Raw genomic sequence first — 417464 nt, forward strand, 5'->3', positions numbered from 1 at the left:
GGTGGTGAAATCACGTATGGCGCGGCTGATCGACAGCGCGCATGTCTCGCCGGGCTGAAGCTCGATTTCTTTCCACTTGAAGACCTTCGCCGAGGCATCGCCGCTCTTCTTCACGTAGTGCACGGCGTAGTCGATCACCAGTTTCTGCGAGCGTTTCGCCGTCGACGTGAAAGAGGCTGAAATCCGCACAGGGTTGCCGAGAGCCACCTTGTCCGGCGTAACCTGAAATGCCGCAAGTGCTATTTCCGCTTCCTCATGCGCGCCGAGATGGGCAAGAGCGGCTGCATCGCCCTTCTTGATCAAGGTGCGCAGGGCCTGGCGTGTAATCCAGCGCGTATGCGGATTTTCCTTCGGCCATGCATCGATGAGCGCCAGCACGAAAGCGGGATTGTCCTTGGTGATGTCGTTCAGATGATTGGCGACGGATTTGCGCACATAAAGCGCCTCATCGGCTTTCATGGCCTCGAGGATACCAGTGACAGGGGATGGATCGTCGATCAGGGGTTTGAGCTGGAACGACCATGGCAGGCGCGGCCGGCAGCCCTCGCTCGCCAGCCGCCGCACATGCTCATTCTCGTGCCGTGACCACGTTTCCATCACGGCAAGGGTGCGGGCCATATCCTTCTGCAGGAAATGACGGATGGCGAATTCCGAGGAGCCGAAACGGGTGAAATAATGCAGCGCTTCCATGGAAAGGTCGAAATCATCGAGGCCGTAAAGCGCCACATATTCCGGCAGCGAAATGGAGGCGAAGCCGTTGCCGATACCCGGCGCTGCGGCGGTCAGGATTTCGATGTTGCGGGCATAGTCGCCGGGAAGCGTCGCATGCAGGCTCGTCGCCACCTGCCGCATACGCTGCATGATCCCCAAGGCCTCGAGGTTTTCGGTGGCGAGCGCCATGAAGGCTGAAACGTCAAACTGCGGATGGACGGCCCTGGTCTGATCGGCGATGTGCCGCAGTTTCTCTTGGTTGAATATTTCCTTCAGTGCCGGTGCCGCCGTGTCGCCCATATCGCCCTCAAGTTCACTTTTTGTTCTTTTAGGGCATGATGGGGCTGGAGGCAAGATAGTGCTGAGCAACTTTCAGGGAGTGACAATGGATCAAGCGATTGCGGCTTCGCCTTCTCCCCGTCGGGGAGAAGGTCGCGGCAGCGGGATGAGGGGGTGCGCGCAGAGATATGCGGAGAGCTTGCCCCCCCTCATCTGACCCTTCGGGCCATCTTCTCCCCGGCGGGGAGAAGAAATTTCGGAAAACTCAGCTCATCTGGCTGACGAATTTGGTCTCCAGATAGGCCTGAACCGCTTCCGAGCCGCCTTCCGTACCGTAACCGGAATCCTTGATGCCGCCGAAGGGGACTTCCGGAAGCGCGAGGCCATTATGGTTGATGGTCAGCATGCCGGCTTCAACCTGCTGGCCAAGTGCATGCGCGGTCTTGACCGAACCGGTGAAGGCGTAGGATGCAAGGCCAAAGGGCAGGCGATTAGCCTCTGTGATGGCGTCATCGAAGCTCGAGAAGCGGTTGATGATCGCGACCGGGCCGAAGGGCTCGTCATTCATGATCTTGGCTGACGCCGGCACATTGGCGAGAACCGTCGGCTCGAAGAAATTGCCCTTGTTGCCGATGCGGCGTCCGCCGGTCTTCAATTCTGCGCCATGGGAAACGGCGTCGTTGATGAGGCCTTCCAGTGCCGGAATGCGGCGCTCATTGGCGAGCGGGCCCATGATGACCCCATCTTCGAGACCATTGCCGACCTTGATGGCCTTTGTCGCTTCCACGAAACCTTCAAGGAAACGATCGGCCACGCCGTCCTGCACGAGGAAGCGGGTGGGGGCGACGCAGACCTGACCGGCATTGCGGAACTTGGCAAGCGAGGTCACTTCGATCGCCTTGTCGATATCGGCATCGTTAAAGATCATGACAGGCGCGTGGCCGCCCAGTTCCATCGTGGCGCGCTTCATGTGCTTGCCCGCAAGTGCGGCCAGATGTTTTCCGATGGGCGTGGAGCCGGTGAAGGATATCTTGCGGATGACCGGATGCGGGATCAGATATTCCGAAATCTCGGATGGAACACCGTAAACGAGGCCGATAACGCCGGCCGGTACGCCCGCATCCACGAAGGCGCGGATGAGTTCGGCCGGCGATGCCGGTGTTTCCTCGGGCGCCTTGACGATGATGGAGCAGCCGGTGGCGAGCGCTGCGGAAAGCTTGCGGACGATCTGGTTGATCGGGAAGTTCCACGGCGTGAACGCCGCCACAGGGCCGACCGGCAGCTTGATGGCAAGCTGTGAAACACCGCTCGCGCGGGCCGGGATGACCTGGCCGTAGGTGCGGCGCGCTTCTTCGGCGAACCAGTCGATGGTGTCGGCGGCGCCCATGATTTCGGTGCCCGACTGCGCCAGCGGCTTACCCTGCTCGCGCGTCATGATATAGGCGATCTTGTCCTTGCGCTCGCGCAGAATGTCGGCAGCCTTGCGCATGATCTTCGAGCGCTCGTAGGGGGAGGTGTCGCGCCACAGCTTGAAACCGCGCTCAGCGGCGGCAAGCGCCAGATCGAGGTCTTCCTTCTCGGCGTGCGCAATCGCGCCGATGATCTCGTCGGTCGCCGGATCGGACACGGCGATCGTCTTGCCGGAAACGGCGTCTCGCCATTCGCCATCAATGAGAAGTTTGATGTCGGGATAGGTGTGCATAGGGGCTACCTTCATGATGCGGCCGATACGGCGGAAGCCGTCCGGCCCGGAGACGTGAACAGAATTGTCCTGGCCGGACGAACCGGCATCGCGGCTTTCGCTGCGCGGAACATGTGTCTGGATATTTCCGACAAGAGGCTTCTGGAATTGCCGGAAACGGAAACGACAGCCTTTATATTAAGTTGCGGGCGGTATGTTTCAACCGTGTGCTCCGGCAATCGTCATGATTTTTCTGTGACGCGGGATTTGTCATTCGTCATTTCAATCCGGCGCGGAGATGGGGCGTCGCATGCCTGGCCGCCTCAAGCGAATCAGATGAACCTGTGCGACGGCGAAGAGGCTCTCGCCACAATTCGGCCTTTGTCGAACCTGACGAATTATCGCGAGGGGTCTCAGGGGCTTGTCGCCTGCGTCATAACAGGGCGTCGAGTGTAAAAAAATACAATAAGACGGAAAAATTATCCAAAGGGTTTACTCAAAACCTAGAGAAAATACGGATAAAATCTCAGTGAGGATATAACATCAGTTCCTGATATATATTGCTAACGTCGGTTCCTTTGACCTTCAAAGGTTGGCGAAAACCCTCGACCTGAACGTTATCGATGGAGAAAAAGTATGAGTTTCGCCCGGGTACTTCTCAGTGCGTTCTTGTCGCTTGCGTGGCTTTCCTGTGCCGAAGCCGGGGAAATTGCCAAACCGCAAGGAAAGCCGATATTAACCATATCCGGAAACGTCAGTAATACGAATGCCGATGGCGCCGCGGTATTTGATCGTGACATGCTGGAAGCGCTCGGCATGGAGACGGTGGAGACGACGACGCCCTGGCATGACGGCCGCGTCCGTTTCGATGGTGTCTCGCTGGCGAAATTGATGGATGTCGTCGGAGCAAAGGGCACCAGCGTCACTGCGGTCGCTCTCAACGATTATGTCAGCACGATACCTATTGAAGATTTTAAGAAATTTAACGTTATCCTGGCGATCAAGCTGGATGGCAATTACATGACAGTTCGCGAAAAAGGCCCGTTGTTCGTCATCTATCCCTATGACAGCGACCCGGAGCTGCAGAAGCAGACCTATTATTCGCGGTCCGCATGGCAAGTTGCCAAACTGATAGTGGAATAAAGGTGCCGTTTGCGAAAACTTGTGGCGGTGATCATCTGTTGCTTCGTTCTGGCAACGGGCTATATCGCTTTCGTCATTGCCGAGCGGCAGACCGCTCTGCAGAAATTCGCCCGCTACAATGATTCCTGGGCCGTAAGCCAGACCGTAGCCGAATATCTGCGCCTCCAGAACAAGCTGGCCGTCTTTGCGCTCAATCCCGGCAAGATCGACCGGGACGAGTTGCAGCTGCGTCTGGACATCATGCTGAGCCGCCTTGAGCTTCTGAAGCAGGGCAATCTGGGCGCTTTCATCGACGAAAAGCAGCAGTGGCGGGATCTTGTGACCCGTCTTGATGCCGTTTTGGCCCGTCTGGAGCAGCAGGTGAACAACCTTAATCCGGCCGATGTGCCGGATCTGCTTTCGGCAATGAGCGCGCTTGACGCACCGATGACGACGCTGGCCTCGTCTTCCGTCGCTTATGACGTCAATCTCATCGATACGGCCCATGAGGATGTGCGAAAGCTGCATATCGTTTACACCGCGCTGGCGGGCGGCCTCATCCTGTGCGGTATAGCACTTGTCATATTGCTGCTTCGCCAGAACGATCTCCTGAACCGGGCGCAGAAAAGCATGCGCGGCCTGACGGACGATCTGCGTGCCGCCACGCTGGAATTGCAGGCGAAGAATGTCCGGCTCGAGCATGATGCCTATCACGATGCGCTGACGGGCCTGCCGAACCGTGCGTTGTTCCGGCAGGAATTGATCGAGAGGTTGCGCCGATCCTTCGGCGGTACGGGAACGACGGCCATCCTTCTCCTCGATCTCGACGGGTTCAAGGACGTGAACGACACGCTCGGCCACGATGCGGGCGATGCGCTGCTTCAGGCCGTGGCGCAGCGCCTTTCGGCCATTGGCGGCGATTATGACATGGTCTGCCGTCTGGGCGGCGACGAGTTCGCCGTCGTCTCCGACGATCTGAACGAAGATGCCGCCCGCCGCCTTGCCACCAAGCTCATCGACCAGATCAGCCGCACCTACCAGCTGGGTGAGCAGGAGGTCAAAATCGGCACCTGCATCGGCATCGCCATATCGCACGGCGCCGTCGATGCCGATGAATTGTTCAAGCGTGCCGACTTGGCGCTTTATGAGGCCAAGGCTATCGGTCCCGGCCGGGCGAGCGTTTTCAAGGTCCGCATGCAGAAACAGCTGACCGAGAAGAAATCCTTCGAGGCCGATCTGCAGACCGCGCTGCAGAACGACGAGATGGAAGTCTATTACCAGCCGCAGGTGGCGACGCAGACCCGCAAGCTCTGCGGCTTCGAGGCGCTGCTGCGCTGGAAACATCCGGTGCGGGGCGATGTGCCGCCCAGCGTGTTCATTCCCGTGGCGGAAAGAACCGGTCTCATCCATTCGCTCGGAAAATGGGTGATGGAGACCGCCTGCCGCGAGGCGATGGGCTGGGACGAGGACATGAAGGTGGCGGTCAATCTGTCGCCGGTTCAGTTCCACAGCACCAACCTCATCCAGAACGTCATGGGCGCGCTTGAGAAAAGCGGGCTGGAGCCGAGCCGGCTCGAGCTTGAAATCACCGAATCGATCCTGCTCAACAAAAGCGACCAGACGATCAACACGCTGTCGCGGCTGAAGGCCGTCGGCATCAAGATCGCGATGGATGATTTCGGCACCGGCTATTCATCGCTCGCCAACTTGCGCGGCGTACCCTTCGACAAGATCAAGATCGACCGCTCGTTCCTGCGCGATATCACCAGCGATCGCGATGCGCTGGCGATCGTGGAATTCGTGGTCGGTGTCGGTCGCAGTCTGCGGATGACGACGATTGCCGAAGGTATCGAGACGGAAGAGCAATATGAATGTGTCAGGCGTTTGGGTTGCGATCAGGTTCAGGGATATCTGATCAGCAGGCCATTGCCGGCCAAGGAGCTGGTGGCCTGGAGTTCCGTCTGAGACGGGGTCTGTTTGACGGCGGCCGTATCTTGAATTTTTACCAAGTCATATTGTTGCTTGCGAAAACCGATACCGGTTGCCGCAACGATGCTGTAGAGCATTCCCGGTCGATATGGGATCATTCCGACAAAGCGGCCGGGTTTTGCGAAAAGGCTTGAGACATGGAAATACTGGACGTGCATGGAGTTGCCCTGCCTCTTTCTTCCGATGAGGTGTCGCCCGTCATCTGGCAGGCGCTGACCGACGGCAGCTACGAGGCGAAAGAGGCCCGCAGCGTCCTGAAAGCCATCAAGCCCGGCGATCGTGTGCTGGAGTTGGGATCCGGTATCGGCATCATCACGTCGATCATTGCCGGCATTGAGGATGTTTCCGTCTGGGCTTTCGAGGCCAACCCCTCCACGGCGGCGCTGGCAGAGCGGGTAATCAAGGCCAATTGCCGCGGCAATGTCGTGTTTTCGCAGGGACTTCTTACCGCCGACGAGCCGAGCTCCTATCCTTTTTACGTCCGCAGGGATCTCTGGATGTCGTCCATGGACGAAAACCAGGGGCCCTATGAAAAGCGCATCGAAATCTCCTCCGCCAATATCGATGAATTTATCGCCAGCCGGGGCATTACCGCGCTTGTCATGGATATCGAGGGCGCGGAACGCGACCTGCTCGGCAGGGCCGACCTGACCGGCGTGGAGCGGATATTCGTGGAGCTGCATGACCATCTTTACGGTCTCGCCGGGGTTCGCGATATCATGCAGGCGCTGACCGCCAAGGGATATGCCTATGATCCGCGCGGTTCACGCGGGCCCTGCGTCCTGTTCTCAAAGGACGAGAGCCCGAGGGAATACGATCCCGAGGTAGACTGAGGCCGCGTCGAATTCACGGAACCGTCTGCCCTCCATCCCCGTTCTCACACTTGCATGAGGGCGCGGAGCGGGTCGACACGTGTGCCGCGATGGTATGCGGGTCGAGAAGATAATTTCATAAACGGCAATTCATTCCCAATTATTGTTGCAATTGTTGCAACCGTTATCCTGCGTCATCATCCCTCCATCAAACCGGCGCACAACAGGCTGCGCCGGAGATGCCAACGCAACCGAAGGAGTAACGATCATGGGCTTTGTTAAGACGACAGACGGAACCGAAATCTTCTACAAGGACTGGGGCCCGAAGGATGCCCAGCCGATCATGTTCCACCATGGCTGGCCGCTCTCGTCCGATGACTGGGATGCGCAGATGCTGTTCTTCGTTTCCAAGGGTTTTCGCGTCGTCGCCCATGATCGCCGTGGCCACGGCCGTTCCGCCCAGGTCGCCGACGGTCATGACATGGATCACTACGCCGCCGACGCCTTTGCCGTCGTTGAGGCCCTCGATCTGAAGAATGCCGTCCATATCGGCCATTCCACCGGTGGCGGCGAAGTCGCCCGTTATGTCGCAAAACATGGCGAACCCGCCGGCCGTGTCGCCAAGGCGGTTCTCGTTTCCGCCGTGCCGCCGCTGATGCTCAAGACTGCGGCCAATCCGGAAGGCCTGCCGATGGAGGTTTTTGACGGCTTCCGCTCGTCGCTCGCCGCAAACCGCGCGCAGTTCTTCCGCGATGTGCCGGCCGGTCCCTTCTATGGCTTCAACCGCGATGGCGTGACCGTTCATGAAGGCGTTATCCAGAACTGGTGGCGTCAGGGCATGATGGGTAGCGCCAAGGCCCATTATGACGGTGTAAAAGCCTTCTCGGAAACCGACCAGACCGAAGACCTGAAGAATATCAGCGTTCCGACGCTGGTGCTGCATGGCGAAGACGACCAGATCGTGCCTATTGCCGACTCCGCCCTGAAATCGGTGAAGCTGTTGAAAAACGGCACGCTGAAGACCTATCCCGGCTTCTCGCACGGTATGTTGACGGTGAATGCCGATGTGCTGAACGCCGATCTTCTGGCCTTCATCAAGGGCTGATCCTTCCGCAAAAGCAAAATGCGGCCGACCATTCGGCCGCATTTTGCGTTTCGCATCAGGCTATGTGGCCTCGCCAGGCATTGCGGTAAGAGGCGAGACCGGGAATGTCGTGCGGCGTGAAATGGCGCTCGCGACCGGCAAGCGGCTTGATGCCGGTGAGTAGGGCCGCACCGGCGCTGGTGCCCGTGGACCCTTCGACCGCCGTTACTTCGGTGTCTGCAAAGCCGGCCAGCGCCTTCAGATAAAGGGCGTTGCTGGCGAAGGGGCCCTCCACAAGGATCGGACCTTTCCGCCCGATGAGCGAGAGGCTGCATTCCGTCATCAGGGCAAGATAAAGCGACGCCGCTGCGTGCCGTTCCGCAGCCGTGGAATTTTCATCGCCAATCCAGCGCGCGGCCTTATCGGGAAAGGGGCCGGAGCCGCTGACGACGCTCGGCAGCAGCATCATGCCCCCGGCAATCACGTCAGCGAGAGCCGCGTCTATCGCTTCGTCTTCCGCTGCCCCGAATTGCTGCGCCAGCATTTCATATTCCCTGCCGCCCATGAAGCGGGAGGAGGGAACGGGACGGCCGAAAGCATCGACATTCAGGAGTGTGTCACGGGTGGGATCGAGCGAACCCGCCGCGCCGCCGATGGCGAAATTCACCACCCAGGTGCCGGTGGAGACGACCGAAAAATCACCGTCCCGGCGCAGAAGATGCGGCAGGAGCGATGCGTTGGAATCGTGGATGCCACAATAGACCGGCATATGCGGTGAAAGACCGGTTTCCAGTGCTAGCGACGGGCGGATTGTTCCCAGCACATCGAAAGCGGAGCGGATCGGCGCCATCAAATGCTCGATACCGAGACGCGCGACGAGCGAGGAGAAACTTTTCCGGCGTGGGTTCCATAGATCCGTATGGCAGCCGAGCGAGGTCGTTTCCGTGGCCTGAATGCCCGTCAGTCGCGCCGCCCAATATTGCGCATAGGTGACGATGCTGCGCACTCTTGAGAAGTGGTCCGGAAAGGCCGCTTTCTGGAAATGGATTTGCGCGCCAAGGTTCAGCCCGACGGGAAGCTGCGGCGAGCCGGTTTCTGAAAAATCGGGCCTCAGGCCAAGATAGGCTTCTTCAATGGCTGCGGGATAGCCGTGTTCATAATCGAGCACCGGCATGGCGAGATCGCCGTTCCCATCGAGAAGTGCTGCCGAAGCGCCATGGGTGGTGATGGAAATCGCATCGAAACCGGGCTTCTGGCCGAAACGCTGAAGCGCGGAGAGAATGAAGCGCCAGAGCATTTCCACATCGTAATGCGGATAAATTCCATCACGAAGGACGGGGTTCGCCTGTTTTTCGCCGACAATCTCTTCGCCGCTGCCGGTGTCGATGACGACGACCTTGGCATTGGTCTTGCCGATATCGATGACCGCGACGCGGCCCGGTTTGATGCTCTCGCTCATGGCAGATGGAACACCGTTACCAGATCTTTTGCGACCGGCGAATTATCGGGATTGCTCTCCATGATATCGGCCATGTGCGCCCACCACTTCTTCATCACGGGGTGATCGGGCAAGGCCGCCATGCCGTGGTTCTTCGGGCGCGTCAGTACGCCGAACAGGATGTTGGTTTCCGGGTCGAGATGGATGGAGTAATCGCTCACACCCGCCTCGTGCAGCAGTGTCACCAGTTCGGGCCATATCTCGTCATGGCGCTTTTTATATTCGGCCTCTTTTCCGGCAAAGAGTTTCATCTTGAAGGCGTGTTTTTCAAGTTCCGGCATGGCTCAACCTCTCATGGCCCGAAGGCGACGGACAACGATGGGGATGGCGATGGTGACGATGAGCAGCAGACCGACGAAGATCGACATGACGATACCAGGCACATTCAGAAGACCGAGCCCGAAGGTGACGAGGCCCATGACGAAAGCCGCAATGACAACGCCTGCGATGGTGCCGGAGCCGCCGAGAATGGAGACACCGCCCAGCACCACCATGGTCACCACCTCAAGCTCCCACCCTTGGGCGATGGACGGGCGTGTGGAGCCCAACCGCGACGTGAGGCAGACGGCGGCGATGCCGCTCATCAGGCCGGTGAGCAGGAACAGGATGAACTTCACCCGCTCGACCGGAATGCCAGAGAAACGGGCGGCGAAGGGGTTGTTGCCGATCACATAGACCTGCCGGCCGAAATTGGTGGCGTGCAGCAGAATGGCGAAGAGGACGGCCATGGCGATGAACAGCACGAATTCGAAAGAAATCACCCAGAAAACGTAACCCTGACCGAAATAGGCAAAATCGGCGGGATATTTGCCATAGGCCTGATCGCCCAGCACCATATAGGAAATGCCGCGAAACAGGCTCATCGTGCCGATGGTGACGACGATGGACGGCAGCTTCAGCCCTGCGACCAGAAATCCGTTGAAGGCCCCGCACAAAAGCCCGGTGCCGATGCCGATGGCGACGAGGCCGGGCGTGCCGACCCCCATCTGCACTGCCGCACCCATGGCGGTGGAGGCGAGCGCGATGATGGCGGCGACGGAAAGATCAATTTCACCGGCGATGATCAGCAGCGCCATGGCGAAGGCGATGATCGCCTTTTCCGTGAAATTGAAGGTCGCATCCGACAGGTTCCACGCATTGAGGAAATAGGGCGAGGCCAGCGAATTGGCGATGAAGATGAGGATCGCAACGCCGAGCAGCAGCACTTCCCAGCTGGCCATGATGCGGCGCAGCGGCGTGCCGAGCTTGTCTGGAATGATGCGCGGGTTCTGTGCTGGTTGAGGCGTCGTGCTCATGCTGCGGCCTCCCTGGCCTGATCGCTTGCTGCGCGGTCACGCAGGATGATACGGCCTTTTCGAGCTTCGGCGCGGGCGTTGAAGACGACGGCGAGCACGATCACCACGCCGGAAATCGCCATCTGTGCAAAGGGCGAAATGCCGATGACGGGCAGGGCGTTCTTGATGACGCCGAGGAACAGCGCGCCGAGCACCGCACCAGCCACCGAGCCGATGCCGCCGGCAATCGAGATGCCGCCGATCACATTCGCCGCCACGCTGTCCAGCTCGAAACCGGCGGCGATATCGACATAGGCAACCGCATAACGCGAGACCCAGAGATAGCTGGCGAGGCCGGCAAGCGCGCCTGACAGCACGAAGGCGAAGAAGCGCGTGCGGCCGACATCGATGCCCGCATAGACGGCGGCACTCGGATTACCGCCCGACGCATAGGCGGAGCGGCCGAAGGAGGTGCGGCTGAGCACCAGCCATGCGCCGGCGATGATGAGGACCGCCACCCAGGAAAGCACCGGCATACCGAGGATCGTGGTGCGCGGCACGTTGAGGAAGGTGGGGGAAAGCTGGTGCGCATTCACCCAGCCGCCGCCGGACAGAACGAAAGCCATGCCGCGATAGATGGTGAGCGTGCCAAGCGTGACGACGATCGGCGGAATGCCGAGCCACCAGACGAGCACGCCGTTGAGCGAACCGAGAAATGCGCCGATGCCGACCGCCATGACGATGAGAAGCGGCAACGGAATGCCCGGAAAGGCGGCATTGGTCATCGCCACCGCCATGCCGGTGAAGGCGAGATTGGCGGCAACCGAAAGATCGATGGATTTGGTGAGAATGACCGCCATCTGGCCAAGCGCCAGAATGATGAGGATGGAGGTATCGTTGAAGATGTTGACGAGATTGGCCGGTCGGCCGAAGCCGGGGGCACGCAGCGCAAAACCAGCGATCATGATGATAATGATGCCCGCCAGCAGCCATTCGCGATTTTTGAGTAGACGTTGCATGGTTTTGCCCCTCTCAGGCATTGCCGGTGGCGGCGCGCACCAGCTTTTCCGGAGAAAAATCGGCGCGTTCGAACTGGCCCGCCATCAGGCCTTCGCGCATGACGATGGCGCGGTCGGACATGCCGAGGATTTCGGGAAGTTCGGATGAAATCATGATGATGGAGAGCCCCTCGGCCGCAAGCTCACTGATGAAGCCGTGCACGGCGGCCTTGGAGCCGATATCGATGCCCTTGGTCGGTTCATCGAGAATGATGACCTTGGGCTGTGTAGCGAGCCATTTTCCAATCACCACCTTCTGCTGGTTGCCGCCCGAAAGCGTGCCGACGGGCACCGAGAGGGCGGCGGCGCGCAGATCGAGCCGCGAGGCATATTTGCGTGCCAGCGCGAATTCATTGGCGGCGGCCAGAAACCCCTTGCGCGAAGTGCGCGCAAGAGAGGGTAGCGACATGTTCTGGTAAATCGGCATTTCGAGCGCGAGACCGTGGCGGCCGCGCTCTTCAGGCACATAAACGATGCCGGCGCGGATCGCATCTTCCGGCGAGCGGATGGTGAGCGGCTGGCCCTCCAGTGTTACCTGACCTGAAGCGGGGCGGGTAATGCCGAAAAGCGACTGGCACAGTTCCGAACGCCCGGCGCCGATCAGCCCGTAAAGGCCGAGTATCTCGCCCTTGCGCAGCTCGAGCGAAATATCGCGGAATTCCGTCTGATGGGAATAATCGCGCACCGAAAGAACCGTCGGACCAAGGGTGACGGCCTGCTTGGGAAAGGCGTTCGTCACGTCGCGGCCTACCATCAGCCGCACGATCTCGTCCTGCGGTGTGGCCGCAAGATTGCCCGCGCCGACCATCCTGCCGTCCCGGAACACCGCGTAATTTTCGGCGATCTCATAGACTTCATCAAACTTGTGGCTGATGAAGAGGATCGCCTTGCCCTGCCGCTTCAGGTTTTCAACGATTCGGAAGAGATCGTCGATCTCCTTGCGCGAAAGGGCGGCCGTCGGTTCGTCCATGATGACGATGCGCGCCTCGACGGACAACGCTCTGGCGATTGCCACGAGGTGGCGCTGCGCGATGGAAAGGTCCTTCAACCGGATCGTCGGATCGATGGTGCTTTCGAGCTGTTCCAGCAGTACCTTTGCGCGGGCATTGATGGTCTTCCAGTCGATCAGGCCGAAACGGCCTTTTGGCGCATGACCGAGGAAGATGTTCTCCCCCACGGAAAGCTCATCAAAAAGCACGGTTTCCTGATGAATGGCGGTTACGCCGGCATCGATGGCGTCCTGCGCGCTATGAAAATGGACGGGCTGGCCGTCGAGAAGGATTTCGCCCTCGTTAGGACGGTAAATGCCGGTGAGGATTTTGACGAGCGTGGATTTTCCCGCCCCGTTCTCGCCGATCAGCGCGGTGACCTTGCCGGGGTAAAGCGCGATATCGACGCCATCCAGCGCTTTGACGCCGGGAAATATCTGGCTGATGCCGCGCATTTCGAGAATGGGCGTGGCGCTGGAAGCCTCGGTAACGTCTAAGATTTTGGTTTCAGCACGCATCATCCGTCTTACCGGTCAGTTTTGAGTGGAGCGGCAAGGGGCACCCCCCTCTGCCCTGCCGGGCATCTCCCCCTCAAGGGGGGAGATCGGCAAGCGGATAACACCCTGCCTATGGAACGAGCGGGTGCGGCATATCGATCTCCCCCCTTGAGGGGGAGATGCCCGGCAGGGCAGAGGGGGGTGCCCTCCGCACACTGCCGTCACTTCTCAAGATCAAAAAATCTTCGAAAACTGATCGATATTCTTCGCATCATAAACAAACGGATCGGCCATCGCCGCTTCGCTGTTTTCGCCAACCTTGATCTTGCCCATGCGGCCGGCTTCGATTTCCGAGCCCGGCTTGCCATCGGTTTCGCCCTTCACCAAGCGATAGGCGATCTGGGTGGCGGAATAACCGAGGTCGATCGGGTTCCAGATGGCGAATTCCTTGGTGGCACCTGATTTGATGGCGCCGGCCATTTCAGACGGCAGGCCAAGGCCGGTCACATAGACCTGACCGATCTTGCCCGCATCCTTCACGGCCTGCGAGGCGGCGAGAACGCCAACCGTCGTCGGCGCAACGATGACCTTCACATTCGGCTGCGAGGAGAGCAGGCCCTGTGCTTCGCGATAGCTCTTGTCGGCGAGGTCGTCACCGTAAACCGTGGTGACGAGGTTGAGGCCGGGGAAGTCCTTCAGCTGCTTTTTCATCTCATCGATCCAGATATTCTGGTTCGTGGAGGTGGTGGTGGCCGAAAGAATGGCGAAATCGCCCTTGCCGCCTTCCAGATGCGACGCGGCAAGCTGCAGGCACATCTTGCCGATCAGTGCGTTGGACGAGGGGTTGAGCTGGAGAATGCGGCCTTCCGGCGCCACGCCCGAATCCCAGGAAATGACCTTGATGCCGCGCTGGGCAGCCTTTTTCAGCGCCGGAACGACGGCGTCGGGGTCATTGGCGGAAATGGCGATAGCGTCGACGCCCTGCGCGATCAGCGAATTGATGACTTCGATCTGGCCTTCCGCCGTGGTGCTGGTCGGACCCGTATAGATGATCTCTACGCCGCCGAGGTCCTTTGCGGCCTCCTGTGCGCCCTTGTTGGCGGCTTCGAAAAAGCCGTTGCCGAGTGATTTGACCACCAGTGCGATCTTCACATCGGCGGCCTGGGCAACGCCGCCCAGTCCTGCGACGGAGAGCGCCGCGCTGAGCGCCAGAGCGCTCGTCAATGTTCTGCGTGTGAGTTTCATGTCCCTTTTCCTCCCGTTTTGAACCTTTTTCCTCCCTTCGGTGCTCCTCAGGCGACCGAAGAAGAATCCTCTTCATCCGGTGGGGTGGCTGTCTTGCCATCCCTCACCGCGCCGACGACCAGCAATTCGACGCCAGCGTCTTCCACCATTCTCGCCGCCTCATCGGAAATCCCGTCATCGGTAATGATGGTCGAGACATTTTCGAGCGGGCATAAAATCAGGCTGGATCGCTTTCTGAATTTCGAAGAATCGACCATCACGATCAGCTCTTCCGCCTGTCGCATCAGCTTCTGCTCGCTCTGGATAACCAGCGCGTCTGACTCCATGATGCCGAGAGCGCCTACGCCCTGCGCACCGAGAAAAATCCGCCGTGCATAAAAATTGCGGATCGCATCGTTCTCGAAAGGCGACAGGATAAGGCTCTGATCGCGATAAATCGCGCCACCCGGCACGCTGACATTGCATTTGGAATGTTTGACCAGATGCTCGGCGATGGCAAAGGAATTGGTCATCACCTGCAGGCGGCGCGCCGCCATGTAATGTACCATCTGGAATGTGGTGGTGCCGCCATTCAGGATGATCGCATCGCCATCATTGCAGAGATCAACCGCCTTGCGCGCAATTGCGCGTTTCTTATCGATATTGACCGATTCGGACACCCGGAACGGCCGAGCGGCCAGGTTGCCGAGCTGCGGCGGATGCACCGCTTCCGCCCCGCCGCGCACGCGGCGCAACTTGCCCTGAACATGGAGCGACGCGATATCCCTGCGGATCGTCGCTTCCGACGCATCCGTCAGTTCGGCAATATCCTGCACCGTCACGACAGCTTTTTCCTGCGTGGCGCTCAAGATGATGCGATGGCGTTCGCGTTCGTGCATGGGGTCCTCCTGATTGTGATTATTCGCAATCTCTTTACGTTGTCAATCAAGAACGATCAAATTAATCAATATCGCGCTGCAACATGAAAATTTATGATCGTTTTTGATTGACATTGTGCTTTTGGATGCGCGATATCTGCCATCAAAGGAGGCGGGCCGGTATCGGCTCCGCGAATGCAGACAGATATTGGGAGGAAGACATGACGGGAAAATCCCGCCTTCTCGAGAGCCGTTGGGACGATGCCTATGCCAGAACGCTCGATGAGCCGGGCAAGCTGCTTTATCGCTCCAATCTGCTGGGCGCGGACAAGCGCATCACCAATTACGGCGGCGGCAATACATCCGCAAAGGTGCTTGAGGCCGATCCGCTGACGGGCGAGAAGGTCCGTGTCATGTGGGTGAAGGGTTCCGGCGGCGATGTCGGCACCATCAAGCTCGATGGCTTTGCGACGCTTTATCTCGACAAGCTGGAAGCGCTGAAGGGCATTTACAAGGGTGTCGCGGATGAAGACCGCATGGTCGGCTTCCTGCCCCATTGCACATTCAACCTTAATCCGCGCGCCGCCTCCATCGATACGCCGCTGCACGGTTTCGTGCCTTACGATCATGTCGACCACATGCATCCGGATGCGATCATCGCCATCGCCGCTTCGAAGAATTCGAAAGAATTGACGCAGCAGATATTCGGCGAGGAGATCGGCTGGTTGCCCTGGCGTCGTCCGGGTTTTCAGCTCGGTCTCGATCTGGAGGCTTTCGTCAAGGCCAACCCCAGAGCCAAGGGCGTTGTGCTGGAAAGCCACGGCCTGTTCACCTGGGATAATGACGCCAAGGCGTGTTACGAGCTGACGCTCGCCATCATCAACAAGGCGATTGAATGGTTTGCCGCCAAGACCGAAGGCAAGACGATTTTTGGCGGTGCTGTTTCTAAAAGTCTGCCCGTTGCCGAACGCCGCGCAATCGCTGCCCGACTGATGCCGGAAATCCGTGGCCGCATCGGCCGCGAGGAGCGCAAGCTCGGCCATTTCGACGATCAGGACGCGGTTCTGGAATTCGTCAATTCCAAGGATTTGAAGCCGCTCGGTGCGCTCGGCACCTCCTGCCCTGACCATTTCCTGCGCACGAAAATCCGCCCGCTGATCCTTGATCTTGATACCGCACATCCTGATGTGGACGCGTTGATGGCGGGTCTCGACGAGGCGCTGGAGGCTTACCGCGCCGATTATACGCGCTACTACGAAGCCTGCCGCCACGACAATTCACCTGATATGCGCGATCCGAATCCGGTGATTTTCCTGATCCCCGGTGTCGGCATGCTGTCCTTCGCCAAGGACAAGGCGACGGCCCGCATCGCCGGCGAGTTCTACGTCAACGCCATCAATGTCATGCGCGGCGCTTCCACCGTGTCCGACTATCAGGGTCTTCCCGAGCAGGAAGCCTTCGATATCGAATATTGGCTGCTGGAAGAGGCAAAGCTGCAGCGCATGCCGAAACCGAAGAGCCTTGCCGGTCGCGTGGCTTTTGTTACTGGCGGCGCTGGCGGCATCGGCCGTGCAACCGCCGAACGCCTTGCGGGCGAGGGCGCCTGCGTGGTGCTCGCAGATATTGACGAGACGGCGCTGGAAGCCGCCAAGGGCGATTTCGTCAAGCGTTACAGCACTGACGCGGTGCGTACGGTCAAGCTTGACGTGACGCAGGAAGATGCCGTTATTTCCGCTTTTGCGGAAGCGAGCGTGGAATTCGGCGGCGTGGATATTCTTGTTTCCAATGCCGGCATTGCCTCTTCCGCTCCGGTGGAAGACACGACGCTTGCCATGTGGAACAAGAATATCGACATTCTCGCCACGGGCTATTTCCTCGTTTCTCGCGAAGCGTTCCGGCTGCTGCGGCGTCAGAATCTCGGCGGTAACGTCGTGTTCGTCGCCTCTAAAAACGGCCTTGCCTCTTCGCCCAATGCATCTGCCTATTGCACGGCGAAGGCTGCGGAAATTCATCTGGCCCGTTGCCTTGCTCTGGAAGGGGCGGAAGCGGGTATTCGCGTCAACACCGTCAATCCCGACGCCGTGTTGCGTGGCTCGAAAATCTGGAACGGCGAGTGGCGCGAGCAGCGCGCGGCCTCGTCCAAGATCGAGGTGACCGATCTGGAGGAGCATTACCGCAAGCGCTCGATGCTGAAGCTCAACGTGTTCCCGGAAGACATCGCAGAAGCGATCTACTTCCTGGCGTCCGACGCCTCCGCCAAGTCAACCGGCAACATCATCAATGTCGATGCCGGAAACGCGCAGAGCTTCACACGATAGGATGGGACGGTAACAGGCGGCGGCATCGCCGTCATTACCGGGGGAGGAAGAGATGACCGACACGAAAATCGCCGTTGATGTGATAGCGGCCGAAAATGACAAGCGCGCCGCTGCGCTGAAAGACGACTACGAGGCGCTTGGCAATCAGCTGGCCCGTCGCAATATCGATATCGACGCAGTCACGGCCAAGGTGGCGGAGTTTTTCGTCGCTGTCCCATCCTGGGGCGTCGGCACCGGCGGCACCCGCTTTGCCCGTTTTCCGGGTGCGGGCGAGCCGCGCGGTATTTTCGACAAGCTGGATGATTGCGCCGTCATCAACCAGCTGACGCGGGCGACGCCGAATGTTTCTCTGCATATTCCGTGGGACAAGCAGGACCCGAAGCGCTTGAAGGCCCATGCCGATGCACTCGGCCTCGGCTTCGACGCCATGAATTCCAACACTTTCTCGGATGCGCCGGGCCAGAGCCATTCCTACAAATACGGTTCGCTCAGCCACACGGATGCCGCGACGCGCCGGCAGGCTGTTGAACACAACATCGAATGTATCGAGATCGGTAAAGCCATCGGTTCCAAGGCGCTGACGGTTTGGGTGGGCGACGGCTCCAATTTCCCGGGCCAGAGCAACTTCACCAGAAGTTTCGAGCGTTATCTTGCGGCCATGGCCGATATCTACAAGGCGTTGCCAGATGACTGGCGCATCTTTTCCGAACACAAGATGTATGAGCCGGCCTTCTATTCCACCGTCGTGCAGGACTGGGGCACCAATTACCTTATCGCCAATACGCTCGGCGAAAAGGCCTTCTGCCTCGTCGATCTCGGCCACCATGCGCCGAACACCAATATTGAGATGATCGTCGCGCGGCTCATCCAGTTCGGCAAGCTCGGTGGTTTCCACTTCAACGATAGCAAATATGGCGATGACGATCTGGATGCCGGCTCAATTGAGCCATATCGCCTGTTCCTCGTCTTCAACGAGCTGGTGGATGCCGAACATCGCGGCGTGAAGGGTTTCCATCCCGCCCACATGATCGACCAGTCGCACAATGTGACGGACCCGATCGAAAGCCTGATCTCTAGCGCCAACGAAATCCGCCGGGCTTACGCGCAGGCTCTGCTGGTGGATCGCGCGGCTCTGGACGGCTACCAGCGGGATAATGATGCGCTGATGGCCTCCGATACGCTGAAACGGGCCTATCGCACGGATGTCGAGCCTGTTCTCGCCAAGGCAAGGCAACTGGCGGGTGGTGCGATTGATCCGATTGCGGCCTACCGTGCGAGCGGCTATCGCAGCCATGTTGCGGCGGAACGCCCGGCGTCGGTCGGCGGCAGCGGCGGTATCGTATAGTCTTCGCTTTGCTGAAGGTGAGAACAAGCCTCGAAGTCACGCCGAGTATGCGCTGAGAGCTGACAGCCTTGCATCAATCCCTCTTCCGTCATCCTCGGGTCAAGCCCGAGGATGACGCCGCGGTGGGGTGTGATCGGCGCTCAGCCCGGCTTTATCACTCCCGCGAAGGCGCTTGCCTGCGAACCTGAAACGTATGCTCAGGCCCCGGAAATGCCCCGGAGCGCACCTCATCTGCATAACTTGCCGCCGCTTCCGAAACCGTCGAACCCAGATCGGCGAACCGCTTGACGAATTTCGGTTTGAAGTCGGTGAAGAGGCCGAGCATGTCGTCGGAGACGAGCACCTGCCCGTCGCAGGCCGGCGATGCGCCGATGCCGACCGTAGGTGCGGCGAGTTTTTCGGTCAGTTCGCGGGCCAGCGGCTCGACGGTGCCTTCCACGACGATGGCGAAGGCGCCCGCCTGATCGACTGAAATTGCGTCACGCCAGATCTTCTGCGTTTCCGCATCCGAATGTCCGAGCGAGCGGAAACCGCCGGCGGTGTGCACCAACTGCGGCATCAGACCGACATGCCCGAACACCGGAATGCCGCGGGCGACCAGAAAGGCGATGGTCTCCGCCATCTCCTCGCCGCCCTCCAGCTTCACGCCATCGCAGCCGGTTTCCTGCATCAGCCGCACGGCGTTGCGGAACGCCTGTTCCTTGGATTCCTGATAGGTACCGAAGGGAAGATCGACGATGACGCAGGCATGTTCGACGCCGCGCATGACGGCACGGCCATGGGCGATCATCATGTCCAGTGTGACGCCGACCGTCGTGTCCATGCCGTAAAGCACCATGCCGAGGGAATCGCCGACCAGGAGCAGATCACAATGCGGATCGAGCAGGCGGGCAATCGGCGTCGTATAGGCGGTCAGGCAGACGATGCGCGCGCCGCCTTTCATCTGCCTGATGGAGGCTGTTGTCAGCCGCTTGGGTTTTCCATGGGCGCTCATTGGGCAGCCTCCGGTTGATCTATCTTGACGCGCCCGATGACGCGCCCGATGACGCGGTTGTCGAGGAGCCTCGTGCTGCCGACCCTGACGAACAGCGCCACCAGCACCGGTCCCGCCTGCAATGAGGAAACGGGGGCGAGCGTATCGGGATCGCGCACCGCGACGACTTCCGGCGACGCCAGCGGCTCGGCGGCGATGAATTTTTCTATGGCAGCCTCGAATGCGGCGGGGTCGTCGAAGCCTTCACCATAAAGGCGTGCCGCTTCATCCAGCGCGCGCGGCAAGATCACGGCGGCGGCACGTTCTTTGGGGTTTAGATAAACGTTACGAGAGGAACAGGCGAGCCCGTCGGCCTCGCGCACGGTGGCGACGGGCACGACCCTGACCGGCTGGGCGAGGTCCTCTACCATGCGACGGATCAGTGTTACCTGCTGATAGTCCTTCTCACCGAAATAGGCGGCATCCGGCTGGACGAGGTTAAAAAGCTTGGTCACGACGGTCGTGACACCGGCGAAATGCCCCGGCCGCACCGCGCCTTCCAGTTGGCTGCCTAGTTCGGGCACGTCCACGACGGTCTGCATCGGGCGCGGATACATCTCGGAAACGTCGGGCGCGAAAAGAATGTCGACGCCTGCCTCTTCCAGCAATGCGCTGTCGCGGGCGAGATCGCGCGGGTAACGGGCCAGATCCTCATTCGCGCCGAATTGCAGCGGGTTGACGAAGATCGAAACCACTGTCACGTCGTTTTCCGCTTTTGCTTGGGCAACAAGCGTCAGATGGCCGATATGGAGAAAGCCCATGGTCGGCACGAAGCCGATGGTTTTGCCCGCACGGCGAAAAGCTGCGGTGGCCTCCCGCAATTCGGCGACGGTTTTTACAAGCTGCATGGGTCTCCTCCGGCTCCCCCAATCGCGGTCCGGCGAAAGGTGCTGGATAGAACGCGATTTGCCCAACGGGGTCAACGCACGCATCGGGATTATATCGATTGACCCAGGACGACTTTCGAAAAAATCGGTGTTCGGGCAGGAGTGGTCGCGATCACTCCACCCAGAGCGGCTTCCTTTTTTCGGCAAAGGCCAATCGCCCCTCCCGCGCCTCGTTGCTGCCGCTGATTGTGGCGATCACGCTTTCGGCAAAGGCGAGCCGCTCAGCGGACGGCATATCGCGCATCGTCAGCAACGCCGCTTTTCCGGCCGCGATCGCGCCCGGCGCATTTTGCCGCAGCCGGGTGAGAATATCCTCGACCACGCCGTCGAGTTCGTCCGACGGGACTGCCCTGTTGACGAGGCCAAGGCGCTCCGCGTCGGAAGCGTTGATCGGGGCGCCGAGATAGGCCATTTGCTGAAGCTGGCCCAGTGGCATCTTCGCCAGAAGCTTCGCCGCCACCATGGCCGGAAAAAGCCCGACGCGCACTTCCGGCAAACCGAATTCGGCATGAGCGGCGGCATAGGCAAGATCACAGGCGGCGACGATGCCAAGCCCGCCGGCCAGAACCCGGCCATTGATGCGTGCCATGACGATCTTGTCGCAGCCCTCGATGGCGCGCATCACATCGGCAATGGGGTTCGTTCCATCAGGCGAGAGGAACATACCCCCGGCGCTTTCCTTGAGGTCTGCCCCGGAGCAGAAACTGCGGTCTCCCGCGGCCGTTATCACCACGGCGCGCAGGCCACCATCACTCGATGCCGCGCGGATGGCCTTCGCCAGGGCGTCCGTTATCGCAGCATTCAACGCGTTGTGTACCTCCGGCCGGTTGAGCGTCAGCCAGAGAATGTCCTTGCGCCTTTCGCTCAGCAGTTCATCCGCCATGCGTGTCACCCCTCCTGTCTTGCCGCAAGCAGCGCCTTGCCGGCGCGGGCCGCATTCGGTCTGCCGAGATGCAGGCTGATCCAGTCGCCGGTTTTCGCCACTGCCATAAGGTCGATACCGGTTTTAATGCCAAGCCCCTGCAGCAGATAAACGACGTCTTCGGTGGCGACATTGCCGCTGGCGCCCGGCGCAAAGGGGCAGCCGCCCAGTCCGGCGACGGAACTGTCGAAGACGGAGATACCTTCATCCAGCGAGGCCAGCACATTGGCGACGCCCTGCCCATAGGTATCGTGAAAATGCATGGCGATTTTTTCGCGCGGAATGTTGGTCGACACCCGTTCGATGACGTTGCGAATATGCGCGGCCGTGCCGATGCCGATCGTATCGCCGAGCGAGATTTCGTAACAGCCAAGCCCGATAAGCGCCTCGGCCATTGCCGCTACCTCATCGGGCGCCACCGCGCCGTCATAGGGGCAGCCCGCAATGCAGGAAACGTAACCGCGCATGAGGATGTTCCGCCCGCCCGCCGCCTGCGCAACATCGCGCAGGCGCTCGAGGCTTTCGGCGCGCGAGCAGCCGATATTGTGCTGGCTAAAGCCTTCGGAGGCGGACACGAAAACGGCTATTTCCGTCACGCCGGCATCAATGGCGGCTTCGAAACCTTTCATATTGGGAACGAGCGCCGGATAGGCGGCGCCGGATCGTCGTTCGAGGCCCTGAAATACCTCCTTCGAGTCAGCCATTTGCGGCACTTTTTTAGGTGAGACGAAAGCGCCTGCTTCCACCGCAGTCAATCCGGCTGCGGCCAGCTGTTCGATCAGCTCGATCTTTATGGCGGTTGGAACCTCGGCGCTTTCGTTCTGCAGGCCGTCGCGCGCGCCCACTTCGACGATTTTTACCGTTTGGGGCCAGTTCATCTCATGCCGCCTCCGGTTCAAAATCCACCAGCACCGCACCGGCCGCGACCATATCGCCCTCGACGCAATTGATGGCCGTGACCGTGCCTTTCGCCGGTGCGCGGATCGTGTGCTCCATTTTCATCGCTTCCATCACCACAAGCGCCTCGCCGGCCTCAACCGCAGCACCGTTCCGGCTCAGCAAAGCGCGGATAACGCCGGGCATGGGTGCTTCCAGACCATCGGTATGGGTGGAGGAATCCTCGATATCGACGGGATCAGGCTGGGCGATGCGATAATGCTCGCCATCCAGAAAAAGCGCGTAACTGCCGCCTTCTGCAAAAAAATGGCCCTGCCTTTTCCTGTCTTCCACGGTTGCACGGAGTTTGCCGTCGTCCGAGAGGCTGCCGTGGGCGCTGATCGTCCGTCCGTCGATGGAAAGCGAAAAGCCGTCCGCCTCATGCGTGACGCCGACGTTAAGCGGCTGGTTCTCAAAGGTGAAATACAGCGTTTCCCGCGACGGCGCGTTGAGGCGGAAGGCGGCTGCCGTGTTCCACGGGCTATAGGGATCGGCCTCTGAACCTGACTTTCCGTTTTTCTGCCGCGAGAGTAGCAGGCCAAGCGCGGCCGCGGCTATCTCGTTCCCGTCCTTCGGGGCCGGGGCAAAAAGCACGGCTTCATTGCGGGCTATGAAGCCGGTGTCGAGATCGGCGTTGGCGAAGGCCTCAATTCCCGCAAGCCGGGTCAGAAAGGCGGCATTGCTGGTGACGCCGCAGATTGCCAGATTTTCCAACGCCAACCGCAGACGCCGCACCGCCGATGGGCGGTCACGATCCCAGACGATCAGCTTGGCGATCATCGGATCGTAATGCACGGTAATGGCGTCCCCGGCGCGGATGCCGCTGTCTATCCTGACGTGAGGGCCTTGATCGAGAAAAACGAGATGGCTGACCGTGCCGATCGACGGCAAAAAATCATGCGCGGGGTCTTCGGCATAAATCCGGGCCTCGATGGCGTGGCCGTTTATGCCGAGATCCGCCCAGCCTTCCGGCAGAGCCTCACCATCCGCAACACGGAGCTGCCATTCGACCAGATCGAGCCCGGTAATATATTCCGTCACCGGATGTTCGACCTGAAGCCTCGTGTTCATTTCCATGAAGTAGAACTCGCCTGATGGGTCGAGCAGGAATTCCACGGTTCCCGCGCCGCGATAATCAATGGCGCGGGCAGCGGCGACGGCCGCCTGATACATGCGTTGCCTGAGCGCATCGGGCAGGCCGGGGGCGGGGGCTTCCTCTATGACTTTCTGGTGGCGGCGCTGGATCGAGCAATCGCGCTCGAAAAGTGAGAAACAATTGCCGTGGCCATCGGCAAAGACCTGCACTTCCACATGGCGCGGCCGCTCCAGATATTTTTCGATCAGCATACGGTCATTGCCGAAGGCGGCGAGCGCTTCGCGTTTTGCGCCGGCAAGTTCCGCCGCAAATTCACGTTTCTTCCGCACGATGCGCATGCCCTTGCCGCCGCCGCCGGCTGAGGCCTTGAGCAGAACGGGATAACCTATGGCGTCCGCTTCACTGCGCAGCCGCTCTTCCGCCTGATCCTCTCCGTGAAAGCCGGGAACGACGGGAACGCCCGCCTTCGCCATCAGCGCTTTCGCCTCGCTTTTTCCACCCATGGCGCGGATCGCTGCCGCCGGCGGGCCAATGAAAACAAGACCGGCGGCGGCACAGGCTTCGGCGAAACCGGCATTTTCCGAGAGGAAACCATAACCCGGATGGACCGCTTCCGCGCCGGTCGCTTTTGCGGCGGCGATGATTTTTTCGCCGTCGAGATAGGAAGCACGCGCGGGTGCGAGGCCAATGGCGATTGCCTCGTCGGCCAGGGCCACATGCATGGCGTCACGGTCGGCATCCGAATAGACCGCGACGGTGCGGATGCCCATCTTGGCGGCGGTGCGGATGATCCGGCAGGCGATTTCGCCCCTGTTGGCGATCAGTATTTTCGAGAACATCGTCGCCTCACATCCTGAATATGCCGAAACGGGTGGGTTCTATCGGTGCGTTGAGCGCAGCGGAGAGACCGAGGCCAAGCACGAGGCGGGTATCTCTGGGGTCGATGATGCCGTCATCCCACAGCCTCGCGCTGGCATAATAGGGATGGCCTTCCCGCTCGTATTTTTCCCGGATCGGCTGCTTGAACGCCTCTTCGCCTTCCTTCGACCAGTGGCGGCCATCGGCCTCGATACCATCGCGGCGGATTTGTGCCAGAACAGAGGCCGCCTGTTCGCCGCCCATGACCGAAATGCGGGCGTTGGGCCACATCCACAGGAAGCGCGGCGAATAGGCTCGCCCGCACATGCCGTAATTGCCGGCACCGAAGGAGCCGCCGATAATGACGGTGAATTTCGGCACTTTGGCGGATGCGACGGCGGTGACGAGCTTGGCGCCATCCTTGGCGATGCCGCCGGCCTCATAGGCCTTGCCGACCATGAAGCCGGTGATGTTCTGCAGGAAGACCAGCGGAATACCGCGCTGGCAGCAGAGCTCGATGAAATGTGCACCCTTCAGCGCCGATTCCGAAAACAGGATGCCGTTATTGGCGATGATGCCGACGGGATAGCCATGGATATGGGCGAAACCGCAGACTAGCGTCGTGCCGTAAAGCGCCTTGAACTCGTCGAATTCGGAACCATCCACCAGGCGCGCGATGATCTCGCGCACCTCGAAAGGCTTGCGTGTATCGGCGGGAACGATGCCGTAAAGTTCTTCCGCCGGATAAAGCGGCTCCGCTGGCTCGCGAATATCCAGTTCCACCTGTTTGCGGCGGTTAAGGGTGGAGACGATCCTCCGGGTCAGCGAAAGCGCGTGGCGGTCGTCGTGGGCGTAGTGATCGGTGACGCCGGATTGTCGCGAATGCACATCTGCGCCGCCGAGTTCTTCCGCGCTCACCACTTCGCCAGTTGCAGCCTTCACCAGCGGCGGGCCGCCGAGAAAGATCGTGCCCTGATTTTTGACGATGACGGACTGGTCGCTCATGGCAGGCACATAGGCCCCGCCCGCCGTGCAGCTGCCCATCACCACGGCAATCTGGGCGATGCCTTCCGCCGACATATTGGCCTGATTGTAGAAGATGCGGCCGAAATGATCGCGGTCGGGAAACACCTCGTCCTGATTGGGAAGGTTCGCACCGCCGGAATCCACCAGATAAATGCAGGGCAGGCGGTTCTCAGTGGCGATTTCCTGCGCGCGCAGGTGTTTCTTGACGGTCAGCGGATAATAGGTGCCGCCTTTTACCGTCGCATCATTGGCGACGATGACGCATTCACGACCCGAGACCCGGCCGATGCCGGTGACGATGCCGGCGGCGGGAACGGGTTCGTCATAGACCTCAAAGGCCGCAAATTGCGAAAATTCGAGAAACGGGCTGCCGGGATCGAGAAGCGCCTCGATCCGGTCCCGCGCCAGCAATTTTCCACGCGAAAGATGCCGTTCGCGCGCCTTGTCGCCGCCGCCCCTCGAGATTTTTTCGACGTGCTGCCGCAGGTCGTCCACCAAACCGGACATGAAGGTGGTGTTGGCGGTGAAGGCGGGGTCGCGGTTCAGACTGGATGTAAGCTTCATCGCATTTCTCACCCGTTGCCTTTGACCAGTTCGCGGCCGATCAGCATCCGGCGGATTTCGCTGGTGCCTGCGCCGATTTCATAAAGCTTGGCATCTCTCAGCAGTCGCCCGGCCGGGCTTTCATTGACATAACCGGAACCACCGAGAAGCTGGATCGCATCCAGCGCCACCTGTGTTGCCCGCTCGGCGGCAAAGAGGATCGCGCCCGCCGCATCCTGTCGTGTGATGCGGCCGTTGTCGCAGGCCCGCGCCACGGCATAGACATAGGCGCGCGACGCATTCATGGCCGAATAGATATCGGCAAGCTTTCCCTGCACCAGCTGGAATTCGCCAATCGGCTTGCCGAATTGCTTGCGCTCACGCGCATAGGGCAACACCAGATCGATTGCCGCCTGCATGATGCCAACAGGGCCGGCGGCCAGCACGGCGCGCTCGTAATCCAGCCCGCTCATCAGCACCGTCACGCCGTCGTTCAAGCGCCCGAGAATGTTCTCCTCCGGCACCTCGCAATCCTCAAACACCAGCTCCGAGGTTGGCGAGCCGCGCATGCCGAGCTTGTCGAGTTTCTGCGCGGGGCGAAAACCCTTGAAGCCTTTTTCGATCAGGAAGGCCGTGATGCCGCGTGGGCCGGCAGACATATCCGTCTTGGCATAGACAACCAGCGTATCCGCCTCGTGGCCGTTGGTGATCCACATCTTCGTGCCGTTCAACACATAAACGTCACCCTTGCGTTCCGCCTTCAGCTTCATCGAGACAACATCCGATCCGGCTTCCGTCTCGCTCATGGCGAGCGAACCGACATATTCGCCGGAGACGAGTTTCGGCAGATATCTGTGCTTCTGCTCTTGCGTTCCCCAGCGGTGAATCTGGTTGATGCACAGGTTGGAATGGGCGCCATAGGAAAGGCCGATGGAAGCCGATGCCCGGCTTATCTCCTCCATTGCCACGCAATGGGCGAGATAGCCCATGTCAGCACCGCCGTACTCTTCCGAAACGGTGATGCCGTGCAGGCCGAGTTCGCCCATCTGCGGCCAGAGCTTGCGCGGAAACCGGTCGTCGCGATCGATTTCGGCGGCGAGTGGTGCTATTTCATCGTCGGCGAATGCACTTGCGCTGTCGCGCAGCGCTGCAATTTCCGGGCCGAGATCGGCGTCGAAAATGGCGGCGAGGTTCAAACTCATCGCGTCTCCTCCTCCGGACGGCAGTTTGTCTCCGTCCCTCTCGTCAGCGGCCAGCACCTCCTCCGTGCTGGCAACTCTCATTTACGGCGCGTCACCTCCGGTGAAGGCGGCGGAACGGCGCACGAATGTCTTGATGGCGAAATTGGACTGGATGCGCGACACGCCGGGAACCGTGGTCAGGAAATCCAGAAGCTGCTGGTAATGCGGCAAATCCCGCACCATGGCATGAATGAGATAATCGGAACTGCCGCTGGTCTGGTAGCCACCCACCACTTCCGGAATGGAAGCGACATGGTGCTCGAAGGTCGTCAGCGCTTCCTTGATCTGCCGTTCCAGCGTGACGGAAATGAAGACGCCCATATTGCCGAGCAGCCGGTTCTCATCAAACACGGCCGTGTAACCACGAATGATGCCTTCCTCTTCCAGCTTGCGCACGCGGCGCAGCGTCGGCGTGAAGGAGAGGCCGATTCTCGCCGCCAGATCGCGCCAGCTCACCCGCCCGTCATCGCCGAGCACATGAAGAATCTTCTGGTCGAAACTGTCGAGCTCAATCATGGATCATTTGCTCTATGATATGACTAATTGTTGGATCAAAGATATCGTCAATCAAAAAACTGTCAATCAAAATAGCTTTGAAATGAATTCAAGATAGTGATAGCGTTCACATCAGTCGCGGTCTGGAGGAGATTGCGGTGGGTCGTTTTCCTAAGGGGGGAAATGGCCAAGGGAGGTGAATTTGGCTGTGCATGACCCTGTCGTTATCGTCGGGGCCGCCCGTACCGCTATGGGTGGGTTTCAGGGCGAATTCAAATCGGTGGCCGCACCCGATCTCGGGGCGGCGGCGATCCGCGCGGCCGTCGAGCGGGCCGCAATTTCACCTGCTGATATTGACGATGTGCTGATGGGCTGCGTGCTTACGGCCGGGCAGGGGCAGGCCCCGGCCAGACAGGCGGCCATTGCCGCCGGCATTCCCAACTCGGTTGGCGCGACGACCATCAACAAGATGTGCGGCTCTGGCATGAAAGCAATCATGCTGGGCCATGACCAGCTTGCCGCGGGAAGCTCTTCCATCGTGCTTGCGGGCGGTATGGAAAGCATGAGCAACGCGCCCTATCTGCTGGATCGCGCCCGCAATGGCTATCGTCTCGGCCACGGCAAGCTCACCGACCACATGTTTCTCGATGGCCTTGAAGACGCTTATGACAAGGGTCGGCTGATGGGCACTTTCGCGGAAGATTGCGCGCAAGACTATCAGTTCACGCGCGCCATGCAGGATGATTACGCGTTGGCCTCACTGGAACGGGCGCGACGCGCTATCGCGGACGGTGCTTTCGAGGCGGAAATCACGCCCGTTGGTGATGTTGCCGTCGATGAGCAGCCGGGAAAGGCCCGCCCGGAAAAAATCCCGCAACTGAAGCCCGCCTTTCGCGAAGGCGGAACGGTGACGGCGGCGAATTCCAGCTCCATTTCGGATGGCGCGGCCGCTCTTGTTCTCATGCGCAGGTCGGAAGCGGAAAGGCGGGGTCTTTCGCCTCTGGCAACGATCATCGGCCAGACCTCCCATGCCGATGCGCCTGCAAAATTTCCGACTGCTCCCATCGGCGCGATGAAAAAGCTGTTCGGAAAAACCGGCTGGTCGGCGAAGGATGTCGATCTGTTCGAAATCAACGAGGCCTTTGCCGTGGTCGCGATGGCGGCGATGTGCGATCTCGATCTGCCGCATGAAAAGGTGAATGTGCATGGCGGCGCCTGCGCGCTCGGCCATCCGATCGGGGCTTCGGGTGCACGCATCGTCGTCACCTTGCTGTCCGCCTTGCAGCGTCACGGGCTGAAGCGCGGCGTGGCCGCCGTCTGCATCGGCGGCGGCGAAGCGACGGCGCTCGCGTTTGAACTGCACTGAGGGGGCGGCGATGATCCTGAATGAAGCCCAGCAGCAGATCAGGGACATGGCCCGCGATTTCGCCCGTGAGCGGCTCGCCCCCGGTGCTAGCGCGCGCGACCGGGAAAGCCGGTTCCCGAAAGACGAGCTGAAAGAAATGGGCGAACTCGGTTTCCTCGGCATGCTGGTCTCCGAGGACTATGGCGGCTCTGAAACCGGTGCCGTCGCCTATGCTTTGGCGCTGGAGGAGATCGCCGCCGGTGACGGCGCCTGTTCCACCATCATGAGCGTTCACAATTCGGTCGGCTGCGTGCCGATCCTGAAATTCGGCACGGAAGACCAGAAGCAGCGTTTCCTGCCGAAGCTCGCCGCCGGCGAATGGATAGGTGGTTTTGCGCTCACTGAACCGCAGGCCGGTTCCGACGCCTCCAATCTCAAGACCCGCGCCCGGCGCGACGGCGACCGTTATATTCTCGACGGCGCGAAACAGTTCATCACATCAGGCAAGAATGGCGACGTCGTCATCGTTTTTGCCGTCACCGATCCGGCGGCGGGCAAGAAGGGCATCAGCGCCTTCATCGTACCGACCGATACGCCGGGTTACGAGGTGATCAGGGTCGAGGAGAAACTCGGCCTGCATTCGTCCGATACCTGCCAGATCGCCTTTACCGACATGGCGGTCCCGGCGGAATTGCGGCTTGGTGAAGAAGGGCAGGGGTATCGCATCGCGCTCGCCAATCTGGAAGGCGGCCGCATCGGCATTGCCGCGCAGGCGGTTGGCATGGCGCAGGCAGCCTTTGAAGTGGCGCGGGATTATGCCCGTGAGCGCAAGGCCTTTGGCCAAGCAATCATCGAGCATCAGGCGGTGGCGTTTCGGCTTGCGGATATGGCCACGCGGATTACGGCGGCGCGGCAGCTGGTGCTGCATGCGGCGGCGCTGAAGGAAGCTGGTGAGCCCTGTCTTTCGGAGGCCTCTATGGCGAAGCTCTTCGCATCCGAAATGGCCGAGCGCGTCTGCTCGGACGCCATCCAGATTCACGGCGGTTACGGCTACATGGCGGATTATCCGGTGGAGCGGATCTATCGCGATGTGCGCATCTGCCAGATTTACGAGGGAACCAGCGATGTCCAGCGGATGGTGATCGCGCGCAACCTCTGAGAATTGTTTCGTCGTCTGGAGGAGATGGCGATGGGAGGAGTAGAATGGATATAACCGAAACACCACATCTCAGCCTGCATGTTCCAGAGCCTGCCGTGCGGCCCGGCGACCAGCCGGATTTCTCCAATGTGAAGATACCCAAGGCCGGCTCCGTGCCGCGCCCGGAGGTGGATGCCGCGCCCGAAAGCATGCGCGATCTCGCCTATTCGATTATCCGTGTCCTCAATCATCAGGGCGAGGCCGTTGGGCCGTGGGCGGGGCTGCTTTCGGATGACGACCTGCTGGTGGGCCTCAAAAACATGATGCGGCTTCGGGCTTTCGATGCCCGCATGCTGATGGCGCAACGGCAGGGCAAGACCTCCTTCTATATGCAGCATCTGGGCGAGGAAGCGGTCAGCTGCGCCTTCCGCAAGGCGCTTTCCAAGGGTGACATGAATTTCCCGACCTACCGGCAGGCGGGACTGCTCATCGCTGATGACTATCCGCTCGTCACCATGATGAACCAAATCTATTCCAACGAGCTGGACCCGCTGCACGGGCGGCAATTGCCGGTTCTCTATTCCTCGAAGGAACATGGCTTCTTCACCATTTCCGGCAATCTCGCCACGCAATATGTGCAGGCGGTCGGCTGGGCGATGGCCTCGGCCATCAAAGGCGATACGAAAATCGCGGCCGCCTGGATCGGCGACGGCTCGACGGCGGAGTCGGATTTTCACTCGGCAATGGTTTTTGCCTCCACCTACAAAGCTCCGGTCATCCTTAATATCGTCAATAACCAATGGGCCATTTCCACCTTTCAGGGCATTGCGCGCGGCGGTTCCGGCACCTTTGCGGCGCGCGGGCTGGGTTTCGGCATTCCGGCGCTTCGGGTCGATGGCAATGATTATCTCGCCGTTTATGCCGTGGCGCGCTGGGCGGTGGAGCGGGCGCGGCGCAACCTCGGCCCGACGCTGATCGAATATGTGACCTATCGTGTCGGCGCGCATTCCACTTCGGATGATCCAAGCGCCTATCGCCCCAAGACGGAGTCGGAGGCATGGCCTCTGGGCGACCCGGTTCTGCGGCTTAAAAAACATCTCGTCCTGCGCGGCGTCTGGTCGGATGAACGGCACCGGCAGGCGGAGGCGGAAATCGCCGACGAGGTGCTGGAAGCCCAGCGCGAGGCGGAAAGCCACGGCACGCTGCATGAGGGCGGCAAACCGCCGAAAAAGGATATTTTCGAGGGCGTCTACGCCGAGATGCCGCCGCATCTCGCCCGCCAGCGCCAGAAGGCAGGGTGGTGAGACATGACAAGAATGACGATGATCGAAGCCGTCCGCAGCGCCATGGATGTGTCCATGGAGCGCAGCGACGATGTCGTGGTTTTCGGTGAGGATGTGGGCTATTTCGGCGGGGTCTTCCGCGCCACGCAGGGGCTGCAGGGAAAATACGGCAAGACCCGCTGTTTCGATGCGCCGATCAGCGAATCCGGCATTGTCGGCACGGCGATCGGCATGGCTGCTTATGGTCTGCGCCCTTGCGTCGAAATTCAGTTCGCCGATTACATGTACCCCGCCTATGACCAGATCACCCAGGAAGCGGCGCGTATCCGGTATCGCTCCAACGGCGATTTCACCTGCCCGATTGTTCTCAGAATGCCGACGGGCGGCGGTATTTTTGGCGGGCAGACGCACAGCCAAAGCCCCGAGGCGCTCTTCACCCATGTCTGCGGGCTGAAGGTGGTGGTCCCTTCCAATCCCTATGACGCCAAGGGGCTGCTGATCGCATCCATCGAAGACCCCGACCCCGTGATGTTTCTGGAGCCGAAGCGGCTTTATAACGGTCCCTTCGACGGCCATCACGACCGGCCGGTAACGCCCTGGTCCAAGCATGATATGGGGGAGGTGCCGGAAGGGCACTACACCATTCCCATCGGCAAGGCCGAAATCCGCCGCCCCGGAAACGATGTCACCGTCATCGCTTATGGCACGATGGTGCATGTGGCGCTGGCGGCGGCGGAAGAGACCGGGGTGGATGCCGAGATCATCGATCTGCGCAGCCTCTTGCCGCTCGACCTCGATACCATCGTGAAGTCGGTTTCGAAGACCGGCCGCTGCGTCATGGTGCATGAGGCGACACTCACTTCCGGCTTCGGTGCGGAAGTCGTGTCGCTGGTGCAGGAACATTGTTTTTATCATCTGGAGGCCCCTGTCGTCCGCGTCGCCGGCTGGGATACGCCTTATCCCCATGCGCAGGAGTGGGACTATTTTCCGGGACCTGCCCGCGTCGGGCGCGCCCTTGTCGAAGTCATGGAGGCCTGATTATGGCGGAATTTATTCTCACTATGCCTGATGTTGGTGAAGGTGTGGCGGAAGCCGAACTGGTGGAATGGAACGTCAAACCGGGCGATCTCGTCCATGAGGACATGGTGCTGGCCGCGGTGATGACGGACAAGGCGACGGTTGAAATCCCCTCACCCGTGGCGGGTGTGGTCACCTGGCTTGCCGTGACGGTTGGAAACACCGTGCCGGTGAAGGCGCCGCTCCTGCGCATTGAAACCGATGTCGCTGCCGTCGCGCCCAATGGCAGCATGCCGGAAGCGGAGGCACCCACCCAGATGACGGAAGCGCCTGCCGACATGACGGACACGCCGCCACCCATTGAAACACAGCCGACGGCGCGAGAGCCCGAGGAGGCGCCACCGGCGCCCGCAGCCGAACTGCACCATAAACCGCTGGCATCCCCCGCCGTCCGCCAGCGCGCGGACGATCTCGATATCGATCTGGCACAGGTCAAGGGAACGGGCCCAGACGGGCATATTACCCATGCCGATCTCGACGGTTTTTTAACCGTGCGGGGGCGGCCTGAACGCCCCGAGCCGATAGAGCTCCACGATAGCGCCGTCGAGGAGGTGAAGGTGGCCGGGCTCAGGCGCAAGATTGCCGAGAAGATGGTGCTTTCCGCCTCCCGAATTCCCCACATCACCTATGTCGAGGAAGTCGACGTGACCGATCTGGAAGATCTGCGGGCGACCATGAACGGCAACCGCCGTTCCGGGCAACCGAAACTGACGATCCTGCCGTTTCTGATGCGCGCGCTGGTGAAAGCCGTTGCGGATCATCCCGGCATGAATGCCACCTTTGATGACGAAAAAGGGGTCGTCAGCCACTACGAGGCGGTTCATATCGGCATCGCCACGCAGACGCCGTCGGGCCTGACGGTCCCGGTCGTGCGTCACACGGAAACGCTCGGCCTCTGGGAATGCGCAGAGGAAGTCGCGCGCGTTGCAGAAGCCGCCCGCACCGGCACGGCGCATCGGGAAGAACTGATGGGCTCCACCATCACCATCAGTTCGTTGGGAGCCCTGGGCGGCGTCGTTTCGACGCCCCTCATCAATCACCCCGAAGTGGCGATCATCGGCGTCAACAAGATCATGACGCGGCCGGTCTGGGATGGAATTCGCTTTGTGCCGCGCAAGATGATGAACCTGTCTTCCAGCTTCGATCACCGTGTCGTCGACGGCTGGGACGCGGCGGTCTTCATCCAGGCAGTCAAGGCACTGCTGGAGAAGCCCGCGCTGATTTTCATCGAGTGAAGGAGACCGGCGACCACTCCGTCACGCGCTTCTCATCCCTGTGCTCGTCACAGGGATCCTTTCAGCCCAAGCCCTTGGGTTGAAAGGGGTCTCTCCGCCGCGCAGACACGCGTCGGCTGGATTTCTGTGACGAGCAGAGGAATGAGGGGGTGAGTTTTTAAGCCGCCGTTTTCGACCTTCACGGAACTGTTTCGCTGTCGGTATAGGCTTGCGTTCGTCATCTTCGGGTATAGAAGAGAAGAACGAGAAGCATGTTTTCTCACCATGATCATAGTGGCGGAAGAGGGCGCTCCGGTGCCCGGCGGTCCGCCCTCCGCCGGCAACCGAACGAAGAAGGTCCTCCCATGCAAACTCCCAAACCCGTTGTCCTGACTATTCTCGATGGCTGGGGGCTGAGTGAGGACAAATCCAGCAACGCGCCTGTTCTGGCGAACACGCCCACCATGGACCGGCTTTTCGCCACCTGCCCGAATGCGACGCTGACCACCTTCGGCCCGAATGTCGGCCTGCCGACCGGGCAGATGGGTAATTCCGAAGTCGGCCACACCAATATCGGCGCCGGCCGCATCGTTGCCATGGATCTCGGCCAGATCGATCTGGCGATCGAGGATGGCAGCTTTTTCCGCAATGCGGCGATGCTTGATTTTGCCGCCAAGGTAAAGGCCGCGGGCGGCGTGGCGCATCTGATGTGCGTGGTTTCCGATGGCGGCGTCCATGGCCATATCCTCCACGGCCAGGCGGCGGTGAGGCTGATGATCAGCCATGGGCTGAAGGTTGTGGTGCATGCAATCACCGATGGCCGCGACGTGGCGCCGCAATCGGCTGAAGATTTTGTGGCGGCGCTGGTAGCGAGCCTGCCGCAGGGGGCAAGCATCGGCACGGTAATCGGCCGTTATTATGCGATGGATCGCGACAATCGCTGGGAGCGCGTCGAGAAAGCCTATGACGCCATGGTTCTGGCGAAAGGCGAACACGCGCGGGATGCGGTGAGCGCCGTTGCCCAGAGCTACAAAAACAATGTCACCGACGAATTCATCCTGCCGACAGTGATCGATGGTTATGAAGGTTTCAAGGCTGGCGACGGCCTGTTCTGCCTGAACTTCCGCGCCGACCGTGCCCGTGAAATCCTGCTTGCCATTGGCGCCAATGACTTCGACGGTTTTCCGCGCGAAAAGCCCGTGCTTTCAGCGCTGCTCGGTATGGTGGAATATTCCACCCGCCACAGCCATTTCATGACGACGGCCTATCCCAAGCGCGATATCGTCAATACGCTCGGCGCCTGGGTGGCAAAGCAGGGGCTCACGCAGTTTCGCCTTGCCGAGACGGAAAAATATCCGCATGTCACCTTCTTCCTGAATGGCGGCAAGGAAGAGCCGGAAGTCGGGGAAGACCGCTTCATGCCGAAATCCCCGAAAGTCGCGACCTACGACCTGCAGCCGGAAATGAGCGCGCCCGAGGTGACGGAGAAATTCGTCGAGGCGATCGGCAAGGGTTACGATCTGATCGTCACCAATTACGCCAACCCTGACATGGTCGGCCATACCGGCGATCTGCAGGCCGCAATCAAGGCCTGCGAAGCCGTGGATCGCGGGCTTGGTGCGGTCGTTGCCGCGCTCGAAAAAGTGGGTGGCGCGATGCTTGTCATTGCCGACCACGGCAATTGTGAAACCATGGTCGACCCGGTGACAGGCGGCCCGCACACGGCCCACACCACCAATCCGGTGCCGGTGATCCTTTTCGGTGGACCGGAAGGTGCAAAGCTGCATGCTGGTATTCTCGCCGATGTCGCGCCCACCCTGCTGCAACTGATGAACGTGCCGCTGCCGCCGGAAATGACGGGCAAGAGCCTGATCGACCTCTAATCAAACGCAGTCGCGCGGCAGCATTCCAGCCCCGCGCGACTGCCCGTTTCCCGCGTTCGGGACGAGCGTCTGTGCTATGGTTGTTTTGCGTAGAGACGGTCGTGGACCAGCATCCCGGCAATCATGGCGCAGACGAAAAGAACGACCGGCGTCAGCCCGAGGGCGAAAGCCGATAGTGCCGGGCCGGGACAGAAACCGGCAAGCCCCCAACCGATGCCGAAAATGGCCGAGCCTGTTATGAGCGGCCGGTCTATGCGGGTTTTGGCGGGAAGGCTGAAATCCTCAGCGAGGATGGGCTTGGCAAGACGTCGGCTGAGCAGCACACCCGGCACGGCGACCATCACTGCACCGCCGAGAACGAATACCAGGCTCGGATCCCAATGGCCGCTCGCCACGTCGAGAAAGCCGGAAACGCGGGCGGGATCGACCATGCCTGACAGCGAGAGGCCGAAGCCGAACAGCGCCCCTGCGGCCAATGCCAGGGCAACACGGGCCACGACCGGATTTTTCATGACAGGGCTCCTGCTATCGTCGCGGCACAGATGCCTGATATCAGGAAGGTTACGGTCGCGGCGATGGAGCGCCGGGAAAATCGCGCCAGTCCCATGATGCCATGGCCGGACGTGCAGCCGGAGCCCATGCGCGTGCCAAAACCCACCAGCACGCCCGCAATAAGGATGAGCGGCCATGGTGCAGCGATGGTGATGTCAGGCAGCCGGCCGAATGCCGCGGCGTAGGTATAAGGTCCGGCCAGCAAGCCGGCGACGAAGGCGAGATCGGCAAGACGCCGCTCCCTGCCGAGCATTTTGCCCATGATCCCGCTGACGCCGGCAATACGGCCGTTGAAAAGAAACAGCAGAATGCAGGCAAGACCGAGCAGCATGCCGCCAAAAAGAGAGGGCCAATAGGGGCTCACGGGTTCTCCTCCTCCGGCGCGCAGAATATGGTGTAAAGGGCCTCGATCAGTTGCGCCGCTTTCGCTTCGCTCAGTTGGTAGAAGATCTGCTTGGCGTCGCGCCGGGTTTCGACCACGCCGGCTTCCCGCAGCACGCCCAGCTGCTGGGAGAGCGTCGGCTGGCGAATATCCAGCTTGGCCTCCAGCTCGCCGACGGAGAATTCCCCCTGCGCCAGCGTGCAGGCGAGCATCAGCCGCGCCGGGTGGGCAAGCGTTTTCAGAAGCAGTGCGACCTCGACGGCCCGCTCCTCCATGGCGGGAAGGGGAATTGCAGCAATGTGCGGGCGCTTTTCCCGCGTGTTTTCCTTTACCATATGCTGCCCTCCAGCACGTCGAGCGGGAATTTCAGGTAACGTTTGCCATTCTCTTCCGGCTCCGGCAGACGGCCGCCGCGAATATTGACCTGCAGCGCATGGAGAATGAGCTTAGGCATCGGCAATGTGCGATCCCGTGTTTCCCTGAGACGGATGAAGCCCTCCTCCGTCATGCCGGCCAGATGCGGATTGCTGCGTTTCTGTTCGCCAACGGTGCTTTCCCATTTCGGAGCGCGGCCGCCGGGCTGATAATCATGGCCGGTGAAAAGCCGTGTTTCGTCGGGGAGGGCGAGAATGTCCTGAATGGACGCCCAGAGTTCTCTGGCGCTGCCGCCCGGAAAATCAGCGCGCGCAGTGCCGGAATCGGGCATGAAAAGCGTATCGTGCACAAAGGCGGCATCTCCCACCACATAAGTCAGGGAGGCTAGCGTATGCCCGGGCGAAAACAGCACGCGCGCTTCCAGGGAGCCGATATTGAACCTGTCGCCCGCCTCGAACAGCCGGTCCCATTGCGAGCCGTCGGTTTCGAGATCCGGCCAGTTATATTTCTCCTGCCAGAGCCTCTGTACGCCGGTGACTTTCGCCCCGATCGCCGTCTGTGCACCGGTCTTCTGCTTCAGGTAGTGGGCGGCGGAAAAATGGTCGGCATGGGGATGGGTATCGAGAATCCATTCCACTGACAGGCCCTGGCTCGCCACATAATCCAGAATGGCATCGGCATTCATCGTTCCGGTTGCACCGGACTTCTCATCGAAATCATAGACCGGATCGATGATGGCGCAACGCTTGGTCGCGGGATCGGAGACGACATATTGCACGCTCCATGTGCGCGGATCGAAGAAGGCCTTGACGTGTGGAACCGCCACTTCGCGTCGCTCCAGCCAGCGGGTGGCGCCGGAAAGGTCAAAGCCATGCGCCTTGCCGAAAGCCTCGATGTCGCCCCGCTCGATGCGTCCATCCAGCGCTTCGCCGAGAACATGAAGGGTGAGTGCGCGCGTGCCGCCCTTGCAATGGGCGAAAACGGGGCCGTCCGCTTCCGCCATCTTCTGCTGGAAGGCGCGGATATCGGCTTCGGAGATGGTGGGGCCGCTAACCGGGATGAAAGCATAGGCCATGCCTGCCGCGCCGGCGGCGCTTTTTTCCTGCGCATTGCCCGGCTGACCGGGTTCTTCCCCATCAGGCCGGGCGTTGATGATGCTTTTATAGCCCTGGGCGGAGAGCGACTGGAAATCGGCGATCATCGGCTGGCCCGCAACGGTCAGACGCTCGTTGATCTTCACGGCATTCATCGGCATCTCCTGTTGTAATAAATTAATATATATTATTATATAATGTATATTGTTTGTTTGCAAGGGGCAGCGAGCGTCTTCGTTCCGGATGTCTCCCGCTGGATTTCAGTCGGAAGGAAACCCTAGAGACGGGATTTCTTCGTTTTGTGACGGTTGAGCGGAGATTGCCTGTGTTCGCCATGCAAAAACGTGCCTTGTGCCTGAAAAGCATTCAGGCACAAGGCATTTCCCCGGAAGCCGGTTCGAACTTCGGCTCGTTTCAGACGGCGAGCCTGCGGCGTGTCGCTTTCCAGCCGAGACAGATGGCTGCAACAAGCAGAACCGTCTGGGCGACCACAAAGGGCGGTTCATTGCCGTTCGGCGCCAGGTTGTTGAGTGTTTCGACCTTGAGAAATGCCTGAACGATCAACACGAACATATTGAGATAAAGGCTGATCGTGGCGGTTATCGTATAAATAATGCGCGCCCTGCCATTCAGACCGTATCCGTAAAGCGCAACCAGTGCGATTGCCAGAACGATGGTCGAGATGATGCCGACGCCGAGTGCCGGCGTGAAATTTCCGATTGGAAACAGAAAGCCAGTGAGTGTGGTGGCGAGCGTGGTGACGAGGAAAAGCGCCATCATGCGCGGCATCCACCGCCCTGCCGCATAAGTGGGCAGGGCGATCAGTCCGGTTACGATACCAATGAGGCTCAGGGCAACGTGCAATGTCGTGAATTGGGGAATGGTCAGTCCGAGGATCATGATGCGTCTCCCTCTATTCGGTTTTGGCTGCACGATACCGGCTGGCGGCAAGTGCATGCGACAGATTGGGCCTCAATGCCGCGCGGGCTGCAAGGAAATTTTCGAGATCGGCCGCATCCGGCAGGGAAGGAATGGTCAGGGTCTCGCCAAGATCGAGGCCGGCGAGGGCCGCATCCACCATCTCGTAAACATCCATGACCATGGCGGCCGGAATGGCGTCGAGCCGCTCCTCTTCCCAGATCGCCGTGCGGGTAATGCCCGGCAGGACACCCTGAACCCGCACGCCGGACGGGGAAAGCTGCGCCTGCAGCGCTTCGGTGAAGGCGAGCACAAAGGCCTTGGTTGCCGGATAGACGGCGGTAAATGCCGCCGGCATCAGGGCCGTTACCGAGGTGATGTTGATAATCGTGCCTTTGCCATCGGCTGCAAGACGTGGCGCGATCGCCGCTGCAAGCCGGGTGACGGCAAGGATGTTGAGGTTGATCATCGTCGTGACGTAGGCCGGGTCCAGCGCCGTGATCGAGCCTTCCCCGGCAATACCGGCATTGTTGACGAGGCCCATGATCCGCCGATCGTCGCACAGCCGCACTTCCACCTTTTCGAGGTCTTCCGCCCTTGAAAGATCGGCGGAGAGAACCTCGACCGCGATATGGTGATCCTTCTCCAGCTGGGTTGCCAGCGCCTTCAGCTTTTCGGCGCGCCGCGCCACGAGGATGAGGTCATGGCCGCGTTTTGCCAGACGTTCGGCATAAACCGCACCGATGCCATCGGATGCGCCGGTGATGAGAAATGTATTCTGTGTCATGTCCCGTGTCTCCTGTGTCCGGTGGTTTCAGGTGTTGATGAAGGCGAGAAGGTCGGCGTTGAACCGGTCCTGATGGGTCTGCGTCAGGCCATGGTCGGCGCCCTCGTAGATTTTGAGGACCGCGTGTTTGATGATTTTGACCGTGGAGAGCGCCGAAGCGCCGACCGGTACGATCTGGTCGTCATCGCCGTGCAGAACCAGCGTGGGTTTGTCGAAGGCCTTCAGGTCCTGGTGGAAATCGCTTTCCGAGAAAGCGCGAATGCTGTCGAGCTGGCCCTTGAGCCCGCCCATCATGCCCTGCCGCCAGAATTCGTCGCGGATGCCTTGCGAAATCACGGCGCCCTCGCGGTTGTAGCCGTAGAAGGGAATGGTCAAATCCTTGAAGAACTGGCTGCGATTGTCATAGGTGCCCTTGCGGATGCCATCGAAAACATCGATCGGCAGGCCGATGGCATTGCTTTCCGTCTTCAGCATCAGCGGCGGCACCGCGCCGATGAGGGCGATCCTGGCGACGCGGGCCGTACCATGACGACCGATATAGCGGGTCACCTCGCCGCCGCCGGTGGAATGGCCGACCAGAATGATGTCGTGAAGATCGAGCTGTTCGATCAGTTCGGCCAGATCGTCGGCATATTGATCCATGTTATTGTTATCCCAGACTTGGTCGGAGCGGCCGTGGCTGCGGCGGTCATGGGCGATGGTGCGGAAACCCTGATTGGCAAAGAATACCATCTGCGCATCCCACGTATCGGCGCTGAGCGGCCAGCCGTGGGAGAAGATGATGGGCTGGCCGTCTTTGCGACCCCAGTCCTTGTAGAAGATGTGCGTTCCGTCTCTGGTGGTGATCGTTGTCATGGCTCTCTCTCCTGTTGCAGGGAGCTTGCTTGCGTCCCGTGGGAATAGAGATACTCTGGAGACAGCCGGGGCCGGATTGGCGCTTTTGACAGAAAGCGAGCCGAAACTGACAAAACGGGGGTGTGGGCGCATGGCGGGTGTAACGGGAAGCGCGCTGGAAGTCGGTCTCGTCCTCTATCGGGACTGTCAGATCGCCATGGTACACGGTATCACCGATCTTTTTGCCATCGCATCGGTATTTTCCCAGGATCGCGGCGGACCGAAATTGCGGGTCAGCCACTGGAGCATGGGTGAGGGCGGTGAATTTTCCCGCTGTCACGACACTCATTCCGGGCACTCAGGACATCCCGACATTTTCGTTGTACCCGGCCGGTTGACGGGGCCTGCTGAAATCGAGGAAGCCGAGCCTTACGCCCGCTGGCTGCTGGATCGGCATGCGCAGGGGGCGACGCTCGCCGCCAGTTGCGGCGGCTCCTTCATGATTGCAGCCACGGGCCTCCTGTCCGGCCGCCCGGCCACCACTCACTGGCTGTTTGCCGAGCGTTTCCGCGAGCGTTTTCCCGATATCCGGCTGGAGATAGACAAGATCGTCATCGAGGATGGCGATATCATCACGGCTGGCGGGCTGATGGCGTGGACCGATCTTGGCCTGCGCATCGTCGACCGGCTGCTTGGACCTTCGGTGATGATCGAGACCGGCAAGTTCCTGCTGATCGATCCCTCGGGGCGTGAACAGCGCCATTATAGCAGCTTCGCCCCAAGGCTGACGCATGGTGACGAGCCGATCCTGAAGGTGCAGCACTGGCTGCAGGCCCGCGCCGGGCGGGCGACGAGCGTTGCCGACATGGCCGGCCATGCCGGGCTGGAGGAGCGAACCTTCCTGCGCCGCTTCAAGGCCGCCACCGGCATGAAGCCCATCGAATATGTCCAGCATCTGCGGGTCGGCAAGGCGCGGGAATTGCTGGAATTCACCCGCCGTTCGGTCGATCAGATCGCATGGTCGGTGGGTTATGAGGATGCCGCCGCCTTCCGCCGGGTGTTTCACCGTATTCTCGGCCTTTCACCGGGTGAATATAGAAACCGCTTTTCCAGCAGTTCGGCCATGGCTGCGGCGTGAGGCTGCCAACCGTCCCGGTGGGGCGAAGGCCCGGCCCTTGCAATGTGGCGGGTGTTTGCTAACATGCCAGACAAGTTTAAAACAGGTGGGCCGGAATGGACGTTGAGAGCAGCACGAAGCCGGGAGTATCGCTCGCGGCGAAAATCAGCTCCGCATTGCGGCGCGATTTGACGGAAGGCGTTTTCCGCCCCGGCGACCGTCTTCCGAGCGAAAGTGCGCTCACACGGGAATATTCAGTGAGCCGCACGGTGGTGCGCGAAGCCATCGCCATTCTGCGTGCCGACGGCCTCGTTGAAGCCCGCAAGGGCGCGGGCGTTTTTGCCGTCGAAGTAAAGCCGGCCAAGGAGCTGCCTTTTAACGACCTGGCCGTGGGACGGATTTCCTCGGTGATCGAGTTGCTGGAATTGCGCACCGTCTTTGAGGTTGAATCCGCCGGGCTTGCGGCATCGCGCCGTTCCGCGGTGCAGGTGGAGGCGATTGTGGATGCGCACCGGCGCGTCGGCGACTGTCTCGCCGCCGGTTTGCCGACGCGGGACGCTGATTTCGAGTTCCATCTGGCCATTGCGCAGGCGACGCAGAACAGGCGGTTTCCCGAGTTTCTTCAGCTCATTCGCTCCGGCATCATTCCTCGCGGCGAATTGCAGGGGGCCGCGCCCGGGTCGCGTCCGAAGGACTACAACCTGCACCTCCAGGAGGAGCATGCGAGGATTGTCGACGCCATCATCGAAGGTGATGCCGATGCCGCCCGCCAATATATGGCGGCGCATCTGCGCGGCAGTCTTGAGCGCTACAAGGTGCTTCTGCGCTCCCGCACTGCCGCTGAGTGATCCAGAAATTGATTAGGGGTCAATAGGTTACACGGTCGACCGCCGATAAAAGGCTAGCGAGGCGGCGAGCGTCAGAAGCGCGCCGCCGCAAATCCGGTCGAGCCACAGGGCTCCGGATTTCCGCAGCAGCCGGACGGCCTGCGAGCCGAGCAGGGCATATCCGAACATCACGATGAAATCGATGCCGGCGAAGATCAGCGCAAGCGCCGCATATTGCTGGATCTGCGGCGCAGCGGGATCGATGAATTGCGGCAGGAAAGCGGAAAAGAACAGGTATCCCTTGGGGTTGGTGACCGCCACGAGAAAACTCTTGAGGAAAATCGAGTTTGCGGAAGCAGCCCCGTTGGCCTCTGCCGGTTGAAGGGCGCCATCGAGCATGCCTCTTGAGCGCAAAAGCATGATGCCGAGGAAGGCTAGATAGCAGACGCCCACCCATTTGACGACGCCGAACCAGAATTCAGAGGCGGCGAGCAAGGCCCCCAATCCTAGTGCTACTGCGCCGATCAGGACAAAATCCGAGAGAACAGCGCCAGCCATGCCGATCATGGCGCGGCGTACTCCGAATCTTGAACCATTTGCAAGGGCGAGCAAAACGGTAGGGCCGGGCGTGGCAATGCCGATAAAGGCGACTACGGCAAATGCCAGAAGTGTCACGTCAGCCATATTTTTCCTCCCCTGAAGGTGCGGATGTCATCGGCATCATCGCCGGAGCAGGCGTCCGCGCATTCTGCGAGGTGGGAGAATACAGGCTTTTGTGGGTGCCGCAACGCAGGTGCTTTTCCCAAAGCAAAACGAAAGCCCGACGGCTTCGGCGCGCCTTCAGCTTCCTGGGCGATACGGATTTCGCCGGTACTCGCTTGACAGCCTCCAACACCTGTGACAACTTGCGAGTAGTTGTCAGACAGGATTGCGCTTTGGTCACTTGCGCAATCGATCTCTGGCAAGGGAGGAATCATGTCAAAAAGACGCCTTTCGCTTTATGGCCTGTCCGGCCAGATCGGAAGTATTGCGGTCACGCTGCTCGGATTGTTGCTGCTGACCTTTTTCATCGGCCGCCTGATGCCCGCCGATCCGGTGCGGGCCATTGTCGGTGAGGACGCGACGCGCGAAACCTATGAACAGGTCTATCATGCGCTCGGCTTCGACCGGCCGCTCTGGCAGCAGTTCATCTATTATCTCGGCGATGTGTTCACCGGCGATTTTGGAACCTCGATCCGCACGGGCCAGCCCGTCATCCAGGATATCATACGCGTCATGCCGGCGACGATGGAGCTTGCGACCTTCGCGATCCTGATCGGCGCTGGCCTTGGCATTCCCATGGGCGTTTATGCCGCGGTCAATAAAGACCGCTGGCAGGATCATCTGGTACGCGTGCTCAGCCTGTTCGGCCATTCCATGCCGATCTTCTGGACAGGCATGATCGCGCTGATCGTTTTTTACGCCCATCTCGGCCTTGTCGGCGGCGGTGGCCGCATGGACCAGTTCTATATTGGTCTCGTGGAGGAGCGAACTGGCTTTCTGCTGATCGACAGCCTGCTGGCCGGAGACATGGAAGTCTTCTGGTCGGCCATCAATCACCTCATCCTGCCCGCCGCTTTGCTCGGTTATTCCTCCTCGGCCTATATCACCCGCATGACGCGCAGCTTCATGCTGGACCAGCTGGGCCAGGAATATGTGACGACCGCCCGCGTCAAAGGCCTGTCGCAGCGGCAGACGGTGTGGCTGCATGCCTTCGGTAATATCCGGGTGCAGCTCGTCACCATCATTGCCCTTGCTTACGGTTCGCTGCTGGAAGGCGCGGTCCTTATCGAGACCGTCTTCGCCTGGCCGGGTTTCGGGCAATATCTCACCAGCAACCTTATCATCGGTGACATGAATGCCGTGATGACCTGCGTGCTTATCGTCGGCGTCATCTTCATCGGGCTCAATCTCCTGTCCGACATTCTCTACCGCTTTTTCGATCCGAGGACCCGCTGATGACGGCTCGTGCAGAAACTTCCTCTCGCCTTCCGGTCCCCTTGAACGCGCTGAAGAACATCGTTGTCTTCCTGCTGAAAAGCCCGACATCGGCTTTCGGTCTGGCCGTCCTGCTGCTGCTCGTCATCGCCGCTGTTTTCGCGCCCTGGCTTGCGACGCACGACCCTTACGCGCAGGATCTCGCCAAGACGCTGCAGCCGCCGGGTAACGGCCATGTCTTCGGCACGGATGAGCTGGGGCGCGATATCTACAGCCGCCTTCTCTGGGGCGCGCGCATCACGCTCACCATCATTTCGCTGGTCTCGATCATCGTCGGTCCGGTCGGTCTTTTGGTCGGCACGGCGTCGGGTTATCTCGGCGGCAAGTTCGATACAGTTATGATGCGCATCACGGATATTTTCCTGTCATTCCCGAGCCTCATCCTGTCGCTCGCCTTTGTCGCGGCGCTTGGGCCTAGCCTCAACAATGCGATCATAGCGATCGCGCTCACCTCATGGCCGCCGATCGCACGGCTTGCCCGTGCCGAGGCCATGACCTTCCGCAAGGCGGATTACATCGCCGCCGCAAGGCTTCAGGGTGCCTCGCCGCTACGCATCATCGTCAAATCGATCATGCCCATGTGCCTGCCTTCGGTCCTCATCCGCCTGACGCTGAACATGGCGACCGTCATTCTGACCGCCGCCGGGCTTGGCTTCCTCGGTCTCGGCGCGCAGCCGCCCTTGCCGGAATGGGGAGCGATGATCGCGACCGGACGCCGCTACATGCTCGACAGCTGGTGGCTCGTCACCTTCCCCGGCGTTGCGATCCTTTCCGTCAGCCTCGCCTTCAACCTTCTGGGTGACGGCCTGCGGGATGCGCTCGATCCGAAGCAGATGAACCGGAAATAGGGCCATGGAAAAACCAATCCTCGACGTCGAAAATCTTCGCATCCGTTATGGCGGTTCGCCCACCGAGGCCGTGCGCGGCATCTCCTTCACCCTTGGCCGGGAACGGCTTGGTATTGTCGGCGAAAGCGGCTCGGGTAAATCCACCGTCGGCAGGGCGCTGCTGCGGCTCCTGCCATCGGCGACGATAACCGCCGACAAGCTTGATTTCGATGGTCTCGATCTTCTGTCGCTCAGTGAGAAGGAGATGCTGAAGGTTCGCGGACGGCGCATGTCGATGATCCTTCAGGATCCGAAATTCTCCCTCAATCCCATCCGCCGTGTCGGCGATCAGGTGACGGAGACCTATCTGCGCCACTTCAAGGCTTCGAAATCGGAAGCCCGGAAAAAGGCGCTCGCCATGCTCGATGCGGTGAAAATCCGCGACGCCGCCCGCGTCTACGAGCAATATCCGCACGAGATTTCCGGCGGCATGGGCCAGCGCGTCATGATTGCGATGATGCTGCTTGCCGATCCCGATCTTGTCATTGCCGATGAGCCCACCTCGGCGCTTGACGTGACGGTGCGGTTGCAGGTGTTGAACATTCTCGACGGTCTCGTGCGTGATCGCGGCATCGGCCTCATCATGATCAGCCACGATCTCAACCTCGTGCGTAATTTCTGCGACCGGGTACTCATCATGTATGCCGGCCGGGTAGTGGAAACACTAGCGGCGCGCGATCTCGATCAGGCGCAGCATCCCTATACGCGCGGCCTGCTTGCGGCGCAGCCGCGCATCGGCGGCGCGCGCGCGCCGCTTGCGGTGCTGGATCGCCGTCCCGAATGGCTGGAGGAGAAAGTATAATGGCCGTTTCCGTTGAAACCCGCGATCTTTCCATTACCTTCGGCAGCGGGCACACGGCGCTGAAAGTGCTGCCTTCGGTGTCCTTTCGCGTCGAGCCGGGCGAATGTTTCGGGCTGGTCGGCGAAAGCGGTTCGGGCAAATCGACCGTATTGCGCTGCGTATCAATGCTGAATGATTTCTGGAGCGGCGAAATCCTCATCAATGGCAGGTCGGTTCGCGACATGCCGCTGATCGAGCGATGCCGTACCCTGCAGATGGTGTTTCAGGATCCCTATGGGTCGCTGCATCCGCGCCAGTCGGTGCGCACCGTTCTCGGGGAATCGCTCTCGATCCACAAGCTCGGCGACCGCGAAGAGCGCATGCGCAAGGTGATTACGGATGTCGGTCTGCCAGTGTCGTTCCTCGATCGCTTCCCGCACCAGCTTTCCGGCGGCCAGCGGCAGCGCGTGGCGATTGCGCGTGCGCTGATCCTTGAACCGTCGCTGCTTCTGCTCGACGAACCAACCTCGGCGCTTGATGTCTCGGTGCAGGCGGAAATCCTCAACCTGCTGCAGCGCCTGCGCGAAGAACGCGGCTTCACCTATATCATGGTGACGCACGATCTCGCCGTGGTCGACCACATGTGCGACCGCTTCGCCGTGATGCTACGCGGTGAAATCACCGAAATCCTGCCGCGCGAGGCCATCGCCGGAAACGGCGCGACGCATCCCTATGCGCGCGAACTGATTGGCGCCTCACTGGAATATGAAGGCGCATGACACCTCCCAAAGCGTGATCGTCCTCCTCCGGGGCATCACGAATAATAAAATCCTCCTTCCTTGCCCGGCCTTCAGTGCCGGGCAATTTTTTGGATGGTGTTTCGCTCGGATGGGCTGCAAAACAGAAAAGGCGCGGTGTTGGCCACGCCGATGGTGATGGATAGAGGCCGGAAATTTCCCTTCCGTCATGCTCGGGCTTGTCCCGAGCATCTACAACCGAGCGATTTTACGATACGTGGTTGGATCCTCGGGACGAGCCCGAGGATGACGTGGCGTGTGAGGGAGGATTTCCGATAGTCTCGGAAATCCAGTTGGAGGTCACCGCTCCTTGCTCACTTCTTCAAAGCGAGAGAGCCAGGGGCTGACGATCATGCCCTTGATATCGCTGCGGAAGGCGGCGGTGTCGATGACTTCGGAGAAGGGCTGGATGGACATCACGATCTCGTCCATATAGGCCTGCAGGTCTTCATAAAGCTTCGTCTGTTTCGCCACGTCGCGCTCGACCAGCGCTTCCTCAATCATCTTGTTCAGCTTCTCATCGAAGAAACTGGTGCGCCAGCTCTGATAATTGGTGAGCTTGGCGTCGTCGGCATTGTTGGGGTTATAGGCGATCGAGCGCAGGTTGTTGTCCGGATGCGGCTGCTGGCCGCCGCCGCCGCGGCCGAGCAGCAGTTCGAAATTGCGCTCGCGCATCGCGCCGTAAATCTGGTCGCCGGAACCGCTGATCAACTCGGCCTGAATGCCGGCCTGGGCCAGCGTGTTCTGGATCGCCGTTGCCGCCTTCATGAAGGGATCTTCCGAAAGAACGCGCAGCGTGGTCTTGAAACCATTGGGATAACCGGCCTCGGCCAGAAGCGCCTTGGCTTTTTCGACATCGAGCTTGTAGCCTTGATCGGGCAGCGCGCCCATGACACCGGTGCTGAGAGAACGCTGGTGCAGCTTGCCGTAATAGGGCATGACCGCCTTGTCGAGGCCGTCGTAATCGATCAGGTAACGCAAGGCCTCGCGCACCTTCTTGTTCGCGAATTTCTCATCCTTCATCGAAACGCTGAGGTAATAAAAACCGGAGCCGGGCGTGGATTCGATGGTGACGGCCTTGTCGGCCTCAAGCGATTTCAGGTCCGGGGCCTGCAGGGAGTAGGCAACGTCGATATCGCCCTTTTCCAACATAAGCCGCTGCGACTGCGATTCCGGCAGATGGCGCATGAGGATGCGTTTCATCTTGGCCTTCTCACCCCAATAATCATCGTTGCGGGTGAGGATGATATATTCGTTGGACTTCCATTGGGTGAGCTTGAAGGGACCGGAACCGGCGGAATTCAGCGTCAGCCATGCGCCGCCGAGATCGCCGTCCTTTTCATTGGCAAGCGCCGTCTGGCTGTCGATGATCGAGCCCGGACCATTCTGCGCAAGAATCATCAGCAGCAGATTGGGATCATCGGGCTTTGGAATATTGAGCACGAAGGTCTGGTCGTTTTCGGCAACGAAGAGCTTGTCGGCCTCTTCCAGCTTGAAACCGCGCGTTTTGAGGAAAGACGATTGCGCCAGATTGCGGGCGAGCAGCCGCTTCAGGCTCCACGCTACATCCTTTGCCGTCACGGCGTTGCCGGAGGCGAATTTGGCGTCGCCGCGCAGGTGGAAACGGATCGATTTCCGGTCCTCGGCGATCTCCCAGCGTTCGGCAAGGCGGGGCTGGACGCTGCGATCTTCAGGGGAAAGCACCACCAGCGTGTCATAGACGTTGTTCAGAACCTGCACCGTCTCGCGGCCGGTAATGGCGGCGGGATCAAGGGTCAGGATGTTGCTCATGGTCGTGGCGACGATGAGCTGGTCTTTCGGCGTTTCGGCGAAAACACTGAGCGGCATCGCGCCGATCAGCAGGGCGCCAAGCGCTGCGGTTGCAAGAAAATGTTTCATTTTTCCTCCCAATACGGCCGTTCATACGGCCTTTCCACGTTTTGATCCACGCGCCTGGTTCCTCCACAGGTGTCGCATGATCAGCCAAGAATCTCTCTGACCGGGTCTGTGAGCGCCCGACCGATTGCGGCCGTTGCCGGCGCATCCAGATGCACGCCATCCACCGGTGAGGCGCTGGCGACCGATCCGGCATCGAAGAAGGCGTGCCCCAGTTCGGCGGCGAGTTTGCGGTAAAGCGGCGCAAGCCGTAGCGATTGCGCGATATCTCGCCCGCCGGCCGGCTCTTCGCCAGGACCTGCAACGCAGGGCGGCGGGGCGACGATCAGCAGTTTCGGCACTGCCTCGCGCGGTTTGTAGATGAAGGTCTCGACGATCTGCGCCAGTCGCCGCATACCGGCAACCGCCGCTTCCGCGCGTCCGCCATGCACCGGTTTGATGTCGTTGGTGCCGAGCATGATGATGACGAGATCGAGCGGCATATGGCACGACAGCGCGACTTCAAGCGCCCGCGCGCCATTGCGGCAGGCGGGGCCGGTATGATCGTCATAACAGGTGGTGCGCCCGCCAAGGCCCTCGGGGTGAACCTTCGCCTTTCCCGCGAGCTCTGCCTCCAGTACCTCCGGCCAGCGGTGTTCGGCCGGGTGCCGGAGGCCCGTTGCCGGGTCTGCGCCCCAAGTGAGGCTGTCTCCGAAGGCGAGCACGGTTTTCATCGCCCGTTACCTCACCCGGTTGTTGTCGATGAAGGTAAAATCGATATCCTCGCCAAGGCCCGGCCGATCAGGGACATGTACGAAGCCGTCGCGATCCATCGGGTCGGACAGCGACTTCAGATAGTCGTGGCCGTCATCATATTCGAGGAAGGGGTGCAGCAGGCCGCGCTCATACCAGCGGCAATTCTTGGTGGCGGCAACCACATGCAAGTTCATGGCCGTGTTGCCATGCACTTCGCATTCCATGCCGAAAGCCTCGGCCAGATGCATGGTCTTCAGCGCCGGGGTGATGCCGCCGACATCGTTGACGCCGGTGCGCAGAATATCGCAGGCGCCGGCCTTGATCCATTCGGCGCGATGCCAATGCTTGCCGGCTGCGCTTTCCGGGCCGACGACGGGGATATCAAGATTGTCGGAAAGCCACTTGTAAGAGGACAGCGACTGCTCATCCATAGGCTCTTCGATCCAGTCGAAATCGAGTTTTTCGAGGCCGCGGCCAAGCGCCAGCGCGTCGGTGCGGGAATACCAGTGGAAGGCGTCGATCATCAGGCGAATATCGGGACCGACCGCCTCACGCACGGCGGCGCAGGCCTTGAGGTCCATCTTCACATCCGGCGCCCAGCTGACTGGCGGCATCCAGGTGTGCAGCTTGATGCCCTTGTAGCCGCGTTTCACCAGCGTTTCGGCAAAGCGGCCGTAATCTTCAGGTGTCGCCAGCCCACCTTCCAGCTCATCGCCGCACATGATGGAGCCATAGGCCAGCACCTTGTCGCGATAACCGCCGATCAACTTGTATACAGGTTGCCCGAGCGAGCGGCCGGCAAGGTCCCACAGCGCGCAATCCACCACCGCAAGCGTGCGGTCCGTCAGCTGTGCGGCGGAGCCACGCTGCCAGTGGGCAAGGTCCTGCCACAGCCGTTCCCGGTCGCGATGATCCTCACCGATCAGAACTTTCTTGACGAATTTTTCGATGACATGTGGGCGAACGATCTCCGGCGCGGTGAAGGAATGACCTTCCTGACCATCTTCCGTGCGGATGGTCAGCATGGCCTGTTCCACCTGATGCGCCGGACCCGGATGCGCGTGGCCGGCACTGTCCGAGTGCCGACGGGTCGTCGTGCGGAAAACACGGACCTCGACGTCGGTGATGATCATAATTCCTCCCTCATGCAGGTATGGCAGCGTTTGCAGCTGCTGCTATGTCATACATGTATGCGCTATTTGTCAACATGTATGATAATCTGTATTACATGTTGACGCAGGAAATCAAGGCCATTTGCGCATGGTGTTGCACAGGTCTTCTGTGTGAGAGGACGGTGCGGGGAGATTTTATCTCTTCGCAGAAGAAAATCTGGCGGGACGCGTGGGCGCGACCTATGCCAACCGAATTAATCCATAATTTTAGTAGACTATTGAATCGCGCAATGATCTTTCAACAATGACCAGGACTATAAACGAACATGCCGTGCCAGCCGTGCCTGTCGTCATGCATTCTGCGTGAGCATGCGTCGCACTGAGCTGCTGTCCCGCAACAAGGATGGTTGCATCTGCGGCGCTGAGCTTCAACACTCGTTTCCGGATGCACACCATGCCCCTTTCCCATATCTCCCATTTCGCCTTTCTCGTTCCCGGCAATTATCAGGACAACGATCCGGCGCAGGGGCTGGAAGAAACCCTGCAGCTTTTCGAGGCCGGGGAGGCGCTGGGTTATCACAGCGCCTGGGTTCGCCAGCGCCACCTGGAACGGGGTGTTTCCTCGGCGGCCACTTTCCTTGCGGCGGCATCGCAGCGCACCAGCAGGATCGGACTGGGCACCGCCGTCATTCAGCTTGGTTACGAAAACCCCTTCAGGCTGGCGGAAGATCTGGCCACTGTGGATGTGCTGTCGCGTGGGCGGCTGAATGTCGGGGTTTCCGTTGGCGCACCACCCTTCGCCCATCTCATTTCTGACTATGTCGATACGGCGCCCGATGCCGATTACAGCTATGCCCGCGCCGAAAAGCTGGCGCGGGCTCTGAGATCGGAACCGCTGTCCAGCGAGACGGAAGCGGGCAATGCGGCCGGTGCGCAGGTGCCGCGCCTGCGGCCCGTCGCGGAGGGGCTGACGGATCGGTTATGGTATGGCGGCGGATCGCAGAATTCCGCTCGCTGGGCGGGCAAGGCAGGGTTCAATCTTCTGACGGGCAATATCGTCAGCGGCGAAAATACCGATGATTTTCTGATTGCTCAGGCTGCTCTCGTTGCCCGCTTCCGGCAGGAATGGGCGCATGAGCGTCAACCGCGTGTCGCTCTCGGGCGAGTGATCCTTCCGACGGATAGCGCCACCCCCGCGACCCGCCGCCGTTACGAGGAATTCGCCGCCGAGCGCGACAAGCGTACGACCACGGCGCATGGCGCGCGCCGCACGCTTTTCCTGCCCGATATCGTTGGGACGACGGACGAAATTCTGGAGAAACTGTCGCGTGATCCCGTTCTGCCGCTCGTCTCGGAGTTCCGTCTTGAACTACCCTATGAGTTCCAGCCGGAAGATTATCGCCAGATCGTCACGGATTTCGCTTCCGTCCTGCCGCAGCTTTCCGGCGGGCGGCCTGTTTTGAAAGTGGTGACGGGCCAATAATTTCCCGCTTCCGCTATTCCAGCTTTCAGGGGAGCGGCGGACGTGTGGCGCTTCACCTGCGCCACATCCTATTCAGTCTGGATAGGGCAGGCCATAGCGGTCGCGTATCGTCGCGCCTTCGTATTCGCGCGGATAAACGCCGCGATCCTGCAGCACCGGCACAACCTTTTCGGCAAATTCAGCAATATCGTCTGGCGCACGCGGCGGCTGCAGGGTGTAGCCGTCCACCGTGCCATCCTGCCAGAGATCGATGATGCCGTCCGCCACATCTTCCGGTGTGCCGAGCAGCAAACGGTGGTGTCCCTCAGAACGACGCACGGCCTCGCGGGCTGTGAGCTTTTCGTGGGTCAGAAGATCGGAAAGGCCAAGCCCCATGCCCACCGCCCATTGGCGGTTCTGGTCCGGGATGAAGCGTTCTGCATCGAGTTTCGCATCGGGGTTGAAGTCGCGAAGATCAATGCCGTTTTCCCTGGCGAAACGCGCCAGCAGACCGTCTTCCGAACCGGCTCCACTGTATAGTTCGTGTTTGCGCAACGCTTCTTCCCGGGTCTCGCCGAGAATGACGACAAGACCCGGCACGATGCGGATGCCGGAGGGATCGCGGCCGAGAGAGGCAGCGCGGTCGCGGACTTTTTTGCCGAAGGCCTGGCCCGCCGGCCGGGACAATATGTTGCAATAGATGATCTCGCCATGGCGTGCGGCGAGATCGATGCCACCTTCGGAGGCGCCGGCCTGCGCAATGACGGGATGCCCCTGCGGTCCGCGTGGAACGTTGAGCGGGCCTTTTACATGGAAATATTGCCCCTCGTGATCGATGGTTTCGGCCGTCGCCGCATCCCAGAAGCGGTTTTCCGGTACCTCGCCTTCGCGGCGCGGATCCCAGCTCGACCACAGTTTTTTCGCAACATCGAGAAATTCGGTGGCCTTGGCATATCTCTCGTTGCGCGGCGGCAGCGGGTCATTGCCGAAATTGGCGGCGACATTGGGATTGAAAGAGGAGACGATATTGACGATCAGCCGTCCGCCGGTGACGAGATCGATGGACTGGGTTCGTCTGGCAAAGTTGTAGGGCGAATTATAGGTGGAGGATATCGTTGCCACAAAACCGATATCCGGCACCTGCGCGGCAAGTGATGTGGAGAGAATGAGCGGATCGATGGTGTGAAACGGCCGACTTGCCGGGTCGGTCAGCAATGCGGGATGGTCGGAAAGGAAAACGGCGTCAAAACGGCCCTTGTGGGCCAGTTCCGTCAGCCGCCGGTAATATCCGATCTCGTTGATGTCGTGCCGATCTCCGCTCCGGTATTTCCAGGCGTTGGCGAGGTATCCGGTCGTGTTGATGCCGACATTGAGATTGAGCCGGCGTTTGGTCTTGCTCATGCTTTTACTTTTTCTTCTCGGTCTGCTGGGATTTCCGGCCACGGCCGGTGCAATTGCATGAAAGCGTAACAGCCGGGGTTCGGGCCGCGAGTTAAAAATCCTTGCTGCTCGGAGAAGAAAAACTTTCATCAGTAGCGGCGCCCAAGCCGCGGTCGACGTAAGGAGCAGATAGAGGCGCGGTTGGCGATCCGACCCGAAATCCGGCCACTATCGAAAGGATATTCCGTTATCCCGGTGTGGAAGTGACAAGATGGAAACGAATTTCCTCAATCGCGCCTGAAATAGTACACTTTATCTATAGAAAATATCTTGTGGCGTGTAGCGTGCCGTTCAGATCGAAATTTCGAGGATGAACGCCATGGCTGATGCAGCCCTTCGCCAGATAACCCAACCGGTAACCGTGTGGTATACACGCTGCCCGGCGCCCACCCCGCTCTCCATCGCGGCGCAACTCGGCTGGATTGAGGACAGTTTCGCCACCCATGGCATCTCCGTTTCCTCCATTCGCGATGCGGCCGATCCGGCCATTCGCCAGAGCCATTTTGACCATCGTCTGGACTGGTCCTTCCGTCAGGGCGGCAATATCCCGCCGATCTGGGCGAAATCCGGTGGCCGGAAAACCCGGCTGGTGGGGCTGACGAGAACCGATGAGTTTCAGGCCGTCATCGCCTTGCCCGCAAGCGGGATAAGCAAGGGCAGCGACCTGAAGGGGCGGCGCATCGGTTTGCCGAAGCGCCCGAACGAAACCATCGATTTCCAGCGCGCCACATCGCTCAAGGGCATCGTGTCGGCGCTGACGGTCTCGGGTCTTTCCGTCAAGGAGGTCGAGCTTGTCGATCTCACCGCTAAAGAACCGGTGCTGCTCGGCCCGGCGGATGAGCGGTTTCACGGTCTGCGCCGTCGGCTTCCCTATGGCGAAGAAATTGCAGCGCTGTACCGGGGCCAGATCGATGCGTTTTTCGTCAAGGGAGCGGAAGGCGTCACCGTCGCCAATCTCATCGGTGCGCAGGTCGTCGTATCGACGGGCTTTCACCCTGATCCGAAAATCCGCATCAACAACGGCACGCCCCGCCCCTTGACCGTGGACGCCACCTTTGCCGATGAGCGGCCCGATCTGGTGACGGAGCTGGTGGCTACGGTTCAGCGCGTCGCCCAATGGGCGAATGACAATCCGGCCGAAGCCGTGCGTTTCATCGCCCGCGAGATCGGCGTCAGCGAGGAGGCGGTGATTGCCGCGAATGGCACGGATGTGCATCGCAATCTGAGGCTCGATCTCGATCCGGCCGAACTGGATGCGCTCAGCCACTTCAAGGATTTCCTGCTGGAATGGAAATTCATCCCCGAAGATTTCGATGTGCAGGAATGGGCTGATCCACGCGCTCTTTCTTTACTGCAAAACGCCACGAAACACAGCGCCGGAAAGTGAGGGAGCCATGGCATCCACCATTCTTGTGACAGGTGCAACCGGCAAGCTCGGACAACGGGTCGTCAGCCGTCTTTTGCAAAGTCAGGCAGAGGTTCGCGTGCTGGCCCGCCGGCGAGAGGGCGCGCTGAAGCTCTGGGGCGACAGGGTCGATATTTCGGAAGGTAATTTTTCTGATCCGGCCAGCCTGAAGGAGGCGGCGCGGGGAATAGACCGGGTGTTCCTGCTTTCCCCCATCGGAGAGACGCTCGCGGCGGACCAGAAGGCGGTCATCGATTCAGCACTTTCCGCCGGTGTATCGCGGATTGTGAAAATATCCGGTTCCGACTGGACCATAAAAAATGCCGCGCGCTCCATTTCGGGGGCGGCCCATAGGGAGGTGGAACAGCATCTGGCTGCTAGCGGCATCGCGCATGCGGTGCTGCGACCGAACGCCTGGATGCAGGTTGCACTGGAGCCCGTTGTCGCCGCGCTGCGCAAGGGGGAGGATGTGCCCGCCCGCTTTGGCGATGCGGCCGTCTCCTTCATTGATGCCGACGATATTGCCGACGTTGCGGTTCACTCCCTGACATCAAGCGCGCTGGTTTCAGGTACTTTTGTGCTGACCGGCAGCGAAGCCCTGACGGCGATGGAAATCGCCCGCATCGCGGCGCGTATCCTGCATCGCCCTGTCGGCATTTCGCATCATGCCGCCCCGGCCTTTTCGCCCCCTATCAGCGCCTTTGAACAGAGGGCGATCGGTGAGTTCGGAGAGCTCATCCGCGAAGGTCTCGCGGCATCTGTCACCGATACCATCCACCAGATTACGGGCCGTCTACCCCGCGGCATCGAAGATTATCTGCGCGCCCGGCTGGCGACGACCGCCCCGCAGGGCGAAAATTCCGAGGGAGAAAAGACATGGCGCTGACCGTTCCATTGCCCGAAGGTCCCGAGCTGAAAGGTCTTGAACTGAAAAGCCCGGCCGATTTTGAAGACAGCCCGCTCAGCCGCGCGGTAAAGCAGCCGCTGATGCTGGGCCTGTTCCTCAATCTGCAGGACATCAATTTCTCCAGCCTGCCGACCAGCAACAGCTGGACCTTCGATTACAACGTCGAACTGGTGAAGCGTGCGGAAGAGCTTGGTTTCGAAATTGCTTTCAGCCGAACGCAGTGGCTGCCCAAGGGTGGTTATGACGGCGAATCCTCGCTTGACAGCTTCATCGCGCTCGGCGCCATGGCGGCGGTCACGAAGAGCATTTTGCTGATCTCCACCCTCCATGTTCTCTATGGGCCTCTGCATCCGTTGCATCTCGCCAAATATGGCGCGACGCTGGACCACATTGCTAGAGGACGATGGGGCATCAACATCGTCACCGGCCACCGCGCCGTTGAGCATGAAATGTTCGGCTGGCAGCGGATCGACCACGACAAGCGTTACGACATGGCCGGCGAATTGTTCGATGTGCTTCATCGCCTGTGGGGCGAAACCGAAAATTTCTCCTATGAAGGCAAGCTCAATCCCTGGGCGATCAACAATGGCTGGATCACGCCGAAACCCGCCTTCGGCCGCCCGCCGCTGGTGACGGCGACCGGTTCGCCCGCTGGCATCGATTTCGCGGCGCGTCACTCCGATCTGGTTTTCGTCACCTCGCCCGGCGGTGCGCATATAGACAGTGCGCTGGAAACGCTTCCCGATCATGTCGCCACCATCAAGAACCGCGCCAGGGCCTATGGCCGGCAGGTGAAGACACTTATCAACCCGATCATCGTCAGCCGCGACACGGAGAAAGAGGCGATCGCCTATGCCGACGCCATCGAAGCGGGAAAACCGCAGCCCGGCACGCGCGCCTTCGCCACCAATAATTACGACAGCGACGCACATGCCTGGCGCGGCCGCGGCGATGTGCGCCACAAGCAGGGCCGCAATCTCGGCGGCAATATCGAAATCATCGGTTCGCCGGAGCAGGTGGTCGAGCAGCTTGTCGGTCTGAAAAAGGCGGGGATCGATGGCGTTCAGCTCAATTTCTACGATTTCCGCGAAGACCTCGACTATTTCGCCGAGCGCATTCTGCCCTTGATGAAGGAGGCTGGCCTGAGGCTCTGACGTCTTTCCAGCCCTGATTTTCCATATCCGAAGCCAACCCTTCGCAATCGCCCGATTGCGAAAACGATATTTTTTTTGCCCTGAGGAGATACCGTGAATATCGCCGTCGATCCCATCAAAACGCCCGCTCCTGAAATCCTTGATCGGATCGGGACCTATGTTCCCGAACTCGTCTCCATCCGCCACGATCTGCACCAGCATCCCGAAATCGGTTTCGAGGAGGTGCGTACCTCCGGCATCGTCGCCGAAAAGCTCGCTTCATGGGGCATCGAGGTCCATCGCGGTTATGGCAAGACCGGCGTGGTCGGTGTGCTGCGCGGCCGGCATGCGGGCAACCGCTCCATCGGGCTGCGGGCCGATATGGATGCCCTGCCGATGCCGGAGGAAACCGGTCTGCCCTATGCGTCCGTCTATCCCGGCAAGTTCCACGGCTGCGGGCATGATGTGCACACCACCATCCTGCTCGGCACCGCCCGCTATCTGGCGGAAACCCGCGATTTTGCCGGCACAGTGGTGTTCATTTTCCAACCGGCCGAGGAGGGGCTGGGCGGTGCGCGCGCCATGATTGCTGACGGGCTGTTCAAGGATTTTCCCGTTGACGAGATTTACGGGCTGCACAATTCCACCCATGCCGCGCCCAATCACCTGAAGGTTTCGCCGGGTACCATTCTGGCAGGAGCGGATTTCTTCGATATCCGGTTGAAGGGCAGGGGCGCTCACGCTGCGCATCCCGATGTCTCGCGCGATCCGGTGCCGGCGACGGGTGAGCTTATCCAGGCGCTGCAGACCATTGTCAGCCGAAACGTGTCGCCGACCGATCCTGCCGTGCTGTCGATCACGCGTATCGAGGCGGGATCAGCCTATAACGTCATTCCCGAAACGGCCGCGATTGCCGGAACGGTGCGGGCCTTTTCCGACAGCGTGCGCGAAATCATAAGACAGCGCATCCGCACCATCTCGGATCACGTTGCCGCGGCTCACGACCTCACTGCCGAAGTGGATATTCGCGACATATTCTCGGTCCTGACTAATGATGACGCATCGGTGGATATCGTCGCGGGCGTGGCGCGCGAGGTTTTGGGAGACGAGCGCGTTTCCACGGAGCCTGGCCGCTTCATGGGCAGCGAGGATTTCGCCGATCTCCTGAAACACGCACCCGGCGCGTTTTTCACGCTTGGCCATTCCGGCACCGTGCCCGCCCATAATCCCGGTTTTATCGTTGACGACGACATCCTGCCCGTCGGCGCCACCTTGTTTGCCCGGCTGGTGGAGACCCGGCTGAAGGCTGCCTGAAAATTCTAAAAACAAATCTGCAAGAGGAAACATCCATGGATATTACAAGACGTAAGACATTGCTTCTGAGTGCTGCCCTTGCCGGGGTCGTGCTGCTGCCGTCCTTGCCGGTGCTGGCGTCGGAAACGCCGAAAAAAGGCGGGATCGTTACCCTTGCAGGCCTTGGTGAGCCGACGACGCTGGTGCCGCTTTCCGATTCCAACACACGAACCCGCGCCATCTCCACGAAAATCCTCGAAGGACTGGTACGGTTCGACAGCGAGTTCAAACCGCATCCGGTTCTAGCCGAAAGCTGGGAAACTTCCGACGACGGGCTGCGCTACACTTTCAAGCTGCGCAAGGGCGTCAAATGGCATGACGGCAAGGATTTCACGTCGCAGGACGTCAAATTTTCCCTGCTGGCCTTCAAGAAAGTTGGCCCGCGCGGACGCATCACCTTTGCCAATATTGCCGATATCGAAACGCCCGACCCGCTGACGGCCGTGGTGGTGCTTTCCAAACCCGCACCCTATCTCTTGAGGGCGCTGACGGGCGGCGAAACGCCCATTCTGCCGGCTCATGCCTATGCTTCGGAAAACTACAATGAGAGCCCGAACGGCAATGCGCCCGTTGGCACCGGCCCCTTCGTGTTTGAGGAATGGAAACGCGGCAGTTTTGTGAAGCTGAAGAAGAACCCGAACTACTGGCAGGCCGATCTGCCCTATCTCGACGGGTTCGTGGCGCGCTTCGTCGCCGATGCGGCCTCCACCACCATTTCAGTCGAAACCGGTGAGGCGGATTACACCGCCGATGTCTCCTACAGCGATCTGGAGCGGTTGCGGCAAAATCCGAAACTTGCGGTGGAGGTCTATACCGACGCCTATCTCAACAACGCCGCCATATTCGAGTTCAATCTGGAGAACCCGATCCTCGCGAAGAAGGAAGTCCGCCAGGCGCTTGCCCATGCCATCGATCGCGATTTCATCAACGATGCCATCTTCTTCGGTACGGCCAAACCAGCCGGTTCAAACATCCCCGCGGTTTTCGCCGCCTATAATGACGAAAAGCCCTTCACCTATCCCTTTGATCTCGCCAAAGCGAACGAGTTGCTGGACAAGGCGGGTTATCCGAAGGGCGCGGATGGCACCCGCTTTTCGCTGCGGCTAGCCTTCCTGCCGTCAGACGTCTTCCGCAAGACCTCCGAATATCTGCGTTCATCCTTCGGCAAACTGGGCGTGAAGGTGGATATCGTCGAAGGCGATCTCGCCACCTTCATCAAGCGCGTTTACACCGAGCGCGGTTTTGACCTGACGGTGAACGGCATCAGCCGACTGTTCGATCCGACCGCGGGCGTGCAGCGCCTCTATTGGTCCGACGGCATCAAGAACCCCGCGCCCTATGTCAATGCCGCCCACTACAACAACCCCAGGGTGGACGATCTTTTCCGTGCCGCTGCGATTGAAGTGGATGAAACGAAACGGGCGGGGCAGTTCCACGACATCCAGAAAATCACCGGCGACGAATTGCCGAATTTCTCTATCGTCGCCCTGCCGACCGTCATTCTGCGCAACACCAGCCTCCGGTCCCTCGTGACGACCATCGACATTGCCTATGGCGATCTGTCTACGGCGTGGAAAAGCGAGTGAGGGAGAAAATCTGACGATCCGGCGGAGCGAGAGTGATGACGAACTTTCCTCCACGTTCGACGTCATCCTCGGTCTTGTACCGAGGATCTGCCACGGCATCCTAATCTTGTCGATTGCAGATGCTCGGGGCAGGCCCGAGCATGACGAAGGAGAGGTTTTTCCCCACTGTCAGCCAATATTAACCCGGCAATTTTGCCGGGTTTTTTATTGTCGAAATCCACCCTCGATCCTTTTTTGCCTTCGCGCAGCAACGCTGTTTTCGGGAAAAACGTTGCGTGCGCCAAGGTCTGGCCGGAACAGTGATGCCTGTTATCGGATCTCTAAAAAAATCAAATTCTTCAATAGTTTAGCGCGAAGGAATTCTTCGTTTCAAAGCAAGAATAGCTTTCTGGACCTCTGCTTTTCCCGCCTGCACTGTGTTCATGAAATCTCACCCGCAAATGATGGACGCCATGGCCAAGGATACGCTTTTTTTGATCGCACCCGGTTTTGAGGACCCCAAGCACCCCGGTGTCCGCTTCGTCTGCCCGCATTGTAACCAGATCGAAGGCCTGCTTGCCGCTTTTCCGGATCTTGCCGCTGGTATCGATATTCACCGAGTCGGTTTTCAGCGCCCGCGCGAGGCGGTCATCGCCGCCGTGGGGGAGGAAAACCAGTCGCTGCCGGTACTCATCTTTGCTGGCGATGCACCCGGTGACGCGACCGCAAGGAGCGGCACGCACTTCATTCAGGACACCAAACGTATTTTGCAAATCCTCGCCGAGCGTCACGGGTTCCCGCAGCTGCATTGAGCTTCCGCACGTCACATTTTTCCGGAGACAGACATGACCTTTTCCCGACGCCAGTTTCATAAAATTGCACTCGCCGCCGGCGCATTCGTGGCGCTTCCGGGCGGCTCTTTCGCTGCCGCCGAAGAGCCGGTTTCGGGCGGCACGCTCAAGATCGTTTATTTTCCCGAGCCGACCCAGCTCGTGGCGATCAATACCAGCGCGGGCGGCCCGCAATTCATCGGTTCGAAGATTTACGATGGGCTTTTGACTTATGACTACGAGCTTTCTCCCAAGCCGAGCCTTGCCAGGGAATGGAGCGTTTCGGCCGACGGGCTGGAATATGTCTTCCACCTGCAGCCGAAGGCGAAGTTTCATGACGGCAAACCGGTGACATCGACTGATGTGGAATTTTCCATCCTGCGGCTGAAGGAGGCCCATCCGCGTGGCCGGGCGACTTTCGCAAATGTCGAGAGCGTCGATACCTCCGATCCGCTTGTTGCGAAGGTGAAACTTTCCAAGCCGGCGCCGGGCCTGATCACGGCGCTCGCCTCCTCGGAATCGCCTGTTGTGCCGAAGCACATCTTCGAGACCTTCAAACCGACTGATAATCCGAAGCCGGCGCAAATCATCGGCAGCGGTCCCTTCGTGCTGAAGGAATGGGTGCCGGGCAGCCATATTCTGCTGGAGAAAAATGCCGATTACTGGGATGCGCCGCGCCCTTATCTCGACCGCGTCATCATCCGCCTCATCAATGATGCGGGGGCGCGCGCTGCGGCGCTGGAAACGGGGGAAGGCGACATTGGCCCCAACCCCGTCGCTCTTGCCGATCTGGAACGGCTGAAATCCATCCCGACGCTGAAGGTGGATGACCGCATCTATGCCTATGCCGGCCAGCAGAACCAGCTGGTGATCAATCTTGAGAACGAATATCTGAAGGAATTGAAGGTCAGGCAGGCCATCGCCCATGCCATTGATGTGCCGGCCCTTATCGATACCGTGCTCTACGGTTATGCCGTGCCGTCGCCGACGCCGATCAGCCCCGGCCTTGCGAAGTTCCACAATCCGGATATCGGTTTTGCCAAATTCGACGTCGCGCTGGCGGAAAAACTGCTGGACGAGGCGGGCTTTCCGCGCAAGGATGGCGGCAAGCGCTTCAAGCTCAGGGTAACCACCAACCCGTTCAATCCGCAGACCTATTCGGATTTCATCGCGCAGGCGCTTTTGAAGATTGGTATCGAGGCGGATATCCAGAAGTTCGATTTCGGCACCTATGTGAAGGTCGTTTATACCGACCGCGCCTGGGATCTTTCGGTGGAATCCCTCTCCAATACCTTCGATCCGACGGCCGGCGTGCAGCGCGTCTACTGGAGCAAGAACTTCAAGATCGGCCTGCCGTTCTCGAATGCCAGCCATTACGCCAATCCGGAAGTCGACCGACTGCTGGAAGCGGCGGCGGTGGAGCCTGACATCGAGAAGCGCGCCGCCTTCTTCAAGGAATTTCAGGCCGTTGTCGCCAAGGATCTTCCCGTCATCAATCTGGTCTCACCCATCCAGCCGGTCGTCGGCAGCGTTCGCATCAAGGGTTATGCGACCGGGGCGGAGGGGCTGAGCGGCAATCTCGCCAAGGCCTGGGTGACGAAGGAGGTGTGAGCGCCTCCCCACCTCTCGTTTCAAGCCGCGTCAAAGTTGAAAAGGGTTCATCGCCATGAGCAGAAAATCCGAGAAGCTGGTCCTCAATGCGTTCATCTATCCGGGCGGACATCATGAGGCGGCCTGGCGGCATCCGGACTCGGAGCCCCACCGCGTCACCGACATAAAGCTCTATCAGGATATCGCCCGCAAGGCCGAGGCGGCAAAGCTGGACGCCATCTTCTTTGCCGATGCGCCGGTGCTGGACGCCAATATTCGCTATGCCGCCCGCCACCGGCTGGAGCCGATCACCATGCTGGCGGCTCTGGCCGCCGTCACCGAAAAGATAGGCTTCATCGCCACGGCGTCCACTACCTATTACGAGCCGTATAATCTTGCCCGGCTGTTCGCTTCGGTCGATCATATCAGCGGCGGCCGCGTGGGCTGGAACATCGTGACGACCTCGGCGGATGCGGCGGCCGGCAACTTTAACCTCCAGAAGCATCCGCCGCATGCCGATCGATACCGTCAGGCTATTGAATTTGTCGACGTGGTGACGAAGCTCTGGGATAGCTGGGAAGATGACGCCATCGTAGCAGACAAGGAGAGCGGTCTATTTGCCGAGACTGACCGCATCCATCCCGCCAATCATGACGGCGAATTTTACCGGGTGCGCGGCGCGCTGAATGTGCCCCGTTCACCGCAGGGACGGCCGGTTTACGTGCAGGCCGGCTCCTCGGAGGAAGGGCGCGGCTTTGCCGCCCATTATGCCGAGGCAATCTTTACCGCGCATCAGACTTTGGAGAGTGCGCGGTCTTTTTATTCCGATATCAAGCGGCGGGTCGCGGCCACCGGACGCAACCCCGCCCATGTGAAAATCCTGCCGGGTATCAGCCCCTTCATCGCTTCCACGGAAGAGGAGGCGCGCAAGCTGGAGGCTTCCTTCAACGATCTCATCCAGCCGGCCTTTTCGCTCAAGCAATTGCAGCGCATCACCGGCATAGATCTCTCCTCCGCCGATCTCGACAAGCCTTTGCCAAAAGAGGCCGTGGAAGCGACGCGGGCGCAGGCGGACAGCAGCCGCCATCAGCTGGTTCTCGATGTCATCGACAGGGAAAATCCGACGATCCGGCAATTGCTGCACCGGCTTGCCGGCGGGCGCGGCCACAAGGTGATTTCGGGAACGCCGGAACAGGTGGCGGACTGGATAGAGAACTGGTTCCGCGAAGGCGCTGCCGACGGTTTCAACATCATGCCGCCCTGGCTGAACGGTGGGTTTGACATCTTCGTGGATGAGGTGGTGCCAATCCTGAAACGGCGCGGTCTGTTCCGCGAGGAATATGAGGGTGATACGCTGCGTGATCACTATGGCCTGCCCCGGCCGGAAAACATTTACGCGGCAAGAGAGTTGCAAAGGGAACGCGCCTGAGGTGGGACGGGCGTGTTCAGGCGGCGGCCTCAAGAGAGCGCATATCCTCGCGCAACAAAGCGAGTAGAGATGCAACCTCCGGCAGCCGCCGCCTGTCAGGACTGGTCAACAGGTGATAACGGCTGGCGGTCGGTTGCGGCGTGCCAAAGGGGGCGATCAGCCGCCCGGTTTTCAGGTCTTCGGAAATCAGCGAGTGACGCACAAGACCAATGCCGTGGCCGGATGAAATCGCTTCTATCAGTGCGGTCTGGCGTGAAAAACGCGGACCCGTCGCCGAAAGCCGGAGTGGAATGCGGCAGGCGCGAAGCCAGTTTGCCCATTCGAATGCCGGGTCCAGGCCATTGCCGCGCAGCATAGCAAAGCCGAGTTCCCGCAACCGCTCCGGTTCGCCTGCAAGCCCATGGCGGGTCGCGAAATCCGTCGTGCAGACGGCGCTGACCGTATCGGTGAAAAGTGGCTCATGGATGAAACCGGGAATTTGCACCGGGGTAGCGACGATCGCGCAATCGGCATCGAAATGGGTGAGGTCGATGGCTTCACCATCAAGGGATTCGATGGAAAGCTCGACGTCTCCCAGCGCCGGAACGATATTTCCTAGCCGCGGTGCCAGCCAGCGGGCGGCAAAGCAGCCCTCGGCCAGAACCTTCAGCTGCGGTCGGGCGTTCGAAACCATCAGGTCGGAAAGGCTGCCGATCATGGTCTCGAAGGCATCTGCAAGGCCGGGATAAAGCGCGCTGCCAGCGTCAGTCAACAGCAACTCACCGCGCTGGCGGCTGAAAAGCGGCTGACCGAGATGGGTTTCGAGAATGCGGACCTGCTGGCCGATGGCAGCGGTCGAAACATGCAGTTCCTCCGCCGCCCGCGAAAAGCTGGCGTGGCGGGCGGCCACGACAAAGGCGCGCAAGGCCGTCAGCGGCGGCAGCCGGGAAAGTGTCGGCAGGCGAAAAGCCGTCCGGCTCCCGGCGGGAGCGACAAACTCCGTTCTCATTGCTAATTCTCCATTGCCGCCTGTATCCTCCGCATGGTCAGAATACCCGGCCTTCCCTAAGGTGCGTCGTGGTGCCGTTGAGGTAATAGTCACCGATCACGCGAGCCTTGTGGGCAAGCGGATTGTGGTTGTAGACCGTGCGGATGTTGCGCCAGTGACGGTCGAAATTCCGCTCGCTTGACGTTGCCGAGCCACCACCGAGTTCGTAGAGATTGGTGGCGACCGTCAGCGAAAGCTGCGAGGCGATGATCTGGGTGCGGGCGGTGGCGAGCGAACCCTCAAGCAAAGCCGCTTCTATCGCCTCTTCGTCGCCGCTGGCGAAGGCTGCGGCGGTCCGGTCGAGCGTTCTTGCCGCCTCGCGGATCAGGGTCTTGACCGCGAAAGCGCCGGCGCTGATTTCGCCGAGCATCTTCTGCACGAAGGGATCCTGATTGGCTGTTTCCGCGCTGCTGTGGAGCGTGGTGCGCGCCTGCCGCAAGACATAATCGACGCCGTCCTTGAGCGCACCCTGAACCGCGCCGGCGGCGGAGGCGGCGAGATGCAGCTGCCGCATGGCCGAGCTGTGGCGGCCGATCTGGCTGCCGAGCTTGCGGGTCGTCAACTCATGCGGCAGCACTTCGACATTCTCAAGCAGGACGCCGCCGCTCGCCGTCATGCGCTGGCCCATGCTGTCCCAGTCATCGAGAATGGTGATGCCGGTGCGATCAAGCGGAATGAGCACGCCGATCGGCTGGCCGTCGTCACCGATGGCGCTGAAGGTGCCGAAATCGGCAAAGGCCGTGCCGGTCGCATACCATTTGCGGCCATTCAGGCGATAACGCTCGCCGTCGGCGCTGAGACGCGTGGTGATTTCACCGGGGCGCTTGGTGCCCTGTTCGGTGCTGGCGCCCGCGAAGAGCTTGCCGGCGAGAACATGTTCGAGATGCCGCCGGTCCTCCAGTTCGATGGGGGAGAGAGCGAGGTTCTCTGTGAAATTGAAATGGCTGCGAAGTGCGTGCGGAATATTGCTGTCGGCCTCGCCGAGGATCATCAGCACCTCGATGTAGTCCGCAATCGAGCCGCCCGGTCCGCCCTTGGCTTCGGGAATACGCAGCGTACCGATCTTCGCCTCCTTGATAAGGGCGAAGATGTCGAAGGGAAGTTCCCGCTGGCGTTCGCGACGGGCGGCATCCTTTGCCGCAATAGCCGCAATGTCCTTTGCCCGGGCCAGAATTTCGTCCCGGCTCGGCACGCCGGCATTGTCGGTGGTGGTTGTCTGCAGTTTCGGATTGGACATTGCGCTTTTCCCTGAGCGGATGTGAGAGCCTGCGGCACGGTCGCGCCGCAGGCATGTTCGTCTGTGGACGATCAGGCGACAGCGCGCGGCTTCAGCGCCGGGCGGTGTGCCGGTTCGATATTGCGCGGCACGCGGCCTTCAACGGGATGGCTCGGATCGTTGAAACCGGGTGTGGAGGGATGGCCTGTCGTGACGAGGCTATCGACCAGCGCCTCATCTTCCGCATCGATCTTCACATCGAGGGCGCGAACGTAGCCGTCCCAATGCTCCTCGGTGCGCGGGCCGGTGATCGCGGCGGTGACGAACTTGTTGTTCAGCACCCAGGCGAGCGCGAAATCCGCTGCCGAAACGCCCTTCGCTGCGGCGTGCGCCGCAACCTTCTGGGCGATTTCGACCGATTCCGGACGCCATTCCGTTTCCAGAACACGCTTGTCGCCACGGCCGACGCGGGTATCGGCGCCCGGCTGCTCGCCCGGCTGATATTTGCCTGTCAGCACACCGCGTGCGAGCGGCGAATAGGACACCACGCCAAGACCATAATGATTGGCGGCCGGCAGCTGCTCGGCCTCCGCCGTGCGGTTGACGATGTTGTAGAGCGGCTGGCTGGCGATAGGCCGGTCGATGCCGAGCTGATCGGCCAGATGCGAAATTTCGGCGATGCGCCAGCCGCGGAAGTTCGAAACGCCGAAATAGCGCAGCTTGCCTGCACGGATAAGATCGGCAATGGCGCGCACCGGCTCTTCCAGCGGCGCGTCGAAGACCGCGCGGTGGAAATAGAGAATATCGATGTAATCGGTGTTGAGGCGGCGAAGCGAATTCTCGACTGTTTCGATCACCCACTTGCGCGAATGTCCGCCGAGGTTCGGACCCTTGGTATGGGAGTTGACGAATTTCGTCGCCAGAACCCAGTGATCGCGACTGGCCTTGATGCCGCGGCCGACAACTTCTTCCGACTTGCCGTCGTGATAGACATCGGCTGTGTCGATGAAATTGATGCCCTGCTCGCGCGCCTTGTCGATGATGCGGAACGCCACGTCATCCGGCGTCGGGCCTCCGAACATCATCGTGCCGAGGCTCAGCGGTGAAACTTTCAGCGCGCTGCGTCCGAGATAGCGATAGTCGACCATTATGGTTGCTCCTTCAGTTTATTGGGTATGGTGGCAAGCCACGGCGTGGTTCTTGCCGAAAAGGGTGTAGTCCGGCGCTTTTTCGCGACAGAGATCGGTGGCGAGCGGGCAGCGGGTGTGAAACCGGCAGCCGGATGGCGGGTCGTGCGGGCTCGGCAGATCACCGGAAATGGGGGCTGCCTGCTTGCGGCGAGCGGGATCGGGAACGGCTGCGAGAAGCGCACGGGTATAGGGGTGTTTCGGCGACGCCCAGAGTTCCGATGTCGGTGCGCTTTCGACGATCTTGCCGAGATACATGACCAGCACGCGATCGGAAAAATAACGCACCACGGACAGATCGTGGGAAACGAAGAGATAGGAGAGCGAAAGCCGCTTCTTCATCTCCACCAGAAGGTTGAGAATCTGCGCCTGTATCGACAGATCGAGCGCCGAGACCGGCTCGTCGCAGACGACCAGTTCCGGCTCCAGAACGAGCGCGCGGGCAATGCCGATGCGCTGGCGCTGACCGCCGGAAAATTCATGCGGATAACGGTCGAGCGAATCCGCTGGCAGACCGACTTGCGTAACGATGGCTTCGACAATCTCCCGCTGGCGCGCCCGGTCGCCGATGCCATGCACCTTCAGCGGGCCGGTGAGGATGGTGCGCACCGTCTGGCGCGGGTTGAGCGAGGCGAAGGGGTCTTGAAAGATCATCTGGATGCGGCGACGGATGCCGCGCAGTTCGGACGATGTCATTGCCGTGACGTCGGCGCCCTTGAAGGTGATCCGGCCCGAAGACGGCTCGACCAGCCGCATCAGCGACTTGCCGAGCGAGGATTTGCCGCAGCCGGATTCACCCACGAGCGCCACGGTCTCGCCCGCTTCGATATTGAGCGAGACGTCATCGACGGCGCGCACGGTGCCGCGTCCGCCCGTGTAATGGGTGGACAGGCTATGCACTGACAAGAGCGTCATCGGATACTTCCTTGGATGTGGGAGCAACGAAGGGGCAGGCGGCGTAACGACCTTCCGAAATATGCCGCAGCGGCGGTACGAACTGCCCGCAGAAACCGCGGGCGCTCGGACAGCGTGGTCGGAAGGCGCAGCCGCGCTCCCCCGTGGCGGAAACGATGGAACCCGGAATTTCAATGAGCGGCCCGTCGCGATAATGCTGGCCATCTTCCGCGCGCGGAGAGGCCGCAAGCAGACCGCGCGTATAGGGATGGTAGGGGTTCGAGAAAACCGGTTCCGGCAATCCCTCCTCCACCTTGCGGCCGGCATACATGACCATCACCCGGTCGGCCCATTGGGCCACGATGCCGAGATCGTGGGTGATGAGGATGACGGCCATGTTGAGATCGCGGCGCAGATTGTCGAGCAGCTGGAGGATCTGCGCCTGTATCGTCACGTCGAGCGCGGTTGTCGCCTCGTCGGCGATCAGCAGTTTTGGATTGCAGGCGACGCCGATGGCGATCATGACGCGCTGGCGCATGCCGCCGGAAAGCTGATGCGGATAATCATCCACCCGGCGGCGGGCGTCGGGAATATTGACCAGTTCCAGAAGCTCGATTGCGCGTTTGCGCGCCTGATACCGGTCGATCCTTTCATGGATGCGCAGCACCTCGATGATCTGTTCGCCGACCGTCAGCACCGGGTTCAGCGACGTCATCGGTTCCTGAAAGATCATGCCGATATCGCGGCCGCGAATGCCGCGCCATTGCCGCTCGGAAAGCGGCAGAAGATCGCGGCCTTCGAGCAGAACCCGACCGCCCGTCTTGGCGTTTGATGGCAGGAGGCCGATCAGGCCGAGCGCCGTCAGGGATTTGCCGGAGCCGCTTTCGCCGACAATGGCCAGCATTTCACCCGGGCTGACGTCGAAACTGACGCCTTTTACAGGCTGGGCCGAGCCGAAGCTGACGGACAGATCATGGACTTCAATCAGTTTGCTCATCGGCGTTCCTCCGAAAAACGGGGGTTGAGCGCATCGTTGAGGCCGTCGCTGATGAGGTTCAGCGAAATGACGGTGAAGACGATGGCAAGGCCGGGAAGGGCGGTCAAGTACCAGGCGGTGCGGATGACATCGCGGCCGGAACCGATCATCGACCCCCAGGAGACGCGGTTGGGGTCGCCAAGCCCCATGAAGGAAAGGGCTGCTTCCATGAGGATCGCGCCCGCCACCATGACGGAGGACGTGACGATGATAGGCGGTAGCGCGTTGGGCAGGATTTCCTGAAAGACGATGCGCGCATGGCCGTAACCGAGGCTGCGGGCGGCGAGCACATAGTCCTTTTCGCGGATGGCGCGGAATTCCGCGCGGGTAAGGCGCGCCACCAGCGGCCAGGTGATGATGCCGATAGCCGATGTGACCGTGGTGACGGAGGGCTGAGCGATGGCGACGAGCACGACGAGCAGCACGAAATTCGGCAGGGTCTGGAAGATTTCGATCAGCTTCACGAGGATATCGTCGATGACACCGCCGAAGTAACCGGCGAAGGCGCCAACGGCGATGCCGATCGTCAGCCCGATCAGCGTCGCCACGACACCGACGGTGAGCGAGATACGCGCGCCGTGCACAATGCCGGCCAAAACATCCCGGCCCATGGAATCGGTGCCGAGCGGATAGGCGGCATTCTGGCCGGGCCAGAGGAACGGGCGGGCCACCATTTCCAGGGGATCACCCGGGTAGATCAAGGGGGCGATGAGTGCGGTGATGATGACGGTGGCGAGAAACAGCAGGCCGACGATGGCGTTGGGATTGGTGAGGAAAATCTTCAGTTCCCGCCGCAGGCCGCGCCGAGGCACGGAGACGGAGCGGGCCGAAAGTGCATCCGGCGCATGGATATAGGGCCAGACTTTTTCTTCCGGCTTTTTCGGTCTGGGATTGGTCTCTTCAGCGCCGAGTTCGGCCGTGTCGAGAACCGCTGACGTATGGGAGGAATTCATCGGCTTTCTCCGATGCGGGGGTCAAGCCATGCCTGCAACAGGTCCACGGCCGCATTGACGATGATGACGACGAGGGAAGAGAGCAGCAGAATGCCGAGCAGCACGCTGAAATCGCGCGCCATGACGGCTTCGAAAGCAAGACGGCCAAGGCCGGGCCAGCTGAAGACGGTTTCAACCACGACAGCGCCGCCGAGCAGGCCGCCAATGTGCATGCCGGCCATGGTGGTGATGGGGATGAGCGCGTTGCGCAGGATATGGCGTGTGGTGAGCCTGATCGGCGAAACGCCCTTGGCGCGGGCCGTGCGTACATAGTCCTGCGATTTCACTTCCAGCATCGCCGCACGGGTGAGGCGGGCATAGATGGCGAGAAAATAAAGCGCCAGCGACAGGGCAGGGAGAACGATATAGCGAAGCCTGTCGAGAAAGGCTGCAAAACCGGTAAGACTGCTGCCAATGGTGCTGTCACCGCCGGACGGAAGCCAGCCGAGCTTCACCGAAAAGGTCAGGATCAGCATCAGGCCGATCCAGAAGCCCGGCACGGAATAAAAGATCAGCGATCCGATCGAAATGATCCGGTCCGGCAGCTTGCCGGAAAACAGCGCCATGATGGAGCCGAGGAACACGCCGACGAAAATCGCAATACCAAGCGCCGCGCCCATCAGCGCGAGCGTGCCCGGCAGACGCTGGCCGATGAGATCGGCCACCGGCATGCCGTAACGGGGCGAAAAGCCGAGGCTGAACTGCGCGAGATTGCCGAGATAATTCATCAGCTGATGCAGAACGGGCAGGTCCAGTCCGAAACGATTGCGGATTTCCGCCATGGTCTCGACCGTCGCCGAACCCGCTTCCGCCGCCAGCACATCGGCCGCATCACCCGGCGCGAGCTGTAGCAGGAAAAAGTTCAGAATGACGATACCGAGAACCGTCGGAATGGCCTGAATGGCCACCCGCCTCGCCTGCGATAAAATCCTTTTCGAATTCGACATCGGCTCCAGTCCGTAAGCGTGAAATCATGAAATCGGGGCCCGTTGGGGTATTGGTATTAGTTGACTAATTTTATGGAATTTGTCAAAGAGTAATAGAATTATTTTCTGAAATTTACGGAAATAAGCGCCATAAAGAAAAGATAATTCCTATTTATGAGAATGGTTGGTTCTTCATGCCAAACGCGCTCTCGTCTGCGGAACAAACTTCTTCCTAAGCGCAACTGTTGAGTTTTGCCGGTTTTTCGCCGGTTCAATCAAGGAGAGGGTATCGAATGACTGTTTTCAACCAGACGACGCGGCGTGGATTTCTGCTGGCGTCGGTGGCGCTTGGTGTGGTGTCGTTGCCAGGGCTGAAGCTAGAGGCCGCAGAGCCGGCCCGTGGCGGCACTGCCACGCTACTGATCTCGTCGGAGCCGCCGGTACTGACGACGATTGCGCACACGGCCTATAATTCCGTCTATATATCGCCCAAGGTCACCGAAGGGCTGCTGACCTATGATTTCGATCTCAATCCCAAACCGCTCCTGGCCAAATCATGGGATGTGAGCGCGGATGGCCTTCGTTACAGCTTCAAGCTGAGGCCCGGCGTGAAATGGCATGACGGCAAGCCCTTCACCTCCGCCGATGTGGCATTCTCCATCAATACCATCAAGGAAGTGCATCCGCGCGGCCGCAATACATTCCTGAATCTCATTGCTGTCGAGACGCCGGACGAACTGACGGCGGTTCTGGTTCTTTCCAAACCCGCACCGTACCTCATAACGGCGCTTGCGGCGGCCGAAACGCCAATCGTGCCGAAACATCTTTATGAGGGTACGAAGGTGACCGAAAATCCGGTCAATCTTGCACCCATCGGCACCGGACCCTTCAAGTTCAAGGAGTGGGTGCGCGGCAGTCATATCGTTTTTGAGCGCAATGCCGCTTATTGGGATGCGCCGCGTCCCTATCTCGACAAGCTCATCGTCCGCTTCATTCCTGACGCTTCTGCCCGCGCGATTGCCATTGAAACCGGCGAGATCGATCTCGCCCCCAGCACGCCGGTCGCCTATAGCGATCTCGACCGGCTGAAGGAACTGCCGAGCCTCGGCTTCGAGACCAATGGCTATCAATATACCAACTCGATCAGCCGCGTGGAATTCAACCTCGAAAAGGACGTGTTCAAGGATGTACGCGTTCGCCGCGCCTTCGCGCATGTGATTGACCGCAACGTCATCTTCAACACGGTTAATTACGGTTATGGCGCGACGATCACCGGCCCGATCAATCCGAAGCTGACGAAATGGTTCGTGGATGATCTGAAAACCTATCCGATCGATCTGAAGGCGGCGGAAGCGTTGCTGGATGAGGCCGGATACAAGCGCGGCGCGGATGGCATCCGTTTCAAGCTCAATCTGGATTATGTGCCGAGCACCGAAGCCTATCCGCGTGGTGCGGACTATATTCGCCAGGCGCTGGCGAAGGTCGGCGTGGATGTGACGGTGCGGACGCAGGATTTCGCCACCTATACCAAACGCATCTACACGGATCGCGATTTCGATTTTGCCTATGAGGGCATGAGCAATCTCTTCGATCCGACTGTCGGTGTGCAGCGGCTTTACTGGTCCAAGAACTTCAAGAAGGGCGTACCCTTCTCCAATGGTGCGGCTTACAGCAATCCCAAGGTGGATGCGCTGCTGGAGGCCGCAGCCATCGAGATCGATCCGGACAAGCGCGTCGCGCAATGGAAGGAAATCCAGCAGATTCTCGTCGATGATGTGCCGGCAATCGATATCGTCGCAGCACCCGAGATTACCATCTTCAACAAGCGCATTTCCGATCACACCATCGGCGCAGAAGGCGTGGCGGGAAGCCTCGCTTTCGCGCATATCGCCGCATCCTGATCGTCTCGCCAAACCCGGCTCGCCCTTTGGTGCGGGCCGGGATGTCCCTTCAGTCGACAGGTGCCGCAGCATCGCTTCCGGCGCCATCGTTTTCATTGAGGCCAAAGCCATGAGCACGACACTTTCCGAAATCTGGTACACACGCTGCCCGGTGCCCACCCCCGTGGGGCTGGCGGCACAGCTCGGTTATCTCGAGCAGACCTTCGAGGAGGCCGGCATAACGCTGAAATCCATCATCGATTCTCCTGACCGTTCGGTTCGCCAGAGCCATTTCAACCACACGCTGGAATGGTCCTTCCGCCATGGCGGCAATGTGCCTCCCATCCGCGCCCGCTCGGAAGGGCGCAATACGCGTCTCATCGGGGTTACCTGGACGGATGAGTTTCAGGCAATCATCACCCTGCCGGAAACCGGTATCCGTTCGCTTGCCGATCTCGTCGGCCGTCGTTTCGGTGTGCCGCGCCGGCCGGAGGGCATCGTTGATTTCATGCGCGCGACGGCGCTGAAGGGTATCGTCTCGGCGCTTTCGCTGGAAGGGCTGAAGGTCGAGGATGTCGAGCTCAGGGACATCGTCATCAAGGATTCAGTGCTGGCCTCGCAGGAAGGGCCGTCGCTGTTCGGCCTTAAGCGCCGGCAATCCTTCGGTGAAGAAATCATTGCGCTGCTGCGGGGCGAGGTCGACGCGATTTTCGTCAAGGGAACGGCCGGCATTGCCGCCGCGAACCTGATCGGCGCCGTGCAGGTGGCGGAATTCGGTTTTCACCCAGATCCGAAGATACGCATCAATTCCGGCTCTCCCCGCGTGCTGACGGTTGACGGACGGCTTGCCGATGAGCGCCCCGATCTGGTGGAGCGGCTGGTTGCCGCCATTGCCAAAGCCTCGCTCTGGGCGGAGCAGCACCCGGAAGAGACCCGCCGTTTCATTGCGCGCGAGGCGGGTGCGACCGAAGAGCAGGTTCTCGCCGCCAACGGCCCGGATGTTCACCGCCATCTTGGCCTCGGCCTTGATGCGGACCTCGTCGCCGCTGTCGGCCATTACAAGGATTTCCTGCACCAATGGGGCTTCCTTGAAAGTGATTTCGATCTCGGTGCGTGGATCGATGAGCGTTTCGTCACGGCCAGTGAAAGGGCGGTGGCATGAGCGGCGCTTTATCCGCCGTTCCCCGCGCGCTGGAGCAGTCATCCAGCCCCGTTGCCGTCGCAACCGCGCTCGCCGAAGATTTCAGCCTGACAGCGGCGGACCATGACAAAAGCGGCGAATTCGCCGCCGGCAATTTCGAGGCGCTTTTCAAATCGGGCCTGCTCGGACTTGTGACGGCTGAAAACGACGGCGGCTGGGGGGAGGGCATGGAAACGGCGCATGCCGTCATCGCGGCCATTGCCAAGGGCGATCCGTCCACCGCCCTCATCCTTGCCATGCATTACAGCGTTCACGCGGCCATCCGGCGCGACAAGTGGCCGGCAGCGCTTGCGGCAAAGGTGCTGGCCGCCAACAACAGGGAGCGGGCGCTCCTGAACAATGCGCAGGCGGAGCCGGGCGTTGGCTCGCCGGCCCATGGCGGCCTGCCGGAGACGACGGCGCGGATCGAGGGCGATTTCTGGGTGGTTAATGGCCGAAAGAGCTTCGTCACTGGCCTGCCGGGTCTGAAATGGGCGATCGTGCTTGCCGTGACGACGGAAGAGACGCCGCGCCTCATCCAGCTTCTGGTGCCGCTCGACGCGCCGGGCATCGCCCAGGAAAAAGCATGGGAAGCGACCGGCATGTATGCCACCGCCAGCCATGATCTGGTGCTGGAAGAGGTGAAGGTGCCGCTTGCCGATATCGTTGCCGAACAGCCGGCGGACGAGCCGCTGCGGCGCGATGAGGCAGATGGTTATAATTTCTTCGTGCTGCTGGCTTCCGTCTACCACGGTGTCGCGCTGTCGGCGCGGGACGATCTGTTGAGCCACCTGAACGGCCATGTTCCGGCAAGTCTTGGCGCACCCCTGTCCTCCATCCCGCGCATTCAGGAAGGTCTCGGCCAGATCGAGGTGCTGTTGGCGGCGAACCGGCGCCTGCTTCTCTCCCTCGCCCGCGACATCGATGCGGGCGAGAGGGTGGGAACCGATGCGCTGGCCGTTCGCCATGTGGTGATCGACAATGCGGTGGCGGTGACTGATCTGGCGCTGGAGCTTGGCGGCAATCGCGGCCTGCGCCGGGATTACAATCTTGAACGCCACCACCGAGACGCGATCACGGCAAGGGCGCATGCGCCGCAGAGCCATATGATCCGGACGATTCTCGGCCGACAGAGCATCAAGGCGGCGGGTGGCTGATCAATGAAACAACAGGGCGGCCTTGTCTGAGGCGGGCCGCCCATGTTCAAGCCACGCCAATCAATCCCGCAGCAGCGGCAGCAGGCTGTCGCCCTGCCTTTCGATTTCCTTGAGATAGGGCGTGTCGGAAAGCACGAAATGGGTGATGCCAAGCGCGCGGTATTTGCGCAGGGACGCGGCGACATCTTCCGCCGAACCGACAAGCCATGTGGTTCCCGCCCCGCCGCCGCCGAATTTGCCTGGCGCGGTATAGAGATTGTCGTCCAGTACATCGCTCTGACGGTGCAGATCCAGCAGGCGACGCTGGCCGACAGCGACGGCCTGAAGGTGGTCGTTCCAGCGTACGCCGTTGTTTGCGGCCATCTCGGCAACTTTCGCTTCCGCATCGCGCCAAGCCTCGGCCGTGGTTTCGCGCACCAGCGTGGTGATCCGCAGGCCGAATTGCAGCGGCGGCAGATCGCGGCCGAGCTTTTCACTGAAATGTCTGAGCCGCTCGATCCGTTCGCGCACGCCGGCGAGCGGTTCTCCCCAGAAAAGCTGCACATCGGCCTCGGTTGCGGCAACCTGCTCGGCTGCTTCGGAAGCGCCGCCGAAATAGAGTTTGGGATGCGGTCGGCCTTCGCGTGCGGCGATACGTGGCGAGACGGTGGAGTTCGTCACCCGGAAATGGTCGCCATTAAAAGTGACGTTTTCCTCGGTCCAGAGCCGCCGTACCAGCCGCATGAATTCTTTCGTGCGCCCATAACGCTGCGCCTGATCACCTTCCTCGTCGCCATAGGCGGCAAGCTCATCCCTGCCGGAGACGATGTTGATCCGCACCCGGCCCGCGGAAAGCTGATCGAGCGTGGCGACGGCCGATGCGAGGTTGGCCGGCTTCCAGTAGCCGGGACGGATAGCGATCAACGGCTCGAATGTGGTGGTGCGCGCCGCAAGTGCTGCCGCCACCGTAAACGTATCCGGACGTCCCCAGCCGGTGCCGATCAGCGCGCCTTTCCAGCCATGGGCTTCAAGCGCCCTGGCATGGCTCGTCAACGTATCGAGACTGTTGTGGTTTTCGCTGACGGCGTCGCCCCGGTGGCCGGGTTTGACGTCGTTGGGGATGTACCAGAGAAATTCGCTCGTGCTGTTCACATTATCCGCCTGAATTTTCGTTTTATGTTGCGGTGGAATGGCTCTGCCGATGTTTTGCCTTCACCACTGGGGCTCGCGGAGGCGCAAGCCTCCACTGGTGCGAGAATGGCAAAGCGGCGGCGGCCCGGCCAAGCAGTGACGTTTCTTTTGTCATCCGGCAGGGGAAAAGCTTTCCGTCTGGAAAGACTATATTGCACATATTTTCTATATAAAAAATTTGAGGAAATGATTCCCTCTCATCGACATTATCCCCATCAAGGAGAAAGCATTTTCTGCTCTACCGAAATAGTCTGGATCTATTTTTCTCCTGCGTCCGAAAGGTGAGCAAGGCAATAGTCGACTGGAATCGCGAAATTCACCATGCTTGCCATACACCGCCCACAACTCACGGAGCAGGCATGTGTACCACCTTGATTGTCCCCGGCCTGAATGGTTCGGATGAAGGACATTGGCAACGGCACTGGTTGCTGGATGATCCCGAAGCGCAACTGGTCGATCAGGACAATTGGCAATGCCCGGTTCTTGAGGACTGGCTTGACCGTCTCGAGGCAGCGCTGGCGACAGTCGACAGCGCTTATATCGTCGCCCACAGCCTCGGTTGCCTGCTGGTGGCGAATATGGGGTCTCGACGCTCTGCTGCTAAAATCAAGGGCGCGCTTCTGGTTGCACCCGCTCATCTCGACCGCGTGGAGGCGATGCATCCCTGTATCGTCCGGTTCGGCGCGTTTCCGCAACAGCCGCTTGCTTTCCCCAGCCTCGTCGTGGGCAGCATGAACGATCCCTATATGGATGCCGAAGAGCTCTCGCGCAGTGCGAGCCTGTGGGGAAGCGGCCTCATCAATCTCGGCGCCGTCGGACATATCAATATTGCCAGCGGTTACGGACGATGGCCTGAGGGTTATGCTCTTCTCGAGCGGTTGAAGGCGGATGGCGCACCTGCAAAGGCGGTGGCCGGATCGAGACTGCGCAGATTGACTGCCCTGGGCGACGCGCATTTTTAGAGAAAGACCGGGGGTTTCCAGCCTTCCTTGCTAAACGCGATAGATGGCGGTCGGTTTATCGCTCTTTTCGATTTTTGGCATTATTTACAAGCCGGCTGCGGCAGGCGCTTCGAAGCGCGGCCATCAGCGCCTTTTCCTATTTTTGTATCGCACCGCTCGGGGTGACGGCCGAACTCGGCAGCATTGTCAGAATGACGGGGGGTGCGGCGGGTTGGGCGTCGGAAACGCTTGCGGGACTAGACACCGTGCGAGGGTGCATCAGCGCCGTTAAAACAGCGATCCTGTCGCCGAACGGCGTTTTTATCCTGGGACTGATGTTCGCGAGTCTCGCTTCCGTGCTTTCAGCAGGGAAATTTCAGCCCGCATGGCCTTCCGCCGGTGGGTTGGCGGCACGGTTTGCCGGTGGCGTTCTGATGGGCTGGGGCGGCATGACCGCGCTTGGCTGCACTATTGGCGTGTTTTGTCAGGCATCCATGCGGGCGCGCTTTCCGGCTGGGTGTTTCTCGTTTTTTGCGGTTTGGGCGCATTTGCCGGCCTTTTTCTCAAGCGCCGGTTTGCCTTGCCATGGGGCCGGACGCTTGAAATTTATCACCATGGTTAGATGAGGCGGCGACGGCCCATTCTCGGCGGCCGGAAACGGATTTTTTCCCGTCGCCGCAACCGTAGTCCACATTTGCCGGTCATCCTCCAATTATAGAATAGTAATTTTATGGAAAATATTGACGATTTCAGACCGTCGCCCGAGGATAAGGGAGTTGAGCAAAGGAGGCGCACATGCCGCAGGGACTTCATGCGTTTACTTTCGATCTGTTCGGTTTGACCCGGCGCCAGCCGCGTGGCGAGGAACAGGTTAGTCTTCATCCTCTGGATCATTCCGGACGCATCAGGCAGGAGAAAAGCGATCTCGAACTCGAACGGGAAGAGATCTGCGAAATGAACTTTGCGATGCTCGGCCTTTATCCGGTCTTCTGACGACCATTAACGAAGGCTCCTTTCCCCTTCAGAGCGCCGTTTATCGGGGAGAGAAACTCTCTTCGCCGGATGGAAATTGGAACAAAATTTCTTAAACGCGCCGGGGAATTGGCTACCCTTTTATCATCAAATCGCATTGCCCGAGGGCAGATTGCAAAGGACCTGCCGATGAGCACACCCGATAAGCCACTCGATTTTCTGTGGTTCATACCCACCTCAGGCGATGGCAGCTATCTAGGTTCGGATGATCTTTCGCGCCCTGCCGATCCCGGCTATTTCCGGGAAATAGCCCAGGCCGCCGATCGGCTCGGTTATTCCGGTGTGCTCATTCCAACCGGGGTCGCCTGTGAAGAATCCTTCATTCTTGCGGCCAATCTCGCCGCCTATACCGAAAAGCTGAAATTCCTCGTCGCCATCCGCCCGGGCGTCGCTTCGCCCGCCTATTATGCGCGGCTTGCTTCCACGCTTGATCGCGTTTCCCATGGCCGGCTGCTGCTCAATATCGTGGTCGGCGGCAGCGCCCAGGAACTCGCCGGCGATGGTATTTTCCTGCCCCATGACGAGCGTTACGATCACGCCGGCGAGTTCTTCCAGGTGTTCAATTCGCTGATTGAAACCGGCAAGGGAAACCTCGACGGCAAATATATCAAGGCGGTGGACGCAAAACTCGGCCTGCCGCCGGTGCAGGAACCGCGACCGCCGCTTTATTTCGGTGGTTCCTCCGATGCCGGCATCGAGTTTTCGGCCGGTATCACCGACAAATATCTGACCTGGGGTGAGCCGCCAGCGCAGGTGGCTGAAAAAATCGCCAAGGTGCGCGCCGCCGCCGCCAAAAAGGGGCGGGAGGTCACCTTCGGTATACGCCTGCATTTCATCGTTCGCGAAACAGACGAGGAAGCGTGGGCCGATGCCGACCGGTTAATCTCGAAGCTTTCCGACGAAACCATCGCATCCGCTCAGGAGGCTTTCTCCAAGGCTTCGGATTCCGTCGGGCAGGCGAGAATGCGGGCGTTGCACAATGGCCGGCGCGACCGGCTGGAAGTCTCCCCGAATTTGTGGGCGGGCATCGGTCTTGTCCGTTCGGGTGCAGGCACGGCGCTGGTCGGTTCGCCGAAGACGGTGGCGGCGCGGCTCAGGGAATATCAGGCGCTGGGCATCGATACCGTCATCGCCTCGGGTTATCCGCATCTGGAAGAAGCCTATCGGCTATCCGAACTGCTGTTTCCGGAAATCGGGCTTGGTGGGCCCCGTAACCAGATACGGTCCTCTTTCGGCGCGAAACAGGTTTTCGGCGGCGGCGGTCATGGCGGCAACGTCAAGCTGGTGTCCGGATCCTGATCCATCGACGGGAGGCGGCTTATGCCTTCTTCGGTTTCGGCAGACATCCTGGCGGCGCAATGAAATCAGGCAACGGCATATAAGACATTATTTCTATAGAATATTATCAATATGGAAAATGATGTCTATTTCACCCCCCGCCGCCGCTGCTAGCTATTGAACAATTCAGCTGTTTTCAGGAGCAACCCGATGACATTGCAATATGCGGCCAAGGATCAACACTTCATCAACCTCCGCGACCCGGTCGCCGGCAAGGCGGCGGATGCCGACAGCCTCAAGGCGGCGCTGAGAACGCTGGGCGGAGGTGTCAGCGTGATTACGGCGGGTGAGGGCGACGAGCGAACGGGGGCGACCGTGACTTCGGCCACCGCTCTGTCGGTCGATCCGCCGCGCATTCTGGTCGCGCTCAACCGTTCCTCTTCCACATGGCCGGTGGTGCAGCGTTTCGGCCATCTCGCCGTCAACATCATCGGGGCGAACCATCAGTTCATTGCCAATCAGTTTGCCGGCATCGGCGGCCTGAAGGGCCCGGATCGGTATCGCGGCGCTGAATGGACACGGCTGTCGAGCGGCGCGCCCATCCTCGAAGACGCGGTTGCCGCGATCGACTGCACCATAGAAGAGACGATCGAACGGCATAGCCATGTCATCGTCATCGGCAAGGTGGAGGCGATCCGCATCGGCTCCGGCCATTCGCTGCTCTATCAAAACGGCCGCTATCATTCTCTGGACTGAGCGCCGGCCGTTCGGCGCTTTCACTTTGTCATTCTTTGAGGGAGTTGAGCATGGGATCTGTTACGCCTCTCGGCGAAAGACTTCGTTTCGTTCCTCCACGCCTCGGCGCGGATATCGATGTGCTGACCGTTGCCCGGACAATCGCTGAAAACTGCGCGGTTGAAAGTCCCGGGCAAATCCATGCGCGGATCGCCCGTTCCGGCCTTCTTGCTCTTTCCGTTCCAACCGAACTCGGCGGGGCGGATATCACCAATGATGTTCTGTCACAGGCGCTGGCCATCATTTCCGCAGCCGATGCGGGGGCGGCGCATGATCTCGTTGAACATTTCACCGCCCTTGAATTCATCCGGAACGCGGGTAGCGAAGATCAGCGCAAGGCGCTCTTCGCACGTCTCGATCTTGGCGAGACCTTCGCGCTGGCAATATCTGCCGCTGATCTGGATCAGGCGGTTGTGGTGACGGAAGATGACTACGCCCTGCGGCTGCCCGATGAAGTTGCGGGGTCGGTCAAGGTCGATGCGGACTGGATTGTCGTGCCGGCTGTCAACACGGTCGGACAGCCCCTGCTTGTCGTCCTGCGCAATCGCCCCAATACGTCATGGGAGGGTCTCTTGCGCGCCGATCAGGTGGTGTTCCTTGCCCAGGGCGCCGGGAACCTGGCCGCTTCCGTTTCCGCCCTTTTGAAAGCCGCGGTGGCTCTGGGGCAGAAGCAGCGTGAGCTTACAGCGCTCTTGATCGACAGGCTGGCGGATGAGGGCGCGGCTCGGCCCGTGATAGGTGAAATATTTCTCGCCATCGAACTCCTGAAGGCGCAGATAACCAGCCTTGCGGCCAATATCGATGCGGCGCAGGTGGGGGCGGAGAACGTCACCTTTCGCTCGGTCCGCAACAATGCCATCACGCTTGAAATCCTGATGGCGCGCCTCGGTCTTGTCGAAGGCGTCAGCGAAGCCGGGCTGATCGCGTCGCTGGACAGTGATCTGCGCAGGCAATGAGCGACGCTCTGTCGTGAAACCCGAACGAGGGGCCGTTCGAAATTCTATTCGCCGGCCGGAATAGAGCGGGCATCCTGCCCGTCCTTCGCCACGAATTGCGCAAGCGTCATATTGTCCAGAATGGTTGCGATGGCGTCCCGCACGTCCGTCATCGAAACCCTGACCTGACAGGTCTCGGGATCATCACAGTCGTCACAGGCTTCAAAGGCCGTGCGGCTTGCGCAGCGGATGGGAGCCAAGGGTCCATCCAGCGTACGGATAACCTGCCCGATCATGATTTCGGATGGCATTTTCGACAGTGAATAACCGCCATTCGGGCCCTTCTTGGAGCGCAGAATGCCGCTATTGCGCAGTTCCAGCAGAATAGTGTCCAGGAATTTTTTCGGGATGTTGTTGCGGGTCGCAATCTCTGTCACAAAGGCGGTCTCGCCTTGGGGCAACCGCGCCAGATCGACAAGAGCCTTTAATCCGTATTTGCCTTTTTTGGTCAACATCGCACGATCCGAAAAGAGAGTCGGCACAGTTTACAGTGCCGGGCCATATTATTCCTTACTTACTAAGTAGTTTTTAGCGAATTCCGGCGCAAGCCCGTTTCGCCTGCGTTTGGCGCTGAAAGCGGCCTGTTGCCACCTAATTGAGACCTGGCCCCGGCATTGTCAGCACGGGCTTTCGAAAACATCACTGAAAACAATATTTTCTCTGATCGCGCCGCAACGTGGAACGATCATCCTTTATTAGAATATAAAATCGGTAGACAAAGTATGCATCAATGATGCGAGGTGATGATGTATACACTCAGTTTGCTGGACAAGAGCCCGGTTTCAACGGGTGAGGACGCGGCGAGCGCGTTCCGCGACACGATCAATCTTGCCAAACGCGCCGAAGAGCTGGGTTATCGCCGTTTCTGGGTGGCCGAACATCACAATTCGCCGGAGCTTGCCGGTTCCGCGCCGGAGGCGCTGGTTGCATGGATACTGGCGAAGACCTCTCGCATCCGTGTTGGCTCGGGCGGCGTCATGCTGCAGCACTATAGCCCTTACAAGGTTGCCGAGGTTTTCAACGTCCTGTCGTCGCTTGCACCCGGCCGGGTCGATCTCGGCATCGGCAAGACACCGGGCGGGTTGCCGCTTGCGACGTCGGCCTTGCAGCAGGCCCATGATCCCGCCCGCAAGCCGGATTTCGAAACGGCCTTCGGCGAACTCACCACATTTTTATCGGGCGCCGCGCCGCAGGATCATGCACAGGCCGGGCTGCAGGCAACACCTGCGCCGCCGGTCGCGGCAGAGAGATTTCTGCTCGGCGCCAGCCCGGAAAGCGCAAGGCTTGCAGCTTCACGGGGATGGAATTTCGTTTTTGCCGGCCACCTCAATGGTGATCCGGAGGTTCTTCGCCGCAGCCTCTCGGCTTTCCGGGAGGAGAGCGGTGGAGCTGCCCCGATCCTTGCCCTGTCGGCTTTTGCGGCCAGCGATCCAGCCCATGCGGCGAGACAGGTCGAAGGTCAACGCATCTACCGGGTATTCCTCAGCGACGGCAGAGCGTTCAACCTCGGTCGCCGCGAACAGGCGGAGGAATTCGCCCGCCAGTCCGGCGATGCCGATTATCGCATCGAAGAGCGCAAGCCCAACGTCCTGCATGGCGGGCCGGAGGATATTCACAAGGCGCTTCGTGCGCTTTCCGAAGAGCACGGCATCGAGGAATTCATCATCGAACCGCCCCATGTCGGGGCTGATCAGCGGCTTGCCTCGGTCGAACTCTTGGCCCCACATCGCCTTTCCCGGGCGGCATAATTTTCTCTCAGGAGGGAATGACATGACGAGAAAGAAAATCCGTTTCGGCATCATGCTTCAAGGTCCCGGCGGGCACATGAATGCTTGGCGACACCCCAAAAGTCCTGTCGATGCCAGCGTCAACTTCAACTTTTTCAGAAAGAACGCGCTGAAGGCGGAAGCAGCCGGCATCGCCTTCGCCTTCGTGGCGGATGGGCTCTACATCAACGACAAGTCCATTCCGCATTTCCTCAACCGGTTCGAGCCGCTGACGATCCTTTCGGCGCTCGCCGCCGTTACTTCGAAGATCGGCCTGGCGGGAACCGTTTCGACCTCCTACAGCGACCCCTTCACCATTGCCCGCCAGTTTGCCTCGCTCGATCTTTTGAGCGGCGGCCGCGCCGGGTGGAATGCCGTGACGACACCGCTCGAAGGCACGGCGAAAAATTACAGCCGCAATCACCCCGAACACGCGCTGCGTTACGAGATCGCCGACGAATACCTCGAGGTTATCAAGGGCCTGTGGGATAGCTGGGACGATGACGCTTTCCTGCGCAACCGCGAGACGGGACAGTTTTTCGACCGCGCCAAACTCCACACGCTCGGCCACAAGGGTCGCTTCTTCCAGGTGGAAGGCCCTTTGAACATCCAGCGTTCTCCGCAGGGTCAGCCGGTGGTGTTCCAGGCAGGCTCGTCCGATGCCGGCATCGGTCTTGCGGGCAAACACGCGGACGCGGTCTTCACCAATTCCGCTTCGCTGGAGGAAAACCAGACCTTCCTCAAGCGTGTGAAACAGAGCGCCGTTGCGCAGGGCCGGTCCGCTGCCGATGTTAAGATTTTCCCCGGCATCGGCCCGATTATTGGCGAGACGCAGGAGGAAGCGGAGGCGAAATACGACGTCATCCGCAACCTCATCACGACAGAGGATGCGCTCGCCTATCTCGGTCGCTTCTTCGATCATCATGATTTCAGCGCCTATCCGCTGGATGAGCCTTTCCCCGAACTCGGCGAGATCGGCAAGAACAGCTTCCGCTCGACGACCGACCGCATCAAGCGACGGGCCAAGGAAAAGAACCAGACACTGCGCGAGGCGGCGCTGGAGGCTGCGACCCCGCGTGAAGGCTTCATCGGCACACCGGACAAGGTGGCCGACGAGATCATACGCTGGGTGGAACACGATGCGGCCGATGGCTTCATTCTGGGCTTCCCGGTGATTGCCGAGGGACTGGACGATTTCATCCGCCTCGTCATTCCGGTGCTGCAGCGGCGCGGTTATTTCGATCCGCATCTGGAAGGCGCGACATTGCGGGATCATCTCGGTCTGCCTTTCCGGGAAAGCGTCTATGCCCGCGGCGAAAACGCGTCGGACAAGGCCATCGCCTGAGCTTGCAGCCGGGCGGCGTTCATCACTGCCCGGCGCATATTTCAAGACGCGGCGCGCAGAGGCCCCCGCGCAGGAGACAGAACCATGAATATCCGCATTGACGGCGCGCGTCCGCAGGACGACGCCGAAAGGGGAATCCTTGCCTTCATCGAAGAGAGCATCGCCATACGGCATGATCTCCACCGGTATCCGGAGCTTTCGCTCAAGGAGACGCGCACGGCGGCGCTCATTGCCCGTTATCTCCTGTCTTTCGGATATGAGGTTACGGAGGGTGTCGGCGGCCACGGCGTCGTCGCCACGTTGAGGCGCGGTCATGGCGATAAGCGCGTCGGCATCCGCGCCGATATCGATGCCCTGCCCATTATCGAGGAAACCGGCCTTGCCTATGCCAGCCAGACGCCGGGCGTCATGCACGCCTGCGGTCATGATGGCCATACCACCATCCTGCTTTCAGCCGCCCGTTATCTTGCCGAAACATCGAATTTTTCCGGCACGCTGACGCTGATCTTCCAACCCGCCGAGGAGATCGGCGCCGGTGCAAGGGCGATGATAAAGGACCGGCTGTTCGAGCGGTTTCCGGTCGATGCGGTCTTCGGCCTGCACAATTGGCCGGGTGTCGAGACCGGGCAGTTCGGTTTCGTCGAAGGTCCTGCCATGGCCTCCGTCGACAAGGCGAAGGTGCAGATCATCGGCAGGGGCGGGCATGGCGCGGCGCCGCATGAGACGGTCGATCCGGTTCTCGCCTCGGCAAGCTTCATCACCGCCCTGCAAAGCATCGTTTCGCGCAATGTCGATCCGCGCGAAATGGCGGTGCTGACGGTCGGCTCCATCCATGGCGGAACCGCCTCCAACGTCATTCCCGAGAGCGTCGAGCTGCAGATCACCGCCCGGGCCTTTTCGCCCGCCGTACGTGACAGGCTGGAAGAGCGGCTTCCGGCGCTGGCCAGAGCGCAGGCGGAAAGTTTTGGCGCAAGGGCCGATGTCTCCTATTCCCGCGGCTTCCCGCCGGTCATCAATCACGCCCCGCAGACGGCCTTCGCCCGTGAGGTTGCCAAAAGGCATTTCCCGTCCGCGCAGATTGCCGAAGCGTTCCAGCCGCGGACGGCGAGCGAGGATTTCGCCTTCATGCTGCAGGAGCGGCCCGGCTCCTATCTGTTCGTCGGCAATGGCGACAGCGCCGCGCTGCACAGCCCCCGCTACGATTTCAACGACGCGATCATCGCACCGGCAGCGCGCTTCTGGGTGCGTCTGGCGGAAGCATACCTCTCCTGACACGAAATTTAGGACAAGGACATGAGCGACAGTTTTCTCTACACATCGGTCAAGGATCCGCTCGCAACGCCGCTTCTGGAGGAGTTGCTGTTTGAATATGACAGCCGTTACGGCACATTTTTCAACGCGGAAGGGGCGAAGGCCGAGCTGAACAAATATCCGCCGGAGGCCTTCAGCCCGCCATCGGGTAATTTCCTGCTGCTTCTGCGCGAGGGTAAGGCGATCGCCGGCGGCGCCTTCATGCGCTACGATCACGAGACGGCCGAGTTCAAGCGCGTCTGGACCCACTCGGCCCACCGCCGGCAGGGGCTTGCGAAAATCGTGCTTCAGGAGCTGGAGCAGCAGGCGATCCGGCAGGGTTACGCCCGCGTTTATCTGACCACGGGTTTCCGCCAGCCGGAAGCGGTCGGCCTCTATCTCACCAATGGCTATCGCGCTTTGTTCGATACATCGGCCGATCCTGAAACGATCAGGTCGCTCCCTTTCGAAAAGTGGCTTGCCGAGAGCGTCTCCGCCTCCATTGCGGAAGGCGCGTCAATACCGGCTGCCCGACCGCGACCTGCTCCGGCCCACCCGTGAAAGGCTCTTTCCTATGACAATAGCCTCTGATTTTCCGCATCTTGCATTGAACGAACCGAAGGCCAGTCCAGTCGAGAGCGGGCTGGTCAAGGGTGGGTATTCCCATTTCCGCATCGTTCCGGCCCGTTATCCCTTACGCACAGTGGGAACGGTCTTCTCCGTCCTCATCATTGCGGCTGTTCTGCATTCAGTTTTCGGCAATCCGCGCTGGGGTTGGGATGTCTTTGCGGAATGGTTTTTCGCTGAACCGGTGCTGGTCGGCTTAGGACGGACGCTGCTGCTGACCGCGCTCGGTGCGGTGCTCGGCTTCGCGCTGGGAACGCTGCTGGCGCTTGCCCGCGTTTCCCGCTCGCCGCTGCTGGTTGCCGTATCCTGGACCTATATCTGGATTTTCCGGTCGATCCCGCTGATCGTGCTTCTGCTGATCCTCAACAATCTCGGTTATCTCTATGAGACCGTCACGATCGGCGTGCCCTATACCGGCATCAACTTCATCAGCTGGAATACGACGCAGCTGATGACGCCGTTTGCGGCGGCCGTTCTGGGGCTGACGCTCAATCAGGCCGCCTTCGCATCCGAAATCGTTCGCGGCGGCATTCTTTCGGTTGATCAGGGACAGCTTGAGGCCGCCGCAGCGCTCGGCCTTCCGCGCCGGCGGCAGGCGTCTCGCATCGTTCTGCCGCAGGCGATGCGCTCCATCCTGCCCACCGCTTTCAACGATATCATCGGCCTCGCAAAGGGCACGTCGCAGGTCTATATTCTTGCCCTGCCGGAGCTGTTCTACACGATCCAGATCATCTATCGCCGCAATCTGGAAGTGATTCCGCTGCTGATGGTCGCAACCGTCTGGTATCTGGTGATCCTGACGGCGCTTTCCATCGTGCAGCACCATATCGAACGGCATTTTTCGCGCGGCGCGCTGCGCAACCCGCCGCCCTCGCTGTTTGCCACGCTCTACCGCACCTTCCTGCCGCGCAAGCCCCTGCCTGAAGGGGTGGAGACGGCGACGCCTGCGGTTGCCCTGTCCCAACGCCCCGCCACCGCCAAGACGGGAAGTTTCCAGCTCGGCAATCGCGGCGGTGCGGTCAATATTCACGGTGTTTCGAAATCCTTCGGAACGCTGAAGGTGCTGGACGATGTCAGCCTTTCCATACCGGCAGGCAGCGTCACCACCATTCTCGGCCAGTCCGGCTCCGGCAAGTCCACATTGCTTCGTTCCATCAACCATCTGGAGCGTGTGGATGACGGCTTCATCGCCATAGACGGCGAGCTGGTCGGTTATCGTCAGAAGGGCGATACGCTTTACGAACTGAAGGAACGGGAAATCCTGAAACGCCGCGTCGAAGTGGGCATGGTGTTCCAGAGCTTCAACCTCTTCCCGCATCTGACCGCGCTTGAAAACATCGCCGAAGCGCCGGTCGTGGTTCGCGGCATATCGAAAGAGCAGGCCGAGGCCGAGGCGCGCGATCTTCTCGCCCGCGTTGGCCTTGCCGAAAAAGCCGGCGCCTATCCGCGCCAGCTTTCCGGTGGGCAGCAGCAGCGCGTGGCGATTGCCCGGGCGCTGGCCTTGCGGCCGAAGGTGCTGCTCTTCGACGAGCCGACATCCGCGCTCGATCCTGAACTCGTCAACGAGGTGCTTGACGTCATCAAGGAGCTTTCCCGCTCCGGCGTCACCCTCATCATCGTCACCCATGAAATCGGTTTCGCCCGCGAAGTTTCCGACAGGGTCGTCTTCATGGAACAGGGCCGCATTCTCGAAACGGGCACGCCGGAGAAGGTCTTCAACAACCCGGACCACCCGCGCACGGCTGAATTCCTCGCAAAAGTTCTCTAATCAACAACAAAGGAAACACTCGCATGGTATTTTCATCGAAATTATTGTCCCTGCTCGCCGGCGGTCTTTTCACCGCCACCGCCGCACTCATCCCGGCTGCGCATGCGCAGGAAGTGGACCTGTCACCGGAACAGAAGGGCCGAGTGCGCGCCGAAAAGGTGGAAGAGGCGATCAAGCTTCTACCCGCCGGCCACAAGTTCATCGCCGATGGAAAGCTGACGGTCGCGACCGTGCCGTTCCGCCTGCCGCTGGTGGATTATGCGAGCGACACGAAAACGCCGATCGGCGTGGAGCCGGATATCGCCCAGCTGGTTGCCGACAGCCTTGGCCTTGAGCTGCAACTTGTTCCCATCGCCTGGGCCGACTGGCCGCTCGGTCTCACCTCCGGCAAATACGACGCCGTCACCTCCAACATCACAGTCACGGAAGCCCGCAAGGAAAAATTCGATTTTTCCAGCTATCGCAACGATCTGCTCGGCTTTTACGTGGGCAATAACAGCAAGGTCACGTCCATCGGCAAGCCCGAGGATGTCGCCGGGCTGAAGGTGATCGTCGGCGCCGCCACCAATCAGGAACAGATCCTGCTGAAATGGATCAAGGACAACAAGGCCAAGGGTTTGGCCGATACCGATGTGCAATATTATGACGATCAGGCCGTGCTTGACGTTGCCCTGCAATCCGGTCGCGCGGATGCCTATCTCGGCCCTAACGCGACCTCTGCCTTCCAGGCGGCAAGCCAGAAGAAGACGAAGCTCGTCGGCACCTTCTCCGGCGGCTGGCCGGAGGCCGCGGAAATCGCCGTCGCTTCGAAAAAGGACGCGGGCATCGCCGAGGCCATCACCGCCGCGCTGAACGCCCAGATCAAGAACGGCAATTACGGCAAGGTTCTCGCCCGCTGGAATCTCGGCTCGGAAGCCATCACCGAATCCCGCACCAATCCGCCCGGCCTGCCGAAGAGCTGAGTTCTGGTTTGCTTGCCAAAAGCTGAGTTGAAGGTGGGACATCACTCAGCCGGTAGCGCGGGCATCCTCCCGCCCGCGCCACCTCCGTCCCGCAATCATTCTATCGGGAAACCACAATGGCCTTCACCTCTCGTCTCGCCACGGCCACGCTCAGTGCTTTTCTGTCCGTTGCCGGATTCGCATCGGCTTTTGCAACGGATGTCTTCGATCTGTCGCCGGACCAGCCCGGCCGCTTCAGGGTTGAAAAAGACCCGGGTGCAATTGCCGCTATTCCCAAGGATTTCAAATTCGTCACGCCGGGCAAACTCACCGTCGCGGTCGCACCCGGTGGGCCACCGCTTGCGACCTATGCGACGGACGCAAAAACGGTGGTCGGTGCAGACCCTGATTACGCCCTTGCGGTGGCTGATAGCCTTGGCCTCGAGCTGGAACTGGTCGCCGTGGCCTGGGCGGACTGGCCGCTCGGGCTTGCTTCCGGAAAATACGATGCTGTCATCTCCAATGTCGGCGTGACCGAACAGCGCAAGGAAAAGTTCGATTTCTCCACCTATCGTCAGGGCCTGCACGGATTTTTCGTTAAGTCGGATAGCGGCATAACCGCCATCCGCGAGCCGAAGGACGCGGCCGGCCTGAGGATCATCGTCGGCGCTGGCACCAATCAGGAGCGCATTCTGCTGAAATGGAGCGACGAGAACGTCGCCGCCGGGCTAAAGCCGATTGAGCTGCAATATTACGATGACGAAGCCACACGGTTTGTGGCGCTTTCTGCGGGGCGGGCGGATGTGATCGTCCAGCCGCATGCGCAGCTGGTTTTCATCGCCGCACGCGACAAGACCATCAAGCGCGTCGGAACCCTCTCCGCTGGCTGGCCGGAACGGTCCGATGTCGCCATCACCACCCGCAAGGGCTCGGGACTGGCCGATGCGCTGACGCTTGCCACCAACGATCTGATCAAGAGCGGCGCTTACGCGAAGATCCTGGATCGCTGGCAGCTATCGGAAGAAGCCCTGCCGGAATCGCGGACCAACCCGCCAGGCCTGCCGAAAAGCTGACCGGGCTAATAAATGCGGCGGACGGCAATACCCGCAGGCTCAGGCCTTGCGGGTATTGTTTTGTCCGTCAGCCCTGGGCGGGAAGGGCGCGAAAGAGCTGTCGCAATTCGCCGACAAAGGGCTTGAAGAAACGCGACAGCGGCCGGGCCGTGTTGGTGGAAACGGCGACATTCATCGTCACCTCAGGCATGAATGGGCGCACCGTCACTCCCTCGAAACTGTTCCACCGCACCAGGCCGTCGACAAGGGCGATGCCGATGCCGCCAAGCACCAGCGGCACAGCGCCGACCGATGAGGTGACCTGTATCGAGACATCCCGCGTAAGCCCATCGCGTTCGAAGACCTCGTTCAGCTGCGGCCCGATCTCGTCCGCGTGGTTGCCGTAGGAAATCAGCGGCCTGCCGGCGAGGTCGCGAGGCGTCACCGTCATCATTTCGGCCAGGGCGTCATCATGCCGCATCACCGCTACAACCGGCACGGAGGCAAGAATTTCACTGCGCACCGTTGGTGCCTGAATGGTGGACAGCGTTACCGCAAAATCGATGTCTCCCAGCAGCAGTTGCTCGGCAATTTCCTTTTTAGGCAGGGCGTTGAGATGGATTTTGACGGTCGGATGCGCCTGCCGGAAAGCGAGCAGCGCTTCAGGCAGCACAGAATAGGTGACCGGCAGGCTGGCCCCGATGCGCAGAAGGCCGAGCTTGCGCTCGCCGATAGTGCGTGTCAGCTTTTTCAGAACCTCAAGTTCGCGAAAAACCCGGTCGGCATCCTCGTAGATCAGATGCGCTTCCATCGTCGGCACCAGCCGCCCGCCGATGCGCTCAAACAGCTTGTAACCCAGCTGGCTTTCCAGATGGTGCAACACCTTGCTGACGCCGGGCTGGGAAACGGCAAGCGAATTGGCGGCCGCCGTCACGGAGCCGTCGCGCATGATGGCGCGGAAAATTTCAAGCTGTCGGGCGTTCATGGAAACCTCCGGCGTCATCTCTTCCATAACCCAAGGTTCTGTTCAAGCGACCATTTGCGATTGGTGAGAAACCTTCTGCCGTGGAAATCTGTGACGGTGCAGGAGAGGTGCCTGCGACGGTTTCGGGAAAGGAAACGCGGATGCTTGCCAGATTCAGGCGCATCGCCGAAGAGCGACGCGCGGTTTGCCCAGTCCTGATCGACGGCATGCCAGTCGAGGCGCTGGAGGGAGACACCGTGCTGACGGCGCTGATGCTGTCGCGCGGGTTTGCCCGCCTTTCGGAATTCGCCGATGGCAAGCGGGCGGGTTTCTGTCTGATGGGCGCCTGTCAGGATTGCTGGGTCTGGACCGGGGAAGGGGAGCGGGTGCGCGCCTGTTCCACCGCCGTCCTCCCGGGCATGGATATCAGAACCGAGGTTCCGGAGGGGTTATGGCAGATTTGCGCGTCGTGATCGTGGGCGCCGGCCCCGCCGGTACGCGTGCCGCCGAGACGCTGGTGCGGGCGGGGCTCCGCCCCGTCGTCATCGATGAGGGAGATCGCAGCGGCGGCCAGATCTATCGCCGCCAGCCGCAAAATTTCAAACGCTCCTATACCGCTCTTTATGGCACCGAAGCGGACAAGGCGAAGGCTCTGCACGGCACATTCGACGGTCTTTCAGACCATATCGATTACCGTCCGCAGACCCTGGCGTGGGCAATTCGCGACAAACGCATCCATATTCAGCGGGCGGAGACATCCGAAGCTCTGGATTTCGATGCCCTCATCATCGCATCGGGTGCGACCGACCGCATCATGCCCTTGCCGGGCTGGACGAGACCGGGATGTTTTTCGCTTGGCGCGGCGCAGATATCCCTGAAGGCGCAGGCCTGCGCAATAGGGCGTCGTGTGGTTTTCATGGGCACGGGGCCGCTGCTTTATCTCGTGGCATATCAATATATGAAGGCCGGCGCGGCGCCTGTAGCGGTGCTGGATACCACGCCATTTTCCACGCAGGTCAAGGGCCTGCCAGGGATGGCGGCGCGGCCATTGCAGCTCTTCAAGGGCTTGCAGCTTGTCGCGGCGCTGCTTGTGGGTGGGGTGAAGATTGAACAGGGTATCGTGCCGATAGAGATTATCGGCGATGCTGAGAGTGGCGTGACCGGCATTCGCTATCGGGATACGTCCGGTGAGGAAAAGCGCCTCGCCTGCGATGCCATCGGCATGGGCTATCATCTGCGGGCGGAAAGCCAGCTTGCCGATCTTGCCGGTTGCCGCTTCTCCTTTCATTCGCTGATCCGGCAATGGCTTCCGGATGTGGACAATATGGGGCGGAGTTCCGTGCCTGATGTCTATCTGGCGGGCGATGGCGTGCGTATTCTCGGTGCAGATGGTGCGGAAGCTTCCGGCCGGCTCGCCGCCTTCGCGTTTCTTGAGGATCAAGGTTTGAAGCCGTCCCGTGCGGAGATCGGCCGCTGTCGGAAACAGCTGAAGGCCGCGAGCCGCTTTGCGCAGGGAATGGCCCGGGCCTTTCCCTGGCCGCACCAGATGGCGCAGACACTTGCCGATGATACGATCATCTGCCGCTGCGAGGTGGTAACGGCGGGCGAGTTGCGCGCAAGCGTGACCGTCACGGGCGCAACGGAGGTCAACCGCTCGAAAGCTTTCTCGCGGGTTGGCATGGGAAGATGCCAGGGCCGGTTCTGCGGGCAGGCGGGGCAGGAGATCGTGGCCGCGGCCTGCAATCTGCGGGTGGAATCGGCCGGACGGCTGCGTGGGCAGGCGCCGGTGAAACCTCTGCCGCTGGCAATTGTGAGGGGAGGCGATGATGCGTAATACGCTTGCAGAGGCCGATGTCATTATCGTCGGCGGCGGCATTGTCGGAACCGCCACCGCATTCTTCCTGCGGCAACGGGGTGTCAGCGTCATTCTGCTGGAGCGTTTCCTTGTCGGCCAGCAGGCGAGCGGCACAAATTTCGGCAATGTCCGCCGCCAGGGCCGTTATCTCGGGCAGCTTCCGCTCGCCAACAGATCGCGGGACATATGGAGCCGCATCCCGCAATTGACCGGTGCGGATGTGGAATTCATGCCCGTCGGCCATATCCGGTTTCTCTGGGCGGAAGAACAGATCGACGTGGTCGAGAAATATCGCGACGATGCCGCGCAATATGGTCTGGAATTGCACATCCTTGCACGCGAAGCCATCCGGCAGAAATTTCCCTTCATCGGACCGGAGGCGGTTGCCGGATCATGGTCGCCGCATGATGGCCACGCCAACCCGCGGCTCGTCGCACCCGCCTTCGCCCGTGCCGCGCGGCGGAATGGCGCAACGATCGTGGAAAATTGCGAAGTTCTGGCCATCGAAAAGACCGGCGAGGATTTCCGGGTGACGACGGCGGAAGGGGAATATCGCGCGCCCTCCGTGCTGGTCGCCAGCGGTGCATGGGGCGGCGGGTTCGCCGGCGCCCTGGGAGAGGCGGTGCCGCTGGAGGTGGCCGGCCCGCAAATGGGCGTAACGGAGCCTTTGCCGTGGTTCATTCACCCTGTTGTCGGCGTCTCCACCAAAATTCCCGGAGAGGTCATCTATATGCGGCAGATCCCGCGCGGAAACGTCATTTTCGGCGGGGTGAAACGATCCGCCGCCGCGCTGGACGAACGCCGGGCGAAATATGATCCCGCCGGGCTCGATGCCCAGTTGCGGCAGTTGCTGCGGCTGGCGCCCGCCTTGCGTCATGCCCGGCTGATCCGCACCTGGTCCGGTGTGGAAGGCTATATGGCCGACGATCTGCCGGTTATGGGGGGAAGTGCTGCAACCTCCGGCCTTTATTACGCCTTCGGCTTCAGCGGCCACGGTTTCCAGATCGGGCCGGGTGTTGGCGACGTGATGGCGGAGCTGATAGCGACCGGAAAGACCACGACGCCGATTGCGGATTTTCACATCGGCCGTTTCCGTAGCGGTGAGCGTGTCGCATCCCCCTAAGGCAGGGTCAGAAATCGGCGACTTTGCCCCAGGACGAATCAAGGAAACGGCTGGGGTGATAGGGGGCGGCATCGACGATCGGTTTCGAGCCCGTCACGATATCGGCGATCAGATGGCCGGCACCGGGTCCGATGCCGAAACCGTGGCCGCTGAAGCCGGCGGCGAGGATGAAGCCGGGCAATTCGCTGGTTTCGCCAATGGCGGGCACGCCATCGGGCGTGCTGTCGATGAAGCCCGCCCAGGCGGCGGAAATCCGGGTTTTACCGAGAGCGGGCAGAAGCTTCAGTGCCCTTTCATGGGTCTCGCGGATGGCGGCGGCATTGGGTTTCGGATCGAGAATACGAACTCGTTCCATCGGCGTCGGCGCATCGAGCCGCCAGCGTTTCAGCGTCTCGTGGCCGCCGCGAATGCCTTCCAGCCCGCCCGGCCGCAGGCTTCGCCAGCGCTTGAGAAACATCGGAACAAATTCACGGGAAAATCGCATCTGCTGCGCCGTCGGGTCGATGCGACCGAGGCCGCTGATGGCAAGCGTATAACCGCCGTTATTCCGGCGCGTTACGGAAACATCTTTTGTATGCAGCGCATCCGGCAGGCCTTCAGCACCTGATGTGACCGACAGGATGGAGGAGCGAACGGAAGCCTGCGGGAAACGAATGCCGAGCTGGCGGCAAAAGGACGACGCCCAGGCTCCGCCGGACATGATGGCGGCTTTGGTGCGGATCGTGCCTTTTTCGGTCACGACGGCGCTGACACGGCCGCCTTCCGTCTCAAGCCCGCGTGCGGCGCAATTCTGATGCACCGTGCCGCCCAGTTTGATGATGGCGCGCGCCACGGCGGGCGCCGCCATGGAAGGATCGGCCGTGCCGTCTGTTGGTGAAAACACGCCGCCCTTCCAGCGTTTGCCCGTAGATCGGCCGCGTTCGCTCGCCTCATCGGCGCTCAGCATATGGGTCGTCACGCCTGCGGTAATGGCAAAATCGCGCCAGCGCGCCCAGCCGGCAAGCTCGGCTTCATTGTCGCTCAGATAAAACAGCCCGCAGCGGCGAAAACCAGTGTCCTCGCCGCTCTCTGCGCCAAACTCTTCCCAGAGCGCCAGGCTCCTGGTGGAAATCGGCAATTCGCGGGCGTCCCGGTTCTGCTGCCGGCACCAGCCCCAGTTGCGGCTGGACTGCTCCGCCCCGATCAGGCCTTTTTCGACCAGCGCCACTTTCAGGCCGCGCCGGGCGAGATAATAGGCGGCGAAGACGCCGACGATGCCGCCGCCGATAATGACGGCGTCCGCAGATGTCGGCAGTTCCGGCGATGTCGTGATCTGTTGCAACGGGGCGGGCATGGTCGGACTCCTTATATTTGTCCTAATTTACCCTAGCTGGCGTGTAAACGCTGCCAGACTGGGCGTCTTGCCGGAATCTCATGCTGTTGGTGGCCACGTCTGCAACTCTTTATGCTGCATCAAAAAAACATCTCCACGTCGACAGGGCGCACCCATGTGGTAAGATTTCCGATACCGCGCCAGAATTTTATGCCGCGTGTTCAAAAAACAAAAAAGGGGTTCCGCACGTGATGAAACTTGACCGGATCGATATCAAGATCCTCTATGAACTGCAGAAAAACGGTCGCATCACCAATGTCGAGCTGGCGGAGCTTGTCAATCTGTCGCCAAGCCCCTGCCTGATGCGGGTAAAGAAGCTGCAGGCGGAAGGTTATATCGAGGGGTATTCGGCGCAGATCAACATCAACAAGCTCGGCCAGACGCTGACTGTTTTCACCGAGATCACGCTGAAGAACCACCGCCAGATCGATTTCGCCCGCTTCCTCGGCGTTGTCGAAAAGATCGACCAGGTGGTGGAATGCCATCTCGTTTCGGGCGGTTACGATTACCTGCTGAAATTCGTCACCTCGGGCATCGTCGAATACCAGTCGATCATGGAGCGGCTGACCGATATGGATGTCGGCATCGACAAATATTTCAGTTTCGTGGTGCTGAAATCACCCATCATTAAATCGCATATGCCGCTGACCAGCCTGTTTCCGCTTTGAGGTGTGAGAAAACGGCCCTTTGCAGGGCCGTATCATCTCGTTTTCACCTCTTCGAAAACGCCCGCACCAGCTCCGCATCCTGCTGGAGATTGTCGAGCCATTTCGGGTCGAGTTTCGGCACCGAGGAAAACAGCAGTTTCGAATAGGGGTGGGTCGGCGACTTGATCGCTTCCGTCTCCAGATGCTCCACCTTCTGCCCGCCATACATCACGACGATTTCGTCACATATGGTCTCCACCACCGAAAGATCATGGCTGATGAATATATAGGAGAGGTTCAGTTCCCGCTGCAGTTCTCCGAGAAGATCGATGATTGCGGCCGCGACCACGGTATCGAGCGCCGAGGTGATTTCATCACAGATGATGAGCGATGGTTCGGCCGCAAGCGCTCGGGCGAAATTGACACGCTGCTTCTGCCCGCCGGAAAGGCCGGAAGGGTGGCGGTGGCGCACCGAGCGCGGCAGCTTCACCATATCGAGAAGCTGGTCGATCCGCGCATCGCGCGCCTTGCCCTTCATACCGTGATAAAAGGTAAGCGGCCGGCCGAGGATGTCCTCGATAGGTTTGGACGGGTTGAGTGCCGTGTCGGCATATTGGAACACGATCTGCATGCGGCGAAGCTGATCGCTTGTCCGTCGGCGCGCATCGGCATCCAGTTCCTTGCCTTCGAAGATCACATGGCCGCCTGCCGCCGGCAGAATGCCGGCAATGGCGCGCGCCAGTGTCGATTTTCCGCAGCCGGACTCACCGATAATGCCTAGATTGCGGCCGGGATATACCGAGAGGCTGACGGAATCCACCGCACGCACCAGCGGCATCCTGTCTCCGCCCTTCGTTCCATATCCGGCGATCAGCCCCTCTATATCCAGGAGGGGCGTGGCCTGTTGCTGTTTGACGGGTGTGACAACGCGCGCCTTGTCGTGAAAAGCCGTCAGCAGTTCTTTCGTATAGGGGTGCTGTGCATTTTCGAGGATATCCGCCGTGGTGCCGGTTTCCTGCACCTCGCCGCCTTTCAGCACCACGATCCGATCGGCAATCTGGGCGACGACGGCAAGATCATGCGAGACATAAACGCCGCCGATACCGCCCTTGCGCATTGCCGATTTGAAGGCGCGCAGCACCTCGATCTGGGTCGTGACATCGAGCGCCGTGGTCGGCTCGTCGAAGATCACCAGCTTCGGATTGCCGATCAGCGCCATGGCGGCGGAGAGGCGCTGAAGCTGGCCGCCCGACACCTGATGAGGGTAGCGCTCGCCGATGGTCTCAGGGTTGGGCAGCGACAGGGCCTTGAAGAGTTCCACCGCCCGCACCCGCGCCTCCTGCTGCGGCATCAGATGGTGGATGCGGGTGACTTCGATCACCTGGTCGATGATCCTCTGTGCAGGGTTGAAGGCGGCGGCCGCACTTTGGGGCACATAGGTCACTTTCGTGCCGCGGATCGTCGCCCGCTCGGCTTCGGAAAGCTGAACCATGTCGCGACCCGCCACCTTGACGCTGCCGCTGGAAATGCGGCAACCCGGGCGGGCATAGCCCATCAGCGTCAGCGCAATGGTGGTCTTGCCGGAACCGCTTTCGCCGATCAGCGCAACGATCTCGCCATCGGCGATGTCGATGTCCACACCCTTGATGATGTCGATGCGGCGGCCGGAATCGGTGGTGGCCTCGACTTTCAATCCGCGGATTTCAACGAGATTGCTCATTATTCGCTCCTGTCGCGGATTTTCTGCGGCAGATTGTCGATCAGCAGGTTGACGCTGATCGTCAGGCTGGCAATCGCCAGGGACGGGAATATGACGGCGGGCGCCGCGAAAGGCAGGCCGCCGATGTTCTCACGCACCAGCGCACCCCAGTCCGCATTCGGCGGCTGCAGGCCAAGACCAAGGAAGGAGAGGCCTGACAGCAGCAGCACGATGAAGACGAAACGCACGCCAAGATCGGCCAGCACGGGACGGACGATGTTCGGCAGGATTTCGGAACCGATGAGGTAGAGCAGGCTTTCGCCGCGCACGCGGGCGACGGTGACGAAATCCATGGTGTTGACATTGACGGCGAGCGCCCGGGCGAAACGATAGGCGCCGGGCGTATAGATGACCGAGAGCGTGATGATCAGCACCGGTATGGACGAACCGACGGCGGCGACGACCACGAGGCCGAAAAGCTTGCTCGGAATGGAGTTCACCGCATCGAGAAACCGGCTCAGCGCCGCATCGAACCAGCCGCCGATGACGGCGGCGCACATGCCGAGCACGACGCCGGAGGTGCAGGCGATGGTGACGGCTGCGAGCGATATGCCGACCGTGAAACGCGCGCCCATGAGAATGCGGGAAAACACGTCACGGCCGAGATAATCGGAGCCGAGCCAGAGATCTGATGTCATCGGCCCGAAATAATCGAGATCGACGATTTCACCGACCGGATGCGGTATGAGATAGGGCGCCAAGATTGCGACCATGGCCCAGGAAAAGATGATGAGAAAGCCGAAAACGCCGACTGCGTTGATCTTGTAACCCAAACGCGAAGTCCCCGAATTTGTTTTGATATTGTCGGCCATCAGCGCAGCCTCGGATTGGACATGATGGCGATGATGTCAGCCGTCGTGATGAGGAGGAGATAACCGACGCAGAAGATCATCGCGCAGCTCTGGATCAGCGGCAGATCGCGGGTTGCGACGCCATCCACCATCAGCTTGGCGATGCCAGGATAATTGAAGATCGTCTCAACGATGATGACGCCGCCGACGAGATAGGAAAGCGACAGCGCCACCGCATTGACGATGGGGCCGAGCGCATTGGGAAGCGCATGGCGAAGCACGATGCGCATGCGCGGTGCGCCCTTCAAAAGCGCCATTTCGACATAGGGCGTATCCAGCGTTTCGATGACGGCGGCGCGGCTCATGCGGATCATCTGCGCCGAGACGACGAAGGTCAGCGTGATGACCGGCATGGCATAGACCCGCAGCACATCGAAAAGCGTGTGAACCTCGCTGACCAGCGAAAGCGCCGGCAGCCATTTCAGGTAGACGGCGAAAAGCAGCACGGCGAGTGTGGCGATCATGAATTCCGGCACCGAGATGACACCGATGGTCAGCACGGTGACGGCCCGGTCATAAAGCGTTCCGCGCAGCATGGCGGAGCTGATGCCAAGCGTGAGCGCCAGCGGCACGGCGATGATGGTGGTAATGCCGGCAAGCTTCATGGAGTTGACGAAGCGCGGACCGATAAGATCGGCAATCGCCATGTTGTTGGCATAGGAGGTGCCGAGCTCGCCATGCAGCAGGCCAAAAAGCCAGCGGACGAAACGCAGCAGGGCCGGGTCGTCGAGATGCATGGCGGTGCGCAGGCCCGCCACGGCTTCCGGCGTCGCCGCCTGGCCGAGAAGGATCGTCGCCGTGTCGCCGGGCAGCAGGCTGGTGGCGGAAAAGACGATAAACGACACGATCAGCAGCGTCGTCAGCATGACGACCAGCCGCCTGGCGATAAGGGACAATATCCGGCTGTTCATTCACATGCTCCTGCGACCTGCCTGATTGTGGAGGCTTCCCGCATCCTGCGGAAAACGTGCCGGGCGCATTTTCGCGCCCGGCCCCATGGTCTATCAGGCTTCAAGCCAGACGTATTCCGCGAAGGAATAACCCATCATGCCGCCGAGCGGATTGGCTTCCAGCCCCTTCAGCTTGGAGGTGATGGCGTCGACATTCGAAATATAGGCGGGGATGATGGTGCCGGCTTCGTCGGCGATCATCGTTTGCAGTTCGAAGTAGATCTGCTTGCGCTTCTCCATATCGAGCATGCCGCGTGCTTCCAGCATCAGCTTGTCGAACTTCGGCGACTTGTACTGGCTTTCGTTCCACGGGGCGTCGGAAGCATAGAGCAGCGAGAACAGGATGTCCGGCGTCGGGCGCGGGTTGATGTTGCCGAAATGGACCGGCGCCTTCAGCCAATAATTGCTCCAGTAACCGTCGGAGGGAACACGCTGCACATCCAGCTTCACGCCGATTTCGGCGGCCGAAGCCTGGATGATCATCGCCATGTCGACCGACGAGCTTGCTGCATCCGATGCGATGACCGGAATGGACTGGCCGATGAGGCCTGCCTTCTGGAAGTGGAATTTCGCCTTCTCCGGATCGAAGGCTTTCGGCTTGAGATCCGGATTGTGATAGGGGTTCATCGGCGGAACCGGCTGGTCGTTGCCGACTTCACCGAGGCCGCGCAGGGCCGCCTTGACGATCTGCTCGCGATTGACGATCGATTTCATACCGGCAATGAAATCGGCATTGTTGCCGGGCGCCTGGTCGAGGCGCATGTTGAGGTTGGTGTAGTTCCCCGATGTCGTCTTGGACAGAACGACACCTTCCTGCTTGTCGAGCAGGCGAAGCGCACGCGGGTTGATGGAGGCCGCGAGCTGGATATCACCCGAGAGAAGGGCGTTGACGCGGGCATTGTCGTCCGAAATCGCCATGAATTCGAAATTGTCGATGTGCGGGCCGCCGGACTTCCAGTAATTGGTGTTCTTGGCCATGATCGAACGGACGCCCGGCTCGAATTTTTCGAGCTTGAAGGCGCCGGTGCCGTTGCCCTTGGAGAAATCCGTGGTGCCGTCGGCAACGATCATGAAATGGTGCAGAGCCAGAATGGATGGCAGGTCGGCATTCGCGTTCGCCAGCGTGATTTCGACCGTGCTCTTGTCGAGAGCCTTGAAGCCGGTCATCTGCGCGGCGATCTTGGCGACCTTGGAGCCGACGGCCGGATCGAGATGGCGCTTCAGCGAATAGACCACGTCGTCGGCGGTCAGGGCCTTGCCGTCATGGAAGGTGACGCCGGAACGCAGCTTCACCGTCCAGGTCTTGGCGTCCTTCGTTTCGATGGCTTCGGCCAGCTCCAGCTGCGGCGTGCCGGAAACATCGAGGAAGCTCAAACGGTTGTAGAGCGCGCAGCAACGAACATAGTCCGTCGAAAGCGAGGCTTTCGCCGGGTCCAGCGTATCGGCGGTCGAGGAGGACCAGCCGGCGGCCTTGAGCGTGCCGCCGGAGACCGGCGTTGCGGCCACGGCATTTGAGGCGCGACCGAGAATGGCCGAACCGGCGGAAAGGGCGACACCACCCGCCAGCAGCATGTGAAGCAGCTCACGCCGCGTTGCGCCGCGTCGGATCGCCTGTTCAACGGCGGCATCGTCGGAGCGGGTCCAGTTTGTAATCCTGTCACTCATGATCTTCCCCTTTTGTATGATTTGTTGAAATGCATCTGAAGAAATTTCAGGCATGCCGCATCCCAGTTCGCGGCACGCTACTGGCGGTGCGGCTTAACCGCCCGCTTGCCGCGCGGCGTCGGCAAGGCCGGCCATGGAGGTAAAGTGATAGTCCGGCTCGGTGAAGTTTTCCGGTTCGATGGTGCCGCCATATCCCTTCTGGGCGTGACGCCGCTCGATCCAGCAATTGGTCATGCCCAGTTTCCGGGAAATGCCGATATCGTGATACTGGCTTTGCGCGACATGCAGAATGTCATCCTTCGATGCGCCTTCGCTCTCCACAAAAGCGAAAACCTTTTCGAAGAAGGCAGGATCGGGTTTTTCCGTGCCGGTATCATCCGCCGTGAAGGCAGCATGAAAGGGATTGCCGAGCTCCTTCGAGAAATATTCGAAGGCCCAGCGCTGGGCATTGGTCATGGCGATGAGGCGATGCGTCTTGGCGAGCTCGGCCATGGCGGCGCGGCTGTCTTCAAAGCCTTTCCAGCTTTTTGCCGCGTCGCGCAGGCGCTCGCCGAAAGCGCGTTCCGCCGGCAGTCCAAGTTGCGGAGCGATGATCAGGTAGACGCGGACGAGATCGTCCGGAAACAGGTCGGTCGCATCGGAGTAACGGGCTGCGCGATAAAGGGCGAGCGCCTTTTCACCATCGACCTCCACGCCGTTTTCCGCGCCGATTGCGGTCAGGGTCGATTTCAGGCCACCTTCGAAATCGATGAGAGTTCCCACCACGTCGAAGCTCATATATTTGAAGTCGCTCAGTTTTTTGGGCAATGTCGGTCTCCGCTTTGCCGCCTTGGCCTCTTGGGGAGGTTGCGGCAGATTATTCTGTTCCCGGACGGGATCCTTGCCCCGTTCCCATTTGTAATTACGCCCTTTTTTATGGCGTTTAGTGCCATTTGCATTAATAGTTTGGCACTTTCGGCACGCCGGATACGCCGAAATGGATCGGCTCTTCGGCAGAATATTGCGAATATGCGGTGCGTTGCGACATTTCGAGAGGGTGCCGCAACGCTGCCTTTCTATCACCTCAGGCCATGGCGGCCCTGACGGCCGGGTCTTCGAGTGTCTGGTCGAGCGTCTTCAGCGTCCGCTCGACAATGGCGTCAATCTCACTATCGGTGCAGCAGAGCGGCGGCGCATAACCAAGAATGCCGTTTGCAAAGGCGCGCACGATCAGGCCGTTTTCCCAGGCGCGGTCAAAAACCTTGCGTGCAGGAGCCGCTGCAGCCGGCAGCGGCGTCTTTTTGTCCTTGTCGGTCACAAGTTCGATGGCGGCAAGCATGCCGCGGCCGCGCACATCGCCAACAAGCGGATGGTTTTTCAGGCCTTCCAGGCCGGCCATCAGCCTTTGACCGGCACGGCGGCCGTTTTCCAGCAGTCCACCCTCGTAAAGTTTCAGCACTTCGAGACCGACGGCGGCGCTGACAGGGTGGGCGGAGTAGGTGTATCCATGCCCCACGGCGGCATCGCCGGCAAAGTCCGCTATTGTATCATAGACGTGATCCGCCATGAAGACAGCGCCCATCGGCACATAACCTGACGTCAGACCCTTTGCGGCCGTGATGAAATCAGGCACGATGTCCTCGTCCGTGCAGGCAAAGAGCGGTCCAGTGCGGCCGAAGCCGGTGATGACCTCATCGGCGACGAAGAGAATGCCGTAGGAACGGCAGAGGTCGCGCATGGCCTTGATCCAGCCCGGCGGCGGCACCAGAACGCCGCCCGAGCCCTGAATGGGTTCCGCATAAAAGGCGGCGACCCGGTCCGGGCCGATGGCCTCGATCTTGTCTTTGAGAATTTGCAGGGAGGAGGCGATGATCGCGGCCGGATCACTGCCGGCCGGATTGCGGTAGGCATAGTGCGACGGAATTTTGTGCTGCCAGTCATAAGGCACGCCGAAACCCGCATGGAAAGCGGGCAGCGCCGTCAGGCCCGATCCGGCCGTTGTGGAGCCGTGATAACCCTGTTCGATGGAAATGAACTGATCGCGCTGCGGCTGACCTTTCGCGTGCCAGTAATAGCGGATGAAGCGGATGGTGCTGTCCACCGCATCGGAACCGCCAAGCGTGAAATAAACATGGTTGAGATCGCCCGGCGCACGGTCGGCGAGTTCGGAGGCAAGCCGGATAGCCGGTTCGCTGCCGATGTCGAAATAGGCGGTGGCATAAGGCAGCTCACGCATCTGTTTGGCTGCCGCTTCGACGATGCTGTCATGCCCGTAACCGGCATTGACGCACCAGAGGCCGGCAAAACCGTCGATGAGCTGGTGACCGGTCATGTCGGTGACCGTGGCGCCGCTTGCCGATTTCAGCACCCGCACGCCAAGCTTCTCATGGCCGCGGAAGGAGGAGACGGGGTGCACCAGATGGGCGCGGTCCAGTTCGATCAGTGAATTGCTTAACATGGGTCTCTCCAGATTCAGCCCAGTGCCTGGCTGGTCAATGCGAATGTTTTCAGTTTTTTGTCGGCGGGGATTTCTTTTGTCGACCGGCGCATGGCGATGCCGCCGCCGACATGGGCAAGGCCGTGCTCGGCAAGCCAGGGGCCTAGACCGGTATCGGCGGTGGTATCCACGCGCAGGAATGCGCCGGGCCGCTCGGAAACTGCAAAGGCGATCAAATTCTTAGCGATTTCAGCATTTTCCGCCACGACCGGGCCGATGACCTCGCCGCGCCCGAAGGTGCGAAGTGCGGCAAAACCCCTGATGACGCCCTGTTCCTCAACGATTGCAAAACGTGCCCTGTCGGCAAGCGCTGCAAAGAGCGCCGTGCGATCGGAGCCGAAAGCCTGCGCATCGAGTGCCGCAAGCGCGGATGGATCAATGGTCTCGACCCAGTTGACACCGGCTGGCTTGTCGGTCGTCACCGGAATTCCCTGATGTTGAAGCACCTCGCCGCAGGCGACGAAGCCCAGTTTTTCATAGAGCGGCAGGCCGTCCGCCGTGGCGATCAGACGGCATTCGCGGTCTTCTGCTGCGTCCATTGCCGCCTGCATCAGTTGACGCCCGAGGCCACGGCCGCGCATGCTCTCATCCACGATCACCATATTGACGGTGGCGCAGCTTTCTCCGAGAAGCGTCGCCATGGCGGTGCCGACGACGCGGCCGTTCTCAACGGCGACAAAACCCTTGCTCAGGGAAAGGACCAGCGCCCAGTCCTCCTTCCGGTGCGGCCAGCCGGCCTGGCGGGAAAGTTCAACGGCCGCGTCGAGGTGGTCCGGTTGAAACATTTGGATATCGATCAGGCTCGCCTGCATGCCGGAACTCCGTTTTTTCTTACTCTTCATTGATAGACTGACGCCGGAAGAAGATTGTCCCGACAAATGGGAAGGTTCGATATGTTTCGCTGTTGCTTTTATCCGCCGCCGCATCTTATGCCGCATCTTGTCCGCACCCGTCCGCAAAACCGGGACCGGCGGCGGCTTTCGGTTGGGCTCAACGCAACTCTCTGCCAAACTGGCGGCTGCATACGCAACAATCTGCTTCCGCTGATGGCAATTGCGGTGCGCCGACCGGGCAAAGGCTTTCTATGATCAATTCATTCCGGCACGGCCGATCCCCAAGCAAGGATGACGACGACATGACCATCTTCCGCCCGAAATACATCTCCTTTGATTGCTACGGCACGCTGATCAATTTCCAGATGGCAGAGGCCGCCCGTGATCTCTATGGCGATCGCCTGGATGAAGCGCAGATGCAGCAGTTCATCAAGAATTTTGCGGCCTACCGTCTGGATGAGATCATGGGCGCCTGGCAGCCCTACGCCCAGGTGGTCTATAATTCACTGTCGCGTACCTGCAAGCGCAACGGCGTTGCCTTCAAGGACGAGGATGCGACATTCGTTTACGAGCGCGTTCCGACCTGGGGGCCGCATGCTGATGTTCCGGCAGGCCTTGCGAAGGTTGCGAAGGAAATTCCGCTCGTCATCCTGTCCAACGCCATGAATTCGCAGATCATGTCGAATGTCGAAAAGCTCGGCGCGCCGTTCCATGCGGTTTACACTGCCGAGCAGGCGCAGGCCTACAAGCCGCGCTTCAAGGCTTTCGAATATATGTTCGACATGCTCGGCTGCGGCCCGGAAGACATGCTGCACGTCTCCTCCTCGTTCCGTTATGACCTGATGTCGGCCCATGATCTCGGCATCAAGAACAAGGTCTGGGTCAATCGCGGCCATGAGCCCGCCAATTCCTATTATGGCTATGTCGAGATATCAGATATTTCCGGCCTGGCAGGCGTGGTTGGATTGTAAGGAAAGGTCGGGACCATGAAGTTCGTCTCCTATTGGCACGATACCGCGCCGCAATTTTCAGGTGCCGCGCAAGGTCCCGTCGAAGGTCATTATGATGTCGCCGTCATCGGCGGCGGCTTCACCGGTCTCGGTGCCGCGCGTCAGCTTGCCAAGGCGGGCGCGCGGGTGGTCGTTCTCGAAGGGGAGCGGGTCGGCTGGGGTGCTTCCGGCCGCAATGGCGGGCACCTCAACAATGGCCTTGCCCATTCCTATCTCTCCGCCAAGGCGGAACTGGGCAAGGAACGCGCTATCGCCCTCTACAAGGCGCTGGATGATTCAGTCGACACGTTGGAAGCATTGATCGCGGAGGAGGGGATTGATTGCAACTTCCGCCGTTCCGGCAAGTTGAAACTCGCTTCCAAGCCGCAGCATTTCGAAGGTCTGGCAAGAAATTTCGAGGCGCTGCATGCCGAGGTTGATCCCGATACCGCGCTTCTGTCGGCTGCCGATCTCAAGGCGGAAATCGGCTCGCCCTTTTATGGCGCCATGCTCTCGAAGAAGAGCGCGATGATGCATATGGGCCGCTATGTGGCCGGCCTTGCCGAAGCCGCCAGCCGCCATGGCGCGGTGATCTTCGAAAAAGCGGCGGTGACGAAACACATCCAGAACGGCAAGATCCATGAGCTGGAAACTGCCCGTGGCAAGGTCACGGCCAACAATGTGCTTGTCGCGACCGGCGCTTACACGCCCTCCGGTTTCGGTTATTTTCGCCGCCGCATCATCGCGGTGGGCAGTTTCATCATCGCCACGCGACCGCTGACGGATGCCGAAATCAAGGCTTCGGTTCCCGGCAACCGCACCTATGTCAATTCCATGAACATAGGCAATTATTTCCGGCTCTCGCCTGACAACCGGTTGATCTTTGGTGGCCGCGCGCGCTTTTCCGCAACTTCGGATCAGCGTTCCGACTCCAAAAGCGGTGCGATCCTGACGGAAAGCCTGCATCGCATCTTCCCGCAGCTTGCCCATGTGCCGATCGATTATTGCTGGGGTGGACTGGTTGACATGACCAAGGACCGTTATCCGCGCGCCGGTTTTCATGACGGTGTGTGGTACGCGATGGGCTATTCCGGCCACGGTGCTCAGCTCTCGACACATCTCGGCATGATCATGGCAGACGCCATTCTGGGGCGGCCGGACAACAATCCGCTGAAGGGGCTGGACTGGCCGGCGGTGCCGGGGCACTTCGGCAAGCCCTGGTTCCTGCCGCTGGTGGGATTCTATTACAAGATGCTGGATAAGATCCAGTAGAAGATGGCGGCCTTCCGTTATTCGGATTTCCGATGAATCCCCGCCCAAATTTGACGTCATCCTCGGGCTTGTCCCGGGGATGCAGGTCCGTCTCCTAAAATCAAACCGTCGCACATGCTGGGGAAGGGTCCGAGCATGACGGGAGGTTTGCGGGTTTTCCATTAACGTCACAGCGGCCCTTTCGGCCGCTTTTTGTTGCACCGACAAAAAAAGAAGGGCCGCAGAGCGGCCCTTTAGGCGGGGATGAGAAAAAGGCTCAAGTGAGCCCACCGATATGGAAGGTCTTAATCTCCAGATATTCCTCGATACCGACCTGCGCGCCCTCACGGCCGAGGCCGGATTGCTTGACGCCGCCGAAGGGAGCGACTTCGGTGGAGATGAGGCCGGTATTGAGGCCGACCATGCCGAACTCCAGCGCTTCGCCCACACGCCAGGCGCGCTTGAGGCTCTCGGTATAGAAATAGGCGGCAAGGCCGAAGGGCGTGCCATTGGCGATGGCGAGTGCTTCTTCTTCCGTCTCGAAGCGGAAGAGCGGCGCGACGGGCCCGAAGGTCTCTTCGCTTGCCAGAAGCATGCCGGTCGTGGCGTCCGTCAGCACCACCGGCGCCGTATATTGCGGACCCTCCGGCAGATTGCGCGGCTTGGTGATGATCGTCGCGCCCTTGGAAACGGCGTCGTCGATATGGGCGCGGATCTTGGCGATGGCCGGCTCGTTGATCATCGGGCCGATGGAGACCCCCGCTTCCGTGCCGGGGCCGACCCGCATGGCATCGACGCGATCCGCCAGTTTTTTCGCGAAGGCCTCGTAAACACCAGACTGGACGAGAATGCGGTTGGCGCAGACGCAGGTCTGGCCGCCGTTTCGAAATTTCGAAATGAGAGCGCCTTCAATAGCGAGATCGAGATCGGCATCGTCAAAAACGATGAAGGGCGCATTGCCGCCCAGTTCCAGCGACAGTCGCTTTATGCTGTCGGCGGCGCCACGCATCAAAAGCGAGCCGACACGGGTGGAGCCGGTGAAGGAAATTTTCCGAACCGTTTCGTTGGCCATGATTTCGTTGCCGATTTCCGTCGGCATGCCGGTGACGATGTTAATGACGCCCGCGGGAATGCCAGCCCGTTCGGCAAGAACGCCGAGCGCCAGAGCCGAATAGGGCGTAAATTCCGATGGCTTGATGACCACGGTGCAACCGGCCGCGAGTGCGGGCGCGACCTTGCGGGTGATCATGGCGTTCGGGAAGTTCCATGGCGTGATGATGCCGCAGACGCCAACAGGCTCCTTCAGCACCACGATGCGCCGGTCCGGCGTCGGTGAAGGAATGGTGCCGCCGCCAATGCGCCGCGCCTCTTCCGCAAACCATTTGACGAAGGATGCGCCATAGCGGATTTCGCCCTTCGCTTCCTCAAGCGGCTTGCCCTGTTCCGTGGTCAGGATCAGGCCGAGATCGTCTATATGCTCGATCATCAGCGCAAACCATCTTTCGAGAAGCGCCGCACGCTCCGCATGGGTCTTCTTCTTCCACGGGCCGAATGCGGTGTTGGCGGCCTCGATGGCCGCGCGCGTTTCCGCGCTCCCCATATCGGGAACGGTGCCGATCACGGCCTGTGTCGCGGGGTCGATGACATCGACCGCCTTGCCCGACGCCGCCGCTTTCCATGCGCCGCGGATCAAGCCCGTCTGGCGAAAGAGTTCCTTGTCCTTCAAGCCCTGCATCATAATTCTCCGAAATCAGTCGAGTGCCGCGAGAACCGCGGCGGTGATGGCGTCTGTCTTGTCCTTGCCCGGCACCGTGCCGATGCCCCGGCCGGTCGCCGTTTCCAACGCCGCCATGATGCGCACTGCTGCATCCTTTTCGCCGAGATGCTCGAGCATCATCGCCCCGGACCAGATGGCGGCAATGGGATTGGCGATGCCGAGATGGGCGATATCGGGGGCCGATCCATGCACCGGCTCGAACATGGAGGGCGCGCTGCGGTCGGGGTTGATATTGGCGGAAGCGGCAAACCCGAGGCCGCCCTGAATGGCCGCGCCGAGATCGGTCAGAATGTCGCCGAAAAGGTTGGAGGCGACCACGACATCAAGGCTTTCCGGGGCCATCACCATGCGTGCCGCCATGGCGTCGATGTGATAGCTGGAAACCTCGACATCGGGATATTCGGCAGCGAGCTTGTGTGTCACCTCGTCCCAGAAGACCATCGAATATTTCTGGGCATTGGACTTGGTAATGGAAGCGAGCTTGCCGCGACGCTTCTGCGCCTGCTCGAAGCCGAAGCGCAGGATACGCTCCACGCCCTTGCGGGTGAAGATCGAGGTTTCGACGGCGACTTCATCGTCGGTGCCCTGGTGCACGCGGCCGCCCGCGCCGGAATATTCGCCTTCCGTGTTTTCGCGGATGCAGAGAATGTCGAATCCATCCGCCTTCAAAGGTCCCTGCACGCCGGGCAGAAGCCGGTGAGGGCGGATATTGGCATATTGCACGAAGGCCTTGCGGATCGGCAGCAGCAGGCCATGCAGCGAAACCGAGTCCGGCACTTGCGCCGGCCAGCCGACTGCGCCGAGCAGAATGGCGTCGAAGCCGCGCAGGGTTTCGATACCGTCTTTCGGCATCATCGCGCCGGTTTCCTTGTAGAAGGCGCAGGACCAGGGGAATTCCGTGCCCTCAAGCGCAAAACCGGAACCCTTGGCGACGGCGTTGAGCACCTGCCATGCGGCATCAGTCACGCTTTTGCCGATGCCGTCTCCGGGAATGAGTGCGATGCGATGCGTTTTCAAGACGTTTCCCCTGTTACAGTCCGATGAGGACACTTTTGCTCTTGCGGTTGGCCAGATAAGCCTCGCGGCCGAGATCCTTGCCGATGCCGGAGCGCTTGTAACCGCCTGTCGGTAAGATGTGGTCGCGGGAGCGGCCGTAACGGTTGACCCAGATCGTTCCCGCCTGAATGGCGCGTGACAGGCGCATCACACGCGAGATATCACGGCTGAAAAGACCCGCCGCCAGACCGTAAGTCGGATGATCGGAAAGCGCCAGAGCCTCTTCTTCCGTCCGGAATGTCTGCAGCGTCAGCACCGGCCCGAAGATTTCTTCGGTGACGGCGGGAGATGTCTGGTCGACATTGGCGATCAGCGTCGGCTGGTAGAAATAGCCGGGGCCGTCCATGATCGCGCCGCCCGTCAGGCATTCGCCGCCATGGGCGACCGCGGCCTGCACGATACCGTCGATGCGTTTGCGCTGCACCTCGGAGATAATAGGTGAATATTGCGTCGTCTCGTCCCATGTCGGGCCGGGCTTCACCGCCTTCATGCGGGCGATGATCGCGGCGGAAAGGGCATCTGCCGCACTTTCTTCAACGATAATGCGGGAACCGGCCACGCAGGCCTGCCCGGCATTGGAGAGAATATTGCCGGCAATGGCCGCCGCCGCTTTTTCGATATCGGCATCGGCAAAGACCAGTTGCGGGCTCTTGCCGCCGAGCTCCAGCGTCATGGGCTTGATGCCGGTGCGGGCGATATTGGCCATGATGGCGGCGCCCGCGGCCGTGGAGCCGGTGAAGCTGACCTTGGAGATATCAGGGTGCCCGGTGATGGCATTGCCCGTCACGGGCCCGTCACCCAGTACGATATTGATGAGACCGGCGGGGAGCCCGGCCTTGATCGCCAGCTGTGCCATGAAAATGCTGGAGAACGGCGTCATTTCAGACGGTTTCAGCACCACGGCATTGCCGGCGGCAAGCGCCGGGCCGAGCTTCCAGCCCGCCATGGAGACGGGGAAATTCCATGGCGTGATGGCGCCAACGACGCCATAGGGTTCGGTCATGATCATGCCGAGGCTTGCATCGTCGGTCGGCACCAGATCGCCGCCTTCCTTGTCGGCAAATTCGGCGAAGAAGCGGATCTGTTCGGCGGTGACGGCGATATCACCGGCAATCAGCTGGCCCACGGGCCGTGTCGAGGAGAGCGCTTCGATTTTCGCCAGCGTCTCCGCTTCCTGTTCGATCAGGTCGGCCCAGCGCTGCAAGACCTTTGTACGCTCACGCGGGCGCACGCCGCCCCAGTTGCTGCTCTTCAACGCAGCCTTGGCAGTCTGCACCGCTTCATCGACCAGCGCTGCATCCGCCTTGGGACAACCGGCATATCCAACGCCATCGGATGGGCGGTGCATGTCGATGCCGTTTGCCGCCGTAACCAGCCGGTCGCCGATGAAGTGGCCGATCGGCAGGGACAAGCTGTCTGGATCGAAGCTGAGCGTCATGTGGAATCCTCTCTGGATATGCCCCAACGCTAATCCCTGACGGCAAGCAGCATCGACCGACTGCGGCGTGGGCGGTGAATGAAAATCCCGTTTTGCCACCGGCAGACAGCGCAATCTTCGGCGGCGAAGGCAGGCCGCCGGTCAAACGCCGTAGCGTGCACTTATCCGGTCGAAAATCCCGGCCATCCGCTCGCAAAGAGGCCGGGGATCGTCGCCTTCGTTTTCGACCGCTTCAAACACCCGGTGTTTCAGGAAAAAACGCCATCCCACGGGCGATTTTTGCAGGAATTGGGTCAGAAGGTCATAACGTTCCCGGGTCCAGACCGCCTCGAAGGCAAGCCGCTCCGGTCCATAGCTGATGATATCGTCCGTCTTTCGGCGCGGTGCGGCGCGCAGGGTGGCCGTCGTTTCTTCATCGATCTCATCACCGATGAGCGCGACCCCGTAATGTCTTGCAGCATTTTCTGCCGAGACCGCACCACGCCGCACATCGCGAAGCACGGCCTGCTGCGGGCGGGTGAAGGGGTCACCGTAACCGCCGGCTCCCGGTCCTATGACGCGAATGACATCGCCCGGACCGCAATGGACGATATCGGTGTTGCCGAGCGAGATTTCGCCCTGTGTATCGGGGTTGCGAAGAAAGCGGGAAATCAGACCCGGGCCCGCGCCATTGACGCCCCAGCTTGCCATCAGCGAGCGATTGCGGTTGCGTGCCGTGACCACCGTTTCCGGTGAGGATATTTCAAACTCCATGATGGCCGAAAGTCCGCCGCGAAAACGGCCCGCCCCGCCGGTATCGCGTTGTAGCCCATAACGGCGGAAAAGGATCGGTACTTCCGCTTCGCTGATTTCAATCGGCGTGTTGCGCAGAAAACCGGTGGCGCCGCCGGCGCCGTCGCTGCCGTCGCAGAAGGGCGTGCCGCCGCCACCGCCGCCAACCGGGCCGATGGAAGCCATGACCGGGCGGCCGTTCCGGTCGCTGGTCTTGATGTTCATGATGGCGTTTCCGCCGGGTGAGGCGGCGGGAATAAGCTCCGGCAGGGCTTTTGCGAAAGCGCCGATGGTGACGATCTGGGTCATGGCGCAGGTGAGCGAGCGCATGCCGACAGCGGCCGGGCGTTGACAATTGACGATCGTGCCTTCCGGCAGCACGGCCCGTACCGGGCGCAGGGTGCCGGCGTTCAGAAGCAGGCTGTTGTCGAGCGTATAAAGTACATAGGTCAGGCCGACCATGACGAGTGAATGCCGCTCGCGACCGCCGGTCGGCATGTTCAGCGACGAGCCGAGCTGCGGATCGCTGCCGGTATAATCGAGGATCGCCTCGCCGCCGCGGATTTTCAGCGTCAGCGCCACGCGGCATGGCCGGCCGCCAACGGAATCCTCATCGGCATAGTCGGCAAAGAAGTAATCGCCATCGGGAACCCTGGTGAGGATTTGCCGGGTCTGCTCTTCCGCATAGTCGAAAATCTGGCGCACACCGTCCAGAAAATCGTCAAAGCCGAAACGGGCGACGATCTCCTGCATCTTGCGTTCGCCGATGTTGACGGAGGCGATCTGGGCGTGGAGGTCGCCGATATTCTGTTCCGGCATGCGAACATTGGCCTTCATCATGTTGATGATGAAGGGGTCGAGCCTGCCTTTGCGAACGAGCTTGACCGGCGGGATGCGCAGGCCTTCCTGCTCAATTTCGGAAAGCGAGCGGGACAGGGAGGCGGGAACTGCGCCGCCGACATCGGTATTATGAATGTGCCCGACCACGAAACAGGCAATTTTGCCCTCATGGAAGACCGGTTTCCAGATGTGGATATCCGGCGAGTGGGTAGCGACGAAACCGCTATAGGGGTCGTTGGTGATGCAGATATCGCCGTCTTCATACTCCTCGAACATGGAAATCAGCGGCGCGTAGTCGATGCCGCTATACCAGGGCGCACCGAATTGCCGCGGATTGGCGAAGGCCAGCCCCTCGCGCGTCACCACCTGGCAGGAAAAATCCTCGGTTTCCTTGACGAAGGCGGAATGGGCGGTGCGCATCAGCGTAAAGGCCATGGCGTCGGCGGCGGCAGAGCAGAAATTGGCAAGGACCTTGAGATTGCGGCGATCGATGGCCATGGATCAAAACTCCCTCTTGGTAATGACGAGATTGCCGAAATGGTCCACATGGACGGAGAAGTCGGGCGGCACGACGGTGGTGGTGTCGTCCTGAAGGATGATGGCGGGACCATCGAAATCGTGTCCGGCCGCCAGATCGGCACGATGATAGATAGCCATGTCGTGTTCCATGCCGCCAAACCAGCCTTTCGTGTGGAAGCGCGGTTTAGCGGGACCGGTGGCCATGCCTGTCTCCCGAAGAGGGGGCTTCGGTGTTCGACCGGAAACGACGAGCCTGAGGTTGACCATCTGCACGGCCGCCCGTTCATCGAAATGACCATAAAGGCGGGCATGTTCCTCGTGGAAAGCCTTGTTGATGGCGTCGGCGTCGCCTTTGCCCAGCCATTCCGGCTGCAGCGTGGTTTCGATTTCGTAGGACTGGCCGCGATAGCGCATGTCGGCGGAAAGCCGCATGTCGCAATCCCCGCTAAACCCCTGTTCCTTCAGCCAGTTGCGCCCGGTCTCCTGCATTTCGGCGAGAAGGGGGGCGAGATCAGAGGCCGCCCTGTCATCCACATCGCAATAGGTGGTGCGGATGAAATCATTCTTGAGATCGGCAATCAGGCCGCCGAGCGCGGAAACGACACCGGGGGTGGGCGGCACCACCACACCTTTCATATCCAGTTCGCGGGCAAGGAAACAGGCGAGCATCGCGCCCGCGCCGCCGAAAGCGAAGAGGTGAAATTCGCGCGGATCGATGGCGAAGCGGGAGGTCAGGGCGTTCACCTCCGCATACATGCCCGAGACGGCGATATCGACGATGTTGCCGGCGAGCGCCTCGACGGAAAGGCCGAGTTTTTCGGCGAGCGGCAAGAGGGCGGCGCGCGCTGCGGCGTGATCGACGGTCACTGCGCCATAACCGAGCGGCATGTGGCCGATGAGATTGGCGGCCGCCATGGCATCCGTGATCGTCGGGCGGTCGCCGCCCCGTCCGTAACAGGCTGGCCCCGGCGTCGAACCGGCACTTTCCGGTCCGACCTGCAACAGGCCGAGACTATCCACCCACGCGACCGAGCCGCCGCCCTGGCCAACGGAACTGACGGAAACGGAGGGAACATGAATCTGGAAATCGCCGATCAGCTCACCGACCCCATATTGGGCCTCGCCATCAAGGATAACGGCCACATCGGCGCTGGTGCCGCCAATGTCCAGGCTCATCACCCGGTCAAAGCCGCTGGCCTTGGCCAGATAACCCGCGCCGATAACGCCGGAGGCAGTGCCCGACAGGATCATCTGCACACATTCGCGCCGCGCCTGATCGATGCCCATGACGCCGCCATTGGTCTTGGTGATGAGCAGCGGACAGGCAATGCCTTGCCTGCGCAGCACCGTTTCAAAACGGTCGAGATAATGTGCGACGCGCGGCTGGACATAACCGCTGATGACGGCGGTGACGGTGCGCTCATATTCACGGATGATCGGCCAAGTCTCGGCAGAGGAGACCACCGGCAATTGCGGTGCGATGCGTTCGATCATCGCCTTCACGGCTCGTTCGTTTTCGGGGTTGCGGTAGGAGTGCAGGAAGGCGAGCACGATGCCGTCGCAACCGGCTGCAAGGGCGCCGGCGACCGCCTTCGCCACATTCTCTTCGTTCGGCCCGAGCTTTATCTCGCCGGTCGCCAACATGCGTTCGGCTATGCCGAAAACCCGTTCACGCGGGATGAGCGGTTCCGGCCGCACGGAATAGAGATTGTGGATCTGCGGGATTTTCAGGCGTGCAACATCAAGCACGTCCTCGAAATTTTCGGTGGTGAACAGCGCGACGTTCTGGCCGTTGCGCTGGATTACCGTGTTGACGCCGACGGTGGTTCCATGGGTGAAATAGGAAACATCCCTTGCTTCGATACCGTCGCGCTTTTTCAGCGTATCGAGCGCGAGAAGGATTTCTTCTCCCGGCGCATCGGGGCGGGAAAACACCTTCAGGGTGGAAAGCGAGCCGGTCCCATCGTCAAACACGGCAAAATCCGTAAATGACCCGCCCACATCAACGCCAATGCGATATCCCATCTCTTCCGTCTCCTTTTCCAGTGCTGATGATGCTGTCATCGGGACCGGAAAAGGGCCAAGCATTTATGGGGTAAGGGTCATAGCTCCAGGTTATGATGATGGCCGACATGACGTGCAAGTCAGGCTGATCAGCCTTCGCCGGGTTTCGGCACCGTCATGTAATATTCGGGATGCGGCGCGGCGCGATAGCCGGCCTTTTCGTAGACACGATGGGCGTCGCGGGTCGCCAGCATCCAGCTCGACACCGTTGAGAGCTCCGGGTGCCTGCGTATTTCTGTGGCGATCCAGGAAGCAAGGCCGCGACCGCGATGATCCTCCACCGTGAAGACGTCGCGCAGATAGCCGAAAACGGCATAGTCAGTCACCAGGCGGGCGAAGGCGGCCATGGAACCGTCGGGGGCATAGACGCCGACCGGCAGCGAATGCGAAAGCGCCCGCTTCAGCCGGTCGGCGGTCATTCCCTGCGCCCAGTAGGAATCGCGGGCGAGAAAACCATGGACCAGATCGAAATCCACACGCGCCGGATCGGTGCTCAGCACGTAGCCGTCGCGGGTGATTTCGAAAATGGCCGGTTCCCAGTTCATCCGTTCACCGTAACATAGATCTTGCGAACGGTTTCAATGGTTTTCCAGACGCCGACGAAGCCCGGCTTCATGACGAAACTGTCGCCCGCCGTATAACGCAGCGGTGCGCCGCCTTCTGGCGTGATTTCGATGACGCCTTCGAGAATATGGCAGAATTCGAAGGTTTCGCCCTTGATCGAGCGGCTTTCGCCCGGCGTTGCTTCCCAGATGCCGGTGTGGACGGTGCCGTTGCGGGCTTCGTCCAGCGGCCAGGTCTTGAAGGAGGGATCGCCGGAAATGAGGCGTTCCGGCAGGGCCTTGGAAGCTTTCGGTTCGAAGGCGGGATGGGTGTCGATGGTCTTGAGAAGCGGCATGGGTGTCCTTTCGTGGAACGGGATGATCAATATCCGCGGTTGCGGTCGACGAGGCCGAGCGGCTCAAGGCCGGACTGGTATCGTTTGATGTTCTCGACAACGGTGCGTGCTGCCGAATGCGGCTGGGTGACGCTGGCGATATGCGGCGTCAGGAGAATTTTCGGATGGGTCCAGAAACGATGGTCTTCCGGCAGCGGTTCGGGTTCGGTAACGTCGATGACCGCGCCCGAAAGCCCGCCGCGATCCAGCGCGTCGATGAGGGCGTCATGGTCGAGCTGCCTGCCGCGCCCGGCGTGAACGAGGCCGGCGCCTTCTGGAAGCATTGCCAGACGTTCGTCGTTCAGAAGCCCCACGGTCTCTTCTGTCAGCGGCAGCAGGCAGACGAGAATATCGCTTGTCGAGAGGATGGCGGCCAATCCAGCTTCGCCGTGATGGCAGGTGACGCCGTCGATCTCGCGCGGGGAACGGCTCCAGCCGGAAAGCGGAAAACCGAAGGCTTTCAGCCGTTCCAGCGCCGCAACGCCCAGCATGCCGAGACCGAGAACGCCCACGCGGCACTCTTCGGCCTGACGCTGTGGCAATGCCTTCCAGAGTTGCTGGCGCTGCTGTTTTAAATAGATCGGCAGGTTGCGGTGAAGCGCCAGCACGCCAAGGCTCACATATTCCTGCATCATGCGGATAATGCCTTCATCCACCATGCGCACGACCTTCACATGTGCCGGGACGGCGTCGATGTGGAACTGATCGACGCCCGCACCGATGGAAAACAGGATTTCGAGATTGCGGTAGCGGCCGATATCATCAGGCACGGTCCAGGTAATGAGGTATCGAACCGCATCCGCATCAACGCTGGCGGCATCCATCGAGAAGGGCAGCTCCGGCAGGTCGCGGGCCAGGGCCTGCCGGAAAATCTCGCCGCGCTTCGCGTCGGAATTGAAGAAAAACGTCATCTGATATCCGTGGTTCCGAAGGTTTAAACCGTGCAGCGGTTCGCCAGTGTTTCCAGCATTGACTGGCAGGCCGAAAGTTCGCCGGCCGTTATGAATTCGTCCGGCTTGTGGGCGCGGCCGATATCGCCCGGACCGCAGATGATGGCGTCGATACCGGCCGCCTGAAAAAGCCCGGCCTCCGTGCCGTAGCTGACGGCGGCGATGCAGGGCGCGCCGGTCAATTCTTCCAGAAGCTTCACGAGCGGTGCATCGGCGGCGAGGGACAGCGCCGGATAATCGCTCATCGGTGCCCATTCTATGTCGATGCCCTCAGCGGCGAGCGCTTCGACGCCGTCACGCACCGGTTGGAGCAGGGCGAGCGGCGACACACCGGCAATCGCCCTTGCTTCCAGTTCGATGGCGCAGAGATCGGGAATGATATTGATCGCCTGTCCGCCTTTCACCGTGCCGATCTGCAGGGAGGAATAGGGCGGCTCGAATGTCGCTTCGAAGGGACCCTGGGTGAGAGCCTGTGCGGTCTCGACCGCCTTTGCCATGATGCCGGTCATCAGATGGACGGCGTTCACGCCCTGATCCGGCCGCGAGGAATGGCCGGAGCGGCCGCGAATGGTGATGCGTGCAGCGGCCTTGCCCTTATGGGCGCGCACGGCGCGCAGATTGCTCGGTTCGCCGATGATCGCGCCCGCCGGTGTTGCACATAGTTCCGGCAATCTGGCGATGAGATGGGGAACGCCCCGGCAGCCCGCCTCCTCGTCATAGGAAAAGGCAATATGAACGGGCCGTTTCAGCGCCATGCTTGAAAATGCCGGTGCTGCGGCGAGAACCGTGGCCAGAAAACCTTTCATGTCGGTGGTTCCGCGTCCATAAAGACGCTCGCCCTCGGCTCTCAGGGCAAAGGGATCGGAGGACCATTCCGGCTCGCCGGCAGGCACCACATCCATATGGCCGGACAGGATGTATCCGCTGGCATCGGTTGGGCCGAAGCTGGCGAAGAGATTGGCGCGGTCACCCTCCGGGCCGGCAAGCAGCGATACTTTCGCGCCGTGACTATCGAGATAATCGGCGATCCACCCGGCGATATCGCCATTGGCGGTTCCGACGACCGATGGGAAGCCGACAAGACGCTCCAGAATTTCGATTGCGTTCATGGCTGTCTCCGCCGCTTCAACGTCGAAAATCTTAGAGCGGCCGGCGGCGTTTATCTGCTGAAATAGGGGTGTTTTCGGTAGATTGTTGTGTCTTTCCAGCGCTTTCGGAAAAATCCTGCCGGCAAGGCTGGTTATCTTCGGATGTCGTGGGCTGGGTTGCCGGAATCAAGGTTCCGCGCCGGAGGGAATGAGAGCCGTTTGTCATGGAGCTGCTCAAGGTCGATAGTTTCGAGTTGCGAACCGTGGATATCGCCGATGTGGAGGCCGATCATCTGCATGCCCTCTCCATGGCTGTCGGATGGCGATATCACGCGAATGAATGGTGTTTCCTGCGTCAATGCGGCATCGGCCTTGCCGCGCTTGACGAGATCGACCGCGTAGTCGCAACCGCCATGCTGTTTCCTTATGATGAAGGTTTCGCGACGGTCGGTATGGTCATCGTTTCCCCGCGTTTGCAGGGACAGGGCGTTGCACCGTGGCTGATGGGGCGCCTCATGGCAGATTACCCTGACGCTGCATTGCGACTGAACGCCACGGAAGCGTCACGGCGGCTTTTCGCCCGGCTGGGTTTTGCCGGAGATGCGGAAAAAGTACATCTCCTTCGTGGCAAGGCGCGCTGCCTTGCCGAGATGCCGGCGCTCGGAAGAAAACAGAGGATCGAGCCGCTTTCGGGGGACCATTTGTCCGCTGTTGCGGATCTGGATCAGGCGGCTTTCGGTGTCTCGCGCCAGCGCGTCCTGCAGCGTCTCCTGCGGGAAAATAAGGGTTATGGCCTGTTCGAGGCGGATCGTCTCGTGGCCTTTGCATTGCGACGCGCAGCGGGGCGGGGCCATATTGTCGGCCCGGTCGTTGCGAGCGACGAGACGGTGGCCATCATGCTGGTCAGGCGGCATTTTTCCGATCTGGACGATCAGCTCGTCCGTCTTGATGCCGTTCGTGACAGTGGTCTTCTGACCGATTTCCTGACGCAATCCGGCCTGGTGGTGATCGAAACGCTTACCGCCATGTCGAAAAACGCGCCGCAACCGGCCGGCTCTGGTCCCGCAATGATTTTCGCCCTGGCTGGCCCGTCTTTGTGCTGAGGTGCGGCACTATCGCAATTGACGCCCCGCCCGTTGCCCCTTATGTGAGAAAGCGACGGTTCCTGCAGCCGAAAGGCGAAGGGATTAATAGGGAACATGGTGCGGGCGATCTTTTTCGCCCAATGCCGTGGCTGCCCCCGCAACTGTAAGCGGATTGTCGTTCATCCCCGTGACGCTTCAAGGCGTCATGCCACTGTGTTCTGAGGAATGCGGGAAGGCAGATGAGTGACGCAAATCCGTGAGCCAGGAGACCTGCCGTCAAAATATGAACCATCGTTACGGGCGGGGAAGCCCGGAGGAGGAGATTGTAATGTTATTTCATAACATTTGGTTTGCGTCCCGTCGTCGTTCTCCGTACAAGACGTCCCGCTGTTGCTGCGCGTTCTGACGCCTGCTGCTCTGGAATAAGTTACTTTCGACTGGAGAACACATGTTTCATTCTAGACGCCTGCCGGTCCATGCCGGCTTTCTGGCCGCCGCGTTTGCGGTTTTGCCTCTTGCCAACGCTAACGCTGCCGAAACCACTTACCCCCTGACGATCAACAGCTGCGGTCAGGAGATCACCTTCAAGCAGGCTCCCGCCCGCGCCGTATCCGTCGGCCAGAGCACGACCGAGGTTCTTTACCTGCTCGGCGTTGCCGACAAGGTCGTCGGCACCGCGCTGTGGATCGGCCCGGTTCTGAAGGGTTACGAAGAGGCCAATGCCAAGGTCGAGCGACTGGCCGATAATGATCCAAGCTTCGAGGCGGTTGTCGGCAAGAGGCCAGACCTCGTAACAACGCAGTTCCAATGGCAGATCGGCCCTGAAGGCGTCGTCGGAACGCCGGCGCAATTCGCCGAACTCGGCATTCCCGTCTATACCTCGCCTGCCGATTGCGTCGGCAAGGATAATTCCGGCGGTGGCGACGGCGTGCGCAACACCGGCTTCACCATGGATCTGATCTATCAGGAAATCCGCGATCTCGCCAAAATCTTCAACGTGCAGGATCGCGGCGAGGAAGTCGTTGCCGACCTGAAGAAGCGTGAGGAAGCCGCCCGCGCCAAGATCGCCTCGGCCAATGGCAAGCTTTCCGCCGTCTTCTGGTTCTCCAGCGCCGAGCTGGATATCGACCCCTATGTGGCCGGCCGTAACGGCGCGCCCGGTTACATCATGTCCGCACTGGGCTTGAAGAATGTCATCGAAAGCGATGAGGAATGGCCGACCGTCGGTTGGGAAACCATCGCCAAGGCAAATCCGTCCGTCATCGTCGCCGGCAAGATGGACCGCCGCCGCTTCCCGGCTGACGATGTCGCTGTCAAGCTGAAGTTCCTCGCCACCGATCCCGTGGCCAGCATCATGCCCGCTGTCAAGGAAGGTCATGTATTCGAAATGGATGCGCAGGCGATGAACCCGACCATTCGCACCATTGAAGGCATCGAAACGCTGGCTGAAGCGATTTCGGCTGCCGGCCTCGCCAAGTGAACGGTCTTTCCGTCCATTTCGGCAGGGCGGGGCTGGCTTTCGCCGCGCTCGCCCTGCTGCTCGTCGCGCTGATGGCCGGGGCGGCCATCGGCGAGACCGCCATTCCTTTTGACGTCGTGGCGAAAACCATCGCCAACCGTGTCTTCCATGCCGGTTATCCGCTGGAGCCGCTGGATGAGGGCATCGTCTGGAGTTACCGTCTCAGCCGCGCCGTCGTTGCCGCCTGCTGCGGGGCTTCGCTGGCGCTCGCCGGGGCGGTGCTGCAATCGCTTCTGCGCAACCCGCTTGCCGATCCCTATATTCTCGGCATTTCCGCCGGCGCCTCCACCGGCGCCGTCGCTGTCGCGCTTCTGGGTTTCGGGGCAGGGTTCCTGACGATGCCGGCCGGCGCGCTCATCGGTGCTTTTGTGGCCTTTTCTCTGGTCAGCCTTCTCGCCGTGCGGGCGGGACATGGCAACAGCGCCATCATTCTGGCGGGGGTGGCCGGTTCGCAGCTGTTTAACGCCATGACCTCTTTCATCGTCACCAAATCCGCCAACGCGGAACAGGCGCGCGGCATCATGTTCTGGCTGCTCGGCAACCTCTCGGGCGTGCGCTGGCCGGATGTCTGGCTGGCGCTGCCGGTCAGCCTTGCGGGGCTGGCGGTGTGTCTCTGGTATGCCCGTGCGCTGGATGCCTTTGCCTTCGGCGGTCAGGCCGCCGCTTCACTCGGCATTCCCGTGCGTTGGGTCTATGCGGTGCTGATCTCGGTTTCCGCAATCATGACGGCGGCGATGGTGTCGCTGGTCGGCTCAATCGGTTTTGTCGGGCTCGTCATTCCGCATGCCGCGCGCATCTTCGTCGGCGTTCGCCATGGCATTTTGCTGCCGGTAACGGCACTGACCGGCGCGGTTTTCATGATCGTCGCGGATATTCTCTCTCGCATCGTCATTCCGGGGCAGGTGCTGCCCATCGGTGTCATCACCGCGCTTGTCGGCGCGCCCGCCTTCGCCTTCATCCTGGGGCAGAAAAGAGGGCGGTCATGAAGTTATCCGCCCACGACCTGCATTTCCATGCCGGCACTATCGATATCGTGCGCGGCGTTTCGCTCAATGTCGGTTCCGGGGAGTTTCTGGGCATCATCGGCCCGAATGGTTCCGGCAAGAGCACGCTGCTTTCCATGCTGGCGGGAATTCGCAAGCCTCGCCGGGGGCACGTTACGCTTGGCGATGAGCCGCTTGCCTCGCTGGGACGCCGCGACCTTGCCCGCCGGCTCGCCTTCGTGGAGCAACAGGCCGAAACCACCGAGCGCATCACCGCACGGCAGGCCGTGGAGCTTGGACGCACGCCCTATCTCGGACCGCTTTCCGCCTGGTCGCAGAATGATGACGCCATTGTTGATGCGGCACTTGCCAATGTCGACATGGCCGACAAGGCTGAGCGCAACTGGCATCATCTTTCCGGCGGCGAACGCCAACGCCTGCACATTGCCCGCGCATTGACGCAGGAGCCGCATATCCTGCTGCTGGACGAACCGACCAATCACCTCGACATAGGCCACCAGATCGGCCTGCTCGATCTGGTGCGCCGGCAGGGACTGACCGTGGTTGCGGCGCTGCACGATCTCAATCACGCCGCCATGTTCTGCGATCGCGTCGCAATCATGCATCGGGGCGAGATGATCGCGGCAGGCCCGCCGCGGGACGTTCTGACACCGGCGACAATAGCCGAGGTTTTCGGAGTGGAATGCGTCGTCACCACGGATGAGGGCGGCTTTTCCCATATTCGTTTTCTGCCGGCCCATGGGCGGGCCGAGCACCCAAGGAAAGTATTGGCACGATGATGACATTGACGACACTTGCAAGCGCCGCTGCAAAGACCAGACTGTTTTACGCCGCTGCCGCAATTGCCGTGACGGTCATGGGCTTTCCGCTTCAGGCTGTCGCCGAGACTTTCGAGGTGAAAATGCTGAACCGGGGCGAAAAGGGACCTATGGTATTCGAGCCCGATTTTCTCGAAATCGCGCCCGGCGACCGCGTGCGTTTTGTGCCCACCCACAAGAGCCACAATGCCGCGACCATTGACGGCATGGTTCCGGACGGTGTCGAAGGGTTCAAAAGCCGGATCAATGACGAGTTCGAGACCGGGTTCGAAAAACCGGGCTTTTACGGGATCAAATGCTCGCCGCATTACGGCATGGGCATGGTCATGCTGATCAAGGTGGGCAACGCGACCCTGCCGCAGAGCTACAGGACGGTGGACGTGCCGGGTCGCGCCAAACCACGGTTCGACGATCTTTTCGAGCAGGCGGAAAAATAGAACGATGTCGGAGGCTGAGCTGCGGCGGTTGATGCCGCCTCAGCTTTTGCCAGTAACATCCGGCTTCACCGCACATACCGCATAACGATGCTGCAGTCCGCGCAGGATGCCTTTCAGCAGGCTGAAGTTCTTCGCCTGGGCGCGGTGAATGGCCTGAAGCTCCTGATCGATCGAGACGGGTTCGAAACCGGTCGTGCGCAAGAGCGCCGCGACATCGCCGGCCCTTGCGCCGTTCGAAAAATAGACCCGTGAGAGGATGCTGTTGAAGGTGTTTTCCGGGTCCGCCGGCTTGTGCGGCTGGTCCGGTTTGACGAGGCCGATATTTTCGAGGCTGGCCGCCAGCTTCTTCACCAGTTTTTCGCGCCAGCCGGTATTCACGAAATCGCCGTCAACGATCAGAAGCCGCCCGCCGGGTTTCAAGACACGGAACCATTCGGCAAAACTTGCCTGCGGGTCCACCAGCGTCCAGACCAGATGGCGGGTGATGATGACGTCGGCGCTTTCATCCGGCTCCATGGTGTTTTCGGCATCACCGACGAAAAAGCGGATGTTGCGCCCGCGGCTTTTCGCCTTTTCCCGGGCAAGCGCCAGCATCGTTTCCGACCAGTCCATGCCGGTGACCTGAAAACCGAGATCGTCCATGAGGTGGGAGATGACGCCGGTGCCGCTGGCGAGATCAAGCGCCTTGCGGCCCTCTCCGTGGCCCAGATGTTTCAGGATAAGCGCGTGCCAGGCTTCACGCTCGTCTTCGGAGAAAATTTCATGCCCGGGCGAAAGGTCGAAAGTCGCGGCGCGGCCGGACCAATAGGATTTGATTTCGTCTCTCAGACTGTCGTTTTTGCCATATTGGATAGTATCGATCATCGGTGTTCAGCTCATGTACCGGTCAGTTAAGAATGGCTCTAAAACATAAATGTTGACTAGTACAGTCAGAAAATAATACAGCCGCGCCAGTCAACACTGGAGAGCAATATCCGATGCGCATCTCAGCCAAATCTGCGGCACTTGCCCTTGGCCTTCTCGTATCCGCCGCATGGCCGGCATTTGCCGAAAAGGTCACCGTCAAGGATGTGACCGGCCGCGATGTCGAGGTCAATGTGCCTGTATCGCACGTCATCCTCGGCGAAGGTCGCCAGATTTATTTCCTGGCTGCGCTCGACAAGGAAAACCCTTTCCAGCATGTCGTTGGTTGGCGCGACGACCTGGCGAAAGCCGATCCGGAAACCTACGCCGCCTATCTCGCCAAATATCCCGAGATTGCCAAGCTGCCGACTTTCGGCGGCATGAAGGACGGCACGTTCGATATCGAGCAGGCCGTTTCGCTGAAGCCTGACGTGATCCTGATGAATATCGACGCCAAGACGGCGACCGAAGAAGCGGGTTACATCGAAAAGCTCGCCAAGGTCGGCATTCCGCTGGTTTACGTCGATTTCCGCGAAAAGCCGATGGAAAATACCGAGCCGAGCATGCGCCTCATGGGCCAGCTGACCGGCAAGGAAAAGATCGCCGAGGACTTCATCAAGTTCCGCGCCGACTCCATCGCCAAGGTCACCGATACGCTTGAAAAAGCCAATCCGAAGAAGCCTGTCGTGTTCATGGAGCGCGCCGGCGGTTACTCCGACGATTGCTGCATGTCTTTCGGCAACGAGAATTTCGGCAAGATGGTGGAGCTTGCCGGCGGCATCAACATGGCCAAGGACATCATTCCCGGCACCTTCGGCAACGTCAATCCGGAACAGATCATCGCCTCCAACCCGGAGCAGGTCATCATCACCGGCGGTAACTGGAACGGTTATGTTCCGGGCGGCAACTGGGTCGGCGTCGGTTATGGCGCGGATCTGAAGGAAGCCCATCGCAAGCTTGAAAACCTGACCAAGCGTCCGGCTTTCACCGGCGTGCAGGCGGTGAAGGACGGCAATGTCCACGCCATCTGGCATCAGTTCTACAATAATCCCTATCAGTTCGTGGCCATTCAGGAGATCGCCAAGTGGCTGCATCCCGACCTCTTCAAGGATATGGACCCTGAGGCGACCTTCAAGGAGCTGCATGCCCGCTTCCTGCCGCTCGACTACAAGCCCGGTTACTTCGTGTCGCTGAAGGACGCCAAATAATACAGGGACGGTGAAGGGGAGCGCCGTCCGACCGATGGGTAAAGCCGCAGCCATGCGGCTTTATCGCTTTGTTTTGGAACTCAATGAGGACTTCTCATGCGGCTCAACGCTCTCAGGCATCTTGCGGTGCTGGCCTTCTCCCTTCTCGCCATGACGGCTCATGCCGGGGAAATCACCGATGTCACCGGGCGCAAGGTTGAGATGGACCTGCCGGCCAAGCGCGTTATCGTTGGTGAGGCCCGTCAGGTGCACGTCATCGCGGCGCTCAAGGGCGAGCAGACCTTTGACGCCATTGTCGGCTGGCGTGACGATCTTCTCAAGAAGGATCCCGACAGTTATGCCGCTTATGTCGAGCGTTTTCCGCAGATCGAGAAACTGCCGCGTTTCGGTTATGTGCCGCAGGGCGATTTCAGCCTGGAAACCGCCATCACCCTTTCGCCGGATGTGATCACCCTCAACCTGGAAGCGGAGAAGTCCGCGAAGGAAAGCGGTTTCGAAGAAAAGGCCGCCGCTGCCGGTATCAAGATCATCTATCTCGATTTCCGCATCGATCCTGAAAAGAACAGCGAGGCCTCGGTCGAGATTCTCGGCAAGCTGTTTGGCGCTGAAGAGCGCGCCAGGGAATTCATCGCCTATCGCCGTGCTGAAATCGCCCGCGTGACCGACCGGCTCGCCAGCGTCAAGGACCTGAAGCGCCCGAACGTCTTCATCGAACGCGCGCCCGGCATTTCCGGCGAAAACAATTGCTGCCGCACTTTCGGGCCAGTCAATTTCGGTGCGATGGTCGATCTTGCCGGCGGTCACAATATTGCCGACGGCATCATCAAGACGACGTTCGGCGATCTCAATCCCGAGCAACTCGTGATTGCCGATCCGGACCACGTCATCGTCACTGGCTCCAACTGGGCGGCCGAATCCGACATCAACCAGTTCGTTCCTGTCGGACGCGGCGCGGATATGGCCCTTTCCCGCGAGAGGCTCGCCAACCTGATGAAGCGCACGCCGTTTCCTGAACTGAAGGCCGTGAAGGAAGGCAATGTCCACGCCGTCTGGCACCAGTTCTATGGCGCACCTTACGAGTTCTTCCCGATCCAGCAATTCGCTAAGTGGTTTCATCCCGATCTCTTCGCCGATCTCGATCCGGAAAAGAATTTTGAGGAGTTCCACCGCAAATTCCTTCCCGTCACCTACAAGCCGGGCTATTTCGCCTCGCTGGAAAAAGGTTTGAACCAATGAGTTCGCTGAATGAAAGCGCGGTTGGCATCAGTGGGCGCGATCAATATCGCGCCCTTGCCGCGCGCAGGATCATCATCCTCTTCGGGCTATTTATCGCCCTGTGTTTCAGCATGGCTGCCGACATGGCGCTCGGCCCGGCGCGCTACACGCTTTCCGAGGTCCTGGCGACGATTGCCGATCCGGCCGCCGTCGGAAACCAGCTCCGGGTGGTGATCTGGGATATCCGCATGCCGATCGCACTGATGGCAGTCACTGTCGGCGCGTCGCTTTCGGTTGCGGGCGCACAGATGCAGACCATCCTGTCTAACCCGCTCGCCAGCCCCTTCACGCTCGGCATTTCCGCCGCGGCAAGCTTCGGTGCGGCGCTGGCGCTGGTCGGCGGCGTGGCGATCTTTCCGGGCGCGGTGCATTACATGGTGCCGATCAATGCCTTCATCATGGCGATGGTCGCGGCCCTCTTCATCCATTTCGCCTCGACGCTTCGCGGGGTGACGGTTGAAACCATCGTGCTGCTCGGCATCGCGCTGGTGTTCACTTTCAATGCGGCGCTGTCACTGCTTGAATATCTGGCGTCTGAACAGGCGCTTGCCGCCGTGGTTTTCTGGACCATGGGCAGCCTGACCAAGGCGACCTGGGACAAGGTCTATATCACGGCCGCCATCCTCCTCGTCACCGTGCCGATGTTCATGCGCAATGCCTGGGCGCTGACGGCGCTGAGGCTGGGCGATGACAAGGCGGCCAGCATGGGCATCAATGTCCGGCGGCTGCGGTTGACGACCATGCTGACGGTCAGCCTTCTGGCGGCCATTCCGGTTTCTTTTGTCGGCACCATCGGTTTCGTCGGGCTGGTCGGTCCGCACATCGCCCGCATGGTTGTTGGCGAAGACCAGCGTTTCTTCCTGCCCGGTTCGGTGATCTGCGGCGCGCTGCTTCTGTCGGCAACCTCGGTCATCAGCAAGATCCTCATTCCCGGCGCCATCCTGCCGATCGGTGTCATCACCGCGCTTGTCGGCGTACCCTTCTTCTTCGCGCTTATTTTCGGCAACAGGAGACGCGCATGGTAGCGCTCGCACTGAAAGATGTCGGCGCCGCCTATGGGCGCATCACTGTACTCTCCAAGGTCGGCATCGATACGCTGGAAAGCGGTAGTGTTACGGCCGTAATCGGCCCGAATGCCGCCGGCAAGTCCACGCTTTTCAAACGCATCGCCAGCCTGATTTCCGGTCCCGGTCTGGTCGAGCTCTCGGACACGGCGCGTGGCAACCGCGCCATCTGCTATATGCCGCAGGATACCGGTGCGAACGCCGTGCTGACTGTCTATGAATCCGTGCTTCTTTCCGCCAAGCAGGGCGGCGGCTGGCGGGTTCACGATGACGAACTGTTCGAGATCGACGCCATTCTCAAGGCGCTGAAAATTCACGATCTGGCTTTCCGCGGTCTCGGCGAGCTATCCGGCGGCCAGCGGCAGCTTGTTTCGCTGGCGCAGGCGCTGGCCCGCAAGCCGGAGGTGCTGTTGATGGATGAGCCGACCTCCGCGCTCGATCTCCATCGGCAGATCGAAGTTCTGGGCTTCGTTACCGATCTTGCGCAGAAGACCGGCATGATCGTGCTGATTGCCCTGCATGACCTCAACCACGCGCTTCGCTATTGCGAAAATACGATGGTGATCGCGCGCGGTGAAATGGTGGTGAGCGGCAGTACGGAAGCGGTGATAACCCCTGAAATGCTGCGCGATATCTATCGCATCGATGCCCGTATCGAGCCCTGCTCGCAGGGCAGACCCATGGTCATCGTCGACGGGGCCATCTGACAGATCAAGATCCGGCCGTATGAGCGGCCGGGTCCGCTTACCGCAGACCGCACAAATTCTTGAAGATATTAGTCATGAAATATCTGTTCGAGCCATGGTTTGGATGCTAGAGCTTTGAACGGCAAAACTGCGCGGCCATTCGGGGGACGGCAGGTTTCGTCGATCCCCTCAAATTTCTCTCGGTTGAGACATGGGCATACGGGAAGATGACAAGCGTTATAACGCTTACGTCGCGCATAGGGTCGACCTGATCAAATATGCCACCCTCATTCTGGGGTCGCGGGCGGATGCGGAGGACGTGGTTCAGGAAGCATTCCTGAAATTCGTTCCCGAGGCGTCCGGCAATCCTTCCAATCTCAAATCCTATCTCTTCCGCATCGTTCGCAATCTTGCGCTCGACAATATCAGGCGCAGCCGCCAGGATCTCAGGGAGCGGCCTGACGATACGCCGTTCTGGGGCATGCCGCAGGACAGTGGTACGCCGGAGGAACATGCGCTTTTTTGCGACGAAGTCCGGCAGGTGCGGACTATTTTGGCCAGCCTGCCGGTTCAGGCGCGGGTGGCATTGGAAATGCACAGATTCGGTGGTTACAATATGGAAGAGATTGCGCGTCACCTTGGCGTGTCCGTGGCCAGCGCACACCGTCTGATCAAGGGCGGCATTGCCGCGATCACCAGAGAAATGAAGTAAATAGTCCTGATTGTCCCGCCCAGTGAAAAAAAACTCTTCGTCAAACGTCTTTATAACAATGCAGAAGACGACGCTCCTGCTGCGCGCCCCAAAGGAACTGGCCCGGTTCAATGACCACTGATCCAGAGAAAAAGATTGAACTGCCGGCCGGGAAGGCGGAAGAGGCGGCCGACTGGCTGCTGCGTTTGCAGTCGGGCTCAGCCGAACCGCGGCTGAAGACGGACTTTGAAAAATGGCTGGCGGCTGCGCCGGCAAACCGTCTCGCCTGGGAACGAACATGCAAGACGTGGCGGAACCTCGGTCTGGTAGAGCCGGAATTCAAGAGCCTCTGGGAAGATGCGCCGCATCTGCCGGGTGAGTCCGCGATAAAGCCGCAGCGGCGGCGTTGGTCCGGGCGGCATTATGCCGGCGTGGCCGCAGCGGCGGCGTCGCTCTGTCTTGTAGTGCTGTTCGTTCCAGCATTTTTCCTTCGCCTTGAGGCTGATTATCAGACCACCACCGCAGAAAACCGCACCATAACGCTGGAAGACGGCAGCAAAGTGCAGCTCGCGGCGGCGAGCGCGCTTTCAACGGATTTCACGGATGGCCATCGCAATGTGACGGTGCTGAAGGGGGAAGCTTTTTTCGATGTCGTGCCGGACAAAACCCGTCCCTTCGTCGTGAAGGCAAAAAACCTGACCGTTCAGGTGCTGGGCACGGCTTTTGACGTCGACCTGACGGATGGAGTGACGCAGGTGGCGCTTGTGCATGGTTCCGTGGAAGCGTCCTTCCGCAATGCGCCGTCAACGCGGCTTGTGCCGGGCGAGATGTTGATCGTCGACGCTTCCGGCGCAATCCGCAAAGAGAGTGTTTCCGTCGAGGATATTGGCGGCTGGCGCAACGGTGAACTCTACGTGGTCGACGCGACGATAGGTTCGGTCGTGGAGCAGATCCAGCGTTACCATCAGGCATGGCTGACGATGGCCGACAAGCGGCTGGCCGAACAGAGGGTGACAGGTTTTTACGATCTGCGCGACCCGGATCGCGCGCTGGAGGCGCTGGTGGAACCCTATAAGGGCAAGGTGCATGCGATTGGCGGCAGCGCACGCATCATCACCCGTTTCTGAATCACTCCGAAACAAAAAATAATATTTATTTTCAGTAGTTTATAAAATTTCTCCTGAAAGCCTGAAAAAAATCGACGAGGCAATCGTCTTTTTGTTGAGTAATCCGGTCAAGATATATCCGGAGCGAAAGACAGGAAGACAAAAGCAATATGCGCCTCCAGACATGCAAGATCGGTTCACAGCGAAAAGCGGCAAAGCGGGCGCGCAGGGGCGTGCTGCTGGCGACAACGGCGATCGCCGTTTCATTCGCCGCGCCTATTTTTGCCCAGACCGGTACTGACATCGCAAATTCTCAGCGCCCCGCTGGTGAGCAGGGGGCAACGCGGCCATTCAATATTCCCGCCCAGTCACTATCCTCCGTCGTGGGCGCTTTCGGGCGTCAATCCGGCCTTCAGGTCACACTTGCCACGCCGTCTGCCGGCAATGTGCGCACCAATGCCGTCACCGGCAGTTTCACGGTACGGGATGCGCTGTCGCGGTTGCTGGCGGGAACGGGGGTCAATTTCCGCATCACCGGAAATGGCAGAACCGTGATCATCGGCACGGGACAATCGACTGTCGATCTCTCGGGGACGGAGGGTACGACGGTTCTCGAAACCATCACCGTGACCGGTAAAACCGGTCGCAATTCCATTGCCGGCTCTGGTTATCAGGGCACGCCCGACTGGGTTTACGAAACGCCTGCCAGCGTCAGCGTCGTTGGCCGTGAGGCGATCCAGTCGGCCGGCGTGCGCAACACGCGTGATGTTTTCAACCGGGTTTCGGGCGTTTATGCGGGCGAAGGCAACGGCAGCTTCCCAACCGTTTCGCCCAATGTGCGTGGTTTGCAGGAAAGCGGCCGCGTGGTCGTCTCCATCGATGGCGCGCGGCAGAACGCGCAGCGTGGCGCGGCTTTCGGCGGCGCGACGAGCTACACCGCAAGCGCCGGGCAGGGTTATGTCGATGTCGCCTTCATCCGGGCCGTCGAGATCGAAAAAATAACCAATGCACGGTCGGGTAACGCCGGGTCTCTGGGCGGCAAGGTCGAGTTCCGTACCGTCAGCGCCGATGATCTGATTGCCGCAGGTGAGAACAAGGGCGGGGAAGTGAATGTTTCCCGCGGCACCAACGGCTATGATTTTCAGGGCTCGGTTCTCGGCGCCGTCCGCTCGCCGGACGCTCCTCTCTCCTTCGTAGCCGGCTACAGCCGCACGATCATGGATGAATACAAGATCGGAACAAAAGGCGAGGCCCGAAGCACCGCGCTGACGATGAAAGACCTGCTGGGCCGCGATGGCTGGTCGACCTTTTTCAAGGGTGAAGGCGACTTCGGCGACGTGAAGGCGTCGCTATCGTGGATGCATCAGGAGAATGATTTCGTTCAGGGCGCTTCCACGGTGATCGACCGGGAAAGCGTGCGAAACGACAGCGTCGTGGCGAAGCTGGACTGGGACCCGGAGAGCGAGCTCATCGACTTCAAATCGTCGCTGTGGCTGAACGATAATATGACGCATGAATTGCGGGCGGCGCGTACTTATGCGGTAGAGACGAATCTCGACATGGGCCTGCGCAGCTTCGGCGGCAGTCTGGAAAATACCAGTCGCTTTGACACGGTGGCGGGCGCGCTCACCCTGAATTATGGAGCGGAAGCCTTCCGCGATATTGCCACATCCGTTGCGACAAGCGCCAAAATCGCGGAAAATCCCTCGTTCGCCAGCAGCTACACGTCATTCAGCCCGGCCGGGCGGCGCGATGTCGCCAGCCTGTTTTTGAACGGTGAACTGGAGCCGGCCGATTGGATCACTTTGAGTGGCGGCGTACGTTACGACTGGTCGCGTCTTAAGGGATCGGCGACGTATTATAGCGTTAAGGACACAACGGTAACGACGAGTGTGCCCTGCGATCTGGTGAAAAATCATTATACGCCTCTGGACTATTTCAATCAGGTCTTTCGTCCCGCCAATCCTCCGTCGTGGGCCTCGCGATATAACGTTTTTCTCGCTAGCGTCTGGCCGCGCACGTCAGCCAACTGCATGCCCGGAACAGGTATAACCACCAATACACCCGTCACAGAATATCCCGCGCACAATGTCGATATCGATTGCACCTACAGCGCCTGGCTGCCCTCCGCCACAATCGAACTGAAGCCCGTCGACTGGTTCCGCCCCTATGTGAGCTATTCCCAGAGCCTGCGTCCGCCGACAATTCTCGAGGCATTTTTTGCCGGTGCGCGTCCGGGCGATAGCGCCGGATACGAATATGCTCCGAATCAGGCCCTGCGCGCCGAAAAAGCGACGACCTATGAAATCGGTGCGAATATGAGCTTCGATGGCGTGCTGCTGGACGACGATTCCATCCGCATCAAAATGGCCGCCTTTCGCCGAGAGGTGAAGGACTACATCGCTCTCGGTTATCTCGTCACGGATCAGGTCCTCGACCGCACCTATACCAGCTTCGTCAATCTTGATGACACGACCTATATGCGCGGGCTTGAATTCGAGGGCAATTATGATGCCCGCAGTTTCTGGCTCGGCGGCTCGGCGACGTTTCTGAAGACGGAATGGCCTGAAAAGACACAGGTCTTTTCCAACAGCACGACCACGACAACGGGCGAAATCGTCGCCTGGCCGGGCGACGTCGCGCCCAAGGTGAAGCTGACGCTCGATGGCGGCATGCGTTTCTTTGATGAGAAATTCTCGCTGGGCGCAAGGCTCAACCACGTCACGCCGACGCAGTCGCGCACGCTCGATACGGAGGGCAATCTGCGTGAGGTGACCGATCCCTACACGACGGTGGATCTCTACGGTTCCTATGCCTTCAACGACAAGGCCACGCTTCGCTTCGCCGTCAACAACCTGACGGACCGCAAATATATCCCGGCAGCCAGCGCCTACACGGCGCCGGGCCGCACCTTTATCGCGACGATGAATGTGAAGTTCTGAAACGCGGAAGAAATTCTCCGGGCTGGGTTGCAGCCCGTCCCGGAGATGAAACGCCTTCGCCACAGGACGAAGGTACCTCTATTGGCCAGCAAAGGAGTACACCTATGGCTACCACAATTCAACTGACGCAGTCTTCCTCCGACCTCATCGGTTACCTCAACGGTTGGACGAGCGGTTTCGGTTCGACCTATGGTGCGTTCTACGACGCTCAGACCAGCTCTCTCGCCACCACCACCATCGATCCGAACACGACCTATGAGGCGTGGGGCGATGGCAGCTCCGGCGGCAAGGGCATCGTCATGAGCGGCGCTCTGCAGTACTCCCAGGGCAACCTGACGGGTTCGGTCGACAGCATCGTTCTCGGCACCGGCTACAGCCAGTCCACGAGCGGCATCGCCGTCAACCAGCAGGAACTGCTGATCGATCCAGACAGCGCCTACTCGCTCGCCGGTGCTCGCGATCTTCTCGATCTCGCGGTTTACCAGCTTGCCCGCTTCGGTTCGCTGGCCGGCTTCTATGATTATTTTGCCGCTACCGGCACGGTGATCGAGGACACGGCTGCCTCCAACACCCTGACCGGCTTTGCCGGTGCGGATACTTTCGTATTCTCTGGCGGTAATGATGTCGTGCAGGCTGGCCCGGCCGGAACCTACGGCTATCAGGATGGCACGGATACGCTCGATGTTTCCGCCTGGGGCGCAACTTCGGTGGACGATTTGTTGTGGTATAATGATAACGGAAATGCCGTTATCCTTTCTGCAGCAGACACTTCCGTCTCCATCACGCTGAATGGCGTCGATGCAAATGTACTCGACGCATCGGACTTCATTTTCGCCAGCGCAACGGCGCTTGCCGCGTAAAGGAAAAACAGGCTGTGGGCTTTCAAAACCACCAGCAGACGCCGCCGCAGTCCCTCACTGCGGCGGTTGTTTCGCCCCTTAAAAGCACGTTTCTCGGCGTCGCGCTCGTCAGCGGCGTGGTCAATATACTCGCGCTCACGTCGCCGCTCTTCATGCTGCAGGTTTATGACCGGGTGCTGGCAAGCGGCAGCCTGCCGACACTGGTCGGGCTCGCTCTTCTCGCGCTTGGCCTTTACGGCTTTCAATGCCTGCTTGATATCATCCGCGCGCGCGTCCTGATCCGTATCGGCGAAGACTTCGACATGCGCCACTCCGGCAAGGTGCATGATGCGGTAGTGCGCCTGCCGCTCGTCAACCGCATGCCGGGCGATGGTCTGCAGCCGTTGCGCGATCTCGATAATGTGCGCGGTTTTCTGTCCGGCACGGGGCCGACTGCGTTTTTTGATCTGCCGTGGATGCCGCTTTATCTCGGCATATGTTTTCTGTTTCATTTCTGGATCGGCGTCACGGCCCTTGCCGGCGCGATATTGCTCGTCTCCCTTACGATCCTCACCAATATCTTCTCGCAGAAGCCGATCCGCGACACCATGGTGGAAAACATGGCCCGCAACCGGCAGCTGGAGGCCTCGCGCCGCAATGCCGAAGTCGTGCAGGCCATGGGGCTGGGTGGCCGGCTTGGCAAACGCTGGCGGAATTCCAACGAGGCCTATCTCGCCGCCAATCGCAAGGCAGGCGACGTGGCCGGCGGTCTCGGTAATATTGCAAAATCCCTGCGCGTGGTGCTGCAATCGGCCATTCTTGCGGTTGGGGCATGGCTTGTCATCAACCAGGAAGCCTCCGGCGGCGTGATGATCGCCAGTTCGATCATGATGGGTCGGGCCTTGGCGCCCGTTGATCTTGCCATTTCCAACTGGAAGTCCTTCGTGGCCGCCCGCCAGAGCTGGGCGCGCCTGAGGGAGCTTTTCGCGCAGATGCCGGCCAATGCCGCCGCCATGGCGCTGCCGAAGCCTGAAAAGGAATTGCGGGTCGAAAACGTCACCGTCGTTCCGCCGGGAGAGAGAAAGCCGACGGTCACCGGTCTCGGTTTTATCGTGAGCGCTGGAAACGCACTCGGCGTCATCGGCCCCTCCGGCTCGGGTAAATCCACCCTCTCGCGCATTCTCACCGGCGCCTGGATGCCGGCTGCCGGCAAGGTGCGACTGGACGGCGCAAGTTTCGATCAGTGGGACCGGGAAGCGCTCGGCCGTCATATCGGTTATCTGCCGCAGGGCGTGGAGCTGTTCGACGGCACGATCGGTGAAAATATCTCCCGTTTCGAGGATGATCCCGATCCTGACGCCATCATTGCGGCGGCCAGGGCTGCCGGCGCGCATGAGCTGATCCTGCGTTTCGAAAAGGGATATGACAGCGATATCGGCGAGGCGGGTTCGGCGCTTTCCGCTGGGCAGCGCCAGCGCATCGGTCTTGCCCGGGCTCTTTATGGCGATCCCTTCATCGTCGTGCTGGACGAACCCAACGCCAATCTCGACGCGGAAGGCGAAGCCGCCGTGGTGAAGGCGATTTCTTCGGTTAAGGCGCGGGGCGGTATTGCCGTCGTCGTCGCCCACCGGCCGAGCGCCATCGGTGCTGTCGATTTCATTCTGATGATGGAAGAGGGACGGATGAAGGCCTTTGGCCCGCGCGACGAGGTGTTGTCGAAAGTGCTGCGCGCTCCGCCGGCGCAGGCGGCCAAGGGATTTACCGCATCCGCTCAGACAATCTCGCCGCTGCGCGTTGTTGCCAATGCCCAGCCCCAGGTTGCTGTGTTGGAAGAGGTCCGTGAAGAGAACAGCCAGGAAGGAGATGCGGATGTCAAACATTGATCAGCGCAGCCAGGTGTCCCGCTCCATCCGCAAACATCTTCTTGCCGGTCTTGCCACCGGCGTCGTGCTGCTTGGCGGTGTCGGCGGATGGGCCGCGACGACCAATCTTGCCGGCGCGGTGGTTGCCTCGGGCCATCTGGTGGTGGATTCCTATACGAAGAAGGTGCAGCACCCGAGCGGCGGTGTCGTCGGTGAAATTCTGGTGGACGAGGGCGACAGGGTGAAGGCCGGCGATGTGGTCATGCGCCTCGATGCGACCCAGACCCGCGCCAATCTCGCCATCGTCACCAAACGTCTGGATGAGTTGAATGCGAGGATGGCAAGGCTGGAGGCCGAGCGTGACGATCTGCCGGAACTCGTCTTTCCGCAGACTCTCATCGTGCGAAAGGACGATCCCGATGTCGCCTCCGCCATGCGTAGCGAGACCAAGTTGTTCGAATTCCGCAAATCTTACCGCGAAGGGCGCAAAGCGCAGCTTTCCGAACGCATCACCCAGTTCGAACATGAGATTGAAGGGCTGAAGGCGCAGGAAGTCGCCTATGATAACGGCCTTGCCGTGCTGGAGGCGGAAATCACCTCGCAGAAATCCCTGCGCGAACAGGGTGTTGTGTCCGTGCAGCGGCTGAACAGCCTGCAGACACAGGCCGCGACATTCGGCGGCGAGCGCGGCGAAAAAATCGCCTATCAGGCGCAGACGGCGGGCCGCATCACCGAAACCAGGCTGCAAATCCTGCAGATCGATCAGGAGCTGCGCACCGAGGTCGGTCGGGAATTACGCGAGATACAGGCCCAGATGGGGGAATTCGTCGAGCGCAAGGTCGCCGCCGAAGACCAGCTGAAGCGCATCGATATCGTCGCGCCGCAATCCGGCATGGTGCATGAAATGGCCATACATACCGTGGGCGGCGTGGTGACGCCGGCGGATCCGATCATGCTCATCGTCCCTGACGGCGATGAGCTGGCGCTGGAGGTGCAGATCGTGCCGAAGGATATTGATCAGCTGCAGGTGGGGCAAAAGGCGATGCTGCGCATGACCGCCTTCAACCAGCGGGTCACGCCGGAACTGGAAGGCCATGTCAGCCGCGTTGCGGCTGATATCACCACCGATCAGCGCAGCGGCCTCTCCTATTATCTGGCCCGGATTTCCGTGCCGGTCTCCGAGCGGCAGAAGCTGAACAAGGCGCCGCTGGTGCCGGGGATGCCGGCTGAGGCCTTCATTCAGACCAGCGAAAGAACGGCGCTGTCCTATATCGCCAAGCCGCTGACGGACCAGATCAGCCGCGCCTTCCGGGAGGAGTAGGAATCCGAGCCGACTTCCGGGCGTTATCCGCCTTCGCCAAAACGGAAGCCGGCGAACCCTTTCGTCTGCGTCGGGATCGCCCAGACGCCACCCGAAAATGGCGCTTTCGCAAGCCGGTCTTCGGACATGTTGTGGCGATGCGATGTCAGGAATAGGATATTGAAATCGGCCCCTCCGAAGCAGGGCATGGTGGGGTGCGGGACAGGAGCGTTGATCACATCCGCCAGCTTGCCGTCGGATGTGAAAACGTTGAGCAAGCCCGCTGACACGCCCGCGCTGTAATAGTTGCCGCTGCTATCAAGACAGCCGCCATCGGGTCTTCCTGTCTCTTCCGTCATCTGGGCCACCAGCACGCCCTCATCGAACCTGCCGTTGCTGCTGTCGAATTTTCGCCGGCGTATCCATTTCTGGACGGAATCGCTTTGCCACATGATCGATCCGTCCTGGGAGAAGGCGAGCCCGTTGGGGCATGTCAGCCCGGTCTGCATGCGCTCGGCGTTCTTTTCGGTGATCCGCCAAAGTTCGCCATATGGCCGCATGTCCGGGAGCGGCACATTGTGCATGGTTCCCACCCAGAAAGCGCCGTCGGGGTCGATCCGTCCGTCGTTCAGCCGGCAGGGGATGCCGTCCGGTGCCGGAATGGAATGGAGGAGACGCGTTTTTCCGCTTTCCGGGTCGAGGATGATAATATCCATGCCGCAGGCGACGATGAGATTGCCGTTCTGACAAAGCCCGAGGCTCGATACCGTGTGGGGAAAAGACCATTCGCGATAGAGACCCGGCTCAAGCGCTGCAGACCGCACCGTCCTGCCGAGGATGTCGCACCAGAAAAGCACCTGTCGCCGCTCGTCCCAAACAGGGGATTCCGCAAGTGTGCTCATCGTGCCGCAAAGAAGTTTCGCCTGCGACATGGCAAGCGTTTGTCCGGGATTTGCCGTATTCATGGTGCTCGAACCGTTGAAAAAGATGCCGCAGAATTATTCGAAATAGTCCTGATGGTTCTCGAAAACCTGCGAAAGAATGCCGAGGACACGCCTTAAGTGCTTGCGCAAATCGTCGGCCGCACGGGCTTCGTCCCCCGCCTTGATCGCGTCGTAAACCGCCTCATGTTCGGAGAGCAGGCGTGCCATATGCGCCTCGTCGGTGATGGCGAGGGCGCGCAGGCGATCCAGCCCCGCCTTTTCGCGGATCAACAGCGTTTCCAGTCTCTCGAGACCCGTTGCAGCGGCAAGCGCGCTGTGGAACTGGTCGTCATGCACGCGGAAAGCCTTTCTGTCTCCGCGGCGCATGGCCTCGCGCTGGCCGTTCAGGGTGTGTTCGATCTCCAGTTCGGCCTCTGCCGTCAGGCCGATCTGGCAAAGCCTGCTAACCGCTGCAACCTCCAGAGCCTCGCGGATGAATTGCGCGCTGCGGATGTTCTTTTCCGATAATCGCGAAACATAGGTCCCGCGGCTTGGCAGGGTGACGATCAGGCCGTCATCCCGCAGGCGGCTCAGCGCTTCGCGCACCGGCGTCCGGCTGGAACTGAAGGATTGACCGATTTCGTTTTCCGAAACCGCCTGGCCGGGAAAAAGCTCCCGCGAAAGGATGGCCGATTTCAGCGCGGAATAGATCTGGTCAACGACCGGACGGTGAAGGTCCAGTCGTTCCATCGTCGGCACGGTGCCGCCTGTTACGGGAATTTTCGGCATTTACCCCTCCAGCGTTTTCATAACCGGTATACCGGAACACAAGTGTGTTGACAACCGGAATACCGGTATGCCAATGATTGCGCATTGGGAAGGAGGCTCCCGAAATGCAAAATATCAAGACCTGCGTCATCGTTGGTGCCGGAATGGTGGCGAAGACGCATGTGCTTGCCTGTGCGGCAAGCCCTGAGAAAATTCGCCTGAAGGGAATCGTTGATGGCGGTTCCGGCCGCGCCAGGGCGTTGGCCGCGGAAGCGTCGAAACACACCGGATATGAAGTCATCGTTTATTCCTCGATCGAGGAAGCGGCGCGTGATGCGGATGTCGATTTCGCCATCATCGCGACGCCGCCCAATGCCCGCATCGATATCGTCGGAAAGCTCGCGAAAGCGGGCAAGCACATCCTGATGGAAAAACCGGTCGCCCGGAATACGCAGGAAGCCGACGGTCTTGTCGCCCTCTGTCGTGACGCGGGCGTCACGCTTGGTATCATCTTCCAGCACCGCATGCGGGCTGCATCGCAGAAAGCCCGTGAGCTTGTCGATGGCGGCGCGCTCGGAGCGCTGGGCCTCTGCGAAATTTCCGTGCCCTGGTGGCGCGCGCAATCCTATTATGATGAACCGGGCCGCGGCACCCTGGAGCGCGATGGCGGCGGCGTTCTGATCTCCCAGGCAATTCATACGATCGATCTGGCGTTGAGCCTCACGGGGCCGGTCGCCCGTGTTCAGGCCATGGCGGCCACGACGCGTTTCCATCGCATGGAAACCGAAGATTACGTTTCTGCCGGTCTGCGCTTCAAGAACGGCGCTGTCGGCTCGCTCGTCGCAAGCACCGCAAGTTTCCCCGGCGCTGCGGAATCGATCCTCCTGCATTTCGACAACGCCAGCCTGCGGCTCGCCTCCGGCCTGTTGCATGTCGACTGGCGTGATGGCCGGCACGAGACTTTCGGCGGCGCGGCCGCCGGCACGGGCGGCGGCGCCGACCCAATGGCTTTCACGCATGAATGGCATCAGGGTGTCTTCGAGGATTTCGTAGACGCCATCTCTTCAGGACGCCCGCCGGTCGTCACCGGTGACGCGGCTCTTTTGTCTCACAGATTGATCGACGCGATCATCAACTCGGCCGACATCGGCAAGGAAGTGGAACTTCAGGATGACTAAAGCAATCAAGTTCGTCGCTCTCGGCATAGAGCACCGGCATATTTTCGGCATGGCCCAGAATCTGCTGGACGCTGGCGCGGAATTTGCCGGCTGGTGGACCGAAGGCGAACCCGATGTCGTGGAAGGTTTCGTCAAACGCTTCCCGAATGTGCCGCGTGCGGCATCGAAGGAAGCCCTGCTTGCGGATGGCACCATCGACCTCGTGGTGATTGCCGATATCCCCTCCAAGCGTGCCGACCTCGCCATCGCCGCCATGGAAGCCGGCAAGGATGTCATGTCCGACAAGCCAGGCTGCACCACCTTCGAACAGCTCGATCGCCTTCGCCAGACCGTGGCCAAGACCAAACGCATCTGGACCGTCGATTTCTCCGAGCGTTTTGAAGTTCCGAGCGTGACCAAGGCGGCTGAACTCGTCGCGCAGGGCGCCATCGGCCGCGTCATTCAGACCGTCGGCCTCGGCCCGCATCGTCTGAACCGCCAGATCCGTCCGAAGTGGTTCTTCGAGCGTGAAGCTTACGGCGGCATCATCACCGATATCGCCAGCCATCAGATCGACCAGTTCATGTTCTTTACCGGCTCGACCGAAGTGGAGATCGTGGCTGCCACCGTTGCCAATTATGCCAACCCTGATGATCCGGGCCTGCAGGATTTCGGCGAAGTCGTGCTGCGTGGTGACAAGGGCCACGGCTATATCCGCGTCGATTGGTACACGCCCGATGCGCTGCCGACCTGGGGTGACGGCCGCCTGACGATCCTCGGCACCGAGGGTTACATCGAGCTGCGCAAATATGTCGATGTCGGCAATACGGAAGGCACAGACCGCCTCATTCTCGTGAATGGCGATCGCTGCGAGTATATTGATGCTTCCGGTGCTGGTCTGCCCTATTTCGCCCGTATCTGCGACGATATCCGCAACCGCACGGAAACGGCAATGACGCAGGAACACGTCTTCAAGGTCTGCGACCTTTCGCTTCAGGCACAGGCCAAGGCTGAGGGAGCCTCGAAATGATCGGTGTTGCCATCATTGGCGCCGGCATCGGCGCCCAGCATCTGAGCGGCTATCGGGCGCTGCCCAAACGCTTTGTCGTCAAGGCGATCTGCGATCTCGATCTGGAGCGTGCCCGCTCCGTCGCCGGCGATGATACCTCCATTCGTTTGACCACCGATCTCGATGAGGTTCTGGCCGATGAGAGCATCCAGCTCATCGACGTGTGTCTGCCGCCGCACCTGCATTTCCCTGTCACGCTGAAGGCGCATGCTGCGGGCAAGGATGTGGTCTGCGAAAAGCCGCTGGTCCGCTCTCTGGAGGAGGCCAACGCGCTGATCGACTCTGTCAAGAAGACCGGTCGCGGTGTGTTTCCGGTCTTCCAATATCGTTTCGGACACGCCATGCGGCAGATGCGCGCGCTGATCGATGCCGGTCTTGCGGGCAAGGCCTTTGTCGCAAGCTCGGAAGTCCATTGGAACCGGGGCGCCAGCTATTACGACATTCCGTGGCGCGGTACGTGGAAGGGAGAGTGCGGCGGCGCGATCCTCGGCCACGCCATCCACGCCCATGATCTTCTCTGCCACGTTCTCGGCCCGGTCGACGAAGTTTTCGCCATGGCTGATACGCGCGTCAACAAGATCGAAACCGAAGACTGCGCGGCGCTCAGCTTCCGCATGAAAAGCGGTGCGCTGGCGACGAGCTCGGTCACGCTCGGTGCGGCCGAAGATACCTCGCGTCTTCGCTTCTGCTTTGAAGGGTTCACGGCCGAGAGCGGCACGCTGCCTTACCGCCCGGCTGAAGACACATGGCGTTTCATCGCCCGTGCACCGACCACGCAGGATCAGATCGACGCTGTTCTGGCAACGGTGGCCGATGGCGAAAACGGCTTTGCCGGTTTTGTCGAAGCCATTGCCGACGCGATGGAAGGACGCGGCGGCAAGGAAGTCACAGTTCATGACGGCTTGCAGTCGATCGAACTCGTCACCGCCATCTATCGCTCGGTCAGGGAAGGAAAGCCGGTTCGCCTGTCCGACGCCGCTGAAGGTGAGTGGATCAAGGGCTGGGCCCCGCGCGCATCTGCCAACGCATAATCATCTAAGGGAGGAAACCAGATGACCAGAAAATACAGCATGGCATTGGCGCTCGCTATTGGCGCGGCGTCCTTTGCCGGCGCCGCCCAGGCGGCGCAGGAAGTGCGCTTCACCTGCGCTTATGACGGCAATGGCTGTGAGATCCTCAAGGACATTCTCGCGCGTTATGAAAAGCAGCATCCGGACGTCAAGATCGTCACTGACGTCGTACCCTACAAGGCGCTGCTGGAAGGCCTGCCCGTGCAGCTCGCCGGCGGCAGCGGCCCGGATTTCGCAACCGTAACCGACCTTGGTGGTCTCAACCGCTATTATCTCGATCTCACGCCCTATGTGGACGCGAAATATTGGGAAGACAATTTCTCTAACGTGCTGAAATGGTACCGCAGCGGCCCTGACGACAAGGGCATCTACGGCATGCACACCCAGCTCACCATCACCGGTGCTTTCATCAACCGCACCCTGTTCGATCAGGCCAATGTGGCCGTGCCCGGCAAGGATGCAACGCTGGATGACTGGGCGAAGGCTGCTAGCGCCGTCGCCAAGGCAACCGGTACGCCCTATCCGATGGCCATCGACCGTTCCGGCCACCGCATTGCCGGTCCGGCCATTTCCTATGGCGCAAAGATTTTCGACGCCGATGGTAAGCCCATTCTCGTCGATGAAGGCTTCACGACCTTCGTGAAGAAATTCGTCGAATGGAACAAGGACGGCACCATGGCGCGCGACGTCTGGGCCGGACAGGGCGGCAACACCTATCGTGACGCCGCACAGGAATTCATCAACGGTCAGCTGGTCTATTATTATTCCGGCAGCTGGCAGACCGCGCGTTTCGACAGCCAGGTCGGCGATGCGTTTGACTGGGAAGTCGTGCCGCAGCCCTGTGGCGGCGCTGCCTGCACCGGCATGCCCGGTGGCACCGGCGTTGTCGGCTTCAAGCAGACCAAGAACCCGAAGATCGTTGCCGACATCCTGAACTTCCTTGCTCAGGATGAGAATTATCTCGACTTCACCGTTCGCACCCGCAACGTTCCGGCCCACAAGGCCGTGGCCGACAAGGGTGTGACCTATACCGGTGCGACGCCTGCGACGCAAAAGGCCATGAACGCCTGGCTGGACCAGATCCCCAGCCTCAGCCCGATTGCCTACACCTATCAGGGTTACAAGAACAATCGCGCCATGTTCAACATCTCCGTCCAGCGCATCACGCAGGCCATCGTCGGTGAAAGCACGGTTGATGAAGCCATGGCCCGCGCGAAGACGGACCTTGAGGAAGCGTTGAAACAGGCGAAGTGATCCATCGCCTTCCGGCGCGGTGCATGCCGCGCCGCGCCGGATCGAAGGAGGACCCTCATGTATAAATTTCTTGCGCCCGTGATGGGTATCGTCGAACTGCCCTTTGCCTTCCTTCAGAAGGTTCTCGGCCACCGGCGGATTGCCTGGGTGTTTCTCACACCCAACCTGATCCTGTTCGCGGTCTTCGCCTTTCTGCCGATCGTGCTGAACATGGCCTATTCCGTGACCGGCAGCGAACACATATTGCTTTCCGAACGCCCTGCCGTGGGCGGCGAAAATTTCTCGGTCCTTCTTTCCTGCCAGAACTACCTCGACCCCAATTCCTGTCAGCGCGACCTGTTCTGGCGCTCCGTCTGGAACACGGTTTTCTTCGTGGTGCTGCAGGTGGGTTTCATGGTCGGCTTTTCGCTGATCACGGCCATCGTACTTAACCGCGATATACGGGCGCGGGGGTTCTTCCGTGCCGTCTTCTTCTTCCCCGTGCTGCTGTCACCCGTCGTTGTGGCCTTGATCTGGAAGTGGATTCTCCAGCGTTTCGGCGTTCTCAACGCCGCGATGGAAGGGCTCGGCCTCGGTTCGGTCGACTGGTTGCTCGAAGCCAATCTTGCCTTCGGCTGGTCGGTCTTCCTCTCAGTCTGGGCGCATATGGGCTTTTACACGCTCATTCTTCTGGCCGGTCTGCAGGCGATCCCGCGCGATGTCTATGAGGCGGCGCAACTCGACAAGGCAAGCCCCTGGCGCATCTTCCGGCGCATTACGCTGCCGCTGCTTGCTCCCACCATGCTCGTCGTTCTCGTCCTGTCGCTCATCAAGGGCGTGCAGACCTTCGATGAAGTCTTTGCCTTCACGGGCGGCGGCCCGGGTTCGGCGACCACCTTCATCATTCAGTTTATCTATCAGACCGGCTTTGCCGGGACGCCCCGCAATTTCGGCCTTGCGGCTGCCGCTTCGCTGCTGCTCGCCGTGGTGCTCGTGGTGCTGACCGCCCTGCAATTCCGGGCAAACAGGAGCAAGGTCGATGGCTAGGATTGGCGCATTTCTGACCCGTACGCGCGGCCGTAACGGCAAGCTGCACTGGACCGACTGGCTGTCCTACGCCTATCTCGGCGTGGCCGTGCTGATGATGTTCGGTCCCGTCGTCTGGCTGGTGCTCTCCTCGTTCAAGACGGAAGCCGATCTCCAGCGCTTCCCGCCGCGCCTCCTGCCCTATAGCCAGGAAACGGTGGTGGTGGACGGGCAGGCAGCGCCGCTGCCGGCCTATGTCGACAAGGATGGCCGCAAGTTCGGCATGATCAGGCGCATCGGCCTCGTTGCCCAGGTGGTTGATCCCACAAAGCCCACTGAAGTCCTGAAAATGCAGTTCAACGAACTGAAACCGGCTGAAAAGGTGGCGCTCGCCACGGAAAACTACACCGAGCTTTTCCAGCGCTTCAATTTTCCGCTCTATTTCTGGAACTCGACCTTCATCACGGTGACCTCAACCCTCATCATGCTGATCGTCAATTCCATGGCGGCCTTTGCGCTCTCGAAATACCAGTTCAAGGGCAGGGGCGTGGTGCTGGCGCTGGTTGTCGGCACGCTGATGATCCCGCAGACCGTCGTGCTGGTGCCGCTGTTTCTCATCACCAGCCAGCTGGGCATGATCAACAGTCTCTGGGGCGTCATCATTCCCGGTGCCGCCACCCCGACCGGTGTCTTCCTGCTGCGGCAATATATGCTGACGATCCCGGATGAAATCCTCGATGCCGCCCGCATGGACAAGGCCAGCGAATGGAAGATCTACTGGCGCATCATCCTGCCGCTTTCGGCGCCGGCGCTTGCGGTTCTCGCGATCCTTGCGATCATGTGGCGCTGGAATGACTTCCTCTGGCCGCTGATCGTGCTGACCCGCAACGACAACTTCACCCTGCAGCTGGCGCTCAACTCCTTCCAGGGGGAGATGACGACGGAATGGAGCAACCTACTGGCCATGACGGTGCTGACGCTCGCGCCGATCGCGCTGGTCTTCATGTTCCTGCAAAAATACATCGCCACCGGCATTGCATCGACGGGCGGCAAATAATCCTCAGGGAGGAAACACGACAATGGCAAGTATAGAGCTTCGTCAGGTCAAAAAGACTTATGGTGCCCTCGATGTGATCAAGGGTGTCGATCTCGATATCAAACACGGCGAATTCTGCGTTTTCGTCGGCCCTTCCGGCTGCGGCAAGTCGACCCTGCTGCGCATGATCTCCGGTCTCGAAGAACTGAGCAGCGGCGATATCGTCATCGGCGGTGACGTGGTCAACACCGTGCCGGCCGCGGATCGTGGTCTCGCCATGGTGTTCCAGTCCTATGCCCTCTATCCGCATATGACGGTGCGTGAAAACCTGTCCTTCGGGCTTGAGAATATCGGCACGCCCAAGAAGGACATCGTCGAGAAGATCACCCAGGTGGCCAAGATGCTGCAGATCGACCAGCTTCTTGAGCGTCGCCCGAAGGATCTGTCCGGCGGTCAGCGTCAGCGCGTCGCTATCGGCCGTGCGGTGGTGCGCGAGCCGCGCGTGTTCCTTTTCGATGAGCCTCTTTCCAACCTCGATGCGGAACTGCGCGTCGACATGCGCGGCGAGATTTCCAGCCTGCACCGGCGTCTCGGCAATACCATGATCTACGTGACGCATGATCAGGTGGAAGCCATGACCATGGCCGACAAGATTGCCGTTCTGCGCGCCGGCAAGCTCGAACAGTTCGGGGTGCCGCTTGATCTCTACAATCGCCCGGCCAATCTCTTCGTGGCGGGCTTCATCGGTTCGCCGAAGATGAACTTCTTTGCTGGCGAAGTGACTTCGGATGCAACGCCATCCCTGAAGATCGCGACCGGCGAGTTGATCCCGCTACCGCAGACCGGTTTTGCCTACAAACCCGGTCAGAAAGTGACGCTCGGCATCCGCCCGAACCATGTGCAGGCAGGTGGCGAAGGCGCACTGACCATGTCTGTGCGCACCGCCGAACAGCTGGGCGGCGAATCCTACCTCTACGGTACTCTCGGGGATGGCACCCGGGTGACGCTGCATCTTTCCGGCCAGACCTCGACATCGGCGGACGAAGTCATCCGCCTGTCGGCGCCGCTGGAACACATCCATCTTTTCGATACGACGAGCGGGCTGACGCTCCGGCAGGACTGACAGCTCCAGGCGCAACCCGCAATGCAGGACCATTGACATGACCGATAAAAAACTCCGTTCCGACCGCTGGTTTGCGCCCGACGACCTGCGCAGCTTCGGCCACCGCTCGCGCATGATGCAGCTTGGTTATGCGGAGGAGGATTTCGTCGGCAAACCCGTCATCGGTATCCTCAACACATGGTCGGAGCTCAACACCTGTCATTCGCATTTCCCCGAGCGGGTGAAGGATGTGAAACGCGGCGTGCTGCAGGCTGGGGGCTTCCCCGTCGAAATGCCGTCGCTCTCGGTCGATGAGAGCTTCACCAAGCCGACATCGATGCTCTACCGCAACATGCTGGCGATGGAGACGGAAGAAATGATCCGCTCGCATCCGCTCGACGGCGTGGTGCTGATGGGCGGTTGCGACAAGACGACACCCGGCCTCGTGATGGGTGCGATCTCGGCCGGCGTGCCGATGATCTATCTGCCTGCTGGTCCGATGTTGCGCGGCAATTATGCCGGGAAAGTGCTCGGTTCCGGTTCGGATGCGTGGAAATATTGGGACGAGCGCCGTGCCGGTAACGTCACGGACGAGGAATGGCGCGGCGTGCAGGGCGGCATCGCCCGCTCTGCCGGTGTCTGCATGACCATGGGCACGGCCTCGACCATGACCGCCATCACCGATGCCCTTGGCCTCACCCTGCCGGGAGCCTCCTCCATTCCGGCGGTGGATGCCGAACACCAGCGCATGTCGGCGGGTTGCGGCCGGCGTATCGTGGAGATGGTGGGCGAGGAACTGACGCCGGACCGTATCCTGACCGCGACCGCGTTTCGCAATGCCGCCATCGTCGCCATGGCGACTGGTTGCTCCACCAATGCCGTCGTGCACCTCATCGCCATGGCGCGCCGCGCCGGCGTGCCGATGACGCTGGATGAGCTGGATGAGCTTGGCCGGGTTACGCCGCTGATCGCCAATGTCCGCCCCTCCGGCAAAGACTATCTGATGGAGGATTTCTATTACGCCGGCGGTCTGCGGGCATTGATGAAGCAGCTGGAAAGCCGTCTCGACTGTTCGGCGCTGACGGTGACCGGCCGCAGCATGGGCGAAAACCTCGAAGGCGCGAAGGTCTACAATGACGACGTTATCCGCTCTCTCGATAACCCCGTCTATGCGGAAGGCTCGCTTGCGGTGCTGCGCGGCAATCTCTGCCCTGACGGCGCCGTCATCAAGCCCGCCGCCTGCGATCCGAAATATCATGTGCACGAAGGCCCGGCGCTGGTCTTCGACAGCTATCCGGAGATGAAAAAGGCGATCGACGACGAAAACCTCGATGTCACACCGGATCATGTGATGGTGCTGCGCAATGCCGGTCCGCTCGGCGGCCCCGGTTTTCCAGAATGGGGCATGCTGCCGATCCCCAAGGCGCTGATCAAGCAGGGCCACCGCGACATGGTGCGCATTTCCGATGCCCGCATGTCCGGCACGTCTTATGGCGCCTGCGTGCTGCATGTAGCGCCGGAGAGCTTCGTCGGCGGCCCGCTCGCGCTCCTGAAAACGGGCGATATCGTGCGCCTCGACCTGCCGCAGCGCCGCCTCGACATGCTGGTCAGCGAAGAGGAAATCGCCCGGCGTCGAGCGGCGTGGCAGGCGCCCGCGCCACGTTATGAACGCGGTTATGGTTATCTCTTCTCCAAGCATGTCACGCAGGCCGATCAAGGCTGTGACTTCGACTTCCTGCAGACGGATTTCGGCCGCACCGCCGGCGAGCCCGATATTTTCTAAGGGGGCCATATGTTGAAGCGATTGCTCATCACCGGTGCCGGCGGCAAGCTGGGCAGCATGCTGCGCGGACGGCTTGGCCATGTCGCCGAAACCATCCGCCTTTCTGACGTCGTTGATATCGGTTCGCCAGCACCTCACGAGGAACTCGTTCGTTGCGCGCTCGAGGACGGGCAGGCGGTCCATGATCTCGTCAAGGGTTGCGACGGCATCGTCCATCTCGGCGGCGTTTCCGTCGAGAGGGCTTTCGACCCGATTGAGTCTGCCAATTTGCGCGGGGTCTACAATCTCTACGAGGCGGCGCGGCTGAACGGCCTGCCGCGCATTCTTTTCGCCTCCAGCAATCATACGATCGGTTATTATCCGCAGGGCAAACAGCTTGCCCCCGATACCCCCTTTCTGCCTGATGGTCTTTACGGCGTCTCGAAGATTTTCGGCGAGGCGATGGCGAGCCTCTACCATTCCAAATTCGGTCAGGAGACCGCCATCGTCCGGATTGGCTCTTGCGAAGAAAAGCCCTCCAACTGGCGGATGCTGTCGACCTGGCTGAGCTACGGCGACTTCGTTTCGCTGATCGAGGCCACCTTCTGCGCGCCGAAGCTTGGATGCCCGGTCATCTGGGGCGTTTCCGCCAATGATGACAGCTGGTGGGATAATTCCCATGTCGATTTTCTCGGCTGGCAGCGGCGCGATAATGCCGCGCGCTACCGCGCGGAAATCGAGCGCGATGTGCCGCGTCCCGATCCCGAGGCTGCGATCGCAAAATATCAGGGCGGCGTCTTCATAGACGAGCCCATTCACAGGACTTGAAACACATCCATCCGCCCATTGCGAGGAGACAGATATGAACAATGAAACGCGCGAAAAACTGACGACTATTTCCGTCGCCACCCTGGCGACGGCGCTTTACAAGCGCGGCCTGCGCAACCAGGTCATCCAGGGCGTGCGCCCGCTTGGCTACAAGGGCAAGAACATGGTCGGCCCCGCATTTACCCTGCGCTACATGCCGGCCCGCGAAGACCGCAACCAGCTCGTCGAATTCCGCAATCCCGCCCATCCGCAGCGCGTCGCCATCGAAACCTGCCCGCCTGGCCACGTGCTTGTCATGGACAGCCGCAAAGATGCGAGCGCCGCCTCGGCAGGCGATATTCTGGTGACCCGCCTGATGGTTCGCGGCGGTGCGGGCATCGTTTCCGATGGCGGTTTCCGTGATGCGGCCACCATTGCCGAGCTGGATATTCCAGCTTACCACACCCGTCCTTCCAGCCCCACCAACCTGACCAAACACGAGGCTATCGAAATCAACGGCCCGATCGGCTGCGGCGATGCGCCGGTTTTTCCCGGCGACATCATCGTCGGCGACGCGGATTGCGTCATCGTCATTCCGGCGGGCATTGCCGACGAAGTGGCGACCGAGGCGGTGGAAATGACGGCCTATGAGGATTTCGTGGTGGAACAGGTCAAGGCCGGCCAGACGATCATCGGGCTTTACCCCTGCACCAAGGAAGAACATCAGACGGCTTTTGCGGAGTGGCGCAAGAAGAACAACCGCTGAACCTTATAGCCAGCCCAGTGCTTTCGCCGCGCGGATCGCCTCCGCGCGGCGTTTGCAATCCAGCTTTCGGAACAGGTTGCCGAGGTGAAACTTCACCGTCACTTCCGAGATGTTGAGCGTCTGGGCGATCTTCTTGTTCGACATGCCGCTGGCCAGCAGTTGCAGCATCTGCGCTTCCCGCTGCGAAAGCCCGCCATGCAGGGCGCGCGCCTGCGGTGAATTCACCGAGGCGGCGAAAATCGACAGCGCGGTGCGGACATCGGAAGAGGTTTCGATGAAGCTGCGGATGCGGCGATTGTTCAGAAGCGGCGACAGGAACACGCGCTCCTCCGACAGCACGCCGCTGCAGCCAAGGCGGGTTGCCGATTCAAGGGCTGTGAGGATATGGGCGCGGGCGGCGGCATTGTCGCGACGCTGGTGCGCGGCATAGCTCTGCCATATCCTGAGCGCGACTTTCTCGCGGTTGGTGACCTTGGGATTGGCGATCATTGCGTCGATCTGCCGGGAGAGATAGGCGCGCGGCGTGAAAAGATGCACCGCATCGCGCAGCCAGGCCATGACATAGGCGATTTCATCGCGCCGCGTCAGCCGGGAGAGATCGTCATGCGCACTTTCCACCCAGTTGCGGCCCATCGGCATGCGGATCGCGGAAAGGGTCGCAGCCGCATCCGCCCAGCGGTTGGCATTCTGATAGGCGAGGGCCGTCCTGATTTCCATCATCGCGTGGAATTGCAGCCCTTCCGACAGATGAATCCATAAGCCATCGAGAAAGCCCGGACGAACGGTCATCGGAAAATGGTCGATCAAAACCTGCGAAGCATAATGCAGGGCAAACTGCATGAGGCTCGGCCATATCTCGGCTGCAGCAAAATGATCGAATTCATGTTCGACGAAATGCAGGAGATCGCGGGGCTTTCCGGCCTCATAGGCAAGGCAGGCTTCCGCCAGCCGCAGCATCCGGAACTCCTGCACCGCATCATGCGGCACCTGTTCCAGCCGCGCGCGGGCTTCCTGTGCTGCGTGGCGCGCCAGAAGCACATCACCGCTCATCAGCCGCAGCACGATCTGATGCAGATGGATGAAGAATTCCAGCAGGGGCTGCCCGCCCATCTTGCGCAGATAGATCAGTGCACGGGCAGCCGCCGCCTCCGCCTCGCGGAAATTGCGGCGGCGAATTTCGAACTCCAGCAGCGCATTGTAATAGGCCGCCCACTTGCCGTGATCGTCCATGGGATAATCGGCCATGAACTCGGCGAGACGCGTTATCACCGCGTCATTGGGCGTCAGGTCCTCGGCAATCATCAGGTTCAGCCGGAAGGTGCGGGCGGCGAAGGAAAACCGCGAACCACGGGCGAGCACTTTCAGCGGATCAAGATAGTCCGATCCGAGGCTTTTACCGAGCAGGTGGCGCACGCGCTGCAATTCGCCCTGTTTCAGCAATGCGCGAGTGACGGCAAAGAGCACGGTTTCATTCGTTGCGATCATATCCTGCGAAAACCGCATGATGATCTCGCGAAACCTATCGACGCTGCTTCGGTAGATCAATTCGCGGCCATGGGCGCGTTCAAGAATCTGCGCGGCATGGGTCTCGTAACCGCGATCGAGCAGCATCGCCATGGCCGCGAGCGCATGTCCCGCCTTTTCAAAAGCCGATGCGACCTCCACCACGGCGCTGCCGGCCTGCAAGGTGGCGAGACGTTCTCGCGCAGCCATGGTGAGAAGCCGTATCAGGGTGGGGTGATTTTCGGGGGTTCCAGTCAGGAAGGGCGGCAGCAGTTCTGTCCATTCCGCCTCGGGTTCTGCGGAGGGGTTTTCGAGCCAGAATGAAAGCTCAACCGTCTGGGCGGGTGAAAGATGCGGCAGGTAGTTTTCCCGAAGATAGTCGGCACACAGCTTTTCATCCGGATGCCGGGCGAGCGACAGGAAGGCCGGCCATCCTGCATAGTCCTCCAGTACCAGACGCCGCTGTTGAGGGGGGAGGCTTTCGGTTTCATCTCGCCCTAGCGCCAGCTCATCCGGGCCGATGGTAAGCGAACCGTGATGCAGGATCTGCCGGGCCAGGCCGCTGATCCGTTGATCCGGGCGGCAGGCAATGACCAAAAAACGCACCGTTTCCAGAATGGCGGCGGGCATGCGCACCGCCCGCGCGAAAACCGGCACGTCCCATAGAAGGCAGTCATTTGCGGCATCATCGCTTCGCGGCTGGTGCGTGCGACATATCTGCGTTCCCAACTCCTTTGCCAGCATTTCCAGCAGCATGCTTTTTCCCGCGCCGGCCGGAGCGCGCAGGAAGATTACGCCGGCGGTTTCGCTGGCGATGCGGCGGCAGAGGCGGGTGCGGGGCAGGAGCGTCATTCACAAAGCGATAGGGTATTTAAGCTTGAAAACCTATACTCATCTTTCAAAAAACTATACCTTTCGGCGATTGTTCGAAAGGACATGTGGTGAAAACTTGTGCTCAGGCAACTGATGCACAAGGAACGTTCCAACGATGCAGCAACATCCGCTGGTCGCGATTTTGAACAGGCTCGGCGCTTTCGTGCTGGTCATGATCGCCCTGTCCATCATGATCTTCGTTCTCGCCCGCGTGGTGCCGGGCGATCCCGCCCGCATGGCGCTTGGCCCCGCGGCGACGCAGGAACAGGTGGACGCGCTGCGCGGCGAGATGGGTCTCGATAAACCGCTCGCCGCCCAGTATCTCGACTATATCGGAAACGCCCTGCACGGCGATCTCGGTTTTTCGCTGGTTTCCCAGCGCCCGGTCACCACCGATCTGGCGCAGACCGTTCCCGCCACCGTCGAACTGGTTCTGGTCTCGGTCATCTTCATGTTCGCCGTCGCCATCCCGCTTGGTGTCATCACCGCGCACTATCGCGACCGTCCCCTCGACCATATCGGCCGCATCCTGTCGCTCACCGGCGTGACGATCCCGAGCTTTCTCTTCGCGATCACGCTGCAATTGCTCGCCGCCCGCTTTCTCTCCGGCTGGCCGATCATCGGCAGGCTCGATCATTCGCTCGGCTGGCAGGGCGGCCCGACGGGCTTCATCCTGATCGACGGGACGCTTGCCGGACGGTTCGATGTGGTGCTGGATGCGCTGAAGCACCTTGCGCTGCCGGCCTTTGCGCTCTCCATGGCCGGCATCGGCCAAATCACCCGCATCACGCGTTCCTCGATGATCGAGAACCAGCGCAAGGATCACGTGCTGACCCTGCAAAGCTTCGGCGTGCCGGAGCGGGTCATCATCTTCCGTTATCTCTTGAAGCTCTCCTCCATCGCGCCGCTGACGATCATGGGGCTCGAATTCGCCTCGCTGATCGGCAATGCCTTCGTGATCGAAATGGTCTTCGCCTGGGGCGGTTTCGCTTCCTACGGGCTGAACGCCATCCTTCAGAAAGACCTCAATGCCGTGACCGCCGTGGTGCTGGTGGCCGGCCTGTTCTTCATCGTTGCGAACCTGATCGTGGATGTCCTGATCTCGATCATCGACCCGCGCCTGCGCCGCAAGGAGGCTCGCTGATGGCCGATATGAAAATGCTCGAACCCACCGATCGGGGCTTAAGCGCCGGTTACATGATGTGGTATCGCTTCAGCCGCAATCCGGCGGCGGTCATCGGTTCGCTGATCCTGTTGTCGGTGCTGGTTCTGGCGATCTTTGCGCCCTGGCTCACACCCTATCCGAAACATATCGGCGCGGTCGTCGATTTCCGCGCCCGCCACATGCCGCCGGATCTGGAGCACTGGTTCGGCACCGACAAGGCCGGCCGCGATATCTTTTCCCGCACCATCTTCGGGCTCCGCGTCTCGCTGCTTCTCGTCATCGGCGTGCTCGGTATCTCGGTTCCCGTCGGCACGGTGCTCGGCCTGATCGCCGGTTATTTCGGCGGCTGGACTGAAAAACTCATCAGCGGCCTGACGAATGTGATGCTGGCCATGCCGCCGCTCGTCATGGCGCTGGCGGTCTCCAACCTCCTGGAACCGACGCTGACGAACGCCATGATCGCGATCACCCTTCTGTGGTGGACCTGGCATGCGCGGCTGATCTATTCGGTATCGAAGTCCATCGCCTCTGAAGACTACATCGAGGCCGCGCGTCTTGCCGGGGCCGGCCCGCTGCACATTCTCTTTCGCGAAATCCTGCCCAATTGCGTCTCGGTCATATCGGTCAAGACGACGCTGGATGCCGCCTTTGTCATCCTGTTCGGTGCGACGCTGAGCTTCCTCGGTTTCGGCGTCAAGCCGCCGACCCCCGATCTCGGATCGATGGTTGCCGACGGGCGTCAGTTCATGCCGGATTTCTGGTGGGAAGTCCTCTGCCCCGGTGCGGCCGTGCTTTACGTGACGCTGGGTTTCAATCTGCTAGGCGACGGCCTGCGTGACATGTTCGACGTGGAAAGCTAAGCCATGACTGAACCGCTTCTCAAGGTCGAAAACCTCAACGTCACCTTCACCAATTATGGCCGCACGCGGCAGGTGCTGCGCGATGTCGCCTTCACGGTTGCCGCTGGTGAGCGCGTGGCGCTGATCGGTGAAACCGGATCGGGTAAATCCGTCACCGCCAAGGCGATCATCGGCACTTTGCCGAAGAATGCCTCGATCACATCAGGTGCGATCGTGATCGATGGCCGGGATGTGCTCGCCATGCCGCGAAGGGAACGCGAGGCGCTGAAGGGCACGGCATTTTCGCTGATCATGCAGGACCCGCTGTCTTCCTTCAATCCGGTCTTCAAGATCGGCACGCATCTGGACGATGTCATGCGCTTTGCCGACAAGCGCGACGGCATCAACTCGTCCAAGGCGGAGCGTCGCACCCGTATCGCAGCGGTTTTGCGCCGCGTGCAGCTAGGCGATACCGAGAGGGTCATGAATGCCTATCCGTCCGAGCTTTCTGGAGGCATGCGCCAGCGCGTGTTGATCGGGCTTGCGCTGCTGCACCAGCCGAAGCTCCTGATCGCGGATGAGCCCGGCACGGCGCTCGACGTGACGACGCAGGATGAAATTCTCAATCTCATCAACCAGCTGGTTGCCGAAGAAAATATGGCGCTGCTGATGATAACCCACAATCTCGGCGTCGTGCGCAAGGTGGCCGACAGGGTCGTGGTCATGCACCATGGCGATATCGTCGAGACCGGTCCCTGCACGCAAATCCTGCATGCTCCCGCTGCGGATTACACGCGGTCGCTGCTGGATGCGGTGCCGCCGCTCTATGGCCAGCGCGTCACCGATCTGGCGCAAAGCACGCGCTCGCCGATCGTCACCATCGAGGGGCTGAACAAGATTTACGGCAGACGCAACGGTTACCATGCCGTGCGCGACGTGAACCTGACGCTGAAGGACGGCGAGATTTTCGGTCTTGCGGGTGAATCCGGTTCTGGAAAAACCTCGGTCGCGCGCATGATCATGGGGCTTTCGCGTCCGACATCCGGCAATCTTGTCATTGATGCTCCGTCTCCCGGGCGCGGCAAGCGGCTGACGCAGATCGTCTATCAAAATCCGGGCACTTCCCTCAATCCGAAGCGCACGGTCAGGCAGACGCTGACCCTGCCGCTGAAATCCATCGGCATGGATGGGCCTGCGCGTGAAAGCCGTATGCAGGAACTGATGGGGCTGGTGCGGTTGCCACAATCCTATCTCGGCAAATACCCGCATGAGCTTTCCGGCGGACAGAAGCAGCGTGTCGCCATTGCCCGTGCGCTCGCGGCCGAACCGAAAATCCTCATCCTCGATGAGCCAACGGCGGCGCTGGACGTGTCAGTGCAGAAGACGGTGATCGACCTTCTGCTGCAGCTGCGGGAGGAGCTTGGCCTGACCTACCTGATGATCTCGCACGACCTTTCGCTGATGCGCAATTTCTGTTCGCGCATCGCCATCATGCTACGTGGCGAGATCGTCGAGGAGGGGGTGACATCTGCGGTCTTCGCTGAGCCGTCGCATCCCTATACACGCGCCCTGATCGCGGCGATCCCCGTCGTCACCGACGAGGAAGAGCGCCTGAAACCCACCGTGACAGAGGAAGAGCGTATGCACTTCCTCGTAAAAACGACCGATTGATAAAAGAGGAGCCTGACGTGTATCGCGTTGGAATTGACGTCGGCGGCACAAATACCGATGCCGTTGTGTTACAGGAAAAGACTGTTCTGGCGGGGGTGAAAGCCTCCACCACCGAAGATGTGACGTCCGGTGTCATCGAAGCCCTTGAAAAGGTGATCGAGGCGTCGGGCATCGACAGGGCGCGCATCGGCGCCGTGATGATCGGCACCACGCATTTCACCAATGCGGTGATCGAGCGGCGGCATATGGACGAGGTCGCCGCCATCCGGCTCGGCCTGCCGTCCGGCGCTGGCCTGCCACCGATGGTCGACTGGCCGGATGATCTGAGAGAAATCGTCGGCAACCATGGGTATCAGGTTCGGGGCGGATATGAATTCGACGGTCGAGAAATCTCAGCCCTTGATGAGGACGAAATCGTCCGCATCGCCGCCGATATCCGCGCCAAGGGCTTGAAGGCTGCCGCCGTCACCTGCGTTTTCAGCGGCATCAATGATGCGATGGAAGTGCGGGCGAAAGAGATACTTCAGGAGCGCTGCCCCGGCCTGCCGGTGGTGATGTCCAAGGACATCGGCCGGCATGGTCTGCTCGCCCGCGAGAGTGCGGCGATCATGAACGCCAGCCTCCTGTCGCTCGCCGACCGCACCGTCGCCGCTTTCGGCGAGGCGCTGAAGGCGGCGGGCATAACCTGCCCGTTCTACATCACCCAGAACGACGGTACGTTGATGGCGGCGGATGTGGTGCGCGGCTTCCCCGTGCTCACCTTCGCTTCCGGCCCGACGAACTCCATGCGCGGCGCCGCCTTCCTCACCGGCCTCAAGGATGCCGTGGTGGTGGATGTCGGCGGCACCACCTCCGATGTCGGGTCGCTGTCGCATGGCTTCCCGCGCCAGGCGTCCACGACGGTGGATATTGGCGGCGTGCGCACCAATTTCCGCATGCCTGACGTCTTCTCCATCGGTCTTGGCGGTGGTTCGCTGGTGGTCAATGGCGATCATGGCCTGACCGTCGGGCCGAAATCCGTCGGTTACCGCGTTCGTCGCGAAGCGCTCTGCTTCGGTGGCTCGACCCTGACGGCGACCGATATCGCCGTTGCGTCCGGCAAGGCGGATGTAGGCGAAAAGGCGCTGGTTTCCAGCCTCGACAAAAAGCTTGTGGATGCGGCTGTCGACAAGATCAACGACATGCTCGAGTCCTGTGTGGAACGCAGCCGCATCTCGTCATCGCCGGTGCCGGTGATTGCCGTTGGCGGCGGTTCCATTCTGATGCCTGACCGTATCGGTGATCTGGAGGTTATCCGGCCTGAGAATTTCGCGGTGGCGAATGCCGTCGGTGCGGCGATCGCGCAGATCAGCGGCGAGACCGACCGCGTCTTCTCGCTGGTCGAGGGGCGCACGCGTGAGAGCGCGCTTGCAGAGGCCGAGACCGAGGCGCGCGAGAAGGCGATTGCGGCAGGCGCACTGGCCGAAACACTGGAAGTCATCGAGCGCGAGGACATGCCGCTTGCCTATCTGCCCGGCAATGCCACCCGCATTCATGTGAAAGTTGTTGGAGAAATGGGAGCCAATCATGGCTGAGACGCGCAAGCTGAAATATGACGAAGCGGCATTGCGGACGCTGACGCGGGAAGATCTTGACGCGCTGGAAATCGGTGCGGGCATTCTCGGTACGGGCGGCGGCGGCAATCCCTATCTGGGCAAGCTGCTTGCACTCGAGGCCATGAAGGCCGGTTACGAGATGAAGATCCTTGCGACAGACGCCATCGAGCCGGACGCGCTTTGCATGTCCATCGGCGGCATCGGCGCGCCGGTGGTCGGCGTGGAGCGCATCCGCGAGGGCCGCGAAGGCCTGCGTTGCCTGCGCGCCATGGAAGAGCTGATCCGCACGCCGGTCGATGCCATCGTCTGCGAGGAAATCGGCGGCTCGAACTCGATGAACCCGCTGGTGACGGCCGCACTTGGCGGCTTGCCGATCCTCGATTGCGACGGAATGGGCCGGGCATTCCCGGAAATGCAGATGACGACCTTCTCGATCTACGGGCATAGTTCGACGCCATCGGTGATGTGTGATCTGCACGGCAACGCCGTCATCTTCAGCCATGCCGTTTCCGAAGTCTGGCACGAGCGCATGGCGCGCGCCTGCGTCGTTTCGCAGGGCGGTGGCGCGATGCTGGCGACCGCGCCGATGCAGGCTCATTACGTGCACCAATACGGCATTCCGAAAACCTACACCAAGGCGATCGCCATCGGTGAGGCGGTGATCCGCGCCCGCAAGCAGCAGGAAGACCCGATTGCGGCGGTCTGCGCGCTTGAAGGCGGACGACGCATCTTCAATGGCAAGATCACCGATCTGAAGCGTCATTTGCGCGGCGGTTTCGCCGTGGGTGATGTCGAGCTTTCGGGCTTCGACGATTGCTCGGGCCAGACGGCGAGCGTGGCGATCCAGAACGAATTCCTGCTGTTTACCCGTGACGGCAAGGTGGAAGTGACTGTGCCGGACCTGATCGTCCTGCTCGATGTCGATACCGGTTATCCGATCACCACCGAAGTGCTGCGCTACGGCCAGCGCGTGGCCGTCATCGCCATCCCCTGCCACGATCTGCTGCGCAGCGCCCGCGCTCTCGAGGTCGTTGGACCGGCCGCGTTCGGCTACCCGGACATTCCTTTCTCACCGCTGCCCCTCCCGGTCAGCAAGGCTGCCTAACCATAAGCGGGCAAATGACCCGCAATAAAGAGGAGAACGACAATGAAAATGCCAGGACTTTCTTCCCGCCTTGCCGTGCTTGCGCTCGGCACGGCAATCGCGTTGCCGCTTGTTCCTTCCGCTGCTTTTGCGGAAGACAAGGTGTCGGTCGCGGTCAATACCATGCAGATATTCAGCTCGCTCGACCCGGCGAAAGTGACTGACTATACCGGCTACATGGCCATCGTGAACATGTATGACGGCCTGACCACGGTGAACGCCAAGGGCGAAATCGTGCCGCATCTGGCGAAGTCCTGGGATATTTCTGAAGACGGCCTGACCTACACATTCCATCTTCGCGACGACGCGAAGTTCCAGGATGGCACGGCCGTGAAGGCTGCCGATCTCGTCTGGTCCGTGCGGCGCCTGCTCGGCATCAACAAGGGCCCATCGAACCTCATCGTCGGCGTGCTGAAGCCCGAAAACGTTACCGCGCCTGATGATGCCACGCTGGTCATGAAGATCGAACGTCAGTTCTCGCCCTTCATGGCGGCGACGCCGCTGATGATGGCGCTGAACAAGACGCTCATCGAAGCCAATGCCAAGCCCGAAGACAAATGGGGCGAGGCCTATGTCGGCGAACATTCCGCCGGTTCCGGCCCCTACAAGCTCGTCAGCTACAACCGTTCTGCCGATATGGTCATTGCCCGCAATGCGGACTATTTCCTTGGCTGGACCAAGGGCAAGCCGATCGACGAAGTACGCTTCGTCCAGACGAGCGACGACGCCACCGTGAAGGCACTGGCGGAAAAGGGTGAACTTGGCCTTTCCTCGCACGGTCTTGGCAACGACACCTATGAATCCATCGGCCGGATGAAGGGTTACAAGCTGATCCAGACCCGCACCGCTGGCGGTTTCGTCATCAAGCTGAACACCAAGGTCTATCCGACCGACGATGTTCATGTTCGCCGCGCCATTGCCTATGCGACGGATTACAAGACGATCCAGGAAGTGATCTATCCCGGTTTCGACATGCAGGGACCGCTCTCCGACGCCTTCAAGGACGCACATAACGGCGATATCCAGCCCGGCGTCTACGATCTGGAAAAGGCGAAGGAAGAGCTGGCGAAGTCGAAATATGCCGGCCAGAAGATAACGCTCGTCAACAGCTATGTCGCTTCGCTGGCCTTCGAGGCGGAAGTGGCGCTGCTTTTGCAGTCCAGCCTCGAGCAGATCGGCATTACGCTCGATATCAAGCCGGAGCCGTGGAACCGAATCGTTGAACTGTCCTCCAAGCCTGAAACGACGCCCGCATCGACGCAGGTGAACATCTCGCCCACCTATCCGTCGCCGGATGCGATGTTCTACAACCAGTACCATTCCAAGGCCTCCGGCACCTGGATGTCGATGGAATGGCTGCAGAACGCGGAAATCGACGGGCTGATCGACAAGGTCCGCGCCACCACCGATGTCGGCGAGCAGAACGCCACCTACAAGGAACTGCAGACGAAGATCGCTGATCTTCAGCCTGACGTCTGGGCCGTTGCGCCGAACCGCCGTTATGCGGCGAACAAGTGCCTTCAGGGTTACGAGTTCATTCCCATGCAGAGCTGGGACCTGAACTTCTCCAACTTCCATTGGGACTGCAAGGCGGAGTGATTTCCGCCGCATGAAACCGGTCCCGCCTGAGGGCGGGGCCGATGAGACATGGAACTTCAAAGGGAAGGAGCATCGCTTGCGCCGGAACGGCTGCGGCATGCCCGAGGATGACGCATGATCCAGGAATTTTCCGAAGACGATATCGAACCTCTTGCCACCGGCGCCTGGATTCTGGGAACCGGCGGCGGAGGCAATCCCTATATCTCGACGCTCAATCTGCGCCGTCTTTATGCCGAGGGCAGACGCGTGAAGGTCATGGATCCCATGGCGCTCGCCGATGACGACATGGTTGCCGTCGTCTCCAAGATGGGCGCGCCGCTTGTCGGTCAGGAACGGCTGGGAGACCCCGTTCATCTGGCTCGCGCTGTCGAGGTCATGGAGGATTATCTCGGCAAGCCGTTCCGGGCGATCATGAGCGTTGAAATCGGCGGTTCGAACGCACTGTCGTCTTTCCTCGCCGCCGCCATGCTCGACCGGCCGGTCGTTAATGCCGATGCCATGGGACGCGCCTATCCCGAAGCGCAGATGACGTCCTTCGCCATCGGCAATCTGCCGATGTTTCCGCTGTCGCTGGTCGATGTACGCGACAATGAGGTGATCGTGACGCGCGCGGCTTCATGGAAGTGGATGGAGCGCATCTCGCGCAAGGTCTGTACCGAAGTCGGCTCCACCGCCGCCACCTGCAAGGCGCCGCGCACCGGCAAGGAAGTGAAGGAATGGGGCATTCATTACACCGTCACCAAGGCGACCGAACTCGGGCGCGCGGTGATGGAGGCGCGTGCGCGCCATGACGATCCGGTTCAGGCGGTTCTCGACCATGAGGGCGGCAAGCAGCTGTTCCGTGGTAAGGTGGTGGATGTCGCCCGCGAGACCACCGGCGGCTTCCTGCGCGGCAGCACGACCATTGAAGGTATCGAGGCCGACCGGGGTTCGCGCATGGAGCTGGCCTTCCAGAACGAATGGGCGGTCGCCTTCCGCGATGGCCAGCCGGTCGCCATGACGCCGGATCTGCTTTGCCTTCTCGATACTGTTTCGGGCAGCGCCATCGGCACGGAATCGGTGCGTTATGGCCAGCGTGTCACGGTTGTCGCCCTGCCGGCGCCGGAACTCTTGACGACGCCTGCCGGCATCGCCGCCGTTGGCCCACGCGCCTTCGGTTATGACATTGATTTCAGATCGGTATTCCCATGAAACGCATCGGTATTGACGTTGGCGGCACCAATACGGATGCCGTTCTGATCGATGGAGACGCCATCGTAGCCTCGATCAAGGTTCCGACCACGCAGGATGTCCTGTCCGGCGTGAAGGCGGCATTGAGCCATGTGGCGGGCCATGTCGGCGCGGCGGATCGCCCAATCGACGCGGTGATGATCGGCACGACGCATTTCACCAATGCGGTGGTGGAGCGCGCCCGACTGGAGCGGGTCGCGGCCATCCGCATCGCGCTGCCGACCGGCTCTTCGCTGCCGCCCATGTGCGACTGGCCGAAGGATCTGCACGAGGCCGTCGATCCAATGATCTTCATGGTTCATGGCGGCCATGAATACGACGGCAGCCCGCTGGTGCCGATGATCCCGGACGAAATCCGTGAAGCGGCGATGAAAATCCGCGATGCGGGCATTACCTCCATCGCCATTTCGGCGACCTTCTCGCCGCTGACCACGGAGTGCGAGGTGCGGGCGGCGGAAATCGTCCGTTCGGTGATTCCCGATGCACGCATCACGCTTTCCCACACGCTCGGCCGTATCGGGCTTCTGGAGCGCGAGAATGTCGCCCTTCTGAATGCAGCGCTGCAAACGCTCGGCAAGACCACTGTTCAGGCATTTTCGGATGCGCTGCGCGAGGCCGGTGTTAAGGCGCCGTTCTATCTGACCCAGAACGACGGCACCGTGGCGCTCGCGGATGTCGCTGCTGCAAACCCCGTGCACAGCTTCGCCTCCGGCCCGACCAATTCGATGCGCGGCGCTGCTTTCCTCACCGGGCTTTCCGATGCCATGGTGGTGGATGTCGGCGGCACCACCTCCGATATCGGTTGCCTTGTCGGCGGTTTCCCGCGTGAGGCGAACAATATCGTTCATATTGGCGGGGTGCGCACCCTTTTCCGCATGCCCGATCTTCTGCCGATTGCGCTCGGTGGCGGCACCATCGTCGACCGTGAGACCGGCAAGATCGGTCCGCGCTCGGTCGGTTATCGTATCCTGACGGAAGCGCTTGTCTTCGGCGGCAAGACGCTGACGACATCGGATATTGCGGTGGCCGCGGGCCTGATCGAAATGGGTGACCGGGACCGTGTGAAAGACCTCGACCCGGCTTTCGTGCAGGCCTCGCTCCAACGCATCCGTGACATGGTGGCCGACAGCTTCGACCAGATGAAGACGTCTGCCGAAGACGTGCCGCTGGTGGCGGTCGGCGGCGGGGCGTTCCTGATCCCCGAAACGGTCCCGGGCGCATCGGAAGTGCTGCGCGTGGAAAATGCCGGCGTTGCCAATGCGTTGGGCGCGGCTATGGCGCAGGTTTCCGGCGAAGTCGATCAGGTCTTTTCCGGTCTGAGCCGCGACGACGCCCTTGCGAAAGCCGAGACCGAGGCGCAGAACGCGGCGGTCGCATCCGGCGCGGAGCGGGGAAGCCTCAAGACGCTTGAGGTGGAGGATATTCCGATCGCCTATCTTCCGGGTGGTGCGCGGAGGGTCCGCGTGCGCGTTATCGGCGATATCGCCTTTCATTGATGGCAAGAGGCCCTGCCGATGGCGGGGCGACGAGGGAGTGAGCAAATGACGAAGATCGCACTGGCCATTCACGGTGGTTGCGGCGTGATGCCGGAAGACAGCATGACTTCAGAGGAGTGGGCAGCTGCGCGCCACCATCTGGCAGCGGCGCTGCGCGCCGGTTACGGCGTGTTGAAGGCTGGCGGAACCGCGCTTGAAGCGGTCGAGGCGGCGGTCGTCGTCATGGAGGACAGCCCGCATTTTAATGCGGGGCATGGCGCGGCCCTCAATGAGAACGGCATTCACGAACTCGATGCCTCGATCATGGACGGTGCCACACTGGCGGCGGGCGCGATCAGCGCCTCCCGCGCCATTCGCAACCCGGTGAAAGCGGCCCGTGCGCTGATGGCGGATGAACGTGCCGTCTATCTGACGGGTGAGGCGGCTGACCGCTTCGCAAAGGAAAAGGGTCTGACCACTGAGCCTCAATCCTATTTCACCACGCAAAAGCGCCTTGAAGCGCTGGCGGCAATGAAGCGCCATGCCGCCACAGGCACGGAAGCGACGGAAAACGAAAAGCACGGGACGGTCGGCGCGGTGGCGCTTGATGCTGCGGGGCATCTCGCGGCGGCCACTTCGACCGGCGGTTACACCAACAAGCCGGATGGGCGGGTTGGCGACAGCCCGGTGATCGGGGCCGGCACCTATGCGCGTGACGGCGCCTGCGCCGTTTCAGGCACGGGCAAGGGTGAGTTTTTCATCCGCTATGTCGTCGGCCACGAGATCGCGTCCCGCGTTGCCTATCTCGGGCAGGATCTGGAAACCGCCGCCGGCAATCTCGTCCACAAGGATCTGGCGCCTTATGAGATCGGTGCCGGTCTCGTTGCGATCGATGCCGAAGGTGGCATTGCCTCACCTTACAATACCCCCGGCATGTTCCGCGGCTGGGTGACGCCATCAGGAGAGGCATGCGTGGCCACCCACGACAGGATTTATGAGGTGGAATTGTAGCCGGCAACCATACCGGCTACCTGGCGACGCCAAAAAAACGGTGACATCTAGGCTCAACGGCGGCAAAACGTCAGAACCGAAACCGGCTCGTCTCTTCACCCATGGTGCTGGCCTCATGAACATCAAGCAGCTCGAAGTTCTGCGCACGCTTCTTTCCACCGGCTCGACCATCGCCACTGCCAAGGCGATGGGGCTCAGCCAGTCCGGCATCAGCCGGCTTCTGGCGCAGCTTGAGGCGGATTTGTCGTTGACGCTGTTTGCCCGTGACAAGGGGCGGCTGATCCCGACACCGGAGGCGGTGCTGCTTGCGCGGGATGCGGAGAACGTACTGCTTGCGGTCGATCGCATGTCCGGCCACGCCGAGGATCTGCGCAATGGCGCGGCTGGCCCGGAAATCGTCCGTATCGGCCTGCCGAGCAGCATGTGGGAAAATTTCGCGCCCGCCATGCTGATCGATTATGTCAGGGATTTTCCCGGCGTTCGCATCGAGACATTTTTCGAAACGACGACCGCCATCAACAAGCTTGTCGGCGAGCGGGTGATCGATCTTGGTTTCCTGCGGATGGAGGGCGAGATTGGCCCGGGCATCGATGTCGAGCGTGTTGCGACCGGCAAAAGCGTCTGTGTGGTCCGGGAGGATCATCCGCTGGCCGCGCTTGACGAAATCACCGTCAAGGACCTGCGCAACATTCCGCTCATTCTGATCGGCCGCCAGCGGCCGAACCGCATGGCGCTCGATCAGGTTTTCAAAAAGGCCGGCGTCAAGCCGATGGTGAAGATCGAGACCCACACCAACAGTTCCGCCTGCGCCTATGTGGCGCATGGGTTGGGAGTGACGATTATCAGCAGTTTTTATGCTAACCTCTACAGGCACCTTCCCGTTGTCGCCCGGCCATTCGTTCCCCAGGCGACGCAGGAGTTCGGTCTTGCCCGCGCCTCCGGCGCACCCTTGTCCATCGCGGCACAGGCGCTGAGCGATGCCCTGAAGCGGGAAATTCAGCTTTCGCAAAAAATCGACTGAAAACGGGATTTTGGGCGGAAAATCTCATTGTCCTCATCAGGATCAAACGCGCCGTCATTCTGCATAGATATATGACGTTTATGCATAATATTGCGCCTTATTTATCAATCCGTCATAGTCGCCAGCAACGAAACCGATAGAGGCGGGGCGCTAATCCCGGCCATCAATCGTGGGGAACCGATGATAAGATTCATACTGAGCCGTCTTTTGATGGCGCTGCCAACGATCGCATTCGTGTCGATCACGGTCTTTGCGCTCATCCGCTTCATTCCGGGCGATCCAGCTGCCCTGATGCTGGGCGACATGGCGCAACCGGAACAGGTCGAAGCCATGAGGACCGAACTCGGCCTCGATAAGTCCATGCCGCAGCAGTTCGTCATCTGGGCGGGCAATGTGGTGCAGGGCGATTTCGGCCGCTCCATCGTCAATGACGAGCCGGTGCTGCCGCTGGTCGTGTCGCGCTTCCTCGTCAGCGCCGAGATCGTTGTGGTTGCCGTGCTGCTCGCCAGCCTGATTGCGGTTCCGGCTGGCGTGATCGCCGCCTGGAAGCAGAACAGTCTGACCGATCTTGCGCTGGTGGGAACGGCAACACTGCTGCTGTCCATTCCGACATTCTGGCTGGGCCTTCTGCTTCTTCTGTTTTTCGGCCTCAAGCTCGGCTGGCTGCCGGTGCTGGGATATGTGTCGATCAGCGACAATCTGGTCGGCGGCATGCTCTATCTCGTCCTGCCTGTCATGACGCTGGTGATCCATGAAATGGGCGTCCTGATCCGCATGGCGCGCGCCTCGACGCTGGAAGTGCTGCGGCTGGATTACATCACCCATGCCCGCGCCAAGGGTCTTTCGGAAAGCGCGGTTCTCTGGCGGCACGCCTTCAAGAACGCCTTTGGCCCGACATGGACGATGATCGGCCTCATCCTCGGCAATCTTCTCGGCGGCATCGCCGTCATCGAGACGGTGTTCACCATTCCCGGTCTTGGACGGCTAATGGTCGACAGTATTTTCGCGCGCGACTACCCCGTCATACAGGGATGCCTGCTGTTCGTTTCCCTGTCCTACGTGCTGGTCAACCTCTTCGTGGACCTTCTTTATCCCCTCTTCGATCCGCGGGTGGTTGCCGAATGAAAAAATTCACACTCAACGGGCTTATCGGCGGCTTTCTCATTGCCCTCCTGCTCATCACCGCCGTGACCGGCCTGTTCTGGACACCCTATGACCCGATGAAGCTCGGCTTTGCCTCGCGTCTGGCCGCACCCGGTGCCAGCCATCTTCTCGGCACTGACGAATTCGGGCGCGACGTTTTGAGCCGGCTGATGGTCGGCGCGCGCGCCAGCGTCTGGATCGGTTTCCTGACGGTCAGCTTCGCGACGATCTGCGGCACTCTGATCGGTCTCGTCAGCGGGTATGCGCGGGGCTGGGTGGATGGCGTCATCATGGCCATCAACAATGCGCTTCTGGCCTTTCCCGGCATTCTGCTGGCGCTCGGCCTTCTCGCGGTTTTCGGCGCAAACCAGTACGGCATCATCTTCGCACTCGGCATCGCCTATACACCATCCATGGCCCGCGTGGTGCGCGGCGCCGTGCTTTCTCTGCGTGAGCGGGAATTTATCGAGGCGTCGCTGGTGATGGGCAATGGTGAGATTTACACCATGTTCCGCCATATCCTGCCCAATTGCATAGCGCCGATCACGGTTCTCGCCACCTCCATGTTCGGCTGGGCCATCCTGTCGGAAAGCGCGCTGTCCTTCCTTGGCCTCGGTGTGCCGCCGCCGGCCCCCACCTGGGGCAACATGCTGGCCGCCGGCCGGCCCTTCATCCAGCAGGCCGTCTGGCTCGGGCTTTTCCCCGGTCTCTGCATCGCGCTGACACTGCTCGGCATTAATCTTCTGGGCGATGCCCTGCGCGACAGGCTTGACCCGCGCATGAGAGGTCTCAAATGACTGATAATAAACTTCTCACCGTTCGCGGTCTTTCGCTCGAAGTCGCCAGAACCGGCCACCGGGTGGTCAAGGATGTCTCCTTCGATATTGCGCCTGGTGAAATTTTCGGCATCGTCGGTGAAAGCGGCTCGGGAAAGACGCTCGCAACCCGCGCGCTCATCTCGCTTCTGCCTCCGGCGATCGCCGTCACCGGCGGATCGGTCGTTTACAAGGGAAAGGACGTGATGTCCCTGCCGGTCAGGGAGCTTCGACGCCTGCGCGGCGCGGAGATCGGCGTCGTTTTCCAGGAGCCGATGACCTCTCTCAATCCGTCGATGACAATCGGCCGGCAGCTGGAAGAAGGCCTGATCCTTCACACGAAACTGTCCCCGGAAGAGCGCCGCGAGAAAATTCTCGACATGCTGCGGCGGGTGGGCATCCGCGACCCCGAAGGCGCGCTGACGGCGTATCCGCATGAGTTTTCCGGTGGCATGCGCCAGCGCATCATGCTGGCGTCTGTCATGCTCCTGAAACCCGCTTTGCTGATCGCCGACGAACCGACAACGGCGCTCGATGCGGTCATCCAGCGCGATGTCATGGAACTGATGGTCGAGCTGACGCGGGCGGAAGGCACTGCCGTTCTCCTCATCAGCCACGATCTGCCGATGGTGGCCCGTTATACCAGCCGCATCGTGGTGATGGAAAAAGGCGCAATCGTCGAACAGGGCCGTACCGAAGACCTGCTGGATGCGCCGCAGCATCCCTATACGAAAAAGCTGCTTTCCTCCCTACCATTCCGCGGCGAGCCGCGCAGCATCGACACGTCCAAAGCACCGATGGTTTCGGCGCGCGATATCGTCGTCGATTATGCCGGCCGCAAATCTCTGCTGAAAAAGGCCAAATCAAAGCGGGCGCTGCATGGCGTCAGCATCGACATTCACGAGGGCGAAGTCGTGGCGCTCGTTGGCGGCTCCGGTTCCGGCAAGACGACGCTTGGCCGGACTATCGCGGGGCTCGTGCAGGAGAGCGAAGGGCATATCCGCTTTCAGGGCCGCGAGCGCAACGAGGACTGGAACGACTATCGCCTGAACTGCCAGATGGTGTTTCAGGATCCCTATTCCTCGCTCGATCCGCGCATGACCATTCAGGCGCTGGTGGAGGAGGCTCTGCGCCTCGTGCCCGGTCTCGACGAGGCCGCCAAGCGCAAGCGGGCGCTGGAAACGCTGGAAGAGGTGGGGCTTGGCGCTGACTATGCCGCCCGTTACCCGCATGAGCTTTCCGGCGGGCAGCGCCAGCGCGTGGCCATTGCCCGCGCCATTGCCCGTCGTCCGCGGTTTCTTATCGCCGACGAACCGGTTTCCGCGCTCGACGTGACGGTGCGGGCGCAGGTGCTCGATCTCTTTTCCGATCTGCAGAAACGCTACGGCTTTTCCTGCCTGTTCATCAGCCACGATCTCGGCGTGGTCGAACAGGTGGCGGACCGTGTCGTCGTCATGCAGGACGGCCGCATCATCGAAGAGGGCGACCGCGACACGATTTTCGACAGCCCGAGAGAGGCCTATACGCGCCGGCTCCTCTCGGCCATTCCCGCCCTCGACCAGAATGAAAAGGGCGGTGTGACACTGAAATGGCGTCTGGAAGAAGAAGTTTAACAGGAAGATGATAATGACTGTGGCTGCCCAACTGAATGCTATCTGTGATGCACAGCCTTTCGTGACGCGATTCATGGTGCGCAATCTCCTGACCGGCGAAGAGATCGGGCGGGGAGAAAACGAGGAGACGCCATCGGGCAGCACCCGCAAGACGTCGATCATGATGGCCGTGCTCAAGGCGGCCAGCGAAAGGCGGATCGACCTCGACCAGCCCGTCACCTATGAAAAGCGGCTGGCGGAAGAAGTGGCGAGCGGCATGTTCCGTTATATGACGCCGGGCATCGTCATTTCGCTTCGCGATGCCGTCGCCGGCATGATGGTGCTGAGCGACAATGTCTGCACCAAGATGGTGCTGGAACGGCTGACGCTGGAAGAAGTGGATGGCTATTGCAAGGCGCTCGGCATGGCCAACACGCACCACCGTTTCCTCATTCCGCCCTTGGCGCTCGCGGCCGATCATCCGCTGAAGACCGTTACCACCACCTCGGCGGCGGACCAGGTTCTGCTGCTTCAGACCATTCTCGATGCGCAATCTTCGCCAGAGGCGCAGGCAAAGCTCGGCTGCAGCCCGCAATTGTGCGAGTGGGCGATGCAGACGCTGAAAAACCAGATATTGCGCTATGGAATTCGCTCCCGCCTGCCTTTCGAGGCCGTGGTGGCGAGCAAGAGCGGCCGCGGCAAACGTGGGCGCATGGATGCCGGCATCGTCTACAGAAATGGCGCGCCAGCCTTCATCATCACCGCCTATACGGATGATGTGCCGCAAACCATGCCTGACGGCACGCCGGGCTATACCATCGCGCTCGAAACGATCGGCCGGCTGGCGCAGGCCTGCTGGGATGGCTTTTAATCACTCACAATCAACGACAACAATGAGGGTAGAACAGTGAAAAAACTTCTTCTCGCAGGCGTTGCCCTGCTCATGACCGCCAATATCGCCGCTGCACGCGATATCACCATTGCGCAAAGCTCGGATCTGCGCAGCAACAATCCGGGCGTGAACCGCGACGGCAATACGGATGGGGTGATCCTGCACATCGTCGAAGGCCTTGTCGGTTATAACAATGCCGGCGAGGTGAAGCCGCTTCTTGCCGAAAGCGTCGAGGTTGCGCCTGACGGCCTGACCTATACGTTCAAGCTGCGCAAGGATGTGAAATTCCACAATGGCAAGCCGCTCACCGCGGAAGATGTCGTATGGAACTGGACACGTTATCTGAAACCGGAAACAAAATGGACCTGCCTCAACGATTTTGCGGAGGGCGGGGCCGCTCACGTCACCGGCGTCAAGGCCACCGATGCATCCACGGTCGAGATCACGCTTGAAAAGCCGTCTGGCGTTTTCCTTGGCCTCATGTCGCGACCGGAATGCGGTTATACCGGCATGATCTCGCCGGAATCGGTTGCTGCCGATGGCAGCTTCGTCAAGCCGATCGGGACAGGGCCGTTCCAGTGGGACGAGTGGAAGAAAGGCGAATATATCCGTCTTTCCAAATTTGCCGATTATGTTTCGCCGGCAAATGACGGCAAGCCGGATGGCATGGTCGGCTCCAAGCGGCCGCTGGCCGACGGCATCAAGTTCATGGTCATTCCAGATGCTTCGACGGTGAAGGCGGGCCTTGAATCCGGCGTGCTCGATACGGCCGAGATTTCTCCCGATCTCATTCCGGAGTTCAAGACCAACGAAAAGATGCAGCTCATCGTCGCCCGCAACAACGGCAAGAACCTGTTCTACATCCAGACCCGCGACAAGGTGCTGAGCAATCCCGGCGTGCGCCGCGCCATGGCGATGGCGCTCGATCTCGACGAACTGGTTGCTGCTGCATCGAACGGTACGGGCGAAGCCAACGGCTCGATGGTCTCGCAGGACTCGGTCTATTTCGACGAGACCCAGAAGAAGCGCCCGGCCTATGACATCGAAGCGGCCAAGAAGGAGCTGGAGGCAGCCGGTTACAAGGGCGAGCCGATCTCGATCATCGCCAACAAGCGCGGCAACGTGCCGAGTTTCCCGGCTGCGGTGATGGCGCAGGCGATGATGCAGCAGGCGGGTCTCAACGTGCAGATCGAGGTACTGGACTATGCCACGCAGGTCGATCGCCGTCGTTCCGGCAATTATCAGGTGATCTCGCAGTCGGTCGCTCCGCGTCTCGACCCGGCACTGATGTACGCCTTCTATGTCGGCAACAAGGATAAGAACGCATCGCTGATGTGGGATGATCCGAAGGCGATCGAACTGATGAAGGCGGCTTATGTCGAGGCCGATCAGACCAAGCGCCAGAAGATTTTCGACGAGTTTCACGAACTGATGCTGAAGGAAATGCCGGGCATCTTCCTTTACGACATGGTCGATGTCTGGGGCGCGACGAAAAAACTGAAGGGCCAGCCGGTCTGGCAGTCGAACGCCCGTCTCTGGGAAGTCTCGGTCGACAACTGATCTACCATGCCCGCGCCGGAGGCGGACCCCGGCGCGGTCTTTCCATCATAGAGCGTAAGGATTTGGCGGAGTTTCCACCGAAGCGCTTGCGCGTGCCCGCAAAGGGCGGAAATGCGAGGACAAGCCATGAACCGTGACGCCGTGATGTCGATTGCCGCTGCAGTCGAGGCAATGAAGCCCGATTTCACCACCCTAAGTGACAATATCTGGGATTTTGCCGAGCTGAAATTCGAAGAACGGCAATCTGCCGGTGTCCTGGCTGCCGCGCTCGAGGAAAATGGCTTTGATGTTCGCCGCGGCGTGGCAGGCATGGAAACGGCCTTTATCGGCGAATTCGGCAGCGGCAAGCCGGTCATCGCCTTCCTCGGCGAATTCGATGCGCTGGCCGGCATGAGTCAGTTGGCCGATGTGGCGCAGGTGCAGCCGCGCGAGGCAGGCGCCACCGGCCATGGATGCGGCCACAACCTGCTTGGCGTCGGCTCATTGATGGCCGCTATTGCGCTCGCCCGACATCTGAAAGTCAATAATCTTCCCGGCACCGTGCGTTATTACGGCTGCCCGGGCGAAGAGGGCGGTTCCGGCAAGACCTTTATGGTGCGCGCCGGCCTGTTTGATGATGTCGATGCGGCGCTGACCTGGCACCCGGCACCTTTCAACGGCGTACGCTCAACCAACAATCTTGCCGTGCTGGAATATTTCTACCGTTTCAAGGGTGTTGCGGCCCATGCCTCCAACGCCGCCCATCTAGGGCGTTCGGCGCTCGATGCCGTCGAACTCATGAATGTCGGCGTCAACTTCCTGCGCGAACATATGCCGCAGGATTGCCGGGTGCATTATGCGATCACCGATACCGGCGGCAAGGCGGCGAATGTGGTGCAGGCGAAGGCCGAAGTACTTTACCTGATCCGCGCCCCGGAAATGCGCCAGGCGCTCGATCTCGCCGCACGGGTGGACAAGGTGGCGCGCGGCGCGGCGATGATGACCGAAACCGAGGTGGAGATCGTCTTCGATACCGCCTCCACCAACCTTCTGCCCAACATCACGCTGGAAACGGCGATGCATGAAAACATGGTGGCGCTTGGCCCTGTCGCCTTCGACGAGGCGGATATCGATTTCGCCAAACGCATTCAGGATACTTTCACCGACGAGGCGATCAAAAGCAGCATCCGGCTCTACCAGATAAAGGGCGATGTTTTTTCCAACCGGAAGATCGACGGTTCGACACCGCTGCATCTCGGCCTGCGGGATTTCGAGGGACAGTCGCATTTCCGGGCGGGTTCCACCGATGTCGGTGACGTTAGCTGGGTCACGCCAACGGCGCAGTGCTGGACGCCGGCCTGGGCGATCGGGACCAATCCGCATACCTGGCAGGTCGTGGCGCAGGGCAAAAGCCCTGCCGCACACAAGGCCATGGCGCATGCCGCCAAGGCAATGGCATCGACAGGCCTTGCGCTGATGACCTCGCCGGAACTGCTCGCCAATGCCAGGAAGGAGTGGCAGGAAAAGACCGAAGGCAGCAACTATGTCTGCCCGATTCCCGCCGATGTCATGCCTGGCTCCCACCAGTAAGGCGCTACGCACATCCTTTTTGCCGCCGTCCGTCTGCCGCAGATTTCCACAGGCGGCATGGTGAATCGCATGAACGTTCCAAGATGAAGAAATCCGATGCGCCGCCGGCCTTCTGAAAAGAGGGCCGGCGGATTCCGGTTTGGAATAAATCTTCCATCTCAGCCGAGTTCATCCTGGCTCCGAACCGGGAGGCGTAATTTCAACGGCTTATGGCTTCCCTGCCTCAAGGGCAGGACGAGGCAAACGGAGCTTCAGCACCTTCATCGGCAATCCCGTCTGGAACGCTCGTCCGCTTGAATGTCCAATCATCACGGCCTTGTGCGCCGCTCCACAGCTGGGCTGCGAAGAAAGCATTGACGTTCGAACCAAAAATGGAATAAATATATCGAACAGACAGAAAATCGGTTTCATTATTCCGTTTTCTGAATGTGAGGAGGTTGCGGCGGGCTTTCGGGTTCGCCTCCGGCTGGGAGAGGCGGCGCCGGACGCCATGGAGGAGAAAAACAATGAGGAAATTTATCATCGGCGCAGCCATGTCTGTGCTTCTCGGCACTGCGGCCCATGCGGAGACAGTCGGTGTCTCGATGGCGCTGTTCGACGACAACTTCCTGACCGTGCTGCGCAACGGCATGCAGGATTATTCCAAGGAACTGAAGGGCGTCACCCTGCAGGTCGAGGACGCGCAGAACGACGTCGCCAAGCAGCAGAGCCAGATTCAGAATTTCATCGCATCCAAGGTCGATGCGATCATCGTTAACCCGGTTGATACGGATGCTACGGCGGCCATGTCGAAGCTTGCCGCCGATGCCAAAATTCCGCTTGTTTACGTCAACCGCCAACCGGTGAACGTCGACAGCCTGCCTGATGGCCAGGCCTTCGTCGCTTCCGACGAAACCGTTGCCGGCACGCTTGAGGCCAAAGAGGTTTGCCGCCTTCTCGGTGGCAAGGGCAATGCGGTCATCATGATGGGCGAGCTTTCCAACCAGGCTGCGCGCATGCGCACACAGTCTGCGAAGGATGTTTTGAAGACTGACGAGTGCAAGGGCATTTCCGTGGTTGAAGAGCAGACCGCGAACTGGCAGCGCACGCAGGGTTCCGACCTCGTGACCAACTGGCTCTCCAGCGGCATCGAGTTCAACGCCGTCATCGCCAACAACGATGAAATGGCGATTGGTGCTCTCCAGGCGCTGAAGGCCGCGGGCAAGGACATGAAAGATTATGTCGTCGCCGGCGTGGATGCCACGCAGGATGCTCTCGCCGCCATGCAGGCGGGCGATCTCGACGTCACGGTCTTCCAGGATGCGGCGGGGCAGGGCAAGGGTGCTCTCGATGCCGCGCTGAAACTCGTCAAGGGCGACAAGGTCGAGAAGAAGGTCTACATTCCTTTCCAGCTCGTCACGCCTGAAAACGTCAAGGACTACGTGGCCAAGAACTAACGCCCCCTTCCGGCATCTGCGCCTGTTTCAGGTGATCCCGGCGGCAGATGCCGGTTCCCGACAGCACTGGGGAGCAAGCTTCGGTGTGAGCGGATTGCGATTGGATTTCAGTGAATTCAAAGTGTTACAGCGCCCTTGTGTCGTGATAGGCACGGCGCTGTAAGCCTCCCCGGAGGCAAGGTGCGCCCTCTGGCAAAACCCTATCTCCGGTCATTTTTGTCTATTGTGGAGGGTGAGATGGTCGTCAGTCCATCGACAATGGCCGCCGTGCGCGCCAGCGGAGCCGTGCCGAATGCGGAGTTTCTTCTCGCAGCGGATGGCGTACGCAAGGAATTTCCCGGCGTCGTGGCGCTCGATGATGTGCAGTTCCACCTCAAGCGCGGCACCGTGCATGCGCTGATGGGCGAGAATGGCGCCGGCAAATCGACGCTGATGAAGATTCTCGCCGGCATCTACCAGCCGGACAACGGCGAAATCCGCCTGAAAGGCGCGCCGATCCGTCTCGATTCCCCGCTCGATGCGCTGGAGAACGGCATCGCCATGATCCATCAGGAACTGAACCTGATGGCTTACATGACGGTTGCGGAAAACATCTGGATCCGGCGCGAGCCGAAAAACCGGCTGGGCTTCATTGATCACGGCGAAATGTATCGCCGCACCCAGACGCTGCTTGAGAGGCTGGGTATCGATCTTGATCCGGAAACCCGCGTTGGTGAGCTTTCGGTGGCAAGCCGTCAGATGGTCGAGATCGCCAAGGCGGTTTCTTACGATTCCGACGTTCTCATCATGGACGAGCCGACATCTGCGCTGACGGAGCGCGAGGTCGAGCATCTCTTCCGCATCATTCGTGATCTCAGGGAGCGCGGCATCGGCATCGTCTACATCACCCATAAGATGAACGAGCTGTTCGAGATCGCCGATGAGTTCTCGGTTTTTCGCGACGGCAAATATATCGGCACCCATGCTTCCACCGATGTGACGCGTGACGACATCATCCGCATGATGGTTGGCCGGGAAATCACCCAGATGTTCCCGAAGGAAGAGGTTCCGATCGGCGACGTCGTTCTGTCGGTCAAGAACCTGAACCTCGATGGTGTCTTCCATGACGTCTCCTTCGATGTCCGCGCCGGTGAAATTCTCGGCGTTGCGGGCCTTGTCGGCTCGGGACGTTCCAATGTGGCGGAAACAGTATTTGGCGTGACGCCCGCTTCCTCGGGAACGATAACGATTGATGGCAAGCCGGTTTCGATCGACAGCCCGACAAAGGCTATCAGTCACCGCATGGCGTTTCTGACGGAAGACCGCAAGGATACGGGGTGCCTGCTGATCCTCAATATTCTGGAGAACATGCAGATCGCCGTCCTGCAGGACAAATATGTCGCCAATGGTTTCGTGCAGGAAAACGCGCTTTCGGAAGCCTGCGAGGACATGTGCCGCAAACTCCGGGTCAAGACGCCGCATCTTTACGAGCGTATCGAAAACCTGTCCGGCGGAAACCAGCAAAAGGTTCTGATCGGTCGCTGGATGCTGACCAAACCGCGCATTCTCATTCTGGATGAGCCGACGCGCGGCATCGATGTTGGGGCGAAGGCCGAAATCCACAAGCTGGTTTGCGAGATGGCGCGCCAGGGCGTCGCCGTCATCATGATTTCCTCTGAAATGCCGGAGGTTCTGGGAATGAGCGACCGCATCATGGTCATGCATGAAGGTCGGGTGACGGGCTTCCTTGATAGAAGTGAAGCCACGCAGGTGAAAGTGATGGATCTCGCATCGCGGTGAGGCGCGCCGGGATTTCTCGAGGAGGAACGACTATGAATACGAACGCCGCCGCCAACACGGAGTTGGATGCAAAATCCGGACGCAAGCCGCACCGGCGCATCCCGCCCGAGGCCAATATATTTTTCGTACTGATCGGCATTGCGCTGGTTTATGAAATTCTCGGCTGGATTTTCATCGGCCAGAGCTTCCTCATGAACCAGCAGCGCCTGACGATCATGATTCTGCAGGTTTCCGTCATCGGCATCATCGCGGTTGGCGTGACCCAGGTCATCATCACCGGCGGTATCGATCTTTCCTCCGGTTCCGTCGTCGGCCTGACGGCGATGTTGTCCGCCAGCGTGGCGCAATCCTCCACATGGCCGCGGGCGCTTTATCCGGGACTGACTGATCTGCCTTTCTTCATACCGCTCGCGGTCGGCATATTGGCCGGCACCCTGGCGGGGTTCATCAACGGACAGCTCATCGCGCGCACCAAAATTCCGCCCTTCATCGCAACACTCGGCATGATGGTGACGGCGCGCGGTCTTTCCAAGTGGTATACGAAGGGCCAGCCGATCTCCGGCCTGACCGACGGTTTCAATTTTATCGGCACGGGCATCTGGCCGGTGGTGGTATTCCTTGTCGTCGCCGTCATTTTCCATGTGGCGCTGCGTTATACCCGCTACGGCAAATTCACCTATGCCATCGGCGCCAATCAGCAGGCGGCCCGCGTTTCCGGTATCAATATCGAAGCGCATCTGATCAAGGTCTATGCCATTGCCGGCATGCTCGCCGGTCTTGCCGGTGTCGTTACCGCTGCCCGCGCGCAGACGGCGCAGGCCGGCATGGGCGTGATGTATGAGCTGGACGCCATCGCCGCGGCGGTTATTGGCGGTACGTCGCTCGCCGGCGGCGCCGGCCGCATTACCGGAACGGTGATCGGCACCATCATTCTCGGTGTCATGACATCGGGCTTCACCTTCCTCAGGGTGGATGCCTATTATCAGGAAATCGTCAAAGGCCTTATCATCGTGGCTGCGGTCGTCGCCGACGTCTACCGCCAGAAAAAACGCGCAAAGCGCTAAATCCTCCTCCCAGAACTTGGGGCAGGCCTTCAGGCTTGCCCCTTTTTTGTGTTCTTATGGGCCAAGGGGATCAGCAGCGGTTCAGACCTTGCTGTTTCGATAGTCGTGGACGGCCTTGCCGAAGGCCTCGAACAATGCCCGTGAGGGTGCGTCCGTCTCGGCCCAATATTCCGGATGCCACTGCACACCAACGGCGAAGCCCTTGGCGTCGATGACGGAGACGGCCTCGATGGTGCCGTCCGCCGCCGTCGCTTCCACCTGCAGACGGGGCGCGGTTTCGGCAATCGCCTGCCGGTGCAGGGAGTTGATCTGGATTTCGCCCGACATGCCGAGATGCTGTGCAATGCAGGAGCCTTCGCGCACATGCACCGGCTGGCGGATGGCGAAGGCCACATCGCGGTCGTCGTGTTCCGGCTTGCGGTGGTCCCATATGCCGGGCTGCTCCTGAATTTCCGAAGCAAGCGTACCGCCGAGCGCGACGTTCAGTTCCTGAATGCCACGACAGATGGCCAGCATCGGAATACCGCGCTCGATGGCGCGACGGATGAGCGGCAGGCTGGTGGCGTCGCGAGCCTGATCGAACGGGCCGTCGCTCTCCTGCGCTTCTTTTCCGTAAAGGGAAGGGTGCACATTGGTGGCGGAGCCGGACACGAGCAGGCCGTCCACCCGATCGAGAATGGCGTCAACCTCGTTTCCGTCCTCGAAGGCCGGGATGATGAAGGACATGACACCAGCCACTTTCAACGCGGCGGAAAGATACTGGTTCTGCGCGGCGTGCCAGTCGGCCCCGGTGAAATGCCTGATGTCGGCGGGTACGGCGATAATTGGTTTTGGCATGGTGGCTCCGGGACGAATATTCGAAATTTGTGCGACTGCCGGCTGGCCAAGTCAAGCACGCGTTTTGCGTTCCGACTATCCCGTATGCGCCTAAAGTATAAGGCGGTGCCGGGATATTTCAGTTGTAAATAAAATGCGAAGCAGAGTTTCGGAAAATTCCCGAAAAGGCAGGTTTCTCCGCGATTAATTCTTGGTGCGGGTGCTTGTCAGCCGGGCGGTAACCGTGCTTACTTTGCTGCGATGCCTGAACAGCAACGAGGGGAATTCAAAGCTGCGGGCAGCGTTCATATCTGGGAGGATATAGATGGATCGCCGTTCCTTTATGAAAAAAGGTGCGCTTGCGGGAGCTGCCACGGCAGCCTTGGCCGCGCCCGCCATTGCACAGCAGAATACCAAGATCAACTGGCGCCTGACGTCGTCGTTTCCGAAATCGCTCGACACGATCTATGGCGGCGCCGAGGATATAGCCAAACACGTCGCTGCAGCCACTGACGGCAATTTCACCATCCAGCCCTTTGCCGCGGGTGAAATCGTGCCCGGCTTGCAGGCGGCCGATGCCGTGTCGTCAGGCACGGTGGAAATGTGCCACACCTGCTCCTATTATTACGTCGGCAAGGACCCGACCTTTGCCATCGGCACGGCGATACCCTTCGGCCTCAACGCCCGCCTGACGAACTCATGGTTCTATGAAGGTAACGGCAACAAGCTGCTCAACGAGTTTTACGCCAAACACAATCTCTATGGCATGATTTCAGGCAATACCGGCGCGCAGATGGGCGGCTGGTTCCGCAAGGAAATCAACACTGTCGACGATTTCAAGGGCGTGAAGATGCGCATTGCCGGGCTCGCTGGCAAGGTAGTGGAAAAGCTCGGCGTCGTGCCGCAGCAGATCGCCGGCGGCGACATCTATCCGGCGCTGGAAAAAGGCACCATCGACGCAGCGGAATGGGTCGGTCCTTACGACGACCACAAGCTCGGCTTTCAGAAGGTGGCGAAATATTACTATTATCCCGCTTTCTGGGAAGGCGGCCCGGTCATCCATTCCTTCGTCAATCTGGACAAGTGGAACAGCCTGCCGAAGAGCTACCAGACGGCGCTGCAGGATGCCTGCGCCTTCGCCAACACCAGCATGATGGCGAAATACGACGCGAAAAACCCGATCGCCATCAAGCAGCTGGTGTCGGAAGGTGCGGTATTGCGGCCCTTCAGTCAGGAAATCCTCGAGGCCTGCTACAAGGCCGCACTGGAAGTGTACGCCAATATTTCGGCCTCCAATCCGGACTTCAAGAAGATTTACGAGGACCAGGTTGCCTTCAAGCGCGAAGGTTATCTGTGGATGCAGCTGGCGGAATACACGTTCGATACTTTCATGATGATCCAGCAGCGTAACGGCAAGCTCTGATTATTCGGTGACGGCGGACCGGGCAAAGGCCCTGGAGACTTCGGTCTCCGGGGTTTTTGTTGTGCGCGCATGCCTTCATGCATCCGACAACAAAGGATGATTTAGGATCGGGTCTGTTGCGAGCAAAAGCAGCAGGCTCCGTGACCAACCGGAGTGTCGGCGGGGATTGGCCACGCCGACCTCGGCAAAAGCCTTGCTCTCAACTGTGGAGGTGATGCGATGTGGAAAACGCTGAGCATTGCATTCGTCATTAGGAAATACCGGACAGGCTGATCAGTGACTGTCCGGTTCAATTTCTAAAGAGAATAAACGGAAGGCAGGGGTGCAACCCTGTCTTCCACTCCGCAATCATAGGCGTTTCGCCATGTCCTTACAAGACAGCTCTTACGGCCCGATCTTCGGTGGTTCGCCGAGATTTGGCATGCCTGGCATCCCGCCCGGCTGGCCGAAATTGGGCATGGTGTTGCCACCCTGATTGCCAAATGAGGGTATCTCGATCTTGATGGAATTCAGATCGACTTCGGGTGTCTTGTCCAGCCAGTAGGTAACGGATTCCGGCCAGAAGATCACGATGGCGACGAGGATGAGCTGCATGCCGAGCCATGGAATGGCGCCCATGTAGATATCCGACGTCTTGACGGTCCGAGGTGCGATGGAGCGCAGGTAGAACAGCGCAAATCCGAAGGGCGGGTGCATGAAGCTCGTCTGCATGTTGATGCAGATCAGCACGCCGAACCAGATCAGGTCGATACCGAGCGCCTGCGCGATCGGGGCCAGCATCGGGATGACGATGAAGGCGATCTCGAAGAAATCGAGGAAGAAGGCGAGGAAGAAGATGAAGATGTTGACGAAGATCAGGAAGCCGATGGGGCCGCCCGGAATGCCCGACAGCATGTGTTCGATCCACAGCGAGCCGTCCATGCCCTGAAAGACAAGCGAAAAGCAGGTTGCGCCGACCAGAATGAACACCACCATCGAGGTGATATGCATGGTGGAATGCATGCCCTGCTTGACGAGATCCCAGCTGAGGCGACGGTGTGCGGCGGCCAAGGCCATTGCGCCTACGACGCCGAGGGCGCCGGCTTCGGTGGGCGTTGCAAGGCCGAGGAAGATGGTGCCGAGCACGAGGAAGATCAGCACGATGGAAGGGATCATGCCCGCCAGCACGCGGAACACCAGCTTACGGTCGAGTTCGCCGCGCGCTTCCGGCGGCAGCGCCGGCAGGTCCTTCGGCCGCACGATCGACATGAACAGGATGAAGAGCATGAAGATGGCGACTTGCAGGATGGAAGGACCGATGGCGCCGAGATACATGTCGCCCACGGATTTGCCGAGCTGGTCGGCAAGAACGATCAGAACCAGCGAAGGTGGGATGACCTGCGTGATCGTTCCCGATGCGGCGATGACGCCCGTGGCAAGCCGCGGATTGTAGCCGTATTTCAGCATGATCGGCAGTGAGATGACGCCCATGGTGATGACCGAGGCGGCAACCGTGCCGGTAATTGCGCCAAGAATTGCGCCGACGATGATGACGGCATAGGCGAGACCGCCGGGAATGGCGCCGAACAGTTTGCCGGTCCCTTCAAGCAGATCTTCCGCGAGTCCACATCGCTCGAGGATTGCGCCCATGAAGGTGAAGAAGGGAATGGCCAGCAGAAGGTCATTGGAGACGATGCCGAAGATGCGCAGCGGCAGCGCCTGAAGAAAGGCCGGTGAAAAATGCTCGGTGAAGATGCCGATGATGCCGAAAACGAGACCGACGGTGGCGAGCGAGAAAGCCACCGGAAATCCGTAAAGCATGAAGATGATCATGCCGAGGAACATCAGTGGCGGAAGAATACCATATTCGAACATGGGAATATCCTGAAGGTTCAGATCGGTGTGATCATTGCAGGGGTTTTTCGTACTTGGTATCGAGCGCATAAAGCCCGTTAAGGGCCCCTATGCGCTTGATGAGTTCGGAAAAACCCTGAAGAACCAGAAGGGCGAAACCGGCGAAGATGATGAATTTCACCGGCCAGCGGATGAGACCGCCGGCATTGGAGGACATTTCGTTCTGATGCCAGGACAGGCTGAACATGGGCCAGGAAAGCCAGGCGAGGTAAAAGCAGCCGGGCAACAGGAACAGCACGATGCCGATAATATCCACCCAGATGCGGCTGCGCGGCGAAATCGCGCCATAAATGATGTCCACCCGCACATGTTCGTTCATGCGCAGCGTATAGGATGCGCCGATCAGCACGATGAAGGCGAACATGTACCACTGGATTTCCAGCCAGCCGTTTGAACTGTAGTTCAGGGCGTAGCGGACCATGGCGTTGCCGGCGCTGACGAGGCAGCAGATGAGCACGAGATAACCGGCGACCTTGCCCAGAGCTTCGCTTGCAAGGTCTATCAGCGCGCTTAATTTTAGAAGCGACTTCATATAACTTCCCCCTCTTCCCTTTTCGGGCCCTTTGCGGGTTTATGGCGGAGAGCAAAGCCCGGTATCCCTGCTGCAGCCACGCCTCCACGTGCTTCCGCTGCCACAGGTTCCAGAGTTCCTCCCCACAGAATCCCGTGTATGGTCAGGCGGTTCGAAAAGCAACCAAAACCGCCATGAAACAGCTCGACCGAGCGCCCTTTTCAACCGTTTGCGAAAGAATGTTGCCCTATGGGATGTTTTGCCCGGTTGAGCGGCCGCGATGCGTGCCGTTGGCGCACTTTCACGCAGAACGCATTGCGCTTTTCGCTGACTTCATGTTACCTCTGGCTACGGAGAATCCGGCATGGCCCGGTGATCGTCCACGGGTAGATTTGCCCGTACGGCGGGCATGACGGATGGAGCAAAGGGGAAGCGGAATGAGCGAACACCACACGGGTCCGGTCGAAGTTGGCGCCGAGATGAATTACGCCGAGCACGAAAAGACCTATAACGGTTTTCTGGCCCTGACGAAGTATGGCACCATGTTGCTGTGCGTGCTGATGCTGGCCATGGTCGCGGGGTTCTTCACCACTGCCGGCTTCCTTGGCGGTCTGGTCGTCTTCGTCGTGCTGTCGGCCGCGGGTTTCTTTCTGCTGCGCTGAACAATCCCGTTCATGAGCGGTTTCCGTTCGGGGAACCGGGCGATGCCGGATAACCGGAGAGGCCAAGCCATGAAGCGCCTGTTTTATTGTTTGTTTCTGCTGGTGGCGATTGCGCATCCTGCTTTGGCGCGTGATCTTTCGCCTGCCGAGCAGGATAGCCTTCGCACACGGATAGAGCGGTTCAGCACGGCTTTGAATGCACAGGATTTCGAGCTTGTCGGCACGACCGTGCCGCCGAAAATCTTTGAGTTCATCGCACGTGACGCGGGTGTTACCGTGGAACAATTGCGCGGCGCCTTGACCACGCAGATGCAGATGGCGCTTGCGGCGGTCAAGATAACCGAATTCACCATGGATGCGCAGGCAATCACGCTTGCGCAAACGCCTGACGGAACGCCCTATGCGCTTGTTCCGACGAAGACGGTGATGGAAACCGGCGGCCAGACGATCGAGGCGAAATCCCACACGCTGGCGCTGATGGATGGTGCGGACTGGTACCTGCTGAGGGTCAGCGACCAGCAGCAGGTGACCATCTTGCGCAAGGTCTACCCGTCCTTTGCCGAGGTGGAATTTCCTGATGATTCCATGCAGCCGGTGAAATAGACCGGCCTCTTTCGTTCAGGAGAAACGCCCCGGACGGAACGGGTCGACCGAAATTGCCGTCTCCTCGCCGCTGGCCAGCTGCGTCACCAGACGGGCGGTGGCTGCGGATTGTGTCAGCCCCAGATGGCCATGGCCGAAGGCATAGATGACGGAGGGCGTGGCGCGGGCCGTTCCGATGACGGGAAGACAGTCCGGCATGGACGGGCGGAAGCCCATCCATTGTTTTCCATCCTCCAGCTTCAGCCCGGGCAGGAACCGTCCAGCCTTCTTCAGCATCGCCTCTGCACGGCGGAAATTCGGTTTCAGTTCCAGCCCGCCAAGTTCTACGGCGCCGCCGACACGGATGCCCGTCGCGAGCGGGGTGACGACAAAGCCATGATCGTTGAAATAAAGCTGGCGCGTCAGGTTGAATGCGCTGGCGGGAAGGGTGGTGTTGTAGCCACGTTCGGTTTCGAGCGGCACGATGTTGCCAAGCGTCGCGGCAAGCTTCCTCGACCAGGCGCCGCAGGCAATCACCACTTTGTCGGCATCAATCTTGTCGCCGTTTTCAAGCGTAACGATCGTGCTTTCGCCAACGGCGTCGATGCGTTCGGCTTCGCCCTTGCGCAGGCTGGCGCCACGGGCAATCACCAGATCGAAAATCGCGCGGGTGAAATCATAGGGGACGGAGACCTGCAGGCCATCGGGAGAGAACATGGCGTGGCGGAACTGCGGCGCGAGACCGGGTTGCAGTTCTTCAATTTCATTGCGGCCGACACGTTCAAAGGTGAAGCCGGCGCTTTCCTTCTCGTCCCAGTCCTTGCGGGCAGCGTTGAGGCTTGCCTCACTGTCGTAAAGATCGAGCGTACCGGTTTTTGAAACGAGGTGCGAAAGTTCCGGCATTGCGGCGATGTGGGCCATTTCCAAGGCCGACAGCCGGTTGATCTCCGTCAGTGACTTCAGCCCGTGGCGGAAGTTGCGCTCGGCGCTGGCGCGCCAGAAACGCCACAGCCAGGGCGCGATCTTCGCCCCATAGGCGGGCGGCACGCTGAGCGGGCCGAGCGGGTCGAACAGCCAGCGCGGCGCTTTTCTCATGATGCCGGGAGCGGGAATGGGGATGATTTCCGGGAAAGCCAGAATGCCGGCATTGCCGGAACTCGCCCCCCGGGCAACCTCGCCGCGCTCCAGAAGCACCACCTCGCGCCCGGCATTCTGCAGATAAAGCGCCGCCATGGAACCGATAATGCCGGTGCCGATCACCAGCACATCGCATTTCAGGGTTTTGGTCATCGGCGCTCCTGCAACACAAATCTTTCAACCCGCCATAACAACTAATGCCGCCCGGATGAAAGGCCGCATCGTGTCGCTGGCGCAGAAATATCAGCACTGTGGCAAATAAGCGGTCCCAAATAGACAAGGCGAATATAGTCGCCGCGAAGCACATCTGCAGTCGATTCAGGCTCCGGATTTATAGTTATATGGCATCATTAATCGCAATTTAACGGTGTCACGCTAGTTTCGCGTGCAGACGGGCCGACCGTTCTTCATCTTTATATTTCGGGGATGGGGAAGGTCTGCATATGGATTACTGTTGGGGGTTCAAAAAAGATGTCTCACTTTTCTAAACTCGGTCTGGACGCTTATGCGGTGCTTGATGCGCTCAGCCGCTCGCAGGCCATCATCGAGTTCGATCTGAACGGCAAGATTTTGAAAGCGAACGATAATTTCTGCAAGGCTGTGGGTTATCAGCAGTCTGAAATCGTTGGGCGCTCCCACAGCATGTTCCTTTCTTCCGAGGATGCGGCCTCGCCTGAATACGAGGCCTTCTGGGCAAAGCTGTCGCGCGGCGAATACGATCAGGGCCAGTACCGGCGTCAGGCCAAGAATGGCGACGAAATCTGGATTGAGGCCTCTTACAATCCGGTGTTTCGTTTCGGTAAGCCTTACAAGGTGGTCAAGATTGCAACCGACATCACCGCGATCAAGCGCAAGAGCGCCGAGGATGACGGCAAGCTGGCAGCGCTTTCCCGCGCGCAAGCCATGATCGAATTTACGCCCGACGGGAAAATCCTCAGCGCCAATGAGAATTTCCTCGCGACGCTCGGTTACACGGCGGAAGAGATCATTGGCAAACATCATCAGATGTTCTGCGAGCCGGCTTATGCCCAGTCCCAGGACTATCGGGATTTCTGGAAGGAACTCGGAAAGGGCCACTTCTCGACCGGGCAGTTCATGCGGTTTGGCAAGGATGGCAAACGCGTTTTCATTCAGGCCTCCTATAATCCGATCATCGATGACCGAGGCCGCGTCTTCAAGGTGGTGAAATTTGCTTTCGATGTGACGGACCGGATGCACGCGGTCGAAGAACTTGGTGCTGCGCTTGAGCGGCTTTCTCAATGCAATATCCGTATTACGCTGGACAAACCTTTTGTCGGCGAGTTTGAAAGATTGCGTTGCGATTTCAATAAATCGATCGCCGAATTCCAGAAGACGCTGGAAAATGTTCTCGGCCAGACCGGAGACCTGACCCGCAGCAGCCAGGAAGTCAGCGAAGCCTCCGTCAATCTCGCCGAACGCTCGCGCGAGCAGGCGGTGGCGCTGGAGGAAACGTCGGCAGCGCTCGAGGAAATCACAGCGACGGTCCGATCATCGACTGAGAATATGAAAGAAACGCGCAAGCTCGTTCAGAGCGCGCGGGCATCCACCGTGGCCTCCACCGAGGTCGTGGAGCGGACGGTCGATGCGATGCAGCGTATCGAGACGGCGTCGCGGGAAATCAGCCAGATTATCGGCGTGATCGACGAAATCGCCTTCCAGACCAACCTTCTGGCGCTGAATGCCGGCGTGGAAGCCGCACGGGCGGGCGACGCGGGCAAGGGTTTTGCCGTGGTGGCGCAGGAAGTGCGCGAACTGGCGCAGCGTTCCGCCAATGCCGCGAAGGAAATCAAGGCTCTGATCAACAATTCCGGCACGGAGGTTCTTGAGGGCGTCCGGTTGGTGGGCGAGACCGGCACGGCGCTGAAGCAGATCGACGCGCTGGTCAGGCACATTGACGGTAACGTCGACATGATCGCCAAGGCGGCGGACGAACAGGCTGTCGGCATCAGCGAGATCAACAAGGCGGTCAATCGGCTGGATCGGATGACGCAGGAGAATGCGGCGATGAGCGCCCGCACCACCGTGATCAGCACCACGCTGGCGCAGGGTGCCGATGCGTTGGCGCAGCTTGTCAGCCTGTTCAAGTTGAACCGCCGCACGACGCAGCGCGAAGACGGTTCTTCCGTCCGGTCGGAGTCTTCGAATACCGCCCGGCGCAATCAGACGTCGGCGCGGGCGGCATAAAGATCGCGCCCAAGCGCCTCTTAGGCGCAGGAACCAGATTTGGTGGATGCGGATGCCTCTGATCGGGCATCCGCATAAGGTTATCCCCGCAGAGCCGGTCGTGCGATACCGAGATGGTCGCGCAGGGTCGAGCCTTCGTAGTCCTTACGGAACAGGCCGCGTTCCTGCAGGAGCGGAACGACCTCGCGGTTGAATTCCTCCAGCCCGCCGGGGAAGAAGGGCGGCATGACGTTGAAGCCGTCTGCGGCGCCGTTCTCGAACCATTGCTGCATGCGGTCAGCCACGTCTTTCGCCGTGCCCATGACGATGTGGTGGCCGCGGCCGGCGGCAACGCGCAGCGCCAGTTCCCGGATCGTCAGCTTTTCACGGCGCGCCAGTTCGGTCAGAAGTTCGGCGCGGCTGCGCAGCTGGTCGGAAATCGGCAGGTCCGGCAGTGGGCCGTCGAGATCGTATTCGGTAAGGCTGTGGCCGATGCGTTCTTCAAGCAGCGGCATGGCGCTCTTGATATCGGTCCAGCGATTCAGCTCCTTCAGCTTCTCGCCGGCCTCTTCAAAGCTCCTGCCGATGATCGGCATGAAGCCGGGCATCACGGCGACGCTGGCCGGATCGCGGCCGAATTTCTCCACGCGCGCCTTGAGGCTGGTATAGAAGGCCTGCGCTTCGGAGATTGCCTGCTGGGCGGTAAAGACGATATCGGCGGTGCGGGCGGCGAGGTCCTGTCCCGGGCCGGAGGAGCCGGCCTGGATGAGAACCGGATGGCCCTGCGGGGAACGCGGGATGTTGAGCGGTCCCTTGACCGTGAAATATTTGCCTTCGTGGTTGAGAATATGGACCTTTTCCGGATCGACGTAACGGCCCGCCTGCTTGTCCTTGACGAAAGCATCGTCATCCCAGCTGTCCCAGAGGCCGCGCACCACATTCACGTATTCTTCCGCCACGGCATAACGCTCGTCATGCTCAGGGTGGTCCTTGGAGAAATTGGCCGCCGTGCGGGCGTATGAGGTGGTGACGATGTTCCACGCCGCGCGGCCGTGGCTCAGGTGATCGATGGAAGCGAAGGCGCGGGCGGTGTGGTACGGCTCGCCATAGGTGGTGGAGGCGGTGGCGGCCAGACCGATCTTGTCAGTCACCATGGCAAGCGCTGCAAGCAGCGTCAGCGGCTCGAAGCGCGCGATCATCGAGGGATGGGCGTCGACGCCGCTGGTGAGGCCATCTGCCAGGAAAACCATGTCGAACTTCGCCGCCTCGGCCATTTTCGTAACACGGGTGAGCAGATCGAAATTCTCGCTGCCGGCTTCCGCATCCGGGTGACGCCAGCCGGAAACGTGGTGGCCTGCACCCTGCAGGAAAAGGCCCAGATGCATCTGTCTTTTGCGTGTCGTGGTGGTCATGGGGATCATGCCTTCATGTCGGTCGAGTTATATTTGCGATACCAGAAGCGTTTCGAGCTTCCTGAGGTCGGCTGCGGTTTTCATGGACCGCACCAGTGCCGGAATGCTGGCGAATTTTTCATTGCCGCCGGTCGCGTCGGCAAATTTTTCGGTCGGGTCATCGATGCCGGGGAGGCCGTCGACACGGCGCGAGAGCACCGTGCCATCCTTCTTCGTGACGTCGATGACCACGAAACGGGTGGTCGGATCGGGCGAGAGGCGGCGGGCGGTCTCGTCATGCCGGCGCGAGACCCTCGCGGAAAGGGCAAGCAGGTCGGTGCGTGTCGGATGCTCGTCGAAATGGCCGATCCCGAGTGCTCCATCCGTCAGCGCTGCGGCAAAGACATATTCGGCGCTGAAGCGCGCATCGATGCCGGTGCTGGGCGTGGCCGGTCCAACGAGGGCGGCATCGCCGCCGGGCGGGAAGGTGATGGTGACCGCCTCGACCTCATCCGGTGCCAGACCATTGCTGTTGCGGAGCGCCAGCGCGCCGACGGCAACGGGATGGCTCGCGGTGCAGCAGGGAAAGGCCTTGAGCGTCAATCCGGGAGAAACGATCTGCCAGGGTGCGCCCCAGCCGGAGAGAATGCGTTTCGGCTGCTCTGCACCAAAGGCGAAAGCGGAGTAAAAGCCGATGGGATTCTCCAGAAAATCCGGCGCGCCCTGAAAACCGGATCGCGCCAGCCGCGCGGCGGTGAGGCCGGCGCGCGTGGCGAGCCCTGCATGCAGCGGTTTCGCGTCATAGCCGAATTGCAGGCGAAGTCCGGCCGATTGCGTGGCGGCAAGGCCAAGCGCTACGGCCGTGGTCTGAGGATCGAATTTCAGGATATGCGCAATCGCCGCCGCAGCGCCGATGGGGCCGAGCGTGGCGGTGGCGTGGAAGCCGTTTTCGTAATGCTTGGTCCCGAGCGACAGGCCGAGACGCGCCATGGTTTCCAGCCCGACGATATAGGCCGCGATGAACGCGTCCGCCGTGGAGCCTTCCTCTACCGCGATAGCCAGCAAAGCGGGAATGATGGCGACCGTCGGGTGGCCGCGCACACTGCCATGGACGTCGTCATAGTCAAGCACATGCCCCGCATGGCCGTTGATGAGGGCGGCGGTAAAGGCATCCGTGCGCAGATCATGGCCGATAATGCCCGCCGTGCCCGTTGTGCCCGGTGTAAAGCTGTCGATCAGGATTCTGGTGCTTCTGTCGGCAGCTCCGCCCAGCACACAGGCGAAAAAGTCGATCAGCGCCGTGCGGGCGATGGCAACCGCGTCATCGTCGCGTGACGGATCGGAGGCAGCGATGGCCTCGGCCAGATGAAGCGTGAGTTTCTCGTCGGCGGTCATGGTGTCAGATCCCTTCGCCGTCAGCGACCCGCGCCACCTGTCCTCCGAGACCCTTGACGAAGGCGTTGATGCGCGGATTGGTCGACCTGTAGAAGATGTGCTCCGGAGTGCCCTGATCGACGATCAGGCCGTTTTCGGTGAAGACGATATTATCACTGATTTCCTCGGCAAAACGCATTTCGTGGGTGACGAGAATGCTGGTCATGCCGTCATTGACGAGATCACGAATGACGGCGAGCACCTCGCCCACGGTTTCCGGGTCGAGCGCGGAGGTGACCTCGTCGAAGAGCACCAGTTCCGGCCGCATCGCCAGCGCCCGGGCAATGGCCACGCGCTGCTGCTGGCCGCCGGAAAGCTGGCCGGGATAGGCATCGACTTTCTGGGAGAGGCGTACTTTTTCCAGCAGTTCACGGGCGTGGCGTTCTGCTTCCGCCTTCGGCGTGCCGAGGATTTTGATCGGTGCGATGGTGATGTTTTCCATGACCGTCAGATGCGGGAAGAGGTTGAACTGCTGGAAGACGATGCCGATGCGCTTGCGTAGTGCGATACGCTCCGCTTCGGTCTTCAACAGGTCTACGCGGGTGCCGCCGACGGTGATCTTGCCGGATTGCGGGATGAGCAGGCCGTTGATGCAGCGCAGGATGGTGGATTTTCCGGAGCCGGAAGGGCCGATGATGGAGACTGCGTCGCCCTTGTTGACCGTAAGATCGATGCCCTTCAGAACCTGATTGTCACCGAAGGACAGGTGTATGCCTTCCAGTTCGACCAGAGCTTTTGCGGCGGTTTGTGGTGCGGGTGCGGACATGGCTTGTTCCAATCAGCGGGAAGCGAAGCGCCGCTCGAGGCGCTGCGTGAAACGGGAGACGGGATAGCAGAACAGGAAGAACGCCATCAGGACAGTGAGATAGACCACGACGGTGAAATCGTTGCGCTGCACGGCGGTGCTGGCGTCCGTCGCGGCATGTAGAAGCTCATGCACGCCGACCAGAGAGGCCAGCGCCGTGCCCATGGTGATCGATGCATAGAGGTTCATCCATGGTGGCAGCGAGCGCTTCACGCATTGCGGCAGGATGATCCAGCGCAGCGTCTGATTGCGCGAAAAACCAAGGCCCTGCGCGGCCTCCCATTGCGCGGTGGGGATGGACTGGATGGCGCCGCGGGTGATTTCGGCGATATGGGCGCTGGCCGGAATGGCGAGACCGACGACGGCCTTGATCCAGTCCGGGAAGGGAATGTAGTTGCCGAAAGCGACGATCTCGAAGGGGAAGATGTAGGTCGCGGCAAAGATCAGCACCAGATGCGGGGCGTTGCGGAATATCTGCACATAGGTGAGCGCCGGCGCCCGCACGAGACGGTAGGGCGCAAGCTCCATGATGCCAAGGAGAACGCCGATGAAGGTGCCGATGGCGATCGCCAGAATGCTGATCAGCACATTCATGGCGAAACCCTTGGCCAGATAGGGCAGCCATTGCAGCAGCACCTGGCCGAGCGAGGGATCGAGGATCAGCCACAGGATGATGGCAATCAGCACGCCGAGCAGCAGAATGGTGCCGAAGGGCGGCTTCCTTACCGCCTGTGTTGGAGAAACCACCGCACTCATTGACCAAACCCCGGAACCGCAAGACGCCGTTCAAGCCACAGACCGGCCCTTGCGACGATGAAATTGATGACGCTGAAGAAGATGAGGATGACGATCATCAGTTCGACCACATTGTCGCGCTGCGTCCAGATCAGGATCGAGGCATAGGTGATTTCACCCACCGCAATGGCCGAGCCGACCGTAGTGAGCTTCACCAGATTGACGAGGTTATTGATGATGGAGGGCAGCGCCGTGCGGATCGCCAGCGGAAACTCCACATAGCGTAAAATCTCAAAGGAGCTGAAACCAATCGCGCGAGCCGCCTCGATGGTGGTGGCCGGCACCGCCTCGATGCCGCCGCGCAACGCTTCCGCGTGGAAAGCGGCAATGTGCAGGCCGGTAATGGCGACGACCCAGAAGAAGGGTGTCAGCGGATTGTTCTGCGCGCCGCCAAGTACGTTGGAAATGAGCATGTTAAGCACGAGGAAACCGCACATCAGCTGCACCAGCGTCGGTGTGTTGCGAGTCAGTTCCACATAGGCGCGGACGGGGCCGGCGAGCCAGGTTTTGCCTGATGTCAGCATGGCTGCGAAAATGAAACCGAAGACGAGGCTGAGCGGCAAGGTGACGGCGACGAGGATCAACGTCATCTTCATGCCGTCGAGCCAGATCTGAACCTCGTAACCGCTGTTCAGAAAGTCATAGTTAAGGCCGAGATGCGCGGCCAGTTCTATGAAGCGCGCTGTAAATGAATCCTGCATCGGAAATCCATGCTGTTATTGCGGGTGCCGCCAGGCGGGCGGCGCCAGAATGGCCTGCCTTGTTATAAAGCAGAAAAGAACGGCAGGCGAAACCGGCCGTTTCTGATGGTTGGGGGAAATCGCGATGATAGCCGCCGTCCTTCCGCCATGCCGGTCCCCGGAACAAGCCCGGGGATGATCCGGCATCCAGCCGCGGCACATCTGCGCCGGGAAGGAGAGCAGCGCGATCAAGGACTTGATCGCGCTGGGGGGTGCCCCGGTCCTTATTGCGCGGCGGAAAGCTTCTTCTTCTGCTCTTCCATATAACCGATGCTGGGCAGACGGTTGGCCTTGGCGAATTCGATCATCTTGCCGGAAGCGTGCAGCTCCTTGACGATCTTGTCGAGGGCGGCCTGCGTGTCGGCCTCGCCCTTGCGCAGCCAGATCACGGAATCGGAAGGGATAAGGTCGGTTGGGATCAGGATGCCGTAATCTTTCCACTCGTCGGCGCGGTCCTGAAGCATCAGGCTCAGCGTGCCGTTGACGTGCACGGAAACATCGCAATTGCCGCCCTTCAACGCCAGAAGCGATTCCGGCTGGCTCGGCAGCGCCTTCACCTGTGCGCCATATTGTTCGATCAGCGGCTGGGTGTAGTTGGAGCCTTGCGAAACGCAGGCGATCTTGCCCTTCAGGTCCGGCCAGTCCTTGATGCCACTGTCCTTGCGGCCGATGGCGGCGCCACCCTGGCGGTCATAGGGGGTGGGGACATAATCGAGCGTTTTAGCGCGCTCTTCCGTGTACTGCATGTTGGCGATCAGAATATCGACCTTGCCCTGCTGCAGGAACTGCACGCGGTTTGGCGGCGTCACGGTCTCAGTCACCAGCTCGACGCCGAGACCGGCTGCGAGCGCCTTGGCGACGTCGATGTTGAGACCCTTCTGCTCCTGCGTCTTCGGATCGATAAAGCCGAAAGGCGCGCCGGAGAGGATGACACCTACGGTGAGCTTGCCGCGGCCCTTGATCCGGTCGAGCGTTGCATCCGCGTGGGCTGCGGTTGCCATCGAAGCGATGACAACGGTTCCGGCGATGAGTTTTGCGGCAAATCTGGAGAAAGAGAGGGCCATGGGTATTTCCTTTTGATTGTAGGTGGAAACTACATGAGGCACCCGCCAAGAGCGAGAATTGGCATTGCGCGAAAAATACTATGAATAAAATTGGGTTCCAATAAATCTTTTAAGAAGAAAAATTATCCTAATAATTTGAGATCGTAGAATCTTGTTCTTTGCTTCCGCTATTTTATGTCTGGCTGTGAGGGCGGGAGGATAATCCAGACGCCGTCTGTGGGCCAAATGGCCACAGGGAGAGCGAGCGAATGCCGCTTGTTTCTTCTCCCCGCCGGGGAGAAGTCCGCGGCAGCGGGATGAGGGGGCAAGCTCTCGGTTTATCGCTAACGCCGCCCCCTCATCCGACCCTTCGGGCCACCTTCTCCCCCTCGGGAGAAGAAACGTGCTGAACGTCCCGGCCCTTCTCAACGACCGGCGTTATAGGCCGCGATTGCCGCCATATTGACGATATCGCTGTCCTTGGCGCCCATCGAGGTGATCTGCACCGACTTGTCGAGGCCGACGAGAAGCGGGCCGATGACGGTCGCGCCGCCCAGTTCCTGCAGCATCTTGGTGGAGATGGAGGCGGAATGGATGGCGGGCATGACCAGCACATTGGCCGGGCCGGAAAGGCGCGCGAAAGGATACTGGCTCTGCATGCGGTGATGGTTGAGCGCCACATCGGCCGACATTTCGCCATCGACCTCGAAATTGACATTGCGCTTGTCGAGGATTTTCACGGCCTCACGCACCTTGTCTGAGCGTTCGCCGGTCGGCTGGCCGAAGGTGGAATAGGCAAGCATGGCAACGCGCGGCTCGTAGCCGAAACGGCGCGCAAGGTGGGCTGCTTCTTCGGCGATGTCGGCAAGGTCCTCCGCATTCGGCATGTCATGCACAGCGGTATCGGCCACGAAGACGGTGCGGTTGCGCGAAACGACCAGCGAAACGCCGATGACGCGGTGGCCGGGCTTGGTGTTGATGCAGCGGCGGATATCCTCGAGCGCCGTCGAATAATTGCGGGTAACGCCCGTCACTACCGCGTCCGCATCACCCATCGCCACCATGCATGCCGCGAAATGGTTGCGGTCGTTGTGGACCAGGCGCTGCACGTCACGCAGCAGGAAACCGCCGCGCTGCAGACGCGCATAGAGATAATCGACATAGGCATCGACGCGGCTGGAAAGGCGGGCGTTGGTGATCTCGATATTGGCGCGGTCGAGATCGATGCCGGCGCGCTCCGCATTGGCCTTGATGATATCGTCACGGCCGAGCAGGATGGCGGTGCCGAGGCCCTGCGCAGTGAAGGAAATCGCCGCGCGCATGACCTGTTCTTCTTCGGCTTCCGCAAAAACGACCCGTTTCGGAGAGCGGCGCACGCGCTCGTAAAGGCGCTGCGTGGTCGATGCCATCGGGTCGCGGCGGGCGGAAAGCTCGCGGGCATAGGCGTCGAGATCGGGCAATTCCCGGCGGGCGACGCCGGTTTCAATGGCAGCCTTGGCGACAGCCACCGGAATGGCCGAGATCAGACGCGGATCGAAGGGAACCGGAATGATGTATTGCGATCCGAAGCGCGGGCGGTTGCCCTGATAGGCGGCGGCCACATCGTCAGGCACATCTTCGCGGGCGAGGTCCGCCAGCGCCTGTGCGGCAGCGATCTTCATCGCGTCGTTGATCTGGCTGGCGCGAACATCGAGTGCACCGCGGAAGATATAGGGGAAGCCGAGGACATTGTTGACCTGGTTCGGGTAATCCGAACGGCCCGTCGCCATGATGGCGTCGTCGCGAATGCGTGAGACTTCCTCGGGCGTGATTTCCGGATCCGGATTGGCCATGGCGAAAATGATCGGTTTCGGCGCCATGGAGCGGATCATCTCTTCGCTGAAGGCACCCTTCTGCGACAGGCCGAACACCACATCAGCACCCTTCATGGCTTCGGCCAGCGTGCGGTTGCTGGTTTTTACCGCGTGGGCGGATTTCCACTGGTTCATGCCTTCGGTGCGGCCCTGGTAGATCACGCCCTTGGTGTCGCAGAGCGTGATGTTTTCAGGGTTGAAACCCATGGCCTTGATGAGGTCCATACAGGCGATTGCCGCAGCACCCGCGCCGTTGCAGACGAGCTTCGTGGTCTTGAAGTCACGCCCGGTCAGTTCGATGGCGTTGATGAGGCCGGCGGCGGCGATGATGGCGGTGCCGTGCTGGTCGTCATGGAAGACGGGAATATCCATCAGTTCGCGCAGGCGGCTTTCGATGATGAAACATTCCGGCGCCTTGATATCCTCCAGATTGATGCCGCCGAAGGAGGGGCCGAGGTAACGCACGCAATTGATGAATTCATCGGCGTCTTCGGTGTCGACCTCAAGGTCGATGGAATCGACGTCGGCGAAGCGCTTGAACAGAACCGACTTGCCCTCCATGACCGGCTTGGAGGCGAGCGCCCCGAGATTGCCGAGACCGAGGATGGCGGTGCCGTTGGAGATGACCGCCACCATGTTGCCGCGCGTGGTGTAGTCGTAAGCGGTCGCCGGATTTTCGGCGATGGCTTTCACCGGCACGGCCACGCCAGGCGAATAGGCAAGCGACAGATCCCGCTGCGTCGCCATCGGTTTGGTCGGGGTGATTTCCAGTTTCCCCGGTCTGCCTTCCGCGTGGAAATCCAGGGCTTCCTGATCCGTAACCGATGTTCTTGTGCTGGCGGGTTTCGTCGTGTCGGACATGGGCTGAGCGTGCTTTCCTGTCAATATCAGTGTAAAAATATCAGCCGTTGTTATTGTATTTTTCGCGCGCCTGCCAAGCCTTGAATGTTGTTCAGTGCAGCAAATTTAAGCGTGATGAAATTTGTGGCCGATTCAATCGATTAATTCCTGTCTTTCGTGTCAGAGGCTTGGCCGATAGGCTTGACGAGCCATGTTCACGAAGGCTTCGACATGCAGGGCGAGGGCGCCACGCCTGACGACCAGCACACAATCGGACCACGCATCCGCGCTTTCCAGTGGCACGCCGGCAATGCCCCTTGCGGAACGCACGGTGGTTTCCGGCAGGATGGAAATGCCCGCCCCCGCCTCCACGAGCGCGAGGATCGTATTGACGTTGGCGATGCGCATGCCGATTTCCGGCGCGCAGCCTGCATCCTCAAAAAGCGAAAGCGCGCTGCTGCTGAGACCAAGGCCAATCTCGTCAACCGGCAGCAGCAGTTTTTCGCGCACGATATCGCCGACAGGAATCCGCGAGCGGTTGGCGAGTGCGTGCCGTTCCGGCAAGGCGACGCAGAGTTTCGAGCGATCGAAGGGCATGGCGCGCAAGGTCTGCGGCAGCGAGGGAAGGGGCGCGCGAATGAAGGCAATATCGGTCTTGCGGGTCGCCACCTGCTCGATCAGCTGTTCCATCGTCATGCCGGGCAACAGTTCAAGCGTCACATCAGGGTGTTCATCGCCATAGCGGGTAATCAGCGCCGGCAGTTTGCGTTCCGCCATGACACTGGTGCCGTATCCGATGCGCAGCGTGCCGAGCTGGCCGCGCCTGATCTGCTGCGCCTTTTCCAGCGCGCCTTTGGTGCGGGCAAGGATTTCTTCCGCCTCGATGAGCATGGATTGGCCGGACGGCGTGAGTTCCACACCGCGATTGATGCGGTGAAAAAGCTTGAAGCCCAGATTCTCCTCCAGCTGCCGGATGCGCTGGGTCACGGCAGGCTGGGCGATGCCAAGCTGCAGGGCGGCGGCGCGAAAGTTTCTGGCCCTTGCGGCTTCCACGAATATTGTGAGTTGGCGAATATCCATCGGCGGACAGGTCTTTGTGTTGTCGGACTTGGTGTGATATAAGTATAGCTTATCAAAATTGCCCGTCTTGCGCATTGTCATCTTGTCGCAGGCGACGTTATACCGCAGCCAGTGTTTCGGTCGTCTTTGCCGCTTATGCGGGCATTGGCGATGCGAGCCGGGGAGGATTTGTTCAAGCACCTTGTCCGCCGTCCATGGGGCCGGCGGCTACCTGCAGTGAATGGGTCAAAATGACAGTCACGACGGAAGTCTTCCCCACCATTGTTCCCCGTTCAGCCGCGCCGCCTCGGGCGCACCTTCGCCTGGCCGCAATGGCCGCGGACTGTCCCGGCTTTGCCGGGCGCTGAACGATCATCGGGCTTCAGCCTTTTTGGCGGCTCTTCTAACCGGACATTCTTTCATGGGTAATCCAGCAACTTCATTATCGCTCCCAGCCAGATTATGGCTGTTGGTGCTCGGCGCGGTCATCATAGCCGCAGGCCTGTTGTTCGCCATTGGCGGCGGCCAGCTCGCCGCACTCGGCGGCAGCCTTTACTTCATTGCGGCGGGTATCGCGCTGATAGTCTCCGGCCTGCTCATCCTGTTGCGCAAGCCTGCGGGCGCGCTTCTCTTCGGTCTCGTCGTCGTCCTCACCGGCGTCTGGGCGGTGTGGGAAGCCGGATTGCACTTCTGGCCGCTTATTTCCCGCCTTCTGGCGATAGGTGTCGGCGCCGCTGTCGTTGCGCTCTCCTATCCCCTCTTGCGCCGTGCCGCAGGCAAGACCCCGGCATATGGCACTTCTTTCGCCATCGCCGCCATTCTCGCCATCGCTTCCGGTGCCGGTTTTGCCGGCATGTTCGTGCCGCATCCGACCGTCGCCTTCAATGGTGAGGCGGCCGCGCTGACGCCGGTAACCCCGGAAACCGAGCAGAAGAACTGGGAGCATTATGGCAATACATCCGGCGGCAGCCGCTTTGTCGCTCTCGACGAAATCACCCGTGACAATGTCCGGAATCTTAAGGTCGCATGGACCTATCATACCGGCGACACCCCGATCAGTCCCGGCGCGAATGGTGCGGAAGATCAGGAAACGCCGCTGCAGGTTGGCGACACCGTGTTCCTTTGCACACCGCACAATAATGTCATCGCTCTCGATGCCGATACCGGCGCTGAGAAATGGAAGACGGAAATCAACGCGAAATCCTCCGTCTGGATGCGCTGCCGCGGTCTTGCCTATTTCGACGCCAAGGCGCCGCTGAAGCAACCGACCGCACCAGGTTCCACGCCGGTTACCCCGGCAATCGTGGCTGAAGGCGCGCTTTGCCAGCGCCGCATTCTGATGAACACCATCAATGCGGAACTGATTGCGCTTGATGCCGACACCGGCGCGTTCTGCCCTGACTTCGGCGCCAACGGCCGTGTCGATCTGAAGATCGGTCTCGGCAATGCGCCGGACCCGCAATATGTGCTGACCTCCGCGCCTACACTGGCGGGAACGACCGTCGTTGTCGGCGGTCGTATCGCCGACAACGTACAGGTGGACATGCCCGGCGGTGTGATGCGCGGTTTCGATGTGGTGACCGGCGCGCTCCGCTGGGCCTTCGATCCCGGCAACCCTGATATCACCGGACTGCCGCCCGAAGGGCAGACCTACACACGCTCCACACCCAACGTCTGGGCGTCCATGTCCTACGATCCGGAGCTGAACACCGTCTTCATGCCGGTCGGCAGCCCTTCGGTGGATTTGTATGGCGCGACGCGCACGCCGCTCGACCATAAATATGGCGCTTCGATGCTGGCGCTCGATGCCACCACCGGTCGGGAAAAGTGGGTCTATCAGACAGTTCATAACGACCTCTGGGACTTCGACGTCCCGATGCAGCCAAGCTTCATCGATTTCCCGAAAGCGGATGGAACGACTGTTCCGGCATTGGTCTTCGGCACCAAGGCGGCGCAGATCTATGTTCTCGACCGGGCGACCGGCCAGCCGCTGACCAAGGTTGAAGAAGTTCCGGTCAAGCCCGCCAATATTCCGAACGAGCGCTATGCGCCGACACAGCCGCGCTCGGTCGGCATGCCTGAGATCGGCGCGCAGACCCTGACGGAAGCGGATATGTGGGGCGCCACCCCGTTCGACCAGCTTCTTTGCCGTATTGCCTTCAAGGGCATGCGCTACGAAGGGCTTTATACGGCGCCGGGTACGGACCTTTCCTTGTCATTCCCGGGTTCGCTCGGCGGCATGAACTGGGGCGGTCTTTCGACTGACCCGACGACGAACACCATTTTCGTCAATGACATGCGCCTCGGCCTCTGGATTCAGATGAAGGAAGCCGCACCCACCAAGGCAACGGCAAGCGGCGGCGAAAGCGTCAATACCGGCATGGGCCTCGTGCCTATGAAGGGTACGCCCTATGCCGTCGACAAGAACCGTTTCCTTTCGGCTCTCGGCATTCCCTGCCAGGCTCCGCCCTATGGCACGATGACCGCGATCGACATGAAGACCCAGAAGATCAAGTGGCAGGTGCCTGTTGGTACCGTCGAGGATACCGGGCCGCTCGGCATCAAGATGGGCCTGCCGATCCCGATCGGCATGCCGACGCTCGGCGGCACGCTCGCCACGCAGGGCGGTCTCGTCTTCATCGCCGGCACGCAGGATTATTATCTGCGCGCCTTCGATACGGCGACCGGCAAGGAAGTCTGGAAGGCCCGCCTTCCGGTCGGCAGCCAGGGCGGTCCGATGAGCTACAAGTCTCCGAAGACCGGCAAGCAATATGTGGTTATCTCGGCCGGCGGCGCACGCCAGTCGCCTGATCGCGGCGACTATGTAATCGCCTATGCATTGCCGGATTGATTTTGGTTTGATCACTCTGAAAAAAGGAACCCCGGGACGTTATCCCGGGGTTTTCCTTTGTCGTGAGCCGGCGTGAGCGGCCATTCCGTGCGGAACCTCACTCTCCCTCCTGCGTTAGGAAAACGGGGCCTGCCGGCAAATTCGCCGCCATTCACCAAGCTTTCACAAGGCGAATTTATGAGCTTGCGCTTATCCGCCCGTGAACCGATGATGGCGGCATTTCGAAATATGTATATTGTCCGGCGCGCCGGGAAATTTTTAGAGTTGGAAAGGTTTTATTGTGAAGGAACAATCTCGAAAGATCACGCCGGTTCTTCTTGCTGGCGGTGCCGGTTCCCGGCTTTGGCCGGTATCGCGCGATCAGTTGCCCAAGCAGTTCCAGCCGCTGGTCGGCAATCTTTCGACCTATCAGCAGACGCTGCAGCGGGTGGGCGACAAGAGCCTTTATGCCGAACCGCTTGTGATCACCAACGAGGATTTCCGTTTCTTCGCGCGCCGCCAGGCGGAAGAGATCGATCTGCCGGCAACGGTGGTGCTTGAGCCCGCCCGCCGCGACAGCGCCGCCGCGATGGCCGCCGCCGCTGTGCTGGCCGAGCGCCGCGAGCCCGGATGCCTGGTGCTGGCGCTTGCCGCCGACCATGTGGTGCTCGATGCCCACAAGTTTTCGGATGCCGTGAAGCTCGGCGCAAAAGCCGCCGATCAGGGTAATATCGTCGTCTTCGGCCTCGTGCCGACCGAGCCGCGTACCTCCTACGGTTACATCAAGCCGGGCGAGGCGATCGACGGCGAGGAAGACCTCAGCACCGTGGATGCCTTTGTGGAGAAGCCGGATGTGAAGACGGCGATCTCCTATCTGGAAAAAGGTTATCTCTGGAATTCCGGCAACTTCCTGTTCCGTTCCGATGTGATGATCGCCGAGCTGAAGGCCTTCGCGCCGGAGATCCTGGCGGCGGTGACGCAGGCCGTCGAGCAATATGAGAGCGACCTCGGTTTCGTGCGCCTGCATCAGGAAAGCTTCGAGGCTTCGCCGAAAAACTCCATCGACTATGCGGTGATCGAGAAGACCAAACGCATGGCGGTGGTGCACGGCTATTTCCGCTGGTCGGATATTGGCAGCTGGGATGCGATCTGGGAGATTGCCGACAAACGCGGCAATGACAACGCACTGGAAGGCAACGGCGTCTTCATCGATTCCGAAGGCTGCCTCATCCACTCCACGCAATTGCTGACGACGGTGGTGGGTGCAAAGGACATGGTGGTGGTGGCCACCAAGGATGCGGTTCTGGTGGTGCCGAAAAACCGGGTGCAGGATGTGAAGGGTCTGGTGGAAAAGCTGAAGGACAGCGAACACGCGCCACAGACGCAGACCCACAAGCGCGTCTACCGCCCCTGGGGTTATATCGAACATATGTATGTGGACGAGCGCTACCGGGTGGGCCACATCACGGTCGATCCCGGCCACCGCATCTCGTTCCAGAAGCATTATCATCGCTCGGAACACTGGATCGTCGTGAAGGGAACCGCGACGGTGACGATCGGCGAAGAAACCCGGCTGCTGACGGAAAACCAGTCGGTTTATATCCCGATCGGTCAGCCGCACCGGCTTGCCAATGAGGGGCAGATACCGCTCGAGCTGGTCGAAATCCAGACCGGAGCCTATATCGGCGAGGATGATGTCATCCGCATCGAGGATGATTACAAGAGGCAATAGAGCTGTTGCCAATGCCGAGGGAACATAAGGCGAGGCGGACATAGGTCCGCTTCGCTTTTTTGGTTCAAGCGGCCAGCGCGTTCACGCAATGGGCAAAGCCGTGGGACAGCATCGCCGCTTCCAGTCCCCGACGCCAGAATAGCCACCCGAAGATGAGGCCGGGAACGAAATTGCCGAGCAGCACCGCAAGGACGAGCGCCGGTTGAGGCTGAGCAGCGATCGTGAACAGAAAAGGCAGGTGGCCCGCGGCAAAGAGAGCTGCGGCGATTGCGATGGCTGCCCACACTGTGGATGGTCCAATCTGTCCGCTTCCCGTCATGCGCCAGAGGGCCCATGCAAAAAACGACATCAGGCCCCACCGGGTCAGCAGCTCTTCCGTGATGCCGCCATATAAAATCCGGGTCGCCAGCGGGACATCAAATCTGGTCATTTTTGCCAGGGTTGCCGCATCCGTGACCAGGGGCAGGATCACCGAGGAATAGATGATCATCAACACGGCGACGGCAATGCCCGCCGCAAGCGCAGGCGGCACCTGTCTTCGCAGCACTGCGCGCGCGCTGTCACCATTCAGCAGGCTATCGATCAACGGGGCGCCAAGCCCGAGTTTCACGGCCAGAGCCTGACCGGTCGCCACCGCCGCAAGGGTCAGGATTGCGGGCTGGACGAGGATCAGCAGACGCATCGCCAATGAAACCTGCTGTCCCGGGATGAGCTGCTCAAACGTTGCCAGTAAAAGCGATGCGACACCGGTCAATCCGATGATCAAAAGAATATGCCAGCGTTTCATGGTCTCTTTCGCCTGTTTTCCTCACCATGGGGTTTGTAAATGACCGGCATTGCGTGTGGATTACGCGGTCCAATCCCCTGTGTCGCCTGGCTGTTCGGCATATTTACCGCCCGTTCGAAATGCCTCCTGACGGTGGTGGCGAGATTCGTATTTTAGGCGGTTGCCTAATCAAAAATCTTCGCATACGTTCCAACTGCAACGTTTCAGTGAGGGAGGAGACTCATGCGAATGCGTGTTATTTCTGCGGCTTTTCTGGCCAGCGTCATGATTCCGGCGGGTATTGCCGGGGCCACCGATCTTGAGGTGACCCATTGGTGGACATCGGGCGGCGAAGCCGCTGCCGTCGCCGAACTGGCCAAGGCTTTCGACGCGACCGGCAATAAATGGGTGGACGGCGCGATTGCCGGTTCGGGTGGCACAGCCCGGCCGATCATGATCAGCCGCATCACCGGCGGCGACCCGATGGGGGCCACCCAATTCAACCATGGCCGGCAGGCTGAAGAGCTTGTTCAGGCAGGTCTGATGCGCGATCTTTCCGATGTTGCCGCAAAGGGTAACTGGAAAGAGGTGATCAAGCCTGCAAGCCTGCTCGACAGCTGCACCATCGACGGCAAGATCTATTGTGCACCGGTCAATATCCATTCCTGGCAATGGCTGTGGCTTTCCAATGAAGCCTTCAAGAAGGCGGGCGTTGAAGTTCCGAAGAACTGGACGGAATTCGTCGCAGCCGCACCGGCGCTGAAAAAGGCCGGCATCCAGCCGCTCGCGCTGGGCGGCCAGGCATGGCAGGCGAACGGCTTGTTCGACACGCTGACGCTTTCGATCGGCGGCAAAGATCTTTATCAGAAGGTCTATGGCGACAAGGATGCCGAAGCGGCAGCCGGGCCTGAGATGGCCAAGATTTTCGCGGCTGCCGTCGAGGCGCGTGACATGGCCAAGGGCACCAATGTTCAGGACTGGAATCAGGCCACGAATATGGTGATAACGGGCAAGGCCGGCGGCCAGATCATGGGCGACTGGGCGCAGGGCGAATTCCAGCTTGCCAATCAGAAAGCCGGCACGGACTATTCCTGCCTTCCTGGTCTTGGTCTTAGTGAATACCTCACCACGGGTGGCGACGCCTTTTATTTCCCGGTTTTGAAGGACGAGGCGAAAACCAAGGCGCAGGACGTGCTTGCCGCAACCATTGTTGATCCGAAAACGCAGGTTGCCTTTAACCTGAAGAAAGGCTCGCTGCCGATCCGCGGCGACGTCGACCTCAATGCAGCCAATGACTGCATGAAAAAGGGTCTGGCAATTCTGGCCAAGGGCAATGCGCTGACCAGCACCGACCAGCTGATTTCTGCCGATACGCAGAAACAGAAGGAAGACCTCATGGCGGAGTTCTTCGCGGGCTCGATGTCGGCGGAAGACGGGCAGAAGCGCTTCGCGGACATTATCGGTTCGGCTGACTGATTGTAATCTCTCCGGATCGGGGAGCGGTTCACCGCTCCCCTTTCCAACGTCCGGCTTGCGCCAGAACAGTTGGCGCTGGCCGGGGTTTCACGCGGCGGGCTTTTTGCTTGGTCGTTGACTGTAACGTTACAGGAGGAGGTAACATGGCAGGTCAAACGCGCTCAGGGCGTCCCAACCAGCTTTTCCGCAATCTCAATTCCAAGATTGCCTCCATTCCCATGATCCTGACCGCCATGGTGATCTTTCTCGGCGGAACGATCTGGACGGTGATTTATTCCTTCACCAATTCCAAGCTTCTGCCGCGGGCGAGCTTCATCGGTTTTGACCAATATGAGCGGCTTTGGGCCGCGCCGCGCTGGATCGTGTCCATCCAGAATCTTGCGATATATGGCGTGCTGTCGCTGATCTTCAGTCTCGTCATCGGCTTCGTGCTGGCGGCGCTGATGGATCAGAAAATCCGGTTTGAAAACACCTTCCGCACGATATTTCTTTATCCCTTCGCCTTGTCCTTCATCGTCACCGGCCTCGTCTGGCAATGGCTGCTGAACCCGGAATTCGGCATCCAGTCCGTGGTCCGCTCGATGGGTTGGGAAAGCTTCACCTTCGATCCGCTTTATAATTCCCAGATCGTCATTTACGGTATCCTGATTGCTGCGCTCTGGCAGGGCACGGGGCTTGTCATGTGCCTGATGCTGGCCGGTCTTCGCGGTATCGATGAGGACATCTGGAAGGCAACGCGCGTTGACGGCATTCCGATGTGGAAGACCTATATCCTCATCATCATTCCCATGATGCGTCCGGTCTTCATCACCACGCTCGTCATCATCGCCAGCGGCATCGTCAAGGTCTACGATCTCGTGGTGGCGCAGACCAGCGGCGGGCCGGGCATCGCCTCCGAAGTGCCGGCGAAATATGTCTATGACTACATGTTCCAGGCGCAAAATCTGGGGCAGGGCTTCGCCGCCTCGACCATGATGCTTCTGACCGTCGCCATCATCGTCATCCCATGGGCCTACCTCGAATTCGGAGGCAAGAAGCGTGGCTAATATCAGCACATTGAACACGGTTGTCGCCGCAAGCGATGCGGTTGCCCAGGACCTTTCCGGCCCGCGCGGCAAGAAACCGAGGAAAACCTTTTCCCGCCGCAACATCATTCTTTACGGCACGCTGTTCGTTGCCGCCGCCTATTATCTGCTGCCGCTTTACGTGATGGTTGTCACCTCGCTAAAGGGCATGCCGGAAATCCGGCTCGGCAACATTTTCGCACCGCCGGTGGAAATCACCTTTGAGCCCTGGGTGAAGGCCTGGGCCAATGCCTGCACGGGCTTGAATTGCGACGGCCTTTCACGCGGCTTCTGGAACTCGGTGCGCATCCTCGTGCCTTCGGTCGTCATCTCGATCATCGTCGCTTCCGTCAGCGGTTACGCCATCGCGAACTGGAAGTTCAAAGGGTCGGAACTGTTCTTCTCGATCCTCATCATCGGTGCCTTCATCCCCTATCAGGTGATGATCTATCCGATCGTCATCGTGCTGCGCGAAATGGGCGTTTATGGCACGCTGACCGGCCTCGTCATCGTGCACACCATCTTCGGCATGCCGATCCTGACGCTGCTGTTCCGCAATTATTTTGCGTCGCTGCCGGAGGAACTGTTCAAGGCGGCTCGTATTGATGGCGCCAATTTCTGGCAGATTTATTTCCGCATCATGCTGCCCATGTCACTGCCGATCTTCGTCGTGGCGATGATCCTGCAGGTGACCGGCATCTGGAACGACTTCCTGTTCGGCGTGGTGTTCACGCGGCCGGAATATTACCCGATGACCGTGCAGCTCAATAACATCGTCAACTCCGTGCAGGGCGTGAAGGAATACAACGTCAACATGGCCGCAACCCTTCTGACCGGGGCTGTGCCGCTGATCGTCTATTTCGTCTCCGGCAGGCTTTTCGTCCGCGGCATTGCTGCAGGCGCAGTAAAAGGTTGAGTTATATGAACAAAAGCGTTTCCATTCGCGATCTTTCCCTGTCCTTCGGCGCCGTCACCGTGCTGAAAGACCTCAATCTCGATATTTACGACGGCGAATTCCTCGTGTTGCTCGGCTCTTCCGGCTGCGGCAAGTCGACTCTTCTCAACTGCATTGCCGGGCTTCTGGAGCCGACCGACGGGCAAATCTTCATCAAGGACCGCAACGTCACCTGGGAGGAGCCAAAGGATCGCGGTATCGGCATGGTGTTCCAGTCCTATGCGCTTTATCCGCAGATGACGGTGGAGAAAAACCTGTCCTTCGGCCTTCAGGTCGCCAAGGTGCCGAAAGAGGAGATCGACCGGCGCGTGAAACGGGCGGCGAGCATCTTGCAGATCGAGCCGCTTTTGAAACGCAAGCCTGCCGAGCTTTCCGGCGGCCAGCGCCAGCGTGTGGCGATTGGCCGGGCGCTGGTGCGGGATGTGGATGTGTTCCTGTTCGATGAGCCGCTCTCCAACCTCGACGCCAAGCTGCGCTCGGAACTGCGCGTCGAAATCAAGCGGCTGCACCAGTCGCTGAAGAACACCATGATCTATGTGACGCACGACCAGATCGAGGCGCTGACGCTGGCGGATCGCATCGCCATCATGAAAAGCGGCGTCATCCAGCAGCTGGCCGATCCCGTCACCATCTACAACAAGCCGCGGAACCTCTTCGTCGCCGGCTTCATCGGCTCGCCCTCGATGAATTTCCTGCGTGGCGAATTGATCGAAAAAGACGGCAAGGTGGTCTTCACCACCAACGGCGTCACCTTTTCGCTGGACGGTTATCAGTCCGAGACGCCGCTTATCGCCGGCCGCGCGGTGGTTCTTGGCGTTCGCCCCGAACATGTGCGCGTCGATGCCGACATCGTCGGCGGTGAGGTGCATGAAGCGATCGTTGATATTGAGGAGCCGATGGGCGCCGACAATCTGATCTGGCTCAAACATGCCGGTCATACCCTGTCCGTGCGCGTTGGCGGCCACCGTCGGTTCTCACCCGGCACGAAGGTCCGTCTCGGCCTAGACCTTACCATGGCCTCGCTGTTCGACGCGCAGAGCGAAGAGCGGCTTTAGGAAGGTCTCGTTTTACCCCCCCCAACACCATCCCAAGCACCCACATCTCTATGGAGGAGATAATGACAGAACTCGGTTTCCAGCTTTACAGCGCCCGCAATTTCCAGCCTTTTTCCGACATTCTGAAAAAGCTTTCGGCGGCGGGTTATAAACATGTCGAAGGTTATGGCGCGATGTATGCCTCGCTGGATGAAGCTGGTCTGAAAGGTCTGCGCGCCGAACTCGACGCCAACGGGCTGACCATGCCAACCGGCCATTTCGGTCTCGATCTTCTTGAGGGTGATCCGAAAAAGGCGCTGAACATCGCCAAGGTACTGGGCGTGGAGGCGATCTATTGCCCTTATCTGATGCCCGACCAGCGCCCGACAGATGTCGCAGGCTGGTTCGCCTTCGGCAAGCGCCTGCAGGAAGCTGGTAAGCCCTTCGTGGATGCCGGGCTGATCTTCGGCTGGCATAACCATGATTTCGAGTTCAAGACGCTTGACGATGGCTCGACGCCGCAGGAGCAGATTTTTGCCGGAGGCCCGGACCTGAAATGGGAAGCGGATATCGCCTGGATTATCAGGGGGAATGCCGATCCGCTCGCCTGGATCGAAAGCTACGGCAAGCGCATCACCGCCGTGCATGTCAAGGATATCGCGCCCGCGGGAGAGAATGCGGATGAGGATGGCTGGGCCGACGTCGGCCATGGTACAGTGGACTGGAAGGGTCTCGTTGCCGCGCTGAAGGCGAAATCCGCCACGAAACATTTCGTGGTCGAGCACGACAACCCGAAAGATATCGACCGGCTCATCACCCGCTCGATCGCATCGTTCAAAACCTATTGAGTTTCAATTTTTCGGAGTTTTATCATGGCCAGAGATCTTGGCGTCGGCATCATCGGATGCGGCAATATCTCGTCTGCTTATTTCTCGCTGGCGCCGCTCTTCAAGGGCATCAAGGTGCTTGCCTGCGCCGACCTCAACCGCAATGCGGCGGAGCTGAGGGCGGAAGAATTCGGCGTTGTCGCGCAGTCCATCGAGGAACTGCTCGCCAACAAGGACATCGACGTGGTGGTGAACCTCACCATTCCCGCCGCGCATTTTCCGGTGTCGAAAGCCGCACTTGAGGCGGGCAAGCACGTCTATTCGGAAAAGCCGCTGGTGCTTTCGCTGGAAGAGGGGGAAGAACTGCGCCGCATCGCCCGGGAGAAGAACCTCTCCGTTGGTTGCGCGCCGGACACCTTCCTCGGCGGCGCGCATCAGCTCGCCCGGCAATATATCGACGAGGGCAAGGTCGGGCGCATCACGTCAGGCACCTGCCATGTGATGAGCCCCGGCATGGAGATGTGGCACCCGAACCCGGGCTTCTTCTTCCTGAAGGGCGGTGGGCCGATCCTCGATCTTGGTCCCTATTATGTGGCGAACCTCATCAACCTCATCGGCCCGGTCAAGCGCGTCGGGGCATTGACCTCCATGGCCAATCCCACCCGCACGGTGACCAGCCAGCCGCTCAACGGCGAGGTCATCCCGGTTGAAACGCCGACCAACATCCATGCGCTGCTGGAATTCGTGAACGGTGCAACGATCACGCTTTCGGCCAGCTGGGACGTGTGGTCGCATCGCCACGCCAATATGGAGCTCTACGGCACGGAAGGCTCTATCTACGTGCCGGACCCCAACTTCTTCGGTGGTGTGGTGGAAGCGAGCGGGCGCGATAAGAATATCCAGCCGCTGGAAGACTGGGCGCATCCTTTCGGCATCGCCAACCAGGAAAGCCCGAACGGCCCGCGCGCCAATTACCGCACCGCAGGCCTTGCCGATATGGCGATTGCCATTCTGGAAGGCCGTGATGCCCGTTGCTCGCTGGATCGCTCCCTGCATGGCATCGACGTGATGACCTCCATCCTCAAATCCGGGGAAGAAGGGCGCTTCATCGAGATGACCACGACCTGCACTCAGCCGGCAGCGCTCGGCATTGAAGAGGCGCAGGCGCTGCTGCGTTGATGTGACGACCGATCAAACAGGCGGCGGAGGCGACTCCGCCGCTTTTTTGTTTCAGCGGCAACGGCGCGGCGGCGCTAATATCGTAAGCTCTTCACAATCCCTTCGCTTTGGTTTAAAGCCGCGCCGTATCCGGTCGCAGCCCACCCGGTCAAAACAAGGGATCCTAAATTATGAAAACCATCGTCATCTGCTCCGGCGGATTGGACTCCGTTTCGCTTGCGCATAAAATCGCCGCGGAACATGAACTTCTCGCTCTCGTCTCCTTCGATTATGGCCAGCGCCACAAGAAGGAACTGGATTTCGCCGCCGATTGTGCGAAGCGTCTCGGCGTGCCGCATCATGTCATCGACATCAGAACCATCGGTGCGCATCTCACCGGCTCAGCGCTGACGGACGACATCGCGGTGCCGGATGGGCACTATGCGGAGGAGACCATGCGCTCCACCGTTGTGCCGAACCGCAACGCCATCATGCTCACCATTGCCTTCGGTCTGGCCGCAGCACAACAGGCGGATGCGGTGGCGATCGCCGTGCATGGCGGCGACCATTTCATCTATCCCGATTGCCGGCCGGGCTTCATCGACAGTTTCAACGCCATGCAGGCGCATGCGCTGGAAGGTTATGCTGATGTCAAGCTTTTCGCCCCCTATGTCACGGTCTCCAAGGCGGCGATCGTCACCGACGGCGTGAAATACGGCACGCCCTTTGGGGAAACATGGTCCTGTTACAAGGGGGGGGCTCGCCATTGCGGACGCTGCGGCACCTGCGTGGAACGGCGCGAGGCTTTTCATCTGGCCGGCGTTACCGACCCGACCGACTACGAAGACCCGGATTTTTGGGTAGCGGCGACCCATGCCTATGCGGCGCAGGAGGTGCGCTGATGTTCCGCATCACCAAGGAGTTTCACTTCTCCGCCTCGCACCAGCTGAAAAGCCTGCCGGCTGATCACCAATGCGCCCGTCTGCATGGGCATAATTACATTGTCGAGGTCGAACTATCAGGTGAAGAACTCAACGTTCATGGTTTCGTGCGCGACTATCACGAACTTTCACCACTGAAGCGCTATATCGACGATCATTTCGACCATCGCCATTTGAACGACGTTCTCGGCCATGACCGCGTGACGGCGGAATGCCTGGCGAAGTACTTCTATGACTGGTGCAAGGATCGCCTGCCGGAAACCAGCGCCGTGCGGGTGAGTGAAACCGCCAAGACCTGGGCGGAATACCGGCCATGACGGCGGCTGCACAGAAAGTTGCAGCGAAGGAAACGGCAATCCGCATCAGCGAAATCTTCGGTCCGACCATTCAGGGCGAGGGGCCGCTGATTGGCCTGCCCACCGTTTTTGTGCGCACCGGCGGCTGTGATTACCGCTGTTCCTGGTGCGATACGCTGCATGCGGTCGACAGCGAGTACCGCGATACGTGGAAACCGATGCCTGTCGAGACGATCTGGCAGGAGGTGTGTCGGCTTTCCGGCGGCGTGCCGCTGACGGTGTCGCTCTCCGGAGGCAACCCCGCCATCCAGCCGCTCGGGGCTTTGATTGCGAAGGGTCAGGGCGAGGGCTATCGTTTCGCGCTGGAAACGCAGGGCAGCATCGCGAAAGACTGGTTCGCCGATCTCGACCATCTGGTGCTGAGCCCGAAACCGCCATCGAGCGGCATGGAAACAGACTGGCAGGCATTCGAGAACTGTCTTGCCACCGCCGGCGATGGACCGCAGGTGGCACTGAAAATCGTGGTTTTCGATGATGCGGATTATGCCTATGCCAAGACGGCATCCGCTCGCTTTCCGCATCTGCCGGTTTACCTCCAGCCCGGCAACCACACCCCGCCGCCGCCCGATGATGACGACGCCCGCGTGGATATCGATGGGGTCATGGACCGGATGTTGTGGCTGGCGGAGAAGGTCAGCGAAGACCGCTGGTTCTCCGCTCGCGTGCTGCCGCAACTGCATGTGCTGTTGTGGGGGAATAAGCGCGGCGTGTAGATTGTGCGGGAATGAAATTCCACGTCGTAGTCCGCGTCTTTGAGAAAGCGCATAGCGGATTGAGCGAGCGGGTTCCACTTGTTTCTTCTCCCCGCCGGGGAGAAGGTCGCGGCAGCGGGATGAGGGGGCAAGGGTAGCAGTATTCGGAGAGCTTGCCCCCTCATCCGACCCTTCGGGCCACCTTCTCCCCCTCGGGGAGAAGAAACATGCGGCAACGTCGTGCCGCATATTGTTCTTTCACATCAGGCCGAAACGGCCAGTTCGCGCCTCTCCCGATCCGCGATGATCGACAGATCGAGTACCTTCTGCAGATTGGCCGCATGACGGAAATCCGGATCGGCGGGGCCGCCCTCCATCACCGCCTTGGCGAATTTTTCGTAATTCGTCGGCACCGGGTCGACATCGATGGTCTTCCAGATCGCCTTCTCCACATCCTCACCAATGCAGGCCCGCAGGCTGGAATAGTCAGGCGTGTGGATCACTTCCAATGCGCCCTTGTCACCATGGATGCGCAGGCGGAGTTCGTTGAGGTGGCCCGTCGCCCAGCGGCTGGCGTGGATGACGCCCATGGCGCCGTTCTCAAGCTCGGCGGTCATGGTGAAGCTGTCATTGGCGTCGAGATCGTAGACGCCGATCTTGTTGCCCTCATATTTGTCGAAGGTCTTCAGCCGCGTGAAGATGCGCTCCACATCGCTGCCCGCGCCATAGGAGGCAAAGTCGAGAATGTGGATGCCGACATCGCCCAGCACGCCGTTGGAGCCGTGCTTGGTAGAAAGCCGCCACAGCCACTTGCTCTCCGTCATCCAGTCGCCCCAGGCCTTGGAAACGAGCCAGCTCTGGAGATAGGAGGCTTCGAGATGCCGGACCTTGCCGATCTTGCCCGCCAGCACCATCTCGCGTGCCGCCTGCAAAGGGGCGACATTTCGATAGGTGAGGTTGACCATGGCGACGAGGCCGGCCTTTTCGGCCGCATCGGCCATTTCGGCGGCCTTGGCGTAGTTTTCCGCCAGCGGCTTTTCGCAGAAGACGTGCTTGCCGGCCGCCAGCAGCTTCAGGCTGGTGGGGTGGTGGATGGCGTCAGGCGTGACATTCGCCGCCGCGTCGAATTCACCCCAGGCGATTGCGTCATCCAGCGAGGTGAAGGAGAGCGGAATGTTGTGGCGGAGCGCGAAGCCCCGCACCACCACATCGTCCACATCCACCGCAGCCACCAGTTCGACACCGGGGATTTGAGAGAAATAGGTGGCATGGTTGTTGGCCATGCCGCCGGTTCCGAGAATGAGAAGTCTCATGGCTTTTTACCTGTAACCTGCTTCGCCTGCCTTGTGCAGCTTGGGGCCGCGTTCCTCGATCGGCTCCAGCGCCTTGTCGACGGGAACATTGGGGGCCGCGTGGATGCTCGTCAGTGCGCCGGCCGGATTATATGCCCATTTCACCGAATTGCTGATGACCTTTTGCACATTGGCGTCGTGATAGGTCGGATAGGTCTCGTGGCCCGGGCGGAAATAGAAGATGTTGCCCGCGCCGCGACGCCAGGTGAGGCCGGAACGGAAGACTTCACCGCCCTGGAACCAGGAGATGAAGACGGTTTCCAGAGGCTCCGGCACGGAGAACTGCTCGCCATACATTTCTTCGTTTTCCAGCTCGAAATGCTCGGGCAGGCCGGCTGCGATCGGGTGGCGCGGATTGATCGTCCACAGACGCTCGCGTTCACCGGCCTCGCGCCATTTCAGTGCGCAGGGCGTACCCATCAGCCGCTTGAACGGCTTGGAGAAATGGCCGGAATGCAGGACGATGAGGCCCATGCCTTCCCAGACGCGTTTTGCAACGCGCTCGACGATCTCGTCCTGAACCGCGCCGTGGTCCTTGTGGCCCCACCAGACAAGAACGTCGGTCTTGTCCAGACGCTCCTGCGAAAGGCCGTGTTCCGGCTCCTGCAGCGTGGCGGTGGTGGCGTTGATCTCAGGGTTCTGGTTCAGCGCGTCGGCAATGGTGTTGTGCATGCCGTTTGGATAGATCGAACGCACCGTCTCGTTGATGTGTTCGTGGATATTTTCGCCCCATACAACGGTGTTGATGGTCATTTTCATGCTCCTCGGTGAAAGCCGGGACCTTGGGTGATCCCGGCGAAAGTTGAATGTTCAGGCTGCACCCCGGGCGGGGTTGCGGGCTAATGCCCGGCCTTGCGCGTCGAAACGGTGGATCTGCGCCGCATCTGGCACGATGGCGATGCGTTCGCCCGCCTTGCGACCGGTCACACCCTCCTCGCGAACGACGATGGGTTCGCCGGCGCCAATCTCGACATAAATGTAGCTGTCCGATCCCAGCATTTCCGAGTGGACGATCTCGCCGCTCCAGCCGTTGCCATCGGTGGCGATGGTGATGTGTTCGGGGCGGATGCCGATGGTCGCGGCTCCTTCCGTCTCGGCATATTTGCCGGCAAGGAAGTTCATCTTCGGCGAGCCGATGAAGCCGGCAACGAAGGTGTTGACCGGGCTTTCGTAAAGCTCAAGCGGTGTGCCGATCTGTTCGACGCGGCCATCGCGCAACACGCAGATGCGGTCGGCGAGCGTCATGGCCTCCACCTGGTCGTGGGTGACGTAAATCATCGTCGTATCATGCATCTCGCGGTGCAGCTTGGCGATCTCCAGCCGGGTTGCGACACGCAGCGCCGCATCGAGGTTGGAGAGCGGTTCATCGAACAGGAACACCTTCGGATCGCGAACGATGGCGCGGCCGATGGCGACACGCTGGCGCTGGCCGCCGGAAAGCTGCTTCGGCAGGCGCTCCAGATAGGGCGTGAGCTGCAGCATCTCGGCCGCCGCTTCGACGCGCTTTCTGCGCTGTTCCTTGTCCGCACCTGACAGCTTCATGCCGAAGGCCATGTTCTCGAACACGGTCATATGCGGATAAAGCGCATAGGACTGGAAGACCATGGCGACGCCGCGCTTGGCGGGCGGCAGGCGGTTGACCGTCTCGCTGTCGAAGGAAAGCGTGCCACTGGAAATTTCCTCCAGCCCGCATATGAGGCGCAGAAGCGTGGACTTGCCGCAACCGGAAGGACCGACGAAGACCATGAATTCGCCGGAGCGGATATCCATGTCGATGCCCTTGATGACATCGAAAGCGCCGAAGGATTTGCGAAGATCGCGCAGTTGAATGGTGGTCATTTGGTTTTCTCCTAGCCTTTGACGCCGCCGGCGGTGAGGCCGGAGATGATGCGTCGCTGGAAGATCAGAACGAGGACGACGAGGGGTGCTGTGACGATGACGGACGCGGCCATGATCGTTCCCCAGGGGATTTCGAACTGCGAGCCGCCCGACAGGAGCGCGATGGCGACCGGCACCGTGCGCTGCTCGTTCGATGAGGTGAAGGTGAGCGCGAAGAGGAACTCGTTCCATGCCGCAATGAAGGCGAGAAGCCCTGTCGTGACGAGCGCCGGCCACATCAGCGGCATGAAGACCTGGGTGATGATGACCCACGGCGTCGCACCATCGACGATCGCCGCTTCCTCGATCTCGATCGGCAGGTCGCGCATGAAGGTTGTCAGCACCCACACCGTGAAGGGCAGGGTGAAGATCATGTAAGAGAAAATCAGCGCCAGCGGGGTATTGAAGATTCCCGCCCAGCGGATCAGTTCGAACAGGCCGGCGAGAACCGCGATCTGCGGGAACATGGAAACCGACAGGATGGTGAGCAGCAGCAGCGAGCGGCCACGGAAGCGAACCCGAGCCAAGGCATATGACGCCGTCACCGCAAGGAACAGCGACAGTACGACGACTGAAGATGCAACGAACAGCGAATTGCCGAGATTGCGCAGGAAAGTGCCGTTGCCGATGACGAAGTTGTAGTTGGTCAACGAGAATTCACGCGGCCAATAATTGACCTGGAACAGCGCCGAGCCGGATTTAAGACTCGTCAGGATCGCGTAATAGAACGGGAATACCGAAATCACCATGATGATGGCGACCAGCGCATAAAAGGCGGTGGTTTTCAGGATGCTTGGCAGGGTCATCGCGAAGCTCCATCGGTGTTGACGCGCCCGAGCCACATATAAATCACTGTGATCGAGGCGATGATGAGAAACAGCATGGTGGAGGCGGCGGCGCCATAGGCGAACTTGTCGAAATCGAACAGGTTCTCACGCGCCAGCACCGACATGGTGCGGGTCTGGGCATTATTCGGCGTCAGAATGTAGATGAGGTCGAAGACGCGCATCGCATCCAGCATGCGAAAGATGACCGCGACCATGAGGGCCGGCCGGATCATAGGCAGGGTGACGCGGAAGAACACCTTGACGGGGTGGATGCCGTCCACCTTCGCTGCCTCATACATGTCCTTCGGCACCATCTGCAGGCCGGCGAGGATGAGCAGCGCCATGAACGGCGTCGTCTTCCAGATATCGACGATCAGGACGGCGACCATCGCGGTATCCGGATTGGCTGTCCATGCGATCTTGTGGGAGATCAGCCCGAGATTGAGGAAGAGGTCGTTCAAGATGCCGAACTGGTCGTTAAGCATCCACGCCCACATCTGCGCCGAGACGATGGTGGGAATGGCCCATGGCACGAGGATGGCGGCGCGCACGAAGCCGCGTCCTCTAAACTCGGCGTTCAGAACCAGAGCGACGATGAGGCCGAGCACGGTTTCGAAGCTGACCGAGAGGATGGTGAATTTCAGTGTGTTCAGAACCGCACCCCACCAGGCGGGATCGGCCAGAAGGCCGCGATAGATCGTGCGGCCGCTGCTGAGCGTGATCCAGCTCAGGTAGTTCTTGAAGCCGACGAACTGCGCACCGTCGAGATTGGTCAGCGATGCGTCGGTGAGGCTGAACCAGACAGTGCGCACAAGCGGCCAGCCGGCCACCAGCGCCAACACCAGAAATGTGGGGGCAAGAAACAGCCAGGCGGATTTCAGCCGTTCCGATTGAAGATCCGAACCGGTGCCGGATGCCGCGACCGGTCTTTGAAGGGTGGTGTCATTCATGGGGACATCTCGCGGTTGGGGCGCGGGAAACGATCAGGCGAGACCGCTTCCCGCGCGAGCCGGATTACCAGCCGTTGCCTTTGAGATCGGTCAGTTCCACCTCGAGCAATTCGAGATTTTCAGCCGCCGTGCCATTGCCGGAGAGCGTGTTGTGGACCGCACCCCAGAACTTGGCCGAAACCTCGTTATATTTTACCTTGGCCGAGGCGGAAGGACGGGGAACAGCGGTCTGGAAGATCGGCTTCCAGGTCGGCATGAAGGGCTGTGCCTCCGCAACGTCCTTATCGTCGTAAAGCGAGGCGATCGTCGGCATGTTGGAGAGCTGGATCGCACGCATCTTCTGGGTGTCTTTCGATGCCAGGAACTTCACCAGCTGGATGGCGGCTTCCTTGTCGTCGGAATATTTCGAAACGGCGAGGTTCCAGCCGCCGAGTGTCGAGGCAGGTGCTTCGCCTTCTGCGCCTGCCGGCAGCGGGGTGACGCCGAACTTACCCTTGATGGCGCTGTCGGCGCCATTTCCGAGTGCGTAGGCATAGGGCCAGTTGCGCATGAACACGGAATTGCCGGTCTGCCAGACGCCGCGCGCTTCCTCTTCCTTGTAGGCAAGCACGCCCTGCGGTGCGATTGTGCCGACCCAACCCTTGGCGGCTTCGATCGCGGCTGCGGCTTTCTCGTTGTTGATGGAGATATCGCCATTGGTCTCGACGATATGGCCGCCGCCGGCGGATGCGATCCATTCCAGCGCGTTGCAGGTCAGGCCTTCATAGGCGCTGCCCTGGAAGACGAAGCCCCAGAGGTCCTTCTGTCCACCCTCCCGCTCCTTGTCCTGAATTTCCTTGGCAGTCTCGCCCAGTTCCTTCCAGGTTTTCGGCGGCTGCTTGCCGTATTTTTCCAGAAGGTCCTTGCGGTAGAACAGAGCGGGTGCATCGGTAAACATCGGCATGGCGACTAGTTTGCCGTCCACGGTCTGTGACGCAACGATGGAGGGGAAATGATCGCCGATGACGTCCTTGGTCGCTTCGGTCAGATCCACGAACTGGTCGGAGAGCTGCGGCGCCCAGATCACGTCGGTCTGGTAGACGTCGACATCCTTGTTGCCGGCGGCAAGCCATAGCCGGTACTGGCTGAATTGTTCGCTTGATGAAGAAGGCATGGTGACGAGATTGACCTTGTGGCCGGTCTCTTTCTCGAAGGCGGCGATCCGCTCGCGGAAGAACGCGATGTTCTTGCCGGTGGAATTGGCGGCGATGGAAAGTTCGGCCGCCTGCGCCGAAACTGCCGCGGAAAGTACGCTGCCGCACAGGAACAAAGTCTTCATGGAAATATTCATTGTCAAACTCCTCCGTTGACGCTTCCGATTGTCCTCAAAATTGAAAGCGCTTTTGACTGGCGTGAGGCTCTCAAAAGCGGATCAATCTGTCAATACTCTTTCTAATTGTGCGAAAAACCGGCATTTCCGACGATGGTTTTGCGGTGTTTGCTTTTCGAAATGGGCGACTGTAAGGTTTCAGATGGATAAAAATTGAAATCGTTTTCAATTATTGTCCGCTTGAAAAATCTGCGGCGGCAACGCATGCAGAGGCAAATTGGCGAAAAACATGAAACTCAAGGAATTCGCAGAAAAGGTTGGGCTATCGCCCACCACCGTCAGCCGTGCGCTTGGCGGCTATCCCGAGGTGCGCGAGGAAACGCGGCAACGGGTGATGGAGGCTGCGCTGAAATACGGCTACCGGCCGAATGCCAACGCCGTGAGGCTGGCAACGGGCAGGGCGGGCGCCATCGGCGTCGTCATGGGCCGTTCGGGCGGCGGGCATTTCTTTTCGGAATTCATGGGCGGTATGGCGACCCGTCTGGAACAGGAAGAAACCGACATTCTCGTCAGCGTCACCGTGGACAATAATCTCGATGAGGAGCTGGCGATTTTCAGCCGGCTGGCGGCGAGCGGCCGGGTGGATGGCATCATCGTGCATTCGCCGCGCCCCGAGGATGAGCGCATCGCGCTGCTCAACCGGCTGGGCGTGCCTTTCATCGTGCATGGCCGCTCCAAGACGCCATTCGAACATGCCTGGCTCGATATCGACAACCACGATGTAACCTATCGACCAACGATCCATTTTCTGGAGCGCGGCCATCGCCGCATCGCGCTTATCAACGGTCCGGTGGGGCGCACCTTCGTGCAGGATCGTGAGCAGGGTTTTCGCGACGCCCTGGCAAAACACGGCATTACTCCGGATCCGCGCCTGATGATGAGCGAGCATTTCAGCGAGGATGCCGCTTTTCGCTTTGCCCGCTCGCTGCTGGAGCAGACGCCGCGCCCGACCGCCTTTGTCGCTGGTGCGATGATGACGGCGCAGGGCGTTTATCGCGCCGCAAATCAGCTGGGTCTGACGATCGGCAAGGATGTCTCCGTCATCGCCCATGACGACGTGTTTCCTTATCTCACGCCGGAAAGCATGATGCCGCCGCTTTCCACCACCCGCTCGCCCATGCGCATGGCGGGCATGCGGGTGACGGACCTGTTGTTGCAGATTATCGGCGGTCGTCCGGTTCGTGAGGTTCAGGAATTGTGGCCGGTCGAGCTGATCCTGCGGGAATCGGTCGACCCTGCCTGAGCTTCTGGTCATAGCTCACTGATTCCACTCCGTTTTGTGAACGTCAGTTGATAACGTTCGCCTTTCGTCATCTATACGTCCGCGCTGTCTCATGTATAATCGGAACAGTCACGGGCGTTATGGAACAGGACCCGGGCCGGCGCGTTGAGGGGACGTGTCGAAGGAGGTGGATGGATGTTTGAATTTTTAAAACCGCAACAGCAGACTGTGATTGATGACGTCGAGGCGACCGGCACCTATGCCGATGCGCTGCTCAACGTTCCGAGCCCGGAACTTACCCGTTCTACCGCGCGCGAGCATGGTCACGAGGCTCATTCTCGCGATTATTGCGAAAACCGGGATATTTCCCGCAGCGCGCTTGGTTTCGCCTGAGCGTCGCAAAAACCTTCCTTAAAAAACGGAACGGACCGGCCGTGCCCGCGTTTCCCTGTACGACCCGCAGGGCGGCGCAACCGGACCGAAGGGACCTGACCGGCATTTGACCGATGGGCAAATTGGGTGTTGCGCCGCCCGATTGGCGACGGCGCGAAGGCGTTGTCCAAAGAGATAAAAACGCAGCTTGTGTCCATTGCGGCAGAGCGTGTTTATCAGGAGGCCGCCAATGCAAACCGTTCCCGTCGAGCCCTATCCCGAACCGCCGATGCCCGTGCCGCCGCAGCCGGATATCCCGCCGGTCGAAGAGCCGGAACCCGACAGGCTGCCGGACGAGGCGCCGGTACCCAATCCCGACGAAAATGACGGGCCGCCGAGGGTGCTCTCGTCTTTCACGGGTCTCCATTCTCGAATTTCTTGCTGACGAAAGTCGAGTCCTTCAGCCCGAAGCGCCACGGGTATTCCGTCGCGCGGCTGATGCCGATTCGCCTGCCGCTGGTGATGGCGGCGGCTTCTTTCGGCAACCGCAGGAAAAACGGTGGTGCGTTCAACGGCGCGCCGTCCATCTCCCCCGTAATCGCGAGCGCCTGGCAAAGTCGGCCTGGACCTGAACAGAGAAGTTTCGGCTTGTCAGTTCCCCGGCGCAGTTTCATCATGTCTATACCGGTGATCGGCTCGATGGCGCGCAGAAGCACGGCGGAGCCCGGAGCGCAGACAAAGTTGGCGCACCAGTGAATGCCGTAGGACCGGTAGACATAAAGACGGCCGGCCGGGCCGAACATCGCCCTGTTGCGCGGGGTCTGCCCGTTGAAACTGTGGGATGCCGGGTCGTCTGGATGGTAGGCTTCGGTTTCCACGATGATCCCGCCGGTATTGCCGATGCGGAACTCCGCGCCGATGAGGGCGCGAGCCACATCCACCGCGTCGCGCAGGAAGAAACTCTCCTGCATTTCCGGGCCAAAGGCTTCATCCATCCGGAACCCCTTCTGCTCTGTGTAGTTCTGAAGTCAGCTTATTCGTTTCCCCGCACCGGTTTTGCCGGTGTTTCCCAAACCGGAGGGCATGTCATGCAACTTTCGACGACCTATGTAAAACGCAATAACGGGGTTATCTCCGTCGAGTTCGTCGGCAGCGACGGTGACCAGGTCTCTGTTCGCCTTGCCGATGGTCTTGAAGGGATCGATGATGCGGAGGCCATCAAGCGGGCAAGTGCGGTGCTTGTCCAGCTGACCGCCTTCGGAACGCGCCATGGCGCGGATGCGCCTTCGCAATTCTCCGCTCTCGGTACGGGGCAGGACGAAGCGCCGCACGGCAAGGCGAGCGCCCGCACATCGAAGGATCGCGACATTCTGGAGGAGGAGCTGGAAGAGGGGCTGGAGGACAGCTTTCCGGCGAGTGATCCCGTCTCGGCAACGGTCACATCCATCGCTTCCCGAAAAGGAGGGTTGTAATAGTGGCCGATCGCAAAGTTGCTCTGGTAACCGGCGCAGGCTCCGGCATTGGGCGCGCCGCCGCCCTTCATCTGTCGGCGCAGGGTTTCTCGCTCGGTCTGTTGGGCCGCACCGAATCGGAATTGAATGATCTCGCCCGGGAGATAGACCTCGCATCCGGCTCTTCGAAGGTGCTTGTGGCCGATGTGGCGGATGAGGCGGCGATGCGTCACGCGGTCGCAGCGCTGGTTGGGAATTTCGGCCGGCTCGACGTCGTGGTGGCGAATGCTGGCGTCAACGGCGTCTGGGCCCCCATCGATGAATTGAAGCCGTCCGAATGGGACGACACGATCCGCATCAACCTGCGCGGTACCTATCTCACCGTTCATGTAAGCGTGCCGCATCTGAAGGCGGCCGGCGGCGGATCGATCGTTATCATCTCGTCAATCAATGGTACCCGCACCTTCACGTCGCCCGGTGCTACAGCCTATTCCGTGACGAAGGCCGGGCAACTTGCCATGGCGCAGCAGCTGGCGCTGGAACTGGGGCGTCACCGTATTCGCGTCAATGCGGTGTGTCCGGGCGAAATCGAAACGGCGATCGATGAAAATACCGATATACGCGGGCGGGAAAAAACGGAGGTTCCTGTCCGTTTTCCAGCCGGGGATATTCCTGTGACCGACGGCGTGGCCGGGACGAGCGAGGACGTCGCCGCGCTGATCGGTTTCCTGGCGACGGATGCATCCCGTCACATTACCGGCACGCCGGTATGGATCGATGGCGGCCAGGGGCTGCTCCGATAATCAGGGCGTCCAAGCTCAACGCCAACGGCATCACGGGCTTGTGTCTCTATGATTAACGAATGGGTAACGTCTGTTCACGAGACTTTGTACATGGGCGAGGTTGCCGTGTTGTGGCCACCTTCGATAGTTAAGCGTCTGCCGGAAAGGCGGGCAAATCAGGCGGGCAGAACGATCCATGGGCATGCAGGCATTGCTGGATTTCGCGGTTGCGGGGTTGCGGCATCGGGTAAAAGCAGGGGCAAGAATGGCTGCGATCGTCGCGATCGGCGGCGGACTTGCGGCGTGCACCTCCATGGGCCTCGACAGTGTCAAGAAAGACCCGCCGAAACTGTCGTCCAAGATGATGGCGCAGATGTCGGCCAAGAGCATGCGCCCAGAAAGCCCGGTCCTCGTTCGCATTTTCAAGCAGGAAAGCGAGCTCGAGGTCTGGAAGGTCGACAAGACAGGTAATTACGCGCTGCTCAAGGCCTATCCAATGTGCCGCTGGTCCGGAAAGCTCGGCCCGAAGATGAAGACTGGTGACCGGCAGGCGCCGGAAGGTTTTTATCATGTCTCGGCCGGCATGCTGAACCCGAACTCCCAATATTACGTTTCCTTCAATCTCGGTTATCCCAACCGGCTGGAATCGGCGCTCGGTTACACCGGCGAGGCGCTGATGGTGCACGGCGCCTGCTCCTCTTCCGGCTGCTACGCCATGACGGACGCCCAGGTGGGTGAGATTTACGCTATCGTCGCGCGTGCATTGCAGGGCGGACAGGACCGCTTTCAGGTGCAGGCCTATCCCTTCCGCATGAGCGCCCGGAACATGGTGGCGCATCGGGATGACCCCAATATGCCGTTCTGGAAGACGCTGAAGGAAGGCTACGACTATTTCGAGGTAACGCGCCGGCAGCCCAAGGTTTCGGTCTGCGGCCGCCGTTATGTCTTCAACAGTGAGTTTGCCGGCGGCGAGCCTGCCGATCCGCTGGCGGCGTGCCCGCCGGCCGTCAACCAGCAGGATCCGCTGGTGGCGTCGAAACTCGGTGAAGAGCAACAAAAACTTGCCGCCGCGATGAGCGAGGGAACTTCTGCCCCGCTCAGCGCGTATGTGGACGGCGGCATGCATCCAAGCTTTCGGGCCATTCTGAAATCCAGCGGCGCCAAGGCCATGGCATCGCAGGTTTCCGGCACGAAGTACCCTATCAGCCGCCCGGAGGCGGCGCTGGCAGATCCCTTTGCCAGCGTGAGATGACGTAAATGAGGTTTTTCAATTGAACGAGACGACAACGACCCGGCGGGGTTTCCTGCTTGGAGCAGGTGGACTGGCGCTTGCCGGCCTTGCGGGCTGCAACACAACGGCGCGTGAGGCCGCCCGACCAGCGGCGCCTGCCGAAGACCCGCTGTATGCCGCCATGTACGGTCCGAGGCCTGACGAGCAGTTCCCGCTGCCGGAAATCCCCTATAAGCGGATTCCGCGCCAGTTCCTGCGGCAGATGGTGGCGAACCCGACCGGCGAACGCCCCGGCATCATCGTGGTCGATACGGCCAACCATTTCCTCTATCTCACCTATGAGAATGGTCAGGCGATGCGCTATGGCGTCGGCCTAGGCCGTGCAGGCTTCGAATGGTCCGGCCGCGGCGTCATTCAGTACAAGCGGCAATGGCCGCGCTGGACGCCGCCCGATGAAATGGTCGCCCGCCAGCCGGAACTGGAACCCTATAGCAGCCGTAACGGCGGCATGGAGCCGGGCCTCAAGAACCCGCTCGGCGCGCGTGCGCTCTATATCTTCAAGGACGGCAAGGATACGATCTACCGTCTGCACGGCTCGCCCGAATGGTGGACCATCGGCAAGTCGGTATCATCAGGCTGCGTGCGCCTGCTGAACCAGGATATCATCGACCTTTATAACCGTGTGCCTGATGGTACGCCGATCGTCGTGACGGCGCTCGGCCCGGCACAGCAGGGCGTGCCGATCGGCCAGGAAGGTGTGCCCGTGGCGCAATATGGCAATGGCGTAATCGGCGACGGCCTGTCGCAGCCGGTGCAGAGCTATTGATCGATGAAGATTGCCCAGACGCCAGAAATGGCGTTTGGCCAATTGCATCGTCCCACCCCGGATCTAGTCCGGCAAAAGGACGCGTGTTTTCTTGGCGTCATCCTCGGGCTTGTCCCGAGGATCTGCAACCGATTGATCTTATTGGACGTGATTAGATCCTTGGGACAAGCCCAAGGATGACGTCAGCTTGGCGAGATTTGTCACTCATCTGATGACGCCATGCTTAGTTCATGCCCGAGATCGTCACCAACCGCTGCAGCATAGGTCGACATGACGGGGAGAGATATCCCCTCATCACCCATTGCCCTTATGCAACCCGGCGTGTCTCTCCCCGGCTGCCGGCAATTTCCATCTCAAGACGGAAACGCGATACCAGCGCGCGCAGCTTTGCCGTTTCGGCGGCAAGCGTTGCGGAGGCGGCGGTGGATTGTTCCACCATGGCCGCATTCTGCTGGGTGGCGTGATCCATCGAGTTTACGGCCGCGTTGATCTCCGCAAGGCCGGTCGATTGTTCGGCGGCCGATGTGGCTATCGCATTCATATGGCGGTCGATGCCGGCGATACGTTCGCCGATATCCTTCAGCGCCGTGCCGGTATCGAGAACCAGCTTCACGCCGCTTTCCACCTCGGCGGATGACTGGCGGATATGATCGCGGATTTCGCTTGCGGCCTTTGCCGCGCGCTGGGCGAGATCGCGCACCTCCTGCGCCACCACGGCAAAGCCCTTGCCGGCCTCGCCGGCGCGGGCGGCTTCAACGCCTGCATTCAGCGCCAGAAGATTGGTCTGGAAGGCGATCTCGTCGATGGCGCCGATGATGCCGGTGATCTGCCGTGACGAGGTTTCGATGCGACGCATCGCCTCTTCGGCATGGCCGACCACTTCGACCGATTTCAGCGCGCTTTCGTTTGCGTCTGTGGCGGCGAGCCTTGCTTCCGCGGCGCGCTTGTTGGCGTTCGACACGTTGACCGTGATTTCATCGAGCGCTGCGGCCGTCTGTTCAAGTGAGGCGGCCTGATTTTCCGTGCGGCGGGAAAGATCGCCGGCGCCGGCGGCGATCTCGCGGCTGCTGCCGTCGATGGTGCCGATGCCATTAGATATGGCGAAGAGCGTTTCGGCGAGTTGCCGAACCGAGCTGTTGAAATCGTGGCGCAGGGCTTCAAATTGCGGGGCAAAGGCATCGTCGAGCTGGAAGGCCAGATCGCCGGACGCCAGCCGCTTCAGGCCGGCCGCGAGGCCGGAGGTGGCGATGCGCAACCGCTCGGACGCATCTTCCTCCGCCTGCCGCCGGGTTTCCTCCTGGTCGGCTTCCGCCTGCCGGCGGGCGATATCTGCCTGCTCTTCGAGCGCCCGGTTGGCAATGGCCGCCTGCCGGAATATCTCGACCGCGCCGGACATGGAGCCGATCTCGTCCCTGCGGTCGGTGCCGGAGGGTGGTTGCGACGTATCGCCGGCCGCCAGAATTTCCATGTTCTTCGACAATTGCAGAACCGGTCGGATAATCGATTTGCGGGTGAGAAGGAAAAGTCCGGCCGAGAAAAGCACGGCGAGAACCAGCAACCCCTTCAAAACGAGGTTGATGGTCGCCTTGGTCTTTTCGCTTTCGGCGGAGGCGGCGTCGGAGAGGGCTTCGATCTGGTCGCCGGCCGTTTCCATCGCTTTTTCAAGCGCCGAAAATTGCTGCATGAATTCGGGCATCAGCTTGAGAGCCTCTTCCTGACGGGCGCCGACAAGGCCGACAACCGCATTGGCGGCGTCAATATAAGCAAGAAGCGGTTTTTCGACGCCGTCGATGACGGCCCTGACATCGGTGCCGGCTGACAGAGACCTGTTTTCCTCGATCATCCGCCGGAAGGTGGATTCATGTTCCGCCAGATCGGCTTTTACCGCATTCAGGTCCAGGCCCATCTTTTCGTCGGAAGAAAGAATGGCGGCGAGCACGTCGGAACGCAGCGCGTCGTGCATCATGTCCGCCTGCATGTGGTTGCGAAGCACGTCGGCCGAAAGCGCCACATATTCGCCGTTGCGGTTTAGCGTTTCCGTTGCCCACATGCCGACACCCGTAGCGCTGCCGGCGATGAAAAAGATGGCGACGCTTGCCAATATTGTCTTCTGCTGAATCGACGCCATGGAACGTTCCCGCGCTGTTGGTTATACTGCGGGAAAATAATAGAACATGCTTAATAAATGATCTATTTTGCTATGTTCTTGATAAAAGCAAAAAAAGGCCGCAATTTTTATTGCAGCCTTTGCTTTATTAGAATTTTATATTTTAATTTGCGCGTTTCAGCGCCTCGCCGAGGATCGAGACGATATCGTCGAAATGGGTTTTTTCGGCGATCAGCGGTGGCGAAAGAGCGATGATGTCGCCGGTGACGCGAATAAGCAGGCCGCGCTCGAAGCAATCCGTAAAGACATCATAGGCGCGTGCGCCCGCAGCACCTTCGCGTGACTGCAGCTCGATGCCGGCGATGAAACCGATGGTGCGGATGTCGATGACGTTGGGAAGGCCCTTCAGGGAATGGATGGCGTCGTGCCAGACATCCTGCAACTCCGCCGCGCGGGTGAAGAGACCCTCATCGCGGTAGATGTCGAGCGTCGCGATGCCGGCGGCGCAGGCGACCGGGTGGCCGGAATAGGTATAGCCGTGGAACAGCTCGATCTGGTTTTCCGGCCCATGCATCAGCGCATCATGCACCTTGCGGCTGGTGAAGACCGCGCCCATGGGGATCGCACCGTTGGTCAGGCCCTTGGCGGTGGTGACGATATCTGGCGTAACGCCGAAATAGTTGCTGGCGAAGGTGGAGCCCATGCGGCCGAAACCGGTGATGACCTCATCGAAAATCAGCAGAATGCCGTGCTTGTCGCAGATGGCGCGCAGGCGTTCCAGATAACCTTTTGGCGGCACCAGCACGCCGGTGGAGCCGGCCACGGGTTCGACGATGCAGGCGGCTATGGTTTCCGCGCCATGCAGGGCGACCAGCCGTTCCAAATCGTCCGCAAGCTCTGCGCCGTGCTCGGGCTGGCCCTTGACGAAGCTGTTCTTCGCCGGATCATGGGTGTGGCGCAGATGGTCCGCGGGGATCTGCGGAAAAACGCGGCGGTTGTTGACAAGGCCGCCCACGGAGATACCGCCGAAACCGACGCCATGATAACCGCGTTCACGGCCAATCAGCCGGCTGCGGGTGCCCTGGCCGATGGCGCGCTGATAGGCGATGGCGATCTTCAGCGCCGTATCAACCGATTCCGATCCGGAGCCCGTGTAGAAGACACGATCAAGTTTCGCCCCTTCCGGGCCGGGTGCGATTTCCGCCAGCCGCTCGGCGAATTCAAAGGCAACCGGGTGTCCCATCTGGAAGGAGGGCGCGTAATCCATGGTCGAAAGCTGGTGCTTGACGGCGGAGGCGATCTGCTGGCGGCCGTGGCCGGCATTGACGCACCACAGGCCAGCCGTGCCGTCGAGAACCTGGCGTCCGTCATTGCTGGTGTAATACATGCCTTCGGCGCTCGTCAGCAGGCGGGGATTGGCCTTGAACTGCCGGTTGGCGGTAAACGGCATCCAGTAGCTGTCGAGTGAGGTGGAATTGGATCGGCTCGGATTGTCCATGGTGGTCTCCTGTTCGTTACCGGTGATTGAAAGCTATTTTCGCGACTGAACAAGCCCTTTTCTCTCTTTGGCCAAGCCATTGAAAATGCTATAGGCATTCACACATATTTTCGATATTTCGAACAAGGGCAACGGGGAGCGGGCATGTCGGTGGATATAGGCGGGCGTTTGCGCCATTTGCGGCTGCGCCACAATATTTCCCAGCGTGAACTGGCAAGACGTGCCGGTGTCACCAATTCGACGATTTCGCTGATCGAATCCAACACCTCCAACCCGTCCGTTGGCGCTCTGAAGCGCATTCTTGACGGCATACCGATCGGCCTTGCCGAGTTTTTCGCTTTCGAGCCGGAGACAAGCCGGAAGGCCTTTTACCGGGCGGATGAACTGGTCGAAATCGGCAAGGGGCCGATCTCCTTCCGGCAGGTGGGCGAGAATGTCTTCGGCCGCAGCCTGCAAATTCTGAAGGAATGTTACCAGCCGGGCGCCGATACCGGCAAGGTGCCGCTGGTTCACGATGGGGAAGAGGGGGGCATCATTCTCTCCGGGCGTCTGGAAGTGACGGTTGATGAGGAGAGGCGGGTGCTCGGGCCGGGGGATGCCTATTATTTCGAAAGCCGCAGGCCGCACCGATTCCGTTGTGTGGGTCCCGTGCCGTGCGAGGTCATCAGCGCCTGCACACCGCCGACCTTCTGATACCACCGGATTTGGCGCTTGGCGCGGCTCGTGAAACGGCTCAGAGGGTAAGGTGGAGAGGATTCGATTGCCAGCTCTCGCATTTTTGCGTGGCTGCCATGTTCAGAATGCACTGTCGCGCCACTATTTTGCCGTCTTTGAGACCTTCTTGCGATTTTTCCATCGTTTTTTATTGGCGCAGTGGCAGTGTCGGGCAAAAAAATCCCCGCTAATATGTCAAATTTTATATGCATTGCCACAATCTTGCTGCGCTGCAACAAACTTTAATAGTCTTTTACAGGCATGTCTGTTCTTGGCGTTCCTGTCTCACCTGCGCAAGTCATAAGAAACACATAAGAAAAGACTGTAGACGCCACAAAACCCAATACATGCCGGCGCGACACCCATGCTCTCAACACATGGCCGCACGCCCATTTGTTGCTTTTTTATGCAACCGTTAATATTGCCCGGACGTTAATCGGCCGCTCGCGCAAGAAATCGCATAGACGGTTATGGGCAATGTGCCTTACAAAAAATCCATTAGCATCAAATTCCGAACACAGACTTGTTATCTCTTTTAGACGGAAAGACGCGCCTCCGGGCACCGACCAATCGCAAAACATAAATGGAGTTCTCTCTATGAAGTCCGCGACCCAATCGGCTGAACAGACACTCAGCAGCTCCGAAGATTTCGATGTCAGTTTCCCTATCGGGGGCATCGCAAAACGCAGCTTTGATATGACATCGGCTGCACTTGCGCTGCTCATCTTCAGCCCGATATTCCTGTTGATCGCCGCGCTGGTGAAATTGTCTGATCCCGGCCCGATCTTTTATGGCCACCGGCGTGTGGGACATAATGGCCGTTATTTCCATTGCCTGAAATTCAGGACGATGGCGATGAACGGTGATGAGATTCTGCGGCAATATCTTGCCGCCAATCCGGAAGCCGCCGAGGAATGGCGTGCAACCCGCAAGCTCAAGAACGATCCGCGCGTTACGGCTGTCGGCGCTGTGCTGCGCAAGCTCTCGCTTGACGAATTGCCGCAGCTCCTCAACATCATCCGCGGCGAAATGAGCGTGGTTGGCCCGCGCCCGGTCGTTGATGAGGAACTGAGTTATTATGAAAGTGCTGCCGCTTATTATCTCAGCACCCGTCCAGGCCTGACCGGCCTTTGGCAGATCAGCGGCCGTAACGATGTATCCTACAAGACCCGCGTCGCTTTCGACACGCAATATGTGCAGAACTGGTCGATGCGGCGGGATGTCTTCATCATCGTCAAGACCATTCCCGCCGTGTGCCTTTCACGCGGAAGCTACTGAAAACCGATATTGAGTTCGGCTTTATCGATCTTCGTTTCGACACGCACCCCGACCGGGATCCCAAGTCCGGTCTTTGGGTGCGTCATTGGTGCTAATCATACCGGCCGCTTTTTGCGGCGCTGCGCAGCCGGCCTTGTCCGGTTGCGCGACGGCCGGATCGCCTGCATGGCGATCCGCTAACAGGGAGTTTCCCGATGAACGGCCTTATTGCTGCCGCCCACCGCCCATTTGTGGCCCTCGTTCTTGCCGCTTCCGTCGCCCTTGCCGCGCCGCTCTCCGCAACGGCTGCGGATGGCGCTCAATATAAGCTGGGTACGGCCGACAAGCTGCGTATCCGTGTTGCCGAATGGCAGCCGGCCGATGGCAGCATCCGCAACTGGGACGTCATCAACGGCGATTATTCCGTCGGCCCGTCTGGTGCGTTGTCTCTGCCTTTCATCGGGCAGCTGGATGTGGCGGGCAAGACACCCTCGGAGGTCAGCGAACAGATCGGCGCCCAGCTTCAGAGCAAGTTCGCCCTTCGCAACCTTCCTTCCGCTTCCGTCGAGATCGCCCAGTTCCGGCCGATCTTTTTGAGCGGCGATGTGCAGACGCCGGGTGAATATCCCTATGCCGCCAATCTCACCGTGCTGAAGGCGGTCAGCCTCGCCGGCGGCCTGCGCCGCTCCGACGCCGGGCAGCGTTTTGCGCGTGACTTCATCAATGCCCGCGGCGACGCCGCCGTTTACGACAACCAGCGGGCAAGGCTGCTCGCGCGTCAGGCGCGGCTGATCGCCGAGGTCAAGGGTGACACGACCATCGCCAAGACGCCCGAAATGGAAAAGATCGGCGAAATCGACGTGCTGCTGGCCAGCGAAAGCGCGCTGATGAAATCGCGCACCGAGCGTTACACCCTGCAGCTCAAGGCGCTGACCGACCTGCATGCGCTTTTGCAGAGCGAAGTCGAGTCCCTGAAGAAGAAATCAGAGACACAGAACCGCCAGCTTCAGCTTGCCAATGAGGACCGCGACCGCGTCAACCGGCTGAACGAGCAGGGGCTTGCGTTGTCGCAGCGGCGTATTTCCGCGGAAGAACGCGCGGCCGAGGTGGAATCCAACCTGCTCGATATCGATACGCAGTCGTTGCGCGCCAAGCAGGACATCAACAAGGCGACCCAGGACGAAATCAACCTGCGCAACGACTGGGTGGCGCAGCGCTCCAAGGAATTGCAGGACACCGAAGCGGAACTGGACAAGCTCAATCTGCAGCTGACCACCAGCCGCGAATTGATGTCGGAAGCGCTGGCGCAATCGGCCGAAGCGATCCGTTTCGATCCGTCGGGCAAGTCCGCGACGATCAGCTATGTCGTGGTGCGTGAGGAAAACGGCAAGCCGAAGGAAGTGAAGGTGGATGAGAACGCCATGCTTCAGCCCGGCGACGTCATCAAGGTCTCGTCTGAAATCCTGATGCAGTGAGGTTTTTATGCGGATCGCCAAATCGGCGCTGATCGATCCCGAACGCAATGAAATCTACGGAATGACGGCGGTTGCGCTGTCATTCTTCGTTTTCGCCTATTCGTCGCGTTTCGGGCAAATCTCGGTTCTGGCCTATTATGGCATGTGGCTGCCGCTGGTGGTGGTCGATTACCGGCGCGTGCTCGGCAATTATCCGCGTTACCTGTGGATTTTCGCCTTTGGCATTTTGACCGTCCTGTCCAGCTTCTGGTCGGAGGCGGCGTCAGTGACCATGCGCGCCTCCATCCAGTATATGACACATATCGTCTGCGCACTGATCGCGATGCGGGTGATCTCGATCCGGACCCTGACGCGCGGCGCGCTGATCGGCATCGCCGTCGTTCTGCTCTATTCGCTGCTGTTCGGCATCTATCTCTTCGATGCGCTTGACGGCACCTATAGTTTCGTCGGCGCTTTCTCCTCCAAGAACCAGCTCGGCTTTTATGCCTCGCTCGGCGTTATCTTTGCCGCCGCGTCGGTGCTGGTGCTCAAGCAAAGGGGCATCTGGCTGCCGATTGCCGGCGTCACCGGGCTCCTGTCGGCCTATAGCCTCCTTGCGTCCCAATCGGCCACATCCACTATTACCACGGCGGCGGTGGTCGCCCTCATCATCGGCTTCATTCCCATCGGCATGCTTTCGCCGGCGAACAGAAAGATGACGTTTTTCGTGCTCGGTGGACTCGGCGCATTGCTGGCGGTCGCTTCCCTGCAATTCGGCCTGCTTGACGCCATTCTCGGCATTTTCGGCAAGGATTCAACGCTGACCGGCCGCACCTATCTCTGGCAGCAGGGCATCGAGGCGGCAAAACAGACGCCAATCCTCGGCGTTGGTTATCAGGGGTTCTGGGTCGCGGGTTTTCCCGATGCCGAACGCCTTTGGAACGATTTCTTCATTACCGGCCGCACCGGCTTCCACTTCCATAATACCTATATCGAAACCGTGGTGGAAAACGGGTTCGTTGGCATGCTCCTGCTTGGCATGGTGCTTTACGGAACTTTGCTCGGGCATCTGCGCTCGGTGCTGATGCGCAAGAGCGACCCGCAGGGCGTCATCCTGTTTGCAATCTGCGCCCTGTTTGTCGTGCGTTCCTTCGTGGAGATCGACATCATCTTCCCCTACCAGATCGGTTCGTTCCTGCTTTATTTCGCAGCCGGGAAACTGTGCCTCCCGGCAAGGGCCGCAGAGGGTAGCGAGCCTCACCCGGCGATCGGCATGCGGTTACAGACGAGAGCCTAGAGATAATCCGCCGAGACATGCGGACTGGCGTGGATGAAACTCCACATGTCCTTGCTGACCTCGACGATGTCGGCGATCGATTTTTCCAGCTGGCCGATTTCCTTCTCGTCCATGCGCTCGACCTTGCCGTAACGCACCTGGCTGTCGTCCTCCACCAGCCGCATCAGCTGTGTGCTGGCGATTTCGCCCTTCTCGTCGAAGGAATAGATGCAGTGATTGTATTTGTTGCGCGTCTTCGCTTCCTTCTTCAGCCGCGCCATGATGGAGAGGATGGTCTTGCGATCCTTCGCATCGGTGGAGGGAAGCTTCGCCAGGCGCTCGATGAAATCCATACGCGCCCGCGTGGTGTTGAGGGTCAGGAACACGACGATGGCCGCTTCCTTCTCCACTTTCAGGAGATGGACGATCAGATAGATCATCAGGCTTTCGGTGTTGGTCCACACGTAATTCAGCCTGCCGACCAGCAGTAATACGTCCGACATCACCGCCATGCCCGCTTCTCCCACCCCAAAAGAATTATACGGGCATTATATGCCGACAGGGGCGGGATTGACAGTGTAAATCCCTGTTATTTCTTCATCTTTCCTTGAAGGCGCGGGACATGCTGTCGGAGATCGGCTTGGTCAGATATTCGAAGAAGGTACGCTCCGAGGTCTGGATCAATACGTCGGCCGGCATGCCGGGCACGGGATGGAAATTATGGACCTTGGCGATCTCTTCGTCGGGTATCTGGACGCGCACGATATAGACGTCCTTGACCTGAAGGCCGGCATTTTCCTCGATACTATCGGCCGAAACGTAAAAGACCTTGCCGTTCAGAACTGGCGTGGTGCGGCGGTTGAGCGCTGAGAGGCGGATTGCGGCGGTCAGCCCTTCATGCAGCTGGTCGATGGAGGTTCTGAGCACCTGTGCCTCGAGAATGAGGGGAACATGGGCGGGCAGGATTTCCATGATCGGCTTGCCTGTCGTGATGACGCCCCCAGGCGTGTGATAATAGGCGCGCACCACGGTGCCGTTGACGGGAGAGCGGATGATGGTGCGTTCCAGCACTTCAGCCGCGCCGCGCACCTGTTCGCGCACGCTGTCGAGATCGGATTCTGCGGTTTCCAGCGCATCGAGCGCCGCCTGCTTGTTGGCGTTGACGGCGATGATCGCTTCCTGCCTGAACTTGGCGATCTCCGCCTCGCTCTGGTTCATTTCGCCGCTCAGCCGGGCGATGTCACCCATCGCATCGGCGATGGCGCGCTCCAGCGCCAGCATGTCGGTCTTGCGGATGACGCCATCCTTGGCGAGCCTCTCCTTGGAATCGCGCTCCTGCGTCAAAAGCGCCAGTTGCCGGTCGAAGGACTGTTTTTGTCCGTCATAGCCCGCATAGCGGAACTCCAGCGACCGGATGTTCTTGTCGATCAGGTTGAGCTGCTCCTCCAGCTTGACGAGCTTGCTGTGGAACACGATGTTCTGGCTCTGGATGATGGAATTGATATCCGGGTCGCCGGCTTCCTTCATGACGATATCAGGCACCTTGAAGCTTCTTGCGCCCTGGGCCTCGGCACGCAGGCGAACCACGATGGTTTCGAGGCGAAGCCGGCGCAGCTGCAACATGCGTTCATTGGCAAGCGCCGTCGTCTTGTCCAGCGTCAGCAGAACGTCGCCTTCCTTGACCGTCTCACCTTCGCTGACCATCATTTCCTTGATGATGCCGCCTTCCAGATGCTGGACGACCTTGTTGTTGCCGGTGGCGACGAAGCTGCCCTGGGCGATGATGGCTGAGGAGAGCGGTGCGGTGCCGGCCCAAAATCCGAAACCACCGAAGGAAGCGAGCAGCACGGCAAGACCGATCGAACTATGCAGGCGGATCGAGCGCGGCACTTCGCTATACCATTCGAGCTGGCCCTGGGGTTTGACTTCGGCAATGGCGTTTTTCTTCTTGAACATGATGGTCCTCAACCCTCGATCTGTGGGGACTGGCTGGCCGGACGGCCATTGCCGGAAAGCGCCTTCAACACATCCATCCTTTCGCCGAACATGGCGACCGATCCGTCTTTCAGCACCATGATCTTGTCGACGCATTGAAGAAGCGCCGGCCGCTGGGTGATGGTGACGGTGGTGATGCCCTGTCTTTTGGCGTGCAGCAGGGCCTTGGCGAGCGCCTGTTCGCCCTGCGTATCCAGGTTCGAGTTCGGCTCGTCCAGCACCACGAATTTGGGGTCGCCGAAGAAGGCCCGGGCAAGCGCGATGCGCTGTTTCTGGCCGCCGGAAAGCGGTGCGCCGTCTGCGGCGACCACGGTCTCATAACCCTGAGGGAAACCGGCGATCAGCTCATGCACATCCGCAAGCACTGCGGCCTCGTAAATCTGCCGGTCTTCGATATCGTCGCGCATGCGGCAGATATTGGCCTTGATGGTGCCTGGAAAAAGCTGCACGTCCTGCGGCAGGTAACCGATGCTTTCACCGAACTGCCGCTGGTCCCAGTTGCGCAGATCCATGAGATCGAGGCGCACATTGCCTGAAGTGGGCAGGATGGAGCCGACCAGCATCTTGCCGAGCGTCGTCTTGCCGGAGCCGGAATTGCCGATGATGGCGAGCGATTCCCCCTTTTTCAGCGAAAAGGAGATGCCGTTCAGGATCACCTTCTTCTGTGGCGGCGGCACGAAGAGGATGCGCTCCACATCCAGACGCCCTTCCGGATTGGGCAGGCGCAGGCGCGGGAAGTTCAGCGGCGAATTGATGAGAAGCTGCTTGATGCGACCATAGGAGGCGGCAGACTTGTTGAACTGATGCCAGCCCTCGATCGCCCCTTCGATGGGCGCCAGCGCACGGCCGGAAATGATGGAGGCCGCAATCACCATGCCGCCGGTCAGTTCACCTGATAGCGACAGATGCGCGCCCCAGCCAAGCAGCGCCACCTGGGTGATCATGCGCGCCGCCTTGGAAACGCCCGAGAACATGATGTTGCGATCCTGCGCCGCGACATGAGATTTCAGGGACCCTGCGGTTTCGCGCCCCCACATCTTCACCGCTTCCGGTATCATCGCCAGCGCATTGATGATCTGCGAATTGCGCGACATGGAATCGAGGTGGAAATTGGCGCGGCTGAGATAACCGGACGCCTCGGAAAACTGTTTCGCGGTGAAGCGCTGGTTCAGCCAGGCGATAATGAACAGCACGGCGCAGCAGACCATGATGATGATGCCGAGATGCGGATGGACGAGATAGACCACCACGATAAAAAGCGGCATCAGCGGTGCGTCGAGAAAGGCGATGAGGGTGCCGGAGGTGATGAACGAACGCAATTGCTGCAAGTCCTGCAATGTCTGGTAGTCCTTGCCGCTGCCATGCAGGGAGGCGCGGGCGGCGGCCGAAAGGATCGGCGCGCCAAGCTGCACTTCAAGTTCGACGGCGGTGCGCATCAGGATGAAGCGGCGGATGGCGTCCATGAAGGCTTGCAGCAGAACTGCGCCGAGCACGGCAACCGTCAGCATGACAAGCGTATCCATCGAGCGGCTGGTCAGCACCCGGTCCGAGATCTGGAACAGATAAAGCGGGATGGCGAGCAGCAGGATGTTGATGGCGACGGTGAACAACATCACCACCACCATGTTGCGGCGCACGGCGGCGATGCCCTTGGCGAGACTTGCGGCGAAATTGATCGGCTCGCTGCGCTTATGGAAACCGCTCTGGCTTCCGCCACCACCGCCGCCTCCGCCGCCACCGCCATTGTCCGTCGGTTCCTTGCCGCCACCACCCGTTACCGGCCGGCGCTCGTTTTCACGGATCGGTCCTTCATTATTGTCGATGGTCTTGACGAAAGGCAGGTCGGTGTTGTCGATCTTGGCATGTGGTTCCGGCGGGGAGACGGGTTGCCGGTCCTTTTCCGAGGGAACGTCGCGCAGCTGTTCCGCCTGTTCCGTTTTTGCATGAGGTTCGGAAAGAGATTGCGGGGGAATGATCTGCGCTGGTGATGAAATGGTTTTTGCGGCCTGTTCCGCGCCGGATAATTGCCGCAGGTTTTCGACGGCTTCATTGATGGCTGAGATACAGGCGTCCGTCAGTTTGCTGTCTTCCGCCTCCTGATCCAGCGGCAAGTCCAGCGAGCGTCCATCGGCAATGGTTTTTCTTGAAATATGATCCATTTTTTATTGGTCCCCTCGGTGATCTCACGGTGTTTGCGGTTCGGCTGGGGCGGGACGCGGTTATTGCCCCGCCAGCCAGATCTACGCGGTCACCGCCTGCATGACGTCGGCCGAATGCGCGTTCGACCAGGACAGGTCGTGACCGGCATTGATGACGCCATTGGATTCGTTTTCGATGGTGGCGGGATCGTCGTGAAGAAAGGCGATGACCTCGTTTGCCAACTGACCCTGCTGGGGTTGCGAGGTGTCGTTTTCGATGATGCCGCCCTGAATCAGGATGGCGTCGGAATAAACGCCGCCGGCGACATAGGTGGTGGAGCCGAAGCTGTCGTAATCGACGATCTGCGCCAGATTGACCACGGCGTTGCTGCCGGTATCGATGTGGACGGTGGCGTCCTCGTTGTTTTCGAGAACCTTGGCGGCGGCCTGTGTCACGTCGTCGGAATCGCCCAGCACGCTCACCTGCTTGATGATGCTGACATCATAAAGATTGCCGGTGATATAGAGGACGTTCAGCCCCTCATAGCCGGCGAAATTGACGTCATGAGCCAGCGCATCCGGCATGTTGGGGTCGCGCGCGTTGATCGCGTTGACCGTCTGCGTCATGTAGTCAGGCATGGTTTCGAAACGGTCGTTGCCGCCAACATTGTGAATGGCGGCATCGTTCCACAGAAGGTTGTTGCCGGACTGGATGGTGGCGCCATCGGGCGCATCGGGATTGGCGCGCACCCAGTCATTGTCGTAAAGCACGGCGATCTGGCTGATCAGGTTCATATCCAGCACATTGCCGCCGACGATGATCAGGTCGTATTGCATGCCGATGCCGAGGAAATTCGCAATGTTGAGCGCAGCGTTGCCGCCTGTCAGCAGGCTGACGGTAGCGCCCGAGGTCGTTATCGTCATCGTGTCGTTGTCGCTGACGAACTGGTATTGCTCGATCCAGTGTACGAAGGAAACGTCGCCTTCCAGCACGCTGACACGCCAGGCTGTGGGGAATATTGGGGGTTCGCCCGTTTCGTGGCCATCCGCAGCGGCATTTTCCGCACCGGGATAGATGGTGCGCTCGAAGCTGGCGATGTTGAAGGCAACCGTTGCAGCCTGATCTTCCGAGTGCGTGAACACGGAGTCGATTTCGTCCCGGTCGCTATAGATATAGGCCTGGGTTATGGCGTCGATCTGATGATAATCGCCCATGACGGCGGTCACCGAAGTCATGACGCCGGTATTGACCAGAGTAGCGATGTTGGCGACGACGTTGGCGCCTGCGGCGACATCGAGGCTGTTGCCGGCCGGGCTATCCTCATGCAGTGAAACATCGCTCTTTTCCGGCTCTTCCGGCGGCTTGGCGATGCCGCGATCTGGCATGTAGTCGTCGAGCATCGGCTTTTCGCTGGCTATCGAGCCATTGATGTAAATACCGTCGATGTCGTTGCCGGCCAGAACGAAATCCTGGTCCGCACCGGTGCCAAGCGAGGTGACATCGTTTTCGCGGGCGTGGTCGATATAGTCGTGCGCGGATTTGGCGAGCGCCTGCAGCGCATCGTAACTATCGGTGCGCTGGAAAACGGAAAAAGGCGTAAAGATAGCTGCTTCATTGTAGAACTCGACGGTACGCTCTGTCACGAAGCTGGTGTCGCGCCACACATAGGGGCCATCAGTCATGTTCAGATAGTCGTCGTCCTGAAGAATATTGACCTGCGCTACATGCGCGATGACCGAGCCGGGGCCGGGGTGAACCACCAGTTCATATTCCTCCTCAAAGGAAAGGCGGCCCGGGAAGCGGAAATGTGCGGCGGAAATGTCGACCGGGATGGCATTTGCAAGCTGCTGCATGTCGTATTCGACAGCGCGGGCGAAATGCGGTCGGATATAGTCAAAATCATAATAGCCGGCGCTGTATTTGACGCCGGGGTCGTAGTCCTGCAGCGGAACGTCGTAGTTCTTGTCGAGCAGCTTTGCCGCTTCATCGTCCGGCAGGCGGTCCGGATCGGAATGGGCCGGCCCCTCGCTATAGTTGCTTCTCAGACGCGCATCCTCGATCACCGTGTCGAACAGGCCGATGAAATGCGCAATCATGTCCGAAATCTTGTCGATATGCATTGGAGGTCCCTCCCTGATCACCGCGGCAGAGCCTGGGGCTGCGCATGGCACACGTCTCAGAGGCGGTGCTTCGTTTTACGCAAACCCGGTCCTTCAACCGCGAACTGCACCGGCGGGTGCCGGTGCAGCTCTTTTCGTCAAGAGGTGGGTATCAGGAGTGATCCTCACCGACGTCGGAAACATGCGAGTTACCGCCTGTGATCGTGACGTCAACTGCGTTGGAGAGCATGTTGGCGCCCTGCACCAGTTCCAGATGGAAGCCGGAATTTGCAAGGATTGCCGATGCATCTGCAGTGCTGGTGCCTGCGGCGTCGTCGCCGGCCTTGAGGTCCCATCCCTTGCCGTCGATGCCTTCGGCGCCAAAGGCGTCACCGGCATTGGCGCTCAGGTGGTTTTCCGCACCGCCATTCTGCATCTTGATGTCGTAGGCTTCATCCTGATCCGCCAGGTGGTTGGCCTGCACCATGCTGAAGCCGGTGTCGTTGCCGTCGCCATTGAGCGAGCCGTTGAGGATGTTGTCAACGTCCAGCGTGAAGGAGAAGTCGTCACCCAGGTTGAAGGTGAGGTCTCCGCCGGCGATGCCGAGATTGCCGACATCCTTGACGCCCGTGATGTTGCCGAAGTCGTCATCCGACTTGTAGAAACTGTCAGCGGAGTTGAAGCTGTCGGAGGTCGTCGTGGTCTTGGTGGAGGTGTCGTTGTCGGAATAGTTGGACGTCTTTGTGTCCGTATCCGTAATGGTCTTCACATTGGTGTCGTTGTCGCTGTACGACTTGCTTTCATAGCTCCAGTCGTAGTCGACCTTGATATCGGTGTTGGTTTCGGTGCTCGTCTTGGTGGTCGTGTCGTTGTCGCTATAGGACTTGCTGTCATAGCTCCAGTCATAGTCGTTGTCGCGATTGTCACCGTTATTGGCGGAAACATCGACCTTGGCGTCAACATCCACATTGGTGCTGTTGTCGCTGTTGTCGTTGTTACGGTTTTCACCGTTTGCGGTGCCGACGTTGCTGTCTTCCACCTTGGCGTCGTTGGTCGCCGTGTTGGCAAAACCATCGGAAAGCGCGCCGATCTTGGTGATATCGTCGCCGGACTTTGGATTATAACCCATTTCGATTTCCTCCGAAAAGCTCGGAGCAGCTTTCGAAATCCCTCTCATCTCAAACGGGATTTTTTCGCGCTTGCTCCTGATAGCATTGAGATTGATGTTTGCAGATGCACTCGGTACGCATCATCTGCGGTTCGGTATTGACCCGTGACCGGGCTCTTTTCGTTCAGCCGCTGTGCGCTACTCGGTAAAACGGCGCACAAATCCGTTCCTCGCTCCGATGGGGAGCGCGGTGGCTTCGTCTTTTTCGCTTTGCATATTTCTTGAAAAGGGACCGGCGTTTTCAAACACACGTCAAGGCCGGAGATGTCTTTCCATCGGCCGCCGTTCAGCGACGGTCAGACTGTGCCGCAGAAAAATTGCGCTTCCTAGATATCAATTCGGGCTAAACACATCGGCGCTCATCCCGAATATATATGTCACGAGTGGTGGTCCGGCGGTCCGTTTGCCGGTTTGGCCATAGAAAAATGCCGCGGCGCCGGGAGAAACGCGGGTTTTCGAAAAACATGGTTTATTTCGGTGGGAAAAGGCCATTATCCCAAAAAGGAACAGCCTCGGGCGTCCTTCGCCGGCGAGCTATGTAAAGGGATATCAACTAAAAGTTATATTTTCCCGGATTGCAAAACCACAGCGAAAGCTTTTCCGATGTGTTTGTTTTTGCAGCGGTTGCCGGATGAATGATTCTATCTCTGGGTAACCTATTTTGTATGTCAATTGTAAAAAATAACCCGTTTGGGCCATTTATTTACACAGCTTTTCGTATTAGCGTGTCTTAATTAACGGGTGATTAATAATAGTTGACATGGCCTGAGGCGGGGAAGCGCCCCTAAAGATCCAGGGGGAAAGATACCCGGCGGACAACAGACTGCACAACCAAAAGAACGTAATGCGTAAGCGCTTTAGGGAGGCGTCAATGTTCATGGGAACTTCAGATTATGCGGCAAAACAAAAAAACGCCGTTGCTCCTATAAATGGAACTTTATTGGTCATCGCGGATCCGGACCTGTTTTCCGAGTGCCTCATGGAGGCGCTGGGCAAAAAGTTCCCCACATTCGCGGTGGTGAGCATAACCTCGTCAGGTCAGATTGAGGACGATTACGGCAACAACGTGCGGTTGGTTTTGCCTTACCGGATGTCGGGTGAGCGTCTTCATGCCGTTCTTTCGGAGGTTCGGGAAAAGCATCCCGACGCGCCGATCGCGCTCGTCGTCGAAACCATCGACAAATTCGAGGAGCCGCTGAAAAGGCTGGTGGGAATGCGCGTCATTGATGGTGTGCTGCCGCTCAATCTCAGACTTGATGTCTTCATGGCGGCCGTCGATCTGCTTATGAAGGGCGGGGAACATTTTCCCGCAGCTCTTCTCGGCAAGCTCACGCCCTATTCGCCTTCCATCAACGGCAAGAGCGTTCAAAGCAATGCCGTGATCGCCAACCGCGCCGATGCCCTTGCTGCGAGCAGGGGTGACGTGGCCGCGCTGACGACGCGCGAGGTGCAGATCCTCGACCTGCTTTGCAAGGGAACGCAAAACAAGATCATCGCTGATCGGCTGCATCTGTCCGAGAACACCGTCAAGGTTCACGTTCGCAATATCTATAAGAAAATGAACGTGCGCAACCGCACGGAGGCGGCGTCGCGCTTCTTCAACAAGGACGAAGACACGACCTTCTCCGGCGGCTGGAAGAACTGAGCGTCGGGGCGGCTAGAGCCGTCCGGACGCCAGTTCCCTCCGGTATCTCTCCAGGAGGCTCAGGGCCTCAGGAAGCAGCGGGATTTCTGCCCGAATCCGCTCGGCGAGCAGATATAGGGAGAAGAACCCGAATAGGACTGCCGCGATGCCGCGGGTGTGCCCGAGGCATCGGCAACAAGCGTAACGGCTGCGTTGCCGGTTTTTTGATAACCGTAGGACGCCTTCGCCGGAGCAACCCGGCTGTTGATCGTGGCGGTATTGGCCGACGCGGTCTTGATGAGAACGGCGTCTTCGACCACGGAGCATGAGGCCGTCGCGAAAGTGAAAGTTACAAGTGCTGCGGCAACAAGCGCAAAACGACAATGGCGGGCTGCTTTGCCGCCATGGGAATAAGGCATTTCATTCATCATGTGTGTCCCCTGAAATCGACTGTCTGTCGCATCTCGCCGGGCGGTTTTGTTCCCGGTGGACCGAGCCTTACAAAACCAGGATAGCCCCGACTGGTTGAGCGAAGCTTGCGCTAATGCTCAATAAGAAAGGCATAATGGAGGCATAGTTAAAAAGTATTAAATCAAGAGGCTATTTTGAGTAATTTTGGGTAATCAATTGTAATATTTCGCTAAAATGAAGTTGACCTGTTTTCTGCCGCGCCTATCATGAAAGTTGAAATTTATCGAATCGAAATATTAAAACCTCCAGAAGAAGTAAAAACCGGAGGATGATATTCAAGATATCGTACAATCGGGAGTTTGATCCAGTTTAGTTGAATCAGCTACGCTGATTCCTCATGGGGAGGAGTGTGTAATGCGTAATTTCGTTCCCAACGAACATGACAATGGCGTCACCATCTACTCCGAGTGGAGGCCTGGCCAACGTGTTCTCGTCAATGGCGGCGCCGGTTTTCTCGGTTCCCATCTTTGCGAACGCCTGCTGAGCTGCGGTCACGAGGTGATCTGTCTCGACGATCTTTCGACCGGGCGCACTGCGAATGTGGCGCATTTGCGGGACAATAAGCGGTTTTTGCTGGTCGAGCACGATGTGCGCAAACCCTATGACATCGATGTCTCGCTGATTTTCAACTTCGCCTCACCGGCGTCACCGCCCGACTATCAGCGCGATCCCGTCGGCACGCTGCTCACCAATGTGCTTGGCGCCGTCAACGTGCTGGAGGTGGCGCGCAGATGCGGTGCAACCGTAGTGCAGTCGTCGACCTCGGAAGTCTACGGCGATCCGCACGTCAATCCGCAGCCGGAAACCTATTTCGGCAATGTAAATACAATCGGGCCGCGAGCTTGTTACGATGAGGGGAAACGTAGCGCCGAAACGCTGTTTTTCGATTATCACCGTAGTTTCGGTGTCGATATCAAGGTGGGACGCATCTTCAACACCTATGGGCCGCGTATGCGCCCGGATGACGGACGTGTGGTTTCGAACTTCATCGTCCAGGCGCTGAAGGGCGCTGACATCACCATTTACGGCGATGGCAGCCAGACCCGTTCCTTCTGCTATGTCGATGACCTGATCGACGGTTTCCTGCGCTTCTCGGCCAAGCCGAAGGATTGCACCGGGCCGATCAATCTCGGCAACCCGAGCGAAATTCCGGTGCGGCACCTCGCCGATATCGTCATCCGCATGACGGGTTCCCGTTCGCGCATCGTGCATCTGCCCGCTGCGATCGACGATCCGCAGCAGCGTCGCCCCGATATTTCGCGGGCAAACGAACTGTTGAGATGGCAGCCGCGCGTGCCGCTCGAAATCGGCCTGGAAAAAACCATCGTCTATTTCGATGCACTGCTCGCCGGCAAGACTGTAGCGGAGGCCGTATGAGATGCCCCGCACAATCCTCGTCACGGGCGGGGCCGGATTCATAGGCAGCCATATCTGTAAGGCGCTGGCCCAATCCGGCTTCAAGCCCATCGCTTACGATAATCTCTCGACGGGTCACGCGGATTCTGTCCGCTGGGGTCCCTTCATCGAGGGGGATATTCTGGATCGTGGTCTCCTGAAGGCCACGCTCAGGGAATTCTCGCCGGCCTTCGTCATTCATTGCGCCGCCAATGCCTATGTCGGCGAATCCGTCGAAGATCCGCGCAAATATTACCGCAACAATGTCGGCGGTAGCCTGGCGCTCCTGGATGCCTGTCTCGACCAGAATATCGGCGGGCTGGTGTTTTCCTCCAGCTGCGCCACCTATGGCGTTCCGCCGCAATTGCCGATCCGCGAGGAAACGGCACAGATGCCGGTCAACCCTTACGGGCGAACCAAGCTGATCTTCGAAATGGCGCTCGATGATTATGCCGCGGCCTATGGTCTGCGGTTCGTTGCCCTGCGTTACTTCAATGCCGCCGGAGCCGATCCGGACGGTGAGCTTTACGAACGGCATGAGCCTGAAACCCACCTGATCCCGCGGGCGCTGATGGCGGCTGCCGCACGGCTGCCGCAACTGGATATCTTCGGGGCGGATTACGACACCAGCGACGGCACCTGCATTCGCGATTACATCCATGTCAGCGACCTGGCCGATGCCCATGTCGCCGCCGTCAAATATCTTGCCGAAGGTGGAGAGACGCTGCGCGTCAATCTCGGCTCCGGTCACGGCACATCCGTCGGTGACATCATTCGGGCGATCCACCGCGTGACGGGGCAGGAAGTGCCGGTTCATTTCGGTGCAAGGCGTGCCGGCGATCCGCCAGCACTGTTTGCGGACATAAAGCGCGCGGAAGAGATGCTCGGCTTTATCCCGAAGCGTTCGGATATCGATACCATCATCCGGACGGCCGGTCCCGGTTTCGGACTGGAGGTGCGCTCATGAAAGCCCGTTCCACCCCTTCCGTTCCCTCGGCCCGCGCCGTCGCAGTCACCAGCGATCTGCGGATGCTGCCGGTCTTTGCCGGTTGGAACCGCATGGCCTATCTTCTCGGCATCGGCGGATGGATGGTGACGCTCGCCTATTTCTGGATTTGGTGGCTTGATCGCGATCGCGTCATCGACTGGCCCTATTATACTGTCGTCACGATGACGCTTGCGTGGATTACGCTTCTGCCGTCCTATTTCATCTTCATCTTTCTCAATGCAAGGGTCGTCGACCGGCGCTCCCCTCTGCCGCGGGGTAAGGTGGCGATGGTCGTCACCAAGGCGCCGTCGGAACCCTTCGCTGTGGTGCGCAAGACGCTGCTCGCGATGCTGGAGCAGAAGGGCCTGGAGTTTGACGTCTGGCTTGCCGACGAGGCTCCGGATGCGGAAACGCTGAAATGGTGTGGCGCGCACGGCGTTTTCGTTTCCACCCGACAGGGTGTCGCCGAGTATCATCGCAAGAGCTGGCCTCGGCGCACGCGCTGCAAGGAAGGCAATCTCGCCTATTTCTACGACCATTACGGGTATCGGCGTTATGATTTCGTCGCACAGTTCGATGCGGATCATGTGCCGGAACCGGATTATCTGAGCGAGATCATCCGTCCCTTTGCCGATCCGAAGGTGGGATATGTTTCGGCCCCAAGCATTTGCGACGCCAATGCCGGTGAAAGCTGGGCGGCGCGCGGCAGGCTATATGCCGAGGCGAGCCTGCATGGCGCGCTGCAGCTGGGTTACAATAATGGCTGGGCGCCGCTCTGCATCGGCTCGCACTACGCCGTGCGCACGAAGGCGCTGCGTGAAGTGGGCGGCCTTGGGCCGGAGCTTGCCGAGGATCATTCCACCACGCTTCTGATGAACGCCGGCGGCTGGCGCGGTGTTCACGCCGTCAACGCCATCGCCCATGGCGACGGACCGGTGACCTTTGCCGATCTCATCGTGCAGGAATTCCAGTGGTCGCGCAGCCTGATGACCATTCTGCTGCAATATTCGCGGCATTATGTCCCGAAGCTGTCGCCGCGGCTGAAGTTTCAGTTCCTGTTTTCGCAGCTCTGGTATCCGCTGTTTTCCGGCTTTATGGCGCTGATGTTCGTGCTTCCCGCCGTCGCGCTGATGCGCGGAGATGTGCTGGTCAATGCATCCTATCCGGCGTTCCTGGCGCACTTCCTGCCGGTTTCGCTGATCATGATCGTCTTTGCGTTTTTCTGGCGTGCCACGGGCGCATTCCGTCCGCATGATGCGAAGCTCTTCAGCTGGGAAGCCATGGTGTTTCTTTTCCTGCGCTGGCCCTGGTCGCTGATGGGCGTGCTGGCGGCAATACGCGACACGATCCGTGGCGATTTCGTCGATTTCCGCATCACGCCCAAGGGCACGCAGGCAAAACCGCCGCTGCCGCTGAGGATAGTCGCGCCTTACATTCTTCTGGCGGCGCTCAGCCTTGTGGCCATGGTTCTGGCGCCGCGTGAAAACGGGGCGGAGGGCTTCTTCGTCTTCGCCGCCCTCAATGTGGCGATCTATGCGGGCCTTTCGGTGTTTCTGCTCATCCGCCATGCTATGGAAAACGGGGTGCCGAGGCTGCCGGCATTGCGCGGTGGAGCGACCGCCGCCGCCTGTTCGCTGCTGCTGGTGGCGGGGAGCGCCGCAGAACTCAGTTCCCATGCGATCGGCGGGCTGGAGGCCCTGTCGCACGGGCAACCCTATGTCAGTTTTACCGAAACGCGGTTCACGGTCGCCGGCGCTGGCGTGGAAGGTGCCAGATCGGTACGTCTGAAACTGCGCATCGCCGTGCCGGGACTGCGTGGACCGCAGGAAATGCAGGCGGAACCCATCGTGCCGCCGCCGCCGGCGGTGGCAACCGGAGAGATTATGCTGGCCGACAATAGGGTCGGACAATGAAGGAGGAGGCTGTGATGAAAACAACAATAAGCAAATGCGGATTCTCCGCTTTCGTACTCTGTCTTGCGGTGGTCGCGCCAAGCGCCGTCCACGCTGCAGGCGGCACGAAGACGCCGAAACCGCTCAGAACCAGCGAAGTCGTGGACATGTACTTCGACAAGACCTGGAAATGGGAAACGGGCGGCGGACGCTTCATCGCCCAAGACCGCAAATTCGTCGCTGCAACGGAAGAAAAGGGCAAGAAGTCCATCGGTGAAGGCCGCTGGACCGTCGATGCCAACGGCACCCTGTGCATGCGCGCCACCTGGAAAAGTGCGGCAGGAAACGGCAAGGCCGATACCTGCTTCGACCATGGCCGCATTGGCAAGGTGCTCTACCAGCGCAAACAGGGCGGGCCATGGTACGTGTTCCGGCACAACCCGCCACGCCCTGGCGATGAGTTCCTCAAACTCGTCCGCAAGGACGATGTCACGCCGCAGATCGCCGCTTACGACAAGGCGATGACGGCAACAAGGTAGGGAGTAAGGTGTCATGCAGATAACAAGAAGAAAACTTCTGTTCGCAGGTGGTGCCGCCGCAGCCTTTACCGCCGGCATGTATCCGGTGCTCAAGCTCGACGCACAGGGTGTCGCCCCCATGACGTCGACGGGCATGAAGACACTTGCCGACAAAAGACCGACATTGCATGCGGACGGTATCCGTTTCGGCGCCTACGATCCGCACGGCGATTTCACGGCCCAGACCGGGGTGGCGTCGGAACATCTGTTCCTGCCCTGGGAGGACGTGGATCTCGACAGTCTCGCACTTGCGGATGCCTACGCTCTGGAGCGCAAGCGCAACGTGCTGATCACGGTCGAACCCTGGTCCTGGGACGTTAACTGGCGGCTCACCTCCGACGAGTTGCGCCGCAAGGTGATGAGAGGCGACTATGACCAGAACATGCAGGCGATCGCCGCACGCATGTCGGCGATGAAAAGCCCGCTGATCCTGCGCTGGGGACAGGAAATGGAAGACACGTCCGGCCGCTTCTCGTGGTCGGGCTGGAACCCGCGTGATTACATCACGGCGTATAAACGCATGGTGGACATGACCCGCAAGGCGGTTCCCAGCGTCAAGGTGATGTGGTCACCGAAAGGTCTGGATGGTCTGCAGGCCTACTATCCCGGTGACGGCTACGCCGATCTGGTCGGCCTCTCGGTCTTCGGTCTCGAGGAGTACGACAAGATCGAATATGGCGGGCCGAAGACCTTCACCGATCTGCTGCGCAAGGGCTATGGACTTGTCGAAACCTTCAACAAGCCGGTTTGGGTTGCCGAACTGGGTTACGAAGGCGGCGATTCCTATGTTCGTCCGTGGATGAACGACGTGACGCTGAAACAGGCGGATTTTCCAAAGCTGGAAGAGGTCGTCTATTTCAACGACAAGGATGTTCATGCCTGGCCGCACAATCTCGGCAGACCGGACTGGCGCGTCGTGCGCCCGGCCAAGGCCTGATTGACGTCGAAAACCGGCGAGCGGCGATGCCGCTCGTCCGGTGCTCCAATATTAGGTAGCCGTTGCCAGCACGGCCTCGGCCTCATAGATGGCGCAGACGATGTGATAAAAGGTGCTTGCCGGCGCCGGCTCATCGAGCATCGGCCTGTCGGCCGGCCATTTGTCGAACCAGAGACCCTTGACCGGCGTGTCAAGGAAAGGCTGCAGCGCGCCGATGGCGCTGAGACCCGAGGCAAGGTAACGCTGCCGCTCCTCGCCGTTTGTGACGCTCGCCAGCCGCACCGAAGCTTTCAGCCATTCCGTCTGTGGCCATAATCGCGCCAGCCCGTCATGCACCGAAAAATCGTCGTAGAGGCTCATCACGGCCACCTTTCGGCGCGGGCAGATGCCGTGCTCTTCACCGATCTGGAACAGGCGTTTTGCCTTGTCGATCGCCTCATCGTTTCCGCGCAGGCTGCCCCACCGCACCAGAAGCCATGCCCATTCGAACTGGTGGCCCGGCTCCATGACCCGCCCCTTGTCGCTATCATGGGGTGTCCAGTCATGGGCGAAGAACTCGCGCAGCCCGCCATTGCTGCTATCGATGAAACGGGTCAGCGCCAGGCCGGCAATCTCATCGGCAAGCGCCGACCACGGGCCTTGCGGGTCCTGCTGCTCCCAGGCCAGCATCGCCTCGAAAAGGTGCATATGCGGATTGGAACAGAGCGGCGTGCGCGGCGGGTTTTCTTCCTCGAAGCCGGCAATTGGATGTCTGTAGTCGCGCTCGAGGATAGCAAGAATATCGAGCGCCCGGCCGCGCATCTCGTCCCTGCGCTCGGGAAGGCTTGCGGCCGCCTGCGCGGCGGCGAAAAGCGCAAAAGCCTGATTGTAAAGATCGAAGGAGGGGTCGATCAGCCTGCCGGTCTGGTCGGCAAGGTTGCCGTAGAGGCCATTTTCAAGGCGATAGACCTTCTCGAACCAGGAGAGCCCGTGCAGGAGCGCTTCTTTCCAAGGCCCCTGCCATCCATGCTGGCCGGCGGCGGCGAAACAATAGGCCTGACGCGGCTGCACGCGGGCGCGGCGGTCATCGGAAAAAACCGGCTTCGCATCCTGGCCGAGACGCTCGTAAAAGCCGCCATCCGGGCGGGCCGAACCCGCCTCCCACCACAGGGGCAGAGCGTCTTTGTCAAGCCATTTGCGTAATGTTCCGATCTCTTCGGCAAGCGCCTGCGCGATGCTCGGAAATTGCACTGTCATATGATAACTCTCTGTTTTTACAGTTGAATTAAAAAGGTGACCAATAAAAATACGTAATAATAAACGCAAGTAGACCATGGGACATATTGCGCTGCAACCGTAAAATTATCGGCCTGACAGGATGCCAACCCCTGGCGGCGTCATTGGTTCCACCTTCTTTCGCGGGAGATGCGGGTCGCAACGACGATTCGCGATTCATAAAGTGTCAGAAATTACAACGCAAATTTGAGATTGCTTATTCGTAGTCCTCACGTATTTCGTAGCAATGGTCTGGTCATTAGTGATTCGGTCTCCTTTTAACCTGGGCGGCGTTGGGGAAACAAAGGGGCGCAAGGCAGTGAAATTTTCTGCCTATACTTCATTGCTGTTCTCTGTTGCGGTTCTTTCGGGCTGCAATACTCCCGCGGGCGTTCGGTCGTTCGGGGGCGCGCAGATGGCGTCTCCTTCCGAGGCGCTGGTTTTCCCCCCGCCCGGCGGTCCCGAAATCGTCACCGTGGTCAACCGCACCTATTCCAACGCCGTGGCGCAGCAGGTCATTTTGCGCTCTGAGGCCGCGACCCCCGGGCAGAATTATATCAAGGCTGAGTTTTTCGGCCCGCAACAGGCCGGTGATACCGGTGGCGACGCCCTGGCTTTTTCCGGTTTCCGGGCATCTTCCGTCGCGCGGGAAATCCGCGCCGAGTTTCCGGGCGAAAGCCTCGCCATGTCGCCAAATTACCTGCAGAACGGCTATGGTGCGTTTTCCTATGCCGCCGGCCATGGCCGTGGCGACGATACCTGCCTTTATGGCTGGCAGGACATTCGCTCGCCGGAAAGCATGCGGCAGGACTTCCGCAATCTCGGACGCATCAAGGTGCGGCTGCGTCTTTGCCAGTCGGGGGCAAGCATCGAGCGGCTGCTGGCGGTCATGTATAATTACACCATTACCGGCACCTATGCTTCGCCGAGCTGGAACCCCTACGGCACGCCGCGGGCCGTCGATCAGAATCTCGGGCGACCCGGGAGCCCGATCTATCCCATGAAGGCGGAGGATGTGCCGATGCGGCCCGGCGGCGAAGTGACCTCCAGTGTACCCGTCCGGCCGGTCCGCCGCGTGGCGGCCGTCACGCCCGCGCAGCCGGAACCACAGCCTTTGCCGCCCGTTGCTGCCGTTAATATCCCATCGCCCACATCGACGGGTTCGCCGGTCCAGCCTGTTCGATCTTCGGTGGCGGGCAGGCGGATGGACGGCGGGCCGGTGGAAAGCAGCCGGCAACCGTCGCAGGTGCCGCAGGTGTCCATTCCCTCGCCAGCTTGTCTGTCCGGTTCGGGAGCGTCACCAGGATGCAGGTGATCGCCGGAACCAGCGCAGAAGTGAGCGCCGAGGCGCATATCGCAAAGTTTCCGGGCCTAAATTCCGGATGGGGACGAGAACGGAAAGTTTCTGGATGAACAAGGCCATCACAGTCATTGTCTGGTTGCTTGTGTCGCTTTGCGTTCTGGCCATCGTCACGATGCCGGTCAGCCTGCAGACGCATCTGGTGGCAACCGCGATTTCGCTCATCCTTCTCGCAACGATCAAGAGCTTCAACGGGCAGGGCGCCTGGCGTCTGGTCGCGCTCGGTTTCGGCACCGCCATCGTTCTGCGTTATGTCTACTGGCGCACCACGAGCACGCTGCCGCCGGTCAACCAGCTCGAAAACTTCATTCCCGGTTTTCTGCTTTATCTGGCGGAGATGTACAGCGTCGTGATGCTGGGGCTCAGCCTTGTCATAGTGTCGATGCCGCTGCCGTCGCGCAAGACGCGACCCGGTTCACCCGATTACCGGCCGACGGTCGATGTCTTCGTTCCGAGCTACAACGAGGATGCTGAACTTCTCGCCAATACGCTGGCGGCGGCCAAGAACATGGATTATCCGGCCGATCGGTTCACCGTCTGGCTGCTGGACGACGGCGGGTCGGTGCAGAAGCGCAATGCCAGCAATATTGTCGAGGCGCAGGCGGCGCAGCGCCGCCATGAAGAGTTGAAGAAGCTCTGTGAAGATCTCGACGTGCGTTACCTGACGCGCGAGCGCAACGTCCACGCCAAGGCCGGAAATCTCAATAACGGTCTTGCCCATTCGACCGGCGAGCTCGTGACCGTGTTCGACGCCGACCATGCGCCCGCCCGTGATTTTCTTCTGGAAACCGTAGGCTATTTCGAGGAGGACCCCCGGCTCTTCCTGGTGCAGACGCCGCATTTCTTCGTCAATCCCGATCCGATCGAGCGCAACCTGCGCACCTTCGAGACGATGCCGAGCGAAAACGAGATGTTCTACGGCATCATCCAGCGCGGCCTCGACAAATGGAACGGTGCCTTCTTCTGCGGTTCCGCCGCCGTGCTGCGGCGTGAGGCGCTGCAGGATACGGAAGGTTTCAGCGGCGTCAGCATCACGGAAGATTGCGAAACGGCGCTCGCGCTGCATTCGCGCGGCTGGAACAGCATCTATGTCGACAAGCCACTGATCGCCGGGCTGCAACCCGCCACCTTCGCAAGTTTCATCGGCCAGCGCAGCCGCTGGGCGCAGGGCATGATGCAGATTCTGATCTTCCGCCAGCCGCTGTTCCGGCGCGGTCTCTCGTTTACGCAGCGTCTCTGCTACATGTCGTCGACGCTGTTCTGGCTGTTTCCGTTTCCGCGCACGATCTTCCTGTTCGCGCCGCTGTTCTACCTGTTCTTCGACCTGCAGATTTTCGTGGCTTCCGGCGGCGAGTTTTTGGCCTATACGGCGGCCTATATGCTCGTGAATCTGATGATGCAGAACTATCTCTATGGCAGCTTCCGCTGGCCGTGGATTTCGGAGCTTTACGAATATGTGCAGACGGTTCACCTTCTGCCCGCCGTGGTTTCGGTGATCTTCAACCCCGGCAAACCCACCTTCAAGGTGACGGCGAAGGATGAATCCATCGCCGAGGCGCGGCTTTCGGAAATCAGCCGGCCGTTCTTCGTCATTTTCGCGCTGCTGGTGGTGGCAATGGCCTTTGCAGTTTGGCGCATCTACAGCGAGCCATACAAGGCGGATGTCACGCTCGTTGTTGGCGGCTGGAACCTGCTCAACCTCATCTTTGCGGGCTGCGCGCTCGGTGTCGTTTCCGAGCGCGGCGACAAGTCGGCATCGCGGCGCATCACGGTCAAACGGCGTTGCGAGGTCAAGCTTGAGGGCAGCGACGCCTGGGTGCCAGCGTCCATCGATAACGTGTCGGTGCACGGGTTGCTGATCAATCTCTTCGATAGCGCGTCGAATATCGAAAAAGGCGCGACGGCCATCGTGAAGGTGAAGCCCCATAGCGAGGGCGTGCCGGAAACCATGCCTGTAAACGTGGTGCGGACGGTTAAAGGCGAGGGTTTCGTCTCGATCGGCTGCACCTTCTCACCGCAGCGCGCCGTCGATCACCGCCTGATCGCGGACCTGATTTTTGCCAATTCGGAACAGTGGAGCGAGTTCCAGCGGGTGCGCCGCAAGAATCCCGGCCTTATCCGCGGCACGGCCATCTTCCTGGCCATATCGCTCTTCCAGACGCAGCGCGGCCTTTATTATCTGGTCCGGACGCTTCGGCCCGCCCCCAAGGACGCCAAACCTGTCGGAGCCGTAAAATGATCGGCCGTAAATCCATCCGGGATTCTCTGGCAGTGTTGGTATGGGGGGCTGTTGCGACGGGCGCGATGGCGCAGTCCTCCCCCTTCGACATGTCGCCGGAACGGCCCGCCCAGACTGCTCCGGCACCCGTGCCGCCGTCCGCCATTCCGCCGGCCGTACCGCGCCAGCAGCCTCCTGCCCAGATGCCGGCCCAAACGCCGCCGCCTCAGCCATCCGCCCCGCCGCCCTTTGCGGCTCAGCCCGCGCCGGCCCAGCAACAACGCCCCGCCGTTCCGTTGCCGCCGCCTCAGCAAAGCGCAAGACCCGTTCCGGCGCCGACCTTGCCGCTCAGCGCCGACAGCCGCCGCCGATACATCCTGCCCTATGAAAAGCTCAGCCTTTCCGGTGAGATCGACCGCCGGCAATGGAGCATCTACCTGACGCCGGAGCAGGTGAATGCCGCCGTTTCGCTCAATATCGGCTATCAGAACGCCATTGTGATCGCGCCGGAAAACTCGAATTTTCAGGTCAGCCTGAACAATGTACCGCTGGATCCAGCGCGTATCGAAGCGCCCGACAGCGAGGGCAATGTCTCCTTGAAGATTCCGCCGGGCGTCCTGCAGGTCGGCTCAAATGTCGTGAGACTGGGCGTGCAGCAACGCCACAGAACCGATTGCACGATCCAGTCCACCTATGATCTGTGGACCGATGTTGACCCTGCGAGCACCTATATCGGCTTTAATGCCGATGTTGCCGGAAGCTTTGCCAATATCGACGATATTCAGGCAACGGGGCCGGACGGCAAGGCGATGACGTCTATCGAGATTGTCGCGCCGGCACTCGGCAATCCGGCGTTTGCGGATTCTCTCCTGCGTCTCTCACAGGCGCTGGCGCTCAGAACCCAGATGCCGAACCAGACGATCCGTTTCGTGGCCGCGCCTTCCACCGAGCGCAAGGCAGGCACGTTGACGGTCCTCGTCGGAACCGCCCGTGAGATTGCAGGCATGGTCGGTACGCTGCCGCCCGAGGCATCGGCGGGTGCTTTTGCCGGCTTTGGCGCGGCAGCACCTGGTGGTCTTTCGCCGCTTTTCGTCAGCGGCCCCACTCCGCAGGCGGTTCAGGCGGCAATAGAGACGCTGTTTTCCTCGATATCGCGTACGCCCGGCGCGCAGAGAACCACCTTTTCGACCCGCAGCTGGCATGCGCCAGATGTACCGCTTGTGATGTCGGACCGCCGTATCGCGCTTTCCGAACTTGGCCTTGAAAGCACCGAATTTGGCGGCCGGCGTTTCCGCAACGAGTTTTATGTCGGCATGCCCGCCGATTTTTATGCCTCGGCCTATGGCGAGGCGTCGCTTCTGCTCGATGCCGCCTATTCGTCGCAGGTATTGCCGGGCAGCCATGTCGATATCTACGTCAATGACGAGATCGCCTCGACCGTGCCGATTTCCAACAATGGCGGCGGCATTTTCCGGCATCTGCCGATCAATGTGACGATGCGTCATTTCAAGCCGGGCCCCAACAAGGTCACCATCGAGGCGGTGTTGATGACGGCGCAGGATCAGGCCTGTGCGCCCGGCGCACCCACCAGCACGACCCCGCGTTTTGCGTTGTTCGATACGTCTGAATTTCATATTCCGGACTATGCGCAGATCGGCCGCAAGCCGGACCTCGCCGCAATGGCGGGTGCCGGCCAGCCCTATCGGACCGGTGGAACGCCTGTAGCGCTGTCGCTCGACCGTTTCGATACCGACACCATGTCTGCGGCGGCGACGCTGATCAGCCGGCTGGCGAGCGTGGCGGGGCATCCCATCGACATCGAAACCGTGGCATCGCCGCTGGTGATCGGCGACCGCGACGCGCTGTTCGTCGGAACGATTTCGCAGTTCCCGCAGTCATTGATCGGCCAGTTCAATCTCGTTCCTTCCAGCCAGGTATCCTGGAAAATGGGAACCGGCGTTCAGCCGCCCGCCCAGAGCAGCGAAACGCTCTTCAACGACTGGCGGGAGCGGGTGGATGGCGGTGTCTGGGAAGGGCAGGTGTCGTCTCTTGAGGAGTGGATGAAGCGGAATTTCGATCTGAGTTCGGATACGCTGCGCTTCCTGCCGGCGGCCGAGCAGCTCTATGCGCCACCCGGTAATGTCTCCTTCATGCTGGCGCAGGGCCTCAGCCCTTCCGGCCAAGGGGTGTGGACGCTTGCCACGGCACCGACATCAGCGGAACTTCTTGACGGCATGGCGGCGATGGCGCGGGAAAACCGCTGGCGCGGTGTCACGGGGCGTGTCGCCGCATACGATGCCTCTGCCGAAAAGCTCGAAACGGTGGAGGTGGAGCGGCCGTATTTTTACGTCACGCGGGCGTTTTCCCTTTCCAACTGGAGGCTGGTCGCCGCCAACTGGCTGTCCTCCAATGTACTTTCCTATTCGCTGGCATTCATCGGTTTCGTGTCTCTCCTCGGCTTCGCCACTTTCACGATGCTGCGCATGATGGGGCGGCATCGATGAAGAACGGGATCTCGAAACTGGCCGGTATTTTCTTCCTGTCCGTGATGGCGGTGTTTGCAGGTATTTCCGTCAGCCGCGCTGCTTCTGTCTCACCGGAAGCGTGGTCGGCCTATAAGGGGGCGTTTCTGGATTCCGGCGGCCGTATCATCGATACCGGCAACGACAATATCAGCCACAGCGAAGGGCAGGGTTATGGCATGTGGCTTGCCGTGCTTGCCGACAACCTGTCCGATTTCGAGCTGATCTGGAATTTCACACGCACCGAGCTTCTGGTGCGTGATGACGGGCTTTCCGCCTGGAAATGGAATCCACGCACCAGGCCGCACGTAACTGATATCAACAACGCCACGGATGGCGATATTCTGATCGCCTATGCGCTGGCGCTCGCGGCGGGGCAATGGAACCGGCAGGACTATGCCGAAGCATCCGCGGCCATCGCATCCTCGGTCCTCAAAAAGACCGTGGTGCAGCGAGGCGGGCGCACGCTGCTTTTGCCTGCTGTCAGCGGCTTCAGTGAGGGCGACCGGAAGGACGGGCCAGTGGTCAATCCCTCCTATCTGATTTTCGAGGCCTTTCCGGTCCTCAATCTCGTAGCGCCATCGCCGCTCTGGAAGGCGGTTGCCGATGACGGCGTGGCGCAGATCGGCGCATTTGCTTTCAGTGACAGAAAACTGCCGGCCGACTGGGTGTCTGTGAAGACGAAGCCGCAGCCGGCATCGGGTTTTCCGCCGGAATTCGGTTACAATGCGGTGCGCATTCCGCTCTATCTTGCAATGGCGAAGATGGGCTCTCCGGAGCTGCTTTCCCGTCTGAAAACCGGCATGACGCTGGAAAGCGGCGCTGCCGGAACCTTCGACCTGAAGAGTGGCGCGGTCAAGGATGTCCTGTCCGATCCCGGTTATCGCATCATTCCGGCGCTTGCCGGATGCGCTAGCGGGGGGGCGGCCATTCCCGCCGAACTTAAAAATTTCCAGCCAACACTTTATTATCCTTCCACATTGCATCTTCTGGCATTGTCGTTTCTGGCAAGGAATAACGGGGAATGCCGATGAACAAGCCATTGTCGACCTCGGCTCTCATCCTGCTTCTGATAGCGCTCGCTGCCTTCCACTGGCGCGACAGCATTCTCGGGCGGGTGTCGGACGTGCATACCTCGGCGGTCGGTGATAACCGGGCCGTGCAGCGCATGTCGCCGTCAGCCAATCCGGCGCAGATCAGCGCTTTCGTCAAAAACCGCGAGATGGCGCAGGTGACTCAGCCCGCGACACCGCCGGTAACGGTGCCGGCGACCGATCCTTTGCCGGTGACGCAGGCCGGCGGGCAAGCACCGCAAACACAGACGGCGCAGGCGCCGGCCCCCCGTACGCCCCAGCCCACATCGGGCAGCATGCCGGAAGTCGATCTCAGCGCGCTGCGCTATTTTGCGGCGAGAGGCGATACCCAGCGCCTTCAGGCTGAAATCGCGCGTCTTCGCACGCTTTATCCCAACTGGACGCCGCCGGCCGATCCTCTCGCCATTCCCGAAAACGGCGATCCGCGGCTCGATGCCATGTGGCAGCTCTATACCGACGGCCGTTATGCCGAGGTGAGAAAGGCGATTGCCGACCGCCAGCAGGCGGAACCCGGCTGGCAGCCGCCCGACAATCTGACGGGCATGCTCACCTTGGCCGAAGCGCGCCAGCGGCTCGTCAATGCCTCCGATCTCAAGCAATATGCGACGGTGGTGGATACGGCGGCCAACAATCCCGGCCTGCTGACCTGCAGCGAAGTCGATGTCCTGTGGCGGGTGGCCGACGCCTTCGCCAATACCGACCGGATGGGACGGGCGCGCGACGCCTATCTCTACATTCTCAACAATTGCACCGCCGCAAGCGACAGGCTCGCCACGGTGCAGAAGGCATCCGCGCTTCTGCCGGCGGAAATGATGGACGATCTGCTGGCCAAGGAAAAACCTGGCGCAGACGGCCAACTGGAATTCGAACCGGTGAAGAACGATCTCGCCCGCCAGTTCGTGGCCAAGGCCGGGGAAAAACCGAAAGAAGGCGAAAAGGAGGGGGGCGCCGTCCCCTCCGCCTATGTGATGCGGCTTCAGCGGCTTGCCGAAACCGACAAGCTTGCGAGCGACGCCCTGTTGCTCGGCTGGTACAATATCCGCCAGAAGAATATGACAGAGGCGGAAAAATGGTTCCGCAAGGGGCGGGAAGAGGAAGACAGCGCGTCCGCCTCTCAAGGGTTGGCGCTGGCGCTGATCGACCGTAACGAGCCGCGCGAGGCCGAGGACGTCATGTATAAATGGCGTACGGCTTCCGACGACGCGCTTGCGACCTATCTTGCCGCAACGGCCAATCTTCTCGCGCTGCAGCCACCGGTCGTGCTGCCGCCGGATGTGTTGCAACGCATCGCCGTCGAAACGATGGCGCGTAAGGATGCGGCCACCGCGCAGCAATTCGGCTGGTACTCGCTTGCCTTCCGGCAGACCCCGCTTGCGTTGCAATGGTTCAGCACGGCGCTTGGCTGGAAGCCCGATGATGAGCCGTCCGCCTATGGTATGGCCGTCAGCTATCACGATCTTCGCAATCTCGCCGGTCTGCGTGGCATCCATCAGCAATGGGCAAGCCGCTCCCAGCGGATCGCCGATGTCGGAACCGCAAGGATGGTCGACCAGTCCGGTCAGACGATTGCCCCCATAACAGCGCCGTCCACTGCCCCACAGGCGACCGCGCCCGTACCGACCTATGCGCCGCAGGGCGAGCCGGCGGTGGTATATGCCCCGCCTGTCGTCCAGCAGCCGGAACCTTCACGCAAGCAGGCGCGCCGCCCGGTGCAGGTGCAAAGCGAAGCCAGCGCCGCATCTCGCCCACGCTCCTGCGCGGCCTATCCCGATCCGCAGCGTCTGCCGCCGCAACAGGCGCTCGATCTCGGCTGGTGCCTGATGGAGACGAACCGGCCGGCGGAGGCGCTGAAAGCCTTCGAAGCCGCCATTGAAGGCGGTCAGTCGACAGTTAAGAGCGATGCCGCCTACGGCCAGAGCCTTGCTTATCTGCGCATGGGCTTGACGGACCACGCCGCCGTTTCGGCGACGAAATCGAACATGGACCGCCCGCGCGCGACGGAGCTGCAGGTCTCGATCCTTGCTGATCGCGCCGTTTCCGCGTTTGGCTCGAAGCGGTACGCTGAAACGCTTCTCCTGCTCGACCAGCGGGCGCGGCTGGCGGATGAACGAACGGACCTGATGGTGCTGCGCGGCTATTCTTACCTTGCCATGCGCCGTTATGGTGAGGCTGCACAGATTTTCGAAAGTCTGTCGGCTATCGGAAACAGGGACGGCATTCGGGGATTGGCTGCGGTGCGCGCCGCCCGGCCGAGCAACGGTCCGCAGGGCGGCTGAGACAGGCCGGCGCGAAGCCGGCTGCTGTTTATTTTGCGTCGGTGAGGTTGCGGATGATACGCATGAAGATGCGTGCTCCGATGCCGATCAGCGCGTCTGGAAAGTCGTAATCGGGATTGTGCAGGTTGGGATAGTCCCTGCCTGCGCCGAGAAAGAACATGGCCGATGATGAAACGGCGCGAAAGCGGCCGAAATCCTCGGAAGCCCGCATGGGCAGCCCTTCTGAACCGTGGGAGATTTTCTCCTCGTCCAACGCCTGCCGGATGTGCTCGACCGCGTCGGGCGCATTTTCGCAATGCAGGAAAATATCGTCATAGGTGATGTCGAGTGTCAGCTTCTGCTCGGCTGCAACCTTTGTCGCCAATGCTTCCGCAGCCTCGCAGAGTTTTTCCATCCGGTCGTCGGTCAGTGTGCGCAGCGTCGCCCAGATTTCCGCATCGGCCGGGGAAATACCGAAAGCGGCTTCGCCCATCACGGCATGGGTGATCGTCACCATCGAAAAATCAGGCTCAGGCGGGAAACCGGAGCCGAGTTCGGCCAAGGCCGGCATCAGCTGAGAGATGGCCCGCATGGGGGAAATGCCGTGTTCGGGCGAGGAAGCATGCGCGGTCTTGCCGGAAAGGCGGATTTTGACACCACGCGACGCGCAGTTGACCGGTCCCTCCACGACGCTGACATGGGCGAATGGCAGGCCCGGCAGGTTGTGGAGTGAAAAGGAGTAATCCGGCTTTATGTGTTCGAAACGCGGGTCGGCAAGGACGGCGGCGGCGCCCGCACCGGTTTCTTCCGCCGGCTGGTACAGAAGGACGATGCGGCCGGTCTCCGGGCGCTGCCGGGAAAGGCCGAGCGCCAGCGCCGTCAGAATGGTGGAATGGCCGTCATGGCCACAAAGATGGCCCTTGCCTTCGGTGCCGGATCGGTATTCGGCCTCGCTCTTTTCGTAAATGGGCAGAGCATCGAGCTCTGAACGGATCAGGATCGCGGGACCGCTCTTGCCGCTGTCATAAACCGCGGCGACGCCATGGCCGCCGAGCTCCGCAAAAAGCTGGTCAGGCTGCGCTTGCTCGAGAAAGGCACGGATGCGCCGCGCTGTTTCCTTTTCTTCGCCGGAAATTTCCGGATGACGGTGCAAATCATGGCGAAGCTCAACGAGATCGAGCATGTCCTTGTTGGTCAGAAACATCAAAAATCCTTGCAAGTCGTCCGGCCGGTTTTTCCTGCCGCAACTTACAGGGCGTTGCCTTTAATGCAAAACCTTTGGCGGGTGCCAGCGTTTGCCCGCCGTTTTCGGCTTGATGGCGAGCGTGACGACATCTGTCGGCAGCGGGATTTTTGTCTTTGCCAGTTCCAGCCGGGCAAGGGCTGCACGGGCTTTTTCTGCATATTCCAGATGCGCCGCATCATCCGAATGATAATGCTGCAGCCTGTCGAGAATTTCCGCGCCTTCCACCGCCCGTTCGGCGGCAATCAGCGCCACCGCGCATTTGTAAAGCGCTTCCCTGTGGAAGGGTGCCCGATTGGTTACCTGGCGGAAGGCTTCGGATGCCTCGTGGTAGTGCTGTTGCGCCAGTCGCGCCTCGCCGATGCGAAGCCACAGGACCAGGGGTTCCTGGCCCGCGGCCAGAAGGCTGAGAAAGGCGATCTCGGCCTCCCGGAATTCGCCCCGGTCGAACGACAGATTGGCGAGCCCGAATTGCGCGCCGAGATGGTCGGGGGCTGCGGCAAGCACCTGCCTGAAGGCAATATTGGCGGACGCCTTCTGGCCGGTCTTGTAGAGTTTGAGCGCCTGTTCGTAGACAAAACGGATGCTGCGCGGGTGAAGCGTGCCGCCGAGATTGTCTCCCGAGCGGGTGCGGAACAGGGTGCAGCTCAGCTTCTGCTCCTCCGGTCCGAAGAAATATTTGTAAGGCTCGTTGCCGCGCAGGAAATCATAGGTCCTGAAACCCTGCTCGATCGCCCGGCGAATGCAGTGGCCATGCAGCACGAGGCCGGGGGAAGGGGTCTTCCAGTTCTCGTCGCGGCCGGTGATATAGAACAGGACCGACTTCTTCTGGCGGTCGATGATATTGGCGAGTGCCCCCAGCGGCTGGTCGCCGAACCACAGGACCGGGACTTCCAGATCACCGCGGATATAGACATCCATCAACATTTGTCGTGTCGCGCCGATCAGGAGCTCGGTGCGCTCCTTGCCCTTGAATGGCGCCCAGCGGATGCGCCAGAAATCAAACAGGATATCCATATCTCGCTTGATGGTGTCCCTGGTCGCGAATGTGATGCTGTATTCATCGCCGCCCTCCACCTTTCGCAGGAAGCGCCTGAGCTTTTGACGGGTCTGGCTGCTCATGTGGCTTTCCAGATAGCCGTCGAATGTCTCCGGCAGGCTCACCACCGGGCAGATGCAATTGTTGATGTTGTAGGGATTGGTCGGCATGTTGTCGCGAAACATGACGAGTGGCCCCTGCAGCGCACGGATCATTGCGTCACGGCGCTCCGGCGGGCCGGAGAGGTAATCGAGTTTCAGTTCTGTCCAGTGCTGCTGACGTATGTAGGAGCAGAAGCCGGCAACGGCATGATTTTCATAGTCCGGCAGAGTGATGAAGCCGGTGTAATCCGCCGCCGCATTGCCGGCCATGACGATGCTGTCATGGAAGCGGCCGGTTTTCTTGTCCGGTTCGGTGACGATGCGCAGTGGGAAAAACGCCACATAGGGCGAGCCTTCCGGCCGTTCGCGCAGCGCAAGGATGAACCAGCGCCTGCGGCGCGGCATATAATCCCTGAGCCATCCCCAGGAGAGGAAATGCCGGGCATGGGGATCGGCCATGAACACCGCATCCCAGTTTTCGCGGATCGCCTCAAAGCCGGCGTCCGTGTCGATGATATCGATGCGCATTTGTCCCCCTCCCAATACTGATCACACATTCGGGAGGCTTCATTTTATGGGGAAACGGTCGGCTTCAAATATTCCCTTCGGGTGAAAGCCGTACATCAAATGGGATTAGCCCGTCACCGATCCGCCATCGCTGCGCCGCGACAAAAAAGACCTTGTCAGCCGGTGGCAGCGCTCTAACATGCGGGGCTGAATGCGCGGCCGGCTCAACGGTCCGCATGGCACAGGAGTTCTCATATGGCTGTTCCTTATATGCTTCTGACCGGCGCCAGCCGCGGAATAGGGCATGCCACCGTCAAGCTGTTTCAGGAAAAGGGCTGGAGAATCCTCACCGTATCGCGGCAACGCTTTTCCGAGGAATGCCGTTGGCCGTCTGCAAGGGAGAGCCATATTCAGGCGGATCTGGAGGACTTGTCCCGCATTGATGCGCTGGCGGACGAGGTGCGTTCACGGCTGCCGGAAGGAAAGCTTGCGGCCCTTGTGAACAATGCCGGAATTTCGCCCAAGGGTGAAGGCGGAAGCCGCCTCGGTGTAATGGATACGACGGCGGATATCTGGACGCGGGTTCTGAACGTCAATCTCGTTTCGACGGCGCTGCTTGCCCGCGCGCTTTTACCGGAACTTGAGGAGGCAAAGGGCTCCATCGTCAACGTCACATCGATTGTGGGCTCACGGGTGCATCCCTTTGCGGGTGTGGCCTACGCCACATCAAAGGCGGCGCTCGCGGCGCTGACGCGCGAACTGGCGCATGAATTCGGTCCGCGTGGCGTGCGCGCCAACGCCATTGCTCCGGGGGAAATCAACACCGCCATCCTCTCCCCCGGAACGGCGGAACTGGTGGACGCCCAGGTGCCGCTCGGGCGTCTGGGCACCACGGCCGAGGTGGCGCAGACCATCTATTTCCTCTGCTCGGAACAGTCGAGCTACATTAACGGCGCGGAAATTCACATCAATGGCGGCCAGCACGTCTGACACGCTGCCGATCAACCAAATGGAGCCCATATCGATGACCATCCTGCCGAATTCCGTCGAGGCACGCGATATCGCCTATCAGATGCATCCGAACGTCAATCTGCGCAAATTCGAAAAGACCGGCGGTCTGGTGATCGAGAGCGGCGAAGGCATCTATGTGACCGACAGCAGCGGCAAGCGCTATATCGAGGCGATGGCGGGGCTCTGGTCGGTGGCGCTCGGTTTCGGGGAAAAGCGGCTGGTGGAAGCGGCGACGAAGCAGATGCAGAAGCTGCCCTATTATCACACCTTTTCCTACAAGACACACGGCCCGTCCGTTGATCTCGCGGAGCTACTGATCGAGCTTTCGCCGGTGCCGATGTCCAAGGTGCATTTCACCTCTTCCGGTTCCGAGGCCAACGATCTCGTTGCCAAGATGGTCTGGTATCGCTCGAACGCGCTGGGCAAGAAGGACAAGAAGAAGATCATTGGTCGCATCAAGGGCTATCATGGCGTGACCATTGCCTCGGCCTCGATCACGGGCCTGCCGCGCAACCATGAGAGCTTCGACCTGCCGCTGGACCGCATGCTGCACACGGCCTGCCCCTCCTATGTGCATTTCGGCAAGGAAGGCGAGAGCGAAGCGGATTTCACCGCGCGTATCCTTGGGGAGTTGGAGGATATGATCCTTCGTGAAGGTCCCGAAACCGTCGCGGCCTTCTGGGGTGAGCCGGTGATGGGAGCCGGCGGCGTTCTTTTGCCACCGGAAGGTTATTGGGAAGGCGTGCAGGCGATCCTGAAGAAATACGATATTCTGCTGGTCGTGGACGAGGTGATCTGCGGTTTCGGCCGAACCGGCAAGATGTTCGCCTGCGAGACCTATGACATCAAGCCGGACGTGCTTGTCGTCTCCAAGCAGATTTCGTCGTCCTACATGCCGCTTTCGGCGATCATCATGAATGACAGTTTCTACCAGCCGATTGCCGATGAATCCGACCGTATCGGCTCCTTCGGCCATGGTTACACCGCCTCCGGCCATCCGGTCGCAACGGCTGTGGGGCTGGAAAACCTGAAGATCATTCAGGAGCGCGACCTTGTCGGCAATGTCGCCCGTCTGGAGGGCAGGTTCCTTAGCCATCTGAAGGCGCTGGCCGATCACCCACTCATTCATTCCTCGCGCGGTATCGGCCTCATCGGCGCGCTGGAGGTAAAACCATGGGAGGGCATGAAGCCGGGCGATACCACGCTTGCGCTTGCCGCCGCCATCGAGGAGGAGGGTGTCATCACCCGGCCGATCGGTGAATCCATCTGCTTCTGCCCGCCGCTCATCATTACGGCCGAACAGCTGGACGAATTGTTTGCCGGGGTGAAGCGTGGTCTCGACAAGATTGCGGCCGCGCGAGGCTGAAGACCCTTATAATGGCGCCGGTCGGTTTATCCGGCCGGCCCTATCCCCGGTAGGCCACAAGCACGGCGCCGCAGGCGATCAGCAGCACGCCGAGCCAGTTGGGCAGCGAGAGCCTTTCGCCCAGAAACAGCACTGCAAATACGGCGACAAAAACGACGCTCAGCTTGTCGATAGGCGCGACGCGGGCGGCATCGCCGAGCTTCAGCGCCCGGAAATAACATATCCACGAGGCGCCGGTGGCCAGACCCGAAAGCACGAGGAAGGCCCAGGTTTTGCCCGAGATGGTGGAAGGCTGCTGCCAGTTGCCGGTGATGTGAACCATCAGGCCCGCAGCCGCGAGAATGACGATGGTGCGGATGAAGGTGGCGAAATCGGAATTGACGTTTTCGATGCCGATCTTGGCGAACACGGCGGTGAGCGCCGCAAAGGCCGCCGATAGCAGCGCCCAGAATTGCCAGGCCAGAAACAGGTTCTTCATGCCGCCACTCCGCTTATCGCATTGGTCAAGCTTCGGCTCTACAGCATCTTTCGCACTATAAAAACCCCCGGTGATGGGGCTGGCCTGAACAATTGAAAGCCCGGCGCATCCAGTTGATGCGCCGGGCTTTCCGTATGTGCCTGCCCGGAAAAAAACCGGGACAGGCCGGACCTTGGGAGGTCGTATTATTCGGCCGGCTGGACCGAAGCCGGAAGCGAATCCACATCGGCGATGCCGGTGAATTCTTCCTTGCCGCTCAGAACGCGAGCGAGCTGATCCTGATCCAGTTCGCCTTCCCAGCGGGCGACGACGATGGTGGCGACCGCATTACCGACGAAGTTGGTAAGCGCGCGGCATTCCGACATGAAGCGGTCGATGCCAAGGATCAGCGCCATGCCGGCGACCGGAACCGAAGGCACGACGGAGAGCGTGGCCGCGAGCGTGATGAAGCCCGCGCCGGTGATGCCGGCTGCGCCCTTGGAGGAGAGCATGGCCACCAGCAGCAGCAGGATCTGTTCGCCGAAGGAGAGGTGGATACCGGTTGCCTGTGCGATGAAGAGCGCCGCCAGCGTCATGTAGATGTTGGTGCCGTCAAGGTTGAAGGAGTAACCGGTGGGGATGACGAGGCCGACGACGGAGCGCTTGCAGCCCGCCTTTTCCATCTTGCTCATCAGGCCCGGCAGGGCGGCTTCCGAAGACGACGTGCCGAGAACCAGAAGCAGCTCTTCCTTGATGTAGCGGATAAGCGCGACGATGGAGAAGCCGTTGTAACGGCAGACGGCGCCGAGAACCACGAACACGAACAGGAAGGACGTGATGTAGAAGGTGCCGATGAGCATTGCGAGGTTGGTGACCGACGAGATGCCGTATTTGCCGATGGTAAACGCCATCGCGCCAAAAGCGCCGATGGGGGCGGCCTTCATCAGGATCGCGACCAGCTTGAAGATCGGATACATCAGGGCATGCATGAAATCGGTGACGGGCTTGCCCTTTTCGCCGACGATGCCGAGCGCGATACCGAACAGAACCGAGAAGAACAGCACCTGCAGGATATCGCCGCTGGCGAAAGCACCGACGATGGTGGTCGGGATGATGTTCATCAGGAAGCCGGTGATGGTCTGCTCATGGGCCTTGTCGGCGTAGGTCGCGACGGCCTTGGCATCCAGCGTGGCGGGATCAATGTTCATGCCGGCGCCCGGCTGCACGGTGTTGGCGACGATGAGGCCGACGATGAGCGCGAGCGTGGAGAATACCAGGAAGTAGATCATGGCCTTGCCGGCCACGCGGCCCACCTTCTTCATGTCGTTCATGCCGGCGATGCCGGTTGCGACGGTGAGGAAGATGACGGGAGCGATGATCATCTTGACGAGGCGGATGAAGCCGTCGCCGAGCGGCTTCAGCTGTTCGCCGAAGGCCGGATAGAAATGGCCGAGCGCGATACCGGCGATGATGGCCACCAAAACCTGAAAATACAGGTGCTTGTGGAATGGCTGCTTGGCGTGGCCTGCGGCCACGGCTGTCGTATCGATCATGTTTTTTCCTCCTCGGCCTCACCCTGCCTTTATTGGCCTCCCGGGATCGCCGTGTCGTTGACGGCTTCGCGCCGATTGCGGAGTCATGTGCAATACGCATGCCAGACTTGTTTATTTGCCGTAACCGGCTGATTTCAAAAGTAGTTTTTATTGAGGCTTTGCTGGTTCACGGACGTTTGTGCGGAATTCCGGACAAAATCTCTTGCGGTCTGTGTGTAAATCCGCACAATTGACGCATGACCTATCAGGATCAGGCACCTCATTCCCAGGCGAAGCGGCGGGCGCAGTGGCTTGCGCTGGCCGGCCTGTGGCTGCTCGTCAGTCTGGGTATCCTGCTGGTGGCCGATGAGTTCGCGCGTAACCAGGCGATGCGCACCGCCGCGTCCGAGGCTTCCACGGATGCGGAACTGAAGATCGCGCTCCTGAATGTCGCGCTGGAGCGGCCACGCGCCATTCCGCTGGTTCTTTCGGGTGATCCCGATCTCGCGACCGCGCTGGACGGCGGCGGCGCTGCCGCCCTCGACCGGCTGAACCGCAAGCTGGAGGGGCTGATCGAAGGTACGCAGTCCTCGGTGATTTATGTAACCGGGCCGACCGGATTGACCATCGCCTCCAGCAACTGGCGGCAAGCCGATAGTTTCGTCGGCTCCAACTACGCTTTCCGCGAATATTTTCAGGCGGCAATGAATACCGGCATGTCCGAACATTATGCGCTCGGCAATGTCAGCCGCCGGCCGGGTCTTTATATCTCCCGCCGTATCGATGCCGCTGATGGGCGGCCGCTCGGTGTCGTCATCGCCAAGGTGGAGTTCAATCGTCTGGAGGCGGATTGGAACATTGGCGGCAAGCCGGTCTATGTGGTGGATAGAAACGGCGTCGTGCTGATGACGAGCGTACCGGAATGGCGCTTCAAAACTGTCGCACCCATTGATGAGGCGCGGCGGAAAACCATTTCCGAAAGCCTGCAATTCGGCAATGAGGCGCTTTCAACACTGCCATTTCGGGCGGCGCGGCTCACGGGCGAGGGCGTTCCGCTCATCCGTGTCGATGAACCGGCGAGGGAGCGCGGCGATTATCTGCGGCTGGAAATGCCGGTGCCGACGACCTCATGGACCCTGCACTATCTTCAACCCGTCGCACCGGCGCTGAACGCCGCCATTCGCGAGGGCAGGGTGGTGGCGCTGGCGACCTTGATGCCGCTGATGGCGCTTTCGGCCCTGTGGCTGTGGCGCAGGCACAAGGCGCTCAGGGAAAAGGAAGAGGAGCAGCGCGCCCGCACCGAACTGGAAATGAAGGTGCAGGAACGGACCCGCGACCTGACCAGAACCCGCGACCACCTGCAGGCCGAGATCGCCCTGCACGAAAAGACCACCGGCGAGTTGCGCAATGTGCAGCATGAGCTGGTGCAGGCAAACCGCCTTTCCATTCTGGGGCAGGTGGCGGCGGGTGTGGCGCATGAGATCAACCAGCCGGTGGCGACGATCCGCGCCTTTGCCGATAATGCCCGCACGCTGCTGAAACGCGACCGCATGTCCGAGGCCACCGAAAATCTCGAAAACATCGCGGCGTTGACCGAGCGCATCGGCACGATTACCGGCGACCTGAAAATATTGGCCCGCAAGGGCCGCACCGCCGCCGAACCGGTCAGCGTTCGCTTGGTCATCGAGGGTGCGGTCATGCTGTTGCGCAGCCGCTTTTCAGGGCAGATGGATGCGCTGGATATCGTATTGCCGGATCAGGACCTGAAGGTGCTCGGCAGCCGTATCCGGCTGGAGCAGATCCTCATCAACCTTCTGCAAAACGCGCTGGAAGCCACTGAAGAGACTGGGGCGGCTCGTGTCGAAGTTCGTGTGCGCGAGGAAGGCGACATGGTCGTGCTTTCCGTCAGCGACAATGGCACGGGCATTCCCGAAGCCATCAGCGCGCAGCTTTTTTCGCCATTCAACACATCAAAGGAAAGCGGCCTCGGCCTCGGTCTCGTCATATCCAACGATATTGCTTCGGATTATGGCGGGCGTATCGAGGTGGCGAGCAGCAAGGCGGGCACATGTTTTTCCGTATTTCTGAAGCGAGCATGACATGACGGCGGACGGAACCATATTCCTGGTGGATGACGACTCGCAGCTGCGCAAGGCGATGGTGCAGACGCTGGAACTTGATGGATTGCCGGTCACGTCGTTTTCTCGCGCAGAACAGGCGCTTGCGGCTCTGAACGAGGATTTCGACGGCGTCGTTATCACCGATGTGCGCATGCCGGGCATGACCGGGCTTGAGTTCTTCGACCATGTGCGCAAGATCGATGCCGATCTGCCTGTCATCCTCATCACCGGCCATGGCGATGTGCCGATGGCCGTCGATGCGCTTCACAACGGCGCTTATGATTTTATCGCCAAGCCATTTCCCGCCGAACGCATAGTGGAAAGCGCGCGCCGGGCGCTGGAAAAGCGCCGGCTGGTACTGGAAAACCGCGCCCTTCGCCGGGCGGCGGGACAGGCGGAGGATGATCTGCCGCTGATCGGTCAGACGCCCGCCATGGAGCGCCTGCGCACCACGCTTCGGCACATTGCCGATACCGACGTGGATGTGCTGGTGGCTGGCGAGACCGGCAGCGGCAAGGAAGTGGTGGCAACGGCCCTTCACCGCTGGAGCAAGAAACGCTCGAAAGGTAATTTCGTGGCGCTCAATTGTGGGGCGCTGCCGGAAACGGTGATTGAAAGCGAGCTTTTCGGCCATGAGCCGGGAGCTTTTACCGGCGCGCAGAAAAAACGCGTCGGCCGTATCGAACATTCAAGCGGCGGCACCCTGTTTCTGGATGAGATCGAAAGCATGCCGCTTGCGGTACAGGTGAAGATGCTGCGTGTTCTGGAAATGCGCGAGGTCTCGCCACTCGGGTCGAACGAGGAGCGGCCGGTCGATATTCGCGTGGTGGCGGCGGCCAAGGTCGATCTTGGTGATCCATTCGAGCGCGGCACCTTTCGCGAGGACCTCTATTACCGGCTGAATGTCGTGACGCTGTCAATACCGCCGCTGCGCGAACGCAAGGCGGATATTCCGCTGCTGTTCTCCCATTTCGTCACGAAGGCCGCCAACCGTTTCAACATGCCGGTGCCGCAGATCAGCTCGGGCATTTCCCGCCGCCTCAATGACCATGACTGGCCGGGCAATGTGCGCGAACTCGGGCATTTCGCGGAAAGGGTGGTGCTTGGGTTGGAGGTGGAACCAGCAGGAGCGCCCGCATTACAATCCGCGCTCCCCGCCTCCGGCACCCTGCCGGAGCGCATGGACGAGATCGAAGCGCGTATAATCCGCGAAACGCTGGAACAATCGAATGGCGACGTGGCGGAAACCATCGCCACGCTCGGCATTGCCCGCAAGACCTTTTACGACAAGCTGCAGCGGCACGGCATCAACCGGGCGGATTATGTGAAGAGCGGCGCGGCGTGAGCCGGCGCGTGGTTCAGGTTGACGCCTGATGAAAAGCCGCGGATGTTTCCGTCCGCGGCCTGACAATAACGATCGTAATTGCGCCGAAGGTCGGCTTGATCAACCCGCTACGCAGAAATGGCGCTGGCCGTCATAATCCGTATAGGTCCCGGTGCGGGAATTGAAGCTCCGGTAACGCTGCGAGCAATAGTCGTACCAGGCGTTGGTCCAGGGTTCGATGGTGCGATAGGTGGCGCGCTGGCCGTAAACCGGGCGGCTGTCATAGACAGGCTGCGGGCGATAGACCGGGGCGGGGCGATAAACAGGCTGCGGCTGCGGCCGATAATAACGATAGTCCGGCTCTTCGTAGACGTAGCTCGGCTCATAACGACGGGGCGGGTCGATATAGACGCGCTCATCATCCACCGGCGCCGGGCGCGACATTGCGGAGCCGACGGCGACACCGGCGGCAAGACCGAGCACACCGCCCAGAATGGCGGCGTCGCGACGATCATGGCGGTCCCAGTCGCCAGCGGATGCGCTGCTCAAGGGAGCAATGGTAGCGGCGGCGACAGCGATTGTCAGAACTGTTTTAGCTGCAAAGGACGACATGGTGTGTTCTTCCGTACAGGTGGCAGGGCGCTGCCAGTTGCAAATTCGATGGTTAAGGAAATACAGCCCGGCTGCTGAACGGGCGCTGAATGAATTGTGGCGGACCGGCGGCGGCCCGCAATTCCTGTTTGCGCGCGCCGTACTTCGCGCTAGAACTCAAGATCAAACAGGACGCCCCGATGAGCCTTTCCCAGATAACCGTCAATTCCGACACCTCGCATGAAGACCGCGCCCAGGCCATTCGCGATACGCTGCGTGACGCCATTGTCGATCGCAGGCTCGCACCGGGCACGAAGCTGTCGGAATCGGAAGTGGGAACGCTGTTTGATGTCAGCCGCACGGTGGTGCGCGCGGCATTGCAGATGCTGGCTTACGAAGGGCTGGTGAAGGCGGAACGCAACCGGGGGGCCTTCGTCTCCAATCCGACGCCGGACGAAGCGCGACAGGTTTTCGCCTCGCGCCGGCTGATCGAACCGGGCGTCGTGGATGCGGCAATCGAAAAAATCACGCCTGCGGCTGTGACACGGCTAAGGGAGCATCTGGTGCAGGAAAGCCGCCACCAGCATGAACGTGGCCCGAGCGCCAGACGCGCGGAAATCAAGGCATCGGGCGATTTCCACCTGATGCTGGCCTCGCTTGCCGGCAATGCCATTCTGGAAAAATTCATGGACGAACTGGTCGCCCGCTCGTCGCTGGTGATCGCGCTTTATGGCCGCTCGGGTGTCTCGAGCTGCGGCCACAATGATCATGCCGATCTCTTGGATGCGCTGGAGGTAAAGGATGCGGCAAAGGCCCGCGCGCTGATGTTGCAGCATCTCGACCACATCGAGGCCGACCTTGACCTGCGCATGATGGAAGGTCTGGCGCTGAAGGATGCGCTGGCGCTCTGATTGACTGCCCATCCCGTCTCGCGGGACGGGGATGGGCGGACTAAACTCGTATCAGGCGGCGTAACGGCTGATCGCCAGATCGTGCGTATCTATCTCGGGCTTGTTCCCGCTGATGAGATCGGCAAGCACCCGTGCGGAGCCGCAGGACATGGTCCAGCCGAGCGTGCCGTGGCCGGTATTGAGATAAAGATTGCTGTATCGGGTAGCGCCGATGACAGGCGTACCATCCGGCGTCATCGGGCGCAGGCCGCACCAGAATTTCGCCTGGGTCTGGTCACCAGCCCCGCCGAACAGGTCTTCCACCGAATGAGCCAGTGTTTCCTGCCGCGCGGCCGGCAAATCCTTGCTGAAGCCGGCGATTTCAGCCATGCCGCCGGCGCGGATGCGTGAGCCGAGCCGCGTGATCGCCACCTTGAAGGTCTCGTCCATGACCGTGGAGACGGGCGCGCGCTCCTCCTTCACGATCGGAACCGTGATGGAATACCCCTTCACCGGGTAAACCGGCAGAGTAAGGCCAAGCTGGCGCAGGAATTGCGGCGAATAGCTGCCGAGTGCGGCGACGAAAATATCGGCCTCCACCAGCCCCCGGGTGGTTTCCACCGCCTTGACGCGTCCTGCTTCAACGATGGGGCGCATGATGCCGGTATCGTAAAGGAAGGTGACGCCGGCTTCTTCCGCCATGCGTGCAAGTTCAGTCGTGAACATGAAGCAATCGCCGGTTTCGTCGCCCGGCAAACGCAGGCCGCCGACGATCTTCTCCTTCGCGGGCGCGAGGCCGGGTTCGACGGCGGCGCAGCCGTCACGGTCGAGAATCTCGAAAGGCACGCCGCCCGCAGTCAGCACGTCGACATCCTTGCCGATGGCGTCGAACTGCTTCTGGGTGCGGAACACCTCAAGCGTGCCCTGCATGCGCTGGTCATATTCGATGCCGGTCTCTTCGCGAAGCGCCATCAGGCAATCACGGCTATATTCGGCAACGCGCACCATGCGGCTCTTGTTGATGGCATAACGTGCCGAGGTGCAGTTGCGCAGCATCTGGCTCATCCAGCGCCAGGCGGCGGGATCGGCCGTCGGGCGGATGATCAGCGGCGCGTGTTTCATGAACAGCCATTTCATCGCCTTGACCGGAATGCCGGGGGCAGCCCAGGGCGAGGAATAGCCGGGGGAAACCTCTCCCGCATTGGCGAAGCTGGTTTCCAGCGCCGCGGCCGGTTGGCGGTCGATCACCGTCACCTTGTGTCCGGCTTTGGCCAGATACCAGGCGGAGGTCACGCCGACGACGCCGGCTCCGAGGATAGTGACGTTCATGATCGTCTCACTTATGGCTGACAGATGTTGAAGCGATTGCCGGGGTTTCGCCCGGCTGAATATAGGTGCGGCGGTAACGGCGTCCGAGCCCGGTCAGGATTTCATAGGCGATCGTGCCCGCATCGTCGGCGATGTCTTCCAGCGTCTGGTCTGGCCCGATCATCTGCACGAGACTGCCTTGCGTCAATGTGTCTTCGGGCAGGGCGGATATGTCGAGAATGATGCTGTCCATCGAAACGCGGCCCGCAATCGGCAGGCGCACGCCGTTATACCACGCTGCGCCGTGATTGCTGAGCGAGCGCGGCAGGCCGTCAGCGTAACCGGCGGCGATGGTTGCCAGGCGCGTCGGACCGGCCGCTTCGAAGGAACCGCCGTAACCGACCAGCGAACCTGCGGGAACCGTGCGTGTCTGGACGACGGCGAGATCGAGACGAACGACCGGCTTCATCGGATTGGGACGGGCAACAGAGGGGGCGCCGCCATAAAGCGCGATGCCGGGGCGCAGCAGGTGGTTGTGGTAATCATTGCCCAGAAAGATGCCGCCGGAGTTGGAAAAGCAGACCGGTACATCAGGGAACGCAATGGCGCCTTTGCGCATCACCGAAAGCTGCGTGGCATTGGAGGCATGGTCCGGTTCATCGGCGCAGGCGAGGTGGCTCATGACGAAGGCGATGTCGATACCATCAAGCAATTGCGGCTGTGAGGCGAGGACTTCAAGCTCTTCGGGGGAAAGGCCGAGACGGCACATGCCCGTATCGATCTGCACGGCGGCGGCAAGTCTTTTGCCAAGCTTCTTGGCGTGAGCCGACCATTGGGCGATCTGCTCCAGCGAGTTCAGAACGGGAGTAACGGCCATGGCAGCACAGGAGGTCTCATTGCCGGGCTGAAGACCATTGAGAACAAAAATCCGCGCTTCTGCCGAAAGTCGGAGCCTGAGCGCCAGCGCTTCATCGATATGGGCGACGAAGAAATTGCGGCAACCCGCCTCGAACAGGACCTGCGAGACGATATCCGCGCCGAGACCATATGCATCGGCCTTGACGACCGCTGCCGTCTGCGATGCTGGTGCCATCGCCGCAAGCGCCAGATAATTGTCGCGCAATGCGCCGAGATCGATGGTCAGATGGCCGCTTGCACCACCGGCTGCCTGCTGGCGGCTGATCTGCATGTCCATGTCGTTCACCCTCATTTTTATCTCATCAGGGTATTGCAACGATTATCGAATTTCTTGGCGATTGTTCGAAGGAAATGCGATAGAGTTCGTAATCACGCAATTTTCTTTTGCTAATTGGAATCTTCTATGTCGTCCCTCGATGCGACCGACCGCCATATCATCCGTCTGCTTCGGCTCAATGCCCGCATCAGCAATGCCAAGCTTGCTGCAGAGGTCGGACTTTCGGCATCCGCCTGCCTTCGCCGGGTCGATATTCTCGAGCGGGAAGGCATCATCCGGGGCTATACGGCGCTGACCAGCGGCCTCGCCGGCGGCGAGGTGATTTCGGTCATCGTGCAGATCACGCTGGATCGGCAAACAGAGGATTTTCTCAACCGTTTCGAAAACGCGGTGCGGCGATATCCGGAAATCCGCGAATGTTATCTGATGACGGGCGGCTCGGATTATTTTCTGCGCTGCGAGGCGGAAAGTGCGGGGGATTTCGAGCGTATTCACAAGGAAATTCTGTCGAAACTGCCGGGGGTTTCGCGTATTCATTCGAGTTTTGCGATCCGGAATGTGCTGGCGACGCCGAAGGCGCGGTAGCGTGGAGCGTATGGCTTACCCCCCTCTGTCCTGCCGGACATCTCCCCCTCAAGGGGGGAGATCGGATGGAGCCACCGCTTGTTCCCTCGCAATCATTTACTATCAATAAAGCGGCGTCACTGAATGCCGTGGGCCAGCCACTTGTCGATCTCCCCCCTTGAGGGGGAGATGTCCGGCAGGACAGAGGGGGGTAAGCCCCGCACTCTGCACTAACTCCACCACCGATAAAAATGATGCAGCGGCCCCCGCCCATGTCCAACGGCAAGCCCCCGCCCGGCATCGAGCGCCCCGCTCAGATACTCCTTCGCAAGCCCCACCGCTTCCCGCAACTCACAACCCCTGGCAAGATAAGCCGTGATCGCCGCCGCCAGCGTGCACCCCGTGCCGTGGTCATTCGTCGTCTCCACCCGTGCCACGGAAAGCGCCCGCATGGCGCCATCCGCAAACAGATAATCCGTGCTCTGCGGCCCCTCACCATGGCCGCCCTTGATGAGCACGGCTTTTGCACCCGCTTTCAGGATCGCCTCGGCCTGACGGGTGATCTCCTTCTCCGTGGTGCCCATCGGCGTGCCGGTCAGCAACGCCGCTTCCGGCAGGTTCGGCGTGACGATGGCGGCGAGCGGCAAAAGCTCGCGCCGCAATGTCTCGATGGCATCTTCATGCAGCAAACGGTCGCCTGACGTCGCCACCATGACCGGATCCAGCACCACAGGCTGTGATTGCTGCCGAAGCCGTTCGGCGATGGCGGCGATGGTTTCGATCCGCGATACCATGCCGATCTTCACCGCATTGACGGCAAGATCGGAGAAAACCGCGTCCATCTGCGCGACGATGGTGGCCACGGAAATATCCTCCACCGCGGTCACGCCTCTGGTGTTCTGGGCGGTTATGGCGGTGATGACGCTGGCCGCATAGGTATCAAGCGCTGAAAAGGTCTTGATATCAGCCTGAATGCCCGCGCCGCCGCCGCTGTCGGAGCCAGCAATGGTCAATGCAATTGATGTCATGGTTGTCTTGCTTTCAGCGTTGCGTCAATTGCGGAGCGGAAGTCCTTGGCTGCACTGGCAATATCGCCCGCGCGGAAAATGGCGGAAATGACCGCGACACCATCCGCCCCCGCCTCGATGACGGAGGGTACGCGCGCAAGATCGATGCCGGCAATGGCGCCCACCGGCATATCCGGCCGCCATTCCTTCAGAAGGGTGCGCAGCGTCGAAAAACCGTCGATGCCGACCGGCTTGTCCGGATTGACCTTGGAAACGGTTTCGAACACGCCGCCGATGCAGGCATAATCGACGGGCATGGAGGCCGCCCGTTCGGCATCGGTGCGATTCTTGACGGTGAGGCCGATGATCGCCTTTTCGCCGAGAATGCGCCTTGCGGTCTTCGCATCCATGTCGTCGGCGCCGAGATGCACTCCGTCCGCGCCAGAAGCGAGCGCCACATCCACACGGTCGTTGATGACGAGCGGAACACCGGTGCCGGCGATGGCCTCATGAATGGCGCGGGCGTTTTCGATCATCTCCCGCGTCGAGCCGTTCTTGTCGCGATATTGCAGAATGGTCGCGCCATTGAGTGCGGCGGCCAGAGCAAGCTCCGGCAGCGGCGCGACATCGCCAAGGCTTGCGTCTACCAATGCGTTGAGGCGGTAATCAACCTTGTTCATGCTCTATCCTCGCGTGATTGATGATGTCCTCACCGGAAATTTCGGAAAGCGCATCCAGAAATGCCGGTTCGAATGTGCCGGGGCCTCCGGCGCGTCTGGCGGCGAGTTCGGCGGAAACGCCTGTCACGGCAAGGGCGGAGGCCGCCGCCGTCAGTGCGTCTTTTTCCACCGCCATGAAGGCGGCGATGACGCCGCCCGACAGGCAACCAGTGCCAGTCACCTTCGCCATCCACGGATGGCCATTGACGATCCTGACGCTGCGGGTCGTGTCGCTGAGGTGATCCACAGGCCCGGTCTCTATCCTCACTACATCAGGCACATCGCCGATCAAGCTCATTTCGGCGTGATTACCGCGCACGATGGTCGGGGAAAGTGCGATGAGTTCGCGCGCGAACTCCAGCCGCGACGGCGAATAGTCGCAATGCACGGGGTCGACGATCCACGGCTTGCCTGATGCATTGGCGATCTCGATCGCCAGCCGGATGACCTTGCGCCGTTCGGCATCCAGTGTGCCGAGATTGACGGTAAGCGCATCCGCCTTGGCCACGAAGCTCTCGATTTCCTCGAGCGACGTGGTCATGGAAGGAATGCCGCCGACAACAGTTATGCCGTCTGCGGTGAATTTCTGCACCACGGTGTTCATCAGGCAATGTACGCGCGGGCGCGTGTTGCGCACGCGCTCCAGTATGTCGGCGGCCTTTGTTGCTGTTGGATAAGTCGTGGTCATGGCTGTTGCAGCTCCACGGCAATGTCGTCCGCCGCCGGCGCCTGCTTGATCAGCTGCATCTCCCGCATGAAAGCGCCGAAACGGGCATAACGGGTGCGGTCGAGTGCGGCGGGGCGCTTGGCGAAACGCGGTAGCGTGTCGAAGAAGGCCTGCTTGTTCAGCGCGTCATCAAGGTTCGGATAGGCCTTGATGAAAAGCTGCCAGGCTTCCTGGGGGTGGTTGGTGATGAAGATCGCGGCCTGTTCCACGGCGGAGAGGAAACGCGGCAGGCGGCTGTCTTTTACGAGATCGCGATGGGTGACGAAGATCAGCTCGTCATAGGCCGGCACGCCATGTTCCTCCGGGAAGAAGGAGCGGCCTTCATGTCCCTCCAGCTTCATCTGCGTCAGCTCGAAATTGCGGAAACCGCCAAGCGTGGCATCCACCTTGCCGGCGATCAGCGACGGCGAAAGCGAGAAGTTGACGTTGATGAGTTCGACATCATCCTTCGTCAGCCCGTCCTTTTCCAGCATGCGCTTCAGCATGGCATCTTCAAAGCCGGAAACGGAAAAGCCGACCTTCTTGCCTTTCAGGTCCTTCAGGCTCTTGATCGGCCCATCGGCGAGAACGGTGACGGTGTTGAGGGGCGTTTCGACCAGCGTACCGAAACGCACGAGCGGCAGGCCGGCATCGTGATCGAGATAGAGGTTCGGCTGGTAATGCACGCCGATATCGGCCTGTTTAGCCGAGACAAGACGCGGCACGGCGGAGGGGTCTGCGGGCGGAACCAGTTCCACCTCCAGCCCGGCATCGGCAAACAGGCCGCGTTCCCTGGCGATCACCATCGGCGCATGATCCGGATTCACGAACCATTCGAGCAATACGGTGAGCTTGTCGGCCGCCTGGGATTGCATGGGTGCTAGTGCGCTTGCCGCCGCGACGACGAGGGAAAGAAGAGTTCGTTTCATGGTGCCGAAAGTCTCCGCAAATATCTGAAAGGAGTGGTGTGTTCTGTTTCTTTGGCCCAGGGGGCGAGATGGGCTGTTGAGAGATCGACGATAAGCCGCAGCAGCACTGCCATGACGGCGAGAATGGCCATGGCGGCGAACATGGTGTCGGTCTGCATCCGGGCATTGGACTGGATCATGACAAATCCGAGCCCTGCGGATGCGCCCACCCATTCGCCGATGACGGCGCCCAGCGGGGCTAGCGGCGCCGCCACTCTCAAGCCCGAAATCAGCGAGGGTAATGCGAGCGGCACGCGCAACCGGGTGAGGACCTGCCAGTGGCTCGCCTTTGTCAGCGAGGCGGCGTCAAGGATGGCGCGATCCGTGCGGTTGAGGCCATCAGTGAAGGAGGAAGCGACCGGGAAGAAGATGATGATCGCCGTCATGACCACTTTCGAGGCCATGCCGAAACCGAACCAGAGGACGAGAATGGGGGCGAGCACGAAGACCGGAAAGACCTGCAACACCAGAACCATGGGCCAGACGAGGCGGCCGAGGCGCGGGATGGCGGCAATGGTGAAAGCGACGAGAATGCCGGCGGCGATGCCTGCCGCAAGCCCGAGCGCCATTTCGCTGAGCGTCACCATCGCCTGCCCGAACAGGAAGCCGGGCTGGCGCAGGAAAGCGCCGGCAACATCAGCGGGCGATGGCAGGATATAGCGGGGTGGCGCAAACAGCCACGTCCCCGCCTGCCAGAGAACCAGCAGAAGACCGACACCGTTCAGCGCATGGGTGGCACGCATGGGCCGGACCTCAGACGCAGACGCACCGTGTGCGAAGGGCGGAAGGTTTCAGCATCATCATTCGTCTCCAGATGTGACAATCACGGAGATCAGGGCAAAGCGGAGAAGAGAAAGGGCAGCGCCCCCTGGGCGCGACAGTTCCGTTCCTACGCCGGCATGACCCGGATCAGGTTCAAGGGTCCGGTTCACCACCATCTCAGCACCGTCAGGTGCTCCCCTCGGAAGAGTTTGTTTTGTAAGTCAAGTTTCATAAATGTCAACGTCCCGCCGCCGATCCGTCGTCGGGCGCGATCGCGGATACCCGTATCCATCTGCGTATTAGTTATTAAGGAAATTAGATTTATCGAAAATTAGTTATCTCTTGAAACTGCATTTCAATATTGTATGACTAATTTGGCCCCGGGAAAGATTATTGGGGGCGAATTTGAAGAACTTCTGGCAGGACAAATCGGGAAATTTCGGCATTCTCAGCGCCTTGTTGATGGTGCCGCTGATTGGCGCCGCGGGCGTGGCACTTGATGTGACGCACGGCATGGCCGTCAAATCGGACCTGCAGATGGCGGCGGATGCCGCGGCGCTCGCGGTGGTTGCCGATACGTCGGCGAGCGTTCACAAGGCAAAGGAAATGTCGAGTGACGGCGTCATTACGCTTGGCGGCGATGAGGCCTCCGCATTCTTCGAAAGTAATGAGAGAGCCAGTCCCGACTACAAGCTCCTGTCCCTCGCCGTGTCGGTGATCAAGCGCGGTAACGCCATTGAATCGTCGGTTAGCTTCAAGGCATCCGTCGGCACAACGCTTTCACGGGTTCTCGGAGAGGATCTCATCACCGTTTCGGGCATGGCGACCGCCAAATACGAGACGGAAACATTCAGCGACTTCTATGTCCTTCTGGATAACACCCCGTCGATGGGCGTTGGCGCCACGCCGGCCGATGTCGCCACCATGGTTGCGAATACGAGCGACAAATGCGCTTTTGCCTGTCACATCGTGAAAGACGGGGTGGTGGACAAGAACAGCTATTATTACAAGGCCAAAAGCCTCGGGGTCACGACGCGCATCAATGTGGTGGCGCAGGCCACGGCAAGCCTTATGGATACGGCGAAGTCCACCCGCAAAAGCAGCAATCAATATCGCATGGCGGTCTACACTTTCGGAGAGAAAGCCGAAGATACGAAGCTGCTCGAAGTCGTTCCCTTGACGTCGGATTTGGCGACCGCGAAGAAGAAAGCCGGTGAAGTCGACCTGATGTCGATCCCGAAGCAGGGATTTAACAACGACCAGCAGACGGATTTCGACCGGGCACTCACTCAGATCGGCGACAAGATCGGCAATTCTGGAACCGGGGCGAGTTCGGCCAGCCCCGAGAAGATTATCTTCTTCGTTTCAGACGGTGTCGGTGATAGCTACAAGCCATCCAGCTGCACCAAAAAGACGACCAGCGGCCGCTGTCAGGAGCCGATCGATATCAAATATTGCACGAAGCTGAAGGAAAAGGGTTTCCGGATCGCCGTGCTCTACACCACCTATCTGCCGCTGCCGACCAATGACTGGTATAATAGCTGGATCGAGCCCTTTCAGCCGGAAATCGGCGCACGCATGCAGCAATGCGCCTCCCCGGGCCTGTTTTTCGAAGTCAGCCCGTCGCAGGGCATCAGCGATGCGATGACCGCCCTGTTTAAAAAAGCTATCACATCACCCCGCCTGACGGGGTGATGGAGAACGAACCCGCTATCGTTCAGCCGATGGTGCGAAGTTTTTCAAACAGCTGCCGCTGGCTGCTATCGGCACGGTAGAATATCGCCGGCTCGCCGAGCGGGGCTTCGACGGTGACGTCTCGCCCGCCGCGATAATGCGCGCCGCTCCACAGATGCACCCATTCGCCATCGCCCGGAAGATAGAGCGAACGTTGGGTTTCTCCGGCTTTCCAGACCGGTGCGACAAGCATGTCCGCCCCGTAGAGATAGCAGTCCTGAATGGCGTAGGTCCGCCGGTCATCCTCGTAATGCAGGAAGAGCGGGCGTTGCACCGGCAGGCCTGTCTTGGCGGCTTCCACGGAGAGCGACTTCAGATATGGAGCCAGCGCGACATAGATGGATGTCATGCGGGCAAAATGGGCAATAACCGCCTCATCCTGATCGATCTGAAGATTGTCGCGCGGCCTGTTGCCCTCATGGGTGCGCATGACCGGCGTGAAGGCGGCCATTTCCGTCCAGCGCATGATGAGTTCAGCGGTCCTGACATTGCCGAACAGGCTGGTATAGCCGCCGATGTCGGAATGGTGATAGGCATTGCCCATGAGGCCCGAGGAAAGCGCGCCGCAGATGACGGTGACAAGGCCGTCGTGACGGGAGAAGTCGACAGACTGGTCGCCGCCCCAGATCAGCGGACAATGGGCCTGCACGCCCGTGAAGCCGGCCCGCATAAAGAACAGTGCTTCGCCGGTCTTTCCCCGGCTCTCGACGGCTTTCGCATTGACCTCGGCCCAGAGTGTTGGCCAGGCATTGTGCATCAGCTTGGCGTCGACGCCGTTGGAAAGCGTGATATCGATCGGCAGATATTCGCCGAAATCGGCCATCCAGCCGGAAAGGCCAAAATCCAGCATGTTTTTGCCGATGATCTCTTCGGCGAACCAGTCGGCGGCGGCCGGGTTGGTGAAATCGACCACGCCGCAATCGAATTCACCGAAATCCACCAGCGCCGTTTTGCCCTCGGCGTCGGTTGCGAAATAGCCGGCTTTTTCGGCGACCGGGAAAAGCGGGCCATCGACGCAGAGATAGGGGTTCACGTAACCCAGGAAGCGGACGCCCTGATCGGAGAGTTCGGCGATCTTCTGGCGCAGATGCGGATAACGCGTATCATTCGCCTGCCAGTCCCAGAACAGGCGCGCGCCAAAGGATGTCTGGCGAAGCCCCACCCAGTCCTCGCACCAGAGGCCGGACACCTTCGTTCCGGCCGCGCGGATTTTCTCCAGCCGGGCAAAGGAGTTGGCGCCGTCCTTTAAGCCGATGATCGCACCATTATAGACCCATTCCGGCAGTTGCGGCTGACGCCCGAACCGCAGTGAAAGCGCGGACACGATATCGGTAAAATGATCGCCGGTGAAGAATTCGATCTTTTCGGGGATGGCCCAGATTTCGATCTCGTGGAAATCGCCATTGCGGAAATCGAAGACCGAATAGGCGCTTGTTTCCACATGCAGCGCATATTTGCGTGATGAGAGCCAGGTCGGCTGCGGGTAGTTGGTGTTGTAATAATCGCCGCCCGCCTTGCCGCTGACGTCGGACTTGAAAGTGATCTCGGTGGTCTTGTCGCGGCCGACCCCCGGCTCGGAGGTCCAGAGCGGGAAACGACGGCCGCGCATGTCGAAATAGGACATCTGCTCGCCGCCGCCCCAGACATGCTCGTCCGTTTCTGCAACGATGCGCAGCCAGAGGCGGTTGATGGTCTCGTCCAGCGCCGTCAGCAGGATGGCGTTACCGTCGAGCGTCAGGCGAAGACGCGGCGCCTGTCCCGGCGCGGACGAGAGCGTGACGCTGTCACCGTTGACCTCCGTATGGCGCAGTGCGGTTCGCTCGATGACATAGTCCTCGATATCGAAATTGCCGCGATACATGTCCATCCGCTCCTTGCCGAAACCGGCGAAAAAGGCCGGATTATCGGGCGAATGGGAAAGTATGGTGCGGTTGCCGATCGCGAGCGTGAAGCCGTCTGTGGTCGTTTCGAAATGCATGACTTAACCTTTTAGCCCTTGAGACCACCGGCGGTGAGGCCCGAGACAACCCGTTCCTGGAAGATAACGATCAGGATCGCGACCGGCACGATGCCGACCACCAGCGCTGCCGAAATGACCGGCCAGGGGAAGGCGAATTCACCCTGATACAGCTGGATGCCGACGGGAAGCGTGCGGAGCGCCGGATTGGAATTGAAGGACAGCGCCAGCAGGAACTCATCCCAGGCATTGACGAAGGCAAGGATGCCAGCGGTGAAAACGCCCGGCGCGCAGAGCGGCACGACGACCTTGAACAGCGCGCCGATGCGGGTGCAGCCATCGATCATGGCGGCGTTTTCGAGATCGCGCGGAATGCTCTCGAAGAAAGAGACGAGCATCAGCGTGCAGACCGGCAGCGAAAGCACGGTGTAGGGCAGGATCAGCGCCGTCCAGCTGTTGAGCAGGTTCAGCGCCCGCATGATTTCGAACAGCGGCACCAGCAGAGTCACCAGCGGGAAGGTGGAAACGGCGATGATGAGCGAGAGGATCAGCGCCCGGTATTTGAGGTTGAGCCGCGCCAGCGCATAGGCCGCGAGCACCGAAATCAGAATGGTGAGTGCGGTGGAGAGCAGGGCCACCATGAAGCTGTTGAACAGGAAGAGGTGCAGCGGCTGGTCGGAAAAGGCCTGCATGTAGTTGGCAAGCGTCGGCGCATGCGGAAACCAGGTGATTGGCTTCACCGTCAGTTCCGCTTCGGTCTTCAGCGAGGTGAAGAGGATCCAGACTGCCGGGAAGAGGCCGTTGACCAGCAGGATGGAGGCCGCGATGAAGCGCAGCGGCTTGCCGGAAAAGACGGAGGACAGACCGGAATTTGCAACGGTGCTCATGGGATCAGTCCTTCGTCCTGATGATGCGGAGATAAACGGCGGTAACGCACATGGAGAGCGCAAACATCATGACCGCCAGCGCCGAACCGTAACCGAGATCAAGGAAGGAAACGGTGTTCTGATGGATATACATGGCAAGCGTCGTGGTGGATGTGCCGGGCCCGCCGCCGGTCATCATGTAAGGAATATCAAAGGTCTGCAGCGCCGTGATTGTACGGAAGATGAGGGCGACGACAATCGAGGGCTTGAGGAGCGGCAGGGTGATTTCGAAGAACTGGCGGATTTTGCCGGCGCCATCCACATCAGCCGCTTCATAGAGCGAGCGCGGAATGGTCTGAAGGCCGGCGAGGATCATCAGCGCCATGAACGACGAAGTTTTCCAGATGATCGTCAGGCAGATGGCCGCAAAGGCCCAGTTCGGCGAGTTGAACCAGATGATGCCTTCAAAGCCCAGCCGGTTGAGTACATCATTGACCACGCCATATTCGTAATGGAAGAACCACGCGAAGATGAGGCCGGCGAAAGAGAGCGGCAACGCCCAGGGAATGAGCAGCGAAAGCCGCATCGGCCACTGCATGGAAAAGGGCAGGTTGGCGAGCAGCGCCAGCCCGAGGCCCATGAACAGCGCGCCGGGCACGGTGATCAGCGTTATCAGAACCGTATTCCAGGTCGTTTCCCAGAAGATCGGATCGTCAAACATCGCCGCGTAGTTTTCAAAGCCGATGAATTCCGCCGGCAGACCTGATGTCAGCGACAGACTGAAAAACGAGGTGTAGACGAGCCGCGCCACCGGATAAACGATGATAAGCGACAGCAGGATCGCCGCTGGCGCCAGCAGAAGCACGGCAAGCGACCGGTCGCCGAGATCGAGCCACCGCGTCCAGCGCGGCTGTGGTTTCTCGTCCACCCGAACCATGGTTCTATCAGGCATTGTCACCTCTGCCACTCCCGCAACTGGATTCACGTCATCGTCTCCCGATCGGACCGGTTCATATCCGGCCCGTTTATCGCGCCGTTCAGGCGGCTTTGTTCCTGTCAGTCGAAACGGCCGGAAAGGGCATGGTTTGCATGCCGCCTTCCGGCCCAAAGCTTAGCGCAGAACGCGCCGCAGACGGCTTTCCATCTGCTTTGCGCCGTCTTCCGGCGTCATCACGCCGGCAAGCACGCCGTTGACCGTGGTGCGGATCGTCTCGCTGACCTCGTTGTAACGTGGCGTCACGGGGCGGGCCTTTGCCGTTTCAACGACGGGCAGGGCATCCGCGAACCAAGGGATCGTCTTGGTCACGTCGGCATCCTTGTAGAGTGCGGCATAGGTGGGCAGAAGGGCGGCGTTGATGGCCATGAACTTCGACACATCCTGACCCGAGAGATATTCCACCAGCTTCTTGGCTTCATCCTGCTGCTTGGAATAGGCGGAGACGCCGAATTCCCAGCCGCCGAGGCAGGTCGTCTGCTCGCCGCCCTTGACGGCGGGCAGGCGGGCGACGCCGACCTTGTCGTTCACCTGCGATTCCTTGCCCTGGAAATGGGTCCAGGCGTAGGACCAGTTGACGGCGAAGAGAACCTTGCCGGCCTGGAATTCCTTGCGGGTATCGTCGGTCGCCACTTCCGAAATGTTCTTCTTGGAAATGCCTTCATCGACGAAGCTCTTCCACAGCTTCAGCGAATCCACCGCAGCCTTGTTGTCGAAGTTCAGCTTGCCGTTCTCAACCAGAGACTTGCCCTCGCTCCAGTAGGGCAGGAGGAAGGTGCAAACCGCGCCTTCGATCGCCTTGCCCTGGAAGGACAGGCCCTGAAGCTCGGGGTTCTTTTCGCCTTCCATCACCTTTTTGGAGGCTTCCTTCAGCTCGTCCCAGGTGGTTGGCGGCTTGATGCCGTATTTGTCGAGCAGGTCCTTGCGGTAATAGAGGAACATGGAGTCGGCGAAGGCGGGCAGCGCCACGATCTTGCCATCCACCGTGTTGGCTTCCGCATAGGTCGGCAGATAGGCCGACAAATCTTTGCCGGCAAAATCGCTGGTCCAGCCGGCTGTGGCGAACTGTGCCGGGCGGATGACGTCGAGCATCAGCACGTCGAGGCTGGAGTCCTTGGCCGACATGACGGTGTTGAGATATTGCGCCTGCATTTCCGAGGTGTTGCCGCCGGTCTCGATGACCACCTTCACACCCGGCGTCTTGGCCTCATATTGATCAAGCGCCTTGCGCCACACATCGGGCTGATGCTGGCTGGAAACGAAGATTTTCAGTTCGGTATCGGCAAAGGCCTGCCCCGAAAAGGCGAGCATGGTCGCGCAGAGCGCTGCACCCATGAGGGCTTGGCCCCCGATAGCTTTGAATGTCATGTGTTCCTCCCGTTATTAAACCCTTGGCCGCAGCGTTTTTCGCCGGGCGATCAGTGGATAGAGCGTTCCGTTGTCGCGTCGAAAAGATGGACCTTGGATGGATCGACGCCGATCCGCAGTTCCTCGTTCGGCGTCGGCCGAAGCTGCGGCGGCATGCGTGCGGTCAGCGCCGCATCGCCAAGGCTGAAATGGACGAGCGTGTCCGAGCCCAGCGGTTCCACCACCTGCACCTTGACCGCAAGCTGCGTGTCGAAGCCCTCGACGGGGCCGAAATGTTCCGGGCGAATGCCGACGATGACTTCACGCCCGTCGAGGCCCGTTTCGCGGGATGGCCGGATGGCGGCCATCGGCAGGGAATTGCCGTCGGAGAATGCCAACCGGTCGCCGCTCACCCTTGCGCGGGCGAAGTTCATCGCCGGAGCGCCAACGAAACCGCCGACGAAGACGCTTTCAGGCCGGTTATACACCTCGTCAGGTGTACCGACCTGCTCGATATCGCCGCCGCGCAGGATGACGATGCGGTCCGCCAGCGTCATGGCCTCCACTTGGTCGTGGGTAACGTAGATGATGGTGGTGCCGAGCTGCTGGTGCAGCCGCTTGATTTCCGTGCGCACCTGTCCGCGCAGTTTGGCGTCGAGGTTGGAAAGCGGCTCATCGAACAGGAAGACCTGCGGACGGCGCACGATGGCGCGGCCCATGGCCACACGCTGGCGCTGGCCGCCGGAGAGCTGGCCGGGCCGCCGGTCGAGAAGGTGCTCGATGCCGAGCATCCTCGCCGCCTCGTCAATGCTGGCATTGGCCTGCGATGCGCTGACACCGCGCACCTTCAGGCTGAAACCCATGTTTTCGCGCACCGTCTTGTGCGGATAAAGCGCATAGTCCTGAAATACCATGGCGATGTCGCGCTCACGCGGCGGCAGCCGGTTGACGACACGGTCGCCGATCCTCACCTCGCCGTCGGTAATGCTTTCCAGCCCCGCAACCATGCGCAGCGTCGTGGATTTACCGCAGCCGGAAGGGCCGACGAACACGACGAATTCGCCATCGTTGATTTCAAGGTCGATGCCCTTGACGATGCGAAGCGCACCGTAACTCTTGTCCAGCTTGCGCAGGCTGACCGAAGCCATATTTTCCTCCTCACGACCGGCGCGTCCAGAATTTGAATGGACGCAATAGCCGGTATCAACCTTCAAATTCCACGCATCGCATCTTCGAAAATCGATCCCGATTGTCTGGCGATATCGTGGGATGGCGAAACGCCTGTCTCCCTGAGGTCGTGATATTACCTTTCATAAAAAGGAAATCAATAGTGTATCAATTTTATTTCTGACAGAAATCAAAAACTATTAACCCATTGATTAAAAGAAATATAACTGCAAAATCAGCCCGACGGCAGGCTGCTGCTTGCTTGCCTCCCGTCAAATTCTTTCATCCATGTGGATCACGCGAAATTTGCGCAATCTCAACGTATGCGTGAAACGTATCGTGCGATGGCATGGTCGAACCAAGTCCATGAAACTTCGGCCACGGCACCATCCTGCGCCTGGCTGAGGCGCAGAACCCGCGGCACCGAAACGCCGGCTTTCTGGCCGAAAACCTCGGGCGCCCATTCAGGCACGTCGCCGAGATCGATGCGATCCTCCGCCTTCGATATCCAGAGGTTGAGGCGGGTGCGGTAATAGAGGTAGAGGGATTCCGACATGTTCTCGATGGCGATTGTGTCGACGTAAGAACCATCAAGCCAGATTTCCTCGATGGCTGCGGGTTTGCCGGCGATGCGCCGCAGGCGGCGGATCCTGTGCCCTTCCGCCGATGTGCCGAAAGCGGGCAGGTCAGCGGGCTTGGCAAGGCGCGCCACATCCAGAACCTCCGCCGTCGGCAGGCCGCCGCCTTCGATCAGTTCGAGGCGGAAGAAGGCATAGACGCTTTGTGGATCGCTGACGGCGCGGATGTAGTTGCCGGAACCCTGCACGCGCTCCAGAAGGCCGCGCTCCTGCAGTTCGGCAAGCGCCTTGCGCAGCGTGCCGACGGCGATACCGAGATCTGCCGCCATATCGCGCTCCGGCGCCAGCTTCTCGCCATCGATCAACCGGCCCGCCGCCACTTCGCGCACCAGCATTTCGGCGATCTGCATATACATGGGCAGGCTGCCACCAGTGTGTTTCATGTACCGTTTCCTCCCCCGAAACAAAAATTGATACATCATTGATTTACATATTTCTTGATGTTATGCAAGAAAAACGAGAGCGGCCTTTAGGAGGAATTGCATGACCGTCGTACCCGTTACATCCGCTGATCTCGATGCTGCCGAGGTCTCCTGGTTTTCCGCTTTGTGTTCCGATGACTACGCCTATCTGGGCGTGCCTGACGGCAGCCTGCGCTCCAGCTTCGAGCATTGCTCCGACATCGTCAAAAAAGCCGAAGAACTCGGCTTTCGCAACATTCTCTGCCCTTCGTCCTATCAGGTCGGGCAGGATACGCTGAGCTTTGTGGCCGGCTGCGCGCCGATCAGCGACCGCATCAATTTCCTCGCCGCGATCCGCTGCGGCGAAATGCAGCCGATTATGCTGGCCCGAACCGTGGCGACGCTCGATCACATGCTGAAGGGTCGCCTGACGCTCAACGTCATCAGCTCCGATTTCCCCGGCGAAGTGGCAGACAGCGCCTTTCGTTACAAGCGCAGCCACGAGGTCGTTGAGATTCTGCGTCAGGCCTGGACCCGCGACACCATCGACCACGACGGCGAGATCTACCAGTTCAAGGGTGTGTCGACCGAACCGGCAAGACCCTACCAGCAGAATGGCGGCCCGCTTCTCTATTTCGGTGGTTACTCTCCCGATGCGCTGGAACTCTGCGGCGCACAATGCGATGTCTATCTGATGTGGCCCGAGACGAAGGAGCAACTGTCGGACCGCATGCGCGCCGCCAATGAGCGCGCCGCCGCCCATGGCCGCACGCTGGACTACGGCCTGCGTGTCCATATGGTCGTACGCGATACCGAACAGGAAGCCCGCGAATATGCCGAACATCTGGTTTCGAAGCTGGATGATGAATATGGCCAGCTGATCCGCAGCCGCGCTCATGACAGCGGTTCGCTCGGCGTTTCGCATCAGGCGCGGGCCCGCGAACTCGCCGACAAATTCGGTTATGTCGAACCCAATCTGTGGACCGGCATCGGCCGGGCGCGCTCCGGCTGCGGCGCGGCTCTGGTCGGCTCGACGGATCAGGTTCTTTCGGCGCTGGAGGACTACCAGAAGATGGGTATCCGCGCCTTCATTCTTTCCGGTTATCCGCATCTTGACGAGGCGGAACATTTCGGCACCAAGGTTCTGCCGCAGATGAAAACCTGCTCCCTGCCGCATGCTTACGGTCGGGTGCCTTCTGAAACGCCGGCCACGCCGCTCGGCAACGGGGAACGCCACTGATGGAACGCATTGCTCTTTCCGACAAACTCGAACTCAGCCGCATCGTCTACGGCATGTGGCGCATCGGTGACGACGCCGACACTTCACCGGCCCATGTACAGGCGAAGATCGAGGCCTGCCTCGCGCAGGGCATCACCACCATGGATCAAGCCGATATCTACGGCGGATACACGGCGGAAGCCATTCTCGGCGCCGGCCTGAAGGCTGCACCGGGTCTGCGTGACAAGATCGAAATCGTCACCAAATGCGGCATCGTCGCGCCGGCCGGGCGTCACTCAGCCGCGCGCGTCAAGCATTACGATACGACGGCCGGCCACATCAACGCTTCGCTCGAGGCATCGCTTCGCGACATGGGAACGGATCATGTCGACCTCCTTCTCATTCATCGCCCGGATCCGCTGATCGACGCGGAAGAAACCGGCAAGGCGCTCGATGCGTTGGTGGCGTCGGGCAAGGCCAAGGCCGTCGGCGTCTCCAACTTCCGCCCTTGGGACTTTTCCCTGCTGCAATCGGCCATGAGCAACAGGCTGGTGACCAACCAGATCGAGATGAGCCTCCTTGCGACGGATTGCTTCACCAACGGCGATCTCGCCTTCCTGCAGGAAAAGCGCGTTTCTCCGATGGCATGGTCACCGCTTGGCGGCGGTTCGCTGTTCTCTGGCGCGCATGGCGGAACAATGGCTGCCCTGCAGCGCATCGGTAAGGAACAGGGCGTTGATGCGACGGCTGTCGCGATCGCCTGGCTGCTGCGTCATCCGGCGAAGATCGTGCCGGTCCTCGGCACCAATAATCTCGAGCGGATCAGAACCGCAGCCGATGCGCTCAACGTGACGATGGACCGCCAGACCTGGTTCGAACTTTACACCCTTGCGATTGGAAAAGAGGTGCCGTGATGACAGTGGCAGAGGCGATCAAGATGCCCAATGAGCATGTATTCGTTCCCGGCGGGGAAAACAGCCGCAGCTTTCGCAATGCGCTCGGCGCTTTCACGACAGGCGTGACTGTCGTGACCGCCACCACGCCGGAAGGCCCGATCGGCATGACGGTCAACAGCTTCGCGTCCGTCTCGCTCGATCCGCCGCTGGTGCTCTGGTCTCCGGCCAAAAGCTCGTCCCGTTATCAGGCCTTCAGCGGCGCGACTCATTTCGCCATTCATGTGCTGAGCGCCGATCAGGACGTGCTGAGCGCCCGCTTTACCCGCAACGGCCGCGCCTTCGACGATCTGGATTGGGAATTGAACGACGAAGGCGTGCCGGTCATCCCCGGAACGCTTGCCCGTTTCGAGTGCCGACAGGCCGCCGCCCATGATGCGGGCGACCACACCATCATCGTCGGCGAGGTACTGCGCGCCGCGCATCGTGATGGCGATCCGCTGTGTTTTTCGGGCGGCACCTTCGGTCGCTTTGCCCGGCAATAACGGAACCTTCGGTCATTCCAGACTTTTTGGTATCAATGACGCCGTTATTATCGAAACACTCCACTTTTCTAAGGAGCGCGCTGGTCGCGCTCCTTTTTGCAAAGTAAAATAGCATTCTTCTCTTTTTATACTGACGCTGATCTCTCAAACCGGGTTAAGTGGCTGCAAGAGATGATTCGCCGGACCTAACGGGCGAAACGATGCGTCGATGATGGAGAGGTGATGGCCGGTGGTTTCTTGCGGGAAGAGGCGTCGAAGGCCGGCTCAGGTTTTAGGCCCGTCCGACAGTTCCTCTTGCGGGCATCAACGAGCCTCTTTGCGCTGGCGTTGTCCTGTGCCATCGCGCCTGCTGCATTTGCAGAATCCATCGCCTGGGTTGGCTCTTCCTCGGATGACTGGTTCTCGCCAAGCAGCTGGTTTGGGTACACGCGTGTGCCGGGAGCGAACGACCTCGCCGCCATCAACGCTCCAGGCCCGACAATAGCCGCCGGGCGTGTCGCAGAAATCGAGGAACTCGGCATTGGCATTACTCTGAACGGGTCGCTGTCAGTGGAGGGCGGCCTTAAGACTTCCAATACAAAACTCGGCAACGAGGATTTGGTCGAGGGCACGTTAAATTTTTCCGGCGGCGATTGGTCGAACAAACATGACATATTTATTGGCGGCGTAGGCATTGGGGAACTCTCCCTCACCGGCAGCAGGGCGGTCTCCGGTGGGAATGTCTACCTGGGTGGCGGTTCGGGCCATGGTTGGCTCACTCTCAACAATCTATCGAGTTTCGATAATACCGGCGCCACTTTTGTCGGTGTCGCGGCGGATGATGGCTTTGATCAGTTGCAGATTCTGGGCGCGAGCACGTTCAAGACCGGCGGATTTGTGGTCGCAGATGGTATGGATTCTGTAGGCACCGTCTCCGTAGAGGGGAACGGGAGCAGCCTTACCGTGTCGCAGGACATGGTGATTGGCCACGGTGGTGAGGGGCTTCTGACGATCTCCAGTGGTGGTGTTGTCAAGAGTCTTGCGACCACCATCATCGGCAATCTCGCCACATCGAGCGGAGGTTCGCTGACCGTCAACGGCCGTGGTTCCATTCTAGAAACCTCCGGCCCCTTGATTGTTGGCAATGAAAGCTCGGCAAGTATGTTTGTCGGGACGGCGGCGGAGGTTATCAGTGGCGCTGTCGTGATCGGCCGGCATTCGGTCGGTCAGGCCACCGTCACGGGCAGCGATTCCCGGTGGATCACGGGCAATCTGAGTATTGGCGGTGATGAGAACGATTCTGGCGGTGCCGTCGGTGATGGTACAGTCGATGTAATGGCGGGCGCTACCATCAACAGTGCCTCGGTTCAACTTGGCGCCGTCTCGGGTGCCAGGGGCTCCGCCACTGTTGATGGCGCGGATTCTACCTGGACGATCGGAGACGACGGCCTTTCTGTCGGCCTTTCCGGCTCTGGCTACCTGAGCGTCAAAGCCGGCGGTCATGTCGGATCCGTCAACACGGTTGTCGGGGCAAATGAGGGGAGTAATGGTTCTATCACGGTTTCCGGGGCCGGAAGCACCTTCAACAACGCCGGCGATCTCAATGTGGGTTGGGAAGGCGACGCTTCACTGCATGTCGATACCGGCGGCACGGTAACAAGCGACAGCGCAATTGTCGGCACAAAATCGATGATTGCCGTGGTGAACATCAGCGGCGGCGGTTCGACCCTGACGCTCGCTAAGACGCTGATCGTCGGATATGAGAACGCTACCGTGGGAGAGGTTTCCGTCATGACCGGCGGCGAAATCCGGGCGAGCGAGCTTTCGATCGGCGAGTTTGGCGGTTCTTCCGGCAAGCTGAGCGTTATCGGAGCGGGTTCGATCGTTACCGTCTCCGTTGACAGCAATCTCGTCAATTCCGGTTCAACCTATGTCGGGTGGCGCGGCGGTGGAAATTTAACGGTGACCGATGCCGGTTCTCTCGACACAAATCGCCTGTTTGTTGGCACGCAGGCTGGATCAAACGGCTTCCTGCATGTTGGTGGTATTGGCTCGCAGGTTGAGGTCCACGATGCTCTCGTGATCGGTGGAGGCGGCAACGGTTCAGTCGAGGTGACTGGCGGCGGCGCGCTTGCGGCCCACACGATTGTCATCGCGGCGGCGGCAGGTTCCACTGGCGTCTTGAACATAGGCGCCCGCGCGGGATTGACGGCGCGAGCGGCGGGTGAGGTTGACGCTGCTGGAATCGTTTTCGGCGCCGGCAACGGCAGTATCGTTTTCAATCATTCGGAAGCTGATTATGGCCTCTCCGCGAATATTTCGGGGGCCGGACGTGTTGTCGCGGAGAATGGTGTCACCACGCTCGCAGGCCATAACAGCTACTCCGGCGGCACCACCATATCTGCCGGTACCTTGAAAGGCAGGGCGACAAGTTTTGGTTCTGGTCAAATCGCCAACAGCGGGCAACTCGTTGTGGATGGGGCAGGCACGCTTTCAAATAGTCTCACCGGTTCCGGTACTGTCGAAAAGACGGGCGGCGGCAACCTCGTTCTTGCCGGCAACAACAGCTATTCCGGGACAACGACGATTTCCGCCGGCACGCTGACTGGAGCGGCAAAAAGTTTTGGTTCCGGCCAGATCGTCAACGATGCGCAGCTCGTCGTGGACGGGGCAGGCACATTTTCAAATGTCGTCAGCGGCACCGGCACCTTTGGAAAGACCGGCGACGGCAATCTGGTCATGACCGGCAATAGCACATATTCAGGCGCAACCGAGGTTTCATCGGGCAAGCTCAGCGTCAACGGCGCTCTCGCGAGCGCCGTTTCCGTCCGCAGCGGCGCGACGCTTGGTGGTTCCGGCACCATCGGCGGGCTGACTGTCGCTTCCGGGGGCACGCTGTCGCCCGGCAATTCAATCGGCACCTTGACATCGACCGGCGACGCGAGATTTCTCAGCGGCTCGACCTATGCTGTTGAAATCGACGCGACGGGCAATTCCGACAGGATTGCCGTCACCGGTACTGTCACCATCGACAACAATGTCAAACTCGTCGTCACGCCGCTTGCCAGTCATTCAGCCTATAGTCTGGGCACGCAATATCCGATCCTGACGGCAACGGGCGGTATTGCCGGCACCTTTTCCGGCGTGGACGAGAAATTCGCTTATTTGATTGTGGACGTCACAAAGAGCACGGATAACGGCACGGCATATCTCTCCTTTAGCCGCGCATCACAGGACCCCGGGCTTCTTGCCTCGGAGACATCGTCGGAGAATGCCCAAAACGCCGCGAATGCCGTTGAGGCGGCACGGGAAGATCCGGCGCTTTATCAGGCGGCATTGTTTCTGGGGCAAAATGAAACCCAATCCGCCTTTTCGCAGCTTGCCGGCGAGCTGCATCCGTCACTGGCCATGGCATTGATAAATCGCAGCCAGCTGACGCGGGCTGTCATTCTCGAGAGGTTGCGCAGCGCCTTCGACGGCGTGGATGCGCGTGCGATCACGCCCGCCGGCGATGCGACGGGCGGGAGCGGAACGCAGCGTGTGGACGAGGGTTCTCTTACGTTCTGGTCCAATGGATTCGGATCGCGCGGCCGTGTCGACGGCGATGGAAACGGCGCTACGGTGGATATCAAAGGCAAGGGCGTCCTTATCGGCCTGGATGGGGATTTGGATGACGGCCTGCGTGCTGGTGTTGCCGCGGGTTATGGCCACGACAGCATAAGCCAGAAGTCTGCATCGGCGGATGTGGATAGCTATTATGTGGCAGCTTATGCGGGTCTGACGAACGGTCCGGCATCGCTGCGTCTTGGCGCGACCCATGCCTTTCAGGATATCGACACGCGCCGCGCTCTTTCCTTTTCAACATTGCAGGAAAATCTCACGGCCAGCTATGGTGCATCCACAACGCAGGCCTTTGCCGAGGCCGCCTGGCGTTTCGACCTCGATCGCACCGTCATCGAGCCTTATGCCAATGTCAGCTATGTGAACCTGGAGACGGAGGCCTTTGGCGAGAGGGGCGGTGTTGCCGCAGTATCGTCCGGTTCGGCCAGTCATGATCAGCTATACACGACGCTTGGTGCGCGTTTGCGTCAGGATATTTCGTTGGACGACATGTCCGGGCAGGCGACGTTCGATATCGGGTGGCGGCACGCCTATGGTGACCCATCAGTGGTGAGCACATTGTTTTATACCGGCGGCGATGGATTTTCCGTCGCAGGAACAGCGATGACGCAGGATGCCGCGCTGCTTAACGTGGGGCTCAGCTACGATCTCGCCCCTTCCGCCACTTTGACATTCCGCTATGGCGCGGTCTTTGGGGCAGGAGTGCTGGATCAATCCGTTTCGGCCGAACTGGGAGTCCGTTTCTGATGGCGTTCAGACCACACAAGTCGCGGAATGTGGCGCTTGCTGTTGCCGTCTTCGCCGGGGCCATGGCTGGTGACGCCGGTGCGCAGGAAGCCGCGAACCCGGCCGTGCCGCTGCATGAAGTTCATGGAAGCTGGCAACTTGCCTGCGCCGCACCAGTGAAAAAAGATCCCGCCGATCCGAACACCACGCAGACGGCGCCGGCCAAACCGCTCTGCGCCATCGCGCAGGTGCAGCTTGAGGAAAAAACCCGCAAACTTGTCGTCTCGGTCGAATTCCGGCTCGATGATTCCAAAACGCCGGGACAGCTCTCAGGCACCATCGTCCTGCCGTTCGGCCTGGCTGTCACCAAACTCTTTTCGATAAAATCCGGCAATGTGCGGCTGCAGGAAGTGCAGGTGAGCACCTGCCTTCCTGTCGGCTGCGTCGTGTCTTTCACGCCCTTCGTCGAACTTGTCTCAGCTCTGGAAACAGGCAAGACGCTGACGATCGAAGCCCCGGATCTGCAGGGAAGAACCGTCTCATTCCAGCTGCAGTCGGCTGGTTTTTCCGAGGCGTTGAAGCGCCTCGGAAGCCTGTATTAAGCCGCGACGGAATCGGGCTCTGCGGCGTCTTCCGGCTTTTGCTGTTCGGCATGTTTCTCGGCTGATTTTTTGCGGGAAAACAGCCCGGTGAGAAAGTGGCCAAACCTGTCCATTTCCACGAAGATGACGGGAGTGATAAACAGCGTCAGCAATTGCGAGACGATGAGGCCGCCAACCACGGCGATGCCGAGCGGCTGGCGCAGTTCCGAACTCGCGCCCGAGCCGAGTGCAATGGGCAGTGCGCCCAGCAATGCGCAGAAGGTCGTCATCATGATCGGCCGGAACCGGCGTACGCAGGCTTCGTGAATGGCGGTAGCCGGCGGTTCGGCCTTTTCGCGCATCAGTTCCACCGCCACGTCGATCATCATGATCGCGTTTTTCTTGACGATGCCGATCAGCATCAGCAGGCCGATCAGCGCGATGATCGAGAAATCCATGCCCATCACCTTCAGCGCCACCAGAGCGCCGAAGGCCGCCGCCGGCAGGCCGGAGAGGATGGTCAACGGGTGGATGAAGCTTTCGTAGAGCACACCGAGAACCACATAAATGGTCAACACCGCCGCCAGAATGAGGATGCCGGTATTGCCCTGGCTCTGCTGGAAGATTGCCGCCGTGCCGCCATAGCTGGTGAAGACATCCTGCGGCAGGCCTATCGTGCTCTTGATCTGATCGATCCGGCTTGTGGCATCGGAAAGCGCTACCCCATCCGGGAGGTTGAAGGATATCGTCGTGGAGACGAGCTGGCCCGTCTGGTTGATGGTGACAGGCGCTTGTGTGCGGGTGAGGGTGGCGAAGTTGGAGAGAGGAACCAGAACACCTGATTTCGCCGAGAGAATGTTGATATCGCTGAGGAAATCATCATTCCACGGTTTCGAGCTGTCAAACTCCACAATCACGTCGTAGCTGTCGCCGGTGGACTGAATCTGTGCCGCCGTGTAACCGCCGAAGGACATTTCCAGCGTCTTGCGCAGCTGGTCATTGGTGATGCCGAAGGCGGCTGCCTTTTCCGGATCGACGGAAATCGTTGCCGCGATCGCCCCATTCTGGGCGTCCGAGGTGACTGACGTGAAGGTGTGGTCGCGGCGCATCGCCTCCATCAGCTTGTTCGACCATTCATTGGTCGTGTCGGCATTCAGGCCCTGAACGACGAGCTGGTATTGGCTTGCCGAGCTGCGCCCGCCGAAACGCAGGCTCTGCTGTGGATTGATGTAGGTGCGGATGCCCGCCACTTTCGATGTGGCCTGCCCCAATTCCGTGAGCACCTGGCTGAGCGGCGCGCGTTCTTCCTTGGGTTTCAGTTCGACGAACATCGAGCCATTGTTCAGCGGGTTGCGGGAATTGCCGCCGACAATGGAGGTGACGTGCACCACCGCCGGATTCTTGCGGATCTGATCGGCGACCTGAGCCTGCAAGTCACGCATCGCCGTGTAGGAAATATCCTCACGCGCCTGTGTCGAGACTGAAAGACGGCCAATGTCTTCCTGGGGAAAAAAGCTGGAGGGCAGGGTTTCGAAGAGATAAAGCGATGCCGCGACCGAGGCGAGGAACGATGCCAGCACGATGCGGCGATGGGAAAGGCACCAGCCGACGGCGCGGCCATAGGCGCGCAGCGTACGTTCGAAACCCGCATCGAACCAGCGGATGATCGCCGGCGGTCTGGAGGAATGGCCGGAGAGGCGTGAAGCGAGCATCGGCGTCACCGTCAGCGACACCAGCGCCGAGGCCATGATCGCCAGCGTGACGACCATGCCGAACTCGTTAAAGAGCCTGCCGATGACGCCGCCCATCAACAGGATGGGAATGAAGACGGCAACCAGCGAGATGGACATGGACAGAATGGTGCTGCTGACTTCTGCCGCGCCCTGAAGGGCGGCCTCCCGCATGGGCAGGCCTTTTTCATGCAGGCGCAGGATGTTTTCCAGCATGACGATGGCATCGTCCACCACTAGCCCCACCGACAGGGTTAGTCCGAGCAATGAAATATTGTCGATGCTGTAACCCAGGACATACATCATGCCGAAGGCGGTGATGAGCGACAGCGGCACGGCAAGCCCCGGAATGATGGTTGCCGTCAGGTGTCCGGTGAAGAGATAAATAACCGCCACCACCAGCCCGATGGTGAGGAACAGCGTGAACTGCACGTCCGAGATCGCGTCCTTGATCGCGGTTGAGGCATCATTCATGACGTTGATATTGACTGACGGCGGTAATTGCTGGCGAAGCGCCGGCAGTTTGGCCTTGATGGCGTCAACAACCTCGACTGTATTGGCATCCGGTTGACGCTGCACGGCAAGAATGATGGCCTGTTCGCCGTCGAACCAGCTGCCGGCATTGGTGTTGTCGATGCTGTCTGTGACATTGGCGATATCGCCGAGGTGAATCCGTGCGCCGTTGGTCGTTGAAACGACCAGCGAGCGGAACGCCTCGGCATTGGTGCGTTGCGTGTCCGCCTCGATCGTCAGGCGTTGATTTTCGTTTTGCAGGGCGCCGACAGGCACCTGATTATTGGCCTGAGCGATGGCCGTGGTGACGGTGTCGACGCCGAGGCCCCTTGCCTGAAGCTGCGTCGGATCAAGGCCGATGCGCACGGCGTAGGTCTGAGCGCCATAAATACTGACCTGCGCGACGCCCGAAATGGTGGAAAGAAGCGGCGAGATGATGTTTTCGGCGATTTCGTCCACCTTGCTGGTGGGCATTTCCTTGCTGTTGACAGCGAGCAGCAGCACCGGCGCATCGGCCGGGTTGGTTTTGCGATAGCTCGGCGTCGTCGTCATGTTGCTCGGCAGCTGCCGCTGCGCGCGCGAAATTGCCGCCTGCACATCGGCGGCCGCAGCATCGATATCGCGGTTGAGATCAAACTGCAGCACGATCGAGCTGTTGCCGAGCGTGTTGGTGGCGCTGATTTCGCTGACGCCGGGAATGGTTTCGAACTGCTTCACCAGCGGTGTGGTGACGGAGGTGGCCATTGTTTGCGGCGAAGCGCCTGACAGCGATGACGAGACATTGATCGTCGGAAAATCCACCTTCGGCAGGGCGGCAACGGGCAACAGGCGAAAGCCCGCGAGCCCTGCCAATATCAGGCCTATGGCAAGAAGCGTGGTGGCGACGGGCCGATTGATGCAGAAATTCGGGATCATTGGCCGCCAACCTTTTCTTGCGGAATATTGGCGGCCAGATTGCCCGCCGCGCCGCCGTTGTCGGAAAATTGCTCGACGACGAACTGGCCATCGGCAAGTTCCGATTGGCCCTCGACGATGATATGCTCTCCGCCATTCAGGCCGCTCGCGATGGCCGTGAGATCGCCATTCGAGCGGGCGACTTCCACCGGCGTCATATGGGCATGATGGTCGCTATCGACGGTATAGACGAAATTGCCCTTCGGACCGGGCCGCACAGCGACCGTCGGCACGACGATCATTTCCTTATCCGAAACAAAATGAGCCGTGACGTTGACGGACTGGCCGGGCCATAAAAGACCACGATCGTTCTTGAATTCCGCCTTGGCCAGCACGGTGCCGGAGGTCTGGTCCACCGTATTGTCGTAGAACCGCAGCACACCGCCCATGGGCTCGCCGCCCGTCGCCGCGGGATCGACATCAACAGCGGTGTCTTTTGTCACGCCTTCGCGCAATTGCGGCAGATAGCGTTGCGAAAGCCGGAAACTGACCGAGATCGGATCGTATTTGGTGATTGTCACGATATTGACGCCTGCGCTGAGATAGGCGCCGGGGCTGACAGTGATGTCTCCGAGCCGTCCGTCGAAAGGCGCGCGGATTTCCATATGCTCGAGCGTCACCTGATCAGAGGCGAGCGTTGCCTTGTCGGCGTCGATCTTGGCGCTGGCGCTGTCACGCGCTGCCCTGGCCTGATCCAGCACCTGTTGCGATTCCGCGCTTTGCTTGACCAGATTGGCGGCGCGCTGGAAAGCCGCCTCCGTCTGCTCAAGGGTTGCCTGATCGGCCGCGATATTGGCCTTGTCCTTGTCGACGGCGGCGCGGGCGATGCGGTCGTCCATCTTTAGGATCAGATCACCCGCCTTGATGTGCTGGCCGTCCTTCGCCTCGATTTCGGTGACGAGGCCGGCCTGAAGCGGTGCGATATTGGTGATGTCGGCCGCAACCGCCCAGCCCGTCGCCGTTGCATCCATCGGCAGCGTCGCCTTGCCGACGGCGATGGTGCTGACGGTGGGTGGCGCGCCATTGCGCCGCCCTCCACCCTGTCTTTGTCCTTGCTGTCGGGCTGGCTGGCCGCTCTGGGCCGATTGCGCCGCCGTTTCGGTGTTCGCCTGCGGCGAAACGCTGGCGAATTGTTTAAGGTAAGGAACTTGGTCGAGCGGCAGTCGATCCCTAAAATACCAGGTGCCGGCGGCTGCAATGGCAAGAACGCTGAGGGCGGTCCAGAAACGTTTCATCTGAAAATTCCGCGTAATGAGAGCGATACATGTTTCCCGAACATGTGCGGTAAGCCTTGGGAGCAGCTTTCCCCCACAAGACACCCAATGCGCTGCGAAATCACCTTAAACTTTTGTAATGGCGGCGACAATGACCGTCGCTACATGCGTTGTCTTTCAGGGGGCGGACGATTTCGCTTCGTGCCGAAAGCCCATGCTTGATCATGTTCACCTTCACCGCCGGTTCCGGCCAAAGAAAAAGCCGCCTCGTTTCCGGGGCGGCTTTGGTATGGAGCGGCGAGAAGCCGACGATCAGAAGGCTCGGATGGCGTTGCGTGTGGCAAGAACGTCCTCGGCAACATTGCCCGTCGTTGCCGGAACGGAGCCGACGAGATCCAGGAACTTGTAGAGTTCGGTGGCCTGCGAATTGGTGACGTAGATGATGTCGCGGTCCTGCATCGGGAACTTGGTGGCGGCGAAGAAGGTCGACGGATCGCGCAGATTGGCGCGGAAGATGACCGGAACGTCCTGTCCGGGGAACTTGGACGTGTTGATGCCGAGCTTCACGAGAAGATCGCGCTTGACGATACGATAGACATAGACCTGAGCGGGGTCGGCACGGGAATCGAGCAGCCCGCCCGCCTTGCCGAGTGCATCCGAAAGCTTGAGATCGGCATCCTCGAACTCGAAACGTCCATTCAGGCCAGAAGCGCCGAAGGCGAGATAGGTGCGGCGCTCACGCTCCACCATGATCGTGTCGCCCGGAACCACATAGATGTTTTCGGACGGCGTGCTGACGAGGTGGTTGTAGTTGACGCGCGCAGTCTTGCCGCGGCGGATCAGCGTGACATAGGATTCGATATTCGGGGCGCTGAGGCCCTTGGCGTAGGAGATGACGTCGAGAACCCGATCACCTGCTTCCGAAAGCTGGACCTTGGTCGGCTCCTTGACGTCGCCAAGCACGGAGGCCTGCGCGGAGCGGCTGGAAATCTTGGTGATGAGAACCTGCGGCTCGATGGCGCGGTTGGCGAGACGTTCCTCGATCTCGCTCTGCACATCCTCGACATTGCGGCCCGTGGCGCGAATCTTGCCCGCGTAGGGCACGCTGATATTGCCTTCACGGTCCACCGTCTGGTTCGGCAGGCTGATGAAGTTGCCGGGGCGACTGCCTGCGTCGTTCGGGATAAACAGGCCGCCGGCCTGACTTTCAAAGATTGCGACCTGCACCACATCGCCGACACCCATCGGCAGGGCCGGAACGCCACCCTTGCCGCCGCCGAAACTGCCGAGCAGGGTCGTGGTTGTGGTATCGCCGACGTAATTGAGAACGGCGCTGTTGATATCGAGCAGCGCATAGTCGACACCTGCGGTTTTCTGCTTGTCCTTGGAGGCGAATTTCACGGAAGCGTTAGATTCGATCGACGCTGCATCGGGCCCTGAGGCCGCTGTAACCGTGCACCCCGCCAGTGCTGCGGAGGCAAGCAGAATCGAAACATTCAATAAACGCATTTGGTCCTCGAAATGAATGCCGTCCGAAAAGCAGAAATAATCCGGACATCGTATAAGTTTTTAAAAACAAGCACTTCATAAATGACACCGGTAAAGGAAATCCAAACCGGCATTACATCCGTTCAGCGTAATCGCATCCCGAGATGTTTACGCCCCCCCAATCGGGCATATGCCCAGTTTCAGGTGATGCTTCAAGTTCATCATCGCTCAACTGCGCCGAAAAACTTCGGGTGAGGCACGATGTTTTAATCCCCTGATGGTGTCAGTATTGTTGTGCTTCAATATTCAGTCGGCTGCCATAATCTCTTTGATTACCGCATTGCGCTAGTGCAGTTTTGTCACGCTTGCGCGGTTTCTTTTGCGGTTGATTCAATTGAGTTCTAATCAATTGTTTTATAAATGTTTTTATTAGCTCGTTATGCCCGCTCAGCCAGCGCGAAATTCACGGTATCCGCAAATTCCCGCAGGAAACGCTCGCGCGAGAAGCGCGCGGCATTGTTGATGCAGGCGTTCTTGTCGAAGCGATCGGAATTGTCGACGAACTCCTGTACGGCGGCGCAGATCGCTTCCGGTGTCTGCTCACCGAAATAAAGGCCGGTCGGATGGTTGGAGGCGCCGAGAGGAACGACGGTTTCCAGCACGCCACCCTTGCCATAGGCGATGACCGGTGTGCCGAGCGCCTGGGATTCGACGGGCACGATGCCAAAATCATCTTCTGCCGCAAAGACAAAGGCCTTGGCCTCGGCCATATATTTGTGAAGCTCCTCATTGCCGACGAAACCGAGGATTTCGACGTTCGGCGTGGCGATTTCGCGGATACGTTTCATATCCGGTCCGTCGCCGATGACGACCAGACGTTTGTCCGGCATCTTTGCAAAGGCTTCCACGATAAGGTGCACTTTCTTGTAGGGCACCAGCCGCGACGCCGTGACGAAATAGTCACCCTTGAGGTCGGACGGGGAAAGATGGGACGTATCCACCGGCGGATAGATCACGGTGGAATCGCGGCCATAACACTTGCGCACCCGGTTGCGGATGAATTTGGAGTTGACCGTCATCAGGTCGACGCCGTTGGCGGTGCGGATGTCCCACATGCGGATATAGTGAAGAACGGCGCGCGCGATCCATGAGGCGAAGCCGCGCGTCAATCTGGTTTCCTTGAGATATTGGTGCTGCAGGTCCCAGGCGTAGCGGATGGGGCTATGGATATAGGAGACGTGAAACTGGCCCGGCCCGGTGATGACGCCCTTGGCGACCGCGTAGCTCGAGGAAATCACCAGATCATAGCCGCTCAGATCGAACTGTTCGATGGCGAGCGGCATCAGCGGCAGATAGGAGCGGTATTTTTTTCGGGCGAAGGGCAGTTTCTGGAGGAAGGAGGTGTTGACGGGACGCCCGCCGAGAAACCCCCGGTCCCGCTCGCTCATGAAATCGACGAGGCAATAGAGGTCCGCGTGAGGATAAATTTCAAGAAGGTTGTGAAGCACTTTTTCGGCGCCACCTCTGTCGGTGAGCCAGTCATGCACGATTGCCGTCTTCATAATTTCCCCAATAATTTCAACGTAATAAAAATGAATGTTCCGCCTTGGAGTAAAGTTCGGCGGTGTAGAATATCAGGTCTGTCTGCAGCCTTTAAAAATACGGCTGGCGGTGATGAATAGCGTAACGACTAATAAGAATGTGCTGGTATGTATGTGGTGATCTGATGTTGGTCCGATCTTTAATAGCACTTTGTTCGCAAATGCGAAATATCCAACCTTCTTAATTCCCTTTCTTCCTTTACAGCCTAACGCCTGCCGTCATTCCCGCCGTCCCGGCTGGAAGAGTTGGATTTTTTGGTGCGCTGCATTTTGGGTAAAATCCCCATTTTTCCATCACCTTACAACCTGTTGCCGCCTCCCGCGCAAACCTGCCTCCCGTTTCGCCGATCACGGAAAGTCATCGCCATGCCGCATTGTCATTGACACGGCGACGTATCGAGATATTCTGTTATAAAGATGCATATAACATAATAATGGAACACATAAGAGCTGGGAGCTTGACCATGAGACGTAAACTTGCATTTCTCGCCACTGCCGCTTTGCTGTTGGCACCTAACGTAATGATGGCCGCGGAGAAGGGCGGCGTCATCAATGTCGCGACGATCGGTGAGCCGCCGACACTTGATCCCATGGCGTCTACCGCCGATCTCGTCGGCATCGTCACGCAGCATATTTTCGAAACGCTCTATACCTTTGACAAGGGCTGGAAGGTGACCCCGCTTCTGGCGGAAAGCCTGCCCGAGATCAGTGCTGATGGTAAAACCTACACGATCAAGCTGCGGCAGGGCATCAAGTTCCATGATGGCAGCGACATGACGTCTGAAGATGTCGTCGCCTCGCTTGGCCGCTGGATGAAGATCGCCTCGCGCGGCAAGCAGGCAGCCGGCTTCATCGAGAATATCTCCGCACCGAATGCGGCGACGGTGACGATTACCCTCAAGCAGCCCTATGCGCCGCTGACCTCGCTGCTTGCCTTCAACAATTCGGCGGCGATCATCCTGCCCGCTGAAAAGCAGGCGGAGCCGATGGCCGAATTCATCGGCACCGGTCCCTACATGCTGAAGGAGCGCAAGGCCGATCAGTATATCCAGCTCGTCCGTTTCGACGGCTACAAGTCCCGCGATGGCGAAAGCGACGGTTATGGCGGCGCACGCCATCAATATCTGGATGAAATTCGCTTCGTTCCGGTGCCTGATCCGAATACCCGTGTCGAGGCCGCTGTTTCCGGCCAGTATGATTATGTCGATTCCATTCCGGTGGAATCCTTCGACAAGGTGAAGTCCTCGTCGGCGTCGCAGCCGCTGATGCTGAAGCCTTTCGGTTTCCCGGTCTTCGTGTTTAACACCAAGGAGGGACTGTCTTCCAAGCTTGAGGTGCGCAAGGCGATAACCGAGGCGCTGAACATGGAAGACATGCTAGCAGCCGCTTTCGGTAGCAAGGATTTTTACGCGATTGACGGCGCCTATTATCCCGACAATTTCTCCTGGCACACGGAAGACGGCGTCGAGGGCAATTACAATGTCGGCAATCCGGAAGCCGCGGCTGAAAAGCTCAAGGCGGCCGGTTATAATGGTGAGCCGCTGCGCATCCTCACCAGCCGCCAATATGAGTTCCACTACAAGATGGCGCAGGTCGCTGCGGAATATCTGAAGCTTGCCGGCTTCAAGGTGGATATGCAGGTGGTGGACTGGGCGACGCTGACGCAGCGCCGCGCCGACCCGAAGCTCTGGGACATCTATATCAGCCACAGCCCCTTCCTGCCGGAACCGGCGCTGATGGGCGCGCTGTCCACCAGTTCGCCGGGCTGGTGGGACACGCCGGCGCGCAAGGCGGCGGTTGACGCCTTCACCTCCGAAGCCGATCCGGACAAACGCATCGCGCTCTGGGCCAATGTGCAGAAGACGATCTATGCCGAGCTGCCGCTCCTCAAGATCGGCGACTTCAATGCCGTGGCGGCCAAGTCCAACAAGCTGGAAGGCGTCGATCCGGCTCCGTGGCCCTACTTCTGGAACGCCTCGGTTACGAAGTAAGGCCGGTTTGGCAATCGAGTGCCGGGTACTGCATCCGGCATCTGTCGCCACGGACCTCGTGTCCTTGCCGCGTCTCCCCTCATTCCTGTGCTTGTCACAGGAATCCAGCCGACGCGGCTCTCGCGCGGCGAGAGGAGTCCTTTCAGCCCAAAGACTTGGGCTGGCTAGATTCCTGTGACAAGCACAGGAATGAGGGGGGTAAATAGACGCGAGAAGAGAGAGTTCGATTTTTACGACCGTGAGTGCCGGAATTGCCGGCGCTCATCGACAATTCTATTCAACCGTCGCCTGATAGCGGCCCATCACGCGCTTTGGAGCATACATACGTGATACGGTATATTTTCCAGAGACTTGCCGGAATGATCGTGGTGATGTTCCTCGTCGTCACCATCGTTTTCGTCATCCTGCGCGTCACGCCCGGAGATCCGGCTGCGGTGATGCTGGGGCCGGATGCCTCGGGGCAGGACATTGCGGAACTGCGCACCCGGCTCGGGCTCGATCAGTCGCTTGGCGTGCAATATGTCTATTATATCGGGCAATTGCTGCGCGGTGATCTTGGCCAGTCGATCTTTCTCAACATGCCGGTTGGCTCAGCCCTGCTGGACCGGGCGGAACCGACCTTCTTCCTGACGATCTTTTCGCTGCTGATTGCCAGTGCCATCGCGCTTCCCATCGGCATCTATGCCGCTTACCGGCGCGGTTCCTTCGTGGATCAGGCGGCGACCACCATAGCGATGCTGGCGGCGAGTATTCCAAGCTTCTGGCTCGGCCTCATCCTCATGCAGTTCTTCGCCGTCCGGCTCGATATGTTCCCGGTGTCGGGTTATGGCGGTCCGGGCGCAAGCTTCCTCGAGCGCATGTATCACCTGACCTTGCCGGCAATCGCGCTCGGTCTCGTTTCCTCGGCCCTCATTCTGCGTTTCACCCGCGCCTCGATGCTGGATGTTCTCGGTGACGACTACGTCCGCACTGCCAGAGCCAAGGGCGTCAAGGAGCGCCGGGTGGTGATGAAGCATGCGCTGAAGAATGCGCTCATTCCCATCCTGACCGTACTTGGTCTCACCGCCGCCGTGCTTATTTCCGGCGCGGTGGTGACGGAAACCGTCTTCGGCCTGCCCGGCATCGGCAATCTCGTCGTGTCAGCCGTGTTGAGACGCGATTATCCGGTCATTCAGGGCGCGCTTCTCGTCATCGCCGGGCTTTACGTGCTCATCAATTTTGCAATCGACATGCTCTACCTGCTGGTCGATCCGAGGGTTCGTTACTGATGGCCGATATCACCTCCACCGCCCAGCCGGCGCGCAACCCAACCATCCTGTTCATTCGGCGTCTTTTGAAGCGCAAGACGGTCGCCGCCGGTCTGATCGTGCTGCTCGTCTTCGTGTTGCTCGCCGTTTTCGCACCGATGATCGCGCCTTATTCACCGTCGAAACTGTCGATCGTGAACCGCCTGAAACCGCCGAGCGAACTCTACTGGTTCGGCACCGACGAATTCGGCCGTGACGTCTTTTCCCGCACCATCTTTGCCGGAAGGCTATCGCTTCTGGTGGGGGCCGCCGTGGTGGCGCTCTCGGCGTTGATCGGCATCACGCTCGGCCTGCTTGCCGGTTTCTTCCAGAAGCTGGATACGCCGATCGCGCGGTTGATCGATGCCATGATGGCGTTTCCGGATATTCTGCTGGCCATCGCGCTGGTGGCCGCTCTCGGCCCGTCGCTGACGACTGTCATCATCGCGCTCTCGGTCGTTTATTCGCCGCGCCTTGCCCGCATCGTGCGCGCCTCGACGCTGGTGATCCGCGAATTGCCCTATGTGGAGGCGGCCAAGGCGCTGGGCATTTCCACCTTCCACATCATGACGCGGCATGTGCTGCGCAATCTGATCTCGCCGATCCTCGTGCAATGCACCTTCCTTTTCGCCAGCGCCATGCTGGCCGAGGCCGGCCTGTCGTTTCTGGGGCTCGGTGTCAGCCCCGAAATTCCGACCTGGGGGACCATGATCTCCGCCGGCCGCCAATATATCGGCCAGGCGGACTGGATGACCTATTTCCCCGGCTTTGCCATCATTCTTTCCGTGCTCTCGCTGCAAATGGTCGGCGATGGGCTGCGGGACATGCTCGACCCAAGACTGCGAAGGGATTTGTAATATGACGTCCGGTGAACAGGCGAAAACGCCTCTTCAAGCTCCCATCCTTCTCTCCAATGTGAAACCCGTCGGCTTTGGAAAGGGTGCGCCACAGGCCTCGACCGATATTCTGATCGGCGGCGACGGCAAGATCGCGGCGGTCGGGCCTGCCCTTCAGGCGCCGGCGGATGCGCAGCGCATCGATGCGAAGGGCGCATTCATCTCGCCCGGCTGGGTCGATCTGCATGTGCATATCTGGCATGGCGGCACCGATATCTCCATCCGCCCCTCCGAATGCGGGGCCGAGCGCGGCGTCACCACCCTGGTGGATGCCGGTTCGGCGGGCGAAGCGAATTTCCACGGTTTCCGCGAATATATCATCGAGCCCTCGAAGGAACGCATCAAGGCCTTCCTCAATCTCGGCTCCATCGGGCTTGTCGCCTGCAACCGGGTGCCGGAACTGCGCGATATCAAGGATATCGACCTCGATCGTATCATCGAATGTTACGCCGAAAACAGCGAACATATTGTCGGCCTCAAGGTGCGGGCGAGCCATGTCATTACCGGCTCCTGGGGTGTTACGCCGGTCAAGCTCGGCAAGAAGATCGCCAAGATCCTGAAAGTGCCGATGATGGTGCATGTGGGCGAACCGCCGGCACTTTACGATGAGGTGCTGGAAATTCTCGGCCCCGGCGATGTCGTGACCCATTGCTTCAACGGCAAGTCGGGCTCCAGCATCATGGAAGATGAGGACCTGTTCAACCTTGCGGAACGCTGCGCGGGGGAAGGCATCCGGCTGGATATCGGCCATGGCGGCGCTTCCTTCTCCTTCAAGGTAGCGGAAGCGGCGATTGCGCGCGGCCTTTTGCCCTTCTCGATCTCCACGGATTTGCACGGCCATTCGATGAATTTCCCCGTCTGGGATCTGGCGACGACCATGTCGAAGCTGCTTTCGGTCGATATGCCCTTCGAAAATGTGGTCGAGGCCGTCACCCGCAATCCCGCCTCCATCATCCGCCTCGACATGGAAAACCGCCTCGATGTCGGCCAGCGCGCTGATTTCACGGTTTTCGATCTTGTCGATGCCGATCTGGAAGCGACGGATTCCAATGGTGACGTGTCGCGTCTTAAGCGCCTGTTCGAGCCGCGCTACGCGGTCATCGGTGCAGAGGCCATTGCTGCGAGCCGTTATGTGCCAAGAGCGCGCAAGCTCGTGCGCCACAGCCATGGTTATTCCTGGCGCTGACCCCCGACTGGAATGGCGGAGGGCATTGCCTTTCGCCTTCCGCAGACACGACGGGATACCCGTCCCGGCATTATGAGGAATTCGCGTGAAACAGTCTTCGCTTGATGCCGAAGGGCATCTTTCGCCCTATGACCGGCTTGCCGCGCTCGGCATCTCCCTGCCGCCGCCGCCGCCGCCGATTGCCAATTTCGTCACCCATGTGGTGGAAGGCAACATGCTTTACCTTTCAGGGCAGGGCCCGAGGGAGGAAAACGGCCATCTTTACGCCGGCAAGGTGGGCGCGGAAATCGGGCTGGAAGAGGCCTATAACCATGCGCGGCTCACCGGCATCAATCTGCTTGCCGTCATGCACGAGGCGCTGGGGGATCTGTCGCGGGTGAAGAAGGTGGTGAAACTGCTGGGCATGGTCAATGCCGTCAGCGATTTCCGTGATCATCCGAGCGTCATCAACGGCTGCTCCGATCTCTTCATCGACGTGTTCGGCGATGCCGGGCAGCATGCGCGTTCCGCCGTGGGTTTCGGCTCATTGCCGGGCAATATCACCGTCGAGATCGAAGCGATCGTCGCGCTCAAGGGGTGAGGCTATTTAATGGTTGCGCCAGCCCATCAGCTTTTCGATCCGCTCCGCCGAGACTCTGACCTGTTCGGTGTAGTGGTTCTCGTCCGCCAGCACCTTCTGTTCCGGCAGCACGATGGAGATCGTCGCAACGCATTCGCCCCTGTTATCGCAGATCGGCGAGGCAATGCAGGCCACGGCGTAATCGGATTCGGCAACCTGTATCGACAACCGGTCATGGAAGGCGGTCGCCGCCGATTGCGACAGTGTTTCCGGATTGATCTCCGCGCGACCGGTCGGCGAAGAGCGGGCGCAGCGCCGGAAAAGTTCGAGACGCTCCGCTTCCGGCAGGTGGCCGACCAGCAGGCGGCCGGACGCGGTCCAGTTCAAGGGAACACGGGTGCCGACGCGCGAGGCAACCTGAAAATGGCTCGGCCCATCGGCCATGGCCAGCACCAGCATATGGTCGCCGTCACGACCGCAAAGCTGCACGGTTTCGCCGGCGTGGCGGCAAAGATCATGCATTTCATGCGTGGCGACACCCATGAAATCCAGCGAGCGGGCATAGGCAAGGCCGTAATGGTAAAGGCGCGCGCCGAGCCAGATGTTGCCGTCGGCATTGCGGGCCAGCATGTTCTTTTCCACGAGATCGTCGATGATCACATAGACCGTGGAAAGCGGCGCCCTGACTGCCTTGGCAATCGCGTAAGCGCCGGCCGGCGATCCGGTTTCGTAGAGATAATCAATCACCTGAAGAGCGCGGTCGATGCCGCTGACGCGCGAGCGCTTGGCCCCCTTCGCGTCCGGGTTTTCCGCTGCGTCGGACGGGGCGGTTGAAGACAATTCGTCCAGTCTGTGGGCGTCCAATTTCCGGCTCCTCATGAATTTTGAGAAGCTATTACATTATTATGGCATATATGTCGATGCCCATCGCATCGCAAAGACAGGAGAAAGACATGACCGAGGATATCAGAAGCAGGATCGGCCTTCGCCCGGTCATCAACGTCTCGGGCACCATGACCTCGCTCGGCGCTTCCATCGTCGTTCCGGAAGCGGTTGAAGCCATGGCGGCCATCCTGCCGCAATTTGTCGAGATCAACGATCTGCAGCGCAAGGCAAGCGCGGTGATCGCAAGGCTGACGGGCGGTGAGGCTGGTTTCATCACGGCCTCCTGCTCCTCCGGCATCAGCCTTGCGGTGGCGGGTGCGATCACCGGCAATAATCTTCTGGCCATCGAAAAGCTGCCCGATGTGACGCCGGAAAAGAACGAGGTTCTGGTGCAGATGGGGCATGTGGTGAGCTATGGCGCACCGGTGGATCAGGCGATCCGGCTCGCCGGCGGCAAGGTGGTGCTGGTCGGGCAGGCGACATCCACCCATCGTTTCCACATGGAAAACGCCATCACCGAAAAGACGGCGGCGGCGGTTTATGTCGTTTCGCATCATGTGGTCGATTACGGCCTGCTGCATCTTTCCGAATTTGTCGAGATCGCCCATGCCAAGGGTGTGCCTGTCATCGTCGATGCCGCTTCCGAATATGACCTGAAGCTGTTTCTGGCGACGGGCGCGGATGTGGTGCTCTATTCCGGCCACAAGTTCCTCGGCGGCCCCACATCAGGCATCGTCGCCGGAAGTAAGGAACTGGTGCGCAACGCCTTCCTGCAGAATATGGGCATTGGCCGCGGCATGAAGGTTGGCAAGGAAAGCATTTATGGCGTCATGGCGGCGCTGGAAGCCTGGGAAAAGCGCGACCATGCCGGCATCCGTGAGCGTGAGACCGGCTATCTCAATCTCTGGAAGGAAACGCTGGATGGCCGCCCCGGCGTGACGGCGCTGATCGAGCCGGATCCGACCAATAACCCGCTCGACAGGCTGCGCGTCATCATCGATGCCGAGGAAGCGCATATCACCGCCTGGGACCTGACGACGGCGTTGGCCAGGGGCAATCCTCCGATCATCACCCGCGACCACGAGGTGGAGCATCGCTATTTCTATCTCGACCCATGCAACCTTCACCCCGGCCAGGAAACCATCGTGGCTTCGCGTCTCGCCGAGGAACTGGACAAGGCGCGCGCCTCCAACGAGGTGATTGCAACTCCGTTCGACGACCGCAGCCGCCACCGCTTCGACGGCATGCTGCGCTGGCCGGATTAAGTAACGACTGCATATGGAACGAGCGGGCGCCACGAGCTTCTTCTCCCCGCCGGGGAGAAGGTCGCGGCAGCGGGATGAGGGGGCACCCTCGCCGGATTTCGGAAACCGTGCCCCCTCATCCGACCCTTCGGGCCACCTTCTCCCCGGCGGGGAGAAGAAACAGGCGGCGACGCCGTGCCCGAACAGTTCAAACGAGAAGAAAAGAAGGGAACGATCATGACCATGCCGCAGGCTGCACCACTTGGTGCCGAGGACGCCGTGCTTTCCGTCCGCAATCTCACCACGTCCTTTCACGTGGATGGTGGCTGGAAACCCGTGGTGCGTGATATTTCCTTCGATGTCGGGCCGGGCGAGACGGTCGCGATCGTCGGTGAAAGTGGCTCGGGCAAAAGCGTCACCTCGCTCTCCATCATGCGGCTGCTGGATCGGGAAAGCAGCAGGGTTCAGGGCGAAATCCTGCTTGGTGGGCGCAACCTGCTGTCCCTTTCCGAAGATGCCATGCGGCAGGTGCGGGGCAACGAGGTCGCGATGATCTTTCAGGAGCCGATGACCAGCCTGAATCCGCTATTCACAATCGGCGACCAGATTTCCGAAGCCTTGCTGTGCCATCAGCCCATGTCGAAAGCCGAGGCGCGGGCAGAGACGATCCGTCTCTTGGAAAAGGTCCGTATTCCCTCAGCCGCATCGCGTTTCGACGAGTATCCGCATCGCTTTTCCGGCGGCATGCGCCAGCGCGTGATGATCGCCATGGCGCTTGCCTCGCGGCCGAAACTGCTGATCGCCGACGAGCCGACGACGGCGCTCGATGTGACCATTCAGGGCCAGATTCTCGACCTCATCAAGACACTTCAGGAAGAGGAAGGCACATCGGTTCTGTTCATCACCCATGATATGGGCGTGGTGGCTGAGATCGCCGACCGCACCGTCGTCATGTATCGCGGCGAGCAGGTGGAAGTCGGCGCGACGGCCGATATTTTCCATCGCGGCAAACATCCCTATACCCGCGCGCTTTTGTCCGCTGTTCCGGTTCTGGGTTCCATGACAGGTGAGGAAAGACCGCTCCGGTTTCCCATCGTCAACACCACCACGGGGGAAACGCAGCAACCTGCGCGCCCGGGCGATACCGTCGATGCGAGTGCCCAGCCAGTGCTGAAGGTGGAAGGGCTGACCAAGCGCTTCGACATTCACTCCGGCCTTTTGGGACGGCTCAGCGGCCGCGTGCATGCGGTGGAGAATGTGTCCTTTGATCTGCGAGCCGGCGAAACATTGTCATTGGTCGGCGAAAGCGGTTGCGGAAAATCGACAACGGGACGTGCGATCATGCGGCTGATCGAGCCGGATGCCGGTTCGGTGGTGGTCAATGGCGAGAATATTCTCGCTCTCGACAAATCAGGCATGCGCGAGATGCGCAAGACGGTGCAGATGATCTTTCAGGATCCTTTCGCCTCGCTCAATCCGCGCATGACGGTGGGTGCGGCGATTGCCGAACCGTTTCTGGAACACCGCATGGGAAGCGCCCGCGAGGCGAAGGATGTCGTGGCCGACATGCTCAAAAAAGTCGGTCTCTCGCCCGATATGGCGGCGCGTTACCCCCACGAATTCTCGGGCGGCCAACGCCAGCGCATCTGCATCGCCCGCGCGCTTGCGCTTCAGCCGAAGGTGATTGTCGCCGATGAGAGCGTTTCGGCGCTTGATGTTTCGATCAAGGCGCAGGTGATCAACCTGATGCTAGATTTGCAGCAGAGCCTCGATCTCGCCTTCCTGTTCATCAGTCATGACATGGCGGTGGTGGAACGCGTCAGTCACCGTGTCGCGGTAATGTATCTCGGCGAAATCGTCGAGATCGGTCCGCGTGCAGCGGTATTCGACAATCCGCAGCATGATTACACCCGCAAGCTGATGGCCGCTGTGCCGGTGCCGGACCCAGACCGCAGGAACACCCGGCGGAATGCCGCGAATGACGAGCTGAAAAGCCCGATCCGCGCGGTCGACTACGTGGTGAAGCCGCGTGAGTATCGCGAGGTGTCGCCCGGCCACCTTGTCGCCTGCTAAAGCAGGTTAAAGACCCGGTACGTCGGACGTCGCGAAAGGCACGCGGTAACCACGCTGGAATGTTTCGCGCCGTCCGAGCTGGCGATACCATTGCTGTACTGCCGGAAAATCATCGAGGTCGATTTTGTGACGCGCGAAACGCGAGACCCATGGCCAGATGGCGATATCGGCTATCGAAAAATCACCGGCCATGAATTCCCGGCCCGTCAGCCGGTCGTTCAATGTCCTGTATAGCCGCTCCACATCCGTCGTGAAACGCGTCTCGGCAAAGGGTGCCTGTCCGGCATTATAGGTCAGGAAATAATGGGCGTAACCGAGTGTCGGGCCAAAATTGGCGCCCTGCCACATCAGCCATTCGGTGACTGCCAGCCGTGCAGCCTTGGAGGCAGGCAGAAGCCGCCCGGCCTTTTCGGCGAGGTAGATCAGGATCGCATTCGATTCCGTCAGGATGGTGCCGTTATCGCGATCGGCGATCGCCGGGATTTTCGAGCCGGGATTGATGCGGGTATAATCGGCTGAGAATTGCTCGCCTTTTTCGATGTCGATGGCGTGGCTGACATAGGACAGGCCGAGTTCTTCCAGCGCAATTGAGATTTTCAGGCCGTTGGGGGTGATCCAGGTATAGAGGTCGATCATGTTAATCGAACATCGCCTCATCGAGCGGCAAAGCGCGTCTGCCTTTCTTGCCGGTTACGTCGGAAAGATCAGTATAAAGACCGCGCAATGTCAGAACCAGCTGGACGATGCGCGGATCGGTGACGCGATAGATCACCTGTTTGCCTTCCCGCGAGCCTTCGATCACGCCGGCGTCGCGTAGTTCGGCTAGCTGCTGGGAAAGGGTCGGCTGTTGGATGCCGAGCTCATATTCAAGTGCTGAAACGGAGGCTTCCGTTTCCATGAGATAACAGACGATGGCCAGGCGATTGGCGTTGGCGACAAGCTTCAAAAGCTCGCTCGCTTCCACCACGCTGCGGCAGATGAGATTGGAAACCGGTTTCGTCACGACTACAGGCCCATTTTTCAAACTATAAAAAAGTAAATTGTATCGCGATAAATTTCAATGGCTTGATTAATCCCTATTTGACCAGGTCAAGCATTTTTTAAAATCTACAGGATTAGTAGATTTCTCTTTCGCTTTCCGGACAAGGATCGCCAAAACGTTCCTCGAAAACATTCTATAAAAAAGTAGATTGATTGCGAAATGAGGTGTCGACATGAAAATCGGGGTCCATCCCAACAATCTGCATTTGCGGCTCGCCCGGCTCTGGCCCGGCGCCTTTGATAAATTCGATCCGGAGTTCGTGCCCTATCGCGAAGGGCGCGATACCGCAGCGCTTCTGGAAAAAGGCGACATTCATTTCGGCGGCACAGGTTCGACGCCGCCCATCGAGGCGGATGCGCGGGGGCTTTCAGCAGCCTATATCGCGGCGTCTGCGCCGAGACCCGCAAATGGCGCGATCCTCGTGCGGCGGGATAGCCCGATCCGCTCCGCCGCCGATCTCTCGGGAAAGCGCATATCGTTGATCGACGGGTCGTTTCACACCTATCTTCTGGCGCGTAGCCTGGAAGGGGCGGGACTTGGTCTTGCGGATGTGACACGCATCGAAAGCGGCGACAGCGATAGCCTGCGCGACCTCGTGGAAGGCCGCGTCGATGCCTGGGTGACGATGTCGCCACGGCTCGAAAAAGCCCTGACCCATGAAGAGATCAGTCTTCTGGTCCGTTGCGGCTCCACCATTCCCAACCGCTCGCTGTTCTGGACGCTTGCGCGTCACACTGTAGCACTGGAAAGACGCGAGGCGATTGCCGCCGAACTGGACCGTGTCGGCCGGGCCGTCATGGCGGATATAGACAGGGCCGCAGCCCTTCTTGCCGCCGAGCAGGGCAGCGAAGGCGACGCGCTGTCATGGGCAAAGGTGCTGCGTTCGCGCGATCTTTCGGTGGTGCCCGCTGCCGAAAATATCCTTGCCGAGCAGCAGGAGGAGGCCGATACGCTTTACAGGCACGGACATTTCTCTTTACCGGTTCTAACGGGTCAATCAGCCAGCGCGGGAGGCGACAGATGAATGTTTTCTGGTACATGTGCGCGCCCGATGGCGCCTATCCCTGGCAGCCGGAAGGCTCCCGCAAGGTCGATCTCGGTTATTACAAGCAGCTGGCGCTCGCTTACGACCAGCTTGGTTACACCGGCGCATTGTTTGCCACCGGTGCGCATGACGTCTGGGTTCTGGCGGGCGCGCTGCTTTCCTATACCGAGCGGCTGAAGTTTCTGGTCGCCATTCATCCCGGCCTTGTCGCGCCAACGCTGCTCGCCAAGATGGCGGCGACGCTTCAGGAGTTTTCGCGCGGACGTCTGCTGATCAATGTCGTCTCGGGCGATGCCAAGATGCTCGGCGCTTACGGCATGACCATGCCGCATGACGAGCGTTACGATATGGCGGATGAATATCTGCAGATCTGGCACCGCCTTTTTGCCGGTGAAACGGTCGATTTCAAGGGGCGGCATTTCCAGACGGAAGGCGCAAAGCTGGCGCTGCCGGTGGGGCAGGGCATCGAGCCGCCACCGCTATGGTTCGGCGGTTCTTCGGACAAGGCGATCGACGTTGCGGCCAAACATGTCGAGACCTATCTTTCCTGGGGCGAAACGCCAGACCAGATCGGTGCGAAGGTCGATCTCGTCAAGGCGCGGGCGGAGAAACTCGGCCGCGAGCTGGAATACGGTATTCGGCTTTATGTCATCGTCCGCGATACCGATGAAGAGGCATGGGCCGCCGCAGCCGATCTCTACGGGCGTATGGATGAGCGCGCGATTGCCGCCAACCAGCGTTTCGTCGGCAAGACGGATTCCGTCGGCCAGCAGCGCATGACGGCGATGCATGGCGGGCAGAAGCCGGAGAACCTGCGCGATCTCGAAATCGCGCCCAATCTCTGGGCCGGTATCGGTCTTGTCCGGCCGGGACCGGGCACCGCGATCGTCGGTTCGCCAGATACGGTCATCCGTACGCTGGAGGCCTATAAAAAGGCGGGCGTGAATACCTTTATTCTGTCCGGCATGCCATTGCTGGAAGAAGCATTCCGCTTCGGGGAAAAGGTTCTTCCGCGTCTTGATGTATCGCGGGAAGTCTCGTCGGCGAAACAATTCACATGGTCGACCTTGTTCGACCGCGACCTCTCGGCAAAGGCATCGTAAGCATGGCCTTCCGGGAGTGGAGAAAAAAGACATGACGGCAAGTCCGGCAACAACAATTGCACAACGGCGCATCGGCCCCCAACGCATAGCCGAGCGGGTGCTTGCCGTGCTGGACAAGGCGCTCGGTGCTGTCGCCGCCGCAATCCTTGCCACGCTTCTCGTGGTGGTGCTGGTCAATGTCACCCTGCGTTATCTGTTTCACACCGGCTTTATCGGCGCGGAAGACCTCGGCATCTGGCTGCATGTGGCGATGATCGCGGTCGGCGCGCCGCTCAGTCTCAAAAGCGCGCTCGCCATGCGGCTTGATGTTTTCGTGCGGTTTCTGCCTGAGCGTTTTCACGCCGCGACCGAAGTTCTGGCGGATGCATTTTCCTTCGTCGCGGCGCTCATCCTCGCTTTCGGCGGGGTGAAGATCGCGGCGATGCTGGGCGGTACGTCTCCGACGCTCGGCCTGCCTGAATGGGTGCGGTTCGGCTTTCTTGGCGCTGGCGGCGCGCTGATCCTTCTCTATCTCGCGCTTCAGCGTGTCAGTGAAGGCAAGGCGCTTGCCGTTCTCGCGTCTCTAGCCATCGCCATCGTGGCCTATGTCGGCCTGCCGGAAGTTTTCGTCGATACGACACTGCCGCCAAGCCTGTTTCTGGCGCTGACGGCGGCGGTGGGGCTGGTGCTGGCGGCACCGCTTGCCCATGCCTTCCTCGCTGCGGCTTACGTGGCGATCGCCTTCGGCAGCACCTTGCCCGAGCCGGCCATCGTGTCCTCGACCGTGACCGGCATGTCGAAATTCCTGCTGCTCGCCATCCCGTTCTTCCTGCTGGCCGGAAGCCTGCTGACGGAATCGGGCGTCGCCAACCAGCTGGTTCGCTTTGCCGCTGCCATGGTCGGGCACCGGCGGGCGGGACTGGCGCAGACGACGCTGTTGACCAGCGTGCTGTTTTCCGGCGCCTCAGGTTCCTCTGTCGCCAACGCCGCCTTCGGCGCTTCCACCTTCCAGCCGGAGCTCGTCAAGCACGGCTATCCACCGGCGCAGGCGGGTGCGATCATTGCCGCCACCTCGGTGCTCGACAACGTCATCCCGCCCTCCATCGCCTTCCTGATCCTTGCCACAGCCACCAATCTATCGGTCGGCTCGCTGCTGGTGGGCGGCTTCTTTGCCGGCGGGCTGATGGCGATCTGCCTTGCGGTGGCGATCCATTTGAGCGTGCGCAGCGTCGATACCCTGCCGCGCGCCACGGGAGCCGAGCGCTGGCGCTCCGCCATCGCCGCCATACCCGCCTTCGGTCTCGGCGTCATCGTGGTGGTCGGCATCCGCATCGGCATTGTCACCACCACGGAAGCGGCCGCACTTGCAGCGCTCTACACGCTGCTTCTCGGCTTCGGTTACCGGCTGGGCGCGGGCCGCATCTTCGCAACCTTCCGGCAATCGGCCGGCGAGGCGGCGGCCATCGGCCTTCTAATCGGCACGGCAGGGCCTTTCGCCTTCCTGCTTGCGGTCGATAATGTTTCCGGCCTTGTCACTGACTTCGTGACGTTGCTCGGCGGCAGCAAGATCGCGGTGCTTCTGCTCTCTAACCTCATCCTGCTCGCGGTCGGCCTGGTGCTGGATATCGGTGCTGCCATCCTGCTGTTCGGGCCGATCCTGCTGCCCGCTGCCGTGGCGGCCGGCATCGATCCGATCCATTTCGGCGTCATCCTTGTGGTCAATCTGATGATCCACGGTCTGACGCCGCCGCTCGGCATGCTGATCTTCGTGGTCAGCGGCGTCACGCGCATTCCGGCGACGGCGCTTTTCCGGGCTGTTGTTCCCTATCTCGTCTCCCTTCTCGTTTCCCTGGCCATTTTGTGCGTCTGGGCGATTTTCTTCTAAATCCGGGGTTTTATTCATGACTATTATCGATCGCCGCAATCTCCTCAAATTCTCCGCCATTGGCGCGGCGACGCTTGCTGCACCGGCCTTCGTTCGCACCGCAAATGCCAGAACCCGCAGCCTCACCGTTGCGTCTCTTTTTGCCGACGACAAGCCGGAAACGAAGATCTGGGTGAAGATCAGCGAGCTGGTGGAGGCGAAACTGCCCGGCCGTTTCCGCTTCAACATCGTCAAGAGCGGCGCGCTCGGTGGCGAAAAAGAAGTGGCGGAAAACATCCGTCTGGGATCGGTTCAGGCGAGCCTCTCCACGGTTTCCTCGCTTTCCGGCTGGGTTCCGGAACTGCAGATCCTCGACCTGCCTTTCCTGTTCCGCGATGCCGCCCATGTACGCAAGGTGGTGACGGGCGAGACTGGCAACGACTTGAAGACGAAGCTCGGCGCGCAGCAATTCGTCGCCGTGGATTTCATCAGTTACGGCGCGCGTCATCTTCTGACCAAGGAACCGGTGACCAAGCCGGCTGAGCTCGAAGGCAAGAAAATCCGCGTCATCCAGAGCCCGCTGCACACCAAGCTCTGGAGCGCCTTCGGCACCACGCCGGTCGGTATTCCAATTACCGAAACCTATAATGCGCTGGCGACCGGCGTGGCTGACGCCATGGACCTTACCAAATCCGCCTATGCCGGCTTCAAGCTTTACGAGGTCGTGCCTTATATGACCGAGACCGGCCATATCTGGGCCTCGGGCGTCGTCTATTATGGCGCGACCTTCTGGAACCAGCTGGATGATGAGGAAAAGAAGGTTCTTTCGGAAGCCTCCAGCGAAGGCGCGCAATATTTCAACCAGCTGATCGTTGAAGACGAGACGAAGTCCGTAGAGCTTGCGCTCTCCAAGGGCGGCAAGGTGCTGCAGCCGGAAGCGCTGGATGAATGGCGCAAGGGTGCTCAGGGCGTCTGGCAGGATTTCGCCGGCATCGTCGGCGGTATCGACAGGATCGAGGCGATCCAGTCCGCCTGAGGATCAGCATTTCCAAATTGGAGAACCCCGTGCGTCGATCGGCGCACGGGGTTTTTGTTGCGCAAGATCAGTGCGAAGCGCCTGAACCGCCGACGGCAACGATAGAATAAGGCTGGCCTTCCACCGCAAGCGTGCGGGTTTCCTTCAGGCTTTCCGCATCCACCACGCGGATGAGTGAATGGCGCGGATCGGAGATCGCGACCTGCCCATCGGCAACGGCCAGACGCGGGCGCGGATCACGCCAATGGCCGTCCTTGCTGTAGGGCTCGGTGACCTTTGCCTTGCGGGTGATCGCGCCTTCCAGCACATCAAGCACATGCAGGTCACCGTCTTCCGTCAGAATATAGGCGTTGCGCGGATTGGCGGGATCGAGGATGAAATCCACGCGCCGGGTCGGCAGCTCCACCAGACGGAAGGCGTCCTTGCTATCAGGATCGATCAGGACGACCTTGTCCTCACCGTAATTGCCGAGGAAGAACTGCATGGATTTGCCGCCAAGCAGTGTGCCGGTATAGGCTTTCGGGAAATCCTCGGGATAGGTCAGCATTTCAAGCTTCGGACCATCGGTGCCGCCCGGGCGGGCAACGAGAATGCCTTCCTTGCAGCCGAAGGCGACAAGCCGTGCGGATGTCGCCTCGCCATGCAGATCGGTGCATGCCGCCTGTTCGCCAACCTGCTTGCCCTCCCTGTCGAGAACGCGCAGCCCTATGCGTGGCGGCAGCGCATCGGGTTTTGTTTCGACCTCGGTATTCGGCACGGAAACCAGAACGTAACGCCCCATCGTCACCGCCACACCATGATGCGGTGCAGTCGTGTCGACGGTGCGGACCTTGGCCTTGCCGTCAAGCAATGCTCCCTCGTCGATTATCTCAGCCTTGCCGCCACGGTCATAAAAGAGGATCGCATGGTCATCATGCGGCACGACGTGGAAAGGGCGCTTGCCTTCGAAGGTGACGGGCAGAAGCGCGGCATCCTCCACATTCAGATCGCGATGCTCACCGTGATCGGAAAAAACGATGCCGGTCTTGATTACATGCACCATGTCGGCATCCGATTGCGTCGCGAAAACCGTCATGCCGGAGGCGCTGGCGGTCAGCGCCGCATAGCCTTTGAGATCATAGCGCCCAAGTTCCTTGCCGGTTTCGAAATCGATTGCGCGCACCACCGGCTGGCTGTGATCGGCGACGAATAGCCGCCATTCCTTGATGCTGTCACTGCTTTCTTCTGCCAGCGCCATGCCTGGAATGAGCGGCGTGGCAAGTGCAAGGCATGTGGCGAGTGCGCTCATGCCGAAATGGTGATGAAGGGAAAATCTCATGGTGTTCCTTCCAGACGTTGTCATCCTCTTGCGGGTTCGAACCGATAGCGGGTCTTTGAGAATGATTGTAATGTTATTACGTTACGAAAGACGTATTAGCATTATGCACAGGGTCCATGTCAACCGACGTGGACGCCGTGCTGCTGAAAATCTGGAAAGTGTATATCGGTGAAGCGTTGAAGCGTCGGGGCTTCCGTGAAAGGCCGCAAACGCGACGTCATCCTCGGGCTTCACCCGGGGATGACGGAAGCGGAGGTTCCGGCGCTGAAGGCAGGCGCATTGCCGCGCCTGCCTTTCAGTGATTAGCGAATGTCTTCCGGCAGAACGTCCGAAGGAATGTTCTGATAAGAAACCGGGCGCATGAAGCGGCGGATCGACATGGTGCCGACCGAAGTTGCGCCGAAGTTCGTCGACGCCGGGTAGGGGCCGCCGTGAACCATGGCTTCGGAGACTTCAACGCCGGTCGGGAAGCCGTTGGCGAGAACGCGGCCCGCCTTGCGTTCCAGGATCGGCAGCAGCTTGCGGCCGAGTTCGGCGTCGCCGGCATCCAGATGCAGGGTTGCCGTCAGCTGGCCTTCGAAGCTCTTGGCGACTTCGATCATTTCTTCCGTGCTTTCGACCGTGACGATCAGGCCGAGCGGTCCAAAGACTTCTTCTGCGAGTGCATGGTTGGCAACCCAGTCCTTGCCGGCAACACGGTAGAGATAAGGTGTTGCATTGCGCAGGTTGCAGGAGGTGGTCAACACGTCGCGCACGCCGTTGCCGGCAGCGATGCGGTCGCGGCCATCACGATAGGCCGAAGCGATGCCATCGGTCAGCATGACCTGCGGGCCGACTTCGGAAAGAGCAGCACGCGCGGTTTCCGCGACCGTGTCTGCCTGCGAGGCAAGAACGACGGCAATGCCCGGATTGGTGCAGAACTGGCCGGCACCCATGGTGAGCGAACCCGCCCAGCCCTTGGCGATGGCTTCACCGCGAGCGGAAACGGCTTCCGGCAGCAGGAACATCGGGTTGACCGAACCGAGTTCGCCGAAGAAAGGGATCGGCTCGGGGCGCTGGGCGCAGAGGTCGAACAGCGCGCGGCCGCCGGCGAGCGAACCGGTGAAACCGACTGCCTTGATGCGCGGATGCTGGACGAGCGCGGAGCCGACATCGCGGCGGCCGCCCTGGATCAGCGAGAAGACGCCGGGATGCAGATTGTGCTTCTTGACGGCGGCGAGAACGGCTTCGGCAACGATTTCGCCGGTGCCGGGATGGGCGGAGTGGCCCTTGACGACCACCGGGCAGCCGGCCGCCAGAGCCGCTGCGGTATCACCACCGGCGGTGGAGAAAGCGAGCGGGAAGTTGGAGGCGCCGAAGACCGCAACGGGGCCGATCGGGCGCTGCATGAGGCGGATATCCGGGCGCGGCAGCGGCTGGCGATCCGGCAGCGCTTCGTCATGGCGACGGTCGAGATAATCGCCCTTACGGATATGCGAAGCGAAAAGGCGCAGCTGGCCAACGGTGCGGCCGCGTTCGCCCTGCAGGCGTCCTGCGGGCAGGCCGGTTTCGGACGAGCCGATTTCGGTGATGGCGTCGGCGCGGGCTTCGATCTCATCGGCGATGGTGTCGAGGAATGCGGCGCGCTCTTCGCGGGTGGTATAACCGTAGCTCCAGAAGGCTTCTTCGGCTGCTTCTGCGGCCTTGTTCACCAGATCGACGGTGCCGACCGAAAAATCGAAAGCTTCGCCATGTGCAGGCTCGCTGCGGAATTTTGCTTCCGTTGCGACCCATTCTCCTGCAACCAGATGTTTGCCGTGCGGCTTGAAACTCATTGTGCTCTTCCCTGAAAATCTGATCCTGTGTGGAAAATCCACCCGACACCGTGACGCCAGACCGAAAAGCGACAGCGCAAACGCCATCAGCCGCGATCCTCGCCCGGTTGCCTTCTGCCTTAGCCCGTGTGGGGCTTGAGCGAAAGCCGGTTTTTCAACTATCTGACCAAAAAGTGTGATTAATTGGGCGAGGCGTGAAAAAGACCCGCTTCCGTTTACGCACACGGCGCTTTATTGTGACGCCATGATGACAAATAGACTTCCGAAATATGTCGCCTGGTCGGTTCTGCTGCTGATCGTGATCGTTACAATCTGCCCGATCGGATTTCGGCCGCATACGCTGACGACGGTTGGCATAGACCGCGCTGCCGCCTTCGCTTTCTGCTCTGCCGCCTTCGTGCTCGCCTATCCGCGTTATTGGCTGGCGATCATTATAGCGGGCATTGTCGCGGCTTTCGGCATCGAGGCGCTGCAATTTCTGTCTCCGACACGTCATCCGCAGCTGACGGATGTCGCCGTGAAAGCCGCCGGAGCAGTTGCCGGTGGACTTGCAACCTTCTCCTATCTCTTTTTCCGGGCGCGGTTGACCGCAGGCTGATGGGCCGTCCGCGGTCAATTCTCCTGTTCAGCCTTTGCCGTTCGCAAGACCGAAACGGCTGTGCGACAGCGTGCGCTCGATGCCGCGCAGTTCCGCCAGCCCCTTCAGCCGGCCAATGGCGGGATAACCGGGTTGCGCGCCGCGCGTCAGGTCGTCGAGAATTTCCTGGCCGTGGTCAGGGCGCATTGGAATGGTGTGGTCTTCTCGGCCCTCCGACCGGCGGCGCGCCTCTTCGGTGACGAGTGCGGCGATGACGGCGACCATGTCGGTTCCGCCTTCCAGATGTTCGTCTTCGAAGAAGGAGCAGGGCACGGTGTCCGTGTCGCGCGTCACGTTGCGCAGATGCACGAAATGGATGCGGTCGGCAAAACGGCTGGCGATGAAGGGCAGGTCGTTATCCGCCCGCGCGCCGAGAGAGCCGGTGCAGAGCGTCACGCCATTGGCGCGGCTATCGACCTTTGAGAGCATATGGGCATAGTCGGCCTCGGTGGAGAGGATACGCGGCAGGCCGAGCAGCGGCCACGGCGGATCATCGCCATGGGCGCAGATGTTGATACCGACTTCTTCGGCAACGGGCGTCACCTCGGAGAGAAAGTCGATGAGGTTCTGCTTTAGCCTTTCGCGGTTAATGCCGTGATAGGAGCGCAGCTTTTCCAGAAGCTGGGCAAGCGTATAACCATCCGCCGAGCCCGGCAGACCCGCGCCGATATTACGCCCGAGCGCTGCGATTTTTGTATCCGGCATCTCAGTGAAGCGTTTTGCTGCCTCTTCCTCCAGCCAGTCCGGATAATCGGCCGTTGCGTCCGGGCGCTTCAGGATGTGAATGTCGAAGGCGGCGAAATCGGTAAGATCGAAGCGCATCGCCTTCGCGCCGTGTCTGGTTTCCCAGCGCAGGTCGGTGCGGGTCCAGTCCAGCACGGGCATGAAATTGTAGCAGACAGTGCGGATGCCGGAGGCGGAAAGGCGGCGCAGCGTCTCCTGCCAGTTGGATATGTGGGTTTTCCAATCGCCGGTCTGGGTCTTGATATCCTCGGAAACGGGCACGCTTTCCACCACGTCCCAATAAAGACCGCCGGCCTTGATGGCCTCATGCCGCTTGGCGATCTCGTCCACCGGCCAGACATCGCCGGTGGCGATGTGGTGCAGCGCACTGACAATGCCTTCCGCCCCCGCCTGAGCCGCATCCTGAACCGTGACCTTGTCGACCGGGCCGAACCAGCGCCATGTATGTCTCATCTTAAATCCTCAAATATCATTCTGCGGAAAATGTCAGTTGCACCTTGCAGGCGGCGGATCGGTCTCCGGCCTGTTCGAATGCGGCTTTCGCCTCGCCAAGCGGAAAACTGTGGGAAATGATTGGCCGCACATCGATCTTGCGGGTGGAGATGAGCCCCGCGGCGATGGCGAATTCATCGTGGAAGCGTTGCGAGCCGCGCCATAGGATTTCCTTGCCCACCAGCGCATTGAGCGGAATGGTAATATCGCCGGTCACGCCCACTTGCACGATGGTGCCGCGCGGACGCACGCAGGCGAAGGCGCTGCGGAGCGCGGGGCCAGCGGCGGAGCAATCGAAAATAACGTCGAAATAACCCTTATTGTCCTGATAGGGCAAAAGCGCCTCGGCATCCTTCGCGACATTGATCGTGCGGTCCGCACCCATGGCTGGCGCACGTTCCAGCGCCGCATCGGTCAGATCGGTCGCAACGATGATGCTTGCACCCCCATGGCGGGCGGCGGCGATGGTCAAGAGCCCGATCGGCCCGGCCCCCGTCACCAGCACCTTCGCGCCAGCGAGATCGCCGGCCTGGGCTGCGGCATGCAGGCAGACGGCGAGCGGCTCGGTGCAGGCAGCTTCGGCCGGCGAGGTTGCGTCTGAAAATGTTGCACATTGTTTTGCCGGAACTACGAGCCGGTCGCGGAACATGCCCTGTTCGTGCGGCAGGCGCATGGCGCTGCCCATGAAGCGCATCTCAAGGCAGTGGATCGGCTGACCCTTCAGGCAAAAATGGCAATGGCCGCAGGGCTGCGAGGGATTGACGGCGACGAGCTGGCCGATCGCGAGCCCGCTGACGCCTTCCCCCAGCGCCCGCACATGGCCGGACGCCTCATGCCCGCAGATGATCGGTTCACGCACCCGGACCGGGCCAAAGCCGCCATCCTGGTAATAATGGAGATCGGAGCCGCATATGCCGCCCGCCGCCATGGCGAGCAGCACTTCGCCCGGCCCCGGCTCGACGAGGTCCTGCGTTTCGACGCGAATGTCCTTCTGGCCGTATAGACGTGCCACGCGTGTCTGCATGACGATGCCCTCATGTCTGTGTATGGAATGAATGAACCCGCGCGGCGAACCGCGCGGGCAGGGGGTTCGTCAGCGGATCAGGCCCATTTCGGTCGGCAGCCACAGCGTGATGGCCGGGACGAAGGTGATCAGCAGCAATGCGATGAACAACGGCACCAGCCATGGCAGGATGGCCATGGTGGTGCGTTCGACGGAGAGTTTCGCCACGCGCGAGAGCACGAACAGCACCATGCCGAGCGGCGGATGCAGCAGACCGATCATCAGGTTGAGCGTGATGATAAGGCCGAAATGTACCGGATCGATATGGAACTGCAGCACCAGCGGCAGCAGGATCGGCACGAGGATGGTGATGGCCGCAATCGTATCGAGGAAGCAGCCGACGAACAGCATCAAGAGGTTGACCAGCACGAGGAATATCCACTTGCTGTCGGTGATCGTCAGGATCGCCGCAGAGAGAAGCTGCGCCGCCTGGCTGACGGTCAGAAGCCAGGCAAAGACCGAGGCCGCCGCGACGATGAAGAGCACCGAAGCGGTGGTCTCGATCGTATCGAAGGTCGATTTCGCCAGCGTCTTGAAGGTCATCGTGCGGTAACGCACGAGCCCGAGGAACAGCGACCAGAGCACGGCCGCGACGGCTGCTTCCGTCGGTGTGAACCAGCCCATGGTCATGCCGCCGATCAGGATCACCGGTGTCATCAGCGCCATCACGGCGGAGAAGTCGAAATACCAGTCGCAGGCGAGCAGGATGACCAGCACGATCAGGATCGACAGGTTCAGCGACAGGCCAAATGCTGTGAGGATATAGATGCCGAGCGGCACCATCATCACCACGAAGACTTCGATTGATGCACCAAAGATGGTTCTGAGGCTGAAGGGCGTATCGGAGCCCCAGCCCTTGATATAGGCGAAGACCGCAACCGTGATCATCATCAGCAGCGTCATGACGACACCCGGAATGATGCCGGCCATGAACAGCGCGCCGATGGAGACATTCGCCATCATGCCGTAAATGACGAAGGGCAGCGATGGCGGGAAGATCGGCCCGAGCGTCGCGGAAGCGGCGGTGACGCCGACGGCCGCCTCGACCGGATAACCGTGATCCTTCATGGCCTTGATTTCGATGGTGCCGATGCCCGCCGCATCGGCCAGCGCCGTGCCGGACATGCCGGAAAAGATCACCGAGCCGATGATGTTGACCTGTGCCAGACCGCCCTTCATCCAGCCGACGAGCGCGACGGCGAACGAGTAGATACGTCCCGTCACCCCCGCCGTGTTCATGAGATTACCGGCTAGAATGAAGAAGGGAACGGCCAGAAGCGGGAAGCTCTCGACACCTGCAATCAGACGCTGCGCCGCGATGATATCAGGCGCGACATTGTAGAACACGATGTAGAGCAGCGAGGCCGAGGCCATGGAAATGGCGACCGGCAGGCCGATCAGCATCAGCAGAAGAAATGAGCCGATAAGAAGCAGCATCTGATCAGTCCCCCGCGCTCTGGAATTCTTCGGGCCGCTCCAGAACGGAATAGCCACGCCGCATATTATCGATGAAGACCTGCACCGACCGGAAGAACATCAGCACGAAAGCGGCCAGAACCGTGTAGAAGACGATGTTGCGCGGAAGCGCCACGGTCACCATCTCCTCATCTGCGACGATTTCCAGATAGCGCCACATCAGCCAGGATGTGTAAGCGAAGAAGAGGATACGCAGCACATCGACAATGATCGACATGACGCGGGCCACCTGCGGCGGCACATAGTGATAAAGCACATCCACCTGGATGTGACGCGACATGCGAACGCACATGACCGAGCCCAGAAACACAACGCCGATCAGGCAGTTGATGGCGATTTCTTCCGTCCAGGCGTAGCTGTTGTTAAGCACGTAGCGGGTAAAGAACTGAAGGAAGACGCAGCCCGTCATCAGCCAGAAAAGGCCGAGCGTGACCCAGTCTTCGAATGAGTAGACCTTGAGATCAACCTCGGGCGGCGCCTCGTCGAATGTATGGGCGAGTTCCTCAGGCGTGACCTGAGTATGGATTTCCTGCGACATTGAGATATCCCGTCTGGAGAGAAAGGGCGGTGCGGCAAAAGGAGCCGCACCGGATCTTGGCTCACTTGACGGCGCGAATGGCTTCCCAGTCGGCCTTGTCGTAACCGAAGTCCTCGAACTTCACTTTTTCGATGACGTTCTTCTCGAAGTCGGCCTTGTCGACTTCCGCGACGGTCAGGCCGCGTTTCTTGAAGTCTTCGACAAGGCTTTTCTCGCGGCCTTCGATGGTCTTGGTGGTCCGCTCGGCGGCCTGCTGCATGACCTCGGTGAAGATTTTCTTGTCGTCATCGGAAAGCTGCGACCAGAGGTTCTTCGAAATCACCGTGTTGAGGTGGTCGACGATGTGACCGGTCAAGACGATGTTTTTCTGCACTTCGAAGAACTTCTTCGCCTCGATGGTGGTCAGCGGGTTTTCCTGCGCATCCACGGTGCCGTTCTGGAGCGCCAGATAGACTTCCGCAAAGGCAATCGGCGTGGTGTTGGCGCCGCAGGCGCGCGGCATGGCGAGATAGGCCGGAACGTCAGGTACGCGCATTTTAAGCCCGGCCATGTCGGCGCAGGCGGCAATCGGCTTGTTGGATGTGGTGTGGCGCGTGCCGTAATAGCTGACGGCGGCGATGTGGTTGCCGGTCTTGTCTTCGTAACCCTTGGCGAGGCGCTTGAAGATGTCGCTCTTGGTATAGGCGATCAGATGGCTCGGATCGCGGAAGATATAGGGGAAATAGGTGACGCCGATCGGCTTGAAGTCACGCGCGGCGAAGCTCGAACCGGAAATGATGATATCAACGGTGCCGATCTTCAGGCCCTGATTGATATCGGCTTCCTTGCCAAGCTGGGAAGCCGGAAAGACGTCAATCTTGTAGCGGCCATCGGTGCGCTTGGCGATTTCTTCGGCCGCCCAGACCGAATCCGTGTGGAACGGCTCGGAGGTTTCGTAAACATGGGCCCATTTCAGCGTGGTCTGCGCCTGCGCCGCCAGAGCGGAAAGCAGGATGGCGGCGGTTGCGCCCATCAAAGTCGACAATCTGATTTTCATTCTTAACTCCTCCCGAATTAAAGCCAGATGTGCTGTTTTTTCCGTCGCCGGTTGCGGCAACGGTCACTCTTCCCCGATCGCTTCCTCCCCGAAGCTTTCGGAAAATCTCTTCTGCGACAGCGTCAGATGCTGCCGCATCGCCTCACGGGCCCCTTCCGGGTCGTTGGCGGCAATGGCGTCACGGATTACCCGATGCTCCTGCACGGCGAGGTTCCAGGTGTGCGGGCCCTCGAAATAGCTGGCGAGCTTTTCGAAAAAGGGTGACAGGCTGCGCTCGTCATAGATCAGGCCGGTAAAGCGATTGAGCGCCGAATTGCCGATGATGTCGGCAATGGCGGTGTGGAAAGCCCGGTCGAGATTGAGCGCCTGTGGCGAATTGTCGAGCGCACCGGCCATGCGTTCGATGATATCGTCAAGCTTGGCGATGCATTCCGGCTTGGCAAGCCGTGCGGCTTCCTCGGCAATCGCGCTCTCGATGATGCAGCGCGCCTGCAGGATTTCAAACGGACCATGCGCATCCGGCACCGTCGGCTTTTCTTTAGCCTGCCTGCCGGCTGCGCTGACATAGACGCCCGAACCCATGCGGATATGGATGTGGCCCTCCACTTCCAGGACGATGAGGGCTTCACGAACCGTCGGGCGGGAAACGCCGAAGCGTTCCGCAAGGTCCCGTTCCGCCGGCAGGCGCTGACCTTCGGTCAGCTCCCCGCTTTCGACGAGCAAACGAATTTGTTCCGCGACCAGCCGGTAAAGGCGGCGCGGCTCCAGAGCCACAAACATGATGTCCCTCCCAGCGCGAAAGTCTCCCCCGATCGCGCAAGCGGTAAGATGGTCTTACCAATTTTATTAGGACGCATTTATGTGGTGCTGTCAATTGGCCGGTGTGGAAAAGTGCGGGGCGAAAGACTTGCGGCCGATACAGAGGCTTGGCATTTGCCTTACTCCGGGGCTTTTTCCATTTCCGCCATTCCGGCCTTGAACCGGAAGCCAATCAGCCCAAGTCATTGGACCGAGGGTGATGGCAAAGTCCGAAAACGTCTCCTCCGTCATGCTCGGGCTTGTCCCGGGCATCTGCAACCGCTCGGCTTTGCGATACGTGGTTGGATCCTCGGGACAAGCCCGAGGATGACGGCGCATGTGTGGGCTGGCTTTCAGCTCTTGCTACCTGCAAGCTTCAAGCCGCCGTCGTCGCCGATGATGACATCCAGCTCACCATACCCGCCAATGGAAAGATGCGGCGTTTCGATCGGGTGGGAATGGGTCACGTTGATGACAACCACCGCGGCGCCCATGCGTTCTCCGGCCTGAATGCCTGCGGGCGCATCTTCGAAGACGATGCAGCTTTCCGGCGCAACGCCCAGCCTTTCGGCGGCCTTCCTGTAACCTTCGGGATCGGGCTTGCCGTTGACGACATCGTCCGCACAGATCATGACGGGTGGCGGAGTGATGCCGGCCGCGGCGAGCCGGCGTTCAGCCAGTTCACGCACGGCTGACGTGACGATGGCCCACTTGCCTGCCGGTAGAGACGAAAGAAAGTCTGCGGCGCCCGGTATCTGAATGATGCCGTCCACATCATCCATCTCGGCGCGCAATATCATATCCGCCTCCGCATCCACATTAAGGCCGGGAATCGCCTCGCGACGGATCACCTCCGAGGCCCGCATGCCGTGAATGCGCTGCAGGAAAGCATTCGGCTCGATGCCATTTGCAACGGCCCACTCCCGCCAGACCCGCTCGACGACGGCGATCGAATTGACGAGTGTTCCATCCATGTCGAACAGGAAGGCCGCAAACTCTTGCGAAAAAATCTGGTTCTGCGGCGGGACTTTGCTGTGCATCTCATTCTTCCGTTGGAACTGTGGGACAGCCCGTATCTACAGTATCGGAAGACATAACGGAATCGCTTTTCCATCCCGGGAATCGAGGGCCGGCTCAAGGCCGGTCGGAAATCGTGTGCCAGAATCGGACGTGCTGCGATCCCGTCGAGTCGAAGTTCCAGGGCGGAGAAGGAGAGGGAGAGCGTGTCTTCGCTGAGACGTCAGCCTGCTGCAAGGATAAGCTGTCATCATAAACATTCGTAGAGGGTAGAATATCGCAAAATCAAAAGGTAACCGAGGTTTTTGAAAGTTCCGCGCGAAGAGTTTCGCATTGGGGATTTTCTTAACGATTTCCCTTCTTTGGGGCCGGCGTTAACCATTTGTTAACCATATTCGAGGTACCTAATTGTCAACGATTTATTTACTAAGATGACCAAAGTGCTAACAGACCAGCGTTCGATCCGTATCAAAGGCCGCTCCTTCCTCGCAGTCGTCCTGTCCCCCGAAGCTCCGGTCGATCAATGGCTGGAGAGGCTTGATGATCTCGCCGCCCGTTCGGCGGGCTTCTTTCTGTCGCGGCCGGTGGTTCTCGACGTCTCGGAGCTGTCGCTCGACAAGGCGGGACTGAAGGAACTGCTGGCGGCGCTGACGGAGCGCAATGTCGGCATCATGGGCATTGAGGGCGTTCGCCCCTCGATGATCGAGCCGGGCATGCCGCCATCGCTGAAGGGTGGAAAGCCTGCTTCCGATGTCGAGGTTGAACCGGTCGCCATCGCCGCCGACTTGCCGGAGGAAAAGCCGCGTGCTGCCGGTGAGGTCAGGGCCGTTGTGCAGTCGCTGGTCATCAACGAGCCGGTGCGTTCCGGCCAGTCGATCATGTTTCCCGAGGGCGACGTGACCGTCATCGGCTCGGTCGCCTCGGGGGCGGAGATCATCGCCGGCGGTTCGGTGCATATTTACGGCGCCCTGCGCGGTCGGGCCATGGCCGGTTCGCTCGGCAATGTTTCGGCGCGCATCTTTTGCCGCAAGCTCGAAGCGGAGCTTCTGGCCATCGACGGCGTCTATAAGGTTGCCGAAGACATTGACGACAAGCTGCGCGGCCAGCCCGTTCAGCTCTGGCTGGAAAACGATACGATCAAGGCCGCAAAACTCGGCTGATAACAGATAAACACACAGGAACAGGAGAGAGCCATATGGGGAAGGTAGTCGTTGTAACTTCCGGCAAGGGCGGGGTCGGCAAGACCACCTCGACCGCAGCGCTTGGCGCCGCATTGGCGCAGAATAAAGAGAAGGTCGTGGTCGTCGATTTCGATGTCGGCCTGCGTAACCTCGATCTCGTCATGGGTGCTGAACGCCGTGTGGTTTACGATCTCGTCAACGTCATCCAGGGCGATGCCAAGCTAACGCAGGCGCTGATCCGCGACAAACGCCTCGAGACGCTGTTCCTCCTGCCCGCCTCGCAGACGCGCGACAAGGACAATCTGACGCCCGAAGGTGTCGAATGGGTCATCAACGAGCTGAAGAAACATTTCGACTGGGTAATTTGCGACAGCCCGGCCGGTATCGAGCGCGGCGCGACGCTAGCCATGCGTCATGCGGATGTGGCCGTTGTTGTCACCAATCCGGAAGTTTCCTCCGTGCGTGATAGCGACCGCATCATCGGCCTGCTCGATTCCAAGACGCTGAAGGCCGAGCGCGGCGAGCGCATGGAGAAGCACCTGCTTCTGACGCGTTACGATGCTTCCCGCGCCGAGCGCGGCGATATGCTGAAGGTCGATGACGTTCTGGAAATCCTTTCCATTCCGCTGCTCGGCATTATTCCCGAAAGCACGGATGTGCTGCGCGCTTCGAACGTCGGCGCGCCGGTCACGCTGGCGGATGCCCGTTGCGCGCCGGCCATGGCTTATTTCGACGCCGCTCGCCGTCTGTCCGGCGAGGATATTCCGGTGGTCATCCCGGGTGAGAAGCGCGGCATCTTCTCCAAAATCTTCGCAAGGAGGGCTGCATGAGCATCTTCAGTCTTTTCCGCAAACAGAAGTCGGCACCGCTTGCGCGTGAGCGTCTGCAGGTGCTGCTCGCCCACGAAAGGGCATCGTCCGGCTCCGATCTCGTGGCTATCCTCCGTGAAGAAATTCTCGGTGTCATCGCCAAGCATGTGCAGATCGACAGCGACCGGGTGCATGTGAAGATGGATCGCGACGAGCATGTCTCCATTCTGGAGATCGACGTCGAAATCCCGCTCGGCGCGGACCTGCGCGCTGCCTGAAGATGTTTTGCCAAAGACGCCGCCCGCTTCCGGGCGGCTTTTTTATTCCGCCGTCGTGTCGACGGGTTTGCGAAACGCTTCCTCCAGGTCACCTGGCAGCGGGCGTTTCAGGTTTATCCCGTTCGGCGGGATCGGCGCGTTGAACCATTTGTCGTAGATTTTTTCGATTTCGCCGCTGGCATAGATTTCGCCGAGCGCCTCGTTGACGGCGTCCCTGAAGCCTGTATCGCCGTGCCGGAGCATCAGGCCATAGGGCTGGGGCGGAGCGAGATATTCGTTGGAGATGACGTAGTCTTCCGGCTTGCCCGTCTCGGCGACGAAGGATCGCAGGAGAATATCATCCATCACGAAGGCTGAGGCGCGGTTTTCCGTCACCATGTCGAAACTGCCCTCCGTACTGTCATTCTGCAGCACGGCAATGTTCAGCCCCAATTTGCGATTGAGCACGTTCAGCTGGCTGATATTGATGGTTCCCGTCGTCACCACCACCGTTCGTCCGGCAAGATCGGCGACGGTGTTCAGACCGCTCGATTTCAGCGCGACATAACGCGTGCCGGTGATGAAGTGGCTGTAGGAGAACCACACGGCCTTGCGCCTTTCCTCCGTATTCGTGCTTGCCACGCATTCCATATCCATCGTGCCGTCATTGAGAAGCATGATGCGGTTGCTGGGGGTGCGCTTGACGAATTCTATCTTCAGTTCGGGCAGGCCGAGCTTTCTCTTGATGGAATCCGTCACCCTCAGGCAGAGTTCGATGCTATAACCAATCGGTTCCGGCCCGGCGCCAAGATAAGAAAAGGGAATATTGCGATCGGCATAACCGAGCTTGATCGTGCCGGTTCTGGCAATGGTTTCAAGCGTCGGCGGTTGGGCGCCGTCACTGGCCGCCTGGGCGGGCAGAAGACTGAGGAAAAACAAGAAAAGCCATAATGTCGATCTCTGCATCGCGCATCTCCAGCCAAAATAATCCGTCAAAACATCTTCGTGAAAATCGATAGGGGTTGGCGCTTTGCGCTCTCAGTCCTGGTATTCGCTTGGATATTCGTAGGCCTGTTTTAATGACGCGGCCATTGGCAGGTTCAGGTTCATGCCGTTTGGGGGAATGGGCTTGGTGAACCATTTTTCATAGAGGCCGTGAATGGCCGGCCCGGTGAAGATATGTCTGAGGCTTTCATTGATCGCCGCCTTGAAAGCCGGGTCGTTGCGCCGGAAAACCAGACCATAGGGTTCGGGTGCGCTCAGCGTTTCCTCGGAAAGCGCATAGAGGTCCGGGTTTTCCGATGTCGCCGCCAGCGCCGCGAGCAATATGCCATCCATGACAAAGGCGGACGCCTTGCCGGAAACCACGAGTTCGAAGGCCTCCTCATTGGTTTTTGTCGGCATTACCGAGATATTGAGGTTCTTCGTCCGGTTGACGGCGTTGAGCTGCTCGATATTGACGGTGCCGGAGGCGGATGTGACGGACCGTCCGGCGAGATCGGCAAGGCTTTTCAGATTGTCCTGTCTGCGGGAGAGAAACTGCGTCGCGGTCATGAAATTGGGATAGGAGAAATCCACGATCTTGCGGCGTTCGCTATTATTGGTCGTGGCCGCGCATTCAATGTCGATCTGGCCGCTGCGGACAAGGATGAAGCGGGTCGCGGGCGTTGCCTTGACGTATTCGAGCTCGATTCGGTCGAGCTTCAGCTTCCTGCGAATATCTTCGCTGATCGCCCGACAAAGATCGGTCGAGAAACCGGTGACCTCGCCATCGGGCAATTGATAGGAAAAAGGCGGTTCGGCCTCGCGATAGCCGATGCGGATCTTGGCGGTTCTGGCAATCTGCTGAAGCGTGTCGCCTTCGCCGGCGGCCTGCAAGGGGGTGATGGGAGCAAAGCATGTGAGGAAAAGGCAAAATACTGAAAGACGCATTTTATGTCCTCTGGGCCGGCGGCCGGTTTCTCAAATGGCTTTTTGTGGTGGGCAATAGGTTTCCTGTGTCGGCCGACCGATGTCGCCGAATTCATCCTGCGTGATCGGAGTGATGACGGCGCGGTTCTTGAGAATTCGGGCAAGCGGCGCGGGCTCGGCAAAATAATAGCCCTGCGCTTCGTCGCACCCGGAAAGCTTGAGCGCTTCGACCTGCTCACTGTTCTCAACGCCTTCGGCGGTGACCTTCAGGCCGATCTGTTCAGCCATGTCGATGACGGTGTTGACGATGGCCGAACACATGGGATTTGCCGGCAGGCCGGAGACGAACTCCCGGTCGATCTTGATCTTGTCGAAGGCGACGTGGGTAAGTGTGCTGAGCCCGGCATAACCGGTGCCGAAATCATCAAGAGCGAGGCGAACGCCTCTTTCCTTCAGCAGTTTCAGCGCCCGGGCGCTGCTGTCGCGTTCCAGCATGGCCGTTTCAGTCACTTCCAGTTCAAGCCGCTCCGCCGGGAAGCCGGATGTTTCAAGCGCCCGGTCGACGACAGGGACGATGTCATCATTGCAAAGCTGAACGGCGGATAGGTTGACGGCGAGCCTGATATCCTTCGGCCAGGTCATCGCATCCATGCAGGCCTGTGCCAGAACCCATTCGCCCAACGGCCTGATGAAGTTGTTTTCTTCGGCAAGCGTGATGAAGCGGTCCGGGGTGATGAGGCCAAGCTTGCTATGCCGCCAGCGGGCCAGCGCTTCATAAGCGACGATGCGACCGCTCTGCAGATTGACCACGGGCTGGTAATGCAGCTCGAATTCGTGGTTTTCGAGTGCGGATTTCATGTCTATTTCCAGCGCATGCTTGTGCTGCGCCGCCATGTCCATGCCCGCCTCATAGAAAACGAAATAGCCGCAGCCCATGGATTTCGCCCGGTAAAGGCCGAGATCTGCGTGTTGCAGAAGCTGCGTGGCGGATGTGCCGTGGCCCGGCGCGCAGGCAATGCCGATGCTGGTATCGATGCTGATATCGCTGCCTTCCAGGTTGAAATTGCGCGAGACGGCATGCACCACCCGGGCGGCCAGCATCGCCGCATCGCTCTCGCAGTCACCGTTCGTCGATTGGATGATCGCGAATTCGTCGCCACCGAGGCGGCTCACCATGTCGTTTTCGCCGAGCACGGAAGAAATCCGCGAGGCCACCGCCACCAGCAAGGCGTCACCGGCGGCATGTCCGAGTGTGTCATTGACGGCCTTGAAGCGGTCGAGATCGAGCAGCATGACATTGAAGGGCTGGCCGGACGCCGACAGTTGCTCCAGACGGTTTTCCAGCGTCTTCATCAAAAGCACACGGTTTGGAAGTCCGGTCAGAGCGTCGTGATGGGCCATATGCTCCAGCTGCTGCGCCATATCGCGTATCTGCCGCAGGCGTCCACGCTCCAGAACCGCCTCGCGCAACGTCTCGATGGCGGTGGCCATGTCGCCGATCTCGTCCCTCCGCTCCTGAAACGGCGTAGCGACATCTGTTTCCTCACGGGCAATCCGCAGCGTCGCCTGCACCAGCGCCGGAACCGGTTTCAGGAAATGCCGGGCAATCACGGTCACAAGCACGCCGGTGACGGTCAAGACCACGATCAGGGCGGCGAGCGAATTATAGATCAGCTTGCGCTGCGCGCCATAAAGCGCGTCCGAGCCGCCGATGCTGACGGCGACCGCGCCGATCGGTTTCTTCGTTTCCGTGCTGATGATCGGCAAAAGGCCGATATAATGGCTGGATTCGCCGATGGTCGCAAAACCGGTGGAAAAACGCGCGGCAACCGCATCTCTGGAAAAGATGGGATCGGTGGCGAGCGGCTTTTCATCGTCATCGGTGGCGTTGTCGAAGGCCGCCGCGATCTGTCGGAAGCCGGAATCGGCCTCATCATAACGGAAAAGCCAGACGGCATTCTTGGTCTGCGCGCCGATAAGCGCGAGCACGTCGCTGGGGTTGAAGCCGGTGACGAGAATGGAGTCATCATCGCCGATCGGCTTGTCGGTCAATATGCCGTTGACCTGCCCGTCGGTATCGGCGGTGACGCTGACATAGGTATAGATGCTGCGAAGCGTGGCGCTGGCGATCTGCGAATTGACGCGGGCCTGGTTGAGCCATTGCTCGCTGGCGGCGGCGACGAACATGTACCAGCCGACGAGTGCGCCGATGCTGTAGGAAAAGATCACGCCGCCCAGGAATATCAAGGTTATCTTGCTGGCAAGCGACCGCCGCCGCGAAAACCGGCCTGTTTCCGGTTGCGTCGGTGAGCGAAGCGTGTGGCCCGGTTCAACCTGTCTATCTGTCCCGCGATAGGCAGTCTCTTCCATTCGCGATAGTCCCCCGCGATGTCGCGTTATAATTGTTTTATGGAATTTTATAGGGCATGCGTTTCAATGATGTCTGCTAAATAATTCAACAAAGTTTAGAGGCGATTAAGAATTAATCCGTCTTTTTATAGTCGTAGCTTATATAAGAAATGGCGTTCCTGCACCTCAGGTTGAAAAAATCGGAGGTTAGAGATGAAGTGTCAAGGATAGACTCTAAAATCCTGCGATCTTCGTCATGTTTCCTGATCCGGCGTCTGGGGGCATAGATGGCGCGATGATTGACCTTGCCAACGGGTCGATAAACGGCATGTTGTGCGCAACATGCCGTTTTCAGGGAAGATATCCATGGCTCACAGAGGCAAAAATATCGCGCAGCTTTCCGTTCTCATCCAGAGCGGCCATCTCGATCCGCGCGCCTTGGCGGAGGAGACGCTGGATGCGATCGGCAATGAGGCCGATCAGGCCATTTTTGTCGAGTTGACGGCCGCGCGGGCCATGGTGGAGGCGGAAGCCGCGTCAAAACGCATTGGCGAGGGCCGCTCCTGTGGCGTGCTTGATGGCATTCCGGTGGCCTGGAAGGATCTTTTTGATCTGGAAGGCATGGCGACCACGGCCGGATCGAAGGTGCTTGCTGACGATGCGCCTGCGTCTCGCGATGCGGATGTGGTGACGGCGCTGAAGCAGGCGGGCATGATCTGCATCGGCCGCACCAATATGAGCGAGTTCGCGTTTTCCGGTCTCGGCATCAATCCGCATTATGGCACGCCACGCAATCCTGCTTCTGCGGACGGTCACCGTCTGCCGGGCGGCTCGTCGTCCGGCGCGGGCGTCACTGTCGCCGCCGGCCTGGTGCCGGTGGCGATCGGCACCGATACGGGCGGATCGGTGCGTATTCCCGCCGCCTTCAACGGCGTGGTAGGTTACAAGGCAAGCCGCGGCCGTTATTCGATGCGTGGCATTTATCCCTTGGCGAAAAGCCTGGATTCGCTCGGGCCGCTCACGCACACCGTACAGGACGCCGTCTGGGTGGATGCCGCCATGCGCGGCAAGGCGTCTGCCGATCTCTCTCGCGCGCCTCTTTCCGGCCTTTCGCTGGTGGTGCCGGAAACGGTATTTTTCGATGGCATAGAGGATGGCGTCGCAACCGCTTTCGAGCAGGCGGTGGAACGTCTTGTCCATGCCGGGGCTTCGGTGCGGCGGCAGGCATTTCCGATTTTCTCGGAGCTGTTCGATCTGATCAGGGAAAAGGGCGCGCTGGTGACGGCGGAAGCTTTTGCCCTGCACAAGACACGGCTGGAAGGTGCGGATGCCGCGCGCATGGACCCGCGCGTGGTTGCGCGAACGAAGCTTGGTGCAAATATCTCCATGTCTGATTATATCGCCATCACCGAGGCGCGCGAACGCATGACGGCGGCGTTTTCCGGCATGATCGGCATGCAGGAGCTGCTGGTATCGCCGACATTGCCGCATGTCGCGGCCAAGGTCGCGCCGCTTCTTGATAATGATGATGCCTTTTTCGCCATGAATGCGAAAACCCTGCGCAACACCCAGATCGGCAATTTCTTCGATCTTTGCGGTGTTTCTACCCCTTGCGGCACGGGCGAGGCGGGCATGCCGGTCGGCTTGCTGCTTTCCGGTGTGCACGGCACGGACGACCATGTTCTCAGCGTGGCGATGGCGGCGGAAGAGATTATTCGCGGCTGATGAAAAGAAAGGGCGGCCTTGTTTGGCCGCCTCTCAATGCATGCTTCAACGCGCCGCCCAGTTGGCGCCGCGGCGGAACATGGTCTTCATCTGCGGCACGGAAAATTCCTTGGCCTGATGGCCGAGCGCCGAATAGAAGACGCGGCCCTTGCCGTATTTGCGCTTCCACACCACCGGCATCACCACGCCATCGATCCACCAGGCGTGGTCGCCGGTGAATTTCGTCGTGGCCAGCACCTCGTTGGAGGGGTCGACATGCATGTAATATTGCTCCGACGTATAGGGGAAATCGGAAATTCCCTCCATCAGCGGGTCGTCGGGGCGGGTGATGTTGACCGTGTAATCGATGATATTGCCGGGATGGGCGACCCATTGGCCGCCGATCATGAACTGATATTCCACGCATTCGCGGAAACTGTCGCCCGCGCCGCCATGGAAACCGGCAATGCCGACGCCGTTTTCGACGGCGGCTGTGAGGTTCTTGATCTCTTCCTTCTCGATCTTCGACATGGTGACAATAGGCACGACGAGGCTGAGATCGTGCACGGAAGGATCGGCGAAAGCCTCCGTGCTGTGCTCCACATAAACCTTGAAACCGTCTTCCTCCAATATGTCCTTGACGATCGTGGCGCATTCCTGCGGCTCGTGGCCGCTCCAGCCGCCCCATACGATAAGTGCTTCGCGCATTTATTTCCTCCTGCGGATTATTTGCCGAGCTGGCCGTCGACCAGCGATGTTTCGAGCGGGGCAGGGCGCTCCGCTTTGGTGGTGATGGAAACGGTCGTGCCGCTGTCCGACGCCGTCTGGAAGGCTTCCATGACTTCCAGCACATGCAGGGCGAGATCGCCATTGGCGCGGTGCGGACGGTTCTCGCGGATCGCGTAGGCCATATCTGCGACACCGATGGAACGGTAATTGCCGTCAGCATAGGGCGAGGACAGCGACTGCGGCTCGAACTGGCCGCCCTTCTTCAGCAATTGCACCTCACCGCCGAAATGGTTGGGATCGGGCACGATCAGCGTGCCTTCGGTGCCGTAGAGTTCCAGCGGCACATGTTTGTGGCCCGCCACATCGAAACTCATGCCCACCTGCACAATGGCGCCGTTCTCAAAGGCCAGCACGCCGGACACATGGGTGGCGACATGGACGGGGATTTTTTCACCGTTCTTCGGTTCGCTGGTGATGAGGCGCTCATTGCGCGGTGCAACCGCAAAGCCCGCCACCTTGGCGACCGGGCCGAACAGGTTGACGAGGTCGGTAATGTAATAGGGCCCCATGTCCAGCATCGGTCCGCCGCCGACCTCGTAATAGAAGGCCGGGTTGGGGTGCCAGCGCTCATGGCCGGGGCACATGAAGGTCGCCGTTCCGCCAACGGGCTGGCCCAGCACGCCCTCATCGATCAGGCGGCGTGCGGTCTGGTGTCCGCCCCCAAGGAAGGTGTCGGGGGCCGAACCGATGCGCAGGCCCTTGGCCTTTGCCGCATCCGCAAGGCGCTTGCCTTCCGTGAAATTGATGCCGAGCGGTTTTTCCGAATAGGCGTGTTTGCCGGCATCAAGCGCGCGCAGCCCCACTTCCACATGCGCCTTGGGGATCGTCAGGTTGACGATGATTTCCACTGACGGGTCGGAGAGAAGCGCGTCGATGCTTTTTGCCTGGAGGCCGAATTCCTCCGCCCGCGCCTTTGCCGCTTCCTCGTTCATATCCGCCAGTCCGCGAATATCGAGAATGGGAAACGACGCCATGGCCTTGAGATAGGCGCTGGAAATGTTGCCGCAGCCTATGATGCCGATACCGACCTTGTTCATATGATTCCTCCCGTAAATCAGAAATGCCTGGGCCTGCTCAACCCTGCGGGCTAGAGCGCCGGCCCGGTTGTGTTCCATGGCGATTCGTAAAGTTCGTAAAGCGCAACGGCCGCGGCCCCCTGCGCCCACAATTCGTCGCTCGCAACATCGAAAACCAGTTCGGCCACGCCGGCCAGCGATGGCGGCACGGCGGCGTTGTAGCTGTTGCGAATGCTGGCGATGAAAGGTTCGCCAAGTTCGAGGCTGGAGCCGGTGATGATGACCCGCGGCGGCGCAAACAAGGTGACGATATTGGCAAGCGTGAGACCAAGCGCCGCCCCGGCGCGCAAGGCTGCCGCGATGAGATCGTGATCTTCAGCCGCAATCAGCGCATGGGCATGCTGCATGCCACGGCCGAGCCGGATCGCTTCGGCAAAACGCCCGTCCACCGGGCGGGAGCCTAAAATGGCGTTTTCGCCCGCCTGGCTCGCCAGCCGCACCGTGCCTTCATTGGCAAGGCCTATGACGAGGTCGCCGAGATTGTGGCTTAGACCACCGGCGCCGCGAAACAGCTGGTTCTGGTGCAGCACGCCAAGCCCGAGTGTCTGTTCGAGCGAAATCAGCACCATGTCTTCGAGGTCACGCGCATGGCCGAACCAGTGGTGGGCAAGCGTGATGGCGTGGGCGTCACTTTCGATGATGGTTGGCGAATTCAGCCGCGCGGTCATTTCCTCGGCGAAATTGACGTTCACTTCGCGCAGGATAGGGCTGCTGCGGATCCTGCCCGTGCGGTGTTCGATGACGCCGGGCAGGCCTAGACAGACCATGTCCACATCCTCAAGCGAAAGACCGGCATCAACGACGCAGCGTCGTACGCCGTCTTCCACCAGATCGGCGATGACGCCGATGGGCTGGCGGTCGACGCGGATCGGCAGGGCAAGGGTTGACAGCACATTGCCGCAGAAATCGGTGACGACGAAAACCATGCGGTTTGCGGCGATCTTGGCGCCCACAACGCGGGCGGCATCCGGGTTCAGTTCCAGCATCACGCGCGGTCTGCCGCGCGCGCCTTCGGTACGGATATCACCGATATGGCGGGTGAGAATCAGCCCGTCATCGAGCAGCGAGGCGGTAATCGCCGAAACAGTCGTGGTGGAGAGCTGCGTTCTTTCGCTGATTTCCACCCGCGAGATCGGGCCATGGCGGCGGATGCTGTCTAGCACGCTCAGCCTGTTGATCGCGCGCATCAATTCGGGGTCTGCGGTCTTCATGAGGTCCTGCTGCGATCGGGTTCGATCTAAAACGAATTTATATCGGATTGCGGATTAAATAACGTCTGTCGGGAGGGGTGTGTCAAGCGGTTTGGGTAAAAAATTGGCAAACCGCCTTGACATCGGGCAGGGTGTGGGGTGAATTAATCCGCATTGGGGAATAAATGGTGAGGAACCCCAGGGAGGATCACGATCATGACGTATTGGCACGCAGGCGCAAGCCTGAGCGGCAGGCGGATTGCCTTTGCCGCAACGACAAGCATAGCCCTGATGCTCGGCGCGGCCAGCGCCTCGGCAGCGACCGTCGTTAAATGGATGCATGTGGAGCTGGACCCCAAATCCGTGGCTGTCTGGGAGGAGATTGCCAAGGAATACGAGGCCAAACATCCAGATGTCGATGTTCAGCTGCAGTTCCTCGAAAACGAGGCCTTCAAGGCAAAATTGCCGACGCTGCTGCAATCCAACGACGTGCCCGACTTCTTCTACAGCTGGGGTGGCGGCGTCCTTGAGGAGCAGTCCAAGACCGGCGCGCTGAAGGACCTGACCGAAGTTTTCGACGCCGATGGCGGCAAGCTGCGTCAGGCCTATAATGCGTCCGCAATCGACGGCCTGTCTTTTGACGGCAAGGTCTGGGCCGTGCCTTACCGTGTCAGCCTCGTCAGCTTCTTTTATAACAAGGAGCTTTTCGCCAAGGCCGGTGTGAAGGCGGAGGACATCAAGACATGGGACGATTTCAGCGCCACGGTCAAGAAGATCAAGGAAGCCGGTATCGTCCCGATCGCCGGCGGCGGCGGTGAAAAATGGCCGATCCATTTCTACTGGAGCTATCTCGTCATGCGCAATGGCGGGCAGGCCGTGTTCGATGCCGCCCGCAAGGGCGAAGGCGAAGGTTTCATGGACCCGGCGATCATCAAGGCCGGTGAACAGCTGGCCGAGTTCGGCAAGCTCGAACCCTTCCAGCCCGGATATCTCGGCTCCACCTGGCCACAGGCGCTCGGCGTCTTCGGCGACGGCAAGGCGGCGATTATTCTCGGTTTCGACAATACGGAAGCCAACCAGCGCAAGAATGCCGGTGACGGCAAGGGGCTCGCCCCTGAAAATATCGGCCGCTTCGCCTTCCCGGTTGTCGAAGGCGGCGCCGGCAAGGCCACCGATACGCTGGGCGGCCTGAACGGCTGGGCGCTCACCAAGAACGCCTCCAAGGAAGCGATCGATTTCGCAACCTTCCTGACCAGCAAGGAAAGCGAAGAGAAGATGGCGACCGCCGGCATGATCCTGCCGGTTGCCACGGGTGCCGCCGGTGCGGTGAAGAACCCGCTGCTGGCGGATTCGGCAAAACAGCTTGCCGCCTCCACCTGGCACCAGAACTTCTTCGATCAGACGCTGGGCGCCGCCGTCGGCCGTGTCGTCAACGATATTTCAGTCGAGATCGTTTCCGGCCAGATGACCTCCGAAGAGGGCGCCCAGCAGATTCAGGACGCATTCGAGCTGCGCTGATCTGACGGTTTCCATGGCGGCGCCGCGAATGTGCGGCGCTGCTTATCTGCCTCCATGAAAGCGGATAGAGATGACGGATATTTCCATGACTTCTGCGTCCATACCGGCGCGCGGCGCGGCAAAGGCCAAGCGCAAGCAAAGTTCGGTCGCGCATGACCGGGCGCTCACCCTTCTGGTGTTTCTGCCGCCCGCCCTGCTGCTCTTTACCCTGTTCGTCATCCTGCCCATGGGCGAGGCGGCGTGGTACAGTCTTTACCGCTGGAACGGTTACGGCACGCCGACCGATTTCGTCGGTTTGAAGAATTTCCAGGTTCTGTTCGGCAATGCCGCCTTCTCGCAGGCCCTGATTAATAACGGCCTGATCATCCTTATCTCGATCCTGATCCAGATTCCGCTGGCGATCTGGCTGGCCATGATGCTGGCGCACCGCATTCCCGGCGTCGTCGCCTTCCGGCTGGTGTTCTTTCTGCCCTATGTTCTGGCTGACGTCGCAGCGGGCCTGATCTGGCGCTTCGTTTATGATGGCGACTATGGTCTGTTCGCCGCCATTTCCAATTTCTTCGGCTTCGCCAACCCTTACGTGCTGGCCGACAAGGATGTGGCGATCTACGCCGTGCTCGGCGTCATCGTCTGGAAATATTTCGGTTTCCATATGATGCTGTTCATCGCCGGCCTTCAATCCGTCGACAAGAACGTGCTGGAAGCAGCCGAAGTCGACGGCGCGTCCGGCTGGCAGAAATTCCGTTATGTCACGCTGCCGATGCTTGGTTCCACGGTGCGCCTGTCCGTCTTCTTTGCTGTGATCGGTTCGCTGCAGCTGTTCGACATGATCATGCCGCTCACCGGCGGCGGCCCGTCCAACTCCACACAAACCATGGTCACCTTCCTCTACACCTACGGCGTCATGCGCATGCAGGTGGGGCTTGGCAGCGCAGTCGGCGTCGTTCTCTTCGTCATCTGCGTGACGCTCGCCTTCGGTTACAAAAGGATTTTCATGCGCCATGACTGACACATCCACTTCCGTCCGCATGCCGCTGCAAACCAAGCTTTATCTTTATATATCGCTGAGCCTGATTGCGGCCATCGTGCTTATCCCGTTGCTCACCACCGCGCTCGGCGGCTTCAAGACGCTGGGAGACCTGCGCGTCAACCCCTTCGGCATTCCGGCCGAATGGCAATGGTCCAACTACGGCGATATCCTGCTTGGCAAACGCTATTGGCTGCAAATCTTCAACTCGCTGGTCATCGCGCTGCTGACGGTATTCCTGACGCTGACTGTCTCGGCCATGGCGGCCTTCACCTTCGCGCATGTGAAATTCTTCGGCTCGTCCTTCCTGCTCAACTATTTCTTGCTGGGGCTGATGTTTCCGGCGGCGACCGCCATCCTGCCGCTGTTCATTCGTATCCGCGATCTCGGCCTGCTCGATACCTATTGGGGTGTGGTGCTGCCGCAGGTAGCCTTCGGGCTGGGCATGAGCATTCTCCTGTTCCGCAATTATTTCCGTAACCTGCCGGACGAGCTGTTTCAGGCGGCCTTCGTGGATGGCTGCGGTTATCTGCGCTTCTTCTGGCATATTTCCGTGCCGCTTTCGCGGCCGATCGTGGCGACCGTTGGCATCGTCTCCTTCGTCGGCAGCTGGAACAGTTACATCCTGCCGCTGATCATGCTGAATTCGGAATCGAAATATCCCTGGCCGCTCGGCATCATGGTTTATCGCGGCGAATTCGGCACGGAATGGCAGCTCGTTCTCGCCTTCATCACGCTGACGATCCTGCCGACCGTCATCGTCTTCTTCCTCGCACAGAAACACATCATCGCGGGCCTGACGGCCGGTGCCGTCAAATCGTGACGTGAAAGGAGCAAAACATGGCTTCCGTTGAACTTAAGGATATCCGCAAGTCCTATGCCGCGCTCGATGTCATCCATGGCATTTCGCTTGATATAGCGGATGGTGAATTCATCGCGCTGGTCGGTCCATCCGGCTGCGGCAAGTCCACGCTGTTGCGCATGATCGCCGGGCTGGAGGAAATCACCGATGGGGATATTCTCATCGGCGACAAGGTGGTCAATGGCATGACCCCGCGCGAGCGCAACATCGCCATGGTGTTCCAGTCCTATGCGCTTTATCCGCATATGACGGTGGCCGAAAACATGGGCTTCAATCTGAAGCTCGCCGGCCAGCCAAAAAACATCATTGAAGAACGTGTTGCGGAAGCCGCCCGCATGCTCGATCTCGGCAAGCTTCTGGATCGCAAGCCCTCGCAGCTCTCAGGCGGCCAGCGCCAGCGTGTCGCCATGGGCCGCGCCGTGGTGCGCAACCCGGCCGTCTTCCTGTTCGATGAGCCGCTTTCCAACCTCGATGCCAAGCTACGCGTACAGATGCGCAGCGAAATCAAGGCCCTGCACCAGAAAGTTGGCACGACCTCCATCTATGTCACCCATGACCAGATCGAGGCCATGACGCTTGCGGACCGGGTGGTGGTGCTCAATCACGGCCGCATCGAACAGCAGGGCACGCCGCTCGAGCTCTACAAGACACCCGCCAATCTCTTCGTCGCCGCCTTTATCGGTTCGCCGGCCATGAACCTCATCGAGGGCGTGGTCGATGGCGAGGGTGACCAGCCCGCCGCCCGGCTGAAGGACGGCACCGCGATCCGCATTGCCGCCTCCCGCAAGGTCAAGCGCGGTCAGCCGGTAACGATCGGGCTTCGCCCCGAACATATCGGTTCGGCGATCGGCGGCGATATCTCGCTTACCGGACGGACGGTGCTGGTGGAGCCGACGGGTGCGCAGACCCATGTGGTCTTCGAACTGGCGGGCGATCAGGTTACGGCAGTGGTGGATGGTGAGCAGCCGGTCAAGGTCAACACCCCCTTTGCAGCCACCGTGCACCATGAGCGCGTGCACGTCTTCGACAGGACGAGCGGGCTGGCGCTTTAAGCGCCTCCCGTCTTTTAAATGAAATGCGGAAATTCTCTTGCCCCTCCGCTTTTGGGGCTTGTTTGAAAATCACGAGCGGTTAGCTTGGCGCTTGGGAACAAAGCGGGTTACCGCGCAACTGTATCGATGCAGGAGGAGATTTTTATGAGAACGATCAAAGGGCCGGGTCTTTTTCTCGGTCAGTTTGCCGGTGATGCAGCCCCCTTCAACAGCTGGGACGGCATTACCAAATGGGCGGCGGAAAAGGGCTACGCCGGCGTGCAGGTGCCGACCTGGGCCGGGCAGCTGATCGATCTCAAAAAAGCGGCGGAATCGAAGGATTATTGCGACGAGTTCGCCGGCGTCGCGCGCCGGAACGGCGTGGAAGTAACCGAGCTTTCCACCCACTTGCAGGGTCAGCTCGTCGCCGTTCACCCGGCCTATGACGAGGCCTTTGACGGTTTTGCCGCACCGGAAGTGCGCGGCAACCCGAAGGCGCGTCAGCAATGGGCGGTGGAGCAGGTGAAGCTCGCGCTGAAAGCCTCGAAAAATCTCGGCATCAAGGCGCATGCGACGTTTTCCGGCGCGCTTGCCTGGCCGTTCGTTTATCCGTGGCCGCAGCGTCCGGCCGGTCTGGTGGAAACAGCCTTTGACGAACTGGCGAAACGCTGGACGCCGATCCTCGATTACGCCGATGAGCAGGGTGTGGATGTCTGCTACGAAATCCATCCGGGCGAAGATCTGCATGACGGCGTCACGTTCGAGATGTTCCTCGAGCGGGTGAAGAACCACAAGCGCGCCAACATGCTCTACGATCCCTCGCATTACGTGCTGCAATGCCTCGATTATCTCGACAATATCGACATCTACAAGGACCGCATCAAGATGTTCCACGTCAAGGATGCGGAGTTCAATCCGACCGGGCGGCAGGGCGTCTATGGCGGTTATCAGGGCTGGGTTAACCGTGCTGGCCGCTTCCGTTCGCTGGGCGACGGCCAGGTCGATTTCGGTGCGGTCTTCTCCAAGATGGCGGCCAATGATTTTGACGGCTGGGCCGTCGTTGAATGGGAATGCGCACTGAAACACCCCGAAGACGGCGCCCGCGAAGGGGCCGAATTCGTCAAGGCGCATATCATCCCTGTCACGGAAAAAGCCTTTGACGATTTCGCATCTGCTGGCACCGACGATGCGGCCAACCGCCGTATGCTTGGGCTTTGAGAGCATTTCAGGGGAGATATTATGGCTATTGAAGGAAAGACAACCGACAAGGCGAACAAGCGGATTCGCCTTGGCATGGTCGGTGGTGGTTCGGGCGCATTTATCGGCGGCGTTCACCGTATGGCGGCGCGGCTCGACAATCGTTTCGATCTCGTGGCAGGGGCCCTGTCCTCTACGCCGGAAAAATCTCTCGCCTCCGGCCGCGAGCTGGGGCTCGATGCCGAGCGTTGCTATGGCTCGTTCGAGGAAATGGCCGAAAAGGAAGCGCTGCGCGAGGATGGCATCGAGGCGGTGGCGATCGTTACCCCGAACCATGTGCATTATCCGGCGGCGAAGGCGTTTCTGGAGCGCGGCATCCATGTCATCTGCGACAAGCCGCTGACCTCCAATCTGGAAGACGCCAAAAAGCTGAAGCAGGTGGCCGACAAGGCCGATGCGCTGTTCATCCTCACGCATAACTACACCGGTTATCCGATGGTGCGGCATGCGCGGGAACTGGTGGAGGCAGGCGCGCTCGGCACGATCCGTCTGGTGCAGATGGAATATCCGCAGGACTGGCTGACGGAAGCGGTGGAACAGACCGGCGCGAAACAGGCCGTCTGGCGCACCGATCCGGCTCAGTCCGGCGTCGGCGGCTCCACCGGCGATATCGGCACCCATGCCTATAATCTCGGTTGCTTCATTTCCGGTCTGGAAGCGGATGAGCTGGCCGCGGATGTGCATACCTTTGTCGAAGGCCGCCGTCTGGATGACAATGCGCATGTGATGCTGCGCTTCAAGCCGAAGGGCAAGCAGGCAGCAAAGGGGCTGCTCTGGTGCAGCCAGGTTGCGGTTGGTCACGAAAACGGGCTGAAGGTCCGTGTTTATGGCGACAAGGCCGGCATCGAGTGGACGCAGGCCGATCCGAACTATCTCTGGTTCACGAAGCTTGGCGAGCCGAAGCAGCTCATCACCCGTGGCGGTGCCGGGGCAGGGGCTGCGGCAGCACGCGTCACCCGCATTCCGTCTGGCCACCCGGAAGGTTATCTCGAAGCCTTCGCCACGATCTATACCGAGGCGGCGCATGCCATCGAAGCCCGCCGCAGCGGCGCGGCGCTCGATAAGGCGGTTATTTACCCGACCGTCGATGACGGGGTTAAGGGCGTCGCCTTTGTTACCGCCTGCATCGAGTCCGGCAAGAAGAACGGCGGCTGGGTGAAGCTGTAAAACGACGTTGCGACGTCTTTCTTCTCCCCGCCGGGGAGAAGATGCCCCGAAGGTGTAGATGAGGGGGCAAGCTTTCCGATATCTCTGACGTGCCCCTCATCGCGCTGCCGCGGACTTCTCCCCCCTCGGGGAGAAGGAAACAGGCGGTACGGCCTCGCGTCATCGCTTGGCCCTTTATGCTCAGGACTAGCGGTCAAAGCCGGAAGATGAAGGCTGTGGCGATACGCGGCCGCGATGCAGAGCTTGGTCTGTTCGCCACGAGGTAATCAATTAACGCGGGTTGACTGCGTCTGCGCCCGTTCCGTTATGGGGCAACCGTCCTGAAGCTTGGTCCAGGACGAAACGTTGAGCTTCATCTCGCAGCGCGCGAGATAGGAGCCACCGTCGACCTTCAGACAGGATGTCTGGCCGAGTTCGAACATAGTGCCGCGATTTCGGCATTTGCAATTATGGGCATCCGCCAAGGCAGGAATAAGGGCCATGATCAGGCCAAGTATGAGCACTCCAGTACGCATGGCTGAGGCTCCAAAGGATATCCTGCCAGATTACTCCTGTCCGAGGGCATAGTCAAAAACGGCCTTTGCCTGATGATGCGCGCCCTCTGCGGGCAGCAGCGCTGCGAATTCCCCCGCTGTCACCCGATCAAAATCGCCCTGATATCATTCACATTCGTCAGGGTCGGACCCGTCACGACAAGGTCTCCTGCCGCCTTGAAAGCGGTGTAGCTGTCGTGGCTTACGAGCGACTGACGCGGATCGACACCGGCTTCGCGCATGCGAGCAAGCGTATCCGGCGTCACCACAGCACCCGCCGCATCCTCGACGCCGTCTATGCCGTCGCTATCGCCGGCAATGGCCCAGATGCTGCCCGCGCCCTTCAGCGTCAGTGCAAGGCTCAGCAGGAACTCCGTGTTGCGGCCGCCCTTGCCGGCTGGCCCCTTGCCAATCGTGACCGTGGTTTCGCCGCCGGAAAGCAAAACGGCCGGGCCCTTGACCGGCAGGCCCTTGCGACTGGCGGAGAGCGCTATGCCGGCCATAACAGCGCCGACGTCCTTGGATTCGCCTTCCAGCGAATCCCCGAGGATGAGCGGCGTAAGCCCGAGTTTCACGGCCTTATCCGCTGCCGCCTGCAAGGCGAGCGAAGGAGCGGCAATGAGCCGGATATCCTCGTCGATATCGCCGGCCTTCGGGGTTTCCTCGACTTTTTCCAGCACCTTGCGCACGTTTTCCGGGAGATCGAGCGCATAACGGGCGATGATTTCCCGCACGGTTTTAATGTCGCTCGGATCGGTAACCGTCGGGCCGGAGGCGATTTCCGAGGGGTCGTCGCCCGGCACGTCGGAAATCAGCAGCGAAACAACCTTGGCCGGTCTGGCGGCCAGCGCCAGCCGTCCGCCCTTGATGCGGGAGAGGTGCTTGCGCACGGCGTTCATTTCGGAAATCGTCGCGCCGCTGGCAAGCAAAGCGCGGTTGACGGCCATCTTGTCCGCAAGTGTCATGCCTTCGGCCGGCGCCACCATCAGCGCCGAACCGCCGCCGGAAATCAGCGCGATCACCATGTCGTCGGCAGTCAGCCCTTCAACGGCGGCGAGAATGCGTTTTGCCGCTTCCGCGCTCTTATCGTCGGGCACGGGATGCGAGGCCTCGATGATTTCGATACGCGCGGTCGGGACGGCATGGCCGTAACGCGTGACCACCACACCCGAGAGATCGACATGTGGCCATGCCGCTTCAAGCGCTGCGGCCATGGCGGCCGAGGCCTTGCCGGCGCCCACCACCACGCAACGGCCTTTAGGCGGGGAGGGAAGGTGGTGTTGCAACACCTTTTCCGGATCGGCGCTGGCGACTGCGGCCATGAAAATGCGGTTGAGGGCGTCTCTTGCGGACGTGTCGTTCCATGCGCTCATCGGTTCATGCTCCGATCCAAAGGAAGCCGAGCGCAAACAATGCCGGCAATGCCTGAATGAACAGGATCTTCATATTGGCTGTCATGGCGCCGAAAATACCGGCCACCAGGACGCAGGTCAGGAAGAAAACCTTGAAGCTCAGCCCTTCATCGCCCTGCGTGAGCCCATAGATCAGCCCGGCTGCGAGAAAGCCGTTATAAAGGCCCTGATTGGCGGCAAGCACTTTCGTCTGCCGGGCAAAATCCGCCGAAAGACCGAAAGCCTTGCGGCCGGCCGGCTTTTCCCACAGCAGCATTTCCAGAATGACGATGTAAATATGGATGGCCGCAACCACGGCAATCAGAATGCTGGCGATCATCGGCGGTTTCCTCCAAACCATGATATCCGTCGCCGTTGTCTGAACAGGCGGCGAGCGGACACTTCCGTTTTAACGGCGGGACGAAGGGCTGCAAGGCCAGAATCTCCTCTTCCCGTGCAAACTGTTGAAGAGCGGCAACCTGTTGCTTGACTCTTTGCTGAAATAGGAACAAAACAAGAACAATAGAGATGAATAACCGGAATTGAAACCTGTCATGCCATGCAAAAGCGCGCGGATCAGTTGCTCGTTGTCGAAGAGCTGCGTGAAAGGCTGGAAAGGATCGGTAACGGCCCTGAGCGGCTGCACGAGACCTTGCCTTTCGGCGTGGATGCCATCGACCATCGCCTGCCGGGAGGCGGGCTCAAGCTCGGCTGCCTGCATGAGGTAAGCGGCGGCGGCAATGGCGCTGCCGATGGCGCGGCGGCCGCCCTTTTTGCGGCTGGTGTGGCGGCGCGGCTTTCCGGCAAGGTTTTATGGTGCGTCACCCGGCGGGATCTGTTCATGCCGGGGCTGACGCAGGCTGGCCTGTCGCAGAACCGGCTCATCATTGTTGAATGCCGCGATGAGAAGGGCGTGCTCGACTGTTTCGAGGAGGGTTTACGCTGCAATGGTTTCGGTGCGGTGATGGGTGAGGTGGCGAAACTGCCGATGAACGCCTCGCGGCGGCTGCAACTGGCGGCGGAAACCTCCGGTGTTACCGGCATCGCCATCCGCCGCTTCCGGCGCGCGGCCGATGCGGCGCTGTACGGCGAGCCGACGGCGGCGGTGACCCGCTGGCGCATCTCCGTCCGTCCTTCTTCGCCCTTGCCGGTGCCGGGGGTGGGCAGGCCGCGCTGGTTTCTCGAGCTTTTGCGATGTCGCGGCGGCGAAAGCGCTGAATTTGAAGTGGAAGCCTGTGATGCAAAGGGTCGTCTCGCTCTACCTGCCGACATGGCCGACGGATCGCTTCCGGCGTCTTTCGGGAGAGAACGCGCCGCCGGTTGAAAAGCCGCTGGTCATGATCGGCCGCCAGGGCAGCCGCCGGCTGGTGCTGGCGCTCGACAAAGCGGCAAAGGCGGCGGGCATCCGGCCCGGCACGCCGGTCAGCAAGGCGCAGGCGCTGGTGCCGGGCCTTCTGGTGGAAGATCTGGATGCAGCTGGAGATGCCCGCGCCCTGCAGCAGCTGGCCTTTCATTTTCTGCGCATCTATGCCCCCATTGTCGCCGCCGATACGCCTGATGGGCTGGTGCTGGACACGGCGGGAGCGGACCATCTGCACGGCGATGAGACGCTGATGCTGAGCGGCATGGTCAACCGCCTGCATGCCGCAGGCTTTGCCGCCCGCGCGGCCATTGCCGATAGCTGGGGCGCTGCCCATGCGCTGGCCCGCTTCGGCCGCGAGCAGATCAGCATCATACCGCCGGGCGGGCAGCGGGCGGCGATCAGCGGCTTGCCGCTTGCTGCGCTGAGGCTGGAGGAGCATATCGTTTCCGGGTTGAAGGTGCTCGGCTTCCGCAGCATCGGCGAGCTTGCCGAAGCCCCGCGCGCGCCGCTGACCCTGCGTTTCGGTCCCGAACTCGTCCGTCGTCTTTCCCAGGCTTTCGGGGAGATCGGCGAACCTATCGAACCGGTGCGCGTGGCCGAACTGGTGGAGGTGCGGCGCGTCTTTCCCGAGCCGATTGCGGCGGCGGAAACGATTGCCCGTTATACGCAGAAGCTGGTCACGGGGCTTTGCGCAGCACTTGAAAAACGCGGCCTCGGCGCCCGCAGGGTCGATCTGGTGCTGCACCGGGTCGATAGCGGCCTGCAGGCGGTGCGCGCAGGCACCTCCAGACCGGTGCGCGATATCAAGCAGCTTGTCCGGCTTCTGACTGACCGTATCGATACCATCGATCCCGGTTTCGGTATCGAGATGATGGTGCTGACCGCCACCCATGCTGAGCCGCTTCTCGCCGCGCAGGCTCGCTCCTCGCTTCTGGAGGAGGGACGTGCGGACATCGCCGATACGGTCGATGTCATCCTCAATCGTGGCCACAGGGTCTATCGTTACGCGGCGGTGGCGAGCGATGTGCCGGAACGCTCCATTGCCCGCGTTGCGGCGCTTGCATCTGAGGATATGCTCGGCTGGCCCGGCCACTGGCCGCGCCCGGTCAGGCTTTTTGTAAGGCCGGAACCCATCGAGACGCTGGCGCTGCTGCCGGATCATCCGCCGCGTTATTTCATCTGGAAAGGCGTGCGCCATAATGTGCGGCGCGCTGACGGGCCGGAACGGGTGTTCGGCGAATGGTGGAAACGCGACCGGGAAAAGGCAGCCGTGCGCGATTATTTCACGGTGGAAACCGAAAGCGGCGAACGCTTCTGGATTTTCCGTTCCGGTGACGGAGAACATGTCGAGACGGGCTCGCAGGGCTGGTTCATCCATGGGGTCTTCGCATGAGTACGCCGCGTTATGCCGAGCTGCAGGTGACCACGCATTTTTCCTTTCTGCGCGGCGCAAGCTCCTGCGAGGAGCTTTTCGAACAGGCCAAAAACCTCGGCATCGAGGCGCTGGGTATCGTGGATCGCAACAGCCTTGCGGGCATTCCCCGCGCTTACGAGGCGGCAAATACCTACGGCATCCGGCTCGTCATCGGTTGCCGGCTCGATCTGGATGACGATCTTTCCGTCCTTGTCTACCCCATGGATCGCCCGGCTTACGGTCGGCTTTGCCGGCTGCTTTCCGTGGGCAAGAAAAGGGGCGGCAAGGGCAAGTGCCGGCTGACATGGGACGATCTCGTCGCCTATGGCGAAGGCCTGATCGTGGTGTTGCTCGCCGATCTTGCGGATGATCTTTGCGCGCTTCGCCTGCGGCGGCTCAAGGCTGCTTTTGCGGATCGCGCCTATATGGCGCTCAGCCTCAGAAGACGTCCCAATGACCAGATGCGGCTTTTCGAATTGTCGAATATGGCTCAAGTCGCAGCTGTACCGACGGTGGTCACCAACGATGTGCTGTTTCATGTGCCCGAGCGGCGCATGTTGCAGGATGTCGTCACCTGCATCCGGCATAATTGCACCATCGACGAGGCGGGTTTCCGGCGCGAGCGGCATGCCGACCGTTATATGAAGCCGCCGGAAGAAATGCACCGGCTGTTTGCCCGCTACCCCGAAGCACTCTTCCGCAGCCTCGAAATCATGAAGCGCTGCAAATTTTCACTGAAGGAACTGGTCTATCAATATCCCGAGGAGCGCAGCCTGCCGGGGCTGACGGCGCAGCAGGCGCTGGAGAAGATGGTCTGGGAAGCGGTGCCGGGGCGGTATCCGCAAGGTTTGCCGGAGAAGGTGGAAAAGGCGCTCAAGCATGAGCTGGCGGTTGTCGGCAGGCTGCAATATGCCTCCTATTTCCTGACCGTGAGTGCCATTGTCCGTTATGCGCGTTCAAAAGATATCCTATGTCAGGGGCGCGGTTCGGCAGCCAATTCGATTATCTGTTTTGTACTTGGCATCACCGCCATCGACCCCGCTCTTTTCAGCAATCTCGTCTTCGAACGTTTCGTTTCCGAAAACCGGGGAGAACCGCCTGATATCGACGTGGATTTTGAACACCAGCGGCGCGAGGAAGTCATCCAGTGGGTCTATGACACTTACGGCCGTGACAAGGCGGCGCTCTGCTCCGTTGTTACCCGTTATCGTGGGCGCGGAGCGTTGCGCGATGTCGGTAAGGTTCTGGGCCTACCGGAAGATCTAACGAAGCTTCTATCCTCGCAGGTCTGGCGCTGGAGCGAGGGTGTGGGTGAAAAGCAGGTGAAGGAACTGAACCTCAATATGGAGGATCGTCGCCTGAAGCTTGCCTTCGAATTGGCCAACCAACTTGTCGGCACACCGCGCCATCATAGCCAGCATCCGGGCGGCTTTGTGCTGACCCATAACCGGCTGGACGAACTGGTGCCGATCGAACCCGCCGCCATGGATGATCGCCAGATCATCGAATGGGACAAGGACGATATCGATGTCGTGAAATTCATGAAAATGGATTGCCTGGCGCTCGGCATGCTCTCCTGCATGAAGCGCGGCTTCGATCTGCTGGAGGCGCGCACTGGAGAGACGTATGATCTCGCCGCCATGCCGCCGGATGACGGTCCCACCTATGCCATGATCCAGAAGGCCGATACGCTCGGCACATTCCAGATCGAGAGCCGGGCGCAGATGTCGATGTTGCCGCGCCTGAGGCCGAAGGAGTTTTATGACCTCGTCATTCAGGTCGCCATTGTTCGCCCCGGGCCCATTCAGGGGGATATGGTGCATCCCTATCTGCGTCGCCGACAGGGAAAGGAGCCGGTTCGTTATGAAAAACCGGAACTGGAAAATATTCTGAAAAAGACGATGGGTGTTCCGCTGTTTCAGGAGCAGGCCATGCGGATCGCCATGGATTGCGCCGGTTTTACCGCAGATGAGGCGGACCAGTTGCGCCGAGCCATGGCGACCTTCAAGAATGTGGGTACCATTTCCAAATTCAGGGAAAAGCTCGTCACGGGCATGGTGGAGCGTGGTTATAAGCAAGAATTTGCCGAACGTATCTTCAAGCAGCTGGAAGGGTTCGGCAGCTATGGTTTTCCTGAAAGCCATGCGGCCTCCTTTGCGTTGATTGCCTATGCCTCCTCATGGCTGAAATGCCATTATCCCGATATTTTCTGTACGGCGCTTCTCAATTCGCAGCCCATGGGGTTTTACGCTCCTGCCCAGATCGTGCGCGATGCGCGCGATCATGGCGTTGAGGTACGCCCGGTCTGTGTCAATAACAGCCGCTTCGATTGCACGCTGGAGCCCACGGGTGAGAAGGATGCGAAAGGTGACGAGCGTTATGCCGTGCGGCTCGGTATGCGCCTGGTGAAGGGGCTTTCCAACAAACATACTGCCGATATCGTCGCCGCCCGGCAGAACCGGCCTTTTGCCTCGGTGGATGATCTCTGGCGAAGGGCGGGTGTTCCGGCCGCCGCCCTCGTCTGTCTGGCCGAGGCCGATGCCTTTCTGCCGTCGCTTTCGCTTGCCAGACGCGAAGCGCTCTGGGCCATCAAGGCCTTGCGCGATGAGCCGTTGCCGCTTTTTGCTGCTGCCGCCAGCCGCGAAAACGCCGTGGTGGATGAGCTTCAGGAACCCTCCATCGCGCTGAGGCCCATGACTGATGGTGGTGAGGTGGTGCAGGATTACGGCCATGTGGGGCTGACGCTGCGCGAACATCCCATGACCTTCCTGCGTCGCGATCTTTCCCACCGCCGCATCGTCACCTGTGCGGAGGCCGTGCGCGCCCGTGATGGCGCATGGCTGGAAACGGCGGGTCTGGTGCTGGTGCGCCAGCGCCCCGGCTCGGCAAAAGGGGTAATCTTCATGACGCTGGAGGATGAGACAGGCATCGCCAATGCGGTGCTGTGGGTGAAAACCTTCGAAAAATACCGTCGCGTGGTGCTGTCTGCCGGCATGGTCGGCATTTACGGCAAGATCCAGCGGGAAGGCGAGGTGGTGCATCTGGTCGCCCACCGGCTGACCGATCTGTCGGAAGCGCTGGCCAGCGTGGGTGAGCGCAACCATGCCTTTCCCCTGCCGCATGGGCGGGGCGACGAGTTCCACCACGGCATTCCGCCGGATGATCATCGCATTATCAGGAAGCGTCCGCCGCCTGCCGTGGATGATGCGGACGAGGTGGAGCGGATAAAGGTCATCTCCCGCAATTTTCACTAAAAGGCGGCTCAGATCACCTTTTGCGCGCCACGATGTAAGGGCGATTGTCATTGCCCTTTGTCGCGTGGATTTCCGTGGCCAGAATGTCGAAGCCACTGGCGTCTATATGCCGTCCGAGCTCAACCGTGCTGAACACGCCCGCATAGGGCGCTTTTCCGATCAAACGCATCGCCGGCAGGACAAGGCGGATAAACGGGTTCATATCCCCGACGCAGGGTGTCTTGGTGATGAACAGCCCCTGCGGCGCAAGCAGGGAATGAATATGCTGCAATGTGTCGGGCAGGTCGCGGAGCAGATGAAGATAGTTGAAACCCAGCACCGCGTTGAACTGGCGAGGGCCGGGCACAAGCGTTTCCACGGTCGCAGTACTGAAAACGAGATTCGGTAGAGCACCGGCGGCGTGTTTTCTGTCCTCGGCGATTGCAATCATGTCGGCGGAAATATCCGTCGCGAGATAGTCTTCGACACTGCCAGCAAGCCGGATTGCCGTCGTCCCGGTGCCGCAACCCAGTTCCAATACCCTGTCATCCGGGTTCAGCAGGGCGCGGCTCCGCTCCAGCGTGCGCTCATATCCGGCTTCATCCGAAATCCTTCCCTTCGCATATTTCCGAGCGGTCCGGTTCCAGAAACGGGCGTCGTCGGCAATATTCATGGCGGATGCTCCCCGGACGGCGTCCTTCCACTTCGGGCGGATATGCTCTCACGCGATATCCTATCCGGTTTGTCTGAGTTTTTAAGCCGCATCCTCCAGCCCGGCCGTATCCTTCCTGCGGAACTGGCTGGGGGGCGCGCCGAGCACGCGTTTGAAGGCGCGGCTGAAGGAGGCTTCGGAATCGTAACCGAGTTTCTCCGCCGCCAGCGTCACGCGCATGCCTTCGCGCAGCCACAGCCGTGCCTGGTGCATGCGCACGCGCACCACATAACGCGCCGGGCTTTCGCCCACCACACGGGTGAAGCGCTCCGCGAAACTGGAGCGGGAAGCGCCCATCAGGGAGGCAAGCTCCTCCACGCTCCAGTCCTTTTCGGGATTGAGGTGGATGGCGGCCAGCACCCGCCCGAGTTCGGGGTTGCGCACCGCAGCCAGCCAGCCGCTGGAATCGCCGCAGCCATACTCCACCCATGTGCGGATCAACGTCGCGGTCAGCACATCGGCAAGCCTTGCCAGAATGCCGCCCGCGCCAACGCGGTTCAGTTCCACTTCGCGCGTCATGGCCTCCAGCAGGTGCGGAATGGCCGGGTCGCTTTTGGCGAGATCGCTGGTCAGCATCACATCCGGCATCAGCTGCAGGAGGGGGTGCAGGTTATCCATGTTGAAACGCATCGAAGCGGTGAAGGCGACAGTATCGCCGCCGGCGCTGGCGCATTGCAGGTCGAAAACGCCCTGGCAGACTTCCTTCTTGCCGAAACGGTCGAAAGGGGTAGGCGTCACATTCTCGCCGCTACCCAATACATGGGCGTGGCCGCGGGGCAGAAGAACGGCGTCGCCGCATGTCAGCGTCAGCCACTCGCCGGAAGGTTTGCGCAATTTCGCCTGGCCGACGCCGATGAAATGGAACCGTGCCGCTTCCTGCTCGGGAAAAGCAGTCGCCCAGGGCGTGGCCATGCGGCACCGGCCGTATTCCACGCCGTCGAGCCTCAGGCCACGCAACATTTCCGTCAGGGCATCATTCATGGCGCTCTCGCAAATTCGGATGTTTGGTTAAGGAATATGGATTTTCTAGCATGGAAACGCCGGGCTGTCACGCATAGCTTACGACCATTGATTTGCAGAGGCTGAGCCGGCCTCCCACCGGTTTCACCATTTTGCCATTCCGTTTCAGAGCGCATCCCTGAAATGCGCATCAGGAGATTTTCATGAACAACCGGACCATAAACGAACTTGAATATGTGCCGCGCAAGACGGAGCCGGATGCGAAGTGGGCCGCCGTGGTTTCGCTTTCGCTCGGCGTCTTCGGGCTGGTGACGGCGGAATTCCTGCCGGTCAGCCTTCTCACGCCGCTTTCGGCCGATCTCGCCGTCAGTTCCGGCATTGCCGGCCAATCCATTACCGTCACGGCGCTGGTTGCGGCGGTCGCCGGCCCCGGCGTCGTCATCGGTACACGCAGCATCGACCGCCGCTGGACCTTGCTCGGCCTCACCACGCTGCTGATCATCTCCAGCACTTTGGCCGCCTTCGCAAACGGCCTCTTCATGCTGTTTGCCTCGCGCGTCCTGCTCGGCATCGGCCTTGGCGGCTTCTGGGCCATGTCCGCGGCGCTGGCACTAAGACTCGTACCGCTTGATAAAATGCCACGTGCGATGGCCATCATCCTGACAGGAGTTTCGGTCGCCACCGTCTGCGCCGCGCCCGTGGGCGCGTGGATCGGCGCGACACTTGGCTGGCGTTCTGCCTTCGTGGTTGCAGGTGCGCTCGGTGTCATCGCGCTTCTCACGCAATTGCTCACTGTTCCGTCGCTGCCGCCGGCTGGCGCACCGGGTCTTTCCACCATGTTCCGCCTGTTGCAGCGGCCGCAGGTCCGGATCGGCCTTCTGACGACGCTGTTCATCGTTGCGGGTCACTTTGCCGGCTTCACCTATGTCCGTCCGTTCCTGGAAGATGTGACGCTTCTTGGCGTCGAGGCGATTTCGCTCGTCCTTCTGGTTTATGGTGTCGGCGGCTTTTTCGGTAATCTCTTCGGCGGTTTCCTCTCCGAGAAAAACACGGCATGGGCGGTGACGTTCGCCGCCACCCTGATCGCCGCATCGGCTTCCGTTCTGGTCGTGGCGGGTGCGTCGCCCCTGATTGCCGGCCTTGCCATAGCCTCCTGGGGTTTTGCCTTCGGTGCGCTTCCAGTCAGCGTGCAGAGCTTCATCACCCGGGCCGCTTCCGACGAAGCCGAAAGTGCCGGCGCGCTGCTGCTCACCACGTTCCAGATCGCGATTTCCAGCGGTGCGGTTCTGGGCGGTCTGCTGATCGATCTTCAGGGTGCGACGATGGTCTTTGTCTTCGTGGCGATTGCCGCCCTTCTCGGTGCTTCGCTGATGGCGTCGCGCCGCGGTGTGGTCCCGCAGGTCGAAGCGTCGCAGGGGTAAGCTAAGCCGCGACAAAAAAGACCCGCCTTCGAGCGGGTCTCACGAGAAGCGCAGGCGTTATCGCGTCTTTAGGGCGCCTTGATCGCGTTCTGCGTCCGGTCCTTGCCGACCTCGATCACATGGCGCATGGCTTTCACCGCCGCATCCGCGTCACGCGCCGCAATCGCGTGTACGATACGCAGATGATTGGAGGCGATCTCGGCGATGGTGCCGGGTGAAGCGGCCGGTGACGAGAGCTGGAAGGATATCGCAAGTGCGGCTTCGATCAGCCCGCTTGCCGAGCGCATGAAGGGGTTGCCGGACATATGCGCGACCGCAAGGTGAAATTCGAGATCGACCTTGGCGATGCTTTCCGGCGTATGTTTCGGATTGTCGAATTTGGCGGCGATGACGTAAAGGGAAACGATATCGTCATTGGAGGCCTGCAACGCCGCTGCTGCTGCCGCCGCCGGTTCCAGCGCCAGGCGGATCTCCGCCAGATGCGTGACGAATTCCTGATCTATGCCGGCCTCGCAGCGCCAGCCCAGCACGTCGGGATCGAAGAAGTTCCAGCTGGAGCGGTCTAGAACGCGGGTGCCCACCTTGGCCTTGGGCTCCACCAGCCGCTTGGCCGCCAGCGTCTTCATGGTTTCGCGCAGCACGGTGCGGGAGACGCCGAACCGCAAGGAGAGTTCGGCATCATTGGGCAGCAGGGAGCCTTCCGCAATCCTGCCCGAGACGATGGCGCTGCCGAGTTCGGAGACCACATGGGCGTGGCTGTTCCGGCGTTTTCGCCCGCTTATCGTCGTTTCGAGCAGCCCCAAGCATGCCTCCCTTGGCAATTATGCCGGATGTGGTCCGGCCAGTCTCCTGTTTGAATACCAGATGATTGCGCGCTGCAACACGATGAAGACGAAAAGCAGCACACCGATGACGATTTTCGTCCACCAGGAAGAAAGCGTCCCGTCAAAAACGATGTAGGTCTGGATCAGCCCCTGTATCAGAAGGCCGATGAAGGTTCCCGCCACCAGCCCCGTACCGCCGGTCAAAAGCGTCCCGCCGATGACGACGGCGGCGATGGCGTCCAGTTCCACGCCCACCGTCGCCAGCGAATAACCTGACGAGGTGTAGAGCGTATAAACGATGCCGGCGAGGCCCGACAGGAAACCTGACAGCGCATAGATGCCGATGGTCGTTGCTCCGATCGGCACGCCCATCAGCTCGGCCGACTGCGGATTGCCGCCGAGCGCATAGACATTGGCGCCGAACCGGGTACGGCTGGCGATGAGCATGCCGGCGGCGAAGACGAGAAGCATCAGCATGGCCAGCGCCGTCAGCCTGCCGCCGCCCGGAAAGCGGAAATAAAAGCCCTGTATCGCATCGATGAAGGGGTGCGAAATCGGCACAGACTGGGTGGAGATAAGGTAAGCAGCACCACGCGCCAAAAACATGCCCGCCAGCGTCACCACGAAAGGCGGGATCGACAGGAAGCGGATCATCGCCCCCATCAGGCAGCCGAACAGCGTTGAGACCGCCAGCACGATGGCGAAGGCCAGCAGCGGATGGATGTTATAGGTGCCGACCATGACCGCCACGAAGACGCTGGTGAAGGCGATGACTGAACCGATGGAGAGATCGATGCCGCCCGACAGGATGACAAAGGTCATGCCTACAGCCGCGATGCCGAGAAAGGCGTTGTCGGTCAGAAGATTGCCGATCACGCGCGTCGACAGGATAGACGGATATTGCAGCACGCACAGCAGATAGGCGACCACGAAGATCGTCAGCGTGGTGAGGAAGGGCAGATTGCGGCTGTGGATCATCGCGCGGTTCCTTCCTTGGTCATGCCGTTGGTGGCGGCCGGTTTCGGGTGTGGCTTGGGCGGTCTGACGAAGCCCAGAACCGCCACGATTGCCGGCGATTGCAGGGTGAGCACCACCATGATGATGCCTGCCTTGATGATGAGGTTGAATTCCGGCGGAAAGCCCGAAACGAGGATGCCGGTATTGATGGTCTGGATGATGAGCGCGCCGATCAGCGACGCCGTGATGGAAAAACGGCCGCCATTCAGCGATGTGCCGCCGATCACGACCGCCAGGATCGCGTCCAGCTCCAGCCACAGCCCGGCATTGTTGGCATCCGCGCCGCGAATATCGGCGGTCACGATCATGCCGGCGATGGCCGCGCAGAGGCCGGAGACGGCATAGACGAAAAACAGCAGGAAGCGGGCCCGCACGCCGGCGAGCGCCGCTGCACGGCGATTGATGCCTGTGGCCTCGATCAGGAAACCGAGCGCGCTTTTACGCACCAGAAGGCCGATCAACAGCGCCGCCGCCACCCAGATGATGACGGGCAGCGGGATGCCTGCGAACGAGCCGGAGCCGATGGCGGCAAAGCTGTCATTGTTGAAGGTGAGAATGACACCCTCGGTAATAAGCTGGGCGATGCCGCGCCCGGCCACCATCAGGATCAGGGTGGCGATGATCGGCTGTATGTCGAGAAGGGCGACCAACACGCCGTTCCACAGGCCGCAGGCAATGCCCACCGCAAGTGAGATGACGATGACCGAGGGAATGGAATGGCCATTGCTGATGAGCGTGGCCGCGACCGCGCCGCAGATGGCGATGACCGCGCCGATGGAAAGATCGATACCCTTGGTGGCTATGACCAGCGTCATGCCGATGGTCAGCAGAGCCACGGGAGCGGCGCGCACGAGAATATCCACCAGACTGCCATAGAGCCGGCCATTCTGGAAAGAAACATGCAGGAAACCCGGCGAAATGATTGTAATTGCTGCCAGAATGATAAAGAGCGCGGCAAGCTGGGGAGCAAGTCTTTTGAAGCGTCGCGTCACAGCCACCATCATGCCGCCTCCGTTTTCGCCGCATCCGCAATTGCCCGCATGATGTTGTCGGCGGTCACTTCGCTGCCTTTCAATTCACTGACATGGCGGCGGTCGGAAAGCACGACCACACGATGCGCAACGGCCGTCAGTTCTTCCAGTTCGGAGGAGATGACGACGAGCGACATGCCTTCGCCGCAGAGTTTTTCGATCATTTTGAGAATTTCCGCATGCGCGCCGATATCGATGCCGCGTGTCGGCTCGTCGAGTATCAGCAGTCTGGGCTGGGTGGCGAGCCAGCGCGCCAGAATGGCCTTCTGCTGATTGCCGCCGGACAGGAATTTGATTGGCCGGTTGGGGTCGGCCGGGCGGATATCGAGCGATTTGATGAAGCTTTCGGCAAGCTCCGCCTTCTGTCGGCGCGATAGTGGCCGTGCCCAGCCCTGCCGCGCCTGAAGCGCCAGAGCGATATTATCGGTGACGGAAAAGTCGCCGATAATGCCGTCCGTCTTGCGCTCTTCCGGACAGAAGCCGAACCCGGCCGCAATGGCGGCCTCGGGAGACGAAATCGCCGCGGGTTTTCCGTCAATCATCGCCGTGCCGGTATCGGGACGGTCGATGCCGAACAGCAGGAAGGCGGTCTCCGTTCGGCCGGAGCCAAGAAGACCGGCGACGCCGACGATCTCTCCCGGCCGGATGCCGAGATCAAAGGGGGCGATGCTGCCGCGCTTGCCATAGGCTTCGAACCGGATTGGCGGCTCGCCCTCGGCGACCGTATCTTCGGTGGCCTGATGTTCGTGGGTAATATGCTGAAGCTCGCGACCGAGCATCATCGAAATGAGTTCGGACCTCGGCAGGCTGCCGATGTCGCGGGTGCCGACGAGGCGGCCATTGCGCAGTACCGTCACCCGGTCGGCAATATCATAGACCTGATTGAGGAAGTGGGTGATGATGATGATGCCGATGCCGCGGGCGCGCAGGTTTTTCAAAACCCCGAACAGCATCTCGACCTCATGGGCGTCGAGGCTGGCGGTCGGCTCGTCGAGCACCAGCACCTTGCCGGAAAGATCGACGGCGCGGGCAATAGCGATGATCTGGCGAATGGCGACGGAATAGCTGGAAAGCAGGGCGTTGACGTCGATGGAAAGCCCGTATTGGGCGAGCAGCGCCTGCGAATTCTTCTGCATCGTTCTGCGGTCGATCAGCCCGAAGCGGCGTGGCTGGCGGCCGAGAAACAGGTTTTCGGCGACCGTGAGATTTTCGAGAAGGTTCACTTCCTGATAGACCGTGCCGATGCCAAGCGCCTGCGCCTCGCCCACATTGGTGGGCGAGATTTCGCCGCCCTCCAGAAAGATCGAACCGCTGTCGCGGTGATAAACGCCAGTCAGGATTTTGATGAGCGTCGATTTGCCCGCGCCGTTTTCGCCAAGCAGGGCATGGATTTCACCGTGCCCGAGCGAAAAATCGACGCCATCGAGCGCCGTGATCCCCAAAAAGGATTTGCCGATGGCGCGTGCTTCCAGAAGTGGTGCCGTTTCGGACATTGAGCAGGTTCCGCATGAAGAATGCCATGATGGAGCGGCACGAACGACGCGCCGCTCCTTCCGAAGAATGAGGTATCAGTAACCCAGACCCTTCTTCGCCTCGTAGACCTTCATCGGATCGTCGGATGCCGTGTAAAGTTTGGATTCGGTTTGAATCCACTTCGCTGGCGCCTTCTTGTCCTTCAGATAGGCTTCGAGCGCGTCGAAGGCCGGGCCGGCCATGTCAGGCGTCAGCTCGACGGTGGCGTTGGCTTCACCGGCTGCCATGGCCTTGAAGATGTCAGGCACGGCATCGATGGAGACGATCTTGATGTCGGTTCCGGGCTTCAGGCCGGCTTCCTTGATCGCCTGGATCGCACCGACGGCCATGTCGTCATTGTGGGCGTAGACCGCACAGATGTCCTTGCCGCCGCCTTCGGCCTTGATGAAGCTTTCCATCACTTCCTTGCCCTTGGTGCGGGTGAAATCACCCGTCTGCGAGCGTGCGATCTTGATGTTCTTGTGCGAGGCAATGGCTTCTTCGAAGCCCTTCTTGCGGTTGATGGCGGGCGAAGAGCCGGTCGTGCCCTGCAATTCCACCACCTTGCAATCCTTGGAGCCGACGTCCTTGACCAGCCAGTCGCCGGCAACCTTGCCTTCATGAACCTGATCGGAGGTTACGGCGGTCAGATAAAGATCGTCCGGAGCCTCGATCTGACGGTCGAGCAGGATGACAGGGATTTTTTCTTCCTTGGCTTCCTTCAGCACGGCGTCCCAGCCGGTTGCGACGACCGGCGCGATCAGGATCGCGTCCACGCCCTGCGCGATGAAGCCGCGAACGGCCTTGATCTGGTTTTCCTGCTTCTGCTGCGCGTCGGCGAATTTAAGCGTGACGCCGCGCTTCTCTGCCTGCTGTTTGGTGACGGTGGTTTCAGCCGCGCGCCAGCCGGATTCCGAACCGATCTGCGAGAAGCCGACGGTAAGCGATTTGGCGGAAACACTTGATGCAAGGCACAGCGAAACGGCGACAGTAACTGTCGCGAGAGCTTTTCTCATCTTAATCCTCCCAGAGATGATGTCAGCGTGACGCCAACACTATGAGCATATAGTAATACTCTTGAAAAGAGGCATTTTCGCATATTTCAATTTCAGAATGGTGTTCCTGACCTCAGATTTTGAAATATATTAATTAATATCAAATGGATAAATGATTCATGTTTTGTGGTTCAAACACCCGGTATTGCTGCTGCTCACACCGCTATAGCGCTTGACAGCATATGGCTTCGTCTAATAGTAATACAAATAAGAAGATGATTTTTGCCGGAATTTCGGGCCTTGCGATCGGAATTCAATCGGCAAAAGAGGGAGGGAGATTCCTTTGCGCAATCCTGCGATGGCCGTAAATGCCGAAAAATATTCGGTTAAAGCCGCAGAGCAGCCCAAGCCTACTCGTCTGGGCTCTCACTGTCGGTTATGCGTGATCTCCGAAAGCTGATTCCATTTTCCTTGCGCACAACATAAGCTTGTCGCATTTCGTAATATTTTACCGTTGGCCACTTCCGGCTGGAGACCGCATCATGACCAAATCCGACAATCTGCCCGCAACCCAAGGCAAGGGAGGCAAGCTTCGTTCGCGCGCGTGGTTCGACAACCCCGCCAATGCGGATATGACGGCGCTTTATCTCGAGCGTTACATGAATTTCGGCCTGAGCCAGGCTGAACTTCAGTCCGACCGCCCGATCATCGGCATTGCGCAGACCGGCTCGGACCTTTCGCCCTGCAACCGCCACCATCTGGAACTGGCTAACCGCCTGCGTGAAGGTATCCGTGAAGCGGGCGGCATCGCCATCGAATTCCCGGTGCATCCGATCCAGGAAACCGGCAAGCGTCCGACCGCCGGTCTCGACCGTAACCTTGCATATCTCGGCCTCGTGGAAGTGCTTTATGGCTATCCGCTCGACGGCGTCGTTCTGACCATCGGCTGCGACAAGACCACGCCTGCCTGTCTTATGGCGGCGGCCACCGTCAACATTCCCGCGATTGCCCTTTCCGTCGGCCCCATGCTGAACGGCTGGTTCCGTGGCGAGCGCACCGGTTCCGGCACCATCGTCTGGAAGGCCCGCGAACTTCTGGCAAAGGGCGAGATCGATTATCAGGGCTTCGTCAAGCTCGTCGCTTCGTCGGCCCCGTCCACCGGTTATTGCAACACCATGGGCACGGCAACGACCATGAACTCGCTCGCCGAAGCGCTCGGCATGCAGCTTCCGGGTTCCGCCGCCATTCCGGCGCCTTACCGCGACCGTCAGGAAGTCTCCTACCTGACCGGCCTGCGCATCGTCGAAATGGTCAAGGAAGACCTCAAGCCTTCTGACATCATGACCAAGGATGCCTTTATCAACGCCATCCGCGTCAACTCGGCGATCGGCGGCTCCACCAACGCGCCGATCCATCTGAACGGTCTTGCACGCCATGTCGGTGTTGAACTGACCGTCGATGACTGGCAGACCTATGGCGAAGACGTGCCGTTGCTCGTCAACCTGCAGCCGGCCGGTGAATATCTCGGTGAGGATTATTACCATGCCGGCGGCGTTCCGGCAGTCGTCAACCAGCTGATGACCCAGGGGCTCATCAAGGAAGACGCGATGACCGTCAACGGCAAGACCATCGGCGACAATTGCCGTGGCGCGATCATCGAAGACGAAAAGGTCATCCGTCCCTATGATCAGCCGCTCAAGGAGCGCGCCGGTTTCCGCGTTCTGCGCGGCAACCTGTTCTCCTCCGCCATCATGAAGACGAGTGTGATCTCGGAAGAGTTCCGCAACCGTTACCTCTCCAACCCGAACGACCCGGAAGCCTTCGAAGGCCGCGCCGTGGTGTTTGACGGTCCGGAGGATTACCATCACCGCATCGACGACCCGTCGCTGAAGATCGACGCCAACACCGTGCTGTTCATGCGCGGCGCCGGCCCGATCGGTTATCCGGGTGCTGCGGAAGTGGTGAACATGCGCGCACCGGACTATCTGTTGAAGGAAGGCGTCAATTCGCTGCCCTGCATCGGCGACGGCCGCCAGTCCGGCACGTCGGGCAGCCCGTCCATCCTCAATGCATCTCCCGAAGCTGCGGCTGGTGGCGGTCTTGCCATCCTGCAGACGGGTGACCGCGTTCGCATCGATGTGGGTCGCGGCAAGGCCGACATCCTGATATCAGGTGAGGAACTGGCCAAGCGTTACGAGGCGCTTTCCGCCGAGGGTGGTTACAAGTTCCCTGACCATCAGACGCCATGGCAGGAAATCCAGCGCGGCATCGTCAGCCAGATGGAAACCGGCGCGGTTCTGGAACCAGCCGTAAAATATCAGCGCATCGCCCAGACCAAGGGCCTGCCGCGCGACAACCACTAAGCAAGGCCGTTTCGGCTGACCGCTTTTTAATCAGCCCCGGGGTAGAACCCGGGGCTGAAGCATTTTAAGCACCGTGCTCCACAACCACGTAAACTTTGCGGGCGGGCGAAGAGCACGATGTTTTCGTTGCTTACCTGCCTACTTCCCCGATGGGGCTGGCGGCTTTCCCAGATACGGCAGGAAGAACATGTATAGCCCGCTGAAAATAAGCAAAGTCAGCGGCAACATCGGAGCATAGACGATCACCGGTGGCGTCGGACCGAAGGCCATCGAAACGAAGTTCGCCAGAATGGTGATGGTCAGCAGAATGCCCAGCCACCGATGGCTCTGCCTTATCCAGTTTCGCAAGATCAAAGTCGCCCCCAAGAAAATGCATCCATGATGGAATGTGACACATGGCGCTTCAGCGGGCCTGAACGAGCTTCCAGCCATTGCCGGAAGGATCGCGGAAGCTCGCATCCACCGAGCCGTAGCGGGCGATCGGTTGCTGGGTGAATTCGACGCCGCGTTTGTGCATGGCGTCAAAGGCTTTCTGGCAATCCTCGACCACCAGAACCAGCGGCGGCATGGCGCCTTTGGCCACGGCTTTGTTCAGATCTTGCGCTGTGGCATCGTCAACGGTCGGAGCCTGCGGCCGAAACAGGCCCAGCTGGAAATCCTGTTGGTCCGGGTGCTGCACGGTCAACCAGCGATAATCGCCGTTGCGCGCGTCGGTGTGCACACGAAATCCAAGTTTTTCGACGTAGAATTGCAGCGCTTCGTCCTGATCATGAACGTAAAGCCCGACAACTTGAACACCATTTTTCATGAGATATCTCCCTTTCGCTCGTCGTGCCTAGCGCTTTTCGTTCGCCGGCGCTTCTCCGAAACTGCGATTGTGAGATGAGGGCGATTTGCGGCGCTGACGAAGCAATGGGGAACCTGCTCGAGATCGGCGGGCGAAACCCGCATCCGGCGCCGCAATTCACTCGGGTTCTCGCCGGTCACATCCCGGAAAACACGGCCAAATGTGCCGATGCTGTTCCAGCCGGTCTGCAGCGCGATTTCGATGATAGGAAGATTGGTGTCACGCAAAAGCGCCACGGCGCGCTCCACCCGGCGGGTCAGCAGATAGCGGTGAGGGGGTATGCCAAAGGCATCGCGAAACGATCTCGCGAAATGGGCCTGTGAGGCGCCGCTGACACTGGCAAGTCGTGAAACAGGCCACGCCTCATGGGGCGCGGCATCCATATGATCCCTGGCGCGCAGAAGGCGGCGCAGCAGTTTAAAGTCTCTGTTTGCAGAGTTTTTGTCATTTCCGGACCGGCGCATGCGCCAATCATTGAATGAACCGGCGGCCCTTGGCAAGTTTCACGCCCGGCAGGCCGCCGAGACCGCTTAGATCACCGGATAAAGCGACCAGAAGAACAACTCATATTCCTGATCGCGGTCGTCGTCATGGGACTCGTCATCAGGTCTGCGCGGCGTTTTGTCCTGAAACTCGGTTTCCACCCGCTCATTGACGACGGGCATCCTTCGGCCGATGCCAAAGAGGTCAAAGGAGAGCATGTTGAACCCTGCTACCATGGCCAGTTCCCTTCTTCACGCGAGTTAACGGTGCGTTAAGTTTCGCGCGTTGCCATGATTTCGTCAAGATTGACCGAGGAATTTGTCTACCATTTTTAACAACAATGTCGTGACCGACGTTTCACTGCTGCCGGATTTTGCGCAATGAATGTTTATCGCCATCTTCAAACGCGGTTCGGATCGGCGTCAGAATAGGCTTTTTCGGTCGCCTCCAGCGCGGAATCGGTATCTGCAGTATGGCCGAGGCTTTTCAAGGCGCTGGAGAAGGCCACGATATTGGCTTTCACCGCCTCCGGATGCGCCCGCCGGCCGGTGTGGTTGAGCCTTATCAGCCGTTCCGCGCCGGGGCCCACTCCGGCGGTAATATCCGCGCCATGCTTTTGGGATGCAGCGGCGAGGAATGTCTTGGCTTCGACGGTATCCGGCAGGATAGCGGTGGAAACGAGGGCGGAGGCGTGCGGCTCCTCCACCCAGGTCGGAATACCGAGCGCCCTGATGCCGTTCCGGGTGGCCGCCGCCGCCCTTTCGTGGCGCTCATTGGCGGATGCCAGACCTTCCGCCTCTATCCGGTCGAGGGCGGCCTCCAGCGCATAGAATTCCAGCGGCGCCGGCGTTCCGGGCAGCGCGCCGCGGCCGGCATCAAGCCAGAGTTTCTTCTGGTCCAGAAGCGAGAGCATGGAGTTGTCAGGTGCACCACCATGGGAAAGAAGCTCCCACGCTTTTTCGCTGACGGAAATGGCGGAAACCCCGGCCGGCCCGGCCAGCGCCTTTTGCGGGCCGATGACGGCGATATCGATGCCCAGCCGGTCAGCCTCGAAGGCATGTCCGCCGATGGACGCGACGGCATCAACGAGGGTCACGATGCCCCTTTGCCGAGCGAGTGCGGCGATGGCGGGCAGGGGGTTGAGAATGCCGCTTGCCGATTCCGCGTGGACGATGGCAAGAAGATCGAAATCCGGCCCTTCGTCCAACGCCTGCTCCACCTCCTTCAGTGTGACCGGCTTCGCCGGGCTGGCCGTCAGGTTGCGCACCGTCGCGCCGCCCCTTTCCAGCCAGCCGCCGAACCATGCGCCATAGGGGCTGGTAACGATGTTGAGCGCCCTCAGGCCCGACCTCGCAAGGCTTGTCGCCGCTGCCTCAAGCGCCAGAACGGCTTCCGCCTGTATGAGAAGGACGTCGTTCTCCGTGCCCATCAAGGCTGCCAGCCGGTCGGCAAGAGCGGCATAACGCTCCGCAGGAAAAGCGGGTGGGTCGAGCAGCAATGCATGATCGGGAACGGGCATGTCTTTTCCTTACGTGGTAATGGTCAGGCGCGGCGCGGCGTCTATCAGGGTTCTGGCGGTCGAGGATTGCGGCGCGGAGACGATATTTCCCGTCCTGCCGATTTCAACGATCCGTCCCGCTTCCATAATGGCGACGCGGTGGCAGACGGCGCGGATGACTGCGAGGTCGTGGGAGACGAAAATACAGGAAACGGCCGTCTCCCGCTGGATTTCCACCAGAAGTTCGAGGATTTGCCTGCGAACTGAAACATCCAGCGCAGAGACGGCTTCATCCAGAATGAGAAGCGACGGCTTGAGTGCAATGGCCCGCGCGATCGCGACGCGCTGCCTTTGGCCGCCGGAAAGCTCGAAGACCGAGCGGCTGGCATAGCTGGCGGGCAGGCCCACGCGCTCGAGGAGACGGCGTATTTCCGCTGCACGCTCGCGTCTTGCGACCATGCGATGAATGCGCAACGGCTCGCCGATGGCATCTTCGACGCTGGCGCGCGGATTGAATGCGCCATGCGTATCCTGAAACACCATCTGCATGTGTTGGCGGGCGGCTCGAAGCTTCCCGCCGTCAAGCGCCAGCCAGTCGCGGCCTTTGAAATGGATCGTGCCTTCGTCAGCCGGGATCAGCCGCATCAGAATGCGCGCCAGCGTCGATTTTCCGCAGCCGGAGGGACCAGCAAGTCCCAGTGTCTCACCGGGCTGAAGCGAAAAGGAGATGTCGGAAAGCGCCGCCACTGTTCTTGCGCCGGTGCGATAGGTTTTCGACAGTCCGTCGACGCTCAGAAGGACTTCGCTCATGACGCGGCCTCGCTGATGAGCGGCGGGGTCGAGAGATCGAGATAATCGGCAAGCAGCGCACGCGTATAGTCATGGGAGGGTTTGGAAAGCACCCGCCGTGTCGGGCCATGTTCCACCAGCAGCCCCGCGCGCAGAACCGCGATCTCGTCGGCAAGGCTGGAAGCAAGGCCGATATCATGGGTGATGAAGACCAGCGTTTTGTTTTCCTGTCGCACCAGATCGTCCAGCAGCGTGGCGATGGCGGCTTGGCTGACAGTATCGAGCGCGCTCGTGGCCTCGTCGGCAATCAGGATCGAAGGACTGGCGGCAATGGCGGCGGCAATCGCCACGCGTTGCCTCTGGCCGCCGGAAAGCTGATGCGGATAGGCACCGAGCAGATGGGAGGGATGCGGCAGCCGCACCCGCTCCAGAAGGTCACGGGCAAGATCGCGTGCTTGCCTCCATGACAGGCCGAGATGCCGCACGGCACCTTCCGCCACCTGTTCGCCGATGGTGAGAACCGGGTTGAGTGTGGCGCCAGTATCCTGAAAGATCGTGCCGATATCGCGCCCCGGCAGCGGCCTGCCGTGAAACAGGCCGCTATCGCGGCTCCAGGAGATATCACCGGAAACACGCGCGTTGCCTGGGAGAAGCCCGGCGATGGCTTTGCCGAGCGTGGATTTTCCCGAACCGCTTTCGCCGATGATCGCCAGCCTTTGCCCCTGCCGGATGGTCATCGAGACATTCTGCAACGCCGGCGCATCGCCCGCCGCATAAAAAACGCTGAGATCGTCGATCCGGCACAGCGCATTTCCGCTCATGGCGCTTGCCTCCTTGTCGCCATCGCCTTGTTGATGCCTTCTGCGAGAAGATAAACGCCGAGAACCGTGACCAGAAGGCCGATGCCGGGGATGACGGACAAAAAAGCGGCCGAGCGCAGGACGTTGCGTCCTTCCGCGATCATCGAGCCCCAGGTGACGATATTGGGATCGCCGAGCCCGAGGAAGGACAGTGCCGCCTCGGTAAGGATGGCGGCCGCGACGATGATGGCGGCGAGCGCCAGAACCGGCGGCAGGGCATTGGGCAGGATCTGCCTGAACGCAATCTCCAGCGGATGCATGCCGATGGCGCGCGCGGATTGCACATAATCGCGTTCGCGGATGCTCAACACCTGCGCCCGCATCAGCCGCGCCGGATCCGCCCATGCGCCGAGCGCAATGGCGAGAATGACAATGGGCATGGAGGGACCGATGGTGCTGACGAAGGCGAGTCCGAGCAGGAAATTCGGCACGATCTGAAAGGCGTCGGTGACGCGCATCAAAGCTTCATCCACGAGGCCGCCGGCAAATCCGGCAATGGTGCCGATGACGGTGCCGATGACCAGTGCTGCGGCGGCGGCGCCGATGCCGACGAGCAGGGAGGCCTGCGCGCCATGGGCAAGTTCGGCCAGCACGTTGCGGCCCAGCCGGTCGGTGCCGAGAGGCAGGGCGGCGTCCGTAAAGGGCGCGATCAGCGGTTCGCCGACGATGGCCAGCGGGTCGGCCGGAAAAACGACGGGCGCGGCGAGCGCCGTCATGGCAAGCAGCACCAGAATGATGGCTCCTGTGGCGCCTTCGAAACTGCGCAGCAGCCGGAGAGCGAAACTCATGCCTGTCGCTCCCCGCTGCCGATGCGCGGATCGAGAACGGCATAGAGAATATCGACGGCGAGATTGACGAGGATGACGAAGACGGCGCTGGTCAGAATAATGCCCATCAAAAGCGGCGTGTCGCGGCCGCTGACGGCTTCCTGCGCCAGCCTGCCAAAGCCGGGAATGGCAAAGACGCTTTCGATTACCACGCTGCCGCCCAGCATGGTTGCGGCCTGCAGGCCGAGCACGGTGACGAGCGGAAGAGCGGCATTGCGCGCGACATGGCGCAGCACGATCCGCCGTTTGGAAAGCCCTTTTGACCTGGCGAACAGCACGAAATCCAGCGGCCAGACCGCGGCCATGGCGGTGCGCATGACGCGCAGGAAAAGCGCCAGGTAGATGAGGCCGAGACTGGCGACCGGCAACACGAGATGACGGGCAATATCGAGCGCCCTTGCAAATCCCTGCTTGCCCGAGGCGATGGTTTCGATGCCTGAGGTGGGTAGCCATTTGAGTTGAACGGCGAAGACGATTGCGAGCACGAGGCCAAGCCAGAAGCCGGGCGTGGCGTAAAGCGCCAGCGAAAGCGTTGAAAGCACGCGATCCGTCAGCCCGCCGGGACGCGCACCGGCCACGATGCCAAGTCCGGTGCCGAGGATGAAGGCGAGTATGGTAGCGCTGCCCATCAGGAGAAGCGTGTTCGGCAACCGTTCGAGGATCAGCCCCAGCACCGGCCGGTCGAAGGCAAGCGACCAGCCGAGATCGAGCCGCAGCACCGAGCTGGCATAGAGCCAGAAACGGGCAAGCACCGAACCGTTCAGGCCATATTGCTCGCGCAATACATCCCGCAGCCCGGCATCGCCGCCGCCGATGGAGACGAGATAGGCATCCACAGCGTCTCCGGAGGCATTTTCAAGCAGCACGAACGTGAAGACGAGAACAATCAGCAGCACCGGAATGGCGCTGACTGCCCGTCGCTTCAGCAATGTCGTTGCACGCTTCACGGCGCGTCCTCAGGTGTCGACCGTCGTATCCGCCCAGTTGGAAACGGCCCAGCGGGGATTGCTGGCGACATGTTTGACCGTATCGCGCGCCACCGTGATGAAACCCCATTCGGCGACGTTGATCAGCGGCAGATCGGCGGTGACCTGCTTCTGGAAATCCTTGTAAAGCGCCGTGCGTGCCGCCGTATCAACCGTTACCGCCGCCTTGTCGATCAGTTCGTCCAGCGTCTTGTTCTCGTAACCGCCCTGATTGGAGAAGCCGACACCCGCCGGAATGCCGGAACGCACGAGAATCGTGGTGGAAATCGCCGGATCGCCGCGGAAGACCGGCGGCGCGATCGCGAGGTCGAAGGCATGATCGGTGTAGACGGCCTTCTGGTGAGCTGCTGAATCATTATTGACCAACTCGGCATCAATGCCGATTTCCTGCAGCGCCTGACGAAGATAGGAACCGAACTGTCTGGTTTCATTGAAATAGGGAGCCGGAAGAAGTTTCAGGGAGAAACGTGCTCCGTTCGCGCCGCGCGCATAACCCGCCTCGTCCAGCAGGGCATTGGCCTTGGCCACATCGAAATCATAGGTCTCGACATCGTCGGTATAAAATTCCGGCGCGTTTTTCGGCACCGGGCCTGTGGATGCCGTGGCGTAGCCGAGGAAGACTTTGTCGATGACGAATTTTTTGTCGATGGCGTGGGCGATGGCCTGTCTGACCTTGAGATCGGCCAGTTCCTTGCGGCGATGGTTGATTTCGACCACCAGCTGATAGGTCAGCGCCTCGTAACCATCGGCGATGACCTTGATGCCCGCTACCTTCGAGATGCGGTCGAGATCGGCCAGAGGCACGGCGGAAAAGGCGGCGAGCTGAATTTCCTCTGCTTCGAGCGCGGAAGCCGCTCCCGCCCGGTCCGGCAGGACGCGGTAGATGATCTCCTCCAGCTGCGGCTGCCCCTTGCCCCAGTAATTCGGGTTGCGGGTCAGGCGATAATATTCGCCGGGCTTGTATTCGGCAAAGATGAAAGGCCCGGTGCCGACCGGTTTGGTATTGGCCGGGTTGGTGGCGATATCGGTGCCTTCATAAAGATGTTTCGGCACGACGCTCGTGACGACCGGCAGCGCGTTGCGGATGAGCTGGAACGGCGTTGGCTTGGAGAAGCGGAAGATCGCCGTGTGTTCATCCGGCGTGTCGACCTTATCGAGATTGGCAAAGACCAGCCGTCCGAGGTTCTGCAATGGTTTCCAGACGGAGAGCGCCGAAAAGGCAACGTCCGCGGAGGTAAAGGGTTTGCCATCATGCCAGGTCACGCCCTCACGCAGCTTGAAGGTGGCGCTTAACCCGTCATCCGATCCCGCCCATTCGGTTGCGAGGCGCGGTTCCAGGCCGTCCTTGCCGTTGAAGGAGGCTTCGGCCAATGGCTCGATAATCTTGCTGGCAATATAAAACACGCCGTTTGAGGCGACGATCGCCGGATTGAGGTTCTTCGGCTCCGAATCGGCCGCGACGATCAACCTTCCGCCGGGCGCCGCCTGCTGCGCAGCGGCAATGCCCGCCAGCCCCGTGGTTGCGGCAAGAAGAAGCGAGGTCTTGAGAAGCGAGCGACGGGACAGGTGGACAGGCGACATGATTCACTCCGGAAATGAGGGCTGGGCGGGCCTTTCCGCTTGGTCCGCGGCCGGCCGATCTTAAGACTGCAACCTCGGCAGTGTCCACGTTAATTCGCGGGCTTTACAGCAATGATTTTACGTTGCGAGGGCCTTTGCGGAAACAATATGCTTTCCGGCGGTACTGCGCTTTTCTCACCTTGCCTTCTTGCCCTCGGTAATGCTCTGAAAATTTGATATAACCTAATAAAATTAAACGGTTGGAATGCCGTGCCCTCGATGGTATGTGTCCCGTGCCGCCTGTGGACGGAACGAAAATCTGCCGCGTCGACCCCGTTTGGAAAGGGGTAATTAACCTTTATTTTTTATTTCAGGGAGACCGAAATATGTACGTTTATGATGAGTGTGCACGCTGCCATGAGCTTCTCCCGATCCAGATTCCAGAATTCGTCCAATAGCGTAGGGGAGGGGAGCGAGAAGGCTCGTCATGCCGGCGGCCAGTCGGTTGCCGGTCAACAGACGGCGGCGATGAAGGCCAGCGCGGCACCCAAGCCGAATGCCGATGTCAGCGCAGCCGACGCCATCGAAGGCCGCGCCGAGATGCCCGGCTGGCAGAATGCTTTTGTGCTCGGCCCGAATGTCCGTTTCACCCGCACGCCGGAAAGCGCGTTTGCGCGGCGCATGCCGGTCGAGACCCCCAATATTCCGGAGGAGGAAGTCCCGGCTGTCGCTCCGCCTGAAGCAGTGGAGGCGGAAGTGGTGGAGCAGCAACAGGCTGTGCAGCAGGAGGTTGCTCCTGTCAATGAACCGGTCATAAAGCCGGCGGAGCAGCGCATGCCGCCGCCGCGCATGCCGTTCCTGCCGCAGCCGCCGGATGCCCGGGGCGCGAGGGCGCTGACCTACAAATTGCGGCTGGAGCTCGCCCGCAAGCAGGCGGAAGAGGCGGCTGCTGCTGCCCGGATGCCGGTTCAGACGGAGACTTCCGTGGCTGCAGAAGCGGCTGCGCAGCAGATATTCTCGCCGGTTCAGCCGCCATCCGTCGAGCCCGCCATCGATGCAGTTCAGACCACCGCACCGCAGGCCGTCATTCCGGCTTTCGCCACCCATCTGCCGGATGAGCTGTTCTGGGAAGTGATGACGCTTGATCTGCCGGGCAGCGCCGGCGAGGGCGTCTCCGCGTCCGCGCGCGCCGTTCTTGCAAAATCGGTCACGGCACCTGCTGTTGTCGCGCCGGTCGCCTTTGCATCGCCAGCAGCCGCTGCGATCGTACTTTCATCCGAGCCTCCCGTCGTCACCGTGCCGGGCGGTTCCGCAATTCGGCTTTACCGTGAGATCGGCGTGCGTCAGTCCGTCCTTCCCGCCGCCATTGCGGTTGCTGAACAGGAAATAGCGCCGCCGCCAGTCGCGGAAGCGCCTATGGTGGTCGAGACGCAGAGACCTGTGGAGCAGGTTCAGCCGGTGGAGAAAATTGCGGCCGAGCCGCGTTTCACCGTCCGCGCGCCCATCCAGGCCTCGCAGCCGATGTTTCGCGAAGCGCCGGTCTTTGCCGAAGGCGAATATGAATACCCCTCCATCGATCTTCTGCAGGAAGCCCGCGTCCAGCAGACCACGACCATGACGCCGGAAGCGCTGGAGCAGAGCGCCGGACTTCTCGAAAGCGTGCTGGAGGATTTCGGCATCAAGGGCGAGATCATCGATGTTCGCCCCGGCCCTGTCGTCACGCTGTACGAGTTCGAGCCCGCCCCCGGCGTCAAGTCCTCGCGCGTCATCGGCCTCTCGGACGATATCGCCCGCTCCATGTCGGCGCTTTCGGCACGTGTCGCCGTTGTGCCCGGCCGCAATGTCATCGGCATCGAACTGCCGAACCCGGTGCGTGAGACGGTTTATCTGCGCGAGTTGATCGAAGCGACCGATTACGCTGAAACCCGCCAGAAGCTTGCGCTCTGCCTCGGCAAGACCATCGGCGGCGAACCTGTCATCGCCGAGCTGGCGAAGATGCCGCACCTTCTGGTCGCCGGCACCACCGGCTCCGGCAAGTCGGTTGCCATCAACACCATGATCCTGTCGCTGCTCTACCGCCTGAAACCGGAAGAGTGCCGCCTGATCATGGTCGATCCCAAGATGCTCGAGCTTTCGGTTTATGACGGCATTCCGCACCTGCTGACGCCTGTGGTCACCGATCCGAAAAAGGCGGTCATGGCGCTAAAATGGGCCGTGCGCGAAATGGAAGACCGTTATCGCAAGATGTCGCGTCTCGGCGTGCGCAATATCGACGGTTATAATGCAAGAGCCGCTGCCGCCCGGGCCAAGGGCGAGACCGTGTTCTGCAACGTGCAGACCGGCTTTGACCGCGCCACCGGCGAAGCGGTTTACGAGCAGGAGGAAATGGACCTCACGGCCATGCCTTACATCGTCGTCATCGTCGACGAAATGGCCGACCTGATGATGGTCGCGGGCAAGGAAATCGAAGGTGCGATCCAGCGTCTGGCGCAGATGGCGCGCGCCGCCGGCATCCATCTCATCATGGCCACACAGCGTCCGTCGGTCGATGTCATCACCGGCACGATCAAGGCGAACTTCCCGACCCGCATCTCATTCCAGGTGACGTCGAAGATCGACAGCCGCACCATCCTTGGCGAACAGGGCGCGGAGCATCTGCTCGGCCAGGGCGATATGCTGCACATGATGGGCGGCGGCCGCATTGCGCGTGTCCACGGCCCCTTCGTTTCCGACGAGGAAGTGGAAAAGGTGGTCGCGCATCTGAAGACGCAGGGACGTCCGGAATATCTCGGCACCGTTACCGAAGACGCCGACGAGACCGACGAAGAGGTGGAAGAGGAAGCCGCTGTTTTCGACAAGTCCGCCATGGGTGAGGACGATAGCGATGATCTCTACGAGAAGGCTGTCAAGGTGGTGATGCGCGACAAGAAGTGCTCCACATCCTACATCCAGCGCCGCCTGTCCGTGGGCTATAACCGCGCCGCTTCGCTCGTCGAGCGCATGGAGCAGGAAGGCATTGTCGGGCCTGCCAACCATGTCGGCAAACGCGCGATCATCGCCGGCGAACGCTCTTCCTATGACGCCGTGGGGGCGGAAGACTGATTGAGCCTTCGGGCTGCGATATTCGATTGCAAAAACGCGCCCCGTGAATAGCTTGTGCGGCATGGATTCTGGAATTGGGAGGATTCCCTCATGGCGCACAGCAATGAAAAAGCCAACGTCCTGGCGAGGCTGGATGAGTTGGAGCGGTTTTGCCGCGCCGTTTTCCTGGCCGCCGGCACCGATGGCGAAACGGCCGATGCGGCGACACGCGCCATGATGCATGGCACAAGGCTCGGTGTGGACAGCCATGGGGTTCGCCTGCTTGCCCATTATATTACCGCGCTCGAAGGCGGGCGTCTCAATCGGCGGCCGCAGATAGCCCGTGTTTCCGGCTTCGGCGCAGTGGAAACGATCGATGCCGACCACGCCCATGGCGCCCGCTCCACCTATGCGGCCATGGACAGCGCCATGGCGCTTGCTGAAAAATTCGGCATCGGCGCGGTGGCGATCCGTAACTCCTCACATTTCGGCCCGGCCGGTGCCTATGCGCTGGAAGCTGCGCGACAGGGTTATATCGGCCTCGCCTTCTGCAATTCGGACAGTTTCGTGCGCCTGCATGATGGCGCCATGCGCTTCCACGGCACCAACCCCATCGCCATTGGCGTGCCGGCAGCGGATGACATGCCCTGGCTGCTGGACATGGCCACCAGCGCGGTGCCCTATAATCGCGTTCTGCTTTACCGGAGCCTCGGCCAGCAGCTGCCGCAAGGCGTCGCCTCCGATGGAGACGGCGTCGATACGCGCGATCCGCATGCCGTTGAAATGCTTGCCCCGGTCGGCGGCGAGTTCGGGTTCAAGGGTGCGGCACTTGCGGGAATGGTGGAGATTTTCAGTGCTGTGCTCACGGGCATGAAACTCAGCTTCGATATCGCTCCCATGGGCGGGCCGGATTTTGCCACGCCGCGCGGGCTCGGGGCCTTCGTTCTGGCGCTGAAGCCGGAAGCCTTCCTGGAACGGGAGGCGTTCGATGAGGGCATGAAACGTTATCTCGAGGTCCTGCGGGAATCCCCCGCGCGGGAAGACTGCAAGGTCATGGCGCCGGGTGACCGGGAGTGGGCGGTGGCCGCAAAACGGGAAAGGGAAGGGGCTCCTGTCGATCCCGTCACGCGGGAGGCGTTCTCGGAGCTCGCGGCAAGATTCTCGGTTAGTCCGCCCGCCTATCATTAAATCTGCCTGCGGCTTTCCGTCTTCACCCCAGGGTCAGGCGGGGCGCAGCAGCATGTTCGGGTGCGGATAGGCGGCGGCCGCCGGGCCCAGCCTTTCGGCGACGACGGGGCGACCGATATAATAACCCTGCGCGTAGTCGATTTCCATCTGCCGCACCAGCCTTAGCTGTTCCTCAGTCTCCACGCCTTCAATCAGGATCCTGTGGCCGCGGTTGCGGATGAGGCGGATCATGTCCTGCAGCATCGCCCGGCCGCGCGGGGTCTTGCTGTCATGCAGGAAGGAGCGGTCGATCTTGACGGTATCGAAATCCGTCATGCGCAGCCACGAAAGGCCTGCGAAACCGGTTCCGAAATCATCCAGCCAGATATTGATGCCGAGCGTCTTCAGGTCGTTCAGACACCGCAGCACGTCCGAATGCATTTCCATGTCGACGCCTTCGGTGATTTCGAAGGCGAGCCTGTTGCCGGCAATGCCGGCCTCCACGAGAATGGCCGCGACCGAGGTGGCGAAACCGGGATTTTTCAATTGCATCGGCGAGACGTTGACGCTGACGACAGCCACCTTGTCATCGGCCAGTATCTGTTTGCAGACGGTCTTGATGGTCCACAGGCCCAGTTCCATGATCGTGCCGGTGCGCTCGGCAATCGGAATGAAAATACCGGGTGCAACAGGGTTCCCGTCCAGCAGTCGAAGCCGCATCAGCGCTTCGACCCCTGCGGTCTCATTGGTCGAGACGTTGAGAATCGGCTGGTAGACGAGGGAAACGAGGTTTTCCGCAATGGCGATTTTCAGCAGCGCGGCAATGTTCTCTGTCTCGTCGCTGGTCTGCGGATCATCGGGATCGAACAGCTTCATGCAGTTGCGGCCGTTGCCCTTGGCAATATAGAGCGCGCGGTCGGCTTCATTGATGATCTTTTCCAGCTTGCCGTCCGGATTGGGGCGGGTGAAGGACGCACCGATGCTGACAGTGACGATGAAGGTGCCGTCCCGGCGCTGGTCATGGGCGAGCGACAGGTTTTCAACGGTGTGGCGGATCGTCTCGGCCAGCTCGCCAACCTGCTGCTTGGACTTGAAGGGCGCCAGCACGATGAATTCCTCACCGCCATAGCGGCCGATTGAGGCGCCGTGTTCGGTGATGGCATCCTGCAGGGCGGTGCCAACAGTCATCAGGCATTTGTCGCCTTCCTGGTGGCCGTAACGATCGTTGTATTTCTTGAAGAAGTCGACGTCGATCAGGAAAACGGCAAAGCCTTCTTCCTTCTTGATCCAATTGTCCCACAGCAGGCGCAGATGATGATCAATGGCGCGGCGGTTCTGAAGGCCGGTCAGGGAGTCGGTGTTGGAAAGCCGCAGCAGCGCCTGGCCACGCTCGTCCGCCGCCTTCTGCTGCGCCTTCGCCTCCAGCCCGTTCACGAAGACGTGGTAGCGCTCCCGGTTCAGGTTCCAGTTCACGTAGGAAGTGAAGACGAAGCAGGAAATGTAGAAGGTGCCGAAGGCGAACTTGTAGAACGAATCTTCGGGAAACTGTGTCGCCGCCAGAAAATAGGTAACAAGAATAATGCCCGAAGACACCAGCGACAGATGAAAGCGGAAGGTGAAAAACAGGTTGGCGCCCATCATGAAGATCGCCCCGAAAACCATGTAATAGGACATGTTTTCGGTATTGTCGGTCAGCAGCGAAGGTAATAGCCAGCCGATATAACCCATGACGAGAGCGGTGGCGCAGGTAAGATCAAGCGCCGCAGTGCTGGCGCCATTGCGCAGCTGAATTTCCAGCGTCAGCAGCGATGAAATGACGACGGCGAAACGTGCGAGAATGGTGTAAGATGCGACGTCGGGTATCAGAATGATGTCGGTTGCGGCAAACAGCAGATAGATGAAAACAGCGGTCCACAGGCCCCGTCGGATTGAACCACGGCGGCTGCGCTCACCTTCCTGCTGGTAAAGGGCAAGAAGTTCATCAGAAAACCGGGACTCCGGCCGCCGATAGTCTTGCTGTCCACTCACCTCTCCCAATGTGTGCTTCATGCACTTTCCCATAGTGTTGCGTATACTTTATTAAGTAACTGCTTATTCCACTTTTCCGTGTGCTGTCGCACCCAGTGCGGGTTCCCGTCGATCTCTGCCGATGTGCGCGGAGAACATGGAAAGGAAGAACGCATCATACGTTCGCAACATTAAGTTTCACTAAATCGCGTATCCGCTTTCTCCCGTACTTACGAGTGTGACCAAAAAAATACGCTAATCTACTAATGTATCCCTACACCGCACAAAAATCGAAAGCGAGTGGCCTTCCGTCTCCCAGAAACGTATAGTTAACAATGTGTTAATACTGGAGGCTGAAGTGGTGCGGGTAAAGAAGAAAAATCTTGACGGGGCAAGTCTGATTACCCCGGATACTGTCGCAAAAGAGATTTTTGCACGCAGGACGGAAACATTCGATGAGCAGTTCGCAGTTGCGAAAGCAGAGGTGGCGCTCATTCTCGAATTGGCACAACAGCAATTCGACAATCGTGTTTCAGCACGTGAGATAATACATAGAACGGCGGGCGCACTTCATGGCCTGCGGGAAAATCTCCACTCCAGCGTGTGGGCTGAACTGATTCCGCTGGTACAGAATCACCCCGTTTCGAACCATTTTCTGGAGGACCCGTTCACGCGGTGGTCTTTCGAAAAGCCGCGGGGTTATTCGGGTGATGCGCAATTGCTCGATTTCATTTATGGTCACGACAGTGTTGCCGAACTGGTGAAGAAGGCCACACCGCTCGGTGCCGCCCTTTACGATTACACGAAGGACGCCAGTTCCTCGGTCGCCGTGCGCGAGCGGCGCGATTTGCTGACACGGTTCGTTGACGAGGCTGCAGCCCGGCACGGCAATGAGACGGAAATCCTCACCATCGCGTCCGGCCATCTGCGCGAGGCGGATGCGTCCGTGGCGCTGAAAGAGGGCGGGATCAAGCGCTGGGTGGCGCTCGATCAGGATCCCTTGAGCGTTGGTTCCGTCGCCCGCGATTTTAACGGCAGCTGCATCGAGGCGATCGATGGTTCCGTGCGTGATATCGTGCTGCGCACGCAGGAACTCGGCACTTTCGACCTGATCTATGCGGCCGGTCTTTACGATTATCTGAACGACCGCGTGGCGATCAAGCTCACGCGCCGCTGCATGGAGATGTTGAAACCCGGCGGCATGTTCCTCTTCGCCAATTTCTCGGAAGACATCGTCGTCGACGGTTATATGGAGACCTTCATGAACTGGGCGCTGCTGTTGCGCTCCAAGGCGGATATGTGGCGGATCGTCAATGCAAGCGCCGACCCTTCCAGCATCGAGGCGGAGGTGTTTTTCGGCGAAAACCACAATATCGTCTACGCGACGATGCGTAAGAAGGCGTGAGACCTCAAGGTCGATAGAAAGCTACCCTCGGCACTCGTTCACGGGAAGCGAGCGAGTGCGCCTTTCGCCTTCTCCCCGCCGGGGAGAAGGTCGCGGCAGCGGGATGAGGGGGCAAGGGGCGTGAGATGCGGAGAGCTCGCCCCCTCATCCGACCCTTCGGGCCACCTTATCCCCGTCGGGGAGAAGAAATGGGCGGAGACGCCGTGCCCCATCTCTTTGCTTGCGACTTCCTGTTCCCCGCCTGTCCGCCGCCAATAACCATTTGATTAAACGCCGTCGCGGGCCTAAGAATCCGCGCCGAATGCGTTGCAGAATGGAATGGCTGAAATGAAGAGATATTATTCGGATATGGGCGGTCTGCCGGGGCAGACGGAACTTCTGTCGAGCAAGGCGGTGTTCAAGACCGCCTATGCGGTCATCCCCAAAACCGTTATGTCCGATATCGTGACGAGCGTGCTGCCGCACTGGACCGGCACGCGGGCCTGGATCATCGCCCGGCCGATGACCGGCTTTTCCGAAACTTTCGCGCAATATATCGTTGAGGTGCAGCCCGGCGGCGGCAGCGACCGGCCGGAACCGGACGCACGGGCCGAGGCGGCGATTTTCGTTGTTGACGGCGAGATGACCGTGGAGTTCGAAGGCGTGCAGCATGGTCTGCGGGAGGGTTCCTTTGCCTTCCTGCCTGCCGGGTCCCGCTGGCAGCTTCGCAACTCGGGCAAGGCGCCCGTCAAGTTCCACTGGGTCCGCAAAGCGTTTCAGGCGGTTGACGGTCTGGAGCCGCCGCCGGCGATCTTTACGCATGAAGATGAAAACACCCTGTCGCCCATGCCTGACACGGACGGCAAATGGGCGACGACCCGCTTTATCGATCCGGAGGACGTACGTTACGACATGCACCTCAACATCGTCACCTTCGAGCCGGGCGCGACCATTCCTTTCATGGAAACCCATGTGATGGAACATGGCCTTTATGTGCTGGAAGGCAAGGCCGTCTACCGGCTGAACGAGGATTGGGTGGAGGTGCAGGCGGGTGACTTCATGTGGCTGCGCGCCTATTGCCCGCAGGCCTGTTATGCGGGTGGACCGGGCCGCTTCCGTTACCTGCTCTACAAGGATGTGAACCGGCACGTGAAGCTCTGGTAACGGGCATCATAGTCACAAAGCCCAGGAATTATCGCGCAATCCGGCGGTTTGCGCGATAAATGCTTGCGTTAAATCGAATATCCCTAATAAATCCGGTGATGCGGGCGGCCATTGCTGCCCCGCACCCTTTCGGCCTTCATCCGCATTTACCTCAAGAAGAATGCCCGCATGAGTGAGACGACCGATACCAATATCTTCAACCTTGCGCCCGTGGCGATGTGGATAGAAGATTTCAGCGACGTGAAAAGCCAGTTCGATATCTGGCGGTCTCAGGGCGTCGAGGATATCAGGGCGTTTCTTCTCGAAGATTTATCAAGGGTAGCGGCCTGTTCGCAGAAAATCCGTGTGATCAAGGTCAACGCCAGGACGCTGGAGCTGTTCGAGGCCCGTGATCAGGCGCATCTCGTCGACAATCTGCACCGGATCTTTCGTGACGACATGCTGGAAAGCCATGTGAACGAGCTTTCCGAGCTCTGGGCGGGCAAGACGGAATTTACCAGCAACGCGGTCAATTATTCAATCGGCGGCAAGCGGCTGGATATTCAGTTGCGCGGCGCGGTCATCCCCGGCCACGAAGAAACACTCGGGCGGCTGCTTTTGACCACCGAGGATGTGACGGAGCGGGAGGAAGCCCGCCGCAAGGAACTTCTCAACCGCCGTTATGCCGAAGGTATGTTCAAACACTCACCCGTTTCCCTGTGGGTGGAAGATTTCAGCCGGGTGCGGCGATTGATCGAAGAGGTCAGGGACCGCGGCATCATCGATTTCCGCGTGTTCATGGATGTGCATCCCGAATTCGTGCGGCAATGCATGAGCGAAATTCGCGTCATCGACGTCAACCGCGCGACGCTCGACCTGTTCTGTGCGCCGGATCGGCAGGTTCTGTTGCAGCGGCTTGGCGATATTTTCCGCGGCGAGATGGAAAAGCCGTTCCGAGAACAGCTGATGGAGCTTTGGAACGGCAATCTCAACCACCATCGCGAGGTGGTGAATTATGCGCTTGACGGTTCGGAGCGGCACGTTCTCCTGCATTTTTCCGTTTTTCCGGGCCATGAGCACGACTGGTCGCTGGTGCAGGTGGCGCTGACGGACATTACCGCGCGCAAAAAGGCTGAAGCCTATCTCGAATATCTCGGCAAGCACGATGTGCTGACCAAGCTGCACAACCGCGCCTTCTATTCGGATGAGTTGAACAGGCTGGAACGCAACGCCCTCAGGCCGGTTTCTGCGATTGTCATCGATCTCAACGGCCTGAAGGACGCCAATGACAAGCTGGGGCACGATGCCGGCGACGCGTTGTTGCGGCGCATGGGAGAGGTGCTGAACGGCGTGGTGACCGCCCCGAACCATGCCGCGCGTATCGGCGGCGACGAATTCGCCATCCTTCTTCCCGGCGCCGACAAGCAGGTTGCCGCCGCCATGGTCGAAACCGTTTATGAGCTGCTGAAGATCAACAACCAGTTCTATTCCAGCGCGCCGCTCAGCCTGTCGCTGGGTGTGGCGACCAGCGAGGCCGGCGAGACGATGGAATCGCTGGTGCGCCGCGCCGATATGAATATGTACGAGCAGAAGAACGCCTATTATGCGGCCCTGCGCAACAGATCCGCCGATAATAGCGACACGACGAAGAACGGTCCGCCGGAATCCACCTCGCTGAAGCGTCTGTTCTAAGGGGGGAGGGCGTCTGGGACATTCCCCTCAGCCCCGACGTCATCCTCGGCCTCGTGCCGAGGATCTAATCACGTCGAATAAAATCAATCGGTTGCAGATCCTCGGGACAGGCCCGAGGATGACGTCGAGAGAATGTTTATCTCCGGAATCTAAACCGCACATCGGTGGTTTGGACGTGACGGAAGCAGCGGAAAGCTTCATTCGTCCGGCTGTCGCCTCCAGCCCGTCGCGATATGTCCTGCCTTGAACGCCAGTTAGTCCTCCGTTCCCAATTACAGCGCCCCTGTGCAAACCGTCTTACACGCCTTCACAAGCGCGTGAGACGGCTTTTGCACTGCAACAATTTCGTTGCCAAATTTTACATACGTCTTAGTATGTATGTAAATGTGACCTTTTTTATGGATTCGGAGCGCAGTATGGCGAACAGATTGAGGCAGATCGCGGCGGTGTTGTTGACAGGCATCGTTTTGGTCGGATGTAGCGATGAGCAGGCCTCAGCGCCCGGCGCGCCGCCGCCCGGTGCGGTGAAGGTCGTGACGGTGAAGCAGGAAGAGCTTCCCATTACCAACGAATTGCCCGGACGCATTGCGCCGACGCGGCTTGCCGAAGTGCGCCCGCGTGTCTCCGGCATCATCGTGGAGCGGGTATTCGAACAGGGCTCGCTGGTACAGGAAGGGGATGTTCTCTACCGGATCGATCCCGCGCCGTTTCAGGTGCGTGTCGACAGCGCCGAAGGCACGTTACGCCGGGCGCAGGCCGCGCAGCTTCAGGCGCGGCAGACCGCCGACAGGCAGCAGCAGCTGCGCCGGTCCAATGTTGGTTCCCAGCAGGAGTTTGACAATGCCATCGCCCAGCTGGCGCAGGCCGATGCCGAGGTAGCTGTGGCCGAAGCCGGCGTCGCGGAAGCGAAGCTCAATCTGCAATATGCCGATGTCAAAGCCCCGATCGGCGGCCGGATCGGCCGCGCACGTATTACCGAAGGCGCACTTGTTAGCGCCACCGGCTCGGAAAATCTGGCGACGATCCAGCAGCTTGATCCGATCTATGCCGACTTCACCCAGCCGGCCGCCGATCTCATCCGGCTGCGCAAGGCCCTGCAGGATGGCAAGCTGATGACCGGCCCGAACGAAGCCGAAGTCAACCTGCTGTTTGATGACGGCAGCCGCTACCCCGTTCCGGGTCGTCTGCTGTTTTCTGAAGCCGCGGTGGATGAAACCACCGGTCAGGTGACGCTGCGCGGTGAATTCCCGAACCCGAACGGCGATCTGCTGCCGGGCATGTATGTGCGCGTGCAGATCCAGCAGGGCATCCAGAAAGCCGCCTTCGCCGTGCCGCAGCAGGCGGTTCAGCGCGATGCCGGCGGCCAGGCCAGTGTGCTTGTCGTTAATGCCGAAGACACGGTTGAGCAGCGTCGCGTCAGCGTTGGCCGCTCCGTTGGCGATCGCTGGGTAATTTCCGAGGGCCTGAAGGATGGCGACCGCGTCGTGGCCGAAGGTTTCCAGAAGACCGCTCCGGGCGCGAAGGTGAAGCCGGAACCGTGGTCTGATGAGGCCGATGTCGCCACTGCCGCCGGCAGTGAGAGCGCGGCTCCCGCTGCGAAGCAATAAGGACCGATTTTATGGCACGTTTTTTCATCGATCGGCCCATTTTTGCCTGGGTCGTCGCCATCTTCATCATGCTGGCGGGCCTGCTTGCCATTCCCATGCTGCCGATTGCGCAATATCCGAATGTCGCCCCGCCGCAGATCTCCGTCTCGACCACCTATCCGGGCGCATCGCCGGAGGATATTTACCAGAGCGTCACGCGTCCCATCGAAGAAGAGCTGAACGGGGTTCCCGGCCTGATCTACTTCGAATCGACGTCGGAATCCTCGGGTCGCATTTCCATCAACGTCACCTTTGCGCCGGGCTCCAACATTGGTGAAGCCCAGGTGGAGGTTCAAAACCGCATTGCGCGCGTTGAACCTCGCCTTCCGCAGGCGGTGACGCAGCAGGGTCTGCGTGTGGAGCAGGCGGGCACGTCGTTCCTGATGATGGTGGCCCTCACCTCCGTCGACGGCAACACGGATGCCATCGGTCTAGGTGATTATCTCAGCCGCAACGTTCTCGGCGAGTTGCGCCGCGTTCCCGGCGTCGGCAGCGCGCAATTGTTCGCCACCCAGCGCTCCATGCGCATCTGGATGGACCCGGACAAGATGCTGGGCCTCAGCCTGACATCGAACGACGTCATCAGCGCCATCCAGGCACAGAACTCGCAGGTTGCCGCCGGCCGCATCGGTGCATCGCCAAATCCCATCGGCCAGCAGATTTCCGCAACCGTCAACGTGCAGGGTCAGCTCACCTCGCCGGAAGAATTCGGTTCCATCGTGCTGCGCGCTAATCCGGACGGCTCATCCGTCCGGCTGCGCGACGTCGCGCGCGTGGAAGTGGGCGGCGAAAGCTATAACTTCTCGAGCCGCCTGAACGGCAAGCCAAGCGCCGCCATTGGCGTGCAGCTTTCGCCCACCGGCAATGCGCTGCAGACCTCCGAGGGCGTTCGCGCCACGATGGAGGAGCTGTCGCGGTATTTCCCGCCGGGTCTGGAATACGAAATTCCCTATGACACCAGCCCCTTCGTCAAGATTTCGATCGAGAAGGTCATTCACACGCTGCTCGAGGCCATCATCCTCGTCTTCGTGGTGATGTTCGTTTTCCTGCAGAATATCCGCTACACGATCATTCCGACACTGGTGGTGCCCGTGGCGCTGCTCGGCACCTGCGCCATCATGTATGTCTCGGGTTTCTCGATCAATGTTCTGACCATGTTCGCCATGGTTCTCGCCATCGGCATTCTGGTCGATGACGCGATCGTCGTCGTCGAGAATGTCGAGCGCATCATGGCGGAAGAGCATCTGTCGCCCAGGGAGGCGACCCGCAAGGCGATGGGCCAGATTTCCGGCGCGATCATCGGCATCACGCTGGTGCTGACGGCCGTGTTCGTGCCCATGGCCTTCTTCCCGGGCGCCGTCGGCATCATCTACCAGCAGTTCAGCCTGACCATGGTGGTGTCGATCCTGTTTTCGGGCTTCCTCGCCTTGTCGCTCACACCTGCGCTCTGCGCGTCGTTCCTGAAGCCCATCAAGGCGGGGCACCATGAGAAGAAAGGTTTCTTCGGCTGGTTCAACCGCGGCTTCGACAAGGCGTCGCACAAATATTCCTCGTCCGTCGGCAGCATCATCAAGCGTTCCGGCCGCTTCATGGTCATCTATGCGGCGTTGCTGGTCGGCCTCGGTTGGGCGTATATGCAGCTGCCGAGCTCGTTCCTTCCGAACGAAGATCAGGGCTACCTGATCGTTGACATTCAGGCGCCGGCGGAAGCCAGCAGTGACCGCACCCTGCAATCCATCCAGCAGATCGAAAAGATCTTCATGGAAGAGCCGGCGGTGGATCGTGTGATTGCGGTTTCGGGTTTCTCCTTCTCCGGCTCCGGCCAGAACGCGGGTCTCGCCTTCGCCACCTTGAAGGACTGGAGCGAACGCGGCCCGAACGATTCCGCCGCCGCCATATCGGCGCGCGTCAATGCCAAGCTGTGGGGTCTTCCGGACGCCATGTCGTTTGCGCTGTCGCCGCCGCCAATCCAGGGCCTCGGCAATTCCAGCGGCTTCACCTTCCGCCTGCAGGATCGCGCGGGCGCGGGACAGGCAGCTCTCAGCGCCGCCGGTGCGCAACTGATGGCCGCTGCCCGTCAGAGCCCCATCCTTGCCGGCCTTCGCATTGAAGGCATGCCGGATGCGGCGCAGGTCAATCTCATCATCGACCGTGAGAAGGCCAATACGTTCGGCGTCACCTTCAGCGATATCAACGCCACCATCTCGGCCAATATGGGCTCGTCCTACGTCAACGACTTCCCCAATGCCGGCCGCATGCAGCGCGTGACGGTGCAGGCGGAGCAGGGCCAGCGCATGAAGACGGAGGATCTCCTGAACCTCAACGTCCGTAATGCCAATGGCGGCATGGTGCCGGTGAGCTCGTTTGCCACGGTGGAATGGGTGCGCGGTCCCTCGCAGGTGGTCGGTTATAACGGCTATCCGGCTGTGCGTATCGGCGGCCAGTCCGCACCGGGCTATTCTTCCGGTGACGCCATTGCCGAAATGGAGCGTCTGGCGAGCGAATTGCCTGCTGGTTTCGGTTTCGAATGGACCGGGCAGTCGCTGCAGGAAATCCAGTCCGGTTCGCAGGCGCCGGCGTTGATTGGGCTCAGCGTTCTGTTCGTCTTTCTTCTGCTGGCAGCGCTTTACGAAAGCTGGTCCATTCCGCTCTCCGTCATGCTGGTGGTGCCGCTTGGCGTCATCGGCTCGGTGGCGGCTGTCATGCTGCGCGGCATGCCGAACGACGTCTACTTCCTGGTGGGCCTCGTCGCCATCATCGGCCTGTCCGCAAAGAACGCGATCCTGATCATCGAATTCGCCAAGGATTTGCGGGCGGAAGGAAAATCCACCTATGATGCGACGGTGGAGGCGGCGCACTTGCGCTTCCGGCCGATCCTGATGACGTCGCTTGCCTTCTCGCTCGGCGTGCTACCAATGGCGATCGCCTCCGGTGCGAGTGCGGCGAGCCAGAACGCCATCGGCACCGGCGTTCTGGGCGGCATGATCTCGGCGACGATCCTCGCGATCTTCTTCGTCCCCGTCTTCTTCGTATTTGTCATGAAGATTTTCGGGGATCGGAAGAAGGAGAAAGAGATTGCTGCTGACGCCGTATCGCCGGCGGAATAAAACGAGTGTGGAGGCCGGGCTAAAAGTCATTTGAATGCGTTCATCTGATTGACAGCGCGGTACTGCAAAGAAGGCACGGTGCGAAAGCGCCGTGCCGCGATTGGAAGGAGACATCAGCATGCGCCGAACCAAGGCCGAGGCAGAAGAGACGCGTCAGGCGATCCTTGCCGCTGCCGAGCGGGTGTTCTTCAAAAAGGGCGTTGCCAACAGCTCCCTCGATGAGGTGGCGGCTGCGGCCGGCGTCACGCGCGGAGCGATCTACTGGCATTTTTCCAGCAAGAGCGATCTCTTTATCGGCCTCTATCAATCGGTGTCCCTGCCGGAATCGGATCTGCTCGATTTCGGCGACCCCGACGTCAAGGGGCTGGCTCTGCTGGCCAAGATCGAGGAAGCCGCCTGCAAATGGCTGACGCTTCTTTCAAAAGATGAACAGCGCCAGCGCATCATGACCATCAGCCTGCGCACCAATTACTCCGATGAGTTCGCTCCGGTGCTGCACGCACAGGAAGAACTGGACCGGTATCACAAGGATCGGCTTGAGGGCGCTTTCGCGCGGGCGCAGGCGGAAGGTGCATTCAACGACAACTGGACGGCGGACTCTGCGCTCGACGCGCTCTACTGGCTGCTGAAGGGCATGTGCTCCGACTGGCTGCTGTTCGGCAAGCGTTTCGATCTGGCCAGGGAGGGCGCCGAAGCTGTGCACCGTCTGATGAAGGGGTTCAAGCGCTCCTCCGCATCCTGACAGGACTTTCGGGACCTTCGGGTCTGCGGTTCATACGGTCAAATTTGAGTGTATTCTAAAAGACCAGCGAAAATTGCTTTACGTACCTCAAAACGAACGCTAGCTTCTTCTTCGAGCTTTGGGAGGAGTTCGCAGATGGTCATTTCAAATAAAATTAAGGGGCAAGCGCCGTCCGTTCCTACCGGACACCGGTGACGGCACATGGCTTTTGCTGACGAATCTCCAGACCATGCCCTTATCCGGACGGTTGGGCTGTCGAAGTCTTTCGGGCCGGTACAGGTTTTGAAGGATATCGAGATCGCGGTGCGTGCCGGTGAGGTCCACGCGATCATAGGCGAGAACGGCGCCGGCAAGTCGACGCTGATGAAGCTTCTGGCCGGCAATGAAAAGCCGTCGGGCGGGGAAATCCGCATCGATGGCGAAGCCGTGACGCTGAGCGGTCCCGTGGATGCCGAACATCGCGGCATTGTTCTCGTGCATCAGGAAATATTGCTGGCGCCCGATTTGACGGTGGCGCAGAACATTTATCTCGGCCGCGAAGTGCGCAGAGGCGCCATGGTGGATGACCGCGCCATGCGCGCCGGCGCCCGCAAGGCGATCGCCGATCTTGGCGGTACGATCGATCCGGACGCCATTGTCGGCAGCCTTTCTATTGCCCAGCGGCAGCTGGTGCAGATCGCCCGCGTTCTGCTCGTGCCGCATCGCGTGGTCATTTTTGATGAGCCGACGGCGAGCCTTACGCCCATCGAAACGGATGCGCTGCTGAATGTCATCAGGGACATCCGGGCAAAGGGCGTGGCCGTGCTTTATATTTCGCACCGTCTGCCTGAAGTGAAGGAGATTGCCGACCGGGTGACGGTTCTGCGTGACGGCAAGCTGATCGCTTCCCATCCGGCATCGGCGCTGGAGCCTGCCGATATGGCGCGGCTCATGGTGGGGCGCGACGTGGCCAAGCTTTATCCGGACCGCGCCGCCGGCGGCGAGCACGAGCCGGTTCTGCAGGTGGAGCATTTTACCGTTCCGGGGTATGCTCAGGATGCCGGTTTCAGCCTGCGCAGGGGCGAAATCCTTGGTTTCGCCGGTCTGGTCGGCGCCGGCAGAACGGAACTCATGGAAGGAATACTCGGCCTGCGCGCCGGGCGGGGAACCGTGCGGCACCACGGCGGGCCGGTGCATTTCGCAAAGGCGGAAGACAGCCTGAAGGCCGGCATCGTTTATCTGAGCGAGGACCGCAAGGGCAAGGGGTTGCTGCTTGGCAAGGATCTGCGGATCAACTTGACACTGGCCTCGCTCAGGAAATTCAGCCGGATGTTCCAGATCGACACGCGGCGCGAAACGGCGGCGCTCGATGATGCGGTGCGCGATTTCGATATTCGCACTGGCCGCAAGGATTTGCTTGCGGGCCAGCTCTCCGGCGGCAACCAGCAGAAGCTGCTGCTCGCCAAGATGATGCTTCTCGATCCCTCCATCGTCATCATCGACGAACCGACACGGGGCATCGACATCGGCACCAAGGAGCAGATCTACCGCTTTATCGCCAAGCTCGCGGATGAGGGGCGTTCGATCATCGTCGTTTCCTCGGAAATGCCGGAGCTGATCGGTATCTGCGATCGTATTCTTGTGATGCGTTCGGGCCGGATCGTCGGTGAGGTGACCGGTGAGCGCATGACTGAAAACGACATCGTGGCGCTGGCGACGGGCGTTCATACGCAGGAACCTGCCTGAGCGCCCGTGTCGCGGGAAATATGGCCTGATAAAGAAACTGAGGGAAAACATGACTGAGGCCGCATTTGATAACGGCAAAACGCCGAAGACCTCGAAGGACTGGGACCTGCGAGCGGTTGCGCCTTTCGTGGCGCTGGCCCTGCTGCTGGTTCTCGGCACCATCGCCAATCCCAATTTCATCGGCATCGACAATCTGTTGAATGTCGTCACCCGCAGCGCCTTCATCGCCATCATCGCGCTCGGCGCCACTTATGTCATCACGTCAGGCGGGCTTGATCTGTCGGTCGGCGCCATGGTTGCATTTGTCGCCAGCCTGATGATCCTGTTCATGAATAGCGGCGTCATCGCCAGTCCGCTCTTGATGCTGCTCACCGCCATGGCTCTGGCGCTCGCCATCGGCGCGGCCTGCGGGCTGACAAACGGCCTCATCACCACGGTCGGCCGCATCGAGCCCTTCATCGCCACGCTCGGCACCATGGGCATCTATCGCGGGTTGACCACATGGCTGTCACAGGGCGGCGCGATCACGCTGCGCAATCCGGAAATCCAGACGCTGTATCGCCCGGTCTATTTCGGCAATGTCCTTGGCGTGCCGGTGCCTGTCATCGTCATCTTCGTCACCGCCGCAATAGCCGCCTTCGTGCTTTACCGCACCCGCTATGGCCGGCATCTGACGGCGGTCGGCTCCAGTGAGGATGTGGCGCGTTACTCCGGCATTTCGGTCGCGCGGGTGCGCACCATCGCTTATGTGGTGCAGGGGCTCTGCGTCGCCGTTGCGGTGCTGCTTTATGTGCCGCGTCTTGCCTCCACCTCGGCCACGACAGGCATGTTGTGGGAGCTGCAGGCGATCACCGCCGTCGTCGTCGGCGGCACGGCGCTGAGAGGCGGGGTAGGGCGCATCTGGGGTACGATCTGCGGCGCCTTCATTCTGGAGATCGTCGGCAACATCATGATCCTGTCGAACTTCGTCAGCGAATATCTGATCGGCGCCATTCAGGGCGCGATCATCATCATCGCCATGCTGGTGCAGCGCTCGCTCAGCCGCAGGTGACGTATCACGCCGCGCCATGTGGGGCAGGCGCGGTTGAAGGAGGAACGCCCCGGTCTTGGGAGGAAAGAGACTATGCGTAGTAAATTCATCGGCGTGGCCTTTGCCGCGCTGGCCACGGTGCTTGCGGGTTCAGTACACGCACAGGACAAGAAGGTCACCATCGGCGTGTCCATTCCGGCGGCCGACCATGGCTGGACGGCAGGCGTCGTCTATCATGCCGAGCGTGTGGCGAAGCTGCTGATGCAGGAGCATCCGGGGCTCAACATCATCGTCAAGACGTCGCCGGATGCCGCCAATCAGGCGAATGCGCTTCAGGACCTTGCCGTGCAGGGGCTCGATGCGCTTGTCGTGCTGCCGTCCGATCCGGATCCGCTCGTCAACGCCATCAAGGAGATCAAGGACAAGGGCACCTTCGTCGCGCTCGTCGACCGCGCGCCGAGCGTCAACGACAATTCGATCCGCGATCTCTACGTTGCCGGCAACAACCCCGCGCTTGGCCAGGTGGCGGGCGAATACATCAAGAAGACGACGCCGGATGCCGAAGTCGTGGTCATTCGCGGCCTGCCGATCCCGATCGACCAGCAGCGCCAGGATGGTTTCGACAAGGGTATTGCCGGTTCCAGCGTCAAGGTTCTCGACCGGCAATATGGCAACTGGAACCGCGACGACGCCTTCCGTGTGATGCAGGACTATCTGACCAAGTACAAGAAGATCGACGTGGTCTGGTGTCAGGATGACGACATGGCAATCGGCGTGCTGGAGGCTATCCAGCAGGCGAAACGTACCGACATCAAGTATATCGTTGCGGGCGCCGGTTCCAAGGACATGATCAAGAAGGTCATGGACGGCGACAAGCTGGTGCCGGTCGACGTGCTCTATCCGCCGGCAATGGTGGCGACAGCCATGCAGCTGACGGCAGGGCATTTCTACGATCAGGTCCCGGTTGCGGGTGAGTATATCCTCGATGCGACCCTGATCACCAAGGACAATGCCGAGCAGTTCTACTTCCCGGATTCGCCGTTCTGATCTGACTTTCAGCCAACACCGACGCCCGCCGCAAGGCGGGCGTTTCATTTGATGGGTTACCCGTTCTTCCTGAACCACGCCGAGAGATAATCGACAAAGCTCCGCACCTTGGCGGGCAGGTAGCGGCGATGCGGATAGACCGCATAAATGCCCCTGTCCTTGGAAATATAATCGTCAAACAGCGTCACCAGTTCACCGGACTGGATGTAAGGTCGGGCGATGAAATCCGGTACCAAAGCGATGCCGAGACCGGCGCGCGCCGCGCGCAGCGTCGCCTGCGGGCTGTTGACCTCGATTGGCCCGCTGATGGTGACGGAATTCGAGCCGCCATCCGGCTCCAGATACCGCACTGTATTATGAAAACGCGTATTGGTGTCGATGATGAAGGGAACGCGGGAGAAGTCCTGTGGGCCATCGAGCGGCCCGTGTTGCGCCACGAAATCGGCCGTCGCCACCGCATAGACCCGGAAATCGGAAAGCTTGCGGGCAATGAGGCCCGAATCTTCCAGCCGGGTGATTCGAACCGCGAGATCGAAACCTTCCTCGATCAGGTCGACGAACCGGTCTTCCGCGACAATTTCCAGCGACAGTTCAGGATTTTCCTTGGCAAAATCGATCAGGCTCTGGCCGACATCCGCATCGATGAAGGTGCGGGGAACGGAAATCTTGAGCTTGCCCTTCAGATCGGCATTCTTTTCACGCACCAGATCGGCGAGGTTATCGATCTCCTTCAGAATATCGGAGGCGGTGCGGTAATAGGTGTGGCCGGCTTCCGTCAGCGAAAACTGCCGGGTGGTGCGGTTGAGGAGCAGCGCGCCGAGATCATCTTCCAGTTCCCGCACATATTTGGACAGAAGCGCCTTGGAGCGCCCGGTCTTGCGCGCTGCGGCGGAAAACCCCTCAGCTTCGACAACATCGATAAAGGCGCGGATGCGGGTCAGCGTGTCCATGAAAATCCTCCAGTTCGTTCCACATAATTGAACGCTGAAAGGCGACTGTTCAACCTTAAAATCGCTGCTGAAAAAATCCGCGACATGATGAAAAAATCCTCTTGATTATGACGGCGAATATTCTTATCTCCCGTGCTGCCCAAAGTCGCACGTGCCCATGTGTGTCCGCCGAGTCCTCGATGTGGTGAGGATTTAGGTAAGGTACCTGGAACTAACCCCTCCAGTCGCTATTCCGGCCAACCGGGAAATGCGAGGACATATGAAGCAACGACGGTGCGGGCCTTTCTGGTTCTCTGCCGGCTTTCCATCAGCCGGGGTACTGAAGAGGCACACCATCATTGCCTGAAGTGCGGTCGGGTCATTCCCTCCAATCGATGGCAGACAAAGCCGAATGATGCTCTGGCAGGGCGTCGTTCACATTCGCGCCTTGAGCGTATGTTATCGAATCTGCGCCTCCACCGGCTGATTCGTATGCATATCTCGAGCGTCCTTTGTCCTTCGGATTTTTCCGGAGCCGGTTTAACAGGGAATATATCGATGACGACTGCACGCATTCTCGACTTCATCAAGACCCGACGTCCCGAAGGCCCTTGCCTCGTGGTTGATCTCGACGTCGTGCGCGACAATTTCAACGCTTTCCGGCATTCCCTGCCGAACAGCGCCATCTATTACGCCGTCAAGGCAAACCCGGCTCCCGAAATCCTGAAGCTGCTTGCTTCGCTCGGCTCCAACTTCGATTGCGCCTCCGTGGCTGAAATCCAGATGGCGCTCGACGCGGGTGCGACGTCCGACCGTATCTCCTTCGGTAACACCATCAAGAAGGAACGCGATGTTGCGCGCGCCCATGCGCTCGGCATCGATCTCTTCGCCGTTGATAGCCATGAGGAAGTCGAGAAGGTTGCCCGCGCCGCTCCCGGCGCACGCGTGTTCTGCCGCGTACTGACGGATGGCGAAGGCGCCGAATGGCCGCTGTCGCGCAAGTTCGGCTGCGTGCCGCAGATGGCTGTCGACGTTCTGGTCTATGCACATCAGCTCGGCCTCGAATCCTACGGCGTATCCTTCCATGTCGGTTCGCAGATGATGAATCTCGACGCATGGGATGCGGCGCTGGCCGATGCCAAGCGCGTCTTCGCTTCGCTTGCCAAGCAGGGCATCCACCTGCAGATGGTCAACATGGGTGGTGGTTTCCCGACCAAGTACCTGCGCGACGTTCCGGCTGCCGAAGAATACGGCCAGGCGATCGACACGGCGCTGCGCAAGCACTTCGGCAACCAGATCCCGAAGACGATCATCGAGCCGGGCCGCGGCATGGTCGGCAATGCCGGCGTCATCAAGGCGGAAGTTGTTCTCGTGTCGCGCAAGTCCGACAATGACAACCACCGCTGGGTATTCCTCGACATCGGCAAGTTCGGCGGTCTCGCCGAAACGATGGACGAGGCTATCCGTTACCCGATCCGCACCGAGCGCGATCAGGACGAGATGGAGCCCTGCGTTCTGGCCGGTCCGACCTGCGACAGCGCCGATGTGCTTTATGAAAAGAACATGTACCCGCTGCCGGTCTCTCTGACCATCGGCGACGAAGTTCTGATCGAAGGCACGGGCGCCTACACGACGACCTATTCGGCAGTTGCCTTTAATGGCTTCGAGCCGCTGAAGGCTTACGTCATCTAAGCGTCGGAAAATCCGATCATTAAAAGTCCGAACGCCGTCCGCTGAGCAGGGCGGCGTCTCGACCAAGCTTCCGTTCCGGCTTTGCCGATTGTGCTGATGCGCAAATCCCTGCTTGCTGCACCTCTTCCAGCCGAGGAAAGCGTGTCGGCGGGCCGGAACGGCTCCACCATTTTTTTATCAAGGGCCGCGTGTGGGCGGTAGTGTGACGGGAGGCCAAGGATGGCCGCTCTTTTGAATTCGGTACGGGCATTTTTCACACCGCAGACATTTCATGTCGATCAGGAAAATCCGGGCGATGTCGTCGCCCGTGAGAACCTCTTGGACCGCGCCATGGGCGCAGGCCGCCGCCGCAAGTCTTCCGAGAAGCTGCGCGCCGGCCGCGTTCCGGCCGAAGGCCTGGCGCTGGTCGCCCGCGATGAGGATGGCCACGTCATCGGCACGGTGCGCCTGTGGAATGTCGAGGCCGGCATCTCCCGCGAAGGTCGCGCCGTCGAAGCGCTGCTGCTCGGCCCGCTGGCTGTCGATGCCGCCCATGAGGGCAAGGGCATCGGCTCGGCGCTGATGCGTGCAGCGATTGGCGAAGCCACCAAGCGCGGCCACGGCGCCGTTCTTCTGGTTGGCGACGCCCCTTATTACGAACGTTTCGGCTTTTTCGCTGACAAGGCCCAGCATCTCATCATGCCTGGCCCGTTCGAGCGCAGCCGTTTCCTGGCGCTGGAACTGAAAGCCGGCTGGCTGGAGGGCGCTGCCGGTCTGCTCGTGGCAAGCGGTCGCAGGCTCTCAGCCTGAGACGAACCTCGCTGCTGATATAAAACCCCGGCCCAAGCCGGGGTTTCTCGTTTCTGCTATATGGCCATGGGATCGGCCGTTCCCCGCCCATAATTTCCCGGGCGCCTCTTGCGCGCAAAAATTTACGGGTATATACCCGAGACAAATGCCAAACGATAGTTGCCACTGCATCCTGTTGCGCAAAGCATCCCGTAAGGTCTCGTCCTATTATGACGAGGCCCTGGCGCCGCTTGGCGTCAATATCGGTCAGTTCAGCCTGCTGCGGAACATCAACCGCACCGCGCCCGTCTCGCTAACCGATCTGGCCGCGCGGGTGGAACTGGATCGCTCCACCGTCGGCCGCAACGCCAAGGTGCTGGCTCGTATGGGTCTGGTGGCCATCGGCCACGGTGAGGACCAGCGGGAAGCGATGCTGACGGTGACGAAGGAAGGCCACGCAATCCTGAAGGCGGGTGCGCCGCTCTGGGATGGGGTGCAGGATGAAATCGAGGCCCGGCTTGGGCCCGAGAAGACAGCACAATTGCAGGAACTGCTCGCAGCCCTGTAATTTTTGGGGACATGCGGGTATCTGCCTGCAATATGGGGTATATACCCGCAAAATATCGGCCACGGCCGCTGGAAAGGGAATTGATCATGCTCTCCACACGCCTCGCCAGCTGGATGGCCGGCAGAAATCTGCATTATGGCTGGCTCGTTGCCACAACCACCTTTCTGACCATGCTGGCCACCGCCGGTGCGATGGGGGCTGCGGGGGTGATGATCCAGCCGCTGCATCAGGAATTCGGCTGGGATATTGCTGATATTTCTTCCGCAATGGCTGTCAGGCTGGTGCTTTTTGGCCTGCTTGGGCCTTTTGCCGCCGCCTTCATGAATCATTTCGGCGTCCGGCAGGTGGTGTCCACTGCGCTTGCCCTGATCATGGGCGGCATTGTCGCCTCCTTCTTCATGAACGAGGTATGGCAATTGCTGCTGCTCTGGGGCGTGGTGATCGGTGTCGGCACTGGTATGACCGCGCTGGTATTGGGCGCCACCGTGGCGGCACGCTGGTTTTCCAAGCGCCGCGGATTGGTGATCGGCCTCATGACGGCGAGCAACGCCACCGGCCAGCTGGTCTTTCTGCCGCTGCTGGCGGCGCTGACGGAAGCCTATGGCTGGCGAACCGCTCTTACCTTGTCCGTCGCGGTAATTGCCACCGCCATGGTCCTTGTCCTGCTTTTGATGCGTGACCATCCGGCCGATGTCGGCCTGCCGGCCTATGGCGAGACAGTGGTGGCAAAGCCGGTCAAGCAGGATCACAATCTTCTTGCCACATTGCTATCGCCGCTGGTGACGCTGAAGAGCGTATCGGGCAATCCGGTCTTCTGGGTGCTGTTCGGCACATTTTTCGTCTGCGGGCTTTCGACCAACGGTCTCATCCAGACGCACTGGATTTCTATCTGCGGCGATTTCGGCATGGCTGCAGTAACGGCGGCGGGCACGCTGGCGGTAATCGGTATTTTTGATTTCTTCGGCACGATTTTCGCCGGCTGGCTTTCCGACCGGTTCGACAATCGCTTCCTGCTGTTCTGGTTCTATGGTTTGCGGGGCCTGTCCCTGCTCTACCTTTCTTTTTCGGGGTTCAGCTTCGTGGAGCTTTCGGTCTTTGCCGTCTTTTACGGGCTGGACTGGGTAGCGACCGTACCGCCGACGGTGAAACTTGCCGCCGAGAATTTCGGCCGTGAAAAAGCCGGTCTCGTTTTCGGGTGGGTCTTTGCCGGCCACCAGCTGGGAGCCGCCACCGCCGCATTTGGCGCCGGTTTCTTCAAGAGCGACTTCGACACCTATATGCCCGCGCTGCAGATTGCCGGTCTGATGTGCATGATCGCGGCCGTCTCGGTGCTGCTTCTGCGCAAGCCCGGTTCCGCGAGCCTCACGCCCCAGGCCGCGTGAGAAAGGTGATGCACTGAAAAAGGCCTGCCGATGCAGGCCTTTTGTATTTCCCAGAATATGTGCCGGGCGCGCAGTGTACCGCTCATAGACCGCGAATGTATCTGTTGCGAAATTATCACAATGCGCGCCGGTTCTCAGTTCCCTTGCGCGATCCGTATCCCGGTTTGATCCATCTCAATCGGCCTGCCTTTCCCGTCGTCATAGTGGCTCCCAAGCGGTTGCGGCAGGCGACGATTCGCCAGTCCCGCCGTCATCAGCCGGTTTCCGGGGACTTGCCCGGCTGCGGTGCGCTACAGGAGAGATGGAATGACGAACAGAAACAGAAAAATCGCCCTGCTTGCCAGTGTCATGGCTGGTGTTGCGGCCACGCTGATATCCGCTAATGCCATGGCGGCCGATCTGGCCCCGGCAGCGCCGGCGCCCACCGCGGAAGAGGCGATTGCTGCGGCAAGCCCGTGGATGCTGCGCGTGCGTGGTCTCGGCGTCATCACCAATGATAGCGGCAGCGTCGATGGTGTGCCGGGCGCCGGACTGTCCTATTCGGATACCGTAATTCCCGAACTCGACATCAGCTATTTCTTTACCGAAAACTTTGCGGCCGAACTCATCCTCGGCACCACCTATGCCAAGATCAATGGCGAGGGCGTGCTGGCCGGCACGCCCGTCGGCAAGACCTGGCTTCTGCCGCCAACGCTGACGCTGCAATATCACTTCACCGATTTCGGCGCCTTCAAGCCCTATATCGGCGCGGGCGTGAACTATTCGCTGTTCTACAACCAGTCGGAAAAGCCCGGTTTCAGCAATCTCGACGTGAAGAACAAGCTCGGTGCTGCCGTGCAGGTCGGTTTCGACTATATGCTGGACGAGCATTGGGGCGTGAACTTCGACGTCAAGAAGATCTTCCTGAAGACCGACTGGACCGCGGAACTCGGCGGCACGCCGATCAGCGGCAAGGCGAAGCTCGATCCCTGGCTGATCGGCGCGGGTATCACCTATCGCTTCTGAGCACGGTTCGATGTTGCGCCGCCTTTGACGGGCGGCGCTAGATCGGCTATAGGACGGCCACGGGCGTAAGAGCCCCGGCCGTCCGCAGGCGTTTGCGCCCCTGGTGAAGCTCTTTCCTGAATAACGGTCATCCCCCATGTTTTGCATGTCGTCGATGGCAACGCGGACCCCCTTCGGAACATTCGGCATGCGCATGTTGGAGAACCGTTATGAACGTGTCCAAACCGCTTCCCGCGCTTGAGGGTCTGAAGGAACAGGCAAAACGCCTGCGCGCCGCCCTCGAAGGTGAGGGGCAGGCAATCAACCATTCGAAGGCGCTGGAACTCATCGCTGCGCAATATGGCTTCCGCGACTGGAACACCCTCCACGCAGCGACCGGCAATCGCCCCGCCTTCAATCCCTATCTTCTGGGCTCAAGGGTGGAAGGCTTTTATCTTGGCCAGCCCTTCGTGGCCTCCGTTCTGGGCGTGCAGGCGCTCGGCGGCGATCCCGAACGCTACCGGCTGACCCTGCATCTCGACGATCCGGTGGATGTGGTGACTTTCGAAAGCTTTTCCGCCTTCCGTCAGCGGGTTCACTGCAACGTCGACACCTCCGGACGCACCGTGGAGAAAACCTCCAACGGCCGGCCGCAGGTGGAACTGGTCTGGTAGGGGGAGGCCAAAGGTTAAATGCGGGCATCCACCAGATGTCGGTCAGGACACTTACCTGCCCTTAAAGCTCTCCTTCGTCATGCTCGGGCTTGTCCCGAGCATCTGCAACGTCGTGATTTTGTTCACCGTGATCAGATCCTTGAGACAAGCCCAAGGATGACCTCGAGCGAAGGGTATGTTTGTCAGCGATCTGACCGAATGGCGGGTGTCTCGCCTTCCGTCAAAAAGCCTAAATCCGCTTGCCCGACGCATCGAATAGATGGAAATCCTTTGCCTGTGCGGCGATTTTCAGTGTTTCGCCGATGCGCAGCTGCGAACGACCGTGGACGCGGAAGATGATGGCGGTGCCATCCGCGAAGGAGCCGTGCACATAACTTTCCGCACCCACCAGTTCCACGGCGTCCACCTGCACCGTGCCGCTGAAGGCTGCGTCCGCAGGGGCTTCGTCGGCAAGTGTGATGTCCTCGGGGCGGATGCCGAGTGTGGCGACGCCTTGCGGCAATGCAGTGGTTCCCTGCACCGACCAGCCGGAGGAGCCGTTGGACGTCGCCGCGCCGTGGTTGAGCAGGTTCATCGAGGGGGAGCCGATGAAGGTGGCGACGAAGGTGGTGGCCGGTTTTTCGTAAAGCTCGATCGGCGTGCCCATCTGCTCGATGCGGCCGGCATTCAGCACCACCAGCCGGTCTGCCAGCGTCATGGCCTCCATCTGGTCATGGGTAACGTAGACGCTGGTGGTGGCGAGCGAGCGTTGCAGGCGGCGGATTTCGACGCGCATCTGCACGCGCAGCTTGGCGTCGAGGTTGGAGAGCGGCTCATCGAACAGGAAGGCGGCGGGCTTGCGCACGATGGCGCGGCCCATGGCCACACGCTGGCGCTGGCCGCCGGAAAGCTGGCGCGGCCTGCGCTCCAGGAACTGTTCGATTTCCAGCGCCTTGGCCGCCTCGGTGATACGCCGATCGATCTCGTCCTTCGGCGTGTTGCGGTTCTTCAGGCCGTAGGCAAGGTTCTGCCGCACCGTCATATGCGGATAAAGCGCATAATTCTGGAACACCATGGCGATGTCGCGGTCCGACGGTTCGAGATCGTTGACGACGCGATCACCGATGATGATCTGGCCGCCAGAAATGCCCTCCAGTCCGGCAATCATGCGCAGCAGGGTGGATTTTCCGCAGCCGGAGGGGCCGACGAGCACGATCATCTCGCCGTCGGCGATGTCCATCGATACGCCCTTGATGGCCTCGACATTGCCGCCATAAACCTTGCGGACGTCTTTTAGCGCAATTTTTGCCATTACTTCTCGGTCTCCACCAAACCTTTGACGAACCAGCGCTGCATCAGCACCACAACGATAACAGGGGGGATGATGGCGAGGATCGCCGTCACCATCACATAATTCCAGGGCGTCGAAGCGTCGGTGAAGTCCACCATGCGCTTGAGGCCGATGATGATCGTGTTCATCTTGGCGTCGTTGGTCACGAGCAGCGGCCAGAGATATTGGGTCCAGCCATAGATGAACAGGATCACGAAGAGGGCAGCAATATTGGTTTTCGACAGCGGCAGCAGGATATCGCGCATGAAGCGGAACGGCCCGGCATTATCGATACGCGCCGCCTCGACCATTTCACCGGGAATGGTCAGGAAGAACTGCCGGAACAGGAATGTTGCCGTCGCGGACGCCATCAGCGGCAGTGTCAGTCCCGCATAGGTGTCGATCAGCCCAAGATCGACGATGACCTTGTAGGTGGGCAGAATGCGCACCTCCACCGGCAGCATGAGCGTGATGAAAATCATCCAGAAGAAGCCCATGCGGAAAGGGAAGCGGAAGAAGACGATGGCGAAGGCCGACAGGAAAGAGATGACGATCTTGCCGATGGCGATGGCGAGCGCCACGACGAAGCTGTTGAACAGCAGCCGCTCGAGGCTGACACCGACAACCCTTTCCACGCCGCCGACCATGGCGTCAGTATAATTTTCACCGAGATGGCCGCCGGGCAGCAGCGACATTGGCGGGCGGATGATGTCGTTCGACGTCATCGAGGAGGCGACGAAGGTGTAATAGATCGGGAAGGCCACAATGATGATGCCGAGAACCAGCATCAGATGGGCGATCACGCGGGCGACCGGGCGATTTTCAATCATGGGAAATCCTCAGCCGTAATGCACGCGCTTCTCGACGAAGCGGAACTGGAAGGCGGTCAGCGCAATGACGATCACCATCAGGATGACGGATTGCGCGGCGGAAGAGCCGAGATTGAGGTTCACGAAGCCATCATTATAGACCTTGTAGACCAGCGTTTCCGTGGCCTTTGCAGGCCCGCCGCCGGTCACGGCATGGATGATGCCGAAGGTATCGAAGAAGGCGTAGACCGTGTTGACGACCAGCAGGAAGAAGGTTGTCGGCGCAAGCAGCGGAAAAACGATGGTCCAGAAGCGCCGCGAACCGCGCGCGCCATCTATAGAGGCCGCTTCCAGCAATGAGTTAGGAATTGCCTGCAAGCCTGCGACAAAAAACAGGAAATTGTAACTGATCTGCTTCCATGCGGCGGCCGCGACGACGAGCAGCATGGCCTGATTGCCGTTGAGCAGCGGGTCCCACATGATACCGTTGCGGCGCAGGATGTAGGAGAAGGTTCCCATGGCCGGGTTGAACATGAAGAGCCACAACATGCCGGCCACGGCGGGCGCGACGGCGTAAGGCATGATCATCATGGTGCGGTAAAAGCCTTTACCGCGCACCACGCGGTCCGCCGCTGTCGCCAGAAGCAGCGCCAGCCCCATGGAGACGAGTGCGGTCAGGATGCTGAAGATGACCGTGACCTGTAGCGAGTTCAGATAGCTTTCATCCGAGAGCACGGCAGAAAAATTGGCCAGCCCGACGAAATTGCTGCTCAGCCCGAAGGCGTCCTCGCGCATGGTTGACTGGTAGAGCGCCTGACTTGCGGGCCAGAAGAAAAAGATCACCGTCAGGATGATCTGTGGCGCGACCAGCAGATAGGGTAGGATCTTGTTGGGGAATACGACGCTTTGCACGGCGATCTCCTGATGAGATGGGAATACCGCCCGCACCTGATAAGGATGCGGGCGGAGCAGGGGATCGTTTAGTTGCCGGCAGCCTGCTTGATGGCTGCATCACCGCGCTCTACGATCTTGTCGAGAGCCGTTTTGGCATCCTGCTTGCCGGCCAGCATCGCCTCGAACTCTTCGTTCATGATGTCGCGCACCTGCGGCAGGTTCACGAGACGAACGCCCTTGGAATTTTCCGTCGGCGGCTTGCCCATCATCTGCAGAAGCGGCGTCTCACGGGCGGGGTTCTTGTCGTAGAAGCCGGATTTCTTGGTTTCCTCATAGGCCGCGATCGTCACCGGCATGTAGCCGGAGACCTGATGCAGGCGTGCCTGAATCTTGGTCTGGGAGAGGAAATGGAAGAACTCGGCCACACCCTTATATTCGGCTTCGCTCTTGCCGCCGAAGACCCAGAGGCTCGCGCCGCCGGGAATGGTGTTCTGCGGACCATGGCCCTCATAATAGGGAAGCTGGCCGATGCCGTAATTCATGCCGGTCTTGACGATATCGCCAAGGCCGCCTGAGGATTCGGTCAGGATGCCGCATTCGCCGGACATGAACAGCTGCTTGGCTTCCGAAGTGCGGCCGCCGTAACGGAAGACGCCGTCTTTCGCCAGATCGGCAATCGCCTGGAAGTGTTCAACGAAGAGCGGCGCGTTGACCGCAAGCTTGACATCGGTGCCACCAAGCCCGTTTTCATTGCTGCCATAGGAAACGTTGTTCCACGCGGCGAAGTTTTCGGTCTGGATCCAGGTGAGCCATGTGGAGGTGAAACCGCATTGGGCGGCACCGCTTGTCTTGATCTTCTTGGCGGCTTCGAAAACTTCCGGCCATGTCTTCGGCGGGTTGGCGGCATCGAGGCCGGCCTTCTGGAGGACATCCTTGTTGTAATAGAGGATCGGAGAGGACGAATTATAGGGGAAGGACAGCATGGTGCCGTCAGGCTTCGAATAATAGGCGACGATGCCGGCCAGATATTCGTCCTTGTTGAAGGTATAGCCGCCTTCCTTCAGCACATCCGCCACCGGCTTGATGGCGCCGGCGGCACCCATCATCACGCCCGAGCCGGCGTCGAAGACCTGAATGATCGCGGGCGGCTGCTTGGCGCGGAAGGCGGCAATGCCGGCATTCAGCGTTTCCGGATAGGTGCCCTTGAAGACGGGCGTGATCTTGTAGTCTTTCTGGCTCTCGTTGAACTCTTTCGCCAGCGTATCCACGACCTCGTTATTGGCGCCGGTCATGGCGTGCCACCACTGGATTTCCGTTACTGCATATGCATTCGATGTGACAAAAAACGAAAGCGCGGATGCCGCGGCGAGGCGGTAGCTGAGTTTTTTCAAGGTGATTCCTCCCATTATGAAAACAGTAAAAGATACAGCCCCTTAATTGCAGCCTATCCTCCTCGATCCGGCTGCGGGCGATCTTTTCTGTATTAGCGCTACCGATTAAAAGCGAACTCTAACGAAAATGCAAGAGAACGTGGAACGATTAAAACGAAAGTGAAGGAAACGGATTTATTATTCCATTTCCTTCGTTCCGTGGTTTTTTCATGCGCCCGAGAGTTGGGAGCATGTGGATACGCCCTTTTCCTCCCCGGCATAAGGGAATTGCTCTTGCCGGAACTCCCCTAATCACCATTGATATGTTATTACATTACATATTATGATGTCGTGAATTTTATAGATAGCGAAGGTGTCGGCGTGTTTGGAATGAAGCGGAAGAAGGCGGTGGAGCGCAGAGGCGACGCAAGCGTCGCGCCATCCGTCAGCACGGTGCCGGTCACCCTGCTGACGGGTTTTCTGGGGGCGGGCAAGACGACGTTGCTGAACGAGCTTCTGGCTGAGCCGGCCATGGGTGATGCTGCGGTTATCGTCAATGAATTCGGCGCGGTGCCCATTGATCACGGTCTGGTGCGGACGGGTTCTGAACGATATTTCAGAACGACGACGGGCTGCATCTGCTGTACGGCCACCAGCGATATCCGCACCTCGCTTTACGAGCTGCATCAGGCCTTTCTGGAAGGGGTGATGCCTGAGGTATCGCGCGTCGTCATCGAAACCACCGGCCTTGCCGATCCCGCGCCGATCATCAACAGCCTGATTGCCGGTGGTACGCCGGCGCTTGGCCTGCGCGATCACATCGTGGCCCGGCATTTCCATCTTTCCGGCGTGGTCACGGTTTTCGACGTCGCCTCCGGTCCGGCGATGCTCGACAGTTTTATCGAAGGCTGGAAACAGCTTGCCTTTGCCGACCACGTCGTCCTGACGAAAACCGATATTGCGGATGCCGCGGCTATTGACCGCGAAAGCCTCGCGGATCTCAATCCTGCGGCGTCGTTTCATGACCGTAATGCGGCCGGCTTCGACCTGATGTCGTTATTTGCAGCCTCGGATTATTCGCTGCGCGGCAAGCCGGAGGATGCGCCGGGATGGCTTGCGGCCGACAGGCTTAGCCTTCATGCCGCCCATCACCACGATATCAACCGCCATGGCGTCGGGGTTGAGGCTTTCGATCTCACCTTTGACGGTGTCCTTGATCCGCAGGCGATTGTCACTTTTCTTGAACTCGTCACCAGCAATGTGCATTCCGGCCTGTTGCGGCTCAAGGGAATTTTCGGTGCGGCGGATGACCCGGAGCGGCCGGTTGTCGCCCATGCGGTGCAGCATCGGCTTTATCCTCTGACCCGGTTGGAAAGCTGGCCGGATGGCGAGCGCGTAACGCGCATCGTCCTGATCGGCATGGATATGCCGCAGCAGCCGATCCGCGATCTGTTCGATACATTGGCCTCGCAGGCGGGGCGAAAGGCATTCCGATGACGGTAAAAACGAATCCGCTTGCGCGCAGCGGCTCCGCGATCGTCTCGCGGGCCCGCATCATGAAGGATTGGACGCGGGAACTGCTGTGCCTTTCAGAAGACGACATCGTCTCCGTCCACGAGATTTCCTGCGCGCTGCCGAATTGCCCGCCGAAGGAAACCGTGATCCTCATTCTGTCCGCATCCGGCAATATCCGGCAATTGTCGGTCCATAAGGCGCTGCTGGATGTAGCCCGTCACGATGTCGTGGAGGCCATTGCCGCTGATGTGTCGTAAGACCGTGTGAAATGTCGCCCGCTTGACGGCGGGAGCGTCATCCGGCACTTCGGCAAAGACCGTGAGATTCGCGGATGATGAAGGACGGGTAATGGCCGATCTGGCAGTATATGCGGGTTTGTTTCTGACGGCGTTTATCGCGGCGACCATTCTGCCCATGCAGTCGGAGGCGGCGCTGGCGGGCCTCATCCTTCTTAAGTCCCAGCCTGTCTGGCTACTGGTCGCCGTGGCCAGCGCCGGCAATGTTGCAGGCTCCTTTGCCAACTGGCTGCTTGGCCGCGGCATTGAGCGCTTTCGGCATGAACGCTGGTTTCCGGTCGGGGAGGCGGCGCTGGAGCGCGCGCAGAACTGGTATCGCCGTTATGGCAAATGGTCCCTGCTCATCAGCTGGGCGCCGCTGATCGGCGATCCGCTGACGGTTGCCGCCGGCATCATGAAGGAGCCGCTGCCGGTCTTCCTGCTGCTGGTCACCATCGCCAAGGTCGGGCGTTATCTTGTGCTGGCGCTTGTGACGCTGAATTTTCTGTAGTGTTTCGCAAGAAACGCTGCGGCCTGTTTCTTCTCCCCGCCGGGGAGAAGATGGCCCGAAGGGTCAGATGAGGGGGCAAGCTTACCGCATATCGCTACCCTCGCCCCCTTATCCCGCTGCCGCGACCTTCTCCCCGGCGGGGAGAAGGCGAAAGACGCAACCGCTCGGCTGAAATGCGGGCGGTGGAGACAATCAAGCCGCCTGCCGGTCCCAGCTTGCGAAAGGATCAGGCAGGTGCCGCCATGCATCCGGCGTGAATGCATCGGTATCGATCAGGCAGGCATCGAGCTGCGCGCGGATGCGCGCCTCGCTCATCGGATCGGAGCCGATGAAGACGATTTCCTGCCGCCGGTCGCCGAAGACCGGATCGAGATAGGGCTTCATCATATCCAGGAACTGCTTTTCGCGCGGCCATTGCTCTTTGGGCACGGCGGACCACCACAGGCCCATCCTGCCGGTGCGAACCAGCGCGCCGGCCTGGCTGATCTCCCCGACATAACGCGGTCGCGTTGCCAGCCAGAAGAAGCCCTTGGCGCGCACCACGCCGGGCCAGGCGCGGTCGATGAAGCGCTGGAACAGCACGGGGTCAAACGGCTTTTGAGCGCGATAGACGAAGGAGCGGATGCCATATTCCTCGGTTTCGGGAATGTGATCCTTGAAGCCGTGCAATTCCTTGAACCATAGAGGGTGTTCTTCAGCCCTGGCGAAATCGAAACGGCCGGTGCCCAGAACCTCCTTCAGCGCCACCTTGCCGAAATCGGCCTCGATGAGTTTCGCATCCGGGTTCAGCCCGACGATGATCTTGCGTGCGGCGTCCCGCTCATCCGGTGTGGCGGTGCCGATCTTGTTGAGGACGACGACATCGGCAAATTCGATCTGCTCGACCAGAAGGTCGACGATGGTTCGGTTGTCACCTTCGCCCGCCGTTTCGCCCCGGTCGGCCAGAAAATCAGACGAACCGTAATCCTTGAGAAGATTGGCGGCATCCACCACCGTCACCATGGTGTCCAGACGCGCGACATCGGAAAGGCTGCGGCCGTTTTCATCGCGAAAATCGAAAGTTGCTGCGACCGGCAGCGGTTCGGCGATGCCGGTGGATTCAATCAGCAGGTAATCGAAACGGCCCTGTTCGGCCAGCGCCCGCACCTCGGTCAGCAGGTCGTCGCGCAGCGTGCAACAGATGCAGCCATTGGTCATTTCCACCAATTGCTCCTCCGTGCGGGAGAGATTGGCGCCGCCATCGCGCACCAGCGCGGCGTCGATATTGATCTCACTCATGTCATTGACGATCAACGCCACGCGCAGACCTTCGCGATTGGCGAGAATATGATTGAGAAGCGTCGTCTTGCCGGCGCCCAGAAAGCCGGAAAGCACGGTGACGGGAAGTTTTTTTGACATGCGGACCTCGTTCTCTAGCAACGGTCGCGTGGACCTCATATTGGCCACGTCAGAAGATCTGGAAACGAGGGGTTCGGGATTTCTCGCTTCCATGAATGTAACGTAATAACATTACATTCTAGTTGTATGTCAACCTGCTATGGCAAAAAACGTCCCGCAACGGAATGGTCTGCGGCTTGGGGAGCGCGCAACGCCATCTTTCCAATGGTTAATGTTATTTCATTACATATTCGTTTGACGAATGTAATAACATTACATATTACGGGTCATCGAATGACATCCTGCCCCGGAGGGATCGATGAACGATCCGTGCCTTGCCTTCAAAAACCTGACACTTGGATATGCCGGCCGCGCGGCGGTGCATCACCTGAACGGCGATATTGCCAAAGGCTCGCTCACTGCGGTGGTCGGCGCCAATGGCTCTGGAAAATCGACGCTGATGAAAGGAATTGCCGGCATTCTGAAGCCGCTTGGCGGCGAATGCCGGGTGAGTTCAGGTATTGCCATCGCCTATCTGCCGCAGCAATCGGAACTCGACCGCTCATTTCCCGCGCAGGTGCGGGATCTGGTGGCGCTTGGCCTCTGGCCGAAACGCGGCCTGCTCGGCCGCCACCGTCCGGCAGACCGGGCGGCGATGGGCCGCGTGATGGAGGCCGTCGGGCTTTCTGGTTTTGAGAGGCGCAATATCGACTCCCTCTCAGGCGGCCAGATGCAGCGCGCTTTGTTTGCCCGCGCCATGCTGCAGGATGCGCAGTTGATCCTGCTGGACGAACCCTTCAACGCCGTCGACGAGCGCACCGTTGCCGACCTTATGCTGCTGATCAAATCATGGGTGGCGGAAGGGCGCACGGTCCTTGCCGTCCTTCATGACCATCAATTGGTGCGGCAGCACTTTCCCCAAACCCTGTTCCTTGCCCGCAAGCTCGTCGGTCTGGGCACGACTGCCGATGTCCTCAAGGCGGAGAACATCCGGCAGGCGCGGCATTTCCACGAGGCATGGGAGGAAAATGCACCCTGGTGTGCGCCAGCCGACGAGCCTGCCGGCCAAATAGTCGCGGCAAGTCCGCAGATGGCATCCGCTCATTCCCATTCCCACTCACACGCGAATTCGAATGCCCATGGCTGATATCTTCATCCAACCCTTCGTCCAGTATGTCTTCATGCAGCGCGCGCTTGCCGGCGCCTTGATCCTTGCCGTCAGCTGCGGTCCGGTCGGGGTGTTTCTCATGCTGCGCCGCATGAGCCTGACGGGTGACGCCATGTCTCACGCCATCCTGCCGGGGGCGGCGGTCGGGTTTCTGTTTTACGGACTGGAAATCCTGCCCATGACCATTGGCGGTCTGGCCGTCGGCCTTCTGGTCGCGCTGGGTGCAGGCGCTGTGTCACGCTTCACCATCCAGAAGGAGGACGCGTCGCTTGCCGCCTTTTATCTCATTTCACTGGCGCTCGGCGTGCTGCTTGTCTCGTGGCGCGGTTCGAGCGTGGATCTCATGCATGTGCTGTTCGGTACGGTGCTCGCGCTGAACAACGAGGCGCTCGGCCTGATCGGCGGCATCTGCATCGTGACGCTTCTGGTGATGATCACCTTCTGGCGGGCGTTGCTGGCGGAATGCCTTGATCCCCTGTTCCTGCGCTCGGTCAGTAACTGGGGCAGCCCGGTGCATTTCCTCTTCCTCGCCATTGTCGTGCTCAATCTTGTTGGCGGCTTCCAGGCGCTGGGAACGCTGCTGTCGGTCGGCCTCATGATGTTGCCCGCCGCCGCCAGCCGCTTCTGGTCCAACCGCGTCGCACCCATGTGCTTCATTTCCATCGGCATCGGCATGATCTCCTGCTTTGCGGGCCTGCTCTTGTCCTATCACGCGTCGCTGCCTTCAGGCCCGGCGATCATCCTTTCTGCGGGCGTCATCTATGCGCTCTCCATCCTCGTCGGCACGCGTGGCGTGCTCAGCGATCTTCTCGGTTCCGGCCGTCACAGAACGGCCTGAAAACAGCGTTCGAAAAAGGAGAATCTTCATGTTCAAAACCCTCCGTCTAGCCACCGGCGTCAGCCTTCTTTCCCTCTCCCCGGTTCTGGTGGCGCAGGCGTCCGCCGCCGAACTCAAGGTCGTGGCGAGCTTCTCGATCATCGCCGATTTCGCCAAAAATGTTGGCGGCGACCGCGTCGAGATCACCACACTAGTCGGGCCGGATGGCGACGCCCATGTCTATGAACCACGCCCGGCCGATGCCGTCGCCGTCAGCAAGGCGGATGTGGTGCTGGTCAATGGCCTGGAATTTGAAGGCTTCCTGAAGCGTCTGATCGACACAAGCGGCACAAAGGCGCCGGTGGTGGAGCTGACGAAGGGCGTGGAACCGCTCAAGCTTTCCGAAGAACCGGCAGGCCATGCGCATCCGGAAGCCGAAGAAGAGGAAGGTCACGACCACAAGGCAGAAGAAGCCGGCCACAAGCACGAGACGACGGAGGCCCATGATCACGATCACGGCCATGAGGGGCATCACCATCACGGCGAGTTCGACCCCCATGCCTGGCAGTCGATCAAGAATGCCGAAATCTACGTGAAGAACATTGCCGGCGCATTTTGCGAGGTCGACAAGGCCGGTTGCGCCACTTACACAGCCAATTCGGATGCCTATATCGCCAAGCTTGCCGCTCTGAACGAGAAGGTGAAGACCGAGATCGCCGCCATCCCGCCGGAAAAGCGCGTCATCATCACCTCGCATGACGCCTTCGGTTATTTCGAGCATGCCTATGGCCTGAATTTCCTCGCGCCCGAGGGCGTATCGACGGAGTCCGAAGCCTCGGCCGCCGATGTCGCCAAGCTGGTGGATCAGGTGAAGCACGACAAGGCTTCGGCAATCTTTGTCGAAAACATCACCGACAAGCGGCTGATCGACCAGATCGCCAGCGAAACGGGTCTGAAAGTTGGCGGCACGCTCTATTCAGACGCGCTTTCGACCGTCGACGGCCCGGCTGCGACCTATATCGACATGATCAACCACAATATCGAGACGATCACGGCGGCCGTTCTCAGCCAGTAAGTTCGACCATATCGCTGTGAGTTCGGCGAGGGTGGCTTGTGCCACCCTCTCTGCTTTTGTGTTTATGCAATGGCCTTGGAGCTCTTCCTTTAACGATTTCCATATTGGTGCTAAAAAGCCTCCTCATGTCCGATGCGCTTCACATCTTCACCGACGGCTCCTTCGACGATGCCTCCAGATCCGGAGGATGGGCGTTCGTGGTTCATGACGCGGGCCACCAAGTCCATTCCGCTTCAGGCAGGACTGTCGGCACATCGAACAATACGTTCGAGGTCCTCGCCGTCCTCAATGCACTATCCTGGATCGCTGTCGAGGCGCCAACGCGGGCTGTCACGCTCTGGACGGATGCCGTTCATGTCATCGAAGGCTGCCGCCGATATCGGGCGATCTGGCGCAACAACGGCTGGAAGCGGATCACGCCCAACCAGCGCAGTCGCCGCAGACCGATCCCCGACAGGGACATCTGGCAGCAGCTCGACAGCCTGCTGGAGCGGCATCCCCATGTGGTTGTAGAATGGTGCAAAGGGCATTCCGGCACTGTTGGCAACGAGCATGCCGATACTTTGGCGCGGGGAGTGGCCCGCGTGACGGCGATTTAGCCGGTGGCCGTCAGTCGCCGTGATTCGGCGCTTTAACCTCTTCACTTCAGCCATCCCGTCTTGACCTTTTTCCGTATCGAGCGGTTGCGTCGGTACTCTTCCGCGACTCAAACCGAATGGTGTGCACCCACGGCCGCTTGCCGGTTGACAATCGACATCCCGTTTGAAATGGTAAGATGTCAGACCAATTTAGGGGATGCGTCTTGGACAGGTCCAGCCGGGAACTCATGCAGCCGATTCCGCCGAGCGACCGCGTGCGCCAGGTCGAGGCTGCGCTTTCCGACTATGTGGAGCGGGCAGGGCTGAAGGCGGGAGACCGGCTGCCGGCGGAGCGGGAGCTGATGGTGGCGCTCGGTGTCGGCCGTTCCACGATCCGCGAAGTCATCCGCAAATTTCAGGCGCTCGGCGTCATCGACAGCCGCAAAGGCAGCGGCAATTATCTGCTGAAGCCGATTTCTGCCGCCACCGTGCATATGCCGATCTCGATCGATGCCGAAAGCCTGCGTGATGCGCTGCTGATGACGCTGGAAGTGCGGCGCGGCATCGAGGTGGAGGCCTCCATGGCCGCCGCGCGCCGGCGCACGCCTGAGGATATCGCTACGATGGAAGCGCGGCTCGACGAAATGGAGCGCGTGCATCTGGCCGAGGGAACCTCCGGCAAGGCCGACCTTGCCTTCCATCTTTCGATCTACGACGCCACCCACAACACGCTTTTCAAGCAGCTTCTGGAGCAGATGCGCGAAGGTTTTGAACGCTTCTGGTCGAAGCCGTTCGATCGCCCGGATTTCGCCGGTCGCTCCTTTCCCTTTCACCGCACGCTATTCAACGCCATCGCTGCCGGCGATGCCGAGACCGCCCGTGAAGAAACACTGAAAATCCTCGCTGTTGTCGAGGAGGATATCAAGGACATGTCGAAATGAACCAAGGCAACGATCTTTTCGATCCCGCCTCCCTGATTGTAGCGCATGACGAGACCCACGCTTTCGAAGCCGTGGTCCCGCCGCTTGTGCAGACCTCGCTTTTTACCTTTTCCAGCTACGATGAAATGGTCTCCACCTATCGCGGCGAAAAGGTGCGGCCGGTCTATACGCGCGGGCTGAACCCGACCGTGCGCCTGTTCGAGGAGATGCTGGCAAAGCTGGAAGGTGCGGAAGATGCGCTCGGTTTTGCAAGCGGCATGTCCGCCATCTCGTCCACCGTTCTTTCCTTCGTGTCGCCAGGCGACCGTATCGTCGCGGTGCGCCATGTCTATCCCGATGCGTTCCGCCTGTTCGGCACCTTCATGCAGCGCATGAATATCGAGGTGGTCTATGTCGATGGCCGCGACGAGGCGGCGGTTGAAAAGGCGATGCCGGGCGCGAAGCTTTTCTACATGGAAAGCCCGACAAGCTGGGTGATGGAGGCCCATGATGTCGGCGCGCTCGCCGCGATTGGCAAGCGCCATGGCGCGGTCACCGTCATCGACAATTCCTGGGCAAGCCCGGTCTTCCAGCAGCCGATCTCGCTTGGCGTCGATCTCGTGGTGCATTCGGCATCGAAATATCTCGGCGGCCACAGCGATGTGGTCTCCGGCGTCGTTGCCGGTTCCAAGGCGATGATCGACCGCATCCGGGCGGAAACCTATCCCTATCTCGGTGGCAAGATGTCGCCTTTCGATGCCTGGCTGCTCATTCGGGGCTTGCGCACCCTGCCGTTGCGCATGAAGGCCCATCAGGCCTCGGCGCTTGATATCGCAACCCGTCTTCATGCGCTCGATGTGGTGGAGAAGGTCTGCCATCCCGGGCTGACGAACCGTTTGCCGCCCGGCCTTAACGGCACGTCGGGCCTGTTTTCCTTCATTTTCAAGGAAGGGGTGGATGTGCGCGCTTTTGCCGACCGCCTCAAGCTTTTCAAACTGGGTGTTTCCTGGGGCGGGCATGAAAGCCTCATCGTTCCGGGAGAAGTGGTGCTCGAACAGAAGGCGCAGCCAAACTCCGCCCACACCTTCGGCATCAGCGCGCGTTCGGTGCGCCTGCATATCGGACTGGAGGGCACGGAAGCGCTCTGGAACGACCTCGAACCCGCGATCAAGGCGGCCTCCGCCGCCTGACGTGTTTTTAAACTGACCACAAAAAAGGGGAGAACGACATGAAAAAACTGGTAACAGCAGCAATCTTCACCGCCCTGATGACCGGAACGGCGCTGGCGGACACGACCTTGAAACTGGTCGAGGTCATCACAAGTCCCGAACGGACGGAAACGCTGAAGGGCATCGTCTCGAAGTTCGAGGCCGCCAATCCCGGCACCAAGGTGGAAATCATCTCCCTGCCGTGGAGCGAAGCCTTCCAGAAATTCGCCACCATGGTGTCGGCCGGCGATATTCCCGACGTGATGGAAATGCCCGACACCTGGCTTTCGCTCTACGCCAATAACGGCATGCTCGAAAGCCTCGAGCCCTATCTCGCCAAGTGGGAGCACACAGCAGGCCTCAGCGAGCGCACGCTCGAACTCGGCCGCGACGTGAAGGAAACGGCCTATATGCTGCCCTATGGTTTCTACCTCAGGGCCATGTTCTACAACAAAAAACTGCTGGAACAGGCCGGCGTGAAGGAGCCGCCGAAGACGCTCGACGAATTCGCCGATGCCTCCAAGAAGGTCGCGGCGCTTCCGGGCAAATACGGCTATTGCCTTCGCGGCGGGCCGGGCGGACTTAACGGCTGGGTCATGTTCGGCGCGTCCATGGCGGGATCGAACGAGTTCTTCACCAAGGACGGCACCTCCACCTTTGACAGCCCTGGCTGGGTGAAAGGCCTGACCTATGTGATCGATCTCTACAAGAACGGGTTGGCGCCGAAAGACAGCGTCAACTGGGGCTTCAACGAGATCGTCGCGGGATTTTATTCCGGCACCTGCGCTTTCCTCGATCAGGATCCGGACGCCCTTATCGCCATTGCCCAGCGCATGAAGCCGGAAGATTTCGGCGTCATGACCATGCCGAAGGGACCTGACGGCAAGACCTTCCCGACCATCGGTTTCGCCGGCTGGTCGATCATGTCGGCATCCGCCAACAAGGACCTCTCGTGGAAGCTGGTCGAGACGCTGGAAGGGCCGGAAGGCAATATCGAGTGGAACAAGAAGACGGGGGCGCTGCCGGTGCACAAGTCGGCGGAGAAGGACCCCTTCTATGCCAGCGAGCAGTTCAAGGGCTGGTTCGACGAACTCGCCGACAAGAACGCCGTGCCGACGACGATGCCGACCTATCTTGAGGAATTCGCCTTCTTCAAGGATTCGCTTGTGATCAAGACATCGCAGGAGGCGCTTCTCGGCGATATCACGCCTGAAGACCTCGCCAAGCAATGGGCTGATTACATGACCAAGGCGCAGCAGAAGTTCCTGGCCTCGAAGTAACGACACGGACCGGCCGCGCGGGCGACAATGCCCGTGCGGCGGGTCTTGCCGGCCTTCGCTGCGACAGGCCTTTTCCTGCAATTTTTCGGATCGGTGAGCCGAGAGGCTGGAAAACCCGTCCGTTCCGTCGTCCGATCAGGGAGCGATACAATGTCCTATGCCCATGGCGCCGGGCCGTTGGCCGCGCGCAAACCGGCTGGCAAACCAGCAATGCGAAGGTTTGCCGATTGGGCCGAACCCTGGCTCTACAGCGCGCCCGTGCTGGTGCTCATCGTCGCCGTCATGCTCGTGCCGCTGGTGCTTGGCCTTTCCTATGCCTTTCGTGATGTGCAGCTGCTCAATCCGTTTTCCGGCGGTTTCGTTGGCCTGAAACATCTGGAGGCGCTGTCGCAGGATGCGGCCTTTTACCGGGCGCTGAAGAACACGCTGTGGTGGACGGGCGCTTCCGTGTTCCTGCAATTCTTCTTCGGCCTCATTCTGGCGCTGCTGCTGGACAAGCCCTTTGCGGGCAGGGGGCTGGCGCAGGCGCTGGTATTCCTGCCATGGGCCGTGCCGACCTTCCTTGCCGGCCTCAACTGGGCATGGCTGTTCAACCCGGTCATCGGGCCGCTGCCGCACTGGATGGTCTCGCTCGGGCTTTTATCCGCGCCCAACAATATTCTCGCCGATCCGCGTCTCGCCATGTGGGGGCCGATCATTGCCAATGTCTGGTGGGGCATTCCCTTCTTCGCCATCACCCTGCTTGCCGCATTGCAGGCGATCCCGCGCGATCTTTACGAGGCGGCGGAAATTGACGGGGCAAACCCGCTGCAACGCTTCACCTCCATCACGTTGCCGTTTCTCGCGCCCACCATCGCCATCACCATTCTGCTGCGCACCGTCTGGATCGCCAATTTCGCCGATCTCATCATCGTCATGACCAATGGGGGACCGGCCGACCGCACGCAGATCGTCGCCAGCTATATCTTCACGCAGGCCTTCCGACGTCTCGATTTCGGTTATGCCTCGGCCATCGCGCTGGTGCTTCTGGTGCTGCTTCTGGCCTATTCCATGCTGATCGTGCTGTTGCGCCAGCGCCTGATCGAGAAGGACTGACCGATGACATCAAGGATATTCCTCACCCTTGCCCATCGCCTCGCGATCCTCGCCTATATCGCCTTTGCGCTTTTTCCGCTGTTCTGGCTGCTTAAGGTCTCCGTCACGCCGAATGACCTGCTTTACAGCGAAGGTGTGCGGATGTGGCCCTCGCGCGCGACATGGGATCACTATCGTTTCGTCATAGAAAACAGTGCCTTCCCGACATTTTTTAAGAACAGTGTCATCGTCGCTGGCTCCACGGCGCTTGCCGTGACGGTACTCTCGTCACTATCAGGCTATGCGCTGTCGCGCTTCCGCTTCAAGGGCAAATACTGGATCGTCGCGCTGATGCTGATTACCCAGATGTTCCCGCTGGTCATGCTGGTCGCGCCGATCTTCAAGATGCTGTCGCCGCTCGGCCTCACCAACAGCCTCACCGGTCTCGTCATCGTCTACACCGCCTTCAACGTGCCCTTCGCCACCTTCCTCATGCAGTCGTTCTTCGATGGCATTCCGAAGGATCTGGAAGAGGCGGCGATGATTGACGGGGCAAGCCGGTTTACGGCCTTCCGCCAGATCATCCTGCCGCTCACCTTGCCGGGCATCGCCGCAACGCTCGGCTTCGTCTTCACCGCCGCGTGGAGCGAGCTTCTGTTTGCGCTGATGCTGATTTCGGGCAATCAGAGCGCCACCTTCCCGGTCGGGCTTTTGACCTTCGTTTCCAAGTTTTCCGTCGATTTCGGGCAGATGATGGCCGCGGGCGTTCTGGCGCTCATTCCGGCCTGCCTCTTCTTCCTGCTCATTCAACGTTATCTCGTGCAGGGCCTGACGGCCGGCGCGGTGAAAGGATAATCCCATGGCTTCCATCGAGCTGAAGAATGTCGGCAAGACCTATGGCGACCTCGCCGTGCTGCACGGGGTCGATCTGAAGATCGAGGACGGCGAGTTCATCGTCCTCGTCGGCCCCTCCGGCTGCGGAAAATCGACGCTGCTGCGCATGATCGCGGGTCTGGAAGAGATATCATCAGGTGATTTGTCCATCGACGGCGAGCGTGTCAACGATCGCAGACCGAAGGATCGCGACATCGCCATGGTGTTCCAGTCCTATGCCCTCTATCCGCATATGAGTGTCGCCGACAATATGAGCTACAGCTTGCGCCTGCGCCGCAGCACCAAGGAAACCATTGCGGCCGCCGTGGCCGGCGCCTCCGCAAAGCTCGGGCTCGATCCCTATCTGGCGCGCCGTCCGAAGGCGCTCTCCGGCGGCCAGCGCCAGCGCGTTGCCATGGGCCGCGCCATCGTGCGCCAGCCAAAGGCCTTCCTGTTCGATGAGCCGCTCTCCAATCTCGATGCCCGGCTTCGCGAGCAGATGCGCGCCGAAATCAAGCGCATGCATGCCGATCTTGGCGCAACCTCGGTTTACGTCACCCATGACCAGATCGAGGCGATGACGCTCGCCTCGCGTATTGTCGCGATGAATGCCGGCCATGTGCAGCAGATCGGCGCGCCGCTCGATCTTTACGATCGCCCCGCCAATCTTTTCGTCGCTGGTTTCATCGGCTCACCGGGCATGAATTTTCTGGAAGGGCGGATCGAACGGGAGAATGGCGGCAGTTTCGTCGTGCTCGGCGATGGCACGCTCCTTGAACTCGGCCGCGATGTGAAGCTTGCCGACGGTGAACCTGTCACAGTCGGCATCCGGCCGGAACATGTCACTGTTTCGCCCGCCGAGGGCGGTGTCGAGGCAACCGTCGATCTCGTTGAGCCGACCGGCCTCGGCGTCATCCTGCATCTCACCGTACACGGATTGCCCTTCAAGCTGTTTTCATCGGATCGGGCATTGTTGCAGCCGGGCAAATCCCTGCGGGTCGGTTTCCCCCGGGAAAGGCTGCATGTCTTTGACAGAAATGGCGTCAGGATCGGCGAGGCGTGAGGTTTGGCATAGTGCGCAGGAATATTTCCTGTGCGGTTGCACATCCACCTCCGTCATTCCGGCCTTGAGCCGGAATCCAGCCGACGCGCGTCTGCGCGGCGGGATGAGTCTTTTCGGCCCAAGGACTTGGGCTGGCTGGATTCCGGCTCAAGGCCGGAATGACGGAAAGTTGGGAGCCTTCGCAAACGCCGCGCCTCTGGCGTCAGATTATCCTTCCAGTCTTCCCGTCATATCGCGATACCCTTATCATCGAACCTGTGGATCTTGCTGTCATCGGGTGTGATGAAGACGGTATCGCCATGCCTGCATTCGAACTCGCCATCGGTGCGGGCGGTGATCGGGCCGATACCTTGGACGTCGAGATGCAGGAACGTATCCGATCCGAGATGTTCGGCAACGGTGACCTTGCCCTGCCACAGGCCGCTGTCCTTCGACAGCTTCAGGTGCTCGGGCCGCACGCCGGCGGTGGTGGCGTTTTTGCTGCGGGCGTAATC

General features: G+C 60.2%; 358 protein-coding genes and 2 riboswitches (1 of these 360 running past the window's edge). Of the genes, 198 read left to right on the plus strand and 160 right to left on the minus strand.

Annotated elements, in window-relative coordinates; all coding sequences use genetic code 11:
- Together CFB10_RS05050 and CFB10_RS05055 are read right to left on the minus strand one after the other, a co-directional pair.
- Nucleotides 1-1011 carry the 5' portion of a DNA alkylation repair protein gene (locus CFB10_RS05050; RefSeq protein WP_020012069.1) on the minus strand. 87 nt of this gene lie to the left of the window's left edge, so only the first 1011 of its 1098 coding nucleotides appear in the window; the start codon lies at nucleotides 1009-1011; its stop codon lies off the left edge, out of view.
- Nucleotides 1012-1255: 244 nt separating this feature from the next.
- Nucleotides 1256-2692, minus strand: coding sequence for an NAD-dependent succinate-semialdehyde dehydrogenase (locus tag CFB10_RS05055; RefSeq protein ID WP_020012068.1), 1437 nt, complete (start codon nucleotides 2690-2692; stop codon nucleotides 1256-1258).
- A gap of 615 nt (nucleotides 2693-3307) precedes the next feature.
- Here CFB10_RS05055 and CFB10_RS05065 point away from each other — a divergent pair.
- From CFB10_RS05065 to CFB10_RS05080, 4 genes are all read left to right on the plus strand, one after another.
- Nucleotides 3308-3814 carry a molybdopterin-dependent oxidoreductase gene (locus tag CFB10_RS05065; RefSeq protein ID WP_026364008.1) on the plus strand — a complete coding sequence of 169 codons (507 nt, stop codon included), beginning with the start codon at nucleotides 3308-3310 and terminating at the stop codon, nucleotides 3812-3814.
- A gap of 21 nt (nucleotides 3815-3835) precedes the next feature.
- On the plus strand, nucleotides 3836-5758 hold the full coding sequence (locus tag CFB10_RS05070; RefSeq protein WP_020012066.1) for a bifunctional diguanylate cyclase/phosphodiesterase: 1923 nt from the start codon (nucleotides 3836-3838) through the stop codon (nucleotides 5756-5758).
- Nucleotides 5759-5919: 161 nt separating this feature from the next.
- Nucleotides 5920-6615: an FkbM family methyltransferase gene (locus tag CFB10_RS05075; protein ID WP_003522567.1), complete on the plus strand. Its 696-nt coding sequence runs from the start codon at nucleotides 5920-5922 to the stop codon at nucleotides 6613-6615.
- 247 nt (nucleotides 6616-6862) lie between these two features.
- Nucleotides 6863-7699, plus strand: a complete 837-nt coding sequence (locus CFB10_RS05080; protein ID WP_020012065.1) for an alpha/beta fold hydrolase — start codon at nucleotides 6863-6865, stop codon at nucleotides 7697-7699.
- A gap of 55 nt (nucleotides 7700-7754) precedes the next feature.
- Here the strand turns inward: CFB10_RS05080 and CFB10_RS05085 are convergent, their stop codons facing one another.
- From CFB10_RS05085 to CFB10_RS05120, 7 genes are all read right to left on the minus strand, one after another.
- Nucleotides 7755-9137, minus strand: a complete 1383-nt coding sequence (locus CFB10_RS05085) for an FGGY-family carbohydrate kinase (RefSeq protein WP_020012064.1) — start codon at nucleotides 9135-9137, stop codon at nucleotides 7755-7757.
- Nucleotides 9134-9457 (minus strand): L-rhamnose mutarotase, encoded by a 324-nt coding sequence (gene rhaM / locus CFB10_RS05090; RefSeq protein WP_020012063.1) that lies wholly within the window; start codon nucleotides 9455-9457, stop codon nucleotides 9134-9136. The genes CFB10_RS05085 and rhaM overlap by 4 nt, the downstream gene beginning before the upstream one ends.
- 3 nt (nucleotides 9458-9460) lie before the next feature.
- A complete protein-coding gene (locus CFB10_RS05095; RefSeq protein ID WP_020012062.1) occupies nucleotides 9461-10471 on the minus strand; it encodes an ABC transporter permease in 1011 nt (336 codons plus the stop codon).
- Entirely contained in the window at nucleotides 10468-11469 is a 1002-nt protein-coding gene (locus CFB10_RS05100) for an ABC transporter permease (RefSeq protein ID WP_026364006.1), read from the minus strand. Before CFB10_RS05100 ends, CFB10_RS05095 begins: the two co-directional genes overlap by 4 nt.
- 13 nt (nucleotides 11470-11482) lie before the next feature.
- Nucleotides 11483-13018: a sugar ABC transporter ATP-binding protein gene (locus CFB10_RS05105; RefSeq protein WP_020012060.1), complete on the minus strand. Its 1536-nt coding sequence runs from the start codon at nucleotides 13016-13018 to the stop codon at nucleotides 11483-11485.
- Nucleotides 13019-13228: 210 nt separating this feature from the next.
- Complete coding sequence (gene rhaS, locus CFB10_RS05115; RefSeq protein ID WP_003522574.1) at nucleotides 13229-14239, minus strand: rhamnose ABC transporter substrate-binding protein; 1011 nt, start codon at nucleotides 14237-14239, stop codon at nucleotides 13229-13231.
- 47 nt (nucleotides 14240-14286) lie between these two features.
- On the minus strand, nucleotides 14287-15117 hold the full coding sequence (locus CFB10_RS05120; protein WP_020012058.1) for a DeoR/GlpR family DNA-binding transcription regulator: 831 nt from the start codon (nucleotides 15115-15117) through the stop codon (nucleotides 14287-14289).
- A gap of 200 nt (nucleotides 15118-15317) precedes the next feature.
- Between CFB10_RS05120 and CFB10_RS05125 the strand changes: the two genes are divergently transcribed.
- Together CFB10_RS05125 and rhaI are read left to right on the plus strand one after the other, a co-directional pair.
- A complete protein-coding gene (locus CFB10_RS05125) occupies nucleotides 15318-17414 on the plus strand; it encodes a bifunctional rhamnulose-1-phosphate aldolase/short-chain dehydrogenase (protein WP_026364005.1) in 2097 nt (698 codons plus the stop codon).
- 52 nt (nucleotides 17415-17466) lie between these two features.
- A complete protein-coding gene (gene rhaI, locus CFB10_RS05130) occupies nucleotides 17467-18759 on the plus strand; it encodes an L-rhamnose catabolism isomerase (RefSeq protein WP_020012056.1) in 1293 nt (430 codons plus the stop codon).
- Nucleotides 18760-18913: 154 nt separating this feature from the next.
- Here the strand turns inward: rhaI and panB are convergent, their stop codons facing one another.
- The 8 genes from panB to CFB10_RS05170 form a co-directional block, all read right to left on the minus strand.
- Nucleotides 18914-19753 (minus strand): 3-methyl-2-oxobutanoate hydroxymethyltransferase, encoded by an 840-nt coding sequence (gene panB / locus CFB10_RS05135; protein ID WP_020012055.1) that lies wholly within the window; start codon nucleotides 19751-19753, stop codon nucleotides 18914-18916.
- Nucleotides 19750-20640 (minus strand): pantoate--beta-alanine ligase, encoded by an 891-nt coding sequence (gene panC / locus CFB10_RS05140; RefSeq protein ID WP_020012054.1) that lies wholly within the window; start codon nucleotides 20638-20640, stop codon nucleotides 19750-19752. The genes panB and panC overlap by 4 nt, the downstream gene beginning before the upstream one ends.
- Before the next feature lie 151 nt (nucleotides 20641-20791).
- A complete protein-coding gene (locus CFB10_RS05145; protein WP_020012053.1) occupies nucleotides 20792-21562 on the minus strand; it encodes an enoyl-CoA hydratase-related protein in 771 nt (256 codons plus the stop codon).
- A gap of 5 nt (nucleotides 21563-21567) precedes the next feature.
- The gene (locus CFB10_RS05150; protein ID WP_020012052.1) at nucleotides 21568-22479 is read right to left on the minus strand and encodes a hydroxymethylglutaryl-CoA lyase; all 912 of its coding nucleotides are present in this window, start codon (nucleotides 22477-22479) and stop codon (nucleotides 21568-21570) included.
- 1 nt (nucleotide 22480) lies between these two features.
- Nucleotides 22481-24472, minus strand: coding sequence for an acetyl/propionyl/methylcrotonyl-CoA carboxylase subunit alpha (locus tag CFB10_RS05155; protein WP_020012051.1), 1992 nt, complete (start codon nucleotides 24470-24472; stop codon nucleotides 22481-22483).
- A 7-nt stretch (nucleotides 24473-24479) separates the two neighbouring features.
- Nucleotides 24480-26081, minus strand: a complete 1602-nt coding sequence (locus CFB10_RS05160) for a carboxyl transferase domain-containing protein (RefSeq protein WP_020012050.1) — start codon at nucleotides 26079-26081, stop codon at nucleotides 24480-24482.
- Between the two features lie 8 nt (nucleotides 26082-26089).
- Nucleotides 26090-27262: an isovaleryl-CoA dehydrogenase gene (locus tag CFB10_RS05165; RefSeq protein WP_026364004.1), complete on the minus strand. Its 1173-nt coding sequence runs from the start codon at nucleotides 27260-27262 to the stop codon at nucleotides 26090-26092.
- Nucleotides 27263-27343: 81 nt separating this feature from the next.
- A complete protein-coding gene (locus tag CFB10_RS05170) occupies nucleotides 27344-27817 on the minus strand; it encodes an Lrp/AsnC family transcriptional regulator (RefSeq protein WP_003500312.1) in 474 nt (157 codons plus the stop codon).
- Between the two features lie 229 nt (nucleotides 27818-28046).
- Here CFB10_RS05170 and CFB10_RS05175 point away from each other — a divergent pair, with 229 nt between their 5' ends.
- From CFB10_RS05175 to gpmI, 6 genes are all read left to right on the plus strand, one after another.
- Nucleotides 28047-29162 carry an acetyl-CoA C-acyltransferase gene (locus CFB10_RS05175; RefSeq protein WP_020012048.1) on the plus strand — a complete coding sequence of 372 codons (1116 nt, stop codon included), beginning with the start codon at nucleotides 28047-28049 and terminating at the stop codon, nucleotides 29160-29162.
- A gap of 10 nt (nucleotides 29163-29172) precedes the next feature.
- Nucleotides 29173-30300: an acyl-CoA dehydrogenase family protein gene (locus tag CFB10_RS05180; protein WP_020012047.1), complete on the plus strand. Its 1128-nt coding sequence runs from the start codon at nucleotides 29173-29175 to the stop codon at nucleotides 30298-30300.
- 44 nt (nucleotides 30301-30344) lie between these two features.
- Entirely contained in the window at nucleotides 30345-31583 is a 1239-nt protein-coding gene (locus tag CFB10_RS05185) for a 3-methyl-2-oxobutanoate dehydrogenase (2-methylpropanoyl-transferring) subunit alpha (RefSeq protein WP_020012046.1), read from the plus strand.
- A gap of 3 nt (nucleotides 31584-31586) precedes the next feature.
- Nucleotides 31587-32600: an alpha-ketoacid dehydrogenase subunit beta gene (locus CFB10_RS05190; protein WP_026364002.1), complete on the plus strand. Its 1014-nt coding sequence runs from the start codon at nucleotides 31587-31589 to the stop codon at nucleotides 32598-32600.
- 2 nt (nucleotides 32601-32602) lie between these two features.
- Complete coding sequence (locus CFB10_RS05195; RefSeq protein ID WP_026364001.1) at nucleotides 32603-33874, plus strand: dihydrolipoamide acetyltransferase family protein; 1272 nt, start codon at nucleotides 32603-32605, stop codon at nucleotides 33872-33874.
- A 344-nt stretch (nucleotides 33875-34218) separates the two neighbouring features.
- Entirely contained in the window at nucleotides 34219-35736 is a 1518-nt protein-coding gene (gene gpmI, locus CFB10_RS05205; protein ID WP_026364000.1) for a 2,3-bisphosphoglycerate-independent phosphoglycerate mutase, read from the plus strand.
- 74 nt (nucleotides 35737-35810) lie between these two features.
- Here gpmI and CFB10_RS05210 read toward each other — a convergent pair whose 3' ends face one another.
- The 7 genes from CFB10_RS05210 to CFB10_RS05240 all read right to left on the minus strand — a co-directional run bounded on the left by CFB10_RS05210 (nucleotide 35811) and on the right by CFB10_RS05240 (nucleotide 40699).
- Nucleotides 35811-36248 (minus strand): YeeE/YedE family protein, encoded by a 438-nt coding sequence (locus CFB10_RS05210; protein ID WP_020012042.1) that lies wholly within the window; start codon nucleotides 36246-36248, stop codon nucleotides 35811-35813.
- Nucleotides 36245-36652 carry a YeeE/YedE family protein gene (locus CFB10_RS05215; RefSeq protein WP_026363999.1) on the minus strand — a complete coding sequence of 136 codons (408 nt, stop codon included), beginning with the start codon at nucleotides 36650-36652 and terminating at the stop codon, nucleotides 36245-36247. Before CFB10_RS05215 ends, CFB10_RS05210 begins: the two co-directional genes overlap by 4 nt.
- Nucleotides 36649-37005 (minus strand): sulfite-sensing transcriptional repressor BigR, encoded by a 357-nt coding sequence (bigR, locus tag CFB10_RS05220; RefSeq protein ID WP_020012040.1) that lies wholly within the window; start codon nucleotides 37003-37005, stop codon nucleotides 36649-36651. Before bigR ends, CFB10_RS05215 begins: the two co-directional genes overlap by 4 nt.
- Complete coding sequence (blh, locus tag CFB10_RS05225; RefSeq protein WP_026363998.1) at nucleotides 36999-38294, minus strand: bifunctional sulfur transferase/dioxygenase Blh; 1296 nt, start codon at nucleotides 38292-38294, stop codon at nucleotides 36999-37001. The genes bigR and blh overlap by 7 nt, the downstream gene beginning before the upstream one ends.
- A 259-nt stretch (nucleotides 38295-38553) precedes the next feature.
- Complete coding sequence (locus tag CFB10_RS05230) at nucleotides 38554-39039, minus strand: hypothetical protein (RefSeq protein WP_020012038.1); 486 nt, start codon at nucleotides 39037-39039, stop codon at nucleotides 38554-38556.
- 13 nt (nucleotides 39040-39052) lie between these two features.
- The gene (locus tag CFB10_RS05235; protein ID WP_020012037.1) at nucleotides 39053-39844 is read right to left on the minus strand and encodes an SDR family oxidoreductase; all 792 of its coding nucleotides are present in this window, start codon (nucleotides 39842-39844) and stop codon (nucleotides 39053-39055) included.
- 27 nt (nucleotides 39845-39871) lie between these two features.
- Nucleotides 39872-40699 carry an alpha/beta fold hydrolase gene (locus CFB10_RS05240; RefSeq protein WP_020012036.1) on the minus strand — a complete coding sequence of 276 codons (828 nt, stop codon included), beginning with the start codon at nucleotides 40697-40699 and terminating at the stop codon, nucleotides 39872-39874.
- A 130-nt stretch (nucleotides 40700-40829) separates the two neighbouring features.
- Here CFB10_RS05240 and CFB10_RS05245 point away from each other — a divergent pair, with 130 nt between their 5' ends.
- Both CFB10_RS05245 and CFB10_RS05250 read left to right on the plus strand, forming a co-directional pair.
- Nucleotides 40830-41816 carry a GlxA family transcriptional regulator gene (locus CFB10_RS05245; RefSeq protein ID WP_026363997.1) on the plus strand — a complete coding sequence of 329 codons (987 nt, stop codon included), beginning with the start codon at nucleotides 40830-40832 and terminating at the stop codon, nucleotides 41814-41816.
- Nucleotides 41817-41911: 95 nt separating this feature from the next.
- Nucleotides 41912-42643 (plus strand): FadR/GntR family transcriptional regulator, encoded by a 732-nt coding sequence (locus CFB10_RS05250; protein ID WP_020012034.1) that lies wholly within the window; start codon nucleotides 41912-41914, stop codon nucleotides 42641-42643.
- Between the two features lie 27 nt (nucleotides 42644-42670).
- Here CFB10_RS05250 and CFB10_RS05255 read toward each other — a convergent pair whose 3' ends face one another.
- Nucleotides 42671-43306, minus strand: a complete 636-nt coding sequence (locus tag CFB10_RS05255; protein ID WP_020012033.1) for a LysE family translocator — start codon at nucleotides 43304-43306, stop codon at nucleotides 42671-42673.
- Complete coding sequence (locus tag CFB10_RS23685; RefSeq protein ID WP_141097704.1) at nucleotides 43294-43587, minus strand: hypothetical protein; 294 nt, start codon at nucleotides 43585-43587, stop codon at nucleotides 43294-43296. Before CFB10_RS23685 ends, CFB10_RS05255 begins: the two co-directional genes overlap by 13 nt.
- 10 nt (nucleotides 43588-43597) lie before the next feature.
- Between CFB10_RS23685 and CFB10_RS05260 the strand changes: the two genes are divergently transcribed.
- From CFB10_RS05260 to CFB10_RS05275, 4 genes are read left to right on the plus strand one after another with little or no spacing between them, the layout of a single operon-like run.
- The gene (locus CFB10_RS05260) at nucleotides 43598-44620 is read left to right on the plus strand and encodes an ABC transporter permease (RefSeq protein WP_020012032.1); all 1023 of its coding nucleotides are present in this window, start codon (nucleotides 43598-43600) and stop codon (nucleotides 44618-44620) included.
- A complete protein-coding gene (locus tag CFB10_RS05265; protein ID WP_026363996.1) occupies nucleotides 44620-45507 on the plus strand; it encodes an ABC transporter permease in 888 nt (295 codons plus the stop codon). The genes CFB10_RS05260 and CFB10_RS05265 overlap by 1 nt, the downstream gene beginning before the upstream one ends.
- A gap of 4 nt (nucleotides 45508-45511) precedes the next feature.
- On the plus strand, nucleotides 45512-46348 hold the full coding sequence (locus CFB10_RS05270) for an ABC transporter ATP-binding protein (protein WP_020012030.1): 837 nt from the start codon (nucleotides 45512-45514) through the stop codon (nucleotides 46346-46348).
- Nucleotides 46348-47106, plus strand: a complete 759-nt coding sequence (locus CFB10_RS05275) for an ABC transporter ATP-binding protein (protein ID WP_020012029.1) — start codon at nucleotides 46348-46350, stop codon at nucleotides 47104-47106. The genes CFB10_RS05270 and CFB10_RS05275 overlap by 1 nt, the downstream gene beginning before the upstream one ends.
- A 318-nt stretch (nucleotides 47107-47424) precedes the next feature.
- Here CFB10_RS05275 and CFB10_RS05280 read toward each other — a convergent pair whose 3' ends face one another.
- The 3 genes from CFB10_RS05280 to CFB10_RS05290 all read right to left on the minus strand — a co-directional run bounded on the left by CFB10_RS05280 (nucleotide 47425) and on the right by CFB10_RS05290 (nucleotide 50888).
- A complete protein-coding gene (locus tag CFB10_RS05280) occupies nucleotides 47425-49023 on the minus strand; it encodes an ABC transporter substrate-binding protein (protein ID WP_020012028.1) in 1599 nt (532 codons plus the stop codon).
- 80 nt (nucleotides 49024-49103) lie between these two features.
- Nucleotides 49104-49733: an SGNH/GDSL hydrolase family protein gene (locus tag CFB10_RS05285; RefSeq protein ID WP_020012027.1), complete on the minus strand. Its 630-nt coding sequence runs from the start codon at nucleotides 49731-49733 to the stop codon at nucleotides 49104-49106.
- 6 nt (nucleotides 49734-49739) lie between these two features.
- Complete coding sequence (locus tag CFB10_RS05290; RefSeq protein WP_020012026.1) at nucleotides 49740-50888, minus strand: mandelate racemase family protein; 1149 nt, start codon at nucleotides 50886-50888, stop codon at nucleotides 49740-49742.
- 433 nt (nucleotides 50889-51321) lie between these two features.
- On the opposite strand from CFB10_RS05290, the gene CFB10_RS05300 reads away from it, so the two are divergent.
- Entirely contained in the window at nucleotides 51322-52350 is a 1029-nt protein-coding gene (locus CFB10_RS05300; RefSeq protein WP_026363995.1) for an LLM class flavin-dependent oxidoreductase, read from the plus strand.
- Between the two features lie 72 nt (nucleotides 52351-52422).
- Here the strand turns inward: CFB10_RS05300 and CFB10_RS05305 are convergent, their stop codons facing one another.
- Complete coding sequence (locus CFB10_RS05305; protein WP_020012023.1) at nucleotides 52423-53730, minus strand: NtaA/DmoA family FMN-dependent monooxygenase; 1308 nt, start codon at nucleotides 53728-53730, stop codon at nucleotides 52423-52425.
- A 358-nt stretch (nucleotides 53731-54088) separates the two neighbouring features.
- On the opposite strand from CFB10_RS05305, the gene CFB10_RS05310 reads away from it, so the two are divergent.
- From CFB10_RS05310 to CFB10_RS05345, 8 genes are all read left to right on the plus strand, one after another.
- Nucleotides 54089-55156: an ABC transporter substrate-binding protein gene (locus CFB10_RS05310; protein ID WP_026363994.1), complete on the plus strand. Its 1068-nt coding sequence runs from the start codon at nucleotides 54089-54091 to the stop codon at nucleotides 55154-55156.
- A gap of 7 nt (nucleotides 55157-55163) precedes the next feature.
- Complete coding sequence (locus CFB10_RS05315) at nucleotides 55164-56060, plus strand: NAD(P)H-binding protein (RefSeq protein ID WP_020012021.1); 897 nt, start codon at nucleotides 55164-55166, stop codon at nucleotides 56058-56060.
- The gene (locus CFB10_RS05320; protein WP_020012020.1) at nucleotides 56051-57235 is read left to right on the plus strand and encodes an LLM class flavin-dependent oxidoreductase; all 1185 of its coding nucleotides are present in this window, start codon (nucleotides 56051-56053) and stop codon (nucleotides 57233-57235) included. The genes CFB10_RS05315 and CFB10_RS05320 overlap by 10 nt, the downstream gene beginning before the upstream one ends.
- 93 nt (nucleotides 57236-57328) lie before the next feature.
- Nucleotides 57329-58528: a M20 aminoacylase family protein gene (locus CFB10_RS05325; protein ID WP_020012019.1), complete on the plus strand. Its 1200-nt coding sequence runs from the start codon at nucleotides 57329-57331 to the stop codon at nucleotides 58526-58528.
- Nucleotides 58529-58563: 35 nt separating this feature from the next.
- Nucleotides 58564-60153, plus strand: coding sequence for an ABC transporter substrate-binding protein (locus CFB10_RS05330; RefSeq protein WP_026363993.1), 1590 nt, complete (start codon nucleotides 58564-58566; stop codon nucleotides 60151-60153).
- A 440-nt stretch (nucleotides 60154-60593) separates the two neighbouring features.
- Nucleotides 60594-60944: a DUF3088 domain-containing protein gene (locus tag CFB10_RS05335; protein ID WP_020012017.1), complete on the plus strand. Its 351-nt coding sequence runs from the start codon at nucleotides 60594-60596 to the stop codon at nucleotides 60942-60944.
- 33 nt (nucleotides 60945-60977) lie between these two features.
- On the plus strand, nucleotides 60978-62573 hold the full coding sequence (locus CFB10_RS05340; RefSeq protein WP_020012016.1) for an ABC transporter substrate-binding protein: 1596 nt from the start codon (nucleotides 60978-60980) through the stop codon (nucleotides 62571-62573).
- Between the two features lie 55 nt (nucleotides 62574-62628).
- Complete coding sequence (locus CFB10_RS05345) at nucleotides 62629-63981, plus strand: LLM class flavin-dependent oxidoreductase (RefSeq protein WP_020012015.1); 1353 nt, start codon at nucleotides 62629-62631, stop codon at nucleotides 63979-63981.
- A 16-nt stretch (nucleotides 63982-63997) separates the two neighbouring features.
- On the opposite strand, the gene CFB10_RS05350 is transcribed toward CFB10_RS05345, so the two are convergent.
- From CFB10_RS05350 to CFB10_RS05380, 7 genes are all read right to left on the minus strand, one after another.
- Nucleotides 63998-64969 carry a LysR substrate-binding domain-containing protein gene (locus CFB10_RS05350; protein WP_020012014.1) on the minus strand — a complete coding sequence of 324 codons (972 nt, stop codon included), beginning with the start codon at nucleotides 64967-64969 and terminating at the stop codon, nucleotides 63998-64000.
- A 37-nt stretch (nucleotides 64970-65006) separates the two neighbouring features.
- Nucleotides 65007-66245, minus strand: a complete 1239-nt coding sequence (locus tag CFB10_RS05355; RefSeq protein ID WP_020012013.1) for an acyl-CoA dehydrogenase family protein — start codon at nucleotides 66243-66245, stop codon at nucleotides 65007-65009.
- A 71-nt stretch (nucleotides 66246-66316) separates the two neighbouring features.
- On the minus strand, nucleotides 66317-67372 hold the full coding sequence (locus CFB10_RS05360; protein WP_020012012.1) for an aldo/keto reductase: 1056 nt from the start codon (nucleotides 67370-67372) through the stop codon (nucleotides 66317-66319).
- A gap of 18 nt (nucleotides 67373-67390) precedes the next feature.
- Entirely contained in the window at nucleotides 67391-68326 is a 936-nt protein-coding gene (locus tag CFB10_RS05365) for an ABC transporter ATP-binding protein (RefSeq protein ID WP_026363991.1), read from the minus strand.
- On the minus strand, nucleotides 68304-69302 hold the full coding sequence (locus tag CFB10_RS05370) for an ABC transporter ATP-binding protein (RefSeq protein WP_020012010.1): 999 nt from the start codon (nucleotides 69300-69302) through the stop codon (nucleotides 68304-68306). The genes CFB10_RS05365 and CFB10_RS05370 overlap by 23 nt, the downstream gene beginning before the upstream one ends.
- Nucleotides 69299-70294, minus strand: coding sequence for an ABC transporter permease (locus tag CFB10_RS05375; protein WP_020012009.1), 996 nt, complete (start codon nucleotides 70292-70294; stop codon nucleotides 69299-69301). Before CFB10_RS05375 ends, CFB10_RS05370 begins: the two co-directional genes overlap by 4 nt.
- Nucleotides 70291-71280, minus strand: coding sequence for an ABC transporter permease (locus CFB10_RS05380; protein ID WP_020012008.1), 990 nt, complete (start codon nucleotides 71278-71280; stop codon nucleotides 70291-70293). The genes CFB10_RS05375 and CFB10_RS05380 overlap by 4 nt, the downstream gene beginning before the upstream one ends.
- A gap of 272 nt (nucleotides 71281-71552) precedes the next feature.
- Between CFB10_RS05380 and CFB10_RS05385 the strand changes: the two genes are divergently transcribed.
- The 3 genes from CFB10_RS05385 (at nucleotide 71553) to CFB10_RS05395 (ending at nucleotide 75476) form a co-directional block, all read left to right on the plus strand.
- On the plus strand, nucleotides 71553-73160 hold the full coding sequence (locus CFB10_RS05385; protein ID WP_020012007.1) for an ABC transporter substrate-binding protein: 1608 nt from the start codon (nucleotides 71553-71555) through the stop codon (nucleotides 73158-73160).
- 109 nt (nucleotides 73161-73269) lie between these two features.
- Complete coding sequence (locus CFB10_RS05390) at nucleotides 73270-74301, plus strand: ABC transporter substrate-binding protein (RefSeq protein ID WP_026363990.1); 1032 nt, start codon at nucleotides 73270-73272, stop codon at nucleotides 74299-74301.
- The gene (locus CFB10_RS05395) at nucleotides 74298-75476 is read left to right on the plus strand and encodes an acyl-CoA dehydrogenase family protein (protein ID WP_020012005.1); all 1179 of its coding nucleotides are present in this window, start codon (nucleotides 74298-74300) and stop codon (nucleotides 75474-75476) included. Before CFB10_RS05390 ends, CFB10_RS05395 begins: the two co-directional genes overlap by 4 nt.
- A gap of 60 nt (nucleotides 75477-75536) precedes the next feature.
- Here the strand turns inward: CFB10_RS05395 and CFB10_RS05400 are convergent, their stop codons facing one another.
- A complete protein-coding gene (locus CFB10_RS05400; protein WP_020012004.1) occupies nucleotides 75537-76607 on the minus strand; it encodes an LLM class flavin-dependent oxidoreductase in 1071 nt (356 codons plus the stop codon).
- A gap of 398 nt (nucleotides 76608-77005) precedes the next feature.
- Between CFB10_RS05400 and CFB10_RS05405 the strand changes: the two genes are divergently transcribed.
- From CFB10_RS05405 to CFB10_RS05430, 6 genes are all read left to right on the plus strand, one after another.
- A complete protein-coding gene (locus CFB10_RS05405; protein ID WP_026363989.1) occupies nucleotides 77006-77608 on the plus strand; it encodes an alpha/beta hydrolase in 603 nt (200 codons plus the stop codon).
- Nucleotides 77609-77682: 74 nt separating this feature from the next.
- Nucleotides 77683-78213 (plus strand): YeeE/YedE thiosulfate transporter family protein, encoded by a 531-nt coding sequence (locus CFB10_RS05410; RefSeq protein WP_244559853.1) that lies wholly within the window; start codon nucleotides 77683-77685, stop codon nucleotides 78211-78213.
- A gap of 169 nt (nucleotides 78214-78382) precedes the next feature.
- Entirely contained in the window at nucleotides 78383-78580 is a 198-nt protein-coding gene (locus tag CFB10_RS23985; RefSeq protein ID WP_020012002.1) for a hypothetical protein, read from the plus strand.
- A 168-nt stretch (nucleotides 78581-78748) separates the two neighbouring features.
- Nucleotides 78749-79918 carry an FMNH2-dependent alkanesulfonate monooxygenase gene (gene ssuD, locus CFB10_RS05420; protein ID WP_020012001.1) on the plus strand — a complete coding sequence of 390 codons (1170 nt, stop codon included), beginning with the start codon at nucleotides 78749-78751 and terminating at the stop codon, nucleotides 79916-79918.
- A gap of 189 nt (nucleotides 79919-80107) precedes the next feature.
- On the plus strand, nucleotides 80108-80653 hold the full coding sequence (locus CFB10_RS05425) for a flavin reductase family protein (protein ID WP_020012000.1): 546 nt from the start codon (nucleotides 80108-80110) through the stop codon (nucleotides 80651-80653).
- Nucleotides 80654-80703: 50 nt separating this feature from the next.
- Nucleotides 80704-81648 (plus strand): acyl-CoA dehydrogenase family protein, encoded by a 945-nt coding sequence (locus CFB10_RS05430; protein ID WP_020011999.1) that lies wholly within the window; start codon nucleotides 80704-80706, stop codon nucleotides 81646-81648.
- 44 nt (nucleotides 81649-81692) lie between these two features.
- Here CFB10_RS05430 and CFB10_RS05435 read toward each other — a convergent pair whose 3' ends face one another.
- The gene (locus tag CFB10_RS05435) at nucleotides 81693-82142 is read right to left on the minus strand and encodes an Rrf2 family transcriptional regulator (RefSeq protein ID WP_003506886.1); all 450 of its coding nucleotides are present in this window, start codon (nucleotides 82140-82142) and stop codon (nucleotides 81693-81695) included.
- Nucleotides 82143-82430: 288 nt separating this feature from the next.
- Between CFB10_RS05435 and CFB10_RS05440 the strand changes: the two genes are divergently transcribed.
- The 7 genes from CFB10_RS05440 (at nucleotide 82431) to CFB10_RS05470 (ending at nucleotide 90497) form a co-directional block, all read left to right on the plus strand.
- Nucleotides 82431-83435 carry an LLM class flavin-dependent oxidoreductase gene (locus tag CFB10_RS05440; protein WP_020011998.1) on the plus strand — a complete coding sequence of 335 codons (1005 nt, stop codon included), beginning with the start codon at nucleotides 82431-82433 and terminating at the stop codon, nucleotides 83433-83435.
- 22 nt (nucleotides 83436-83457) lie between these two features.
- Nucleotides 83458-84798 (plus strand): LLM class flavin-dependent oxidoreductase, encoded by a 1341-nt coding sequence (locus CFB10_RS05445; protein ID WP_020011997.1) that lies wholly within the window; start codon nucleotides 83458-83460, stop codon nucleotides 84796-84798.
- Nucleotides 84799-84882: 84 nt separating this feature from the next.
- Nucleotides 84883-86070: a M20 aminoacylase family protein gene (locus CFB10_RS05450; RefSeq protein WP_020011996.1), complete on the plus strand. Its 1188-nt coding sequence runs from the start codon at nucleotides 84883-84885 to the stop codon at nucleotides 86068-86070.
- 21 nt (nucleotides 86071-86091) lie between these two features.
- Entirely contained in the window at nucleotides 86092-86649 is a 558-nt protein-coding gene (locus CFB10_RS05455; RefSeq protein ID WP_020011995.1) for a GNAT family N-acetyltransferase, read from the plus strand.
- 13 nt (nucleotides 86650-86662) lie between these two features.
- Nucleotides 86663-88483 carry an amino acid ABC transporter permease/ATP-binding protein gene (locus tag CFB10_RS24275; RefSeq protein ID WP_081629664.1) on the plus strand — a complete coding sequence of 607 codons (1821 nt, stop codon included), beginning with the start codon at nucleotides 86663-86665 and terminating at the stop codon, nucleotides 88481-88483.
- 23 nt (nucleotides 88484-88506) lie between these two features.
- Nucleotides 88507-89445, plus strand: coding sequence for an ABC transporter substrate-binding protein (locus CFB10_RS05465; RefSeq protein WP_003506870.1), 939 nt, complete (start codon nucleotides 88507-88509; stop codon nucleotides 89443-89445).
- A gap of 116 nt (nucleotides 89446-89561) precedes the next feature.
- The gene (locus CFB10_RS05470) at nucleotides 89562-90497 is read left to right on the plus strand and encodes an ABC transporter substrate-binding protein (RefSeq protein WP_020011992.1); all 936 of its coding nucleotides are present in this window, start codon (nucleotides 89562-89564) and stop codon (nucleotides 90495-90497) included.
- 67 nt (nucleotides 90498-90564) lie between these two features.
- On the opposite strand, the gene CFB10_RS05475 is transcribed toward CFB10_RS05470, so the two are convergent.
- Nucleotides 90565-91488 (minus strand): LysR substrate-binding domain-containing protein, encoded by a 924-nt coding sequence (locus CFB10_RS05475; protein ID WP_020011991.1) that lies wholly within the window; start codon nucleotides 91486-91488, stop codon nucleotides 90565-90567.
- Nucleotides 91489-91601: 113 nt separating this feature from the next.
- Between CFB10_RS05475 and CFB10_RS05480 the strand changes: the two genes are divergently transcribed.
- From CFB10_RS05480 to CFB10_RS05490, 3 genes are read left to right on the plus strand one after another with little or no spacing between them, the layout of a single operon-like run.
- On the plus strand, nucleotides 91602-91913 hold the full coding sequence (locus CFB10_RS05480; RefSeq protein ID WP_020011990.1) for a (2Fe-2S)-binding protein: 312 nt from the start codon (nucleotides 91602-91604) through the stop codon (nucleotides 91911-91913).
- Complete coding sequence (locus CFB10_RS05485) at nucleotides 91892-93274, plus strand: NAD(P)/FAD-dependent oxidoreductase (protein ID WP_020011989.1); 1383 nt, start codon at nucleotides 91892-91894, stop codon at nucleotides 93272-93274. The genes CFB10_RS05480 and CFB10_RS05485 overlap by 22 nt, the downstream gene beginning before the upstream one ends.
- A complete protein-coding gene (locus CFB10_RS05490; protein WP_026363987.1) occupies nucleotides 93267-94418 on the plus strand; it encodes an FAD-binding oxidoreductase in 1152 nt (383 codons plus the stop codon). The genes CFB10_RS05485 and CFB10_RS05490 overlap by 8 nt, the downstream gene beginning before the upstream one ends.
- Before the next feature lie 7 nt (nucleotides 94419-94425).
- Here the strand turns inward: CFB10_RS05490 and CFB10_RS05495 are convergent, their stop codons facing one another.
- Entirely contained in the window at nucleotides 94426-95751 is a 1326-nt protein-coding gene (locus CFB10_RS05495) for an FAD-binding oxidoreductase (protein ID WP_020011987.1), read from the minus strand.
- Between the two features lie 230 nt (nucleotides 95752-95981).
- On the opposite strand from CFB10_RS05495, the gene CFB10_RS05500 reads away from it, so the two are divergent.
- Complete coding sequence (locus CFB10_RS05500) at nucleotides 95982-96458, plus strand: Lrp/AsnC family transcriptional regulator (protein WP_003506856.1); 477 nt, start codon at nucleotides 95982-95984, stop codon at nucleotides 96456-96458.
- Between the two features lie 43 nt (nucleotides 96459-96501).
- Here the strand turns inward: CFB10_RS05500 and CFB10_RS05505 are convergent, their stop codons facing one another.
- The 7 genes from CFB10_RS05505 to CFB10_RS05535 all read right to left on the minus strand — a co-directional run bounded on the left by CFB10_RS05505 (nucleotide 96502) and on the right by CFB10_RS05535 (nucleotide 104950).
- Nucleotides 96502-98157 (minus strand): ABC transporter ATP-binding protein, encoded by a 1656-nt coding sequence (locus CFB10_RS05505; protein ID WP_020011986.1) that lies wholly within the window; start codon nucleotides 98155-98157, stop codon nucleotides 96502-96504.
- Nucleotides 98157-99008, minus strand: coding sequence for an ABC transporter permease (locus tag CFB10_RS05510; RefSeq protein WP_020011985.1), 852 nt, complete (start codon nucleotides 99006-99008; stop codon nucleotides 98157-98159). The genes CFB10_RS05505 and CFB10_RS05510 overlap by 1 nt, the downstream gene beginning before the upstream one ends.
- On the minus strand, nucleotides 99008-99958 hold the full coding sequence (locus CFB10_RS05515) for an ABC transporter permease (RefSeq protein ID WP_020812187.1): 951 nt from the start codon (nucleotides 99956-99958) through the stop codon (nucleotides 99008-99010). Before CFB10_RS05515 ends, CFB10_RS05510 begins: the two co-directional genes overlap by 1 nt.
- Nucleotides 99959-100051: 93 nt before the next feature.
- Nucleotides 100052-101662 carry an ABC transporter substrate-binding protein gene (locus CFB10_RS05520; RefSeq protein WP_020011983.1) on the minus strand — a complete coding sequence of 537 codons (1611 nt, stop codon included), beginning with the start codon at nucleotides 101660-101662 and terminating at the stop codon, nucleotides 100052-100054.
- Between the two features lie 93 nt (nucleotides 101663-101755).
- A complete protein-coding gene (locus CFB10_RS05525; RefSeq protein WP_026363986.1) occupies nucleotides 101756-102469 on the minus strand; it encodes an HAD-IA family hydrolase in 714 nt (237 codons plus the stop codon).
- A gap of 256 nt (nucleotides 102470-102725) precedes the next feature.
- Nucleotides 102726-104099 carry an aspartate aminotransferase family protein gene (locus CFB10_RS05530; RefSeq protein WP_020011981.1) on the minus strand — a complete coding sequence of 458 codons (1374 nt, stop codon included), beginning with the start codon at nucleotides 104097-104099 and terminating at the stop codon, nucleotides 102726-102728.
- A gap of 14 nt (nucleotides 104100-104113) precedes the next feature.
- Nucleotides 104114-104950, minus strand: a complete 837-nt coding sequence (locus CFB10_RS05535; protein ID WP_020011980.1) for a GNAT family N-acetyltransferase — start codon at nucleotides 104948-104950, stop codon at nucleotides 104114-104116.
- Nucleotides 104951-105273: 323 nt separating this feature from the next.
- On the opposite strand from CFB10_RS05535, the gene CFB10_RS05545 reads away from it, so the two are divergent.
- Entirely contained in the window at nucleotides 105274-105942 is a 669-nt protein-coding gene (locus CFB10_RS05545) for a haloacid dehalogenase type II (RefSeq protein ID WP_026363984.1), read from the plus strand.
- Nucleotides 105943-105957: 15 nt separating this feature from the next.
- Nucleotides 105958-107232, plus strand: coding sequence for an FAD-binding oxidoreductase (locus CFB10_RS05550; protein ID WP_020011977.1), 1275 nt, complete (start codon nucleotides 105958-105960; stop codon nucleotides 107230-107232).
- Between the two features lie 256 nt (nucleotides 107233-107488).
- Here CFB10_RS05550 and CFB10_RS05555 read toward each other — a convergent pair whose 3' ends face one another.
- The 9 genes from CFB10_RS05555 to argE form a co-directional block, all read right to left on the minus strand.
- Nucleotides 107489-108946: an NAD-dependent succinate-semialdehyde dehydrogenase gene (locus tag CFB10_RS05555; RefSeq protein ID WP_026363983.1), complete on the minus strand. Its 1458-nt coding sequence runs from the start codon at nucleotides 108944-108946 to the stop codon at nucleotides 107489-107491.
- 15 nt (nucleotides 108947-108961) lie between these two features.
- Nucleotides 108962-110005, minus strand: a complete 1044-nt coding sequence (locus CFB10_RS05560) for a tartrate dehydrogenase (RefSeq protein ID WP_020011975.1) — start codon at nucleotides 110003-110005, stop codon at nucleotides 108962-108964.
- Between the two features lie 13 nt (nucleotides 110006-110018).
- A complete protein-coding gene (locus CFB10_RS05565) occupies nucleotides 110019-111482 on the minus strand; it encodes an aldehyde dehydrogenase (protein WP_020011974.1) in 1464 nt (487 codons plus the stop codon).
- A 141-nt stretch (nucleotides 111483-111623) separates the two neighbouring features.
- Entirely contained in the window at nucleotides 111624-113591 is a 1968-nt protein-coding gene (locus CFB10_RS05570) for a hydantoinase B/oxoprolinase family protein (RefSeq protein ID WP_020011973.1), read from the minus strand.
- Nucleotides 113592-113594: 3 nt separating this feature from the next.
- Nucleotides 113595-115637, minus strand: coding sequence for a hydantoinase/oxoprolinase family protein (locus tag CFB10_RS05575; protein ID WP_026363982.1), 2043 nt, complete (start codon nucleotides 115635-115637; stop codon nucleotides 113595-113597).
- 128 nt (nucleotides 115638-115765) lie between these two features.
- Nucleotides 115766-116221: a GNAT family N-acetyltransferase gene (locus CFB10_RS05580; RefSeq protein WP_020011971.1), complete on the minus strand. Its 456-nt coding sequence runs from the start codon at nucleotides 116219-116221 to the stop codon at nucleotides 115766-115768.
- A complete protein-coding gene (locus tag CFB10_RS05585; protein WP_003524651.1) occupies nucleotides 116218-116574 on the minus strand; it encodes a cupin domain-containing protein in 357 nt (118 codons plus the stop codon). Before CFB10_RS05585 ends, CFB10_RS05580 begins: the two co-directional genes overlap by 4 nt.
- Before the next feature lie 26 nt (nucleotides 116575-116600).
- Nucleotides 116601-117524 carry a glyoxylate/hydroxypyruvate reductase A gene (locus CFB10_RS05590; protein WP_020011970.1) on the minus strand — a complete coding sequence of 308 codons (924 nt, stop codon included), beginning with the start codon at nucleotides 117522-117524 and terminating at the stop codon, nucleotides 116601-116603.
- Between the two features lie 23 nt (nucleotides 117525-117547).
- The gene (gene argE / locus CFB10_RS05595) at nucleotides 117548-118672 is read right to left on the minus strand and encodes an acetylornithine deacetylase (RefSeq protein WP_020011969.1); all 1125 of its coding nucleotides are present in this window, start codon (nucleotides 118670-118672) and stop codon (nucleotides 117548-117550) included.
- A 203-nt stretch (nucleotides 118673-118875) separates the two neighbouring features.
- Between argE and CFB10_RS05600 the strand changes: the two genes are divergently transcribed.
- The 5 genes from CFB10_RS05600 (at nucleotide 118876) to CFB10_RS05620 (ending at nucleotide 123514) form a co-directional block, all read left to right on the plus strand.
- Complete coding sequence (locus CFB10_RS05600; RefSeq protein ID WP_020011968.1) at nucleotides 118876-119754, plus strand: GNAT family N-acetyltransferase; 879 nt, start codon at nucleotides 118876-118878, stop codon at nucleotides 119752-119754.
- Nucleotides 119755-119793: 39 nt separating this feature from the next.
- A riboswitch (cobalamin riboswitch) is annotated at nucleotides 119794-120029 on the plus strand.
- Nucleotides 120030-120184: 155 nt separating this feature from the next.
- On the plus strand, nucleotides 120185-121216 hold the full coding sequence (locus tag CFB10_RS05605; RefSeq protein ID WP_020011967.1) for an ABC transporter substrate-binding protein: 1032 nt from the start codon (nucleotides 120185-120187) through the stop codon (nucleotides 121214-121216).
- Nucleotides 121213-122241 (plus strand): iron ABC transporter permease, encoded by a 1029-nt coding sequence (locus CFB10_RS05610; protein WP_020011966.1) that lies wholly within the window; start codon nucleotides 121213-121215, stop codon nucleotides 122239-122241. The genes CFB10_RS05605 and CFB10_RS05610 overlap by 4 nt, the downstream gene beginning before the upstream one ends.
- Nucleotides 122238-123038: an ABC transporter ATP-binding protein gene (locus CFB10_RS05615; protein ID WP_020011965.1), complete on the plus strand. Its 801-nt coding sequence runs from the start codon at nucleotides 122238-122240 to the stop codon at nucleotides 123036-123038. The genes CFB10_RS05610 and CFB10_RS05615 overlap by 4 nt, the downstream gene beginning before the upstream one ends.
- Nucleotides 123035-123514 carry a pseudoazurin gene (locus CFB10_RS05620; protein WP_020011964.1) on the plus strand — a complete coding sequence of 160 codons (480 nt, stop codon included), beginning with the start codon at nucleotides 123035-123037 and terminating at the stop codon, nucleotides 123512-123514. The genes CFB10_RS05615 and CFB10_RS05620 overlap by 4 nt, the downstream gene beginning before the upstream one ends.
- Nucleotides 123515-123553: 39 nt before the next feature.
- On the opposite strand, the gene CFB10_RS05625 is transcribed toward CFB10_RS05620, so the two are convergent.
- On the minus strand, nucleotides 123554-124378 hold the full coding sequence (locus CFB10_RS05625) for a class I SAM-dependent methyltransferase (RefSeq protein ID WP_020011963.1): 825 nt from the start codon (nucleotides 124376-124378) through the stop codon (nucleotides 123554-123556).
- A 113-nt stretch (nucleotides 124379-124491) separates the two neighbouring features.
- On the opposite strand from CFB10_RS05625, the gene CFB10_RS05630 reads away from it, so the two are divergent.
- From CFB10_RS05630 to CFB10_RS05675, 10 genes are all read left to right on the plus strand, one after another.
- Nucleotides 124492-125625, plus strand: coding sequence for an ABC transporter substrate-binding protein (locus CFB10_RS05630; RefSeq protein ID WP_020011962.1), 1134 nt, complete (start codon nucleotides 124492-124494; stop codon nucleotides 125623-125625).
- A gap of 96 nt (nucleotides 125626-125721) precedes the next feature.
- Complete coding sequence (locus CFB10_RS05635) at nucleotides 125722-126861, plus strand: ABC transporter substrate-binding protein (protein ID WP_020011961.1); 1140 nt, start codon at nucleotides 125722-125724, stop codon at nucleotides 126859-126861.
- Nucleotides 126858-127925 (plus strand): iron ABC transporter permease, encoded by a 1068-nt coding sequence (locus tag CFB10_RS05640; protein ID WP_003506805.1) that lies wholly within the window; start codon nucleotides 126858-126860, stop codon nucleotides 127923-127925. The genes CFB10_RS05635 and CFB10_RS05640 overlap by 4 nt, the downstream gene beginning before the upstream one ends.
- Nucleotides 127919-128671, plus strand: coding sequence for an ABC transporter ATP-binding protein (locus tag CFB10_RS05645; protein WP_020011960.1), 753 nt, complete (start codon nucleotides 127919-127921; stop codon nucleotides 128669-128671). Before CFB10_RS05640 ends, CFB10_RS05645 begins: the two co-directional genes overlap by 7 nt.
- Nucleotides 128672-128861: 190 nt before the next feature.
- A complete protein-coding gene (locus CFB10_RS05650; protein WP_020011959.1) occupies nucleotides 128862-129362 on the plus strand; it encodes an RNA polymerase sigma factor in 501 nt (166 codons plus the stop codon).
- Nucleotides 129363-129472: 110 nt separating this feature from the next.
- A complete protein-coding gene (locus CFB10_RS05655; protein ID WP_020011958.1) occupies nucleotides 129473-130468 on the plus strand; it encodes a FecR family protein in 996 nt (331 codons plus the stop codon).
- Nucleotides 130469-130617: 149 nt separating this feature from the next.
- A complete protein-coding gene (locus CFB10_RS05660; RefSeq protein WP_020011957.1) occupies nucleotides 130618-133389 on the plus strand; it encodes a TonB-dependent receptor in 2772 nt (923 codons plus the stop codon).
- A gap of 104 nt (nucleotides 133390-133493) precedes the next feature.
- Entirely contained in the window at nucleotides 133494-134249 is a 756-nt protein-coding gene (locus CFB10_RS05665) for a hypothetical protein (protein ID WP_020011956.1), read from the plus strand.
- Between the two features lie 14 nt (nucleotides 134250-134263).
- Entirely contained in the window at nucleotides 134264-136111 is a 1848-nt protein-coding gene (locus CFB10_RS05670; RefSeq protein WP_020011955.1) for a type I secretion system permease/ATPase, read from the plus strand.
- Nucleotides 136098-137411 (plus strand): HlyD family type I secretion periplasmic adaptor subunit, encoded by a 1314-nt coding sequence (locus CFB10_RS05675; protein ID WP_020011954.1) that lies wholly within the window; start codon nucleotides 136098-136100, stop codon nucleotides 137409-137411. Before CFB10_RS05670 ends, CFB10_RS05675 begins: the two co-directional genes overlap by 14 nt.
- A 23-nt stretch (nucleotides 137412-137434) precedes the next feature.
- Here CFB10_RS05675 and CFB10_RS05680 read toward each other — a convergent pair whose 3' ends face one another.
- Together CFB10_RS05680 and CFB10_RS05685 are read right to left on the minus strand one after the other, a co-directional pair.
- Entirely contained in the window at nucleotides 137435-138355 is a 921-nt protein-coding gene (locus CFB10_RS05680) for an SMP-30/gluconolactonase/LRE family protein (protein WP_020011953.1), read from the minus strand.
- 33 nt (nucleotides 138356-138388) lie between these two features.
- Nucleotides 138389-139102, minus strand: a complete 714-nt coding sequence (locus CFB10_RS05685) for a GntR family transcriptional regulator (RefSeq protein ID WP_020011952.1) — start codon at nucleotides 139100-139102, stop codon at nucleotides 138389-138391.
- A gap of 104 nt (nucleotides 139103-139206) precedes the next feature.
- Here CFB10_RS05685 and CFB10_RS05690 point away from each other — a divergent pair, with 104 nt between their 5' ends.
- From CFB10_RS05690 to CFB10_RS05735, 10 genes are read left to right on the plus strand one after another with little or no spacing between them, the layout of a single operon-like run.
- On the plus strand, nucleotides 139207-140259 hold the full coding sequence (locus CFB10_RS05690; RefSeq protein WP_020011951.1) for a Gfo/Idh/MocA family protein: 1053 nt from the start codon (nucleotides 139207-139209) through the stop codon (nucleotides 140257-140259).
- Nucleotides 140252-141268, plus strand: coding sequence for a Gfo/Idh/MocA family protein (locus CFB10_RS05695; protein WP_020011950.1), 1017 nt, complete (start codon nucleotides 140252-140254; stop codon nucleotides 141266-141268). Before CFB10_RS05690 ends, CFB10_RS05695 begins: the two co-directional genes overlap by 8 nt.
- A complete protein-coding gene (locus tag CFB10_RS05700) occupies nucleotides 141265-142338 on the plus strand; it encodes a Gfo/Idh/MocA family protein (protein WP_020011949.1) in 1074 nt (357 codons plus the stop codon). Before CFB10_RS05695 ends, CFB10_RS05700 begins: the two co-directional genes overlap by 4 nt.
- A gap of 21 nt (nucleotides 142339-142359) precedes the next feature.
- Entirely contained in the window at nucleotides 142360-143631 is a 1272-nt protein-coding gene (locus CFB10_RS05705) for an ABC transporter substrate-binding protein (RefSeq protein WP_020011948.1), read from the plus strand.
- Nucleotides 143632-143688: 57 nt separating this feature from the next.
- Nucleotides 143689-144657, plus strand: coding sequence for a carbohydrate ABC transporter permease (locus CFB10_RS05710; RefSeq protein WP_020011947.1), 969 nt, complete (start codon nucleotides 143689-143691; stop codon nucleotides 144655-144657).
- Nucleotides 144650-145693 (plus strand): carbohydrate ABC transporter permease, encoded by a 1044-nt coding sequence (locus tag CFB10_RS05715; protein WP_020011946.1) that lies wholly within the window; start codon nucleotides 144650-144652, stop codon nucleotides 145691-145693. The genes CFB10_RS05710 and CFB10_RS05715 overlap by 8 nt, the downstream gene beginning before the upstream one ends.
- A 22-nt stretch (nucleotides 145694-145715) precedes the next feature.
- Nucleotides 145716-146795 (plus strand): ABC transporter ATP-binding protein, encoded by a 1080-nt coding sequence (locus CFB10_RS05720; protein WP_026372504.1) that lies wholly within the window; start codon nucleotides 145716-145718, stop codon nucleotides 146793-146795.
- 37 nt (nucleotides 146796-146832) lie between these two features.
- The gene (araD, locus tag CFB10_RS05725; protein ID WP_020011944.1) at nucleotides 146833-148557 is read left to right on the plus strand and encodes an L-arabinonate dehydratase; all 1725 of its coding nucleotides are present in this window, start codon (nucleotides 146833-146835) and stop codon (nucleotides 148555-148557) included.
- 9 nt (nucleotides 148558-148566) lie between these two features.
- Nucleotides 148567-149364 carry an NAD(P)-dependent oxidoreductase gene (locus tag CFB10_RS05730; protein WP_020011943.1) on the plus strand — a complete coding sequence of 266 codons (798 nt, stop codon included), beginning with the start codon at nucleotides 148567-148569 and terminating at the stop codon, nucleotides 149362-149364.
- Between the two features lie 34 nt (nucleotides 149365-149398).
- Complete coding sequence (locus tag CFB10_RS05735) at nucleotides 149399-150109, plus strand: ribonuclease activity regulator RraA (protein ID WP_020011942.1); 711 nt, start codon at nucleotides 149399-149401, stop codon at nucleotides 150107-150109.
- A 3-nt stretch (nucleotides 150110-150112) separates the two neighbouring features.
- On the opposite strand, the gene CFB10_RS05740 is transcribed toward CFB10_RS05735, so the two are convergent.
- On the minus strand, nucleotides 150113-152464 hold the full coding sequence (locus tag CFB10_RS05740) for a LuxR C-terminal-related transcriptional regulator (protein ID WP_020011941.1): 2352 nt from the start codon (nucleotides 152462-152464) through the stop codon (nucleotides 150113-150115).
- A 136-nt stretch (nucleotides 152465-152600) separates the two neighbouring features.
- Between CFB10_RS05740 and CFB10_RS05745 the strand changes: the two genes are divergently transcribed.
- The 16 genes from CFB10_RS05745 to CFB10_RS05820 all read left to right on the plus strand — a co-directional run bounded on the left by CFB10_RS05745 (nucleotide 152601) and on the right by CFB10_RS05820 (nucleotide 172806).
- Nucleotides 152601-153629, plus strand: a complete 1029-nt coding sequence (locus CFB10_RS05745) for an ABC transporter permease (protein WP_003500503.1) — start codon at nucleotides 152601-152603, stop codon at nucleotides 153627-153629.
- Nucleotides 153629-154510: an ABC transporter permease gene (locus tag CFB10_RS05750; RefSeq protein WP_020011940.1), complete on the plus strand. Its 882-nt coding sequence runs from the start codon at nucleotides 153629-153631 to the stop codon at nucleotides 154508-154510. Before CFB10_RS05745 ends, CFB10_RS05750 begins: the two co-directional genes overlap by 1 nt.
- Nucleotides 154511-154513: 3 nt before the next feature.
- On the plus strand, nucleotides 154514-156160 hold the full coding sequence (locus CFB10_RS05755; protein ID WP_020011939.1) for an ABC transporter ATP-binding protein: 1647 nt from the start codon (nucleotides 154514-154516) through the stop codon (nucleotides 156158-156160).
- A gap of 17 nt (nucleotides 156161-156177) precedes the next feature.
- On the plus strand, nucleotides 156178-157734 hold the full coding sequence (locus CFB10_RS05760) for a hydantoinase/oxoprolinase N-terminal domain-containing protein (RefSeq protein ID WP_026363981.1): 1557 nt from the start codon (nucleotides 156178-156180) through the stop codon (nucleotides 157732-157734).
- Nucleotides 157727-158860, plus strand: coding sequence for a DUF917 domain-containing protein (locus CFB10_RS05765; protein WP_020011937.1), 1134 nt, complete (start codon nucleotides 157727-157729; stop codon nucleotides 158858-158860). Before CFB10_RS05760 ends, CFB10_RS05765 begins: the two co-directional genes overlap by 8 nt.
- A gap of 42 nt (nucleotides 158861-158902) precedes the next feature.
- Entirely contained in the window at nucleotides 158903-160498 is a 1596-nt protein-coding gene (locus CFB10_RS05770) for an ABC transporter substrate-binding protein (protein ID WP_020011936.1), read from the plus strand.
- A 114-nt stretch (nucleotides 160499-160612) separates the two neighbouring features.
- Nucleotides 160613-161689: a DUF917 domain-containing protein gene (locus CFB10_RS05775; RefSeq protein ID WP_020011935.1), complete on the plus strand. Its 1077-nt coding sequence runs from the start codon at nucleotides 160613-160615 to the stop codon at nucleotides 161687-161689.
- A complete protein-coding gene (locus CFB10_RS05780; RefSeq protein ID WP_020011934.1) occupies nucleotides 161686-163224 on the plus strand; it encodes a hydantoinase/oxoprolinase N-terminal domain-containing protein in 1539 nt (512 codons plus the stop codon). The genes CFB10_RS05775 and CFB10_RS05780 overlap by 4 nt, the downstream gene beginning before the upstream one ends.
- A 45-nt stretch (nucleotides 163225-163269) precedes the next feature.
- Nucleotides 163270-164214: an isoaspartyl peptidase/L-asparaginase family protein gene (locus CFB10_RS05785; RefSeq protein WP_020011933.1), complete on the plus strand. Its 945-nt coding sequence runs from the start codon at nucleotides 163270-163272 to the stop codon at nucleotides 164212-164214.
- A gap of 115 nt (nucleotides 164215-164329) precedes the next feature.
- On the plus strand, nucleotides 164330-165235 hold the full coding sequence (locus CFB10_RS05790; protein WP_020011932.1) for a LysR family transcriptional regulator: 906 nt from the start codon (nucleotides 164330-164332) through the stop codon (nucleotides 165233-165235).
- A 180-nt stretch (nucleotides 165236-165415) separates the two neighbouring features.
- Complete coding sequence (locus tag CFB10_RS05795; RefSeq protein WP_026363980.1) at nucleotides 165416-166360, plus strand: ABC transporter permease; 945 nt, start codon at nucleotides 165416-165418, stop codon at nucleotides 166358-166360.
- Entirely contained in the window at nucleotides 166357-167175 is an 819-nt protein-coding gene (locus CFB10_RS05800) for an ABC transporter permease (protein ID WP_020011930.1), read from the plus strand. The genes CFB10_RS05795 and CFB10_RS05800 overlap by 4 nt, the downstream gene beginning before the upstream one ends.
- On the plus strand, nucleotides 167172-168806 hold the full coding sequence (locus CFB10_RS05805) for an ABC transporter ATP-binding protein (RefSeq protein ID WP_020011929.1): 1635 nt from the start codon (nucleotides 167172-167174) through the stop codon (nucleotides 168804-168806). Before CFB10_RS05800 ends, CFB10_RS05805 begins: the two co-directional genes overlap by 4 nt.
- A 13-nt stretch (nucleotides 168807-168819) precedes the next feature.
- Nucleotides 168820-169656: a serine hydrolase gene (locus CFB10_RS05810; RefSeq protein WP_026363979.1), complete on the plus strand. Its 837-nt coding sequence runs from the start codon at nucleotides 168820-168822 to the stop codon at nucleotides 169654-169656.
- A 36-nt stretch (nucleotides 169657-169692) separates the two neighbouring features.
- The gene (locus tag CFB10_RS05815; RefSeq protein WP_020011927.1) at nucleotides 169693-171237 is read left to right on the plus strand and encodes an ABC transporter substrate-binding protein; all 1545 of its coding nucleotides are present in this window, start codon (nucleotides 169693-169695) and stop codon (nucleotides 171235-171237) included.
- 126 nt (nucleotides 171238-171363) lie between these two features.
- On the plus strand, nucleotides 171364-172806 hold the full coding sequence (locus CFB10_RS05820; protein WP_020011926.1) for a M20 family metallopeptidase: 1443 nt from the start codon (nucleotides 171364-171366) through the stop codon (nucleotides 172804-172806).
- A gap of 223 nt (nucleotides 172807-173029) precedes the next feature.
- On the opposite strand, the gene CFB10_RS05825 is transcribed toward CFB10_RS05820, so the two are convergent.
- Nucleotides 173030-173341, minus strand: coding sequence for a hypothetical protein (locus CFB10_RS05825; protein ID WP_020011925.1), 312 nt, complete (start codon nucleotides 173339-173341; stop codon nucleotides 173030-173032).
- Here CFB10_RS05825 and CFB10_RS05830 point away from each other — a divergent pair.
- The 3 genes from CFB10_RS05830 (at nucleotide 173313) to CFB10_RS05840 (ending at nucleotide 177085) form a co-directional block, all read left to right on the plus strand.
- Entirely contained in the window at nucleotides 173313-174242 is a 930-nt protein-coding gene (locus CFB10_RS05830) for a sugar ABC transporter substrate-binding protein (RefSeq protein WP_003506747.1), read from the plus strand. The genes CFB10_RS05825 and CFB10_RS05830 overlap by 29 nt on opposite strands.
- A gap of 237 nt (nucleotides 174243-174479) precedes the next feature.
- The gene (locus CFB10_RS05835) at nucleotides 174480-176021 is read left to right on the plus strand and encodes a sugar ABC transporter ATP-binding protein (protein WP_026363978.1); all 1542 of its coding nucleotides are present in this window, start codon (nucleotides 174480-174482) and stop codon (nucleotides 176019-176021) included.
- Between the two features lie 32 nt (nucleotides 176022-176053).
- The gene (locus CFB10_RS05840) at nucleotides 176054-177085 is read left to right on the plus strand and encodes an ABC transporter permease (RefSeq protein ID WP_003510336.1); all 1032 of its coding nucleotides are present in this window, start codon (nucleotides 176054-176056) and stop codon (nucleotides 177083-177085) included.
- An 81-nt stretch (nucleotides 177086-177166) separates the two neighbouring features.
- Here the strand turns inward: CFB10_RS05840 and CFB10_RS05845 are convergent, their stop codons facing one another.
- The gene (locus CFB10_RS05845) at nucleotides 177167-177922 is read right to left on the minus strand and encodes a gamma-glutamyl-gamma-aminobutyrate hydrolase family protein (protein WP_020011922.1); all 756 of its coding nucleotides are present in this window, start codon (nucleotides 177920-177922) and stop codon (nucleotides 177167-177169) included.
- Nucleotides 177923-178226: 304 nt separating this feature from the next.
- Between CFB10_RS05845 and CFB10_RS05850 the strand changes: the two genes are divergently transcribed.
- A complete protein-coding gene (locus tag CFB10_RS05850; RefSeq protein WP_020011921.1) occupies nucleotides 178227-179324 on the plus strand; it encodes a TRAP transporter substrate-binding protein in 1098 nt (365 codons plus the stop codon).
- A gap of 384 nt (nucleotides 179325-179708) precedes the next feature.
- Here the strand turns inward: CFB10_RS05850 and CFB10_RS05855 are convergent, their stop codons facing one another.
- Both CFB10_RS05855 and CFB10_RS05860 read right to left on the minus strand, forming a co-directional pair.
- Nucleotides 179709-181178, minus strand: coding sequence for a TRAP transporter large permease subunit (locus CFB10_RS05855; protein WP_020011920.1), 1470 nt, complete (start codon nucleotides 181176-181178; stop codon nucleotides 179709-179711).
- A gap of 31 nt (nucleotides 181179-181209) precedes the next feature.
- The gene (locus CFB10_RS05860; protein WP_020011919.1) at nucleotides 181210-181749 is read right to left on the minus strand and encodes a TRAP transporter small permease subunit; all 540 of its coding nucleotides are present in this window, start codon (nucleotides 181747-181749) and stop codon (nucleotides 181210-181212) included.
- A gap of 416 nt (nucleotides 181750-182165) precedes the next feature.
- On the opposite strand from CFB10_RS05860, the gene CFB10_RS05870 reads away from it, so the two are divergent.
- On the plus strand, nucleotides 182166-182390 hold the full coding sequence (locus CFB10_RS05870; protein WP_020011918.1) for an aa3-type cytochrome c oxidase subunit IV: 225 nt from the start codon (nucleotides 182166-182168) through the stop codon (nucleotides 182388-182390).
- Between the two features lie 69 nt (nucleotides 182391-182459).
- Complete coding sequence (locus CFB10_RS05875) at nucleotides 182460-182993, plus strand: hypothetical protein (protein WP_026363977.1); 534 nt, start codon at nucleotides 182460-182462, stop codon at nucleotides 182991-182993.
- Nucleotides 182994-183008: 15 nt separating this feature from the next.
- Here CFB10_RS05875 and CFB10_RS05880 read toward each other — a convergent pair whose 3' ends face one another.
- Entirely contained in the window at nucleotides 183009-184262 is a 1254-nt protein-coding gene (locus CFB10_RS05880) for an FAD-binding oxidoreductase (protein WP_020011916.1), read from the minus strand.
- Nucleotides 184263-184580: 318 nt separating this feature from the next.
- Between CFB10_RS05880 and CFB10_RS05885 the strand changes: the two genes are divergently transcribed.
- Nucleotides 184581-186314, plus strand: a complete 1734-nt coding sequence (locus tag CFB10_RS05885) for a PAS domain-containing methyl-accepting chemotaxis protein (RefSeq protein ID WP_020011915.1) — start codon at nucleotides 184581-184583, stop codon at nucleotides 186312-186314.
- Between the two features lie 80 nt (nucleotides 186315-186394).
- Here the strand turns inward: CFB10_RS05885 and CFB10_RS05890 are convergent, their stop codons facing one another.
- From CFB10_RS05890 to CFB10_RS05925, 8 genes are all read right to left on the minus strand, one after another.
- Complete coding sequence (locus CFB10_RS05890; protein WP_020011914.1) at nucleotides 186395-187714, minus strand: LLM class flavin-dependent oxidoreductase; 1320 nt, start codon at nucleotides 187712-187714, stop codon at nucleotides 186395-186397.
- Nucleotides 187715-187732: 18 nt separating this feature from the next.
- Nucleotides 187733-189079: an MmgE/PrpD family protein gene (locus CFB10_RS05895; protein ID WP_020011913.1), complete on the minus strand. Its 1347-nt coding sequence runs from the start codon at nucleotides 189077-189079 to the stop codon at nucleotides 187733-187735.
- Between the two features lie 4 nt (nucleotides 189080-189083).
- Nucleotides 189084-189884 carry an amino acid ABC transporter ATP-binding protein gene (locus CFB10_RS05900; RefSeq protein WP_020011912.1) on the minus strand — a complete coding sequence of 267 codons (801 nt, stop codon included), beginning with the start codon at nucleotides 189882-189884 and terminating at the stop codon, nucleotides 189084-189086.
- Between the two features lie 12 nt (nucleotides 189885-189896).
- On the minus strand, nucleotides 189897-190679 hold the full coding sequence (locus CFB10_RS05905) for an amino acid ABC transporter permease (protein ID WP_020011911.1): 783 nt from the start codon (nucleotides 190677-190679) through the stop codon (nucleotides 189897-189899).
- Complete coding sequence (locus CFB10_RS05910; RefSeq protein WP_003510310.1) at nucleotides 190676-191419, minus strand: amino acid ABC transporter permease; 744 nt, start codon at nucleotides 191417-191419, stop codon at nucleotides 190676-190678. The genes CFB10_RS05905 and CFB10_RS05910 overlap by 4 nt, the downstream gene beginning before the upstream one ends.
- Nucleotides 191420-191682: 263 nt before the next feature.
- Entirely contained in the window at nucleotides 191683-192522 is an 840-nt protein-coding gene (locus CFB10_RS05915) for a transporter substrate-binding domain-containing protein (protein ID WP_003510308.1), read from the minus strand.
- 404 nt (nucleotides 192523-192926) lie between these two features.
- Nucleotides 192927-195215: an NADP-dependent malic enzyme gene (locus CFB10_RS05920; protein ID WP_003510306.1), complete on the minus strand. Its 2289-nt coding sequence runs from the start codon at nucleotides 195213-195215 to the stop codon at nucleotides 192927-192929.
- Between the two features lie 159 nt (nucleotides 195216-195374).
- Nucleotides 195375-196349 carry a LysR family transcriptional regulator gene (locus CFB10_RS05925; RefSeq protein ID WP_020011910.1) on the minus strand — a complete coding sequence of 325 codons (975 nt, stop codon included), beginning with the start codon at nucleotides 196347-196349 and terminating at the stop codon, nucleotides 195375-195377.
- A 325-nt stretch (nucleotides 196350-196674) separates the two neighbouring features.
- Between CFB10_RS05925 and CFB10_RS05930 the strand changes: the two genes are divergently transcribed.
- Both CFB10_RS05930 and CFB10_RS05935 read left to right on the plus strand, forming a co-directional pair.
- A complete protein-coding gene (locus CFB10_RS05930) occupies nucleotides 196675-199104 on the plus strand; it encodes a glucose/quinate/shikimate family membrane-bound PQQ-dependent dehydrogenase (protein ID WP_026363976.1) in 2430 nt (809 codons plus the stop codon).
- 280 nt (nucleotides 199105-199384) lie between these two features.
- Nucleotides 199385-200815 (plus strand): mannose-1-phosphate guanylyltransferase/mannose-6-phosphate isomerase, encoded by a 1431-nt coding sequence (locus CFB10_RS05935; RefSeq protein WP_020011908.1) that lies wholly within the window; start codon nucleotides 199385-199387, stop codon nucleotides 200813-200815.
- Between the two features lie 64 nt (nucleotides 200816-200879).
- On the opposite strand, the gene CFB10_RS05940 is transcribed toward CFB10_RS05935, so the two are convergent.
- On the minus strand, nucleotides 200880-201602 hold the full coding sequence (locus tag CFB10_RS05940; RefSeq protein WP_020011907.1) for a type II CAAX prenyl endopeptidase Rce1 family protein: 723 nt from the start codon (nucleotides 201600-201602) through the stop codon (nucleotides 200880-200882).
- A 222-nt stretch (nucleotides 201603-201824) separates the two neighbouring features.
- On the opposite strand from CFB10_RS05940, the gene CFB10_RS05945 reads away from it, so the two are divergent.
- The 9 genes from CFB10_RS05945 (at nucleotide 201825) to queE (ending at nucleotide 210105) form a co-directional block, all read left to right on the plus strand.
- Nucleotides 201825-203057 carry an ABC transporter substrate-binding protein gene (locus CFB10_RS05945; RefSeq protein ID WP_026363975.1) on the plus strand — a complete coding sequence of 411 codons (1233 nt, stop codon included), beginning with the start codon at nucleotides 201825-201827 and terminating at the stop codon, nucleotides 203055-203057.
- A gap of 143 nt (nucleotides 203058-203200) precedes the next feature.
- Entirely contained in the window at nucleotides 203201-204103 is a 903-nt protein-coding gene (locus CFB10_RS05950) for a carbohydrate ABC transporter permease (RefSeq protein WP_020011905.1), read from the plus strand.
- Complete coding sequence (locus CFB10_RS05955; RefSeq protein ID WP_026363974.1) at nucleotides 204096-205037, plus strand: carbohydrate ABC transporter permease; 942 nt, start codon at nucleotides 204096-204098, stop codon at nucleotides 205035-205037. Before CFB10_RS05950 ends, CFB10_RS05955 begins: the two co-directional genes overlap by 8 nt.
- Before the next feature lie 5 nt (nucleotides 205038-205042).
- Entirely contained in the window at nucleotides 205043-206131 is a 1089-nt protein-coding gene (locus CFB10_RS05960) for an ABC transporter ATP-binding protein (protein WP_020011903.1), read from the plus strand.
- Nucleotides 206132-206193: 62 nt separating this feature from the next.
- On the plus strand, nucleotides 206194-206958 hold the full coding sequence (locus tag CFB10_RS05965) for a sugar phosphate isomerase/epimerase (protein WP_026363973.1): 765 nt from the start codon (nucleotides 206194-206196) through the stop codon (nucleotides 206956-206958).
- A gap of 24 nt (nucleotides 206959-206982) precedes the next feature.
- Nucleotides 206983-208116, plus strand: coding sequence for a Gfo/Idh/MocA family protein (locus tag CFB10_RS05970; RefSeq protein ID WP_020011901.1), 1134 nt, complete (start codon nucleotides 206983-206985; stop codon nucleotides 208114-208116).
- A 170-nt stretch (nucleotides 208117-208286) separates the two neighbouring features.
- Entirely contained in the window at nucleotides 208287-208997 is a 711-nt protein-coding gene (queC, locus tag CFB10_RS05975) for a 7-cyano-7-deazaguanine synthase QueC (RefSeq protein ID WP_020011900.1), read from the plus strand.
- Nucleotides 208997-209353 (plus strand): 6-carboxytetrahydropterin synthase QueD, encoded by a 357-nt coding sequence (queD, locus tag CFB10_RS05980; RefSeq protein ID WP_020011899.1) that lies wholly within the window; start codon nucleotides 208997-208999, stop codon nucleotides 209351-209353. The genes queC and queD overlap by 1 nt, the downstream gene beginning before the upstream one ends.
- A complete protein-coding gene (queE, locus tag CFB10_RS05985; protein ID WP_020011898.1) occupies nucleotides 209350-210105 on the plus strand; it encodes a 7-carboxy-7-deazaguanine synthase QueE in 756 nt (251 codons plus the stop codon). Before queD ends, queE begins: the two co-directional genes overlap by 4 nt.
- 242 nt (nucleotides 210106-210347) lie before the next feature.
- Here queE and CFB10_RS05990 read toward each other — a convergent pair whose 3' ends face one another.
- The 6 genes from CFB10_RS05990 to CFB10_RS06015 all read right to left on the minus strand — a co-directional run bounded on the left by CFB10_RS05990 (nucleotide 210348) and on the right by CFB10_RS06015 (nucleotide 216421).
- Nucleotides 210348-211397 carry a Gfo/Idh/MocA family protein gene (locus tag CFB10_RS05990; RefSeq protein ID WP_026363972.1) on the minus strand — a complete coding sequence of 350 codons (1050 nt, stop codon included), beginning with the start codon at nucleotides 211395-211397 and terminating at the stop codon, nucleotides 210348-210350.
- Nucleotides 211398-211403: 6 nt separating this feature from the next.
- Entirely contained in the window at nucleotides 211404-212189 is a 786-nt protein-coding gene (locus CFB10_RS05995) for a ThuA domain-containing protein (RefSeq protein ID WP_026363971.1), read from the minus strand.
- Nucleotides 212190-212246: 57 nt separating this feature from the next.
- On the minus strand, nucleotides 212247-213275 hold the full coding sequence (locus CFB10_RS06000) for an ABC transporter ATP-binding protein (RefSeq protein WP_020011895.1): 1029 nt from the start codon (nucleotides 213273-213275) through the stop codon (nucleotides 212247-212249).
- Between the two features lie 11 nt (nucleotides 213276-213286).
- Nucleotides 213287-214120 carry a carbohydrate ABC transporter permease gene (locus CFB10_RS06005; protein ID WP_020011894.1) on the minus strand — a complete coding sequence of 278 codons (834 nt, stop codon included), beginning with the start codon at nucleotides 214118-214120 and terminating at the stop codon, nucleotides 213287-213289.
- Nucleotides 214117-215091, minus strand: coding sequence for a carbohydrate ABC transporter permease (locus CFB10_RS06010; protein ID WP_020011893.1), 975 nt, complete (start codon nucleotides 215089-215091; stop codon nucleotides 214117-214119). Before CFB10_RS06010 ends, CFB10_RS06005 begins: the two co-directional genes overlap by 4 nt.
- 64 nt (nucleotides 215092-215155) lie before the next feature.
- A complete protein-coding gene (locus CFB10_RS06015; RefSeq protein ID WP_020011892.1) occupies nucleotides 215156-216421 on the minus strand; it encodes an ABC transporter substrate-binding protein in 1266 nt (421 codons plus the stop codon).
- 268 nt (nucleotides 216422-216689) lie between these two features.
- Between CFB10_RS06015 and CFB10_RS06020 the strand changes: the two genes are divergently transcribed.
- Entirely contained in the window at nucleotides 216690-217703 is a 1014-nt protein-coding gene (locus CFB10_RS06020) for a substrate-binding domain-containing protein (RefSeq protein WP_026363970.1), read from the plus strand.
- 174 nt (nucleotides 217704-217877) lie between these two features.
- A complete protein-coding gene (locus CFB10_RS06025) occupies nucleotides 217878-218075 on the plus strand; it encodes a hypothetical protein (RefSeq protein WP_020011889.1) in 198 nt (65 codons plus the stop codon).
- A 252-nt stretch (nucleotides 218076-218327) separates the two neighbouring features.
- Here the strand turns inward: CFB10_RS06025 and CFB10_RS23990 are convergent, their stop codons facing one another.
- Nucleotides 218328-218471 carry a hypothetical protein gene (locus CFB10_RS23990; protein WP_020011888.1) on the minus strand — a complete coding sequence of 48 codons (144 nt, stop codon included), beginning with the start codon at nucleotides 218469-218471 and terminating at the stop codon, nucleotides 218328-218330.
- Nucleotides 218468-219049 (minus strand): DNA-3-methyladenine glycosylase, encoded by a 582-nt coding sequence (locus CFB10_RS06035; RefSeq protein WP_020011887.1) that lies wholly within the window; start codon nucleotides 219047-219049, stop codon nucleotides 218468-218470. The genes CFB10_RS23990 and CFB10_RS06035 overlap by 4 nt, the downstream gene beginning before the upstream one ends.
- Nucleotides 219050-219142: 93 nt before the next feature.
- On the opposite strand from CFB10_RS06035, the gene CFB10_RS23995 reads away from it, so the two are divergent.
- The 4 genes from CFB10_RS23995 (at nucleotide 219143) to CFB10_RS06055 (ending at nucleotide 222344) form a co-directional block, all read left to right on the plus strand.
- A complete protein-coding gene (locus CFB10_RS23995) occupies nucleotides 219143-219526 on the plus strand; it encodes a hypothetical protein (protein WP_020011886.1) in 384 nt (127 codons plus the stop codon).
- 2 nt (nucleotides 219527-219528) lie between these two features.
- Nucleotides 219529-220308 carry an SDR family NAD(P)-dependent oxidoreductase gene (locus tag CFB10_RS06045; protein WP_020011885.1) on the plus strand — a complete coding sequence of 260 codons (780 nt, stop codon included), beginning with the start codon at nucleotides 219529-219531 and terminating at the stop codon, nucleotides 220306-220308.
- A gap of 175 nt (nucleotides 220309-220483) precedes the next feature.
- Nucleotides 220484-221539 carry a murein L,D-transpeptidase family protein gene (locus CFB10_RS06050; RefSeq protein ID WP_026363969.1) on the plus strand — a complete coding sequence of 352 codons (1056 nt, stop codon included), beginning with the start codon at nucleotides 220484-220486 and terminating at the stop codon, nucleotides 221537-221539.
- Between the two features lie 19 nt (nucleotides 221540-221558).
- Nucleotides 221559-222344, plus strand: a complete 786-nt coding sequence (locus CFB10_RS06055) for a L,D-transpeptidase (RefSeq protein ID WP_020011883.1) — start codon at nucleotides 221559-221561, stop codon at nucleotides 222342-222344.
- Nucleotides 222345-222651: 307 nt separating this feature from the next.
- On the opposite strand, the gene CFB10_RS06060 is transcribed toward CFB10_RS06055, so the two are convergent.
- On the minus strand, nucleotides 222652-224472 hold the full coding sequence (locus tag CFB10_RS06060; RefSeq protein WP_020011881.1) for a HAMP domain-containing methyl-accepting chemotaxis protein: 1821 nt from the start codon (nucleotides 224470-224472) through the stop codon (nucleotides 222652-222654).
- Nucleotides 224473-224614: 142 nt separating this feature from the next.
- Entirely contained in the window at nucleotides 224615-225949 is a 1335-nt protein-coding gene (locus CFB10_RS06065; protein WP_020011880.1) for an aspartate aminotransferase family protein, read from the minus strand.
- Nucleotides 225950-226093: 144 nt separating this feature from the next.
- Between CFB10_RS06065 and CFB10_RS06070 the strand changes: the two genes are divergently transcribed.
- The 4 genes from CFB10_RS06070 (at nucleotide 226094) to CFB10_RS06090 (ending at nucleotide 230671) form a co-directional block, all read left to right on the plus strand.
- The gene (locus CFB10_RS06070; RefSeq protein WP_003523802.1) at nucleotides 226094-226642 is read left to right on the plus strand and encodes a cupin domain-containing protein; all 549 of its coding nucleotides are present in this window, start codon (nucleotides 226094-226096) and stop codon (nucleotides 226640-226642) included.
- Between the two features lie 618 nt (nucleotides 226643-227260).
- Nucleotides 227261-227941, plus strand: a complete 681-nt coding sequence (locus CFB10_RS06080) for a sugar transferase (RefSeq protein ID WP_020011879.1) — start codon at nucleotides 227261-227263, stop codon at nucleotides 227939-227941.
- A gap of 194 nt (nucleotides 227942-228135) precedes the next feature.
- Nucleotides 228136-229395, plus strand: a complete 1260-nt coding sequence (locus tag CFB10_RS06085) for a polysaccharide biosynthesis/export family protein (protein WP_020011878.1) — start codon at nucleotides 228136-228138, stop codon at nucleotides 229393-229395.
- Between the two features lie 7 nt (nucleotides 229396-229402).
- Nucleotides 229403-230671, plus strand: a complete 1269-nt coding sequence (locus CFB10_RS06090) for an O-antigen ligase (protein WP_020011877.1) — start codon at nucleotides 229403-229405, stop codon at nucleotides 230669-230671.
- Here the strand turns inward: CFB10_RS06090 and CFB10_RS06095 are convergent.
- The 5 genes from CFB10_RS06095 to CFB10_RS06115 form a co-directional block, all read right to left on the minus strand.
- Complete coding sequence (locus CFB10_RS06095; protein WP_020011876.1) at nucleotides 230668-231162, minus strand: hypothetical protein; 495 nt, start codon at nucleotides 231160-231162, stop codon at nucleotides 230668-230670. The genes CFB10_RS06090 and CFB10_RS06095 overlap by 4 nt on opposite strands.
- Nucleotides 231163-231247: 85 nt before the next feature.
- Nucleotides 231248-232606, minus strand: a complete 1359-nt coding sequence (locus CFB10_RS06100) for an HlyD family type I secretion periplasmic adaptor subunit (protein ID WP_020011875.1) — start codon at nucleotides 232604-232606, stop codon at nucleotides 231248-231250.
- A gap of 8 nt (nucleotides 232607-232614) precedes the next feature.
- Entirely contained in the window at nucleotides 232615-234804 is a 2190-nt protein-coding gene (locus CFB10_RS06105; protein WP_020011874.1) for a type I secretion system permease/ATPase, read from the minus strand.
- An 81-nt stretch (nucleotides 234805-234885) separates the two neighbouring features.
- Nucleotides 234886-236904, minus strand: a complete 2019-nt coding sequence (locus CFB10_RS06110) for a hypothetical protein (RefSeq protein WP_020011873.1) — start codon at nucleotides 236902-236904, stop codon at nucleotides 234886-234888.
- Nucleotides 236905-237055: 151 nt separating this feature from the next.
- Nucleotides 237056-238012 carry a hypothetical protein gene (locus tag CFB10_RS06115; RefSeq protein ID WP_020011872.1) on the minus strand — a complete coding sequence of 319 codons (957 nt, stop codon included), beginning with the start codon at nucleotides 238010-238012 and terminating at the stop codon, nucleotides 237056-237058.
- A 910-nt stretch (nucleotides 238013-238922) separates the two neighbouring features.
- On the opposite strand from CFB10_RS06115, the gene CFB10_RS06120 reads away from it, so the two are divergent.
- Nucleotides 238923-239696, plus strand: a complete 774-nt coding sequence (locus tag CFB10_RS06120; protein ID WP_026363968.1) for a helix-turn-helix transcriptional regulator — start codon at nucleotides 238923-238925, stop codon at nucleotides 239694-239696.
- A 59-nt stretch (nucleotides 239697-239755) separates the two neighbouring features.
- On the opposite strand, the gene CFB10_RS06125 is transcribed toward CFB10_RS06120, so the two are convergent.
- Nucleotides 239756-240106, minus strand: a complete 351-nt coding sequence (locus CFB10_RS06125) for a hypothetical protein (RefSeq protein WP_020011870.1) — start codon at nucleotides 240104-240106, stop codon at nucleotides 239756-239758.
- 394 nt (nucleotides 240107-240500) lie between these two features.
- Here CFB10_RS06125 and CFB10_RS06130 point away from each other — a divergent pair, with 394 nt between their 5' ends.
- The 5 genes from CFB10_RS06130 to CFB10_RS06150 are packed head-to-tail and all read left to right on the plus strand — an operon-like array spanning nucleotide 240501 to nucleotide 245936.
- Nucleotides 240501-241523 carry a UDP-glucuronic acid decarboxylase family protein gene (locus CFB10_RS06130; RefSeq protein ID WP_020011869.1) on the plus strand — a complete coding sequence of 341 codons (1023 nt, stop codon included), beginning with the start codon at nucleotides 240501-240503 and terminating at the stop codon, nucleotides 241521-241523.
- A 1-nt stretch (nucleotide 241524) separates the two neighbouring features.
- Nucleotides 241525-242508 (plus strand): UDP-glucose 4-epimerase GalE, encoded by a 984-nt coding sequence (galE, locus tag CFB10_RS06135; protein ID WP_020011868.1) that lies wholly within the window; start codon nucleotides 241525-241527, stop codon nucleotides 242506-242508.
- Entirely contained in the window at nucleotides 242505-244442 is a 1938-nt protein-coding gene (locus tag CFB10_RS06140; RefSeq protein WP_020011867.1) for a glycosyltransferase family 2 protein, read from the plus strand. The genes galE and CFB10_RS06140 overlap by 4 nt, the downstream gene beginning before the upstream one ends.
- A 14-nt stretch (nucleotides 244443-244456) precedes the next feature.
- Nucleotides 244457-244960, plus strand: a complete 504-nt coding sequence (locus tag CFB10_RS06145; RefSeq protein WP_026363967.1) for a DUF995 domain-containing protein — start codon at nucleotides 244457-244459, stop codon at nucleotides 244958-244960.
- 13 nt (nucleotides 244961-244973) lie between these two features.
- Nucleotides 244974-245936, plus strand: coding sequence for a glycoside hydrolase family 26 protein (locus CFB10_RS06150; RefSeq protein WP_026363966.1), 963 nt, complete (start codon nucleotides 244974-244976; stop codon nucleotides 245934-245936).
- Between the two features lie 51 nt (nucleotides 245937-245987).
- Here CFB10_RS06150 and CFB10_RS06155 read toward each other — a convergent pair whose 3' ends face one another.
- Complete coding sequence (locus CFB10_RS06155; protein WP_020011864.1) at nucleotides 245988-247172, minus strand: AGE family epimerase/isomerase; 1185 nt, start codon at nucleotides 247170-247172, stop codon at nucleotides 245988-245990.
- Nucleotides 247173-247509: 337 nt separating this feature from the next.
- On the opposite strand from CFB10_RS06155, the gene bcsN reads away from it, so the two are divergent.
- From bcsN to CFB10_RS06180, 5 genes are all read left to right on the plus strand, one after another.
- The gene (bcsN, locus tag CFB10_RS06160; RefSeq protein WP_026363965.1) at nucleotides 247510-248505 is read left to right on the plus strand and encodes a cellulose biosynthesis protein BcsN; all 996 of its coding nucleotides are present in this window, start codon (nucleotides 247510-247512) and stop codon (nucleotides 248503-248505) included.
- Between the two features lie 94 nt (nucleotides 248506-248599).
- Nucleotides 248600-250789, plus strand: a complete 2190-nt coding sequence (bcsA, locus tag CFB10_RS06165) for a UDP-forming cellulose synthase catalytic subunit (RefSeq protein ID WP_020011862.1) — start codon at nucleotides 248600-248602, stop codon at nucleotides 250787-250789.
- Nucleotides 250786-253272 carry a cellulose biosynthesis cyclic di-GMP-binding regulatory protein BcsB gene (locus tag CFB10_RS06170; protein ID WP_026363964.1) on the plus strand — a complete coding sequence of 829 codons (2487 nt, stop codon included), beginning with the start codon at nucleotides 250786-250788 and terminating at the stop codon, nucleotides 253270-253272. The genes bcsA and CFB10_RS06170 overlap by 4 nt, the downstream gene beginning before the upstream one ends.
- Nucleotides 253269-254324: a glycosyl hydrolase family 8 gene (locus CFB10_RS06175; protein ID WP_020011860.1), complete on the plus strand. Its 1056-nt coding sequence runs from the start codon at nucleotides 253269-253271 to the stop codon at nucleotides 254322-254324. The genes CFB10_RS06170 and CFB10_RS06175 overlap by 4 nt, the downstream gene beginning before the upstream one ends.
- On the plus strand, nucleotides 254315-256660 hold the full coding sequence (locus CFB10_RS06180) for a cellulose synthesis protein (RefSeq protein ID WP_020011859.1): 2346 nt from the start codon (nucleotides 254315-254317) through the stop codon (nucleotides 256658-256660). Before CFB10_RS06175 ends, CFB10_RS06180 begins: the two co-directional genes overlap by 10 nt.
- Nucleotides 256661-256688: 28 nt before the next feature.
- Here the strand turns inward: CFB10_RS06180 and CFB10_RS06185 are convergent, their stop codons facing one another.
- Nucleotides 256689-257843: an amidohydrolase gene (locus tag CFB10_RS06185; RefSeq protein ID WP_020011858.1), complete on the minus strand. Its 1155-nt coding sequence runs from the start codon at nucleotides 257841-257843 to the stop codon at nucleotides 256689-256691.
- Nucleotides 257844-257903: 60 nt separating this feature from the next.
- Nucleotides 257904-259550, minus strand: a complete 1647-nt coding sequence (locus CFB10_RS06190) for a GNAT family N-acetyltransferase (protein WP_020011857.1) — start codon at nucleotides 259548-259550, stop codon at nucleotides 257904-257906.
- Between the two features lie 234 nt (nucleotides 259551-259784).
- On the opposite strand from CFB10_RS06190, the gene CFB10_RS06195 reads away from it, so the two are divergent.
- On the plus strand, nucleotides 259785-260519 hold the full coding sequence (locus CFB10_RS06195; RefSeq protein ID WP_020011856.1) for an SDR family NAD(P)-dependent oxidoreductase: 735 nt from the start codon (nucleotides 259785-259787) through the stop codon (nucleotides 260517-260519).
- Nucleotides 260520-260553: 34 nt separating this feature from the next.
- A complete protein-coding gene (locus tag CFB10_RS06200) occupies nucleotides 260554-261906 on the plus strand; it encodes an aspartate aminotransferase family protein (protein WP_026363963.1) in 1353 nt (450 codons plus the stop codon).
- 40 nt (nucleotides 261907-261946) lie between these two features.
- Here the strand turns inward: CFB10_RS06200 and CFB10_RS06205 are convergent, their stop codons facing one another.
- Together CFB10_RS06205 and CFB10_RS06210 are read right to left on the minus strand one after the other, a co-directional pair.
- Entirely contained in the window at nucleotides 261947-262384 is a 438-nt protein-coding gene (locus CFB10_RS06205) for an EamA family transporter (protein ID WP_020011854.1), read from the minus strand.
- 185 nt (nucleotides 262385-262569) lie between these two features.
- Nucleotides 262570-263916, minus strand: coding sequence for a dicarboxylate/amino acid:cation symporter (locus tag CFB10_RS06210; RefSeq protein WP_020011853.1), 1347 nt, complete (start codon nucleotides 263914-263916; stop codon nucleotides 262570-262572).
- 236 nt (nucleotides 263917-264152) lie between these two features.
- Here CFB10_RS06210 and CFB10_RS06215 point away from each other — a divergent pair, with 236 nt between their 5' ends.
- Both CFB10_RS06215 and CFB10_RS06220 read left to right on the plus strand, forming a co-directional pair.
- Complete coding sequence (locus CFB10_RS06215; protein WP_020011852.1) at nucleotides 264153-265994, plus strand: sensor histidine kinase; 1842 nt, start codon at nucleotides 264153-264155, stop codon at nucleotides 265992-265994.
- A gap of 1 nt (nucleotide 265995) precedes the next feature.
- Nucleotides 265996-267360: a sigma-54 dependent transcriptional regulator gene (locus CFB10_RS06220; RefSeq protein WP_020011851.1), complete on the plus strand. Its 1365-nt coding sequence runs from the start codon at nucleotides 265996-265998 to the stop codon at nucleotides 267358-267360.
- Between the two features lie 99 nt (nucleotides 267361-267459).
- On the opposite strand, the gene CFB10_RS06225 is transcribed toward CFB10_RS06220, so the two are convergent.
- Nucleotides 267460-267951: a BA14K family protein gene (locus tag CFB10_RS06225; RefSeq protein WP_026363962.1), complete on the minus strand. Its 492-nt coding sequence runs from the start codon at nucleotides 267949-267951 to the stop codon at nucleotides 267460-267462.
- 179 nt (nucleotides 267952-268130) lie between these two features.
- On the opposite strand from CFB10_RS06225, the gene CFB10_RS06230 reads away from it, so the two are divergent.
- Nucleotides 268131-268841 carry a GntR family transcriptional regulator gene (locus CFB10_RS06230; protein WP_020011849.1) on the plus strand — a complete coding sequence of 237 codons (711 nt, stop codon included), beginning with the start codon at nucleotides 268131-268133 and terminating at the stop codon, nucleotides 268839-268841.
- 51 nt (nucleotides 268842-268892) lie between these two features.
- Here CFB10_RS06230 and CFB10_RS06235 read toward each other — a convergent pair whose 3' ends face one another.
- Nucleotides 268893-270149 (minus strand): D-amino acid dehydrogenase, encoded by a 1257-nt coding sequence (locus CFB10_RS06235; RefSeq protein ID WP_020011848.1) that lies wholly within the window; start codon nucleotides 270147-270149, stop codon nucleotides 268893-268895.
- Nucleotides 270150-270156: 7 nt separating this feature from the next.
- A complete protein-coding gene (gene alr / locus CFB10_RS06240) occupies nucleotides 270157-271323 on the minus strand; it encodes an alanine racemase (RefSeq protein ID WP_026363961.1) in 1167 nt (388 codons plus the stop codon).
- A 126-nt stretch (nucleotides 271324-271449) separates the two neighbouring features.
- Here alr and CFB10_RS06245 point away from each other — a divergent pair, with 126 nt between their 5' ends.
- Complete coding sequence (locus tag CFB10_RS06245; protein WP_003500727.1) at nucleotides 271450-271908, plus strand: Lrp/AsnC family transcriptional regulator; 459 nt, start codon at nucleotides 271450-271452, stop codon at nucleotides 271906-271908.
- A 209-nt stretch (nucleotides 271909-272117) separates the two neighbouring features.
- On the opposite strand, the gene thiD is transcribed toward CFB10_RS06245, so the two are convergent.
- Genes thiD through CFB10_RS06270 form a run of 5 tightly spaced genes read right to left on the minus strand, consistent with a single transcriptional unit; the run spans nucleotide 272118 to nucleotide 276030 of the window.
- The gene (thiD, locus tag CFB10_RS06250; protein ID WP_020011846.1) at nucleotides 272118-272915 is read right to left on the minus strand and encodes a bifunctional hydroxymethylpyrimidine kinase/phosphomethylpyrimidine kinase; all 798 of its coding nucleotides are present in this window, start codon (nucleotides 272913-272915) and stop codon (nucleotides 272118-272120) included.
- Entirely contained in the window at nucleotides 272912-273574 is a 663-nt protein-coding gene (gene thiE / locus CFB10_RS06255) for a thiamine phosphate synthase (RefSeq protein ID WP_020011845.1), read from the minus strand. The genes thiD and thiE overlap by 4 nt, the downstream gene beginning before the upstream one ends.
- Complete coding sequence (locus CFB10_RS06260) at nucleotides 273561-274301, minus strand: hydroxyethylthiazole kinase (protein ID WP_020011844.1); 741 nt, start codon at nucleotides 274299-274301, stop codon at nucleotides 273561-273563. Before CFB10_RS06260 ends, thiE begins: the two co-directional genes overlap by 14 nt.
- Nucleotides 274298-275248, minus strand: coding sequence for an ABC transporter substrate-binding protein (locus CFB10_RS06265; RefSeq protein WP_020011843.1), 951 nt, complete (start codon nucleotides 275246-275248; stop codon nucleotides 274298-274300). The genes CFB10_RS06260 and CFB10_RS06265 overlap by 4 nt, the downstream gene beginning before the upstream one ends.
- A complete protein-coding gene (locus tag CFB10_RS06270) occupies nucleotides 275245-276030 on the minus strand; it encodes an ABC transporter permease (protein WP_020011842.1) in 786 nt (261 codons plus the stop codon). Before CFB10_RS06270 ends, CFB10_RS06265 begins: the two co-directional genes overlap by 4 nt.
- A 126-nt stretch (nucleotides 276031-276156) precedes the next feature.
- Nucleotides 276157-276259: riboswitch (TPP riboswitch) on the minus strand.
- Between the two features lie 195 nt (nucleotides 276260-276454).
- Between CFB10_RS06270 and CFB10_RS06275 the strand changes: the two genes are divergently transcribed.
- Nucleotides 276455-277744: a pilus assembly protein TadG-related protein gene (locus CFB10_RS06275; protein WP_026363960.1), complete on the plus strand. Its 1290-nt coding sequence runs from the start codon at nucleotides 276455-276457 to the stop codon at nucleotides 277742-277744.
- Between the two features lie 22 nt (nucleotides 277745-277766).
- Here the strand turns inward: CFB10_RS06275 and CFB10_RS06280 are convergent, their stop codons facing one another.
- The 6 genes from CFB10_RS06280 to CFB10_RS06305 all read right to left on the minus strand — a co-directional run bounded on the left by CFB10_RS06280 (nucleotide 277767) and on the right by CFB10_RS06305 (nucleotide 285135).
- On the minus strand, nucleotides 277767-279761 hold the full coding sequence (locus tag CFB10_RS06280) for an alpha-glucosidase (RefSeq protein WP_020011840.1): 1995 nt from the start codon (nucleotides 279759-279761) through the stop codon (nucleotides 277767-277769).
- Between the two features lie 11 nt (nucleotides 279762-279772).
- Nucleotides 279773-280627: a carbohydrate ABC transporter permease gene (locus CFB10_RS06285; protein ID WP_020011839.1), complete on the minus strand. Its 855-nt coding sequence runs from the start codon at nucleotides 280625-280627 to the stop codon at nucleotides 279773-279775.
- 4 nt (nucleotides 280628-280631) lie between these two features.
- Nucleotides 280632-281543, minus strand: coding sequence for a carbohydrate ABC transporter permease (locus CFB10_RS06290; protein ID WP_020011838.1), 912 nt, complete (start codon nucleotides 281541-281543; stop codon nucleotides 280632-280634).
- Nucleotides 281544-281717: 174 nt separating this feature from the next.
- Complete coding sequence (locus CFB10_RS06295; protein ID WP_026363959.1) at nucleotides 281718-282968, minus strand: ABC transporter substrate-binding protein; 1251 nt, start codon at nucleotides 282966-282968, stop codon at nucleotides 281718-281720.
- A gap of 50 nt (nucleotides 282969-283018) precedes the next feature.
- The gene (locus CFB10_RS06300) at nucleotides 283019-284095 is read right to left on the minus strand and encodes an ABC transporter ATP-binding protein (protein ID WP_026363958.1); all 1077 of its coding nucleotides are present in this window, start codon (nucleotides 284093-284095) and stop codon (nucleotides 283019-283021) included.
- 335 nt (nucleotides 284096-284430) lie between these two features.
- Entirely contained in the window at nucleotides 284431-285135 is a 705-nt protein-coding gene (locus CFB10_RS06305; protein WP_020011835.1) for a GntR family transcriptional regulator, read from the minus strand.
- Between the two features lie 100 nt (nucleotides 285136-285235).
- Here CFB10_RS06305 and CFB10_RS06310 point away from each other — a divergent pair, with 100 nt between their 5' ends.
- The 5 genes from CFB10_RS06310 to CFB10_RS06330 all read left to right on the plus strand — a co-directional run bounded on the left by CFB10_RS06310 (nucleotide 285236) and on the right by CFB10_RS06330 (nucleotide 292738).
- Nucleotides 285236-286393 carry an LLM class flavin-dependent oxidoreductase gene (locus tag CFB10_RS06310; RefSeq protein ID WP_020011834.1) on the plus strand — a complete coding sequence of 386 codons (1158 nt, stop codon included), beginning with the start codon at nucleotides 285236-285238 and terminating at the stop codon, nucleotides 286391-286393.
- The gene (locus CFB10_RS06315; protein ID WP_020011833.1) at nucleotides 286393-287286 is read left to right on the plus strand and encodes an aldo/keto reductase family oxidoreductase; all 894 of its coding nucleotides are present in this window, start codon (nucleotides 286393-286395) and stop codon (nucleotides 287284-287286) included. Before CFB10_RS06310 ends, CFB10_RS06315 begins: the two co-directional genes overlap by 1 nt.
- On the plus strand, nucleotides 287286-287810 hold the full coding sequence (locus tag CFB10_RS06320; RefSeq protein ID WP_003506438.1) for a flavin reductase family protein: 525 nt from the start codon (nucleotides 287286-287288) through the stop codon (nucleotides 287808-287810). The genes CFB10_RS06315 and CFB10_RS06320 overlap by 1 nt, the downstream gene beginning before the upstream one ends.
- Before the next feature lie 222 nt (nucleotides 287811-288032).
- The gene (locus CFB10_RS06325; RefSeq protein WP_026363957.1) at nucleotides 288033-292157 is read left to right on the plus strand and encodes an autotransporter domain-containing protein; all 4125 of its coding nucleotides are present in this window, start codon (nucleotides 288033-288035) and stop codon (nucleotides 292155-292157) included.
- The gene (locus CFB10_RS06330) at nucleotides 292157-292738 is read left to right on the plus strand and encodes an invasion associated locus B family protein (protein WP_020011831.1); all 582 of its coding nucleotides are present in this window, start codon (nucleotides 292157-292159) and stop codon (nucleotides 292736-292738) included. Before CFB10_RS06325 ends, CFB10_RS06330 begins: the two co-directional genes overlap by 1 nt.
- Here CFB10_RS06330 and CFB10_RS06335 read toward each other — a convergent pair.
- From CFB10_RS06335 to CFB10_RS06350, 4 genes are all read right to left on the minus strand, one after another.
- Nucleotides 292735-295875: an efflux RND transporter permease subunit gene (locus CFB10_RS06335; protein WP_020011830.1), complete on the minus strand. Its 3141-nt coding sequence runs from the start codon at nucleotides 295873-295875 to the stop codon at nucleotides 292735-292737. The genes CFB10_RS06330 and CFB10_RS06335 overlap by 4 nt on opposite strands.
- Entirely contained in the window at nucleotides 295872-297149 is a 1278-nt protein-coding gene (locus CFB10_RS06340; RefSeq protein WP_020011829.1) for an efflux RND transporter periplasmic adaptor subunit, read from the minus strand. The genes CFB10_RS06335 and CFB10_RS06340 overlap by 4 nt, the downstream gene beginning before the upstream one ends.
- 291 nt (nucleotides 297150-297440) lie before the next feature.
- Nucleotides 297441-298637: a polysaccharide biosynthesis/export family protein gene (locus tag CFB10_RS06345; protein ID WP_020011828.1), complete on the minus strand. Its 1197-nt coding sequence runs from the start codon at nucleotides 298635-298637 to the stop codon at nucleotides 297441-297443.
- A gap of 416 nt (nucleotides 298638-299053) precedes the next feature.
- Nucleotides 299054-300178, minus strand: a complete 1125-nt coding sequence (locus CFB10_RS06350) for a glycosyltransferase family 4 protein (protein ID WP_020011827.1) — start codon at nucleotides 300176-300178, stop codon at nucleotides 299054-299056.
- Between the two features lie 503 nt (nucleotides 300179-300681).
- On the opposite strand from CFB10_RS06350, the gene CFB10_RS06355 reads away from it, so the two are divergent.
- The 5 genes from CFB10_RS06355 to CFB10_RS06380 all read left to right on the plus strand — a co-directional run bounded on the left by CFB10_RS06355 (nucleotide 300682) and on the right by CFB10_RS06380 (nucleotide 306156).
- Nucleotides 300682-302208, plus strand: a complete 1527-nt coding sequence (locus tag CFB10_RS06355; protein ID WP_026363956.1) for an ABC transporter substrate-binding protein — start codon at nucleotides 300682-300684, stop codon at nucleotides 302206-302208.
- A gap of 326 nt (nucleotides 302209-302534) precedes the next feature.
- Nucleotides 302535-303476, plus strand: coding sequence for an ABC transporter permease (locus CFB10_RS06365; RefSeq protein WP_026363955.1), 942 nt, complete (start codon nucleotides 302535-302537; stop codon nucleotides 303474-303476).
- Nucleotides 303476-304351, plus strand: coding sequence for an ABC transporter permease (locus CFB10_RS06370; RefSeq protein WP_020011824.1), 876 nt, complete (start codon nucleotides 303476-303478; stop codon nucleotides 304349-304351). The genes CFB10_RS06365 and CFB10_RS06370 overlap by 1 nt, the downstream gene beginning before the upstream one ends.
- 1 nt (nucleotide 304352) lies before the next feature.
- On the plus strand, nucleotides 304353-305576 hold the full coding sequence (locus CFB10_RS06375) for an amidohydrolase/deacetylase family metallohydrolase (protein WP_020011823.1): 1224 nt from the start codon (nucleotides 304353-304355) through the stop codon (nucleotides 305574-305576).
- 85 nt (nucleotides 305577-305661) lie between these two features.
- Complete coding sequence (locus CFB10_RS06380) at nucleotides 305662-306156, plus strand: RidA family protein (RefSeq protein ID WP_020011822.1); 495 nt, start codon at nucleotides 305662-305664, stop codon at nucleotides 306154-306156.
- A gap of 6 nt (nucleotides 306157-306162) precedes the next feature.
- On the opposite strand, the gene CFB10_RS06385 is transcribed toward CFB10_RS06380, so the two are convergent.
- Entirely contained in the window at nucleotides 306163-306999 is an 837-nt protein-coding gene (locus tag CFB10_RS06385) for an IclR family transcriptional regulator (RefSeq protein WP_026363954.1), read from the minus strand.
- An 89-nt stretch (nucleotides 307000-307088) separates the two neighbouring features.
- Between CFB10_RS06385 and CFB10_RS06390 the strand changes: the two genes are divergently transcribed.
- Both CFB10_RS06390 and CFB10_RS06395 read left to right on the plus strand, forming a co-directional pair.
- A complete protein-coding gene (locus CFB10_RS06390; protein ID WP_026363953.1) occupies nucleotides 307089-308285 on the plus strand; it encodes an aminotransferase class V-fold PLP-dependent enzyme in 1197 nt (398 codons plus the stop codon).
- A 216-nt stretch (nucleotides 308286-308501) separates the two neighbouring features.
- A complete protein-coding gene (locus CFB10_RS06395) occupies nucleotides 308502-310337 on the plus strand; it encodes an ABC transporter ATP-binding protein (RefSeq protein WP_026363952.1) in 1836 nt (611 codons plus the stop codon).
- Nucleotides 310338-310343: 6 nt separating this feature from the next.
- On the opposite strand, the gene CFB10_RS06400 is transcribed toward CFB10_RS06395, so the two are convergent.
- Together CFB10_RS06400 and CFB10_RS06405 are read right to left on the minus strand one after the other, a co-directional pair.
- On the minus strand, nucleotides 310344-310973 hold the full coding sequence (locus tag CFB10_RS06400; RefSeq protein ID WP_020011818.1) for a glutathione S-transferase family protein: 630 nt from the start codon (nucleotides 310971-310973) through the stop codon (nucleotides 310344-310346).
- Between the two features lies 1 nt (nucleotide 310974).
- Nucleotides 310975-311340: a helix-turn-helix transcriptional regulator gene (locus tag CFB10_RS06405; protein WP_003500789.1), complete on the minus strand. Its 366-nt coding sequence runs from the start codon at nucleotides 311338-311340 to the stop codon at nucleotides 310975-310977.
- 211 nt (nucleotides 311341-311551) lie between these two features.
- Here CFB10_RS06405 and CFB10_RS06410 point away from each other — a divergent pair, with 211 nt between their 5' ends.
- From CFB10_RS06410 to CFB10_RS06425, 4 genes are read left to right on the plus strand one after another with little or no spacing between them, the layout of a single operon-like run.
- A complete protein-coding gene (locus CFB10_RS06410; protein ID WP_020011817.1) occupies nucleotides 311552-312403 on the plus strand; it encodes an ABC transporter substrate-binding protein in 852 nt (283 codons plus the stop codon).
- Complete coding sequence (locus CFB10_RS06415) at nucleotides 312400-313527, plus strand: LLM class flavin-dependent oxidoreductase (protein ID WP_020011816.1); 1128 nt, start codon at nucleotides 312400-312402, stop codon at nucleotides 313525-313527. The genes CFB10_RS06410 and CFB10_RS06415 overlap by 4 nt, the downstream gene beginning before the upstream one ends.
- Nucleotides 313528-313558: 31 nt before the next feature.
- Nucleotides 313559-315391: a TRAP transporter large permease subunit gene (locus CFB10_RS06420; protein WP_026363951.1), complete on the plus strand. Its 1833-nt coding sequence runs from the start codon at nucleotides 313559-313561 to the stop codon at nucleotides 315389-315391.
- Between the two features lie 16 nt (nucleotides 315392-315407).
- Nucleotides 315408-316406, plus strand: coding sequence for a TRAP transporter substrate-binding protein (locus CFB10_RS06425; RefSeq protein ID WP_020011814.1), 999 nt, complete (start codon nucleotides 315408-315410; stop codon nucleotides 316404-316406).
- Nucleotides 316407-316473: 67 nt separating this feature from the next.
- On the opposite strand, the gene aztD is transcribed toward CFB10_RS06425, so the two are convergent.
- Nucleotides 316474-317724, minus strand: a complete 1251-nt coding sequence (aztD, locus tag CFB10_RS06430) for a zinc metallochaperone AztD (protein WP_026363950.1) — start codon at nucleotides 317722-317724, stop codon at nucleotides 316474-316476.
- A gap of 302 nt (nucleotides 317725-318026) precedes the next feature.
- Nucleotides 318027-319538, minus strand: coding sequence for an aldehyde dehydrogenase (NADP(+)) (locus CFB10_RS06435; RefSeq protein WP_020011811.1), 1512 nt, complete (start codon nucleotides 319536-319538; stop codon nucleotides 318027-318029).
- A gap of 244 nt (nucleotides 319539-319782) precedes the next feature.
- Between CFB10_RS06435 and CFB10_RS06440 the strand changes: the two genes are divergently transcribed.
- Nucleotides 319783-320136 carry a VanZ family protein gene (locus tag CFB10_RS06440; RefSeq protein ID WP_020011810.1) on the plus strand — a complete coding sequence of 118 codons (354 nt, stop codon included), beginning with the start codon at nucleotides 319783-319785 and terminating at the stop codon, nucleotides 320134-320136.
- Nucleotides 320137-320163: 27 nt separating this feature from the next.
- Here CFB10_RS06440 and uxuA read toward each other — a convergent pair whose 3' ends face one another.
- From uxuA to CFB10_RS06475, 7 genes are all read right to left on the minus strand, one after another.
- A complete protein-coding gene (gene uxuA, locus CFB10_RS06445; RefSeq protein WP_020011809.1) occupies nucleotides 320164-321372 on the minus strand; it encodes a mannonate dehydratase in 1209 nt (402 codons plus the stop codon).
- A gap of 16 nt (nucleotides 321373-321388) precedes the next feature.
- Nucleotides 321389-322435, minus strand: coding sequence for an L-idonate 5-dehydrogenase (locus CFB10_RS06450; protein WP_020011808.1), 1047 nt, complete (start codon nucleotides 322433-322435; stop codon nucleotides 321389-321391).
- Nucleotides 322436-322504: 69 nt separating this feature from the next.
- Nucleotides 322505-323911, minus strand: coding sequence for a TRAP transporter large permease (locus tag CFB10_RS06455; protein WP_020011807.1), 1407 nt, complete (start codon nucleotides 323909-323911; stop codon nucleotides 322505-322507).
- A 4-nt stretch (nucleotides 323912-323915) separates the two neighbouring features.
- Nucleotides 323916-324488, minus strand: a complete 573-nt coding sequence (locus CFB10_RS06460) for a TRAP transporter small permease (protein ID WP_020011806.1) — start codon at nucleotides 324486-324488, stop codon at nucleotides 323916-323918.
- 61 nt (nucleotides 324489-324549) lie between these two features.
- On the minus strand, nucleotides 324550-325524 hold the full coding sequence (locus CFB10_RS06465) for a sialic acid TRAP transporter substrate-binding protein SiaP (RefSeq protein ID WP_026363948.1): 975 nt from the start codon (nucleotides 325522-325524) through the stop codon (nucleotides 324550-324552).
- Nucleotides 325525-325587: 63 nt separating this feature from the next.
- A complete protein-coding gene (locus CFB10_RS06470) occupies nucleotides 325588-326304 on the minus strand; it encodes a FadR/GntR family transcriptional regulator (protein WP_020011804.1) in 717 nt (238 codons plus the stop codon).
- 371 nt (nucleotides 326305-326675) lie between these two features.
- Nucleotides 326676-327362 (minus strand): HAD family hydrolase, encoded by a 687-nt coding sequence (locus tag CFB10_RS06475; RefSeq protein WP_020011803.1) that lies wholly within the window; start codon nucleotides 327360-327362, stop codon nucleotides 326676-326678.
- Between the two features lie 408 nt (nucleotides 327363-327770).
- On the opposite strand from CFB10_RS06475, the gene minC reads away from it, so the two are divergent.
- Genes minC through minE form a run of 3 tightly spaced genes read left to right on the plus strand, consistent with a single transcriptional unit; the run spans nucleotide 327771 to nucleotide 329607 of the window.
- Entirely contained in the window at nucleotides 327771-328499 is a 729-nt protein-coding gene (gene minC, locus CFB10_RS06480) for a septum site-determining protein MinC (protein WP_020011802.1), read from the plus strand.
- A 35-nt stretch (nucleotides 328500-328534) separates the two neighbouring features.
- Entirely contained in the window at nucleotides 328535-329350 is an 816-nt protein-coding gene (gene minD / locus CFB10_RS06485) for a septum site-determining protein MinD (RefSeq protein ID WP_003506498.1), read from the plus strand.
- The gene (gene minE, locus CFB10_RS06490) at nucleotides 329347-329607 is read left to right on the plus strand and encodes a cell division topological specificity factor MinE (RefSeq protein ID WP_003506500.1); all 261 of its coding nucleotides are present in this window, start codon (nucleotides 329347-329349) and stop codon (nucleotides 329605-329607) included. Before minD ends, minE begins: the two co-directional genes overlap by 4 nt.
- 42 nt (nucleotides 329608-329649) lie before the next feature.
- Here minE and CFB10_RS06495 read toward each other — a convergent pair whose 3' ends face one another.
- The 3 genes from CFB10_RS06495 to CFB10_RS06505 all read right to left on the minus strand — a co-directional run bounded on the left by CFB10_RS06495 (nucleotide 329650) and on the right by CFB10_RS06505 (nucleotide 333867).
- A complete protein-coding gene (locus tag CFB10_RS06495; RefSeq protein WP_026363947.1) occupies nucleotides 329650-330552 on the minus strand; it encodes an amino acid ABC transporter substrate-binding protein in 903 nt (300 codons plus the stop codon).
- Between the two features lie 72 nt (nucleotides 330553-330624).
- Nucleotides 330625-331518 carry an amino acid ABC transporter substrate-binding protein gene (locus CFB10_RS06500; protein ID WP_026363946.1) on the minus strand — a complete coding sequence of 298 codons (894 nt, stop codon included), beginning with the start codon at nucleotides 331516-331518 and terminating at the stop codon, nucleotides 330625-330627.
- Nucleotides 331519-331548: 30 nt separating this feature from the next.
- Nucleotides 331549-333867: an EAL domain-containing protein gene (locus CFB10_RS06505; RefSeq protein ID WP_020011799.1), complete on the minus strand. Its 2319-nt coding sequence runs from the start codon at nucleotides 333865-333867 to the stop codon at nucleotides 331549-331551.
- Nucleotides 333868-334212: 345 nt separating this feature from the next.
- Here CFB10_RS06505 and CFB10_RS06510 point away from each other — a divergent pair, with 345 nt between their 5' ends.
- Nucleotides 334213-335571 carry an amidase gene (locus CFB10_RS06510; RefSeq protein ID WP_020011798.1) on the plus strand — a complete coding sequence of 453 codons (1359 nt, stop codon included), beginning with the start codon at nucleotides 334213-334215 and terminating at the stop codon, nucleotides 335569-335571.
- A gap of 45 nt (nucleotides 335572-335616) precedes the next feature.
- On the opposite strand, the gene CFB10_RS06515 is transcribed toward CFB10_RS06510, so the two are convergent.
- Genes CFB10_RS06515 through CFB10_RS06525 form a run of 3 tightly spaced genes read right to left on the minus strand, consistent with a single transcriptional unit; the run spans nucleotide 335617 to nucleotide 338626 of the window.
- A complete protein-coding gene (locus CFB10_RS06515) occupies nucleotides 335617-336258 on the minus strand; it encodes a ThuA domain-containing protein (protein ID WP_003506506.1) in 642 nt (213 codons plus the stop codon).
- Nucleotides 336259-336275: 17 nt separating this feature from the next.
- Nucleotides 336276-337376 (minus strand): Gfo/Idh/MocA family protein, encoded by a 1101-nt coding sequence (locus CFB10_RS06520; protein WP_020011797.1) that lies wholly within the window; start codon nucleotides 337374-337376, stop codon nucleotides 336276-336278.
- Between the two features lie 50 nt (nucleotides 337377-337426).
- Nucleotides 337427-338626 (minus strand): ROK family transcriptional regulator, encoded by a 1200-nt coding sequence (locus CFB10_RS06525; RefSeq protein ID WP_003506508.1) that lies wholly within the window; start codon nucleotides 338624-338626, stop codon nucleotides 337427-337429.
- Nucleotides 338627-338821: 195 nt separating this feature from the next.
- On the opposite strand from CFB10_RS06525, the gene CFB10_RS06530 reads away from it, so the two are divergent.
- From CFB10_RS06530 to CFB10_RS06555, 6 genes are all read left to right on the plus strand, one after another.
- Nucleotides 338822-340123, plus strand: coding sequence for an ABC transporter substrate-binding protein (locus CFB10_RS06530; protein ID WP_026363945.1), 1302 nt, complete (start codon nucleotides 338822-338824; stop codon nucleotides 340121-340123).
- A 70-nt stretch (nucleotides 340124-340193) separates the two neighbouring features.
- Nucleotides 340194-341132 carry a carbohydrate ABC transporter permease gene (locus tag CFB10_RS06535; RefSeq protein ID WP_020011795.1) on the plus strand — a complete coding sequence of 313 codons (939 nt, stop codon included), beginning with the start codon at nucleotides 340194-340196 and terminating at the stop codon, nucleotides 341130-341132.
- The gene (locus tag CFB10_RS06540; RefSeq protein ID WP_003506513.1) at nucleotides 341125-341973 is read left to right on the plus strand and encodes a carbohydrate ABC transporter permease; all 849 of its coding nucleotides are present in this window, start codon (nucleotides 341125-341127) and stop codon (nucleotides 341971-341973) included. Before CFB10_RS06535 ends, CFB10_RS06540 begins: the two co-directional genes overlap by 8 nt.
- Nucleotides 341974-341990: 17 nt before the next feature.
- Nucleotides 341991-343064 carry an ABC transporter ATP-binding protein gene (locus CFB10_RS06545; protein ID WP_020011794.1) on the plus strand — a complete coding sequence of 358 codons (1074 nt, stop codon included), beginning with the start codon at nucleotides 341991-341993 and terminating at the stop codon, nucleotides 343062-343064.
- A 144-nt stretch (nucleotides 343065-343208) separates the two neighbouring features.
- Nucleotides 343209-344261 carry a sugar phosphate isomerase/epimerase gene (locus tag CFB10_RS06550; protein ID WP_020011793.1) on the plus strand — a complete coding sequence of 351 codons (1053 nt, stop codon included), beginning with the start codon at nucleotides 343209-343211 and terminating at the stop codon, nucleotides 344259-344261.
- 21 nt (nucleotides 344262-344282) lie between these two features.
- A complete protein-coding gene (locus CFB10_RS06555) occupies nucleotides 344283-345467 on the plus strand; it encodes a Gfo/Idh/MocA family protein (RefSeq protein ID WP_020011792.1) in 1185 nt (394 codons plus the stop codon).
- Between the two features lie 266 nt (nucleotides 345468-345733).
- Here the strand turns inward: CFB10_RS06555 and CFB10_RS06560 are convergent, their stop codons facing one another.
- From CFB10_RS06560 to CFB10_RS06570, 3 genes are all read right to left on the minus strand, one after another.
- A complete protein-coding gene (locus tag CFB10_RS06560) occupies nucleotides 345734-345982 on the minus strand; it encodes a hypothetical protein (protein WP_026363944.1) in 249 nt (82 codons plus the stop codon).
- Nucleotides 345983-346101: 119 nt separating this feature from the next.
- On the minus strand, nucleotides 346102-347373 hold the full coding sequence (locus tag CFB10_RS06565) for a glycerate kinase (protein ID WP_020011789.1): 1272 nt from the start codon (nucleotides 347371-347373) through the stop codon (nucleotides 346102-346104).
- 4 nt (nucleotides 347374-347377) lie between these two features.
- Nucleotides 347378-347731, minus strand: coding sequence for a DUF1304 domain-containing protein (locus tag CFB10_RS06570; protein WP_020011788.1), 354 nt, complete (start codon nucleotides 347729-347731; stop codon nucleotides 347378-347380).
- A 219-nt stretch (nucleotides 347732-347950) separates the two neighbouring features.
- On the opposite strand from CFB10_RS06570, the gene CFB10_RS06575 reads away from it, so the two are divergent.
- Genes CFB10_RS06575 through CFB10_RS06585 form a run of 3 tightly spaced genes read left to right on the plus strand, consistent with a single transcriptional unit; the run spans nucleotide 347951 to nucleotide 353422 of the window.
- A complete protein-coding gene (locus CFB10_RS06575; RefSeq protein ID WP_020011787.1) occupies nucleotides 347951-348715 on the plus strand; it encodes an ImuA family protein in 765 nt (254 codons plus the stop codon).
- Nucleotides 348630-350147 (plus strand): DNA polymerase Y family protein, encoded by a 1518-nt coding sequence (locus CFB10_RS06580; RefSeq protein ID WP_020011786.1) that lies wholly within the window; start codon nucleotides 348630-348632, stop codon nucleotides 350145-350147. Before CFB10_RS06575 ends, CFB10_RS06580 begins: the two co-directional genes overlap by 86 nt.
- The gene (locus CFB10_RS06585; protein WP_020011785.1) at nucleotides 350144-353422 is read left to right on the plus strand and encodes an error-prone DNA polymerase; all 3279 of its coding nucleotides are present in this window, start codon (nucleotides 350144-350146) and stop codon (nucleotides 353420-353422) included. The genes CFB10_RS06580 and CFB10_RS06585 overlap by 4 nt, the downstream gene beginning before the upstream one ends.
- 13 nt (nucleotides 353423-353435) lie before the next feature.
- On the opposite strand, the gene CFB10_RS06590 is transcribed toward CFB10_RS06585, so the two are convergent.
- Nucleotides 353436-354074, minus strand: a complete 639-nt coding sequence (locus CFB10_RS06590; RefSeq protein ID WP_020011784.1) for a bifunctional 2-polyprenyl-6-hydroxyphenol methylase/3-demethylubiquinol 3-O-methyltransferase UbiG — start codon at nucleotides 354072-354074, stop codon at nucleotides 353436-353438.
- An 81-nt stretch (nucleotides 354075-354155) separates the two neighbouring features.
- Nucleotides 354156-355094 (minus strand): AraC family transcriptional regulator, encoded by a 939-nt coding sequence (locus tag CFB10_RS06595; protein ID WP_020011783.1) that lies wholly within the window; start codon nucleotides 355092-355094, stop codon nucleotides 354156-354158.
- 182 nt (nucleotides 355095-355276) lie between these two features.
- Between CFB10_RS06595 and CFB10_RS06600 the strand changes: the two genes are divergently transcribed.
- Nucleotides 355277-356494, plus strand: a complete 1218-nt coding sequence (locus tag CFB10_RS06600; protein WP_020011782.1) for an MFS transporter — start codon at nucleotides 355277-355279, stop codon at nucleotides 356492-356494.
- Between the two features lie 68 nt (nucleotides 356495-356562).
- Here the strand turns inward: CFB10_RS06600 and CFB10_RS06605 are convergent, their stop codons facing one another.
- The 5 genes from CFB10_RS06605 to ytfQ all read right to left on the minus strand — a co-directional run bounded on the left by CFB10_RS06605 (nucleotide 356563) and on the right by ytfQ (nucleotide 361894).
- Nucleotides 356563-357297, minus strand: a complete 735-nt coding sequence (locus CFB10_RS06605; protein ID WP_020011781.1) for a FadR/GntR family transcriptional regulator — start codon at nucleotides 357295-357297, stop codon at nucleotides 356563-356565.
- A gap of 18 nt (nucleotides 357298-357315) precedes the next feature.
- Nucleotides 357316-358296, minus strand: coding sequence for a galactofuranose ABC transporter, permease protein YjfF (gene yjfF / locus CFB10_RS06610; RefSeq protein ID WP_003506538.1), 981 nt, complete (start codon nucleotides 358294-358296; stop codon nucleotides 357316-357318).
- Nucleotides 358293-359336, minus strand: a complete 1044-nt coding sequence (locus CFB10_RS06615) for an ABC transporter permease (RefSeq protein ID WP_020011780.1) — start codon at nucleotides 359334-359336, stop codon at nucleotides 358293-358295. Before CFB10_RS06615 ends, yjfF begins: the two co-directional genes overlap by 4 nt.
- Nucleotides 359336-360859: a sugar ABC transporter ATP-binding protein gene (locus CFB10_RS06620; protein ID WP_020011779.1), complete on the minus strand. Its 1524-nt coding sequence runs from the start codon at nucleotides 360857-360859 to the stop codon at nucleotides 359336-359338. Before CFB10_RS06620 ends, CFB10_RS06615 begins: the two co-directional genes overlap by 1 nt.
- A gap of 75 nt (nucleotides 360860-360934) precedes the next feature.
- Complete coding sequence (gene ytfQ / locus CFB10_RS06625) at nucleotides 360935-361894, minus strand: galactofuranose ABC transporter, galactofuranose-binding protein YtfQ (protein WP_003506544.1); 960 nt, start codon at nucleotides 361892-361894, stop codon at nucleotides 360935-360937.
- A gap of 521 nt (nucleotides 361895-362415) precedes the next feature.
- Between ytfQ and CFB10_RS06630 the strand changes: the two genes are divergently transcribed.
- Nucleotides 362416-364236, plus strand: coding sequence for an IlvD/Edd family dehydratase (locus tag CFB10_RS06630; RefSeq protein ID WP_020011778.1), 1821 nt, complete (start codon nucleotides 362416-362418; stop codon nucleotides 364234-364236).
- Between the two features lie 138 nt (nucleotides 364237-364374).
- Here the strand turns inward: CFB10_RS06630 and CFB10_RS24190 are convergent, their stop codons facing one another.
- From CFB10_RS24190 to CFB10_RS06680, 10 genes are all read right to left on the minus strand, one after another.
- Nucleotides 364375-364602 (minus strand): hypothetical protein, encoded by a 228-nt coding sequence (locus CFB10_RS24190; protein ID WP_020011777.1) that lies wholly within the window; start codon nucleotides 364600-364602, stop codon nucleotides 364375-364377.
- Nucleotides 364603-364639: 37 nt separating this feature from the next.
- Complete coding sequence (locus CFB10_RS06640) at nucleotides 364640-365044, minus strand: VOC family protein (RefSeq protein WP_020011776.1); 405 nt, start codon at nucleotides 365042-365044, stop codon at nucleotides 364640-364642.
- A complete protein-coding gene (locus CFB10_RS06645) occupies nucleotides 365041-365547 on the minus strand; it encodes a helix-turn-helix domain-containing protein (protein ID WP_020011775.1) in 507 nt (168 codons plus the stop codon). The genes CFB10_RS06640 and CFB10_RS06645 overlap by 4 nt, the downstream gene beginning before the upstream one ends.
- Nucleotides 365548-365613: 66 nt before the next feature.
- Entirely contained in the window at nucleotides 365614-365802 is a 189-nt protein-coding gene (locus tag CFB10_RS24000; protein WP_003506556.1) for a hypothetical protein, read from the minus strand.
- Between the two features lie 164 nt (nucleotides 365803-365966).
- Complete coding sequence (locus CFB10_RS06655; protein WP_020011773.1) at nucleotides 365967-367085, minus strand: alanine--glyoxylate aminotransferase family protein; 1119 nt, start codon at nucleotides 367083-367085, stop codon at nucleotides 365967-365969.
- Between the two features lie 9 nt (nucleotides 367086-367094).
- The gene (locus tag CFB10_RS06660) at nucleotides 367095-367874 is read right to left on the minus strand and encodes an ABC transporter ATP-binding protein (protein WP_020011772.1); all 780 of its coding nucleotides are present in this window, start codon (nucleotides 367872-367874) and stop codon (nucleotides 367095-367097) included.
- The gene (locus CFB10_RS06665; protein WP_020011771.1) at nucleotides 367871-368674 is read right to left on the minus strand and encodes an ABC transporter ATP-binding protein; all 804 of its coding nucleotides are present in this window, start codon (nucleotides 368672-368674) and stop codon (nucleotides 367871-367873) included. The genes CFB10_RS06660 and CFB10_RS06665 overlap by 4 nt, the downstream gene beginning before the upstream one ends.
- Complete coding sequence (locus tag CFB10_RS06670) at nucleotides 368671-369501, minus strand: ABC transporter permease (protein ID WP_020011770.1); 831 nt, start codon at nucleotides 369499-369501, stop codon at nucleotides 368671-368673. The genes CFB10_RS06665 and CFB10_RS06670 overlap by 4 nt, the downstream gene beginning before the upstream one ends.
- Nucleotides 369498-370487, minus strand: a complete 990-nt coding sequence (locus CFB10_RS06675) for an ABC transporter permease (protein WP_026363941.1) — start codon at nucleotides 370485-370487, stop codon at nucleotides 369498-369500. The genes CFB10_RS06670 and CFB10_RS06675 overlap by 4 nt, the downstream gene beginning before the upstream one ends.
- A gap of 9 nt (nucleotides 370488-370496) precedes the next feature.
- Nucleotides 370497-372107: an ABC transporter substrate-binding protein gene (locus tag CFB10_RS06680; protein WP_020011768.1), complete on the minus strand. Its 1611-nt coding sequence runs from the start codon at nucleotides 372105-372107 to the stop codon at nucleotides 370497-370499.
- 375 nt (nucleotides 372108-372482) lie between these two features.
- Here CFB10_RS06680 and CFB10_RS06685 point away from each other — a divergent pair, with 375 nt between their 5' ends.
- Together CFB10_RS06685 and CFB10_RS06690 are read left to right on the plus strand one after the other, a co-directional pair.
- Entirely contained in the window at nucleotides 372483-375188 is a 2706-nt protein-coding gene (locus CFB10_RS06685; protein ID WP_026363940.1) for a DNA translocase FtsK, read from the plus strand.
- 90 nt (nucleotides 375189-375278) lie between these two features.
- Nucleotides 375279-376355 (plus strand): Ldh family oxidoreductase, encoded by a 1077-nt coding sequence (locus CFB10_RS06690; protein WP_020011766.1) that lies wholly within the window; start codon nucleotides 375279-375281, stop codon nucleotides 376353-376355.
- 33 nt (nucleotides 376356-376388) lie between these two features.
- Here CFB10_RS06690 and CFB10_RS06695 read toward each other — a convergent pair whose 3' ends face one another.
- Nucleotides 376389-378383, minus strand: coding sequence for a bifunctional diguanylate cyclase/phosphodiesterase (locus CFB10_RS06695; protein ID WP_026363939.1), 1995 nt, complete (start codon nucleotides 378381-378383; stop codon nucleotides 376389-376391).
- A gap of 316 nt (nucleotides 378384-378699) precedes the next feature.
- Here CFB10_RS06695 and CFB10_RS06700 point away from each other — a divergent pair, with 316 nt between their 5' ends.
- The 9 genes from CFB10_RS06700 to CFB10_RS06740 all read left to right on the plus strand — a co-directional run bounded on the left by CFB10_RS06700 (nucleotide 378700) and on the right by CFB10_RS06740 (nucleotide 391857).
- Nucleotides 378700-379746: a class I SAM-dependent methyltransferase gene (locus tag CFB10_RS06700; RefSeq protein WP_020011764.1), complete on the plus strand. Its 1047-nt coding sequence runs from the start codon at nucleotides 378700-378702 to the stop codon at nucleotides 379744-379746.
- Between the two features lie 318 nt (nucleotides 379747-380064).
- Nucleotides 380065-380889 carry a bifunctional allantoicase/(S)-ureidoglycine aminohydrolase gene (locus CFB10_RS06705; protein ID WP_020011763.1) on the plus strand — a complete coding sequence of 275 codons (825 nt, stop codon included), beginning with the start codon at nucleotides 380065-380067 and terminating at the stop codon, nucleotides 380887-380889.
- A gap of 168 nt (nucleotides 380890-381057) precedes the next feature.
- Nucleotides 381058-382560 (plus strand): sensor domain-containing diguanylate cyclase, encoded by a 1503-nt coding sequence (locus CFB10_RS06710; RefSeq protein WP_026363938.1) that lies wholly within the window; start codon nucleotides 381058-381060, stop codon nucleotides 382558-382560.
- Between the two features lie 416 nt (nucleotides 382561-382976).
- A complete protein-coding gene (locus tag CFB10_RS06715; protein ID WP_026363937.1) occupies nucleotides 382977-384167 on the plus strand; it encodes an efflux RND transporter periplasmic adaptor subunit in 1191 nt (396 codons plus the stop codon).
- Between the two features lie 11 nt (nucleotides 384168-384178).
- The gene (locus CFB10_RS06720; protein WP_020011760.1) at nucleotides 384179-387313 is read left to right on the plus strand and encodes an efflux RND transporter permease subunit; all 3135 of its coding nucleotides are present in this window, start codon (nucleotides 384179-384181) and stop codon (nucleotides 387311-387313) included.
- A 118-nt stretch (nucleotides 387314-387431) separates the two neighbouring features.
- Complete coding sequence (locus CFB10_RS06725) at nucleotides 387432-388055, plus strand: TetR family transcriptional regulator (RefSeq protein ID WP_020011759.1); 624 nt, start codon at nucleotides 387432-387434, stop codon at nucleotides 388053-388055.
- A 201-nt stretch (nucleotides 388056-388256) separates the two neighbouring features.
- Nucleotides 388257-389780, plus strand: coding sequence for a sugar ABC transporter ATP-binding protein (locus tag CFB10_RS06730; protein ID WP_026363936.1), 1524 nt, complete (start codon nucleotides 388257-388259; stop codon nucleotides 389778-389780).
- Between the two features lie 49 nt (nucleotides 389781-389829).
- Nucleotides 389830-390831 carry an ABC transporter permease gene (locus CFB10_RS06735; protein ID WP_020011757.1) on the plus strand — a complete coding sequence of 334 codons (1002 nt, stop codon included), beginning with the start codon at nucleotides 389830-389832 and terminating at the stop codon, nucleotides 390829-390831.
- A 72-nt stretch (nucleotides 390832-390903) separates the two neighbouring features.
- Nucleotides 390904-391857, plus strand: coding sequence for a substrate-binding domain-containing protein (locus tag CFB10_RS06740; protein ID WP_020011756.1), 954 nt, complete (start codon nucleotides 390904-390906; stop codon nucleotides 391855-391857).
- Between the two features lie 56 nt (nucleotides 391858-391913).
- Here CFB10_RS06740 and CFB10_RS06745 read toward each other — a convergent pair whose 3' ends face one another.
- Nucleotides 391914-392807, minus strand: coding sequence for a LysR family transcriptional regulator (locus CFB10_RS06745; protein ID WP_003506591.1), 894 nt, complete (start codon nucleotides 392805-392807; stop codon nucleotides 391914-391916).
- 537 nt (nucleotides 392808-393344) lie between these two features.
- Here CFB10_RS06745 and odc2 point away from each other — a divergent pair.
- The 6 genes from odc2 to CFB10_RS06775 all read left to right on the plus strand — a co-directional run bounded on the left by odc2 (nucleotide 393345) and on the right by CFB10_RS06775 (nucleotide 398854).
- Nucleotides 393345-394478: an ornithine/lysine decarboxylase gene (gene odc2 / locus CFB10_RS06750; protein ID WP_004445074.1), complete on the plus strand. Its 1134-nt coding sequence runs from the start codon at nucleotides 393345-393347 to the stop codon at nucleotides 394476-394478.
- A gap of 219 nt (nucleotides 394479-394697) precedes the next feature.
- Entirely contained in the window at nucleotides 394698-395267 is a 570-nt protein-coding gene (locus CFB10_RS06755) for a GNAT family N-acetyltransferase (protein ID WP_003506595.1), read from the plus strand.
- Nucleotides 395268-395412: 145 nt separating this feature from the next.
- Nucleotides 395413-395814 carry a MarR family winged helix-turn-helix transcriptional regulator gene (locus CFB10_RS06760; protein WP_020813347.1) on the plus strand — a complete coding sequence of 134 codons (402 nt, stop codon included), beginning with the start codon at nucleotides 395413-395415 and terminating at the stop codon, nucleotides 395812-395814.
- Nucleotides 395815-395900: 86 nt separating this feature from the next.
- A complete protein-coding gene (locus tag CFB10_RS06765) occupies nucleotides 395901-397196 on the plus strand; it encodes an MFS transporter (RefSeq protein ID WP_020011754.1) in 1296 nt (431 codons plus the stop codon).
- A gap of 306 nt (nucleotides 397197-397502) precedes the next feature.
- On the plus strand, nucleotides 397503-398201 hold the full coding sequence (locus tag CFB10_RS06770) for an OmpW family protein (RefSeq protein WP_020011753.1): 699 nt from the start codon (nucleotides 397503-397505) through the stop codon (nucleotides 398199-398201).
- Between the two features lie 209 nt (nucleotides 398202-398410).
- On the plus strand, nucleotides 398411-398854 hold the full coding sequence (locus CFB10_RS06775; RefSeq protein WP_020011752.1) for a glyoxalase superfamily protein: 444 nt from the start codon (nucleotides 398411-398413) through the stop codon (nucleotides 398852-398854).
- A gap of 229 nt (nucleotides 398855-399083) precedes the next feature.
- On the opposite strand, the gene CFB10_RS06780 is transcribed toward CFB10_RS06775, so the two are convergent.
- From CFB10_RS06780 to ugpB, 4 genes are all read right to left on the minus strand, one after another.
- Complete coding sequence (locus CFB10_RS06780) at nucleotides 399084-400145, minus strand: sn-glycerol-3-phosphate import ATP-binding protein UgpC (RefSeq protein ID WP_020011751.1); 1062 nt, start codon at nucleotides 400143-400145, stop codon at nucleotides 399084-399086.
- The gene (gene ugpE / locus CFB10_RS06785; protein ID WP_003506733.1) at nucleotides 400145-400993 is read right to left on the minus strand and encodes a sn-glycerol-3-phosphate ABC transporter permease UgpE; all 849 of its coding nucleotides are present in this window, start codon (nucleotides 400991-400993) and stop codon (nucleotides 400145-400147) included. Before ugpE ends, CFB10_RS06780 begins: the two co-directional genes overlap by 1 nt.
- Nucleotides 400994-401002: 9 nt before the next feature.
- Nucleotides 401003-401884 (minus strand): sn-glycerol-3-phosphate ABC transporter permease UgpA, encoded by an 882-nt coding sequence (gene ugpA / locus CFB10_RS06790; RefSeq protein ID WP_020011750.1) that lies wholly within the window; start codon nucleotides 401882-401884, stop codon nucleotides 401003-401005.
- 68 nt (nucleotides 401885-401952) lie between these two features.
- Nucleotides 401953-403263 carry a sn-glycerol-3-phosphate ABC transporter substrate-binding protein UgpB gene (gene ugpB / locus CFB10_RS06795; RefSeq protein ID WP_026363935.1) on the minus strand — a complete coding sequence of 437 codons (1311 nt, stop codon included), beginning with the start codon at nucleotides 403261-403263 and terminating at the stop codon, nucleotides 401953-401955.
- A gap of 363 nt (nucleotides 403264-403626) precedes the next feature.
- On the opposite strand from ugpB, the gene CFB10_RS06800 reads away from it, so the two are divergent.
- From CFB10_RS06800 to CFB10_RS06810, 3 genes are all read left to right on the plus strand, one after another.
- A complete protein-coding gene (locus CFB10_RS06800) occupies nucleotides 403627-404733 on the plus strand; it encodes a GTP-binding protein (protein ID WP_020011748.1) in 1107 nt (368 codons plus the stop codon).
- Nucleotides 404730-405008 carry a hypothetical protein gene (locus CFB10_RS06805; protein ID WP_020011747.1) on the plus strand — a complete coding sequence of 93 codons (279 nt, stop codon included), beginning with the start codon at nucleotides 404730-404732 and terminating at the stop codon, nucleotides 405006-405008. Before CFB10_RS06800 ends, CFB10_RS06805 begins: the two co-directional genes overlap by 4 nt.
- A 91-nt stretch (nucleotides 405009-405099) precedes the next feature.
- The gene (locus CFB10_RS06810) at nucleotides 405100-405537 is read left to right on the plus strand and encodes a YqaA family protein (RefSeq protein WP_020011746.1); all 438 of its coding nucleotides are present in this window, start codon (nucleotides 405100-405102) and stop codon (nucleotides 405535-405537) included.
- A gap of 192 nt (nucleotides 405538-405729) precedes the next feature.
- On the opposite strand, the gene zigA is transcribed toward CFB10_RS06810, so the two are convergent.
- Nucleotides 405730-406935, minus strand: coding sequence for a zinc metallochaperone GTPase ZigA (zigA, locus tag CFB10_RS06815; RefSeq protein WP_020011745.1), 1206 nt, complete (start codon nucleotides 406933-406935; stop codon nucleotides 405730-405732).
- A 298-nt stretch (nucleotides 406936-407233) separates the two neighbouring features.
- Between zigA and aztA the strand changes: the two genes are divergently transcribed.
- The 10 genes from aztA (at nucleotide 407234) to CFB10_RS06865 (ending at nucleotide 416970) form a co-directional block, all read left to right on the plus strand.
- The gene (aztA, locus tag CFB10_RS06820; RefSeq protein WP_020011744.1) at nucleotides 407234-408061 is read left to right on the plus strand and encodes a zinc ABC transporter ATP-binding protein AztA; all 828 of its coding nucleotides are present in this window, start codon (nucleotides 407234-407236) and stop codon (nucleotides 408059-408061) included.
- On the plus strand, nucleotides 408054-408920 hold the full coding sequence (gene aztB, locus CFB10_RS06825; protein WP_026363934.1) for a zinc ABC transporter permease AztB: 867 nt from the start codon (nucleotides 408054-408056) through the stop codon (nucleotides 408918-408920). The genes aztA and aztB overlap by 8 nt, the downstream gene beginning before the upstream one ends.
- Nucleotides 408921-408948: 28 nt before the next feature.
- On the plus strand, nucleotides 408949-409974 hold the full coding sequence (aztC, locus tag CFB10_RS06830) for a zinc ABC transporter substrate-binding protein AztC (protein WP_020011742.1): 1026 nt from the start codon (nucleotides 408949-408951) through the stop codon (nucleotides 409972-409974).
- 125 nt (nucleotides 409975-410099) lie between these two features.
- Complete coding sequence (locus tag CFB10_RS06835; protein WP_020011741.1) at nucleotides 410100-410573, plus strand: ribonuclease H; 474 nt, start codon at nucleotides 410100-410102, stop codon at nucleotides 410571-410573.
- A 227-nt stretch (nucleotides 410574-410800) separates the two neighbouring features.
- Entirely contained in the window at nucleotides 410801-411493 is a 693-nt protein-coding gene (locus CFB10_RS06840) for a FadR/GntR family transcriptional regulator (RefSeq protein WP_020011740.1), read from the plus strand.
- Nucleotides 411490-412662: a PLP-dependent transferase gene (locus CFB10_RS06845; protein WP_020011739.1), complete on the plus strand. Its 1173-nt coding sequence runs from the start codon at nucleotides 411490-411492 to the stop codon at nucleotides 412660-412662. Before CFB10_RS06840 ends, CFB10_RS06845 begins: the two co-directional genes overlap by 4 nt.
- 38 nt (nucleotides 412663-412700) lie before the next feature.
- Nucleotides 412701-413960, plus strand: coding sequence for a sugar ABC transporter substrate-binding protein (locus CFB10_RS06850; RefSeq protein ID WP_020011738.1), 1260 nt, complete (start codon nucleotides 412701-412703; stop codon nucleotides 413958-413960).
- 150 nt (nucleotides 413961-414110) lie between these two features.
- The gene (locus CFB10_RS06855; RefSeq protein WP_020011737.1) at nucleotides 414111-415055 is read left to right on the plus strand and encodes a carbohydrate ABC transporter permease; all 945 of its coding nucleotides are present in this window, start codon (nucleotides 414111-414113) and stop codon (nucleotides 415053-415055) included.
- Nucleotides 415056-415058: 3 nt separating this feature from the next.
- Nucleotides 415059-415889, plus strand: coding sequence for a carbohydrate ABC transporter permease (locus CFB10_RS06860; protein WP_003499970.1), 831 nt, complete (start codon nucleotides 415059-415061; stop codon nucleotides 415887-415889).
- Between the two features lie 4 nt (nucleotides 415890-415893).
- Nucleotides 415894-416970: an ABC transporter ATP-binding protein gene (locus tag CFB10_RS06865; RefSeq protein WP_020011736.1), complete on the plus strand. Its 1077-nt coding sequence runs from the start codon at nucleotides 415894-415896 to the stop codon at nucleotides 416968-416970.
- 227 nt (nucleotides 416971-417197) lie between these two features.
- Here CFB10_RS06865 and CFB10_RS06870 read toward each other — a convergent pair.
- The coding region (locus CFB10_RS06870; RefSeq protein WP_026363381.1) for a TOBE domain-containing protein at nucleotides 417198-417464 on the minus strand (267 nt) is incomplete at its 5' end.

This window comes from Agrobacterium sp. 719_389, from assembly GCF_900188475.1.
Taxonomy (GTDB): domain Bacteria; phylum Pseudomonadota; class Alphaproteobacteria; order Rhizobiales; family Rhizobiaceae; genus Agrobacterium; species Agrobacterium radiobacter.

Coding starts and splice junctions, on each gene's coding strand:
- CFB10_RS05055 (WP_020012068.1), bottom strand. CDS start 2,692: ATGCACACCTATCCCGACATCAAACTTCTCATTGATGGCGAATGGCGA.
- CFB10_RS05065 (WP_026364008.1), top strand. CDS start 3,308: ATGAGTTTCGCCCGGGTACTTCTCAGTGCGTTCTTGTCGCTTGCGTGG.
- CFB10_RS05075 (WP_003522567.1), top strand. CDS start 5,920: ATGGAAATACTGGACGTGCATGGAGTTGCCCTGCCTCTTTCTTCCGAT.
- CFB10_RS05080 (WP_020012065.1), top strand. CDS start 6,863: ATGGGCTTTGTTAAGACGACAGACGGAACCGAAATCTTCTACAAGGAC.
- CFB10_RS05085 (WP_020012064.1), bottom strand. CDS start 9,137: ATGAGCGAGAGCATCAAACCGGGCCGCGTCGCGGTCATCGATATCGGC.
- rhaM (WP_020012063.1), bottom strand. CDS start 9,457: ATGCCGGAACTTGAAAAACACGCCTTCAAGATGAAACTCTTTGCCGGA.
- CFB10_RS05095 (WP_020012062.1), bottom strand. CDS start 10,471: ATGAGCACGACGCCTCAACCAGCACAGAACCCGCGCATCATTCCAGAC.
- CFB10_RS05100 (WP_026364006.1), bottom strand. CDS start 11,469: ATGCAACGTCTACTCAAAAATCGCGAATGGCTGCTGGCGGGCATCATT.
- CFB10_RS05105 (WP_020012060.1), bottom strand. CDS start 13,018: ATGATGCGTGCTGAAACCAAAATCTTAGACGTTACCGAGGCTTCCAGC.
- rhaS (WP_003522574.1), bottom strand. CDS start 14,239: ATGAAACTCACACGCAGAACATTGACGAGCGCTCTGGCGCTCAGCGCG.
- CFB10_RS05120 (WP_020012058.1), bottom strand. CDS start 15,117: ATGCACGAACGCGAACGCCATCGCATCATCTTGAGCGCCACGCAGGAA.
- CFB10_RS05125 (WP_026364005.1), top strand. CDS start 15,318: ATGACGGGAAAATCCCGCCTTCTCGAGAGCCGTTGGGACGATGCCTAT.
- rhaI (WP_020012056.1), top strand. CDS start 17,467: ATGACCGACACGAAAATCGCCGTTGATGTGATAGCGGCCGAAAATGAC.
- panB (WP_020012055.1), bottom strand. CDS start 19,753: ATGAGCGCCCATGGAAAACCCAAGCGGCTGACAACAGCCTCCATCAGG.
- panC (WP_020012054.1), bottom strand. CDS start 20,640: ATGCAGCTTGTAAAAACCGTCGCCGAATTGCGGGAGGCCACCGCAGCT.
- CFB10_RS05145 (WP_020012053.1), bottom strand. CDS start 21,562: ATGGCGGATGAACTGCTGAGCGAAAGGCGCAAGGACATTCTCTGGCTG.
- CFB10_RS05150 (WP_020012052.1), bottom strand. CDS start 22,479: ATGAACTGGCCCCAAACGGTAAAAATCGTCGAAGTGGGCGCGCGCGAC.
- CFB10_RS05155 (WP_020012051.1), bottom strand. CDS start 24,472: ATGTTCTCGAAAATACTGATCGCCAACAGGGGCGAAATCGCCTGCCGG.
- CFB10_RS05160 (WP_020012050.1), bottom strand. CDS start 26,081: ATGAAGCTTACATCCAGTCTGAACCGCGACCCCGCCTTCACCGCCAAC.
- CFB10_RS05165 (WP_026364004.1), bottom strand. CDS start 27,262: ATGAGTTTGAACCTCGCCGCCATTTTCGACGCCGATCTCGGCCCGGAA.
- CFB10_RS05170 (WP_003500312.1), bottom strand. CDS start 27,817: ATGATTGAGCTCGACAGTTTCGACCAGAAGATTCTTCATGTGCTCGGC.
- CFB10_RS05175 (WP_020012048.1), top strand. CDS start 28,047: ATGGGTGGGTTTCAGGGCGAATTCAAATCGGTGGCCGCACCCGATCTC.
- CFB10_RS05180 (WP_020012047.1), top strand. CDS start 29,173: ATGATCCTGAATGAAGCCCAGCAGCAGATCAGGGACATGGCCCGCGAT.
- CFB10_RS05185 (WP_020012046.1), top strand. CDS start 30,345: ATGGATATAACCGAAACACCACATCTCAGCCTGCATGTTCCAGAGCCT.
- CFB10_RS05190 (WP_026364002.1), top strand. CDS start 31,587: ATGACAAGAATGACGATGATCGAAGCCGTCCGCAGCGCCATGGATGTG.
- CFB10_RS05195 (WP_026364001.1), top strand. CDS start 32,603: ATGGCGGAATTTATTCTCACTATGCCTGATGTTGGTGAAGGTGTGGCG.
- gpmI (WP_026364000.1), top strand. CDS start 34,219: ATGCAAACTCCCAAACCCGTTGTCCTGACTATTCTCGATGGCTGGGGG.
- CFB10_RS05210 (WP_020012042.1), bottom strand. CDS start 36,248: ATGAAAAATCCGGTCGTGGCCCGTGTTGCCCTGGCATTGGCCGCAGGG.
- bigR (WP_020012040.1), bottom strand. CDS start 37,005: ATGGTAAAGGAAAACACGCGGGAAAAGCGCCCGCACATTGCTGCAATT.
- blh (WP_026363998.1), bottom strand. CDS start 38,294: ATGAATGCCGTGAAGATCAACGAGCGTCTGACCGTTGCGGGCCAGCCG.
- CFB10_RS05230 (WP_020012038.1), bottom strand. CDS start 39,039: ATGATCCTCGGACTGACCATTCCCCAATTCACGACATTGCACGTTGCC.
- CFB10_RS05235 (WP_020012037.1), bottom strand. CDS start 39,844: ATGACACAGAATACATTTCTCATCACCGGCGCATCCGATGGCATCGGT.
- CFB10_RS05240 (WP_020012036.1), bottom strand. CDS start 40,699: ATGACAACGATCACCACCAGAGACGGAACGCACATCTTCTACAAGGAC.
- CFB10_RS05245 (WP_026363997.1), top strand. CDS start 40,830: ATGGCGGGTGTAACGGGAAGCGCGCTGGAAGTCGGTCTCGTCCTCTAT.
- CFB10_RS05250 (WP_020012034.1), top strand. CDS start 41,912: ATGGACGTTGAGAGCAGCACGAAGCCGGGAGTATCGCTCGCGGCGAAA.
- CFB10_RS05255 (WP_020012033.1), bottom strand. CDS start 43,306: ATGGCTGACGTGACACTTCTGGCATTTGCCGTAGTCGCCTTTATCGGC.
- CFB10_RS05260 (WP_020012032.1), top strand. CDS start 43,598: ATGTCAAAAAGACGCCTTTCGCTTTATGGCCTGTCCGGCCAGATCGGA.
- CFB10_RS05265 (WP_026363996.1), top strand. CDS start 44,620: ATGACGGCTCGTGCAGAAACTTCCTCTCGCCTTCCGGTCCCCTTGAAC.
- CFB10_RS05270 (WP_020012030.1), top strand. CDS start 45,512: ATGGAAAAACCAATCCTCGACGTCGAAAATCTTCGCATCCGTTATGGC.
- CFB10_RS05275 (WP_020012029.1), top strand. CDS start 46,348: ATGGCCGTTTCCGTTGAAACCCGCGATCTTTCCATTACCTTCGGCAGC.
- CFB10_RS05280 (WP_020012028.1), bottom strand. CDS start 49,023: ATGAAACATTTTCTTGCAACCGCAGCGCTTGGCGCCCTGCTGATCGGC.
- CFB10_RS05285 (WP_020012027.1), bottom strand. CDS start 49,733: ATGAAAACCGTGCTCGCCTTCGGAGACAGCCTCACTTGGGGCGCAGAC.
- CFB10_RS05290 (WP_020012026.1), bottom strand. CDS start 50,888: ATGATCATCACCGACGTCGAGGTCCGTGTTTTCCGCACGACGACCCGT.
- CFB10_RS05300 (WP_026363995.1), top strand. CDS start 51,322: ATGCCCCTTTCCCATATCTCCCATTTCGCCTTTCTCGTTCCCGGCAAT.
- CFB10_RS05305 (WP_020012023.1), bottom strand. CDS start 53,730: ATGAGCAAGACCAAACGCCGGCTCAATCTCAATGTCGGCATCAACACG.
- CFB10_RS05310 (WP_026363994.1), top strand. CDS start 54,089: ATGGCTGATGCAGCCCTTCGCCAGATAACCCAACCGGTAACCGTGTGG.
- CFB10_RS05315 (WP_020012021.1), top strand. CDS start 55,164: ATGGCATCCACCATTCTTGTGACAGGTGCAACCGGCAAGCTCGGACAA.
- CFB10_RS05320 (WP_020012020.1), top strand. CDS start 56,051: ATGGCGCTGACCGTTCCATTGCCCGAAGGTCCCGAGCTGAAAGGTCTT.
- CFB10_RS05330 (WP_026363993.1), top strand. CDS start 58,564: ATGGATATTACAAGACGTAAGACATTGCTTCTGAGTGCTGCCCTTGCC.
- CFB10_RS05335 (WP_020012017.1), top strand. CDS start 60,594: ATGATGGACGCCATGGCCAAGGATACGCTTTTTTTGATCGCACCCGGT.
- CFB10_RS05340 (WP_020012016.1), top strand. CDS start 60,978: ATGACCTTTTCCCGACGCCAGTTTCATAAAATTGCACTCGCCGCCGGC.
- CFB10_RS05345 (WP_020012015.1), top strand. CDS start 62,629: ATGAGCAGAAAATCCGAGAAGCTGGTCCTCAATGCGTTCATCTATCCG.
- CFB10_RS05350 (WP_020012014.1), bottom strand. CDS start 64,969: ATGAGAACGGAGTTTGTCGCTCCCGCCGGGAGCCGGACGGCTTTTCGC.
- CFB10_RS05355 (WP_020012013.1), bottom strand. CDS start 66,245: ATGTCCAATCCGAAACTGCAGACAACCACCACCGACAATGCCGGCGTG.
- CFB10_RS05360 (WP_020012012.1), bottom strand. CDS start 67,372: ATGGTCGACTATCGCTATCTCGGACGCAGCGCGCTGAAAGTTTCACCG.
- CFB10_RS05365 (WP_026363991.1), bottom strand. CDS start 68,326: ATGACGCTCTTGTCAGTGCATAGCCTGTCCACCCATTACACGGGCGGA.
- CFB10_RS05370 (WP_020012010.1), bottom strand. CDS start 69,302: ATGAGCAAACTGATTGAAGTCCATGATCTGTCCGTCAGCTTCGGCTCG.
- CFB10_RS05375 (WP_020012009.1), bottom strand. CDS start 70,294: ATGAATTCCTCCCATACGTCAGCGGTTCTCGACACGGCCGAACTCGGC.
- CFB10_RS05380 (WP_020012008.1), bottom strand. CDS start 71,280: ATGTCGAATTCGAAAAGGATTTTATCGCAGGCGAGGCGGGTGGCCATT.
- CFB10_RS05385 (WP_020012007.1), top strand. CDS start 71,553: ATGACTGTTTTCAACCAGACGACGCGGCGTGGATTTCTGCTGGCGTCG.
- CFB10_RS05390 (WP_026363990.1), top strand. CDS start 73,270: ATGAGCACGACACTTTCCGAAATCTGGTACACACGCTGCCCGGTGCCC.
- CFB10_RS05395 (WP_020012005.1), top strand. CDS start 74,298: ATGAGCGGCGCTTTATCCGCCGTTCCCCGCGCGCTGGAGCAGTCATCC.
- CFB10_RS05405 (WP_026363989.1), top strand. CDS start 77,006: ATGTGTACCACCTTGATTGTCCCCGGCCTGAATGGTTCGGATGAAGGA.
- CFB10_RS23985 (WP_020012002.1), top strand. CDS start 78,383: ATGCCGCAGGGACTTCATGCGTTTACTTTCGATCTGTTCGGTTTGACC.
- ssuD (WP_020012001.1), top strand. CDS start 78,749: ATGAGCACACCCGATAAGCCACTCGATTTTCTGTGGTTCATACCCACC.
- CFB10_RS05425 (WP_020012000.1), top strand. CDS start 80,108: ATGACATTGCAATATGCGGCCAAGGATCAACACTTCATCAACCTCCGC.
- CFB10_RS05430 (WP_020011999.1), top strand. CDS start 80,704: ATGGGATCTGTTACGCCTCTCGGCGAAAGACTTCGTTTCGTTCCTCCA.
- CFB10_RS05435 (WP_003506886.1), bottom strand. CDS start 82,142: ATGTTGACCAAAAAAGGCAAATACGGATTAAAGGCTCTTGTCGATCTG.
- CFB10_RS05440 (WP_020011998.1), top strand. CDS start 82,431: ATGATGTATACACTCAGTTTGCTGGACAAGAGCCCGGTTTCAACGGGT.
- CFB10_RS05445 (WP_020011997.1), top strand. CDS start 83,458: ATGACGAGAAAGAAAATCCGTTTCGGCATCATGCTTCAAGGTCCCGGC.
- CFB10_RS05450 (WP_020011996.1), top strand. CDS start 84,883: ATGAATATCCGCATTGACGGCGCGCGTCCGCAGGACGACGCCGAAAGG.
- CFB10_RS05455 (WP_020011995.1), top strand. CDS start 86,092: ATGAGCGACAGTTTTCTCTACACATCGGTCAAGGATCCGCTCGCAACG.
- CFB10_RS24275 (WP_081629664.1), top strand. CDS start 86,663: ATGACAATAGCCTCTGATTTTCCGCATCTTGCATTGAACGAACCGAAG.
- CFB10_RS05465 (WP_003506870.1), top strand. CDS start 88,507: ATGGTATTTTCATCGAAATTATTGTCCCTGCTCGCCGGCGGTCTTTTC.
- CFB10_RS05470 (WP_020011992.1), top strand. CDS start 89,562: ATGGCCTTCACCTCTCGTCTCGCCACGGCCACGCTCAGTGCTTTTCTG.
- CFB10_RS05475 (WP_020011991.1), bottom strand. CDS start 91,488: ATGGAAGAGATGACGCCGGAGGTTTCCATGAACGCCCGACAGCTTGAA.
- CFB10_RS05480 (WP_020011990.1), top strand. CDS start 91,602: ATGCTTGCCAGATTCAGGCGCATCGCCGAAGAGCGACGCGCGGTTTGC.
- CFB10_RS05485 (WP_020011989.1), top strand. CDS start 91,892: ATGGCAGATTTGCGCGTCGTGATCGTGGGCGCCGGCCCCGCCGGTACG.
- CFB10_RS05490 (WP_026363987.1), top strand. CDS start 93,267: ATGCGTAATACGCTTGCAGAGGCCGATGTCATTATCGTCGGCGGCGGC.
- CFB10_RS05495 (WP_020011987.1), bottom strand. CDS start 95,751: ATGCCCGCCCCGTTGCAACAGATCACGACATCGCCGGAACTGCCGACA.
- CFB10_RS05500 (WP_003506856.1), top strand. CDS start 95,982: ATGAAACTTGACCGGATCGATATCAAGATCCTCTATGAACTGCAGAAA.
- CFB10_RS05505 (WP_020011986.1), bottom strand. CDS start 98,157: ATGAGCAATCTCGTTGAAATCCGCGGATTGAAAGTCGAGGCCACCACC.
- CFB10_RS05510 (WP_020011985.1), bottom strand. CDS start 99,008: ATGGCCGACAATATCAAAACAAATTCGGGGACTTCGCGTTTGGGTTAC.
- CFB10_RS05515 (WP_020812187.1), bottom strand. CDS start 99,958: ATGAACAGCCGGATATTGTCCCTTATCGCCAGGCGGCTGGTCGTCATG.
- CFB10_RS05520 (WP_020011983.1), bottom strand. CDS start 101,662: ATGAGTGACAGGATTACAAACTGGACCCGCTCCGACGATGCCGCCGTT.
- CFB10_RS05530 (WP_020011981.1), bottom strand. CDS start 104,099: ATGTTAAGCAATTCACTGATCGAACTGGACCGCGCCCATCTGGTGCAC.
- CFB10_RS05535 (WP_020011980.1), bottom strand. CDS start 104,950: ATGCAGGCGAGCCTGATCGATATCCAAATGTTTCAACCGGACCACCTC.
- CFB10_RS05545 (WP_026363984.1), top strand. CDS start 105,274: ATGACCATCTTCCGCCCGAAATACATCTCCTTTGATTGCTACGGCACG.
- CFB10_RS05550 (WP_020011977.1), top strand. CDS start 105,958: ATGAAGTTCGTCTCCTATTGGCACGATACCGCGCCGCAATTTTCAGGT.
- CFB10_RS05555 (WP_026363983.1), bottom strand. CDS start 108,946: ATGCAGGGCTTGAAGGACAAGGAACTCTTTCGCCAGACGGGCTTGATC.
- CFB10_RS05565 (WP_020011974.1), bottom strand. CDS start 111,482: ATGACGCTCAGCTTCGATCCAGACAGCTTGTCCCTGCCGATCGGCCAC.
- CFB10_RS05570 (WP_020011973.1), bottom strand. CDS start 113,591: ATGGCCATCGATCGCCGCAATCTCAAGGTCCTTGCCAATTTCTGCTCT.
- CFB10_RS05575 (WP_026363982.1), bottom strand. CDS start 115,637: ATGGGATATCGCATTGGCGTTGATGTGGGCGGGTCATTTACGGATTTT.
- CFB10_RS05580 (WP_020011971.1), bottom strand. CDS start 116,221: ATGAACTGGGAACCGGCCATTTTCGAAATCACCCGCGACGGCTACGTG.
- CFB10_RS05585 (WP_003524651.1), bottom strand. CDS start 116,574: ATGCCGCTTCTCAAGACCATCGACACCCATCCCGCCTTCGAACCGAAA.
- CFB10_RS05590 (WP_020011970.1), bottom strand. CDS start 117,524: ATGACGTTTTTCTTCAATTCCGACGCGAAGCGCGGCGAGATTTTCCGG.
- argE (WP_020011969.1), bottom strand. CDS start 118,672: ATGAACGCAATCGAAATTCTGGAGCGTCTTGTCGGCTTCCCATCGGTC.
- CFB10_RS05600 (WP_020011968.1), top strand. CDS start 118,876: ATGGAGCTGCTCAAGGTCGATAGTTTCGAGTTGCGAACCGTGGATATC.
- CFB10_RS05605 (WP_020011967.1), top strand. CDS start 120,185: ATGTTTCATTCTAGACGCCTGCCGGTCCATGCCGGCTTTCTGGCCGCC.
- CFB10_RS05615 (WP_020011965.1), top strand. CDS start 122,238: ATGAAGTTATCCGCCCACGACCTGCATTTCCATGCCGGCACTATCGAT.
- CFB10_RS05620 (WP_020011964.1), top strand. CDS start 123,035: ATGATGACATTGACGACACTTGCAAGCGCCGCTGCAAAGACCAGACTG.
- CFB10_RS05625 (WP_020011963.1), bottom strand. CDS start 124,378: ATGATCGATACTATCCAATATGGCAAAAACGACAGTCTGAGAGACGAA.
- CFB10_RS05630 (WP_020011962.1), top strand. CDS start 124,492: ATGCGCATCTCAGCCAAATCTGCGGCACTTGCCCTTGGCCTTCTCGTA.
- CFB10_RS05635 (WP_020011961.1), top strand. CDS start 125,722: ATGCGGCTCAACGCTCTCAGGCATCTTGCGGTGCTGGCCTTCTCCCTT.
- CFB10_RS05640 (WP_003506805.1), top strand. CDS start 126,858: ATGAGTTCGCTGAATGAAAGCGCGGTTGGCATCAGTGGGCGCGATCAA.
- CFB10_RS05645 (WP_020011960.1), top strand. CDS start 127,919: ATGGTAGCGCTCGCACTGAAAGATGTCGGCGCCGCCTATGGGCGCATC.
- CFB10_RS05650 (WP_020011959.1), top strand. CDS start 128,862: ATGGGCATACGGGAAGATGACAAGCGTTATAACGCTTACGTCGCGCAT.
- CFB10_RS05655 (WP_020011958.1), top strand. CDS start 129,473: ATGACCACTGATCCAGAGAAAAAGATTGAACTGCCGGCCGGGAAGGCG.
- CFB10_RS05660 (WP_020011957.1), top strand. CDS start 130,618: ATGCGCCTCCAGACATGCAAGATCGGTTCACAGCGAAAAGCGGCAAAG.
- CFB10_RS05665 (WP_020011956.1), top strand. CDS start 133,494: ATGGCTACCACAATTCAACTGACGCAGTCTTCCTCCGACCTCATCGGT.
- CFB10_RS05675 (WP_020011954.1), top strand. CDS start 136,098: ATGTCAAACATTGATCAGCGCAGCCAGGTGTCCCGCTCCATCCGCAAA.
- CFB10_RS05680 (WP_020011953.1), bottom strand. CDS start 138,355: ATGAATACGGCAAATCCCGGACAAACGCTTGCCATGTCGCAGGCGAAA.
- CFB10_RS05685 (WP_020011952.1), bottom strand. CDS start 139,102: ATGCCGAAAATTCCCGTAACAGGCGGCACCGTGCCGACGATGGAACGA.
- CFB10_RS05690 (WP_020011951.1), top strand. CDS start 139,207: ATGCAAAATATCAAGACCTGCGTCATCGTTGGTGCCGGAATGGTGGCG.
- CFB10_RS05695 (WP_020011950.1), top strand. CDS start 140,252: ATGACTAAAGCAATCAAGTTCGTCGCTCTCGGCATAGAGCACCGGCAT.
- CFB10_RS05700 (WP_020011949.1), top strand. CDS start 141,265: ATGATCGGTGTTGCCATCATTGGCGCCGGCATCGGCGCCCAGCATCTG.
- CFB10_RS05705 (WP_020011948.1), top strand. CDS start 142,360: ATGACCAGAAAATACAGCATGGCATTGGCGCTCGCTATTGGCGCGGCG.
- CFB10_RS05710 (WP_020011947.1), top strand. CDS start 143,689: ATGTATAAATTTCTTGCGCCCGTGATGGGTATCGTCGAACTGCCCTTT.
- CFB10_RS05715 (WP_020011946.1), top strand. CDS start 144,650: ATGGCTAGGATTGGCGCATTTCTGACCCGTACGCGCGGCCGTAACGGC.
- CFB10_RS05720 (WP_026372504.1), top strand. CDS start 145,716: ATGGCAAGTATAGAGCTTCGTCAGGTCAAAAAGACTTATGGTGCCCTC.
- araD (WP_020011944.1), top strand. CDS start 146,833: ATGACCGATAAAAAACTCCGTTCCGACCGCTGGTTTGCGCCCGACGAC.
- CFB10_RS05730 (WP_020011943.1), top strand. CDS start 148,567: ATGTTGAAGCGATTGCTCATCACCGGTGCCGGCGGCAAGCTGGGCAGC.
- CFB10_RS05735 (WP_020011942.1), top strand. CDS start 149,399: ATGAACAATGAAACGCGCGAAAAACTGACGACTATTTCCGTCGCCACC.
- CFB10_RS05740 (WP_020011941.1), bottom strand. CDS start 152,464: ATGACGCTCCTGCCCCGCACCCGCCTCTGCCGCCGCATCGCCAGCGAA.
- CFB10_RS05745 (WP_003500503.1), top strand. CDS start 152,601: ATGCAGCAACATCCGCTGGTCGCGATTTTGAACAGGCTCGGCGCTTTC.
- CFB10_RS05750 (WP_020011940.1), top strand. CDS start 153,629: ATGGCCGATATGAAAATGCTCGAACCCACCGATCGGGGCTTAAGCGCC.
- CFB10_RS05755 (WP_020011939.1), top strand. CDS start 154,514: ATGACTGAACCGCTTCTCAAGGTCGAAAACCTCAACGTCACCTTCACC.
- CFB10_RS05765 (WP_020011937.1), top strand. CDS start 157,727: ATGGCTGAGACGCGCAAGCTGAAATATGACGAAGCGGCATTGCGGACG.
- CFB10_RS05770 (WP_020011936.1), top strand. CDS start 158,903: ATGAAAATGCCAGGACTTTCTTCCCGCCTTGCCGTGCTTGCGCTCGGC.
- CFB10_RS05775 (WP_020011935.1), top strand. CDS start 160,613: ATGATCCAGGAATTTTCCGAAGACGATATCGAACCTCTTGCCACCGGC.
- CFB10_RS05780 (WP_020011934.1), top strand. CDS start 161,686: ATGAAACGCATCGGTATTGACGTTGGCGGCACCAATACGGATGCCGTT.
- CFB10_RS05785 (WP_020011933.1), top strand. CDS start 163,270: ATGACGAAGATCGCACTGGCCATTCACGGTGGTTGCGGCGTGATGCCG.
- CFB10_RS05790 (WP_020011932.1), top strand. CDS start 164,330: ATGAACATCAAGCAGCTCGAAGTTCTGCGCACGCTTCTTTCCACCGGC.
- CFB10_RS05795 (WP_026363980.1), top strand. CDS start 165,416: ATGATAAGATTCATACTGAGCCGTCTTTTGATGGCGCTGCCAACGATC.
- CFB10_RS05800 (WP_020011930.1), top strand. CDS start 166,357: ATGAAAAAATTCACACTCAACGGGCTTATCGGCGGCTTTCTCATTGCC.
- CFB10_RS05805 (WP_020011929.1), top strand. CDS start 167,172: ATGACTGATAATAAACTTCTCACCGTTCGCGGTCTTTCGCTCGAAGTC.
- CFB10_RS05810 (WP_026363979.1), top strand. CDS start 168,820: ATGACTGTGGCTGCCCAACTGAATGCTATCTGTGATGCACAGCCTTTC.
- CFB10_RS05820 (WP_020011926.1), top strand. CDS start 171,364: ATGAACCGTGACGCCGTGATGTCGATTGCCGCTGCAGTCGAGGCAATG.
- CFB10_RS05830 (WP_003506747.1), top strand. CDS start 173,313: ATGAGGAAATTTATCATCGGCGCAGCCATGTCTGTGCTTCTCGGCACT.
- CFB10_RS05825 (WP_020011925.1), bottom strand. CDS start 173,341: ATGGCTGCGCCGATGATAAATTTCCTCATTGTTTTTCTCCTCCATGGC.
- CFB10_RS05835 (WP_026363978.1), top strand. CDS start 174,480: ATGGTCGTCAGTCCATCGACAATGGCCGCCGTGCGCGCCAGCGGAGCC.
- CFB10_RS05840 (WP_003510336.1), top strand. CDS start 176,054: ATGAATACGAACGCCGCCGCCAACACGGAGTTGGATGCAAAATCCGGA.
- CFB10_RS05845 (WP_020011922.1), bottom strand. CDS start 177,922: ATGCCAAAACCAATTATCGCCGTACCCGCCGACATCAGGCATTTCACC.
- CFB10_RS05850 (WP_020011921.1), top strand. CDS start 178,227: ATGGATCGCCGTTCCTTTATGAAAAAAGGTGCGCTTGCGGGAGCTGCC.
- CFB10_RS05855 (WP_020011920.1), bottom strand. CDS start 181,178: ATGTTCGAATATGGTATTCTTCCGCCACTGATGTTCCTCGGCATGATC.
- CFB10_RS05860 (WP_020011919.1), bottom strand. CDS start 181,749: ATGAAGTCGCTTCTAAAATTAAGCGCGCTGATAGACCTTGCAAGCGAA.
- CFB10_RS05870 (WP_020011918.1), top strand. CDS start 182,166: ATGAGCGAACACCACACGGGTCCGGTCGAAGTTGGCGCCGAGATGAAT.
- CFB10_RS05875 (WP_026363977.1), top strand. CDS start 182,460: ATGAAGCGCCTGTTTTATTGTTTGTTTCTGCTGGTGGCGATTGCGCAT.
- CFB10_RS05880 (WP_020011916.1), bottom strand. CDS start 184,262: ATGACCAAAACCCTGAAATGCGATGTGCTGGTGATCGGCACCGGCATT.
- CFB10_RS05885 (WP_020011915.1), top strand. CDS start 184,581: ATGTCTCACTTTTCTAAACTCGGTCTGGACGCTTATGCGGTGCTTGAT.
- CFB10_RS05890 (WP_020011914.1), bottom strand. CDS start 187,714: ATGATCCCCATGACCACCACGACACGCAAAAGACAGATGCATCTGGGC.
- CFB10_RS05895 (WP_020011913.1), bottom strand. CDS start 189,079: ATGACCGCCGACGAGAAACTCACGCTTCATCTGGCCGAGGCCATCGCT.
- CFB10_RS05900 (WP_020011912.1), bottom strand. CDS start 189,884: ATGTCCGCACCCGCACCACAAACCGCCGCAAAAGCTCTGGTCGAACTG.
- CFB10_RS05905 (WP_020011911.1), bottom strand. CDS start 190,679: ATGAGTGCGGTGGTTTCTCCAACACAGGCGGTAAGGAAGCCGCCCTTC.
- CFB10_RS05910 (WP_003510310.1), bottom strand. CDS start 191,419: ATGCAGGATTCATTTACAGCGCGCTTCATAGAACTGGCCGCGCATCTC.
- CFB10_RS05915 (WP_003510308.1), bottom strand. CDS start 192,522: ATGGCCCTCTCTTTCTCCAGATTTGCCGCAAAACTCATCGCCGGAACC.
- CFB10_RS05920 (WP_003510306.1), bottom strand. CDS start 195,215: ATGTCCGACACGACGAAACCCGCCAGCACAAGAACATCGGTTACGGAT.
- CFB10_RS05925 (WP_020011910.1), bottom strand. CDS start 196,349: ATGCGCAAGACGGGCAATTTTGATAAGCTATACTTATATCACACCAAG.
- CFB10_RS05930 (WP_026363976.1), top strand. CDS start 196,675: ATGGGTAATCCAGCAACTTCATTATCGCTCCCAGCCAGATTATGGCTG.
- CFB10_RS05940 (WP_020011907.1), bottom strand. CDS start 201,602: ATGAAACGCTGGCATATTCTTTTGATCATCGGATTGACCGGTGTCGCA.
- CFB10_RS05945 (WP_026363975.1), top strand. CDS start 201,825: ATGCGAATGCGTGTTATTTCTGCGGCTTTTCTGGCCAGCGTCATGATT.
- CFB10_RS05950 (WP_020011905.1), top strand. CDS start 203,201: ATGGCAGGTCAAACGCGCTCAGGGCGTCCCAACCAGCTTTTCCGCAAT.
- CFB10_RS05960 (WP_020011903.1), top strand. CDS start 205,043: ATGAACAAAAGCGTTTCCATTCGCGATCTTTCCCTGTCCTTCGGCGCC.
- CFB10_RS05965 (WP_026363973.1), top strand. CDS start 206,194: ATGACAGAACTCGGTTTCCAGCTTTACAGCGCCCGCAATTTCCAGCCT.
- CFB10_RS05970 (WP_020011901.1), top strand. CDS start 206,983: ATGGCCAGAGATCTTGGCGTCGGCATCATCGGATGCGGCAATATCTCG.
- queC (WP_020011900.1), top strand. CDS start 208,287: ATGAAAACCATCGTCATCTGCTCCGGCGGATTGGACTCCGTTTCGCTT.
- queD (WP_020011899.1), top strand. CDS start 208,997: ATGTTCCGCATCACCAAGGAGTTTCACTTCTCCGCCTCGCACCAGCTG.
- queE (WP_020011898.1), top strand. CDS start 209,350: ATGACGGCGGCTGCACAGAAAGTTGCAGCGAAGGAAACGGCAATCCGC.
- CFB10_RS05990 (WP_026363972.1), bottom strand. CDS start 211,397: ATGAGACTTCTCATTCTCGGAACCGGCGGCATGGCCAACAACCATGCC.
- CFB10_RS05995 (WP_026363971.1), bottom strand. CDS start 212,189: ATGACCATCAACACCGTTGTATGGGGCGAAAATATCCACGAACACATC.
- CFB10_RS06000 (WP_020011895.1), bottom strand. CDS start 213,275: ATGACCACCATTCAACTGCGCGATCTTCGCAAATCCTTCGGCGCTTTC.
- CFB10_RS06005 (WP_020011894.1), bottom strand. CDS start 214,120: ATGACCCTGCCAAGCATCCTGAAAACCACCGCCTTTTATGCGCTGGTC.
- CFB10_RS06010 (WP_020011893.1), bottom strand. CDS start 215,091: ATGAATGACACCACCCTTCAAAGACCGGTCGCGGCATCCGGCACCGGT.
- CFB10_RS06015 (WP_020011892.1), bottom strand. CDS start 216,421: ATGAATATTTCCATGAAGACTTTGTTCCTGTGCGGCAGCGTACTTTCC.
- CFB10_RS06020 (WP_026363970.1), top strand. CDS start 216,690: ATGAAACTCAAGGAATTCGCAGAAAAGGTTGGGCTATCGCCCACCACC.
- CFB10_RS06025 (WP_020011889.1), top strand. CDS start 217,878: ATGTTTGAATTTTTAAAACCGCAACAGCAGACTGTGATTGATGACGTC.
- CFB10_RS06035 (WP_020011887.1), bottom strand. CDS start 219,049: ATGGATGAAGCCTTTGGCCCGGAAATGCAGGAGAGTTTCTTCCTGCGC.
- CFB10_RS23995 (WP_020011886.1), top strand. CDS start 219,143: ATGCAACTTTCGACGACCTATGTAAAACGCAATAACGGGGTTATCTCC.
- CFB10_RS06050 (WP_026363969.1), top strand. CDS start 220,484: ATGGGCATGCAGGCATTGCTGGATTTCGCGGTTGCGGGGTTGCGGCAT.
- CFB10_RS06060 (WP_020011881.1), bottom strand. CDS start 224,472: ATGGCGTCGATTCAGCAGAAGACAATATTGGCAAGCGTCGCCATCTTT.
- CFB10_RS06065 (WP_020011880.1), bottom strand. CDS start 225,949: ATGGACAATCCGAGCCGATCCAATTCCACCTCACTCGACAGCTACTGG.
- CFB10_RS06070 (WP_003523802.1), top strand. CDS start 226,094: ATGTCGGTGGATATAGGCGGGCGTTTGCGCCATTTGCGGCTGCGCCAC.
- CFB10_RS06080 (WP_020011879.1), top strand. CDS start 227,261: ATGAAGTCCGCGACCCAATCGGCTGAACAGACACTCAGCAGCTCCGAA.
- CFB10_RS06085 (WP_020011878.1), top strand. CDS start 228,136: ATGAACGGCCTTATTGCTGCCGCCCACCGCCCATTTGTGGCCCTCGTT.
- CFB10_RS06090 (WP_020011877.1), top strand. CDS start 229,403: ATGCGGATCGCCAAATCGGCGCTGATCGATCCCGAACGCAATGAAATC.
- CFB10_RS06095 (WP_020011876.1), bottom strand. CDS start 231,162: ATGGCGGTGATGTCGGACGTATTACTGCTGGTCGGCAGGCTGAATTAC.
- CFB10_RS06100 (WP_020011875.1), bottom strand. CDS start 232,606: ATGTTCAAGAAGAAAAACGCCATTGCCGAAGTCAAACCCCAGGGCCAG.
- CFB10_RS06105 (WP_020011874.1), bottom strand. CDS start 234,804: ATGGATCATATTTCAAGAAAAACCATTGCCGATGGACGCTCGCTGGAC.
- CFB10_RS06110 (WP_020011873.1), bottom strand. CDS start 236,904: ATGCATATCGACAAGATTTCGGACATGATTGCGCATTTCATCGGCCTG.
- CFB10_RS06115 (WP_020011872.1), bottom strand. CDS start 238,012: ATGGGTTATAATCCAAAGTCCGGCGACGATATCACCAAGATCGGCGCG.
- CFB10_RS06120 (WP_026363968.1), top strand. CDS start 238,923: ATGTTCATGGGAACTTCAGATTATGCGGCAAAACAAAAAAACGCCGTT.
- CFB10_RS06125 (WP_020011870.1), bottom strand. CDS start 240,106: ATGATGAATGAAATGCCTTATTCCCATGGCGGCAAAGCAGCCCGCCAT.
- CFB10_RS06130 (WP_020011869.1), top strand. CDS start 240,501: ATGCGTAATTTCGTTCCCAACGAACATGACAATGGCGTCACCATCTAC.
- galE (WP_020011868.1), top strand. CDS start 241,525: ATGCCCCGCACAATCCTCGTCACGGGCGGGGCCGGATTCATAGGCAGC.
- CFB10_RS06140 (WP_020011867.1), top strand. CDS start 242,505: ATGAAAGCCCGTTCCACCCCTTCCGTTCCCTCGGCCCGCGCCGTCGCA.
- CFB10_RS06145 (WP_026363967.1), top strand. CDS start 244,457: ATGAAAACAACAATAAGCAAATGCGGATTCTCCGCTTTCGTACTCTGT.
- CFB10_RS06150 (WP_026363966.1), top strand. CDS start 244,974: ATGCAGATAACAAGAAGAAAACTTCTGTTCGCAGGTGGTGCCGCCGCA.
- CFB10_RS06155 (WP_020011864.1), bottom strand. CDS start 247,172: ATGACAGTGCAATTTCCGAGCATCGCGCAGGCGCTTGCCGAAGAGATC.
- bcsA (WP_020011862.1), top strand. CDS start 248,600: ATGAACAAGGCCATCACAGTCATTGTCTGGTTGCTTGTGTCGCTTTGC.
- CFB10_RS06170 (WP_026363964.1), top strand. CDS start 250,786: ATGATCGGCCGTAAATCCATCCGGGATTCTCTGGCAGTGTTGGTATGG.
- CFB10_RS06175 (WP_020011860.1), top strand. CDS start 253,269: ATGAAGAACGGGATCTCGAAACTGGCCGGTATTTTCTTCCTGTCCGTG.
- CFB10_RS06180 (WP_020011859.1), top strand. CDS start 254,315: ATGCCGATGAACAAGCCATTGTCGACCTCGGCTCTCATCCTGCTTCTG.
- CFB10_RS06185 (WP_020011858.1), bottom strand. CDS start 257,843: ATGTTTCTGACCAACAAGGACATGCTCGATCTCGTTGAGCTTCGCCAT.
- CFB10_RS06190 (WP_020011857.1), bottom strand. CDS start 259,550: ATGCGCATCGATATCATCGACACGGACGCCGGCTTTGAGGCGATCCGC.
- CFB10_RS06195 (WP_020011856.1), top strand. CDS start 259,785: ATGGCTGTTCCTTATATGCTTCTGACCGGCGCCAGCCGCGGAATAGGG.
- CFB10_RS06200 (WP_026363963.1), top strand. CDS start 260,554: ATGACCATCCTGCCGAATTCCGTCGAGGCACGCGATATCGCCTATCAG.
- CFB10_RS06205 (WP_020011854.1), bottom strand. CDS start 262,384: ATGAAGAACCTGTTTCTGGCCTGGCAATTCTGGGCGCTGCTATCGGCG.
- CFB10_RS06210 (WP_020011853.1), bottom strand. CDS start 263,916: ATGATCGATACGACAGCCGTGGCCGCAGGCCACGCCAAGCAGCCATTC.
- CFB10_RS06215 (WP_020011852.1), top strand. CDS start 264,153: ATGACCTATCAGGATCAGGCACCTCATTCCCAGGCGAAGCGGCGGGCG.
- CFB10_RS06220 (WP_020011851.1), top strand. CDS start 265,996: ATGACGGCGGACGGAACCATATTCCTGGTGGATGACGACTCGCAGCTG.
- CFB10_RS06225 (WP_026363962.1), bottom strand. CDS start 267,951: ATGTCGTCCTTTGCAGCTAAAACAGTTCTGACAATCGCTGTCGCCGCC.
- CFB10_RS06230 (WP_020011849.1), top strand. CDS start 268,131: ATGAGCCTTTCCCAGATAACCGTCAATTCCGACACCTCGCATGAAGAC.
- CFB10_RS06235 (WP_020011848.1), bottom strand. CDS start 270,149: ATGAACGTCACTATCCTCGGAGCCGGCGTCGTCGGCGTGACCTCCGCC.
- alr (WP_026363961.1), bottom strand. CDS start 271,323: ATGGACATGCAGATCAGCCGCCAGCAGGCAGCCGGTGGTGCAAGCGGC.
- CFB10_RS06245 (WP_003500727.1), top strand. CDS start 271,450: ATGTCGTCCCTCGATGCGACCGACCGCCATATCATCCGTCTGCTTCGG.
- thiD (WP_020011846.1), bottom strand. CDS start 272,915: ATGACATCAATTGCATTGACCATTGCTGGCTCCGACAGCGGCGGCGGC.
- thiE (WP_020011845.1), bottom strand. CDS start 273,574: ATGAACAAGGTTGATTACCGCCTCAACGCATTGGTAGACGCAAGCCTT.
- CFB10_RS06260 (WP_020011844.1), bottom strand. CDS start 274,301: ATGACCACGACTTATCCAACAGCAACAAAGGCCGCCGACATACTGGAG.
- CFB10_RS06265 (WP_020011843.1), bottom strand. CDS start 275,248: ATGAAACGAACTCTTCTTTCCCTCGTCGTCGCGGCGGCAAGCGCACTA.
- CFB10_RS06270 (WP_020011842.1), bottom strand. CDS start 276,030: ATGCGTGCCACCCATGCGCTGAACGGTGTCGGTCTTCTGCTGGTTCTC.
- CFB10_RS06280 (WP_020011840.1), bottom strand. CDS start 279,761: ATGCATTTCGAAACGACCACAGACGGCTTCACGCTCGCGATCGGCAAC.
- CFB10_RS06285 (WP_020011839.1), bottom strand. CDS start 280,627: ATGAGCACCGTTGCAAATTCCGGTCTGTCCTCCGTCTTTTCCGGCAAG.
- CFB10_RS06290 (WP_020011838.1), bottom strand. CDS start 281,543: ATGGTTCGGGTGGACGAGAAACCACAGCCGCGCTGGACGCGGTGGCTC.
- CFB10_RS06295 (WP_026363959.1), bottom strand. CDS start 282,968: ATGACATTCAAAGCTATCGGGGGCCAAGCCCTCATGGGTGCAGCGCTC.
- CFB10_RS06300 (WP_026363958.1), bottom strand. CDS start 284,095: ATGGCTTCGGTCAGCCTGCGCAAGCTGGACAAGAGTTACGGTGCGCTT.
- CFB10_RS06305 (WP_020011835.1), bottom strand. CDS start 285,135: ATGAAACACACTGGTGGCAGCCTGCCCATGTATATGCAGATCGCCGAA.
- CFB10_RS06310 (WP_020011834.1), top strand. CDS start 285,236: ATGACCGTCGTACCCGTTACATCCGCTGATCTCGATGCTGCCGAGGTC.
- CFB10_RS06315 (WP_020011833.1), top strand. CDS start 286,393: ATGGAACGCATTGCTCTTTCCGACAAACTCGAACTCAGCCGCATCGTC.
- CFB10_RS06320 (WP_003506438.1), top strand. CDS start 287,286: ATGACAGTGGCAGAGGCGATCAAGATGCCCAATGAGCATGTATTCGTT.
- CFB10_RS06325 (WP_026363957.1), top strand. CDS start 288,033: ATGGCCGGTGGTTTCTTGCGGGAAGAGGCGTCGAAGGCCGGCTCAGGT.
- CFB10_RS06330 (WP_020011831.1), top strand. CDS start 292,157: ATGGCGTTCAGACCACACAAGTCGCGGAATGTGGCGCTTGCTGTTGCC.
- CFB10_RS06335 (WP_020011830.1), bottom strand. CDS start 295,875: ATGATCCCGAATTTCTGCATCAATCGGCCCGTCGCCACCACGCTTCTT.
- CFB10_RS06340 (WP_020011829.1), bottom strand. CDS start 297,149: ATGAAACGTTTCTGGACCGCCCTCAGCGTTCTTGCCATTGCAGCCGCC.
- CFB10_RS06345 (WP_020011828.1), bottom strand. CDS start 298,637: ATGCGTTTATTGAATGTTTCGATTCTGCTTGCCTCCGCAGCACTGGCG.
- CFB10_RS06350 (WP_020011827.1), bottom strand. CDS start 300,178: ATGAAGACGGCAATCGTGCATGACTGGCTCACCGACAGAGGTGGCGCC.
- CFB10_RS06355 (WP_026363956.1), top strand. CDS start 300,682: ATGAGACGTAAACTTGCATTTCTCGCCACTGCCGCTTTGCTGTTGGCA.
- CFB10_RS06370 (WP_020011824.1), top strand. CDS start 303,476: ATGGCCGATATCACCTCCACCGCCCAGCCGGCGCGCAACCCAACCATC.
- CFB10_RS06375 (WP_020011823.1), top strand. CDS start 304,353: ATGACGTCCGGTGAACAGGCGAAAACGCCTCTTCAAGCTCCCATCCTT.
- CFB10_RS06390 (WP_026363953.1), top strand. CDS start 307,089: ATGACCGAGGATATCAGAAGCAGGATCGGCCTTCGCCCGGTCATCAAC.
- CFB10_RS06395 (WP_026363952.1), top strand. CDS start 308,502: ATGACCATGCCGCAGGCTGCACCACTTGGTGCCGAGGACGCCGTGCTT.
- CFB10_RS06400 (WP_020011818.1), bottom strand. CDS start 310,973: ATGATCGACCTCTATACCTGGATCACCCCCAACGGCCTGAAAATCTCA.
- CFB10_RS06410 (WP_020011817.1), top strand. CDS start 311,552: ATGAAAATCGGGGTCCATCCCAACAATCTGCATTTGCGGCTCGCCCGG.
- CFB10_RS06415 (WP_020011816.1), top strand. CDS start 312,400: ATGAATGTTTTCTGGTACATGTGCGCGCCCGATGGCGCCTATCCCTGG.
- CFB10_RS06420 (WP_026363951.1), top strand. CDS start 313,559: ATGACGGCAAGTCCGGCAACAACAATTGCACAACGGCGCATCGGCCCC.
- CFB10_RS06425 (WP_020011814.1), top strand. CDS start 315,408: ATGACTATTATCGATCGCCGCAATCTCCTCAAATTCTCCGCCATTGGC.
- aztD (WP_026363950.1), bottom strand. CDS start 317,724: ATGAGATTTTCCCTTCATCACCATTTCGGCATGAGCGCACTCGCCACA.
- CFB10_RS06435 (WP_020011811.1), bottom strand. CDS start 319,538: ATGAGTTTCAAGCCGCACGGCAAACATCTGGTTGCAGGAGAATGGGTC.
- CFB10_RS06440 (WP_020011810.1), top strand. CDS start 319,783: ATGATGACAAATAGACTTCCGAAATATGTCGCCTGGTCGGTTCTGCTG.
- uxuA (WP_020011809.1), bottom strand. CDS start 321,372: ATGAGACATACATGGCGCTGGTTCGGCCCGGTCGACAAGGTCACGGTT.
- CFB10_RS06450 (WP_020011808.1), bottom strand. CDS start 322,435: ATGCAGACACGCGTGGCACGTCTATACGGCCAGAAGGACATTCGCGTC.
- CFB10_RS06455 (WP_020011807.1), bottom strand. CDS start 323,911: ATGCTGCTTCTTATCGGCTCATTTCTTCTGCTGATGCTGATCGGCCTG.
- CFB10_RS06460 (WP_020011806.1), bottom strand. CDS start 324,488: ATGTCGCAGGAAATCCATACTCAGGTCACGCCTGAGGAACTCGCCCAT.
- CFB10_RS06465 (WP_026363948.1), bottom strand. CDS start 325,524: ATGAAAATCAGATTGTCGACTTTGATGGGCGCAACCGCCGCCATCCTG.
- CFB10_RS06470 (WP_020011804.1), bottom strand. CDS start 326,304: ATGTTTGTGGCTCTGGAGCCGCGCCGCCTTTACCGGCTGGTCGCGGAA.
- CFB10_RS06475 (WP_020011803.1), bottom strand. CDS start 327,362: ATGCACAGCAAAGTCCCGCCGCAGAACCAGATTTTTTCGCAAGAGTTT.
- minC (WP_020011802.1), top strand. CDS start 327,771: ATGACCAAAGTGCTAACAGACCAGCGTTCGATCCGTATCAAAGGCCGC.
- minD (WP_003506498.1), top strand. CDS start 328,535: ATGGGGAAGGTAGTCGTTGTAACTTCCGGCAAGGGCGGGGTCGGCAAG.
- minE (WP_003506500.1), top strand. CDS start 329,347: ATGAGCATCTTCAGTCTTTTCCGCAAACAGAAGTCGGCACCGCTTGCG.
- CFB10_RS06495 (WP_026363947.1), bottom strand. CDS start 330,552: ATGCAGAGATCGACATTATGGCTTTTCTTGTTTTTCCTCAGTCTTCTG.
- CFB10_RS06500 (WP_026363946.1), bottom strand. CDS start 331,518: ATGCGTCTTTCAGTATTTTGCCTTTTCCTCACATGCTTTGCTCCCATC.
- CFB10_RS06505 (WP_020011799.1), bottom strand. CDS start 333,867: ATGGAAGAGACTGCCTATCGCGGGACAGATAGACAGGTTGAACCGGGC.
- CFB10_RS06510 (WP_020011798.1), top strand. CDS start 334,213: ATGGCTCACAGAGGCAAAAATATCGCGCAGCTTTCCGTTCTCATCCAG.
- CFB10_RS06515 (WP_003506506.1), bottom strand. CDS start 336,258: ATGCGCGAAGCACTTATCGTATGGGGCGGCTGGAGCGGCCACGAGCCG.
- CFB10_RS06520 (WP_020011797.1), bottom strand. CDS start 337,376: ATGAACAAGGTCGGTATCGGCATCATAGGCTGCGGCAACATTTCCAGC.
- CFB10_RS06525 (WP_003506508.1), bottom strand. CDS start 338,626: ATGAAGACCGCAGACCCCGAATTGATGCGCGCGATCAACAGGCTGAGC.
- CFB10_RS06530 (WP_026363945.1), top strand. CDS start 338,822: ATGACGTATTGGCACGCAGGCGCAAGCCTGAGCGGCAGGCGGATTGCC.
- CFB10_RS06535 (WP_020011795.1), top strand. CDS start 340,194: ATGACGGATATTTCCATGACTTCTGCGTCCATACCGGCGCGCGGCGCG.
- CFB10_RS06540 (WP_003506513.1), top strand. CDS start 341,125: ATGACTGACACATCCACTTCCGTCCGCATGCCGCTGCAAACCAAGCTT.
- CFB10_RS06545 (WP_020011794.1), top strand. CDS start 341,991: ATGGCTTCCGTTGAACTTAAGGATATCCGCAAGTCCTATGCCGCGCTC.
- CFB10_RS06550 (WP_020011793.1), top strand. CDS start 343,209: ATGAGAACGATCAAAGGGCCGGGTCTTTTTCTCGGTCAGTTTGCCGGT.
- CFB10_RS06555 (WP_020011792.1), top strand. CDS start 344,283: ATGGCTATTGAAGGAAAGACAACCGACAAGGCGAACAAGCGGATTCGC.
- CFB10_RS06560 (WP_026363944.1), bottom strand. CDS start 345,982: ATGCGTACTGGAGTGCTCATACTTGGCCTGATCATGGCCCTTATTCCT.
- CFB10_RS06565 (WP_020011789.1), bottom strand. CDS start 347,373: ATGAGCGCATGGAACGACACGTCCGCAAGAGACGCCCTCAACCGCATT.
- CFB10_RS06570 (WP_020011788.1), bottom strand. CDS start 347,731: ATGATCGCCAGCATTCTGATTGCCGTGGTTGCGGCCATCCATATTTAC.
- CFB10_RS06575 (WP_020011787.1), top strand. CDS start 347,951: ATGCAAAAGCGCGCGGATCAGTTGCTCGTTGTCGAAGAGCTGCGTGAA.
- CFB10_RS06580 (WP_020011786.1), top strand. CDS start 348,630: ATGCAAAGGGTCGTCTCGCTCTACCTGCCGACATGGCCGACGGATCGC.
- CFB10_RS06585 (WP_020011785.1), top strand. CDS start 350,144: ATGAGTACGCCGCGTTATGCCGAGCTGCAGGTGACCACGCATTTTTCC.
- CFB10_RS06590 (WP_020011784.1), bottom strand. CDS start 354,074: ATGAATATTGCCGACGACGCCCGTTTCTGGAACCGGACCGCTCGGAAA.
- CFB10_RS06595 (WP_020011783.1), bottom strand. CDS start 355,094: ATGAATGATGCCCTGACGGAAATGTTGCGTGGCCTGAGGCTCGACGGC.
- CFB10_RS06600 (WP_020011782.1), top strand. CDS start 355,277: ATGAACAACCGGACCATAAACGAACTTGAATATGTGCCGCGCAAGACG.
- yjfF (WP_003506538.1), bottom strand. CDS start 358,296: ATGATCCACAGCCGCAATCTGCCCTTCCTCACCACGCTGACGATCTTC.
- CFB10_RS06615 (WP_020011780.1), bottom strand. CDS start 359,336: ATGGTGGCTGTGACGCGACGCTTCAAAAGACTTGCTCCCCAGCTTGCC.
- CFB10_RS06620 (WP_020011779.1), bottom strand. CDS start 360,859: ATGTCCGAAACGGCACCACTTCTGGAAGCACGCGCCATCGGCAAATCC.
- ytfQ (WP_003506544.1), bottom strand. CDS start 361,894: ATGAGAAAAGCTCTCGCGACAGTTACTGTCGCCGTTTCGCTGTGCCTT.
- CFB10_RS06630 (WP_020011778.1), top strand. CDS start 362,416: ATGACCAAATCCGACAATCTGCCCGCAACCCAAGGCAAGGGAGGCAAG.
- CFB10_RS06640 (WP_020011776.1), bottom strand. CDS start 365,044: ATGAAAAATGGTGTTCAAGTTGTCGGGCTTTACGTTCATGATCAGGAC.
- CFB10_RS06645 (WP_020011775.1), bottom strand. CDS start 365,547: ATGCGCCGGTCCGGAAATGACAAAAACTCTGCAAACAGAGACTTTAAA.
- CFB10_RS24000 (WP_003506556.1), bottom strand. CDS start 365,802: ATGGTAGCAGGGTTCAACATGCTCTCCTTTGACCTCTTTGGCATCGGC.
- CFB10_RS06655 (WP_020011773.1), bottom strand. CDS start 367,085: ATGCCCGTTCCCGATCATGCATTGCTGCTCGACCCACCCGCTTTTCCT.
- CFB10_RS06660 (WP_020011772.1), bottom strand. CDS start 367,874: ATGAGCGAAGTCCTTCTGAGCGTCGACGGACTGTCGAAAACCTATCGC.
- CFB10_RS06665 (WP_020011771.1), bottom strand. CDS start 368,674: ATGAGCGGAAATGCGCTGTGCCGGATCGACGATCTCAGCGTTTTTTAT.
- CFB10_RS06670 (WP_020011770.1), bottom strand. CDS start 369,501: ATGAGTTTCGCTCTCCGGCTGCTGCGCAGTTTCGAAGGCGCCACAGGA.
- CFB10_RS06680 (WP_020011768.1), bottom strand. CDS start 372,107: ATGTCGCCTGTCCACCTGTCCCGTCGCTCGCTTCTCAAGACCTCGCTT.
- CFB10_RS06685 (WP_026363940.1), top strand. CDS start 372,483: ATGATGAGTGTGCACGCTGCCATGAGCTTCTCCCGATCCAGATTCCAG.
- CFB10_RS06690 (WP_020011766.1), top strand. CDS start 375,279: ATGGCGCACAGCAATGAAAAAGCCAACGTCCTGGCGAGGCTGGATGAG.
- CFB10_RS06695 (WP_026363939.1), bottom strand. CDS start 378,383: ATGAAGCACACATTGGGAGAGGTGAGTGGACAGCAAGACTATCGGCGG.
- CFB10_RS06705 (WP_020011763.1), top strand. CDS start 380,065: ATGGCTGAAATGAAGAGATATTATTCGGATATGGGCGGTCTGCCGGGG.
- CFB10_RS06710 (WP_026363938.1), top strand. CDS start 381,058: ATGAGTGAGACGACCGATACCAATATCTTCAACCTTGCGCCCGTGGCG.
- CFB10_RS06715 (WP_026363937.1), top strand. CDS start 382,977: ATGGCGAACAGATTGAGGCAGATCGCGGCGGTGTTGTTGACAGGCATC.
- CFB10_RS06720 (WP_020011760.1), top strand. CDS start 384,179: ATGGCACGTTTTTTCATCGATCGGCCCATTTTTGCCTGGGTCGTCGCC.
- CFB10_RS06725 (WP_020011759.1), top strand. CDS start 387,432: ATGCGCCGAACCAAGGCCGAGGCAGAAGAGACGCGTCAGGCGATCCTT.
- CFB10_RS06730 (WP_026363936.1), top strand. CDS start 388,257: ATGGCTTTTGCTGACGAATCTCCAGACCATGCCCTTATCCGGACGGTT.
- CFB10_RS06735 (WP_020011757.1), top strand. CDS start 389,830: ATGACTGAGGCCGCATTTGATAACGGCAAAACGCCGAAGACCTCGAAG.
- CFB10_RS06740 (WP_020011756.1), top strand. CDS start 390,904: ATGCGTAGTAAATTCATCGGCGTGGCCTTTGCCGCGCTGGCCACGGTG.
- CFB10_RS06745 (WP_003506591.1), bottom strand. CDS start 392,807: ATGGACACGCTGACCCGCATCCGCGCCTTTATCGATGTTGTCGAAGCT.
- odc2 (WP_004445074.1), top strand. CDS start 393,345: ATGACGACTGCACGCATTCTCGACTTCATCAAGACCCGACGTCCCGAA.
- CFB10_RS06755 (WP_003506595.1), top strand. CDS start 394,698: ATGGCCGCTCTTTTGAATTCGGTACGGGCATTTTTCACACCGCAGACA.
- CFB10_RS06760 (WP_020813347.1), top strand. CDS start 395,413: ATGCCAAACGATAGTTGCCACTGCATCCTGTTGCGCAAAGCATCCCGT.
- CFB10_RS06765 (WP_020011754.1), top strand. CDS start 395,901: ATGCTCTCCACACGCCTCGCCAGCTGGATGGCCGGCAGAAATCTGCAT.
- CFB10_RS06770 (WP_020011753.1), top strand. CDS start 397,503: ATGACGAACAGAAACAGAAAAATCGCCCTGCTTGCCAGTGTCATGGCT.
- CFB10_RS06775 (WP_020011752.1), top strand. CDS start 398,411: ATGAACGTGTCCAAACCGCTTCCCGCGCTTGAGGGTCTGAAGGAACAG.
- CFB10_RS06780 (WP_020011751.1), bottom strand. CDS start 400,145: ATGGCAAAAATTGCGCTAAAAGACGTCCGCAAGGTTTATGGCGGCAAT.
- ugpE (WP_003506733.1), bottom strand. CDS start 400,993: ATGATTGAAAATCGCCCGGTCGCCCGCGTGATCGCCCATCTGATGCTG.
- CFB10_RS06800 (WP_020011748.1), top strand. CDS start 403,627: ATGAAGCGGAAGAAGGCGGTGGAGCGCAGAGGCGACGCAAGCGTCGCG.
- CFB10_RS06805 (WP_020011747.1), top strand. CDS start 404,730: ATGACGGTAAAAACGAATCCGCTTGCGCGCAGCGGCTCCGCGATCGTC.
- CFB10_RS06810 (WP_020011746.1), top strand. CDS start 405,100: ATGGCCGATCTGGCAGTATATGCGGGTTTGTTTCTGACGGCGTTTATC.
- zigA (WP_020011745.1), bottom strand. CDS start 406,935: ATGTCAAAAAAACTTCCCGTCACCGTGCTTTCCGGCTTTCTGGGCGCC.
- aztA (WP_020011744.1), top strand. CDS start 407,234: ATGAACGATCCGTGCCTTGCCTTCAAAAACCTGACACTTGGATATGCC.
- aztB (WP_026363934.1), top strand. CDS start 408,054: ATGGCTGATATCTTCATCCAACCCTTCGTCCAGTATGTCTTCATGCAG.
- aztC (WP_020011742.1), top strand. CDS start 408,949: ATGTTCAAAACCCTCCGTCTAGCCACCGGCGTCAGCCTTCTTTCCCTC.
- CFB10_RS06835 (WP_020011741.1), top strand. CDS start 410,100: ATGTCCGATGCGCTTCACATCTTCACCGACGGCTCCTTCGACGATGCC.
- CFB10_RS06840 (WP_020011740.1), top strand. CDS start 410,801: ATGCAGCCGATTCCGCCGAGCGACCGCGTGCGCCAGGTCGAGGCTGCG.
- CFB10_RS06845 (WP_020011739.1), top strand. CDS start 411,490: ATGAACCAAGGCAACGATCTTTTCGATCCCGCCTCCCTGATTGTAGCG.
- CFB10_RS06850 (WP_020011738.1), top strand. CDS start 412,701: ATGAAAAAACTGGTAACAGCAGCAATCTTCACCGCCCTGATGACCGGA.
- CFB10_RS06855 (WP_020011737.1), top strand. CDS start 414,111: ATGTCCTATGCCCATGGCGCCGGGCCGTTGGCCGCGCGCAAACCGGCT.
- CFB10_RS06860 (WP_003499970.1), top strand. CDS start 415,059: ATGACATCAAGGATATTCCTCACCCTTGCCCATCGCCTCGCGATCCTC.
- CFB10_RS06865 (WP_020011736.1), top strand. CDS start 415,894: ATGGCTTCCATCGAGCTGAAGAATGTCGGCAAGACCTATGGCGACCTC.